The following is a 461373-nucleotide window of genomic DNA, read 5'->3' as shown; positions in this document are numbered from 1 at the left end:
ACCAGTCAAAGCAGCGCGAGAGTGAGCCAATCCGCTTGCGGATGGTGCTGGGCGCGTAGTTCTTGCTCGCATCGAGCTTCATGCTTTTCACCCAGGCCTCGGCCCACTTGTAGGTGATGTCGGCAATGAGCACCTTGCCCAGCTCGATCTGCAAGAGTCGCAGGATCTCCATGTCACTCTTGGCGGGCTGGCCTGTATTCATCCAGGCACCGATGATGTAGCGCAGCTTTTCGGTCGGCTTGGGCTCGGCATCAGTCCTGGCCAGATCTGCTGGCACAACGCCGGCAGCTAGCAGCATGTCGACCTGCTTGCCATAAGCATCGGCCTCTGGACGCGTTTCAAAAGTCAAATACACCGGCTTGGGCAGCAGCTTGTTTCTGATGGTCAGCTCAAAGCGGCCTGTCCGCGTCTCCCGCACACTCGCCATATACACCCCTAACACTGTATAAAACAACAGCTATATAAAGTGTACTCGTGTGGACGGCAAGAATGAAGTTCCACGCGTGGTTTGACCGCGAATGACGCGCGGTCAGCATCGTTTTTGCGGGGGTTTTGCGCGTGTAAAAACAAAAAGGCCACCCGTGAGGGTGGCCTAACTTGTTGATTTCCTTGGAGAAATCTGGAGGCGCGAACCAGAGTCGAACTGGTCTAACCGGATTTGCAATCCGGGGCATAACCGCTTTGCTATCGCGCCGTCATCACAAAAAACCTGGAGCGGGAAAACGGGTTCGAACCGTCGACCTATACCTTGGCAAGGTATCGCTCTACCAACTGAGCTATTCCCGCAATACAAAAAGCTTTCGCTTTCTGTGCCGGATCTGCATTGCTACAGATCCTGAAAACCTGGAGCGGGAAAACGGGTTCGAACCGTCGACCTATACCTTGGCAAGGTATCGCTCTACCAACTGAGCTATTCCCGCAATACAAAAAGCTTTCGCTCTCTGTGCCGGATCTGCATTGCTACAGATCTTGAAAACCTGGAGCGGGAAAACGGGTTCGAACCGTCGACCTATACCTTGGCAAGGTATCGCTCTACCAACTGAGCTATTCCCGCAATACAAAAAGCTTTCGCTTTCTGTGCCGGATCTGCATTGCTACAGATCCTGAAAACCTGGAGCGGGAAAACGGGTTCGAACCGTCGACCTATACCTTGGCAAGGTATCGCTCTACCAACTGAGCTATTCCCGCATATCTACCGAAGCCCAACATTGTACAACGTTGTTTGCTGCGATGGATCGAATTGTAGCGCAGTTCTGAGAGCGCTCAGGAAAAACGCCACATTTTTCATAAAAACACCTTCAATGCTTGATAGCAGCTCCGGCTGGCTTGGCTTCGGCAGCAGCCACAGCGGGCACGGCCTCCTCAGTCAATGGCTCGGGAAGACGCTCCAAAGCCACCTTCAGCACCTGATCGATCCACTTCACCGGCACGATCTCCAGAGCGCTTTTCACGTTATCCGGAATTTCCTGCAGGTCCTTGGCGTTCTCTTCAGGGATCAGCACAGTCTTGATGCCACCACGCAGAGCCGCCAGCAGCTTTTCCTTGAGACCGCCAATGGCAGTGACTTCGCCGCGCAAGGTGATTTCACCCGTCATGGCCACGTCGGAGCGCACGGGGATACCCGTCAGCGCAGAGACAAAAGCCGTGGTCATGGCCGCACCGGCGCTGGGGCCGTCCTTGGGCGTTGCTCCATCCGGCACGTGAACGTGGATGTCCCTCTTCTCGAAAGCCTCATCCTTGATGCCCAGCATGCGCGAGCGGCTGCGCACCACGGTACGAGCAGCCTCGACCGATTCCTTCATCACATCGCCCAGAGAACCGGTGCGGGTGATCACACCCTTGCCGGGCATGGTCGCAGCCTCGATGGTCAACAGATCGCCGCCCACTTCGGTCCACGCCAGACCGACCACCTGGCCCACCTGGTTGTTATGCTCGGCGCGGCCATAGCTGAACTTGCGCACGCCCAGATACTCGTCCAGATTTGCATCCGACACGACCACCTTGGGTTGCAGCTTGCCCAGTTGCAGCCCCTTGACCACCTTGCGGCAGATCTTGGAGAGTTCACGCTCAAGCGAACGCACACCGGCTTCACGGGTGTAGTAACGCACGATGTCGCGGATCGCAGACTCCGTCACATCCAGCTCGCCCTCCTTCACACCGTTGTTGGTGATCTGCTTGGGCAACAGATAGCGGATGGCGATATTCGTCTTTTCATCTTCGGTATAGCCCGAGAGACGAATCACTTCCATGCGATCCAGCAGGGCCGACGGAATGTTCATGGAGTTGGAGGTCGCCACAAACATCACGTCTGACAGGTCGAAATCGACTTCCACGTAATGATCGCCGAAGGTATGGTTCTGCTCGGGATCCAGCACTTCGAGCAAGGCGCTCGACGGATCGCCACGGAAATCCATACCCAGCTTGTCGATTTCGTCCAGCAGGAACAGCGGATTGCGCGTGCCCACCTTCTCCAGGCTCTGCAGCACCTTGCCCGGCATGGCGCCGATATAGGTGCGGCGGTGCCCGCGAATTTCAGCTTCGTCACGCATGCCACCCAAAGCCATGCGCACGTACTTGCGCCCTGTGGCCTTGGCAATGGACTGCCCCAGCGAAGTCTTGCCCACACCAGGAGGGCCTACCAAACACAGGATAGGCGCCTTGACCTTGTCCACGCGCTGTTGCACTGCAAGATATTCAAGAATGCGGTCCTTGACCTTTTCCAGGCCGAAGTGATCTTCGTTGAGCACTTCCTCGGCATTGGCCAGATCGTGCTTGATCTTGGTCTTCTTGCTCCAAGGCAAGCCCGTCAACACCTCGATGTAGTTGCGCACCACGGTGGCTTCCGCCGACATGGGCGACATCAGCTTGAGCTTCTTGAGTTCGGCTTCGGCTTTCTTACGAGCCTCCGCAGGCATTCTGGCCGACTTGATCTTTTTCTCGATCTCCTCGATGTCAGCGCCTTCTTCACCCTCGCCCAGCTCTTTCTGAATCGCCTTGACTTGCTCGTTCAGATAGAAATCACGCTGGTTTTTCTCCATCTGACGCTTGACGCGGCCACGGATGCGCTTGTCCACATTGAGGATATCGACCTCACGATCAAGCTGCTCAAACAGATTCTCCAGGCGCTCCTTGATATCCACCAGATCGAGCACTGCCTGCTTGCTTTCCAGCTTGAGAGGCAGGTGGGCCGCAATCGTATCCGCGAGTCGGCCGGCATCGTCAATGCTGGCAATCGAGGTCAGGATTTCCTGAGGGATTTTTTTATTGAGCTTGACGTACTGGTCAAACTGCTGGGTCACGGCGCGGCGCAGTGCCTCGATCTCGCTGTGCTCATGAACGCCTTCCTGAGGCTCCACGGGCGTCACAGAAGAGGTGAAATGCGTTTCCTCGTCGTTGACCTGCTTGACCAGGGCGCGCTGCTGGCCTTCGACCAGCACCTTCACCGTGCCGTCAGGCAGCTTGAGCATTTGCAAGATGGTGGAGACGCAACCCACATCAAACATGTCTTCCGCGGCCGGCTCATCCTTGGAGGCCGTTTTCTGCGCCACCAGCATGATGCGGCGGTCGCCTTCCATGGCCAATTCCAAAGCCTTGATGCTCTTGGCGCGGCCCACAAACAAGGGGATCACCATGTGCGGGAACACCACCACATCGCGCAATGGCAGCAGTGGCAGGTCTAGCGGTGTGGAAGGCAAAGGGGTTTGTCCTGACATAGGTTTCCTCGGTTTCTCAGCGGAAGATGGTCCGCTTACCGGTGTATTTCAACCCCGGGGCCACAAATGTTTTCCCGGCTCCGGGGAGTGCTGCCTTTCAGGCCTGCGGGAAGCGGCCACCGGCCGCCTCGCACCCACAGTATCAGGCCTTTTTGGCCGCCTCGCGGTAAACCAGCAGCGGGGTTTTACCATCTTCGATGGTGGACTCTTCCACCACCACTTTTTCCACGTTTTCGGCAGTGGGCAGCTCGAACATGGTGCCGATCAGCGCTTGCTCCAAAATGGAGCGCAGGCCGCGAGCACCCGTCTTGCGGGCCAAAGCCTTGCGGGCGATGGCTTTGAGGGCCGTGGGGCGAATTTCCAGCTCCACGCCCTCCATGGCTAGCAGCTTGCTGTATTGCTTGACCAGAGCGTTCTTGGGCTCGGTCAGGATCTGCACCAGCGCGTCTTCGCTCAGTTCCGCCAGAGCCGTCACCACAGGCATGCGACCTACCAGCTCGGGAATGATGCCGAACTTGATCAGATCTTCAGGCTCAATTTCCTGGAACACTTCAGAGATGGAGCGCTGCTTCTTGCTCTTGACGGAGGCGCCAAAACCGATGCCCGAAGCTTCGGTGCGGTTCTCGATCACTTTTTCCAGACCCGCAAACGCACCGCCGCAGATAAACAGGATGTTGGTCGTATCGATCTGCAGAAAATCCTGATTGGGGTGCTTGCGTCCACCTTGGGGCGGAATGCTGGCCATCGTGCCTTCAATCAGCTTGAGCAGAGCCTGCTGCACACCCTCACCCGATACGTCGCGGGTGATGCTGGGGTTGTCAGACTTGCGCGAAATCTTGTCGATTTCGTCGATGTAGACAATGCCGCGCTGGGCGCGTTCCACGTCGTACTCGCAGCTTTGCAGCAGCTTTTGAATGATGTTCTCTACGTCCTCGCCCACATAACCGGCTTCGGTCAGTGTCGTGGCATCGGCCATCACGAACGGCACATTGAGCTGGCGCGCCAGCGTCTGGGCCAGCAAGGTCTTGCCCGAGCCTGTAGGGCCGATCAGCAAGATATTGCTCTTGGACAGCTCCACCTCATCCTTGCCCGCCTTGTCCTTGTAACGCAGACGCTTGTAGTGGTTGTACACCGCCACGGCCAGAGTGCGCTTGGCCTGCTCCTGACCAATCACATAGCTGTCCAGATTGGTCTTGATATCGGAAGGCGTGGGCAGATCGTTGCGAGCTTCCTTGGCATCGGCAGCAGGCTGCTCGTCGCGAATGATCTCATTGCACAAGTCTATGCATTCGTCGCAGATGAAGACGGACGGGCCGGCAATCAGCTTCTTGACCTCATGCTGGCTTTTGCCACAGAAGGTGCAATACAAATTCTTTTCGGTGGAAGAGCCTTTTTTATCGGCCATGGGGGCTGTGCCTCGTTACGAAAAAACGAAAATAAATGATAACCAAAGCGAAGGCGGCGTTTCCCGTCAAGGATAAACGCCGCCAGCGGGCCCATGCGGGTATGAAGGGCAATGCCCTGTGAACCAAAGTAGCACAGGGCCCGGCGCTACATATTTCAAGAACGCTTGCTGATCACCTGATCCACGAGACCATATTCCTTGGCCTCATCGGCCGTGAGGAAATAGTCACGATCGGTGTCATGCTGGACTTTTTCCAGCGGCTGACCGGTGCGTTCCGCCAGGATCCGGTTCAGGCGCTCGCGCGTCTTGAGGATCTCGCGGGCATGAATTTCGATCTCGGTGGCCTGACCACGCGCACCACCCAAAGGCTGGTGAATCATGACCTGGGCATTGGGCAAAGCATAACGCTTACCCTTGGCGCCTGCAGACAGCAGGAAAGCACCCATGCTGGCAGCCATGCCTGTGCACAGTGTCGAGACATCCGGCTTGATGAAGTTCATGGTGTCATAGATCGCCATGCCAGCCGTCACGCTGCCGCCCGGAGAGTTGATGTAGAACGAAATGTCCTTGTCGGGATTTTCGCTTTCCAAAAACAGCAGCTGAGCCACCACGAGGTTGGCAGTCTGGTCGTTGACCTCACCCACCAGGAAAATCACGCGCTCCTTGAGCAAGCGTGAATAAATGTCATAGGAGCGCTCACCGCGACCCGACTGTTCAATGACCATGGGCACCATGCCCAAACCCAATGTATCCAATGCGCTCATGTTTTCTCCAGTGCTATGCGCCTACTGTAGCCGCATTCTGAAAAGAAAATGGGGCCTGTGCGCAAAAGCACAAGCCCCGCCTTTTCAACTCATCGACACCTGCCGTCTTTGCCGGCCGGGTCGATAAAAGGTCAAGCTATCAGGCCTGGCCCATCAGCTCGTCAAAGGACACAGCCTTGTCGCTGACCTTGGCCTGACCCAGCACGAATTCGGTCACGTTGTTTTCGATCACAACGGCTTCGATTTCGGCCAGACGGTTGCGGTCGCTGAAGTACCAGCGGGCCACGTCTTCGGGCTTTTCGTAGCTGGAAGCCAGCTCGTCCACGTGAGCCTTGATCTGGTCGGCAGTGGCTTGCAGATTGTTGGACTTGACCAGCTCGGCCACCACCAAGCCCAGGCGCACGCGGCGCTCGGCTTGGGGCAGGAAGATGTCTTCAGGGATTTCAGCCTTGGCTGCATCCTTGATACCGCGTTGTTCCAGCTCGGCGCGGGCGCCTTCCATCAGGCGGGCCACTTCGGCTTGCACGGAAGCCTTGGGCAGGTCCAGCTCAGCCTTGGACACCAGAGCGTCCATCACGGCTTGCTTGTTGCGACCTTGCACGCGGAACTTGACTTCGCGCTCCAGGTTCTTCTTGATGTCGGCGCGCAGCGCTTCCACGGAACCGCCTTCAACGCCCAGAGTCTTCACGAATTCTTCGTTCACTTCGGGCAGGTTGGCAACTTCCACCTTCTTCACGGTCACCAGGAAGTCGGCAGTCTTGCCGGCCACATCGGCGCCATGGTAGTCAGCGGGGAAAGCCAGGGGGAAAGTCTTGGACTCGCCAGCCTTCATGCCGCGGGTTGCGTCTTCGAATTCCTTGAGCATCTGGCCTTCGCCAACCAGGAACTGGAAGTCTTCAGCCTTGCCGCCGGAGAAAGTCTCGCCGTCGATCTTGCCTTCGAAGTCCACGGTCACGCGGTCGCCGTCCACAGCAGCTTCGCCAGCAGCGCGCTCGGTGAAAGTGCGACGTTGCTTGCGCAGGATGTCGATGGTCTTGTCGATGGCGGCGTCGTCCACTTCGGTGGACAGCTTTTCCACTTCAGCCGTAGTCAGATCACCGATCTTGACTTCGGGCATCACTTCGAACACAGCTTCGAATTGGGCTTCGCCTTCGGCAGCGCCTTCCTTCTCGGTGATCTTGGGCTGACCGGCAACGCGCAGTTCGGCTTCGTTCACGGCCTGGGCAAAGGCTTCACCCACCTTGTCATTGAGCACTTCGTATTGCACGGAGTAGCCATAACGCTGGGCCACCACATTCATGGGCACCTTGCCGGGACGGAAGCCGTCCATCTTCACAGTGCGAGCAACCTTCTTCAGGCGAGTCTCGACTTCGGACTGGATAGCGGACAGGGGCACGCTCAGCGTGATCTTGCGCTCGAGCTTTTCAAGAGTTTCAACGTTAACGGCCATGATTTTTCCTATGAGGGATGTGGACCGTGCGGGCTGCGCCTGCAACCTGCACCGTATTGCGCAAAGTCACGGTGCGCGCACGTCTTGCGGCATGCGGCACCTCAGATTTTCCGGATAGCCTGCATCCAGCACTGGGCAATATTGGAAAAGTGACAAAGCACATTTCTCATTGCACCGGGCGAGCATCCCACTTGAGCGGACCGCACAAAACGGATACAGGCGAAGCCGACCATTATAACGAGGCGCCGTCAACCCTTGGCGAGCGCCATGCAGGGTTTGCCCGCGAAGGCTGACAAACGCCTGTACGTAAAGGGCGCGGACAAGAAAAAAGCCCGCACCTGCGAGGGGGTACGGGCTTGATACGGCAGTGACCCGGACAGGGTGACTGAAAAATCTGGTGCGCGGAGCCGGACTCGAACCGGCACGGTGTTGCCACCGTCAGGACCTAAACCTGGTGCGTCTACCAATTTCGCCACCCGCGCGGTCCAGCAATGCGCGAATCCACGCTTGCTGGGGTCAAGGCGCAGATTCTAGCCGCAAATTTGCGGCTTTCGCGAATACAGGCCTAAGCAGTGTCACGCTTGATGCGAAACACGGCGGCGTACATGGCGGGCAGCGCCAGCAGCGTCAACACGGTCGCCACAATCAGCCCGCCCATGATGGCCACGGCCATAGGGCCCCAGAACACGCTGCGCGTCAGCGGAATCATGGCCAGCACGGCGGCCGCGGCCGTCAGCACGATGGGGCGCAGCCTATGCACAGCCGCTTCAATGATGGCATCCCAGGCCGGCACGCCCTTGGCGCGGCCGGTTTCGATCTGGTCGATCAGGATCACCGAATTGCGCTGAATCATGCCCATCAAAGCCACCACACCCAGCAGCGCCACAAAGCCGAAGGGCCGATTCAGCAGCAGCAAGGCCGCCGCCACGCCGGGAATGCCCAGAGGCCCGGTCACAAACACCAGCAGCGAGCGGCTGACGCTGCGCAGCTGCAGCATCAGCAAGGTGAAGGTCAGGAAAAGCAGCACCGGGATGCCGGCCACGATGGCGCCCGAGCCCTTGGAGCTTTCCTCCACCGCACCCGCCACTTCGATGCGATAGCCCAGATCACCCGCCGCATGCCAGCTGCCTTCCATCTTGCGCAGCTCGGGCAACAAGGCATTGGTCACGGTTGCACCTTGTAGACCTTCGCGCACATCGCCTTGCACGGTGATGGCGAAATTGCGCTTTTCACGCCACATCACACCGGGCTCCCAGGCCATGACGGGCTTGGCGATCTGCGTCAGCGGGATGGATTTTCCCGCGCTGGTGGTGACATAGACATTGGCAATATCGGTGATGGCATCGCGCTCGGCCTTGGGCGGTCGCATCACGATCTCGATCAGCTTGTCGCCTTCACGGTACTGGCCCACCGTGATGCCGCTGAAGTTCTGGCTGGTGGCTTCGGCCAGAGACTGGCTGGTCACGCCCAGAGCACGCGCCTTGTCCTGATCGACCTGCAGGCGAATGACCTTGATGGACTCGTTCCAGTTGTCGTTCACACCGCGCATGTCCGCGTTGGCCATCATGGCCTTCTTCACCTCGTCCGCGTAATCGCGCAGCTTGGCCGGGTCAGAGCCCACGACGCGGAACTGCACGGGGTAAGGCACGGGCGGCCCATTGGGCAGCAGCTTGACGCGGGCCCGTACCTCGGGAAACTCTTCTGCCATCAGCGCCGGCAGCTTTTTGCGAATTTCCTCGCGGGCCTTCAAATCCTTGGCCACGATGATGAACTGCGAGACATTGTTCTGCGGAAAAACCTGATCCAGCGGCAGATAAAAGCGCGGCACACCCGAGCCAATCCATTCACTGACCGTCTCCGCCCCCTCCAGCTGCATGAAGCGCTCTTCCACGCGCAGCGTGACGTCCTGATTGGCTTGCAGCGCCGTGCCTTCGGGGAACCAGATATCCACCAGCACCTCGGGGCGGCTGGAGTCGGGGAAGAACTGCTGCTGCACCTTGCCCATGCCCGCCAGCCCCAGCGCAAACACCAGCACCGTGGCGCCAATCGTCAGCCAGCGATGCTGCACACACCAGTCCACCGTATGGCGAAAGCGGTTGTAGAAAGGGCTGTCGAACACATCGTGCTCGCTGGCTTCGGTGTTGATGCCGGCCTCCTCTGCCGAGATTTCGCCAGACGCCACCTCGGGCGGCAGCGTGGCTGCGTGCGGCGGCTTCTTGAGCAGCAACAGGCCCAGATAGGGCACAAAGTACACCGAGGCAAACCAGCTGAGCACCAGCGCAATCACCGTCACCGCAAAGATGGCAAAGGTGTATTCGCCCGTCATGGACTTGGCCATGCCTATGGGCAAAAAGCCGGTCGCCGTGATCAAGGTGCCCGTCAGCATGGGCTTAGCCGTGATTTCGTAAGCGAAGGTGGCGGCGCGGTACTTGTCGTAGCCCTCTTCCATCTTGCGCACCATCATCTCCACCGAAATGATGGCGTCATCGACCAGCAAGCCCAGCGCAATGATGAGCGAGCCCAGAGAAACCTTGTGCAAGCCTATGTTCCAGTACCACATGGCCAGGAAGGTGGCAGCCAGCACCAGGGGAATGGTGATGCCCACCACCAGGCCCGGGCGCGGGTCTATATACCAGCGCTTCCACAGCGGCTGATGGCCCTCGCGCCGGTGCAAGCCCAGGCTGATAAAGCTCACGGCCAGCACCACCACCACGGCCTCGATCAGCACACGCACGAATTCGTTCACCGAATCGGCCACGGCCTTGGGCTGGTTTTGCATGTTTTTGAGCGTGACGCCCGCCGGCAAAGACCGGCTGATGCCGTCCGTGGTCTGGGTCAAAGCCTCGCCCAAGGCGATGATGTCCCCGCCCTTGACCATGGACACGCCCAGGGCCACGGCGTTCTCGCCCTGAAAGCGCACCTTGACATTGGCCGGATCGGCGTAGCCGCGCTGGATCTCTGCAATATCGCCCAGGCGCAGCTGCGCTCCGCTGGGGCCGCGTATGGGCATGTCGCGCAGCTGCTCCATATCGGCGAACTGACCGTTCACGCGCAGCACAATGGTCTCGGCAGGCGTGCGTAGAACGCCTGCCGAAGCCACGGCGTTTTGCTGGTTGAGCTGATCAATCACCTGGCGCATGTCCAGACCCAGCTGCGTGGCGCGCTGGGACAGTTCCACATAAACCTTCTCGTCCTGCACGCCGAACTGGTCCACCTTGGCCACATCGGGCACGCGCAGCAGTTGCTGGCGCACATCGTCGGCCATGGTCTTGAGCTCGGCGTAGCTGAAGCCATCGGCTTGCAAGGCATAGATCACGCCGTACACATCGCCAAAGTCGTCGTTGAAAAACGGCCCTTGCACGCCTTGCGGCAAGGTATAGCGCATATCGCCGATTTTCTTGCGCACCGTGTACCAGATCTGGGACACCTCCTTGGGCGGCGACGTGTCATGCAGCTGGAAGATCACCTGCGATTCGCCGGGCTTGGAGTAGCTGCTGATCTTGTCCGCATACGGCACTTCCTGCAGCGTGCGCTCTATCTTGTCCGTCACCTGCTGGGCCACTTGCTCGGCAGAGGCGCCGGGCCAGTAGGTGCGAATCACCATGGCGCGGAAGGTGAAGGGCGGGTCTTCATCCTGGCCCAGCTGGAAATAGGCGGCAAAGCCCATCACCATCAGCACCACGATGAAGTAGCGCGTCAGCGCCACATGGTCCAGCGCCCAGCGCGAGAGATTGAAATGATCGCCCGAAGCTTTTTTGTGTGGCGAACTCATTGAGCAGCTCCCGCAGCCGCAGGCTTGGCTTCGGTTGCCGCCTCAGTTTTGATAGCTTCCGGTGCTTGATCCGATTGGGCTTGAGGCTTGTTTGGCTTGGATTTATCGTATTTATCCCGGTACACCGTCACCTTCTGGCCCGGTGTCAGCACATGTACACCCGTGGCAACCACCTGCATGCCGGCTGCAAGACCCGAGGCAATCACCGCCTCGTTGCCATCGGCCGTGAGCACCTTCACCGGCTGCAGCTTGACGGTGCTGCTGGCCGCGTCATACACCCACACGGCCGTGCCCTGGCCGTTGCCGCCCTCCTGGCGCAGCGCCGTGGTCGGCAGCTTGATGGCGTTGGCGCCCGCTTCCAGCCCCATGCCCATGCCTGCCGGACGCACGCGAACGGTAGAGCCCAGCGCCGGCATGGGCTCGCCCTGCAGGGCCGCCTTCACCAGATAGGTACGGGTGGCAGGGTCGGCACTGGCCGCCACTTCGCGCACCAAAGCGCTCAGGCGCCCCGACTCATCGGCCCAGGGAATCACCTGCACGCTCTGGCCTATCTTCACGGCCGTGCGCTTGTCCTCGGGCACGCTGAAAACCGCATCGCGTGCACCGTCTTGCGCAATGCGCACCACGGTGGCGCCCGCAGACACCACCTGGCCGGGCTCGGCCTCCACGGCGGTGACCACGCCATCCGCATCGGCCAGCAGCTGGGTGTACTGGGTCTGATTGGATTGGGCCGACAGCTGGGCCTGGGCCTGCTCCAACGTGGCCTGGGCGGCCTTGAGGTTGGCCTCGTATCTTTCCATCTCGGCGGCGCTGATGAAGTTCTGCGCTCTCAGCGAGCGAAAGCGCCTGGCATTGGCTTCGGCCAGATCGCGCTGCGTGGTGGCCGAAGCCAGCTGTGCGCGGGCCGCGTCGGCACTCAGCTGGTAATCCTTGGCATCCAGACGCGCCAGCACCTGGCCGGCCTTCACATGCTGGCCCAGCTCTACTTCTCGCTTGATGATCTTGCCGGCCACGCGAAAGCCCAGGCGCGATTCAATGCGCGCACGCACATCGCCCGAATACTCCAGCTGCGCCTGCACGGGCGAAGCCCCCACGGTCACCAGCTTGACGGCGCGCACCGGCTCTGGCGGCGTCTCCTTTTTGGAGCAGGCCGACAGCAATACAGCGCCAGCCACGGCCGACAACACCAGCCATTGCCGGGGTGACTTGCCCCGAGAGACAGAAGAAACAGACGGGAAGTAGTGCGTAAAAGCCATGGTGTTCTGTATTGATCGGCTCATGAAAACAGCGATGCGCAACACACGGCAAGCAGCCCGGCGCGCACCGAAAGCAGCAGGGATTGTGCACTTTGCAAGTACAAAATGGCTGGGCAAGCCCGCAATTGCAACAGCATGTGGAACGGTCGGCCAACCCGCTTGCGCAGGGCATCCACTTTCCCACCCCACAATACGGCCTGTGAATCAAGTACGCGACACAATCCCAGCCAGCGCTGCACCGGCAGCGGTCACCCACTACGAAAACTTTCCCGTGGCATCGTGGCTGTGCCCGCCGCAGCTGCGCGCGCCCATTGCCGCCATCTACCACTTTGCCCGCACGGCCGATGATCTGGCGGATGAAGGCACGGACAGCCCCGCCCAGCGCATTGCCGCCCTGCAGGCCTATGGTGCCGATCTGCAGCGACTGGCCACCGAGGACGAAACCGTCATGCTGGCGCGCACGGCCTGGCCGCATATCTTTGCGCCGCTGGCCGCCCAGATGCAGGCCTGGCAACTGCCCAAGCCGCTGCTGGCAGACTTGCTCAGTGCCTTCGAGCAGGATGTACGCATGACGGCCGACCAGGCTTTCTATGCCGATGGCGCGCAGCTGCAGGACTATTGCCGCCGCTCGGCCAATCCCATAGGGCGCTTGCTGCTGCACCTCTACGGCGTAAACGACGCAACATCCCTGCAGCAAAGCGATGCCATTTGCACGGCCTTGCAGCTCATCAACTTCTGGCAGGACCTGAGCCAGGATTTACCGCGCGGCCGCCACTACCTCACCAATGGCGATCTATCCCGCCACCAGCTTGCGCGAAGCGCTATCAAACCAAAAGCATCCGCACTCACACCCGCCGTACGCAGCCTGCTGGCCGAATTGGCAGCCCAGGCTCGCCGCCTGATGGAGCAAGGCGCGCCCCTGGTGCACCGCCTGCCCGGTCGCATGGGCTGGGAGCTGCGCCTGGTGGTGCAAGGCGGCTTGTGCATTCTGGGTAAGCTCGACGCCATGCAAGGGCGCAACCTCTATCAGCGCGTCAAGGTGGGCAAGACCGATGCGCCTGGCCTGCTGTGGAAGGCCTGCTGGATGTGATCGCCAGATGTAATCGCTGGCCAGCCCGGGCATGCCAACCTCAGTAAATTGAAGGAAAAAGCGTTGATGCGCTATAAACAACAAGCGCATCGAGCTATCAATTTGATTGCGTCGCCCCAGATGGCGATTGCAATCATCCCCGTCATTTCAGTGCCCGCTCCAGCCAGCATGGCAGCCGTGGGACAATCCAGCCCCTATGAATCCGGATCAGTACGTCCAAGACAAGGCCGCCGCCTCGGGCAGCAGCTTTTATTACGCCTTCCTCTTTTTGCCCAAAGACCGCCGCGCTGCAATCACTGCGTTCTACGCCTTTTGCCGGGAAGTGGACGACGTGGTGGACGAGGTCACCGACCCCGGCGTGGCTGCCACCAAGCTGGCCTGGTGGCGCAACGAGGTGCATAAGGCCTTTGCGGGCCAGCCCACCCATCCCGTCACCCTGGCCCTCATGCCGCATGTGAAAACCTTCGGCATCGAAGAGCGCCATCTGCAGGCCGTGATCGAAGGCTGCCAGATGGATCTGGAGCAGACCCGCTATCTGGACTTTGCCGGCCTGGAGCGCTATTGCCATCTGGTTGCCGGCATCGTGGGCGAGGTGGCGGCACGTATCTTCGGCCAGAGCGATGAGCGCACCACCGAGTACGCCCACACGCTGGGTCTGGCTTTCCAGCTCACCAACATCATCCGCGACGTGGGCGAAGACGCCATGCGCGGTCGCATCTATCTGCCCATCAGCGAGCTGCAGCAATTCGACGTCAAGGCCCATGAGATCAACAAGCGCGAGTACTCGGAACGCTTTACGGCGCTGATGCGCTTTCAGGCCGAACGCGCCCACGGGCTTTATGACAAGGCCATGGGCCTGCTGCCGCAAGCCGACCGCCGTACGCAAAAGCCCGGCCTGATGATGGCCAGCATTTACCGCACGCTGCTGCGCGAAATCGAGTCCGAGAACTTTCAGGTGCTGCACCAGCGCATCAGCCTGCCGCCGCTGCGCAAGCTGTGGCTGGCCTGGAAGATGCAGGCCCTGGGCTTGATGTAAGCCGCCGCAGCCGGCATGCTTGCTGCATCCAGTCCTAGCCCTGCTTACGCCATGAAGTCTGCTGCCCGCCCCCCATACAGCGCCCTGCGCCCCATCGCCGTCGCCCTGCTCAGCGCATCGCTGCTGGCAGCGGCACCCAGCAGCTACGCGTTCTGGGGCCTGCTGGGCAAAGCCGGCAAGGCCGCAGCCACGGCGGGTAAGGCCGGTGGTGCCGCCAAGGTGGGCGCCGCCGGTGCCGTGGCCGTGGGCGGAGCCGAACTGGCAGGTGCAGGCTTGAGCGCTGCAGCCCGCAGCGCTGTTTTTGCGGCCGATGATGCCGCCCGTCTGGCCGGCAAGGCTCCGCTGGCCGACATGGCCCATGCCGGCCATATGGCCATGCCTGCCGAGGTGGCCAGCTACCTCTCGCGCCCAGCCGCAGCGCTGACAACGGGCGACACCGCGCAGATGATGAAGGTCTATCAGGACCTGATGCACCAGGCCGGCAAGAGCGGCGATTTCACGGTGATAGAGCGCATGCCCCAGTTACATGGCGCCAAGACGCTGGATGCGGCCCCGGCAGCCAACGCTGGCCAGACCGTTGCAGCATCGGCCCCTGCGGCCAGCAAAGTCAGCATTTCCAATGCCGAGCTGAGCTTTCACGCCCTGCGGCTGCTGGCCCATGCCGCCGGCGCTGGCGACCGCAACGCACGCAAGGAACTGCAGCGCCGCTGCCAGGCCCCGGCGCCGCAAGGCCAGGAGGCCGAGCATGCGGCCCTGTGCCGCAGCGCACCCAAGACTTCATGAAGATTGCCATCATCGGCGGCGGCTGGGCCGGCATGGCCGCTGCCGTACAACTGGCCCAGTCGGGCCACGAACCCACGGTTTTCGAAGCCGCCAAAACCCTGGGCGGCCGTGCCCGGGCCCTGAATCTGAGTTTGGCCGATGCGGCCCTCGCCACGGCAGACAACGGCCAGCACATCCTGATCGGCGCCTATACCCAATGCCTGGCGCTGATGCGCAGCGTAGGCGTGTCGGCCGAGCAAGCACTGCTGCGCAAGCCCCTGACTCTGCCCTATGCAGACGGCAACGGCCTGCGCTTTCCTGCCCTGCCCGCACCGCTGGACGCTCTGGCCGGCATTGCCTGCGCCAGGGGCTGGACGCCGGGCCAACGCTGGGCTTTGCTGGCCCGGGCCGTACGCTGGCGCTTGCAGGGTTTTGCCTGCGCCCCGGCCGCCACCGTGGCCGATGTCTGCCAAGGCCTGCCCGAACCGCTGATGCAGGATTTCATCGAGCCGCTGTGCGTATCGGCGCTCAACCTGCCCGCCGCCCAGGCCAGCGGCAGCATTTTTCTGCGCGTGCTCAAGGATGCCTTGTTTGCAGGCAGCGGCGGCTCCCATTTTCTGGTGCCGCGCGTCAGTCTCGGCGCCCTCTTTCCCGAACCGGCCGCTCAGTGGCTCAAGGCCGGCGGCCATGCCGTTCATACCGCTACCCGCGTGCTGGCGCTGCAGCCCCAGGGTGCGCAATGGACGCTACATACCAGCGCCTATGCACATTCGTCAGCACCGGCTCGCTATGACGGCGTACTGCTGGCCTGCCCGCCCCATGAAGCGGCGCGGCTGGTGCTGGGCATGGACCGCAATGACCCAAGCCATCAACGCTGGGCGCAAACGGCCCAGGCGCTGGAGCACACGGCGATTGCCACCGTCTATGCCCAAACCGCGCAGCGCCTGTCTGCCCAGCTGCCCTGGCTGGCCTTGCGCAGCAGCAGCCGTCATCCGGCCCAGTTCGTATTTGATCGCGGCCATCTACATGCAGGCGACGCCAGCCAGCAAGGACTGATGGCTTTTGTGGTCAGCGACTGCCGCAGCGACCGCGAAACCCTGCAAGCCCAGGTATTGCAGCAGGCAAGAGAGCAACTGGGCTGGAGCGGCATACGGCCCGTGCAGACCGTCATCGAAAAGCGGGCCACTTTTGCCTGCACGCCGGGTGTAGAGCGCCCCGGCGCCGAGCTGGGCCAGGGCCTGTGGGCCTGTGGCGACTATGTGGCCGGCCCCTACCCCGCCACGTTGGAAGGCGCCGTGCTCAGTGGGCTTGATGCTGCAAAAAGCGTAGTCAATTCGAACCAAGCTGCCGCAGGCCAGCTAGGGAAATCCTGATGCAGCAATAGTCCAACTGATGCAGGAATGACAGCCGTTTGACAGCCATAGTAGCCACCATGGCACAAGCCAATAACAGCAAACGGAGACAACATGGCATCGACTTTTGACACATCCACCAGCCAGGTACTGGCCATTTCGCGCCGTCATCTGCTGACAGGCGCCGGGGCCATGGCCTGCGCCAGCCTGTTGCCTGGTCTGGCCCGTGCGTCAGAGAGCAACTGGCCCAGCCGTCCGGTGCGCTTTGTGGTGCCGTTTGCGCCCGGTGGCAGCTCAGAAATCGTAGCCCGCTCCACGGCCGCCGAGCTGTCCAAAACCCTGGGCCAGAATGTGTTTGTGGAGAACAAGCCGGGCGCTGCTGGCAATATCGCCATGCAGGAAGTGGCCCGCGCCGATGACCAGTCCACCGTCATCCTCGGCCATATCGGCACGCTGGCCGTGAATCCCTATATTTTCGACAAGCTGCCCTACGATCCGAAAAAGGACTTCGTCCCCGTCAGCCTGCTGGCCAAAGTGCCCAGCCTGTACGTGGTGCACCCGGACCTGCCCATCAAGAACATTGCCGATCTGGTGGCCTACGCCAAGAAAAACCCCGGCAAGCTCAGCTACGGCTCGGCAGGCAATGGCAGCGCCGGGCATCTGGCGTTTGAATATCTGAAGATGACCGCCAATATCTTCATGCTGCACGTGCCTTATCGCGGCACCGGCCCCATGATGCAGGACTTGCTGTCCGCCCGGCTCGATGCGGCTTCGGTGGGTGCTTCGGCTCTGCTGCCCTTCATCAAGGCGGGCAAGGTGCGCTGCATTGCCACCGGCTCCACCCAGCGGCTGGCACAGCTGCCCGATGTACCCACCGTGGCCGAGCAGGGCTTCCCAGGCTTCGAGATGACGCAGTGGTATGGCATGTTGGCACCGTCCAGCCTGCCCAAGGCCCATGTGAGCAAGCTGGCTGCCGAATGCGCCAAGGCCGTCAAGGCGCCCGATGCACTCAAGCGCCTGCAAGGTGATGCCGCCGAGCCCATTGGCAGCACGCCCGAGCAATTTGCCCAGTTCATCGCCACCGAGCAAACCCGCTGGCAAAAAGTGCTACAGCGCGCCCAGGTCAAGCCCAATTAAATCCTGGCATCAACCCGCAAACGGCCTTTGAGCGGCAGACACAGTCGCTCAAAGGCCGTTTATTTTTCCATCCACCACTGGATGACGATCTTGGCCACATAGCCCACAAAGCCCACGCCAAGACCCAGAAAAATCACAAAGGTGCCGAACTTGCCGGCCTTGGATTGGCGGGCCAGCTGCAAGATGATGAACACCATGAACAAGATGAAGGCGCCCACCCCCCAGGTCAGGAAAAAATGGGCAATTTGTTCTTCTGTATAGCCAAAAATCACAGCAACCAAGTCCTACTCATTCCCTGCCAGGACCTGGTGACGGCGCCCCTGTCAGGCGCTTTGAATCAACGCCTCAAGCCGGTGGCCGCACATCGCGGGCGGGGAATACCGAGGCATCCACCAGATCGCGATAGGCATGCCAGCTGGCATGGCCCAGCATGGGCATCACAATCACCAGCCCCAGCAAATACGTGCCAAGGCCCAGCAAGGTCAACAACACAATCAGTGCCGCCCACAAGGCCAGAGGCCCGGGGTTGGCCAGAACGACGGACCAACTGGTCAGCACGGCCTGGCGCACGGTCACGCGTCTGTCCAGCATCAGCGGCATGGCCACCACGCTGGACGCAAAAATGGGGGCAGCCAGAAAGCTGCCAAGTGCCATCCACAGGGCAAACAACTGTCCATCGGGCGCCAGCACCACATGCCGCACAAAGTCGGCCGGGGTTTCAATGGCGATGGGCGACATGATCTTGATCAGCGAAGCCGAAACCAGCACCCAACCCGTGGCCGCCAGCGCCAGCAGCAAGCCAAAGCGCACCAGACACCAGTAGCCGCCCTGCCCCGCCCCATGGCCGTTTTGCCACTGCGACCAGGTCTTGCCCACCAGTGCCAGATCGGCACGTTCGCCGCGCTCCAAGGCGCGGCTGATGGCATAGAGGCTGGTAGCCACCACAGGCCCCACGACCAGAAAACCGGACAGTGCACCTGCCATCAGCCAGAAGCGATTGTGCCCCAGCGTCAAGATGGCGGCGCCGATCAGGATCAAGACAAGACCGTGGGCCAGGCTGAGCAGCGGGGAAGCCGCCATATCCTGGACGGCCCGCCTGAGCCAGGCCAAAGGCTGGCTCCAGGCAATGGCTCTGACAGGCGCAAGCGGTGGTGGAGTGAGAAGACAGGCGGACAGGCAGGTAGGCATAGGCAGCTCACACGCAGGAATCCAGGCTGCTGACCTCAAGACCGACGACCTGCCGCTTCTCGTTTCGGTCAGCTCTCGGCCAGCCCCTCACACAACTGCGCAAGACTGGCCACCGTGACGTGAGGCTCTCGCCCCTCGCAAGGCCATGCTACGCCGCCACGGTTCAACCAGACCGCGTGCATACCCGCATCCATGGCGCCGCGCGCGTCCAGCTCCGCGTCATCCCCTATGTGCAGCACATGCTCTGGCGCCACGCCGGCTGCCTCGGCCGCCGCGTGAAAAAAGCGCGCATCGGGTTTGGCCATGCCGCTCAGGCTGGCGCTCAGCGAAGCATGAAAGTGCTGGCCTATGCCCACCACATGCACATCGGCATTGCCATTGGACAAGGCCACCACCGGCCAGTGCGCTGCCAGAAACTGCAGCGTGGGCAGAGCGTCTTCAAACAGATCGACCCGCTGGCGCGCCGCAAAAAACTCATCGAACGCAGCTTCGGCAAGGGCCGGATCGTCACCCGCTCTTTGCAGGGCGAGACGGATGGACTCGCGGCGCAGGCCGCTCAGATCGCTTTGCAGATCCGGGCGCAAGCCCACGATTTCATGGCGCAAGGCTCTGACCGTGGCGGTATCGCCCAGATGCAGAGCCGTTGCCGGCGCATGTAGCCGTAGCCAGTCCAGCAGCACGGCCTCGGCCTTGGCAATCGTGGGCCAGATGGGCCACAAGGTGTCGTCCAGGTCAATGGAGATGGCCCGGATCCGGCCGCTGCGGCGCAATGCCTGCAACTGGGCAAGAGCCGGGGAGAGGGCGAGAGTTTCTGTGGAGTCAGGATGCATGGGCCAAGAATACAAAATATTGGCCACAGGCACAGCATGCCCGGCATAAAAGCCGCGAGTGTTTAAGCCGCTCCTCAAACTGCCACAATCGGGCCATGCCATCTCGCTTTGTGCCTGAACCCGAACTCCGCCACGATCAACCCTCCCGCACCGGCATTGTGCTGTGCAATCTGGGAACGCCCGATGCCCCGACCGCTGCGGCGGTGCGTCCGTATCTGGCGCAGTTTCTGTCCGACGACCGCGTGGTGGAGATTCCCAAACTGGCCTGGTGGCCCATCTTGCACGGCATCATCTTGCGCACGCGCCCGGCCAAGTCTGCCGCCAAGTACGCCACCATCTGGCACGAAAAAGACGGCTCCCCCCTGCTGCACTGGACCCAGCGCCAGGCCACGCTGCTGCGCGGCTGGCTGGGCGAGGCCGGCCATCAGCTGACGGTTTTGCCTGCCATGCGCTACGGCCAGCCCTCGATTGCATCGCAGCTGGATGCGCTCAAGCAGCAAGGCGTGAACCGCATCCTCATCCTGCCCCTCTACCCTCAGTACTCAGGCACGACCACGGCCAGCGTGTTCGATGCAGTCTATGACTGGGCCAAGACCCAGCGCCATATTCCCGAGCTGCGCTTTGTCAACCGCTATCACGACCATGCAGCTTATATCGACGCGCTGGCCCAGCGCATCGAAGCCCACTGGCGCGGCCATGGCCGGGGCGAGAAACTGGTGATGAGCTTTCACGGTGTGCCCGAACGCACCCTGCATCTGGGCGACCCCTATCACTGCGAGTCGCACAAGACGGCGCGCTTGCTGGCCGAGCGGCTCAAGCTGAACCCGGATCAATACCTAGTCACCTTTCAGTCGCGCTTTGGCAAGGCCAAGTGGCTGGAGCCCTATACCGAACCCTCGCTGATCGCTCTGGCCAAAGCCGGTACCCAACGCGTGGATGTGGTCTGCCCGGGCTTTACCAGCGACTGCCTGGAAACGCTGGAGGAAATCAACCAGGAGGCCCGCGAAGCCTTTTTGCACGCCGGCGGCCAGCAGTTTGAATACATTGCCTGCCTCAATGACAGCGCGCCCTGGATTGACGCCCTCTCGACCATTGCCCAGCAGCATCTGGCAGGCTGGCCCACGCAGCGCGAGGATGATGAAGCCCTCAAAACCCGTTTGCAACGCGCCAAAGACATGGGCGCGGCCCGATAGACTGGATCAGGGTCGGCGGAAACCTTTTTCGCTGTGCGGGCTATGGCGGCATACGGCAGACGGGACAGGCCTTGCCTGCGCGCATGAACTCCTGATTCCATAGCTAGATGCGCTTTATTTATAAAGGATTCAAGCCTTTTTTCTTTTAAATTCAGACTCAAGCTTGCGCCCGACGCCAGAGACAGGGCGACAGTCCGGCTGCAGAGCATGTTTGGTGGCGACATGCCTGGCCGCAAGGCGGGACAATAGAGGCCTCAGGCATGCAGATGCCGACCTCACACCCAAGCCATGAAAAAATTCCTGATTGCCTATACGCTGGGTCTTGGCGCCAGCAGCTTCGCGCTGGCCGCCCAGCCCTTGCTCAGCCCGCAGCAGCTGCAGCCTTTGCTGCAAAAAGCCGGGGCCGGCGCCGAAATCCGCCTCATCGACATCCGCGACCCCAAAGCCTTCGAGGCCGGCCATATTGCCCAGGCCGTCAACGCCCCTTATGGCAAATGGCGCGGCCCGGCCAGCAACCCCGGCGAGCTGCCCGATCAGCCCCAGCTGGTCAAACTGGTGCAATCGCTGGGCCTGACTCCGGCCACCCACGCCATCGTCATCTCCAGCGGCGCCGATGCCACGGATTTTGGCGCCACGGCCCGGGTGTACTGGACACTCAAAAGCCTGGGCCTGACCGAGCTGTCCATAGTCAACGGCGGCATGCAAGCCTGGCAAGCGGCCGGTCAGCCCGTGGGCAAGACGGCCATCAAGATTGCCCCCAGCAGCTACGCACCGACTTTTGACGCCAACTGGCTGGCCACGCAGCAGGATGTGGGCAAGCACCTGGACCTGTCCAACGCTGCCCTGGTGGACTCGCGCCCCGATGCCTTCTACCAGGGCAAGACCCGCGCGCCTGCAGCCAAGCTCTCGGGCACCTTGCCCGGCGCACAGCAGCTCGATTTCAACCAGTGGTTTGTGCCCGGCACGACGCTGTTCGTGGATGGCGCCAAGGCCAAGGACATTGCCGCCAAGATCCAGCGCCAGCAAGGCCAGGACATGGTGGCTTTCTGCAATACCGGCCACTGGGCGGCCACCGACTGGTTCGGCCTGTCTGAAATGGCCGGCCTGCCCAATGTGAAGCTGTACGCCGGCTCCATGGTGGACTGGACCCAGTCCCAGGACGCACCGCGCATGGCCAATCAGCCGGGCCGCCTGCAATCGCTGGCCTATGACGCCCAGAAGTGGTGGGATAAGAAGTTTAAATGACCCCCTGAGTCGCTTCGCGCCTTCCCCCAAGGGGGACGACACCCTCGCTGCGAGGCGGCTCTTGCTCGGTGTCTCTGGCTTGGTATGTGACAGTTTCACAAGCCTCGGACTCTTGAACTCTGAATTGACAACAAAAATATGAAACGACTTCCCATTACGGTCTTGCTGGCCGTCTTTTTTGGCTGGCTGCTGTGGTCGGTCTCCGTGCGCCAGGCCGCCCTGTTTGCCGTGGGCATTGGCCTGGGTGCCGTGCTGGCCGGCAAGCGCTTTGGCTTTACCACCGGCTGGCGCATGCTGGTGGAGGAAAAAGACGCTAGCGGCGTTTTCGGCCAGTTGCTGCTGCTGGCGCTGGCTGCCGCCATGGCCATGCCGCTGCTGGGCCACTACCCCGAGCTGACGGCCGCTCTGGGCCCGCCCAGCATCAGCCTGCTGATAGGCGCTTTCGTGTTTGGCCTGTGCATGCAGATTGCCGACGGCTGCGGCAGCGGCACGCTGTACAAGGCCGGTCTGGGCATTCCCATGAACGCCGCCATCCTGCCGCTGTTTGCACTGGGCAGCTTCATGGGCAGCCTGCACCTGGGCTGGTGGCTGGATCTGGGCAATACCGCCCCCGTGGGTCTGGTCACCGAATGGGGCTGGGCACCTGCGCTACTGGCCACCCTGGCCACCCTGGCCGTGATTGCTGCAGGCGTCGCTGTCTATGTGAACAAGGCCAATACGGCTCTGAACCGCCCCGCCAAGCCCTTGCTGGTACGCAAATGGATGGTGGGCGCCGTGCTGCTGGCGGTTTTTGCCACGCTCAACCTCATCATCGCCGGCCAGCCCTGGGGCGTGGTCTATGGCTTTGGACTGTGGGCCGCCAAGATCGCCAATGCCACGGGCGCGGTCGATCTGGCCAGCAACTGGTTCTGGAGCCAGCCGGGCAATGCCGCCCGTCTGCATGAAACTGTGCTGCTTGATGTGACCAGCATCACCAATGTCGGCATTCTGGGCGGCGCGCTGTGGATTGCCGCCGGCAAGCCCGCAGCGGCCAAGGCACTGACGGGCACGCAGTGGGCAGTCGCCCTGGTCGCGGGTCTGGTACTGGGCTATAGCTCGCGCCTGGCTTTTGGTTGCAATGTGGGCGCCATGCTGTCGGGAATTTCCACGGGCTCCATCCACGGCTGGATCTGGGTGCCCTTGGCTTTTGCAGGCACGATTTTCGGTCTGCGCATCCGCCGCCATTTCGGTTTTTGAGCGAGGAAAGAACATATGACTCAAGCATCTACCTTGCGCGCCGTTTTCTGGTCGGTTCTCGTGCTGTTTCTGGCCTGGGATTTCTGGCAATCGCCAGCCATCGACCTGCGTTTTGAAGCACCACTGATTGCCGCCGGCTCCGGCCAGGCCGCGCAGGGCGGCCACTGCTCCATGCCTGCAGGCAAATAAAGCTTCTGCTCCAAAGCACAACGCCCTGACCGCTACGGTTCAGGGCGTTTTTCATTGCTCGTTTTTATTGAGCGTATTAATTGCTCGTTGGATGGTGCGTTCAGTTCTGCGGCTTTTCCACCTCAAAGCCGGCCGCCTCCCAGGCCGTCAAACCGCCCGTCAGCGGCCGCACATTGCTGAAACCGGCACGCTGCAGCTGCCGGGCCACGCGCGCGGCAGAGATTTCGTTGGGACAGTCGCAATACACCACCAGACCATGCGCATGCTGATCGTGCGGCAGCAAATGCTCGTAGCTGGGCTTGCCTTTGGCCTGGTGATGGAGCCAGGACTTGGCCCCCGGTATATGGCCGCGCTCGAACAGCAGCGGCTCGCGCACATCGATCACCGTGGGCGTCACGCCCTGGGCATGGAGGCCGGCCAGCTCCGCCACCGACATGCGCGGCATTTTCAGGGAGCGGATGACGCGCTTGCGCTGCCACCATTTGCGCGCCACAAACACGGTAAAAGCCAGCAACAGCAGCAGCAGCCCCCATTTGCCCAGAGCGGTGAGCACATCGAGCAAATCCTGCACCGTAGACGAAAACAGCGAGCCCAGAAACACTGCCGAGCCCACCCAGATCAGCGCGCCCAGGATGTCGAACAGCACAAACGTGCGCAGCGGCGTGCCCACCACACCGGCCAAGGCGCTGGCAATCGACGCAAAGCCCGGAATGAACTTGGCCACCAGCAGGGAGCGCGCGCCCCAGCGGCCGTATACCGATTCGGTCTGGCGTATGCAGGCATCGGGCGAGAGCGAGATGCGGCAAATCTGCCCCAGCACCCGGTGACCGTAGGCTTTGCCGGCGTGATACCAGAGCACATCGGCAATCAGCGCCGCCACCACCGCGATCAGCGTGAGCCAGCCCAGCCGCGCCCAACTGGCGCCTTCCAGAGCCCCGGTGACCACCAGCACCGGATAGGCAGGAATAGGCGCACCCAGCTGCTCCACCAGCACGTTGAGGAAAACGATGCCCAGACCGTATTCGCGAATCAGATCGACCAGAAAACCCATGGCAGGCACTCCAAGAACCAGGCCGCAGCATCCGTGTGCAAGCCTTGCCGCAAGACTCTAGCCTGCGCGGCATCATCCCTGCCTGACTGGGGTTGAAGGACGGTTCTGCAGGCAGGCCAGCACGGCATCGAAATGCGGCTGCACGTTGAGCGCCGGCGCATGGCCGCAGCCCGGCACCTCCAGCCAGCTCAGCTGGCCTCTGGCACCGGGGCCGCGCTGCATCATCTGCTCTGCCACGGGCTTGAGCACCAGATCCGACTCCACCCCGCGCAGCAGCAGCACGGGCAGCTCCAGCGCGTCGTAATGCTTCCAGATCAGGTAGTCGTTTTCATGTAGGGTGAACTGCTCGATCATGCGAGGGTCGTAATGCGGGGTCACGCGCCCATCGGGCAGGCGGCGGGTACTGGTCTCGGTGAGCTTGCGCCATTCCATCTCGCTGAGCCAGCCATAGGGCCGGTAAACCGTGCGAAAAAACGCCTCCAGCTCGGTCACGGTCTCAAACACCGGCGGCTGACCCGCATAGGACTTGATGCGCTGCAGCGCCGCCTGGGCCAGCTCGGGCGCGTTGTCATTGAGAGTGAGGGTCAGAATGCACTGCTTCAGACTCGGCTCAAACAAGCCGGATGCGCAGACCGTGCCAATCGCCCCGCCCATGCTGGTGCCTACCCAATGCACCTGCTCCAGCGCCAGCGCCTCCATCAGCTCGCGTGCCAAGCGGGCATAAAAGCGCAGCTGGTACTCATCACGCGAATTGCGGCTCCACTGGCTCAGGCCACGACCCAAAGTGTCGGGGCAGATCACGCGATAGCCCTGGGCCTGGAGAAACTGGGCCAGCGCATCCATATCGCGCCCGGTGCGCGCCAGGCCATGCCAGGCGATGACGGTGCCCGCCAGTGCCGCACCAGGCGCAGGCTGCCAGTCCATGTAGTGAATCTCGTAGCCGGCGCAGCGGGTGTAGCAGGAGACAGGCGCGGCAGCACCGTGGGTGAAGGAATGCACAGGGGAAGACATAAGACAATCTCGATTCGAAGAGGCCGGCTACGGCCGGCCCCTGATGCGACAACGATGAGCGGCGCTCAGTTGGGGATACGGATCAGCCCATCGCTGACCTCGATGGCATTACCCGTAATGGGAGCTGCGACAAATGGCGGCACCTGGGCCGCCGTGATGGCCGGTGCCGCGCCGGGCTGGCCGCCGCGTGGCGTGGCGCGCACCACCTGACTGGCCGGCAGCGCCCCGCCGTTGCGCAGATGGACCCACATCGCATCCATGGCCTGGTTGAAATAAGGATGCAGCGGCACAAAGCGTGTATCGAAGCCCGAGAACGGCAGGAAGGCATCAAAGTGCTGGGCGTTCACTACCTCGATATAGCGCAGCCGCGTGCCTGAGCCGTCCAGGCTGCGATTGAGCACCGTGTAGGCACGCGCATTGTGGTTGACCGGCACCAGAGCATCGCTGCGGCCGGCCACGATGATGGTGGGCTTGCCGCGCAGCTTGGCGCTGTGCAGCACCTCGCTGATGCCGGCGCGCACCGCATCGCTCTGGGCCTGCGTTGGCACGCTGCTGTCCGAAAGATTGAAGCCCGTGGCCGTATCCACGCCCGTCACCAGCGCATGCTGGCATAGCGCGTTGTCCAGACCAAAGTCGGCCACGCCGGTGGAAGGCGAGACCGCCAACGGCCAGGAACGTGCACCACCCAGCGAATCGTTGTAGATCACGGTGGCCGGCGTGCCATTGGCCGTGCCATTGGCGGTGGCAAAGCTCTGGGCCAGCGCGGTCGCCGCAGCCGGCACCACCTCGCCCGCAGTGTTGGCTGCGGCAAAGCTGGTGCGGCACAGATTGGCCTCCACGCCAAAGCGGCCGTAAGCCATGGTGTACATAGCCGACAAAATAGGCCCGTTGCCCAAGCCGTAGTGGGCGTTGTGCATACGGTCGTTATCGCGCGTCCAGCCGTACAGGCGCAGCTTTTCCAGCGCATGGGCCGCGCGCTCGGCTGTAGTCGTTCCCACCACCAGACCCTTGGCGGCCAGGCCGCTGCAGCGTGCCTCGGCGCGCGCCGTCATGGCCGTCAGGCCGATGTAGTTGAAGATCGAGGTTTCGCTCAGGGCCGCATCGGACGCCAGCGCCGCGCAGGGCTGGTAAATATTGCCGTAGGTCGTGTATTCGGCCAACGCACGTCCGGCATTGGGCGCGATCTGGCCGCCCACGCTGATGGTGTAGCCCTGGCGCGTGGGCATCTCGGTCACGGGCTCGGAAGCCACCACGCCGTCAATCAGACCGTCCGTATCCAGTTCGGCTGCGCGCAGCACGGCTGCGCCGCCGTTGGAGGCCGAGCCCGCCAGCACCAGCGTGTTGGCCTTGGTGAAAGGCACGGGGTCGGCTTCCGTGCCATAGCGCTGGTTGAGCACATACAGGGCGTAGCGGACTGCGGCCAGCGTGTCGTTGCCCCAGTCCTTTTCCGGGTTCTGCTGGGAATGCGCGTGCTTGATGGCGATGCGATTCGGAAATGCCGTGTTGTAGGCCGCACGCGCCGCATCGCTCAGCCGCGCGGCGAAGAAGGACAGGCTGCCCGCATCCGTGCGCGTGGCGCGCGTACCGTCTAGCTTGTTGACCGTGTCGTCCGAGAGATTGTGCAGACCCACGCCCTTGCCCGCATCGGTCAGCGCCACGGCGCAGCCCTTCTTCAGCCCCCACTCCCCGGCCGTGCCTATGGCGCCATACACACCGCGCGAGCCCGAGGACGGGCCCAGCACCACACAGGCTCGGTTGCGGTCAAAGCTGTCGGGCAGTTGCACCACCACCATGGTTTGTTTGCGGCCCGTGCCGTCGTCAAGCACGCCCCGGTACTCACGCCCGGGAACCAGGCCCTCGGCGGCGGTCACCTGGCCGTCGGCCGTGATGTTGGGCCCGTACAGCGTGCCATAGCCGCCATTGGCCGTGGGGTCCAATATGCCCCGGTAGTTGGAATACAGCGCATTGCGCCGCAACTCGGCCGCAGTGGGGTTGACCGGGTCCGCATAGGTTGGAACCGCACCACCCAGGCCCGTCTTGCCTATGCCGCCGGTCAGCAAATCCTGCGTGGCCGCCGTGCTGCCTGTACTCACGGCTGTCGCCGGGTATGCCGTCATGCCCAGATCGGTAAAGCCCCTGGGCAGATGGTTGCTGGGCATGATGTCGCCGCCACAGGCCACCAGCGTGGCGGCGGCCACGGCCGTAGCCGCCCAGCGCCATGAGATTCGCCCGTTCGAGAGTGTTTTTTCGTCACGCTTCAACATGCCCATCTCCTTGCGGTATTTCTCTGATGCACGAATGCGCCTTGGCCGCTTCGGCCCCGGCACGCGAAAAACGCAGGCGTCCCACCACGCCCGTGGGAAAGTAATACACCGACAACACAAACAGCACGCCCAGCCACAGCAGCCAGCGATCTGGCGACAGCAGGGCCGCCAACCAGGGCAGACTGGCGGCCGCCTCGCTGCCGACGCGCAGCAAGTCCTGCAGATAGCTTTGCGCGATCAGAAAGATCAGCGAGCCGATCACCGCGCCATAAATCGTGCCCATGCCGCCAATCACCACAATGAGCAGACAGTCCATCATAATTTCGAAGGAAAGCGTGGTGTCCGGCCCGTTGTAGCGCAGCCAGACGGCTAGCATGGCACCGGCCACACAGGCAAACAAGGCGGACAGCACGCTGGAGGTGGTGCGGTACACCACCACGCGGTAGCCAATGGCTTCGGCCCGAAATTCGTTTTCACGAATCGCCTGCAGCACGCGGCCGAACGGCGAATTGACAATGCGCAGCAGCATCAGCACCAACAGCACGGCCACGACAAACAGCAGGTAGTAGCTGATGACCTTGCCATCGATCAGCAGGCCTAGGACTTCGTTCTCGAAAGGCTCAAAGCTGGGCGACAGCCATTCGGGCATCTTGAAGGTCAGGCCGTCTTCGCCACCGGTCCAGTCCGACAGCTGCGAGGCCAGGGTCTGAAACGCCGCCGCCACGGCCAAGGTGATCATGGCAAAGAAAATGGCCCGTACCCGCAGCGAAAACAGACCTATGGCCAGCGACAGCAGCAAGGACACCAGCAGCGCTGCGCCCAGGCCCAGGGCCAGTGAGCCCCAGCCGGCACCGAGCTTGCTGGAGGCAATCGCCACGCCGTAAGCGCCTATGCCGAAAAACATGGTGTGGGCAAAGCTAACGATGCCGGTATAGCCCAGCAGCAGATCAAAACTGGCGACCAGCACCACAAAGATCAGCACCTTGGCCGCCACATTGAGGGCCTTGACGCCAGGAAAGGCAAACGGCGCGACAGCCAAGCCTATCAAGATGGCCAGCAGCATCACGGCCAGAACACGGCTGCGCGGCAGATCGCCGGAGAGCAAACGATTGAGCATGTGCTTGACTCCTAGCGATTGGCGACTGGATAGACGCCTTGGGGGCGCCACAAAAGAATGGCCACCATCAGCGCGATATTGGAAAACAGCGCCACCTTGGGCACGAGAAAGCCGGTGTAATTGGCCATCAGCCCCACCAGCAGCGCACCGATCAACGCTCCGCCCGTGCTACCCAGACCACCGATGATGATGACGATAAAAATCAGCACATTGACCTGGGCGCCCATCTGGGGAATCACGTTCTGCTGGTACAGGCCCCACATCACGCCACCCAGACCGGCCAGGGCCGAGCCCACCACAAACACGCCGATGAAGAGACGGCGCACGCGGTAGCCCAGAGCCTCGACCATCTCGCGATCCTGCACGCCAGCGCGGATCAGCAGGCCGACCTTGGTACGCGACAGCGTCCAGGCCAGGGCCGCAAACACCGCGCCTCCCACCAGCACGGCAAACACCCGGTATTTCTCCACCGCCGCGTCACCCAGCAGCCAGGCGCCCTTCATGGCTTCGGGTAAGGGCAGCGGTATCTGCTGCGGGCCCCAGACGACCTTGATCAGCTCCTCGCCAATGATCATGCCGCCCATGGTGATGAGAATCTGCTTGAGGTGCTGGCCGTAGACGGGGCGCACGATAAAGCGCTCGAACGCCAGCCCCACCGCAGCAGCCACCGCCATGGCCACCAGCATGGCGGGAAACACCGCCACCAGATTGCGCCACAGCTGATCCGAGCCCGTCCAGTCCGTCATGGCACCCAGCACGCTGGTGGCCACAAAAGCGCCCAGAGCGATAAAGACGCCATGACCGAAGTTCAGCACATCCATCAGACCAAACACCAGCGTCAGCCCCGAGGCAATAATGAAGATGATCATGCCCATGGCCAGGCCGGCCACGGTGAGCGTGAGCCAGGTGCTGGGCGAGCCGACCAGAGGCAAGGTGAGCAGCGCCAGCAGCGGCACCAGCAGCAGCGGTGGGTAATCCAGATCCTTGAACTTCATGGTCTTGCCGCCTTCCTGACTACTTCCCGTTTGATAGCTGCTCGCACTTGATGCATAAGCACTACAACTCTTTTTGGCTCGTATTCATAGATCTTCATAGCGACAGCCCCAGCAAAGACTTTTGCAGCGCCTCGTCGGCCGCCAGCTCGGCCATGCGGCCGGCGTAAATGACGCGGCCGTTGTCCATCACGGCCACGCCATCGCCCAGGCGCTTGGCAAAGTCAATGTTCTGCTCCACCAGCAGGATGCTCACGCCGCTGGCCTTGAGCTGGGCAAAGGCATGAATCATGTTGTTGATGATGGCGGGCGCCAGGCCTTTGCTGGGTTCATCGACGATCAGCAGATCGCGCGGCTCCACAATCGCGCGGGCCACGGCCACCATCTGCTTTTGGCCGCCGCTGAGCTTGCCTGCCGGTGCATTCCAGAATTTCTGCACGGCGGGAAAAAGCTGGTAAATCCAGTCCAGCCGCGCCGCATCCATCTGCCCCGCGTGGGCAGCGGAGCGCGCAGCCAGCAGCAGGTTTTCCTTGACCGTGAGATCGGAAAAAATGCCCATGTTCTCGGGCACGTAGGCGATATTGAGCTGGGCAATCGCCGGCGTTGCCAGCCGCGTGATATCGCGCTCGCCCAGGCGAATGCTGCCTTGGCTGGCCTGCCACAAGCCCATGATGGTGCGCAGCGTGGTCGTCTTGCCCGCGCCATTGCGGCCCAGCAGCATGGTGACCTCCCCTCGGGGTACGGCCAGGTCCACGCCGTGCAGTATGTGATAGGCGCCGATATGGGTGTGGACGCCCGATAGCTGCAGCAAAGCGGTCGTGCTCATGTGCCCTCCTTCACGGCCTTGTCCATCACATTACCCAGGTAGGCCTGCTGCACCACGGGCGAGGCAATCACCTGGGCTGGCGGACCGTCGGCCACCAGCTCTCCGTTGGTCAGCACGATGATGCGGTCCGCCAGCTCGCGCACCACATCCATCTTGTGCTCCACCAGCAAGATGATCTTGCTGCGGTCTTTTTTCAGCTCGCGAATCAGATCCAGAATCACCGGTGCCTCGTCATGGCTCATGCCTGCCGTAGGTTCGTCAAACATATAGACCTGAGGCTCCAGCGCCATCAGCAGCGCCACTTCCAGCTTGCGCTGATCACCATGCGGCAGTGCCGACGCCGGCTCGTCGCGCCGCGCCCACAGCGCGACCTGCTCCAGTATTTGCTGGGCGCGCGCCAGCAGTTGGCGGTGATCGCTCCAGATGCTCCACAGGTTGAGGCCATGCCTGTGACGGCCCTCGCGCGTGGCCTGCACGGCAAGGCGCACGTTCTCCAGCACCGACAAGCCCGGGAACAGATTGGTCAGCTGAAAGGCCCGACCCAGACCGGCGCGCGTGCGCTGCGAAGGCGGCAGGCCCGTCAGCTCCTTGCCACCCAGATGCACGCGGCCTTCACTGGCCTTGAGCTGACCCGAGATCAGATTGAAATACGTGGTCTTGCCCGCCCCGTTGGGGCCGACGATGGCCGTCAGCGTGCCCGGTTCAAAGGCACAGCTCACGCCATTCACAGCCACATGGCCGCCAAAGCGTATGGTGAGCTTGTCAGTGGTCAGCATCGATTTATTTCAGTCAAAACAGCCCCATACGCTTGCTGAACAAGCGCATCTAGCTATCAAAAGGGAATGACAGGGCCGTGACCGGCCCGGTGCGAGCGGCTGGGCTAGTTAGCGTCCATTGCGAACGGGCACATTCATCTCTTCAGGCTTGATCTCGCGCACCAGCTCGGGCACGCCCCAGGCCACGGCAGGGTCGTTCTTGATCTTGAAGTGGTACATGCTTTGCATGGCCTGATGGTCCTGCTTGCGGAACGTCATGGGCCCCTTGGGCGTGTCAAAGCTCATGCCTTCCATGACCTTGATCAACGTGTTGGCCTTGGTATCGCCACCGGTTTTTTTCAGCGCCGTCACGATGGCCATGGCCGCCGAAAAACCGCCTGCGGTGAAGAAATCCGGCGGCGCCTTGTACTGCTTGTAGTTCATGGACACCAGGGCTTCATTGACCGGATTCTTGGGAATGCCGTAGTAATAGTACGTCGCGCCCTCCATGCCTGGCAGGTTTTTGTAGGCCGCCATGGCGGGCAGGATGTTGCCGCCCGTGGCGATCTCTATGCCGTAGCGCTTGAGGTCCATGTCGGAGATCTTGAAGGGATTGCCTGCGCCCGCCCAGACGATCCAGATCACCTTCTTGCCCGGCTGATCCTTGAGTTTGTCGATCAGCCGCTGCGCGCCGGCAGTGAAGTCCGTGGTGGCCGCCGGCAAATACTCCTCATGCACCAGCTTGCCTTTCTTGACCGCTTCCTTGAAGGCTTTGACGCCGTCCCTACCAAAAGCGTTGTCCTGCGCCAGCGTGGCGATGATCACGCCGGGCTTATCTATGGCCACCGCATTGCCTATGGCGTCCTGGCTGGAGTTGCGGCCGGTGCGGAAGATGTATTTATTCCATTTGTCGCCGGTGATCGAATCGGCCACGGCGGGCTCGACCAGCAGGATTTTTTTGTACTCCTCGGCCACCGGCAGCATGGCCAGAGCCACACCCGAGGAGCTAGGGCCAACCGCCAGATCGGCCTTGTCGTCCGAGTAGGCTGCGGCCAGCTGGCTTTTGCCCAGATCCGGCTTGCCCTGATCGTCTTTTTCGATCACCACAATCTTCTTGCCATTGACGGCCATGCTGCCGCCCGTGGCGTATTCCAGCCCCATCAGCAAGCCCGCCTGGGTCTGCTTGCCATAGGCCTCCAGCGGGCCGGTCTTGCTATAGACGTGGGCAATGCGAATTTCGGATTGCGCTTGCGCGGTGCCGGCCAGCAAAGTGCTGACAGCGGCCGCTGCGGCAGCCTGAATCCAGAGGCGTTTTTGCATGGGTGGGTCTCCTTGAGGTGCTCTTGTGCATCAAGCCTAAGCAGTCTTCATGCCAACTGCAAACCTCTGTGGGCAGGAGCGCAAAACACCCGGATAAACACCGAATGCCAAACGCCTGAAAGCGCTGCCCACTCGCTACAGCCGACATGCTGTCGCTTCAGCAATGTTCAAATTTCAGACAGATATCCGCCTGATATTCAAACAGTGTTCATTTATCAGACACATCTTCGTTTGCAGCCGGATCCTTACCGTCCGAAAAAACACAAAAGGGATGTGCAAGACATCCCTTTTTTCCGAGCAGTGACCGCTTATGCCGCAGGCGTATCAAAGCCCAGCAAGCGCACGGCATTGCCTTTGAGAATGCCGGGCATGACCTCGGGCTTGAAGCCCGCCACCTCGAAATCCTTCATCCAGCGGTCGGGGGTGATCAGTGGGAAATCGCTGCCGAACAGCACGCGGTCCTTGAGCAAGGTGTTGGCGTACTGCACCAGCTGCTTGGGGAAATACTTGGGGCTCCAGCCCGAAAGATCGATCCAGACATTGGGCTTGTGCAGCGCCACCGAAATCGCCTCGTCCTGCCAGGGAAAACTGGGGTGGGCCATGACGATCTGCATATCGCCAAAGTCCACCGCCACATCGTCGAGCAGCATGGGATTGCTGTTGGCCAGGCGCAGGCCGCCGCCGCATTTCATGCCGCTGCCGATGCCGCTGTGACCGGTATGAAAAATGGCGGGAAGCTTGTAGTGATTGATCACCTCGTAGATAGGCCAGGCCATGCGGTCGTAGGGATGAAAGCCTTGTACCGTGGGGTGAAACTTGAAGCCTTTGACGCCGCATTCGGTAATCAGACGCTCCGCCTCGCGCGCTCCCATCTTGCCCTTGTGCGGGTCTATGCTGCCAAAGGCCACCATCATGTCGCTGTTCTCGCGCGCGGCATCGGCAATCTCTTCGTTGGGAATGCGGCGTCGCCCCATTTGCGATTCACTGTCCACCGTGAACATCACCAAGCCCAGCTTGCGCTCGCGGTAATAGGCAATGGTCTCGGCAATCGTGGGGCGCTGGGAGCTGCCGAAATACTTGTCGGCGGCGCGGTCATATTCTTCGCCGTAGTTGTCAAACGGGTTACGGCAGCTCACCTCTGCATGGGTGTGGAAGTCGATGGCGATCAGGTCTTGGTGATTCATGGGTGGGTCTGCTTTGGGGTAGTGAGTCAAATCAGCCTCAAGCGCTTGTCACGCCTGCGGAACCTGCTCTCGAAATTGAATAAAGAAGTCAATACTGGACGGATTGGCCATGGCATCGGGACTGGCCACCTCGGCGGCATTGGCCCCCAGCAACAGCTTGCGCACCGGCACTTCCATCTTCTTGCCGGTCAGGGTGCGGGGAATCTCTGCCACCTGTACCACCACATTCGGTACATGACGGGCCGAGGCCCGGGTCTTGATGGCGTTCTTGATCCGGCCGCTCAGCTCCTGCGTCAGCTGCTCGCCCTGCGCCAGCGTGACAAATAGCGGCATGAAGGAAGGACGGCCCAGATATTCCAGATCGACCACCAGACTGTCCGTGACGGCATCGAGTTCCTCCACCACCCGGTAGATTTCCGCCGTACCCATGCGTATGCCAAAGCGGTTGATGGTGCTGTCGGAGCGGCCGTAAATCACGGCCGAGCCACGCTCGCTGAACTCTATCCAGTCACCATGGCGCCAGAGTCCGGGAAAGACGTCGAAATAACTGTCGTAGTCGCGCGCGCCCTCTGCATCGTTCCAGAAATGCACAGGCATGGAAGGCATGGGCTCGGTAATCACCAGCTCGCCGACTTCGTCCACCACGCTCTGGCCCTGCTCGTTGAAGGCATAGGCGGCCACGCCCAGTTCGCGGCACTGAATCTCGCCCGCATTCACAGGCAGTATGGGCGCGCAGGCCACAAAGCCGGAAGCGATGTCGGTGCCGCCACTGATGGAGGCCAGCCACAGATCGTTTTTCACGTTCTCGTACACCCAGGCATAGGCCTCCAGCGGCAAGGGCGAGCCCGTGGAGTTGATGGCGCGCAGCTTCTCAAAGCAGCGGCCCTGGCTGGGCCGGATGCCGTCCTTCATGCTCTTGTTCAGGAAGGCGGCGCCGCAGCCAAACAGGCTCACCTCATACTGGTCGATAAAGTCCCACAGCGCCGCATCATCGGGCGCTGTCGGGTTGCCGTCGGAGAGCACCACCGTGGCACCGGCCAGCAAGCTGCCGATCATCAGATTCCAGACAATCCAGCCCGTGCTGCCCAGGAACATGAAGCGATCACCGGGCTGAACATCGTGCTGCAGCCGGTTGGTCTTGAGGTGGGTGAGCACAATGCCGCCATGGCTGTGGACCATGGCTTTGGGCAGGCCTGTGGTACCCGAGGAATACACCACCCACAACGGGTGCGAGAACGGCAGGCGTTCGAACTGCAGGGCCGCCGGCTCGGCAAGCATCTGCGCCCAGTCCAGGGTGTTGCGCCAGCTCAATTCTGTCTCGTCGGTCGCAAACAGCGGGCCCGGCACATGCACCACATGCTCGATCTCGGGCAGGCCGTCGAGCACCTGCTGCAAAACCGCTCGGCGGTCAAAGTGCTTGCCCGCGTAGGTATAGCTGTCGGTGGCGAAGATCAGCTTGGGCTGAATTTGCTGAAAGCGATCAAGCACCACGGAAACGCCCATCTCCGGCGCGCAGCTGGACCAGATGGCGCCAATGCTGGCACATGCCAGAAAGGCGGTCACCGTCTGCGGCACATTGGGCAGATAGGCCACCACGGTGTCGCCAGCGACCACGCCCAGCCGGCGCAGCTTGGCAGCCAGAGCGCCCACATCACGCTGCAGCTGCGCCCAGGATACGCTTTGCACCGCCGCCGACTCGCAGCGCGCGATGATGGCCGGGCGCTGCGCCGAGGCCTGGCGAAACACATGCTCGGCATAGTTCAGCCGCGTGTCGGGAAACCATTGCGCGCCCGGCATGCGGCGGCTGGCCAGCACCTGCGCGGGATCGCCGTCGGCCTGAATTTCGAAGTAATCCCAGATGGAGCGCCAAAAGCCCTCCAGATCCGTGACCGACCACTGCCACAGGCTTTGGTAATCGGCAGCATCGCACACGCCGCGACTGCGCAGCCACTGCATATAGTGCGCCAGACCGCTGCTATCGATTTTTTGCTGTGTGGGCGCCCACAGCTGCTGCCCTTGCTCGACCACCATGCGCTGCCTTGTTGTTTTGATGTATCAAAATAAGTATGTTTTATAACTATAAAAACAAAACGCAGCGATACTCATAGGGATATCCCTGGCGACAACCCCTCACAAGCCCGGGCCATGAACTCAGCGGATCTGCAGCGCCGCCATGCGGTCGTACAAGGTGGCGCGGGAAATCTCCAGCGCCTTGGCCGTTGCCAGCTTGTTGCCGCCGTTGGCCGCCAAGCTGGCCCGGATGGCTCGCGCCTCAAGCTCGGCCACCTGCTGGGCCAAAGGTCTGAGCAAAGCGCTATCGGCGACCATGGCATCGGCCGGAGCTTGCGCTGCAAGCGCCTCACCGAGCTGCACAGGCTTCACTCCGGCGCTTTGCAGCACCTGCAGCAACAGCGGCGTGGTGATCCGCGCATCATCGCCAAGCATGGTGACCTGCTCCAGCACATTGCGCAGTTCGCGGATATTGCCTGGCCAGTTTTGCACTGCCAGCAGTTGCAGAGCTGCAGCATCCAGTTCGGGCACCGGCATGTCGTTGCGCAGCGCCAACTCTTCGCCCAGCACTTCAACCAGGGCCGCAATGTCTGCCGCCCGTTCGCGCAGAGGCGGCACGCGAATCGGCAGCACATGCAGTCGGTAGAACAAGTCCTCGCGAAACAGCCCTTCCCGAACCATGCGCGGCAAATCCCGCGAAGTGGCGGCGAGCAGCCGCACATCAAAGCGCACCAGCTGGTTGGAGCCCAAGGGCTCGATCTCGCCTTCCTGCAAGGCGCGCAGCAGCTTGGCCTGCAAGCTCATGGGCATGTCGCCGATTTCATCGAGAAACAGGGTGCCGCCATCGGCCAGCCTGAATTTGCCGTCACGGCTTTTGCGATCGGCCCCGGTGTAGGCCCCAGGCGCCACACCGAAGAATTCGGCCTCCAACAGGGTATCGGGAATGGCCGCGATATTGACACTGACGAACGGCCCGCAGGCACGGGCCGAAGCACCGTGAATGGCGTGGGCCAGCAACTCCTTGCCGGTTCCGGTCTCACCCAGCAGCAATACCGGGCTGAGCGACTGCGCCGCGCGTCGGGCCTGGCGCTTGACCTCTACCGCAGCCGGGCTGCTGCCCACAAAGCTGGCAAAACTGTATTTGGCGCGCCGCTCGCCCGAAGCCATGGCGCGCAAGCTGTGGCTGCGCTGGGCCAGCAGCTCGCGCTTGGCCTCATCCAGGTCACGTTGCAGCAGCGCAAACTTGCTGATCAAAGGCTGCAGCGTGGTTTCGGGCTGATCAAACAGCACGATGCCTATGGCGCCAATCACGCTGCCTTCATCGTCGCGCAATGGCAGGCGACTCACCACAAAAGTGCCGGCGCGATTGGTCAGCAAGTCGATCAGAACCGGTTGGCCGGTCTCCAGCACCCGGCGCATCTGGGTATTGGGTATGACGTCTTCCACCATATGGCCCAGAAAGTCATGGACCGAGGCCACTCCCAGCCTCGGCAGCAACAGCTCATAGCCTTCGTTGAGCCAGACGATGCGTCCCGTCTTGTCGGCCAGAAACATGCCCTGGCTCATGCTGGAAAACAGCTGAAACATGGAGCGTGCGGCCAGCGCGTAAATGCCCTCGGGGTCGGCCGGCAGCCCTTTGCCCAGCATTTTGGCGCCCCCGGCCAGGGCCGGGCTTTCAGTCATATCGTTACGAGCAGTCATGTGGTCCCTCATGACCCCCATGCTAGGCGCCATACCGGCAAGCAAGGATCGGGGCAGACCATATCGGCGCCATCAAAAAATGAGCAACTCGCGCATATCCAGCAAGGGCCACAAGGCAAAACAGCTTGTGAAATAAAAAAACCCTTGTTCAATTGCTTGAACAAGGGCTGGAAATGCCAACGGGCACCAGGCGTCATGCACCCGCAGCAGGCTAGTAACTCATGAGCTCGTCAGGCCGCAGCCGGCTTGTTGGCTTGCTTGGCATCCGACATGCGCTTGAGCACGCGGGGAACAATCAGCACAGACAGCACGATGATGATCAGCGTCAGCGACATGGGGCGCTGCAGGAAGATCCACCAGCTGCCTTCGCCAATCGAGACCGCATTGCGCATCTGCGCTTCTGCCAGAGGGCCCAGAATCATGCCGACCACCACAGGTGCTGTCGGGAAGTCAAAGCGGCGCATGATCACGCCCAGCACGCCGATGCCGTAGAGCAGGAACAGATCGAACGCGCTCTGGCGCATGCCGTAGGCACCGACGGTGGCGAAGATCAGAATGCCGGCATACAGCTGGGGACGGGGAATCTTCAGCAGCTTCACCCACAGGCCGACCATGGGCAGGTTCAGCACCAGCAGCATCAGGTTGCCGATGTACAGCGAGGCAATCAGCGCCCAGACCAGGGTGGCGGAGCTGGTGAACAGCTGAGGACCGGGATTGATACCGTAGTTCTGGAAGGCACCCAGCAGCACCGCCGTGGTGTTGCTGGTGGGAATGCCCAGTGTCAGCAGCGGAATCAGCGCGGCTGTCACCGTAGCGTTATTGGCCGCTTCGGGACCGGCCACGCCTTCGATGGCGCCTTGCTTGCCGAACTCGGCCTTGTTGTCGCCCTTGGCCAGCTTCTTTTCAGTCGCATAGCTCAAGAAAGTGGGGATCTCGGTTCCGCCGGCAGGAATGCAACCGAAGGGCGTGCCGATCACCGTGCCGCGCAACCAGGCGGGCCAGGAGCGCTTCCAGTCTCGCTTGCTCATGTGAACGCGGGTCAGCTTGTTTTGCGACTCCTCGACCTTGCCTTCGTAGATGGCGGCATACAGCACTTCAGCCACGGCAAACAGACCCACGGCCACCAGCACGATATCGATACCGTCCAGCAGCTCCATCTGACCGCCGGTATAGCGCGCAGCACCCGAGATCTGGTCCATGCCCACCAGGCCTGCGGCCAGGCCGACAAACAGCGAGGTCATGCCGCGCAGCGAGCTTTGCCCCAGCACAGCGCTCACCGTGGTGAAGGCCAGCACCATCAGCATGAAGTATTCTGGCGGGCCCAGCTTGACGGCAAAGTCGGCCACAAAGGGGGCAAACAAGGTCACGACCACGGTGGCAAAGGTACCGGCCACAAACGAGCCAATGGCTGCCGTGGCCAGCGCAGCACCTGCGCGCCCGCTCTTGGCCATCTTGTTGCCCTCCATGGCCGTGACCATGCTGGCTGTCTCACCCGGAGTATTGAGCAAGATGGAAGTGGTGGAACCACCGTACATGGCACCGTAGTAGATGCCGGAGAAGAAAATCATGGATGCAGTCACATCCACCTTGGCCGTGATGGGCAGCAGCATGGCCACCGCCACGGCCGGGCCGATGCCGGGCAACACGCCTACGGCGGTGCCCAGGGCACAACCGACCAGGGCCCACAACAGGTTGACGGGTGTGATTGCCGTGGCAAACCCCGCCATCAATGCGTTGAAAATATCCATTACAGCCACCCCGTCGCAGTCAGGCCTGGCAGATTGATGGCCAGGAATTTGGTGAACATCCAGAACACAGGGGCCGAGATCAGCAAACCGGTGATGAGGTCCTTGATCCAGTTGGCAAGGCTACCTGCCTGCGGCTGGTGCGCGGCGCGGCGCAGGCCTTGAACGGCCAGCAAATAGCACAGGGCGCAGCTCAGAATAAAGCCCAGCGTGCCAATCAGGGCCGCATTGATCAGCAGACCTGCAGACACCCAGACAAAGGACAGGATGTCGGCCTTGGGCTGACCGCCAGGGTCCGCCGCAAAGCGAAAGCCGCCGGTCAGCGACTCCCAGATCAGCAAGCCACCGCACAGGCCCAGAACCGCAGCGCACAGCCAGGCCAGGAAGTTGGGGCCGACGCCGCCGTAGCCGGAGTCCGATGGGATCTGCAAAGCGCCCACCGCCAACCCTATGGCTACCAGCACGACGCCAGCGCCCACAATGGTCTGCGCCCGCGTGGACGGAACGTTCTCGCTGGTCGGCGCGTCAGGGTCGGCATAGGCCGACACCTGCGCAGCCTCAGCGGCATGGGCAAGGTCTTTTAATGAATCAGACATGATGGAGTTGCTTGTATCTGTGGTTTTTGAACTCAGTGAGGAGCACCTGGTCGCAAGGTGCAATCACTACCTCTACAACCTGCTTGGGTGATGGGTGCGCATGTTCAGGGCACCGCATATTCACATCCTCGCGCCGCAAGCTGCGAGGACGGGCCGGTTCAATCTGCCGGCACCAATCCGCCACTGAGAGCAACCGGGTACCACACCCGGTTGCCGGTTGGCATCAAATCATTCCGGACTTGGCCATGATGGCGCGCAAGCTGGCAAACTCATCGTCCACAAACTTGGCGAATGCATCCCCTGGCAACCAGGCCGGTGTCCAGTCGTTCTTTTGCAGCGCTTCGGCCCAGGCCTTGCTCTTGGTGGCTTTTTCTATCATGGCCACCAGCTCGTCACGCTGGGCCTTGCTGATGCCGGGAGCACCGTAGATGCCGCGCCAGTTGCCGATTTCCACATCGATGCCCTGCTCCTTGAGCGTAGGCACGTTGGAGCCCTTCAGACGCGCAGCCGAGGTCACGCCGATAGGCTTCATCTTGCCGCTGGTGATGTACTCGGCGAACTCAGAGTAGCCGCTGCCGCCCACGGTCACGTTGCCGCCCAGGATGGCGGAGATGGCCTCACCGCCTCCACGGAATGCCACGTAGTTGATCTTGGCCGGATCCACACCCACGGCCTTGGCAATCATGGCGGCGGCAATGTGTTCGGTGGAGCCGCGCGAACCGCCGCCCCACTTGACGGAGCCGGGGTCCTTCTTGAGCTGGGCCACGACTTCGGCCATGGATTTGAAAGGCGAGTTGGCTGGCAGCACGAACACGTTGTATTCGCTGGTCAAACGGGCCAGAGGCGTGGCCTGCGACAGGCTGACCGGTGGCTTGCCGGTGATGATGCCGCCCAGCATCACGGCGCCCATCACCATCATGGCGTTGGGATCACCCTTGTTGCTGTTCACGAACTGGGCCAGGCCAATGGCGCCGGCAGCGCCGCCCTTGTTGTCATAAGTGACGGAAGAAGCAACCCCTGCGTCCTGCAAAGCCTTGCCCACGGCACGGCCTGTGGTGTCCCAGCCGCCGCCGGGGTTGGCAGGCAGCATCATCTTGATGGCTGCGGCTGCCTGGGCCGACAGAGGCAAAGTGCCTGCAGCGGCCAAAGCTGCAAGCGACTTCAGAAAGGTATCACGACGCATGGTTTGCTCCTTATGTTGTGGTGTGCAGATGATGGACAGCGTGCCTGTCAAACAGCTGTCCAAACGTCTAGGGATATCCCTAGATTTACGCAGACTCCTGCCGCCTGCCCCTACGCCTGCATGCCGCGGTGCTAACGTGCGCACCATGCAATTGCTGCTTGTTGAAGATGACACCGCCATGCGCACCACGCTGCAGCGCACGCTGATGCGCCGTGGCATGCATGTGGAAGTGGCCGCCGATGGCCCCAGTGCACTGGCCCACTGGACCACCCGCGCCCCCGATGCCGTGGTGCTGGATCTGACCCTGCCCGGCCTGGATGGCCTGCAGGTGCTGGAGCGCGCTCGCGCCCAGGGCCTGCGTACGCCGGTGCTGATCCTCACCGCCCGCGGCACGGTAGGTGACCGGGTGCTGGGCCTGAATGCCGGTGCAGATGACTACCTGGCCAAGCCTTTTGATCTGGACGAGCTGGAAGCGCGTCTGCGCGCCCTGTTGCGCCGCAGCCATGACAGCTTTACGCCTAGAGCATCCGAGGAGTCAATGCAGCTGGGCGCCCTGCGCTATGAAAAGGAAAGCGGCGCCCTGTATCTCAACGACGAGGTCATGGAATTGACGCCGCGCGAGCTGGCCATGATGCATGCCTTGCTGGCCCGCCCCGGCCATGCCGTGGCCAAAGAGCGCCTGTTCAGCCTGGTGTTCCCCGGCGAGGCCGATGTGCAGTACGAGGCAGTGGAAGTGGTGGCTTACCGCCTGCGCAAAAAATTGACGGGTACCGGCCTGCAACTGGTCACGCTGCGCGGTCTGGGCTATCTCATCAAGGTCCAGGGCTCGGTATGAGCAAGCACGCGGCGCAGCCTATGGCATGGTCCCTGCGCCGGCTGCTGCTGACCGGCATTTTGCTGCCGGTGGTCTTGCTGATTGCCCTCAATGCCTGGAGTCTTTATCAGCAAACGCTGGCCTCGCTGCACACTGCCTATGACCGCACCTTGCTGGCATCGGCCAAAAGCATCAGCGAGGAGATCGATGTGCAAGGCTTTGACGAGAATGCCCATCTGCGCGCCATCGTGCCCTACTCCGCGCTGGAGATCTTCGAGGCCGACAACCAGAGCCGCATGTTCTACCGCGTCTCCAACCTCGACGGCGAACTGATCTCGGGCTTTGAGGAGCTGCCCATGTGGCGCGGCAAGATTCCACCGCGCCCGCCCTATGCCGCGCTGGTGGATTTCTATGACGACCATTTTCGCGGACGGCCGGTGCGCGTGGCCGTGCTGCTGCAACCGGTTGCCAGTTTCAACGGACGCGGCATGGCCGTGATTCAAGTTGCAGAAACCCTGGAGCTGCGTGAAACCCTGGCCCTGCAGATTCTGCGCGACACCCTGATCCGACAAGCCTTGCTGGTACTGGTGGTCGCCTTGATCGTGGTGATTGTGGTGCAGCGCGCCACGCGGCCCATACGCCAGCTCAGCCACGATGTGCGCGAGCGTGCGCAAGGAGATCTCAGCCCCTTGAGCGCCCCCGAAGCACCGCGAGAAATGCAGCCCCTGCTGGATGCCACCAACCAGACCATGGACAGGCTGCGCTTGCTGCTCAGCAACCAAAAACGCTTTGTGCGCGATGCCTCGCATCAGCTGCGCACGCCGCTGGCCGTGCTCAAAGCACAGGTGCAATCGGCCCAGCGCGGCGACATACCGCCCATGCAGGCTCTGGATGAAATCAACACCACCGTCGACCGCGCCACACGGGTGGCCAATCAGATGCTGGCTCTGGCCAAGGTGGAGCAGCTGCGGCAGGAAGACAGGAGTGCCAGCACGCCGGCCGTCGTCTGTCTTCTCGATGAAGTGGTGCGCGATGTGGCGCTGGAGTTGTCGCCGCTGATCGCCGAGCACGATATGGACTTCGCCATCGAGACCCAAGCCTGCCCCACGGCAGCGCATGAATGGATGCTGCGCGAACTCACGCGCAATCTGCTGCACAACGCCATACGCCACACACCGCAGGGCGGGCGCTTGCAGATCGACGTGAGAGCCCAAGATCAACAAGCCCGGCTGAGCATCATCGATAGCGGCAGCGGCATTGACAACGAGCTGGCACAGCGGCTGTTTCAGCCATTTTCCGCCGGCAATGCCCGCAGCGGCTCGGGCCTGGGTCTGGCCATCTGTCAGGAGATCGCCCAAACCCTGGGCGGCCATATCGAGTTGCGCAATCTGCATACCGTGGAAGGCGATGTGGCCGGCCTGCAGGCCCTGGTGCAACTTCCGCTTGCACCGAGCCCAGATGACAGCGGCACAATAGAGCCATGAGTGAAATCGAATCCATGCGCTTGGACAAATGGCTGTGGTGCGCGCGCTTTTACAAGACGCGCAGCTTGGCTGTGGAAGAAATCGGCAGGGGCCGCGTGACCGTCAACGGCTCCAACGCCAAGGCCTCGCGCGAGATACGCGTGGGCGACCGCATTCATCTCAAGCAAGGCAATATTCCCAAGGAAGTGCTGGTGCGCGGGCTCAGCGGCATGCGCGGCCCGGCCCCCGTGGCCCAGCAGCTTTATGAGGAAACCGCCCAGAGCATTGCCATACGCGAGCAACTGGCTGAACAGCGGCGCCTGGCCCCTGAACCCGCAGAGGCTTTGGCTGCTCTGCATACCGGCCGTCCCACCAAGCGCGATCGCCGTGAGATTGACCGTGCGCGCCAGGACAACAGCGAGCGCTGGGGCGACCGCTGGAGCGCATCCATCGATGATTGAACGTTTCACGCCCATCCGACGCAGGTATTGACGCCAACAGGCCTCTGCAGTGGGAACGCCTGTCTTCGGCACAGGCTGATGGGTCTGCCACATGCACGGCTGCTCCCGACGCAGCTCACCAAAGCTGGCCCTTGCCCCATCAAGTGAATATTCAGGGTTTTGAAAAGCCGGCACCTCATAAAATGAGAGCATCTTGCGCTTACATTGATTAGGTTTCCTGGAACTTTAATCAGGAAACCTATATCTCAAAGTCGCAAACAGCTCACTATTTCAGAGCACTCCCCCACGCTTTCTTCCAAGGTTCATGCAAGCGCGCATTGCCGCTTGCATTCGATATACGCATGCCTCAACCCTTCAACCGCACACCCTCGGCATTCCGTTTACGCAGCTCTTTGATGCGCTACAGCGCGGTGGCTCTGCTCTCGCTCAGCAGCCTGGCCTGCAACGCCAAGACGCCACTCAGCACGGCCACAGCCAGCCAGGCGGGCATCAAAAACCCTTCCAGCAGCACCCAAGGCTTTAGCCAGTGCCCGCAATTCTTTGCGAACGGCAAGCCTCCTGCATTGAACGAGCAGCCAAAATTGCGTGCGCTTTGTTATGACGCTTTTGCCATACTGCATAGCGGCCAGACCAAGACCCCGGTCTTCGTTGCCCAACGCCTGAACCGGGAACTGGTGGATGATGCCGACGAGAAGCGCACCAACAAGTTTTTTACCGATGCCCGCCTGCCTCGCAATGAGCGCGCCGAGCTCGATGACTACAAACGTTCAGGCTACTCCCGCGGCCACATGGCCCCAGCGGGCGACATGCCCACAGCCCAGGCCATGGCCCAAAGCTTTTCGCTGGCCAATATGGTGCCCCAGTCCAGCAAGCAAAATTCGGGCCCCTGGGCTCGCATTGAAAAAGATACGCGCAGCTACGCCCAACGTGCCCGGGGCGATGTCTTCGTCATCACCGGCCCCGTATTTGCCGCCGATGCCGCCAGCGTGGGTGGCAACCAGGTGCATGTTCCCACCTTTCTGTACAAGCTGGTCTATGACGCCCAGACCCATCGCGCCTGGGCTCACTGGCAAGCCAATGATGACGCGGCCCGCGTCAGCCAGCCCATCAGCTATGAAGAACTGGTGCGCCGCACCGGCATTGAATTTCTGCCGGGTACCGCATTGCAAACCTCGGCGCCCTTGCAGCAGGCTGCCAAGGAAGGTGACGCTCGCATTCAACAGCGCTGATACAGCAGTGCAAGCATCAAAAAAGGCCCCGGAGAGTCATCTCCGGGGCCTTTTGCTTTCGAATTCAAGACTCACTTGGCAGGCTTGAGCTTGGCTAGATCTTCGGCCGTCAGCCAACGCCACTGCCCAGGCGCCAGATCGGCAGGCAATTCCAGCTCGCCCATCTTCCAGCGATGCAGGCCTTCCACCCGGTTGCCCACAGCAGCCAGCATGCGCTTGACCTGATGGTATTTGCCTTCGGTCAAAGTCAGGTCCAGTACATGTTCATCCACCTGCTCGCACGCCGCAGCCTTCACGGGCTTGGGATCATCATCAAGCACCACACCATCCAGCAGACGCTGTACCTGACTGGCATCCAGCGGATGCTTGCAAGTCACGCGGTACACCTTGGCCACATGCTTTTTGGGTGACGACATACGGTGAATGAACTGGCCATCATCGCTGAGCAAAAGCAAGCCCGTCGTATCCTGATCCAGTCGACCAACCGCCTGCACGCCTTGAATTGCCCCTTTGTTGGGGCGCAGGCGCAGCGGTGCTGGCAGCAAGGAGTAAATGCTAGGGTGGGCCGACGGCTTTTGCGAACACTCTGTACCAGCAGGCTTATGCAGCAGCACATAACCGAGTGCGTGATATTCCCACTCCACGCCTTGCACTTTGAAGCGCAGCCCCTCAGGTTCGATATCCAGAGTGGAGTCCAGAACCTGCTCCCAAGCCTTGCTCTCGGGGTTCCACAGCTCTACCCAGCCCTGCTGCACCAGACCAGAGCACACGCGACGGATACCAAAACCTTGGGAATACAACATGTCCTGCAATTGCATATCAACGCCTTTCTAGTTCACACGGTGCAGTAGAGCAAATACGGCCCATTAAATAAAAAACCCCGCAGCCTTTCGACTACGGGGTTTTCACTGTAAGAGCCTGACGATGACCTACTTTCACACGGGAACCCGCACTATCATCGGCGCAAATTCGTTTCACTGTCCTGTTCGGGATGGGAAGGAGTGGTACCAAATCGCTATGGTCATCAGGCATAAACTTTTTGTCAGANGTAAGAGCCTGACGATGACCTACTTTCACACGGGAACCCGCACTATCATCGGCGCAAATTCGTTTCACTGTCCTGTTCGGGATGGGAAGGAGTGGTACCAAATCGCTATGGTCATCAGGCATAAACTTTTTGTCAGATCCAAGGCCCTCAATCAACTTCTTGATCAAGCCACCTTCAATCCAACGAATTCATAGAGTCTTTATCAGCTTTTTTATCTTTTGATTGCGCCTGGCATAACTTGAACGCTTTCACGTTCAGTCTTCACCTTGATTTCTCAATCAAAGTTATAGGGTCAAGCCTCACGAGCAATTAGTATCAGTTAGCTTAACGCATTACTGCGCTTCCACACCTGACCTATCAACGTCCTGGTCTCGAACGACTCTTTAGGGGGCTCAAGGCCCCGGCAGATCTCATCTTGAAACGAGTTTCCCGCTTAGATGCTTTCAGCGGTTATCTCTTCCACACTTAGCTACTCGGCAATGCCACTGGCGTGACAACCGATACACCAGAGGTGTGTCCACTCCGGTCCTCTCGTACTAGGAGCAGGCTTCCTCAAATCTGCAGCGCCCACGGAAGATAGGGACCAAACTGTCTCACGACGTTTTAAACCCAGCTCACGTACCTCTTTAAATGGCGACCAGCCATACCCTTGGGACCGACTACAGCCCCAGGATGAGATGAGCCGACATCGAGGTGCCAAACACCGCCGTCGATATGAACTCTTGGGCGGTATCAGCCTGTTATCCCCAGAGTACCTTTTATCCGTTGAGCGATGGCCCTTCCATACAGAACCACCGGATCACTATGTCCTGCTTTCGCATCTGCTCGACTTGTCAGTCTCGCAGTTAAGCACGCTTATGCCATTGCACTATCGTCACGATGTCCGACCGTAACTAGCGTACCTTCGAACTCCTCCGTTACGCTTTGGGAGGAGACCGCCCCAGTCAAACTGCCTACCATGCACTGTCCCCGATCCAGATAATGGACCAAGGTTAGAACCTCAAACACACCAGGGTGGTATTTCAACGTTGGCTCCATGTGATCTAGCGACCACACTTCAAAGCCTCCCACCTATCCTACACAGATCTGTTCAAAGTCCAATACAAAGCTACAGTAAAGGTTCATGGGGTCTTTCCGTCTTTCCGCGGGGAGATTGCATCATCACAAACATTTCAACTTCGCTGAGTCTCAGGAGGAGACAGTGTGGCCATCGTTACGCCATTCGTGCAGGTCGGAACTTACCCGACAAGGAATTTCGCTACCTTAGGACCGTTATAGTTACGGCCGCCGTTTACTGGGACTTCAATCAAGAGCTTGCACCCCATCATTTAATCTTCCAGCACCGGGCAGGCGTCACACCCTATACGTCCACTTTCGTGTTTGCAGAGTGCTGTGTTTTTATTAAACAGTCGCAGCCACCTATTCTTTGCAACCCCGTTTAGCTCCATTTGTACAACTTCACTTACTAGGGGTACACCTTCTCCCGAAGTTACGGTGTTAATTTGCCGAGTTCCTTCTCCTGAGTTCTCTCAAGCGCCTTAGAATACTCATCTCGCGCACCAGTGTCGGTTTGCGGTACGGTCGTATGTAGCTGAAGCTTAGTGGCTTTTCCTGGAAGCAGGGTATCACTCACTTCGTCTGCAAGCAGACTCGTTATCACCCCTCATCTTAGCCCGGCGGATTTGCCTACCAGGCATGACTACAGGCTTGAACCAACATTTCCAACAGTTGGCTGAGCTAACCTTCTCCGTCCCCACATCGCACTACATATCGGTACAGGAATATTGACCTGTTTCCCATCAGTTACGCATCTCTGCCTCACCTTAGGGGCCGACTTACCCTACGCCGATGAACGTTGCGTAGGAAACCTTGCGCTTACGGCGAGGGGGCTTTTCACCCCCTTTAACGCTACTCATGTCAGCATTCGCACTTCTGATACCTCCAGCATCCGTTACCAGACACCTTCACAGGCTTACAGAACGCTCTCCTACCACGTGCAATAAATTGCACATCCGCAGCTTCGGTAACTGGCTTAGCCCCGTTACATCTTCCGCGCAGGACGACTCGATCAGTGAGCTATTACGCTTTCTTTAAATGATGGCTGCTTCTAAGCCAACATCCTGACTGTTTTAGCCTTCCCACTTCGTTTCCCACTTAGCCAATTTTAGGGACCTTAGCTGGCGGTCTGGGTTGTTTCCCTCTTGAGTCCGGACGTTAGCACCCGGTGCTCTGTCTCCCAAGCTGTACTCGTCGGTATTCGGAGTTTGCATAGGTTTGGTAAGTCGCCATGACCCCCTAGCCTAAACAGTGCTCTACCCCCGACGGTAATACTTGAGGCACTACCTAAATAGTTTTCGGAGAGAACCAGCTATTTCCAAGTTTGTTTAGCCTTTCACCCCTATCCACAGCTCATCCCCTAGTTTTGCAACACTAGTGGGTTCGGACCTCCAGTACCTGTTACGGCACCTTCATCCTGGCCATGGATAGATCACTTGGTTTCGGGTCTACACCCAGCGACTAGACGCCCTATTCGGACTCGATTTCTCTTCGCCTCCCCTATTCGGTTAAGCTTGCCACTGAATGTAAGTCGCTGACCCATTATACAAAAGGTACGCCGTCACCCCTTACGAGGCTCCGACTTTTTGTAAGCATACGGTTTCAGGATCTATTTCACTCCCCTCCCGGGGTTCTTTTCGCCTTTCCCTCACGGTACTGGTTCACTATCGGTCGATTACGAGTATTTAGCCTTGGAGGATGGTCCCCCCATATTCAGACAAGGTTTCTCGTGCCCCGCCCTACTTTTCTCTAGCCTAGTACCACCAAACTGCTTTCACATACGGGGCTATCACCCACTATGGCCGGACTTTCCATTCCGTTTTGTTAGCAATCTGACTATCACTAGAAGGCTGTTCCGAATTCGCTCGCCACTACTATCGGAATCTCGGTTGATGTCTTTTCCTCTGGGTACTTAGATGTTTCAGTTCTCCAGGTTCGCCTCGCAACCCTATGTATTCAGGTTGCGATACCTATTGCTAGGTGGGTTTCCCCATTCAGAAATCTCCGGATCAAAGCTTATTTGCCAGCTCCCCGAAGCTTATCGCAGGCTATCACGTCTTTCGTCGCCTGTAATCGCCAAGGCATCCACCATATGCTCTTAGTCACTTGACCCTATAACTTTGATGTCTCTTGCGAAACAACAAAATCAAAATCAAAGACTGGTGAGGTCTCACACCTCACGCGTTATGCCGTAATGTGAATAATTCCTCGATATTGCTATCTTGGAGATATTCGTCATTACTAAATATCTTTGCTTTCGCAAAATATTTGTTTTGACGCAATCAAAATTGTTGCTGGTGGCACGGTCTGCACTAAACCTTTACGAATGTGCAGTTTCCACCAGCAACGCTGATTTCGACTCTATGAATTTTTAAAGAACAGCCTATTGATCAGATTGATCAATACAAAAGCAGTCTGAAGCCAGACTGCTTTTGTATTGAAGAGCCTTCGATTATAGCACCCTCAGGCACTAGGTTTTGGTGGAGGATGACGGGATCGAACCGACGACCCCCTGCTTGCAAAGCAGGTGCTCTCCCAGCTGAGCTAATCCCCCGGGATCCTCTAACCTGGCGTTGGAATTTATGGTGGGTCTAGTTGGGCTCGAACCAACGACCCCTGCGTTATCAACACAGTGCTCTAACCAGCTGAGCTACAGACCCATTCCTCAACCCGGCAAGCAAGAATCTCTTCTCATCTACCAAGCCTTGGCTTGTTCCAACAACCGATAAGTGTGGGCGTTCAATTGAAGCAGCGGTTTTCCAGAAAGGAGGTGATCCAGCCGCACCTTCCGATACGGCTACCTTGTTACGACTTCACCCCAGTCACGAACCCCGCCGTGGTAAGCGCCCTCCTTGCGGTTAGGCTACCTACTTCTGGCGAGACCCGCTCCCATGGTGTGACGGGCGGTGTGTACAAGACCCGGGAACGTATTCACCGTGACATTCTGATCCACGATTACTAGCGATTCCGACTTCACGCAGTCGAGTTGCAGACTGCGATCCGGACTACGACTGGCTTTATGGGATTAGCTCCCCCTCGCGGGTTGGCAACCCTTTGTACCAGCCATTGTATGACGTGTGTAGCCCCACCTATAAGGGCCATGAGGACTTGACGTCATCCCCACCTTCCTCCGGTTTGTCACCGGCAGTCCCATTAGAGTGCTCAACTAAATGTAGCAACTAATGGCAAGGGTTGCGCTCGTTGCGGGACTTAACCCAACATCTCACGACACGAGCTGACGACAGCCATGCAGCACCTGTGTTACGGCTCTCTTTCGAGCACTCCTCTATCTCTAAAGGATTCCGTACATGTCAAAGGTGGGTAAGGTTTTTCGCGTTGCATCGAATTAAACCACATCATCCACCGCTTGTGCGGGTCCCCGTCAATTCCTTTGAGTTTCAACCTTGCGGCCGTACTCCCCAGGCGGTCAACTTCACGCGTTAGCTTCGTTACTGAGTCAGTTAAGACCCAACAACCAGTTGACATCGTTTAGGGCGTGGACTACCAGGGTATCTAATCCTGTTTGCTCCCCACGCTTTCGTGCATGAGCGTCAGTACAGGTCCAGGGGATTGCCTTCGCCATCGGTGTTCCTCCGCATATCTACGCATTTCACTGCTACACGCGGAATTCCATCCCCCTCTACCGTACTCTAGCTATGCAGTCACAAAGGCCGTTCCCAGGTTGAGCCCGGGGATTTCACCTCTGTCTTACATAACCGCCTGCGCACGCTTTACGCCCAGTAATTCCGATTAACGCTTGCACCCTACGTATTACCGCGGCTGCTGGCACGTAGTTAGCCGGTGCTTATTCTTACAGTACCGTCATGGTCCCAGGGTATTAACCCAAGACTTTTCGTTCTGTACAAAAGCAGTTTACAACCCGAAGGCCTTCATCCTGCACGCGGCATTGCTGGATCAGGCTTGCGCCCATTGTCCAAAATTCCCCACTGCTGCCTCCCGTAGGAGTCTGGACCGTGTCTCAGTTCCAGTGTGGCTGGTCGTCCTCTCAGACCAGCTACAGATCGTTGGCTTGGTGAGCCTTTACCCCACCAACTACCTAATCTGCCATCAGCCGCTCTAGTAGCACAAGGCCCGAAGGTCCCCTGCTTTCATCCGTAGATCTCATGCGGTATTAGCTACTCTTTCGAGTAGTTATCCCCCACTACTAGGCACGTTCCGATGTATTACTCACCCGTTCGCCACTCGTCAGCCACCGAAGTGCTGTTACCGTTCGACTTGCATGTGTAAAGCATGCCGCCAGCGTTCAATCTGAGCCAGGATCAAACTCTATAGTTCGATCTTGAATTTAAAGTCTTGCGACTCACTCATAAAAACGGAATTGAAGTGAACTTCACTTCTATTTCCATGAGCGTTTGATTTAGTTCTAAAGAACTTGGCTGCTTGCCATCAAACGCCCACGCTTATCGGCTGTATCTTGTTAAGGATCCGAGAACAAAAACCAATCTAAACCGGCTTTCATTTTTTTGCTTGCTGCGATCAGCGAAGCCTTTGATTTTAGCACGACTTTCGCCATGCTTTTAAACGTTTTGGCGTTTTCTTCTCATCCTTCATTGCGAAGAAGGAGAAGAAAACGCCCGGCGCTGAGCCGGGCGTTTAGGCGTAAGAGCCTGACGATGACCTACTTTCACACGGGAACCCGCACTATCATCGGCGCAAATTCGTTTCACTGTCCTGTTCGGGATGGGAAGGAGTGGTACCAAATCGCTATGGTCATCAGGCATAAACTTTTTGTCAGATCCAAGGCCCTCAATCAACTTCTTGATCAAGCCACCTTCAATCCAACGAATTCATAGAGTCTTTATCAGCTTTTTTATCTTTTGATTGCGCCTGGCATAACTTGAACGCTTTCACGTTCAGTCTTCACCTTGATTTCTCAATCAAAGTTATAGGGTCAAGCCTCACGAGCAATTAGTATCAGTTAGCTTAACGCATTACTGCGCTTCCACACCTGACCTATCAACGTCCTGGTCTCGAACGACTCTTTAGGGGGCTCAAGGCCCCGGCAGATCTCATCTTGAAACGAGTTTCCCGCTTAGATGCTTTCAGCGGTTATCTCTTCCACACTTAGCTACTCGGCAATGCCACTGGCGTGACAACCGATACACCAGAGGTGTGTCCACTCCGGTCCTCTCGTACTAGGAGCAGGCTTCCTCAAATCTGCAGCGCCCACGGAAGATAGGGACCAAACTGTCTCACGACGTTTTAAACCCAGCTCACGTACCTCTTTAAATGGCGAACAGCCATACCCTTGGGACCGACTACAGCCCCAGGATGAGATGAGCCGACATCGAGGTGCCAAACACCGCCGTCGATATGAACTCTTGGGCGGTATCAGCCTGTTATCCCCAGAGTACCTTTTATCCGTTGAGCGATGGCCCTTCCATACAGAACCACCGGATCACTATGTCCTGCTTTCGCATCTGCTCGACTTGTCAGTCTCGCAGTTAAGCACGCTTATGCCATTGCACTATCGTCACGATGTCCGACCGTAACTAGCGTACCTTCGAACTCCTCCGTTACGCTTTGGGAGGAGACCGCCCCAGTCAAACTGCCTACCATGCACTGTCCCCGATCCAGATAATGGACCAAGGTTAGAACCTCAAACACACCAGGGTGGTATTTCAACGTTGGCTCCATGTGATCTAGCGACCACACTTCAAAGCCTCCCACCTATCCTACACAGATCTGTTCAAAGTCCAATACAAAGCTACAGTAAAGGTTCATGGGGTCTTTCCGTCTTTCCGCGGGGAGATTGCATCATCACAAACATTTCAACTTCGCTGAGTCTCAGGAGGAGACAGTGTGGCCATCGTTACGCCATTCGTGCAGGTCGGAACTTACCCGACAAGGAATTTCGCTACCTTAGGACCGTTATAGTTACGGCCGCCGTTTACTGGGACTTCAATCAAGAGCTTGCACCCCATCATTTAATCTTCCAGCACCGGGCAGGCGTCACACCCTATACGTCCACTTTCGTGTTTGCAGAGTGCTGTGTTTTTATTAAACAGTCGCAGCCACCTATTCTTTGCAACCCCGTTTAGCTCCATTTGTACAACTTCACTTACTAGGGGTACACCTTCTCCCGAAGTTACGGTGTTAATTTGCCGAGTTCCTTCTCCTGAGTTCTCTCAAGCGCCTTAGAATACTCATCTCGCGCACCAGTGTCGGTTTGCGGTACGGTCGTATGTAGCTGAAGCTTAGTGGCTTTTCCTGGAAGCAGGGTATCACTCACTTCGTCTGCAAGCAGACTCGTTATCACCCCTCATCTTAGCCCGGCGGATTTGCCTACCAGGCATGACTACAGGCTTGAACCAACATTTCCAACAGTTGGCTGAGCTAACCTTCTCCGTCCCCACATCGCACTACATATCGGTACAGGAATATTGACCTGTTTCCCATCAGTTACGCATCTCTGCCTCACCTTAGGGGCCGACTTACCCTACGCCGATGAACGTTGCGTAGGAAACCTTGCGCTTACGGCGAGGGGGCTTTTCACCCCCTTTAACGCTACTCATGTCAGCATTCGCACTTCTGATACCTCCAGCATCCGTTACCAGACACCTTCACAGGCTTACAGAACGCTCTCCTACCACGTGCAATAAATTGCACATCCGCAGCTTCGGTAACTGGCTTAGCCCCGTTACATCTTCCGCGCAGGACGACTCGATCAGTGAGCTATTACGCTTTCTTTAAATGATGGCTGCTTCTAAGCCAACATCCTGACTGTTTTAGCCTTCCCACTTCGTTTCCCACTTAGCCAATTTTAGGGACCTTAGCTGGCGGTCTGGGTTGTTTCCCTCTTGAGTCCGGACGTTAGCACCCGGTGCTCTGTCTCCCAAGCTGTACTCGTCGGTATTCGGAGTTTGCATAGGTTTGGTAAGTCGCCATGACCCCCTAGCCTAAACAGTGCTCTACCCCCGACGGTAATACTTGAGGCACTACCTAAATAGTTTTCGGAGAGAACCAGCTATTTCCAAGTTTGTTTAGCCTTTCACCCCTATCCACAGCTCATCCCCTAGTTTTGCAACACTAGTGGGTTCGGACCTCCAGTACCTGTTACGGCACCTTCATCCTGGCCATGGATAGATCACTTGGTTTCGGGTCTACACCCAGCGACTAGACGCCCTATTCGGACTCGATTTCTCTTCGCCTCCCCTATTCGGTTAAGCTTGCCACTGAATGTAAGTCGCTGACCCATTATACAAAAGGTACGCCGTCACCCCTTACGAGGCTCCGACTTTTTGTAAGCATACGGTTTCAGGATCTATTTCACTCCCCTCCCGGGGTTCTTTTCGCCTTTCCCTCACGGTACTGGTTCACTATCGGTCGATTACGAGTATTTAGCCTTGGAGGATGGTCCCCCCATATTCAGACAAGGTTTCTCGTGCCCCGCCCTACTTTTCTCTAGCCTAGTACCACCAAACTGCTTTCACATACGGGGCTATCACCCACTATGGCCGGACTTTCCATTCCGTTTTGTTAGCAATCTGACTATCACTAGAAGGCTGTTCCGAATTCGCTCGCCACTACTATCGGAATCTCGGTTGATGTCTTTTCCTCTGGGTACTTAGATGTTTCAGTTCTCCAGGTTCGCCTCGCAACCCTATGTATTCAGGTTGCGATACCTATTGCTAGGTGGGTTTCCCCATTCAGAAATCTCCGGATCAAAGCTTATTTGCCAGCTCCCCGAAGCTTATCGCAGGCTATCACGTCTTTCGTCGCCTGTAATCGCCAAGGCATCCACCATATGCTCTTAGTCACTTGACCCTATAACTTTGATGTCTCTTGCGAAACAACAAAATCAAAATCAAAGACTGGTGAGGTCTCACACCTCACGCGTTATGCCGTAATGTGAATAATTCCTCGATATTGCTATCTTGGAGATATTCGTCATTACTAAATATCTTTGCTTTCGCAAAATATTTGTTTTGACGCAATCAAAATTGTTGCTGGTGGCACGGTCTGCACTAAACCTTTACGAATGTGCAGTTTCCACCAGCAACGCTGATTTCGACTCTATGAATTTTTAAAGAACAGCCTATTGATCAGATTGATCAATACAAAAGCAGTCTGAAGCCAGACTGCTTTTGTATTGAAGAGCCTTCGATTATAGCACCCTCAGGCACTAGGTTTTGGTGGAGGATGACGGGATCGAACCGACGACCCCCTGCTTGCAAAGCAGGTGCTCTCCCAGCTGAGCTAATCCCCCGGGATCCTCTAACCTGGCGTTGGAATTTATGGTGGGTCTAGTTGGGCTCGAACCAACGACCCCTGCGTTATCAACACAGTGCTCTAACCAGCTGAGCTACAGACCCATTCCTCAACCCGGCAAGCAAGAATCTCTTCTCATCTACCAAGCCTTGGCTTGTTCCAACAACCGATAAGTGTGGGCGTTCAATTGAAGCAGCGGTTTTCCAGAAAGGAGGTGATCCAGCCGCACCTTCCGATACGGCTACCTTGTTACGACTTCACCCCAGTCACGAACCCCGCCGTGGTAAGCGCCCTCCTTGCGGTTAGGCTACCTACTTCTGGCGAGACCCGCTCCCATGGTGTGACGGGCGGTGTGTACAAGACCCGGGAACGTATTCACCGTGACATTCTGATCCACGATTACTAGCGATTCCGACTTCACGCAGTCGAGTTGCAGACTGCGATCCGGACTACGACTGGCTTTATGGGATTAGCTCCCCCTCGCGGGTTGGCAACCCTTTGTACCAGCCATTGTATGACGTGTGTAGCCCCACCTATAAGGGCCATGAGGACTTGACGTCATCCCCACCTTCCTCCGGTTTGTCACCGGCAGTCCCATTAGAGTGCTCAACTAAATGTAGCAACTAATGGCAAGGGTTGCGCTCGTTGCGGGACTTAACCCAACATCTCACGACACGAGCTGACGACAGCCATGCAGCACCTGTGTTACGGCTCTCTTTCGAGCACTCCTCTATCTCTAAAGGATTCCGTACATGTCAAAGGTGGGTAAGGTTTTTCGCGTTGCATCGAATTAAACCACATCATCCACCGCTTGTGCGGGTCCCCGTCAATTCCTTTGAGTTTCAACCTTGCGGCCGTACTCCCCAGGCGGTCAACTTCACGCGTTAGCTTCGTTACTGAGTCAGTTAAGACCCAACAACCAGTTGACATCGTTTAGGGCGTGGACTACCAGGGTATCTAATCCTGTTTGCTCCCCACGCTTTCGTGCATGAGCGTCAGTACAGGTCCAGGGGATTGCCTTCGCCATCGGTGTTCCTCCGCATATCTACGCATTTCACTGCTACACGCGGAATTCCATCCCCCTCTACCGTACTCTAGCTATGCAGTCACAAAGGCCGTTCCCAGGTTGAGCCCGGGGATTTCACCTCTGTCTTACATAACCGCCTGCGCACGCTTTACGCCCAGTAATTCCGATTAACGCTTGCACCCTACGTATTACCGCGGCTGCTGGCACGTAGTTAGCCGGTGCTTATTCTTACAGTACCGTCATGGTCCCAGGGTATTAACCCAAGACTTTTCGTTCTGTACAAAAGCAGTTTACAACCCGAAGGCCTTCATCCTGCACGCGGCATTGCTGGATCAGGCTTGCGCCCATTGTCCAAAATTCCCCACTGCTGCCTCCCGTAGGAGTCTGGACCGTGTCTCAGTTCCAGTGTGGCTGGTCGTCCTCTCAGACCAGCTACAGATCGTTGGCTTGGTGAGCCTTTACCCCACCAACTACCTAATCTGCCATCAGCCGCTCTAGTAGCACAAGGCCCGAAGGTCCCCTGCTTTCATCCGTAGATCTCATGCGGTATTAGCTACTCTTTCGAGTAGTTATCCCCCACTACTAGGCACGTTCCGATGTATTACTCACCCGTTCGCCACTCGTCAGCCACCGAAGTGCTGTTACCGTTCGACTTGCATGTGTAAAGCATGCCGCCAGCGTTCAATCTGAGCCAGGATCAAACTCTATAGTTCGATCTTGAATTTAAAGTCTTGCGACTCACTCATAAAAACGGAATTGAAGTGAACTTCACTTCTATTTCCATGAGCGTTTGATTTAGTTCTAAAGAACTTGGCTGCTTGCCATCAAACGCCCACGCTTATCGGCTGTATCTTGTTAAGGATCCGAGAACAAAAACCAATCTAAACCGGCTTTCATTTTTTTGCTTGCTGCGATCAGCGAAGCCTTTCATTGTAGCACTACTTTCATCAACCAGAGGAAAACCTCTCAACCTTTTGGCGACTAGCAAATTTTGCGTTTTGCTGAGTGCAGCCCTTCATTGTACACAAGATAAAAACCCTGCAAACAACTCAAAGCTTAGATCAACCCGCCTTCGCAAGCCTCTCAATAAAAAAGACGATCTTGCGATCGTCTTTTTTAAATCTGGCGGAAACGGAGGGATTCGAACCCTCGATGAGGCTCTACACCCCATACTCCCTTAGCAGGGGAGCACCTTCGGCCACTCGGTCACGTTTCCAGAATGACGCTATTGTAAACAGCTTTTCTGGCTACTTTTGGAAACTTGCGAAAATTATTCGCTCTTGTCCAAACCGAAGGCTGTGTGCAGTGCGCGCACGGCCAGTTCCAGGTACTTCTCATCAATGACAACAGAGGTCTTGATCTCGGAAGTGGAGATCATCTGGATGTTCACGCTTTCCTTGCTCAGCGTACGGAACATGGTGGATGCCACGCCCACATGGCTGCGCATGCCGATGCCAACAATGCTGACCTTGGCGATGTTGGGATTGCCCACCACTTCGCTTGCACCCAGAGCAGGAACCACTTTTTCACGCAGCAGATCCATGGCACGTTGGTAGTCGCCCTGGCTGACAGTGAAGGAGAAGTCGGTCTTGCCGTCTTTGGAGATGTTCTGAATGATCACATCGACTTCGATGTTGGCATCAGCGACCGGACCCAGGATGGCAGCCGCCACACCAGGGGTATCGGGCACACCCAGCACGGAGATCTTGGCTTCACCACGGTTGAAAGCGATGCCGGATACGACTGCCTTTTCCATTTTTTCGTCTTCCTCAAAAGTAATCAGCGTGCCGGACTTGGCTTCTTCTTCCAGATCGATGTCCCAGGGCGTGAAGCTGGAGAGCACGCGCATGGGCACCTTGTATTTGCCGGCGAATTCGACGGAGCGGATCTGCAGCACCTTGGAGCCCAGGCTGGCCATTTCCAACATTTCCTCAAAGCTCACCGTACCCAGACGCTTGGCAGCAGGCACCACGCGGGGGTCGGTGGTGTAGACGCCATCCACATCGGTGTAGATCAGGCACTCGGCCGCCTTCAACGCAGCAGCCACAGCCACAGCGGAAGTGTCGGAGCCGCCACGCCCCAGCGTGGTGATATTGCCTTCGGGGTCAATACCCTGGAAGCCTGTGACGATGACGACACGGCCAGCATCCAGATCAGCGCGCACACGCTTGTCATCGATGGACTCGATGCGCGCCTTGGTAAAGCTGCTGTCTGTGCGCACAGGTACTTGCCAGCCGGCATAGCTCACCGACTCCACGCCTTCGGCCTGCAGAGCAATCGCCAGCAGAGCCGACGAAGCTTGCTCGCCAGTGGCGGCCAGCATATCGAGTTCGCGGTAGTACGAATTCTTGGCAGGGCTGGGAGCCAGTTCGCTGGCCAAACCCAGCAAACGGTTGGTTTCGCCACTCATGGCGCTGGGCACGACCACCAACTGGTGACCTGCCCGAGCCCATTTGGCCACGCGCTTGGCAACGTTGCGAATGCGCTCTGTCGAGCCCATCGATGTGCCGCCGTATTTATGAACGATCAGTGCCATTGGATACTAAAGGGTGACGAAACTGCTTGCCACGGCGCAGGTCACAAGGGTTTTGGCGCGCCGCCGGTTTTCGTACAAAGTAAAAACCAAAACCTAGAAATTGTACCAATCGAGCACAAGCCCCTGACGTTCAACATAGCCACGCCCCACCTTGATATGGATACGGTGCCCTCGCGTAGTGCAAACGCCCAGCTGCGCCATGAGCTCGGAAAGCTGCGCCGCCGTAGGCGTTGTGGCATGTACGCTGCGCAACCAATGGCGCAGAACATTGGCTTGGCGTGCCTGGCTGAGCGACTGCAAATCCTTGATGCGTGGCGGCACTCCAACCGTCACCAGGTCGGCCACCGCCACCTCTTCCATCAGCTGAGCCGCCTGTGCGCAATGGGCGCTACTGCGTGCAAACGTGGCACGAAACTGGGGAAAGGCTTGCTCCAGCACCGGCAGCAACTGGGCCCGGATGCGATTGCGCGTGTAGCCAATATCGGTGTTGCTCGGGTCTTCAACCCAATCCTGGGCACGCAGCGCGAGCCAGTCACGCAAAGCCTGGCCCCGCACTGTCAGCAATGGCCTGAACCATTCCAGCCCCGCACGCTGCCAGCGTGAGGGCATGGCGGCCAGCCCCGCTACGCCGGAACCACGCGAGAGCGCCAGCAGCAAGGTCTCCACCTGATCATCCGCATGCTGGGCCAGAGCCATGGATTGCACGGGTAAAAGTGGCTGTCCCTGCGCATCAGTCCAGGCTTGCTGAGCCGCATGAATCAAAGCCTCGTAACGCCCTTGGCGCGCCGCATCTTCTGGGCTTTGGCCGGGGGCATGGCGCGCATCGATGGCACAGACCTTGAGCGGAATGGCATGTGCAGCACACAGCTTTTCGCACTGGGCCTGAAAACCGTCCGCAGCGGTTTGCAGGCCGTGATGCACATGAATCGCCCTCACCTGCCCAGGCCAGCGCTCGGCACAGCTCAGTAACAAGGCCGTGGAATCAGCGCCACCACTAAAGCCCACCGCCACAGGCAAGGGCGGATGGAAGTCACACATTGCCACATCCACCTGGTGCGCACCCGCCTGCATCTGCGCTTGGGATGAGGTACTGGATAAGAGAGAGGGGGTCGGCAATGAAGTCACGGTTCTTGCTGCCACGGCGCCAGGCGCACACGCAACGCAGCTCTTAAAAAATATTCGACAAGGCAAATCTAACTCAGGCTCGATGAAGCGAGACACTTCAAGTTTGATAGCGGCTCGCACTTCATTTGGCGAAAACACATCTAAATCCACCTAAATCACAGATACAAATTACGCAACCAGCTATTAATCAAATAGCAAAACCAGCACCACAAAAACAAATGGCTCCCGGATAGGAGCCATTGCTTTTAAAGAGCAGATGCTGATCAGCGGTTCTCAGCCTTGGTGTCGGCAAAGCGGCCGTAGCTGGAGATACGATCGTAGCGACGATCCTGCAGCTCCTTGGGCTTCAAGTCGGCCAGCTGACGGTAGGCATCGCCCAGGGCACGTTTGAGGAAGGCACCCATTTGCTTAGGATCGCGGTGTGCGCCACCCACGGGCTCGCTCACAATCTTATCCACCAGACCCAAGGCCTTCAGGCGGTGCGCGGTAATACCCATGGCATCGGCCGCATCCTGAGCCTTCTCGCCCGTCTTCCACAAGATGGAAGCGCAGCCTTCGGGGCTGATCACGGAATACACGGAGTACTGCAGCATCAGCACCTGGTCGGCCACGGCAATGGCCAGCGCGCCGCCCGAACCACCTTCACCGATGATGGTGGTGATGATGGGGGTTTGCAGCTGGGCCATCTCGTAGATGTTGCGACCAATGGCCTCGGACTGACCGCGCTCTTCGGCGTCAATGCCAGGGAAGGCGCCGGGCGTATCCACAAAGGTGAATACGGGCAGCTTGAACTTCTCGGCCGTCTTCATCAGACGCAAGGCCTTGCGATAGCCTTCGGGACGTGTCATGCCGAAGTTGCGCAGCGTGCGCTCCTTGGTATCACGGCCTTTTTGATGACCCAGGATCATGCAGGGCATGCCGTTGAAGCGCGCCAGGCCGCCGACGATGGACTGGTCATCCGAGAAATGGCGATCGCCGTGCATTTCGACAAAGTCGGTAAAGCACTCGCGCACGTAGTCCAGCGTGTAGGGACGTTCGATGTGACGGGCAATCTTGGTGATCTGCCAAGGGCTCAGATCACTGTAAATGTCCTTGGTCAGCTGCAGGCTTTTCTTGCTGAGCTGCTCGATCTCTTCCGAGATATCGACTGCGCTTTCGGTCTGCACATAACGCAGTTCTTCAATTTTGGTTTCGAGTTCGGCAATGGGTTGCTCAAAATCCAGAAAGTTCTTTTTCGCCAACGTATTTCTCCTTGTCCCAGCCTGTTGCAATGCACGCTTTGTGCAGGCAAACCGGCCAGAGAACGGGTGTCATCAAGCCACAGGCTGCGCCTCAAGCGAGCGCCAAATATACCAAGTTGCCACCGTGCACCACGGCTTCCAAGCCTCGGCTACTTCGCGGGCATCGCTGCGACTGACAGGATCACCCGAAAAATAATTCTGAGAGATGCCCTTGATCAAACCGGCATCATCGAGCGGCAGCACATTGGGCCGCCGCAGGTAATAGATGAGGAAATTCTCGGCCGTCCAGCGGCTGACGCCACGGATCGCCATAAGCTCGGCCACGATGAGCTCGTCACCCATCTCATTCCACTCATCCTGGTGCAGACGGTTTTCAGTGAAGTGCAGCGCCAGATCGACCAGATAGTCCACCTTGCGCGCCGACAGACCGGCCGCACGCATATCGTCCACCTTGAGCTTGAGCACCAGCTCAGGCGTCATCTGCGCAGGCAATTTGCCAAATTTATTCCACAGCGTCTTGGCCGATTTGGCCGCAATCTGCTGTCCGACCACCGAACGCGCCAGCGTGGCAAACGCCTCATCGCGGCTTTGCTCGCGCGGCAGCAGCGCCTGGTTGCTGATTTGCGGAATCAGGCGTTTGAGCACCCGGTCGCGCCGCATCAGCTGACGGCAGGCATCGGCCCAGTAAGCCGGCACGCCTTCGGGCAAGGTCAGATGAATCTTGGATGCTGCGGCCGCCTTGGCCGCGACATTCGGAGTCGCTGCCGAAGCTGCCGGCACGGGCGCAGTCTTGCCCGCAGCGGTACCCAAAGGCATGACCGGCAGCGGAGCCGCAGGCCCCATGGGCACGGGTAGATCAGCCACCAGGGGCAGCTGTTCGAACTCCATGGTGTCCAGATGCTTGGCGGCGCTCATACCGCCTCTTGTGCTCTGGGCACATTGTTTTTGAAACACGACATGGGCAAGCGATCAGCCTTTGGGGGCCGCCTCCCAGGTGGTGCCCGCTGCCGAGTCCTTGAGCACAATGCCCTGCTCCAGCAAAGCCTTGCGAATGCGATCGGCCTCGGCCCAGTTCTTGGCCGCCTTGGCCTCGGCACGGGCGGCAATCTGCGCCTCGATGGCTGCAGCATCGACGCCGGCAGCACCGGCTTGCAGAAAGTTCTGAGGCACGTCCTGCAGCAGACCCAGCACGCCACCCAGCGCCTTCAGCAGTCCCGCCACTTGCGACGACTGGCTGCGATTGACCTCGGCAGCCAGCTCGAACAGCACGGCCACCGCTTCGGGCGTACCGAAATCCTCATCCATCGCAGCCTTGAAGCGCGCGGCATGGGGCTCGGTCCAATCAATCTGCACCTCGGCAGGCGCCACCAGGCTCAGCGCGGTGTACAGGCGCTTGAGCGCTCCACGCGCATCGTCAAGATGCACATTGGAATAGTTCAGCGGGCTGCGGTAATGGCTGCGCACCACGAAGAAACGCACGGTTTCTGCGTCGTATTCCTTGAGCACATCACGGATGGTGAAGAAGTTGCCCAAGGACTTGGACATCTTCTCGTTGTCCACATTGATGAAGCCGTTGTGCATCCAGGTCTGGGCAAACGGCTTGCCGGTGGCTCCTTCGCTCTGGGCAATTTCGTTTTCGTGATGGGGAAACTGCAGATCCGCGCCACCGCCATGGATGTCGAAGCTCTCGCCCAGCAAGGCGCAGCCCATGGCCGAGCATTCGATATGCCAGCCGGGGCGGCCTTCGCCAAAGGGACTGACCCATTTCACATCGGCAGGTTCATCCACCTTGGAGGACTTCCACAGCACGAAATCCAGGGGATCGTGCTTGCCATCGGCCACGGCCACGCGCTCACCGGCGTTCAACTCGTCCAGCGACTTGCCCGAGAGCTTGCCGTAGCCCTTGAACTTGCGCACCGCATAGTTCACATCGCCGTTGCCCGCCTGATAAGCCAGACCCTTGCTCTGCAGCGTGCCGATCATGCTCAGCATCTGCGGCACGTATTCCGTAGCGCGAGGCTCGAAATCGGGACGCGCAATGCCCAGGGCATCAGCATCCTGGTGCAGGGCGTCGATCATGCGGTCGGTCAGATTGCGGATCGTTTCGCCGCTTTCCACCGCGCGCTTGATGATCTTGTCGTCGATGTCGGTGATGTTGCGCACATAGGTGACCTTCAGGCCACTGGCACGCAGCCAGCGCTGCACCACGTCGAACGCGACCATGGAACGCGCATGACCCAGATGACACAGGTCGTAGACGGTCATACCGCAGACGTACATGCGCACATGGCCAGGTTCCAGCGGCGAAAACGCTTCCAATGCACGCGACAGCGTGTTGTAGATACGCAAACTCATGAATTTCTATATGGGGGAGTATGGGCGGCAGCGCCAGCAACTCGTTGTTCTTGTAGGCCCGCCATTCCCTGATGCTGAAAGATGCAGGTTCCGGACGCTTTTTCAACGCCCCGGACAGGCTCCCTCGCCCTGTACACCCCTCAGCTACAATTCCCCGCAGTATAAGCCCGCACTGCAAGGGTGTCCTTGCGGTGTACTGAAAGCACCTACATGCCCGTAAGCAACTTGTTTCGCTCGGCAGCTCGTCTGCTGGCCCTGTCGGCCGCACTGGCCGCTGGCAGCGCCTACGCAGACGATTACTCCGATATTGCCCAGTTGCTCAAGAGCGGAAAAACACAGCAGGCATTGCAAAAAGCCGATGCCTATCTGGCCAAGAATGCCCGCGACCCGCAAATGCGCTTTCTGCGCGCCATTGCGCTGACCAACGACGGCAAGACCGAAGAGGCGGTCACCGCCCTGCGCCAGCTGACCGAGGAATATCCCGAACTACCCGAACCCTACAACAACCTGGCCGTGATCTACGCCCGCCAGGGCGAGCTGGACAAGGCCCGCAGCGCGCTGGAAGCGGCCGTGCGCAACAACCCGGACTATGCAATAGCCCATGAAAATCTGGGCGATATCTATGCTCGCTTGGCCTATCAGTCCTACGCCCAGGCCCAGGCCAAGGGCGGCCGCGTCAAAGACGTGCGCCCCAAGATGACGCTGCTGCAGCAATTGCTGCAACCAGCAACATCTGTGGCACCCGCAGTTGAAAAAGCGCCTGCTGCCAGCAAATAAGGCAGGCGACAAAAATATCGTCAACAAGGCAAGCCGGGCCGCAAGCTCTGATGCAACTAGTCGCCTGCCTTGGCTCTCCCACTCCAGCACCACCCCGTTGGTGCTGCGGCATCTCTGGATGACTTGATGTTGAACACCACTCAAAAAACACGCAGAAATACCACGCTAACGCTTGCAGCAATTGCACTTACCGCTAGTATTTTCGCAGTCCCCGCTCTGGCCCAGACCCAGCCCAAGGTGCAGCTCAAGACCAGCATGGGCGACATCGTGGTGGAGCTCAACGAAGCCAAGGCTCCCAAGACGGTGGCGAATTTTCTGCAGTACGTGCGCGACAAGCACTATGAAGGCACGGTGTTTCACCGCGTGATGGATGGCTTCATGATTCAAGGCGGCGGCATGGACGCCAACATGAAGGAAAAACCGACCCGCGCCCCCGCGCCGCTGGAGGCCGGCAACGGCCTGAAGAACGACAAATACACCATTGCCATGGCGCGTACCGGCGACCCCAACTCGGCCACCTCGCAGTTCTTCATCAATGTGGTGAACAACGACATGCTCAACGCGCCCAAGCCCGACGGCTATGGCTACACCGTGTTCGGCAAAGTGATCAAGGGCACGGAAGTCGTGGACAAAATCCGTGCCGTGCCTACGGGCAACCGCGGCATGCACCAAAATGTGCCTACTTCGCCGGTGACAATTGTCTCGGTCATCGAAATCAAATAATCGCTTTGTGCCGCGCGCCGCAAGGCCTGCGCGGCAGCCATCCCCCCTCATTTCCATAGAAAGCACTGCCATGAGCAATCCCCAAGTCGAACTGCACATCACCATCAACGTGGCTGAAACCGCCACTCCCGGCGTCATCACCATCGAGCTGGACGCCGTGAACGCACCCAAGTCCACCGAAAACTTCCTGAACTACGTGAACAGCGGCTTCTACAACGGCACCGTGTTCCACCGCGTGATCAAGAACTTCATGATCCAGGGCGGCGGCATGACGGCTGACATGAAGCAAAAGGAAACCCAGGCGCCTATCGAGAACGAAGCCAAGAACGGCCTCAAGAACGACAAGTACACCTTGGCCATGGCTCGCACCAGCGACCCACACAGCGCTACAGGCCAGTTCTTCATCAACACGGTGGACAACGGTTTCCTGAACCACACCTCGCCCACTCCCCAAGGCTGGGGCTATGCCGTGTTCGGCAAGGTCGTCAAGGGTGAAGAAGTGGTCGACGCCATCAAGAAGGTGCGCACCACTCGCAAGGGCTTCCACGACGACGTGCCTTTCGACGCCGTGGTGATCGACAAGGCTGTGGCCCTGTAATCACCCTCTGAGGCGCCGCTGCGCGCCTTACCCCTCTCTGCTCGCGGAAGGGGACAACGGCCTCGCTGCGGGGCGGCCCTTGCTTGCCGCCTCCCGCTCGGGGCCGTTACCGTTTCAAGGCTGCGTACTTTCACCCCATGACTGAATCTTCAGACCCCCGCACTACCGCGCCTGAGTTGGCAAAGCTGCAAGGCGCGCCGACCTGGCGCACGGTCGATTTCATTTCAGACCTGCACCTGCAACCTTCGGAGCCGCAGACAGTGCAAGCCTGGCGCGACTATCTGGTGCGCACCACGGCCGATGCCGTCTTCATTCTGGGCGACCTGTTCGAAGTCTGGGTGGGCGACGACGCCCTGCATGAAAGCGGCAGTTTCGAAGCCGAATGTGCGGCCGTGCTGCGCGCGGCGGCTCAGAAACGCCCGCTGTTCTTCATGGTCGGCAACCGCGACTTTCTGGTGGGCGAGGAATTTCTGCGCCAAAGCGGCATGACGGACCTTGCCGACCCGACCGTGCTGCAGTGGGCCGGCCCGCCCATCCTGCTCAGCCATGGCGATGCGCTATGCCTTGATGATGTGGAGTACCAGCAGTTCCGCGCCCTCTCGCGCTCTGCCGCCTGGCGGCAACAGGTGCTGGCCCAGCCGCTGGCCGCGCGCCGCGCTCTGGGCAAATCTGCCCGCAGCGAAAGCGAGATGCGCAAACAGTCTGGCGCGCCCTATGCCGATGCCGATGCGGCCATGACCACCACCTGGATGCAGGCCGCCGATGCGCCCTGGTTCATACACGGCCATACACATCAGCCTGCAGACCATGCTCTGGGCAACGACCAGTGGCGCATTGTGCTCAGCGACTGGCATATCGACGAGCACACGCAGCGCGCCGAAGTGCTGCGCGCGACGCCAGAAGGCTGGCAACGACTGGCGCCCGATCAGGCTTGAGCCCACCCAGCTCGTCTGCACTATTCATTTAATAGCTTATAGCGCTGGTCATTCATAGATATATGGATTGATTCAAGCCAAACTCTATGAATAGAGCATGCAAGCTGCTATCAAATCTGTGATCAATCACGCCATGAAAAACGCCCGCTGCCTTTCAGCCCGGGCGTTTTTGCTTGCATGGCAAGTGCTTAGCCGCTGATGGCCGAGGCGGAGCCCGCCTGCTTGCGCAGCTCGAACTTCTGAATCTTGCCGGTACTGGTCTTGGGCAACTCGCCAAACACCACGGCGCGCGGCACCTTGAAACCGGCCAGATGCTTTTTGCAATGGGCCACGATCTCTTCGGCCGTGGTCTCGGCGCCGGCTTTCAGCTCCAGAAAAGCACAAGGCGTTTCGCCCCACTTAGCGTCCGGCATGGCAACCACCGCAGCCGCCAGCACGGCGGGGTGGCGGTAGAGCACATCTTCCACCTCAATGGAGGAGATGTTTTCCCCGCCCGAGATGATGATGTCCTTGCTGCGATCCTTGATCTGTATATAGCCGTCCGGGTGCTGCACGGCCAGATCGCCACTGTGAAACCAGCCGCCGCGAAAAGCCTCGTCCGTGGCCTGAGGGTTCTTGAGGTAGCCCTTCATGGCGATATTGCCCCGGAACATGATCTCGCCCATGGTCTGGCCGTCATGCGGCACGGGCTCCATGGTTTCCGGATCGAGCACGGCGGCCGAATGCTGCAGGTGGTAGCGCACGCCCTGGCGGGAGTTCAGGCGTGCCCGTTCACCAATCTCCAGCGCATCCCAGCTTTCGTGCTTGGCGCAGACCGTAGCCGGGCCGTAAGTTTCCGTCAAACCGTAGACATGGGTGATGTCGAAACCCATGGCTTCCATGCCTTCAATCATGGAAGCCGGAGGCGCAGCACCCGCCACCATGGCCTTCACTCCGGCTGGAATGCCTTCCTTCAAGGCCGCTGGAGCATTGACCAGCAGGCTGTGCACAATGGGCGCGCCGCAGTAATGCGTGACGCCATGCTGGCGAATGGCCTCGAACACCGCTTGTGCTTCCACACGGCGCAGGCAGACATTGACTGCGGCACGGGCCGCCACCGTCCAGGGAAAGCACCAGCCGTTGCAGTGAAACATGGGCAGCGTCCACAAATAGACCGCGTGCTTGGGCATATCCCACTCCAGCACATTGCTCACCGCGTTGTTGAAAGCGCCGCGGTGGTGATAGACCACGCCCTTGGGGTTGCCCGTGGTGCCCGAGGTGTAGTTCAGCGCAATCGCATCCCACTCATCCGCCGGCAGCTGCCAGTCAAACTGGGCATCGCCCTGGGCGACAAAACTTTCGTAGTCCACAGAGCCCACCTGCTCGGCAGCCGGGCCATACAGCGCGTCTTCCACCTGGATCACCAACAAAGGCTGGCTGCTTTGGCGCAGCTTGAGCGCCTTGGCGATCACGCCGGCAAACTCCGGGTCCACGATCAATGCCTTGGCTTCGCCGTGGTCGAGCATGAAAGCCAGAGTTTCGGCATCCAGCCGGGTATTGAGGGTGTTGAGTACGGCGCCCGACATGGGAATGCCGAAGTGTGCCTCCACCATGGGCGGCGTGTTGGGCAGGATCACGGCCACCGTGTCGTTCTTGCCTATGCCGGCTTTCTGCAGGCTGCTGGCCAGTTGGCGGCAGCGCGCATAGGTCTGGCCCCAGGTTTGGCGCAGCTCACCATGAATGATGGCCAGGCGCTGCGGGTAGACCTCGGCAGTGCGGGCAATAAAGCCCAAAGGGCTTTGTACGGCGTAGTTGGCGCGGTTGCGCTCCAGATATTGATCGTATGGGCTGGTCATATTTGTCTCCTGCCCGTCTTTTAGCGCACTTTGCCGCCCGGCAAACTTACAACCTAGCTGCCCACTCGCCTGTTGCGGCCTGATCATCGCACCGTGTAGTCCAGCTCAACCGCAGACATGCGGACAGTAGTTAGGCTGCCCTGGCATCGGGGGTTATCTGCAGATCAATCCAAACTACCGCACTAGGTCATTCATCCGCATCAATGTGTTCAGCAAGTTCTGAAACTCAATAAAATCATTAATAATCAAATACTTAATCAAAATAATTCTAAACCGCCCATACCCAAAGATCGCAGTCTCCATGCAAGTCATCTATAAGACATCATTTATCTGACTGAGCAAGCTGCAAGCCTGTCAATTCACTCTTAGAATGCCGACATGTTTTGAGCGCGTGGCTGCCGAAGCGCACTGACAGGGCTTGTTGAAAGCCGGAGACACGTCAGACGGCTCGCGAGGCTTGATGCCCGTTCAAGACTGTGGAGGAGGAGACTTTTTTAGAGGAGAGTCCGGCAAAGTTCCGGGCATCTGGAGACCAAGCCTGTGCCTGTTTTGGGCACAGGCTTCTTTTTTGGGTACTCCGTCGCTCCTCAGACCCTGACAGCCCGAAGTTTTGCCCAAGCAAGGCAAAATACACAGGTGGCCATTCCTCAATCGTTCATCCAAGAGTTGCTTTCGCGCGTCGACGTGGTCGACATCGTGGGCCGCTACGTGCAGCTCAAAAAAGGCGGCGCCAATTTCATGGGCCTGTGCCCATTTCATGGCGAAAAATCGCCGTCCTTCACCGTCAGCCCCAGCAAACAGTTTTTTCACTGCTTTGGCTGCGGCAAAAACGGCAATGCCATCGGCTTTCTGATGGAGCACGCCGGTATGGGCTTTGTGGAAGCCGTGCAGGATCTGGCCAACCAGGTCGGCCTGCAGGTGCCGCAGGACGACATCAGCCCCGCCGAGCGCGAACGCCAGGCCCAGCAAAAACAAAAACAGGCCACGCTCACCGACGTACTGGAAAAAGCCGGCGACTCCTATCGCAAGCAGCTCAAAACTGCGCAGCATGCGATCGACTATCTCAAAAAGCGCGGCGTGTCCGGCGAAGTCTGCAAGCGCTTCGGCCTGGGCTATGCGCCTGCAGGCTGGCATGGCCTGGCCAGTGTCTTCCCCGAGTACGACAACCCGCAACTGGAAGAATCCGGCCTGGTCATCGTCAGCGAAGAAGACAAGCGCCGCTACGACCGCTTTCGCGATCGGCTGATGTTTCCGATCCGCAATGTCAAAGGCGAATGCATAGGTTTTGGCGGGCGCGTGTTTGGCGATGAAAAGCCCAAATACCTGAACTCCCCCGAAACCCCGGTCTTTCACAAGGGGCGGGAGCTGTATGGTCTGTTTGAGGCCCGCCAGGCCTTGCGCGACATGGGCTATGCCTTGGTCACCGAAGGCTATATGGATGTGGTGGCTCTGGCCCAGCTGGGCTTTGCCAACGCCGTAGCCACCTTGGGCACGGCCTGCACGCCAGACCATGTGCAAAAGCTGTTTCGCTTTACCGAAGCCGTGGTCTTCAGCTTTGACGGCGACGGCGCCGGAAGGCGTGCTGCGCGCAAAGCGCTGGATGCAGCCCTGCCTCTGGCTACCGACACCCGCAGCATAAAATTCCTGTTTCTGCCTGCCGAGCATGACCCGGACAGCTTTATCCGCGAGTTCGGCAGCGAAGCTTTTGCCCGCTACGTTGGCGATGCTACGCCGCTGAGTCGCTTTCTGATCGAAGCCGCCAGCGATGGCTGCGACCTGGGCCAGACCGAAGGTCGCGCCCATATGGCCAGCAATGCCCGTCCGCTGTGGTCGTTGCTGCCCGACGGCGTGCTCAAGCGCCAGTTGCTCAGCGAAATTGCAGCGCTGGCACAGCTGGACTCCCGCGATCTGTCGGAAATCTGGGCCAAGGAAGCCGCCCGCACCGCGCCAGCGCGTCCGCGTACCGCCGCAGCACCAACCCATGACGCCCCCCCTCTCGGCGAGCAGCCTCCCGCCTGGGACGCACCTCCCGCATGGGAGCATGGCGGCAGCTGGAGCGACATGGGTGGCCCGTCAGCGCCCGCCCCCGAATACCCGCCACCAGGCTACAGCCAAGGGGGTTTCAGCAATCATTCAGCTCCCCAAGGCGCGGGGCAGAACGCTTACGGGCAAAACAGCGGATGGCGCGGCAATCGCCAGCAGGGTTTTGGTCGCGACAAAAAGCCCTGGGGACGCAACAAGGGCAGCGAATGGAATCCGCCGCCCTTGGGCCCGCGTGTCACACCGGGCACCCGCACCGATCAGGCCGCGCGCCTGCTGATGGCCCATATGGAATTCATGGAAGAGCTGACCCATGAAGACTTTGACGCCCTGACCCACAGCACCGAAGCCCACGGCGCCCTGTTTCGTTGGCTGGAAGCCCAGTTCACCGAATCCGGCCCCCGCTCCTGGGCCGTTTTGCGCGAACAACTCAAGGGGCTGCCGCAGCAGCCGCTGGCTGAAAAGCTCATGAACAGCGTCCACGCCCAGCCCGAAGGCGAACTGGACGAGCTGCGGATGGAGTTGCGCGGCGTGCTCAATCGCATCCTGATCGAGCACATCAAACAGCAGATCACGCAGACCATCCAGTCCATGAGCACCGACCCCAGTGCAACCCAGCGTCTACGAGATTTGTATGCCCGCCAACAGACCCTGGATCAGCAAATGAGAAATTTGCCTTCCAGCTCTTGACATTCCCAGGAATGGGTATAATTAGAGGGTTATTGGCAAGCGCGACAGCAGCACCTCCGGCCCGGGCCCCGTGAAGACATCACGTGTTGGCAGCAACTGCATGGCCCATTGTTCCGCAAGGACTGCATACCAAATGTTCGCCCAAACTCTTGCCAAGAAGAGATATTCCCAAGGGTAGACCCATGTCTTCCCACGCGCCAGCTTAGACGGCGTTTGTTTGTTATTCCGTTTCCCTTTGTGTGTTTGTGTGTGTTCGCTACCGTAAGAGGTGTTCATGCCCGTGTCAAAGTCCGTGAAGTCCAAGCAGGCCCCCGAAGCTTCCGCCAAGCCCAAGACCTCTCAAACTTCCGCTTCCGCAGCTGCCGAGATGGTGGCGACCGCCAAGACGGTTGCGAAGAAGAGCACCGCCAAGGCGGTCGAAGCCAAGAAAGAAACCACAGTGGTTACAAAGTCACAAGCCGAACTCAAAGCCATGGCCGACGCGCTGCTTGCCGAAGCAGCGCCAAAGCGCAGTCGCAAGAAAGCCGCCGACGGCGACGACGCCGCAGCCCCTGCGGCCAAGAAGCCAGCGGCCAAGAAGGCTGCAGCTCCTGCCAAGAAGGCAGCCGCAGTCGAGAGCGCAGCTGCAGATAAAGCACCTGCCAAGCGCGGCCGCAAGCCCAAGGCCAAGGAAGCCGATGACGGCATGGACGATGCAGACCTGTCGGACATCGACAGCGATCTGGAAGGCGACGTCGAAGAGGAAGTGACGACCGAAGCTTCGACTACTCCGACCGAGAAGGTCAAGCCTCTGCGCATGAAGATCAGCAAGGCCAAGGAACGCGCCTTGATGAAGGAATTCGGCCTGGACGAAACCGTCCTCACCGAAGAGGAAATGTCTACCCGCCGTTCGCGTTTGAAGACGCTGATCAAGCTGGGCAAGACCCGCGGCTACCTGACCCACAGCGAAATCAACGACCACTTGCCCGACAAGCTGGTCGATGCCGAAACGCTGGAAGTGGTGATCTCCATGTTGAACGACATGGGCGTGGCTGTGTATGAACAGACACCCGATGCCGAAACCCTGCTGCTGAACAACACCGGTCAATCGGCTACCACCGAAGAAGAAGCGGAAGAAGAAGCCGAAGCGGCTTTGTCTACCGTGGACTCGGAATTCGGCCGCACCACCGACCCCGTGCGCATGTACATGCGCGAAATGGGCACTGTCGAGCTCTTGACGCGCGAAGGCGAAATTGAAATCGCCAAGCGCATCGAAGGCGGTCTGATGGACATGATGGAAGCCATCTCGGCTTCTCCTGCGACCATCGCCGAAATCCTCACCATGGCTGAGGAAATTCGCGAAGGCAAGGTTGTCATCTCCACCGTGGTCGATGGTTTCGTCAATGCCGACGAAAACGATGACTACGTGGCCGAAGAAGACTTCGACGAATACGACGAAGAAGACGACGACGACGGCAAGGGCGGCTCCAAGGCCCTGACCAAAAAGCTGGAAGAGCTCAAGAACGAAGCGCTGCGTCGCTTCGACTCCATGCGCGAGCTCTTCGACAAGATGCACAAGGTGTATGACAAGGACGGCTACGGCGGCCCTGCATACATGAAGGTGCAAAAAGCCATCACCGAACAGCTGATGACCGTCCGCTTCACCGCCAAGACGATCGAGAAGCTCTGCGATCTGGTGCGCGCCCAAGTCGATGACGTGCGCAAGAAGGAACGCGAGCTGCGCAAGATCATTGTGGACAAGTGCGGCATGTCGCAAGAGTTGTTCATCAAGGACTTCCCGCCCAATCTGTTGAACCTGCAATGGGTGGTCAAGCACGCCAATGCCGGCAAGCCCTATAGCGCCGTGCTGGAACGCAATATTCCGCCCGTGCAAGAGCTGCAGCAGAACCTGATCGACCTGCAATCTCGCGTGGTCGTGCCGCTGGACGAGCTCAAGAGCATCAACAAGCGCATGAACAATGGCGAACGCGCCAGCCGCGATGCCAAGAAAGAGATGATCGAGGCCAACTTGCGCCTGGTGATCTCGATTGCCAAAAAGTACACCAACCGTGGCCTGCAATTCCTGGACTTGATCCAGGAAGGCAATATCGGTCTGATGAAGGCCGTGGACAAGTTCGAATACCGTCGCGGCTACAAGTTCTCGACCTATGCCACCTGGTGGATTCGCCAGGCCATCACGCGTTCCATCGCTGACCAGGCCCGCACGATCCGCATCCCGGTGCACATGATCGAGACCATCAACAAGATGAACCGCATCTCGCGCCAGCACTTGCAAGAGTTTGGTTTCGAGCCCGATGCGTCCATCCTGGCGGCCAAGATGGAAATCCCCGAGGACAAGATCCGCAAGATCATGAAGATCGCCAAGGAGCCGATTTCGATGGAAACACCCATCGGCGACGACGACGATTCTCACCTGGGCGATTTCATCGAAGACGGCAACAACACGGCACCTATCGACGCTGCCATGCAAGCCGGTCTGCGCGATGTGGTCAAGGACATTCTCGACGGCCTGACGCCGCGCGAAGCCAAGGTGCTGCGCATGCGCTTCGGCATTGAAATGTCCACCGACCACACGCTGGAAGAAGTGGGCAAGCAGTTCGACGTGACGCGCGAACGCATTCGCCAGATCGAAGCCAAGGCGCTGCGCAAGTTGAAGCACCCCAGCCGCTCCGACAAGCTGCGCAGCTTCATCGATTCGCTGTAAAAACCGCATGGCCACTGCCTGCAGCGGCCACCGCCCAAAGCCCTGAGCTTGCAAAAGCTCAGGGCTTTTTTACGTCCGTCGCATCAGAGCAGCCTGCAACAGCTCATCCATATTTGAGAGCCGCTGGAGATCCGCCGCATGAATACATTGGCTATGCTAGGACCCGTTTCACCCCCTATCTGCCACACCCCAAGGCCTGAGGACATGCCATGCAAGTTTCCGCGTTGAACAGCCAAGACCAGCCAATGAGCATCGCCGTCATGGGGGCGGGCGCCGTGGGTTGCTACTTCGGTGCCCTGCTGGCACGTGCGGGCAACCACGTCACCCTGATTGGACGAGAAAGCCATATGCAGGCCATTGCCGCACAAGGCCTGCACCTGCAAACCGCTAGCGAAGACAGCTTCATCCCCATGCATACCAGCACCCATGCCAGCGCGGTGGCCGGTGCGGATGTAGTGCTGCTGTGCGTCAAGTCCACGGATACCGAGGCCAGTGCCGAGCAGATCAAGCCTCATCTGACCACAGGGGCCGTGGTGCTGTGTCTGCAAAATGGCGTAGACAACGACGAACGCGCCCGCAGCGTGCTGGGAGAACGCAACCCCGCCGCCGCAGTGGCTGTCTATGTGGCGACCGGTATGGAAGCGCCCGGCCATGTGCGCCATTTCGGACGCGGCGAGCTGGTCATCGCACCCAACCCCAAAGCCGACGAAATCGTCAAAACCTTTGGTGCGGCAGGCATTGCCACCACGGTCTCGCCCGATGTACGCGCCGAGTTATGGCAAAAGCTCATCATCAATTGCAGCTACAACGCCCTCTCCGCCCTCACCCAGCAGCCTTATGGCTGGCTGGTAGCACAAGCGGGCGTGAACAGTGTGATTGCAGACATCGTGGCCGAATGCAAATCGGTTGCTGCGGCCGACGGCCTGGTGCTTGGAGCCAGCGTGGATGCAGCCGTGCAAGCAATTGCCCAGACCATGCCCGGCCAGCTCTCATCGACGGCACGTGACGTGGCGCGCGGCAAGCCCAGCGAGATCGATCACCTCAACGGCTATGTGGTGCGACGCGGTCAGGCCCTGGGCATTGCCACGCCGGCCAACCGCTTGCTGCAGGTCCTAGTCAACCTGGTTCAGAGCCCCAAAAGCTGAACCGACAGAACACCCCGACACAACCCTCGGGCCGCCCAATCCAAGCAAGCATTCCAAGCACTCTGGCGCGGCTCTCGGGCCGCAAGCAAACGCTGGCTTTCGTGGCAAGCCAGCAACACTTCTACGGGGTTTATGAAGTTTGTGACCTCAGCGCGTTGCAGTTGTAGATTTGGAGCTACTAAACTTGTAGCAAAATCAATTCAACGCTATAGTCTCGAAAAAGACGTGGCACTGTGCGCAAACAAGTGCGTACGGCTCAACAACACAATTTGCGCAAGGAGAAGCGTCCATGAGCTCCAAGGAAAACGCCGCCATCAACCAGCTGTTCGAGAAACTCGAATGCCGATATGCGTTGCGCGTGCTGTGGGCCCTGCGGGACGGCCATCCCCAGACCTTCCGACTGCTGCAAGACAGCGTTGGCGGCATCACCCCCAATACCCTGAACACCCGTATCAAGGAGCTGCGTGAATGCGGCTTGCTGGAACACGGCACCGACGGCTACACCGTCACCCTCGCGGGTCAGGATCTACTCAAGCGCCTGTCGGACGTACAAGCCTTTGCCAACCGCTGGGTTGCTGCCCGCGCCAAGAAATAATTTCAGGGTTTAATAGGCAAACGACCTGCATGGCAGGGGGCTGCCTTAAACCTTTGTCTTCCAGGGCCCCAAGCATGCTTGGCCGGCCCTTTTTTCCATCATTTTTCTCTGCATTTGCGCTGAAAGGAAAACCATCATGGCTTTCAATACCACTGCCTCTGGCCTGCAATTCGAAGACACTGTTGTAGGCGAAGGCGCCGAAGCCCGCGCCGGCCAATCCGTGACCGTGCACTACACCGGCTGGCTGTACAACAATGGCGTGCAAGGCGCCAAGTTCGACTCCAGCAAGGACCGCAACGATCCTTTCGTCTTCCCCCTGGGCGCCGGCATGGTGATCAAGGGCTGGGATGAAGGCGTGCAAGGCATGAAGGTCGGCGGCCAGCGCACTCTGCTGATCCCTTCCGAGCTGGGTTATGGCGCCCGTGGCGCCGGCGGCGTGATTCCTCCCAACGCCACACTGAAGTTTGATGTGGAACTGCTGGCACTCTGATCGCCCGCGCTTTCATAGCGTTCGACAAAAAAGCGGCTTTCGAGCCGCTTTTTTGTTTAAGGCTGTCAGCCGATCATGCCTTCACTCCTGGGCAAAAAGTGCCTGATGCAGCGCCGCATAGGCCTTGTCGCCAGCGGCATCACGGATGCGGGGAGCCAGCTCCACCAGCTGCGCATAGCCCATGGCGGCCTCTACGGCCAGATTCAAGCGAAATCCCCTGAGTCCCAGCTTGCCCGTCAGATTGACAGCCAAGGGGTAGGCCTGCTGATAGCGGCGCCTGGCCTGCTCTTCATCCGTGACAGCTAGGGCAGGTTCCAGCGAGGCCGACGTTGACGGCTGCGCCACGGCCGCCGGCGCCAGACCGGGCGCTGTGACATCAGGTAGCTGCAGCCAGCCCTTGTCCACCAGACTCATCACATCTGCCTGCGTCACGCCCATGGCAGCGGTGGCCTCCAGTACCTGGCTCAGACTGCGCTTGCCGTCAAACAACAAAAAAGCCGAACGCAGACGCTGAGCAAAATCCTGGTGTCGCTCCTTGAACGCCTGCTGGCCTTGCGCCGTTTTGACAAAGTACATGATCACTCTTTCTCTTCAACGGCCAAGAGTCGCATGAGAGCCCCGCATTGAAAACCGGGTTTACCTTCAACGATTGACGCCGCGCATCTGCCGAGCGCCTGCAATAGCTTGCGGTTTAGGTTTGGTCAAATAGTTTCGGCATCAAAACCAAGCCCTCCCTTATCCATCAAGCGCTACATGCTTCATTTTTAAGAGCGGATGGCTTGATTTCCTGAAACACGACGCTGCTCCAGCCAGCTGACCACCCAGGTCACGACAAAGCCGGTGGGCACACCAAAGACACCGGCCGAAATCGGCTGTATGCCCCACCACAGACCGGGGCTGCGCAAGGCCTCGGGCAGCATGGTCTGCAGAGCAGTCACATGGGACAGCATGTAGTACAAGGTGACAGCCAGCCCCAGCAGCATGCCCGCAACCGCTCCACGACGGGTGGTGCCGCGCCAGAAAATACCCAGCACCATGGCAGGCACAAAGGCCGAGGCAGCCAGGGAGAACGAAGCCGAGACCATGGGCAAGATATCGGACGAGCGCCGCGCCGCCACAAAGGCTGCAGACAGGGCCACCAGCAGCAGCGCAAACTTGGAGAGAATGACGCGCCGCTCCGGTGAAAAGCGCCGCAGGCGCACATGCTCGTTGACGCGGCTGAACTGGCGCTCCTGAAAATACAGATCACGCACCAGCGCATTGCTGATGGTCAGCAGCAGACCGTCGGCAGTGGACAGGGCTGCCGCCAGGCCACCGGCAGCCACTAGGCCAGAAACCACATAAGGCATGCCACCCAGCTCGGGCGTGGCCAGCATGATCAGGTCGGCCCCCATGCGGATTTCGCCAAACTGCAGAACGCCGTCGCCGTTGATGTCTTCCACCGACAAAAGCGAACCATCGACGCGCGACCACTGCGCAATCCAGTTGGGCAAGGCATCGAAGTGCGTGCCCACCAGATTGTTCATGACTTCAAACTTGACCATCACGGCCAAAGCCGGTGCGCTCAGATAAAGGATGCCGATAAAAAACAGCGACCAGGCCACCGATGCCCGCGCCGCCGAGACCGTGGGCACGGTGTAGTAGCGCGTGAGCAAATGCGGCAGGCCGGCCGTGCCCACCATCAGGCAGAACATCAGGGCAAGAAAATTGCGCCGGCTATCCTCGTACTCGGCCTGCTGCTCAGGCGTGCCCTGCGGATCGCCGGTGAACGGCAGGCTGTGCAGGGGAATGCCGCCCAGCGGTCTGGCGCGCTCATAGGTCTCGTTCAGCTCCCGCGTCCAGCGCTCGCGGGCTGCAGCCTCATCCTTGGGCATGGCGGCCAAATCGCGGCTGGCCGCCATGATGGCGCCCACATTGCCGCTGCTGGTGCGCAGCTCGCGGATATGCTCGGTCAAGGCCTGACGCTCGGTGGCCAGCACCGTGGGCACGTCGCGCAGCTTGGATTCCAGCACCTGCGCCCTCAAGCGGTAGGCATCCACCACCGATTGCTCTGCCGGCGAATGCAGCAGTTGCTGCTCCAGCTGGGCAATCTTACCCAACTGCTGGGTATAGGCTGCCGTCGCCAACGGCGTGCCCAGCTGCTTGTAGGCCAGCCACGAGACCGGAATCAGAAACGCCAGCAGCATGACCACATACTGGGCCACCTGGGTCCAGGTGATGGCGCGCATTCCGCCCAGAAATGAACACAGCAGCACGCCGCCCAGACCCAGCATGATGCCGATCTCGAACTGCACGCCGGTCAGCCGCGAAGCAATCAGGCCCACGCCGTAGATCTGAGCCACCACATAGGTAAACGAGCATGTCATGGCGGCCAGCGCCGCAATGACGCGCGGCCAGCGCCCGCCAAATCGCACCTGAAAATAATCGGGCACGGTATAGAGATTCATGGCCCGCAGATAAGGGGCGATCAGCATGGCCACCAGGCAAAAGCCACCCGTCCAGCCCAGCACATAGGCCAGCCCGCCGGCATGACCCGCAGTGCCGGCAAATCCCTGCAGATACAAGGCGCCCGAGAGGCTGATGAAGGAGGCCGCACTCATCCAGTCGGCCGCTGCGGCCATGCCGTTGTAGAACGGGGGTATGCGTCGCCCGGCTACGAAATACTCTTCGGCATTGCTGGTACGTGAGTACACGCCAATGGCGGCATACACCATGACGGTGCAAAACAGAAAGATGGGCCCTATCCAGTGGCGCGACAGACCCTGGTCTTCCGCCCAGAACATGGCCCACAAAAAGCCCAGAACGCCGAGCACATACAAAAACAGAATGCGGTGCAGGCGCCAGTGATAGGCGCGACTCAGAACAGCCCGCTCAGGCATGGGGCGAGGAAGAGTCAGCGGGCATGGCGGCTTTGCCCCGCGCAGCCTGGCGTTCGAGGTGATCCATAGCCACACAGTAAGCCACGATGATGACCAGAAACATCAGGATCGCCCCTTGGGCCGCCATCCAGTAGGCTGTGGGCTTGCCCGGCACCATGGCCTGCAGGTCACGGGCGAAATAGATGATGCCAAAAGAAAACACCACCCAGATCGTCAGCAGCAAGGCTTTCAATCTCAGGTGGTGTGTATCGTGCAACCGCGGCGGAAGCGATGCTTCTACCGGGTTGCCATAGGCATCCAGGGACGCGTCCAGTGACGCATCCCTGGCCAAGTCGTCATGCGGACCTTCAGGCGCTCGCTGCGTCTGCATGACGATGGGCCGGCTTACTCAGCCAGTTTCTGCCAGGTGGAAACCACGCTGTCGGGGTTCAGCGAGATGGAGGAAATACCTTCATCGGCCAGCCACTTGGCGAAGTCGGGGTGGTCCGAAGGGCCTTGGCCGCAGATGCCCACATACTTGTTCTGAGCCAGGCAGGCCTTGATGGCGCGCTCGAGCATCTTCTTGACCGCAGGATCGCGCTCGTCAAAGTCAGCAGCCAGCAATTCCAGACCGGAGTCGCGATCCAGGCCCAGAGTCAGCTGGGTCAGATCGTTGGAGCCAATGGAGAAGCCGTCGAAGTACTCCAGGAACTCGTCAGCCAGGATGGCGTTGGAGGGCACTTCGCACATCATGATGAATTGCAGGCCGTTCTCGCCGCGCTTCAAGCCGTTTTCGGCCAGCAGCTCGGTCACGCGCTTGGCCTGACCCAGGGTACGCACGAAAGGAATCATGATCTTGACGTTGGTCAGCCCCATGTCCTCACGCACGCGGTGCAGGGCTTCGCATTCCATCTTGAAGGCTTCGCCGAACTCGGCGGAGATGTAGCGCGCCGCACCACGGAAGCCCAACATGGGGTTCTCTTCCTCGGGCTCGTAGCGGCTGCCGCCGATGAGCTTGCGATATTCGTTGGACTTGAAGTCCGACATGCGCACGATCACGGGCTTGGGCCAGAAAGCGGCGGCAATGGTGGCCACGCCTTCAGCAACCTTGTCCACGTAGAAGGCACGGGGCGAAGCATGACCGCGGGCCACGGATTCCACGGCCTTCTTCAGATCGGGAGCCACGGCGGGGTAGTCCAGGATGGCCTTGGGGTGCACGCCGATGTTGTTGTTGATGATGAATTCCAGACGGGCCAGACCCACGCCTTCGTTGGGCAGCTGGGCAAAATCGAATGCCAGCTGGGGGTTGCCCACGTTCATCATGATCTTGGTCTTGATGGCAGGCATTTCGCCGCGCTTGACCTCGGTCACTTCGGTCTCGATCAGACCGTCATAGATCTTGCCGGTATCGCCTTCCGCGCAGGACACGGTCACCAGAGTTTCAGCCTTGAGCAGCTCGGTGGCATTGCCACAGCCCACCACGGCAGGAATACCCAGCTCGCGCGCAATGATGGCGGCGTGGCAGGTGCGGCCGCCGCGGTTGGTCACGATGGCCGAAGCTTTCTTCATGACCGGCTCCCAGTTGGGATCGGTCATATCGGTCACCAGCACATCGCCGGCTTGGACCTGGTCCATCTGCGAAATATCGGACACCAGGCGCACAGGGCCGGTACCGATCTTCTGGCCAATGGCGCGGCCTTCGGCCAGCACATTGCCCGTGCCCTTCAACTTGTAGCGCAGCTCGGCCTGGCCCTTGGACTGGCTCTTCACCGTCTCTGGGCGCGCTTGCAGAATGTAGAGGTGGCCGTCGGTGCCGTCCTTACCCCATTCGATATCCATGGGGCGGCCGTAATGCTCTTCGATCACCAGGGCGTAGCGGGCCAGTTGCTCCACGTCGGCATCGGTCAGCGAATAGCGGTTGCGCAGCTCGGGAGCCACGTCGGTGGTCTTGACCAGCTTGCCAGTCGCCGCTTTTTCTTCGGCAGTGGCAAATTCCATCTGGATCAGCTTGGAGCCCAGATTGCGGCGGATCAGCGCCTTGTTGCCGGCCTTGAGCATGGGCTTGTGCACATAGAACTCGTCGGGGTTCACGGCGCCCTGCACCACGGTCTCGCCCAGGCCATAGCTGGAAGTGATGAACACCACTTCTTCAAAGCCCGATTCGGTATCGATGGTGAACATCACACCGGCTGCGCCCAGATCGGAGCGCACCATGCGCTGCACGCCGGCGGACAGGGCCACCACATCGTGCTCGAAGCCCTTGTGTACGCGGTAAGAAATGGCGCGGTCGTTGTACAGCGACGCGAACACTTCCTTCATCTTGTGCAGCACGTCTTCGATGCCCACCACGTTCAGGAAGGTTTCCTGCTGGCCGGCAAACGAGGCGTCAGGCAAATCTTCTGCAGTGGCGGAAGAGCGCACGGCAAACGAAGCGGCTTCATTGCCGGCTTGCAGCGTGATGAAGTCAGCGCGGATCGCGGCTTCCAGATCGGCGGGGAAAGGCTGGCTTTCCACCATGGCGCGGATTTCGGCGCCCACAGCGGCCAGGGCACGGACATCGTCCACATCCAGAGCTGCCAGCTTGGCGGAAATCTTGCCTGCCAGGCCTTCAAAGGCCAGGAACTCGCGGAAAGCGTGGGCCGTGGTGGCAAAGCCGGTAGGCACGCGCACGCCCTGGGGCAGTTGCGAGATCATTTCGCCGAGCGAGGCGTTCTTGCCGCCGACCGACTCAACGTCAGTCATTCTCAGTTTTTCAAACGGAACGACTAATGCGGTCGCTTCGAACAGTTGAGACATGGGGAAACTCCAAAGGTTAAAAACCGGCACGCTTGCGAGGCCTGGGCTGAATGGCCAGGCGACGCGAACCCACGCTGCATCAAGGCAGTGCTTTGCTGTTCTGGATGTTGACCGTCAACGAGCATGGGTTGAAATTGGGAATAATGGGCGCCATTGTAGGCCGAGCCAAGCAGCCCCGGGCGGCACAATCCTGTTTCAGAGTTCCGGGCATGGCATTGCTTACCTAGCCCTCACCTAATCACTGCGCGCACCATGCATACCCATACGATTTTTGTCATCTCCGACGGCACCGGCATCACCGCCGAAACCTTTGGCACGGCCATCATGGCCCAGTTCGACACCAAGCCCCGCATCGTGCGCATCCCCTTTGTGGACTCTCCGGACAAGGTCCATCAGGCAATTCGCCAGATCAACCATGTGGCTTCCCTGGAAAGCAACAAGCCCGTGGTCTTCACCACCCTGGTCAACCAGGAGCACCTTGATTTGATCGAAGCCACCTGCAAGGGCAAGGTGTTCGACATGTTCGGCACCTTTGTACGCCCGCTGGAGATCGAGCTGGGCCAGAAGTCGCTGCACCGTGTGGGCCGCTTTGCCGACATCAGCGAGAGCAAGGAATATCTGGAGCGCATGGAGGCCATCAACTACACGCTGGCCCATGACGACGGCCAGACTCATACCGACCTGACCGGAGCCGATGTGATCCTGGTGGGCGTGAGCCGCTCGGGCAAGACGCCTACCAGCCTGTACCTGGCCATGCAGTTCGGCCTGAAAGTGGCCAACTACCCGCTGATCCCCGAAGACTTCGAGCGCAAGCAGCTGCCGCCCGCTCTGGAGCCGTTTCGCAAGAAGCTGTTCGGCCTGACCATTCAGCCCGAGCGCCTGTCGAGCATTCGCAACGAGCGCCGCCCCGACTCCAAGTACGCCAGCCTGCAAAACTGCCGCTACGAGGTGGCCGAGGCTGAAGCCATGATGCGCAGAAGCGGCATCGAGTGGTTGTCCAGCACCACCAAGTCGATCGAGGAGATCGCCACCACTATCTTGCAGGAAGTGCTGCCTCAGCATCTGGGGCATTGATCAAGACTCCCCCTGAGGCGCTTTGCGCCTTCCCCCTCTCTCGCAGCGCGGGAGGGGGACGCAGCCTTCGCCGTGAGGCGGCTCCTGCTCGGCTGCTCTGACTTGAGGCCCGCCGAATGCGAAGAGGACGGGTGGCTCAGCTCAGCTTTGCCTGCTGCTGCAGCTCCTCCAACAGATAGTCCACCAGGGCACGCACCTTGGCCGGCACATATTGCCGGTCTTTGAAGCAGGCAAAAAAATCCAGCGGCGCATTCTCGAACTGCAGCTGCCCCTTGCGCCCCGGCTTCAAGGTCAACGGCAGCAGCCGGCCCTGGCGCACATAGTCATGCACGATAAAGCTGCCGGCCCAGACAATGCCGCCGCCGGCCGCCGCAAACTCCACCAGCGCATCGATATCGTTGCCAATGGTGGCAATGCGCTGCTGCGGATCGCTGCGCTGGCCGTCGCGTGTAAAAGGCCAGCGCATCAGGCGGCCATCGCGCTCGCGTCTATAGAGCAGACAGGCATGCTCCAGCAGCTCCTGCGCCGTCTGCGGGCTGCCATGCTGCTGCAGATACTGCGGCGAAGCGCACAGAAAACGCGGCACGGATGCCAATTGCCGCACGGACATGCCGGGCTCCAGCACATCGCGGTAGCACAGGCTGATGTCCACATCTTCCTTGAGCACATCCACATAGCGGTCGGCAATCAACAACTCGATCTCCAGCTGCGGGTGCCGGGCGGTAAAAGCCGGCAACAGCGGCGCCAGCACATGCCGGCCGAAAGCCGACATGCAGGCAATGCGCAGCTTGCCTTGCAGCTGACCGTGGATCAGCGACAGGTCGGACTGGGCTTTTTCCAGCGCGTCGAGCACGGGGCCCACACGCGCCAGATAGCGCTCACCGGCCTCGGTCAAGGCCATGGAGCGCGTGGTGCGCGTGATCAGCCGCGTGCCCAGCTCACGCTCCAGCCGCGCAATATTCTGGCTGGCCGCGGCCGGCGAGATGCCCAGCTGGCGCGCGGCCGAGGCGATGGAGCCGCCCTCCAGCGCTTTGACAAAGGTTTCTATGGCTCGCAGATTCGGCATGGGTACCAATGTATCGCCAAAGCATTCTGAAGTTTGACTTATGAGTGCAGCAAGCTGCAGCCCTCTACCGACTTCTCCTGGGCCCGCTTACAGTCTGGGCATTCTGAAAACACAGGCACCCCGGCAGCCCCAGCTGCTTGCACCGTCTTCGCAAGCCGCTATGAATCCGGGTGCAAAAAAACACAGGCTTTGACCGCAGCATGAACGCTATCCCCTCCAAACCCCCAGGCCTGAAGCTGCACAAGCGCTACACCCCTTTCGTATTTGCCTTCTACATGGCGGGCATCATGGCTTTTCTGATGTCCTGCACCATCGTCGCAGCCAATAGCGGCCTGGGTAGCGGATTTTTGCAGCGCGTCCTGAGCGCCTATGCCCTGGCCATGCCCGTGGCATTTTGCTGTGTGGTGCTGGTGCGGCCTCTGGTGCTGAGGCTGGTGGCGATCACGGTCCACAGCCATTGAGGACCGAGAAAAGAAGAGCAGATCGCTATCGAATCTGAAGTGGTTTGCGCATGACCAACTTCAGATTTCAATATATTGAGCAGTGAGATTCAAGCCGCCATTGCGCTATCTGCTACAAAAATATATTGCAAAGCGCCATCGCTGCTGCGCACCGTATCGCACTGCATGCCCCAGACCTGCTGCACCAGTTCGGGCCGCAGCACTTGCTGCGTAGCGCCGCTGTGCACGCCGGCATCTGCGCCCAGCACCAGCACGTCATCGGCGTAGCGCAGAGCCAGATTCAGGTCGTGAATCACGGCCACCACGCCCACACCTTGCTCGGCTGCCCAGTTGCGCAGCAAGCGCATGGCATGGTGCTGATGGGCCAGATCAAGGGCGGCCGTGGGCTCGTCCAGCAGCAGCCAGCGAGCTTTGCCGTCCTGCGGCGCTTCCCAGACCTGGGCCAGCGCCCGTGCCAGATGGCTGCGGGCCCTCTCGCCACCCGACAAGGTGTTGATGCTGCGCTGGGCCAGATGGGCCACGCCCGTCAGCTCCATCGCGGCCAGCACAATGCTCTCTTCCTGTGCACTGGGCTGATTGCGATGGGGGTAGCGCCCCAGCTCCACCACCTCCTGCGCAGTGAAATCAAACGCCACCGAACCGTCCTGGGGCATGACGGCGCGGCGGCAGGCCAGTGCGGCCATGCTGTGCTGTGCCAGCGGCAGCCCGTCCAGCAATACCTGGCCGGCCTGCGCGGCACGTTCGCCCACCAGCATGGACATCAGCGTAGATTTGCCCGCGCCGTTGGGGCCGAGAATGGCGGTAAAGCGCCCGGCTTTCAGCCCGGCATTCACCGTGGCCAGACGCGGGCCCTGGCCTATGCCCACGCCCAGGCCGCGACACTCCAGCAAAGAGGCCTCACTCATACCTTGCTCCTGAACTGGCGCAGCATGGCCAAAAACAGCGGCACGCCGATAAAAGCCGTCAGCACGCCCAGGGGCAGCTCGGCCGGTTTGACGATGGTGCGGGCCACGGCATCGGCCGTCACCACCAGGGCAGCACCCAACAGGGCGGAGCCCGGCAGCACCACCCGGTGATCGGGACCGGCCACCAGCCGCACCCAGTGCGGGGCCACCAGCCCGATAAAGCCGATGATGCCGGTAGTCGCGGTCACCGCGCCCACGGCCAGTGCCGCCACCATCACCGCGCGGCGCTTGGTTTTCTCCACCGCTACCCCCAACAGATTGGCCTGTGCCTCGCCCAGCGCAATCGCATTCAGGGGCCGCGCCAGGGCCAGCGCAGCCAGCACGCTCAGCGCCACGGCAGCGCCCACCAAGCCAACCGCGCTCCAGCGCGAAGCGCCCAGGCTGCCCAGCAGCCACATCTGCAGATTGCGCAGCTGTTCGTCGGTAGAGATAAAGCTCAGAAAACCCAAGCCCGCTCCAGCCAGGGCATTGATGGCAATCCCGGCCAGCAGCATCAGGCCGATGCGGGTCGTGCCCTGCACCTGACCCAGGACATAGACCACGGCCGTCACGGCCAAGCCGCCGCCAAAGGCCATGGCCACCAGCGCCCAGCTGCCCAGATGACGCGGCAGCCAGGGCAGGTACATGCCGCCCAGCACAATGGTGATGCCGGCTGCCAATGCCGCGCCGCTGCTTACGCCAATCAGCCCTGGGTCGGCCAGCGGGTTGCGAAACAGACCTTGCATCAAGGCCCCGGCCAGCCCCAGACCGGCACCAGCGGCCGCACCCATCAACAGGCGCGGCAGGCGGATATTGAGAAACACCAGATGCTCGGCGCTACCGCCGGCGGCACCGCTGAGCCCGTCCCAGGCGATGCCGAACAGCTGACCCGGCGCAATCGCATAAGCCCCGCTGGCACTGCCCAGCACCATGGCCAGCAGCACCAGCAGCAGACCCAGCGACAAGGTGGCGCCCCGGCTCAGGCGCCCGGACGGGGAGCGCCAGCGTGCCGCCGGCTTTGGCAGCCCAGCCACGGGTTTGGCCCCCGCACGACCCATGCTCATATTCATGCTCATGTCTGCTCTCAGGCCACCCACTGCAAGGTGCGCATATGCAAGGCCTGCACGGCGCTGGGCAGACGCGGGCCAAAGCCCAGCAGGTGGCTGGCCTCCAGCGTGACCAGGGCTTTTTTGGCATAGGCCGGGGTCAACGCCAGCTCGGGCCGCTTCCAGAAGGCGGCCTCACCGCCCATGGCCTCTATGCCTTGCGTGGTGTTGATGATGACCTCCGGTGCGGCGCTGGCCATGGCCTCTGCCGTCAGCGGCTTGTAGCCGTCAAACTGATCGATGGCGTTGACGCAGCCGGCATAGCGCATCAGCGCATCGGCTGCCGTACCGCGTCCCGCCACCTGGGGGCTGCCGCTGTGCGAGAGCAAAAACAGCACGCGCGGCTTGCGTGTGGCCTTGGCCACCTGGGCCTGAACGCTCTGCCACTGCGCATCCAGGCGCTCCAGCAATGCGCTGGCTTCGCCCACCTTGCCGGTTTCGCGCCCCACGACTTTCACTTTTTCCTGCACATCGCCCCAGACATGCTGGGCCTTCACCAGCGACACCCGCACGCCGGCCTGGCGTATCTGGTCCAGCACCACGGCCGGTCCGGCCTCGCTGGTGCCTATGACAGAGTCAGGCTTGAGCGAGAGCAGACCTTCGGCCGACAGCTGGCGCACATAGCCCACCTTGGGCGTTTTCTGCGCAGCATCGGGAAACAGGCTGGTGGTATCGGTGCCCACCAGCAAGCCCTGGGCATTGAGCAGGTAGACGACTTCGGTCAGGGCCCCGCTCAAGGACACCAGGCGCCGCGCCGGCGCGGCCTGCGTCTGGGCATGGCCCAGTCCCGGCAGGGCCGCGCCCAGAACAGCGGCCCCCAGCCATTGCAGACCCGCTCTGCGGGAGTTCAGCGGCTGTGTCATGCGGCCTCCGTCGCCGCCGACAGACGGGGCAGACCGGCCACCAGATCGCGCCAGCTTTGCAGCTCGGGCTGGCCGGGCTTGCGTTCGCCAAAGAACATGGCCATGTTGTTGCCGGCGGCATCGAACACTTCCACCGAAGTCACCACGCCATCGCTGGTGGGCTTTTGCACCACCCACACTTTGTCAATCATGTCGGTGCGCAGATGCAGATTGAAGCCCTTGTCCAGCACATTGATCCAGCGCACGCCGTTGGCACCGTCCATGGGCTGGATATTGCTCACCGGGCCGGTGTGAATCTGGATGCAGCCGCTGCTGCCCACAAACACCATGATGGACACGCCATCCACGGCCGCATCGCCCAGCAGGCGGGTAACGGCATCGCCTTCCAGGCGCTGGCAGTATTCAGGCACCAGGCTGAAGGCCTGCTGACGCTCGGCTCCGTGCTTGCGCAGCATCTCGAAGAACTCGTGCGTGTCCTTCAGGGCGCTCCAGGCCTGGGTCAGCGCAGGCACATCGATTTCGCTGTCGGCCTTGGGCGCGGGCTTGGCCGCCGCTTCGCGGAATACATAGCCGGCGGCCGGTTCGGCAAAACGTTCGATCAGCGCATTCCAGGCCGCCATATCCGTGGCTTCGCGGGCAAAAATCTTGTGCACAGCGCGGCCGCTGGCGTCATAGAACTGCAGGCTGTGCATGGCCGGACGATTGCCGTTGGCCGAGGCTTCGGTCACGGCAAAGCCGGCATGCCAGTGCATGAAGAACAGGCGCAGGTCAATCTCGCGGCTGAAAGCCAGACCCACGGGGCCGGTGGCCGAAACGTTTTGATAGATACCGTCTTTTTCGTGCACGGTCGATTCGTTGCGGGTGAGCGCCATGACGGTGCCGCAGGCCTCCAGGCCTTGCAAGATCGCCAGCCACTCGGCACGCAAAGGCAGGGCCTTGAGCGCGCGCTCATGCTCGCCGCCATGTGCGGCAATCACCGCGCCTTCGCTCAGGCCCATGGCTTCTGCGGCGTCCTTGATGCGCAGGCCCTTCGCACGCTCCTGGGCAAATTGCTCACGGATCTGCACGGCGGTGTTCAACGCCGAAGTACCGGGGTTTGGGGTGGCTGTTTCTGTCATCGTAGGGTTGTTCATTGCAAAGTCTCCGGGCTGGCGTGCCAATGCACGCGGGAAGGTGGGAAATCGTCGTGGGCCGTGCTCTGGCCCATGCTGTGGGTCGCTGTGTGGTGATGCGTGCCTATACCTATAGGCCGCTCGTCTGGCGCATCCGCCTCGCGCTGCTGTGCCGCAGACTCCGCATCAAGGGCGTCAGCCACCACACTCCAGCGCTGGCACAGGCGCAGCAAAAACGCCTGCATATCCTTGGACAGCGCGGCGCCATGCGCCATGCCGGCCAACTGCTCAGCCACGCGGGCGGCCATGGGCGCACGGTGGGCAGCGCAGCAGCCCTGGCTGAAACCAGTCATCAGCGCCAGCGTGGCCGCCAGCTGTGCTTCGCTTTCGGTGAGCAGGTATTCCTCTGCGCGCTCCTGCACTGCGGCTTCGGCATCGCTGGCACCGGCGGTCTTGGAACGGTCTTCAGACACTGGCATGGCACACTCCCACGTTATCCATTGAAAAACGCATCAAGCTCTTTATCCAAAAGCGCTTGATGCTATGAAGTTAGAAGTCCTGAACCAGGGACACGCGCAGGTTTCGGCCTGTCTGGCTATAGGCATCGACAATCTGCGTGCTGGAGGTCAGTCCGCGCACATCGGACCAGCGCCAGTACTTCTTGTCCGTCAGGTTGTAGATGCCGACGTTCAGGCGCGTGCCGGGACGAATACGCCATTGCGCGCTCAAGTCCAGCACCGTGGCGCTAGGGCTGAGCCAGGCCGTGGTGGTGGGAACATCCTTGGCTTTCTTGCCTGCCCAGTGCGAGGCGCTCAGCTGCACACCCACGTTAGAGGTGTCGTAGCGCACGCCCAGCACCAGTTGCTGTGGCGAGATGGTGTTCACAGGCTTGTCGGTCTTGGTTTCCGTACCCTTGGTGTAGCCGTAGGCGGCATGGGTGCGCCAGTTGCCGCCGGCAAACTTGCCCCAGTCATAGTCGGCCTTGAGTTCAAAGCCACTGATGCGCACGTCTTCCAAATTCACCGACTGATAGATGCCGGGGTCGTTGCGGTTGCCCGGTGTGCCCGACACCAGCTGCTGATCGAGGATGAAGTTCTTGTAGCGACCGGTGAACACCGCCGCATCGAGCTTCATGCGCTCCATGCGTCCACGCAGTCCCAGCTCGAAGGTGTTGCTCTTTTCGGGCTTGAGATTGGGGTTGGGTATGTTCTTGTAGTACTGGCTGGAATTCTCGAAATAGGCATTGATCTGGCCTGCATTCGGCGCGCGAAAGCCTGCGGCGTAGTTGCCGTAGACAGACCATGCATCCGATGCCTGGAACAATGCGCCCAGCTTGGGCGAGATGGCCGAGTCCGAATTGCTGACCACCGTGGGCAAAAAGCCTTGCTGCTTGGGCTTGATGCTGTAGTGCTCGGCCCGCACGCCAGGCGTCAGGCTCCATGCGCCATAGTGCAGATCCGCCTGCGCAAACAGCGCAGTCGATGTCTCTGTCGTATTGGGGAAACGCTTGAGCGGGAACTGCTCGCCAGCGGCCGGCGTGATGCCGTTTTGCTCGTTGACCACCTTGTTGCGCATGTAATCCATGCCATAGGTGAACTTGCCACTGACCGCCGTACCCCAGCGCAGGGTTTTGTTGGCCTGCGCATGCAGTTGCAGCGCGTTCTCGTCGTAGGTCACATCGCGTTCGCGATAGGGCAGATTTCTGCGGGTTTCATTGATCCACTCGCGCGAATCCGAACCCTGGTAGCTGGCCATCAACTGCAGCTCATCGGCCAGCGACCAGCCCAGTTGCTGCCATTGCCCCTGCCAGCTGGCGCGCCAGCGATTCATTTCCGTTTTGGAGTTGGAGTCCAGCACCGTGCCGCCAAGGGATGTGCCCTGTGCCGTCAGCAAGGCATAGTCGGCCTTTTTGTTGACCTGCTCCAGCGTGAACACATGTTTTTGCACCGCCGAAGGTGTGTAGACCAGGCGACCCAGCAGCGAGTGGCTCTTGTCTTTTTCGGGGTTGGGCTCGGTGCGGGTGCTGCCCACGCCGCCTACGGTACCCATGTTCTCCAGCGCGCTGGAGCGGCCAATGCCGGCAGAAACCAGCCAAGCCCATTCAGGGCTGGCACGTCCTGCCAGAGTGGCGCCCACACGCTTGCCGTTGTCCGAGCCGTCGTAGCTGGCGGAGACGCGACCACCAACGGTCTTGCCACCTTTGAGCAAATCATCGGGCTGCACGGTGATGAAGTTGACCAGGCCGCCCATGCCGTCCGAGCCATACAGCGCCGGCACGGAGCCACGCAGAATTTCCACGCGCTGCACCAGGCCCAGATCCAGATAGTCGCGGCCAAAGGTGTTGGCACTGAAGGAATAGCCGCGCGGCTGGCGTACGCCATCGACCAGCATCAGCACGCGATTGCCTTCCAGGCCGCGGATATTGAAGCCGCTGTTCTGGTCCCGCCCGGCCGACGAGGACGCCAGCGAAAAACGGGCCGGTGCACGGGGCACGGTCACATTGGGCAGTTTCTCGGCCAGCTCGCGGATGTCGCTGACATGTCCCTCTTCCATCTGCTTGGCATCAATAACGTCAATCGTCATGGGCAAAGCATCGGCATCCTGCTCATCGCGCGAGGCGCTCACCACCACGTCTTTCATCACCGGGGCGCTGCGATCTGCATGGGCTGCGGCCACGCGCACCGTGGCCGAGGCTTGGGCCACCGTCTGCGTCGGAGCCACTAGGGCCGATTCCTGTGCCTGAGCGGCAAAAGACGCGCAGGCCAGCGCACAAGCCAGGGCCAGCGGATGGATAGCAGGACGAGCAGCGGGGTGAAAAACGGAAAGCGGCGCCAACAGGGCGCGAGTGTGCGTAGCGGCAGCGGATGCCATACCAGAAACCCTCTTTATTCATTGAATTGACAAGAGCTGGCTTCTGGAAAGTGCCACAGGAATCAGACCCGTAGCTGGCACTGCATATGCTGGCTGAGCAATGCACAGTGTATGCGAATAGTTCTCATTTGATTGATATTTTTACTTTAACCTTCATCGACGAATGTATAAACGCGCCGAGAAAAACAAAAAGGACTGCCGAAGCAGTCCTTTTTTAATAGCTACTAGCGCTTATGCATAAAGCACTACAGCCTGTTTTAGTTGCGAATCAGGTGATCGAAGGCCGACAGAGCCGCCGTGGAACCGGCACCTGCCGCAATCACGATCTGCTTGTACGGCACCGTGGTGCAGTCACCGGCAGCGAACACGCCGGGCAGATTGGTCTGGCCCTTGGCATCCACAATGATTTCGCCGAACTTGCTCAGCTCCACCGTGCCCTTGAGCCATTCGGTGTTGGGCACCAGACCGATCTGGACGAACACGCCTTCCAGCTCGACATGGTGTTCCTCGCCCGTCACACGGTCCTTGTAGCGCAGACCATTGACCTTGCCATTGGCGCCAGTGATTTCCGTGGTCTGTGCATTGGTGTGCACGGTCACATTGGGCAGGCTGTGCAGCTTCTTGACCAGCACGGCGTCGGCCTTGAGCTGTTCGGCAAACTCCACCACCGTCACATGGGCCACCAAGCCGGCCAGGTCGATGGCCGCCTCAATACCCGAGTTACCGCCGCCAATGACCGCCACACGCTTGCCCTTGAACAGCGGGCCGTCGCAGTGCGGGCAGTAGGCCACGCCCTTGTTTCGGTACTCGGCTTCGCCGGGAACGTTCACATTGCGCCAGCGCGCACCGGTGGACAGAATCACGGTCTTGGCCTTGAGCGAACCACCATTGGCCAGCTGCACTTCGAGCAGGCCGCCGGGCTGCGCTGCGGGAATCAGCTTCTCGGCGCGCTGCAAATTCATGATGTCTACGTCGTAAGCGCGGGTGTGGGCTTCCAGCGCTGCGGCAAACTTGGGGCCGTCGGTTTCCAGCACGGAGATGTAGTTCTCGATGGCCAACGTGTCGTTGACCTGACCGCCAAAGCGCTCTGCCGCCACACCGGTGCGAATGCCCTTGCGCGCTGCATACACAGCGGCCGCTGCGCCAGCGGGGCCACCGCCGATGATCAGCACATCGAAAGCCTCCTTGGCCGAGAGCTTGGCGGCTTCACGCGAGGCCGCACCGGTATCGAGCTTGGCCACGATTTCTTCGATGCTCATGCGACCGGTGCCAAACACGGAACCGTTCATCAGCACCATGGGCACGGCCATGATTTCGCGCTCGGTCACTTCCTGCTGGAAGGCGCCGCCTTCGATCACCGTGGTCTTGATCTTGGGGTTGAGGATGGCCATGAGCGACAGCGCCTGCACCACGTCGGGGCAGTTGTGGCAGGTCAGGCTCATGTAGACCTCGAAGTTGTAGTCTCCGTCGAGCGCCTTGATCTGGTCAATCAGATCCTGCTCCACCTTGGGTGGATGGCCGCCCGTCCACAGCAGCGCCAGCACCAGCGAGGTGAATTCGTGACCCAGGGGCAGACCGGCAAAGCGCAGCTGGGTGTCGGTGCCCTTGCGTTGCAAAGAGAACGAAGGCTTGCGGGCGTCGTTGCCATCGGTGCGCAGCGTGATCTTGTCGCTGCGCAGGGACTGAATGGTTTGCAGCAGATCGCGCATCTTGGCGCTGGTCTCGCTGTCATCCAGAGAAGCCACCAGCTCAAACGGCTGCTGCACACGTTCCAGGTAGGCGGCGAGTTGGGCTTTGAGTTGATCGTCAAGCATGGTGGATTCCTTTGAATTTTGAGTTGTTAATGCAGTGCAGCAAAGTGGCTTGGAGCCGCTTGCCCGCCCATAAAAGCAAAAAACTGGGCGTAAAAAAGCCGGACGAACAGACACCGGGTGCCTGAGCGTCGTCCGGCTCTCAGAGCGCCTGCGCGCTCAGCCGATAGCAATCAGGCTTAGATCTTGCCGACCAGGTCCAGCGAAGGAGTGATCGTGTCAGCGCCTTCCTTCCACTTGGCGGGGCACACTTGGCCGGGGTGAGCGGCGGTGAACTGGGCAGCCTTGAGCTTGCGCAGAGTTTCCGACACGTCACGGGCGATTTCGTTGGAATGCACTTCCATGGTCTTGATCACGCCATCGGGGTTGATCACGAAGGTACCGCGCAGTGCCAGGCCTTCTTCAGGGATGTGCACGCCGAAAGCGTTGGTCAGCTGGTGTGTAGGATCGCCCACCAGAGGGAACTTGGCCTTGCCCACGGCGTCGGAAGTTTCGTGCCACACCTTGTGCGAGAAGTGGGTGTCGGTAGTCACGATGTACACCTCGGCGCCGGCCTTCTGGAACTCAGCGTAGTTGTTCGCTGCGTCTTCGATTTCGGTGGGGCAGTTGAAGGTGAAGGCTGCAGGCATGAAGATCACAACAGACCACTTGCCCTTCAGGCTCTCTTCGGTCACGGTGATGAATTCACCCTTGCCGTTGCGGTTCACGAAAGCTTCGGTCTTGAACGGTTGAACTTGCGTATTGATCAGAGAAGACATTTGCTGTTTCCTTGTGGTGAGTGTTGATGACAGGATGAAGTTTAGATTCCCTCAATCAATAAATCAAATCAATTGACTTTATTGAATTGATTTAAATAATCTATCAATCCCGTTTCCAGTCATTCTGGAGCCAAGCCGCATCGCTTTGCAGCTCAGCTTTCTATTGTGGGCCGAATCTGGCCGCTTCAAGTCAATAGTCCTTCAATCACGTTCATAGCTTTTGTTGTCATCAACAGGTCAATCTCCATGCGCGATCACGGCCAGGCCCAACAGAAACTAAACGAGAACGCGCATCAGATGCAGCCAATTCGCCCAAGCATGGGCTTTGTTTGATTTGCCTCACAAAGCGTGGACAATCCAAGCGAATAACAACTGTCCGAGAAGGAGTCCCCCCATGAAAGGCGACGCACAAGTCATTTCCTGGCTACAAGCACAGCTGAAGAACGAGTTGACGGCGATCAACCAGTACTTCCTGCACTACCGCATGTACAAGCATTGGGGCTTCGACAAGCTGGCCAAGAAGGAATACGAAGAATCCATCGGCGAGATGAAGCACGCCGATTGGCTGATGGATCGCATCTTCACGCTCGACGGCCTGCCCAATCTGCAAGACTTGGGCAAGCTGCAAATCGGCGAGGACGTGCCCGAAGCCCTGGCCTGCGATCTGCGCCTGGAACTGACGGCCCAGCAGACCATCAAGGACGGCATTGCACACTGCGAATCCGTGCGTGACTATGTCTCGCGCGATTTGCTGCAAAAGATTTTGGACGACACCGAAGAACATATCGACTTCCTGGAAACCCAGATCGATCTGATCGACAAGGTCGGTACGCAGAACTATCTGCAGTCGCTGATGGGCGAGATCGAATAAAGATCCACAACCATTGAGCTGCTGATTGAAAGGACCTACGGGTCCTTTTTTGCGGCCTCAAATCCAACAGCAAATAACAATCATTCTCAATAAAGCTTATACTCAGCTTTACATTTCTTCGCATGCCAGCATGATTTCTTGACATAGGCCAGCCAGCGAACCGCTTGCTTCGTTTGCCTGTCCGCCATGCTGCACTCCTCGTCTACCTGCTTTTCATCGCCAAGGGCGACTCCTCCGCGCATTGCCGCTGCGGCCCCCGGCTGCGACCATCTCTGCCGCCTTGCTCCGACAGCGCAGGAGGCGGCATGAAAGCCACATATCCCCTGACGCCTTATCGCCTCGCCGTGGCCTCGCGCACCGTGGCCGCCACCCTGGGTGGCTATGCCCTGGCGGCGACCAGCACCGCAGCGCTGAGCCTGCTGCTCCACCCACCACTGGAGCGCGTGGAGGCGGTCATGACGGCCACCTTGCTGTCCTGGATCATCTACGCCATGGCGATTGGCTGGACCTTTTTTGCACGCACGGCCTGGCTGGCCTGGGCCGGCGTGCTGCTACCGGCTCTCGCCCTGGGAGCTGTCGTATATGGGCCATCCTGGTGGGGAGTCGCTGCATGACGCCCCCCCAGAGCAAAGCACAGGCCAAGAACCCGTCCTCGCCAGAGCAGGAGGGTTTTCGCCAGGCCATGTCCTGGCTGCATACCTGGTCGGGGCTGATTCTGGGCTGGATTCTGTTTGCAATTTTCGTCACCGGCACGCTGAGTTTTTTCAAGAACGAATTCAATCTCTGGATGCGACCCGAGCTGCACGGCCTGCCGGCGGCCGACAGCGAAGTCCCTCAACGTGCCCAGGCCGCGCTGCACCGGCATGCGCCGGGCGTGAGCAACTTCATCCTGCGCCTGCCCGATGAGCGCACACCTGCAGTCAACCTGCTGTGGCGCGATCAGGCCAATAGCCGTTTTCAGACCCTGTTGCTGCACCCACAGACCGGTGCGGTGCTGGACGCCAGGGAAACCGCTGGCGGTGAATTTTTCTACCGCTTTCACTTTGAGCTGCGCACTGCCCACAAAGGCCGCTGGACTATTCAAGGCCGCTGGGTGGTGGGCGCTGCCACGCTGCTGATGTTCATCGCCTTGCTGACCGGCATCGTCACGCACCGCCGCATCTTCAAGGACTTCTTCACTTTTCGCCCGCGCAAAGGCGGGCAACGCGCCTGGCTGGATGCCCACAATGTCTCGGGCGTGCTCGTGCTGCCGTTTTATCTGATGATCACCTTCAGCGGTCTGATGATCTTTCACGCCATGTATATGCCGGCCGGCATCACCGCCGCCTACCCTGGCGACAAGGGAACGGACACGCAAAGTTATTTTGCCGAGCTGCAAGGCGACGAACCCAGTGCCCGCAGCGCGCGGCGCGGCCGCAACGAACAGGCCTCGCCCCTGCCCTTGCTGGATCTGGCGCCCATGCTTGCCCAGGCCAGCCAGCTATGGCAAGGCGGTCGTGTCGGCAGCATCACGGTGCGCAGCGACAGCCAGGGTCCACTGGTGGAAATCACCCGCCACGATGGCGACCGGCTGCAATACGGCCCGGCCCGGCTGCGCTTCGATGGCAGCACCGGCCAGTTGCAAACCCAGGTCGATCCGCAAAGTCCGGCCATCAAGACCTATGGCGTGCTCTATGGCCTGCACATGGGGCGCTTTGCCGATACCGGGACACGCTGGGCACTGTTTGGCTTTGGCGTCATGGGCTCGCTGATGATTGCCTCGGGCCTGGTCCTGTGGTCCGTCAAGCGCCGCGCCCAGGCTCTGCGCAAGACGCCAGCCGCCAAGCTCCCTTTTGGTGAAAGGCTGGTGGCCAGTTTCAATATCGGTCTCATGGGCGGTCTGCCACTGGCGATTGCGGTTTATCTGTTGGCCAATCGCCTGCTGCCCGTGGAGATGGCTGGCAGGCCCGATGCCGAACTGTCTTGTTTCTTCGGCACCTGGGCGCTGGGCTTGCTGTTAGGCCTGATCTGGCCTTTGCGCCAAGGCTGGGTGCTGGTGCTCGGTGCGGCGGCCGCCGCTTACCTGGCCCTGCCCCTGGTCAATGCCTTGACCACCTCCACCCATCTGGGCATCAGCCTGCCGGCCCGTGACTGGGCCTGGGCCGGCATGGATCTGGGTTTTGCCGCTACGGGCCTGATGCTTGCTGCCATCACCTGGCATTTGCTGCAGCGCAAGACCCAACCCACAGCCAAGCATGCAGCCCCCGCCAAGGCCAGCCCCCAGTTGATCCAAGGTGGCAACACCGCACGGGAGGCATAAGAAATGCTGCTCGATTTTCTGCTGTGCTTTGCCGCCTGGACGGCTCTGGCACTGGCCATGGACCGACATCATGAAGACGCCTGGCCGGGTATAGCCAGTGAAGCCCCTGCCGCCGTACTTCGCCGCCAGCGCCTGGCTCAGGTAGGCTGGGCCTTGCTGGCCCTGTCGCTGGGCATGGCCCTGGGCTTTCCGGGTGCGACCACGGTCGCCATGTCGGCGGTGGTATGGACGGCAGCCCTGTCCCTGTCGGCCCTGGCCGCTACCGCCCTGGCCACCTGGCAACCACAGCGCCTACCCAGGCTTGGCATGGCGGCGCTAGCGCTGGCACTGCCTGTTTTGGCTTTCAGCCACCTCAGCCTTTGATGGACTGAACGGCCTCAGGCCTCGGTTCACTTCGCGAATCAAAAAGCCACTCAGCGCACGTGAATCTTGCGCAGGCAGCTATCCACTCAATAGCAATCCCGGTCATCACCGGGGAAAGACATCGTTCATGCGTCACTTTCATCACCCCCTCGGCCTCGCCACGCTGCTGTGTGCCAGCCTGGGCACAGCCCAAGCCCATCAGGTCTGGCTGGAAAACAATGACGGCCAAGCCCAGTTGTTCTTTGGTGAATTCAACGACAACCTGCGCGAGACCTCGCCCGGTGCTCTGGACAAGTTTCTGGCCACACCAACGCTTACCCAGCAGACGGCCAGCGGCACGCAACAACTGGCAGGCAAGCCAACCGGCTCGGGCTTTAGCTACAGCACAGCAAGCCAGGCCCAAACCCTGTTCGCCAGCGCAGCCTATCCGCTGATTGAGCGCAGCCAGCGCAATGAAGCAGCCTTGCTGTGGGTACCTACAGCCCGCTGGGTGGCCGCGCCGGCACAGGCCGTGGCCGCCAATGCACGGGCCTTGGATCTGGTGCCCACGGGCCAGTCAGGCCAATTCCAGGTGAGCTTCAACGGCCAGCCCCTGCCCAAGGCCAAGGTGCAGATCGCCGCCCCCTCGGGCTGGTCGCGCGAGGCGCAAAGCGACGAGCAAGGCCGGGTGAACTTTGCCCTGCCCTGGAAAGGCCTGTACGTGGCCGAAGTGCATCACAGCGACAAGCAAGGCGGCGAAGCGCAGGGCAAGCGTTATGGCGAAGCCAGCTATGTGACCACGCTGAGTTTCAGCGTCAAGGACGGCATGCCATCGCCCGCCCTGCCATCCGCAGCCAAGCCTTGATCACAGCGTCCGCAGCCCATCCATCATTTCAACTCTGGCGGCCTTTCCCGAGGCCAGTCACCGAATAGCACCATGAACCCACAACTCCCCGGCATGCCCAGCCGATTGCCGCTGACCTTGCTCAGCGCCCTGACCTGCCTGAGCCTGGGCGCTCAGGCTCAGACCTCCGCCCCCACCGTCAGTGCAGACGGCAGCAGCGAAGTCATGCTGGCCCCCGTCACCGTGCAAGACAGCCTGGGCGGCGAAACCGCCACCGGCCCGGTCAGCGGCTTTGTGGCCCGGCGTGCGATGTCAGCCACCAAGACCGACACGCCCTTGATCGAAACGCCGCAAGCCATCAGCGTGGTCACACGCGATCAGTTCGAGGCCCAGGGCGTGACCACGCTGCGCGAGACCACGCGTTATACGGCGGGCGTCAATTCCAGCTATTTCGACAACCGCGTGGACTCCTTCAAGGCCCGCGGCGGCGATGTCAGTCAGTACCAGGACGGGCTGCTGCGCACTTACGGTACCTACAACAACATCAAGGTCGAGCCCTATACGCTGGAGCGCGTGGAGTTTCTGCGCGGCCCCTCCTCCGTGCTCTACGGCCAAGGCAGCGTGGGCGGCGTGCTCAATCTGACCAGCAAGCGCCCGCAAGCCGAGCGCCTGCACGAAGTACAGGTACAACTGGGTAGCCACGGTCGCAAGCAGATCGCCAGCGATCTGACGGGCGCCATGGACGCAGAAGGCAAGTGGCTGTACCGCCTGGTGGCCGTGGGCCGCGACAGCGACACCCAGGTCGATCATGTCAAGGACGACCGTGTGGTGATCGCGCCCTCGCTGACCTACCGCCCCAGCACCGACACCTCGCTGACGCTGCAAGCCATGTACCACAAGGACAAGAGCGGCTCCATCACCCAGTTCTTCCCCTGGCAAGGGACGCGCCTGCCCAGCCCTTACGGCCAGATTCCGACCCGCACCTTTATCAGCGAACCGGGCTGGGACAAATACGACTCAGAAAACAAATCCTTTGGCTATTTGTTCAGCCACCGCCTGAACGAGCAATGGACGCTGCGCCAAAACCTGCGCCGCACCATCAGCGAAGTGGACTACCGCACGCTGTACACCAGCTTTGCCGCCAACGCCGCCACGGGCCGACCCGCACGCCCGGTGTTTGATGCCAACGGCCGCACCGTGCAGCGCGATGCCGTGTGGCAGATCAACGGCGGACGCATGCTGCTGCTCGATACGCAGCTGGAAGGCCAGCTGCAAACCGGTGCCGTCCAGCACACGCTGCTGGCCGGCATGGACTGGCAGCGCAATACCAGCAGCCAATCCAACTGGCGCGGACCGGGCACACCACTGGATGTCTACAACCCCGTGTACGGTACGTTCACCCCGCCCTCAGCCTCCAAACTGGTGCGTGCACCCAATGTGGCGCAGCGCCAGCTCGGCTTTTATCTCCAGGACCAGTTGCGCTGGGGCCCTTGGACCGCCACGGTAGGCCTGCGCCACGACAAGGCCAAGACCGAAACCGAAGGTCGCCCTGCGGCAGCTGCCGACGACTCGGCCACCACCAAGCGTGTGGGCGTGACCTACCAGGCCGGTGGCGGCTGGGCACCGTATGTCAGCTATACCGAGTCCTTCCAGCCTCTGGGAGGCGTGGATTTTTATGGCACGCCGTTCAAACCCCAGCGCGGCAAGCAGGTGGAAGCCGGCGTCAAATGGATTCCCGAGGGCAAGGGCATCTCCGGCTATGCCGCGGTGTACGGCCTACGCGAACAAAACCGCAAGACCAATGACCCGGCCAATCCCCTCAACAGCCTGCAACTGGGCGAGGTCAAGACTCAGGGCTTTGAGGCCGAGCTGATCGCCAGCCTGGCCAGGAACTGGGACTGGACGCTGGCCTATGCCTATACGGACGCAAAAATCAGCCGCAGCAACGCCGGCGACCAGGGTCAGCGCGTGGCCGCTGTGTCCCGCCACATGGCGTCGAGCTGGCTGATGCATCGCTTTGCCGCCCAGGGCAGAGGCGGCTGGAGTGTGGGCGCCGGTCTGCGCTATGTCGGTCCGCAGTGGAGCGGCACTTCGGCCATCAGCACGCCCTCTTCCCTGCTGGCAGACGCCATGGTGGCTTATGACGCCGGCGACTGGCGCCTGGCCCTCCATGCCAACAATATCGGCGACAAGGTGGTGATCACCCAATGCCTGTCGCGCGGCGACTGCTTCTACGGCGAACGCCGCAACTTCTTGCTGACCGCCACCTACCGTTATTGAACTGGCGAACGCGGCTATCGCCGTCATCGCGTCTCAGAAATGAAAACGCGGACCACGTCCCAATGCCGTTCACTGAAGCCAGTGAGCGGCATTTTTATACCTGTCCATCGCTCATACGCAGACCCCGTTGTTTCACACATCCTGGCTCTGAGGAGCGGCAAGGCGCACAAACTCCCGGATTTATACGAGCTGCCCCTGTGCATTGATCCGCAATGGATCGCACATACCTTGGCCCGCTTTGCTTTGTCAAAGCCCCGTGGGGAAGTGCACACCCGCGCGTTGTGCCGCTTGCACGATGTGCGTGGCCATGGCCTGCTGGGCAAGTTCGGGCCGACCTTGGGACAAGGCATCAATGATGGCCGCATGCTCCTCGCACGTGGCATGGCGCGCGCCGCGCCGGTAAAACGGCAGACGCTGACTTTCCTGCATGACTTCACCGCTGCCGCGCAATACATCGGCGATGGCATGGTTGCCCGAGATGGTGGCGATCTGCAGGTGGAAGTCGAAGTCCAGCCGGCTGGCCTGCGCAAAATCGTCCCGTTCAATACTCTGCTGCATGGCACGCAGGTTGGTCTGCATGGTGGCCACATCTTCGGGCTGCATCACCAGGGCCGCCAAACGGGCGGCAAAACCCTCCAGCGCATAGCGCAACTGGTAGACATCGTTGAGGGCATGAGAATCGGCAAAGCGCCAGACCTCGCCGGAGGGCTGCGCTTCAGCTGTCTCCGTCACATACATGCCCTTGCCAGGCCGCGCCACAACCAGCCCCAGGCCTTGCAACGTGGACAGCGCTTCGCGCAACGAGGTCCGGCTGATGCCTAACTGCTCCGACAGATCTCGCTGCGAAGGCAGCAGCGAACCCACCGGATAGACGCCGTCGTCTATCCACTCCCGAATCACGCGGGCGGCGTGGCTGGCAACGGCAAGGCTGGTGGCGCTGGTGGATTCCATACAGTAGGGTCAGTCATCGAAACAGAGGTGGTGCATCCGATCTTAGCGACTGTCCCACTGCCTTCGACTTATTCTCTGCCCCTTTCCTTACTTGTTGACCAGCTTGGCTGGCACGGTATAGGTCAGAAAAGCGCCGAACAGCAACACGCCTGCCAGCACGTACATGGCTGCATTGGTGCTTTGCGTTGCATCCTTGATCAGACCGATCATGTAGGGGCTGATGAATCCGGCCAGATTGGCAAAGGAGTTGATCAACGCGATGCCGGCCGCCGCACCAGCACTGGACAAAATAGCCGTGGGCAGACTCCAGAACAAAGGAGAAGTCGCCAAGCTTCCTCCTGCCGCCAGGGCCAGAGCGGCCAGCGACAGATAGACATTGCCGCTGAAGACTGCCGACAGCATCAGGCCCAGCGCACCCACACAAAAGGGCACGATCAAATGCCAGCGGCGCTCGCGCATGCGGTCCGAGCTGCGGCTGACCAGGTTCATGGATACCACGGCAACCGAGAATGGAATCGCCGTGAGCAAGCCGATATGGAAGGCGCCCTCCACCCCCGACTGGCGGATCAGACTGGGCAACCAGAAGGTCAGTCCGTACTGGCCCATGACGGTACAAAAGCAGATCATGGCCATTTTGATGATGCGCGGGTCTGCAAACAACGCACGCAACGTCATATGGCTGTCGCTTTTGCTGGCGTTCTCACGGGCAATATTGCGCTCCAGCAGAGTCTTCTCGGCCTCGGTCAGCCAGCGTGCACTGCGGATGCTGTTGTCCAGATACCAGAGCACGGCCAGACCCAGAATCAAAGAAGGAATGGCTTCAAGCAGAAACAGCCATTGCCAGCCATGCATACCAGCCACACCCTGCATCAGCTCCATGATGCCGCCAGACAAAGGCCCACCGACAATGCCCGAAACTGGTATCGCACACATGAACAGCGCCACCATGCGGGCGCGCCTGTATGAGGGAAACCAGTAGGTCATGTACAAAATCATGCCGGGGTAAAAGCCTGCCTCGGCAGCGCCCAGCAAAAAGCGCAGCACATAAAACTGCGTGGGCGTGGTCACGAACATCATGGCGGCCGAGATCAGGCTCCACATGATCATGATGCGCGAAATGGTGGCTTTGGCGCCTATGCGATGCATCAGCATATTGCTGGGCACTTCGAAGAAGAAATAACCGATAAAGAACAGCCCCGCGCCCAAGCCATACATGGCCTCACTGAACTGCAGATCGGCCAGCATGTTGAGCTTGGCAAAGCCCACATTCACCCGGTCCAGATAGGCTGCCACGTAGCAGGCCATGATGAAGGGCAGCAGGCGCCAAGCCACCTTGCGGTAAACGGCGGCCTCGGCAGGTGTTTCACTGGCCAGAGCCGGAGCCGTGCCGGCGCCCTCGGCAGATGCAGGAAAGGATGACATCAGGGAGTCCTCGATTGAAGGGTTTGAATCAACTGGTATTACCGGTCTTAATTTACGAAGCGAACGTTATCTGCACTTCAATGCCGTGCACACTCGCATTTACCCCTATCAAAAGGTAGCAGAACTCCTTTCCCGTAGATTTGACAAAGCTTCGATTCCTCTACAAACTGGTATTACCAGTATGAAAACAAGAGGAAAGATTTCGTGAACACCTCGTTAGAGACCCGCCCGACCAGAATTCGCCTGCTCGCCCAGCCACTCACCGTCGAGGCCTTCGCCGAGTTCGGCGAAGTCATCTCCAGCGATGGCAACACGCCATTGCTGATCAACGACGGCATGACCGAGCGCTTTCACGCCCTGGCCCGTGTGGACACCGGAGATCACGGAGGTCACGCACTGATCAACCTGTTTCATGCTCAGCCCTATGCGCTGCCCATGACACTGTCAAGCATGGAACGCCATCCTCTTGGCAGCCAGGCCTTCATGCCACTGGATGCACAGCCTTTCATCGTGGTGGTTGCCCCCATAGGCGAACACGTAGAGCCTGCCGATCTGCGCGCCTTCATCACCGATGGACGCCAGGGCGTGAACTATCGACGAGGCGTCTGGCATCACTCTCTGATCGCCCTGGATACGCCTGCGCGCTTCATGGTGGTAGACCGCGGGGGGCCGGGCGACAACTGCGATGTAGTGCCTATAGGCGATGGAGCAGGAGTCGTGCTGGAACTGGAAGTAGCCCAGCCCTGACAGGAGTTGCCGACGCGCAGAACAAAGCCGCCCAAGGGCGGCTTTGTTCTATACGGCCATGGCGTTTCTGCGCTTCAGGTCGGCAGCAGAAAATCGTGACTGATGCCCTGGCCCAGGTCGTTGACCCGGTCCAGAAACTGGGTCAGATAGGCATGCAGCCCTGTGGTCAGGATTTCATCAATGCGACCGTACTGCAGATCCGCCAACAGGCGACCGGCCTTGCGCTGCGTCTCCTGGGAGTGGTTGTTCTTTACCCGTTCCAGGTTCTGCACGACTTCACGCAAGCAGGCGTGCAGAGAGCGCGGCATGTCTGCACGCAGCATCAGCAGTTCGGCCACTCGCTCGGGCGTGATGACATCGCGATAGACCTTGCGATAGACCTCGAAAGCCGAGACGCTGCGCAGCAGGGCGCTCCAGTGATAGAAGTCGAAATTGTGCACATTGCGCCCACGCGGTATGCCGTGGTAATCGCGCTCGATGGCATGGAATTTCACGTCCAGCAAGCGGGCCGTGTTGTCAGCCCGCTCCACAAAAGTGCCCAGGCGCACAAAGTGCAAGGCCTCGTCCTTGAGCATGGTGCCCAAGGTCACGCCGCGCCACAGATGGGAGCGGTATTTGACCCACTCAAAAAACTGCCCCGGGTCTTCGCGCCACACACCTTGATCAAACTGGCGCTGCATGGCCAGCCAGGTCTGGTTTTGCGTCTCCCAGGATTCCGTGGTCAACGCCCCGCGCACCGCGCGCGCGTTCTCGCGTGCAGCCTTGAGGCAGGAATAAATGGACGACGGATTGAATTCGTCGGCCACCATGAATTTCATCACCGACTCACGATCCACCGTGCCGTATTTTTCATGAAAGGCCGGAATCAGTTCGCTGATGGAAAGCACGCTGTGCCAGCCACGCTTTGAATTGCTGATGGCGTGAGGCAGCATCGCCGTGTCGTACGAGACACTGAGCATGCGGGCCGTGTTCTCCGCCCGCTCGGTATAGCGGGACATCCAGTACAAGTGGTCTGCGGTACGTGACAGCATCAGCGATCTCCCCCTGTATTTCCTTCTGCATCGGCGTTTTCATCTTCCAGCACCCAGGTGTCCTTGGTGCCCCCGCCTTGCGAGGAGTTCACGACCAGCGAGCCGTCCTTCAAAGCCACGCGCGTCAGGCCGCCCGCCACCATCTGCACCTGCGTGCCGCTCAGTACAAAAGGCCGTAAATCGATATGCCGGGGTGCGATGCCGCTTTCCACCATGGTGGGGCAGGTGGAGAGGCTCAAAGTGGGCTGGGCAATGTAACCGCTGGGGTTGGCCAGCAGCACGCGGCGAAAGTCTTCAATCTCGGCCTTGCTGGCCGCCGGGCCAATCAGCATGCCGTAGCCGCCAGCGCCGTGCACTTCCTTAACGACCAGCTCGTGCAGGTGATCGAGCACGTACTTGAAGTCATCTGGCTTGCGGCACAGCCAGGTGGGTACGTTCTGCAAAATCGGCTCTTCGCCCAGGTAGAAACGAATCATCTCCGGCACATAGGGGTAGACCGATTTGTCGTCGGCCAGGCCTGTGCCCACGGCATTGCAGATGTTGACATTGCCGGCGCGGTAAGCGCGCATCAAGCCCTTGCAGCCCAGCGTGGAAGTGGAGCGGAACACCTCGGGATCGAGAAAATCGTCGTCCACACGGCGATAGATCACATCCACGCGCTGCAAGCCCTGAGTGGTGCGCATATAGACCACGTCTTTTTCCACCACTAGATCCTGCCCTTCCACCAGTTCCACCCCCATTTGCTGGGCCAGAAAAGCATGCTCGAAGTAAGCACTGTTGTGCATGCCGGGGGTCAGCACCACCACAGTGGGCTCGATCACGCCTGAGGGTGCACTAGCACGCAAGGTGTCCTGCAGCATGTCGGGGTAATGAGCCACCGGCGCCACGACATGCTTGCCGAACAGATCGGGAAACAGCCGCATCATCATGCGGCGGTTTTCCAACATATAGGACACGCCCGAGGGCACGCGCAGATTGTCCTCCAGCACGTAGTAGACGCCGTTGCCCGCGGCATCGGGGGCGCGAACAATGTCTATGCCGGCGATGTTGGCATAGACATCGTTGGGCACCTTGATGCCTTCCATCTGAGGCCGGTACTGGCTGTTGCCGCGCACCAGAGCGTCGGGCACTATGCCTGCGCGCACGATGTCCTGCTGGTGATAGGCATCGTGAATGAAGCGATTCAAGGCCTTGACCCGCTGCACCAGGCCGGCTTGCATGCGCGTCCATTCATGGGCGGGAATGATGCGCGGAATCAGATCGAAGGGGATCAGCCGCTCCGTGCCGGCACCGCTCTCGTCCTTGTCGCCATAGACGGCAAACGTGATGCCCACGCGGCGAAAGACGATCTCGGCTTCGGCACTGCGGGCACGCAAATAGTCTTGCGATTGACCGCCCAGCCACTGCGCATAGTCCTTGTAATGGTCCCTCAGCGCGCCCTGATCGGCGGGTGAATTGAGATACATCTCATCAAATGTGCGCATTCTGTCCTCTCTAAGTACAACGCATGCATCCGGCCTGCGCTCGAGCCAGTGTAGCCATGCCGCAAGCGAACGCCAGCCATGGCCAACCCCGGTTCAGCCCCATGTTTGCGCATGCCAACGACGACTTCACTCCGGGCAATTTCATCATGCAAGCCACATGCCAGCTTTCCCGTGAAGCGGCAAAAATCAGGGCTCGGCCTCCAGATGAACGTCCCAATAATGCGCCCGAAACCGGCGCTCGCATTGCAGACTCTGCACCGAACCCGAGCTCCACAGCGCGGCACCGCAGCGGTCTTGCAAAACCAGTTGACTGCCCGCCTGCTCGTAGCGCTGCACCACGGCTGCGGCAGGGTGGCCAAAACGGTTGAGATAGCCCGCCTGGACCATGGCCCAGCGCGGCCTGAGGGCTTGCACCCAATTGGTGCTTGATGAGGTTTTGCTGCCGTGATGCGGCACCAGCAGCCAGTCGACAGGCCCGCCCAGGCCGCCAGCCAGCAACTGCTGCTCCTGCGCGGCTTCGATATCGCCTACCAACAAGGCCACGCGCCCGGAAGCAGAACGTATGCGCAACACGCAGCTGCCGGCATTCGGTGAGGGCTTGCGTGGTTTATCCCAGAAATCTGCAGCCGGATGCAAGACTTCAAACTCCACCCCGTCCCAGCGCCAGCGCTGGCCCGTGGTGCAGCGCTGCACCGGGGCCAGTGCGGCTAGCAGGGGCTCATCAATGACCGATTCCGAGCCCCAGACCTGAAGTTGCGGCTGGGCAGACTTGACGGCAAGGGCGCCGCCCGTGTGGTCGGCATCTCTGTGGCTGAGCATCAGCCGGTCAAGACGCACGCCCAAAGCGGAGAACAGCGGCAAAAGCACACGCTCGCCCGCATCGCTGCTTTGGCTGTACTGAGGGCCGGCGTCATACAGCAGGTGATGGGTCTGGGTGCTCACCAGCACCGCATTGCCCTGGCCTATATCTGCGGCCAGGAGTTCAAACTCGCCAAAGCCCACTCTGGCTTGCGGCCACCACAAAGCAGGTACACAGCAAAAAGCCAGCACCCAGCGCAAGCGCACTGGCAACGGCGCCACCAGCAGTAAACCGGCGCCCACAGCCGCCACACTGGCCCACCATGCGGGCTGCGGCAAGCTCCACACCGCCCAACTGGCCGCTGCCAGCCATTGCAAAAATTGCAGCAAAGGCAGCATCAGCCAGGCGGCAAGCGCTGCGGCCTGAGGAATCAAGGCACTGAGCAAGGCCAGTGGCGTCACCAGCAAGGTGACCCAGGGAATGGCAATCAGATTGGCCAGCAGGCCTACTACCGAGACTTGGCCGAACAGCAGCAGGCTCAAGGGTGCCAGCACCAGAGAAATCAGCCATTGCTCACGCCACAGGCCGGCCCCCTGGCGCAGCAAGCGTCGGCCGCGCGTTGGCTGCTGCGCGCTTTCCGCCTCAGGCTCCTGCTGCGCCCGACTGCCTGACAGCAGCACGCCCACGGCCACAAAACTGAGCCAGAAGCCGGCTTGCCACAGCGCCCACGGATCGGCCACCAGCACGGCGGCCAGCGCCAACAGCCACACCAGCGGCCAAGGCCAGCGCAGGCCCAGCCATTGCAGCAGCGCCACCACGGCCAGCATGCACACCGTGCGCTGCGCCGGCACGCCCCAGCCGCTGAACAGCGCATAGGCCAAGGCCAGCAGCACGCCAGCGAGCAAAGCCATGCGCGGCGCGGGCCAATACCGGCAGGCGCGAGCGCTGAGCCGCCACAGCCGCCCCACCAGCAAGGCCGCAATCCAGGCAAACATGGTGATGTGAAGGCCTGAGATGCTCATCAGATGCGCAACACCGGTCTGGCGAAACAGCGCCCAGTCGCTGCGCTCTATGGCCTGCTGATCGCCCACCGCCAGCGCTGCCACGACGCCTATCGCTTTTTGCCGGGTTGACGCATCGGTTGGTGGCCACCACTTTTTGAGCAGTTCGGCTTGTGCACGAATGCGATCTCGCAGCCATTGACGCCATCGCTGCAGCCGGTAGTCGGAGCCCAGATCCAGCAGCACAGGCACCGGTTTTTCGCGCACATAGCCCGTGGCCTGCACGCCCTGCTCCCATTGCTGCAACTCATAATCAAAGCCATGTGGATTGCGCGAGCCATGGGGGCGCTTGAGGCGCACCGTCATGCGCCAGCGCTGGCCCGGCACAAGAGCCCTGCCCTGCGCCCAGGGAGCGACTCTAGGCTTTGCCTCATCAATCTCCCGGCCAAACGCCCCATACCAGGACAGCTCAATCAGCGCCGGCACACTCGGCGTTTGCGTCTGTGCTTGGGGTTTATCCACGGCAAAACGCCAGCGCTGGCCGTTGCCCGTGTCCTGCAGCATGGAAGCAATCGTGCCCTCCACCTCTATATCGACGGCCTCCAGCGATGGAGGCAAGGTATGGGCCAGATAAGCATGGGCACGCCAGCCGCTGAGACCTGCCACCAGACAGGCTGCCGCCAGCAGCGGTCCCAGTTGCAGCCAGGCCGTTCGCGCCCAGGCCGACATGGAGTGTGCCCTGAAGCGCCATACGGCAAGCAACAGCAGTCCACCGCAGAGCAACAACATCGGATAGACCCAGAAGGCCCAGAGCCGGGCTTGCGTCACCTGCCAGGCAGCCCCCAGCACACAGCCGCACAGCGCCGCCACCCACGACGGACGCGAGCGCAATGCTCCGGCAGTGACCACGCTTGCAGACGACATCCGCCATGCTAGAGCGCGGCACCAGACCTGCCGATTGCGGCAATCCCTGCCCCAGCAGATCATGCAAGAAAACACCGCTAAGCGCAGATTTTCTGTGCGCTTTGCGCTATCAAATTCGTATCTCTACGTATCCATGTTCGCTGTCGGCTGCGACCCGGCAGGCTGCAGCCTGTGTCAAACTCATTGCCTCGTTTTGCCAACCCCTGGAGCTTTCATGAGCGTTTACGACAAACTCAAAGAACTCAACATCACCCTGCCCGAAGTCGCCGTGCCCGCAGCCGCCTATCTGCCGTATATGCAAAGCGGCAATCAGCTGTTCCTCAGCGGCCATGTGGCCAAGAAGAACGGCCAGCCCTGGGTGGGCAAACTGGGCGAGAACATGAGCACTGAAGAAGGCAAGCTGGCGGCGCGCGCCGTGGCGATTGACCTGCTGGGTACGCTGCACCATGCCACCGGCGGTGATCTGAACCGCATCAAGCGCATCGTCAAGGTCATGAGCCTGGTGAACTCCTCCACCAGTTTCACCGAGCAGCATCTGGTCACCAATGGCTGCAGCGAGCTGTTCGCCCAGGTGCTGGGCGAAGCCGGCAAGCATGCCCGCAGTGCCTTTGGTGTTGCGCAGATCCCCATGGGTTGCTGCGTGGAAATTGATCTGGTGGCCGAGCTGGCGGATTAAAAACCCCGGCCTTTCTCTGCCGGCCCCGGCCTCCTGCATGTCTGTGCCTGGCTGGGGCTGCACCACCGCATTGCGAACCTCATTGCCATCATGTCCACACCTTTAGTTCTCTCCATTCAATCGCATGTGGCTTACGGCCATGTGGGTAACGACGCGGCCATGCTGCCGCTGCAGCTGCTGGGCATAGAGCCGGTAGCCGTGCATACCGTGCAGTTCTCCAACCACACGGGCTATGGCGAGTTCAAAGGCCAGGTGTTCACGCCTGCGCATATCGGCGACGTGCTGGACGGCCTGCGCGCGCGTGGCGTGCTGTCGCGCTGCGTGGCCGTGCTCTCGGGCTATCTGGGCGATGCCGGTGTGGGCGAAGCCATCCTGGCCGCCGTGCAGGAAGTGCGTGCCACCCAGCCGGCAGCGCACTATCTGTGCGACCCGGTAATGGGCGACGTGGGGCGTGGCCTCTTCGTGCGCCCCGGCATTCCGGAGTTCCTGCGCAAGCGGGCGCTGTCCCAGGCCAGCGTGATTACGCCCAACCACTATGAGTTCGAGCTGCTGTGCGGCGGCAAGCCGCTGACCAGCGTGGCGGCAGCCATTGAGGCCGCACGCGGCATGCTGCCCCATATGCACCAGCATCCGTCGGCCTTGATAGCCATCACCAGTCTTCGCACCGAAGATCTTCCCTCCGAGCGTCTGGCCACGCTGGCCGTGACCGCTCGCGAGGCCTGGCTGGTCGAGACCCCGTTTGTGGATTTACAGCCCCTGCCCAATGGCATGGGCGATGTGTTTTCTGCCGTGTTGCTAGGCCATCTGATCCAGGGTGATGCCGCACCTGAGGCTGTCGCCAAGGCCGTCAGCACACTGTATGCCCTGGTAGCCAACACCGAGTCCGGCCAGCGCGATCTGCCGCTGGTCGCCTGCCAGGCCCAGATCCGGCAACCCACGCAGATCTTTAGCGCACGGTCGGTTTTGCTATGATTTTTTCTGCATTTTTCATGCACCAAAACTGCTGCTAGCCATTGATTAAAAAGCGCAAGCCGCTATGAAAAAAGCCGTACTTCATCAAAGTACGGCTTTGGTTTTTTGGCACCTGCAGCAGCGCCGGCTTATTCCACGCGGGTTACCGTCTGGGGCTTGAAGCCCAGGTCCGCCGCCTTGCCCTTGCGGCCGCGCGTGCCACGGGCGTTGTTGAGGCTGCGGATCTCCAGCGACTCGCTGCGCACCTTGCCGCCACGGCCAATGCCGTCAAGGCGGATGCTGCGGGTATAAGCTGCAGCACCGGCCAGCGTGTCCTTGTCTTCCAGACCCAGCAGCATCAGGCCCCGTCCGCCCTTGGGCATGGCTTTGAGCTCGCTGATCTCGAAAGTCAGAATGCGACCGCCCACCGAAGCACAGATCACATGGCTGGCAGGTGCCAGCAGACCCGCGCCCTGCTCGCCGCCAGGCACATGCTCGGCGCGCGCATTCATGGGAACGCCATGCACCACCGATGGCGCGCACAGCGTCTCACCCTCGCCCAGCGAGACAAAAGCCTTGCCCGCCTTCTGGCGCGAAATCATGTCGCCCACGGTCGCCGTAAAGCCGTAACCGCCCGAGCCGGACAGCAGCTGCTGCGTGCTTTCCGCCCCGGCAAAGTAATACAGCAGCTGCGTGCCCGCCTCCAGCTCGATCAGCGTGGTCACCGGCTGACCGTCGCCACGCCCGCCGGGCAGGGCAGAGACCGGCACAGAGTAGACCCGGCCGTTGCTGCCAAAGGCGATGAGCTGATCCACCGTGCGGCATTCGAACGTGCCGTGCAGGCTGTCGCCGGCCTTGAAGCTCAGTGTCTCCGCCTCCACGCCATGGCCGTTGCGCGTGCGTATCCAGCCCTTGTCGGAGATGATGACGGTGGTCGGTTCGTCCACCACCTTGACTTCGGCCACCACCTTTTTTTCTTCCTGGATCAGGGTGCGGCGCTCGTCGCCAAAGGTCTTGGTATCGGCCTCGATTTCCTTGCAGATCAGGCGGCGCAAAGTGGTTTCGCTGCCCAGAATGTCTTCCAGCTTGCCTTGCTCGGTGCGCAGCTCCTTGAGCTCCTGCTCGATCTTGATGGCTTCCAGCCGTGCCAGCTGGCGCAGTCGGATTTCAAGAATGTCCTCGGCCTGGCGGTCGGAGAGATGGAACTCATCAATCAAGGCCTGCTTGGGCTCATCGCTGGCGCGGATGATGGCAATGACCTTGTCGATATTGAGCAGAACCGCCTGACGGCCTTCCAGAATATGAATCCGGTCCAGCACCTTGTTCAGGCGGTGCTGGCTGCGGCGCGTCACCGTCTGGAAGCGGAAGGCAATCCACTCTTCCAGCATCTGGCGCAGCGACTTTTGCACTGGCCGCCCATCAAGACCGATGCTGGTCAGATTGATGGAGCTGGACGACTCCAGGCTGGTGTGAGCCAGCAGCGCCGTGATCAGCTCCGATTGCGGAATCTTGCCCGTCTTGGGCTCGAACACGATGCGCACCGGCGAATCCTTGCTCGATTCGTCGCGCACGCCGTCAAGCACCGCCAGCATGCTGGCCTTGAGCTGGGTCTGATCCTGTGTGAGCGTTTTCTTGCCGGTCTTGACCTTGGGGTTGGTAATGTCCTCGATCTCTTCGAGCACCTTCTGGGCCGAAACGCCGGGCGGCAGCTCCGTCACCACCATCTGCCACTGGCCGCGTGCCAGCTCCTCGATTTTCCAGCGCGCGCGCACCTTGAGGCTGCCGCGACCGGTGCGGTAGGCCTCGGCAATATCGTGGCTGCTGCTGATGATCTGGCCTCCACCCGGATAGTCGGGGCCTGGAATCATTTCATTGAGTTCCGCATCCGGCAAGCCCGGTTTCTTGATCAAGGCCACGCAGGCGCCAGCCACTTCGCGCAGGTTATGGCTGGGGATTTCGGTGGCCATGCCCACGGCAATGCCACTGGCGCCATTGAGCAAAGCAAACGGCAGGCGGGCCGGCAGCTGCTTGGGCTCTTCGGTGCTGCCGTCGTAATTGGGCACAAAGTCCACCGTGCCCATATCGATTTCATCGAGCAGCAGGCCGGTGATCTTGGACAGACGCGCTTCGGTGTAACGCATGGCGGCTGCGCCATCGCCGTCACGGCTGCCGAAGTTGCCCTGGCCGTCGACCAACGGGTAGCGCTGATTGAAGTCCTGCGCCATGCGCACCAGAGCGTCATAGGCCGACTGATCGCCATGCGGGTGAAAGCGACCCAGCACATCACCCACCACGCGGGCACTCTTGACGGGTCTGGCCGCCGTGTTGCCGGTAGGCCCGCCATAGGACAGGCCCATGCGGTCCATGGCGTACAAAATACGGCGCTGCACGGGCTTCAAGCCATCGCTGACATCGGGAAGGGCGCGGCCCTTGACCACCGACAGCGCATATTCAAGATAGGCGCGCTGGGCATATTGCCCCAGATCCAATGCGTCGCCTGCGGCCTGCTCGGCCAAATCCAAAGTGCTCTGATCGCTCATGAAAAAACTGCTGAATTCAAATTCTTGTTATGCAGGGCAAGCTCAACACCCCCGTTGGCTCAACCCCGCGCACCGGCATGGCCCATCCCAGCCATGCACCCCATGATGAAGCGCCCGCCTCAGTCGACCTTGCCAGGCAAGGTCATGCTCACACGGCCGTAGACAAAGCCCTCGAACTCGGCATCGGATTTGGCGCGAAGCGTGGACCGAGACTGGCCCGATTGCAGCTGCTCGTAAATTCCGGTGACGGCCTTGACGTAATTGCGGGTCTCGGGATAAGGAGGAATGGCCTGACCGGCCTTTTTTACCGCTCCTTCGCCCGCGTTATAGGCCGCCAGCACCAGATCCAGTCGCCCCGGAAACAAGCTCATCAAGTAGCTGAGATAACGGGCCCCGGCGGGCACATTGACGGCAGGATCGACCAGCTTTTGCTGCACGCTCAGCTTGGCGCTGGAGCTGACGCCAAAGCGTTCGGCCGTGGCCGGCATCAGCTGCATCAAACCCACGGCACCCTTGGGCGAAACAGCGCCGGTGTTGAAGCCCGATTCCACGGCGATCACGGCTTTGATCAAGTCGTAATCCACTCCGGTTTTCTCGGCGGCTTTTTGCAGATGAGGCCGCACGCTCTTGTAGCGCGGCAAGCCATCAAAAAAACTTGGCGTTCGCGTGCTCTCCTGCGGGTCGACTGCCCCGAGATCAAACCCGGGCTTCATGGTTTGCCCGCTACTGTCATAAACCCAGCCCTTGAAATAAGGCTGGTAGCGCTCATCCAGAGCCGCTGAAGCGAAGTGGGTGATGCCGAACTCGTCCACATAAGCCCATAGATCGGCATGGGCCAGCGATGCACCACCCAAGGCCGTGGCAGCCAGCGTCAGCTTGAACGCAGTGCCACGTACCCACCCGCGAAGGCCGGAGTAGGCGGCTGGCCATATTTTCAACAGGGTCTGCATGATTGAACTCCTGTAAACCTGAGGCCCGGGCTGGCGACTGTCGCCAACCCCGGGGATCCCGCTATCAGATATCAAGCTCCACGGCATCGCCATGCAACTCCATGAGCTCACGACGGGCAGCGGCTTCGCCTTTGCCCATGAGCTTGGTCACGACCTGTTCGCACTGTGCGAAGTCCAGATTCATGAACTGCACCGGCAACAGGCGGCGCGTATCGGGGTTGAGCGTGGTTTCCCACAGCTGCTCTGCATTCATCTCGCCCAGGCCCTTGAAACGGCTGACCTGACACTTCTCGCGCGGCACGCCATCCTTGGCACATTTCTCCATGATGGCATCGAGCTCGCCTGCATCCAGTGCATAGACCTTGATGGCCGGCTTCTTGCCGCGCGCAGGCACATCCACACGAAACAGCGGCGGCAAGGCTACGTGGATATGACCCGCCTCGATGAGCTTGGGAAAGTGCTTGAAAAACAGGGTCAGCAGCAGCACCTGGATGTGAGAGCCGTCCACGTCCGCGTCCGACAGGATACAGACCTTGCCGTAGCGCAGGCCGGACAAATCCGGCTCGTCATTGGGGCCGTGCGGGTCCACGCCTATGGCGACCGAGATATCGTGGATTTCGTTGTTGGCAAACAGCCGATCGCGATCCACCTCCCAGGTGTTGAGCACCTTGCCGCGCAAGGGCAGCACCGCCTGGGTTTCCTTGTTGCGCCCCATCTTGGCACTGCCGCCGGCCGAGTCGCCTTCGACCAGGAACACTTCGTTGACCAAGAGGTCGCGGCTTTCGCAGTCGGTCAGCTTGCCGGGCAACACGGCCACGCCGCTACCCTTGCGCTTTTCCACCTTCTGGCCCGCTTTCTGGCGGGTTTGCGCAGCCTTGATGGCCAGCTCGGCCAGCTTCTTGCCCCAGTCCACATGCTCGTTGAGCCACAGCTCCAGCACCGGGCGCACAAAGCCTGAGACTAGACGCACGGCATCGCGCGAGTTCAGGCGCTCCTTGATCTGGCCTTGAAACTGCGGGTCCAGCACCTTGGCATTGAGCACATAGCTGGCACGGGCAAACACATCGTCCGGCATGAGCTTGACGCCCTTGGGCAGCAGCGAGTGCATGTCGATGAAGGCCTTGACCGCCTGAAACAGACCGTCACGCAGGCCGCTGTCATGGGTGCCACCCGCCGTGGTGGGGATCAGGTTCACATAGCTTTCGCGCAGCGGCGCACCGTCTTCAGTAAACGCCACGCACCAAGCCGCGCCTTCGCCCTCGGCAAAGCTGTCGTGATTGCGGTCGGCAAAGCCCTCGCCTTCGAACAGGGGAATCACAGGCTCGCCATGCAGGCTTTGCTGCAGATAGTCGCGCAGCCCGCCCTTGAAAAGCCAGACCTGGTTATCCCGGGTTTTCTCGTTGCTGAGCGAGACCGAGACGCCCGGCATGAGCACGGCCTTGCTGCGCAGCAAGTGCATCAGCTCACCGGCTGGCAGGGCTGCCGATTCAAAGTACTTGGCATCGGGCCAGACACGCACCGTGGTGCCGTGCTTGCGCTCACCGGACTCCAGCGGACGCACCTTCAAAGGCTCGACCACATCGCCGCCCGAAAAAGCCAGCGTGGCCTGCTGGCCGTCACGGTACACCTGCACCTCCAGCCGGGTGGCCAGCGCATTGGTCACGGACACGCCCACGCCGTGCAAGCCGCCCGAGAAGCTGTACGCGCCGCCATTGCCTTTGTCGAACTTGCCGCCGGCATGCAGGCGGGTGAAGACCAGCTCCACCACCGGTGCTTTTTCTTCGGGGTGCAGGCCAAAGGGAATGCCGCGGCCATCGTCTTCCACGCTGAAGGAGCCGTCGGCGTGGATGGTGAATTTGATTTTCTTGCCATAACCGGCAAGCGCTTCATCGGCCGCGTTATCTATCACCTCCTGCAGCACGTGCAGGGGGTTGTCGGTACGCGTATACATGCCGGGACGCTGCTTGACTGGCTCCAGACCCTTGAGAACGCGGATCGAGCCTTCGGAATATTCGCTAGCGGTAGAAGAGGAAGGTTTAGCTGCCATGGGGGCGAATTGTAGTGGCCTCTCCAGATTGACGCTGGATAAATTCACAGTTGTTTACTTCCCAATACTCTCGCACAAGCCGGATCGGCTGTCTTGGGCAGGGTCGGATCACGTTTTCGGGCAACAGAGAGTGCCGCGCACGCGACGGCAGCAGCCAGCGCAGCACAGCGGGTTTCGTTAAAGTCGCATACCGATCCGAACGTTTTGCGCCACGCCATGACTACCCAGACCAACCAACAGCCGCTGTCCATGGCACAGATTCTTCTGTGCGGTGGCGCCATCGTCACCCTGTCCATGGGCATACGCCATGGCTTTGGTCTGTGGCTGCAGCCCATCACGCAGGAGATGGGCTGGACGCGCGAGAACTTTTCCCTGGCCATTGCCGTACAGAATATTTCCTGGGGCATTCTGGGTATTTTCGTAGGCATGCTGGCCGATCGAATGGGCGCATTCAAAGTGCTGATCGGCGGCTCCATTCTTTATGCCCTGGGCCTGGTGGGCATGGCGCTGTCGCCCTCCACCCTGGCTTTTACGCTGACGGCCGGTGTGCTGATTGGCGCAGCGCAAGCGGCCACCACCTATACCGTGATCTTTGGCGTGCTGGGGCGCCAGATTCCGGCCACGCGGCGCAGCTGGGCCATGGGGGTCACGGCAGCGGCGGGCTCCTTCGGCCAGTTTTTCATGGTGCCGGTCGAAGGGGCACTGATTTCCGCCTTCAACTGGTCCAATGCCTTGCTGATTCTGGCCGCCTTCGCGTTGTTGATCGTCGCTCTGGCCTTTGGTCTGCGCGAGCCGGGCTTTAGCAGCGGCAAGCCGCCGGTACGCGAGCAGACCGTGGGGCAAGCCCTCAAGGAGGCCTGGAGCCACCCCAGCTTTGTGCTGCTTACGGCCGGCTACTTTGTCTGCGGCTTTCAGGTCATGTTCATTGGCGTGCACATGCCCAGCTATCTCAAGGACTTCGGCATCGCCCCCCATGTGGCCAGCTACTCGCTGGCCCTGGTCGGTCTGTTCAATATCTTTGGCACCTATCTGGCCGGCAATCTGGGCCAGAAAATGCCCAAGCGCTATCTGCTCTCCGGCATTTACGCCCTGCGCTCGGTGGTCACCGTGCTGTTCTTGCTGGCTCCGCTGTCGCCATGGTCGGTCTATGCGTTTTCGGCGGCCATGGGCTTTCTGTGGCTGTCCACCGTGCCGCTGACCAATGCCACCGTGGCCCAGATCTTTGGCGTGCAGCATTTGTCCATGCTCAGCGGCTTTGTGTTCTGCAGCCATCAGGTCGGCAGCTTCATGGGCGTGTGGCTGGGCGGCTATCTGTATGACCTCAACGGCAACTACAACATGGTCTGGTATCTGTCCATTGCCCTGGGCATTTTTGCCGCCCTGGTCAATCTGCCGGTGCGCGAAACAGCCGTGGCACGCGGCACGCGCCCACAGGGAGTCTGAGCCATGCAAGGCAAACCACGCTCACTGGCTTGGTGGCAGCGCGCGCTGATCTGGGCTGCCGTTGTTGCCTTACTGCTGGCCGTGTTTGCCCTGTACACCCGGGCGGATTTCATGGTCACACTGGCGGACCAGGTTTGGGCCTGCTTTTAAGCCGTTGGTCATCCGGCCCAGGCGGCATGGCCGGGAGTGTTCATGCCCCGCATCATCATCACCGGCGCCTCGGACGGCATAGGCGCCGAAATGGCCCGCCAGCTGGCCGCCTCCCACCAAGAACAGCTGCAGATCACGCTGGCGGCACGCAATCAAGAGCATCTGCAGGCCGTGGCCCGGCAATGCCAGGCTGCGGGAGCGCAGGTGTTGGTCGTACCCACCGATGTCTCCGATGAAACCCAGTGCCGCAGCCTGATCAATCAGGCCGTGCAGCGCTTTGGCGGCCTCGATGCCCTGCTCAACAACGCAGGCGTCTCAGCCCATGCGCTGTTGAGCGAAGTCGATGCCGAGCACCTGTCATGGTATGAGCAGCTGATGCGCATCAATTTCTGGGGCTGCGTGTGGTGCACCCACGCAGCGCTGCCGCATCTGAAGGCCTCCAGGGGCTGCATCGTCGCCGTCTCGTCGCTGGCCGGGCTGATTGGCGTACCGGGACGCACGGCCTACAGCGCGAGCAAATTTGCCATGGGTGGCTTTTTTGAAGCCCTGCGCACCGAACTCAAACCCTCTGGCGTCAGCGTGACCCTGGCCTACCCCGGCGTGGTCGATACCCGCATCCGCTATCACGGCTACAACGCCAAGGGCCAGTCGGCAGGGGTCAGCGGTCTGAAGGAAGACGCTGCCATGCCGGTGGCCGAATGCGCGCAGCTCATCATTCGCGGCATGAACCGCCGCCAGCGCGAAGTGGTGATGAGCCGCAAGGGCAAGCTAGGCCGCTGGCTCAAGCTGATTGCGCCGGGACTGGTCGAGAACATGGCGCTAGCAGCCCTCAAGGACGAAGTGAAACCCCATTGAGCGATGGCCAGAGGCCAAGCGGCGCTGCTATAGTTTTCGGCAAGATGATTTGCCCCAATCCAGCTGTTGCAGCCACTGCCGCCCATGGTGCCCAGGCACCTTCCGAATGGATTACCCGCTTTGCCCATCTTGTGCGACCCGGCGGCACCGTGCTGGATCTGGCCTGCGGCCTGGGCCGCCACACCCGGCTGTTTCACGCATCAAATCATGCAGTAACCAGCGTGGATCAATCACATAAAGCTATTAAATCAGTAGCAAATATTGCAGACGCCATTGAAGCAGACATTGAAGCCGGTCCCTGGCCACTGGCTGGACGCAGCTTTGATGCGGTGGTGGTCACCAACTATCTTTGGCGCCCTTTGTGGCCCCTGATTCTGGCCAGCGTCAAACCCGGCGGCGTTCTGCTGTATGAGACTTTTGCCCAGGGCAATGAAGCCTATGGCAAGCCCAGCCGCCCGGATTTTTTGCTGGCCCCAGGCGAGCTGCTGCAGGTTTGCCAGGGCTGGACGGTGGCCGCCTACGAGCACGGCGTGCTGCATCAGCCAGACCGCGTGGTGCAGCGCATTGCCGCCATCCGGCCTGCCGAGTCGGCCACTGGCCCGGCCCCGCTGCAGGTCTGATCACCTTGAATGTCCAAGGCTTTCCAAGCCGCTTGAGAAGCCTGGATGCGCTCAGGAAATGGTGAGCCGGGCAGGAAAAAACCTGACAAGCACACAGCAATCCGACATCGATACAATTAAATTTCCGTCAAATCGTCAGATAATTAAAACAATCTGACAAAAAACCCGATTTGCTCGCAGCTTGCGCAGTTAAACCACATATTTACCTGCGGCCCTGTTTGTAGAATGACCTTTTCCCGTTTCATATTGCGGACATGACATCACCTTCCGTTGCTCTCACTGGCAGCATTGTTGCCCTCATCACGCCCATGCACCAAGACGGTAGCGTCGACTACCCGGCGCTGCGCAAACTCATAGACTGGCATGTGGCTGAAGGCACGGATTGCATCGGTGTGGTCGGCACTACCGGCGAATCGCCCACAGTCAATGTGGAAGAACACTGCGAAATCATCCGCGTCTCGGTGGAGCAGGCGGCAGGCCGCGTCTCCATCATGGCCGGCTGCGGAGCCAACAGCACGCACGAGGCCATCGAGCTGGCCCGCTTTGCCAAGAAGGTTGGCGCGGACAGCCAGCTGCAGGTAGTGCCTTACTACAACAAGCCCACGCAAGAAGGCCAGTACCAGCACTTCAAGGCCATTGCCGAAGCCACGGGTGATCTGCCGCTGGTGCTCTACAACGTGCCCGGCCGTTCGGTCGCCGACATGCAGCATGAAACCGTGCTGCGCCTAGCCCAGATCGACAGCATCGTGGGCATCAAGGAAGCCACGGGCAATATCGAGCGCGCCCAATGGCTGATTCGCGATGTGCCCCAGGGCTTTGGCGTCTACTCTGGCGATGATCCGACCGCAGTGGCCCTGATGCTGTGCGGCGGCCATGGCAATATCAGCGTGACGGCCAACGTGGCCCCTCGCCTGATGAGCGAGCTGTGCAAGGCGGCACTGGCCGGCGACGTCAAGCGTGCGATGGAGATCCAGTTCAAGCTCATGCCTTTGCACAAGAGCCTGTTTGTGGAAGCCAATCCCATTCCGGTGAAATGGGCAGCAGCCCGCATGGGTTTGTGCAGCCCCGCGATGCGCCTGCCCATGACGCCTTTGAGCCAGAATTTGGAAGCTACAGTAGAGGGTGCGCTGACCCAAGTCGGCTTGCTCTGAGCGAGTTGAGATAAGCTAGCGGTTTTTTCGCTCACTGCATACTGCATGAACGCACCAAGGACAATCCGCGTGAAACAACACACTGCACGTTTGGGCCTGCTCAGCATTGCGCTGGGCCTGTCGGCCTGCACGACCACGTTCCAAGACGCCAAGATCGACTACAAGAGCGCCGGTAAAAGCCAAGCCCCGTCTCTTGAAGTCCCCCCGGATCTGACGCAGCTGTCGCAAGATTCGCGCTACAACGTGCCCGGCGGCGTTGTCTCCGCTGCGGCCATGCAGGCCAATGCCAAGACCGCACAACCCGCTGACCGCCAAACGGCGGTCAACGCCATTGGCGACGTCCGTATCCAGCGTGAAGGCAGCCAGCACTGGCTGGTCGTCAAGCGCCCTGCGGACAAGCTGTGGGAGCCCGTGCGTGACTTCTGGCTGGAAAACGGCTTCATCTTCACCATCGAAGACCGCCAACTGGGCATCCTGGAAACCGACTGGGCGGAAAACCGCGCCAAGCTCCCTCAGGACATCATCCGCAAGACGCTAGGCAAGATGCTCGACTCCTTGTACTCCACCAGCGAACGCGACAAGTTCCGCGTGCGCTTTGAGCGCGAGGCCGATGGCGCGACCAACATCTATGTCACCCACCGCGGCATGGAAGAGGTCTACACCAACACCAACAAGGACAACACCATCTGGCAGCCACGCGCCCGTGATCCGGAGCTGGAAACCGAATTCCTGCGACGCATGATGGTCAAGCTGGGCGTGAGCGAAGAGCAGGCTGCTGCCGTCGCCAAGGCCGACAAGTCTGCCGCCGTGACCAGCAGCGCCGCTGTCGCACGCATGGACACCGTCAACGGTCAGCCCGTGCTGCAGATCGAAGAAGGTTTTGACCGTGCATGGCGCCGTGTGGGCGTGGCCCTGGACCGCACCGGCTTCACCGTGGAAGACCGCGACCGCAGCCGCGGCATCTACTTCGTGCGCTACGTGGATCCCAATGCCAAGGGCGATTCCAAGGGCTTCTTCAGCAAGATCTTCAGTCGCGGCCCGGAAGCCGCAGCGCCCGTCAAGTACCAGATCCTGGTCAAGGGCGACGGCAACAAGTCCCAGGTCAGCGTGCTCAACGAGCAAGGCCAGCCCGAGACTTCGGCCAATGCCCAGCGCATTGTTCGCATCATTACCGACGATCTGAAATAAACCCACAGCGCATTGCGCACAAAAGCCACCAGCCTTCGGGCCTGGTGGCTTTTTTCATGGTGCATGCAGAGAGTTGAGCTGGCTATGCCGGCACCTGCTACGGCGCAAGCGCATCAAGCCTGCGGCAAAGACCAAGCCTCTGGAGTTTTTGGACATAAAAAAACCGCACCAAGGTGCGGTTTTTTGCGCAGAAGCCAAAGCCTCTGCCTGCGTAAGCAGCGAATTACTTGGCGGCTTCAGCAGGAGCTGCAGGAGCGGCATCAGCAGCGGGAGCTGCAGGAGCGGCGTCAGCAGCAGGGGCAGCAGGAGCTGCATCAGCGGCGGGAGCTGCAGCGTCAGCAGCAGGAGCGGCAGGAGCTTCAGCAGCAGGTGCGGGAGCAGCAGGAGCTTCCACGGCAGGAGCAGCAGCAGGAGCAGCTTCTTCCTTCTTGCCACAAGCGGCCAGAGCAGCAGCAGCGATCACGGTAGCCAGAATGAGAGAGTTCTTCATAACGATTCCTAGAAAGTAGGTTCAGCAGACAGTATTTGCATTGCCATTACGGTCAGCCTTTGCAGCTATTGATCGCTCTGGCAGTCAGGTCAAACAGTAAATTCGACTCGATTTGCATTATAGGTAGTTTTGCCCATTGCTGACTGATACTGACAGCAACTAAACAATTCTGCACAAATCACCGAGTTCGAACCGACCGGGACAAGCGCTTGCTTGTCTTGTCGCATACTGTGAACCAGAATTTTGTTTCTGTCAATTTACTGACAGCCGCTTGGCAATTCTTGACGTAATGCCAAGCAGAACCAGTGGGCGCCAGCCGGGCTTGGCTGCCAATCCGCAAGCAGGTAATACCCGAAGGTAGCACGTGCCCGCGGATCAGTCCATCACACGTTGTCGCCAGACCTCACCCAGCCGGCATCAAACCAGGACGACAGCAGCTCCAGCGCGTCATCGCTGGCGCTGGCCAGGTCCTTGCGCGACAGGGCGCGGGTATCGGCCAGCTTGCGCATCAGCGTGGCATCACGACCACCCGCCAGATAGCTCTCGCCATTGATGAAAATATGCTTGGCGTCATACATCATGCGGGTACGGCGATCGAGCACCACGCTTTCGAACATGCCGTTTTCCTCGCCATGCTCGAACCAAACATTGGCCTTGGGGTCGGTCAGGTGCTCACCCAGAGCGCGTTCCAGCGCCAATGGCTCGGCCATGGCTTTTTGCAGCGCTTCGCGCGCAAAGTCATAAAGACCGGCAGGAATCTCACCGGGATTGGTCACGGCCTCCTGCTTGGGGTCGCGATAGACCACGGGCGCTTCAGGCTCATCGGGCTCGTCCGACATGCGCAGCAGCAGCTCGCGGGCCAGTTCGCCGCGATCGGGCGAGCGGAAACCGATGGAGTAGGTCATGCACTCGCCTTCGGCCACACCGTCATGCGCCCACTTGGGCGGCAGATACAGCATGTCGCCGGGCTCCAGCACAAACTCTTCTTCGGGCTCGAAGTTGGCCAATATCTTGAGCGGCACGTCGGGCTGTAGCGAGAAGTCCTTTTGCCGGCCGATGCGCCAGCGACGCTTGCCATGGGCCTGGAGCAAAAACACGTCGTAGCTGTCGAAATGCGCGCCCACGCCGCCCTGGTCGGTCGCAAAGCTGATCATCAGATCATCCAGGCGCGCTTCGGGCACAAAACGGAACTGCTGCAACAGCTGATGCACTTTGCTGTCATGCAGATCCACGCCCTGCACCAGAGCAGTCCAGCCGGGCTTGGTGAGTGCAGGCAGGCTGCGGCGCGACAGCGGGCCGTGGCTGAGCTTCCAGCTGCCGTCTTCGTTGTGCTGAATCAGACGCGATTCCACACCGTCTTCGCCGGCCATGGCCAGCAGCTTGGCGCGAGGAATCAGAGGCTTGAAACCGGGAATGGCCTGGCGCACCAGCAGAGGCTTTTTATGCCAGTGCTTGCGCATGAACTGGGAAGCCGTGAGCCCACCCAGCAGGGTGAGCGGTGTATTGATATCCATGAGAAAGCAGTCCGCAAAGAGAGGGCAATGGCCTGCATTGTCCTATAGCCAGCAAAATCACCGGCAATCTCGCCCATATCGCTCGCCGACGCGGCCCAGACCGGCAAGGTGATAGCTCAGATCCTTCAAGGTCATGGAATCCCGGGCAAGGCCGTCACTCAGACGCAGCAGTTGCGCCCCCAGAATTCATAGCATGTAGCGTATGCAAGTCATGCGGAAAGCGATTGCTTGATACTCAGTTGAGCAGCATTCCGCTTGCCGTACCCTGGCTGGCACGAAACTGGGCCGGCGTCAGTCCGGTGTGCTGTTTGAAGGTGCGGCTCAGGTGCGCGCCGCTGGCAAAGCCGCAGGCCAGCGCCAGCTCGGTCAAGGTGCAGTGCTGCTGTCCTGGCTGGGCCAATTCACGCTGAAACAAGGCCACGCGCTCGGCCCAGACGAACTGGCTGATGCTCAACACCTCATCGGCAAACGCGTTGTAGAGATGGCGCTTGCTGCAGTTGAGCGCGCCAGCCATGGCCTCCACCGTCAGACCCGGATCGCGCAGATGCTGGCGCACGTAGGTCTTGATACGGCTTTTGAGCAGCTCGGCCGGCGTCAGCATCGCCGTTCGGCCGCAGGCGTCGAGCAGCGAGAGTTCGATCAGTTGTACCAGCGCATCCGTCACATGCTGGGCCAGGCCCTCGCCCATGGCCTGGCATTCGGCAAACGTGCCGCGCATCACATCCAGGGCAATGCGCGATACGCCCTGACCGCCTCCCACATAAGAGCCCATGATCGCATCGATGGCGCGACCATGGTCTTCGAATCGACTTTTGGGCAGGGTGACGATCAGGTGCTCACTCCACTCGGGGTTGAGCACCTCGTACTCCTGCGTGCTGTCATAAATCAACCACTGGCCGCTGCGGGCGCGGGCCTCGCGCCCTTTCTGGCGCACGGTGGCGCAACCCTGCCAGGGGGCAACGATCTTGAGAAAGTCCGTGCTGCGGCTGGCCATGGAGTCCGAGGTGCGGCGCACGCGGTGGCGGCCCGCCTCGATCTTGGTCATGCCCACCCGCCCCAGCTCGAAGGTGCCCAGCCGCGCAGCGAAGTGCGTGTCGCCATAGATATCGCTTTCCAGCCCATAGAGCGAGGACATCCACTGCTGCCACGCGCCCACGGCCTGAGCGCCTTGCATCTCGGTCATCTGATAAGCGGGGGCGGCGTGGGACATGGAGACTCCTGAGAGCAGGTTTTCGACAAGAGGGCACAGCAGGATGCTTCATTATCCATAGCAGCCGATGCGTGCATCTGGCCTGTCGTTTGCCATGCAGGGAAATCCGTGTTTACCCACATAGGGCTGCACCGCGAGACAAGACGTTGTGCACGTCCAGACAAACCCCTGCTGACGTCTTTTCCTACGATGGACAAAAAACCGGAGCCTAACCGGAACCATTCACCCAAGAGGAGACAAGCATGACATTCGCCAGCAAGCGCTTTGTTCTGAAACGTATCGCAGTGGCTGCGGCCATCGCAGGTCTGGGCTCTGTGGCCGCGCAAGCCATGGCGCAAGAGGCTCCCAAGTCGATCCGCATAGGCTGGGCCATTGCCAAGACCGGCGTCAACTCCGGCGGCACCTCGGTCACCACAGCGCCCAATTACAAGCTCTGGGTCAAGGAGATCAACGATGCCGGCGGCATCCTGCTCAAGGCCTATAACAAACGCGTGCCGCTGGAAGTCATCGAATACGACGACCGCTCCAGCACCGAGGAAGCGGTGCGCGCCACCGAGCGTCTGATCACCCAGGACAAGGTGGACTTTGTGCTGCCGCCCTGGGGCACGGGCTCCAACCTGGCCGTAGGCCCCACCTATGAAAAGCACAAATACCCGCTGCTGGCCGCCACCTCGGTGACCGACAAGGCGCCCGATCTGGCCAAGCGCTGGAAGCACGCCTTCTTCTTCCTGGGCACGGGCGGCGAATACGCCGAAGGCCTGGTTGCCATGCTGGAAAAAGCCAAGAAGGACGGCAAGATCAACAACAAGATCGCCATGATCAATATTGCCGACGGTTTTGGCGTGGAGCTGGCCAATGCCACCCGCAAGGCGGCCAAGCAGCATGGCTTCGAGCTGGTCTACGACAAAAGCTATCCGATCGGCACGCAGGATATGACGCCGGTGATCAACGAGGCCAAGGGCAAGGGTGCCGACACCTTTGTCGCCTACTCCTACCCGCCGGACACCATGCTGATCACCGAGCAGGCCAGAACTCAGGGCCTGGCACCCAAGGTGATGTTCACCGGCGTGGGCACACAGTTCCCCATGTTCAAGGGCAAGTTTGGCGCGGTGGCCGAAGGCATGATGGCCCCGGGCGGCATCGATACCAGCAATCCGCAAATGCAGGCTTATCTGAAGCGCTTCAAGGAGGTCACGGGTCAGGAATCCGACCGCTTTGCCAGCCCCATCGTCTACACCTCGCTGCAGATGCTGCAGCAGGCCATAGAGCGCGTGGGCAAGATCGATCGCGCTGCCGTGACACAGGAGCTCAAGACCGGCAGCTTCGAGACCGTGCTGGGTACGGTAAAGCTGGAAAACCAGATGTTGACCAAGCTCTGGCATGTGGGTCAGTGGCAAAACGGCGAGTTCAATGCGGTTGCCCCGACCACTCGTGCTGGCGCGAAGCCGGCAGTGATTCCACGCGTCACGCCCTGAAAACATTGAAGTGCTATTCCTGAGGGGCTTTGCGCCTCGGGAATAGCACCTTCGCGGCGGGGCCTCCTAGGCTCTTGCTCGGTGTTCCCAACTGAGGCATGCCTCTCAAACATTTCGCCCAGCTCTGCAAGAACTATCAAAACAAGAGCGGGCGGTGCATGCCTTTTATGCACTTTTGCCTGATTTCATAACAAGAACAATGCATCTCCAGCGCTATACGCTATGAATTTAATAGACATCCTTCTCGCCGGCGCCATGCTGGGCGGGCTCTACGGCTTGATTGCCATGGGGCTGACGCTGCAGTACGGCGTGGCCCGCATCATGAATCTCTCGTATGGGGAGTTTCTGATTGCGCCGGCTTTCCTGGCTTTTTTTGCCGTCAGCAGCTGGGGCATTTCGCCGCTGCTCCTGCTGGCGCTGGTGGTGCCGCTGGGTTTTGCGGTGCAGTGGGCCATTTACCAACTGCTGCTGACCCCACTGGTGCGCCGCGCCAAGGGCGGGCCGTCGCTGGAAGTGGACTCCATACTCGCCACCTTCGGCATGCTGTTTGTGGTGCAAGGCGTGATGATGGTGCTGTTTGGCGGCGATTATCACAGCTATACCTATCTGTCCGAGCCGCTGGAGATTTTCGGCAGCAAGGTGGCGGCCAACCGCCTGCTGGTGCTGGGCTTTGCCATCGTGCTGGGCGGCGGACTGTATCTGCTGCTGACCCGCACCCGGGCCGGGGCCGTGGTGCGTGCCGTCTCGGTGGCACCGCAATTCGCGCATCTGGTCGGCATCAATGTGCGCAGCACGGCAGCTCTGGCCTACGGCCTGGGCGGTGCACTGGTCGCCGTCTGCGGTGTGCTGGTCAGCATGTTTCTGCCCTTCTCGGCCGGCATGGGCACCATGTTTGCGATGAAGGCGCTGATCGTGGTCATCATGGGCGGCGTGGGCAACCTCATGGGCTGCCTAGTGGCCGGCATGTTGCTGGGTTTTGCCGAGACGCTGGTGGCGTCCTTTGTCGATCCCGGCCTGACGCTGGCCGTCAATTACGCCGTGTTCTTGCTGGTGCTGTTGTTCAAGCCCACAGGCCTGTTCGGGAGGAGTGCGCGATGACCCCGACAAACCGCAAGGAAATTCTGATCTGGGTCCTCAGCGCCATTGCCCTGCTGGGTCTGGCCCTGCTGCCGCATTGGCTGAGAGACGAGTACTACCTGTCCCTGCTGATCAGCATCCTCATGTACTGCGTGCTGGCCACGGCCTGGGCACTGTTCTCGGGGCCCACGCGCTATATCTCGCTGGCCACTGTCGCCTTCTTCGGCATGGGTGCCTATGTGACGGCCGTGTTTGGCGAACAACTGCCCTGGGCGGCCGTGCTGGCGATTGCGGCCGGCGTGGGCCTGGTCATGGCGCTGCTGGTGGGCCTGTCCACGCTACGCCTGTCCGGCGTGTACTTTGTGATCTTCAGCTTTGGCCTGGCCGAGCTGGTCAAGCAGCTGGTGACCTGGTGGGAGGTCAATATCACCAAAGACCTGGGCCGCTATGTGTTTGTGGAGATCACCCAGCTCGATATCTACTGGCAGCTGCTGGCCTTGCTGGCCCTGGTCTTGCTGCTGCGCGCCCTCATCAACCGCTCGCGCCTGGGTCTGGCTTTGCGGGTGATCGGCGAAGACGAAACCGTGGCCACCCACGTGGGCATCAACACCACCACCGCCAAGGTGCTGCTGTTCACCGTCAGCGCCGTCTTCATCACCGTGACGGGCGCCATCATGGCCCCGCGCTGGACCTATATAGACCCCAGCATTGCCTTTGCGCCGGCCATCTCGTTTCAGACGCTGATCATGGCCTTGCTCGGCGGTGCGGGAGCGCTGTTCGGCCCCTTGCTGGGCGCCGTGCCTCTGGTGCTGCTGTTCGAGTACCTGAGCGCCAACTTCCCCAACCATTTCGCCATCTTGCTGGGCCTGGTGTTTATCGTGATCGTTTACTTCGTGCCCCAAGGCCTGTCGGACGTTTTCGCCAGGCTGTTCACCAGAAAGGGAGGCAAGCCATGAAGACCGCCACCTTGCTTTCCCTGCGTTCCGCGACCAAGCGTTTTGGCGGTCTGGTGGCCGTCAACAACCTGAGCTTTGATGTCTACCCCGGCGAAGTCGTGGGTCTGCTCGGACCCAACGGCTCGGGCAAGACCACGGCCATGAATCTGATTTCGGGCGCCCTGCCCCTCAATGGCGGCGAAATCCTGTTCAAGGGCCAGGCCCTGCACAGGCTGAAAAGCCATCAGATTGCACGGCTGGGCATTGCGCGCACCTTTCAGCTGGTCAAGGTGCTGGGCTCCATGAGCTGCACCGACAACGTCATCGCCGGCATGGCTTTCAAGCCCAGACCGCTATTTGGCAAAGCGGCTGCGCAACGTGCGCAGGAGCTGCTGCAACGCGTGGGTCTGGCCGATTTGGCCCAGACCGCTGCGGGCGATCTCACCTATATCAACCAGAAGCGTCTGGAGCTGGCCCGCGCCCTGGCACTGGAGCCGCAGATTCTGCTGCTCGACGAATGGCTGGCCGGCCTCAATCCCACGGAACTGCAGCAGGGCATTGCGCTGATACAGCAGCTGCAGGCCAGCGGCCTGACCATCTTGATGGTCGAACATGTGATGGATGCGGTGCACGCCCTGTGCAGCCGTTGCGTGGTGATGAATGCGGGCTCAAAAATAGCCGACGGCCCCACGGCCCAGGTGCTCAAGCAGCCCGAGGTGGTACGCGCCTATCTGGGTGGTGATGAGGAAGATGCTGCGGAGGCTGCCCATGCTTGATGTGCGCAATATCGCCGTGCGCTACGGCAAGCACGAGGCCTTGCATGGCGTGAGTCTGCAGGTGCAGCCCGGTGAACTGGTCGTCATGCTGGGCGCCAACGGCGCGGGCAAATCCAGCCTGCTCAAGGCCCTGGGCGGCATGGTCAGGCCCGAGACGGGCGCGAGCGCGCAACTGGCAGGCAAGGAGCTGATGCAGCTGCCCTCCCATGCCATCGTGCAATCGGGCCTGGCTCTGGTGCCCGAAGGACGCGGCGTGTTTGGCGATCTCAGCGTGAAGGAGAACCTGTTGCTGGGCGCTCAGCCCCAGCGGGCCCGCGCCAACGAGGCGCAGAACCTGGAGCGCGTGTTCGCCCTGTTTCCCAAGCTGCGCGATCGATTGCCGCAGGCGGTGCGCACCATGAGCGGCGGCGAGCAGCAGATGGTGGCCGTGGGCCGCGCGCTGATGAGCCAGCCCGATATCTTGTTGCTGGACGAGCCCTCGCTAGGCCTGTCGCCGCTGATGTGCAAGGAGCTGTTCGCGGCGCTGGCCCGCATCAAGACCCTGGGCATGGGTGTGCTGCTGGTGGAGCAAAACGCCCGCCAAAGCCTGGCCATTGCCGATCGCGGCTATCTGCTGGAGACCGGCCGCATTGTCGGCCAGGGCTCGGCCACAGATCTTTCAAACAGCCCGGCGGTACGACGCGCGTACCTGGGCGGTGAACATTGAGCAATGACAAGGAGAGACTCTCATGATTGAACAGAAAATGCTGATTGGCGGCCAGGAATGCATCGCCAGCAATGGCGCGACTTTCGAGCGCAAGAACCCTCTGGATGGCTCGGTGGCCACACGCGCCCCTGCAGCGACGACCGAAGACGCGACTCGCGCCTGCGATGCCGCAGCAGCAGCCTTCCCCGCCTGGTCGCAGCTAGGCCCCAATGCCCGTCGTGCCATGCTGATGAAGGCCTCGCACGCCCTGGAGGCCAAGGGCGAAGCGATTGCCGCCGCCATGGCGGCCGAGACCGGTGCCTCGGGCATCTGGGCCGGCTTCAATGTGCACCTGGCCGCCAGCATGCTGCTGGAAGCCGCTTCGCTGACCACGCAGATCAATGGCGAAATCATCCCCTCCGACGTGCCGGGCAGCGTGGCCATGGCCGTGCGCCAGCCAGCCGGTGTGGTGCTGGGCATTGCGCCCTGGAATGCGCCCGTCATCCTGGCCGTTCGCAGCATCTCCACGGCCCTAGCCTGCGGCAACACCGTGATTCTCAAAGGCTCGGAGCTGTGCCCCGCCACCCACGGCCTGATCATCGAAGCACTGCAGGATGCCGGCCTGCCTGCCGGCGTGGTGAACTTTGTGACCAATGCGCCAGCAGACGCCGGCAGCGTGGTCGAGGCCATCGTGGCCCACCCCGCCGTGCGCCGCGTGAGCTTTACCGGGTCCACCAAGGTGGGCCGCATCATCGGCCAGACCTGCGCCAAGCACCTCAAGCCCGCGCTGCTGGAATTGGGCGGCAAGGCTCCCTTCCTGGTATTGGACGATGCCGACATCGACGCCGCCGTGAATGCCGCCACCTTTGGCGCTTTCGCCAACTCGGGCCAGATCTGCATGTCCACCGAGCGCTTTGTGGTGGACAACCAGGTGGCCGACGAATTCATCGCCAAGTTTGCCGCCAAGGCCAAGAGCCTGCCGCTGGGCGATCCGCGCAAAGGCCCGGTGGTGCTGGGCTCGGTGGTCGATCAGGCCACGGTGGAGCGCTGCAACGCCATGATTGACGACGCTCTGGCCAAGGGCGCCAAAATCGTCTGCGGCGGCAAGGCCGAGAACACGCTGATGCCGGCCACGCTGATCGACCATGTGACACCAGCGATGCGCATCTTTCACGAAGAGACTTTCGGCCCGGTCAAGGGCATCGTGCGCGTCAATGGCGAGGAAGAAGCGATCGCCACCGCCAACGACAACGAGTTCGGTCTGTCCTCTGCCGTGTTCACCAAGGACACTGCCCGCGGCTGGCGCGTGGCGGCGCGCATCGAGGCCGGCATCTGCCACATCAACGGCCCCACGGTGCATGACGAAGCACAAATGCCTTTTGGCGGCGTCAAGGCTTCGGGCTACGGCCACTTTGGCGGGCGGCAAGGTATTGATGCCTTTACCGAAACCCGCTGGGTGACCATGCAGACGAGCGAGCGCCACTACCCGTTCTAAAACGTTTTTGAAGCACCCATGAAAAAGCCGCCCGCAGTTGCTGCCGGGCGGCTTTTTGCTTTTGTTTTGATAGCTTCTTGCGCTTATTTAATAAGCGCTTTAGCCGAAAAAACTTTGAAACAACGTTTCAGTCAGGCATAACTGTCGTCATCCCAGCTGCCGCCGTCATCCCAGTTGCCGCTGGCGGCGCTGTCTATGCTGTCCACACCGGCATCGCGGGCCATTTGATCGGGCGCCGACTTTTCGCTTTGCAGGCTTTGATGGCTGCCCTGCGCTTCATCCTGCAGCTTGTCTGAATGGCTTTGCGCCTCATGCTGACCCAGCAGATTGCCCAGGCCGTTGAAGAGCAACATACCGCCAGCCACGCCGGCGGCCGATGCGGCAGCAGTCCCCAGAAAGCCGCCCGCTGCGGACGGCGCAGCCTGGGCTGCCGGGGCCGAACCGCCAAAGAATCGATCGCGCCAGCTGGGAGCCGGCTGCGCGGCCGGCGCTGCTTGCGGCGACTCATAGGCAGGCAGCGGCCCACGGCCGAAATGCGTGTCCAGCCCGCCAGACAGAAAGCTGCCTGCGCCGCTGGTTCGGGCGGCGGCTTGGCGGCCCTGATCGACTTCTTGCTGCAACTGGCTGATCTGCTGCTGGGCCTGCTGCAAGGCGTTCTCGAGCAGCAAGCTGCGCTGAGCCAGCCAGTAGGCCGCATCGGGCACGGCAGCCAGGCCCTGGCGAATTTCAGCCTCGGCCTGCGCATCCTTGGGCGCGCCTCGGGTCTGCGCCAAACGCTCAAAGAGTTCGCGCAGCAGTTGTTGCTCTTGGGATGTCATATGGTTTTCCTTTGCCTCTTGGCGATTTCTGCCCCGCAGATAAGGGCGAGTATGAGAGTGCGCAAGAGCAGCAATGTGAACAGTGTTCAAGACCTCGTAGCATGGTGTAACAAGACGCCGCAGCTGCACTGCCATTGCGAGCGTGGGACAATTCCAGCCAATTCATTCACACCACGGGCCGCGCCGGCCCCTGGCCGTTATTCAAGCGCCCTGTCTGCGCTTTCAAACTACAGAACACACCATGGAAGTTACCGAACAATGCGTGGTCGCCCTGACCTGGGTCATGAAGGACACTCTGGGAGAAGAGCTGGACGTGCTCGAAGAGCCGGTGGATTTTCTGATCGGTGGTGACGACTTGTTCAAGCGCATCGAAGAAGCGCTGCAAGGCCACGGCGTGGGCACCCAGATCGATCTGCATCTGGAACCCGAAGAAGCTTTTGGCGACTATGACGAGAATCTGATCCTGCTGGAAAAGCGCGAACTCTTTCCCTCTGAGATCGAAGAAGGCATGAGCTTCGAGTCCAGCGCCATGCCCAAGGGCACCAGCGCCGTGCTGCCGGGCCTGCTCTACACCGTGACCGAGATCTACCCCGAGCATGTGGTGCTGGACGGCAACCATCCACTGGCCGGCATTGCGCTGCGCCTGCATATCAAGATCGAGGGCGTGCGCCAGGCCACCGAAGAAGAAGTCGGCCGCGGCACGGCCGGCACAGGCTTTTTCCGCATCGAACCCATGGCTCCGGGCAACGAAACCCTGCACTGATTCAAGTCAAAGCGAACAACAAAAAGGGACTCCAACCGAGTCCCTTTTTTCATGTCCAAGCCGCTTCAGCGGTAGAGCTGATTGCCGTCCACGCGCACGCGCTCGCCAATACTGAACGGGGGCGCATGCTGGTAGTCAAAAGCGCGCACGTTGCCATCTTGCAGCTGCACTGTAACGCGGTAAATATCGCGCACGCTGCCACCACCGACACTGTTTTGCACGGCGCTACCGGCCAGCGCACCGCCGACCACACCGGCAATCGTGGCCAATGTGCGGCCCGAGCCGCCACCGACCTGGTTACCCAGCACCCCGCCAATCACGCCGCCAGCAATCGCACCGCCTGCGCCAATGCCGCTGCCGTCCTGCACGCGCACGGTTTCGATATTGAGCACGCGGCCTTGTTGCACATAATTCGGCTGAGGCTGTTGCGAATAGCAGTTGGGATTGTTATAGCCGCAGTTATGGGCCGGATAGGTTTGAACGGGAGCACTGCCCACCGGGTAAGACTGAGTTGTGGCGGGAAAACCGGAGCCGGAATAGGCGCTCTGCGAATAACTACCCTGTGCCGGGTAGCCGTTCTGATAGCTGCCCTGAGGATAGGCCACACAGGCTGAGAGAGCTGCCGCGATGCCGGCGACCATGGCCACTCGGCCCCAGCGTTGAATGACGTTCATGAGAATCTCCTGACCGGCGAAGGCCACTGGCTGTCGCCGCAATTTCTGTTGTGAGTGGGTATGCAAGCCCAATGGGCTCAAACTTCCACTCCAACGTTTCACCCGGCAGTTGCGACGACAGCGTTCACACTTGCTCACAATACTCATCGTATGGAAGCTGTTTCATCGCTCTGAAAATCAGAGCTGACTGCGCTTGCTTCAGCTTGTTTTTCTCAGTAGCTCTCTTCAGTCTCTTTTCTCGGCGAGCACCTTTAGCTATTAATTAAAGAGCGATAGACATCTAGTCTTGGCTACGGACACGCAATACATCGCCGTTGCGGCCATCCACATCCAGCTTCACAAAGCGGCCATCGTTGGCCGTGGCCTTGACCTTGTAGCGGCCGTCATCCCATTCGACTTCCCGAAACTCGCGATAGCCCATCTTCTCCAGCCTGTCGCATACCTCGCGAATGCTCAGCGCCGGCCCCAAGGCCATGCCGCGCACAGCGGCCAGCGATGCCGTGGCCCTGTCTGCCATGGAATCCTGCGGTGCTGCCAGGCAAACGCCAGCGGACATGAGCGCCGCCGCTCCCGCCAGGGCGATACAACACAGACGCATGGAAGATCTGCCCGAAACAGGCGCGGCGCTGGCCCTGCGCAATGGCTCGGAGGTCAAGGTATGGACGGCAGTGCCGGCTTGTAGGCTGTGCATGGAAGGCTCCTTATGGCTGGTTTGACCTCGCCAGCAACCAAGACGCTTGGCTCCGACGGGTTGAGGCCATTGTTCGCAAGCCTGGCTGAACCGGTTCTGAAGCCGGCGTTCAGCTTTCATTCATCCTGCCCGGCCTATAACCTCAGCTGCAACCCGCCGTCCAGTCCGCTTTTCCTCGCTAACCACTTTTTCCAGCAAGCCATGCCTACTCTGCCTGACCAACACCACAACCGCACTTCAAGCACCGCGTCGCACAAGAGCGGAAAACGCCATGCACTGCTTGCGCTGCTGTTGGCACTGGCGGGCGCTGCCACGTTGGTCATATGGCCTACCGCCTCCGATGCCGGCGACAACGACCATGAAATGGCACGCCAGGCCTTGCGCCAGGGCCAGGTGCTGCCGCTGCGCACGGTGCTGGACCGCGTGGAACAGCAATATCAAGGACAGGTGATCAAGGTGGAATTCGAGCGCGATGACGGCAGGTTCGTCTATGAAATCCGGCTGCTGCAAAGCGACGGCAAGGTGGTCAAACTCGAGATCGATGCCGGCGACGGCAGCCTGATCAGCATGAAGCGCAAAAAATGACGCAGCAGGAAAAGTCATCATCCAAGGAAAGAGACAAAGCATGCGAATCCTGCTGATCGAGGATGAATCCACGCTTCGCGAGCAGTTGCTGCTGGCGCTGCAGCAAGCCGGCCATACGGTGGAGATGGCCGCCGATGGCGAGACGGCCCAGTATCTGGGAGAGGTGGAAAGCTTTGACGCCGCGGTGCTGGACCTGGGCCTTCCCGTGCGCGATGGCCTGAGCGTTCTGCGAGCCTGGCGTGCGCAGGGCCGCACCATGCCTGTGCTGATACTCACGGCACGCGGTGCCTGGCATGAAAAAGTGGCGGGTATGGATGCAGGAGCCGACGACTACCTGGCCAAACCTTTTCACATGGAAGAGTTGCTGGCCCGTCTGCGAGCCTTGCTGCGGCGCTTGAGCCCCCATGCCAGCGCTCTATGGCAATGCGGATCGATCAGCCTCGATTCGCGTCAGGCCAGAGTCACCGTCGAGGGTCAGGCACTGACGTTGACCAGCCACGAGTTCAAAGTGCTGGCCCTGTTGATGCAACGCATGAACAACGTGGTGTCACGCACCGAACTGTCGGAGCACATCTACCCCCAGGACAGCGACCGCGACTCCAACACCATTGAAGTCTTTGTGGGGCGGCTGAGAAAAAAGCTGCCCGCCGGCTCGATTGAAACCGTTCGCGGCCTGGGCTATCGCCTGGCGGCTCCCGAAGAAATCCAGAACAAGCATGTCTGATCACACCATTCACGCCACCATGGCCCGCCAAGCTCACCATGAGCGCGATACCGGCTCCTGGAAAAATTCTCTGCGTCTGCGCCTGCTCACCGGCACCCTGATCTGGGTTCTGGGCGCTCTCCTGCTGACCGGCTGGGGGCTGCGTGCGCTGTTTGCCGAACATCTGGCTCAGCAGCTGCGCTCTCAGCTCGTCGCCAAGCTTGACCGGCTGAGCGGTGCAGTGAGCTTTCAGATGGACCAGCCCGTGCAGATCACGGTCGCCCCGTTTTCCGGCGACCCGCTGCTGCAACAACCGCTGTCTGGCATGTACTGGCAGGTTGATCAGCTGGACGCTACAGGACAGGCCACGGTGCATGCCGGTATCCAGCGCTCGCGCTCGCTCTGGGACCAGACACTGGACTGGCCTCTGTTCAAAGCCGACAAGACCTGGGAGCCCACACTCCCTTTGCATGCGCCGGCCACCTACGGCCATATGTCCGACGGCAACGGCAATGGGCTGGTGGTGGTGACGCGTACCGTACAGCTGCCAGAGACTGACGCCCCTGTCTTGCGGCTGATGGTGGCGGCCGATACCGCCATGCTGGCCGTTCCGCTGCAGCGCTTTACCAAAATGCTGATTGCCGCCCTGTGCGTGCTGGCCGCAGGACTGGTCATCGCCGTGGTCGTGCAACTTCAGCTGGCGCTGGCACCGCTGACGGCACTGCGGCGGCAACTCGCAGCCGTCAGCCAGGGCGAGGCCCCGGAAATCCAGGGCGAGCACCCAACGGAAATCATGCCTCTGGTTCAGGAATTCAACCATGTGCTGCGCATGAATGCCCAGATGGTGGAGCGCGCCCGCACCCAGGCCGGCAATCTGGCCCATGCGGTCAACACTCCGCTGAGCATCATGGGCAACGCGGCGGCGCAGCAAGACGATGCCCTGGCGACTCTGGTGCGCGAGCAGGTTGCCAGCGCCAGCCGCCAGGTCGAGCATCACCTGGCCCGCGCACGGGCCGCTGCCGCCGCAGCACAGCAAGGCCATGGCCTGCGCACACCGCTGGAGCAGCCGCTGCAGTCTCTGGTACGCACCATGAGCAAGCTGCATGCGGCGCGAGACATACGTTTCGAGCTGCAAGGCGATGCCTCGGACTGGGACTTCAAGGGCGACACGCAGGACCTGATGGAAATGTTGGGCAATCTGCTGGACAACGCGGGCAAATGGGCACAGTCGCTGGTGCTGTTGCAGATTCAGCCAGCGGTCGATAGCAGCCGCTACATCACGCTGAACATTGACGATGACGGCCCAGGCATCGCCGCCGAGCAACGCGAGCGCATCTTCATGCGCGGCGAGCGGCTGGACGAACAGCGCCCGGGCGCAGGCCTTGGCCTCGATATCGTGCGCGACCTGGTTCAGACTTATGGCGGCAGCATAGAAGCCTTGAGCTCGCCTTTGGGTGGGCTGCGCATGGTGTTGACACTGCCGGGTGCCAGACGCAAGGCCTGACTTGGCGCAACAGCTGATAGCCGCAGGCCAAAGCCGGTCCATAACGCAGTGCCATGCGATGCACGGCACAGGCCACCGGTCAACACCGCATGCGGCATCGGCAATGCTGCCGCTGCGCCTGCTTTTGTCGCCGGCTTATTGCTTGCCGGTGGAGCCGTAGCCGCCTTCACCGCGCTCGCTGGCGGCGGCAAAGTCTTCGACCAGATTGAACTGGGCTTGCACCACGGGCACGATGATCAGCTGGGCCAGACGGTCCATGGGCTGCAGCGTGAACGTGGTCTGTGAGCGATTCCAGGCGCTGACCATGAGTTGGCCCTGGTAATCCGAATCGATCAGACCCACCAGATTGCCCAGCACGATGCCGTGCTTGTGGCCCATGCCCGAGCGCGGCAGGATCATGGCGGCGTAATTGGGGTCTTTGAGGTGCATGGCCATGCCGGTGGGAATCAGCTGCCACTGGCCGGGCTCCAGCACCACGGGCGCATCGATGCAGGCGCGCAAATCCAGGCCGGCGCTGCCGGGCGTGGCATATGCGGGGAGGTTGTCGCGCAGACGCGCGTCTAAGATCTTGACATCAACTTTCATGCTTACCTTTGGAAAGAGCTGCCATCAGCAGCTCATTCTTTGTTCTTGAATCACGCAACAGCGCCAGAGGCTGTCGCAAATGGAAGGGCGCCATTGTGGCAGGCCTGGCGCCAGCTTTCACTTGCTCTTGATCTTGGCCAGCACATTGCTGATCAGAGACAGAAAGGCCATCAGCGACAGCATGCTGCCAAAGCTGGGAGAGAACTGGCTCACCACGATGCCCACAACGCCCAGAAAGATGCTGAAGGGCTGAATCCAGGGCCGAGGCTTGGGCGTCGCCTCAGCCTTCTTGGCGTCGATCTCGCGCTCAATTTCCTGATAGCGGCGCTTGGCTTCGGCCTTGGAGCGGCCCTGGGCCGTCTGAGCCGCCGCACCGGTCTGCATGGAATGTGTCTTGGCTGCGGGCCTGGCGGCCCCGCCGCGCTGGGCTTGCTCGGCCGCTTCCCGAATTTTCTGCAGCTTCTCGCGCAGCAGGGCCGCAGGAGAAGCCGCCTGATCTCCCGGCGTTTCCGCCGCATCGTTGATCGCGCTCGCTATGGCACGCTGGGTGCGCACAAACTCGGGATTGGTGCGCAGCAGCTTGTCTACATAAGCCACATAGTCACCATTGCTCGGGCCTTCATAGCTGGCGGGAATCATGATCAAACTCCTAGTGGTGCAGCCAGGCGCTGCGCAATTTCTTCAACCAGCTGACGGGCCAGCACGTCCTTGCTGGCATGGGGCAGCTCCTTGGAGCCCTGCTCGTCGATCAGCACCAGAGCATTGTCATCCTTGCCAAAGGTGGCCGGGCCGATATTGCCCACCAGCAGCGGCACGCTTTTGCGCAGGCGCTTGGCGCTGGCATGGCGCAGCAGGTCATGGCTTTCGGCCGCAAAGCCTACGCAATACAGCTTGCCGGACTTCGCCTGTGCGGACTGGGCCACGCCCGCCAGAATGTCGGGGTTCTCGACGAAACCCAGGGCTGGTACGTCACCCGAACCGTCTTTCTTGATCTTTTGATCCGAAAATTCGGCTGGACGCCAGTCTGCAACTGCGGCAGTAGCTATGAAAATCGATGCATTCGAGACTTGCGACTGCACGGCCTCCTGCATCTGGCGCGCCGATTGCACATTGAGCCGCGTCACGCCGCGCGGAGTGGGCAGGTGCACGGGGCCGGCCACCAGCGTGACCTCGGCGCCCGCCTCTCGCGCCGCACGGGCGATGGCAAAACCCATCTTTCCGCTGGAGAGATTGGTGATGCCGCGCACCGGATCAATCGCTTCAAACGTAGGGCCGGCCGTGATCAGCAATCGCTGACCGCGCAGGCGCTTGGCCGTGAAGTGGGCTGCCAGCTCCTGCATGATTTCTTCGGGCTCCAGCATGCGGCCGTCACCCACTTCGCCACAGGCTTGCTCGCCCGTACCCACGCCCAGCACCTGAGCGCCATCCAGAGCCACCTGCCGCAGATTACGCTGGGTGGCAGGATGGGCCCACATTTCTCGGTTCATGGCCGGGGCCAGCAGCAAGGGCACGCCGTCCATGGGGCGGGCCAGACATATCAGACTGAGCAACTCGTCTGCGCGGCCCTGGACCAGGCGAGCGATGAAGTCGGCGCTGCAGGGCGCGATGAGAATGGCATCGGCCTCACGGCTCAAATTGATATGGGGCATGTTGTTGGGCTCGCGCACATCCCACTGGGAGGTGTAGACTGCGCGCCCAGACAGTGCCTGCATGGTGACTGCGGTCATGAACTGCTCTGCGGCTTCGGTCATGACCACTTGCACGGTGGCGCCGGCCTGAACCAGCAAACGGCACAATTGCGCCGATTTGTAACAAGCCACGCCCCCGGAAAGGCCCAGCACCAGATGTTTGCCTGCGAACACGTCATTCATGGCGTGCAATTTAGCAGACAAGCAGCGCCTTGCAGTCACTCAAGCAGCCCTGCACTGCACGCCGAAATTCACGGCGCACCTATAATCTTGTTTTACCACCACCAAAAAAAGACATGACCAAGTTCGTCTTCGTCACCGGCGGTGTGGTGTCTTCCCTCGGTAAGGGAATCGCCTCAGCCTCCCTTGCAGCGATCCTGGAATCGCGCGGTCTCAAAGTCACCCTCATCAAGCTCGATCCCTACATCAACGTGGACCCGGGCACCATGTCGCCCTTCCAGCACGGCGAAGTGTTCGTGACCGATGACGGAGCCGAGACCGACTTGGACCTGGGCCACTATGAGCGTTTCATCGAAACGCGCATGCGCCAGACCAACAACTTCACCACGGGCCGTATCTATCAGTCCGTGCTGGAAAAAGAGCGTCGCGGCGACTATCTGGGCAAGACCGTACAGGTCATTCCCCACGTCACCAACGAAATTCAGGAATACATCAAGCGCGGCGCCGGTCTCGGCACCGAGCATGAAGTCGATGTGGCCATCTGCGAAGTCGGCGGCACGGTGGGCGATATCGAATCCCTGCCTTTCCTCGAAGCAGCGCGCCAGCTGGCTCTGAAGCTCGGCCCCAACAATTCCGCCTTTGTGCACCTGACTTACCTGCCGTTCATCGAAACTGCAGGCGAGCTCAAGACCAAGCCCACACAGCACACCGTGCAGAAGCTGCGCGAAATCGGTATCCAGCCCGATGCTCTGTTGTGCCGCGCCAAGCACCAAGTGCCTGATGAAGAGAAGGAAAAAATTTCCCTCTTCACCAACGTGCCCGAGTGGGGTGTGATCTCCATGTGGGACGTGGACACCATCTACAAGGTGCCCCGCATGCTGCACGAGCAAGGCCTGGACGGTCTGATCTGCGACAAGCTGCGTCTGAACACGCCCCCCACCAACCTCAAGCGCTGGGATGAGCTGGTCTATGAGACCGAGCATCCTCAAGGCGAAGTCAAGATCGCCATGGTGGGCAAGTATGTGGAGCTGTCCGACGCCTACAAGTCGGTCAACGAAGCCTTGAAGCACGCCGGCATGCGCAACCATGTGCGCGTGAAGATCACGCACGTGGATTCGGAAACCATTCACGATAGCGACGCTGCCAAGCTGCTCAAGGACTATGACGGCATTCTGGTGCCCGGCGGCTTCGGCTCCCGCGGCGTGGAAGGCAAGATCTCGACAGCCAAGTTCGCCCGCGAATCCAAGGTTCCCTATCTGGGCATCTGCCTGGGCATGCAAGTGGCCACCATTGAGTACGCCCGTCACGTGGCCGGCCTCGAGAACGCCAACTCCACCGAGTTCGACGCCAACACGCCCAATCCCGTGATCGCGCTGATCACCGAGTGGAAGGATGCGGACGGCACGATCAAGACCCGTGATGCCAACTCCGATCTGGGCGGCACCATGCGCCTGGGCGCCCAGTCGTCCGATGTGCAAACCGGCACCCTGGCCCACAGCATCTATGGCGATGTGGTGACCGAGCGTCACCGCCACCGCTACGAAGCCAACACCCAGTATCTGGACCAGTTGCGCGAAGCCGGCCTGGTGATCTCCGCCCTGACCCAACGCGAACAGCTGACGGAAATCGTCGAGCTGCCCGCCAAGGTCCACCCCTGGTACATCGGCGTGCAATTCCACCCCGAGTTCAAGTCCACGCCCTGGAGCGGTCACCCGCTGTTCAATGCCTTCATCAAGGCAGCCATGGAACGCCAAAAGGCGGCAAAAAAGGCTTGAGCCTTATCGCTTGAACCCTGAGGGCTTGCCCTCAGGTACGGGCTAGGTACTGATTTCCCTAAGGATCCCACCATGAAACTCTGCGGCTTTGACATCGGCCTTGACCAACGCTTTTTCCTGATCGCCGGCCCTTGCGTGGTCGAGTCCGAGCAGCTGCAGATGGACGTGGCCGGGCAACTCAAGGAAATCACCTCGTCCCTGGGCATCAATTTCATCTTCAAGAGCAGCTTTGACAAGGCCAACCGTTCCTCGGGCACCAGCTTTCGCGGCCCAGGCATGGAAAAAGGCCTGGAAATCCTGGCCAAGGTGAAGAAGGAATTGAACGTGCCCATCCTCACCGATGTGCACACCGTCGAAGAAGTGCCTTATGTGGCCTCCATCGTGGACATGCTGCAAACCCCTGCCTTTCTGTGCCGCCAGACGGATTTCATCCGCGCCGTGGCCCAGTCGGGCAAGCCGGTCAATATCAAGAAGGGCCAGTTCCTGGCGCCTCACGATATGAAGAACGTCATCGACAAGGCCCGCGCTGCCGCCCTGGAAGCAGGTCTGCCTGCAGACAGCTTCACCGCCTGCGAGCGCGGCGCCAGCTTTGGCTACAACAACCTGGTCAGCGATATGCGTTCGCTGGCCATCATGCGCGAGACCCAGGCTCCCGTGGTGTTTGACGCCACCCACAGCGTGCAGCTGCCCGGCGGCAACGGCACCTCCAGCGGCGGCATGCGTGAGATGGTGCCTGTGCTGTCCCGCGCAGCGGTTGCAGTGGGCGTGGCAGGTCTGTTCATGGAAACCCATCCCGATCCCAGCAACGCGCTCTCCGACGGCCCCAATGCCGTGCCGCTCAAGCATATGAAAGCGCTGCTGGAGACGCTGGTGGCGCTGGACGATGTGACCAAGCGCAACGGTTTCCTCGAAAACCAATTCGGAGCCTGAACATGGCCAGCGGCTACATCATCGCTTACGTGGAGGTCACCAACCCCACGCAATATGACGAGTACCGGAAATGGAGCACCGAGGCCATGCAGGTGCACGGCGCCGAAGTCTGTATTCGCGGCGGCCAGGTGGCCGTGCTCGAAGGCGACTGGGCACCCGAGCGCGTGGTAGTGCTGAAATTTCCCAGCTTTGAAACCGCCCAGTCGTTTCACGACTCACCCGAGTACCGCAAGGCCCGGGCCGCGCGCGAAGGCGCCGCCATCATGCGCATGATCTGCGTAGAAGGCATTTGACCCTTGAATCATTCAGGCATGACAGACGAACCCCGTTCGCCACTGACATGCCTGTTTTTTTATCTGTTTTCCCCGGCCCGGATACCGCAGACAGCGGCTTTCTGCAAGAAATCCCATATCGGCGGCCCGTCAAGGCAAAAGCAGCCCACCAAATTTGTGCACAATAGCCGCCGCCGCTTCTCCCATACTCGTCACGTGCGTGACGCGCTTGCAGCCGACACGCCAAGCTGCAGGGGAAGGTCAGAAATTATTTTGATAGCAGCTTGCGCTTGATGCACAAGCACAAGGGCGTGATTTCATGCAAGAAATCAGCCCGCACGTACCGATTTCAGAAACCTCAAAGGAAATGCAATGAGTGCCATTGTTGACATCGTAGGCCGCGAAGTGCTGGACAGCCGCGGCAACCCCACCGTCGAATGCGACGTGTTGCTGGAGTCGGGCGTGATGGGCCGCGCTGCCGTGCCTAGCGGTGCCTCCACCGGTTCGCGCGAAGCCATCGAGCTGCGTGACGGCGACAAGAGCCGTTACCTGGGCAAGGGCGTGTTGAAGGCGGTTGAGCACATCAACACCGAAATCTCCGAAGCCGTGCTGGGCCTGGATGCTTCCGAACAAGCCTTCCTGGACAAGACCCTGATCGACCTGGACGGTACTGACAACAAGAGCCGCCTGGGTGCAAACTCCATGCTGGCCGTGTCCATGGCCGTGGCCCGCGCCGCAGCTGAAGAAGCCGGTCTGCCCCTGTACCGCTACTTCGGCGGCATGGGTGGCGTGCAACTGCCCGTACCCATGATGAACGTGATCAACGGCGGCGCCCACGCGAACAACTCGCTGGACCTGCAAGAGTTCATGATCATCCCCGTGGGCGCCCCCACCTTCCGCGAAGCCGTGCGTTGGGGCGCTGAAGTCTTCCACGCTCTGAAGGCCATCATCCACCACAAGGGCATGTCCACCGCCGTGGGCGACGAAGGCGGTTTCGCGCCTTCCGTGGAAAACCACGAAGCCGCCATCCAGCTGATCATCGAAGCCATCGAAAACGCTGGCTACAAGCCCGGCGAACAAATCGCCCTGGGTCTGGACTGCGCCGCCTCCGAGTTCTACAAGGACGGCATGTACGTTCTGGAAGGCGAAGGCAATATGACGCTGACCGCTGCCCAGTGGACCGACATGCTGGCCGGCTGGTGCGACAAGTACCCCATCATCTCCATCGAAGACGGCATGCACGAAGGCGACTGGGATGGCTGGAAGATTCTGACCGAGCGCCTGGGCAAGAAGGTTCAGCTGGTGGGTGACGACCTGTTCGTGACCAACACCAAGATCCTCAAGGAAGGCATCGACAAGGACATCGCCAACTCCATCCTGATCAAGATCAACCAGATCGGCACGCTGACCGAAACGTTTGCCGCCATCGAGATGGCCAAGCGCGCCGGCTACACCGCCGTAATCTCGCACCGCTCGGGCGAAACCGAAGACTCGACCATTGCCGATATCGCCGTGGGCCTGAACGCTGGTCAGATCAAGACCGGCTCCATGAGCCGTTCCGACCGTATCGCCAAGTACAACCAGCTGCTGCGCATCGAAGAAGACCTGGGTGATGTGGCCCAGTACCCCGGCCGCGCGGCCTTCTACAACCTGCGCTAAAGTGCAGGGCTGAGTGGGAAACGGGCTGAGCGCATTGCCCAGCCCTTCCCCCGCTCCTTCAGTCAAAGCTTTTTCCGTATGGTCAATCGCGTCGTCACCGTTGTCTTGCTGGCCCTGCTGGCTCTGATCCACTCCCAGCTGTGGCTGGTCCATGGCAGCATGGACTATGTCGGGGAGCTGCAGCAGCAGATCCAGGACCAGAATGCGGCCAATGCCGTGGAGAAGGCGGAAAACGACAGGCTGGAATCCGAGGTCAATGACTTGAAGGACGGCCTGGCGACCGTAGAGGAAAAAGCCCGCAGCGAGCTGGGCATGGTCAAGTCCAACGAGATCTTTATCCAGATCTCAAAGCACTGAGCCAGCGCTCCACTGCTCCACAAGCCAGCCTTGCGCTGGCTTTTACTTTGTCCAGCCTCGTGCTGGATTTTTCGTTTTATCCAGCCCTGTGCTAGCGTCTGGCCTGGGTTCGGCCTTTTACTGCTTTATCTGCATCGTGGATTTGATGACTTCTGCCCAGCCACCGATCGTACTTCTGGGTGCCCCTCATGCCCTGGCGCGTGCCATGGCCCATGCTTTGCTCCAGGCCTGGGAGACTCATGCACCGGCAAGCCGCTGGTCATGTCTTGCGCCTCAGCCGGGCGAAGACTGGCCGTCAGAGGCCAAGATTTATGTGCTGGGTCAGGACTGGCGCGACAGTGCGGCCTCGGATCCTGCCTCCCGCCAGATCGGCGCCTGGCGGGTGCAGCTGGCAGAGCAAGGCCTGCCCTATGTCATGCTGTATGGCAAGCCTGCAGCCCAGTGGCTGCAGCTGGCAGAGTCTCTAAAATCCATAGCACCTAGTGCAGACTGGAACTGGATTTCAGAGCAAAATCCCTGGAAACCCAGCGCCCGCATGCACAGCAAGATGTGTGAACAATGCGGGGACGGCGATTGCGAGCGCCAGCTATTCGAGGCGCTGCACAAGCCCGGGAAAAAATAGCTTACTGAACCGCGTCAGAGCTGGGCGGCTGGCTGCCGGCTTTGGTGAATAGCTGGGCCGCATCAACGGCATCGAAGTGGTACTGCTTGCCGCAGAAATCACAGCCTACTTCGATATTGCCACGCTCGGCCACAATGGAGTCGATCTCTTCCTGGCCCAGCGAAGTCAGCATGGCCGACACACGCTCCCGGCTGCAGCTACAGGCAAAGCGCGGCGCTTTCTCGTCCGGCTGAGCGGCAAAGCGCAGCAGCTTCTCTTCCCAGAACAGGCGACGCAAGATGGTTTCCACATCCAGCGTCAGCAGTTCTTCTTGAGTCAGACTGCTTGCCAGCACGGCAATCCGGTTGTATTCCTCGTTCAGGCCCTGGGCATCATGCTCGGCAGCGCCGCTTTCGGTCGCGGCTGACAGATTGGCCTCGCCCTTGACCGGCATGCGCTGCACCATGAGGCCTGCGGCCACCTTGTCGTTGGCGGCCAGCACCATCACAGTATCGAGCTGCTCGGACTGCACCATATAGAACTGCAGCGCATCCGAGACACGCTCGAACTTCTTGCCGTCCATATTGTGCAAAGGCACGACGCCCTGGTAGGGTTGCTGACCGGGCAGACGGTCCTTGGGGTCCAGGGTGACGGCGCAGCGGCCTCCACCGTGCAGATTCAGCAGACTGGCCAAAGGTGCATTCCGTGCGGCATCCATGTCCTGCACATCGCCGACCAGCGTGGCCGTGGTGCGCAGAGCCATATCGGACTGCACCTCGGTCACGGCCAGCTTGACAGGACCGTCGCCCATGACCTGGAACACCAGCGCGCCATTGAACTTGATGTTGGACTGCATGAGCACGCCAGCGGCCGTCATCTCGCCCAACAAGGCGCTGACCGCTGCCGGATAGCCTCCGGTTTCGCTGTTGCCGGCACGGCGCTGCAGCACTTCCTGCCAGGCATCGGTGAGACGAACGATGGCGCCACGCACAGGCAGGCCGTCAAAGATGAATTTATGCAGTTCAGACACGCGAGAAGATCCCGATAAAAAATTGCCAGGCTTTCAGCCCAGCTTGCGCAAGCCGTTCTTGAAACGGCGTGCATTATCAACATAGTTTTTGGCACTCTGGCCCAGGCCGGCAATCTGCTCGGGCGAGAGCTGGCGCACCACCTTGGCGGGACTGCCCAGAATCATGGAGCCGTCCGGGAATTCCTTGCCCTCGGTCACCAGAGAGCCGGCGCCCACCAGGCAGTTCTTGCCAATTTTTGCGCCATTGAGCACCACGGCACCGATGCCGATCAGCGAGCCATCGCCAATCGTGCAGCCATGCAGCATTACTTGGTGACCAACCGTCACATTGCAACCCACCACCAGCGGCTTGCCGAAGTCGGCATGCAAAACGCTGGCATCCTGGATGTTGCTACCCTCGCCAATGGTGATGCTTTCCGTATCACCACGGATCACCGTGCCAAACCATACGCTGGCATGGGCTTGCAGCTTGACGCTGCCCATGACCTCGGCGCTGTCCGCCACCCAGGCGGTCTCGGCGATCTCGGGCGCCACACCATCCAGTTCGTAAATTGCCATCTGTTCAGTCTCCGTGCTTATTCGTATTCGTTATTCCAGCAAACTAGAATTGTAGGGATGGAGTTACGTCACCGCGCACTAGAGGTCTTGTGCTTTTCCGACCCTGAAAAAAAAGCCGCTGCAACCATTGATTTGTATGCGCATAAAGCTCTTTATTCCATAGCAGAGCTGACACCTGTGTTACAGATCCAGGAAGCCGATCTGCCAGGCCGCCCTGAGAAACCGGAGCTCAAGCACCACACAGCCATGGCCAGGCGCTCACCCGCCACCCCGGAGGGGCGGGCCATTCTCATCCATGCCATTGCACATATCGAGTTCAATGCCATCAATCTGGCCCTGGATGCCGTCTGGCGCTTTGACGGCATGCCCGAGCAGTACTACCACGACTGGCTGCAAGTGGCGGCCGAGGAAGCCAAGCACTTTGGCCTGCTGCGCACACACCTGCGTCAGCACCATGGCCAGGACTATGGCGACCATCCGGCCCATCAAGGCCAGTGGACCATGTGCGAGAAGACCCGTGGCGACATCGTGGCCCGCATGGCTCTGGTGCCGCGCACCATGGAGGCGCGTGGATTGGATGCCACACCGCAAATCCAGAACAAGCTGCGCAACACCAAGGCCGTCGATGCGCTGGCAGCCGTGGAGGTGCTGGACATCATCTTGCGCGAGGAAGTGGGCCATGTGGCCATCGGCAACCACTGGTACCGCTGGCTGTGCGAGAAAAATGGCCTGGAGCCCGAATCGCTGTATCAGGAGCTGACAGCGCGCTATGAAGCCCCGCGCCTGCGCCCGCCCTTCAATGAGCGCGCCCGGCGCGCAGCAGGCTTTACCGAAACGGAAATGGCTTGGCTGCTGCAGAGCTGATTAATCCGTGGATATACCTATTTCCGGGTATTTTCTTGCATTACCTTCAAATTTTTCAATATCACTAAAACCAGGTAAAAAAATTACATTTCGAATAAATACCTGAGAGATGCCTTTTCAACAAAGTTTTACAACGAATTATTGAATTTATCCATTTCAAGGATAAAACGCATAATCAGATCATTCTTACAATAAAATACAGTGTTATTTACTATGATCAAAGCATTTATCGCGACGAACTCATGAAAGATTTGCTGGCTCCTTCTGTTGCTGACCCTGCCCCTGCGTCCCTGGGAGGCGTGGGGCGAGGAATGATTGCGCGCCAGGCGATTGTCAACAGCCAGCAAAGCATCGTGGGCTATGAGCTGTTCAACCGTTCCCGCGCGCCATACGGTCACACGGCAGCCTCCGATGTCACCCTGATCTTTACCGCCCTCTCCCATGCAGGCGAGGAAGATCTGGTCGGCACCAAGCTCATGTTTGTGAACTGCACGCATGAAAGCCTGTCTGGCGACCACCTCGATCTGCTGCCCCCCGACAAGGTGGTGCTTGAGATTCCGCCGCTGGGCCATGCGGCCGTCAGCGAGGTCAATGCCCGTCTGCCCCAGCTCCAGTCGCTGCGCGCACGCGGATTTCATCTGGCCTTCAATCAGACAGTGTTGGAATCGGCCTATACCGCATGGCGGCCGCTGGCCGATTACATCAAGCTCGACCTGTCGGTGCTGGCCCCCGATCAGCTGACGGTGCTGGTCAAGTTCGCCAACCGCCACAGCCAGGCCGAGCTGGTTGCTGAAAAAGTGGAGAACGCCCAGCAATACCAGCTGGCCTCAAGCCTGGGGATTGAGTTGTTCCAGGGCTTCTGGTTTGCGCGCCCCACGGTCATGCAAACCCGTCTGCTCACTCCGTCACAGAAAAGCATCATTCAGCTGATCACCCTGGCGCGCGAGCAAGCCAGCACCGAGGCCATAGAGGAAGTCCTCAAGAAAGACGCAGGTCTGGCTTTCAATCTGCTGCGCCTGATCAATTCGGCCGGCTTTGGCATGCCACGCGAGATCACCTCCTTCAGGCAGGCCGTGATGATCATGGGCACGAAAAAGCTCTACCGCTGGGCCGCCATGCTGCTGACCGCCTCCCGCGAGAGCTGGGCCCCGCCTGCCGTGGGTCAGACTTCCGTCGTTCGCGGGCGCCTCATGGAGCTGCTGTCCCTTCAGTCGTTGTCCGACATCGACGCCGATCAGGCTTTTGTCGCCGGCATGTTTTCCATGCTCGACCGCATGCTGGGCATTCCGCTACAGTCGGCCATGGCGCTGATACCGGTGCCCGAAAACGTTGCTGCTGCCGTGTTGCGCCAGGAAGGTGTTCTGGGCGAGTTGTTGACTCTGGCCCAGGCTTGCGAGAGCCACGATAATGCGGCCTGCAGCGAAATTGCCCAGAACCTGCAGCTCAACGACCGGCAGATCAACTGCGCCCATCTGCAAGCCGTCGCATGGACTGACCAGGTCGCGGTCGAAAGCCTGTAAGAATTTTCAATCACACTCAACAACAGCGTATAGCCACCGTTCTCCATGGATCAAGCCGAAGAAATGCAAGCCAAGCCAGCCGAAGCAGGCAAAGATGATGGCAATGTCGCCAGCATCGCCCGCCAGGCCATCGTGGATGAAAAACGCGATGTTTTCGGCTACGAGCTGTTTGACCGCTCCGTCGATCACAACGCGCATACGGCAGCCTCGGACGCGGCCCTGCTGTTCAACGCCCTCTCCTACGCCGGCACCGAAGCGCTGGTGGGCAAGAAGACGGTGTTCATCAACTGCACCCATGAAAGCCTGTCTGGCGGCCATCTGGAGCTGATCCACCCGGACCGCGTGGTGCTGGAAGTCCCGGCGCTGACGCCCGATGCCTCTGACGAGGCCATCGCGGAATGCCTTCCCGTCTTCAACGCATTGCGCCAGCGCGGTTTTCGCCTGGCCTTCGACCAGAACCTGCTGCGCCGCGCCTACGCGGCCTGGCTACCCATGGCCAGCTTTATCAAGCTGGACATGCAGACCTTCGAGCTGAGCCGGGCCGAGGCGCTGGTCAAATTTGCCCAGTCCCATACCCGGGCCCAGATCGTGGCCGAGAAGGTGGAAACCGCCGAACAGTTCGAATGCATGCTCGCGCTGGGCGTCAAACTGTTCCAGGGTTTCTGGTTCGCCAAGCCGCAGCTGGTGCAGGCCCGCACCATGCGCCCCATGCAGGCCACCATCATCCAGCTCATCAATCTGGTGCGCCGCCAGGCCGGCACCGAAGAGATCGAGGAGCTGCTCAAGAAGGACCCCACCCTGTCCTTCAACCTGCTGCGTTTCATCAATTCCTCGGGCTTTGGCCTGTCCTGTGAGATCACCTCGTTCCGCCACGCGGTGATGATCCTGGGCCTCAAGAAGCTGTTTCGCTGGGCAGCCCTGCTGCTGACCACCTCGCGCGCCGATGGCTCGCCGCCAGCCGTGGGCCAGACCGCCGTGATCCGTGGCCGTCTGATGGAGCTGCTCACCGCCGAGATGCTGCCCGCCGAAGAATGCGACCATGCGTTTGTGGTGGGCGTGTTCTCCCTGCTCGATGTGATGCTGGGCCAGCCCATGGATAAGGCGCTGGAATCCGTGGCCCTGCCCCAGAACGTGGTGGATGCGCTGGTGCACAACAGCGGCCCATTCGCCCCTTTCCTGGAGTTGACCCGCGCCTGCGAGTCCGCTGACGACGCCAGCTTTGCCCGCGCCGCCAACGCACTGCAGCTGTCCAATCACCAGGTCAACTGGGCCCACTTGCAGGCCCTGGCCTGGGCCGATGACCTGAACACCGAAAACAGCGCGGCTTAACTATCAAAACAATAGCCTTAAGCGGCCATGAATAAAGGGCTGGAGGTTTTGAAACCTCCAGCCCTTTTACTTTGTTATCTGTAGCGCTTAATTCAGCTGAATATGGGCGGCCTGAATAATGCGGGCATTGGCCTTGGATTCGGCCTCGATCTGTTTGGCAAAATCAGCGGCCTTGCCGCCCGTAGGCACGTTGTCGGTAAGCTCCAGACGCTGACGCACATCGGGCAAAGCCAGGGCTTTGTTCACTTCGGCATTGATGCGTGCCAGAACTGGCGCTGGCACGCCTGCCGGCGCAAAAATGCCGAACAACGAAGTCGTATTGGCACTCTTGTAGCCCAGCTCCTCCAATGTTGGCACCTGGGGCAGGGAATCCAGACGCGAAGGCGCTCCCACGGCCAATGCCTTGAACTTGCCAGCCTTGATGTGCTGCATCACGGCCGGACCGGCATTGGTGGACAGAATCTCGAACTGCGCGCTCAGGCCGTCATTGAGCTGCTGGCCGCCGCCCTTGTAGGGCACATGGGTGATCTGCGCCTTGGCCTTGTCGGCAATCTGCTCCATCATGATGTGGCCCAGCGAGGCGAGACCGGCCGTGGCCCAGCGCACCTCGCCAGGATGGGCCTTGGCCTGAGCAACCAGCTCGGCGAAGCTCTTGGCCGTGGAGCGCGTGGTCGCCAGCAGCAGCACGGGCGAATACATCACGCTGACCACGGGCACGATGTCCTTGTTCGGATCAAACAGCGGCTTGCCCAGATGGGGGCTGAGCGTGAGCGGGCTGATGGAGGAAAAACCCAGCGTATAGCCGTCGGGATTGGACTTGGCCACCAAATCCAGACCGATGGAGCCGCCGGCTCCGGCCTTGTTGTCGATCACCACAGACTGGCCCAGCGCCGCCGTCAACTTCTCGCCCAAGGCGCGCGCCACCACATCGCTGACCCCGCCGGCAGGGTAGGAAACAATCAGGCGAATCGGGCGCTGAGGCCAGGCCGCCTCGGCCTTGTCAGCCGCCTGAACATTCAAAGACAGGGCTGCAGGCAATGCGGCAACCGCACAGGCCAGCAGGCTTAGGCGCAAAAAGTAAGTCATTAACATGGCAAAAAAGAAAGCAATGCCCGGATTTTTGACCAAAGCCTAAGCCCTTGACCCAGCCTCTGATGATTCGACTGTTCAACGCCGCAAATTGTCACATCGACAGCAAAATACAACGATTCAGCCTTCACCCAGACTCGACGCTAGACTGACAGACAACGTCCACCCTCAAGGAGTCGTATGGCTGAACAACACGCCCCACCCGCAAGCTCGTGCCCAAGCACACCCGCCGCCGCATCCGGCCTGTCGCGCCGCACGCTGTTCTCGGCGGGCACGGTCGCTCTGGGTGCTCTGGCCATGCCCAGCGCCGCGCAAGCCAAGGCCGGCACGGCACGCATCTGCATCTTCGATGGTTTGCAGCCCGTGGCGCTGAGCATCAGCGGCCCTGGCGTACAAGCCAACCGGGGCGCTGTGGATGTGACCCGCGACCGCATGCTGACCGTGCATGGCCACTGCTTTGATGCCGCCTGGGCCTGCGGGTTGGATGCCATCAACAGCCTGGAGACAGAGCGCATCAGCACCACGGTGGAATACGACGGCAAGACGCATGAGCTGCGCGGCCCTTTGCTGCAGACCGTGTTGCAGGCCGCCGGCGTGGACCTTGGTCAGGCCATGGCGGCAGGTCACTGGCTGCTGCTGCAAGGCATTGACGGCTACCGCGCCCAGCTGCCGCTGACAGACGCCATACGCTGGAAGCTGCTGCTGGCCACGCATATGGACGGCCAGCCTCTGGCCATGGGCGGCCTGGGGCCGCTGTGGGCCATGTACGCCTCCGAGGACATTGCCGAGCTGGCCGACAAGCCGCTGGACCAGCGCTTCACCCAGGCCGTCTGGGGCCTGTACTACATGGCGATAGCCGCCCAGCCGCCGCAGCCTTGATCAGCCGCGCGGGTGGTGCTCGGCATGCAAGGCCTTGAGCCGCTCGCGCGCCACATGGGTGTAGATGGTGGTGGTGGAGATATCGGCATGACCCAGCAGCATCTGGACCACGCGCAAATCCGCACCATGGTTGAGCAAATGCGTGGCAAAAGCATGGCGCAGCGTGTGCGGCGACAGCGGTGAGTTCACCCCCGCAAGCTGCGCGCATTTCTTGACGATGACCCAGAACATCACCCGGCTCATGCCCGCGCCGCGCTGGGTGACAAACACCGCGTCGGCCCGCTGTCCGCCCAAGATGCCGGCACGCGCCTGCTGCAGATATTTCTCCAGCCACCACTGTGCCTCCTGGCCAAACGGCACCAGCCTCTCCTTGCGGCCCTTGCCCGTCACGCGCAGCACGCCGGCGCGCAGATCGAGCTCGTGCAGACACAGGCCCACCAGCTCGCTCACACGCAGGCCGCTGGCATACATCAGTTCCAGCATGGCGCGGTCGCGCAGGCCCAGCGCCGTATCGGTATCCGGGGCCTTGAGCAGTGCGTCCACCTGGGCCTGGGTCAGCGTCTTGGGCATGCGCGGCGCCTGCTTGGCAGCCAGCAGCCGCACCGTAGGGTCGGCGCTGACGCGCTTTTCACGCAGCGCCCAGTGGTAGTAGCGGCGCAGCACCGTCAAACGCCGGTTTGACGAGGTGGCGCGGGTCTCATCCACCCGCGCTGCAAAATAGTCCTGCAGATCTGCTTCGGTCGCCGCATCCAGATGTTTCAGCGTTTCGCTGCGCGCCAGCCAGCGCCCAAAAGCCTGCAAATCGCGGCGGTAAGCACCCAGCGTGTTGCGCGAGAGTCCGTCTTCCAGCAGCAAGGCATCTATGAACAAATCCATGGCATCCAGGCTGGCGGGCAAAGGCTGAGGCCAGTCGTCAGGCAAAGGCTTTGCTCGCTTGGACTTGGCGAGAATCTGTGGGGTCTGGGAATGCGGCAAGGGCAAATCGGCTTCGGGCATGGGCGCTAGATTACACACTCCACTGGTGGCTCGTGCTCAGAAAAAATCAAGAGAAAACCTCGTTCAGCCCATATAAGTAAACCGCAAGCAGCTATCGAATCATGAGTCACCGGACGCAAAAAAGCCCGGCGACCTGAAAGGCACACCGGGCTTTGGCAAAGCCGCGCTTAGTCCAGCGTCAGCTTTTGCTTGGCCACCACCTGCTTGTAGGTTTCGTACTCATCCTTGAGTTCCTTGGCAAACTGCTCGGGGGTGTTACCCACCACCAGCGAGCCGGTGTCCTCGATGCGCTTTTTCACCGCAGGGTCCTGCAGCACCTTGCGCACGGCCGCGTTGATCTTGTCCACGGTGGCCTTGTCCATGCCCTTGGGACCCAGGATGCCGTAAGAAGCCATGCGGTTCACCTGCTCCAGACCCACTTCCTTGAAGGTGGGCACATCGGGCAGCACGGCCAGACGCTGAGGCGCGGCCACGACCACGGCCTTGAGGCGGTTGTCCTTGATGAAGGGCAGAGCCGATGGCAGATTGTCCAGAATCATAGGGATCTGGCCGGCAACCGCATCATTGAGGGCAGGACCTGCGCCGCGATAAGGCACGTGGGTCATCTGGATGCCGGTCAGCGACTTGTACAGCTCCATCAGCATGTGCTGGATGCCGCCCGTACCCGACGAGCCGTAGGAATACTTGCCGGCATGGGCCTTGAGTTCGGCCTCGAATGCCTTGTAGTTGGCCGAGCCTGCAAACTTGGGATTCACGGCGATCACATTGGGCGTGGCCGCAATATTGATGATGGGCGTGAAGTCCGTCAGCGGGTTGTACGGGGTCTTGGGGTTGATGGCCGGGTTGGTGGCCATGGTCGAGAGCGTGGAAATACCCAGGTTGTAGCCATCGGGCTTTTGACGCGAGGTTTCCATCGCACCGATCACACCACCGCCGCCGCCCTTGTTGTCCACGATCACGGGTTGACCCAGTTCCTTGCCCAGCGGATCGGCGATCACGCGGGCGATGATGTCGGTCGTGCCGCCGGCCGCAAAAGGCACCAGCAACTTGATGGGCTTGGTGGGGTAGCTGGCCTGAGCCATCACAGCGGTCGAAAAACCAGCAGTTGCCAGAGCCACAGTCAGGCCCATGTACAGACGACGATTCATCAAGGATCTCCTCATGATTTCTATGGAAAGCGTCCCATACTAAGTGCCGAGAAAAACCTGTGGTTTTATTTCAGCCGCCGAAAACTCAGTGTTTACCCTGAATCGCTGCAGTTTCTTTGAATCACATCAACTTTCGTAGCAAACCAGCGATTGCAGCCCAGTAAGTATTACTACTAGAACCTTGGCGACAGCTTTGACGTTCGGGCCTGGGCACAGGCCCTATGCTTGCGGGCCGTGAACTATCTAGAACTGCTTTTCCCCGATTTCGCGCTCATCGTGCTGGGCTATGTGCTGTGCCGCTTCACGCCCATCAACCGCAGCGTCTGGCAATCCGTGGAGCAACTGGTGTACTACCTGCTGTTTCCGGTGCTGCTGTTTCACTCCATCACCCGCAATCCTATCCAGTGGGGCGACGCCAGCCAGTTGCTGGGCGCTGGCGTGCTGGGCGGTCTGCTGGGTATTGCGCTGACCTACGGCCTGCCCTATCTACCGTTTCTGGGCCGGCGCATCGACCTGCGCAGCCATGCATCGGCAGCGCAGGTGGCGTTTCGCTTCAACTCATTCATCGCGCTGGCACTGGTATCACGGCTCGCGGGTCCGGAAGGTCTGCTCTATGTCTCGGTGCTGATCGGTGTCTCCGTGCCGCTGTTCAATGTGGCCGCCGTCTGGCCCATGGCACGCGGAAGCAGCCAGCATTTTGTCGGCCATTTGCTGCGCAACCCGCTGATCGTCAGCACGGTCTGCGCCCTGCTGTTCAATGCCGCAGGCCTGAAGATTCCCGAGTTGCTGGAAACGCCGGTGGCACGCCTGGGCGCGGCCTCGATTGCGCTGGGGCTGATGGCGGCCGGAGCCGGTCTCAAGATCAGCGCCCTGGCCAGCAACAAGCTGCTGGCGGGCGAGCTGCTGCTGATCCGCCATGCAATTCAGCCGCTGATTGCCTTTGCCATGGTGCGATTGTTCGGACTCCAAGGTGCGCAGGCGATTGCGCTGATGGCGTTTTCAAGCATGCCCACAGCCTCGTCATGCTATGTGCTGGCCGTGCGCATGGGCTATGACGGCGCCTTTGTGGCCAGCCTGGTGTCGCTGTCCACCATGCTGGGCGTCCTCAGCCTGCCGTTTGGCCTGTGGTTGATTGGCATCTGAATTGATAGCTGTCAGCGCTTGATGAAAAAGCGCTGCAGCCTCATTCAGCTCAAATCATTGGCCGCATCCCGCTGCGCCAGCGCCCAGGCCACATGTTCGGCCACCACCGGATCCGGGTGAGCGGCCCGGCTTTGCAATGCGGCCTGCAGCTCGGGCTGCCCCGTCTCGCGCCAGGCATTGCCCAGGGCCACGGCCACATTGCGCAGCCAGCGGGCATGACCTATGCGGCGAATCGGACTGCCTTCGGTGACGCGCAAAAAAGTGGCCTCATCCCAGGCAAAGAAATGCACCAGCTGCGTACCGGCTAGGCCGGCTCGTGCATCGAAGTCCGGCAGCTGACTGGGCTGGGCAAACTTGTTCCAGGGGCAGGCCAGCTGGCAGTCGTCACAGCCATAGATGCGGTTGGCCAGCAGCGGGCGCATGTCCTCGGGAATGCTGCCTGCGTGCTCGATGGTCAGGTAAGAGATGCAGCGGCGCGCATCCACCTTGTGCGGCGCGATGATGGCGCCCGTGGGGCAGGCATCCATGCAGGAAGTGCAGCTGCCGCAGTGCGCCGTCACGGGCTCGGTGGCGTCGATGGCGAAATCCACATAGATTTCACCCAGGAAAAACATGGAGCCGGCCTCGCGGCTGAGCACCAGCGTGTGCTTGCCGCGCCAGCCCTGGCCGCTGCGGCTGGCCAGTTCGGCCTCCAGCACCGGGGCCGAATCGGTAAAAGCGCGGTGGCCGAACGGGCCGATCTCCTGGGCAATACGCTCGGCCAGCTTCTGCAGCCGGTTGCGCAGCACCTTGTGATAGTCACGCCCACGGGCATAGACGGAGACAATGCCTTCGCTAGGTCGTCCCAGACGCGCCCATTCCACAGCCTGCCAGCCTTTTTCTGTATCCCGTGGTAAATAATCCATGCGGGCGGTGATTACGCTTACCGTACCGGGAACTAATTGCGCAGGGCGGGCTCGTTTCAAGCCATGGGCTTGCATGTAATGCATCTCGCCATGAAAGCCCTGCTCCAGCCACTGCTGCAAACCGGGCTCGGCCGAGGACAAATCCACACCTGCCACGCCGATTTGGGAAAATCCCAGCTCGCGAGCCCAGGCTTGCATCAAAGGAACCAATTGACTGCTGCTCAACATACTCCCCAGATTGTAGGAAACCAAGCCTCACCTGCGCCCCAGCAGCTGCAGATACTCTGGCGCGACGAACAAGATACCCAGCGTTTTGCCCAGACGCTGGCCGCCCTGCCACAGCTGCGCAACGCCTATGTGACGCTGCACGGCGATCTAGGCGCAGGCAAGACCACCTTAGTCCGCCACTGGCTGCGCGCCCTGGGTGTGCAAGGCCGCATCAAAAGCCCCACCTATGCCGTGGTGGAGCCGCACGAGGCCGGCGAGCTCAGCGTCTGGCACTTTGACTTTTATCGCTTCGATGATCCGCGCGAGTGGGAAGACGCCGGTTTTCGCGACATTTTCGCCAGCCCCGGCCTCAAGCTGGCAGAATGGCCCGAGAAGGCCGCAGCCGTCACCCCGGTTGCGGATGTAGCTATTTATATCGAAGCAATTGACGATATGCAGCGACAGGTCACGCTCAAAGGCATGACCCCTGCCGGCTGCACTGTGCTTGAAGCATTCAAGGCATGAGCAAAACCCCATCCTCCACCCCATTTCCCTTTGGTCTGTCGCGCCGTAGCCTGCTGCAGGCGGGCGGCGTCGTCTTGCTACTGGGACGCCAGCATCTGGCCCAGGGTGCCAGCATTGTGGCCGTGCGCGTCTGGCCCGCGCCCGACTATTCGCGAGTCACGCTGGAGTCCGATATTCCTCTGACTGCCAAACCGGTCTTCGTTCCCTCCCCCCCTCGCCTGGCCGTGGATGTGGAAGGGCTGGACTTGAACCCGGCCCTGAAGGAACTGGTCGCCAAGGTCAGGCCCGACGACCCCAATATCGCCAGCATCCGCGTGGGACAGTTCGCTCCCGGCGTGGTGCGTCTGGTGATCGACCTCAAGCAGGAAGCACGGCCCCAGGTCTTTACCTTGCCGCCGATTTCCCCCTACAAGAACCGCCTGGTGCTGGATCTGTACCCGGCCAAGGCCGTGGATCCGCTGGCCGATCTGATTGCCGACCGCCTGCGCGAAGCCGGATCCAGCAGCGTCGTTGCCGGTGCCGCAGGTTCGGCCGGCGCGTCCGGCATGATCGCCACACCACCGCCTGCCGTGGCCACCGCACCGCAGCCGCCCCAGGCAGACCCGCTGGGTGATCTGATTGCACAGCGCAGCACTGCGACGCCAACACCGCCCCCGGTGGCCATTGCCCAGGCTCCGGCACCGCGCCCGGCACCGACTCCCGTGCCGCCGCCAGCACCTCGCCCCCCCTCGGTCAACATCGCCACCTCGCGCCGTACGGACCGCATCATCATCGTGGCGCTGGACCCCGGCCATGGCGGTGAAGATCCCGGCGCCACCGGCCCCAGCGGTCTGCGCGAAAAAGACGTGGTGCTCAAGATCGGCCATCTGCTGCGCGAACGCATCAACGATGCCCATATCGGCGGCAATCCCATGCGCGCCTTCATGACCCGCGATGCCGACTTTTTCGTGCCCCTGGCCACCCGCGTGGACAAAGCCCGTCGCGTGCAGGCTGACCTGTTCATCAGCATCCATGCCGATGCCTTCACCACCCCGACCGCGCGCGGTGCCAGCGTGTTCGCGCTCAGCGAGCGTGGAGCCTCCAGCACGGCTGCGCGCTGGCTGGCCAACAAGGAGAACCAGGCCGATCTGGTCGGCGGTCTCAACGTCGGCGGTCTGCAGGACCAGCATGTTCAGCGCATGCTGCTGGACATGAGCACCACGGCCCAGATCAAGGACAGCCTGAAGCTGGGAAATTCGCTGCTGGGAGAAATCGGCAGCATGGCCAAGCTGCATAAAAGCAAGGTCGAGCAGGCCGGTTTTGCCGTGCTCAAGGCTCCCGACATTCCCAGCGTGCTGGTGGAAACCGCCTTCATCAGCAACCCAGAGGAAGAGGCCAAGCTGCGCAGCAGCGCCTATCAGGAGCAGCTGGCCGACGCCCTGATGGTCGGCATACGCAAATACTTTGCCCACAACCCGCCGCTGGCGCGCAGCCGTTCGGTGTAGGCCCTGCGACACATCAAGCTACTTTCTGCAAAGAACCGTCACCTCATCAACGATTTATTACGTCCATCCAGCCCCTGGGTACAGGGGCTAGAGGTGCTTTCCTACTGGTGGCGCCGCTTTTGCAACGCACCATGGGCCTATGTTCATCAAAGGTGACGTTCAGGTCTTCCGGCATCTAGTCCCGTCCTTTCGCCACCGCTCAAAGGAGAACTGAATGACTATCCGTACTTTGACCCTGGCCTCTATCGCCGCCCTGAGCTTTGCCATGGCAGGCTGCTCCACCAACCCCAGCAACGCGCAGATTGGCACGGGCGTGGGTGCCGTGGCCGGTGGCGTAGCGGGCAATGCCTTGTTCGGCGGCACGCTGGGCACCGTAGGCGGTGCAGCCGCCGGCGCGCTGATTGGCAATGAAGTGGGCAAGCGCAACGACGGCCACCGCTGATCCTCGCCCCCATGAAAAAAGCCCCGAACTTCGGGGCTTTTTTCATGTCAGAACAGCTGCCAGTCTTTTCAATGTCTGGGGTTGCAGCTATTAAATTCGCTAGTGTCAGACTCAGGCGGCACCAGTCTTTTCTGCGCGGCCCGCGCGCCAGGCACCAAACACGGCAATCAGCCCCGGCACCAGAATCAGGCCCCAGATGATTTTCTCCAGGTTGTTCTTCACCCATTCCATATTGCCGAAGAAGAAACCTGCAGCGCTGATGCCCACCACCCACAGGAAGGCGCCCACCACATTGAACAGGGAGAACTTGGAGCGGCTCATCTGCGCCACACCGGCCACAAAGGGCGCAAAGGTGCGGATGAACGGCATGAAGCGGGCCAGGATAATGGTGACGCCGCCATAGCGTTCGTAAAACCCATGGGCCTGATCAAAGGCCTTGCGGTTGAACCAGCGCGAGTTTTCCCACTGAAACACCTTGGGTCCGAAATAGCGGCCAATCGAGTAATTGCACTGGTCGCCCAAAATGGCGGCCGCCAGCAGCACGACCACGGCCAGCGGATAGCTCATAAAGCCTGCGCCGCACAGCGCACCCACGATGAACATCAGCGAATCACCGGGCAGGAAGGGCATGACGACCACGCCGGTTTCCACAAACACGATGATGAAAAGCAAGGCGTACACCCAGGGGCCATAGGCCACGACAAACGCTTCCAGGTGCTTGTCTATATGCAGGATGAAGTCGATCAGGAACTGAATAATTTCCAAAGCACGGTCCTATGAAATGGGGAGCGGCATGCCAGAGATGCCGGCCCGTACTGTACTGCGCCTGATCCATTCCGACGGCGCTGGCCGCGTTTCGCAAGCGCAATTTTTCTGCCGGAGTACACAGCTGCTTGCCCGTAGATACAAGTGCAGGCCCTGATACGCCATCTGTTACAACAATTGATAAATCTATACGTCAACAATACGTCAGCTTGCGCTTTACGCAGGCACAGTAGAGGTGTGTGACTGCAAGCCGTGCCTTGCAGTCCAAAACATGGCCACAGGCCCGCAAGTCCAGCGTCTCGCACTTCCCTCTTTCAGAGAAGACCGCCAAGACTGGACCGCTTCCCACAACGAGCACGACGAGAGGAATACGAGCATGAACAAGATCACTACGCGCTATGGCAAGGCCCTGACTCTGGCTGTCGCACTCACCGGTGCTCTGGCACTGGGCGGCTGCGCACATGGCCCCAGCCGTCAACAAGTGGGCATAGGCGCTGGCGCTGTCGCCGGTGGCGCCGTGGGCAATGTGCTGTTTGGCGGCCCTCTGGGCACCATCGGCGGTGCAGCAGCCGGCGCGCTGGGCGGCAATGAACTGACCAAGGGCGGGCGCGGTCACCGCCACTAAGCCTTGTTTCAGAGGCCGATAAAAAGAGCTGCTCATCGCAGCTCTTTTTTTGTTTTGGGGCATCAAAAAACCTCACGCAAAAGCTCACGTTCTTGGCGGCTTGCGCACAAGCCTAGAATGATTGGCGTGAACGCATCCAGCCCCGACCTCTCTCCCACCCTCCCCGAAACCACGACGGCCCTCGAGGCACAGCCTGAGCGCCGCCCCATCCGCGATCTGCCCGACGAGCTGATCAGCCAGATCGCCGCCGGCGAGGTGGTGGAGCGCCCCGCCTCCGTGGTGCGCGAGCTGGTGGACAACGCCCTGGATTCGGGCGCCCGCCAGATCACCGTGCGCCTGCTGGCCGGCGGTGTGCGCCTGATTGCGGTGGAAGACGACGGCTGCGGCATTCCGCGCGAGGAGCTGCCTGTGGCCTTGCGCCGCCACGCCACCAGCAAGATCACCGATCTGCACGACCTGGAAACCGTGGCCACCATGGGCTTTCGCGGCGAAGCGCTGGCCGCCATCGCCTCGGTGTCGGAAACCTCGATTCTTTCGCGCCCTGCGGGCCAGGACTCGGCCTATCTGCTCGACGCCCGCAGTGGCGAGCTGCGCCCGGCCGCCCGCAACCAGGGCACAACGGTGGAAGTCAAGGAGCTGTTCTTCTCCACCCCGGCGCGCCGCAAATTCCTCAAGACCGATGCCACCGAGTTGGCGCACTGCATTGAATCCGTGCGCCGCCATGCACTGGCCCGGCCCGATGTGGGCTTTGCCATCTGGCACGAAGGCAAGCTGGCCGAGCAGTGGCGAGCCGCCACCGGCACTCCCGAAGAAGCCATCTCCAGCCGTCTGGCCGATGTGATCAGCGACAAGTTTGTCAGCAACTCCGTCATCGTGAACCACTGGGCCGGCCCGGTGCATGTCACAGGTCGCGCCGGCATTCCGGATGCTGCCCGCTCGCGCCCCGATCAGCAGTTTTGCTATGTCAACGGCCGCTTTGTGCGCGACAAGGTGCTCACCCATGCCGCCCGCGCCGCCTACGAAGATGTGCTGCACGGCACCAAGCAACCGATTTTTGCGCTGTATATCGAGATCGATCCGGCCCGCGTGGATGTGAACGTACACCCCACCAAGATCGAAGTGCGTTTTCGCGACAGCCGCGAAGTGCACCAGACCGTGCGTCACGCGATTGAAAACGCCTTGGCCACACCGCGCGCCGCCGCCGTGGTGGAAGCTGCCGCCGCAGAGGCTGCCAGTGACGCAGCCCGTCAACCGGGCCTGATTGTCGAAGCAGGCGCAGCCCCCGGCAAAGCCGCCACCCAGTCCTGGCCGCAAACCCGCATGGCTTTTGGCGAGGAACGTGTGGGCACGCCGGTCAGCGATCTGGCCAAACTCTGGGCTCCCATGCGAGAGGAAGCAGCTGCCCCGGCAACGCCGGCAAGCACTGCGGTCCCTGTGGCCTCGGAACCCGTCGCGCCCCTGCTGACACCGCCGCTGGCACCATCCACGGCAGCGTCTGAAGTACTGAGCGTAGCTGCTGAGACTTCAGCTCCTGCCCCTGTTCAAACCACTGCTCCGGCAGCCACGCCACCTCTGGCACCCTCTGCAACGCCCGCAACACCGTCAACGTCTGCCGCAACCCGGCCCGCACCAGACAGCGACAGCGTTGACACCGTCAAGCATCGCCCATCGGGCCAAAGCAGCTATTTCACAAGAAATACGGCTTCAGCCCCAGCTGCATATGCACCAGCCGCTATCAAAGCTGAGGTGGCCCCTGCGGTTTCAGCGCCATCCGCAACGCCTGCACCAACTGCTGCCCGCACCACGCCGGCAGCGGCCGACAGCGCCCCCGTCTGGCCTCTGGGCCGGGCCGTGGCGCAAATCCACGGCGTCTATATCCTGGCCGAAAACAGCCAGGGCATGGTGATCGTGGACATGCATGCCGCCCATGAACGCATCGTCTACGAGCAGCTCAAAAACTCCGTCAACAGCAGCGATGGCGAGCAGCAGATTCCCAGCCAGCCGCTGCTGATTCCCGCCACGTTTGCCGCCACGCCCGAGGAAGTGGCCACGGCCGAAGACCATGCCGAAACCCTGCTGGCGCTGGGCATGGAAGTCTCGCCCTTCTCGCCCAAGACACTGGCCGTGCGCGCCGTGCCTGCCTCTCTGGCCCAGGGCGATGCCGTGGAGCTGGCCCGCAACGTGCTGGCCGAGCTGGCCCAGCACGACGCCAGCACCGTGGTGCAGCGCGCCCGCAATGAAATTTTGGCCACCATGGCCTGCCATGGCGCCGTGCGCGCCAACCGCAAGCTCACCCTGGACGAGATGAATGCGCTGCTGCGCCAGATGGAAGTGACCGAGCGCTCGGACCAATGCAACCACGGCCGCCCCACCTGGCGCCAGCTCAGCATGAAGGAGCTGGACGCGCTGTTTTTGCGCGGCCGCTAAAGCACGCAAGACTGGCAGCGCTTGAAGCGCCTATTTAGCAGCTACATTGTTTCCATCCATAACGATAGCGGGCCGGGAGACACAGGCCCCGGCCGCAGCCATGAATCCCACCGCCAGCGCAACGACGACCGTCAACCCCGAACCGGCCGAGGCCCAGTCCTTCATCGCCCGCGTGCGCACCGCCCTGCCCCAGCTGCCGCCCACCGAGCGGCGCCTGGGCGAGTTTTTACTGGATTTTCCCGGCAATCTTTCCAGCTATGCGGCGGCCGAGATTGCCAAGCTCACCGGCGTCTCCAACGCCACCGTCACCCGCTTTATCCGCCGCCTGGGCTATGAGAGCTATGAAGACGCCCGTCGCCATGCACGCGCACAGGGCGACAAAGGCTCGCCCCTGTTCCTGGCCGCTGCCGCCTCCCAGGGCACGCCCACGGCCGATGTGATTGCCACCCATCTGCGCCAGGCCAGCGACAATCTGGCCGTCACCACCGGCCAGATCTCTGCCGCCCAGCTGGATGCGATTGCCAAGGCCTTGATTGCGGCGCGCCAGTTGCTGTTTGTGGGCTACCGCCAGAATCGCAACTTTGCCGCCTATCTGCGCTGGCAGCTGCTCCAGGCCCTGGACATGCCCAGCCAGGTGATTCCCGGCGCCGGCGAGACGCTGGGCGAATACGCGGCCCATCTGGGCGAAGGCGATGTGGTGGTGGTCTTTGCCCTGCGCCGCAGCGTGCCCGTGGTCAGCGAATTCGCGCGCCAGGCCAGGCAAATGGGGGCCAGGCTGCTGTGTATCACCGACCATGCCAGCCCCGCGCCCGAGGCCGACTGGCTGCTGCGCGTACAGACCTCGGCCCCGGGCCCGCTGGACAATCATGCGGCGCTGTTCATGCTCTGCCACCTGATTGCCACTACCACCTTGCAGCAAAGCGGCCAGCCCGGTCGCCGGCGCATGGCCGCCATCGAGGCCAGCCATGACGCACTGGACGAGCTGCGCTGACGGGCTAAGCTGAACCGAGGCGCTACCGAAACAGAAGCAACTGGCGTTGATTATTCATAGATTTCATGCTTCTTTGTATCTGAAACCCTTGAATATCAGGCGCTAGACGCTATCAGTTTCATACCTGTTCCAAGGTCTGCAGCTGCAAACCCTTGAGCGCCGCCTGCACTGACGCCACCACGGGCGAGAGCACGGGCACGGCAAAGCGCGGCGCCAACCATAGCGCGGCTTCGGCCAGCGGGCCGCCGCCAATCACCACGGCCCGGGCGCCATCGCCTGCCACACAGGCGGCCACGGCTGCGGCCAGACGCTCGCACTGCAAAGCCGGGTCTGCGGCCAGCGCCAGGGGCTGGCCTTCTGCAATGCGGGTGCCGCTGAACCAGGGCGTCAAACCCAGGGCCGAGACCGAAGCCGCAATCGAGGCCTCCAGCCCCGGCGTGGTGGTGGCAATGCCAAAGCGGCGCGGTAGGCCTTCGGCGTCGCAGGCCGCTTGCATCATGGCGGCTTCTCCTATGCCAAAGGTTTGCACCTGCGCAGGCAGGGCGGCCCTCAGCAAGTCCAGACCCGGGTTGCCAAACGCGGCCACGATGATGGCGCAGGGCCGGGTGTTGTCATTGACGTCGGCAAACTCCCGCCCCAGCCTCAACACTTCCTGCTCGGCAATGGCCAGGCCCGCCTCATCGGTAATCATGGCCGCGCCACGGGCGGCCGTCGCCGTTTGCAGGTGCACGCCGGCGGGCAGACAGGCCAGCGCCTGGCGGGCCATCAGCGCCGTGGTCTGCTGCGAGGTATTGGGGTTCAGCAGCAGAATCTGCGCCGCCAGCGGCTTGTCTTGCGAATCTGGCAAAGCGCTCATGCTGTGCGCTCCTGACCGACGGCCACGCCGCTGCGCGCCGCAGCTTCACTGTGCGCATGCGATTCGCCTCCCGCCCCCTCTTCGATGGAGCGGCCGAAAGTCTCGGGCGCAAACTGCACTGCAATCGCAAAAATGAAGTACATGGCGGCAATCATGCCGAACATGCCGGAGACACCGTGTAGATCGAACATCTTGCCCGCCAGCGTCTGCGACATGGCGCCGCCAATCGTGCCCAGGGCCAGCAGAAACGAGGTGCCCAGGGCGCGGATGCGGGTGGGGTAGAGCTCGGGCGCAAAAATCCAGATGGAGGTATTGAGCGTCAGCACGCAGAACTGGAAGATGGCGCCGCAGATCAGGATCATGGCCACGCTGTCGGTGAAGTTGCCAAAGGCCAGCCCCGCCAGACAGGCGGCAATCGCCCCCACGGTCAGCACACGCTTGCGCGGAAAGTAGTAACCCATGGTGGAGGCGGCAACCGCCCCCAGCAGGCTGCCCACCTGCATGACGATGGTGAAGCTGAAGCTCTTGGTGATGGAGTAACCCTGGGCTACCAGGATGGTGGGCATCAGCGTGAGCACCGACAACTGCGCACCAAAAGTCATCCACGAGGCCAGGCCCACGGCAATGGTGCGGCGTGCATAGCCACCCTTGAAAATATCGGTGAACGAGCTGCGTTGAACGCTCTGCGCAGCAGCGTCCGGATCTCCCGCTGCGTTCTTGCTGATGAATTCACGCACCTCGTACTGAGCATTGGCCAGCTTGCCCGATGCCAACATGCTCAAGACCTGGTTGGCTTCATCAACCCGACCTTTGGAGAGCAGAAAGCGCGGCGTCTCGGGCACAAAGCGGCGGTAGAAGACGATGAAGATGGCCGGCAGCACCAGGCAGCCGAACAGCCAGCGCCAGGAATCCTCACCAGGGAACAGCGTGAACACGCCCAGCGCAAATGCCGGGGCCAGCATATTGCCCAGGCCGCCGCCGCCCACATTGATCAGCCCCACGGCCGTGCCGCGAAAGCGGGCCGAGCAGAACTCGGCCAGCATGGTCACCGCCGTGGTGATTTCCCCGCCCAGGCCAAAGCCGACCACAGCGCGGGCAATGGCCAAAAAGGCGTAGTCAGGCGCCAGTGCGCAGCCCACAGCGCCCAGCGTGAACAGGCCCAGATTCACATTGAGCATGAAGCGCCGCCCCAGGCGGTCTGCCAGATAACCCGACAGCAGCCGGCCCATGGCGGCGGCAAAGAAGGTGATGGTGTTCAGAAACGCGATGTCGGTGGCATCCAGCTTCCACTGTTCACGCAGCAGCGGCCCGACCAGACCCACGGCGTTTTGCTCGAACACGTCGAACAACACGCCGCAAACCACCAGAAAGATGATGCTTTTGTGCGAGCGCGTCACGCCAATCTGATTGAGCGCGCTCTCCAGCTGCTGCATTTGCGCTGCGCTGGCCATGCCTGACGCCGAGGGCGTTACGGGAATCTCTGCTGCCATACAAGCCTCCTGTGTTCCGTGAGTCAAATGAAATTTCAGTGTTGCGAGATATGAAATTATTTTTTCTCATTACACAAGATGAAATTTAAATTTCAAACACAGGTTTACCCGGCTTGCAGCCGCTTGACTGCATTCGTTCTGCAGCGAGGGCCAAGCAGCCGCAGATTTGGCGTCTCAGAGTTCAGATCAGTGAAATACAGATTTCACAAATCAGAGAGCATGACAAGACAGAGTCAGCACCAAGTTGGTGCTATCACATTTAGAGACTCCCAAGCGCTTACTCATGGCTCTTTCCCAGCCAGCAAAGACAAGTGGCGAACATCCAGATTTTTTTGCGACGGCAAGACACGAGCTCATGCACCAGCTAAGTGCTTGCCACCACTGAAAAAACACCCCAAACGCGCACCAACAAGTTACACGAGCGCACCAGAATTGCGCCGACGCGCACCGAAACCATGCATGAAGGCATAACTTTTTGGCATAATCTTGGTTTTGCTAGTTTGCACGCCCCCCTGTTTTGTCAGAAAGTTCTCTTATGAAGTACGAGTCCGTAGGCCAGTTCCTGGAAGAAGTGGCACAACGCAACCCCGGCCAGCCCGAGTTCCTGCAAGCCGTCACCGAAGTGATGGAAAGCCTCTGGCCCTTCATTGAGAAGAACCCCAAGTACGCTGAACACTCGCTGCTGGAGCGCCTGGTCGAACCCGAGCGCATCATCCAGTTCCGCGTCAGCTGGTCTGACGACAAGGGCCAGGTCCATGTGAACCGCGGCTTCCGCATCCAGCACAGCATGGCCATCGGTCCTTTCAAGGGCGGTCTGCGCTTCCACCCCTCGGTGAACCAGTCCGTGCTGAAGTTCCTGGCTTTCGAACAAACCTTCAAGAACGCTCTGACCACCCTGCCCATGGGCGGCGGCAAGGGCGGCTCCGACTTCGACCCCAAGGGCAAGAGCCCTGCCGAAGTCATGCGCTTCTGCCAGGCTTTCGTGACGGAGCTGTTCCGCCACGTAGGCCCTGACACCGACGTGCCAGCTGGCGACATCGGCGTGGGCGGCCGCGAAGTGGGCTATATGGCCGGCATGTACAAAAAGCTGTCGAACACTGCAGCTTCGGTGTTCACCGGCAAGGGCCTGGCTTTCGGCGGCTCGCTGATCCGCCCCGAAGCCACGGGCTACGGCACCGTGTACTTCGCTCGTGAAATGCTGGCCACTCGCGGCCAGTCGTTCGAAGGCAAGACCGTGTCCGTGTCCGGTTCGGGCAACGTGGCGCAGTACGCCGTGGAAAAGGCCATGGAACTGGGCGCCAAGGTCGTGTCCGTGTCCGACTCTTCGGGCACCGTGTACGACGCTGCAGGCTTCACCACCGAGAAGCTGGCCGTCCTGATGGACGTGAAGAACCACAAGTACGGCCGCGTCAGCGACTACGCCAAGCTGGTTTCCGGCGTGGAATTCCTGGCCGGCAAGAGCCCCTGGTCCATCAAGGTGGACGTGGCCCTGCCTTGCGCCACTCAGAACGAACTGAACGAAGCCGATGCCAAGACCCTGATCGCCAACGGCGTGCTGTGCGTGGCTGAAGGCGCCAACATGCCCTCCACCAACGAAGCCGCCCGCGCCTTCGAAGCGGCTGGCGTGCTGTACGCACCCGGCAAGGCATCGAACGCCGGTGGCGTGGCCACTTCGGGTCTGGAAATGTCGCAAAACTCGGCCCGCCTGTCCTGGCCCGCCGAAGAAGTGGACGCCCGTCTGCTGCAAATCATGCAAAGCATCCATGCCGCTTGCGTGAAGCACGGCAAGCGCGAAGACGGCACGATCAGCTATATCGACGGCGCCAATATCGCCGGCTTTGTGAAGGTGGCTGACGCCATGCTGGCACAAGGCGTGATCTAAGCTTTTTGCTGGATCCCTCCAAAAAGGCCCTTCGGGGCCTTTTTTCTTATCTGCGGCAAAGTGGAAAGCAGCCGGCCACGCTGAATTTCGACCCACGCTGTGGTTCATAAGGGAGATGACAATCGGCCAGAGGCAGTTTTGACGTTCGGGGAGTCAAAGCCTCACCATGACTCATATAGCATCGTGGCTATGACTCTTACCACCCGTCTGCTCCTTGCTGCCGCGGCAGTTGGCAGTGCTGTCGCCTGCTTAGCACAGGTATCGGAGTTCTCCATTTTCTGCACCCGCATCAACATCCATGCACGCATCAGCTGCTTAATGAACGAGAGGTCTGGTTTTCAGCGCCATCGCACTGGGCATGCATCACTATTTTTAATAGCTCGCGCTGCCCAAGACAGGGCATGCCCTCGTGGCAACTTTCCGATGGGCGGGTAAAAAACAGTTTTATCCGTCAGAGAGGGAGCCATGAGAGCTGGAATGTATTTCTCCGCACTACTGTGCAGCAGTGCTTTCATGATGATGAGCGGCAACGCCATGGCCCAGGCCAGCGGTCTGTCGCGCACCATGGTGGGCAAGGCTGATGTCTCCGTGCCCGGCCGCGAAGCCGTGGTGGCCAAAGTGGAAGTGGCTCCCGGCTCGCGCGCCGGCCGCCACACCCATCCGGGCGACGAAATCAGCTATGTGACCGAGGGCGAGGTGGACCTGCTGATAGACGGCCAGCCGCCGCGCACCGTCAAGGCCGGCGAATCCTTTGTGGTGCCGGCAGGCGTGATTCACGATGCGCACAACGCCAGCAGTGCCGCCGTCAAACTGGTGGGCGTGTATGTGGTGGAAAAAGGCAAGCCGCTGGCCACGCCCGCGCCCTGAACAGCGGCACAAAAAACCAAGGCCGGAGCATGCTCCGGCCTTTTTCATGGACGCTCGTCCGGACTATTTGCGCTTGACGGCCGCATCGCACCAGCGCTGCGCCACCTGGGGCGAGGTGCTGCACACGGCATCGTGGGTGACCGTTGTCACGGCGCGCTCCAGCAACTGGATATCAGCCTCGTGCTGGCGGGCCACATGGGGATCTTCAAAGAAGATGGCGCGGTGGCAGCGCTTTTCCAGCACCAGATCGGCAATCTGCGCGTCTCCTCCCAGAGGGCCGCTGTTGTAGCGGTCCACCCAGGGCTTGCCCGCAGGCCAGCCCTTGCTCCAGGCCAGCTCGTTGAGCTTCTGACCCGTGGTACCGGTGCCCACCCGGCGGCGGTAACGTGAGAGCAACTCGAAATTGCGGTCCACAAAATCCAGCATGGTGGGCTTCATGGCATCGTGGGCAATCAGCGCCAGCGTCTGGTTTTCATAGTCGTGAAAGCGGTCGGCATTGCGGTCGCGCGCCAGCCCGGCATGGATGCGCTCCATCTCTATCCAGTCGCGGGTCGATGCCACGGTGGAGAGAAACGGCTTGCCGTGAATCACGCACTGGCGCTTCATGGCCAGGGCTTCGGGGAAGATGGAAGAAGGATCGACCGGGTCCATCAGATAGATGGCGCCATCCAGCGTGCGTTCGTCGCCTTCCATGCCCACCACTTCGGCCACCAGCTTCATCAGCCCGCCTTCACGGCCATAGGGGTAGCGCACTAGGCCTTTGTAGCCCTGCAACATGCCGGCAGCGGTGATCGCGTCATAGGTGCGGCCCACCGCGTGGAAGCCAAGCTTCAGCTCCCGGATTCCCGCCTCGCAGGCGCGCAGCAGGGAAAACAGCGCGGCATCCTCGGTTTGGTGATGCAATTTGTTGGCGGCAAGCCCCAGGCAGATCGACATATCTAAACAGTCCTCAAACAGGCATCAGACGCTTATTGAAAAAGCGCAAGCAGCTACGAATAAAAGAGCATTCGTGATTCAAAACACCCACAAGAATAGCGCCAATTCATGACAGCAAAACCGGCGCGCGATTTGCCGCCGCCATACTTGCTCAGCACTTGACAGCCCACCCTGCACCCCATGCCTGCCTCAGCCCGCTTCTGGAAACTGCGCCGCCTCCTGCTCGCCCTGGGCCTGATCGTGCTTGCGGCCCTGTCGGTCTGGGGCATGCAGGTGCTAGACGCCAAGCAGCGCGCCTGGATTTTCCAGCCCAGCGACCGCAGCTGGTCCGGCGTCAACACCGCAGGCATGCAGGATGTCTGGATCGATTTCCGCAGCCGCGACGGCAGCGACGCCAGGTTGCATGCGCTATGGATGCCGGCCAGCAATCGCCAGGCCCCGCTGCTGCTTTATCTGCACGGAGCACGCTGGAATGTGAAAGGTTCCTCGCCCCGCATCCGGCGACTCAACGACATGGGCTTTTCCGTGCTGGCCGTGGATTACCGGGGTTTTGGTCAAAGCAGCAAAACCCTGCCGTCCGAGGCTTCCGCCACCGAAGATGCCCGTGCCGGCTGGGACTGGCTGGCCCGCAAAGCGCCGGAGCGGCCACGCTATATCTTTGGCCATTCGCTGGGCGGGGCGATTGCGATTGATCTGGCCGCCTCCGTCAAGGATGAATCCGGCGTCATGGTCGAATCCACCTTCACCCGCATTGCCGATGTGGTCAGTTCCATGCCCTGGGGCTGGCTGCCCGTGGGGCCGCTGATCACGCAGCGCTTTGATTCGGTGAACAAGGTCGCCGCCATCGGCTCTCCCCTGCTGGTCGTGCACGGTTCGGCAGATCCGCTGATTCCCGTCGCTCTGGGCCAGCAGCTGTTTGAAGCAGCACAAGAGCCCAAGCGCCTGATCCTGGTGGACGGCGCCACCCACCACAACACCCAGACCAAGGCCATGGCCCAGTACCGCTCGGCACTGCATGAGCTGTTCGGCCTAAACCTGGCCAAAAGCAAGAGTTGAAGCCTGGGCATCTCACTTCAAAGATTTTTAGGTTATTTAAAAACCAGTTTTTATTATTTTTCTTTTTATAGAGATTTTTTCAGAATGCAGGCACTGGCCTTAGCGCCGTCACCTTGTGATTCCAGCCATGCATTCCCGTCGTACTTTTCTGCAGCAATCCCTGCTGGTTATTTCTGCCGCTTCCACCGCTTCCTTTTCGCTGACTGCCCTGGCCAAAGCCGCCGAAGGAGCGGCCATCCCGCAGGCCAGCCGCATTCTGGTCGGCTTTGGTGCCGGCGGCGGAATTGATCAACTGGCCCGCGTGTTGGCCGACAACATCGCTCCCCAACTGGGCAAGGGCCACTACGTGGTGGTCGACAACAAACCCGGAGCGAATGGACAGATTGCCGCCCAGACCTTGCTGAACGCAGCGCCCGACGGCAGCACCTATCTGATCGCACCGCTAATCACGCCGGTGCTCTCGCAAATCGTCTACAAAAAGCCCGGCTACGACCCGGCACGCGACTTTGCCCCTGTGAGCCTGCTGGCGCACTTCCAGTTTGGGCTGGCCGTACCGGCCAAGCACCCGGCACGCAATATCCAGGAATACGTGGCCTGGCTCAAAGCCCATCCGCAGCAGGCCAATTTCGGCAGTCCGGCCGTGGGCAGCCTGCCGCACTTTTTCGGTCTGCTGCTGGGCGAAGCAGCCCAGGTCAATATCGTCCACGTGCCGTACAAGGGCGGTCCGGCCATGATGACGGATCTGATCAGCGGGCAGCTGGCTTCGGCCATACAGACCACCAGCGAACTGGCGCCCTTGCACAGAGAGGGCAAGGTACGGATTCTGGGAACGTTCGGCACCGCGCGCACCAAAGAGCTGCCCGAGATTCCCACCTTCACCGAAGCCGGTTACCCCAAGGCCGTGGGCAGCGGCTGGTACAGCCTCTGGGCACGCAAAGGCACTTCGCCCCAGGCCATCGCCGCCGTCAACCAGGCTGTCAACTCCGCACTGAGCAACCCCAGCCTGCAGACCAAATGGAGCGAGCTGTCCTTGCAGCCCGATCCCCGCACGCCCGCCGCGCTGGAGCAGCTGCGCGTGGCGGAAGTCGCCAAATGGCGCCCCGTGATCACCGCTTCCGGCTTTGCCATCGAATAACCCAGACCTTTGGCGAAATGATCCGATGACCGCTCCGAATATTGTTTTCATCCTGGCCGACGACCTGGGCTGGGCCGACCTTGGCGTCTATGGCGCCACCGACTTCAAGACGCCTCACCTGGATCGCCTCGCTGCCCAAGGCGTGCGCTTTAACCAGGCTTACGCCAACTCCGCCGTCTGCTCGGCCACGCGCATTGCGCTGATCACCGGACGCTACCAGTACCGCCTGCGTGCCGGCCTTGAAGAACCGTTGGCCCGCTATGGGGGCCAGCTGGGTCTGCCGTCCGAGCACCCCACCCTGCCCTCGCTACTCAAGGATGCCGGCTACGACACCGCGCTGATTGGCAAATGGCATCTGGGCCAGCCGCCCGCCTATGGACCGCAGCGCAGCGGCTATGACTATTTCTTTGGCAACCATCATGGCGCCATCGACTATTTCACGCACAAGCCCGGCGTGGGCGAGCAGTTCGGCCGCGACCTCTGGCAAGGCAGCGAGCCCGTGGAGCGCACGGGTTACTACACCTACATCCTGGGCGATGAAGCCACCCGCTATTTGCATGAGCGCAAGAGCAGCGACAAGCCCTTTTTCCTCTCGCTGCACTTCACGGCACCGCACTGGCCTTGGGAGGGGCCGAACGACGAGCATGTCGCACACAGCATCAAGGACTTGTTTCACTACGACGGCGGCAGCCTGAAGAAGTACGGCGAGATCGTCGAGGCCCTGGACAAGGCCGTGGGCCAGGTGCTGCAGGCACTCGATGACAGCGGCCAGGCCGACAACACCATCGTCATCTTCACCAGCGACAACGGCGGCGAGCGCTTTTCCAAGACCTGGCCCTTTACCGGTCAGAAGACCGAGTTGCTGGAGGGAGGCATACGCGTGCCCACGCTGCTGCGCTGGAGCGCCCGCATTCAGCCCCAGGTACAGGAGCAGGTCACGGCCACTTTTGACTGGCTGCCCACGCTGCTGGCTGCGGCCGGTGCCAGGCCACACCCTGACTACCCCAGCGACGGCCAGAACATCCTGCCTATCCTGGAGGGTCAGCTGGCAGACGATGCAGCCCATACCGACCGTACCTTGTTCTGGCGCTACAACTCCCAATCCCAGCGGGCCGTGCGACAAGGCCCCTGGAAATACCTCCAAATCAACGACAACGAATTCCTGTTCAACGTTGTCGAGGATGCCCGCGAACGCGCCAACCTCAAGCACCATCAGCCCGAGATCTTCGCCCGGCTGCGCCAGCAATGGGAACAATGGGATCAGCAGCTGCTGCCGGCCGCCGAAGCCATTTACAGCCATGGCCTATCCCCCGATATTCAGGCCGACCGCTATGTGCCCGCTCGCCTGAGCCAGAGCTGATACCCGCAGAACAGTTGCAGCCACTGCAGCAGCACACCCGGTGCGTTATCCTTGGCAATCAGCAAAGCAGATGGTCCGGTCGTTCCGGGCCATTTGTTTTTGTGTTCTGCCCGCATCGTTTTCTGCCTCCCATGACTGCTACTCATCAGCTGCCCTGTATCGCCATTGCCGGCCCCACTGCCTCGGGCAAGACCGCCGCAGCGCTGGCGCTTGCAGACCGTCTGGCGCAGCGGGGGCAAAAAGCCGAGATCATCAGCGTGGACTCGGCCCTGGTCTATCGCGGCATGGACATAGGCACGGCCAAGCCTTCTGCCGCCGAGTTGGCCGCCGTGCCTCACCACCTGATCGACATCATCGACCCGCTGCAAGCCTATAGCGCAGCCGAGTTTGTGCGCGATACGCAGAGGCTGGTGGCTGAAATTCGCGAGCGCTCGGCCATCCCGCTGCTGGTGGGCGGCACCATGCTTTACTTCAAGGCCTTGATGGACGGGCTGGACGATATGCCTGCCGCCAACCCCGAGGTGCGCGCCCAGCTCGATGCCCAGGCCGCGCAACTGGGCTGGCCCGCCATGCACGCCCGACTGGCCGAAGTCGATCCCGTCACTGCGGCGCGTCTCGCGCCCGCCGACAGCCAGCGCATTCAGCGCGCGCTGGAAGTCTGGCAGATTTCGGGCAAGCCGCTATCGAGCTTTCACACCAGCAAAAACAAAGCAGGTCCCGCAGAGCAGTTAGGCCTTGCAGCTCTTTTTTCTCTGGAACCGGAGAACCGGGCCTGGCTGCACCAGCGCATCGCGCTGCGCTTCGATCTGATGCTGGAGCAAGGTTTTCTGGACGAAGTACGCACGCTGCGCGCACGCGGCGACCTGCATCTGGATCTGCCCTCGATTCGCTGCGTGGGCTACCGCCAGGCCTGGGAGGTACTCGATGCCCATGAGGCCGATCCATCCAGACCGCTGGACATGGCGGGGCTGCGCGAACGCGGCATTGTGGCCACGCGCCAGCTGGCCAAACGCCAGATCACCTGGCTGCGCTCCATGCCCCAGCGCCAAGCCATTGCCTGCGATGCCCCGGATGCACAAGCGCGGCTGCTGACGGCTGCCATGCAGCTGATTGATTCGGCAGCTTGATCCAACGCAGCAAGCCGGCAGCACCGGCATGCTTCAAGACCGGTTGTCACGCTCTAAGATGAGGACATGCCTCATCCATCTGCTGCCCCTGCCCTGCTAGAAGTCAAAGAACTGGCCAAGCGCTATGGCGACGGTGCACAGCGCAGCACGGTGTTCGAGCAAGTCAGCTGCAGCGTGCAGGCAGGGGAATTTGTGGCCGTCGTGGGAGATTCCGGCGTGGGCAAATCCACGTTTCTCAACTGCCTGGCCGGGCTGGACTCCTGGCAGCAAGGCCGGATCACGCACCAGGGCACCGATCTCTCCAGCCTGGACGAAACCCGGCGCGCCATCTGGCGGCGCCAGCACCTGGGTTTTGTGTTCCAGGCCTTTCATGTGCTGCCGCACCTCGATGTGACGCAGAACGTAGCACTGCCTCTGATGCTGCTGGGGCGCATGAATGCCCAGGGCCAGCAGCGTGTGGAGCAGGTGCTGCAAGCCGTGGGCCTTGCGGGCCTGGGTTCACGTCTGCCCCAGCAACTGAGCGGCGGGCAATTGCAGCGCGTTGCCATTGCGCGGGCCGTGGTGCACTCGCCGCCGCTGCTGCTGGCCGATGAACCCACGGGCAATCTGGACCCCGGCACGGCCCGGCAGATCATGGACTTGCTGCTGCAGCAGACGCGGGAGCAGCACACGGCGCTGGTGCTGGTCACCCACTCCAGAGAGGCCGCCCGTCGCGCAGACCGTGTGCTCAGGCTCACCGCCCAAGGCATGCAGATGCAGCCGCAAACGCAGGCAAGCGACGCGTGATTTCCGGCCCGCCCCTTCTTCAGCTGCTGGCCAGCTTTTCCTGGCAGGAGCTGCGCCAGCACCCCTGGCGCACGGCCACGGCGCTGATCGCCATCATGCTGGGCGTGGCGCTGGGCTTTGCCGTGCATGTCATCAACCAGTCGGCATTGGACGAATTCTCGCGCGCCGTGCGCAGCGTCAACGGCCAGCCCGACCTGCAACTGCACGCCATGCAAGGCGGCTTGCCGCTGGATCTTTATGCCCAGCTGGCACAGACCGAGGGCGTGGCCCTGGCCGTGCCCTGGATTGAAACCACGGTGCTGCTTCCTCGCAGCAAACAAGAGAGCAATCCAGACCAAGCACCGCCCCCCACACCAGGCACGCGCGCAACCGCAGGCTCAGCACCAGGCACGCCGCTGCGGGTCGTGGGCAGCGATGCCCTGAAGCTGGCCCCCGTGGCGCCGGCCCTCATGCCCCGTCTGTTCGAAGGAAACAACCGGCTGGATCTGTTTGCGCCCGATGCGGTTTTCCTCAATGCCGCCGCCCTCCAGGCTCTGAACCTGAAGCCGGATCAGGCGCACAACGCAGCATTGCAGTGGCTGCAGAACGGCCAGCGGCAAACCCTGCGCATCGCCGGCACAGTGGCCGCCGCCGGTGCGCCGGTGGCAGTCATGGATATTGGCGCCCTGCAGGAGCGGCTGCAGCGCTTTGACGACATCGACCGTGTTGACGTTTTGCTGGCAGAGAACAGCTCGCGCAACGCGTTGATGACCCGCTTGCATCAGCTGCCGGCATGGCAGCCGCGCATCCTGGTTCAGCAGCCCGGCGACGACCAGCAGCGCATAGGCGAGATGTCGCGCGCCTACCGCGTCAATCTCACCGTGCTGGCGCTGGTGGCCTTGTTTACCGGCGCCTTTCTGGTGTTCTCGGTACTGGCGCTGAGCGTGGCCCAGCGAGCGCCCCAGTTTGCGCTGCTGGCCGTGCTGGGCACCACGCCACGCCAGCGCCTGGCCCTGGTGCTGCTGGAGGCTCTGGCCCTTGGCATCACCGGCAGCATGGCCGGTATTGCGCTGGGTACAGGTCTGGCCTGGCTGGCGCTGAACCTGCTTGGCGGCGATCTGGGCGGCGGCTTTTTTTCCGGCGTGCAACCGGCGCTGCAATGGAGCCCGGTGGCTGCCCTGGTGTTCGCTTTACTAGGAGTGGCGGCCACCGTGGCCGGAGCCTGGTGGCCGGCGCGGGCCGCCATGGATTTACCGCCGGCGGCCACGCTCAAAGGCCTGGGTGTAGCCCATGAAAAACCGGCACGCCTGGCACCGGCCCTGATCTTGCTGCTGAGCAGCGTGGCCCTGGCCTTCATGCCGCCGATAGCTGGCATCTCGCTGGCAGCCTATGCCGCCGTCGGCTTGCTGCTGCTGGGCGGCATGGCAGCCCTGCCATGGCTTTTGGGCCGCGTGCTGGCACTGGTGCCCCAGACCTTCAGGCATCGGCCTCTGCCTTTGCTGGCTTTCGAGCGCGCCAGACGCATGCGCCACTCCACCACGGTTGCTGTCGGCGGCGTGGTGGCCAGCCTGAGTCTGGCGGTGGCGCTGACCGTCATGGTGACCAGTTTTCGCGGCAGCATGATCGAATGGCTGGATGCCGTGTTGCCGGCCCCGCTGTACGTACGTGCGGCAGGCGGTTCCAGCCGGGTGGATGCCGCCCTGCTCCCGGCTGGCCTGGCGGCACAGATTGCCCGGCTGCCCGGTGTGGAGCGCGCACAAGCCATGCGCACGACCACCTTGATGCTCAGCCCGCAAAACCCCGGCATCAGCCTGCTGATACGCCCTTTGAGGAGCCGGCCCGGCGAGCCGGCGCAGCAACTGCCCTGGGTGGCGGGCCCGGTGGAGGCCAGACATGCGCAGGACAATGGACAGGTGCTGGTTGCCGTGCATATCAGCGAAGCCGTGGCACAGCTGTATGACTTGAAGCCCGGCGACGACTGGCCGCTGCTTTCACAGGCTTTTGGCCGTCAAGCCCAGGACGGTAAAGCGCAAAAAGCTCACTTTTATATAGCAAGCATCTGGCGTGACTATGTGCGCCAGTTCGGCGCCATTGCCATCGACTGGCAAGACTATCTGCGTCTGGGCGGCGATGCACGCGCCAGCGACATTGCCATCTGGCCCCGAAGCGCCGGCGCCCAGTCATCGACCCCAGCGTCTGCCCCGATACAGACAGGCATAGCCGATATGCTGGCGGCCACGGGCCAGGCCGTACCGGCCCTGGAATATGTGAGCAGCACCGCGCTGCGAGAGCGGTCTTTGCGCATTTTTGATCGCAACTTTGCCGTCACCTACTGGCTGCAGGCCGTGGCCATAGCCATCGGTCTGTTCGGCATTGCCGCCAGCTTCAGCGCGCAGGTGCTGGCGCGGCGCAAGGAGTTTGGCCTGCTCGCCCACCTGGGCCTGACGCGCCGCAATATTCTGGTCGTGGTGGCCGGCGAAGGCCTGGCCTGGACGGGCCTGGGAGCCATTGCCGGCACGCTGTTAGGCCTGGGCGTCGCCGTGATTCTGGTGCATGTGGTGAATCCGCAAAGCTTTCACTGGAGCATGGACTTGCGCCTGCCGCTGCTGCGGCTGCTGGCCCTGGCCGCTGCCGTGGTGCTGGCCGGCGTGGTCACGGCCTGGCTGGCCGGACGACAGGCTGCCAGCGCCGATGCCGTGCTGGCCGTCAAGGAGGATTGGTAAGTGATCGAACTTCAACGCCGCCGCTATCTGCAGGCCGGACTGGCTGCAGGCGGCCTGACTTTGCTGCCGCCCGCCTGGGGCCTGCCAATCAAGACGCTGCAGTTTCCGCGCGACTTTGGCAGCCACCCCGAGCTGCAAACCGAATGGTGGTACATCACGGGCCAGCTCCAGGCCGGCGGCAAGCCCTGGGGCTTTCAGCTGACCTTCTTTCGCTCGCGCGTCAGCGCTACGCAGGAGCTGCGCTCGTCCCTGGCGGCAAAGCAGCTGATTTTTGCCCATGCCGCACTGTGCGATGTACAAGGCCAAAAACTGCAGCACGATCAGCGCATGGCCCGCGCCGGTCTGGGGCTGGCCGGAGCCAGTGAAGCCGATACCCAGGTGCATATAAACGACTGGCGCCTGCAACGCCTACCCCAGCCGGGCAAAAGCGCCGATCAGGGCAGCCGCTACCAGGCGCATCTGGCGGCCAAGGATTTCACGCTGGATCTTCAGTTCGAGAGTACACAGCCGGTGCTGCTGCAAGGCAAGGCCGGTCTTTCAAGCAAGGGGCCGGATGCAGGGCAAGCCAGCTATTACTACAGCCAGCCCCAGCTCAAGGTCAGCGGCTCCATCGTGGTCGGCGGCAAGCGTCTGGCCGTGGAGGCCGGCAGCGACTTGCGCAACCGCGCCTGGCTCGATCATGAATGCAGCCAAGCCTTGCTGCACCAGGACGCGCAAGGCTGGGACTGGATTGGCATGAATCTGGACGACGGGAGCGCGCTGACCACATTTCATCTGCGGCGCAAGAATGGCAGCGCCCTGTGGGCCGGAGGATCGTTTCGTGCAGCAGATCAAAGCCAGGCCCAGATCTTTGCGGCCGATCAGGTGCTGTTTGAGCCGCTGCGCTGGTGGACCAGCCCGCACAGCCAGACCCGCTACCCCGTGGCCTGGAGCGTGCAGACACCGGCCGGCCGCTACGAGGTTCAGGCACGGGTCGACAACCAGGAGCTGGACAGCCGCGCCAGCACCGGCGCCATCTACTGGGAAGGTTTGTGCGAGCTGCAGCGTGTGGCCTCCGACGGCAGCAAGCGGCTCGTGGGCAGCGGCTATCTGGAGATGACGGGTTATGCCAATGCGATGAAGCTCTGAGACGCAAAAACCAAGGGCCGCTATCAGCGGCCATTGGCATTTCAAGCTCCCTCTTATTTTTTCTTTTCCAGCCAGGCAATCAGCTCGCCCATGATGCCCTTGCGGAACAGCAGCACGCACAGCACAAAGATCAGGCCGGTGACGATGGTGACGGACTCGCCCAGAGTGCCGAACCATTCCACGCCCGACAGACGCGCCAGGAAGCTGCCGAACTCGCCAATCTTGTTCTCCAGCGCCACCACCACGGCCGAACCCAGAATGGGGCCGGACAAGGTGCCCAGACCGCCCATCAGCGTCATCAGAATGACGTGACCGGAGGTGGTCCAGTGCACATCGGACAAGGTGGCAAAGCCCAGCACCACGGTCTTGAGCGAGCCGGCCAGACCCGTGAGAGCTGCCGAGATCACAAAGGCCAGCAGCTTGAAGCGGTTGACGTCATAGCCCAGTGAAATGGCGCGCGGCTCGTTTTCCTTGATGGCCTTGAGCACCTGGCCAAACGGCGAATGAATGGTGCGCACGATCAGCATAAAGGCAACCGTCACCACGGCCAGGGCCACGTAATACATGACCAGATCGCTGCTCAGATCAATCAGACCGAACAGCTTGCCGCGGGGCACACCTTGCAGGCCGTCTTCACCGCCGGTGAACTTGGCTTGCAGCGCGACAAAGAACAGCATCTGTGCCAATGCCAGCGTGATCATGGAGAAATAAATGCCCTGGCGGCGAATGGCCAGCCAGCCAAAGACCAGACCCAGCAGGCCGCCGAAAACCGTGCCCAGCAGCATGCCGATCTCGGGTGTCACACCCCAGGCCTTGATGGAGTAGCCCGCAATATAGGCCGCACCGCCGAGAAAAGCGGCGTGGCCGAAGGACAGCAGGCCCGTGTAGCCCAGCAGCAGATTGAAGGCCGAAGCAAACAGTGCAAAGCACATGAGCTTCATCACGAACACGGGATAGGCTCCCATGAAGGGCGCGGCAATCAGGCCCAGCAGCAGCAGGCCGTAGCCAATGGGCGCAATGCGTTGAACAAGCGTCTTGGATTTCATGTTGTGCCCCTCTTATTTTTCTTTACCGAACAAGCCTGCAGGGCGAATCAACAACACGATGACCATGATGAAGAACACGACGGTGGAAGATGCCTCGGGCCAGAACACCTTGGTCAGCCCTTCGATCACGCCCAGCCCCAGGCCGGTAATGATGGCGCCCATGATGGAGCCCATGCCGCCGATCACCACCACGGCAAACACCACGATGATGAGGTTTTGCCCCATCAGCGGCGTGACCTGGTAGACCGGCGCGGCCAGCACGCCGGCAAAGGCGGCCAGCGCAGCACCAAAGGCGTAGGTCAGGGTGATCATGACCGGCACGTTCACACCAAAGGCTTCCACCAGGCGCGGGTTTTCGGTACCGGCACGCAGATAGGCGCCGATGCGGGTTTTTTCGATCACAAACCAGGTGGCAACACAGACCACGATGGATGCCAGCACCACCCAGGCGCGGTAGTTCGGCAGCACCATAAAGCCCAGGTTGGTCGCGCCTTCCAGCAATTCAGGCGTGTCGTAACCCAGGCCGGACACACCATAGACGGAGCGGAACACACCCTCGATCAGCAGCGACAGCCCCAGCGTGAGCAGCAGGCCGTAGAGGTGATCGAGCTTGTAGATCCAGCGCAGCAAGAAGCGCTCTATCAGCACCCCCAAAATCCCCACCAGCACCGGCGACAGGATCAGCATCACCCAGTAGTTGATCTGGAAATAGCTCATGGCCATCCAGGTGATCATGGCGCCCAGCATGAACAGTGCGCCATGCGCAAAGTTGATGACGTTGAGCAGGCCGAAAATCACGGCCAGACCCAGACTCAGAATTGCGTAAAACGAACCGTTGACCAGCCCTAAAAGGAGCTGGCTCATCAGGCCGGGCAATGAAACACCGAAGATTTCCATGGGACAGACGCTGGTGGTGCTAGTGGGGGCTAGTGGGTTTCAGAAGAGCTTCAAACCAGTGTGCGGATGCTTATTTCCAGAGCGCGCACTTGGTCTCGGCCTTGGTCGTCCAGACCGTGTCTGCAGGCAGCTTGTTCAAGACCTTGAGGTAGTCCCAGGGCTTGGTGGATTCGCTGGGCTTCTTGGCTTCGACCAGATACATATCGTGGGCAAACGTGCCGTCCGGACGGATCACGCCCTTGCCGTAGAAGTCGTTGATGGGTGTGCTCTTGAGATGGGCCATCACCTTGTCGGCATTGGTGGTCTTGACCGCTTCCACGGCCTTCAGATAGTTCATGACGGCCGAGTAGTCTGCGGCCTGCACATCGGTGGGCATGCGCTTGGTCTTGGCAAAGAACTTGTTGGCGAATTTGCGCGATTCGTCATTCATGTCCCAGTACCAGCTGGTGGTGTGCAGCAGGCCTTCGGTGTTCTTCAGACCCAGGCTGTGAATGTCGGTCAGGAACACCAGCAGACCGGCGGTCTTCATGGTCTTGTTGATGCCGAATTCCTTGGCGGCCTTGACGGCATTGATGGTGTCGCCACCGGCATTGGCCAGACCCAGGATGTGCGCCTTGGAGGCCTGAGCCTGCAGCAGGAAGGAAGAGAAATCGGAGGCATTGAGCGGGTGCTTGACCGAGCCCAGCACCTTGCCGCCCTTGGCCTGAATCACCTTGGTGGTGTCGGCCTCCAGCGCCTGACCGAAGGCATAGTCGGCCGTCAGAAAGAACCAGTCCTTGCCACCGCGATCCACCACGGCGCCGCCCGTGCCCTTGGCCAGGGCCACGGTGTCATAGGCGTAGTGAACGGTGTAGGGATTGCATTGCTCGTTGGTCAGTGCCGAAGAGCCGGCACCGCTGTTGAAGTGCACGCGCTTTTTCTCGTTGGCCACTTGCGAGACGGCCAGCGCCGTGCCGGAATTGGTGCCGCTGAAGACCAGCGAAATGCCCTGGGTATCAATCCATTCGCGCACCTTGGAGGCGGCGATATCGGCCTTGTTCTGGTGGTCGGCGGAGATCAGCTCAATGGGCTGGCCCAGCACCTTGCCGCCAAAATCGTCAATCGCCATCTGCATGGCAAGCGCGCCGTTCTTGCCTTCCACATCCGCATAAAGGCTGGACATGTCGGTCACAAAACCGATCTTCACTTTTTCCTGGGCCTGGGCTAGGGGGCTGGCCAGACCAGCCGCGACCAACATGCACGACAAAACGCTCAACTTTGCTTTCATCTCTGTCTCCTAAGGTGGAATCTGCGTTTATGAATGGGAAAAATCAGACGCCCAGCAATTCGTTGAGTACCGGCATCTTTGCCTTCAGCTCGGCTGCGCCAAAGCGCTCCACCACATGGCCGTGCTCCACCACATAAAAGCGGTCGGCCAGCGGTGCGGCAAAGTGGAAGTTCTGCTCCACCATGACCACGGTGTAGCCCTTCTGGCGCAGCGTGGTGATCATGCGGGCCAGGGCCTGCACGATGACGGGCGCCAGGCCTTCGGAGATTTCATCGAGCAGCAGCAGACGTGCGCCCGTGCGCAGGATGCGGGCCACGGCCAGCATCTGCTGCTCGCCACCCGACAGGCGCGTGCCCTGGCTGTTGCGGCGTTCGTAGAGGTTGGGGAACATGGCATAGATCTCATCCACGCTCATGCCTGGCTGACCCGTCTTGAGCGGCGGTGGCAGCAGCAGGTTTTCCTCACAGGAAAGGCTGGCGAAGATGCCGCGTTCCTCGGGGCAGTAGCCCACGCCCAGATGGGCAATCTTGTGCGTGGGCAGATGAATGGTTTCCACGCCATTGATCTTGATCGAGCCCTTGCGCGAGCCGGTCAGACCCATGATGGCGCGCAGCGTGGAAGTGCGCCCTGCGCCGTTGCGGCCCAGCAGGGTGACGACTTCGCCGGGCTGCACCACAAGGTCCATGCCATGCAGCACATGGGATTCGCCATACCAGGCATTCAGAGCCGAAATTTCAAGCGCCGCTGTACTTGTTTTATTCATTCGTATCACTCAAATCACGCACGAAACCATCAAAGAGACAGCGAGGAAGGGGCGGGCGTCCCCCTCAGGGGGAGGCCGCAAAGCGGCTCAGGGGAAAGCATTAATGCGCCCCCTGCAACTGACCGTCGGTAGTGCCCATATAGGCTTCCATCACCTGCGGATTACGGGACACCTCTTCATATGCGCCTTCGGCCAGCACGGCGCCACGCTGCAGCACGGTGATGCGGTCGGCAATGGTGGAGATGACCTTCATGTTGTGCTCCACCATCAAGATGGTGCGGCCGGCAGAGACCTTCTTGATCAGCTGGGTCACGCGATCCACATCCTCGTGACCCATGCCCTGGGTGGGCTCGTCCAGCAGCATCAGCTCCGGTTCCATGGCCAAGGTGGTGGCGATCTCCAGCGCACGCTTGCGGCCGTAGGGCAGATTGACGGTGACCTCATCGGCCAGATCCTGCAGCCCCACTTCAGCCAGCAACTCCATGGCGCGGTCGTTGAGCTGGTTAAGCGTCTTCTCGCTGGTCCAGAAATGAAACGCCGTGCCCAGGCGGCGCTGCAGGCCGATGCGCACGTTCTCCAGCAAGGTGCTGTGCGGAAAGACGGCCGAAATCTGAAAGGAGCGAATCACGCCGCGCCGCGCAATCTGTGCTGGCGCTTCCCGGGTGATATCCACACCGTTGAAGCGGATGGAGCCCGAGGTCGGTTCCAGAAACTTGGTCAGCAGATTGAAGCAAGTGGTTTTGCCCGCCCCATTGGGACCGATCAAGGCATGAATCGAGCCGCGCTTGACGGCCAGATCGACCTTGCTGACGGCCGTAAATCCCTTGAACTCTTTGGTGAGGTGATGGGTTTCAAGAATGAGGTCGCTCATGTGCGCTGGGCCGTTCGTCCTGGATGCTGCAAAACAAATGTCGGGGCGCATCAGGTGTGCACTCCCTTCCCTTGCCTGGCATCTTGGGCCGTGATGCTGCACTGCCGCAGGGGGAAACTCCCAGGTTCCTTATCTGTAGCGCCTCATGTTTACCCTGCCTAGTCAACAAATACGGAGGATGCAGAAACAGCAAACACTTACATTCAAAAACTTCACAAAACGAGAGTTTGCGCGTCGCTACGGCCGCGCGAGCAGTGCTGACTGCGCAGTCAGATATGGTCCGAACGGACTAATAGCTTGCGTGTATAGCTATCAAAATTGATTATAAAAAGTAAGAAACAGCCACGACTGTGATCTTTCTGCATGCGACCCTGATGCCGAAAACCCTTAGCCCGATGATTCCCCTGTCTGCTGCTCAGTTACTAGCCTGGCGCTGGCAAATATGCTTGAGCTTTGTCGCCCTAAATGGATTAAGCGACAAACAAGAGTTTTGCACTCTTATTTTTGTAGTGGTTGGCGCATGGATTGTCGCCATTTCGAATGCTTTGATAGTCAAAGTGCTTGATAGAAAAGCACAAGCAGCTATCAAAACAGAGGGAGCAAAGACTGTGGCTTGAGGGCTGAGCCACAGCAGTCTGTCTTACTGCAAGGTGCCGCTGCCGCCTTCGCCGGTTTCGGGCAAGGCCAACGGCATCACGCCAATACCCTCTTCCATCAGCTCCATGGCCTGCTCGGGGCTGGTCTGGCCGCGAATGGCGCGCTCGTCGGTTTCGCCGTAATGCATGCGACGGGCTTCCTGCGCGAAATTCTTGCCCACGTCCTCGGTGTTCTCGGCCACCTTGCGCGACCACTGCACCCAGGCGGAATGCATGGCATGGAGCTGCTCGCGCGCCTGCGCCGTGAGCTCGGGGGCTGGAGACTTGGCCGGAACCGGAGATGCCGAGGGCTGCGCAGGATGCCGCTCGGTGACCGGCGCAGCCGGTGGGGGCTGCTGCGCACCCAGATTCAGGCGCGGAGCGCTGAGGCGCTTGACTATATGGCTGTCCCCGCAGCTGGGGCACTGCACAAGCTTGCGTGCCAGCTGGCTCTGGAAGTCGTCTTCCGAGCCGAACCAGCCTTCGAACACATGGCCCGCAGAGCAATGAAGATCAAGCACTTTCATGAGATTCTCTTGAGCGCAGACGGAAACACTGCGCCATCATGCGCCCTCAATACGATCAATCCCGGCGATGTACCAGATAACGATAGACGAAGCCTGGGAAAGCCAGCGTCAGAAACAGGGTGCCGGTAATGGCATAGAACTCCCAGCCCTGTGGCGAGACCTGGCCTGCACGGCGCTCGAGCAGATAGCCCAGGCCGCCCACCAGCAAATACAGCACCAGCATCTCGATCAGGCGCACCCACATGGGTTTGCGGCCGGCCATCACCGGACCCGCAATGGCCAAACGCTGGTTGATAAAAGGCAAATTGGCTGCCACAAGGGCAGCCAAGATCACAAGCCAGATAGAAGCGGTGATAGACACGCTAAGGCATTCCTACAAATAAGGGGAGTGGCGACAAGCCTCTCCCCTTTTGTCATCAGGAGGCCAGGGCACGCACGATGGCGTCGGCGCACAAGGCCATGAGGCCGCCCGGCAAGATGCCGAGCAACAGCACCAGCGCACCGTTGATGGTCAGAACCACGCGCACATCCAGAGGTGCGGACACGCTGGTGGCTGTGATTGGAGCATCAAAGTACATGACCTTGACGACGCGCAGGTAATAGAAAGCGCCAATCAGCGACATGATCACGGCAAACACGGCCAGACCGATGTGCAGCGTGCTTCCCGAAGAAATCAGCGCTTGCAGCACGGACAGCTTGGCGTAGAAGCCCACCAGCGGAGGGATACCAGCCATGGAGAACAGGCAGATCGCCATCACGCCGGCATACAGCGGGCTGCGCTGGTTCAGACCAGCCAGATCGGAGATCTCTTCGCTTTCAAAGCCTTCACGGGCCAGCAGCAAGACCACACCGAACGCGGCCAGAGCCGTCAGCACATAGGTGACGATGTAGAACATGGCCGAGCTGTAGGCGTTTTCCACGGTCGCGGGATCCACCTTGCCGTCCACCACGCCCGACATCAGGCCCAGCAGCACAAAGCCCATTTGCGAGATGGTCGAGTAGGCCAGCATGCGCTTGAGGTTGGTCTGCTGCAGACCGGCCAGGTTACCGATGAGCAGCGAGCACACGGCCAGCACCATCAGCATCTGCTGCCAGTCGATGGCCAGCGGCAGCAAGCCATCCACCAGCAGGCGGATGATCATGGCAAAGGCCGCCAGTTTGGGAGCGCCACCGATCAGAGCGGTAATGGCCGTTGGAGCGCCCTGGTAAACGTCAGGCACCCACATGTGGAAAGGCACGGCGCCGAGCTTGAAGGCCAGACCGGCCACGATGAAGACCAGACCGAAAACCAGCACCTGGTGCTTGATTTCACCGGAGTTGATGGCCTTGAAGACCTGGCCGATATCCAGCGAACCGGTAGCACCGTAGAGCATGGACATGCCGTACAGCAGGAAACCAGAAGCCATGGCGCCGAGCACGAAGTACTTCATGGCCGCTTCCACCGCACCGGTGTGATCGCGGCGCAAAGCCACCAGCGCATAGCTGGACAGCGTCAGCAGTTCCAGGCCCAGGTAGATGACCAGGAAGTTGTTGCCACCGATCATGATGAACATGCCCAGCAGCGACAGCATGGACAGGGTGAAGAACTCACCGCCGCGGAGCATGTCGCGTTCAGCCGCATAGGGGCGACCGTAGACCATGGTGACCATCATGGCCACTGTGGCAAAGCACTTGAGCCAGTTGCCCATGGCGTCCGAGACAACCATGTTGCCCCAGCCGTAGAAGGTGTTGCCGCTAGAGGCATACATACCCTGCATCACTGCTACGACGAGCAAGGTGAGCATGGTCAGAACATAGGTGCCTGTGCGGCGGGCGCTTGTCACGCCCAGGTCCACCAAGGCGATGACGCAGGCCATCACCAGGAGAACAATCTCCGGGTAAATCGCCAGCCAGCTGATGTTGTCAATCATCTCGAGTCTCTCGTTTCAGTCTGGTCAGTTGAGCTTGCTGATAGCCACATGCTTGATCAGCTCGGCCACGGACACATCCATCACATCGGTGAACGGCTTGGGATACAGGCCCATGACCATCACGGCGACGGCCAGCACGCCCAGTACCAGGAATTCGCGGCAGTTGATGTCCTTGAGTTCCTTCACGTGGTCATTGGCCACGGGACCCAGGTACACGCGCTTGTACATCCACAGCGTGTATGCAGCACCGAAGATCAGCGCCGTGGCAGAGCCCAGGCCGATCCAGAAGTTGTACTGCACGGCACCCAGAATCACCATCCACTCACCCACGAAGCCGGCCGTTGCAGGCAGACCGCAGTTGGCCATGGCAAACAGCAGGGCAAAGGCAGCGAACTTGGGCATGGTGTTGACCACACCGCCGTAAGAGGCGATTTCACGCGAGTGAACGCGGTCGTACAGCACGCCGATGCACAGGAACATGGCGCCGGACACAAAGCCGTGGGCAATCATCTGCACCAGACCGCCGGCGATGCCGAGGCTGTTGAACATGAAAAAGCCCAGGGTCACAAAGCCCATGTGCGCCACCGACGAGTAAGCCACCAGCTTCTTCATGTCGCGCTGCACCAGAGCCACCACGCCCACATAGATCACGGCAATCAGCGACAGCGTGATCATCAGGCCGGACCACTGGTGCGAAGCATCAGGAGCGATAGGCAGCGAAAAGCGCAGGAAACCGTAGGCACCGAGCTTGAGCATGATGGCGGCCAGCACGGCGGAACCACCGGTAGGCGCTTCCACGTGAACGTCTGGCAACCAGGTGTGCACGGGGAACATGGGCACCTTCACCGCAAAAGCAGCGAAGAAGGCGAAGAAGATCAGCGTCTGTGCGGTACTGGACAGCGGCAGCTTGTGCCAGTCCAGAATCTCGAAGCTGCCGCCCGACTGGGTGTACAGGTAAATCAGGGCCACCAGGGTGAGCAGCGAGCCCATCAAGGTATACAGGAAGAACTTGAAGGCGGCGTAGATCTTGTTCGGACCGCCCCAGATACCGATGATCAGATACATCGGAATCAGGGTGGCTTCAAAGAACACATAGAACAGCATGCCGTCCAGTGCGCTGAACACGCCGATCATCAGACCCGAAAGGATCAGGAAGGCGGCCATGTACTGGTTCACGCGCTCGGTGATGTTCTGCCAGGAGGCAATCACCACAATGACCGTGATGAAGGCCGTCAGCGGCACAAACCACATCGAGATGCCGTCCACGCCCAGGTGGTAGTGGATATTGAAGCGCTCGATCCAGAGCGCTTTTTCGACAAACTGCATGGCAGCTGTCGTGGTGTCGAAACCGGTAACCACCGGAATCGTCACCGCCAGGCCGACCAAGGCACCGATCAGGGCCAGCCAACGCACAGCATTGACCTGCCCTTCGCGGCCCATGGCCAGCAGGAGGGCGCCAAATGCAATTGGCACCCAGATTGAAAGACTCAACAAACCCATTTTTGTTATTCCTCTACTACTTGTTGAGCCACACGAAGTACGTCATGAGGGCAAAGATACCCAGCAGCATGACCAACGCGTAGTGATAGAGATAGCCTGTTTGCAGGCCACGCACCCATTGACCCAGCTTGGCCATGAGCTTCCAGGAACCGTTGACCACGGCGCCGTCGATGATGGCCTGATCGCCCACCTTCCAGAAGACGGTACCCGTGCCACGTGCACCGCGAGCGAAGATGTTTTCGTAGACCCAGTCCACGCCGTACTTGCCTTCCAGCATCTGGTACAGGCCGATCTTCTTGGAGAAGGCCATGATGGCAGCAGGAATTTCGGGCTTGACCATGTAGAACACATAGGACACCACCACACCAGCCAGAGCCAGCCAGAACGGCGCGGCCGTGAAGCCGTGCAGCGCCATGGGCAACCAGCCGTGAATTTTCTCGGCCAGTTCTGCCATGGCACCGTGCTTGGCACCGTCCACGTAGATCACGCCCTTGAAGAAGTCGCCAAACAGCATGGGCATCAGCGCAATCGCACCGATCACCACCGAAGGAATGGCCAGCAGCATCAGAGGACCGGTCACCACCAGAGGCGACTCATGCGGCTTGGCATCGTGGCCATGGCCGTGGTGGTCGTCGTGGGCGTGATGATCATCATGGTGAGCATCGGGATTCTGGTCGTAGCGCTCTTTACCGTGGAACACGATGAAGTACAGGCGGAACGAATAGAAGGCCGTGATGAACACACCAGCCAGCACCGCGAAGTTGGCAAAGCCAGCTGCAGGCAGGTTGGAAGCGTGCACCGCTTCGATGATGGCGTCCTTGGAGTAGAAACCGGAGAAGAACGGTGTACCGATCAGCGCCAGGTTGCCCAGCAGGAAGGTGATCCAGGTAATGGGCATGTACTTGCGCACGCCGCCCATCCAGCGGATGTCCTGGTTGTGGTGCATGCCCATGATGACCGAGCCGGCTCCGAGGAACAGCAGCGCCTTGAAGAAGGCGTGGGTCATCAGGTGGAACACGGAAACCGAGTAGGCCGACACGCCCAGAGCGATGGTCATATAACCCAGCTGTGACAGCGTGGAGTACGCAATCACGCGCTTGATGTCGTTCTGGATGATGCCCAGGATACCCATGAACAGGGCTGTGATGGAGCCGATCACCAAAATGAAGTTCAAGGCCACATCCGACAGTTCGTACAGAGGCGACATGCGCGAGACCATGAAGATACCGGCCGTCACCATGGTCGCCGCGTGAATCAGCGCGGAGATAGGTGTCGGGCCTTCCATGGAGTCAGGCAGCCACGCGTGCAGCGGGAACTGGGCCGATTTGCCCATGGCACCGATGAACAGGCAGATGGCCGTCACCGTCACCAGCAGCCAGCCCGTACCAGGCAGCTGAGTGTTCTGAATCTCGGGCAGCTTGGCAAAGATTTCAGAGTAGTTCAGCGTGCCGGTGTAGGCAGCGATCAAGCCAATACCCAGAATGAAGCCGAAGTCACCGACACGGTTGACCAGGAAGGCCTTCATGTTGGCGAAGATGGCCGATTCCTTCTTGTAGTAGAAGCCGATCAGCAGGTAGGACACCAGGCCCACGGCTTCCCAGCCGAAGAACAGCTGCAGCAGGTTGTTGCTCATGACGAGCATCAACATGGAGAAGGTGAACAGCGAGATATAGGAGAAGAAGCGGTTGTAGCCCTCGTCTTCTTCCATGTAGCCCATGGTGTAGATGTGAACCATCAGCGACACAAAGGTCACCACGCACATCATCATGACCGTGATGGAATCGATCAGGAAACCGACCTCCATCTTCAGGCCGCCGACGACCATCCAGGTGTAGATGGTCTCGTTGAAACTGGCGCCGTCAAAGACAACGCTCTTGAACGTGAGGGCCGACAGGATGAAGGCCGCGAGCACGCCAAAAATGGTAAGAGAGCTGCTGCCGGCGCGACCAATCTTGTTGCCGCCGAAGGCTGTGCCCCAGATACCCGCTAGCGCGGAGCCCACCAGCGGCGCCAATGGCACCGCGAGCAGCAGGGATGCGGAAAGGGTTTGACTCATTCTTGAGAACCTTGCAAATAACGGCGGACTCAACCCTTGAGGGAGTTGAGGTCTTCCGCATCGATACTGCTCTTGTTACGGAACAGCAGCACCAAGATCGCCAGACCGATAGCCGATTCCGCAGCAGCCACCGTCAGGATGAAGAACACGAATACCTGTCCATGCATGTCGCCCAGATAACTGGAAAACGCGACGAAGTTCGTGTTCACGGCCAGGAGCATCAGCTCGATGGCCATGAGCAAGACGATCAGGTTCTTGCGGTTCAGAAAAATGCCAACAACGGCGATCGCGAACAGCATCGCGCCCAACGTCAGAAAGTGGCCCAGAGTAAGCGTCATGCTTTTGTCTCCACTGCTGGCGCCGAAGCTTCGGCGGCAGGTTGTTGTGCAGGCTGAGTGACCGATTGCTTGACCAGCTTGATGCGGTCTTGCGCACGTACACGAATCTGCTGTGCTGGGTTGACGGCCTTGCTGTCCTTGCGCTTGCGCAGCGTCAGGGCGATGGCGGCAATCATGGCCACCAGCAGGATCACGGCAGCAATTTCCACGGGGTACAGATACTCCGTATACAGCAGCTTGCCCAGTTCATGGGTGTTCGAATACTGCACGGCCTGGCCGGCAGCATTGACCGAACCGGCCATGACGTTTTTGGCGTCTTCCACATCGCCAAAGCCGCCCATCAGCACCATGCCCATTTCAAAGGCAATCAGTGCGCCGATCAGGGCTGCAAAGGGGAAGTGCTTCCAGAAGCTCTTGCGCAATGTGTCGACACGAATGTCCAGCATCATCACCACAAAGAGGAACAGCACCATCACGGCACCCAGGTACACCAGTACCAGGGCAATGCCGAGGAATTCAGCCTTGAGCAGCAGCCAGATGGCCGCAGCTTGCGAGAAGGCCAGAATCAGATTGAGCACGGCGTGCACAGGGTTGCGCGCCGTGATCACGCGGAAGGCTGCAAACAGCAGCACAACCGAGAACAGATAGAAAAAACCAGTTTTGGCGTCCATGGATCGAATCTTTTCAAGTGATCAAGGAGCCGCTTCAGCGGTACTTGGCATCTGCTGCCTTGTTGGCAGCGATCTCGGCTTCATAACGGTCACCCACTGCCAGGAGCATGTCCTTGGTGAAGTAGAGGTCACCGCGCTTTTCGCCGTGATATTCAAAGATGTGCGTCTCGACGATGGAATCCACCGGGCAGCTTTCTTCGCAGAAGCCGCAGAAGATGCACTTGGTCAAATCGATGTCGTAGCGCGTGGTACGGCGCGAGCCGTCATCACGCACATCGGACTCGATGGTGATCGCCATGGCAGGGCACACGGCTTCGCACAGCTTGCAGGCAATGCAGCGCTCTTCGCCGTTGTCATAACGGCGCAGAGCATGCAGGCCACGAAAGCGCGGCGACTGAGGAGTCTTTTCTTCGGGGAACTGCACCGTGATCTTGCGACGGAAGGTGTAGCGGCCGGTTAGGGCCATGCCCTTGGCCAGTTCCCAGAGCATGAAGCTCTTGAAGAAATCTTTGATTGAGAATGGAGTTGCAGCGACTGCAGACATGTGTACCCCGCTTATTTCCAGATGTTCCAAGGCGAGTACAGCCAAGCACCCACAACAACCAACCACACCAGAGTGACTGGAATGAAGATCTTCCAGCCCAGACGCATGATCTGGTCATAACGGAAGCGCGGGAAGGTGGCGCGAATCCAGATGAAGCAGGACACGACCAGGAAGGTCTTGATCGCCAGCCAGATCCAGCCTGGGATAAAGCCCAGGAAGTCCACCGGAGGCAACCAGCCGCCCAGGAACAAGATCACGGCCAGGACGGACACCAGCCACATGCTGGCGTATTCGGCCAGGAAGAAGACTGCGAAGCCCATGCCCGAGTACTCCACCATGTGACCAGCCACGATTTCGGCTTCGCCTTCCACCACGTCAAACGGGTGACGGTTGGTTTCGGCAACGACCGAGATCAGGTAGACCACAAAAATGGGCAGCAAAGGCAGCCAGTTCCAGGACAGGAAGCTCACGCCCATGGCGGCGAACTGGCCTTGGCCCTGGCTCAGCACGATCTGCGTCAGGTTCATGCTGCCGGTCACCATGATGACGACCAGGAAACAGAAGCCCAGAGCGATTTCGTAGCTCACCATCTGTGCCGAAGCACGCAGCGCGCCCAAGAAGGCGTACTTGGAGTTCGAGGCCCAGCCGGCAATGATCACGCCATAGACTTCAATCGAAGTGATGGCCATCATCAGCAGCAGACCTGCGTTCACGTTGGACAGTGCCACATCAGGAGCAAAGGGAACCACCACCCATGCGGCCAGGGCCGGCATGATGGCCATGACGGGGCCAACGTAGAACAGGCCCTTGGCAGCGCGTGTGGGCTGGATCAATTCCTTGGTCAGCAGCTTCAGGCCGTCGGCCAGAGGCTGCAGCAGACCCATGGGGCCCACGCGGTTGGGACCCAGGCGAATCTGCATGAAGCCCAGGAGCTTGCGCTCCCACAGCGTCAGATAGGCCACGGCACCCAGCAACGGAGCCACGATGGCCACGATACCCAGCAAAATCCAGATGACGGGCCAGGCCGCATCGGTCCAGAACGGGGCGGTGGACAGGCCGGCACCCCAGGCTTTCAATGCGTCGATCATGCGGCGCCTCCCTCATGAGCCAAACGGGCGTCGGCCGTCAACTGCAGCGATGTAGCGCGGCGCACGATGCTGTCGAGCTGGTAAATGCTTGCGACCACGGGAGCTGGCAAGTTGCCGGCGGCAGTCACGGTCACGGCGGCAGCCGTGGCATTGTTCAGCGCCGTTGCGGGCACCTGGTTGGCACCGGCGGTGGCAACAGCCAGCACGTCTTGCGAAGTCTCGAAATCCACGCCGGACACGCCCATCAGATTGGAGAGCACGCGCAGCACCTTCCATGCGGGACGGGTATCGGCCAGAGGCTTGACCACGGCGTGGAAGCTCTGGACGCGACCGTCGGCATTAACGAAGCTGCCCGAGGTTTCGGTGAACGGCGCAATGGGCAACAGCACATCGCTGAATTCCATATTGGCCTTGAACGGGCTCAGGGTCACCACCATCTGGGCCTTGTTCAGACCTGCAACGGCGGCCTTGCCGGCAGCGCTGTCGAACTGGGGTTCGGTGTTCAGCAAGATGGCAGCCTTCAGACCGCCAGCCAGCATCTGGCCCGCGCTCTGGCCGTTGGTACCGGGAGTTGCCTTGACCCATTGCGCGCCCACGGTGTTGGCGGCTTCGGTCAGGTAACCCACGCTGGCACCGGTTTGCTCGGCAATCCAGTTGGCCAGGGCCAGCAGTGCAGATGCCTGGGCATGGTGCGCAGCGGCATTGCCCAGCAACACGGCCTTTTGCTCGCCCTTGAGCAGCGAAGCCGCAATGGCTTGTGCTTCTGCGTGTGCCTGACCTGCCACTGGCGAATTCACACCCTTGGCTTCGGCCACGGCAGCGGCCACATCGGCCAGAGCCTGGGTCCAGTCGGCGGCTGCGACCACGGAGGCGGCGACGGGCAAAGCCCAGTCATACACTCTCTCATTGATAGCAAACACCGCACAGCCCTTCTTGGCTGCCTGGCGAATACGCTGTGCAAACAGCGGGTGATCCTTGCGCAGGTTGGAGCCCACGATCAGCGCGGACTGCAAATTGCTCAATGCCGTGATGGGCAGACCCAGCCACTGCACGCCCTTGGCGGCCGTGAACTCGGCATTGCGCAGACGGTAGTCGATGTTCTCGCTACCCAGGCCACGCACCAGCTTGCCGGCCAGGAACAGTTCTTCCAACGTGCTGTGCGGGCTCACCAGAGCGCCGATGGCGTTTGCGCCATGGTCGTTCTTGATTTGCTGCAGACCGTTGGCCACGTATTCCAGCGCGGTTTGCCAGTCGACTGGCTTCCACTCACCGCCCTGCTTGAGCATGGGCTGAGTCAGGCGTTCGTCGCTGTTGAGCGCTTCGTAGGAGAAACGGTCGCGGTCGGCAATCCAGCATTCATTGACGTCGTCGTTCTCGAAAGGAACAACGCGCATGACCTTGTGGTTCTTGACCTGCACGATCAGGTTGGAACCTGTGGAATCGTGGGGCGACACCGACTTGCGGCGCGACAGTTCCCAGGTACGGGCGCTGTAGCGGAAAGGCTTGCTGGTCAACGCGCCCACCGGGCAGATGTCGATCATATTGCCCGACAGCTCGGAATCCACCGTATCGCCCACCACCGTGGTGATCTCGGAGTGTTCACCGCGGTGAATCATGCCCAGTTCCATGACGCCGGCCATTTCCTGGCCGAAGCGCACACAACGGGTGCAATGGATGCAGCGGCTCATTTCCTGCATGGAAATCAGCGGACCAACGTCCTTTACAGGCACCACGCGCTTTTCTTCTTCGTAGCGCGAGCTGCTGCTGCCGTAGCCAACTGCCAGATCCTGGAGCTGGCATTCGCCGCCCTGGTCGCAGATGGGGCAGTCGAGCGGGTGATTGATGAGCAAAAACTCCATCACCGACTGTTGGGCCTTGATGGCCTTTTCGCTCTTGGTGCGCACGATCATGCCTTGCGTCACGGGCGTGGCGCAGGCGGGCATGGGCTTGGGAGCCTTTTCAACATCCACAAGGCACATGCGGCAGTTAGCCGCAATGGAGAGCTTCTTGTGGTAGCAGAAGTGAGGAATATAGGTGCCGGCCTTCTCGGCAGCATGCATGACCATGCTGCCTTCCAGGACCTCTACCTTTTTTCCGTCCAGTTCAATTTCAACCATATGCTTGTCTCGCGATCAGGCGCTTACGCGGCCTGCTTGGAAGCGTTCTGGATCTTCGCTTCAAACTCGTGGCGGAAGTGCTTGATCATGGCGCGCACCGGCATGGCTGCCGCATCGCCCAGCGCACAGATGGTGCGCCCCATGATGTTCACGGACACCGAGTCCAACAGCTCGATATCTTCCGGACGGCCTTCGCCGTGCTGAATACGATTGACCACGCGCCACAGCCAGCCCGTGCCTTCTCGGCAAGGCGTGCATTGGCCGCAGGACTCGTGGGAATAGAAGTACGACAGGCGCAACAGGCTCTCGACCATGTCACGCGAATCGTCCATCACGATCACGGCGCCGGAACCCAGCATGGAGCCTGCCTTGGAGATGGAGTCATAGTCCATCGTGCATTCCATGATGACGTCCGCAGGCAGCACCGGCGACGAAGAGCCGCCAGGGATCACGGCCTTGAGCTTGCGGCCGGTGCGCACACCGCCCGCCAGTTCCAGCAGCTTGCTGAAAGGCGTGCCCATGGGAACTTCGTAGTTGCCGGGCAGGTTCACATCGCCGCTGACCGAGAAAATCTTGGTGCCGCCGTTGTTGGGCTTGCCGCATTCCAGGTAAGCCTGGCCGCCGTTGCGGATGATCCAGGGAACGGCCGCAAAGGTTTCGGTGTTGTTGATGGTCGTGGGCTTGCCGTACAGACCGAAGCTGGCCGGGAACGGTGGCTTGAAGCGGGGCTGACCCTTCTTGCCTTCCAGCGATTCCAGCAGCGCGGTTTCTTCGCCGCAGATATAGGCGCCGAAGCCATGGTGAGCATGCAGCTGAAAGCTGAAGCTGCTGCCCATGATGTTGTCACCCAGGAAACCGGCGGCACGGGCTTCTTCCAGAGCGGCTTCAAAGCGGTCGTAGACCTCGAAGATTTCGCCGTGGATGTAGTTGTAGCCGATGCTGATACCCATCGCATACGCGGCAATGATCATGCCTTCGATGACGATATGGGGGTTGAACATCAGGATGTCGCGGTCCTTGCAGGTACCGGGCTCGCCCTCGTCCGAGTTGCACACCAGGTGCTTTTGGCCGGGGAACTGGCGGGGCATGAAGCTCCACTTCAGGCCCGTGGGAAAACCGGCACCGCCGCGGCCACGCAGACCGGATTCCTTCATGGTGGCAATGACCTGATCTTGCGTCAGACCTTCGCCGCCATCCTTGCCCAGCAGCTTGCGCAGAGCGACATAGCCGCCACGCGCTTCGTAGTCCTTGATGGACCAGTTGCTGCCGTTCAGATCCGCATAGATTTGCGGATCGATGTGGCGATCATGAAAGCAGGTTTCATTGCCTGTGGAGGCGAACTTGGCCAGCACGGCATTGGCAGCAGGATTGTTCAGGATCGTGCTCATGCCTTGCCCTCCGCTGCACGCAGGCCGTCCACCAGCTCGTCCAGCTTGTCATTGCTCATGAAGCTGCACATGCAACGGTCGTTGACCAGCATCACGGGCGAATCAGCGCAGGCACCCAGGCACTCGGACTGCTGCAGCGTGAACAGACCATCTTTGGTGGTCTCGCCCATCTTGATGCCCAGCTTGTGCTCCAGGTGGTGCAGTGCCTTGTAGCCGTCACGCAGCTGGCAAGGCAGGTTGGTGCACACATTGAGCTTGTACTTGCCAACGGGTTGCTGGTTGTACATGTTGTAGAAGGTGGTCACTTCGCGCACGGCGATTTCGGGCATGCCCAGGACCTCGGCAATCACAGCCTCGCTCTCCTGGCTTACCCAGCCCTGCTCCTGCTGCACGATGGACAGGCAGGCCATGACGGCAGACTGTTTCTGTTCAGCCGGATACTTGGCCACCTCACGCGCAAAGCGTTCTCTGGTCGCTGCGGTAATCATCGGTCAACGTCTCCAAACACGATGTCCAAGGTACTGAGCACCATCACGGCGTCAGCCAGCATGTGACCGCGGCTCATTTCATCGAGAGCGGCCATGTGCACGAATCCTGGTGGACGAATCTTCAGGCGATAGGGCTTGTTGGCTCCATCGCTGATCAAATAAATACCAAACTCACCCTTGGGGTGCTCGACGGCGGCATAGGCCTCGCCTTCGGGAACCGCGAAGCCTTCGGTAAAGAGCTTGAAGTGGTGGATCAGCTCTTCCATGTTGGACTTCATGGCTTCGCGATGCGGAGGAGCCACCTTGTGATTGTCCGTAATCACCGGGCCGGGATTGACACGCAACCAATCCACGCACTGCTTGATGATCTTGTTGGATTCGCGCATTTCAGCCACGCGAACCAGGTAGCGGTCATAGCAGTCGCCGGTCGCGCCCACGGGCACATCGAAGTCCATCTTGTCATAGACATCGTAGGGCTGCGTCTTGCGCAGATCCCAGGCCACGCCGGAGCCGCGCAACATCGGGCCGGTCATACCCCAGTTGATGGCACGCTCCGGAGTCACCACGCCGATATCGACGTTGCGCTGTTTCCAGATACGGTTGTCGGTCAGCAGGGTTTCGTATTCGTCCGCGCACTTGGGGAAGCGCTGGGTAAAGGCTTCGATGAAGTCCAGCAGCGATCCCTGGCGGTCTTCATTCATCTGTTCCAGGGCCCGCGCATTGTGCAGCTTGTTGGCCTTGTACTGGGGCATGGTGTCCGGCAGGTCGCGGTACACGCCGCCTGGTCGGAAATATGCCGCGTGCATGCGCGCACCGGAGACTGCCTCATACATGTCCATCAGCGCTTCGCGCTCACGGAAGGTATAGATCAGGATGGTGGAGCTGCCGGCATCGTTGCCCGAGGAACCCAGCCACATCAGGTGATTCATGATGCGGGTGATTTCCGAGAACATCACGCGGATGTACTGGGCGCGCACGGGCACTTCCAGGCCCAGCAGCTTTTCAATGGCCAGACAGTAGGCGTGCTCGTTGCACATCATGGACACATAGTCCAGGCGGTCCATATAGGGCAGCGACTGGATATAGGTCTTGGTCTCGGCCAGTTTCTCGGTGCCGCGGTGCAGCAGGCCGATGTGGGGGTCAGCACGCTGCACCACCTCACCGTCGAGCTCCAGCACCAGACGCAGCACACCGTGCGCTGCCGGGTGCTGCGGACCAAAGTTCAGGGAATAGTTCTTGATTTCAGCCATGGTCTTCCGTCAGAAGGCGACGCGCGCCTTTAGTGCAGGCCTCCGCCGTAATTGTCTTCACGGATGATGCGCGGAGTGATTTCTCGCGGCTCGATCGTGACGGGCTGGTACACCACACGTTGCTGCTCGGCGTCGTAACGCATTTCCACATAGCCCGAGATGGGGAAGTCTTTGCGGAAAGGGTGGCCGATAAAGCCATAGTCGGTCAGGATGCGGCGCAGATCGTCGTGGCCATCGAACACGATGCCGAACAGATCGAAGGCTTCGCGCTCGAACCAGCCGGCGGCATTCCAGATGTCGTTGATCGAAGCGACCACGGGGAAATCGTCATCCGCGCAGAACACGCGCACACGCAGGCGCTGGTTCAAGGTCAGAGACATCAGGTGCGACACCACGGCAAAACGCGGGCCTTCCTTGCCCACTTCGGCATAGGTGGAGTAGTCCACACCGCACAGGTCCATCAGCATCTCGAACTTGCAGCCTTCTGCATTGCGCAGGATCTGCATGACTTCGACATACTGGTCGGCCGACACTTCCACCGTCACTTCGCCCAGGGCCAAGGTCACGTTACGTACCTTGTCGCCCAACGCCGAAGTCACCACATCCCGCAGCTTTTCGGGGTGAATTGCAATTGCAGTCATCTCAACCCTTTAAACGCGAGCAATGGTGTGAGTGCGGCGGATCTTCTGCTGCAGCTGGATGATCCCGTAGATCAACGCTTCTGCAGTCGGAGGACAGCCTGGCACATAAACATCCACCGGGACAATGCGGTCGCAACCGCGCACCACGGAGTAGCTATAGTGATAGTAGCCACCACCATTGGCGCAAGAGCCCATGGAAATCACCCAACGGGGTTCCGACATCTGGTCGTACACCTTGCGCATGGCCGGAGCCATCTTGTTGCACAAGGTACCGGCCACAATCATCAAGTCCGAGTGGCGGGGGCTGGCACGGAACACTTCGGAGCCGAAGCGACCGATGTCATAACGCGCAGCCGCTGCGTGCATCATTTCCACAGCACAGCAAGCCAGACCAAATGTCATGGGCCAGATCGACCCTGTTTTGGCCCAGTTCACCACCGCGTCATAGCTGGTGGTGACAAAGCCTTCCTTCATCACGCCTTCGATCATCGTGTTTCCTTAGAGTAGCCGCTCATTCCCAATCCAGGGCACCTTTTTTCCACTCGTAGGCAAAGCCCACGACCAGAACGGCCAGGAAGATGAGAACAGCAACGAATCCTGCTCCACCCACGTCCTTGAGCGCGACGGCCCAAGGCAGCAGAAATGCGATTTCCAAATCGAACAGGATAAACAGGATGGCGACGAGGTAGTAGCGCACGTCAAATTTCATGCGCGCATCTTCAAACGCCTCAAAACCGCATTCATAGGGAGAGTTCTTGGCCGCATCGGGACGATTGGGACCGAGAACGTAACCGAGCACCAGGGGCACTACACCCACAGCGATGCCAATAAGAATGAACAAGAGAACGGGAAGGTACTGATCGATGTTCATCAGTGTGGGCCTTGTATTAAAGACATGCCTCACCGATCACCGCCTGATCAGCAGGGCAGGCTTTTAGTTATGTGTTGGTGCCGTCGGCGAGACTCGAACTCGCACAGCTTTCGCCACTACCCCCTCAAGATAGCGTGTCTACCAATTCCACCACGACGGCTTCGTCTCAATTGTCCGGCAACCTCGGAAACCTTCGTTGCAAAGATTTTGATCCCCAGACAATCCCTAGATTCTAGCTTGAAAAACCCCTGCTTTTAGGAGTTCTTCAAGTTTTCATCAAATTATTTCGCAGGAGTTTGCGCTGCACCTTCTGTGCCGGCTGCAGGAGCCACGGGAGCTGGCACGGATGCATCAGGAATGGCCGCAGGTGCAGCGGGTGCTGCAGGCGCGGTGACAGGCACATTCTCCAGCACGCTGCCGGAGCTGACGGGACGGTTATTGCCCAGATAGGCCAGAGCCAGGGTGGTGATGAAGAACACGGTGGCCAGAGCCGCTGTGGTACGCGACAGGAAGTTGGCACTGCCCGATGCGCCGAAGAGGCTGCCGGAGCTGCCGCTACCAAACGAGGCGCCCATGTCGGCGCCCTTGCCGTGCTGAATGAGGATCAGGCCGATCATGGCCAACGCGGCCAGCATCTGGACCGCGAGAATCACGTTGGATAAGAATGAGACGTTCATATATAAACCTGCTAATTGTTTGCTCTGCTGCGCTTTGCCAAGGCAAGGCGCTTATTGCGCAGCCGCAATAATGGTCAAGAAATCCGCCGCCTTGAGAGCGGCACCACCCACCAGACCACCGTCGATATCGGCTTGCGCCAGCAACTGGGCCGCATTGGCCGCATTCATGCTGCCACCATAGAGCAGCGGCACACGAGCCGCTTTTTCGGTAGCCGCCGCCAGTTGTGCACGCAGCACGGCATGCACTTCCTGGGCTTGCTCGGGGCTGGCCGTCTTGCCGGTACCGATGGCCCAGACGGGCTCATAGGCAACAACCAGCTCGCTCACGCACAGACCCACCTGATGAATCACGGCCGCCAGTTGGCGCTTGACCACCACTTCGGTCTGACCGGCTTCGCGCTCCTGCAAGGTTTCACCCACGCAGACGATGGGAGTGATGCCTTTGGCCAAAGCAGCCTGCGCCTTCAGCGCAACCACTGCATCCGTTTCGCCATGGTATTGGCGACGCTCGGAGTGACCGACCAGCGCATAGCGCACGCCAAATTCCTTGAGCATGGCGGCCGAGTTTTCGCCGGTGAACGCACCCTGCTCATGCTGGGACAGGTCTTGCGCTGCCACATCAATCGCAGATCCCGCAAGTTCCGCCTGAATTTGAGCCAGATATACCGCAGGTGCAGCCACTGCCACACCGGCCTTGTTATCCGCAGGCAAGCCTTGCTTGAGTGCCTGCAGCAAAGCTGCGTTGGCAGCCAGGCTGCCGTTCATCTTCCAGTTGCCGACAATGAGTTTTTGCTTCATTTTTCCCAAGTCAAAACGATTTTTCCGGTGTGCTGACTCGACTCCATCAGCGCATGCGCTGCTGCTGCGTCGGCCGCATCGAATTCACGATAAATGGCTGGGCGCACGGTTCCGGCTTCCAACATGGGCCAGACCTTGCGCTGCAGCGCCTGCGCAATAGCCGCCTTGAAGGCCACCGAACGCGGACGCAATGTGGAACCTGTAATGGTCAGGCGCTTGCGCAGCACCAGGCCGGCATCGAACTCGGCCTTGACGCCGCCCTGCACCGCAATGATGACCAGGCGACCGTCGGCTGCCATGCATTGCACCTCGCGCGCCACATAGCTGCCCGCAACCATGTCCAGCACAACATTGACGCCCTCGCCTTGCGTGATGCGCAACACTTCGGCACCAAAGTCCTGGGTCTTGTAATTGATGGCGTGATCGGCACCGAGCTTGAGGCAATCCTCGCACTTGGCATCCGAACCCGCCGTCACAATGACTTTGGCGCCCCAGGCCTTGGCAATCTGAATGGCGGTAACGCCAATACCGCTGCTGCCGCCTTGCACCAGCAAGGTTTCGCCTGGCTGCAGCGCACAACGGTCGAACACATTGCTCCAGACCGTGAAAAAGGTCTCGGGCAAAGCAGCGGCCTGCACATCGCTAAAGCCTTGCGGCACCGGCAGACATTGCTGCACCGGCGCCACACAGTACTGCGCATAACCGCCACCGGCAACCAGCGCACAGACGCGATCGCCAATCTTCAATCCCGCTTGTGCCATGGCCGCTTCATCGCCGGAGACGATGACGCCCGCCACTTCCAGCCCCGGAAGATCGGAAGCACCGGGCGGCGGAGCGTAATGGCCTTTGCGCTGCAGCACATCAGGGCGGTTGATGCCGCTGGCTGCCACACGGATCAGCACTTCGCCCTCAGCCGCCACCGGCATGGGACGCACACCCATGCGCAGCACGTCGGGCGCGCCAAAGGCGGTGATTTCTACCGCACGCATTGTGTTGTGTTCCATATCAGAGCCTAGGTTTAAAAGTCAAATCAGGCTTGAGCCTTTATGGATCAAGCGCAAGAAGCTATCAATACAAGAGCATCTACAGCAAGGCAGCTCAAGCACAAACGGGAATCCTCCATACAGAGGATTCCCGCTCAGCGATTACTGCTGTTGCTGTTGTTGCTGGTCGTCAGCGCCGCCGCGGTTGTCGCGTGGCTCACGGTTCTCGCGGGGTTCGCGCGAGTCACGGTTCTGACGGGGAGCACGTTCGCGGTACTCGCGGGGTTCGCGAGGCTCACGCTCGGGCATGCCGGCGGGACGCTCGGTCAAAGCCTTCATGGACAGCTTGACGCGCCCCTTGTCGTCGGTTTCCAGAACCTTGACCTTGATGACCTGACCTTCTTGCAGATAGTCGGTCACTTTTTCCACACGCTCATGAGCGATCTGGCTGATGTGCAGCAGACCGTCCTTGCCGGGCAGCAGGTTGATCAGAGCACCGAATTCCAGGATCTTGACGATAGGACCTTCGTAGATCTTGCCGATTTCGACTTCGGCCGTGATTTGTTCGATGCGCAGCTTGGCAGCTTCAGCCTTCGCGCCGTCAGTGGCGGCGATGGTGATGGTGCCGTCTTCCTCGATGTTGATCTGCGTGCCGGTTTCTTCGGTCAGCGCACGGATGGTGGCGCCGCCCTTGCCGATCACGTCACGGATCTTCTCGGGGTTGATCTTCATGGTGAACAGCTTGGGAGCGAAATCGGACACTTCGGTCTTGGCTTCGCCCATGGCTTCCTGCATCTTGCCCAGGATGTGCATGCGCGCTTCCTTGGCTTGCGCCAGTGCCACTTGCATGATTTCCTTGGTAATGCCCTGGATCTTGATGTCCATCTGCAAAGCCGTGATACCGCTGGTGGTACCAGCCACCTTGAAGTCCATGTCGCCCAGGTGATCTTCGTCACCCAGGATGTCGGTCAACACGGCAAAGCGGCTGTCTTCCTTGATCAAGCCCATGGCGATACCTGCCACATGTGCCTTCATGGGAACGCCGGCGTCCATCATGGACAGGCAGCCGCCGCAGACCGAAGCCATGGACGAGGAGCCGTTGGATTCCGTGATTTCCGACACCACGCGGATGGTGTAGGGGAACTCTTCCTTGGTGGGCAGGCAAGCGGCCAAAGCACGCTTGGCCAGACGGCCGTGGCCGATTTCGCGGCGCTTGGTCGAACCCATGCGGCCCACTTCGCCGGTGGCAAAGGGAGGCATGTTGTAGTGGAACAGGAAGCGGTCTTCGAACTCGCCCGACAGTGCGTCGATACGCTGTGCATCGCGCTCGGTGCCCAGAGTGGAGATCACCAGAGCCTGTGTTTCACCACGGGTGAACAGGGCCGAACCGTGGGTGCGGGGCAGCACGGAGTTGCGGATTTCGATGGGGCGCACGGTGCGGGTGTCGCGACCGTCGATACGGGGCTCGCCTGCCAGAATTTGCGAGCGAACGATGCTGGCTTCGATATCGAACAGCATGCTTTCGACCTTGACGCCATCAAACGCCACGCCTTGCTCGGTCAGGCCGGCCTTCACGTCGGCGTAAGCCAAACGGCAAGCGTGCGTGCGCACTTGCTTGTTACGCTCTTGGTAAGCAGCGCGCAGCTTGGCTTCGCCCAGCTCGGCCACCTTGGCGATCAGCGCTTCGTCCTTGGCAGGCGCAGTCCAATCCCACACGGGCTTGCCGGCGTCACGCACCAGTTCGTGAATCGCGTTGATGGCTACTTGGCCTTGCTCGTGGCCGTAGACCACGGCGCCCAGCATGACTTCTTCAGGCAGTTGTTGGGCTTCGGACTCCACCATCAGCACAGCGGCTTCGGTACCGGCAACCACCAGATCCATCAGCGAATCCTTGCGCTGGGTCTGACCGGGGTTGAGCACGTACTCGCCATTGATGTAACCCACGCGTGCCGCACCGATGGGGCCGTTGAAAGGCAGGCCGGACACCGACAGGGCGGCGGACACAGCGATCATCGCAGCGATGTCGGCATCCACTTCGGGGTTCAACGAGATGGTGTGGATGACCACGTGCACGTCGTTGTAGAAGCCTTCTGGGAACAGAGGACGGATAGGACGGTCGATCAGACGCGAAGTCAAAGTCTCCAGCTCCGAAGGCTTGGCTTCGCGCTTGAAGAAGCTGCCGGGGATCTTGCCTGCAGCGTATGTCTTCTCGATGTAATCAACGGTCAGGGGGAAGAAATCCTGGCCTGACTTGGCAATCTTGGAACCCACCACGGTGGCCAGCACCACGGTGTCGTCGATATTGACCAGCACGGCGCCGGAGGCCTGACGGGCGATTTCGCCGGTTTCCATGGTGACCGTGTGCTGGCCCCATTGGAAAGTCTTGGTCACTTTATTGAACATGGTCATCTTGACTCCTTGTTTGATAGCCGAATGCGCACATCCAGCCTGTAAATGGAGTGCAAACAGAACACGATGCCATTCCAGTGCTGCGCTTGATGCTATGAATAGTGCAGCATTGGAATGACACAGCTTCGCTCTGTTTTGCTTTCTCCGAAGTAAAAAACGCCTGAGCTAGCGTGCTAACTCAGGCGTTTCGATCTTGCACTGTGCTTACTTACGCAGGCCCAGCTTGGCGATCAGAGCAGTGTAACGCTCAGCGTCCTTGGACTTCAGGTAGTCCAGCAGCTTACGACGACGGCTCACCATGCGCAGCAGGCCGCGACGACCGTGGTGGTCCTTGGCGTTTGCCTTGAAGTGAGGAGTCAGTTCGTTGATGCGAGCAGTCAGCAGAGCCACTTGCACTTCTGGGCTACCAGTGTCGTTTTCGGAACGAGCGTTAGCCTTGACAACTTCAGCCTTGATAGAGGCAGCGATCATTTTGTTTTCCTTGGAGATTGGCGCTCGGCAGGCGAGCACCTTGGTTACTTGCGCCGGGGCTGGAAAGGCTCTGGCGTGCGTCTTGCACCATGCAAAACTTGTCGATTATATCAATGGCTGCTCATTACCCTAAAACACCACCCAAGCAAGGTTGATGATTTGCCTGGAGCTCATTGCAGTCTCAGCACTTGCTTGGCACCTGTGCCGCCATTCTCTGTAGACAAGCAGCATGCAGCGCACAGGACTCTGCGCTGGTACGCGATCAAGGCAAACCCCAGCCAGCCAACCGCGCCAGCGGCGACAAAATGCAAGACATCTCTGCCACGCCAGGAGACTTTGCGATGTACACCTCAACGATTCCAGCCACGATGCCTGCGATGCGCCCGGGCACAGGCTTTCTTGCGGCGCTGGCCATGACAGTGGCTGCAACGCTCACCCATCTTCCTGCGCAAGCAAGTGAAAGCAACAGCAAGCGCTCATCCAAGACCGAAAAACGCCAAAGCTCTCGCATCACCATCCAACAAACACGCAGCAGCTCGGAAGAAACCCCGGCCCAACGCGACAAGCGGCTGTATCGCGAGTGCCAGGGCTTACCCAACTCAGGGGCTTGCGCGGGCTACACAAGGCGACGATAGGTCGACCTAGTGATAGGCAAGCCATTGCACAAGGCTCAGAACTGATCTCGCCCCTTGATTCTGGCAAGCACTCGCAAATCCACGCCCACGCGGTCGATGGCGTGAAACTCCATATCAATGGACTGGTCCAGGCGTTGCAAGGAGGGCAGCAAAGCCCATTCCTTACCCGGCCCCAGCAACTTCGGCGCCACATAGGCCAGCAACTCATCAACAAGCGAGGCGTTCAGCAATGCGCCATTGAGCGTCTCCCCGGCCTCCACATGCAACTCATTGATTTCCTGGGCTTTGGCCAAATCCTGCATGACAAATGCCAGATCTATGCGCCCTTGCCCATCCCTTGGCGCTTCAATTAACAGAGCGCCTTGTGCTCGCAACTCATCAGCCTGAGGCTGATTGATATTCAAGGCATAGATAAGAACAGCACGAGGCGCTTTAAAAATCGCAGCATCCGCAGGCGTTCGCAAGTGACTATCCACAATCACCAGCTTGGGCTGCCGTTCGGTGAGCACATCGCGAACGTCCAAACGTGGGTTGTCAGCAAGCACGGTACCCACGCCCGTCAAAATGGCACAGCTACGGGCACGCCAGGCATGCCCGTCCGAACGGGCATCCGATGAGGTGATCCATTGACTGACTCCGTTGCCCAAAGCCGTTTTACCATCCAGCGATGCAGCAACCTTCATGCGCACCCAGGGCTGCTTGCGCACCATGCGACTCATAAAGCCCAAGTTCAGCTCGCGCGACTGTGCAGCACCCAGCCCCACGTCCACCTGCACACCCGCCGCACGCAAGTGCGCCAAGCCATGGCCCGCCACCTGTGGGTTAGGGTCTTGCAGTGATGCAACCACACGGGCAACACCGGCCCGAGCAAGTGCCTCACAACAGGGTCCGGTGCGCCCCGTATGCGCGCAAGGCTCCAAAGTGACATAAGCGGTCGCCCCCTGCACACTGTGACCACGCCGGGCAGCATCGCGCAGCGCCATCACTTCGGCATGAGGTCCTCCCACTTGCTGAGTCGCACCTTCACCAATTATCTGTCCAGCGGCATTGACCAAAACACAGCCCACACGCGGGTTGGGCGAGGTCCGGTACAGCGCATCCTGCGCCAGCTCCAACGCCCGACGCATCCAAGGCGACTGCTCATCACTTCCCACTTCTTGCTCGTCATGCATGACGCAACTTCTCCGTTAATTTGGCCCAACGGCATGTTTCAGGGAACGAACGGCATCCGCCCATCACCACAAACACACACACACATGTAACATCGATTACATGAAACCAGCATCTCAGCGCACCTCTCGTTTGCGCAAGATTCAGCCCAGCTACCATGCCCATGGCTTCACTTTGATTGAAGTCCTGGTCGCAATTGTCGTCTTCTCCTTTGGCCTGCTGGGTATGGTTGGCATGCAGGCCTTTGCCTTGCAAGCCAATCGCGAAGCGCGGCTGCAAAGCCAGGCGACTTCTTTGGCACGAGAATTGGCAGAGATGATGCGCGGCAACAAGCAAATTGCCGTTCTGACCACCGCAGCCACCAACCCTTACCTGGGCACCTTTGCTGTGGGCAGCCTGACCCCAAGTACGGCGAGCTACTGCCTCAACGTCAGCAACGCCGCGACAGGCTGCACCACGACCACGGACATCGCCAGCGCCCAAATGACCGACTGGCTGGCCCGCGTCGACGCAACCCTGCCCGGCGCTCGTGTCTCTGTTTGCCTGGATGGTGCACCTTATGGTTCGGACGGCCTGCCGCAATGGAGCTGTACGCCCAGCACAGCCAATGAGATCATTTTCATCAAAATCGGCTGGACACAGACCAGCACCGACCGTAGCAAGACCGGCGCCGGCGCACTCAGCCAGGCCTCGGATGCCAACTCTCGCCCCAACCTGGTCCTGCCTGTGACCAGCGGAAGCAGCGTATGAACGTCTCTACCACTTTCCGCACAACCGGCCCCCGAGCCCTTCGTCGGCAGCGCAAGTTGCAGCATGGCCTCACCTTGATCGAGCTATTGGTCGCCATGGTGCTTGGCCTGTTGATCGCCCTGGCCGCCGCAGCGGCCCTGGTTGTGGCTCGCCAAGGCTTCAGCAATGTGGATGCAGCTTCGCAATTGCGTGATAACGGCCGTTTTGCACAAGATGTGCTGCAACGCGTAGGTGTGCAGGTCGGCTTCAAAAGCCTGCAATACGCCGCCACCACCCGACCCTCCAACACCGACGGAGTGCTAGCCAACCCGCCACCCCATGTCTTTGGACTCAATAACGCATCGCGCACCAGTGGCGACACTTGGGACGACGGCTCAGCGCGCACCAGCGGGTCCGTCGGCTATGGAAGTGACATTCTGGTACTGCGCTACCAGACCAGCATGAGCACCAAAGACGCCACAGCCCCTGATGGCACGGTGATCGACTGCATGGGCATAGCCCCCACCGCAATACCAACGGCTCGCGATGACCGCCTGATCAGCATTCTGCATGTCGCTGTTGGCGTGGACGGAGAACCGGCACTCATGTGTTCGCGCTCGGCCACGGGCGCGGCTCCCTATGACACACAGCCCTTGGTCAGCGGCGTCGAGAATTTTCAGGTGCTTTATGGCGTCGACGGTGTGGCACCCGGCAACACCACAACTCCCATTACAACAGCTGCAGACTCCGTGCCCGAGCGCTATCTGCGTGCCGATCAATTGACAGTAGACGGCAACGACACTGCCACTTATGCCAACTGGCAGCGCGTGCGCAGCCTGCGCATCGGTTTGGTGCTACGCGCCCCCCCAGGCTCGGCACTGGACCGCTCCAGCCAGACCTTTTACCCACTTGGGTCGGCCAAGGGCTCTGCCTCAGGCACAACGGGCTCGGCATTCTCCAGCACCAACGACCCCAATACGGTGTTTACTCCGGCAATTGATGGACGCCTGCGCCAGACCGTCACCTTTACCGTTCACTTACGCAACTTCCAGGAGGACATCTGATATGCAAAAGCAGAGAGCCTCTTCACGACAATCTCACTCACAAGCCGGTGCCTCCCTCATCGTAGTGCTGTTGATTCTGGTGGTGGTATCCATTCTGGGCGTCAGTGGCATCCAGATTTCCATGATGGGGGAGCGCAGTGCCCGCAACGACCGTGACAACCAGATTGCCTGGCAGTCTGCCGAAGCCGCGCTGATTGATGCCGAATTCGATATAGAAGGTCTACCAGCGACAGCCAGCATGCGACGCAATACCATTTTCGCCCTGGGAAAAACCAATATTGCGCAATTCATCCAGAACTGCGGCAATAGCGGACAAGCGCGCGGCCTGTGCGCCCTGAATGCCGATAACGTCAAGGCAGCATGGCTGTCTGTGGACTTCACCGCCACCGGCAACGACGCCTCCACGACTGCTCTAGGCACCTTCACCGGCCGAAACTTCCCGTCTGGCAGCGTCGGCATTCAACCTGCCCAAGCACCTCGCTATGTAATCGAAGCCATCCTTGACCCGGATCAGGCGCGCACCGCCAAACCCACCGATGTCAAGTACATCTATCGAGTCACTGCCATGGGATTCGGCCCCAACCCAGAAACACAGACCGTGATGCAAATGCTCTACCGCAATTAAGAGACTGCACATGAAGCACTCTATGTTGACCTCCACGCCCTTGCCGCCCAAGACCTCCTGGAAACGCTGGCTGCCCAGCACACCCCGCGCCTGGATGGCGTGGTCCTTCACCCCTTTAGCCGTGGTGATCTCATTCATCGCCATAGGCAGTGGCACGCCCCCCAGCATTCCCGCTGTTTCACTGGCGACAGAGCCGCTGTACGCAGCCACCACGGTAGACAAGCCGACAATGACTCTTGCCTTGTCTGTGGAGTACCCCACCGTGGGCGCACAATACGTGACTGGTTCAAGCACCGATGCCACCTACAGCCCCGACAACGAATATCTGGGCTATTACGACGCCGAGGCTTGCTACAACTACAACGATGCGCCAACAGAGACCATTCCTACCGGTTTCGTCAAAGCCGACTACAAACGCTTTGACCGCATTGGCAACGCCACTGGGCGCCAGTGCACAGACGCCTTTAGCGGCAACTTTCTGAACTGGGCCAGCAACTCGGCCATCGACATGCTGCGTCTGGCCCTGTCCGGCGGAGATCGCTACATAGACACCCCCACCCTGACCATCTTGCAACGGGCTTTCATTCCCAATAACACCCCGGTATGCATGTGGAACAGCAACAATTTTCCGGCCAAGCAACTGAAAAGGAGCCTGGTTGCCAACGGCAGCTATGGGGGAGCTGTGCCCCAGAAAATGAGGACTGCAGCCGGCAACAATGATATTTACGTAGCCAGCACGCTCAATCGTATTTATTTCGGCACCACAAGAGGTGGTGGCTGCGGTAACACAAACTCTTACAATCTCTCTTCATCAGGCAACAATGCACTGAATACGGACGGCTTCTTCTATTCCCGAGTTCAGGTCTGCAATACCAATACCGCTGGTGCCTTGCAGGATGCTCGTGACTACAACCTGTGCCGCCAGTATCCCAACGGCAATTACAAACCCACGGGCGCCATCCAGAAGTACAGCGACCAGCTACGACTCGCCGCCTTCGGCTACCTCATGGACCCCACGGCCAGCTATAACAATGGTCGCTACGGTGGCGTGCTTCGTGCACCCATGAAGTATGTAGGCACCAAGACCTATGACGCTCAGGGCCAGGACAACACCCCCGCAGGCGGCAACCCCAAGGCGGAATGGAATGCCAGCAATGGAGTCTTCAACCCTGACCCTGAAAATGACACGCTCAACATTAGCGGCGTAATCAATTACCTCAACAAATTCGGGCGCACCGGAGCCACCCCCGGGCTGTATAAGACCTACGACCCCGTGGGCGAGATGTACTACCAGAGCCTGCGTTATCTGCAAGGCCTCCCTCCCACCCCAGATGCCGTCAGCAACATCACTTCGGCAATGCAGGATGGTTTTCCGGTCTACACCAGTTGGCCGGACGACCCCTATGGCGGCGCACGCAGCGACACGGCCGACTACTCCTGCCTGAAGAGCAATATCGTGGTGATTGGCGACATCAACACTCACGATGGAGACTGGCGCAATATCCCGACCACAGACAACAAGGCCGCCAACGTACCCAACTTTCGCAACTGGCACAGCGTGGTGCGCTCGTTTGAAAACAATGCCTCGGCCACCTATGTGGACGGCCAAGGCACCTCACGCACCACAGGCAACCCCAATGGCGCGAACGGAAATTCCCCCAGCAGCTCACAAACCAGCCAAATCATGGGCTATGCCTACTGGGCCCACACACACGATATACGGGGAACGGATTGGACCAGCGGGGCGGCCAACCCTCTTTTGGCAAACGGCACGACACCCAATCCAGCCACCAAGCGCCGCCCAGGCCTGCGCGTCAAAACCTATTTGTTTGACGTGAACGAAAACGGAACGCAGAACGACGCCAACATCCGGCGCAATCGCAACCAGTTTTTCATGGCAGCCAAGTACGGCGGCTTTGAAAGCGACCCATCCAATCCCGGCAACGGCCCTTACAACACCTACGGCAACCCGTTCAAACGCCAAAATGGTACGAACGATAACAACGTGTGGCAAAAGACGGATACACCTGGCGAAGCAGCGTCCTATTACCTGCAAAGCGATGCACGCAATGTATTGAATGCATTTGACGAAATCTTCAGCCGTGCCTCCACAACAGCACGCAGCATTGCTGGTGCAGCCATACCTTCCAGCGCGGTCTCCAGCACCAGTGGCGCTGTGACCTACTCCGCCAACTTCGATACCAGCAACTGGAGTGGTGACGTGGTGGCAGAATCCATCGTGGTGGGTAGCGGCAATCAGCTCTCGGTATCTGCTCCACTGTGGAGTGCGTCGACGCGCCTGACGACCATGACTTCGCCAGCCGCCAATCGCAAGATCTTCGTTGGCGCAGGCTCTGCCACAGCCAATCCTACGGCTACCGCATTTACCTGGACCACCATCAGCAGCACCTTGCAAGGCCAGCTGAACAAAGCCAGCCCCAGCAGTGCCGCAGATACCAAAGGGCAACAACGCCTGAACTTTCTGCGTGGTGACCGCAGCCAGGAAGGCAACCTGTTCCGGGTGCGCAGCAGCTTGCTGGGCGACATCATCAACTCCAACGTGGTTTATTCAGGGGCACCAAGCACGGCCTTTACAGGTACGGGCTATACCGCTTTTCGCAACGCTTACGACAACCGGACAGCGGCAGTGTTCGCAGGCGCCAACGATGGCATGCTTCATGCCTTCAATGCCAGCAATGGCAATGAACTATTTGCCTATATCCCCAGTTGGCTAGGTCCACGTCTGTCAGCCTTGGCAGAACTCGATTTCACCAACAACCACCAAAGTTATGTGGATGCACCCCTGGTTGTCGGCGAAGCCCAGGTTGCCTTTGCGGATGCTGCTGCCGACTGGAAAACCGTCCTGGTGGGAGGAACCGGCGCCGGAGGCTCAGGCATCTTCGCACTCGACGTATCCAACCCTGGCAACTTTGCGGCCAGCAACGTGATGTGGGAGTTCACACGCGCCGACGATGCCGACCTGGGCCAAGTCATAGGTCAGCCCCAGATACTCAAGTTGCGAACCGATGCCAATACCAGCACCCCCACGTATCGCTGGTTTGCCGTGGTTGGCAGTGGGGTGAATAACTACCTGCCTGAAACCACGGGAGGCCCCTTCAGCAGCTCAGGCAACCCCGCCCTGTTCTTGCTCGCCCTGGACAAGCAGCCCACGGCCTCATGGGTGCTGGGCACGAACTACTACAAAATTTCCCTGCCCGCAGACAGCACACTGACTGCAGCCAATGCCACAGGCCTGGCCAATTTCGCAGCCTTGTACGGCCGTAATGGCGAAGTCACAGACATCTTTGCTGGCGACTTACACGGCAACCTCTGGAAGCTGACATTCACGGGGAAGACTCCTGCCAATTGGAACCTCAACACCTTGTCCTATTTCAACAAGGGGACAAGCGCTAGCCCACTGCCCTACCCCTTTTATATCGCCCGAGATGGCAGCAGCAGCCCCAAGATACAGCCCATCACAGCCGCTCCCTCCATCTTTTCCGGACCTATAGTCAGCGGCCAGGAAACTTTTTATGTCGCGTTCGGCACAGGCAAGTTCATAGAAGCGGCAGACAAAATATCCACCAACACCAATAGCTTTTATGTGATCTATGACAACGGCAGCACCACCAAGGACAACTCGCCCGCCTCGGCCAGCGCCATTACAGGTCGCGGGCGCCTAGCGGTGGGCACGGTCAACACAACGACCAGAACCATTTCGGTGCCAAGCTTCAAATGGGGACGCGCCACCTCCAACACAGACAACACCAAGCGCTCCGGTTGGTACTTCGACCTTCCGAGTTCTGGCGAAAAATCCCTTAGTAACATTGTCAACCTCGGCGCACTCAATGCGGCTTTTAACACTTTGATTCCAGGATCGCCCGGAGCCTCTGCTGGTGCCTGCACCAGCAACCAGGGCAGCGGCAACGCCTATTCCTTGAACATCGCAACGGGCACAGGGCAGTACACACAATCCACAGTAGGTGTTCTGGGCCCGGCAGCCTTTTTTTCGAATGACGATGAGACGACTGTCAGTGCCAGTGACAGTACGGGCCGACGTATCCGCACGGTGACCCAGCGCGGACTGAGCATTGGCCAGGAAGGTGCCGGTGCCAGCGGGCAAGCGACTCAAGTCAAGCAAACCATTGGTCGCCTGAGCTGGCGCCAAATCCATGACTACCAAGATATGAGAAACACAACGCCGTGAAAAAACAAACACTCCAGCATAGTTTCACCCTGATCGAACTCATGATCGTCGTCGCAGTCATTGGCGTACTCGCAGCCATTGCCTACCCTGCCTACACCGACTCCATTCTCAAAGGACGCCGCGCCCAGGCGCGTGCAGCCCTGGCAGAGTTGCTACAGCAGCAAGAGCGCTACATGACTCAACGCAACTGCTACGCAGGCTTTACCACCAACTCCAGCACGGGCGTCGCCACGGCAACCTCTCCAGGCAGCGCCTGCGGCGGAGTCACACCTAGTAGCGTGCCATTCAAGACATTTGCAGGAGACAGTCTGGCCAATGCCAGCTATATTTTGTCGGCCACTGCCTGCCCTGATGGATCGGGTGGTTCGCTCTCCATTGCTTCATGCGTTAAGGCAGTGGCGACCCCCATTCGTGCAGACCCTGCTGTCAATGTTTTGGAGATGACAAGCTCAGGCACCAAGACCTGCACCGGAACAGCATCCACCTCCAATCCCCGACTGTGCTGGCCATGAAGTCCGCCCCAAGCTCTGCCCATGGGTTCACCATCATTGAGCTGATGACCACACTGGCCGTTGCAGCCACGCTACTGGTGGTGGCCGCCCCCAGCTTCCTCAGCTTTCAGCGCAACTCAGAACTAACATCGCTGACCAACAAGCTGCTCGTTGCCATCAACAGCGCGCGCGGTGAGGCAATGAAAACCGGCCGCAATGCCTATGTCATACCTGTCAACACCAACGACTGGGCCGCGGGCTGGCTGGTCTATGTCGACCTGAACGGCAACGATACTTACAACGCCGGAACGGACACCCTCGTTTTGCGCGAACCAGCCGTACCCAGTTTTTTGAACATCAGCGGCACCAACAGCGCGGCAACTTCAACCACCCCAACCCCCCACATCGGCTTCAACGGTGCCGGCTTTGCGCGCAGCATTCCAAGTAGCAACACCTTGGCCAATCTGTCTCTGACCCTCAAGCGCAACGACACCTCAACCGCGACGGCCGATGAAGAAACACGCAAGGTACTAGTGGCACGCACCGGGCGCACCCGGGCCTGCAAGCCATCCACCGACAGTAGCTGCAAAGACACTTCGGACAACTAGGCATAACGCCCAACGCCAGGGCCCCACATCTGAATCCTTTCGGCGGCAGTTGCTCTAGGCTGCGCATCATTGCCCACATCAAGGACCGCGCGGCTTTTTAAAGCGCGATAGCACTTTGCAGATCTGAGCCAACGCTCCCGTCTCCGTCCGACAAGCAGCAGGCCAGCGCCGGGCTATATCTTGACCATGTCCGACCTTGCCGCCTCTGCACACTCAACCCCGCCATCCACAGCAGCGGCGGGCCGTATGCCATTTTTTGCCGCGCTGGCTCTGACGGTAGTTTTGGCGGGCTGCGCAGCGCCTTTGCCACACGATGTGGAGCGCCCCATCTCTTCGGCTTTCAGCACGCCCGAAGACACCGAGCTGGGTCGCCTGATCACCACCGCCCGGCCGCCCACGGCCAAACCCAATGCATCGGCTTTTGCCCTCCTGGCCGGCCCACAAGCAGCCTATAGCAGCCGACTGGCCTTGGTAGACGGCGCCCAGCAAACCCTGGATTTGCAGTACTACGCCATTCATGCCGACCAAAGCACCAGCCGGCTGTTGCGAAGCATTGTGCAGGCTGCCAGACGCGGCGTGCGCGTGCGCGTGCTGCTGGACGATTTTCACAGCACGGGGCCGGACGCACAGGTGATGCGCCTGGCCTTTGTACCCAATATCGAGATGCGCATGTTCAACCCGCTGGCCGGGTCGCGCAGCTCCAGCCTTGGGCGGGCCTGGACCATTCTTACGGACTTCCAGCGTGCCCAGCAGCGCATGCACAACAAGCTGTTCGTGGCCGATAACGCCCTGGCCGTGATCGGCGGGCGCAATCTGGGCGATGCCTACTTCGATGCAGCACAGGATGACAATTTCGTGGATCTGGATGTGCTGAGTGCAGGCAGCATCGTCAAAGACCTGTCACACAGCTTTGACAGCTATTGGAACAATGTGCGCGCCTACCCCGTGCAGTCACTGATCAGCAAACAGGATTTGCTACAGCTGCAAGCCCAGTTCAAGCGCGAAGATCAGGCTCAGCATGCTTCAGAAGCTGCTACCCAGCCCTCTGCCGAGGCCCGTTCCAGCATCTGGGACGAAAAACCTATGGACTTGCAAGGCGTCGCCTGGACCTGGGCACTTGCCGCCGTGCTGGCGGACAGCCCGGCCAAAATCCCCACCGAAGCCGACCAAAGCAGCAACACGACAGACCCGGGCAGCTCAGGGCCGAGAGCACAGCTGCAGCACAGCGCTCCACCCCCTACCGGCTTGCACAGGCTGGCAGCTCCCGCGCAGCAGGCCGATTCTGTGGTCGATGGCTTGCTGACCCTGGTACGCAACGCCAGCAAAGACCTGCTGGTCGTCTCGCCCTACTTTGTACCTGGGCCGGAAATCATGACCGCCTTCAGCGCCGCCCGCGAGCGCGGCGTGCGCATCCGCGTGCTGACCAACTCCCTGGCCTCCAACGATGCGCCGCTGGCCCATGCCGGCTATGCACGCCACCGCAAGCAATTGCTGCAGATGGGGGTTGAGTTGCACGAGCTGCGCAGCGAGGCTGCCAATGTCAGTTCGGCGTTTCGTGCCGGCTCCACGGGTAGCTCGGGCGGCAGCACGGGCAAATCGCGCGCCATGCTGCACTCCAAACTGCTGGTGGTTGACGGTCGGCTGGTCGTGATCGGCTCCATGAACCTCGATCTGCGCTCACAGCTGCAGAACACCGAAATCGCCGTGCTGATTGCCAGCCGCTCCTTTGGCAGCCAGGCCGCCGGCAGCATTGAGGAAACCCTGTCGGAAAACAGCTGGCAGGTAGAGATAGCCAAGGATGGCGATCTGATCTGGCGGGCTCCCAAGGACAGCGATCGCACCGATATGCGCACCGAGCCCGATGCCAGCCTGCCGCTGCGGCTGATGCTGCAGCTGCTGGGCCCGCTGGCTCCGGACCGGCTGCTTTAAATCCTCAGGCCGCCTCAGGCCAGACCCACTCCTGTGCCAGATCACGCTGCGGCAGCGCTGCCACCCAGGCGCTGATGGCCAACTGATCGGTTTGCGTGCGCAGCTCCTGATAGGCAATTTCAGCTTGGGGAAAGCGTCTGCGCATCAGATTGAGCCATTGCTTCAGGCGCCCCGCGCGTTGGCGCGGCTCCAGGTCCTCGCAGACCATATGCCAGAAACGCTGTACCTGGGGCAGCAGATCGGGCCAGTCCACGGGCCGGGCTGCAGGCGCGTCCTCCTGGCCCAGCGCCGCGCGAATCGCCAGCGCCAGGCCCGGGTCGGCCACAATGCCGCGACCCAGCATCAGATCCTCGCAACCCGAGACCTCGCGGCAGCGCAAAGCCTCCTCCACCGTCCAGATCTCGCCATTGGCCACCACAGGCACGCTCACCGCTTCGCGAATGCGCGGAATCTCTTCCCAATAGGCGGGAGGACGGTAGCCGTCGAGCTTGGTGCGCGCATGAACCACGATTTCGCAGGCACCGCTATCGGCCATGGCCTGGGCGCACTCCGTCATCAAGGTGCGGTCGTTGAAACCCAAACGCATCTTGGCGGAAACCGGCATATGCGCAGGCACGGCAGAGCGCACGGCAGAAACCACACGGGCAATCTGCTGCGGATCCTGCAACAAGGAAGCACCGCCGCCATGGCGGTTGACCACCTTGGCCGGGCAGCCAAAATTCAGATCAATCCCCTCCGGCCCCAGGCGAGCCAGATTGGCCGCGTTTTCGGCCATGCTCACAGGGTCCGAGCCCAGCAACTGCGCACGCACGGGCACGCCTGCCAGCGTCTTGCTGCCATTGCGCAGCTCGGGCATGGTGCGCAGATAGACCTTGTCCGGCAGCACAGAGCCGGTGATGCGAATGAATTCGGAGACGCAGCGATCCGAGCCGCCCACACGGGTCAGCACATCACGCAGCACAAAATCCAGCAGTCCCTCCATGGGAGCAAGCAACAGTCTCATTTCACGTACCGGAACAAATTTCAATAAAAAATGGCTGATGCGCCTACAGTTAAAGCGCTTCAAGCTACATAAACAATAGCATCACCTGACCGCGTCGCATGTTTGAGCGGCAGCCGATTGTGGAGCATCCCAACCGCTTTGCTTTGCGCGGGACCCAAGATTCATACCTCTGTCATGGTCGTGACTTGCAATAGCCGCTTGACTTCACTCTTGCCGCTTTTACCGACTGCCATGTTGCTGCAAAAAACCGCCAAAGCCCTTGAAGAACTCCAGCCCGGAACCCGCATGCTGCCGCAGCGCGCGCGCTCCGTGCTGCTGATGGCAGGTGGCAAAAGCCTGATCGAGCTGGAGCAAATGCTGGGTCTGGAACATGCGCAACTGGCACAGCAGCTGATGAGCGAGGGCTATCTGCAACTGCAGAGCGGCACGCCACAGCCAAACACCGGTATTCAAACCACCAATCCCGCGCCAAGCCCGGCTGCACCTGCTCTTCCACCGGTTGCAGCAGCGGCCATGTCCATGGCCGGAACGCGCATGTATCTGTTTGACCTGTGCGAGCGCCTGTTTGCCAACCGCCAAGAAGCACTGGCTCAGAGCCTGCGCCAGCAATTGCGTGCAGCGCGCGACATCGTCAGCCTGCGCGAAGCAGGCTTGGCCATGCTTGATGCGGTACAGGAACATGCGGGTGAAGAGCGCGCCAGCGCCCTGCGTGAGCAGCTTTCAGCCTTGCTGGAAACGCATGCAGACATAGACGAGGCTGTCGCAGCCTGAGGCCGGGCTCCGCGCCTGGCGCCCGATTTCAGGCCCTGCTCAGCGCTTGGCCGCCAGTCGCCACAGCGAAGTCACTTCCGCCGCGCGGGCCGCATGCAGCGGATCTTCCCTGTCCTGCACCTTGCCATGGCGGGGGCGTATATCGTCACGTCCCAGCACCTCAAGACCGGCTTCATCTATCCAGGCCAGCAGGCTTTCGCGTGTGCGCAGTTTCAGGTGCTCGGCCAGATCGGACAAGATCAGCCAGCCTTCGCCGCCAGGCAGCAAATGTCCACGCAGACCTTGCAAAAAGCCGCGCAGCATGCGGCTGTCTTCGTCATAAATGGCTTGATCCAGCAGCGATGCGGCCTTGCCTGGCAGCCAGGGCGGGTTGCAGACAATCAAACCGCTTTGGCCCTGAGGGAACAGATCGGCCTGCAGAAGCTCTGCCCGGGCACTCAATCCCAGGCGCTTCAGATTGTCCTTGGCGCAGGCCAGAGCGCGCTCGCTCATGTCCGTGGCCACCACTTTCTGCACTCCGCGCTTGAGCAGCAGGGCTGACAGCACGCCGGTGCCCACGCCGATATCCCAGGCCACGGCCTTGCCGGCAGCCGGAATTTCCGCTTTGGCCACCAGATCCAGATACTCGCCGCGCACGGGCGAGAACACACCGTACTGCGCATGGATGCGGGCATTCTTGCCCAGAGCAGCAATCTCCACGCCCGCCTTGCGCCATTCATGGGCGCCCACGGCGCCCAGCAGTTCGCGCAAGGGGATCAGCACCGTCTTGGCTCCGGCCTTGGCCGGTACCGGGCCCCAGGCTTCGGCACAGGCTTCGCTCCAGTCCGGCGCACGGCGCAGGGCGCAATGCCACTGCGCATCCAGCTCGATCAGAATGCTGGACAGCAGACGCGAGCGCTGGGCCTGAGCCTGGCGGTGCAAATGAAACGCGTGGGGGAAAACGGCCGCGGGGGCGCTGGCAGCCTTGGTGTTCTTGCGTGGAGCACGCTCCAGCCTACGGCTCAGCGCCAGCATCAGCTGGCGGGCATTGTGAAAATCGCCGCGCCAAACCAGGGCCGAGCCTTCACAGATGAGCTTGTAAGCCGCCTGGGCGGACAAAGTGTCGTCGGCCAGTTGCAGACGCTTGGGCTGCGGCATGGCACTTTGGGTGCGCCACAGGGCCTGATGTGTTTGATCAAGACCTTGCCACTGCAACAAGGTAAAGGCCAGGGAAGAGGATGTATCTGAATTCACGGCCTTACCTTGTGAGAAACGGCGAACGAAAGAGAGAGCGTTTAGCCGTTGAGAGGGCGCTTGACGCGCACTTCTTCGATCTTGATGCTGCCGATGACAGCTGTCTTGGCGGTAGACATTTCGCGCTTGAAGCCTGCCATTTCGTGGAAACGCAGGGCACGCTCGTTGCGCAGCGGGATCCAGGCGGTCACGTTGGTGCAGCCTTCTTCCAGCAGACCATCGCGGGCGGCATCCCACAGGGCGATGCCAACACCTTGGCTCCAGTGAGCGGGAGAGGCATAGATTGCCCAAATCTCACCGGTGGTCTGGCGAGATTTCTCATCGCGTGAGCGGTCAAAACCGACGAAACCGACGATCTTGTCGCCTTCGATGGCAACCTGAACCTGGGGTTCGCAAAATTCAATGGCTTCGCGCCAGTAAGCCTGACGCTTTTCAACAGACGACATGGACTTCAACTGGTCGTCGGGGATCAGCCCACGGTAAGCCTCCAGTGCGGAAGCAGTATGGATCTGGGCAATCGCTTTTGCATCGCGAAGAGTGGCGGGACGAACCTGGATACTAGACATGGAAAAACCGGGACGTAAACATGTGAGAATAGGAAGGCCGCAATTGTCTACGGATTCCATTTTTAAGTACGCGCCATGGCAGTAAGCCATGCGCGCAAGTACGGCTGTCCGTAAACTCTTGCCCCAGGGCAAACGATGTGCTATGCGCTCACCAAAATGAAGCAGCTAGCACAAGCCCATCAAGGGTTTGCTTGATATTTGATACAAAATCCAAACACCTGCAACCCGCTCTATCGCCGTCATGGACGATGCGGAAGTTGCCCCGCGGCAAGCTGATGCCGCGCGCCCTGCCACCCAAATCCGGCTAAAACCAACGGCGCATGAAATCCATCACGCGATCGAATTTCTCGCCAAAAGGTGGATAAAGCAGGGACGTGGCGGCCCAGCGCGACTGCACAAAGACGGCTTTCTGGTGCGTAAAGCGCAAAAAGCCTTGCTCCGAATGGTAGGCACCCCAGCCGCTATCGCCCACGCCGCCAAACGGCAGATTGTCGTGAGCCACATGCAGCAAGGTATCGTTCACGCAGACACCGCCGCTGACGGTGCGGGCCAGCACCGCATCGCGCTCGGTCTCGTTGTTGCCAAACCAGTACAGGGCCAAAGGCCTGGGACTGGCGTTGATGGCATTGATCACATCCTCGATGTGTTCGTATGAGATCACCGGCAGGATGGGGCCAAAGATTTCCTCTTGCATCAACTGCATCTGCCCCGTAGTGCCAAACACCAGCGCCGGCGCCAGCTGGCGCTCCACGGCCTCGCCCCAGCTCGTGGCATCACCTTCGGCCGCAGGCGCCGCCGCCTCGTGCATCCAGTGCACCTGCGCCCCCAGGCTCTGGGCCTGGCGCAGCATCTGCTTCAAGCGCGCCAGATGGCGTTTGCTGATGATGGCCGTGTAATCCGGGTTGCCCGAGATCGAGGGATAGAGCTTTTGCACCGCGGCCCTGAAGGCCTCGGCAAACGCCTGCTCCTGTCCGCGCGGCAGCAGCACATAGTCGGGCGCAATACAGGTCTGGCCTGCATTGATCAGCTTGCCATAGGCAATCTTGAGCGCGACTTCCTGCATATCGCAGCTTTGCGAGAGTATGCAAGGCGACTTGCCACCCAGCTCCAGCGTGGTGGGCGTCAGATGCACCGCCGCCGCCTGGGCCACGCGGCGCCCTACGGCCGTGGAGCCGGTAAACAGCAGATGGTCGAACTGCAGACCCGAGAATTGCGTGGCAACACCCGTATCGCCCTGGATCACACAGAATTCGTCGGGGGCAAAAAAACGGGCCACCAGCTCGGCCATCTTGGCCGAGGTATGCGGCGTCAGCTCGCTGGGCTTGAGCATGACGCGGTTGCCCGCAGCCAGCGCAGTGATGGCCGGTGCCAGCGACAGCTGCACCGGATAATTCCAGGGCGCGATGATGCCCACCACCCCCAGGGGCTGGCGCTCGACCCAGGCCTTGCCCGGCTGCAGCATCAGCGGAGTACGCACGCGCTGGCGCCTGGACCACACCCCCAGATGCTTGAGCGTGTGCTTGAGCATGTTGCGCACCAGCATCAGGTCAAGCATCTCCGTCCAGCGCTCGGAGCGCACGCCAAAGTCAGCCTGCACGGCAGCTGACAGCTCGGCACCGCTTTCCACCAGCATTTTTTGCAAGCGCAGCAGGCGCTCGCGGCGCACCAAAATGGGCACGTCCACCTGCGCGCGGCTGGCTTGGTATTGCAGGTCAAAAATGCGGTGCAAGTCCATGTAGTTCATGCCTGTCTGAAAAGCTCTTTAATCACAGCCTCAACCATAGCCTGAGACTGCGTAAACACGGCGTAAAAAAAGAGCCTGATGCATACAGCATTCAGACTCCTTGGTACGAATGAGAGGCCGTCTGCAACCCAGTATGAGGGCTGCAGACGGCCTTGTCATTACGACTCGTGCACTTCGCGTGGCTGCACGTCGGTCACGTCACCGGCGCCCGGCAACACGCCACGACGCGAGCGTGAATCGCGTTCTTCAGCCGCAGAGGCCTTGCCCGACGATTGCGCCATCCACTCGGCACCCGAGCGGTATACCGTCTGCCAGCCGGCAAACGGGCTCATGCCGCCCATGCTCATGGGCATGATGGGCTGACCGGTGAGCCTGGCCCACAGGGCACGCAAGCCCCAGAGCAGCGCCAGCGAGCCGGCCACTGCCATCAGGCACAGAAAGAACACCAGACCCACCAGCATCAGCACGATGCGGATGGCCCAACGGGTAGCGGTGGTGGCGAAATCGTTCAAAGCAAAACCTTTCTATTGCTCAAGAAGCTCAGGCAGTGCCTGCGGCCTCGAACCTGAATACCCCGGGCGCAGTGACCGGGTCCACATGTACCGAGATGGTACTCTTGGGCAGAAATTTGCCTTCAAGTAACAACTTGGACAGCGGATTTTCAATACGCTGTTGAATCGCACGCTTGAGCGGACGGGCACCGAACACGGGATCGAAGCCAACCTTGGCCAACTCGGCCAGAGCCTGCTCGGACACCTGAATGCCCAGATCCATTTTCTCCAGACGACGCTCCAGCAGTTTGAGCTGAATTCTGGCAATAGCCTCGATATTGCGTGCGTCCAGCGCATGGAAGACCACGGTCTCGTCGATGCGATTCAAGAATTCGGGTCGGAAATGGGTTTTAAGTTCCCCCCACACCGCTTCTTTGATGTCATCGGCGTCCTGGCCCACCATGGCCTGAATCAAATGTGAACCAATGTTGCTGGTCATCACGATCACGGTGTTCTTGAAGTCCACCGTGCGACCCTGACCATCGGTCAAGCGGCCATCGTCGAGCACCTGCAGCAGCACATTGAAGACATCGGGGTGGGCTTTTTCCACCTCGTCGAGCAGCAGCACGCTATAGGGCTTGCGGCGCACGGCTTCCGTCAGGTAGCCGCCCTCCTCGTAGCCCACATAGCCTGGTGGCGCACCAATCAGACGTGCCACAGAGTGCTTTTCCATGAATTCGCTCATGTCGATGCGCACCAGATGGTCTTCGCTGTCGAACATAAAGCCTGCCAGCGCCTTGCACAGCTCGGTCTTGCCCACGCCGGTAGGGCCCAGGAACAGGAAGGAGCCTGTGGGGCGATTCGGATCGGACAGACCCGAGCGCGAACGGCGGATGGCATTGGCCACGGCAGAGATCGCCTCCTCCTGGCCCACCACACGCTCGTGCAGCTTGTCTTCCATGCGCAGCAGCTTGTCTTTTTCGCCCTGCATCATCTTGGCCACGGGAATACCGGTGGCACGGCTGACCACCTCGGCAATTTCCTCGGCACCGACTTGCGTGCGCAGCAGCTGGTTGGCGGGCTTGCTGCCGCCTTCCTCTTCGTTCTGGGCTTCATGCAACTGCTTTTCCAGAGCAGGCAGCTTGCCGTATTGCAGCTCGGCCACCTTGTTGAAATCACCTTTGCGCTTGAATTCCTCGATCTGCACGCGGATCTGGTCGATCTCCTTGCGGATCTGCTCCGAACCCTGGGCGCTGGCCTTCTCCGAAGTCCAGACCTCTTCCAGATCGGCGTATTCACGCTCCAGATTCTCGAGTTCTTCCTCGATCAAGGCCAGACGCTTTTGCGAAGCCTCGTCCTTTTCCTTCTTCATGGCTTCGCGCTCGATCTTGAGCTGAATCATGCGGCGCTCGAGCTTGTCCATGACCTCGGGCTTGGAGTCCATCTCGATCTTGATCTTGGCCGCAGCCTCGTCAATCAGGTCGATGGCCTTGTCCGGCAGAAAACGGTCGGTGATATAGCGGTGCGACAGCTCGGCCGCAGCCACGATGGCGGGGTCGGTAATGTCCACGTTGTGGTGGCTTTCGTACTTGACCTGCAGACCGCGCAAGATGGCAATCGTGTCTTCCACCGAAGGCTCGTTGACCATCACCTTCTGGAAGCGCCGCTCCAGCGCCGCGTCTTTTTCAATGTACTTGCGGTACTCGTCCAGCGTGGTGGCGCCCACGCAGTGCAGCTCGCCACGCGCCAGGGCGGGCTTGAGCATATTGCCTGCGTCCATGGCTCCGTCGGCCTTGCCGGCGCCTACCATGGTGTGAATTTCGTCGATGAAAAGAATGATCCGGCCTTCGTCCTGCGAGACTTCCTTGAGCACGGATTTGAGGCGCTCTTCAAAATCACCGCGATACTTGGCACCGGCCAGCAGGCCCGCCATATCCAGCGACAGCACGCGCTTATTCTTCAGGGATTCAGGTACTTCACCGGCCACAATGCGCTGGGCCAGACCTTCCACGATTGCGGTCTTACCCACGCCGGGCTCACCGATCAGCACGGGATTGTTCTTGCTGCGGCGTTGCAGCACCTGAATGGCCCGACGGATCTCATCGTCGCGGCCGATCACGGGATCAAGCTTGCCGCTGCGGGCACGCTCGGTCAGGTCCAGGGTGTATTTTTTGAGGGCTTCGCGCTGGCCTTCGGCTTCTGCGCTGTCCACGTTCTGCCCACCGCGCACGGCATCAATGGCCGACTCCAGACTGGAGCGGCTGACACCGCTTTCCTTGAGCAAAGCGCCTGCACGGCTGGACGAGCCCGCGCCATCGGCCAGGGCCAGCAAGAACAGCTCGCTGGCGATGAACTGGTCGCCACGCTTCATGGCTTCCTTGTCGGTGGCCTGCAGCAGACGGGCCAGCTCCGAGCCCACTTGCACGTCGCCTTGCTGCTGCACGCGCGGCAGATCGGCCATGGCCTTCTCGGCCGAGCTCTTGAGTTGCTGCACATTGCAGCCTGCACGCTGCAGCAGCGCGGACGGACCGTCGGGCTGGCGCAGCATGGCGACCAGCAGATGCAGAGGGTCAATGGTGGATTGATCGGCGCCCAGCGCAAGCGACTGCGCATCGGCCAAAGCTTCTTGAAATTTGGTAGTCAGTTTGTCAATTCGCATAGTGTGGGTCTCCACTCCATAACAGATTCATTGCTCATAATCTAAGCACATAGCGGAGATTTTCAAGGTCTGCGCCTGCAACAAAGTCTCCGGCTTGCGCCAGATCAAAGGCCATCCATCGCGGCACACCAGCGCCCGTCAAGCATCCTGCTGCAGCCGGGAAAACTGCGTAGGAGTCATGCCCAAATGCGTGCGAAAGCTGCGCAGCAGGTGACTGGCGCTGGAAAAACCCGTCTCCTCCGCCACTCGGGCCAGCGTCGGCCTGCATCCCGATGCCGCCAGCAAGCTGCGTGCCCGGCCCAGCCTGCGCTGCAGCACCCAGTCATGAACGGTGCAGCCCATGCTCTGGTGAAACATGCGGGCAAAGTGAAACTCCGACAGACAGGCCACCCCGGCCAGAGCCTGCAGCGTCAGCGCCTTGCTGTCCGCCAGATGTGCCTCAACATAGTCCAGCACCCGGCGGCGCGCCAGCGAAGACAGACCGCCAGCCACTCTGAGCGCGGCCTGCCTGCGCTGGGGCGTGGCCGATTGCAGCACCAGGCTGTCCAGCACCTGCTGACTCAGCGTATCGGCCCGCAGCCAGCTGGCTGCATCGCTCCAGTCCAGCGCATCCAGCGTCTGCGCCCAGCGCAGATAAGCGGCATCCTGGGCATAGATTTGCGGTGTTGGTGCATGGCTGCGCGGCTCGGCATCGAGCAGGCGCACCACGCGCTCGGCCCAGGCCTGATCCGAGATGTAGAGATGCAGAAAGCGCACCGGTTCGCGCACCAGCCATGACGATTCATGCTGCGCCGGAAAAATGCAAAAGCGCCCGGCCTCACCGCGCGCATCCGCATCGCCCTTGAGTTGCGAGCCCTTGCCGCCCGCCAGATACACGCTGAGCGTGTGATGGCTTTGCCGGCTATAGACCACCTCGTCATCACGATTGGCCCAGACCGCCAGTTGCAGCGATTGGGTCAGCTGTGCCTGCCGCTGCAGCTGCGCCTGCGACTGCGCCAGCACCTGGCAAAGATGCTGTTGCTGTGGTCGGGAGACGGGCTGCAAGGCGGGGGCGCACATGGCCCATTGTGTCCCAGCTCTTCAACCAGGCCTGTCCATCCCGGCTTGCAGCGCCACAAAACCGCAGGAATATGCAATGCCGCAACCAGGCCGCCGCGCATCATGGCCAGCATCTTGTGATTGCCGAGAAAGCCATGATGTTGCCTTTGTATGCCCTGGTCGTGCTGATCTGGGGCTCCACCTGGATCGCGCTGAAAATGCAGCTGGGCAGCGTGCCCATTGAGATCTCGATTGCCTACCGCTTTGGCCTAGCCGCCCTGGTTCTGTTTGCCTGGCTCGCCCTGAGCCGCCAATGGAAAGTGCCGCGCGGCCCGGCCGTGCCGCGGGTACTGGCACAGGGTCTATGCCTTTTCAGTCTGAACTTTGTCTGCTTCATGCACGCCAGCGAGACGCTGACCAGCGGCCTCGCCGCCGTGGTCTTTTCCAGCGCCAGCATCTGGAACGCACTGCTGGCCCGACTGATCTATGGCCGCAGGCTGGCACCCCATGTGCTGGCCGGCAGCAGCCTGGGGCTGGCGGGTCTGGTCATTCTGTTCTGGCCCGAGCTGGCCCAGGGTCAGCACGCCAGCTGGCAGGGTCTGGCCTGGGCTCTGGGCGGAACGCTATGCTTTTCTTGCGGCAACATGCTCTCTGCCTCGCTGCAGAAGCTGGGCTACAAGCCGCTGCAGACCAATGCCTGGGGCATGCTAGCGGGCACGCTGCTGCTGGCGGTCTATGCGCTGATGGCAGGCCTGCCGTGGACATTCGACACCCGTCCCGGCTACACAGCCGCGCTGCTGTATCTGGCGCTTCCCGGCTCGGTGATTGCCTTTACCGCCTATCTGACACTGGTGGGCCGACTCGGCCCCGAGAAAGCCGCCTATGCCACGGTACTGTTTCCCATCGTGGCACTCAATATCTCGGCCCTGGTCGAGGGCTATGCCTGGACGGGCAGCGGCCTGCTGGGTCTGGCCCTGGTGATGGCCGGCAATGTGCTGGTCTTCAAGCCGCCGCGCTGGATGGCGGGGCTGACACTTCAGAAATCGTAGCTGAATGCGCTTGATACATAAGGGCTAGAGCCAGATTATTCATAGAATTGCAGATTCTACACCCTCACCGCCCCACGCCGACCGCACTCCGCAACCCAGACTAGCTCCAACGCGCCAGCGCCTGTTCATCGCTGACGCGGGCATCCACCCAGCGCGCGCCCTGCGGGGTCTCTTCCTTCTTCCAGAAAGGCGCTTCGGACTTGAGAAAGTCCATGATGAATTCGCAGGCCTCGAAGGACTTGCCCCGGTGGGCCGAGGTCACAGCCACCAGCACGATCTGCTCCATGGGTTGCAACAAGCCGATGCGGTGAATGACCTTGGCGCCGTAGATATCAAAACGCAGCACGGCCTTGTCGATGATGGCCTCTATGCTTTTCTCGGTCATGCCAGGGTAATGCTCCAGCTCCATGCTGGAGACGGCATCGCCCTCGTTGCGGTCCCGCACCGTGCCCACAAAGCTGCAAACCGCGCCTACGCGCGCATCGCCGGCACGCAAGACGGCGATTTCGGCACTGAGGTCAAAGTCCTGGGTCTGAATGGATACACGGGTAGCAGTCATGCCTGCATTGTCGCAGGCCAGCAGGGGAGGCGGGAGAGCATTAGGATGACGGATAACGCACAGAGCAGGCAGCCACTGCCCTCGCCGCGACTCCTTCACGCCCATAAAGCCAGAGCCATGGTCACCCAAACAATCAACACGCCCACCTACACGCTCTATCCGTCACCGCGCAACGAGCACCGGATCATTTTTGAGTTCCAGGTCTTCGTGCCCCACCCCTACGCCATCATTTACCTGCCCGACTACAACTTCAAAGGCAAGGCCACGCTGTTTTCTGCCCACCGCGTGGCCGACGGCAAATCGGGCCACCTGGTGACTTGCGAGCTGGCCGAAGACCTGGCCCGCTTTGAGCGCCTGTTTGAACCCGATTGAGGCATTGCAGCCATGGACGACACCAGCCAGATCCAGCCGCCACCCAGTTTTGCCGAACTGTTTCGCACACGCAGCGGCAAGCTGTCCGCACCGATTGCCGAGGTCGTGGCGCGCTACGAGCTGTGCGAAGACCTGGCCAGCCATCTGACAGAGCAGGCACAGACGCTTTATCACTCGGGTAACTCGTCCGAGGAGCAGGTGCTGCTGGGCATGCATGCCGGTCTGGCAGTCCAGGACTCGGTAGTCAGCCCCGGCGAGGCCGGCTGGATTGTGCAGCGCATGGCCGAGTTGCTGGAATGGCGCGCACCCCAGCTGCCCGAGAACGGTGAAGATTAAAGAGAAATCAGCCTCCAACCCTTGTTGAACAAGCGCTGACGGCTATCAAAATAAAAGCCGTGCAGCAGGAGCTGCACGGCTTTTTTGCCTCTGGCGCCGCAGCGCCGATTATTCGCTGCCCGAGCCGGCGCTCTTCCAGTCCGCATAGCGGTTCAGAATGCGCTGCACCTGGCCGTGGGTCCACTCCCCGCCCTTGGCGGCCGCAATGCCGCGGACATTGAGTTCGGCTGCCATGGCCCGGTGGGTCAGGCCTTGTTGCAGCAGTTCGGCAAACAGCGCCTCATGCTGCCTGGCAAAGGCATCGGCTGCCGATTTACGTTTTTCCACCGTGGCTCGGATATTCGCCGCCCCGGCCGTGCCCAGCTTGACACCGCGCTCGCGCGCCTCGGCCAGCGCCTTGCGCGTGCGGGAGCTGATCTCGGGGTTGATTTCAGTGGAAGGCGAATCGGCAGTTTCGGTCATGGCATTACGGGTGGGATATAGCTCAGGGTCTGACCAAGGAACCATAACAGGAACAGCACCACCGGCGCATGCACCAGCAATTGCACGAAGTTGAAGCCGATCAGATCACGCGCCTTCAGGCCCAGCACACCCAGCAGCGGCAGCATGTAGAAGGGGTTGATCAGATTGGGCAGCGCTTCGGCCGCGTTGTAGATCTGCACGGCCCAGCCCAGGTGGTACTGCAAATCATTCGCCACCTGCATCACATACGGTGCTTCGACAATCCATTTGCCGCCGCCCGAGGGCAGGAAAAAGCCCAGCACGGCCGAGTACACGCCCATGAGCACGGCATAGGTGTCGTGCGTGGCGAAGTTGGTGAAGAAGGTGGAGATATGGTGGGCAATGCTCGCACCCTCCGCGCCCTTGACTTCGGTCATGATGGCCGCAATCGCGCCGTACAGCGGGAACTGGATCATCACACCGGTGGTGGTGGGCACGGCGCGGGCCACGGCATCCAGAAAGCTACGGGGGCGCCAGTGCAGCAAGGCTCCGGCCATCAGGAAAATCAGGTTGTAGGTGTTCAGCCCCGAAATCGCCTGGATGAAAGGCTTGCTGGAGAACTCTTCCGCCATCCAGCCCACGGTCAGCGCCACCAGCAAGAGGATGAGAATCGGGCTGTGCTCCAGCCATTCACCGGGACGGGTAGGCTTGGACTGCTTGTGCACCGCCTCGTCGCTGATATCCACCTCACACTGGGCCGCATCGCGCGCCGTCTTCTCGCCAGGCGCCGTCATATAGGCCACGACGATGGAGATCACCATCAACACGCCCAGCAGCACACCCGACTGCCACAGAAAAATGGTCTGCGTGAACGGAATCACACCCGTAATCGCCAGAATGCCGGGCGGCAGGCTGGCGGCATTGGCCTGCAGCTGCGCTGCCGACGAAGAAATGCCCAGCGCCCACACGGCACCCAGGCCCAGATAGACGGCGGCGCCCGCAGCACGGTAGTCCATCTTGATATCGGTGCGACGTGCCAGCGCTTTGACCAGCAGACCGCCAAACACCAGGCTCAGGCCCCAGTTAAGCAGTGATGCCGTCAGGGACACAAAAGCCACCCAGGCCACGGCCTGGCGGCCATTGCCTGGAACGCGGGCCAGCGATTGGATCAGCTTGGATGCGGGCTTGGAACTGGCCACCACATAGCCGCCAATCACCACAAAGGCCATCTGCATGGTGAAGGGGATCAGGCTCCAGAAACCCTTGCCAAAGGCCTTGCTGGTTTCCTGCACAGGCGCGCCGATCGCAAATGCGGCCAGCACCACGATGGCAATGCCGGCCACGGCAAACACCCAGGAATCAGGGAACCACTTTTCCGCCCAGCTCGCGCAGCGCATTGCAAAACGGGCCGTGCGGGTCTCCTCCATATTGACGTGAGTTGTCATGAGGTAACGCTTTCAGTCTCTTTTAGAAGCGCTGGATTCTCATAAAGGACGGCCGTCAAATTTATGAAAAACGCCATGGGTAAACCCTAGTAGGTATTCACACGACAGGAGTATCCATGCGGCGCGACTTGCCATCATCGGCGTGCTGCGCGGCGTCTCAAGCGCTACGAACTCGGCCTGGCGATACAGACGAAGCGCTTGCTGTCGCGCACGCCCGTATCAGAAATGCGGGTATCACCAGCCCCTGGATCGGCGCAGCATGCACTGACAGTTACGCACCTACGCCTCTCCCGCCTTACCAGGTGTGCGTGTAACCGACCTTGAGTACCGCACCTGCCGCAGGCAGGCGGCTCGTGTTCGAGCTGCTGCGCATCAGCTGGCTGTACAGCGGGTAGTACTGGCGATTCAAGAGATTTTCCACACCCAGCACCACACTGTTTTTGGCATTGATCTTCCAACGGCTGATCAAGTCCAGCGTGGTGTAGCTGCTGACCTCGCGGCGACCAAAGGCGTTCACCCCATTGATACGGTAATCGCGAGAACCGTAATAGGTGGCTTGCAGTCGGTGGCTCCAGCTGGTATCAGGCCGGTACTCCACATAGGCCGTGAGCTTGAGCGGTGGAATTCGGTAGCCGGTAAGCACCTGATAGTTGGCCGCCCCTTGAGGCTGCTCCCGCCCCCGCATCCAGGTCAGCGAGCCGCCGCCTCGCAGCTTGTCGTCCTTGCTGAAGTAGTCAACAGCGGCCTCCAGCCCATGCACTTTTTCCTTGGTACGCGCCAAGGTCAATCCATTGTTGAAACTCTGCAATGCTCCCAGATCGGAGGAGGACTGAAATACGCTCAGATTGGCAAGAAAAGTATCAAAGCGCCCGCGCCAGCCCAGCTCCACCGTATCGGTCTTCACCGACTGCAGCAGCGAGTTGCCAAGATTGAAGCTGGGCGTCGCATTGCGCACCTGAATCCCGATATCCGGAAGCTCAAAACCCTGGCTGTACGAGCCATAAATCTCCTGCCCCTGAACCGGTGTGAATACTGCTCCCGCATTGAAAGTCCAGTCGCCATAGCTCACCGTGCCGCCCCGCACCGTGGCCGGATTGGCCACGCGTGACTGTGACAGCGGTACAAAGTCGCCAAAGCTGGCGCTTGCCTTGTCATAACGCACACCACCCTCCGCCGACCATTGATCGGAGAAGCGGTGCTGCAGCTGCGCAAATGCCCCCAGACTGCGCGTCGTCACCCGGGGCATATAAGTCAGACGGCCAATTTTGTTGAACACCATGCCGGCACTGGCGTCGTAGACCTTGGGATCAAAGATGTCGATAGGCATGTCGGAGCGCTCTTGATTGAAGTCCGCGCCCCAGATCAACAGACTTTTCTGGCTCGAACCCAGCGGTGTCTTGATCGTCAGACGCCCGCCCAGCACATTGGAGTTCTGCATGGTTTGATCGACATTGCCACCGCGCACCGACACGGCCCGCGCATCAAACGGCGCAAAGCGCGCAAAGAAATCCCGGTAATAGAGCTGCGCAGCCAGTGTGCTGCCGGCCAGATCTTTGTGCTCGTAGTCCAGCCCCAGCATGGAATTCTTGACACGATTTTGATCTGCCAGCTGCAAACCCTTGATGGCCTTTGCTGTAGCGCTACCCGCGGGCAAGCGCGCTACCGACGGGTCCGATCCATAGTCCGAGGATTGCTTGGCGTCATGGTGACTGGCCGAGAGCTGCAGGCGCTGGCTTGCGTCAAGCTTGAAACCGATCTTGCCCGATAGACTGTGAATATTGGAGTCAAACAGATCGCCCTGGCTGGGCTCTGGCGCAATGCGATCACCTTTGGCATCAAAGGAAGCGCCCACATGCTTTGCGCCCAGGCTCACGGAATAGTCCACGACATCGTTGCCGCCGGACATGTAGTGCTGCACCTCTGCGCCAAGGCCCGATGCCCCCAAGCGCGACAGTGGCGCCACACCGGTGACCGTGGTTTCCGCATAGGTCTCGCCCGAAGGCCTGCGCGTGCGGATGGACACAATGCCACCTGCTGCACCGCTGCCATAAATGGCACTGCTGCCGCGCAGCACTTCAATCTGCTCGATATCCGCAGGATTGATATTGGCCAGGTTACGCGAGGAATCGCGGTTGGTATTCATCGGTATGCCATCAACCAGCACCAGCATATTGCGCCCGCGCAGCGTTTGCCCATAGTCGGTGATGGCGTGACTTGAATCAGCCATGCCGGGGACAGCCTTGCTCAGCAAGGTCGCCAGGCTGTCCGATCCCTGGCGCAGGGTTTCGATCTCCTCGCGCTCAAGCGTCGTTACCTGGCGCACGGGCGGGGTCAGATTGCCCTGGGTACGAGCCGAAACCAGTACCTCCTGCATGGTGTGTGCATCAGCAGCTACTGTGTTGCCCAGGGCTGCAGTCGCCGCAGCCGAAGCCTCCACCTCCGTGCGGGAAGCAGGTTCCAACGCATAGCTGCCATCACCCACCCTGCGCGCCTTCAGGCCCGAGCCTTGCAACAAGCGCTCAAAGCCTTGCTCCAAAGACATTGTCCCCTTGAGTCCCGCGCTCTGGCGCTCGCGCACCTTGCCCATATCCAGACTGAGGCTCACCCCAGCCTGACTGGCAAGGCTCAATAGCGCGCTCCCCAAAGGGCCTGCAGCCACATCGAATTGCCGGACATAGTCACGCTGCGCGGCCTGAGCCGTCACAGCGATCTGGGCTCCAGCGACCGCCGGCAGCGTGCCAGCCATTGCCACCAAAGCCAGATGAACCAGGCCTGCCAATGCATTGGATGCAGGTCTTTGCCCCACGGAGCTAGATGTTGGCGGGGCGGAGAAAAAAGGTGTTTGAGAACTCATGGCAGCGGATTCCTGTCACTGGAAAAAGTGGATTCACATGACATGACAGGCGAGACCCGAAAACCAGACATGAAATTTCAATAAAATTTCCCGCTCGCTCTTGCACTAATCTTTTTCGGCAATCACCACCCAGTAAGGCGTGCGCATCTGCACCCTGATAGGCAAGGTGGAGGCAAGCAATTGCAGCACCTTGTCTGTATCGTTGATCTGAAAGATTCCGCTGACTCGCAACCCACTCACCTCGGGGTCGCAGCGCAGCAGCCCGGTTCGATAACGTGACAGCTCACTGATGAAGTCCTGCAAGCTCATCTCATCGGCATAGATGAAGCCTTGCTTCCAGGCCGCGACCTGCATATCGATCGCCGTCACAGCACCGATGAACTGGCTGCTGAATTGCAACTGCTCTCCAGCGTTGACCACGCGACTGGCCGTCAGCAGCGAAGGTGATACCCGCACAGAGCCCTCCAACACCGCAAGCCTGGTGCTTTGACTATCGGTACGAACCACGAAGCGCGTGCCCAGAGCCTCCATCAATCCCTGGGAAGTCTGTACCAGAAGTGGCCGGTGAACCGGCTGGGTATCCGGGGCGCTGTTCACCAGAATTTCTCCGCCGTGCTGCACGATCAGCCGTTGCCGGGCATCGAATTTCACACGGATGGTCGTCGCGGTATTGAGCGTGAGCTGTGAACCGTCGGCCAGCAAAATGTCACGCTGCTCCCCCGTCGCTGTGCGGTAGTCGCCCGCCCCAAGCTGCCACCACGGCTGTGCGCTCAAGCCCAGCCACACACCAGCGGGTACCACGGCCAAAGCGGCCACCAGGCGCAAAAGCGCACGCCGATTACTGGCCTGAATGCGCTGCCTGTCCAATACCGCCATGCCCACGGCGGGAGGCACCATGCCAAATTTATGGGCCAGCAACTGCGCCTGTGCCCACACCTGCCGGTGCGCCTCGCTTTGCTCTCGCCACTGCGCCAGACCGGCCTGGTCGTCCTGCGTGAACGAACCCGAATGCTGGCGTGCCAGCCACTGCGCAGCCTCATCCAGCAAATGGGATGAAAGAGAAGATGCAGGGGCCGACTTCGCGCTCATGCGACGATAGACTGCTCCGTGTCCAGCATCAATTGCAGACACTGCCTGAAGCCTTGCGCCATATACCGCGTCACCGTGCGTTCGCTGACGCGCAGCTGCGCTGCGATCTCGACATAGGAAAGACCTTCCAGCTGGCACAACAGAAAAGCGGTGCGAGCCTTGGCAGGCAGAGCATCGAGCAGAGCGTCGAGCTCACGCAAAGTTTCCAGCAGCAGGGCCCGGTGTTCCTCGGAAATAGCCAGTGGCTCTGGCATGGACTGCAGCGAAGCCATGTAGGCCCGCTCCAGTGACTGCCGCTCGTAATGATTGACGAGCAGCCGCTTCGCAACCGTGGTCAGATAGGCTCTTGGCTCACGCAGATCATTCAGACCGCCCCGCTCCGGCGTGTGATGCCCTTTGAGCACACGGACAAAGGTATCGTGCGCCAAATCCTCGGCATCACCGGCATTGCTCAGCCGGCGACTCAGCCATGCGCGCAGCCAGCCATGATGGCTTCTATACAAATGCTCCAGCGGCTGAGACCCGGTGGCAGGATGGGACACGATGGTTTGAGACTTGCCACCCAAGGCAATCACGAATAAGAATAAGTCTCATTTTATACAGCTACCGCACTCCATCGGCATCCTGTTGTCCGGTTGCGACGGATAGACCTCAGCCTCCTGTCACCGGCGGGAAAAACGCCACTTCATCGCCGCTCTTGAGCACTGCATCGCCCAGGCACATATCCTGGTTCAGCGCCATGCGCACGGCCTTGCCGTGGGCCAGCGCCTCGGCGGCGGAAGGGCTTTGCCCCATCAGCTCTTCGCGCAGCGCGCTCACGGTGGCGGCGGCGGTCTGGCGTTGCTCGCTGCCTGTGCCCATGGCTTCGCGAATCGATGCGAAATAACGCACGGTAATGGTGTTCATGCCATCAGCTCCGAAAACGGAATGAAGCTCACGCTGTCGCCCTCGGCAATCGTGGTGCCGGCGGGGTTGTCCACCACACCGTCACCCCAGGCGGTGGAGGTCAGAACGCCCGAACTCTGGTTTCTGAACAGCTCCAGCCCGCCATGCGCGTTGTAGCGCACGCGCAGGAATTCGCGGCGCTTGTCGCCCTTGGGCCAGACAAAATCGGCCCGCGCCTGTATGGCACGCGGCAGAACGTTCTGCACGCCTTGCAGGCGCAGCAGGAACGGGCGCACCAGCACCTGGAAGGTCACAAAGCTGGAGACGGGATTGCCGGGCAGGCCGATGAAATGGGCAAAGCCATGGTCTTTGCGGTTCACGCGGCCATAGGCAAACGGCTTGCCGGGCTTGATGCTGATCTGCCAGAGATCGAGCTGACCCAGCTGCTGCACGGCGGGCTTGATATGGTCTTCCTCGCCCACGGACACACCGCCGCTGGTGACGATCACATCATGATCTGCCGCCGCCTTGGCCAGCGCAGCCACAGTGGCCTCACGGTCGTCGGGAACAATGCCCAGATCCGTCACTTCACAGCCCATGCGCAGCAGCAGCGCACGCAGGAAAAAGCGGTTGCTGTTGTAGATGCTGCCAGGCTTCATGTCCTGCGGCGCCACGGTGCCGGGCATGACCAGCTCGTCGCCCGTGGAAAACATGGCCACGCGCGGTTTGCGCGCCACGGCCAGCGTGGCACAACCCATGCTGGCGGCCAGACCCAGATGGGCAGGTGCGAGGCGGGTGCCCGCCGCAATGACGGTGGCGCCTTGCTGGATATCATCACCCGAGAGGCGAATCCACTGTCCGGCCTCGGGCCTGGACTTGATGCGCACACGACCATCGTCCAGCACTTCGCAGTCTTCCTGCATGACGATGGCATCGGCTCCGGCCGGCACGGGCGCGCCCGTGAAGATGCGGGCCACCGTGCCTGCGGCCAGTGCATCCGGTGCCGTGCCGGCGGGTATGCGCTGGGAAACGGGCAGCACGGCATCGCCATCCGATCCCATGACTGCACATTCGGCCGCACGCACGGCATAGCCGTCCATGGCCGAGTTGTCCTGTGGCGGCACCTGCAGCGGCGAGACGGCGGCTTCCAGCAGCACGCGGCCGTCGGCATCAAAGGTATCGACCTGCTCGGAGCCCGTCAGCACCAGGGCGTGTGCCAGCAGCTCCTGCAAAGCCTCGTCCAGCGGTTTGAGGGGCTTGCGTGGTGTTTGCATTGCTTTGTCCTTGTTCAATTTCTGTACTCCAGCTGCGGGCCCCGGGCCAGCAGCCATTGCAGCACTTGCTCGGGCCGGTTCAAGTCCAGCACCGGCTGCGTGGGCAGCTGCGGCAAATCGGCGGCCGCATCGGTCGCCACCGCCAGCACCTGGGCATCCTGCGCATACAGCGGCTGCAGAGGCTTGCCGCTGTCCAGTCGGTCCTGCTGATGACGCCAGACCTCGATCCTGGGCAGATCGCCATGCTTGAAGCCCTCGACCAGCACCCAGTCCACTGCCGGATCCAGCTGGGCCAGCATCTGCTGCACCGACAGCTCCATGGGCTGCGGGTACTCGCGCATCAGCGCCAGACGCTGGTCGGAGGCCAGCAACACCTCATAGGCCCCGGCCTTGCGGTGACGCCAGCTATCCTTGCCCTCACGGTCCACATCGAAGTGGTGGTGGGCATGCTTGATGACCGAGACCTTGAGCCCACGCTGCGTCATCAGCGCCACCAGAGCCTCGACAAGCGTGGTCTTGCCCGCGCCCGAATATCCGGCAAAGCCTATGACTTTCATGCCAGCAGCATCCTGAAATACTCACAATTAGATAGCTTCATGTGCTTATGGTAATTGGACACAAAGCCAATTTAACTCTAGAAAATAGAAAAGCACCTGCAGCCGGGCTCCAGGTGCTTTCAAGCTTAACGCTGCCCCGTTTTACTTGCAGTTTTCAGCGATAAAGGCCTTGACCTTTTCCACATCGGAAGCCATCACCACCACGCGCTTGGGCAGGGCTTCGATGCCCTCAAACTTGGCAGGACGATCGGGCAAGCGGCCCAGGGCCTCCTCGATCGTGGCGGCGAACTTGATGGGCAAGGCGGTTTCCAGCACGATCATGGGCTGGCCATCCAGGTATTCGCGCGCCACCTTCACGCCATCGGCCGTGTGGGTGTCTATCATCTGACCGAAGCGCTGGTACGTGTCCTTGATCGTGGCCAGGCGATCGGCGTGCGTACTCTTGCCGCTCACAAAACCATATCGGGCAGCCGCGTCCTTGAAGGCTGGATCTGCGCTCAGGTCAAATTGACCGTCCTTGGCCACACCCTGGTCAAACAGCTGCTTGGTGCGCGCACCATCGCGGCCGACCAGGTCGAACACAAAGCGCTCGAAATTGCTGGCCTTGGAGATGTCCATCGAGGGGCTCGATGTCTCATAGGTGTTGGCCGCGCCGCGCACCTGATAGACGCCGGTACGGAAGAACTCGTCCAGCACATCGTTTTCGTTGGTGGCCACCACCAGCTTGGCAATCGGCAGACCCATCTGGCGTGCCACATGGCCGGCGCAGATGTTGCCGAAGTTGCCGCTGGGCACGGCAAAGCTCACTTTTTGCTCGTTCGAGCTGGTGGCTTGCAGATAGCCGGCAAAGTAATACACCACCTGGGCCAGCAGACGCGCCCAGTTGATGGAGTTGACGGTGCCGATCTTGTACTGGGCCTTGAAAGCGTGATCGTTGCTGACGGCCTTGACGATGTCCTGGCAGTCGTCAAACACGCCTTCGATGGCGATGTTGTGGATGTTTTCGTCCTGCAGGCTGAACATCTGTGCCTGCTGGAAGGGGCTCATGCGGCCGTGAGGGCTGGTCATGAAGACGCGCACGCCTTTTTTGCCGCGCATGGCGTATTCGGCCGCACTTCCGGTATCGCCGCTGGTGGCGCCCAGAATGTTCAGCTCTTCGCCGCGGCGGGCCAGTTCGTACTCGAACAGATTGCCCAGCAGTTGCATGGCCATGTCCTTGAAGGCCAGCGTGGGGCCGTTAGACAGGGCTTCGATATGCAGCATGCCTTCCAGCTGGCGCACGGGAACGATGGCCTCGGTGCCGAAGACTTCCTTGGTATAGGTCTTGGCGCACAGGGCACGCAGATCGTCGGCCGGAATGTCGTCGATGTACAGCGACAGAATCTCGAATGCCAGCGCGGCATAGCCCTGGGTGGCCAGGGTCTCGCGCAGCTGGCTCAGCTTGGCGTCGTCAATCTGGGGGTAGCTCTCGGGCAGGTACAGACCGCCATCGGGCGCCAAACCTGCCAGCAGAATGTCACAAAAACGCTTGCGGTCTGCGTGACCGCGGGTGGACAGATACAGCATCTCAAACTCGCCAAAAACTAAAATTCAAAACGGGCAGCCAAAACGGGCAGAACTTACGCCGCCAAGCGCAACATTATCGGTCAGCAGGCTTGCATTCACTAGGCGTAAATGCAGAGACCGGTCAACGCGGTTTCACCTGAACGGCTAGCTCAAGCCAATCAGGGCTGGAAATAGCGCTCTGCATCGGGCTTGAGATAGGGCTTCAGTTTCTTGAACGAAATATCAACCCCGCTGCCCAGACACGCACCCATGGCGTGGCCAATGCCCGAGATCACAAAGCTCATCTTGTCCGGCTTGTTCAGCATCAGCGCCATGTATTCAGGCAAAAAATCGTTGCATTCCCTGTCGTCATGTGGCTCGGATTGGCTGGCAAGGTACTTTTGAATGAAGCCCGACATCTGCGGGCTGAACTCCAGCCTGTACTCCCCATATTTCGCACCCTTGAACAGGCGTGTGAAGTCCATATAACCGCCGCGCAGCAAGTCCAGCACAAACGGATCGAAATGATTGTTGGGGTGAGCACCACCACATCCGTTGGAACCCGACTCCACCACGCTCATCAACGCAGTGGATAGGTAGCTGACCTTGATTTCTTCATTGTTGTAGTTGCCCAGCGAGCCTGCTTCCGGGCCGCTGCTCAGGTAAATCGAGCCCACACAGCCCAGCGCCTCCAGGCTCATGCCCCAGTGGCGCTGCTCCAGCACGGCATTGGTCCGGCTCAGAATTTTGGCATCAGGGTGGCGCGTAAGGCGTGGATACCAGAACTTGGTGCGTGGGTCCCGCACTAGGCGCCAGGCCAGCGATGGATTGATCACCACCTCTTTACCCTGCTCCAGCTTTTGCTCTGCCATTTTCAGATAGTCATAAGGCGTGCTTTGGGCAGAGAGGGCTACGCCTTGTGAAACACTGCTCCCGTAGCCTTGAACAATTGCATTGGTCACAGCCTCTACGCCTTGTGGCGCTATCTTTTCAGGATCGTACTTCGCAATGCGTTTAAGGCTTAGAGGCAGTTTTTTGCCTTGAAAGCCATCGACCCATTCCCCCACCAAAGCCTCACCCTGGAGGTGCAGCCGCCACTGCATGCTGCGCTGTTTGGCATCTGCAAACAAGGGCATATCCGTCTGAGCGCGACGCCATTCGTCATTGACGGGCAATGCTTCTGCCAGAGCGCCCAGCGCACCTTTGAGCGGGATATCGACGCCATTGCGCACATAAAAGTAACGCCCTTCGCGCTCACCGCCTGCCTTGGGCTGACCCAGCTCCATCACCACCTCCGCCCCACCCAGGGTGCCGCGATAGACATCTACGGGCGCAGCCTGCGCGCCCGTCGCCGCAAAAGCAAAAAAGGCCGGCGCCATGAGGCGCCAGCCTTTGAGTAAAGAAGCTCTGCCATACCGACACCGAAAGGGGAAAACTCCGGCTTGGGTGTCATCAGGCATTTGGCAGGTCTTTCTTAGTTCAGCTCTTCCTTGCGGATGCGGTTGATTGGCGCCAGCACGGTGGGCAGGCTCTGGATTTCGGCCAGCGCCTTGTCCATATCGCCTTCGCGCGTGTCGTGCGTGAGGATGATGAGGTCGGTCTGGGTCGAGCCCTCGCCACCCACTTCATCGGCTTCGCGCTGCAGCACGGCGTCGATGCTGATGCCGGTGTTGGCCAGAATACCGGTGATCTTGGCCAGCACGCCGGCTTCATCGGACACGCTGATGCGCAGGTAGTAGCTGGTCACCACTTCGCTCATGGGCAGCACGGGCAGATCCTTGCCGGCTTCGCGCAGCGTGTGGCTCTGGAAGGCCAGAGGCGGCACGCGATGGGCGGCGTCAGCGCCTTGCAGACGGGCGATGTCCACCAGATCGGCAATCACGGCCGAAGCGGTGGGCTCGGAGCCTGCGCCCTTGCCGTAGTACAAGGTCGTGCCCACGGCATCGCCATGCACGACCACGGCGTTCATCGCGCCTTCCACATTGGCGATCAGGCGCTTGGTAGGCACCAGCGAGGGGTGAACGCGCAGCTCGATGCCCTTGTCCGTGCGCTTGGTGATGCCCAGCAGCTTGATGCGGTAGCCCAGTTGCTCGGCGTACTTGATGTCGGCCGCAGACAGCTTGGTAATGCCTTCCACGTGCGCCTTGTCGAACTGCACGGGAATGCCGAAAGCGATGGCGCTCATCAGCGTGGCCTTGTGGGCGGCGTCCACGCCTTCGATGTCGAAGGTGGGGTCGGCTTCGGCGTAACCCAGACGCTGGGCTTCCTTGAGCACCACGTCAAAGTCCAGACCCTTGTCGCGCATTTCGGACAGGATGAAGTTGGTCGTGCCGTTGATGATGCCGGCCACCCACTGGATGGAGTTGGCGGTCAGACCTTCGCGCAGCGCCTTGATGATGGGAATGCCACCGGCCACAGCGGCTTCATAGGCCACGATCACGCCCTTCTCGGCCGCAGCCTTGAAGATTTCAGAGCCGTGCACGGCCAGCAGCGCCTTGTTGGCGGTGACCACATGCTTGCCGGCGGCAATTGCCTCCAGCACCAGGGCCTTGGCAATGCCGTAGCCGCCAATCAGCTCGACCACCACGTCGATCTCGGGGTTGGCGATGATTTCGCGGGCATCGCCCACCACCTTGGCCTTGTCACCCACCACGCTCTTGGCGCGCTCGGTATCCAAGTCGGCCACCATGGTAATTTCAATGCCACGACCCGCACGACGGCGAATCTCGTCTTGGTTGCGTTCCAGCACATTGAAAGTACCGCTGCCCACGGTGCCAATGCCTAACAGGCCTACTTGGATTGGTTTCATAAACTACTTCAGGTCAAAAAAACGCTTGAGCCCTTGATTGACAAGCGCTTCAAGCTATCAAAAAGAAAGTGTTACGCGGCTTTTTCAGCCTTGCTTGCCTTGAGCACCCTGGCGTCGACCGCCTTGGGCCTGTCGGTGCCGTGGCGCTTGCGGTACTTCTCGAGGAAGGAGGCCAGACGGTTGATGGCTTCGCGCAGATCGGCGTTATGCGGCAAAAAGACGATCCGGAAGTGATCGGGGTTGGGCCAGTTGAAGCCCGTGCCCTGCACCAGCATCACCTTGGTTTCCTGCAGCACCTCGAGGAAGAACTCCTGGTCGTCCTTGATGGGATAGACCTCGGGGTCCAGGCGCGGGAACATGTACAACGCGCCCTGGGGTTTGACACAGCTCACGCCGGGAATGGCGTTGATCAGCTCCCAGGCCAGATCGCGCTGCACGCGCAAACGGCCGCCTTCCTGCACCAGTTCGTCAATGCTCTGGTGACCGCCCAGGGCCGTCTGCACGGCCCACTGGCCGGGCACGTTGGCGCACAGACGCATGTTCGAGAGCATGTTCAGGCCCTCGATGTAATCCTTGGCAGGCTTTTTGTCGCCCGAAATCACCATCCAGCCCGCACGGTAGCCGCAGGAGCGGTAAGCCTTGGACAGGGAGTTGAAGGTCAGAGTCAACACGTCGATGGACAGGCTGGCCAGCGGCACGTGCTTGGCATCGTCGTACAACACCTTGTCATAGACCTCGTCGGCAAAGATGACCAAGCCGTGCTCGCGCGCCACCTCCACGATTTCCAGCAGCAGCTCCTTGGAGTACAGCGCGCCCGTGGGATTGTTGGGGTTGATGACCACAATGCCCTTGGTGCGCGGCGTGACCTTGCTGCGCAAATCCTTCATATCGGGCATCCAGCCATTGGCCTCGTCGCACATATAGTGCACGGGCGTGCCGCCCGAGAGACTGGTGGCCGCCGTCCACAGCGGATAGTCGGGGGCCGGCACCAACATTTCATCGCCGGTATCCAGCAAGGCATTGGTGGCCAGGCTGATCAGCTCGGAGGCGCCGTTGCCCAGATAGATATCGTCCAGCGTCACGCCCTTGATGCCCTGATGCTGGGTTTCGTGCATCACGGCCTTGCGGGCGGCAAAGATACCCTTGCTGTCGGAGTAACCGGCCGAGTTGGGCAGGTTGCGGATCATGTCCTGCTGGACTTCCTCGGGCGCATCGAAGCCAAACACGGCCAGATTGCCGATATTGAGCTTGATGATCTTCTGGCCATCGTCTTCCATCTTCTTCGCCGCGTCCATGATCGGCCCGCGGATGTCATAACAGACGTTGGCAAGTTTGGCGGATTTTTGAACGGTTTTCATGCGAATGAAGGGGGTAAGGATTTCAAGCACGCCATGATGCACGTTACACCACGGTGAAACCTATAATTTGACCACAGTTCCGCCGAGCAGCAATGTCCCCACCCTCGCTGCATGGAGACCCCAGCCATCGCCCCCGCAATCGCCTCCGATTGCGCACACTCTTGCACCATGAAATTCCAGGCCGACAAATCCGACGCGCAATCCATCACCGGCTATGGCCCGGGCTGGCTGGCGGTAGACAAGCAAAACTACGCGCACAGCCTGCTGCTGGGCTCACACGGCCTGCTCAAGGAATGGAATTGCCGAAAATTCGAGGATCTGACTGCCGAGCACTTTGAAGAGCTGGCAAAGCTCGATGCGGAAGTCATCATTTTTGGCAGCGGCAGCAAGAACCGCTTTCCGCCGCCCGCCTGGCTCAAGCCTTTGATGGCCAGACGTCTGGGCCTGGAAACCATGGATACCCCAGCAGCCTGTAGGACATATAACATCCTTTCTGGCGAAGGCCGTAACGTGGTTGCGGCCCTACTCTTGGAGTAGACTCCTCGCCCCTCATTGAGGCAAATACGTATTTCAGGGTAAAATCGCAGGCTGCGGCTGGGGGTAATTCGCAACAAAAATAACAATATCGACGAACACCCTCGGCATTTCAACGAATACACCCGAGAGATACAAGCGCATGGCTATCGTTGTCAACAAACCCCTTCCCGAATTCGAAGCCAACGCAACCGGCGGGATCAAGGTGTCCAACACCTCCCATACAGGCCAGATTCTGATCCTGTATTTCTACCCCAAGGACAATACGCCCGGTTGTACCACGGAAGCTATGCAGTTCCGCGACAAGTACAAGGACTTTGTGAAGGCCGGTGCTACGGTGTTCGGTGTGTCTCGCGACAACATGAATTCGCACAACGACTTCAAGGGCAAGCTTGAGCTGCCCTTCGAGTTGATCGCCGATACCGAAGAAAAGATGTGTCACATGTTCGGCGTGGTCAAGAACAAGATCATGTACGGCAAGAAGGTCAAGGGCATCGAGCGCTCCACCTTCCTGGTCGGCGCAGACGGCCTGCTGGCACAAGAGTGGCGCGGCCTCAAGGTTCCCGGCCACGTGGACGAAGTGCTCGCGGCGGTCAAAGCCATGAAGACACAAGACAAAAAGGTTGCCTAAACCCGCGCCTTGAGACTTTGAAACACCGACACACCGTGATTCAAAGTCTTTATCGTGCTGCAGCTGCCAAGAATCGAGAAATCTGCCCTTCAAGGCAGCTGAGCTATGCATAATGGGCCCATGCCCCAGTGCTACAGAGTTTCTCTTTTTCACCCGATCAAAGCCGCCTTGGTTTCCAGGCGGCTTTGTGCTTTTTGACCCTTGTTGAGGAACGGTTCGTCCACTATGCCCCTGCCTCCCGCACCCGGCCACCGCGCCGCAAAGCTTTCCGCAGAAGCCTTTTTGTCCAGCCACAATCCCAAGAATGTGGCGGCAGTCAACGACGATCTGAATACCGCTGCAACGGCCACGCCGGCCGCTGCAGCCAACGGCAAGGCGCGCCGCAGCACGCCCGCCGCCAGCGCCCAAGCGGCTCCGGCAACAAACTCCGCCACCAGAGCGCGCGGCCGCAAGACGCCAGACACGAGCCCGGCAGCTCCAGCGGCCACAGCTGCGGCCAGCTCCGCCACGCCTACAGGCAAGAGTGCCACGCGCCGCGCGCGCAACTCGCGCTCCGGCCCCAAGACGCTGTTCGTGCTGGACACCAATGTGCTGCTGCACGATCCGTCCAGCCTGTTCCGCTTTGAGGAACACGACATCTTCCTGCCCATGGTGGTGCTGGAGGAGCTGGACAACCACAAAAAGGGCATGACCGAAGTGGCGCGAAACGGCCGCCAGGTCAGCCGCACGCTGGATTCGCTGGTAGCCTCCCAGCCCGCCGACGGCCTGGACAAGGGCTTGCCTTTGAATGCCACCGGCCAGCGCAGCGCTCTGGGGACACTGTACTTCCAGACCCATGCACTGACCGCTGCCCTGCCCGACAGCCTGCCCCAGGGCAAGGCCGACAACCAGATCCTGGGCGTGGTAGCGGCTTTGCGCGAACAGCACAAGGAACGCGAAGTTGTACTGGTGTCCAAGGACATCAATATGCGGGTCAAGGCCCGCGCCCTGGGCCTGGCCGCCGAGGACTACCAGAACGACAAGGTACTGGAAGACGGCGATCTGCTGTATTCCGGCGCCATGGCCCTGCCCCGCGATTTCTGGGCCAAGGCCGGCAAGCATGTGGAAAGCTGGCAGGAAGGCGCCATCACCTATTACCGCGTCAGCGGCTCGGTGGTGGACCAGCTAATGATCAATCAGTTCGTCTACTACGAGGCACCGGGCGAGCCCAACCTCTATATGCGCGTGACCGAAATCCGCGACAAGACAGCGGTGCTCAAGACCTTGCGCGATTTCGGCAATCCCAAGAATGCCGTCTGGGGCGTGTCCACGCGCAACCGCGAGCAGAACTTCGCCATGAATCTGCTGGTCAACCCCGAGGTGGACTTTGTCACCCTCACCGGCACGGCCGGCACCGGCAAGACCTTGCTGGCCCTGGCCGCCGGTCTGGCCCAGGTGCTGGACGAGCGCCGCTATACCGAAATCATCATGACCCGCGCCACCGTGAGCGTGGGCGAGGACATCGGTTTTCTGCCCGGCACGGAAGAGGAAAAGATGGGGCCCTGGATGGGCGCCCTGGACGACAACCTGGAGTTCCTGGCCAAGGGCGACGGCGGCAACGCCGGCGAATGGGGGCGCGCAGCCACCAATGAGCTGATCCGCAGCCGCATCAAGATCAAGAGCATGAACTTCATGCGCGGTCGTACCTTCCTGAATAAGTACGTGATCATCGACGAGGCGCAAAACCTGACCTCCAAGCAGATGAAGACCTTGATCACCCGTGCCGGCCCCGGCACCAAGATCATCTGCATGGGCAATCTGGCGCAGATCGACACCCCCTACCTGACCGAAGGCAGCTCGGGCCTGACCTATGTGGTAGACCGCTTCAAGGGCTGGCCCCACAGCGGCCACATCACGCTGGCACGCGGCGAACGCTCACGTCTGGCGGACTTTGCCAGCGAGGTGCTCTAAGCCATGGCGATCAGCTGGATCAGCGCACTCAAAATGGTCCCCTGGGGCGATGTGATCAAGGCCACCCCCCAGGTGGTCAAAGCCGCCCAGGGTCTTCTGAAGAAAAAAGAGGACCAGGCCGAAGCCCATGCCCAGAGCGATGCCGCCCTGCAGGCCAGCCAGCGCCTGTCGCCGCCCCAGTCTTCGGGCGAGCAGGCCTTGCTGCTGATTCGTGGCCTGGACGCGCGCATTGACCAGCTGGAGCAATCCCAGCGCCAGTCGCTGGAGATCATCGAGAAGCTGGCCCAGCAAAATGCACAGGTGGTAGCCACCGTGGGCGCTTTGCGCATTGGCGCCCAGCGCCTGGCCTGGGCTTGCGGCGTGCTGGCGGCAAGCCTGATAGGCCTGAGCATTTACGTGCTGCGCAGCTGAAACGCTGACTCGACAAGCCAAAGCCCGCAGGCATCATGCCTTGCGGGCTTTTTTATGGATGTAAATTAATGAGCTATCAGCGCACAGCAATCATAGACTTCAGAATGAAAACAATCTGAAATCCTTTGAAGCACTACGCTAGCAGCTATGCTTTTTAATACTCGTCGCTGCCGTAGCCGGCAGCCAGATTCTCGAAGCGCGTCTGGTTCTTCTGGAAGTAGAGCTTGCAGGTGCCCGTGGGGCCGTTACGCTGCTTGCCGATGATGACCTCGGCAATGTTCTGCTCCTTGGACTCTTTGTTGTAATAGTCGTCACGGTAGATGAACATTATGATGTCAGCATCCTGCTCGATGGCGCCCGATTCGCGCAGGTCGGACATCATGGGGCGCTTGTCGGTGCGCTGCTCCACCGAGCGATTGAGCTGGGACAGTGCAATCACCGGGCATTGCAGCTCCTTGGCCAGCATCTTCAAGCCCCGGGAGATTTCACCCAGCTCCGTCGCCCGATTGTCCGAGCTGGCGGCCGAGCCCGAACCGCTCATCAGCTGCAAATAGTCGACCACGATCAGACCCAGCTTGCCGCACTGGCGCGCCAGACGACGGGCGTTGGCACGCAGCTCGGTGGGCGAGAGGCCAGGCGTCTCGTCAATGTGCAGCGACACAGTGCGCAGGCGCTCAATGGCCTCGGTCAGACGCGGCCACTCATCGTCGTTGAGCTTGCCAGTGCGCAAATTGCCCTGGTTGACGCGGCCGATGGAACCCACGATACGCACGGCCAGCTGGGCCGCCCCCATTTCCATGGAGAAGATGGCAACCGGCAGGCCTTCGTTAAGCGCCACATGCTCGGCAATATTCACCGCAAACGAGGTCTTACCCATGGAGGGACGCGCCGCCAGCACCACCAGGTCACCGGCCTGCAGACCCGAGGTCATGCGATCCAGGTCGACAAAGCCCGTGGGCACGCCGGTCACGTCCATGGGGTTGTCGGCCATCTCCTGAACCCGGTCCAGCAAGTCCACCACCAGGGTGTCAAGCGACTGAAAGCCCTGCTTCATGCGCGAGCCTTCTTCGCCGATGGCCAGAATCTTCTGTTCGGCCTCGTCCAGAATCCGCTCCACCGTCTTGCCCTGCGGATTGAAGGCATTGGTGGCAATGTCATCGCTGGCAGTTACCAGCTTGCGCAAGATGCCGCGCTCGCGCACGATTTCCGCATAGCGGCGGATATTGGTGGCGCTGGGCACATATTGGGCCAGCTGGTTCAGATACAGCAGGCCACCGATTTCCTCGGCCTTGCCCATGCCCTGCAGGTGCTCGTACACCGTAATCACGTCTGCAGGCTTGCTGGCATTGATCAGCTTGGCAATCGCCTCGTAAATCAGCTTGTGCTCGTGGCGGTAGAAGTCACCCCCACCCAGCAAGTCACCTACCCGCTCCCAGGCACTGTTATCGAGCAGCAGACCGCCGAGCACGCTGGATTCGGACTCCATGGAGTGCGGCGGCACGCGCAGCTGCGCCACCTGCTGGTCCGCGATGGGCGGCACCGGCGCGAAAGCATCATCAAGATCAAGCGGGGGCATTACAGACGACATGAAATTCCTAGAGACAGCCTTGCATCGTAGCGGGAGGCAGAAGCTTAGTCACTCCAGGGTGACTATAAAAACAGGCGCAAGATATTGCCGCCAAAAACAAAAAACCGCCCGAAGGCGGCTTTTTGTCATCGCTGAAGAAACTTCAGGGATTAGGAGTGGTCGCCGTACACCGACACGGAGACTTCTGCAGCCACATCAGTGTGCAGAGCCACCACGACAGTAGCGTCGCCAACCATCTTCAGAGGACCGTTAGGCATACGCACTTGCGACTTGTTCACTGGGAAGCCGGCCTTGACCAGTTCTTCAGCGATGTCGGCATTGGTGATGGAACCGAACAAACGGCCATCAACGCCAGCCTTTTGCGTGATCTTCACAGCAGCGCCGTTGAGCTTTTCGCTCAGGGCTTGGGCAGCAGCCAGCTTTTCAGCAGCAGCCTTTTCCAGTTCCACGCGCTTGGCTTCGAATTCAGCCTTGGCAGCAGCCGTGGCGCGGCGAGCAGAGCCCGTAGGAATCAGGAAGTTGCGAGCGTAGCCGTCCTTGACCTTGACGATATCGCCCAGGTTACCCAGGTTAACAACCTTGTCGAGCAGAATGATTTGCATGTTCGTGCTCCTTAGATCTTGTGCTGGTCAGAGTAAGGAACCAGAGCCAGGAAGCGAGCGCGCTTGATGGCAGTGTTCAACTGACGTTGATAGATGGCGCGTGTACCAGTCAGACGTGCGGGCACAATCTTGCCGTTTTCGCCGATGAAGTCACGCAGGGTGTCCACATCCTTGTAGTCGATTTCTTCGACGTTGGCGACGGTGAAGCGGCAGAAGCGCTTGCGCTTGAACAGCAGCGACTGGGTGTTGCGCTTAGGACGCTTGTCCTTGTTGAATTTCTTGAACGTGGCCATTGCTGGACCTCTTGAAAATTAGTTTTGTTGAATGTCCTGAATGTGCAGAACCAGCATCTTGGTGTTACGCGGAGTTGCCAGAAAGCCTTGAAAGCTCCATTGACTACCCGGTGCCTGGCGGGCCAGCTTTTCAGCCAGCGGACCAAAGGCCACAGCCTTGACAGATGCCATCACGTTGCGTGCACTGCCGGCTTCCTGTTGCTGCGAACTGTGTTCGATACGCAAATCAAGGGCAGGCAATCCGGCGGGGGTGTAACGCAGAGCATTCAGCTCGGCGAGGGTTCCCGTCAAAGCAACGTGGTTTTGCACTCCTTCAGAGTTACTTGATGCTTAGGCGTGCTCGGCTTGATTAGCCTTGCGTGCTTCTTCGCGCTCAACCGTCTTCATCATGGAGGAAGGAGCTGTATCAGCCTTCTTCTTTTGAACAGTCAGGTGACGCAGCACTGCATCGTTGAACTTGAAGGCATGTTCCAGTTCAGCCATCACAGCCTGGTCGGCTTCGATGTTCAGGCACATGTAATGAGCCTTGGCGAGCTTGTTGATCATGTAAGCCAGCTGACGACGGCCCCAGTCTTCTTCGCGATGCACCTTACCGCCACCAGCGGCAATCATGCCCTTGTAGCGTTCCAGCATGGCGGGAACTTGCTCGCTCTGATCCGGATGGATCAACAAAATGATTTCGTAATGACGCATCACAACTCCTTTTGGGAAAACGCCGCCCACTGCGTCTTGTAGTGGTGCGGCAAGGCAAAACGTTAGATTCTAGCGTACCCGTCCAGTGTCTGTACACTTGAGGCCGCATAAACCCGGTGTTGCTGCCGGGGTAACCTCACCAGAGACCTTCTGGAATGCAGTCGCAGCACGGCAGCTGACAACTGCGCGCCCCATCACCCTGGCAAGGCTTGAAATTGTGCCTGCTATGCCTATCTGGTGAAGGAATCGTCTTTAGTTACTTGATTGAAGCCCTCTGACTATGTCTGAAAACAACAAACTCAACCCTTTGCACGACGCAGCCCCCGAGGAAATCGAGGCTGCCATGGCCGCCAATGCTTCGGACGAGGTGGAACGTCTGAAGGCCGAGCTGGAAGAACTCAAAGCCAAGAGCAGCGAACTGGCCGACCAGTACCTGCGCGCCAAGGCCGAAGCCGAGAATGTGCGCCGCCGCGCCGATGACGACGTGAGCAAGGCCCGCAAGTTCGGCATCGAAAGCTTTGCCGAAAGCCTGCTGCCCGTGTGCGACAGCCTGGACGCCGCTCTGGGCATCCAGAACGCTACGCCCGAGCAACTGCGCGAAGGCGCCGACGCTACCTTGCGCCAGCTGACGCAGGCCCTGGAGCGCAACAAGGTCATCGCCATCAACCCGGCCGCCGGCGAGAAGTTCGACCCTCACTATCACCAGGCCATCAGCATGGTGCCTGCCGAGCAGCCCGCCAACACCGTGGTGAGCGTGCTGCAAAAAGGCTACATGATTGCCGACCGCATTCTGCGCCCCGCCCTGGTGACAGTGGCCCAGAGCTAAAGCGGCGCCAGGTAACTTGTGCGGCGCAGCACAAATTTGTGAGTGACGGCTCTTGAAGCCGCCCGCAACGCCCACAAGTGACTAATCAAGCAAATATTCAACAAATTACGGAGAAAAACATGGGAAAAATTATCGGTATTGACCTGGGCACCACCAATAGCTGCGTGGCCATCATGGACGGCAACACCACACGTGTGATCGAGAACAGCGAAGGCGCTCGCACCACACCTTCCATCGTTGCCTATCAAGAAGACGGCGAAATCCTGGTCGGCGCATCCGCCAAGCGCCAGGCCGTCACCAACCCCCGAAACACCATCTACGCTGCCAAGCGTCTGATCGGTCGCAAGTTTGACGAAGCCGAAGTGCAAAAAGACATCGCTCTGATGCCCTTCCAGATCGTCAAGGCCGACAACGGCGACGCCTGGGTGCAAGTGCGCGACCAGAAGCTGGCCGCCCCCCAGATCAGCGCCGAAGTGCTGCGCAAGATGAAGAAGACCGCCGAGGACTTCCTGGGCGAGCCCGTGACCGAGGCCGTCATCACCGTGCCCGCCTACTTCAACGACGCTCAGCGCCAGGCCACCAAGGACGCTGGCCGCATCGCCGGTCTGGAAGTCAAGCGCATCATCAACGAGCCTACCGCTGCGGCTCTGGCCTTTGGCCTGGACAAGGCTGGCAAGGGCGACCGCAAGGTGGCCGTGTATGACCTGGGTGGTGGTACGTTCGACGTTTCCATCATCGAAATCGCCGACGTGGACGGCGAAAAGCAGTTCGAAGTGCTGTCGACCAATGGCGACACCTTCCTGGGCGGCGAAGACTTCGACCAACGCGTCATCGAGTACATCATCTCCGAGTTCAAGAAGGAACAAGGCGTTGACCTGTCCAAGGACGTGCTGGCCCTGCAACGCCTGAAGGAAGCTGCCGAAAAGGCCAAGATCGAACTGTCGAACTCGGCCCAGACCGACATCAACCTGCCCTACATCACGGCTGACGCTTCGGGTCCCAAGCACCTGAACATCAAGCTGACGCGCGCCAAGCTGGAATCGCTGGTGGAAGAGCTGATCGAGCGCACCATCGCTCCTTGCCGCACGGCCATCAAGGATGCAGGCATCTCCGTCTCCGACATCGATGACATCATCCTGGTCGGCGGTATGAGCCGCATGCCCAAGGTGCAGGAAAAGGTCAAGGAATTCTTCGGCAAGGAACCCCGCAAGGACGTGAACCCTGACGAAGCCGTGGCCGTGGGTGCTGCCGTGCAAGGCCAGGTGCTGGGTGGCGAGCGTTCCGACGTGCTGCTGCTGGACGTGACTCCTCTGTCTCTGGGTATCGAAACCCTGGGCGGCGTCATGACCAAGATGATCACCAAGAACACGACCATTCCTACGAAGTTCGCACAGACCTTCTCGACGGCCGAAGACAACCAACCCGCCGTGACCATCAAGGTGTTCCAGGGCGAGCGCGAAATGGCTTCGGGCAACAAGCTGCTGGGCGAGTTCAACCTGGAAGGCATCCCACCTTCGGGCCGTGGCATCCCTCAGATCGAAGTGACGTTCGACATCGACGCCAACGGTATCTTGAACGTCTCTGCCAAGGACAAAGCGTCCGGCAAGGAAAACAAGATCACCATCAAGGCCAACTCCGGCCTGTCGGATGAAGAAATCCAGAAGATGGTCAAGGACGCCGAACTCAACGCCGCCGACGACAAGAAGAAACTGGAACTGGTGCAAGCCAAGAACCAGGGTGAAGCTGCCGTCCACAGCGTGACCAAGAGCCTGGCCGAGCACGGCGACAAGCTCGATGCCGCTGAGAAGTCGGCCATCGAAGCTTCCGTGAAGGAACTCGAAGAAGCCTTGAAGGGCGAGGACAAGGACGCCATCGACGCCAAGACCACGGCTTTGATGACCACCAGCCAGAAGCTGGGCGAGAAGATGTATGCCGACGCACAAGCCGCTGCCGGCGGTGCGCAAGCCTCCGCTGCCAGTGCAGCCAGCGCCACCGGTGCATCCTCCGCCGCGGCCGACGACAACGTGGTCGACGCCGAAGTCAAGGAAGTCAAGAAGGACTAAGCGCGGGCTGGTTGTTGCCTGAGCACTGACCACTTGCCGCCGCGCCAGACTCTGACAAGGGGCTGGCGCGGCGTTCCTGTTCTATCCGACCGGAAACCAACATGTCCAAACGCGACTATTACGAAGTTCTGGGCGTTGCCAAAAACGCCTCGGACGAAGAAATCAAGAAGGCTTATCGCAAACTGGCGATGAAGCACCACCCCGACCGCAACCAGGGTGAAAAGGCCAAAGAGGCCGAAGAGCAGTTCAAGGAAGTCAAAGAGGCTTACGAGATGCTTTCGGACGGCCAGAAACGTGCGGCCTACGACCAGTACGGCCACGCGGGTGTGGACCCCAACCGAGGCATGGGTGGCGGCGAAGGCTTTGGCGGTTTTGCCGAAGCTTTTGGCGATATCTTTGGCGATATGTTCAGCCAGGGCCGTGGCGGCCGGGCCGGTGGTGGCCGTCAGGTCTACCGCGGCAACGATCTGAGCTATTCCATGGAAATCAGCCTGGAAGAAGCCGCCAAGGGCAAGGATGCGCAAATTCGCATTCCCAGCTGGGACAACTGCGACAACTGCCACGGCAGCGGCGCCAAGCCAGGCACCAGCGCCAAGACCTGCTCCACCTGCAACGGCATGGGCAGCGTTCAGATGCGCCAGGGCTTTTTCAGCGTGCAGCAATCGTGCCCGCACTGCCGCGGCACCGGCAAGATCATTCCCGAGCCCTGCACCAGCTGCGGCGGCCAGGGCAAGGTCAAGCGCCAGAAGACGCTGGAAGTGAAGATTCCTGCCGGCATCGACGACGGCATGCGCATTCGCTCCGCCGGCAACGGCGAGCCAGGCACCAACGGGGGACCGGCGGGCGATCTGTATATCGAGATCCGCATCAAGGACCACGATATCTTTGAGCGCGACGGCGACGATCTGCACTGCAATGTGCCGGTGAGCTTCATCACCGCCGCCCTGGGTGGCGAGATTGAAGTGCCCACGCTGCAAGGCAAGGCTGCAATTGACATCCCCGAAGGCACGCAGGCCGGCAAGCAGTTCCGTCTGCGCGGCAAGGGCATCAAGGGCATTCGCTCCAGCTACCCCGGCGATCTGTATTGCCACATCGTGGTGGAAACGCCGGTCAAGCTCACCGAGCACCAGCGCAAGCTGCTCAAGGAACTCGATGAGTCGCTGAAAAAAGGCGGCTCCAAGCACTCGCCCAGCGGCGAAAGCTGGACGGATCGCCTGAAGAGCTTCTTCAGCTAAACCGATTCCCAAACGGTAGCAAAAAGCCCGTAAGCCACCTAATTTCAGGTGATTTACGGGCTTTTTCTATATCCGCAAAGCGCTGACCGCTATCGAATTTGAATCAGATAAGACTCAGGATTCTTTGACCGGCTTCCACTGCTGCGCCTTGCGCTGCACGCGCACACGATCTACAGGCTTGAGCTCCTGCTGCGCCGCTTGCAGGCGCGATTGCAGCGAAGGATCTTTGAGCTGGGCCACCAGCAGCCAGAAATAGGCCTGCTCCGCGCTCTTCTCCACTCCCTGGCCGCTGGCATAGACCGCCGCCAGATTGGACTGGGCCAACGTATAGCCCTGCTTGGCCGAGCGCTCAAACCACTGGGCTGCACGGCCCATATCCTGCGGCACGCCCTGGCCGTTGGCATAGAGAAAGCCCAGCGTGGACTGTGCCGAGGCATTGCCCTGCTTGGCGGCTTTCTCCATCCACTGCGCAGCACGGCCCAGATCCTGGGGCACAACCACGCCTTCGGCATAAATCATGCCCACGTTGTACTGGGCATCGACCAGGCCTTGCTCCGCCGCTTTTTCGAACCAGCGCAGCGCCGCCTTGCCATCTTCCTTGGTGCCGCGGCCGCCAGACAGCATCACGCCCAGACTGTACTGACCCGTGGCCTCACCGCTTTCCGCCGAACGTTGAAACCACTCCAGGGCGCGCGCCTCATCCTTGGCCACACCGCGGCCTTCGGCATACATCAGACCCAGATTGTTCTGGGCAATGCCATCGCCTTGCTGGGCTGCCTTGCCATACCACTGGGCAGCCAACGCATCGTTGCGCACCACGCCACGCCCGTTGGCATACAACACGCCCAGATCCGACTGGGCAGGCGCAAAGCCCTGCTCTGCCGACTTTTGATATAGCTGCACGGTCTGCGACAGATCCTGGGGCAGGCCTCTACCAAAGCGATAGCGCGAACCCAATGCGTACTGGGCCTTGGCGTCGCCTGCGGCCACGGCCTGGCGCAAGGCGGCGATGTCTCTGGCCTCGTCCGGCGCTGCGGCATTCGGCGTGCTCGCAGGTTTGGCGGGCGTCCATTGCTCCAGGCCTGTTGGACCTGCCACGGCTGCGGCTGCACCTACGGCAGCGGCGCCAGCCACGGCGGCACGGCTACCGCGCGCCGGCTTGCCTTTGCGGCTATGGCCTTGCGCAGCGGTATCCCGTGCCCCAGGCTTGACGACCGGTTTGGCTGCGGCCTTGCCGGGCTTGGCGGCAGGTTTGGCCGATGAGCGGGAAGCACTGGAAGCATTGGCCTTGGCATTGACCGCCGTCTTGCCCTTGGCCTGCGCCGGCATGAAAGCGACAGAGCCCAGGGACAGAACCAAGGACAGAGAGATCGTCATCCAGCAGGCCGCAGGCTTGGCCTGGCGCGGGTTCACTTGGGTGCCTGCAGGGCAGGCCAGGGATTCCGGGCGATCCGGCGGCGGAGGGAAGGTAGCGGTCATAACTCACATTTTTGCAGCATATGCCTAAGGCAGCAGACCACTTTACCGAGGATTCACAGCTTGTTTCAGCTTTGTGTGCCCTGCCTCATGAAACAGGCTTGAAATCCCGCACCAACTCAATCAGGTCCAGCGCTTTCAGCTATGAAATTAAAGGTGATACCGCGGCCGCAGCAGCACAAGCAAGTCATCGCCAAACAGCAGGTAGCTCATCGTAAAATCATGACCCATTACCCAGCAAGGCATCGTGCTTGAAGATGGATAAACGATAATTTATCGGTAAAAATACACACAACTTCTCTAAACGAGAAGACTAAAGCCCCACCATGAAGAATTCAGAGCGCAGTTTTGCACGGCGCATAGACCTCACCTCCCTGCAGCTGTTTGTTGCCGTCTGCGAACTGGGCAGCATAGGCCGCGCCGCCGAGCGTGAGTTCATCGCCGCCTCGGCCGTGAGCAAGCGCCTGTCCGATCTCGAAGCCACCGTCGATACCGCCCTGCTGTACCGCCACAGCCGCGGCGTGACGCTGACGCCCGCTGGCGAGAGCCTGCTGCACCATGCACGCAATGTGCTGTATGGCTTGGAGCGCATGCAGGGCGAGCTCAGCGAGTACGCCGACGGCGTGCGCGGCCATGTGCGCATTCACGCCAATATGTCGGCCATCGTGCAGTTTCTGCCCGAAGACCTGGGCGTTTTTGCCCGCGAGCACAACCAGATCAAGATTGATCTGCAGGAGCATCTGAGCCCCGACGTGCTCAGCGCCGTGGCCGAAGGCACGGCCGACATCGGCATCTGCACTTTGGGCAACAACGGCGCAACCTCCGCCACCCAGACCACCGTACAACTGAGCCAGGGCAATGTGCAGCTGCAGCACCGCGCCTACCGCGAGGACAGGCTGGTCGTCGTCGTGCCCGAGCAGCATGCGCTGGCCGAACGCGAAAGCGTGGCCTTTGCCGAAGTGCTGGAATGGGACATCGTCAGCCTGCACGCCGGCTCCTCCATCAGCCTGACCATGCGCGCTGCTGCGGCCACCGCCGGCCATGCGCTGCACCAGCGCATCCAGGTCACCAGCCTGGACGCCATGTGCCGCATGATCGACAACGGCCTGGGCATTGGCCTGCTGCCTGACCGCGCTTTCGAGCTGATGCATGGCGTCGGCCATTTGCGCGCCGTGCACCTGAGCGATGACTGGGCCCGCCGCGAACTGCGTGTGGTGGCCCGCGACTTTGAAGCCCTGCCCGTGACCACACGCTTGCTGGTGGAACACCTGTGCCCAGCAGGCGCAGCGACAACAACACATAGCCCGGCTTGACGCGCTTACGCCGTACAAGCTTTCTCCACGATTACCCAACGACCACGAGACAACCATGGGACGCACCCTCTACGACAAGATTTTTGACGAGCACGTCATCCATACTGAAGAAGACGGCACCTCCATCCTCTACATCGACCGGCATCTGGTCCATGAAGTGACCAGTCCCCAGGCCTTTGAAGGCCTGCGCGTGGCCGGCCGCAAGCTGTGGCGCATCAGCTCCGTGGTGGCCACTGCCGACCACAACACGCCCACCACCGGCTGGGAGCGTGGCTATGACGGTATCGACGACCCGATCAGCAAAGAGCAGATCGTCACGCTCAACAGCAATATTGCCGAGTTTGGCTCGGCCGCCTTCTTCCCCTTCATGGACAAGGGCCAGGGCATTGTTCACGTCATGGGCCCCGAGCAAGGCGCAACCCTGCCCGGCATGACCGTGGTCTGCGGCGACAGCCACACCTCCACCCACGGTGCTTTCGGCGCGCTGGCCCACGGCATAGGCACATCGGAAGTCGAGCACGTGATGGCCACGCAGACGCTGCTGGCCAAGAAGGCCAAGAACATGCAGGTGCTGGTCAACGGCAAGGTTGCCCCCGGCGTGACCGCCAAGGACATCGTGCTGGCCGTAATCGGCAAGATCGGCACGGCCGGCGGCACGGGCTACACCATCGAGTTCGCGGGCGAAGCCTTCCGCGACCTGTCCATCGAAGGCCGCATGACCGTCTGCAACATGGCCATCGAAGCCGGTGCGCGCGCCGGCCTGGTGGCCGTTGACGAAAAGACCATCAACTACGTCAAGGGCCGCCCCCTGGCCCCCACGGGTGCCGAGTGGGATGCCGCCGTCGCCTACTGGAAGACGCTGCACTCCGACGCCGATGCGAAATTCGACCGCGTGGTGGAATTGAACGGCGCCGACATCGTGCCTCAGGTCACCTGGGGCACCTCGCCCGAGATGGTGCTGGGCATCGACGCCTGCGTGCCCGATCCCGACAAGGAAAAGGACAGCAACAAGCGCGGCGCCATCGAGCGCGCCCTGACCTATATGGCGCTGGAGCCCGGCAAGCCTTTGAACGACATCTTTGTGGACAAGGTCTTCATCGGTTCCTGCACCAACAGCCGCATCGAAGACATGCGCGAAGCCGCTGCCGTGGTCAAGAAACTGGGCCAGAAAGTGGCACGCAACATCAAGCTGGCCATGGTGGTGCCCGGCTCTGGCCTGGTCAAGGAGCAGGCCGAGCGCGAAGGCCTGGACGTGATCTTCAAGGCCGCCGGCTTTGAATGGCGCGAACCCGGTTGCAGCATGTGCCTGGCCATGAATGCCGACCGTCTGGAGCCCGGCGAGCGCTGCGCCTCCACCAGCAACCGCAACTTCGAAGGCCGACAAGGCGCCGGTGGCCGCACCCATCTGGTCAGCCCGGCCATGGCTGCTGCAGCCGCCATCCACGGCCACTTTGTCGATATCCGCAAGTTCGCCTAAACATCTTTGTGCAGCCAGAGCTACCATGAAGCCTTCTATCTCGATCCTCCTGATTGGCTTGGCCTTCACGCTGGCGGCCTGCAACACCGTCCAGGGCTTCGGCCAGGACGTGCAAAAGGCCGGTAACGCCCTTGAGCGCGCAGCGACGCGCTGACCCCAGAACACTGAGACTGCCATGCAAAAATTCACCGTGCACAAGGGCCTTGTCGCCCCCATGGACCGCGAAAACGTCGATACCGACGCCATCATCCCCAAGCAGTTCCTCAAGTCGATCAAGAAGACCGGCTTTGGCGTGAACCTGTTTGACGAATGGCGCTATCTGGACCAGCCCGGCCAGCCCGGCGTGCCCGAATCGGATCGCAAGCCCAACCCCGACTTCGTGCTCAACCAGCCGCGCTACAAAGGCGCATCCATCCTGATTGCGCGCAACAACTTCGGCTGCGGCTCCAGCCGCGAGCATGCTCCCTGGGCGCTGGATCAATACGGTTTTCGCGCCGTGCTGGCCCCCAGCTTTGCCGACATCTTCTTCAACAACTGCTTCAAGAACGGCCTGCTGCCCATCGTCTTGCCCGAAGCCGTGATCGAAGAGCTGTTCAACGCCGTCCATGCCTTCCCCGGCTACGAGCTGACCATCGATCTGGAGCGCCAGGTCATTGTTCGCCCCCAGGGCGAAGAGACTCCTTTCGACGTGATCGCTTTTCGCAAGTACTGCCTGCTCAACGGCTTTGACGATATCGGCCTCACGCTGCGCCATGAGGACAAGATCAAGGCCTTCGAAGCCGAGCGTCTGGCCACCAAGCCCTGGCTGGCACACACTCTGGTTCAGAAGTAACTATCAATAAATGAGCTGCTAGCGCATTGAATTCTTCATTTTCAAGATCGATTGAATCTGAAGTCTATGAATAATGGGCGTAAGCAGCTATTAAATTAAAAGGAACATCATGAAGATCGCAGTTCTGCCCGGAGACGGCATTGGCCCAGAAATCATTGCGGAAGCCGTCAAGGTTCTGAACGCTCTGAACCTGGACCTGCAAATGGAAACCGCCCCCGTGGGCGGCGCAGGTTACGAGGCTTCTGGCCACCCTCTGCCTCCCGCCACGCTGAAGCTGGCCCAGGAAGCGGACGCCATTCTGTTCGGCGCCGTGGGCGACTGGAAGTACGACACGCTGGACCGCCCTCTGCGCCCCGAGCAAGCCATTCTGGGCCTGCGCAAGGCGCTGGGCCTGTTCGCCAACTTCCGTCCCGCCATCTGCTACAAGGAACTGACGCACGCCTCCAGCTTGAAGCCCGAGCTGGTTGCCGGCCTGGACATCCTGATCATCCGCGAGTTGACGGGCGACATCTATTTCGGCCAGCCACGCGGCCGCCGCACGGCACCGGACGGTCATTTCCCCGGTTCCGAAGAAGCTTTCGACACCATGCGCTACTCGCGCCCCGAGATCGAGCGCATTGCCCACGTGGCCTTCCAGGCCGCCCAAAAACGCGACAAGCGCGTGACCAGCGTGGACAAATCCAATGTGCTGGAAACCTTCCAGCTGTGGAAGGACGTGGTCACCGAAGTCGCCAAGCAATACCCCGATGTGGCGCTGGACCATATGTACGTGGACAACGCGGCCATGCAGCTGGTCAAGGAACCCAAGCGCTTTGACGTGGTGGTCACCGGCAATATGTTCGGCGACATCCTCTCCGACGAAGCCTCCATGCTGACCGGCTCCATCGGCATGCTGCCCTCGGCATCGCTGAACGACAAAAAGCAAGGCCTGTACGAACCCAGCCACGGCTCGGCCCCCGACATCGCCGGCAAGGGCATCGCCAATCCGTTGGCCACCATCCTGAGCGCCGCCATGATGCTGCGCTTCAGCCTGGGCCAGGAAGCGGCCGCTCTGAAGATCGAAGCTGCCGTGCAACAAGTGCTGGCCGACGGCCTGCGCACCGCCGACATCTACAGCGAAGGCACGACCAAGGTCAGCACCGCCCAGATGGGCGACGCCGTGGTCAAGGCTCTGGCCTCGGTATAAGGCTCAGGCACCGCTGAACGGATGGGCGCATAGGCGCCCCTCCGTTCAGCAGCAGCGGGACCACCGTGCTGATTGATGCGGTTTCAAGGCATAAATCAGCAAAACGTCAAAATTAATATAGATTTTTCGTCGAATTGACGAATACATTTATCATTTTTAACGAAGAGTGATTTCAGCAGATTGGCTAGAATCACTGCACTTATGTTTGCCACACGCCTTTTCATCACTGAAATCACAACACCTGCTGCTCAAGCCGGTGTGGACGCGTGCGCAATCACCATTAAGACGATTACCGGCTGACCCAGCCCGGTTCGTCGTGCGCCCTTTCCGGCCAGACGAGCCGGACGAAGCAGTCTCAAGCTACTGTTTTCAATACTGAAAGGGCGTTTCAAATGAGCAAGCAACTAGTGGGTTTGGTGGGCTGGCGCGGCATGGTCGGTTCCGTGCTGATGGACCGCATGCAAGCCGAAGGCGACTTCGAGCTGATCGAGCCTGTGTTCTTCTCCACCTCCAATGCCGGCGGCAAGGCTCCGGCCATGGCCAAGACCCACACCCAGCTCAAGGATGCCAACGACATCGCCGAACTGGCAAAGTGCGACGTCATCATCACCTGCCAGGGCGGTGACTACACCAAGGACGTATTCCCCAAGATCCGCGCCGCCGGCTGGAATGGCCACTGGATTGATGCCGCATCTTCGCTGCGCATGGAAGACAACGCCGTCATCGTGCTGGACCCCGTCAACGACGACCTGATCAAGACCAAGCTGGCCGCTGGCGGCAAGAACTGGATTGGCGGCAACTGCACCAACTCCATCTTGCTGATGGGCCTGGGCGGCCTGTTCAAGGCCGGTCTGGTGGAGTGGGTCTCCTCCATGACCTACCAGGCGGCATCGGGCGGCGGCGCCAACCATATGCGCGAACTGCTCAAGGGCATGGGCGTGGTCCACGCTGCCGTGGCCGACGAGCTGGCCACGCCGGCTTCCGCGATTTTGGAAATCGACCGCAAGGTTGCCACCACCATCCGCGAAGACGTGCCCACCGAATTCTTCGGCGCCCCTCTGGCCGGCGGCCTGATCCCCTGGATCGACGCCCAGCTGGACAACGGCCAGTCCAAGGAAGAGTGGAAGGGCCAGGCCGAAGTCAACAAGATCCTCGGCACCGAAGCCACCATCCCCGTGGACGGCCTGTGCGTGCGCATCGGCGCCATGCGCTGCCACAGCCTGGCCCTGACGCTCAAGCTCAAGAAGGATCTGCCTCTCGAGGAGATCGAAGCACTGATCAAGAACGGCAACCCCTGGGTGAAGTTCGTGGCCAACGAGCGTGCTCTGACCGTCAAGGAATTGACGCCAGCCGCCACCACCGGCGGCCTGGAAGTGGCTGTGGGCCGCGTGCGCAAGCTCAATATGGGCCCAGAGTATGTGTCGGCCTTCGTGATCGGCGACCAGCTGCTGTGGGGCGCTGCCGAGCCTCTGCGCCGCATGCTACGCATTTTGCTGGCCGCCTGATTGCTGCCTCCAACCATCTGATGCCCATCCGGGCTAGGCTCTGATTCGCCACGCGGATTTGAGCCAGCACAAACAGCGCCATGTCATCGTCCAGATGCATGGCGCTTTTTCTTGACTTGGCCGCCGCTGCGGCACAATCTCAGCCATGTAACATGGCAGAAACAGCCCAGGCTTTGACTCTGCCGGCTCCATCTGCACCGCTGCACAGCAGCCAGCACCGATACACTGGCTTGTATCTCGTTGCCATTCGGCAACATTCCTCTGTTTCACCTACCAGGCTTTTGCTCACAATGCGATAGCGTGGTTGACAATGCAAACCACGTACCCGGCTCAACGAGACTCTCTTTGAAACCGGGTAAATTTCAATTACAAATGTGCATGGATGAGTCTGGCCAAAAGAAAAAGATTGCTCGCCCGATTGCACATATCAACGCTTGATGCCCTATGCAACGCTGGAAACTCTCTGCGCTCGCCGCTGCGACCCTTGCCTTCTCAGGCTTAACTTCCTCTAACGCATGGGCACTCGCACTGGGCCGTATCACCGTACAGTCCGCCCTCGGCGAACCGCTGCGCGCCGAAGTCGAGATTCCTCAGCTGACCTCTGCCGAAGCCGACAATCTGCAGGCCAGCATTGCCTCGCCAGCTGCTTTCCGTTCCCAGGGCGTGGAGTACTCAGGCATTGCCAGCTCCGTGCGCATCAAGGTGCAAAAGCGCGCCAATGGCACGGCCGTGCTCCAGCTGAGCAGCTTCCAGCCGGTCAACGATCCTTTTATTGATCTGGTCATCGATGCCAACTGGACGTCCGGCAATCTGCAGCGCAGTTACACCCTGCTGCTGGACCCGCCCGCCGCCCGCCGCCCGGCTCCCGTCGTCACGGCAGCAGCCCAGACCTCGGCTCCTGAAGTGGCCCCTCGTCCCCGCCCCATCCCACCGCTGGCTGCAGAGCGGCCAATCGAGCGCGCCGCAGCCTCCTCTTTGCGCAACAAGCGCGGCAGCGAGGAAAATACCCCGCGCAAGCGCGCAGCGGAAACGGCTTCACCAGCTGCACCGGCTTCGGGCGAGAAGAGCATCAAGATCAAGCCAGGCGACACCGCCAGCCGACTGGCTGCCCGCTATCGTCCCGCAGGCGTTTCCCTCGATCAGATGCTGGTCGCCATGCTGCGCAGCAGTCCGCAGGCATTTGTCAACGACAACGTGAACCAGATGCGCAGCGGCGCCGTGATCGAAATGCCCGACGCAGGAGCGGCCAAGGCCACATCGCCGCGCGAAGCACGCCAGATCCTGGCGGCCCAGTCGCGCGACTTCAACGAGTTCCGCCGCCTGCTGGCAGGCGCTGCGCCAGCAGTGCCCGTGGAAGCGGCAAGCCGCACGGCGTCGGGCCAGGTCCAAGCTCAGGTGCAGGATGCCAAGCCCGGCACGGCCGCTCCCGACAAGCTCACCCTGTCCAAGGGCGCCGTCAAAGCCGTGGCCGAGGACGAGAAGCTGGCCCAGCAAAAGCAATCGGCAGACCAGTCCAACCGTGTCGATGAGCTCAAGCGCAATATCGCCGAACTGAACCAGATTGCCGCGGCAAGCAAGCCCGACGGTGTTCCTGCCACTGGAGCAGTTGCAGACCCTGCTGCGCCGACCACCGCCGCAACAGAAGGCACCAAACCGGCTGTAGCCCAGGATCCATCTGCGACTGCAGCTACCGGAAATGCAGCACCTGCCGGTAATGCAGCCGCCACTGACGGTAGCGCGCCAACGGCGACGCCTGCGCCCAAGCCTGCCCCCGTGGCGGCACCAGCTCCCGCCCCGGCCGAACCCGGTTTTATCGACAACCTGCTGGCAGACCCCACGATCCCGCTGGCAGGTGCGGCCATTCTGGCCATGCTGCTCGGTTATGGCGGCTACCGCGTGGCACAGCGCCGCAAGGCTGCAGCCGTCACGGGCGACAGCACGCTGATCGACAGCCGACTCGACTCCTTTTTTGGCAGCAGCGGCGGCCAGCGCGTGGATACCGGCATCAGCAGCCAGATGTCGGGCCATTCCATGCATTACTCACCCAGCCAGCTCGACGCCGGCGATGTGGACCCCCTGGCCGAAGCCGATGTGTACCTGGCCTACGGCCGTGATCTGCAGGCCGAGGAAATCCTCAAGGAAGCGCTGCGCAGCACTCCGAATCGCCTGGCCCTGCATCAAAAGTTGGGCGAGATCTATGCCAAGCGCCACGACCGCCTGTCTTTTGAGGCAACGGCCAACCATGTCTACGCCCTGACCCAAGGCCAGGGTGTGGAATGGCAGCGTCTGTCCGATCAAGGCCGCATCCTCGATCCCGACAACGCCCTCTACCAGCCCGGCGGCAGCCCCCAGCCCCGCTCCGCAGCCAGTGCTCAGGCGTTCATGCCCTCCCAGTTCTCGGCGACCGAACCCGCATCGACTCAGATGGGCCGCGTTGCGGCCGCCACGGCAGTGACGGCTGCGGGAGCCGCCGGCTTGGCTGCCGCCCACCAGACGCGTCAGTCCGGCTATCAGCCACCCCACGATGACCGTGAAGGCCCTGCCACCTTGCCGTTGGACATGGATCTGGGCATGGACCTGGATCTGCCCGGCGGTCTGGCCGATGCCAGTCTTTCGTCGCAGCCAATGCCTATGGAAGCCCATATTCCTCAGCCCAGCGCTCAGGACTTTGACGCTCTGGAGTTCAGCGACTCCCGGCCCGCAGCCCAGCCCCCTGTGGCAAGCCTGCCCACACCGGCCGCACCCACTGCCGACAACAGCCTGAACATGGATTTTTCGGCAATGGAGGCCTTCACGCCACCGACCGCGCCCGCCGACAACAGCCAGGCTTTTGCCGCCACCTCGCTGGACGCGCTGGAATTCGATCTGGACAGCTTCACCCTGCCACAGACCGCGCCCGCAGCAGAAACCCGCGCTCCTGGCCTGACCGAAGAGCGCGCAACCGAACAGCAGCCTCTGGAGCCAGCCAAAGACCCGGTTGCCAACAGCCATATCATGGACTTCGATCTTGGCGGTCTGAGCCTGGATTTGGGCGGTGGCCCCGCCTCCAGCCCCGCGCTGACCGCAGTGGCTGCCGCGCCGACTGCACCTGAAGACCCCTTGGCCACCAAGCTGGCCCTGGCCGAGGAATTCAATGCCATTGGCGATGCGGACGGTGCGCGTACACTGATAGAAGAAGTGATTGCCGAAGCCCACGGCGATCTCAAGACCAAGGCCCAGAGCCTGCTCTCCCAGATTGGTTGAAATTTGATGTATTTGAACCCCGCGCCAGGGGCATTGCCATGCGCATAGCTCTTGGCGTCAGCTACAACGGTCAGGCCTACAACGGCTGGCAAAGCCAGTCCTCAGGCAACACCGTACAAGACAAACTCGAAGCGGCCCTGGGCCGCTTTGCTACTGAAAAAGTCTCCACCGTCTGCGCCGGCCGCACCGATGCCGGCGTCCACGGCCTCATGCAGGTGGTGCACTTTGACACCGAGCTGGAGCGTGCCCCCTATTCCTGGGTGCGCGGCACCAACACCTTTCTGCCGCCCGATATCGCCGTGCAATGGGCTCACCCCGTCGCTGAAGACTTTCACTCGCGCTTTTGCGCCACCGGCCGCCGCTACGCCTATGTGCTGCTGCAGTCGCCCGTGCGCCCCAGCGTGGAAGCCGGCCGCGTGGGCTGGATGTTCTACCCTCTTGATGGCGAGGCCATGCAGCAAGGGGCCAGCTACCTGCTGGGCGAACACGACTTCAGCTCGTTTCGCGCCTCGGCCTGCCAGGCCAAGAGCCCGGTCAAGACGCTGTACGACATCCGCATCACGCGCCGCCTGATCAGCGGCGGCTCTCAGGCAGCGGCCAGCGCCATGCGCCCCGGCGACGAGCCCATGGAATGTTGCTACTGGCGTTTCGAGTTTGACGGCAGCGCGTTCCTGCACCACATGGTGCGCAACATCATGGGCTGCCTGATCAATATCGGCCAGAAGCAATGCCCGCCCGAGTGGATGCAGCAGGTGCTGGATGCCCGCTCGCGCGATGCCGCCGCCCCCACCTTCGCACCGGATGGTCTTTATTTCCTCGGCCCCATGTATGAGGAAAAATGGGGCCTGCCCACCCGTACGGCGGCCTATGACTGGCTGCCCTGACGCCATGCACAGCACACAGCACCGAACCCGAATCAAGATCTGCGGCCTCACCCGCGAAGAGGACGTGGATGCCGCCGTGGCCGCCGGAGCAGACGCCATAGGCTTTGTGCTCTACGCCCCAAGCCCGCGCGCCGTATCGGTGGCACGCGCCGCCGAGCTGGCCAGGCGCCTGCCGCCTTTTGTCACGCCCGTGCTGTTGTTCGTCAACGAGACTGCTTTCAATGTGATAGCTGCTTGCGCAGAAATACCGGGCGCTTGCGTGCAATTTCACGGTGATGAATCGCCCGAGCAATGCCAGACAGCCACCCAGGCTACCCGGGCATGGATGCGGGCCGCCCGCATACCCCTTGGGGATGACGCCAAGCAGTTCGACCTCGTAGAATATGCCCAACGATATTCACAAGCCCAGGCCATCCTGCTCGACGCCCATGTCGACGGTTATGGCGGAGGCGGAAAAACATTCAATTGGTCACTCCTGCCAACAAGCGTCGCCTCTCACCTCGTTTTGTCTGGTGGACTCACGCCTGCAAACGTGACCGATGGCATCTTGCAAGTGCGCCCTCGCGGGCTGTCGCTGGCCGTTGATGTGAGCTCTGGTGTCGAGGCCGACGGCCCCGATGGCAAGCCACTCAAGGGCATCAAGGACGCCCACAAGATTCACCGCTTCATCGCTGCCGTGCGCGCAGCGGATGCCCCAAATTTGCAGACGACACATGTTTGAATACCAATTCCCCGACGCCCACGGCCACTTCGGCCACTACGGTGGCAGCTTTGCCAGCGAAACCCTGACCCACGCCCTTGTCGAGCTGCGCGAGGCCTATGCCAAGTACCAAAACGACCCGGCCTTCATTGCCGAGTTCCAGTCCGAGCTGGCCCACTATGTAGGCCGTCCCTCGCCCGTCTATCACGCCTCGCGCATGTCGCGCGAGATGGGCGGCGCGCAGATCTATCTCAAGCGCGAGGACCTCAACCACACCGGCGCCCACAAGATCAACAATGTGATCGGCCAGGCCATGCTCGCCAAGCGCATGGGCAAGCCGCGCATCATTGCCGAGACCGGTGCCGGTCAGCACGGCGTGGCCACGGCCACCATCTGCGCCCGCTACGGCCTGGAATGCATCGTCTACATGGGTGCCGAGGACGTGAAGCGTCAAAGCCCCAATGTCTACCGCATGAAGCTCTTGGGCGCCACCGTCGTGCCCGTGGAATCGGGCAGCAAGACCTTGAAGGACGCCCTCAACGAAGCCATGCGCGATTGGGTGGCAAATGTGGACAACACCTTTTATATCATTGGCACGGTGGCCGGTCCCCACCCCTATCCCATGATGGTGCGCGACTTCCAGAAAGTCATTGGCGACGAGTGCCTGACGCAGATGCCCGAGTTTCTGGGCCCCGATCAGCAACCCGACGCCGTGGTGGCTTGCGTGGGCGGCGGCAGCAATGCTATGGGCATCTTCTACCCATACATCCCCTACGAGAACACCCAGCTAATCGGCGTGGAAGCCGCCGGTGAAGGCCTGGAGAGTGGCAAGCACTCGGCCTCGCTGCAAAAAGGCAGTTCGGGCGTGCTGCACGGCAACCGCACTTTCATCCTGCAAGATGAAAACGGCCAGATCACCGAAACCCACTCCATCAGCGCCGGCCTGGACTACCCCGGCGTGGGCCCGGAACACGCCTGGCTGCAGGAGCTCGGCCGTGCCCAGTACGTTGGCATTACCGACCAGGAAGCGCTGGACGCCTTCCACTACCTGTGCCGCGCCGAAGGCATCATTCCCGCGCTGGAATCCAGCCATGCCGTGGCCTATGCCATGAAGCTGGCCAAGACCATGCGTGCCGACCAATCCATTCTGGTCAGTCTGTCCGGTCGTGGCGACAAGGACATCGGTACCGTGGCCGACCTCTCGGGGGCCGAATACTTTGACCGCCCCTCCATGCGCGGCCTCACCGTCAAGGGTGGGCCAGCGCATGACGCCGCCAAGACAGCCCACGGCACCAGCGCTGCGGGAGGAAACAACAAGCTATGAGCCGCATCACCACCACTTTTGACGCACTGCAGGCCGAAGGCCGCAAGGCCTTGATTCCCTACGTCACGGCAGGCTTTCCGTTCGCTGCCATCACGCCCTCCCTCATGCACGGCATGGTGGAGGCCGGTGCCGATGTGATCGAGCTGGGCATTCCCTTCTCCGACCCCATGGCCGACGGTCCCACCATCCAGCGCGCGGGCGACCGCGCCATCGCCAACGGCGTGGGTCTCAAGCAGGTGCTGGCCTATGTGGCCGAGTTCCGCCAGAAGAACACCACCACGCCCGTGGTGCTGATGGGCTATGCCAATCCGGTGGAGCGCTACGACCAGATCCACGGCGAAGACGCTTTCGTCAACCAAGCCGCCCAGTCCGGCGTGGACGGCATGCTGATCGTGGACTACCCGCCCGAAGAGTGCGAAGAGTTCGCCGCCAAGCTCAAGGCCCGCGACATGGACCTGATCTTCCTGCTGGCCCCCACCAGCACCGAAGAGCGCATGCAGCAGGTGGCGCGCGTGGCCAGCGGCTATGTGTACTACGTCTCGCTCAAGGGCGTGACAGGCTCCGGCACACTGGACACGGCCGCCGTGGAAGCCATGCTGCCCCGCATCCGCCAGCATGTCAGCATTCCCGTGGGCGTGGGTTTTGGCATCCGCGATGCCCAGACCGCCCATGCCATCAGCCGTGTCGCCGATGCCGTCATCATCGGCAGCCGCATCATCGACCTGCTCGACAACCAGCCGCACGAGAAGATCGTGCCCCTGGCAATAGACTTCCTGCGCGGTGTGCGTAAGGCTCTCGACGCATAATGCTGCCCTGAAATCAGCCTCCCCCCTGAGCGGCATTGCCGCTTCCCCCTTGAAGGGGGACGACAGCCTCGCAGCGGGGCGGCCCTTGCTCGCTGTCCCTGACCGGGATTGCGCCAGTGCCTGCGCCGCGCCACTCTCATGGGTTGCAGGTGGCGCCCAGTGCAGTGGAAACTGAAAAGGAAACAACCATGTCTTGGCTTGAAAAACTTCTGCCTGCCAAAATCCAGCAGACCAACCCGACGGAACGCGTACAGCAGATTCCCGAAGGTCTGTGGATCAAATGCCCCAGCTGCGAAAGCGTGCTGTACAAGACCGATCTGGAAAAGAACCAGAACGTCTGCCCTACTTGCGGCCATCACCACCGCATTGGCGCGCGCGCGCGCCTGAACCATTTCCTCGATGCTGAGGGCCGTTACGAAGTCGGCCAGGAAGTCATTCCTGTCGATCCGCTCAAGTTCAAGGACAGCCGCAAGTACCCCGAGCGACTGAAGGAAGCGCTGGAGAACACCGGCGAGACCGATGCCCTGATCGTCATGGGCGGCTCGGTCAAGAGCATCAATGTGGTCGTGGCCTGCTTTGAATTCGACTTCATGGGCGGATCCATGGGCTCCGTGGTCGGCGAGCGCTTTGCCCGCGGCGTGGAAACCGCCATCGAGCAAAAAGTGCCCTTCATCTGCTTTACGGCCACCGGTGGTGCCCGCATGCAGGAAGGCCTGCTCTCACTGATGCAAATGGCCAAGACCAATGCGGCGCTGACCCGCTTGGCCAAAAAAGGCCTGCCCTACATCTCGGTGCTGACCGACCCCACCATGGGTGGCGTCTCTGCCGGCTTTGCCTTCATGGGCGATATCGTGATTGCCGAACCCAAGGCCTTGATCGGCTTTGCCGGCCCCCGCGTGATCGAGACCACCGTGCGCGTCAAGCTGCCCGAAGGCTTCCAGCGCGCCGAGTTCCTGCAGGAAAAAGGTGCTGTTGACATGATCGTGGACCGCCGCGAACTGCGCGACCGCGTTTCCAGCTCGCTGGCCATGCTGCAGCGCCTGCCTGCCGACGCAGTGGAATAAGCCACAGCGCTAGCAAAAACAAAGCGGCCCGCGCAGATTCTGTCTGCGCGGGCCGCTTTTTTATGCTCAGACCAGGCTTACAGGCCTGTGCTGACAATGGCGCGCAAGCCCCAGGCCTGCACATAGGTCAGCACCATCAGCAGCACCTGCAGTGCAATCAGACCGATCAAGGCCGAGAAATCCACGTTGCCGACCAGGGGCACCAACTTGCGGATCGGTTTGAGCAGCGGATCGGACAGACGCTGCAGCACGCCGGCAATCGGCGAATAAGGCTGGACCCAGGACAGGATGGCAAACACCAGCAAAATCCCCATCAGTCCCGACAAGGCCACTTTGGCCAGAGCGCAGAGCGCCAGCCAGGGCAAGGCCAACACCGAGCCTGCAGCCCCCGTGAGCAGCCACAGCAGCAGCATCTGCACCAGCACCAGCAAGATGGCGGCCAGCAGGCTGGGCATATCCCAGCGTCCCTTGCTGGAAAACGCTTTGCGCAGCGGCAGAACAATCCAGTCGGTCAGGGCAAAAACCAGCTGGCCCACGGGATTGCCGAACGGCACCCGCTGCTGTTGCATGTACAGGCGCAGCAGACAGGCGCCGCTGATCAGGCCAACAACAATGTCCAGCACAAAGGTAAGAATCTCAAACAGCATGGAAGGTGTTCAGTCCAAAGAAGTGAAAGGCGGTAGCGCCGGTTCCATGGGATGATAGCTGCCCACCATGACCGATAGCATCACCCTGCATTCTCTGCCCCTGTTCCCCCTGGGCACCGTGCTGTTTCCCGGCGGCCTGCTCAGCCTGCGCGTGTTCGAGGTGCGCTATCTGGACATGATCCGCAAATGCCAGGTGGCCAAGGCACCGTTTGGCGTGGTGGCCTTGCAAGCCGGGCAGGAGGTACGCAAACCCGGCGCCCAGCCCGAACAGTTGCACCCCGAGGGCGTGCTGGCCCAGCTCGTGCAGCTTGACAGCTCCCAGCCCGGGCTGATGCAGCTGCAATGCCGGGGAGAACAGCGCTTTCATATCGCCAGCAGCTGGCAACTGCCCCACGGTCTGTGGGTAGCCGATGTGCAATTGCTGGCCGATGACCCGCAGGTCGCCATCCCCGACCATCTGCGCACTGTGGCCCGCGCCCTGGCCCAGGTGCTGCAACAGCTGCGCGCACGGGCACAAGACCCTGACCACAGCCTGCAGCCCACGCCGCAGCAGCTGGACGATTGTGCCTGGGTGGCCAACCGCTGGGCCGAGCTGCTACCGCTGCCGATCCTGGTCAAGCAGCAGCTGATGACGCTGGACAATCCCTTGCTGCGCCTGGAGCTGGTGGCCGATGTGCTGGAAAAAAGCGGCATTGGTGCCTCTGACGAGGATTGAAGTAAATAATTCGGTTAAAAAACCTTTCACCCCCTTTATTTACAAGCATATGCAGCTATGAATAAAGGAGTTATCAAGCCAGCGCAGCGGTGCTTGAAACCGGGCATACCGCAGTCACTTCACGCCCATTTGCCACAGCTGCGCCCGGCCGGCGTCAAAAAACTTAAAATCGCAGGTTTTGGGCCGCTACTGGCGACCCATCCGCCCACTTTTTTGGTCTTCAACCGGCGTTTGACGCTGGCGCTCTCATTTTCATGACTGAACAAAACACCTCTTCCGCGGTAGAAAACACCGCCCCTCAGGACGAAAACAAACTCATCGCTGAGCGCCGCGAAAAACTCAAAGCCTTGCGCGAACACGCCAAGGCCCAGGGTGTTGCCGCTTTCCCCAACGACTTCAAGCCCGCCGACCGTGCTGCAGCCCTGATTGCCGCCCACGCCGAGCAGGCGCCTGAAGCCCTGGAAGCCGCAGCCGTCACCGTCAGCGTAGGCGGCCGCATGATGCTCAAGCGCGTCATGGGCAAGGCCAGCTTTGCCACGATTCAGGACTCCACTGGCCGCATCCAGCTGTATGTGACCCGCGACGCCGTGGGCGAAGAGCTGTATGCCGACTTCAAGAAGTGGGACCTGGGCGACATCATCGGCGCCGAAGGCGTGCTGATGAAAACCAAGACCGGCGAGCTGTCGATCAAGGTCACCCAGATCCGCATGCTCACCAAGAGCCTGCGCCCCATGCCGGACAAGTTCCACGGCATGGCCGACCAGGAACAGAAGTACCGCCAGCGCTACGTCGATCTGATGATGGACGATGAAGCCCGTACCCGCTTCATCGCCCGCAGCAAGGCCGTAGCCGGTCTGCGCGACTTCATGGTGCAAAACGGCTTCCTGGAAGTCGAGACCCCCATGCTTCACCCCATCCCTGGCGGTGCCAACGCCAAGCCGTTTGTGACGCATCACAACGCGCTGGACCAGGAAATGTACCTGCGCATTGCGCCCGAGCTGTACCTCAAGCGTCTGGTGGTCGGCGGTTTTGAGCGCGTGTTCGAAATCAACCGCAACTTCCGCAACGAAGGCATCTCGGTACGCCACAACCCCGAGTTCACCATGATGGAGTTCTACGCGGCCTACTGGAACTACCGCGACCTGATGGACTACACCGAAGCGCTGATCCGCGATGCGGCACAAAAGGCCGTGGGCACGCTGCACCTGACTTACGGCGGCAAGGCCGTAGATCTGGAAGCACCGTTCGAGCGCCTGACCATTGTGGAAGCCATCGTCAAGTACACCGAAGCCGGCGACAACGTCACCGACCGTGAATGGCTGACCAATGCCCTGAAGAAGCTGGGCATGAAGGAAGAAAAGGACAAGCTGTCCACCCGCACCCTGGCCAGCCTGCAGGTGCTGTACTTCGAGGAAGTGGTCGAAGAGAAGCTGTGGAACCCCACCTTCATCATGGAGCACCCCACCGAAATCTCGCCTCTGGCACGCGCCAACGACGAGCGCCCCGAAGTGACCGAGCGCTTTGAGCTCTACATCACTGGCCGCGAATTCGGCAACGGTTTCTCGGAGCTCAACGACGCCGAAGACCAGGCTGCGCGTTTCAACGCTCAGGTCAACGCCAAGGACAGCGGTGACGACGAAGCCATGTACTACGACCATGACTTTGTGCGCGCTCTGGAATACGGCATGCCTCCCACCGGCGGCTGCGGCATCGGCATTGACCGCTTCATGATGCTGCTGACGGACAGCGCCAGCATCCGCGACATCATCCTCTTCCCCGCGCTGCGTCGCGAAAGCTGATCCGACGCCTTGAACGGCGCCTTCACTAGAACCTAACAGGAGACTTCATACCCGACTTGTCATTGACAAGACAACGGGTATGAAGCCGCCTGTTGTCATTTCTGCGCATACCCCCAGGCATTCCGGGCCGGACTGCGGCTTCAATAGCCCGATGCAGGCCATGGCTATACTGCCTCGCATGCACATTCCTCAATACTGGGCACAGGTCAGACTGCGTCACCAGACCGGCATCCGCCATGGTGCCAGTGTTCAGCGCTGGGGCTGGTCCGACAACAGCCAGATGGATGCCGAGGCCCATGCCCGCCAGCGTGCCCAGCAAGCACTGGATGCCTTGCTCAACGCGGACAGCGCCCGGCCGCTGGACGCGGGCTTTGAACGTATGGAATGGCGCGGCGAATATGGACTCAATGGCGCCACCCCCATTCGGGAGGAGGTACTGGAGCGCCGCGACGAGACCGTGATGACGCGCAACAGCTATGGTGCGCACTGCCTCAATACGGAGCATGTGGCGATTGCCGACGTGGATTTTCCGGCCACCAGACCGGGACCTGGCTTTCCCGTCAAATCCCTGATGCTTTTAGCCATTGCGCTTCCCTGGCTATGGCTTACGCCGCTGGCCTGGAGTGCGGCGTTGCTGGCCCTCATGGTCGTGACCGCCATGACGGGCTTGTTTTTCATCGCCCAGCTCAAAAAATGGCTGGCATGGCGCCAGCGCCAACAGTCGGAACAAGGGGCAGCCTCTGCCGCAGACCAGGCCATGGCCCGGGTGCAGCAGACCGTGTCCAGGCACCCGGACTGGGGGTTGCGCGTCTACCAGACACCCAAGGGCCTGCGCATCATCGTCACCCACGCCACCTGGGACTATCAGGCACCTGAAGTGCAAATTTTGTTCAAGGAACTGGGCGTCGATCCTTTGTATGCCATGCTGTGCGAGAGGCAGCAGTGCTTTCGCGCGCGGGTAAGCGCCAAGCCCTGGCGCATGGGCATGAGCGGCCTGTCCAGCACGGAGCGACGCTGGCCTTTGCCTCCCGAGCACCTGCAGGCACGCCGGCAATGGACTCTGGAATACGAGAAAAAAGCCACCCAGTTCGCGGCCTGCCAGTTTTTGGAACAACTGGGCAATCCCGTGCTCTGCGTTCAGGCACAGAGCTTTGTTCAATGGCACGATACGGCTTGCAAGGCCCAGAGTTCCCTGCCGCTGGCGTGAGGCGCGTCTTACATACGCAAGAGAAAATATCGCGTATAAGGTAACAACCTCTTACGTTTTCCCCATACGTTTCGCTGGCGCGTCTCCCGACGATTCATACCTTCACAGGATTTCGAGCAAACCCAGCCCATGACAGCCTCATCTCTCACTGCCTCAACCAATCCGGCCATTGAGTCTACGGGCGCACGTTTTTCTTCGCCCGATGCCCCGACGCCGTTTTCCGTGCTTGTGGTGGAAGACCAGCCTTCCATGCGCTCTGCGCTGGTGGCAGAACTGAAATCTGCGGGGGTCTCTCAAGTCCTTGAAGCCGAGAATGGCCGTACGGCACTGGCCCTGTTCCGTAGCGAACGGCCCGATCTGGTGCTGCTGGACATTCGCCTACCCGGCGAAGACGGCTACTGGGTGGCCCGCCAGTTGCGCGAGGCCGAGCCCGGCGAATGGACGCCCATCATCTTTCTCTCCGGCCTGGATAACGATCTGGACGTCTGGCGCGGAATCGAGGCCGGAGGCGACGACTACCTGGTCAAGCCGGTCAAGCCCATTGTGCTGGTGGCCAAGCTGCGTGCCATGCGCCGCCTGCTCGATATGCGCCGCCGTCTGGTCACGCTGTCTGGCGAGTTGCATCTGGCCAACCAGAAGCTCAACGAGATGGTGGAGATGGACTCGCTGACCGGCCTGGTCAACCGCCGCGGCATGGATCGCATGCTGCACGCCGAGATTCTGGCCGCCAGCCGCGAAGGCAAGCCGCTGACGCTGATGCTTTGCGACCTGGATCACTTCAAGCGCTTCAACGACACCTATGGTCACTTGCAGGGCGACGAGTGCCTCAAGCATGTGGGCCGCTTGCTGCGCGATGTCTGCGTGCGCCCGCGCGATGTGGCAGCCCGCTATGGTGGCGAGGAATTTGCCTTAATCCTGCCCAATACGCCGCGCTCCGGCTCCATGACTTTTGCGCGCGCCCTGGGGCAGATGCTCAAAGCCCGAAAAATCCGCCCTCCCGATGCGCCCGAAGATTTTCAATTGACGCTTTCCGGTGGCATCACCACCTGCATTCCTGACGCCAACACCAGTGCCGAAGCCATGCTCATGCGTGCCGATGAAGCCTTGTATGCGGCCAAAAGCCAGGGCCGAAATCGCTTTTTCAGCTTCGAAATGCAGATGGATACCGTCGAACAGCGACAGCTTTGACGCTTGACGCCGCGCCCTACATGGCGCTGCCTGCCATGCCTTCTCTCAATAGACGCTAGGATGACCTCCTAGCGTTTTTTATTCTTTGGTTATGCGTCGTCTTCAAATGCACCTGCCCGAATGGATGCAGGAGTGGCTGGAAGTCCTGATTCCCGGGCTCCAGATTTTTCTCATCATTGTGGCCGCCTGGCTGCTCAACCGTCTGTTCAAGCGCATCATCTCGCGCGTGGGCCAGCACTATGACCTGCCGCACGAGCTGCTGATGCCGCTGCGCGGCGTGGTGCGCTGGGTCATCATTGCCGCCACCATCTTGCTGCTGCTGGAGCGGCTTGGCATGTCAGCCACCGTGCTGTGGACGGCCTTCACCGGCTTTGCCACCGTGGGAGCGGTGGCCTTCTTTGCCGCCTGGAGTGTGCTCTCCAACCTGTTTTGCGCCATGCTCATCGTCACCGTCGGTCCCTTCCGTCTGGGCGACTACATCGAGGTGCTGGATACCGCCGAGAAGCCCGGAGCCAAAGGCCGGGTCATCGACCTGAACATGCTCTACACCACGCTGCAGGACGATAGCGCCCCAGCCGGCATACCCAATCTGCTGCAGATTCCCAACTCGCTGATCTTCCAGCGCGTGATTCGCCGCTGGAAGGGCGGCATGCCCGTCGACACGTCCCCCGCCAGCGAGCATGAGGAAGCCAGCGCCATAACGCTCACCACCCCGGCCCACACGCCCCAGGCCTGATAGGCCTTGCCTGCATGGCTGCATAAAAAAAAGCTTCCCAAAGGAAGCCTTTTTTTATGGGCTCAGGGCTTTCTGGGCTTGACCTTGCCCGCAGCCAGCTTGGCCTTGGTGCGCGCCGCGTCTATATCTGCAGCACGCGCCAGCGCCACGCCCATGCGGCGCTGCACAAAGCTCTCGGGTTTGCCGAACAGGCGCAGATCCGTGCCCTCAATCGCCAGGGCTTCGTCCACGCCATCAAACACCAGACCTTCGGCGTCTTGGCCGCCATAGATCACGGCGCTGGCGCCGGGGTTGCGCAAGCTAGCGTCTACCGGCAGGCCCAGAATGGCGCGGGCATGGAGTTCAAACTCGCTTTGCCACTGCGTGATCAGCGTGACCAGCCCCGTGTCATGCGGGCGGGGCGAGACCTCGCTGAACCAGACCTGCTCGCCCTTGACAAACAGCTCCACGCCAAACAGGCCCAGGCCGCCCAGATCGTCGGTGACGGCCTTGGCAATCTGGCGGGATTTTTCCAATGCCGCAGGGTGCATGGGGTGCGGCTGCCAGCTCTCCACATAGTCGCCGCTTTGCTGAACATGGCCTACGGGCTCGCAAAAATGCGTTTGCACCTGACCATCGGCGCCCTTGGCCCGCACAGTCAGCTGGGTGATTTCATAGTCAAAATCGATGAAGCCTTCCACAATCACCCGGCCCTTGGCCACACGGCCGCCGGCCATGGCGTAGTCCCAAGCTTTTTGCACATCGGCGGGGCCGTCAATCTTGCTCTGACCCTTGCCAGAGCTGCTCATCACCGGCTTGACCACGCAAGGGTAGGCGATGGCAGGCTGGCCGTCCGTGCCATCGATGGCAGCCTGCAGCTCGGCCAGCGAATCGCAAAAGCGGTAGGGGCTGGTGGACAGGCCCAGAGTCTCGGCCGCCAGACGACGAATGCCCTCGCGGTCCATGGTCAGGCGCGCGGCGCGAGCCGTTGGAATGCAGGTGATGACGCCAGCGGCTTCCAGCTCTTCGAGCATGGGCGTGGCAATGGCCTCAATCTCGGGAACCACCAGATCCGGCTTGATCTCCTCGATCAAAGCCTTGAGCTGGGCCGGATCGCTCATGGTGATGGTGCGCGCATGGTGAGCCACCTGCTGACCGGGCGCATTCTCATAGCGGTCCACCGCAATGGTTTCCACGCCCAGGCGCTGCAAGGCCATCAGCACTTCCTTGCCCAGTTCGCCGCTGCCCAGCAGCATGACTTTGGTGGCGTGGGGAGACAGAGGGGTTCCGAGAGTGGTCATAAAAATCCGGCGGGTAAATGCATGAAAAAGGCTTTGGCGCGAAACCACGCCAAAGCCCCGATCATAGGTGCTGCGCCAGCAGCTTAGGGCAAGACCACGGCCTGTGCGCCCACCTGCACGGCACGTCCGCCTCGTACCCTCACATGGGCCAGGGCCTGCTGCATATTGGAGAACCAGAAATTCGGATAACCGGCATGCGCAGCCACGACCTCCAGCGGCAGATGCGGCTGCTCGGCATCGCTCAGCAGTGCCGCGCGATAAAGCTCCCAGTGATTAAAGCCGGCTTCCTGCGCCAGCATGCGCAGCACATGCTTGCGCTGCACCAGGGCGCGCTGCTCAAACAACTGGGGCAGTGTCAAACCCTGCAGCAGCTGCGCGGCCAGCAAGCGCCTCAGCACCGGCAGGGACTGGGCCAGCGACGGGGCTGCGGCCTGGCGATGCAGCCGCTTGGCGGCGCGCAGCACGGCCGAGACACGTTCAGTGCCGGACGCTTCGAAACAAGGGATTGAAGACGAGATATGCATACCAACTCCTGTGTACAGGGCATGCCTCGCTGCGAGCCCGGAATGGTATGCAAGCCAGGGGCTTGCGCTGATCAAAAAATCAAGGTGCGTTTGCTTTTGCGAGATGGGCGGCCTTTCAGCCCGGCGCCTATTTTAGCGGCGACCGCAGCATCGCGTGCGCCCATGCATCTATCGCTATGAAATAAGTAGCTATCATCGCGCATACAACATGCGCTGAAGCCGGTTTCATTCAATGCGTAGCCTGGCTTTGCAGGCTGCTGCGCTGTGGAACCTGGCCGGTTTCAAAGTCCATCTCGCTGGTCCACACGGCGTCATCCCAGGTCCAGTTGCTGCTGGCCTGCTCCAGGCTGAGCACATGGACACCGCTGGCGTCCTTGACCCGCTCCTTGAGCCAGTCCATCTGGTCGCTGCGCACAAAGACCAGACAGCCCACACTCCAGTCGGCCGTGGTAATGCCCAGCGATTGCAGCTGCGGCAGCAGCGGCGCATACCAGCGCTCCACCCGCTCATTTAGGCGGTTGACCAGGCCCAGCGGATAGCCCGAGGCGCTGACCTCCACCACATAAACCTGGCGGCGCGCCGGGCGCAGCACCACAAAAGCCGGGCATTGCCAGCCTTCGGTGACTTCATATCTGGGGGCAACAAAGGTTTCGCCATTGGCCGTGAGCAGCTGCATCACGGCTTCTTCATGTCGATCCATGCGGAGTCTTTCCTGTGTAGAGGCTCACATTGTTGCGCAATCCGCCTGCGCGGCTCTCAAGCCTCACCCAGGCAGATGCCGATATCGCGCGCCATGGTGATCAGGTCGCTGTCCAGCGGTACGGTACGCTGGGTATTGGCCACATCGGCAATGGCGACCGAGCCGATCTGGCCGTTTTGCAGCGTCACCATGCGGCCAAACTGGCCGCCCAGTACCAGTTGCGCCGCATGATGACCAAAGCGCGTGGCCAGCACCCGGTCAAACGGCGTGGGATCGCCACCGCGTTGCACATGGCCCAGCACCGTGGTGCGCACCTCGCTTTGGAGGTGCGACTGCAGACGCTCGCGCAGCACATGGCCCACGCCGCCCAGGCGCACCGGATCGGGGCTGTGCTCTATGCGTTCGCGCACCGTCAGGCTGGCACCACTTTCCTTGGCACCTTCGCCTATGCAGATGATGGTGTAGCGCTGGCGCTGCTCGCGCGCCTTGCAGACATCGATGATGGTCTGCAGGTCATAGTCGATCTCGGGCAGCAGGATGACGTCGGCGGCGCCGGCAATGCCGGACTCCAGCGCCAGCCAGCCGGCGTGGCGGCCCATGGTCTCCACAATCATCACGCGGTGGTGGCTCATGGCCGTGCTTTCGATGCGGCGCAGGCTCTCCGTGACCGTAGCCACGGCCGTATCAAAACCGAAGCTGCGTTCGCAGTGGGCGATATCGTTGTCAATCGTCTTGGGTACACCCACGCATTGCAGGCCCACACGGCGCAGGCCATGGGCCAGGCTCATGGTGCCGTCGCCGCCGATGGCGACCACCACATCCAGGCCCAGCGCTTGCACATTGCGCCCCACCTGCTCCAGCGTGGCTTCATCGCGCAGCGGGTTGGCGCTGTTGCTGGTGCCCAAAATTGTGCCGCCCATGTGCAAGATGCCGCTGACCTCGTCCCAGGACAGGGGTTTGACGCGCGGAGCATCGCCCATCAGCCCTTCAAAGCCGTCGGCAATGCCCAGGACCTCGCACTGGCCATGGTTGATCAGGGACTTGGTGACCGCTCGGATCACCGCATTGAGGCCGGGGCAATCGCCGCCGCCGGTCAGCACACCAACGCGCATGGGTTCGCTCTCCAAAGAGTCTTAAAAGCACATCATCCCATGAGAAAGTAGCCGCGAAGCCCTCGCATAATTGCCCTGCGGTTGAGACTGCTTCGCCCCAGTTGCGCACTGCGCGCGCCTCAATGGCTTTGGATCGAATCCTCCACGCGGATCTGCTGGCGCTGGGGCTCCAGCAACCAGCGCTGCTGGTGAAACTCGGTCACGCTGTCGCGGTGGGCCACCGAGACCAGGGCTCCGCCTCGCTGCTGCACCAGCTGCACCAGTTGCGCATAGATGCTGGCTTCGGTGGCATTGTCCAGCGCACTGGTGGCCTCGTCGGCAAACACCCAGGCCGGACGCTTGAGCAAGACCCGCGCCACCGACAGACGCTGCTGCTCTCCGCCGGACAGGCGGCTGTTCCAGGCGGCCTGTCTATCGAGCTGCTCCTGCAGCTGCGGCAATTGCGCATCTCTCAGGGCCTGCTTGAGCTGCTCGTCGCCATAGTGCGCGGCCGGCTCGGGATAGGCCAGGGCATCGCGCAGACTGCCATTCGGGAAGTACGGGCGCTGGGGAATGAACATGGCATCCAGCGGCCGCTCCACCCTGCCCCGCGCAAACGGCCAGATGCCAGAAAACACCCGCAGCAACGTTGATTTTCCGCTGCCAGAAGGCCCGCTGATCAGCAGGCGCTGCCCTGGCTGTACCTGCAAATCGGCAGCGGCCAGCATGCAGCGCCCGTCGGGCAGAAACACATCCAGCGCCTGGGCCTGCAGCTGCGCTGCCGGCGTGATCTGCACGCCTTCGCAGCCGCTTTTTTGCGCCTCATCCTGCGCACGCAGACTCTCGTCAAAGCCCGCCAGACGCTCGGTAGTCGCCCTCCAGGCGGCAATATCGGAGTAGTTGTTGACGATCCAGCCCAGCGAGTCCTGCACCTGGCCAAAGGCCGAAGAGATCTGCATGAGCTGGCCCAGCTGAATGGCACCGCTGAAAAAGCGCGGCGCCGCAATGATGAAGGGAAAGACCACCGCCGCCTGGCCAAAGAAATTGGTGAACCAGATCAGGTTTTTTTGCTTTTTGACCAGATTCAGGTAATTGCCCAGCGCATCGCGAAAACGCAGACCGATCTGCTCGCCCTCTACGCGCTCGCCCCCGTCGAGAGCAATCGCTTCGGCGTTTTCGCGCACCCGGATCATGTGATGGCGAAAATTGGCCTCCAGCTGTTGCTGGCGGTTGTTCAGCCAGACCTGGGGTTTGCCGATCCAGAAAGTCAGCGCGCTGCCGGCCAGGCAGTACAGCACAGCCATCCAGACCATAAAGCCTGAGATATGCAACTGCCCGCCGCCCAGCAAGGCCGGCAGGCGGACATCCATCACGGCGCTCAGCCCCCAGAGAATGCCGACAAAGCTCACGAAAGTGACAGCAGCATTGAGCAGCCCCATGGACAGCGACACGGTATAGGTGGTGAAAAGATTCAAGTCCTCCTGAATGCGCTGATCGGGATTGTCCGGCGCTCCATCACCGCCATAGCGGCTCAGCTCCATACGGTAGAAAGCCTTGGCCGACAACCAGCGCTGCAACATGTGATCGGTCAACCAGCGCCGCCAGTTGAGCTGCAGCAGCTGCGTGAGATAGAACTTGTAGACCGCGATGACGATGTAGATCAGCGCCAGCCAGAGAAATCGCCACAGCTGCTGCCAGAACACATCGGCCTGCTTGTTTTGCAGTGCGTCATAAAACACCCGGTTCCACTCGTTGATCTGCACCAGCATGAAGACCGCCGCCAGATTGAGCGCCACGATGGCGCTCAGCAGCCCCCAGGCTTTCCACTTTTCTTCGGACTGAAAATACGGGCGGGTCAGGGCAAAGGCCTGGCGAAATACGCTCAGCCGGTCTTTGCGGGGCGCCAGCCCTGGTTCCATGGGATTCATGCAAGCTTTCGGTGATTCATGAAGTTCGACGGCGACAGGCGGATCATTGCCTGGATTGCAGCCTAAACAGACTCACTGAGGCCAGGCTTAAATGCCAGAGGCCGCAACCGCTTTGGGCTCTTTGGGCATAAAAAATCCGCTGCCTTGGTTGCAAAGACAGCGGATGGGCGGTTTCAGGGGGAGCCGTGCCGTTCAGGGCAGCAGATCCAGTGCCTGCAGATAGGCAGGCTGGCGCATCAAATCCTCCCAGGGCTGAGGCACGGTCTCGGGCAGCAGCGAGACGCGACGGGATTCGGAATCTTCGTCGGGCAGCCAGCGGCCGTCGCGCAATGCCATGTCCATGCCGTCGAGCAGCTCGTCCACATGCGCGCCCAGGCCCAGGCTCTGGTTGCACAGCAGCACCAGGTCGCAGCCGGCATTCAGCGCGGTCAGCGCGGCATCGGTATAGCTGATGACTTCGCCGTTGATGCGGCGGGCACCTTCCATGCTCAGATCGTCGCTGAAGATGGCGCCGTCGTAGCGCAGACGGCCGCGCAGAATGTCCTTGAGCCACTTTTCGCTAAAGCCCGCCGGGCGCTTGTCCACCTTGGGATAGATCACATGCGCCGGCATCACCGCCGTCAGCACGCTGGACAGCCAGGGGTAAGGCGCAGCGTCTTCGCTGAGGATGGCCGTGAGACTGCGCGTATCGACAGGAATGTCCACATGCGAATCGGCCTTCACAAAGCCATGGCCAGGGAAGTGCTTGCCGCAGTTGCCCATGCCGGCTTGCAACAGGCCTTGCATCAGGCTTTTGGCCAGAACCGTCACCACGCGCGGATCGCGGCCAAAGCTGCGGTCGCCTATGACCGAGGACTCGCCATAGTCCAGATCCAGCACCGGCGTAAAGCTGAAATCCACGCCGCAGGCGCGCAACTCCGTGCCCAGCACATAGCCGGCCGCTGTGGCGGCATTCATGGCGCGCATGGCGCCGCTACCTTCGCGGTATTTTTTGCCAACGCCGTCATCCATCCACATCTGGCCAAAGGCGCGCATGGACGGCAGATGGGTGAAACCATCGGTCTTGAAGCGCTGCACGCGACCGCCTTCATGGTCCACGCAGATCAGCAGATCGGGTTTGACGGCCTTGATATCGGCGCACAGCGACACCAGAGCCTCGCGGCTTTCCCAGTTGCGGGCAAACAAGATGATGCCGCCCACCAGAGGATGGGACAGACGCTGGCGATCCACATCGCTCAAGGCCTTGCCGGCGATATCGATGATGAGAGGAGCATGCATACCAATAGATTCGTTAGTGTTCATCTTGTCGATTCGACTTAAATAGGAGACTAAGGCTTAAAAAACGCGCACGCTAGGCCAGCAAACGCCGCGCAAGGGCCGCCCCGTAGCGCTGGCGTTGTCCCAGGGGGAAGGCGCGAAGCGACTCAGGGGGATGCTTATCGCTTCTCAACCACACAGAAGCTGGCGGCATAGTCGCTCTCGTCGGTGACCGACAAATGGACCGTGAGCTGGTTTTTCTCGAACCACTCCTTGAGCTCACCATGCAGGCGAATCGCCGGTTGGCCGCTGGGCAGCTTGATGACTTCGCAATGCCGCCAGGTCATGGGCATACGCATGCCCATGCCAATGGCCTTGCTGAACGCTTCCTTGGCCGAAAAACGCGTGGCCACATAGCGGATACCGCGCTCGGGCCAGCGTTCGCTGCGGGCACGCCAGGTGGCCAGCTCGCCCTCGGCCAGCACCTTCTGCGCAAAGCGTTCGCCATGCTTTTCCAGGCTCTCGCGAATGCGGCGTACATCGCAGATATCGGTGCCTATGCCGTAGATCATGCTTTACTCCTTATGAGCCAAATCGGGCTCAAGCGCCTATGTAGAAAGCGCTAACAGCTATGGTTTCAGGATTTCTTGAGCGCCATGCCGGCGTCAATGACCGCCTGATAGGCCTTCACGGTTTCGGCATAGCCCAGCTCCAGCGCATCGGCAATCAAGGCGTGGCCGATCGAGACTTCGGCCAGACCGGGTGTACGCGCCACAAAGGCCGCCAGATTGTCACGGTTCAGGTCATGGCCGGCATTGATGCCCAGACCCGCATCCAGCGCGGCCTGCGCAGCTGCCGCATAGGCCTGCAGCTGCTGCTCCTGGTCAGCCTTGCCCCAGGCGGCGGCAAAGGGCTCGGTATACAGCTCCACGCGGTCGGCCCCCACGCCCTTGGCTGCGGCCATCTGCTCGGGGATGGGGTCCATGAACAGGCTCACGCGCACACCAAGCGCCTTGCATTCGGCGATTAGGGGGGCCAGGCGCTGGGCATCCTGGGGGAAGGTCCAGCCATGGTCGCTGGTGAACTGGTCTTCGCTATCGGGCACGAAAGTGGCCTGGTGCGGTCGCGTCTGGCGGATGAACTCCATCAGATTCTGCGTGGGATTGCCCTCGATATTGAACTCGGCCTGCGGCCACGCCTTGAGCAGCGCATGCAGCTCGTAAACGTCTTGCGCGCGGATATGGCGTTCATCGGGGCGCGGGTGGATGGTGATGCCCTGGGCGCCGGCCTGCAGGCAGATCTCTGCCGCTCGCGTCACCGAGGGAATGCCCAAATGCCGCGTGTTGCGCAGCAAGGCCACCTTGTTGACATTGACGGACAAAGCCGTGCGCAGGGAAACAGAAGAAGTGTTCATAGCGATTGCAAATCCATCATCAGCTGGCGGGTGCGCAGCATGTTTGAGCCGCAATGGTATTGCAGAAGATGGCGCAGCTGCGGCTTCAGGGCCTGGGCCACTTCGGGCTCGGCCAGGCAGTGCAGGGTTTTGGGAAAGGGCTGCGAAGTCTGCAGCGCCAGCTCTATGGCCCGCCACTGACTGCCGGTCAGCGCGGCGCGCTCATGCGTGGCAGCCTGGCGCAGCCCTCCTTCGGCCACCAGCGCGTAGCGGGCAACACTGTTGACCGCGCCCAGCGTGGCGCTTTCTTCGCTCAGCTGGGGCAGATGGCCTAACTCGCGCAGCAGCACCAGCTCGAACGCCCGCAGCACGGGCTCTATGGCTTCCGTCGTGCCGCCGTGCTGGCCGGCCAGCACCCGTACCACACCGGCATAGATATCGAACAGCGCGGCATAAGGATCGTCACGCGCCAGCAGGCGCATCAGCAGCTCGTTGAGATACATGCCGGACCACAGGGCATCGCCCTGCGGCATGACATGGCCACCCATCCATTCCGCGCCCTTGAGCGAGTGAATCTCGGCATTGCCCTCGGCCCCCAGCGTGTAGCTGACCTTGATGGGCTGCAGGGGCAGAAGCACGGGGCGAAAGTTGGAGGTAGGCCGCTTGACCCCCTTGGCCGCCAGCGCCACCCGCCCGCGATGGCGTGTGAAGACCTCCAGAATCAGGCTGGATTCGCTCCAGTCGTACTGATGGAGGATGAAGGCGGGTTCGTCGCTAACCCTTTTGGCGGCCATGGTGAAGTGAATACAAAAGGCCCCGAGGGGCCTTGAAAAAGAAGGCTGTCACACAGCCTCACAGTGTCGCAGAGCGCCCAGCGCAGCGATCGAGACGAGGCGCAAGCCCGCAGACAGTGGCAGCGCCACGGCAAGGGCTTGCAACGACGTATCGAGGGCGCTAAGCGGCACCAAGCACTTACTCGTAGCCGAAGGATTTGACGCGGGCCTCATCATCGGCCCAGCCGGAACGCACCTTGACCCACACTTCCAGGAAGACCTTGGCATCCAGCAGCTTTTCCAGCTCCTGGCGCGCTTCGGTGGAGATGCGCTTGAGGCGCTCGCCGCCCTGGCCAATCACCATGGCCTTGTGGCCGTCTCGCTCCACCACGATGGTGGTGGCAATGCGCATAAAACGCTTGTGGGTCTTGCTGGGCTCTTCCTCGAACTTGTCGATGACCACGGTCGAGGTGTAAGGCAGTTCGTCGCCGGTAAAGCGGAACAGCTTTTCACGCACGGTTTCGGCCGCCAGGAATTTCTCGCTGCGGTCGGTCAGCTCGTCCTCGGCATAGAACCAGGGCTGCTGCGGCAGGTACTTGCCGCAGATGCCGTACATGCGTTCGATGTCCTTTTTGTTCTTGGCCGACATGGGCACGAACTCGGCAAACGGATGGCGCTCCTGCATGTCGCGCAGCCAGGGGGCGATTTCCTGGCGGCGACCCACGGTGTCGAGCTTGTTGGCAATCAGCAGCGTGGGAATGCCGGGCTTGAACAGGCTCAGCACCTTGGCATCGGCCAGCGTGAAGCTGCCCGCTTCCACCACGAACAGGATCAGGTCCACATCGCCAATCGCGCCCATCACCGTCTTGTTCAGCGATTTGTTCAGCGCGGTCGAGTGCTTGGTCTGAAAACCCGGGGTGTCCACAAACACGAACTGCGTATCGTCCTTGGTGTGGATGCCGGTAATGCGGTGGCGCGTGGTCTGCGCCTTGCGCGAGGTGATCGAGATCTTCTGGCCCACCAGCGCATTCATCAGCGTGGACTTGCCCACGTTGGGCTTGCCCACGATGGCGATCAGGCCGCAGCGCTGCTCTTCAGGGGCGTAGATGCGGGCCGGTTCGGCAGGCACGACTTCCTCGCGGACGACGGCGGAGATGGCACCGGGCTTGGCCGCAGCCAGCATGGCGTCAATATCGGCCTGGGTCTGGGTGTTTCCAGCGCTTTTTTTCGGCTTGGCGCTTGCAGCACCTGCGGTGCTTGCTAGCTTTTTCTTAGCAGCATCGGTCATGACTTTTTAACTTTCAATTGTTCAAGGACTGCAGCGGCTGCAGCCTGTTCGCCCGCACGGCGCGAGCTGCCTGTGCCTTGGGCGCTGATATTCCATTCCGTCACCGTGCAACCCACGGTGAAGATCTGCTTGTGTGCCACGCCCGAGATGTCCAGCACCTCGTAGTGTGGCAGCTTCATGCGTTTGCCTTGCAGCAACTCCTGCAGGGCGGTCTTGGGGTCTTTCTCGGCCGCACGCATCTGGGGGTTGATATCGACGCCATCAAAAAGATGGTGCACGACTTTTTCCCCTGCGGAAAAACCGGCGTCCAGGTACACGGCGCCAATCAGTGCCTCCACGGCATCGGCCAGGATGGAGGGACGTTGCTTGCCGCCGGATTTGGATTCACCTTCACCCAGGCGCAGCAGATCGGGCAGCTGCAGCCTGAGTGCGATCTTGTGCAAGGTTTCCTCACGCACCAGATTGGCGCGCACGCGCGAGAGATCACCCTCGGGCATGGAGGCCAGCCGTGCATACAGCAGGCTGGAGATGGCCAGACTCAGCACCGAGTCGCCCAGAAACTCCAGGCGCTCGTTGTTGTCGGCCGAAAAGCTGCGGTGCGTAACGGCACGTTGCAGCAAAGCCGGGTTGGCAAATTGATGCTGCAGCCTTTGCTGCAGCGCGATAAGAGCAGGTTCCACCAAAAAGGTCTATTTCTTAAAACGGTAAACAAGATAGGCCGGGCCTACCAGGGGAATTTCTCGGGAGTATTCATAGCCGACCACCACCTTGTCATTGACTTTGGTGACTTGCAGATCGTTGCCGCTGACGGACTTGATGTCGTCAATCGCGGCAGCGCGGTCAAAGCTGGCCTTGACCTCGGCCACGGTCAAGCCTTCGGCAGCCGCCTTGTTGGCAGCTTTCTTGATGGCTTGATTTTCCAAAAAGATGGGCACCGATTGTGCGCCAACCGCCACCACAGCGACCACGATGGCCACCATAAACACCAGTCCGATAAAGGACAGGCCGCGCTGACGCGAACGATTTGCCAATGTCTTCATGCTTTTCCCCTCCTCAAGGCGGGCCGTTAGCGGCCCGCGCTGCCAGAAAATCGGTCAATGCCTGTCAGTTAAAGCCACCGATGCGCTTGAGATCGCCGAAGTTCATCCAGACAAAAAATGCCTTGCCGACGATGTTCTTGTCCGGCACAAAACCCCAATAGCGCGAATCCAGCGAGTTGTCGCGGTTGTCACCCATCATGAAGTAATGACCTTCAGGCACCTTGCAGGTCACGCCTTCCACGCTGTAGCTGCAGTTCTTGCGGTACTCATGGTCGCTGGCACCTTGGATAAAGGGCGGCACATCGTTGTTCACGATGATGCGGTGCGGCTTTTCACCCAGGGACTCGTCGAACTGCTTGAAGTAACGCATCGCATCGCGATCCAGAAAATCAGGCAGCTCGGTCGTGGGCACAGGCGTGCCGTTGATGGTCAGGCGCTTGTTCAGATAAGCCACCTCATCGCCGGGCAGGCCCACCACGCGCTTGATGTAGTCCAGATTGGGCTGTGGCGGGTAGCGAAACACCATCACATCGCCACGCTGTGGGCTGTTGCCTTCGATGATTTTTTTATTGATCACGGGCAGGCGCACACCGTAGGTGAACTTGTTCACCAGGATCAGGTCACCCACCATCAGGGTGGGAATCATGGAGCCCGAAGGAATCTTGAAAGGCTCGAACAAAAAGGAGCGCAGCACGAACACGATGGCAATCACCGGGAACAGGCCAGCCGTCCAATCCAGCCACCAGGGCTGCATGAGGATGCGGCCCTTGGCCTCTTCCGACACTTCGATATCCGTCTTGGCAATGCCCATGCGATCAAGCTCGGCACGGCGCTCCACCGCAGCGCGCTCCACAGCGGCCACCGCATCGCGGCGCTTGGGCCAGAAATACACGCGCTCGGCCACCCAGTAGATACCGGTCACCAGCGTGGCCAGGAACAGCAGCAGTGCAAAGTTGCCTTCAATGGCACCCATGTACCAACCGCCGATATAGGCGACAAAAGACGCCAGAATGACGGCCGTAATCCATTGCATGACTTGCATCAATCCTCCACTTGCAGGATGGCGAGGAACGCTTCCTGAGGCACTTCCACCGAACCGATTTGCTTCATGCGCTTCTTGCCGGCCTTTTGCTTTTCCAGCAGCTTGCGCTTGCGCGAAACGTCGCCGCCGTAGCACTTGGCCAGCACGTTCTTGCGCATGGCCTTGACGGTTTCGCGCGCAATGATGTTGGCGCCGATGGCGGCCTGAATGGCCACGTCGAACATCTGGCGACTGATGATTTCGCGCATCTTGGCCACCACGGCACGGCCGCGGTAAGTGGCCTGGGAGCGGTGAACGATGATGGACAGCGCGTCCACCTTCTCGCCGTTGAGCAGAATGTCGACCTTGACCACGTCGGAGGCGCGATATTCCAGGAACTCATAGTCCATGGAGGCATAGCCGCGCGAGACCGATTTGAGCTTGTCAAAGAAGTCCAGCACGATTTCGCCCAGCGGCATCTCATAAGTGAGCATGACCTGGCGGCCGTGGTAGGCCATGTTCTTTTGCACGCCGCGCTTTTGATTGGCCAGCGTCATCACCGGGCCCACATAGTCCTGCGGCATGTACAGATGCACGGTGACGATAGGCTCGCGGATTTCCTCCATGCGGCCCTGGTCGGGCATTTTGGAGGGGTTTTCGACCATGACGACTTCGCCATCGGCCTTGACCACTTCGTAGACCACGCTGGGCGCAGTCGTGATCAGGTCCTGATCGAACTCGCGCTCCAGGCGCTCCTGCACGATTTCCATGTGCAACAGGCCCAGGAAGCCGCAGCGGAAGCCAAAGCCCAGCGCTTGCGAGACTTCGGGCTCGTATTGCAGCGCCGCATCATTGAGCTGCAGCTTTTCCAGAGCATCGCGCAGCTGGTCGTATTCAGAGGCTTCGGTAGGGTACAGACCGGCGAAAACCTGGGGTTTGACTTCCTTGAAGCCGGGCAGCGCCGCTTCGGCCGGGCCCAGGTTGTTGGGCAGTTTTTTTTCCAGCGTGACGGTGTCGCCGACCTTGGCGGCCTTCAACTCCTTGATGCCGGCAATGATGTAGCCCACTTCGCCGGCCTTGAGCGCATCGCGCGGCTGGTTGGCCGGGGTGAACACGCCGACGCTGTTGGCTTCATAGGCAGCGCCCGTGGCCATCATCTTGAAGCGCTCGCCCTTCTTGAGCTGACCGTCGACCACGCGCACCAACATCACGACGCCTACATAGGGGTCGAACCAGCTGTCCACAATCATGGCGCGCAGCGGTGCATCCAGATTACCCTTGGGCGCCGGCACCTTGGCCACCACGGCTTCCAGAATTTCGTCGATGCCCATGCCGGTCTTGGCCGAGCAGGGAATGGCATCCGTGGCGTCGATGCCGATCACGTCTTCGATCTCGGCCTTGGCATTGTCGGGATCGGCATTGGGCAGATCCATCTTGTTCAGGACGGCAAACACTTCCACGCCCAGATCCAGCGCCGTGTAGCAGTTGGCCACGGTCTGCGCTTCCACACCCTGGGAGGCATCGACCACCAGCAGCGCGCCTTCGCAGGCCGACAACGAACGCGACACTTCATATGAGAAGTCCACGTGGCCGGGGGTGTCGATCAGGTTCAGGTTGTAGACATTGCCGTCCTTGGCCTTGTACTGCAGCGCAGCCGTTTGCGCCTTGATGGTGATGCCGCGCTCTTTCTCGATGTCCATCGAGTCAAGCACCTGCGCCTCCATATCGCGCTCGGCCAAGCCGCCACAACGCTGGATCAAACGGTCCGCCAGTGTCGACTTGCCGTGGTCGATGTGCGCAATGATGGAGAAGTTACGGATGTGATTCATCAACGAGAAAGACGACTAGAAAATTGGAAAAATGGGGTCTGGATGCCAAAGAAAAAAGGGCGCGTCCATTTGCGGCGCGCCCGTAACCAACAATCTCTGGCAACTGCGATAGTTGGGACTTCATTGTAGGCAAAACTGGCCGCAAACCAAGACCCAGCAAGGCTTGACAATTGTTTGTTTGTATTGGTCGAATTCACTTATATACAGTTTATCAACAATACGAAACAAGCTTTTTGCCCATCAGCTTCCGGAAATTGCAAAGGCTTTTGCACCGCTGTCAAAGCGCTGAAATCAGCCGCTTTTTTGCGTTCGACCACCATGCATTTGCGTTGGATTCTACCCAATGGCATAGGGGCACTGCGAGTGCGGGACAAGCATGTCTTTCAGAGAGCGAAATACCTGCCTGTCCGGCACCGCTTATTTGCTGGGGCGAATCAGCACGTACTGGGCCCATTCACCACGGCGCACCAGTACATTTACGGGTTTACCCTTATCCGCCTTGGCCCATGCACTCTCAAAACTCTTGAGATCGTTCACCTCGGTATTGGCCAGTTGCAGGATGACATCGCCCTCGCGCAGACCGACGCGCGCAGCCGCATCGGTGGCTGCCATCACGCGAACGCCGCCCTTGACGCCCAACTCCTTCTTCTGGGCCGCCGTCAACTCGCCCAAAGTAAGGCCTAGCGCCTTGTTCTCCAGCATGCCCTGAGGCGCCTTGCTGCTGCCGGCTGCTGCCTTGGTCTTGACGACATCGTCAGGTTCCACCTCGGCGATCACCATGTTCAAGTCCATGAGCTTGCCGCGGCGCAGCACGGTAATCATGCTCTTGGTGCCGGGCTTGGTATTGCCCACCAGACGCGGCAGGTCGGAGACTTTTTCAATCGTCTTGCCATCGAACTTGGTGATCACGTCGCCGGCTTCCACGCCCGCCTTGGCGGCCGGAGAATCGGCCTCGACGGCCGAGACCAGCGCGCCTTCCGCCTTGCCCAGGCCTATGGATTCCGCCACGTCCTTGGTCACAGGGCCGATCTGCACGCCGATACGTCCGCGCGTCACCTTGCCGCTGGCACGCAGCTGCTCGCTGACGCGCACAGCTTCATCCACCGGAATGGCAAAGCTAATGCCCATGAAGCCGCCGGAGCGCGAATAGATCTGGCTGTTGATGCCCACCACCTCGCCGCGCATATTGATCAGCGGGCCGCCCGAGTTGCCGGGGTTGATGGCCACATCGGTCTGGATAAAGGGCAGATAGTCGCCCGTGTCGCGCTGCTTGGCCGAGACAATGCCGGCCGTCACGGAATTTTCCAGGCCGAAGGGCGAGCCGATGGCCATCACCCACTCGCCCACCTTCAGGCGGCCGACATCACCGATCTTGACGGCAGGCAGGCCCTTGGCCTCGATCTTGACCACGGCCACGTCCGTGCGCTTATCGCTGCCCACAATCTTGGCCTTGAACTCGCGCTTGTCGGTCAGCGTCACGATGACTTCGTCCGCACCTTCGACCACGTGGGCATTGGTCATCACATAGCCGTCAGCCGTGAGGATGAAGCCCGAACCCAGGCCACGGGGCTGCTCTTCGCCCTGTTGGCCGCCGCGCGGCGTGCGCTGGCGGGGAATATTGGGCACGGGCAGGCCAAAGCGGCGGAAAAACTCCAGCATGTCTTCGTCCATGCCCAGGTTCTCACCCGCGCTTTTGGAGACCTTCTCCAGCGTGCGAATGTTCACCACCGAGGGGCCGACCTGATCCACCAGATCCGTGAAGTCCGGCAGGCCGCGCGCCGTGGCGGCGCTTTGGGCCTGGGCGGCCGACACCGGCAGCATGGCCGCAGCACCGGCAGCAGCCACCACCATGGCACTGGCCAGGGCGGTTGCCTTGGCACGGGTTGCGAACATTGTCCAGGCTTGGGTGCGCATAGTCATGATTTCCTTGCTCGATTTTCGAGGCCGCAAACAGGGGAGAAAAATGGACATTTCAGGCCCACAGCTTCTCATTCTGGCAAAGCCTCCACGCCAGCGAAAGCACGGCAAGCCGTGCTCAGGCCATATTTATCCTCTGTTTACCCGCAGGCCAACAGCATGGAAGGCGGAAAGACTTAAAAAAGATAGCTGTATGCGCTTGATTTTCAATGCTTCTCAATAGAAATATTATTGAGTCACTTCCAAATCAAGCGCAAGCCGCTCTCATATTGATGAGCAGCAGGCCAAGAAGTTCCGACACCCCTGCCGAATTCAGCGGCGTTGTGCGGACTGGGAAGTCGCAAAGTTGGCGTTGCGCAGAAAGCTGGCCGGCATCTGTAGATTGGCGGCGCTGCTGAACTGATTGCGGGATGCGAGCAGCTCGTCCAGGCGTGGATCGCGCAGCATCACGCTTTGCCCATTGGGAGTGGTGACGGCCACCACGGTGGACGACTGGGCATCGGCACCCAGGGCGATATGCGCATCATCCACTTCGGGAGCCGCAATGCCTGCCAGCGCCACAGAAGCACCATGGGCCACGGCAGCGACGCTCTGCGGGCTCAACGCAGCCAGCTGAGCACCTGCACGCCCCTCGTCTGCGCCACCGCCCAGCAGGGCACCCCAACCAATGGCGGCCACGGCCGCTACCGAGGCGAAACCGGCGGCCATCTTCCAGCGAAACACCGAAGCATTGGCCGCACCGCGATGAAGCTGGGACGGCTGCGCCGCCTCCGCCGCAGCCACCTGCTGCAACTGGCCCAAGGGCATGTCGTCAGCACCACCCGTGAACGCGCGCGGTTCGCGTTCCATGTGGGCGCGAACGCCGGAAAGAATATCGTGCTGGCTGTGATGGGCCAGCTCGGGCGAGCGCAGCACGTCGCCGATCAGGTGGTACATGCGCCACGACTGCTGGCCTTCGTCGCTTTCCGCGTAGGCCAGCACACCCGGCATGGAAGGCGGCGTGGCCTCGCCATCTACCAAAGCCGAAAGCTGTTCGCGTTGAGTCTGATCGTCATTCATGTAGTTCACCTGCTCGTTGCCCATCACCTGTAGCCCTGATCCGGCCTGTTTACCAGCGCTTGCCGCTTTGGCGCTCCAGCAAAGGCTTGACCTTGGCCGAAATCGCCTCGCGGGCCCGAAAAATGCGCGAGCGCACCGTGCCAATAGGGCAATTCATGGCCAGGGCGATCTCGTCATAGCTCAAGCCCTCAATCTCGCGCAGCGTCACCGCCTGGCGCAAATCCTCGGGCAAAGCCTCCATGGCCGCGTTCACGGCCGCAGCAATTTCCTGGGCGGCGAGCACGGTTTCCGGAGTCTCATGGGTGATTAGTTCCTGTCCCGAGCGAGAAGTTTCATCCTCGTCACCACCAGTGTGTAACGCGCTCTCGGTGATGATGGGCGAACGCTTCATGTCCATCAGCGCCTTCTTGGCCGTATTCACCGCAATCCGGTACAGCCAGGTGTAGAACTGGGCCTCGCCCCGAAACTGGTGCAAGGCCTTGTAGGCGCGGATAAACGTTTCCTGGGTGATGTCCTGGACCTGATCCACGTCACGCACCATGCGCCCCACCAGCCGCTCGATACGACGCTGGTACTTGATGACCAGCAACTCGAAAGCCCGGGTATCGCCGGCATTGGCGCGCTCGACCAGGGCCAGATCACTGTCTGCGGAAGGTGTTGGAAAATCGGGAGGTGTCATGAAAACCAATGCAGCGCACCGCTTTAACCCACATGGGACTCAGCCCTGCTTTGCCAGCGATACGGCCGATGAATATACCGCACGGCGCAAATCGCCCCATTGAACGGGGCTGCGCCGCTGCGACAAATATAGCCAGACCACGCCCGTCTCTCGCCGCCACAGCCCCTGTTTTACCGGATGTTTACGGGCCTTGAGCCAGAGCCAGCTGCCGCCATCGAGACCGACTTCCAGCACCACAGGCTCCGCATCCTGCACTGCGGCATGCAACAGATGCTGAGCCTGTAGCGCCCAGTACTCACCATTCCATAGCAGCACGCCACCAGCCCGTCTACGCCAAAGCCCTGAAAGCGTCAGAGTCGCCACCAGCAGCAGAGCGACGGCCAGCGCACGCTGCCAGAACGTGGCCGCCGGCTGGGCTACCCAGGCCAACAGCACGCCGGCCACCAGCAAGCCCACAGACAGCAAGGCCCAGAGCGCCCACGGCGGGCGCTCGAACGCATAAGCAGTGGCGGGGGCACGATAACGCGCGAGCATGGCAGCAGTGTGCAAACAAGGCCGGCAGTAGAGCAAGAGGAAAACCCGGTCCGCAAAAACAAAAGCCCGACTACGGGAGTCGGGCTTGTTGATTAATGAACCGGCAAACCTGGGTCGCCGGCACATTCAAACGGACGTCAGATGCGCTTGAACACCAGCGTGCCGTTGGTGCCGCCGAAACCGAAGTTGTTCTTCACAGCCACTTCCAGCTTGGCATCACGCGCGGTATTGGCGCAGTAGTCCAGATCGCAATCGGGATCCTGGTTGTCCAGGTTGATGGTCGGCGGGATCTTCTGATCGTGCAAAGCCATCACGGTGAACACGCTCTCGATACCACCGGCGCCACCCAGCAGGTGACCCGTCATGGACTTGGTGGAGCTGACCACCAGTTTCTTGGCGTGCTCGCCCATTGCCGCCTTGATGGCATTGGACTCGTTGATATCGCCCAGCGGAGTCGATGTACCGTGGGCATTCAGGTAATCGACCTGATCCTGGTTCACACCGGCATTGCGCAAGGCATTGAGCATGGCGCGGCGGGGGCCGTCCATATTGGGCGCAGTCATGTGACCGGCATCGGCACTCATGCCAAAGCCGGACAGTTCCGCATAAATCTTGGCACCGCGGGCCTTGGCGTGTTCGTACTCTTCGAGCACCATCACACCGGCACCTTCACCCAGCACAAAGCCATCACGGTCTTTGTCCCAGGGGCGCGAAGCAGCCTTGGGGTCGTCGTTGCGCGTGGAAAGCGCACGCATGGCGGCAAAACCGCCCACACCCAGGGGAGATACGGTGGCTTCGGTACCACCGGCGACGACGATGTCGGCGTCGCCATATTCAATCATGCGTCCGGCTTCACCGATGCAGTGCAGACCTGTGGTGCAGGCTGTCACGATCGACAGATTTGGCCCCTTGAAGCCAAAGCGCATAGACACATGACCGGCCACCATGTTGATGATGGAGGCAGGCACGAAGAACGGCGTAACGCGGCGAGGACCGCGGGCAGCCAGTTCTGCGTGGGTGTTTTCGATCAGCGGCAGACCTCCGATACCCGAACCGATCACGCAAGCAATGCGTGTGGCCAGATCATCGGTCAATGCCTCACCCGTGGGCAGGCCTGCATCGAGAACCGCTTGCTCCGCAGCCGCAATGCCGTAATGAATGAAGCTGTCCATGGAGCGCGCTTCTTTGGCGCTCATGTATTTCTCCACATCGAATCCCTTGACCTCACCCGCAATCCTGCAGGAGAAGTTCGACGTATCGAACTTCGTGATGAGGTCAATGCCGGACTTGCCGGCCAGGAGGTTGGCCCAGGCTTCCCCCACCGTGTTACCCACGGGGGAAATGCAACCCAGGCCGGTCACGACAACGCGACGACGGCTCATGCGTTCAAACCTTTAACTGATCGCTGGAAAAGACCTATTAGGCCTTTTGGTGGGTGTTGGCGTAGTCGATGGCGTTTTGCACCGTCGTGATTTTTTCAGCGTCTTCATCGGGGATTTCGATGCCGAATTCATCTTCCAGGGCCATCACCAGTTCGACCGTGTCCAGGGAGTCAGCGCCCAGGTCAGCCACGAAGGCCTTTTCGTTGGTCACTTGGGACTCTTCAACGCCGAGTTGTTCAGCAATGATTTTTTTGACACGTGCTTCGATATCGCTCATGGTTTCCCTCAGGGGGTTGTGAATGAACCCGCGATTCTAGCCGGTTCGGGCCTAAGACCCTTTACGGCTGGCCGTCGCGAGAAAACGGCCTCTGAACTTGCAAAAATGTTCAGCTTCTGGCAGCAACTGCAGCAAACGCCACAGAACTGCCCGAAATCTCTTACATGTACATGCCGCCGTTGACGTGCAATTCCTGCCCCGTCACATAGCCGGCACCGGCGGATGCCAGGTAGGCAACCGCATGTGCGATGTCGCTGGGCTGACCCAGATCGCCCATGGCGATCTGCGCCTTGAGCGCCTTTTTCTGCTCTTCCGGCAGGTCTGCCGTCATATCGGTGGCGATAAAGCCAGGGGCCACACAGTTGACGGTAATGCCGCGGCTGCCTAGCTCCTTGGCCAGGGCGCGCGTCATGCCGGCCACACCGGCCTTGGCCGCAGCGTAGTTGGCTTGCCCTGCGTTGCCCGAAGCACCCACCACGCTGGTGATGCTGATGATGCGACCAAAACGCTGCTTCATCATGGGGCGAATAGCCGCACGGCTGACGCGGAAAACAGCCTTCAGATTGGTGTCCACCACGGCATCCCAATCACCGTCCTTCATGCGCATGGCCAGGGTATCGCGGGTAATACCTGCGTTATTGACCAAAACATGCAGGCCGCCGTCGTTCTTGACGATGGAGTCGATCAGCGCATCCACGGCAGCGCCGTCGGTCACATTGAGGTTCACACCACGACCGCCAAAAGCGGCCAGGGCCTGGGAAATTTTTTCTGCACCGGAATCGGTGGTAGCCGTGCCGACTACGAGATAGCCCTTGGCGGCTAGTTCCTGCGCAATGGCAGCGCCGATGCCACGGGTGGCGCCGGTAACCAGGGCGATTTGGCGAGCTTGACCAGGAGTGGTCTGGTTATCAGTCATGCGAGCAATTCTTTCACGTCAGCCAGGGTGGCTGGGTCATACAGTGCGGCACCCGTCAGGTCCGCGTCAATTCGCTTGGTCAGGCCCATCAGCACCTTGCCGGGGCCGCATTCGACCAGATGGCCGATGCCACGGGCCTTGATGGCCTGCACGCACTCCACCCAACGCACCGGGCCGAAAGCCTGACGATACAGGGCATCGCGAATGGCATCGGCGTCCGTTTGGACGGTGACATCGATGTTGTTGATGACGGGAATCTGGGGAGCCGCCAGAGTCAGGGCTGCCAGAGCAACCTTGAGCTTCTCGGCCGCAGGCTTCATCAGGCTGGAGTGGAAAGGCGCGGACACCGGCAGCGGCAGCGCACGCTTGGCGCCTGCAGCCTTCACGGCTTCGCAAGCCTTCTCTACGGCCAGCTTGCTGCCGGCGATCACGGTTTGTGCAGGGTCGTTGAAGTTCACGGCCTCCACCACTTCAGCACCGCCCAGCTGGGCCGTCACTTCGGCGCAGATGGCCTGCACCTTGACGGCATCCATACCCAGCACAGCAGCCATGCCACCCGTACCCACAGGCACGGCATCCTGCATGGCCGCAGCGCGCAGGCGCACCAAAGGCGCAGCCTGAGCCAGGGTCAGCACGCCAGAGGCCACCAGAGCCGAGTATTCACCCAGGGAGTGACCTGCCACGGCATCGGGCATGGCGCCGCCTTCGGCCTGCCAGACACGCCAGGCGGCCACTCCGGCTACCAGCATCACGGGCTGGGTATTGGTGGTCAGTGCCAAGGCTTCCTTGGGACCTTGCTTGATCAGCAGACCCAGGTCTTCACCCAGGGCCTCGGAGGCTTCGGCCACGGTCTGTGCCACCACGGGATGATCACCCCAGCCGTCCAGCATGCCCACAGACTGCGAGCCCTGGCCGGGAAATACCAATGCGAACTTTTTCATATTTCTTAGTATAAAAAGTACTTCAAACGCTTATAAATCAAGCGCCTATTGCTACATCTTGAGGAGTACAGCACCCCAGGTAAAGCCACCGCCCACGCCTTCGAGCAAAACAGTCTGGCCTTTCTTGACCTGTCCGTTGCGCACGCCGTGATCCAGAGCCAGCGGAATCGAGGCCGCCGAGGTATTACCGTGCTGATCGACGGTCACCACCACCTTGTCCATGGACAGCTTGAGCTTGCGCGCCGTGCTTTGCATGATGCGGATATTGGCCTGGTGCGGAATCAGCCAGTCGATATCGGCATCCGTCATGCCCGCTTTTTCCAGCGTGGCACGGGCTGCCTTGTCCAGCACGCTGACCGCGAGCTTGAACACGGCCTGGCCGTCCATCTTGAGCACGGGGTCGCCCAGCACATTGCCGCCAGACACATGACCGGGCACGCAGAGAATTCCCACATGGCTGCCGTCGGCATGCAGCTCGGTGGCCAGGATGCCTGGCTCTTCCGAAGCCTCCAGCACCACGGCGCCTGCGCCGTCGCCGAACAGCACACAGGTGGTGCGATCGTTGAAATCCAGAATGCGGCTGAACACTTCAGAGCCCACCACCAGCACGCGCTTGGCAGCACCTGACTGGATCATGGAATCCGCCACCGTCAGGGCATAGACAAAACCGCTGCACACAGCCTGCACGTCAAATGCGGGGCAACCGTTGGTAATGCCCAGCTTGTGCTGCAGGATGGCCGCAGTCGAGGGAAAGACCATGTCGGGCGTTGAGGTCGCGACGATGATCAGATCGATATCCGAAGGCGCAATGCCAGCCGCCTCGATGGCCTTCTTGGAAGCCTCGCAGGCCAGATCGCTACTGGTCACATCGGGAGCGGCGAAATGGCGGGCGCGAATGCCGGTGCGCTCGACGATCCACTCATCCGAGGTCTCAAGTCCACGCTGGGCCAACTCGGCAGCCAGGTCGTTATTGGTCAGGCGGCGGGGCGGCAGGTAACTACCGGTGCCAATGATGCGTGCGTAGCGTCTCATATCTTCTATCAGGGCGCCGACGTTCCTTGTTCCGACTGCACTGCCAGCAGCAAAGGCGCTGAGGCAGCGATGCGGCTGCGGACACGGTCAAGCAAATTGTTGCGTGCCGCATCATACGCGCGCTGCAATGCGTGCTCGAAAGCGATTGCATCCGCAGAACCGTGGCTTTTGAACACCAGACCCCGCAGGCCCAAAAGGGCCGCACCGTTGTAGCGCCTATGATCCACGCGCTTCATCAAAGCAGATAGCACCGGATAAGCAATGATGGCGGCAATTTTTGTGAAGATGTTGCGCTTGAACTCTTCCTTCAAAATACCGGAGATCATGGAAGCCACGCCTTCGGTGGTCTTGAGGGAGACATTGCCCACAAAGCCGTCACAAACGACTACATCCACCACACCCTTGAAGGTATCGTTACCTTCCACGTTGCCGTAGAAATTGAGATTGCCCGCCTCACCGGCCGCACGCAGCAACTCGCCCGCGCGCTTGATGACTTCGCTACCCTTGATCAGCTCTTCGCCAATATTGAGCAAGCCCACAGTGGGAGCTTCCACATTCTTGAGCGCAGAAACCAGGGCCGAACCCATGAAGGCGAATTGCAGCAAATGCTCCGCCGAGCAGTCCACATTGGCACCCAGGTCCAGCATGGTGGTATCGGTACCCTTGGAGTTGGGCAGACCAAAAGCAATAGCAGGCCTGTCAATGCCCTCAAGGGTTTTGAGTACATAGCGCGAAATGGCCATCAGCGCACCGGTATTGCCAGCAGATACGGCAGCCTGGGCTTTTCCGTCCTTGACCTGGGCAACGGCCACGCGCATGGACGAATCCTTTTTCCTTCGCAAAGCGATTTCCACCGGGTCGTCCATGGCCACGACCTCGGAGGCCGGCACGATGGTGGCACGTTCATGCTTGAAGCTTTCCAACTCCTGCGGCTTGCCAACCAGCAAAAGATGGGCATCAGGGTGGGTTTCAAGAAACTGACGGCACGCCGCCAGCGTGACGCGGGGGCCATGATCGCCCCCCATGCAGTCAACAGCCAAAGTGATCATGGTTCCGCTAGAGCCTGGAGTAAGAAGTGACATTGACAAAACCGGCCAACACAAGTGATCAGGCTTTGCAAATATCACTTTAAAAAAACAAAAGCCCGCGCTACAAAATATGTAGCAACGGGCCTTACGAGAGCAGTCGTCGCTTAGGCTTCGGACTTGTTCTTCAGCACTTGACGGCCACGGTACACGCCGTTGGGGCTGATGTGGTGACGCAGGTGGGTTTCGCCGGTTGTGGCTTCCACAGCGATTCCTGGCACATTCAGTGCATTGTGCGAACGGTGCATGCCGCGCTTGGAGGGAGACTTCTTGTTTTGCTGAACAGCCATGGTGGCTCCTAGTATCTTGAAAGGGTTGGTAAGACGGCTTATGAAAACAAACAGACAAGACGCTTGCCCTTGCGATACGCCATTGGCGCACCCTTGTTTGCACAAACCCTAAAAAAACGCGATCAGCCCATTAAAGACACGAGGGGATTCGCGCGAAGCTCACGATTATAGCTCAAACGCATTTCGTGAATTCATGCAAATGCATTTCCCCAACGTATCAGTCGGCTGACTTGCCTACATCCAGAGAGCGCAGCACATCAAAAGGGTTTTCCTTCTGGGTATTGGCCTCTTCAAAGTCAGTGTCGCTGGACTGGAGCGTGACGGGTTCGGGACAGGCATCATGACGCGGCACCACAGGTACCTCCATCAGCAGCTCGTCCTCGATCAGCTCCAGCAGATTGAACTCGCGACTGAGCGCGAGCACATCTTCTTCACTGTCGTCATCTTCCAGTTCTGCCGTGGCTTCGTCATTGACGAAGCGAAATGACCTATCAACCTCGAGGGGAATGGAGGCCATTGTCAGGCAGCGCTGGCAGACCATGGGCAAGCCCACTTCGGCATAGACGTGCAGCCACACCTTGCCGGCACCACCGGCTTCCTCGACCAGCTCGCCTTCGACTTCCCAGCGCACTTCGGGTTCAACCCCTGTATGCGGCTGGGCATCCTGGGCCAGACGGGTAAAGGCCGACAATGGTGCCTGGCCCTGTAGAAGACCTGCGGCCTGTGCAAATGCATGCACATCCAGCCGGGTCGCAGAAAAATCCTTGCTCATGGCGCCAGTGTAAGAGAATCCCAATATGCCTGACTCCCTTGTTGCCGAGCGCCTGTTGCGCCCGCTGATTCTGGGCTCAACCTCACGCTACCGCCGTGAGCTGCTGAGCCGCCTGCAATTGCCGTTTGAAACGGTCTCCCCCGAGGTGGATGAAACCCCTCTACCCGGAGAAACTCCTCTGGATCTGTCATTGCGACTATCCCGTGCCAAAGCCCTGGCCGTGGCCGCGCTGCACCCGGGTGCCATCGTGATCGGTTCCGATCAGGTGCCCGAGCTTGATGGGCAACCACTTTCCAAACCCGGAACGCATGAACGCGCCACCGAGCAGCTGCGCCAGATGAGCGGCCGCCAGATGAACTTTCACACCGGCGTCTGCGTGACTTGCGCCGAAACCGGCTTTACCGAAGCCAGCGTGGTGACGGTGCAGGTGCGCTTTCGCCAGTTGAACGACGCCGAGATCGAGCGCTATCTGCGCGCCGAACAACCCTATGACTGCGCGGGCTCCGCCAAAAGCGAAGGCCTGGGCATTGCCCTGCTGGATGCCATTGTGAGCGACGACCCCACGGCACTGATCGGCTTGCCGCTGATTCGTACCTGCCAGTTGCTGCGCGCTGCGGGAGTGGTACTGCCATGAGCGAACAAAATCCCTCCACTGCTGCCAAAAAGCAAGCTGGCACCCTTTATCTGGTACCGGCTCCGCTCGACTTTGGCTGCGACAGCCAGACCGCACTGACCGAGGTGCTGCCTGAAGGCACGCTGCGCACGGCCGCCGGCCTGACCCACTGGATCAGCGAGAACGCCAAGAGCGCCCGCGCCTACCTCAAGCGCATTGATGCTCTGTACCCGCTGGCCGCAACACTGCAAGCCCAGGACATTGCCGAGCTACCGCGCGAAGCCCATAAAAAAGGCGACCACGGCAACAAGGGTGCAGCGATTTTTGACCCCAAGCCCCTGCTGGCCCCGGCTCTGGCCGGCCACAACATGGGCTTGATCAGCGAAGCCGGCATGCCGGCCGTGGCCGACCCCGGCAGCTCCATCGTGCGCTGCGCCCATGACCTGGGCCTGCGCGTGGTGCCGCTGATCGGCCCGGTTTCGCTGCTGCTGGGTCTGGCAGCCAGCGGACTCAACGGTCAGAACTTCGCCTTTGTCGGCTATCTGCCGCAAGACGCGGGCGAGCGTCTGAGCCGCATCAAGGAGCTGGAAAACCTCGCCCTGCGCCAGGGTCAGACCCAGCAATTCATTGAGACGCCTTACCGCAATGCCGTGCTCTGGCAGGCGCTGCTGCAGACGCTGCAGCCCAATACCCGTCTGGCCCTGGCCAGCGGACTGACGCTGGCAACTGCCCGCATCGAAAGCCGTCTGGTGCGCGAGTGGCGCCAGCGCAATGCGCCACCGGACAACCGCACACCCGTGGTGTTCTCCATCGGCCGCTAAAACAGCTCACACGGTCCAACAAAAAAGCCCGCTGCAGACACAGCGGGCTTTTTCATTCAATCATCACGAATTTGATAGCTGTCAGCGCTTATGCATCAAGCGCTAGCGGCCAATTTCATTCAAACCCTCAGCGAATCGTAGGCAACATGCCGCGCATGGCTTGCACCGAGCCTGCGCCAATGGCCGCACCAAATTTCTTGGCCAGGCGTTCGGCCACGTTATCGCGACGGGTGTAGTCCACCACATCTTCGGCCTTGACCACTTCGCGGGCTACATAGTCCAGGCTGCCGATCTTGTCGGCCAGACCCATTTCCACTGCCTGCTGACCGGTCCAGAACAGGCCGCTGAACATTTCCGGGGTTTCCTTCAGTTTGGCGCCACGGCCTTTTTTCACCACGCCGATGAACTGCTGGTGAATCTGGTCCAGCATCTGCTGGGCGTATTCGTGCTGCTTTTCAGACATGGGGCTGAAAGGATCCAGAAAACCCTTGTTCTCGCCTGCGGTGAGCAGACGGCGCTCCACGCCCAATTTATCCATCACGCCAGTAAAGCCGAAGCCATCCATGAGCACGCCTATGCTGCCCACGATGCTGGCCTTGTCCACAAAAATTTCATCGGCCGCAGAGGCAATGTAGTAAGCGGCCGAAGCGCAGCTTTCCTCCACCACCGCGTACAAAGGCTTGTCGTACTTGGCCTTGAGACGAATCATTTCGTCATTGATGATGCCGGCCTGCACCGGGCTGCCGCCAGGAGAGTTGATCAGCAACACTACGGCGCGGGAACCCGAATCCTCGAAGGCGCTGCGCATGGCTGCCACCACGAACTCGGCCCCGGCATCTGCCCCCGAAGCGATTTCACCCTTGATCTCCACCACCGCCGTATGCGGCGTGGTGGTGGCCTTGGTGGCCGTGTCCTTGAAGAACACCATCCACAGCACCAGCAGCACCACAGCCGACCACAGCAGACGGCTGGCAAAGCGCCAGCGGCGGGCGGCGCGCTGCTCCTTGATGGAGGCAAAGACCAGCTTTTCCAGCACATCGCGCTCCCAGCCGCTTTTGCCGGACGCAGCACCAGCGGCCTGCTCGGCCGAAGCTTGTGCATCTGCAGGCGCTGCAGCGGGCGACCACAAATCAGCCCCCTTCAGCGGGGCATCCGAGCCATGGTTATCCGGTGTATTAGGAGCACTCATCTCAAAACTCAATAGGTTTTAGTTGGGGGCCAGTATGCCAGTGCACCAGGGCATCGCTTTCGCTCAGGTCAATTTTGATCAATCCACCACGGCAGGGCCCGCCGGCGCAGACCCCGCTGTCAGGCTCGTAGGCGGCGCCATGGGTGGAGCACAGCAGCCAACGTCCGCTGTCGTCGAAAAACTGGCCGGGCTGAAAGTCCATCTCCATCGCGACATGACTGCAGCGATTGAGATAGGCATGCACCCGCCCTTCATAGCGAATGGCAAAAGCGCGGCATCTCTGGCCGGCATAGAGCACATCGAAGGCTACGGCCGGGCCGCCATCCTGCAACTCGCCGCTGGCGCACAGCTCTATGAGGTCAACCGCTTCGCTCACATCCAATCCTCAGGCGTTGGCGCTCAGCCAGCGATGCAGTTCAATAGCCGATTCGGCCACGAACAAGGGATTGAACTGGCCAAACGCATCGGGGGCATGGGCGCCATAGGATACGCCCACACTGGCACAGCCCGCATTCACCGCCATTTGCAGGTCATGGGTGGTGTCACCAATCATCAGTACGCGCTCGGGCTCCACGCCGAACTCGGCCATCAACTCCTGCAGCATCAGGGGATGAGGCTTGCCTGCGGTCTCATCCGCCGTGCGCGAGCCGTCGAACATGCCCTTGAGCTGCTGATCCTGCAGCGCGTCATTGAGCCCGCGACGGCTTTTACCGGTAGCCACGGCCAGCCAGTGACCGCGTTCGCGCAAGTCCTTGAGCATGGGCAGCACGCCGTCAAACAGGCAGATATCGTCCTGGTGCTTGATGAAGTGAAAGCGGTAGCGATTGCCCAGCTCGGTGTATTTTTCCGGCGGCACATCGGGCGCGGCTTTCGCCAGCGCGGGCACCAAAGCCATGCCGATCACATAGGCCGCCTGCTCGTCGCTGGGCACGGTGCCGCCCACATCCCGCACCGCCTCCTGAATGCTGCGGGTGATGATGGCGGTGGAGTCCGCCACCGTTCCATCCCAGTCGAATGCGATCAAGTCGAAGCGGCGATTGCGCATGGCGCTATCATTTTTATTAATCATGCAATCCTGAAGGCTAGGGTTCAGCGGACGAAATCCGCCAGTTCCGGCGGCAACTCGGCGCGCAATTCCACGCGCTCGCCACTGGCCGGATGATTGAACTGCAAGCGCCAGGCATGCAGAAACATGCGCTTCAGGCCATGCTTTTGCACACGGCGATTGAGGTCGAAGTCACCGTATTTGTCATCTCCCACGATAGGGTGGCCTTGCGAAGCCAGGTGCACCCGAATCTGGTGGGTACGGCCGGTCTTGATGGTCACTTCCAGCAGGCTCATGGCAGGCAGGCCCTGCAAAGGCCTGGCGTCAAACACCTGCCGCACCTTGACCAGGGTCACGGAACGCATGCCGTCCGGGTCATCGGCCGTGGTCACGCGCACGCGGCGCTCGCCGTCGGCCTGCAGATACTTGTGCAGCGGCAGATCAATGACCTTTTTATTGCCAGGCCATGCACCCTGCACCAAGGCCAGATAGGTCTTGCCCGTCTCGCGTTCACGGAACTGATCCTGCAGATGGGTCAAAGCAGAACGCTTTTTGGCCACCAGCAAAATGCCCGACGTTTCACGATCGAGCCGGTGGGCCAGCTCCAGAAACTTGGCTTCGGGCCGCGCCTGGCGCAGCTGCTCGATCACGCCGAAGCTCACGCCCGAGCCGCCGTGCACGGCCACGCCGGCCGGCTTGTCTATGGCCAGAATGTGTTCGTCATCCAACAGCGCGGGAAACTCCTTAGCCGGCGCCGGACGCTCGGCTTTTTCCGCCACTTTTTCGGAGATTCGCACCGGCGGAATCCGCACCGTATCGCCGTCTTGCACGCGCGTCTCCGCACTCACCCGCCCCTTGTTGATACGCACCTCGCCACTGCGGATGATGCGGTAGACATGGGTCTTGGGAACGCCTTTTAAATGGCGCATGAGAAAGTTGTCCAGACGCTGTCCTGCGGAGTCGGCATCGACTTCAATCAGCCGCACGGAGACTGCGGCCGTATTCTGGGACCGGTCCTCGCCCGGTTTGCCCTCTATAATGTGTTTCACCTGTGCCGCGATAGTTGTAAGTGGTTGATTCGCATGGAGTTTAGTCCATGCAGCCATTTCCCACCGCACAGGCAGGTCGATGCCCGCCTGTTTTACCCACACAAATTGCAGTAAAGATGACTGCGGCAGTCTGGGGAATTCCGGCAAAGGCTGACGAATTGAAACATTGATACGGAATCTCAAACCGGCAGTTGCAGTGGAGCCAGACGCTCCCAACTGTCGGTCCCAAACGAGCATGTGGATCTTTTGGACATGGATGATCAGCCTCTGGGGCAGCAAAAAGCCTGCGCCCAAGCATCGTCACGTCTACAAGCGACCACCCACCTCCTCCGCACGTGCACTGACCCTTTTTTTCGCGCGTCTGCGTGCACGGCCATTCCCGCTCGTACCCTGGCCTGTGCCTTCGCTGCTGACTTGAAACAAAGACAGCAGCAATCCGGCACCCTTCCGATTCCCTATCGTTTCAACGCGTCCGTCTGGCATCTCGGCTCCTATTGAGCCTGTCTTTGATTATTACCAGTCAAAGGCACGCGGGACTGACGGCAATTGGCCGCTGACCGACGTGCCTCAAAACGATTAGAGGAAACGCATCATGAAACGGATGCTGATTAACGCTACGCAGCCCGAAGAACGCCGTTTGGCCATTGTCGACGGCCAGAAGCTGCTGGACTACGAGATCGAAATCGAAGGTCGCGAACAACGCAAAGGCAATATCTACAAAGCCGTTGTGACCCGTGTGGAGCCCTCGCTGGAAGCCTGCTTTGTGGACTACGGTGAAGACCGCCACGGTTTTCTGCCTTTCAAGGAAATCTCCAAGCAATACTTTGCCGAAGGCGTCTCTCCCAGCCAGGCTCGCATCAACGATGTGATCCGTGAAGGCCAGGAGCTGATCGTCCAGGTCGAAAAAGAAGAGCGTGGCAACAAGGGCGCCGCCCTGACCACCTTCATCTCCCTGGCCGGCCGCTATGTGGTGCTGATGCCCAACAACCCCCGTGGCGGTGGCGTTTCGCGCCGCATCGAGGGCGAGGACCGCGCCGAGCTCAAGGAAGCCATGGACCAGCTGGAATACCCCAAGGGTATGTCCATCATTGCGCGCACCGCCGGCATCGGCCGCACCGCGCCCGAGCTGCAGTGGGACTTGAACTATCTGCTCAAGCTGTGGAACGCGATTGACGGCGCCGCCAAGGGTGCCAAGGGCGCCTTCCTGATCTATCAGGAATCGAGCCTGGTGATCCGCGCCATCCGCGACTACTTCAACGGCGACATCGGCGACATCCTGATCGACACCGATGATATCTACGAGCAGGCCCAGCAGTTCATGGCCCACGTCATGCCCGAGCATGCCGCCCGTGTGAAGCGCTACCGCGACGACGCTCCTCTGTTCTCGCGCTTCCAGATCGAACACCAGATCGAATCGGCCTACTCGCGCACCGTGATCCTGCCGTCCGGCGGCGCCATCGTGATCGACCACACCGAAGCCCTGGTTTCCGTGGACGTGAACTCGGCCCGCGCCATCAAGGGCGGCGACATCGAGGAAACGGCGACCCGCACCAACCTGGAAGCCGCTGATGAAGTGGCCCGCCAGATGCGTTTGCGCGATCTGGGTGGCCTGATCGTGATCGACTTCATCGACATGGAAGAGGCCAAGAACCGCCGCGAAGTGGAAAACCGCCTGCGCGACGCTCTGCGCCAGGACCGTGCCCGCGTGCAGTTCGGCACCATCAGCAAGTTCGGCCTGATGGAAATGAGCCGTCAGCGCCTGAAGCCCGCCCTCTCCGAAGGCGCGCACATCAACTGCCCACGCTGCGGTGGTTCCGGCCACATCCGCGATACCGAATCCTCGGCTCTGCAAATCCTGCGCATCATTCAGGAAGAGTCCATGAAGGACAACACGGCCGCCGTGCACTGCCAGGTGCCTGTGGAAGTGGCTTCCTTCCTGCTCAACGAAAAGCGCAGCGAAATCACCAAGATCGAGCTCAAGCAGCGCGTCAACGTGATCATGGTGCCCAACAAGTCCATGGACACGCCGCACTACAAGCTCGAACGCCTGAAGCACGACGACGCCCGCCTGGAAACAATGGAAGCCAGCTACAAGCTGGCCGAAGAGGTGGAAGACGTGACCACCGTCACCCGTCGCTCGCAGGAACCCACCAACAAGCAGACTCCCGTCATCAAGGGCGTGCTGCCCGATGCACCGGCTCCGATTGCCGAGCCCCGTGCACCGCGCCAGCCACGCACAGCCGCTGCTCCAGCACCTGCCGCAGCGCCCGCAGCAGCCCGCCCCGCAGCGCGCGAGCAAGGCTTCCTGGCCTGGCTCAAGAACCTGTTCGGCTTTGGCGCACCAGCAGCCGTGGTGGCGGCTGAACCCGCCGTGCAGGCCCCTGCAGCCCGCGAAGGCCGTCGCAGCGAAGGCCGTGGCGGTGACCGCAATGAGCGTGGTGAGCGCGGTGAACGCACCGACGGCCGCCGCCGCAATAACGAGCGCGGCGCCGAACGTGGTGGCGAGCGCAACGAGCGCAATGCCGGCGAACGTGGCGAGCGCCAGGATCGCAACGGCGGCGACCGCAACCGCCGCAACGCCGGCCGTGATGGCGAGCAACAGCGCAACGAGCGCCAGGAAGGCCGCCAGCAGGAGCCGCGCGCAGAGCGCGGCGAACGCGGTGAGCAGCAGCGCAACGAACGTGGCAACCGCCGCGAACGTGGCGAGCGCCGCGAAGCCCAGGTCGCAGATGTGGCACTGAACGCCAGCGAAGAGTTCAACGACCAGGCTCAGGAAGCGCGTGAACCACGCGAGCCTCGCAACGAGCGCAATCGTGGCGAGCGCGGTGAACGTGGTGAACGTTCCGAGCGCAGCGGCGAAGGCCGTCGCGAACGCCAGCCCCGCAATGCAGAAGCCCAGCCTCTGGCCCAGCCCGTGATGGGCGAAGGCCAGGTAAGCGACGCAGGCAACGAGCAGGCACAGGACGGCCAGGCCGAGGGCGAACAAGCCCGCGAACCACGCCAGCGCCGCTCCCGCGACCGCTACGGCCGCGACCGCCGCGAACGTGGCGAGCGCGCACCGCGTGAAGGCCAGGACGCCCAAGCCCTGGGTTTTGCTCCCGAGCAAAACCAGGATGCGCCAGCTCAGCCCGCAGCGGACAGCGTGGCTGAAGCCCCTGTGCAAGAGCAAGGCTCGCGCCGCAGCTACTTTGATGCAGTTTCGGCTCCAGCCATTGATGCAGCTGCGCAAGAAGCTACGGAAACCGTAGCACCTGTGGCGGCAACAGCGGTCGCAGCAGCACCGGTGGCAGTGGCGGCCGTGGCCGAGGAAGCTCCTGCTCCAGTGGCAACACCGGTCAGCGCGCCTGCAGCCGAAGTGGCCGAGGTCGCACCCGTGGCAGCACAACCGGCTGCAGAGCCCATCGCTCAGCCTGTTGCGCAGCCCGTCGTTCAGCCTGCTGCCCAGGCAGTGGTTGAAGCAGCGGCTCCCGGCATGCCCCAGCTGCAAGCCTACGAGCTGCCCGTGTCCGAACTTCAAGCCCTGGCAGCCGCCTGCGGTCTGCAGTGGGTGAACTCCGACGCCGCCAAGATCGCCGCCGTGCAAGCGGCCATTGCAGCCGAGCCCAAGCCTGTGCACATCCCACGCGAGCGTCCTCCCGTGGTCGTGCTGGACGAAGGCCCGCTGGTGCTGGTCGAGACCCGCAAGGACTTGAGCCTGATGCCTCTGCCATTCGAGCAGGAAAGCGCTACGGCCAACTAAGACGACATCCGGCGTCTTAGCTGCCAAGCACGGGGCCAACAGCATTTGTCTGCTTGCAGACAAGGCCGTTGGCCCCGAATCGTTTGAGTGACCCCTTCCCTGATTCACCCCCGCCATGCTGTTTTTGATCTCGCCGGCCAAATCGCTGGACTATGAAACCCCGCTGCCCCAGGACCTGCCGCATACGCTGCCGGTCTTCAAGAAGCAGCCGCTGGAGCTGATTGCCGTACTGCGCCAGAAAGCGCCTCAGGACATTGCCGAACTCATGAGCATCAGCGACAAGCTCGCAGTGCTCAACGTCGGCCGCTACGAGGCCTTCAGCAGCAAATTCAGTGACAAGAATGCCCGCCAGGCCGTGTTCGCCTTCAACGGCGATGTGTATGAAGGCCTGAATGCCCACAGCCTCAAGCCCCGGGAGCTGGACTGGGCCCAGGAACATGTGCTGATCCTGAGCGGCCTGTACGGCGTGCTGCGTCCGCTGGACTGGTTGCAGCCCTACCGTCTGGAAATGGGCACCCGCCTGGCCACGGACCATGGCAGCAACCTCTACCAGTTCTGGGGCACGCAGATCGCCGAGCATCTGAACCAGCGCTGCGCCGAGCTGCCCGAAGCCGAGCGCATCGTGATCAATCTGGCATCCCAGGAGTACTTCAAGTCCGTGGATCGCAAGACGCTCAAGGCCCCGGTGGTCGAGTGCGTGTTCGAAGACTTCAAGGGCGGCAAGTACAAGATCATCAGCTTCCACGCCAAGCGCGCACGCGGGCTGATGGTGCGCTGGGCCGTGCAGCACAAAGCCAGAAAGCCCGCCGATCTGCGCAAGTTCGATCTGCAAGGCTATGCCTTCAGCGACAGCGCCTCCACACCGGAACGACTGGTATTTCGCCGCCAGCTTGAAGCGTGAAAGTGCTTACATATCTTCAATCCCTTGTGATTGAATTTGTGTACGGACCTCACTAGCATCTTCACCATGAGCACCTCCACCCAAGCCAACCACCCTGTTCCTGCCGGCCTGACACCCGAGCTGATGCAATGGGTGCGCAGCCAGAGTGCGGCAGGCGTTTCCCTGCCCACCTTGCTGCAATCCATGCGCGATGTGGGCTGGGCCGAGCATCTGGCCCGCCGGGCTCTGGCCCTGCCGGAGGACGGGGATCTGCCGCCGCCGTTCACGGCACGCCTGGCTGAGGTCCAGGTCGTCGCTCATGCATCGGGCGTTCCCGGGCCCGACCTGAGCAGCAATCCCTGCAGCGTCCATGCCGGCGACCGTGAGGTCCATGTGCTGATAAGCATGCACAACCCGCGTGTAGTGGTGTTTGGCAATCTGCTCTCGCCCGAGGAGTGCGATGCCATCATCCACGCTGCCCGCCCGCGCATGCAGCGCTCGCTGACCGTGCACAACCAGAGCGGCGGCGAGGAAGTCAACGACGACCGCACCAGCAACGGCATGTTCTTTCAGCGCGGCGAAACCGATGTGGTGCGCCTGGTGGAAGAGCGTATCGCCCGGCTGCTGAACTGGCCTTTGGAAAACGGCGAAGGCCTGCAAGTGCTGCACTACCGACCCGGCGCCGAATACAAGCCCCACCACGACTACTTTGCACCCCATGAACCGGGCACGCCCAGCATTCTCAAACGCGGCGGTCAGCGCGTGGGCACGCTGGTCATGTACCTGAACGAGCCCACGCGTGGCGGCGGCACCACCTTCCCCGAAGTACCGCTGCAAGTTGTGCCGCGACGCGGTAATGCCGTCTTCTTCAGCTACGACAGACCCGACCCCGCCACCCGCACGCTGCACGGCGGTGCGCCGGTGCTGGAAGGCGAAAAGTGGATTGCCACCAAGTGGCTGCGCGAGCGCGAATTCAAGTAAAAACCGATTCAAGCCCAATCAATACAAGCGCAAGCAGCTCAACTTTTTTACTAGCAGCTCTTGCCTCTCACCATGTCTATGAATACTCCTGAACAATCCCAGCTGGGCAAAAGCTCGGCCTATGTCGATCAGTACGACGCTTCGCTGCTGTTTCCTCTGCCCCGCCTGGAAAAGCGCGAGGAAATCGGCGCCGGTGCCAATCCGCCCTTCTTCGGCGCCGATCTGTGGACGGGCTATGAGCTGTCCTGGCTCAACCCGCGCGGCAAACCCCAGGTGGCTCTGGTTCAATTCACCGTGCCCTGTGAAACTCCGAATCTGATCGAGAGCAAATCCTTCAAGCTCTATCTGAACAGCTTCAACAACTCGCAGTTTGCCGATGCGGCCGAAGTGCAAGCCAGGCTGCGCGCCGATCTGTCGGAAGCCGTCTGGCGCGGCAGCAACAAAAGCGGCAGCATAGGCGTGCAAGTGCTGCAAGCCGACCGCTTTGATGCCCAGCAGATCAACGAGCTCGACGGCCTGCTGCTCGATCGCCTGGATGTGGAATGCAGCCGCTACACGCCGGCGCCCGAGCTGCTGAGCGCCAAGCACGAGGAAGCGCCCGTGCATGAAACCCTGGTCAGCAATCTGCTTAAGAGCAACTGCCTGGTGACAGGCCAGCCCGACTGGGGCAGCGTGCAGATTCACTACAGCGGCGCGCAGATCGATCAGGAGGGTCTGCTGCAGTATCTGGTGAGCTTTCGCAACCACAACGAATTCCATGAGCAGTGCGTGGAGCGTATCTTCATGGACATCTGGACACGCTGCAAACCCATCAAGCTCTCGGTCTATGCCCGCTACACCCGCCGCGGCGGCCTGGACATCAATCCCTTGAGAACCAGCCACCCCGGCGCTCTGCCGGCCAATGTGCGCACGGCCCGCCAGTAAGCACGTTCTTATTTCCCCCAAGGCCAATCATGCGCCAGCAGCGCCTCGGCGTGGCGCAGGTCCTGCTTGCGCAGCCATAGGCCGTTCATGCCGTGCAGCAGCTGCTCCACCTCGGCCTGACCCCACATCGGCATGCTGATCAGCTGACGCTGCGGCGGCTCCTGCACGCCAGCCTCGCTGTCGTCCTGGGGCTGCGCCTCTATCCAATGCAAGCCCTGGGCATCCCAGCCCGTGAGCAGCGGCGTGTGTGCCGCCAGCTCCAGCGTGCGCAACTCCTTTTCCACGGGGTTAAGCCAGTGCAGCTTCCAACGATCCGGCCGGCCGTAGCGGCTCTCCACCAGCTCCAGCACCGCCCAGCCTTCGCCCGCAGGATGGGGACAGGCACAAGGGCCGGTGCCGCATAGCACCGCGCCGCTGCGCGTCAGGGTCACGCCATCGATGCGGCGCTCATCCCGGCTCCAGTCATTGTTGATGCGCTCGTTCAGCCCACCCCACCACCACAGGGCATCGCCGCGCGCTGCATCGCGCCAGACATAGTCGCCGTCTGCACAGGGGTGCTGTATCTGCCTGACCTCGCGCCAGCGCGGCAGCAAGCGCCACTGGCCTTGAGCATCAGGGGCCATGCTTGCCAGCAGGTAAACCGGTCTCCAGTCGGCCCGCGCCAGATGGCTATAGGAGACGGATTGCACAGGCCAGCGCCAGCCGCCCGCACTCGCATCCCAACCCTGGTCCTGCAAGCTGCCCACCAAGGCCACCAATTCCACACGGGCCGCCATGCCGCCATTTTCCGTAGGCACCGGCCGCATGCGCTCCACAGGCCAGGGCAGGTCCACCGCCTGCATGCGCTCGCCGTCCCAGATCTGAATCGGCCCGCTGCCGCCGCGCACCGGCGCCCGGTCATGGGGCATGAGCACGGCCCAGCGCCCCTGCACCACCAGATGCTCGAGTGCCCAATGGCCGCTGAAGTGCTTCTCGCCCCATTGCAGACTCCAGGCACTGGTTTCGCCCAGCTCGTCCTTGGCCGGCTTGCTCAGCGTCCAGATCAGCGGCTGACCTTTGAGCGGCTCGCTTTGCGCACGCCACAGCTCGGGGCGGGCCGGATCGCGAATCCAGTAAAAGCGGTTGAAGGGGATCTGCTGCAACTGCACCCGCCCGTCCTTGCCATGGGCGACGCAGCCGTCGATGGCGCTCATCACGCAGCTGATGCCGGTGCCGTCGTGCAGACGTTCGGTCTGCGGCGTATCCAGCTGCACGCGCTGCAGCACGGTCCGGCCGGCCCAGCTTAGCAGCGGCTGTGGCGACTCATCCGCCTCGTCCGGCCAGCTAATGCTGACGGCCCAGGACTTGCGATCAGGGGGCAGGCATTGCGACCACTGCTGCCAGCCCAGCTCGGCGCTCCAGACCGCCAGCACCAGCTGGCTGGCCGCGTTATGAGCCGCATAGGCGTACAAGGCCAGCGCCTTTCCGTCTTCGCTCCATGCCATGGCATGGTTTTCATCCAGCAGCCAGGGTGTGGCAGAGCCGCCCATCAGCAACTGCCAGTTCGGCCGCAGCAGCGGCTCCAGCGGTCTGTCCAGATGGCGTAGCGCGGCGGGCCAATGGCGCTCCAGCGTCAGCTCCGGTGCCGGCGTGTTGGCAGGCGCAGTAGCCAGACGCGGCGGCTGCTCTGCGGCCTGGGCCGGCACAAAGTCCGCAGGCACCCAGATATCACGCAGCGCCACCAAAGCCTGCGCTGGGGCCGTGACATGCTGCTGCAGCCAGGCCTCGAAGCTGGCGTCCGACATCACCACATGGGCATCGTCGGCCATGCCGCTTTCGTTGAGCGTCTCCCCACTCCAGCGCGGCAAGCGCCAGTGCACGGATTCGAGCGCCTGGCCTTCTTCCGGCAGCAGCCGCCAGCTGCGGCGAGACTTTCTATCCACCAGCTGCGCCACCTCGGAGTCGTAAAAGCCGGTGCGCAGCCAGCGCCCGTCAAACGAGGTCTGCATGTCCGACTCCCAGACCTGCGGCAGATACACGCCGTCTGCGCACATCACATCGCCCCAGACCGGGCCGCCCATGCCGCGCTCGCCCTGCATGCGAAAATTCACATCTTTTTGAGCTTCTGACGCTTTATCCGTAAACGCATCGCGCTCTTTATCTGATAGCAATTGAGCACTCTCATCCAGCACGGGCTGAGCCTTGGGCAAGGGCAGCTCCTGTCGCGTCTGCGCTCTGGCGGCCTGCCTGACAAGCCAGCCCAGAACACACAGGGCCAGCACGGCCAGGCCCACCAGGGTGAGGAAAATTTTCATGCTCCGATCCTAACCAAGGCAGATGCAAAAAAGGCAGCCGAAGCTGCCTTGCCTGCAATGCGCTGGCGATCCTGCGCCATCAAAGATGAAACACATCCACCGAGCGTTCCAGCGTGTGGGCGCTCATGCGCAGCGAATCGGCCGAACCGGTGGACTGCTCGGCCAGGGCCGCATTTTGCTGCGTCACGAAATCGAGCTGGGCAGCGGCCTCGTTGACCTGGGCCACGCCAATCGACTGCTCGCGCGTGGCAATGCTGATCTGGTGCACCAGGTCGCTGACACGGTCCACGGCACTCACCATGCTGGCAATGGTCTCGCCTGCTGCATGCATGCGCGCATTGCCGTCGTTGATGCCGGCCACCGTGCTGTTGATCAGGCCGCTGATTTCCTTGGCCGCCCCAGCACTGCGCTGGGCCAGAGCCCGCACTTCAGCCGCCACCACGGCAAAGCCACGGCCTTGCTCGCCGGCACGGGCGGCTTCCACGGCCGCGTTCAAGGCCAGCAGATTGGTCTGGAAGGCAATGCTTTCGATCACGCCAATGATTTCGCTCATGCGGGTGGACGAGCCACGGATATTCTCCATGGCCGCTCCCATTTCATGGATGACAGCGCCGCTGCGGCCGGCCAAGGCACGGCTTTCGTCGCTGGCGCGCGCCATGAACTGGGCGGTATCGGCCGTCTGCGCCACCGTGCCCGAGATTTCTTCGATGGACGAGGCCGTCTGCTGAAGACTGCCGGACTGCGCTTCGGTGCGTCCCGCCAGATCAAAGCTGCTTTGGGCCATTTCCTGAGCCGTATGGGCAAAGCTGCGAACCTCGGTGCGCACATCGCCCACCACGGCACGCAGATTGATCTGTATCTGCTGCAGGCGCTGCATCAGCGCTCCCATGGCACCGCTGTACTGCAGCCTGGACTGGGTGCTGAGATTGCAGCTGGCCAGATCGGCAGCGAAACGGCTGGCTTCTTCCAGCCCATTCAGGCAGCGCCGCTGAAAACGCCACAGCAGCAGGCCGCCGCCCACCAGCAGCGCCGCCAGACGGCCGCCCCATGCTGCCGTGCCTTGCAGGCCCAGCAGATCGGGCAGCATCACCAGCAGCGACAGCAAGGCCAGAAGCCATGCCATGCGGGCCAGCAAGCCCACATCCTGCAAGCCTTGCCACCAGCCCATCAGGCCCAGGCGGCGCAGCTCACCACCGCGCAGGCGCATGCTGACCTGGCCGGTTTCCGCCTCGCTGCGCATGCTGGCATACAGCTTTTCGGCCGCTTCAATTTCGACGGCCGAGGGTTTGGTACGCACCGACAGATAGCCGCTGGGCCTGTCGCCTTCCATGATGGGCGTGACATTGGCGCGCACCCAGTAGTGGTCGCCGTTCTTGCGGCGGTTCTTGACCAGGGCCGTCCAGGGATAGCCATGGGCAATGGTGCGCCACATGTCCTTGAAGGCTGCAGCAGGCATGTCCGGGTGGCGAATCAGGTTGTGAGGCTGGCCAATCAGCTCCTCATACGCATAGCCGCTGACCCGCACAAAGGCTGGGTTGCAGTGGGTTATTTCGCCCTTGGTGTTGGTGCTGGAAACCAGCAGCTCGTCGCCCGGGAAATCGTAGTGGTACTGCGTCACCGGCAGATTCAATCGCATGTCACCCGCTCCTCCAATAATCCATTTGCTCTGATGTGATGTATTGGCCGATTGCAAATGACTGCGCCATTTCTTCAGATACAAAAGCTCACACCTTCGGATCATCGCACAGCGTCACCGCCTACAGCAGACAATCAGAACAGCGGCGCCGTATAAGGGTCGGATTCATTGACCGAAGTCAAGATCTGAGGCCTGAGCAGCGCATCGCGCGCCGCCGGATCATGCGCCGTGGCCTCCCAGTCGGCCAGACGGATCAGACCGCCCACCTTCACGCCCAGCAGGCGCAGCCGCTTGCCCAGAGGCACGCGCTTCAAACATTGACCTGCGGCCTGCCGTATGGTCTGGCCGTCCTGCATGGGCAGGGCCAGCGTCTGGTCTCGCGTGGCAATCTTGAAATCGTCAAAGCGCAGCTTGATGCCCACCGTGCGCCCCAGATAGCCTTTGCGCTGCAGATCGTCGGCCACGCGCTGACACAGATCCGTAAAGATGGCGCCCAGCTCGGCTCTGTCGTGCACGGCATGCAGATCGCGCTCGAAAGTGGTCTCGCGGCTCATGGATACCGGCTCGCTCTCGGTCTCCACCGCCCGCTCGTCGCGCCCCCAGGCAGCGTCGTGCAGCCAGTGACCGTAGGACTTGCCAAACCAGTGCACCAGTTGCGGCAGACTCTGCTGCGCCAGCTGACCTATGGTCTCCAGGCCCAGGGCCTTGAGCTTGGCGTCCGCCTTGGGGCCTATGCCGTTGACCTTGCGGCAGGCCAGCGGCCAGATCTGCGCTTGCAGATCCTCGGCCTGGACGATGGAGATGCCGTTGGGCTTGTTGAATTCGCTGGCCATCTTGGCCAGCAGCTTGTTGGGTGCCACGCCCACCGAGCAGGTCAGGCCCGTGGCCTCGAAAATGCTTTTTTGTATCAGACGCGCCAGCACGCGCCCGCCTTCGCGCTGGCCGCCTGGCACTTGGGTGAAGTCTATATAGACCTCGTCCACGCCCCGGTTCTCCATGACCGGGGCAATGGAGAGAATGATGTCCTTGAACTCGCGCGAAAAGCGTCGGTACTGGGCAAAGTCCACGGGCAACAGAACAGCCTGCGGGCACAGCTTGGCGGCCTTCATCAGCCCCATGGCCGAACCCACGCCAAACTGCCGCGCCGCATAGGTGGCCGTGGTGATGACGCCGCGCCCTGTGTAGTCTTTGAGCAGGGGAAAATCCGCCACCGGAATTTCGGACAGCGGCAGCCCCGCATGCCGCGCCAGCAGCGCATCATCCGGCGCACGCCGTCCACCGCCAATCACCACCGGCAAGCCCTTGAGCTGGGGATAGCGCAGCAACTCCACGGAGGCGTAGAACGCATCCATATCCAGATGGGCAATGCGCCGGGGAAGGTCTGCGAAAGAGGTGGAAGAATCGCTCACGCTGCCGATTTTGCCTGCGCTGGCAAGAATCGGCAGCCATGCCTGAAACAGGCTCACTCCACATCAGAGACACCCAAGAAGCGCCACCGCGCACTGAAGATGTCGTCCCCGGGCACGCCCGGCCAGGGGAAGGCGCAAAGCGCCTCAGGGGGTGGTTTTTTTCTCTCGCTTTATTTCTTCCAACTCATCAAAACGCATATCGGCATAGCTGACCCAGGTCTTGCGCTTGACCAGCCAGTAGCCCAGCCAGAACAGCAGGAACAGCGGAATGCCCAGATAGGTCGAAACCACGCCACCCCAGTCGATACGATCTTCCAGAAAGGCCTGATAGTTCTGACCCAGCGTCACCACCAGGCACAGCACAAACGCAAAGATCGGGCCGAATGGGAAGGCGCCCGCCTTGTAGGGCAGCAAGCCCACGTCATGGCCATGCATCACATAGCCGCGGCGAAAGCGGTAGTGGCTGACGGCAATGCCCAGCCAGACAATGAACTCCGTCATGCCCGCCAGATTCAGCAGCCAGATATAGACGGCTTGCGGGCTGTACAGCGAGGAAAACAGGCACAGGCAGGCAATCAGCGTGCTGCCGATCAGCGCATACAACGGCACGCCGTTCTTGGTCAGCTGAGAGAACATGCGCGGCGCATTGCCTTCGGTCGCCATGTTGAAGAGCATGCGCGTGGCGGCATACATGCCGGAGTTACCGGCCGACAGCACCGAGGTCAGAATCACCGCATTCATTACCGTGGCCGCCGACAGCAGACCGGCATGCTGAAACACCAGCGTGAACGGGCTCACCGCAATATCGGCCACATCGGTGCGCAGCAGCTGCGGATCGGTATAGGGAATCAGAAAGCCGATGACGATGATGGCCAGTACATAGAACAGCAGAATACGCCAAAACACCTGGCGAATGGCACGCGGCACGTTCTCGCGCGGGTTCTCGGATTCACCAGCGGCCACGCCAACCAGCTCCGTGCCCTGAAAGGAATAGGCCACGATCATGGCCACGCCGACAAAGGTGGCGAAGTTGCCCACAAACGGCGCATCGCCCGTGGTCCAGTTCTCAAAACCGGGCGTATGGCCGCTGCTGATGATGCCGAACAGAATCAATACGCCGGTGATCAGAAAGGCCACCACGGCCACGACCTTGATCAGCGCAAACCAGTATTCGGCTTCGGCAAATCCACGGGCCGAAAATGCGTTCAGGCCCACCATCAGCAGCAAAAACAAGCCGCTCCAGATGATCCCCGGCACATCGGGTAGCCAATAGGCCATGACCAGCTGTGAGGCCACCAGATCCACGGCGACCACCACGGCCCAGCTGAACCAGAAATTCCAGCCCAGCGCAAAGCCAAAGCCGCGGTCCACATAGCGCGATGCATAGGTCGAGAAGGAGCCGGCCACCGGCATGAAAGCGGCCAGCTCGCCCAAGCTGGTCATGATGTAGTACACCATGATGCCAATCAGCAGATAGGTCAGAACGGCGCCGCCGGGGCCGACCTGGGCAATGGCCGAGCCCGAAGCCACAAACAGCCCCGTTCCAATGGCTCCGCCAATGGCGATCATGCTCAGGTGGCGCTGCTTGAGCACCCGGTGCAGCTGGGGTGTCGGCGCCTTGTCTTGCTGCGACTCAGAGGCTGCTGCCTGCGTCTGGCCGGAGTTTGTGTTGGACATAAAGTCTTGTGCTTTTGAGTTTTGGGCCCGCAAGCAACCGACGCCACAACGCAAAAAAGCGATCCTGACGATCGCCGCAAAGGACAATGGAATGAAGCATTCAAGCGCAGCGTCGACAGCCTGGCCGGCGCAAGCGCTTTCTCAGCAACCCCGATCGGGTGCTCCAACAGCAAAGCGGTGGTACCGCCTCGCCAATTGATGGGCATAAGCCCTCATTTTGCCTAAAACCCTTGGTCAACATATGAGCCCCGGGCAATGCAGGGGCGTGGCCTGGGGCTGATTTCGGGGACTTGACAGAAAATATTGCTATGAAAACAAGAGCATAAAGCGCTTTTTGTTCATGGACTCAAGGCCGGTTTGACCATAAATCACGCTCACTGACGGCTAAGGAAGCTAAACCTGCAGGCAGATCAGCACCAGGCCCAGCATCATCAGCCCCATGCCGAATTTCTCGGCACCCGAGAGTTTTTCGCTGAACACGCGACGCGAAACCAGGTAGCTGAACACCACTTCCACCATGCCCAGCGTGCGCACCGGCGCTGCCCCCTGCATGGCATAGGCGGTAAACCAGGCCAGCGAAGCCGCGGCGCCCATGCTGCCTGCCAGCAGCGAAATGCGCCAGGCGCGAACAATCGGGCGCAAGCCTTCGGCATGGGTTTTGGCAATCCAGCCGCCCAGGCCCACGCTCTGCAACGTCTGGGCAATCAACACCCCCCAGGCACCAGACAGCCAGGGCGATGTCAGGCCCAGCTGCGCCAACTCCACCGCCCCACCTCTAAAACCTATGGTGGCCAGCGCAAAGCAGGCTCCGCAAATCAGGCCGTACAGCGATGACTTGCTGGCCCAGGCAGACAAGGTGAACAGCTGCCCGCGTGGCGGCAGCGAGAGCATGAGCACGCCCACGGTGGCCAGCACCATGGCAGCCAGGGCCATGGCGCTTGGCAGCTCATGCAAGAACATGGCGGCAAACAAGGCCACCTGCAGCACCTCGGTTTTGGACAGCGTGACCGCCACCGCAAAATTGCGCTCCTTCATGGCCAGCAGCAACGCCGCTGTCGCGCCCACCTGAAAGAAAGCTCCCAGCGCGATCCAGCCCAGATAGGCCCAGGAGAACTGCGGCAGCTCACGCGGGCCCGAACCCAGGCCGTACAGCGCCAGCAAATACACGGCAGCAAAAGGCAGGCCGTAAAGAAAGCGCACCAGCGTGGCGGGCAAGGTGCCGATCTGGGCGGTCAAGGTGCGCTGCGCCGTGTTGCGCACCGTCTGCGCGGCTGCAGCAAACAGCACCACGGGCACCCATAAATATTCCAGACCAATGCCCGCCATGTACGCTCACCCTCTTCAATTCATCACACAATAATTTTCAGCATAGTCGCTAAGACCGGGGCCCGCTTGCGCGATTGGCGCGGTGAGCATGCTTGAGGCAAGGCTGCAGCAAGCGCGAACCCAGCCCTTCCCGGAGCTGAAATGGCCTCAATGGCTCACGTCTCGCCCGTACGGCTTTGCGCCACAAAGCGCGAAGGGGAAACACCCATCTGCATCTTGAATGCCAGGCTGTAAGCACTGTGGCTTTCGTAGCCCACATGCAAAGCCACTTCCACAATCGGCCGCCCGGCCAGCAGCAACGGCAACGAAGCCAGCAGCCGCGCGCGCTGGCGCCAGCGCCCAAAGCCCAGGCCTGTGGCTTTCTCAAAATGGCGGTGAAAAGTCTTGCTGCTCATGGCCAGATCGGCAGCGCAGCGTTCTGCCGTTCGCAGACTGCCGGGCTCGTCCTGCAGTTGCTCGCACAGCTGCGCCAGCCGGGGATTCTCGGGCCAGGGCAAATGAAAGACGGGCTCATCCGGCAGGCCTAACTCCTCCAGCAACAGCGCCATCAGCAATTGCTCGCGCCTGCCGCGCTCGCCGTCAACCGGCCAGTGCGCCACTTCAGAAATCAAGGCCCGCAGCAAGGCCGAGACAGGCATGACGCAGTCACGCTGCGGCAAGCGCTCAAACTCGGCTGCCGCCAGCTGCGCCCGGTTGACCAGCAGGCTGCGCACACGCACGGCCCCACGCATATGCAGGCTGTGCTGGGCAAACGGCGTGAGCCACACGGCCTTGCTCGGTGGTACCAGCCAGCGCCCATGAGGGGTCCGCACCTCAAGCACGCCTTGCACGGCATACAGCAGCTGGCACTGGGCATGGCTATGCAGCTCCACCTCCTGCCCGGAGGCGAAATCCACCGCCACGCCGACCACCGGCAGGGCCGCATTCTCATGGGGAGCCCAGTCGAGTGCATGCGGCGACACGGCCGGCAGTTTGCGCAAGCGTTTGATGGAAGTGGCTACAGACGGCATGACAGGCAAGGAATGTCTATTTTTCAACAACTATTGCCAGATTCTATAAAGACAGCCAGATGCCGTTTTTTTTATGCTTGAGCCATCCCTCTTCTATTGCGCCCTCCCGTCCCGCCATGCCTGCTTCACTGTCTTTGCTACGACTAAGCCCTGCCCTGACCCAAGGCCGGAGTCGGCATGCGCGCGCAGCCCATATCCATCACTTCCCCTGACTCCGGCCTCGCTCAGCAAATGCATGCATCTGCAGGGGAGTGTGAAACGCACACCTCTTTCTTTTTCTGAGCGAAGCAGCCATGTTGAAAAATCCGCAGACCAAATACCAGCCCTACCCCAGCATCGATATGCCCGAGCGCCAATGGCCTTCGCAACGCATCACGCAAGCCCCCATCTGGCTTTCCACTGATTTACGCGACGGCAATCAGGCCTTGTTCGAGCCCATGAACCGCGAGCGCAAACTGCGTCTGTTTCAAGAGCTGGTCAAACTGGGCTTCAAGGAGATCGAGGTCGGCTTTCCATCTGCCTCGCAAGCCGATTACGACATGGTTCGCCAGCTGATCGACGGCGCGCTGATTCCTGCCGACGTGACGCCCATGGTCATCACCCAGTTGCGCGAGGACCTGATCCGCCGCACGGTGAGCAGCCTGTCAGGGGCGCGCCGCGCCATCGTGCATTTCTACAATGCCGTGGCTCCGGCCTTCCGGGAAATCGTCTTCGGCATGCAGGTTCCCGAAATCATCGCCATGGTGGAGCAACACATCCATCTGCTGCGCGAGCTGACCGATCAGCAACCCGAAACCGAATGGGTGCTGCAGTACTCGCCGGAGACTTTTTGCATGGCCGAGCTCGACGTCTCACTGGCCGTGTGCAACGCCGCCATTCGCGCCTGGAATGCCGGGCCCGATCGCCCCATGATCATCAACCTGCCCACTACGGTGGAGGTAAGCACGGCCAATGTGTTTGCCGACCAGATCGAGTGGATGAACAAGCGCCTTGAGCGGCGCGAGCATATTGTGCTTTCCGTCCACCCCCACAATGACCGGGGCACGGGCGTGGCCTGTGCCGAGCAGGCGCTGCTGGCCGGTGCCCAGCGCGTGGAAGGCTGCCTGTTTGGCAATGGCGAGCGCAGCGGCAATGTCGATCTCGTCACCCTGGCCTTGAATCTCTACACGCAGGGCGTGGCACCGGTTCTGGATTTTTCGGACATTTCCGCCGTGGCCCGTATTGCAGAAGAATGCACGGCCCTGCCCATTCATCCTCGCCACCCCTATGTAGGCGATCTGGTGTTCACCGCCTTCTCGGGCTCACACCAGGATGCAATTGCCAAAGGCTTTGCCGCGCAAAAGTCGGACGCGCTGTGGCGCGTACCCTATCTGCCCATAGACCCCAAGGACCTGGGCCGCACCTATGACTCCATCGTGCGCGTCAACAGCCAATCGGGCAAAGGCGGCATCAGCTATTTGCTGCAGCGCGACCATGGCGTTCTCATGCCGCGGCGCATGCAGGTGGAGTTCAGCGCCATCGTGCAAAAACTGGCAGACAGCAGCGAGACCGAGCTGACCAGCGAAGCCTTGTGGCAACTGTTCGAACACACTTATCTGCATGCCGCAGCCGGCCAGTGGCGCTATGTACGCCATCAGCTTTCCGAGCATGCACAAGGTGCGCACATCCTCATCGAGGTGACGGACGATAACGGCCGGCAATCGAGCCTGCAAGGCAGTGGCAACGGCCCGATGGATGCGGCTGCAGCAGCCATCAGCGCCGCCTTGGCCCAGCCGCTGCGCATAGATCACTACGAGGAGCGCAGCCTGGGTGCGGGCGCTGGCGCATCGGCCCTGGCGATTGTGGAAGCCGCGCTGCCCGGTGCTGCGGGCACGCGTTTTGGCGCCGGCATGCATGCCAACCTCGTGACGGCATCGGTGCAGGCCGTGGTGATGGTCGCCAATCGACTCATGCAGGAAGGAGCTGCGCAGTTCGGCTCGCCAGAGCAGAGCCGACCCGCCTGCGCGGCCTGATACCTGAATGGGGTGTGCTGCATTGCAATGTTCATGACTAGAAAGTCAAGCGCAAACCAAGCAAAAGTCGAACACAAACCGGGCGCTGAACCGGCCCGGTGCATGACTAAAATGACTTGGCGCTTTGGCCCTGATCCCGTTCACCTGCAGCCGCACCGTGCTGTTGCAACTGCGGCACGCCCATTGCAGTGTCAACAGCAGCCTATGGTCTGCCAGCGCCAGCTGGCAAGCCAGCACCGGCACAGCCAGCCAGCCAGCAAGCAAACCCAATACCCGCACCAACCCAGCACAGTGGCCTATCCAGGCCGTTGTGCTCTGTTGCGCGGGCCTGCTAGCCCCCTTTTTGTGACTCCAAAGAAAAATGACAGGGAAAAAATGAAAACACCGATTGCACACTTTTTATCGGCCACCGCCCTGCTGTTGGCCAGCACGCTGGCCATGGCCCAGCCTGCAGACCTGCTGCACAAGGCGCAGGCCGGCAATGCCCAGGCACAACTCGATCTGGGTCTGCTGTATGCAGAAGGTCGCGGCGTGGCACAAAGCGACGAGAAGGCCGTGCAATGGTTTCGCCTGGCTGCAGCGCAAGGCGACGCGCTGAGCCAGAGCAGCCTGGGCCTGATGTACGACCAGGGCCGTGGCGTGGCGCAAAACGACCAGGAGGCCGTCAAGTGGTACCGCCTCGCTGCAGCGCAAGGCGATGCCAATGGCCAGTTCAATCTCGGCGTGATGTATGACGACGGCCGCGGCGTGGAGCAAAGCGACCAGGAGGCCGTCAAGTGGTATCGCCTTGCCGCAGCGCAAAACCATCTCGATGCCCAGTACAACCTGGGGCTGATGTACGTCAACGGCCGCGGCGTGGAGCAAAGCGATCAGGAGGCCGCCAAATGGTTTGCTCTCACGGCCGCCAAGGGCCATGACTCGGGCCAGGTCAATCTCGCCGTGATGCATGCCACCGGTCGCGGCGTGCCGCAGAACGAGAAGGAAGCAGCCAGATTGCTGGGCCTGGCCGCAGAGCAAGGCAATGCGACGGCGCAGGTCAACCTCGGCACAATGTTTGAAGAAGGACGCGGCGTCAAACGCAGCCTGTCCCAGGCCTATTTCTGGTATGCCCTGGCCGCCGCACAAGATCTGGAAGATACGGAGTCGCTGCGCGATGCCGCAGCCCAGAAGCTCAAGCCGGCAGAGCGCGCCGCACTGGACAAGAAGATCAGCGCCTGGAAACCCAAGACGGTCAGCCGCTGATTTTCGGCATGCGAACCCAAGGCTTTTGACACACAGGCAAGCAATGAAAAAACAACGCAAGCACTCACTCTCTCACCTCTTTTGCGCCGCCGCCCTGCTGCTCTCCAGCACGCTGACCATGGCGCAACCCGCAGACCTGCTGCAAAAAGCCCAGGCCGGTGATTCCCAGGCACAGTTCAAGCTCGCCGCCGTCTATCTCACGGGCCGTGGCGGGCCCAAAAACTATGATGAAGCCGCCAAATGGTTCAAGCTGTCTGCAGAGCAAGGCCATGCGGAAAGCCAGGCCAACATCGGCCTGATGTACGGCCGAGGACGCGGTGTGCCGCAAAGCGATGAAGAGGCCGTCAAGTGGTATCGCCTGTCCGCAGAGCAAGGCGATGTCGATGGCCTGTTCAATCTGGCGGTGATGTATGACGACGGCCGTGGTGTGGCGCAAAACCAGGAAGAAGCCGTCAGGCTGTACCGCCTGGCGGTGGCGCAGAACCATGTCTCCAGTCAGAGCAATCTTGGCTATATGTACGACCACGGTCGCGGTGTGGCTCAGGACAGCAAGGAGGCCTTCAAGTGGTACCTGATTGCGGCCGAACAAGGCGATGCCAACAGCCAGTTCAACGTCGGCTCCATGTATGCCTTGGGCCGTGGCGTGCCGCAAAGCTGGCTCAAAGCCTATTTCTGGGCCTTGCTGTCGGCCAAGGATGGCGAGATGGATTCGGCCAAACAGCAGGAAATCATCGCCAAGAAACTAAGGCCTGCACAACGCGCCAAGGTACAGCTGCAAGTGCAGGAATGGAAACCCCGCGCCAGCCAGCCCTGAGCCCGCAGGCGTAAGCGTTGCTTGAGAAGCGCTGGCAAGGCACAGCCCAGCCATGCGCTCCTTCAGCCTGGCAGATCAGATCTCTGCAAACGGTTTGGGGTAGGTGCCGGGCAACAGGATTTCGGTGCCCACCTGGTTGATATTGGTGTGGCCGCAAAAAGCCATGGTGGTGTCCAACTCCTTGTGGATGATCTGCAGCGCCTTGCTCACGCCCTCCTGGCCGTATGCGCCCAGACCGTAGAGAAAGCTGCGGCCAATCATGGTGCCTTGCGCGCCCAGGGCACGGGCCTTGAGCACGTCCTGGCCGCTGCGGATGCCGCCGTCCATCCAGACCTCGATATCTTTGCCTGCCACCTGGGCAATCGACGGCAGCGCGGCAATCGATGACGGTGCGCCATCGAGCTGGCGGCCTCCGTGGTTGCTCACGATCAGCGCATCGGCGCCGCTTTGCGCGGCCAGGCGTGCATCTTCGGCATCCATGACGCCCTTCAGAATGATCTTTCCGCCCCAGAGTTTCTTGATCCATTCCACATCGTTCCAGTTCAGACGGGGATCGAACTGGTCTGCCGTCCACGAAGAGAGCGAAGACACATCGCCCACGCCATCGACGTGACCCACGATGTTGCCAAAGCTGCGGCGCTTTGTACCCAGCATGCCCAGGCACCAGCGCGGCTTGGTGGCCAGATTGATGAGATTTTTGAGAGTGGGCTTGGGCGGAGTGGACAGACCGTTCTTGATGTCCTTGTGGCGCTGGCCCAGAATCTGCAAATCCAGCGTCACCACCAGTGCCGAGCAATTGGCTTGCTTGGCCCGGTTGATCAGGCGCTCCATGAAAGCCTTGTCGCGCATCACATACAGCTGAAACCAGAACGGATGGCGATCGGTGTGCTGGGCAATATCTTCCAGCGAGCAGATGCTCATGGTCGACAAGGTGAACGGAATGCCAAAGACCTTGGCCGCCTTGGCCCCCAGGATTTCCCCATCGGCATGCTGCATGCCGGTCAGACCCGTGGGCGCAATGGCCACCGGCATGGCCACGTCCTGGCCGATCATGGTGCTGCGCGTGCTGCGCCCCTCCATATTCACGGCCACGCGCTGGCGCAGCAGAATTTTCTGGAAATCATCTTCGTTGGAACGATAGGTGCCCTGGGTATAGGAACCCGAATCCGCATAGTCGTAGAACATGCGCGGCACGCGGCGCTGGGCCACCACACGCAAATCCTCGATACAGGTGACTTTGGAAAGATCAGCTGCCACAGTTAAACCCCTCATTTTCTCGTTGCGCCCGATGGTAGTGCGCTTGTGCGGTTTGGGTGCGTCACTCAGGTTTGAAGTGATTTACGCCGGTATTGAAATTTTCTGCAGCCTCCCCGAATCGAGGGCTAACGCTAGTGCAGGAAGCCGCGCCCCCCGCCACCATCGCCGGCACAGATATCAAAGAGGAGACAAGAGAGATGATTTGGCAACAGGTCTACGACCCCCTATCGAATATGTGGCTGTCCACCTTGCTTGCGGCAATTCCTGTCGTGGTGATGCTGGTCGGCCTGGGCTTTTTGCACATGAAGGCCCACCTGGCTGCCGGCGCGGGCCTGGTGGCCGCGCTGATCATTGCCGTCTTCGTCTACAACATGCCGGCCGACATGGCAGGCCGCGCTGCCTTGTTTGGCGGCTTCACCGGCCTGCTGCCCATTGGCTGGATCGTGCTGAACATCATCTTCCTGCATCAGCTAACCGAGCAAAACGGCAGCTTCAAGGTGTTGCAGGATTCGCTGTCGGGCATCACCCCTGACCGCCGCATCCAGCTGCTGCTGATTGCCTTTGCCTTTGGCGCCTTCTTCGAAGGTGCGGCAGGCTTTGGCACGCCGGTGGCCGTGACGGCCGCCATCCTGATCGGTCTGGGTTTTTCGCCTCTGGCTGCGTCGGGCCTGTCGCTGATTGCCAATACCGCACCCGTGGCCTTTGGCGCCCTGGGCACGCCGGTGATCACCCTGGCCAAGGTCCACGGTTACGACCTGATGGAAGTGACGGCCATGATTGGCCGCCAGCTGCCCTTCTTCTCGGTGCTGGTGCCGTTCTGGCTGATCTGGGCTTTCGCCGGCCGCAAGGGCATGATGGAAATCTGGCCCGCCATTCTGGTGACCGGCCTGTCGTTTGCGATTCCCCAGTATCTGGTGTCCAACTTCATCGGCCCCGAGCTGGTGGACATCATTGCAGCCATTGTTTCCATGGCCAGCCTGATTCTGTTTTTGCGTGTCTGGCAGCCCAAGAAGATCTGGACCTCGGCCTCGCTGCGCGGCAAGGACGTCAGCGCCGCCGAAGCCAAGCCGCCACAACCCGTGGTCAAACACAGCCGCTCGGCCCTGATCGCAGCCTGGACGCCCTGGCTGATTCTCTCGATCTTTGTCTTCATCTGGGGCCTGCCTCCGGTCAAGGTCTGGCTCAACAGCATCTTCGCCCCGGCCTTCCCCATGACAGGCCTGCACAATCTGATCGAGAAAATGCCGCCCGTCGTGCCTCAGCCCACCAAGGAAGGCGCGGTCTATACGCTGAACCTGCTGTCTGCCACCGGCACCGGCATTTTGCTCTCGGCCGTGATCAGTGCGCTGGTGATGAAGTACAACCCCGTCGCCATTGTTCGCACCTTCTTCAAGACCATCTGGCTGGTGAAGTATTCGCTGCTGACCATCGTGCTGATGCTGGCCCTGGGCACGCTGACCCGCTACTCGGGCACCGACACCACCCTGGGCCTGGCCTTTGCCAACACCGGCATGTTCTACCCCTTCTTCGGCACCTTGATGGGCTGGCTGGGCGTAGCGCTGACGGGGTCCGACACGGCTTCGAACGTGCTGTTTGGCGGCATGCAGAAAGTGGCGGCCGAGCAGCTGGGTCTGTCGCCCAACCTCATGGGCGCGGCCAACAGCTCGGGCGGCGTGATGGGCAAGATGATCGATGCCCAGTCCATCGTCGTGGCCTCCACCGCCACCCGCTGGTTCAATCATGAAGGCGACATCCTGCGCTATGTGTTCTTCCACTCGATTGCGCTGGCCTGCCTGATGGGTCTGTTTGTGACCATGCAGGCCTATGTCTGGCCCTTCCACCTGATGGTGAACTAAGCACTCTTTTTATAAGAGCAAATGCCGCAAGCACAGCAATGTGTTTGCGGCATTTTTACGTCCACTTTCTGGCTTGCTGCGCCCAGCTTGCATCGCTTACTCGCATGCAGAAATATCTGGGACAGGTTCCACGGTCTGCAATATTGGTATTACCAATTAATCACCAACACCAAGGGAAAACCACTAATTTATTCATTAAATTCGATTTCTATAATGCGCTCCATCCAAGTATTACCCATATTGGTAATACCAATTCAAACCAAAGCACAAGCAACCGCCCGGAATCGGGAATGGCACGGCCCGCTTGCTACAGCTTTTATTAAAAATGGACGGGAAGACTTCTGGAGAGCCAGGAGGCTTGCCCTGACCGCGCATATCCAGGAGATCAAGGCAATGCAAGAAATCTGGTCGCAGAATTACGACCCCGCAGGCAATGTGTGGGTGTCGGCGCTGGTGGCGCTCATACCCATACTGTTTTTCTTCCTCGCCTTGACCAAGCTGCGACTCAAGGGCTATGTGGCGGGCACCATCACGGTGATCCTGTCGCTGGCCGTGGCGCTGCTCTTTTATCGCATGCCGGTCGCCAACGCCCTGGCCGCGGGCGTCTATGGGTTCTTTTATGGCCTGTGGCCCATCGCCTGGATCATTGTTGCGGCGGTGTTTCTCTACAAGGTTTCGGTCAAGACCGGGCAGTTCGACATCATCCGTTCGTCGATTCTGTCGGTCACGGAGGATCAGCGTCTGCAGCTGATCCTGGTGGGCTTTTGCTTTGGTGCCTTTCTCGAAGGTGCCGCCGGCTTTGGCGCTCCCGTGGCCATCACGGCAGCACTGCTGGTGGGCCTGGGCTTCAAGCCCCTGTATGCAGCCGGCCTGTGCCTGATCGGCAATACCGCACCCGTGGCTTTTGGCGCCATGGGCATTCCCGTCATCGTGGCCGGTCAGGTCTCGGGCATCGACCCCATGACCATCAGCCAGATGGCGGGTCGCCAGCTGCCGTTCATGACCATCATCGTGCTGTTCTGGCTCATGGCCATCATGGACGGCTGGCGCGGCGTCAAGGAAACCTGGCCTGCGGTGCTGGTCGGTGGCGGCAGCTTTGCGCTGACCCAGTTCCTGACCGCCAACTACATTGGCCCCGAACTGCCCGACATCACCTCGGCCATCGTCGCCCTGGTGACGCTGACGACCTTCCTCAAGTTCTGGCAACCCAAGCGCATCTTCCGCTTCGAAACCGAGCCCGGCAGCGTGAAAACCCATTCCGCTGCCCCCATCAAGCTGACGGCCGGTGTGGTGTTCAAGGCCTGGTCGCCCTTCATCATCCTGACGGCGATGGTGACGATCTGGAGCCTCAAGCCCTTCAAGGCGCTGTTCGCCGCAGGTGGTGCACTGTCCAGCACGGTCTTCAACATTCCCGTGCCCATGCTGCACAACCTGGTGCAGAAGATGGCTCCCGTGGTCGCTGCGCCCACGCCCTATGGTGCGGTGTATTCCTTCAACTGGCTGTCGGCCACCGGCACGGCCATTGTGATTGCAGCGGTTCTGGCCATTCTCTATCTGCGCCTCAAGCCTGCGGTAGCGCTCAAGACGCTGGGCGAGACCTTCAAGGAACTGGCCCTGCCCATCTACTCCATCGGCATGGTGCTGGCCTTTGCCTTTATCGCCAACTACTCCGGCCTGTCCACCACACTGGCCATGGCGCTGGCCCATACAGGCAAGGCTTTTGCCTTCTTCTCGCCCTTCCTGGGCTGGATCGGCGTGTTTCTGACGGGTTCGGACACCTCGGCCAATGCCCTCTTCGGCGCCCTGCAGGCCACAACCGCCGCACAACTGGGCCTGCCCGAAGTGCTGGCCGTGACCGCCAACACCACGGGCGGCGTGACGGGCAAGATGATTTCGCCTCAGTCCATCGCCATCGCCTGCGCCGCCGTGGGCCTGGCGGGCAAGGAGTCGGATCTGTTCCGCTTCACCGTCAAGCACAGCCTGGCCTTTCTGGTGCTGATCGGCATCATCTGCACGCTGCAGGCCTATGTGTTTCCGTGGATGATTCCCACCACGTAAAACTCCCGGTAGATTCCATGCCCGCCCCACGCCTGTCCGACCGCGTTGCCCAGCAACTGCAGGAGCTGATCCAGAGCACCCATCTCCAAAGCGGCGACAAGCTGCCCACCGAGCGGGCGCTTGCCGAACAGCTGGGCGTGTCGCGCACGGCCTTGCGCGAGGCCATTCAGAAGCTGTCCAGCCGGGGTCTGCTCGAAAGCCGGGTCGGTGCCGGCACCTTTGTCTGCTCGCGCGTGCCGCTGTGGCACCAGCAGGCCGTCGCGCCGCTGGAGTCGCTGCTGCTCGACGATCCGCAGTACCGCTATGACGTGCTCGAAGCACGCCAGGCGCTGGAGCTCAGCACCGCCTGGTATGCGGCCCAGCGCGCCACCGCCAAGGACAAGGATCGCATTCGCCACTGCTTTGACGACATGCTGCTCCACCAGCAGGCACGCGATGCGGCAAGCGCGGCCCGCTCGGATGCCCAGTTCCATCTGGCCATCGCCGAAGCCTCGCACAACGCCGTGCTGGTCCAGCTGATGGGCAGTCTTTTCGAGCTGGTGCTGGGCACCGTGGCCCAGAACCGGCGCCTGATGTTCGTTCACGACGATCCCTCGACGCTGGAGCATCTGACGCACCAGCACCAGAACCTCATGCAGGCCATCCTCGACGGCGAGCCTGAGCAGGCCAGAAGCGCCATAGGCCAGCACCTGGTCTATGTGCACGACAAGCTTTCCGAGTCCGATGCGGACGCCGCCCGGCGCAAGCGGTTGGACAGACTTTCATCCACCGCTGCCTTTCTCTCATGATCATCTCCTCCACCACCGACTACCGCGCGGCCGCGCAAAAGCGTTTGCCGCCCTTTCTGTTCCAGTACATCGACGGCGGTGCCTACGCCGAGAAGACACTGGCCCGCAACGTCGATGATCTGGCCGACGTCGCCCTGCGCCAGCGCGTGCTCAAGGACATGAGCCAGCTCGATACCAGCATCGAGCTGTTCGGCGAAAAGCTCTCGATTCCCGTGGCGCTCTCGCCCGTGGGCCTGACCGGCATGTACGCACGCCGCGGCGAGGTGCAGGCCGCCATGGCGGCCGACCAAAAAGGCATTCCCTTCACCCTGTCCACCGTCTCGGTCTGCCCCATCGAGGAAGTCGCACCCAAGCTCAGCCGCCCGATGTGGTTCCAGCTCTATGTGCTCAAGGACCGGGGCTTCATGAAGAATGCGCTGGAGCGCGCCCAGGCCGCCGGTGTCTCCACCCTGGTGTTCACCGTGGACATGCCTGTGCCCGGCGCACGTTACCGCGATGCGCATTCGGGCATGAGCGGCCCCAACGCCGCCATGCGCCGCTATCTTCAGGCCGTGACGCACCCGCACTGGGCCATGGACGTGGGGCTGATGGGCCGTCCGCACACGCTGGGCAATATCTCGACCTACCTGGGCAAGAACGTCAGCCTCGAAGACTATATGGGCTATCTGGGTGCCAACTTCGACCCTTCGATCTCCTGGTCGGATCTGGAGTGGATCCGTGACTTCTGGAAGGGCCCTATGGTCATCAAGGGCATCCTCGATCCCGAGGACGCCAAGGATGCCGTGCGCTTTGGCGCCGACGGCATCATCGTCTCCAACCACGGCGGTCGCCAGCTCGATGGCGCGCTGTCGTCTGCACGTGCGCTGCCGGCCATTGCCGATGCCGTCAAGGGGCAGATCAAGATTCTGGCCGACTCCGGCATTCGCAACGGCCTGGACATCGTGCGCATGCTGGCCCTGGGCGCCGACTGCACCATGATTGGCCGCGCCTTCATCTATGCCCTGGCGGCCGAAGGCGGCGCGGGCGTGAGCAATTTGCTGAACTTGCTGGAAAAGGAAATGCGCGTGGCCATGACGCTGACCAGCGTCAAGAATGTCTCGGAGATCACGGGCAATCTGCTGGTGCGCGGGAACTGATCCCCTGTGGGGGACAACGCCTTCGCTACGAAGGCGGTGCCGGTTTCACCGACAGACTAAAGCCCTGCCTACTCTCAACGGCGGCGCGCAGGCTTGACGTCTTCAGGCCCTGCCGCCAGGGCGCCGGCACCGCGAACCTCCAGGCGCACGCTGTCCAGCAGCTTGCCCGAAGCATCGCGCAACTCCAGCCGGTGGCGACCGGGCCAGGGCAACCAGCCCAGCTGGCTGCCGCGACCCAGCTCGCGCGAGATCTCGCTGATCACCGGTGTGACGGCTGACGCGCCTTTGGCCGGGTTCTGCGCCGGCACGGTCACGCGCTGCGAGACCAGGCGCCAGCGCAGGCTGTTGTCGCGCCAATCCTGTTCGGACGCCATGCCGGCCTGACGGGCCACCAACTGCACGCGCTGGCTGTCGGGTGGGATGTCCGGGTCCAACGCCAAAATCGTGCCATTGGCAGGCCGGGAGATTCGCACGGCGGATGCAGCATTTTGTGTAGCACCTTGCGCCCTGCTTGCACCACTTGCAGATCGGCTATGCGTTGAAGTGCTTGCAGATAAAGCGGAAGCGGCTATGTGATCCATAGCAAAAACCGCCTGCTGCGTTCCAGCAATAAACCACTCGCTGCGGGCGCTCTCCAGCGGCACCGAGCTGCCCTGGCCGGGGCCGAACTCTATGCCTTGTTGCACCAGTCCCTGGGGAGGCTTGGGCGCTCGACTGGGCTGGGACTGGTGCAGAAAACCCATGATGGAAGCCCATACCGGCGCCGCCCCGCTGGTGCCGCTGACGGAATGCATGGCCTCGCCACGCGCATTGCCCACCCACACGCCGACCGTGTAGCGCTGAGACCAGCCCACGGCCCAGTTGTCGCGCATGTCCTTGCTGGTACCGGTCTTGACGGCGGTCCAGAAACGCGTGGCCAGAATGCTGTCCGTGCCGAAGGTCGGCGCGCGCGCCATATTGTCCGAAAGAATATCGCCCACGATAAAGGCGGCGCGTGCATCCAGCACCTGTACCGGCTTGCTGCTTGCAGCTGCCTCCAGTGCATCGCTCTTGCGCGCCACCTTGCTAGGCAAGGTCCAGCTCACCGGCTGCCACTGCCCGCCGTTGCCCAGGGCGCGGTAGGCATTGGTCAGATTGAGCAGCGCCACTTCGGAGCTGCCCAGGGCCAGGCTGAAGCCGTAGTAACCGCCGCTTTCGCGCAGCGGCAGGCCCAGGCGCTGGAGCTGCTCGAAAAACGCATCGGGCGTGACCATGACCAGGGCTCGCACGGCAGGCACGTTGAGCGATGACGCCAGTGCCGTGCGCGCCGAGACCCAGTCCTTGAAGCGGCGGTCGTAATTCTGCGGAATGTAAAGGCCGCTTTGCGTGGGGATATGGGCCGAGGAATCTTCGATCAGCGAAGCCGCCGTCATGCGCTTTTCGCCAATCGCCTGGGCATACAGAAAAGGCTTGAGCGTGGAGCCGGGCTGGCGCAAGGCGGTGACGCCATCGACCTCCGAGGCCTGGCTCAGGGCTCCGGAGGAGCCCACCCAGGCCAGGATTTCGCCCGTGGCGTTGTCCAGCACCACGGCGGCACCGTCTTCCACATTGCGGCCTTGCAGCTCGCGCAAATGCTGCTGCAGACTGCTGACGGCAAAGCGCTGCAGCGGCGCACTCAGGGTGGAAGGCACGCGCTGCAAGCCCTTGTTCTGCGGCTGCGCCAGCCAGCGCCGGGCAAAGTGCGGTGCCACGCCTTCGCTGGGCGCCCACTGGCGGCGCTGCAGCACGCTGTTGGCATACAGCTGCATGGCAGTACAGTCACGCGCCGCCACATCATCGGGCACCATCACCTGCAACACGCCGCAAGCGCGCTGCGCCACCCGTTCCACCGAGGCATTGGGCGCACGCACCAGGGCTGCAGCAATGGCCGCCTCACGCGCATCCAGCCCATGTGGCGCCTTGCCGAACAAACTCTCGGACAGCGCATCGATGCCCACGATCTCGCCCCGGAACGGCACCAGGTTCAGATAGGCCTCAAGCACCTGATCCTTGCGCCAGCGCCGGTCCAGCACCTGGGCGGCCACGGCCTGTCCCACTTTCTGCACCACGCTGCGCCCGCCCGCGCCCTGGCGCCAGTCGCCGTCGAGCAAACCGGCCAGTTGCATGGTGATGGTGCTGGCACCGCGCGTTCGGGTGTTCCAGAGATTGCCCCAGGCAGCCGAACTCACCGCTGCCCAGTCCACGCCGCTGTGCTCGTAAAAGCGCTTGTCCTCACTCAGCACCAGGGCCGTGCGCAGCGCCTGGGAAACATCGTCCAGCGCCACCCAGGAGCCGCGGCGCACCGTGCTGTCGGTGCGCACGCGCTGCAGCACCTGGCCTTCGCGCGACAGCAGCACGCTCTCCGAAGAGCGGTGTTCGCTCCTGACTTCCTCATAGCTGGGCAGTGCATGGGCGGCACCGGCCACACAGGCCAGCAGCACGGCAGCCAGCAGCTGGCGCTGCCGGCGAGCGAAGTGGGTGCCGCTGGGAATTTCTGGATTGCCGGGTATCTGGTCCGTCGCTTGGGTCATGGGCTCTCAGCTTGGCCCGCTGCCGTGCGGGCCTTTGCAGCCCATTGTCCCAAAGTTGAGGCGGCACGGCGCCGGCAAAGAAAAAGGCAGTTCAGAGAACTGCCTTGATGAGGAAAGTGACGACCTCAGAGTCCGGGGCCTATGCCTTTGCGGAACTTGAAGGCCAGGATCACCATGAGCACGCCAAACACCACGGCGTAGGCTGCCAGCACCCAGAGCATGGCCATCATGCCCGCAGCGGGCTGCGCCAGCACAAAGCCGCCGAACAGCACCGAGATCAGGCCGCCGAGGATCAGCACCCATTCACCTTGAATCTCCTTGCGCAGACGGATGGCGACCAGAATCTGCAACACCCCGGTCACCAGAGCCCAGATGGCTATGTACATGGTGAGCACCAGGCCGGTGATGGCCGGGTTGATCACGGTCATCACTCCTACGGCCACGCCTATCAGCCCCCAGATCAGCAACACCCACCAGTGACGGCTGTGGTTGCGGCTGCGCAGGGCGGCATACACGCCCAGCAGCCCGTCCACAAATACATAGGCCCCGAAGATCAGCAGCAGGGCCGCAGCCGATGCCTGGGGCTGCAGCCAGGTCAGCACACCGAACGCAATGGCCGCCACGCCGCGCAGCAGCAAGGACCACCAGGTGCGGTGCAACATGGTTGAAAAAGAAGGCAACACAGTTGGCATACGCGATTCCTCCACATGTTTTAGAACTTCAACGCCATCAGCGGCAACAGTCACCTTGCCCCGCGCATCGGCACTTGTCTGTCAGAACATATGCTGATCCGGCCATGGCTTGACAAAGCACAAGCCTGCCGGTTTCACATCAGGTTTTCCCTGCCAATTTCAATAGTACGGGCTGATGATCGGAGGCCTGCGTACTCTGATCCACGCGCCACTCTTGGACCCGATCGTGCAGGCTGTCGCTGACCCAGATGAAATCGCAGGCACCGGGCACGGCCCCCCACTGGCGGTCGATCAGCCTGAAGGTGGGCGGCTGCGGCAGATCGCCATGCAGCACATGCCAGCTGTTGTGCCACCGGCCGCTGCGCAAGCCATGCAGCGCATGGTCTGCCCAGGGCGCGGACAGCTGCGCATATTCGCTCTCATGGGGTTCGAAGTTGAAATCGCCACACAGCACGGCATGCTCGGTATGTGGCTTGGTCTGATAAGGCGAGCCATCGGCAGCGGGCTGCGGCGGCAGACTGGCCATGGCGCAGGCCTGCATATGCAGTTCACGCAGAGCTGCGGCCTGCGCCTGGCGCTGCAGCCTGGAGAAATACTCAAGGTGCGTGGTCATGATGCGCACCGGCCCCAGGCCGGGCTCATGCACCGTCACCACCGAGCACATGCGCGGCATGCAACGCCTATGGGCATCGGCAGGGTAAGGCAGCGGATAGTGCTGGACCTGCAGCACCGGCAGCCGCGTGGCGATCAGATTGCCAAAGCGCTGCCGCCCCTGCGGCGTGAATTCGTCAACCGATGCTCCGAAGAACAGCTGCCAGCCCGGCAGCAAAGCCTGCAGCTGCGCCACCTGATCTCCGGGCTGGCCCTGCAAGGCACCGTAGTTGACGGCGATCTCCTGCAGGCACAGCACATCCAGCCCCTCTTGCCCGCCCATCTGCAGCGCATGGCCCACGATGCGTTCCACGCTCACCACGCCATCCATGCCGCAGCACCACTGCGTGTTCCAGGTCAGGATTTGCATTGCCCAGCCCCTTTATTCAAAAGAAATTCGGCTTGCGCCTTTATGTTGAAAGCGCAGACAGCTATGAATTTAATACTTTTCATACCGTCTGAGGCGCAAAAAAGCCCCGCCTGTTTCCAGACGGGGCTTGTGCTGTGCAGGCAAGGCTTGCGCCTTACTTGGGCATGCTCACCTTGACCTTGGCATTGGGCGATTCGCCAAACATCTCGGGAGCGTAAAGCGCCTCGACGCGGGTGGGCGGCAGGGCAAAGTCGCCGGCATTGTTCAGACGTACCGTGTACTCCACCTTGGTCGTGCCGGCAGGCAGGTACTGGTAGTAGGCACGGTAGGCCTCGAAGCTGCGCTCCTCATATGCCAGCCAGCCCGCACCTTCCTGCTTTTCACCGGCCGAGGCAATGGCCGAATCCCGCCCCAGACCGCCGCCCAGAATGGTGGCGCCCGTGGGGATGGGATCGGTGATCGCCACCCAGGTCATATCGGTCTTGGCCTGCACCTCCAGCGACACACGCAGCACATCGCCACGCGTGAACTGGCCGCTGCCGAACAAGCTCTTGTCGGCCTGCTCCACCGGCGTCACCGTGCGCTTGATGCTATAGCCCGAGGCAAACGGCGCCTTGAGCTGCACGGCGGCCACGGATTGCACCGTCAGCCAGGGCTTGCCCGTGCCCTGCTGGGTGACCGTCAGCTGACCCTTGCCGGCCTTGGCCCAGGGCATGAACATCGTGTTGTTCATCAGGCCGCCGGCACGCACGGGCTCGCCAAAGGCGCTGTTGGCATGGGCCTGGCCTTGCAGGTCTTCCGAGGTGGCACGCTTGACCTGCGCCCAGTCCACCTTGGCCTCGTTACCGCCCAGTGCAGCCACGGTGGTGCCAGCCACCGGCGCGGACTCGAACTTCTGCGAGAAGCGGCGCAAGGCCAGCGCCCCCCAGAGGTTGGCCGTGGTCGTGCTCCAGGCACCGGCCTGCTGGCGGCCAATGAAGCCGCTGACCAGACGCGGCATGTCGTCCGTCCAGGCCGCATCATTGAGCGTGGCCAGAATCAGGCGCGCCAGATTCACGTCGGGGCCTTGCATCAGCCACCACCAGCTGTCGTCCTGCTCATTGCTGAAAGCCACACGCGTGCCGTTGAAGGTCAGGCGGCCGCGCAGAATCTGCATGGCCTGGGCCAGCTTCTCGTCGCGCTGCGGCAAGTCCTTCATGCGCTGCAACACCGTCACCCAGTCGATCACCGTATGGGTAGGCCATTGGTTGGGCGTGATGTTGATGCTGTCGAGCATGCGCGCCGTGGCCTTGCCCGACAGGGCCAGGGCGGAAATGGCTGCCAGCTTGCGCACTTCCAGATCCTTTCGCGGACTCCAGAAATCACGCTTGATGCGGCCTTCCACAAAGGCGATCAGCGCATCTTCCATCTGCGCACGTTCGGCCGCCGGCACCACAAAGCGCTTGTCCACGCCTTGCGCATAGGCCGACATGTTCAGCAAGTGGGCCGTCAGCGTATCGCTGCCGGTATTGCCCGCACCTTCGCGCGGCGGGAAGTAGTTGGCCAGGCCGTCGCCGTCCAGATAGTTGGGCAGCTGGGCCATGGTGCGGCTCCACAGCTCGGCATTGTTCATGCCCACGGCCTTGCTGGTGGTTTGCTCCAAGCAGGAATAGGGATAGCGGGCCCACCAGTCGCGTACGCCGGGCAGACCTTCGGTCAGCTTGGGCACCAGCGACATCTGCAGGCCGCCACGGCCGGGCAGCGCATCGGCAGGCGGTGCCACCGGCACGCTGTAGCTGCCATCCACCTGCACCAGCGTGGCCTGCTGCACGCTCAAAGGCACGGCAGGAACAATGCGCTGCGAGACCTTGAGCGCGTCTTGCGCCGCATCGCTGCCGCCGGCCGTGTCGCGGGCCGAGATTTCCCAGATCAGCGCTTCGGCGCGGGTGCCGCTCAGCTGGGCCGGGGCTTTGACCTCCCAAGCCACTTCGCGGGCTTCACCGGCAGGAATCTCCACGGTCTGGGCCTTGAGCTCCAGCAGCGTGGCGCGCGGCGCCACTTCCACCTTCATGGCCTTGGCCGAGGTGTTGCGCAGCGTGACCTGGGCGCGGAACAAATCGTCCTCGCGCACCAGCGGCGGCAGGCCGCTGATGATCTGCAGATCCTGCGTGGTGCGAATCGCCGTCTGGCCGGTGCCGAACAGGCTGACGCCGGAGTCGGCCACAGCCACCACCTGGAAGGTGGTCAGCGCATCGTTGAGCGGCACCTCGATCTGGGCCCGGCCATTGGCATCCAGCACCACATCGGGCTTCCACAGCAGCAAGGTGTCGAGCAGCTCGCGCGTGGGGCTGCGGCCACCGCCACCGCCGGCAGGCACGGCTTTTTTGCCATAGTGGCGTCGGCCAATCACTTCCATCTGGGCCGTGGCAGTCTGCACGCCCCATTCACGGCGCGTCAGCATGGCGTCCAGCAGATTCCAGCTGCTGTTGGGCATGAGCTCCAGCAGCGCCTGATCCACGGCAGCCACGGCCACCCGGGCACCGGCCGCCGGCTTGCCATCGGGTAGCGTGGCCTGGATGCTGACCTTGGCCGTGCCCCGCACCTTGTAGCTGCTCTTGTCTGCAGCCAGCTTCACGTCAAGGCTATGGCCCTTGGTGCCCACGCGAATTTCGGACATGCCGAAGCGGAAGGCCGGTTTGGACAAATCCACCATGGCCGTGGGCGCCACATATTCCTTTCCCTCGTGCCAGAAGGCATTCCACCATTCACGCGGCGACATAAAGCCCCAGGTGAAGAAGCTGTACCAGGGCACTTCGCGCAGACGCCCGCGCAAGGCCAGCACGCTCACATAGACGTTGGGCCCCCAGTTGTCCTGCACCTTGACTTCCACCATGGGGTTCTGGCCGTTGAGCTCCACCACCTGGGTGCTGATCACGCCTTCACGCTCCACGGCGACCAGAGCGGTCGCGCTGCGGAAAGGCATGCGCACCTGAAAGCGCGCCGTCTCGCCGGGCTCGTAGCTCTTGCGCTCGGACAGCACATCCATGCGGTCATGATCTTCGCCGCCAAACCAGATCTCGCCCTTGCCGGTCACCCAGACGCTGGTTGCAGCCTGCGTGCTGCGGCCTTCCTTGTCGGAGGCGGTGACGATGAGTTCGACTTCGCCGGGCTGGGACAGCAGGGCTTCGCACTGCAGCACGCCATGGCTGTCGGTGTTGCCCGAGCAGACCGTGCCCAGCGATTTGAGCGTGGTCTGGTTGTCATAGCTGTAAAAGCCCCCCACCAGACGCTTGCGGCTGGAGGTGGTGATGCGGGCCACGGCTTCCACCTTGACGGCAACGCCGGGCGCAATCTTGCCGCTGGTGTCCAGCGACAAGGCCTGGAAGCTGAGCTTGCGGTCTACCGAAATCCAGCCTTCGGAGCGGATGCCTGCCACCACGGCAGCCGGCCACAAGGTGCTGGTGCTGCTGATGGTCTGCACCTCGCCATTGGGGTCGGCATAAGTGGCTTCCATCACCAGATCGCGCGCCTGCTTTGCCGCCGGCAGCTTGTCTATGGTGACATTGCCCAGGCCGTTGCGGTCCAGCGTCACGGGCAGCTTGTCGGCCACCACCTTGCTTTCCATGCTGGCCGTGGCTTCCTCGTCATCGCTGCTGTCCGACTGGTTGGCGCTGCGCGGCGCGCTGAAGCTGAAGCCGTCCCAGCCGGAGAAGTTCACGGCCTTGGTCTGCACCACGGCCGACACCTTGACCGGCAGATTGGCCGCCGCCCCCCCGGCCACATAGTTGAGCTGCACCTGGGCAGGCACGCTGCTGACGTTGTAGAGCGCGCCCTTGGCCTGCGGGCCTATGCTGCCCGACATGACAGGCAGGCGGAATTCCTCGACCCGGAAAATCCCCGTGCTGAAGGAACGACGGCGCTCACTGCTGCCGCTGGCATAGCCCAGCTCCACCTGGTACTCGCCCAGCTTGGCCGTCTTGGAAGTGGCGAATTCGCTGCTCGCGCTGCCGCTGTTGTTCCAGTTCAAGGCCTGGGTAAAACGCTGGCCGCTGCCCAGATGGGTAATCGTCAGCTGGTTGGGATAGTCCTGCGGCTTCTCGAAACCCTTGGAGTTCTTGCCAGGGCCGGTCAAGACACGCAGATAGTGCTTCATGGAGACGGTTTCGCCGGCGCGGAACAGCATGCGGTCAAACACCGTATGCGCCACTTCATCGCTCCTGGCGCTGGAGCTGGTGGGCACGTTGAAGCGCCAGGGCTCAATGCCTTTTTGCCAGCTGCTCCAGGTGAAAGCCAGCTCCTGGCCTGCGCTGGTATTGGCTCTGGCGCTCACAAAATAGGAAGCGCTGCGATAGCCGCCGTCCTGACTGCTGCAGGCGGGCGGGCTGGGGTTGAGGCCTTCAAAGGTCGCAATACCCTGCTCGTTGCTCACGGCAGAGGTCAGGGCGCGGCCATTGCAATCCGACACCTGCACCGTGGCACCGGCCACGACCTTGCCCTTGTCCAGCGTGGTCACCCAGGCTACGGAGTTTTCGCGACCGAGCTTGAAGTGCACGGCCAGATTGGTCACCAGGGCCGAGGTGCGCACATACATGGTGCGACCCGCGCCATAGCCTTCATCAAGCAGCGATTTGCCCAGCAGCGGCGAAGCGATTTCCACCACCTGAAAGCCGGGACTCAAGGGAATGCCCACCACCTCGAAGGGACGCGGATCGCCACGCGATGCCTTGGGCATCTCCAGCGTCTTCACCTCGCTTTTGCCCTCGAGCAACGAGAGCATGCGCGTCTGCACATAGTTCTTCTCGTCGCTGATGACCGGCGGCAGCACACGCACCTCTCGGGCGGCACGCTTGCGCGCGATCATGTAGCTGTCGTAGTCCTCGATCTTGTGCAGCCAGGCAATGATGTCGGCGTCCGATCCGCCCTTCATGGTGCGAATCACGCTGGCATCGAGTGACTTGGCCGTCAGATCGGGCTCCACATTGCGCAAGGTCACCGGCAGCAGGGCCGGGCCGTTGGGGCCTTCGGCAAAGCGTTCCACGATGCCGAAAGGCGATGCGGCAAACTTGGCCAGCGGCGGCATATTGCCGGTGGCCGTCGCCAGTGGGAACATATTGCCGTTGGTCAAGGTACGCCCGGCCGCATCCTTGAACTGCGGCGGCAGCTCGATCGTGTACTTGGCATTGGCTGCCATGGTGGCGGGGAAGCTGATGCTGTCCACCAGCGAATCATCGGCCAGCTTGTCGCCACCTTGTTCGATGACGGGAGCCACGGCAGCAGCACCGCTCTTGAGGCGAATGCCTTCGATCAGCTTGCGCGGCACCGGTGCGCTGAACGACAGGCGCATGGGACGAATCGGCAGGCAGGCGGCATTGGCGTTCTCGCGCTCGCAGCTGAAGTCGGCGGTAAACGGTGCCCGTACCGCGTATTCATAGCGCTGCTCGTCCTTGCTGACCAGGCCGTTGGCCATGGCCACGCCCTTGCCATAGACCAGGGTCATCTTGCTGCCCGAAGTCAGGCGGCGATTGCAGCTGAGCACGGCATAGTTTTGCGGGCGCTGGCCGGCTTCTTTTTCCCAGCCCTGCTGCTTGAGCACGGCATCGCGGTCCTTGCCCGTGATGAGCTGCACGGGAATGCGCTCGCCCACACCTTCCGAAGTGCACCAGACGTGCTTTTGCAGGCTGTCAGCCGTGGCGGCGCCGGTCAGCTTCAAGGCAAAGTACTGCTGCTCGTCAATCTCGTTCCAGGTGTCGGGAGCAATGCTTTGGACTTGCGGGCCACCGGTTTGAAATTGATAGCTGGTAGCACCGGTCAATGCTGTACCAGAGACGGTTTTGAACTGGGGATTGAGCTTGGCCGTGCAGCGCACGCCGGCGGGCAGGTTCTGGACGAAGTCGTAAACCCATTCTTTTTCGCTGTTCCAGCGGCCCGTGCCTTTGGCGGCTTCGGCATCCGTGCATTGCAGCGTGACGGGAGCCGCAGCCTTGGGGTCGCCAAAGCGCACACCCGCGCCATCGAGCTGCACCACCACCTGGCCCACCTTGCTCACATCGCCCTGCGGGCTGAACTGGCGTACTCCCACAGCCTGGGCTGCAGTGGCGGCCAGCCCCCACAGCAAAGCTGTTCCCAAAAGCCTGCGCCAAGCCTTTGTGCTCGCTTGCGCCCCGGTCCTTATCGTGTACGGCACGGTCATTGCAGCTACTCCCTCCAGGCAGGGCTTGCGCCCTGTCCCACTGTTTGAATCTGATGTCTGGCCCGGCACCGCATTGGCCTGGCCTGCAGTGCAAAACAACAAAGCCCTGCACCGCAAGCGGCGCAAGGCTTTCAGGCGAATGCTGCGCGCAAGGGCTATTGCGGCTGGAAACCGCTGCGGCGAATGATACCGGCCCAGACTCGGGTATAGGCACTTTCACGTACGGCCAACTGCTCGGGATTCATGTATCCAACTGTAAGCCCCAGAGCGGTCAACTGGGCATAGACATCGCGCTGCTGCAGCACCTTGGCCACGGCCGCCGAGAAGCGATTCACAAAAGCCTGGGGCACGCCCTTGGGGGCGTAGATGCCGTAGTAAGGCGTGTCTTCAAACCCTTTGATGCCCTGTTCCAGCAAAGTGGGCACTTCGGGCATGGTGGTCTGACGCTTGGCTCCCATCACGCCGATCACGCGCAACTTGCCTGCCTTGTGGTTCTCCATGAAGTCCGGCACGGAGCCGATTCCGGCCGGAATCTGGTTGCCCAGCATATCGGCCAGCATGGGAGCACTGCCCCGGTACGGTGCCGCGACCAGATCCAGTTTGTAGTGTTCAGCCAACAGTTTGGTCAGAAACTCCGGCGTGGAAGCCGGTGCTGGAATGCCCACGGTGCCGCGCCTGGCTTCGCCGCGTACCCAGGCCGCGTACTCGGCCAGATTCCTGGCCGGCGTGTTGCTGGAGACGGCCAGCGCATTCACAAACGTGGCAATGCCGGCCACGGGCACAAAGTCCTGCTGCGGCTCGAAGCCTGGCTTTTTCACCACCTGGGGCAGGATGGAAATCGTGTGGTCGTGGCTGAGAAACAGGGTATGGCCATCAGCGGGCGCAGCCTTGAGCAGCTGGGCCGCAATCTGGCCGCCAGCGCCGGGGCGGTTGTCCACCAGCACCGTGCTGCCCAGTTCGTCCTTGAGCTTTTCCGCCAGCAGGCGCGCAATCGCATCCGAGCCGCCGCCGGGCGGAAAACCCACCAGGATGCGTATCGGCTGCCCGGTGTGGGACTGCGCCCAGCTCAACGGAGCCAGAGTGGACGCTGCCGCCACCCCCATACCGGCACGCAGCCACTGACGACGAGATTGAGCCATTGAGTTCTCCCTGTGATTTTTGCGATTATCCAAAACAAAAGCGCCCGGCAAAGGGCGCTTTCCCGGCGTGAAAACTACGCCGTCATCTGCTCAAACCGATCAGGCCAGACGGGCCTGATGCTTGGCCAGCTGCAATCTCACCTGTGCTGGCGCCGTGCCGCCCAGGGTGTTACGGGCATTGAGTGAACCTTCCAGGCTCAGGGCTTCAAACACATCAGCTTCGATATTGGGATTGAAAGCCTGCAGTTCGGCCAGGGGCAGCTCGGTCAGATCCACGCCTTTTTGCTGCGCCAGCTTGACGGCATGGGCCACGGTTTCGTGGGCATCGCGGAAGGGCAAGCCCTTCTTGACCAGGTAGTCGGCCAGATCGGTGGCCGTGGCATAGCCCTTCAAGGCTGCAGCGCGCATGTTCTCGGCGTTGACGGTAATGCCGCCTTCCTTGACGCCGCTGGCGGGGTTGAACTGGCCGCCAATCATCTCGGCAAAAATGCGCAGCGTGTCCTTCAAGGTGTCCACGGTGTCGAACAGCGGCTCCTTGTCTTCCTGGTTGTCCTTGTTATAGGCCAGGGGCTGGCCCTTCATCAAGGTGATTAGACCCATCAGATGACCGACCACACGGCCGGTCTTGCCGCGTGCCAGTTCGGGCACATCGGGGTTCTTCTTCTGGGGCATGATGGACGAGCCGGTGGTGAAGCGGTCGGCAATCTTGATGAAGCCGAAGTTCTGGCTCATCCAGATGATCAGCTCTTCGGACAGACGGCTCACGTGCACCATGCACAGCGAAGCAGCAGCGGTGAATTCAATCGCAAAGTCGCGGTCGCTCACGCCGTCCAGCGAGTTCTGGCTCACGCAGGCCTCGCCTTGGTCATTCACCATGCCCAGGCTCTTGGCCACGCGCTCGCGGTCCAGGGGATAGGTGGTGCCGGCCAGAGCGGCCGAGCCCAGCGGCAGCACGTTCACGCGCTTGCGCACGTCCAGCATGCGTTCGGCATCGCGCTTGAACATTTCCACATAGGCCAGCATGTGGTGGCCAAAGCTCACGGGCTGGGCTACTTGCAGGTGGGTGAAGCCCGGCAGGATCACGTCCACGTTCTGGGCAGCCACTTCCACCAGCGACAGCTGCAACTCCTTGAGCAGGCCTTCGATCAGATCGATCTCGCCGCGCAGCCACAGGCGCACATCGGTAGCGACCTGGTCGTTGCGGCTGCGGCCGGTGTGCAGGCGCTTGCCGGCATCGCCCACCAAGGCGGTCAGGCGCGCCTCGATGTTCAGGTGCACGTCTTCCAGATCCAGCTTCCACTCGAAAGTGCCGGCTTCGATTTCGGAAGTGATCTGCGCCATGCCCTTCTGAATGGAGGCAAAGTCGTCGGCGCCAATGATCTTCTGGGCCGACAGCATTTCGGCGTGGGCCAGGCTGCCCTGGATGTCGGCCTGCCACATGCGCTTGTCAAAGAACACGCTGGAGGTATAGCGCTTGACCAGGTCGCTCATGGGTTCGGAAAACAGGGCAGACCAGGCTTCGGCCTTGGTGTCGAGCTGGTTGTGCGAAGGAGCAGATGTAGACATGTGAGGGCAACAATCCCGTAAAACCACAGGCCCGGCCATCAGGGCGATGGCGATGCGGCTGTGCAAAGCAGAAACCGCGATTTTATCGGCCCGCCTCCGCAAACCGGAGCAACTGCCGCAAGAGCCATTGCCGGCCACTGCGACAAAGCCTTTGGCGCGCGCAAGAAACTTCTCATTTGATAGCTAAATGCGATTGACTGATAAGGGCTACAGCACTTATTAATCTGAAAATCAGGTTCTCAAGCCGGCCTGCAGGTCTTTGCGATCACGCCACAATTTCGGCGACTCTCCCCCCTGATCTTCTCGCGCGCACGGCCGCACCGCTGCCGCCGCGCCCTGCTTTTGCATGAATTCCCGCTCTTCCCTGGTTTCCGGCTCCGTGTTCGCCCTGGCCGCCTGTGCGCTTTGGGGCGCCATTTTTCTGGTGCCCACCTTGTTGCCGGAGTTCTCCCCTCTGCAAATCACTTTTGGCCGTTTTGTGCTGTACGGCGTGGTGGCGCTGTGCATTTTTCTGCCCCAGGCGGCGCGGCTGCTGCCCAAGCTGCGCAAAGCCGATGTCCGGCATCTGATCTGGCTGGCCCTGACGGGCAACATCATCTACTTTGCGCTGGTGGCCACCTCGGTGCAGTGGATAGGCATGGCGATCACTTCCTTGATCGTGGGCCTGGTACCGGTCATGGTGCCGCTGCTGGGCCGCAAGACTTCGGGCGCGGTTCCTCTCAAAAGCCTGCTGGCTCCCATGGCCCTGATCCTGGCCGGCATTGTGCTGATCAACGCCCATGCGCTGAGCGGCGAAGCGGCGAGCAACCAGCAGCCGGGCCGCTATCTGCTGGGCGTGGTCATGGCCGTGCTGGCCGTCATCTGCTGGAGCCGCTATGCGCTGGACAACACCCGCTATCTGGCGCAAAGCCGCTTCAACGGCACGCAATGGTCCACGCTCTGGGGCCTGGCCGTCGGTCTGATCAGCGCCCTGCTCTGGGCGCTTCTGTGGCTGGTCTCGCCCGGCGACGCTGCGCCGGCCATCCCCGCCCAGCGCTGGCAGATGTTCTGGCTGCTGAATCTGGCCGTGGCGATTTTCTCGTCCTGGCTGGGCAACTGGATGTGGAATGCCGCCAGCCAGCGCCTGCCCATCACCCTGGTGGGCCAGTTGCTGGTGTTCGAGACCTTGTTCGCTCTGGCCTACCACTTCATCCATGTGCGGCGCCTGCCCCAGCTCACCGAACTGGCGCCCATGCTGCTGATTCTGGCCGGCATTGCCTGGTCGCTGCAGCGCTTTACCCGGGCCTCAAAGGCCGGTGCCAGGGCTTAGTTGCCGGTTTGAGCCGGCTCAAACCGGATGCCATCCACCGACAAAACGCTGGGCGCCTGTTTGAGCCAGCGGGCAGACTCTCCATAATCCGGCCATGCCGCACGCTTTGTCAGCTCCCGCGCGGCACCTGAACTGCCGCCATGACCCGCCCTGTTTTTTCATCCACTCTGCGCACCAGGCCCAGCGCTCTGGTGTTTGACGCCTGCAACGCCGGCGTGGTGCTGCGTGCCGTGCTGTTTGTGCAGCTGGTCATCGCCACGGCCGCCATGTTCGGCGCAGATTCGCTGTGGGAGTGGCTGTCCCGCATGGCCCTGCTCACCGCCGCCAGTCTGCCCGGCACGCTGGTGTGGCTGATTGCGGCCTGCAGCCTCAAATACCGGCTGCAGCGCATGAGCATGCGCGGCCAGTATCTGGCCGGCGTGCTGCTGGGCGCGCTGGCCGGTCTGTATGCCTGCGCCATGCTGAGCTTCATAGGCCTGAACCAGACGCCCTGGCTGGCCAGTGCCGTAACCGGCGGCCTGCTGGCCGCCTTGCTGGTGACCGCCCTGGTACTGCGTGCCCGCGGCAGCACACCGGCCCAGACCCAGGCCCGCCTGGCCGAGCTGCAATCGCGCATACGCCCGCATTTTCTGTTCAACACGCTCAACAGTGCGATCGCCCTGATACGGGCCGAGCCGGCCAAGGCCGAGACCATGCTGGAGGACTTGAGCGATCTGTTTCGCTACGCGCTGGCCGAGCCCCACAGCACCACCACGCTGGCCCAGGAAATCGAGCTGGCCCAGCGCTATCTGTCCATTGAGCAGGTGCGCTTTGGCGAGCGTCTGCAACTGCAGTGGCAGCTAGATGAAAGCGCGCACCATGCACTGCTGCCGCCGCTGCTGCTGCAGCCGCTGGTGGAAAACGCCATACGCCACGGCGTGGAGCTCAGCACGGCAGGCAGCAAGCTGCAGGTGCGCACCGAGCGACGTGGCGAGCAGGCCGTGATTCATATCGTCAACAGCCTGCCCGCCGACGGCGAAAAGCGCCCGCAAGAGTGCCCCGACAAGGGCAACGGCATTGCGCTGGAGAATGTGAAAGCCCGGCTGTCGCTGCTGCACGACTTGAACGGCAGCTTCAGCGCCGGCGAGCACAAAGGGCTGTTCGTGGTGCGCATCAGCGTGCCGCTGGAGCCGCAGCCATCCACCCCATCCACCACCCCAAGCCATGCAAATACTGATAGTCGATGACGAGGCACTGGCCCGGGCCCGGCTGCGCACGCTGCTGGGCGACTGCCAGTGCGACAGCGGCCACGGCCACCATGTGCTGGAAGCGGCAGATGCGGAACAGGCCCGCTCCCTGCTGCTGGCCAAGCGCCCCGCGCCCATACAGCTGGTGCTGCTGGACATACACATGCCGGGCCAGGACGGCCTGGCGCTGGCCGAGGCCTTGCGCAGCTTTCCCCATCCGCCCGCGATTGTGTTTGTCACCGCCCATGCCGGCCATGCGCTGCAAGCCTTTGAGCTCGATGCCGCCGACTACCTGACCAAGCCCGTACGGCTGGAGCGACTCAAGCAAGCCTTGCTCAAGGCCGAGCGCAGCAACCAGATTCAGGCCCAAGCCCTTGATGACAGCGGGCCTACACTCCTGATTCAGGAGCGCGGAACCACCATCAGGCTGCCGCTGACCGAGGTGCGCTATCTCAAGGCCGAGCAAAAATACATCACGGTGCGTACCGTGAGCCGCCACTACATCCTCGATGGCGCGCTGGCCGAACTGGAAACCCGCCACGCGCAGCAGCTGCTGCGCGTGCACCGCAACACCCTGGTGGCGCGCGGCGCCATGCGTAGCCTGGAAAAATACGAGGACCACGAGGAAGGCGAAGGCGAAGGCTGGGGCCTGCGCCTGCAAGGCGTGCCGGAGCTGCTGCCCGTCTCGCGGCGGCAACTGCCGGCCGTCAGAGCCGTGCTGCGCGGAGAAGCCGAACCGATCTAGACACAAAAAATGGCAGCCTCGGCTGCCATTTGTGCATTCAAATTTCGCTCACTCAGTGCGCATGCGGGTGGGTGTGTGCGGCACCGCTGGCCAGCGTGACCAGCGCAATGCCCAGCAAGAGCCAGAACACCTGCGCCGCCGTCTCCTTGGAGCTCAGGCGCTTTTGCAGCTGCGGAATCAGATCCGCCAGTGCCACATAGATAAAGCTGCTGGAAGCCACCGTCAGGAAGTAAGGCAGCAAGTCGTGCAGCTGGCCGATCAGAAAGTAACCGGCAATGCCGCCCAACGTGGTCACCGCGCCGGCCATGGACACCTTGATCAGCGCCACACGGCGGTTGGTGCTGGACTGGCGCAGCACCACGATGTCGCCCATATGGTGCGGCACCTCGTGGGCCAGCACCGAGATGGCGGCAATCAGGCCCAGGCGCATATCGGCCATGAAGGCCGAAGCAATCAGCACGCCATCGCCAAAGCAGTGCACGCTGTCGCCGGTCAGAATGGCCCAGCCGCCCTTGCGATGGCCGTGATCATGCCCATGGCCGTGTGAATGGCCATGTCCATGATCGTGTTCATGATCTTCCTGCGGCAAGGCGTGAGAGTGCTCATGGCCGTGGTGCCATAGCTCGGCCTTGGACAGCAGAAAGAAAAACACCAGGCCGACCAACAACACCACGAACAAGTCATGCGCCTCGCCATGACTCTCAAACGCCTCGGGCAGCAGATGCATGAAGGCCGTAGCCAACAAAGCGCCTGCGGCCAGACTCAGCAAACGCTGCGGCATGACCCCGGGCGAACGCGCCCCACCCCAACCCATCAACAAGGCGGCCACCCAAACACTGCCAATACCAGCAGCCAGGGTGGCCAAAATGATTGCTACCAACGTCATAGCGATTTATGCATTAACCGTATGCCTTTGCAGGCGAAACCAGGGGATTTTGGCAGAATGCGCCCGCTTGCGCGGTGCCGCTGCGGCTATCCCCATGACAACGACCCGGAACCATTCTGTTCCCGATCTATCGTTTCACCTTAGCAAAGCTGTCAAGCCCCCCGCCTTGCACACGCGGCTTCATGCCACGCCATGCTTGGCAAACCAGCCCAGCATCCGCTCCCAACCGTCCTTGGCCGCATATTCGCGGTAGCTGGGCCGGTAGTCGGCGTGAAAGGCGTGCGGAGCCTCGGTGTAGACCACAAACTCCGAGCCCCTGGCCGCGTCGGAGCCCTGCTTGAGCGCCGCATCCATGGCCTGCACGGATTCCAGCGGAATGCCTGCATCCCTGCCGCCGTACAAGCCCAGCACCGGGGCCTTCAGGCTGGCCACCTGCTCAATCGGCTGCTCCGGCTGCAGCAGCGTCTCCATGCCTTGCATGCGCCCATACCAGGCCACGGCGGCTTTCACCGGGCCGTGCGCGGCATACAGCCAGGTGATGCGGCCGCCCCAGCAAAAGCCGGTCACGGCCAATTTTTTCACGTCGCCGCCATTGTCAGCCGCCCATTGCACGGCGGCATCCAGATCGGTCATCACCTGCTCATCGGGCACCCGGGCAATCACCTCGTTCAGCAACTGGGCTATTTCGGTATAGGCCATGGGGTCGCCCTGGCGCACAAACAGACGCGGGGCAATCGCCATATAGCCGGCACGCGCCAAGCGGCGGCAGGTGTCGGCAATGTACTCGTGCACGCCAAAAATCTCGGAGATCACCAGCACCACCGGGGCTGCAGACTTGCCGGCAGGCACGGCACGGTAAGCCGGCAGCTTGTAGCCGTTGACATCGATATGAATTTCGCCCTCGGTCAACCCGTCTGCAGGCGTGCTGATGGCCGTCTGGGCCATGACAGGCCCGGCCGCCGCCGCATACCCCAGGCCCAGTCCAACACCCAGAGCCAGCTGCAGCGCACTGCGGCGCGGCAGCCCTGCACCGGCTACCCCACCCTTGGTCGCCAACAGGGAGTCCATATCGGATCGCAAATCATCAAACTGCATTCAAGATCTCCTTGCAACACATCCACAAACTGCTGTGCTCCGCCAGAGCCGCCGGCATCCGAGCATCGTGCCCACCAGCTCTATCACTATGAAAAATAGAGCTGCATGCGCTTTCTCACCAAGGGGTTTATCGCATTTTTATCGAAAACTGGCGAGCTGGCTTACTCCAGTGCCTTGACGGAAATCGGCGACCTATTGGGTTTGCTGGGCACGTTGTCCAGCCAGTGGGAGATGCTTTTCCAGGTGTCGGACCAACGCGCTACATAGATTTGAGAGGCTTCGGTCGTCAAGCTGCTGGGCTCCTGGCGCAATTCGCGAATCAGTCGCTGGGTATCTTCGCGCACGGTGATGGCATGCAGGCCACGGGCCACCCGCGCCCGCTCTGTCGCTCCCATGCCGCTGGGCACAAACCAGGCCATCCAGCCCGGTTGAACCGTGGGTAGCCGCCATTGCGTAAACGTGGGAAACGGCGAGGGATCCGGCGAGCCTGACGTAGCCAGAATCTGCAAACGCGGCCGGATTCTGGCGGCATTCTTGCCTTGAAAAATGCGTTGAAATTCAGCGCAGTGATCGAACAGCAGATCCAGCCTGCCATCCAGCAAGGCCTCCACGCTCATTTCCGCACTTTTGGCAAATACTTCCGGTTGCCAGCGTACACCGGTTTTTTTCTCCATCGCCCTGACCCAGACATCGGGAGCCCCTTCGATAAACGGCAGGCCGATACGCAGCGGACGCCCCAAGCCAGCAACCCAGTTGCCAAGCTCTTCGGCCGTGCGCGGCGGCACATCCTGCGCCGAGACCAGGCACCAGGAACGCTGCAAGACCAGTTGCACCACCAGCACGGGAGGGCTGCTGTGCCGGTTCACCGCGTCATCGTGCAGCCTGCTGTTCATTCCCGTGGTCAGCATCATCAAAGTCCGGTCGGGATCGGATGTCTTGAGTGCCTCGTAAACGCCGTCCACATCCCGTCCCCGCGTGGAAGCCGGAATCACGGCCTTGCCGCCCAGATACAGAGGGAGCAGACGTGCATAGTGCTGCGTCAGCGGCTCGGCCACCTCGCCGCGCGGCACGGCCTGAACCAGCTGCCAGCCGCCTTTTTGCGAAGCGATGCCGGCGCCAGCCGCACTGGCATCAGCGGCCAGCCAGCCAAGCCAGACCAGGGCCAAAACGGGTGCGCGCAAAAAAAACGGGCAGCAGTCTTCAACATATGCAATGCATCAACTCACAGACATGGACACCGAGATGCTGTGGACTATGCCATGACTTGACTCCGGGGCCCGGAGCCCGTCACGGCATGGGCGTTTACGCTCAGTGCGCTTTTTCCCAATTGGCACCAAAGCCCACTTCGGCCAGCAAGGGCACCTGCAGCTCGGCCACCTGGGCCATCAGACGTGGAATCTCGGTGCGCACCCATTCCTGATCGGCTTCAGGCAGTTCGAACACCAGTTCATCGTGCACCTGCATGATGACCAACACCTCGGGCTTTTCCGCATCCAGCCGGGCCTGAACGGCCACCATGGCCTTCTTGATCAGGTCGGCCGCCGTGCCTTGCATGGGCGCGTTGATGGCGGCGCGCTCGGCGGCTTTCTTGCGCGGGCCGTTGCCGCCGTTGATCTCGGGCAGCACCAGGCGGCGGCCGAACACGGTCTCCACATAGCCCTGGGCATGGGCCAGCTCCACGGTCTGCTCCATATAACGTTTCACGCCGGGGTAACGCTGGAAGTATTTGTCGATATAGGCTGCAGCGGCCTTGGTCTCGATGCCCAGGTTCTTGGCCAGACCAAAGCTGCTCATGCCGTAGATCAGGCCGAAGTTGATGACCTTGGCATAGCGGCGCTGCTCGCTGCTGACCTCATCCACACTCACGCCAAAGACTTCAGCTGCCGTGGCGCGGTGCACATCCAGGCCGTCGCGGAAGGCGTTGAGCAGGGCTTCGTCACCGCTGAGGTGGGCCATGATGCGCAGCTCGATTTGCGAGTAGTCGGCGCTGGCAATCAGCTTGCCCTCGGGGGCGACAAAGGCTTCGCGCACGCGACGGCCTTCGGGCGTGCGCACGGGAATGTTCTGCAGATTCGGGTCGTTGCTGGACAAGCGCCCAGTTACCGCCACGGCCTGGGCGTAATGGGTGTGGACGCGGCCGTCCGTGGGCAAAGCCATCTGGGCCAGCTTGTCGGTATACGTGCCCTTGAGCTTGGACAGAGAACGATGCTCCAGCAGCTTGGCGGGCAGCGGATAGTCCTCGGCCAGTTTTTCCAGCACCTCTTCGTCGGTGCTGCGCGCGCCAGTGGCGGTCTTCTTGACCACGGGCATGCCCAGCTTGTCAAAGAAGATTTCCCCCAGCTGCTTGGGCGAGGACAGATTGAAGGGCTGGCCGGCAATCTCGTAAGCCTCTTCCTCGAGCTTCAAGATGCGCGCGCCCAGATCATTGCTCTGGCGCGCCAGTTCGCCCGCGTCAATGCTCACGCCATTGCGCTCGATGCGAAACAGCGCTTCGCTGGTCTGCATCTCCAGCTCATAAATATGCAGCAAACCGGCGCTGGCCTGAATCCTGGGCCACAGCACGCCATGCACATCCAGCGTCTGGTCTGAATCCTCGCAGCTGTACGCCGCGGCCTTGTCCACCGGCACCTGGGCAAACGGAATCTGGCCCTTGCCCTTGCCGCACAGGTCTTCGTAGCTGATGCCGGTGCGGTTCACATGGCGCAGCGCCAGACTTGTCAGGTTGTGCGGACGGTCGGCCTCCAGCACATAGGATTGCAGCATGGTGTCGTGCGCATAGCCGCGCACGGTGATGTCATGGTTGGCAAACACATGCTGGTCGTACTTGACGTTCTGGCCCAGCTTTTTCTTGCTGGCATCTTCCAGCCAGGGCTTGAGCCTGGACAGCACCCTATCCATACCCAGCTGTTCGGGCACCTCCATGCCTTCGTGGCGCAGCGGAATATAGGCTGCCTCACCTACAGCCACGCTGAAGCTGATGCCGACAATCCGGGCTCGCATTTCGTCAAGAGAGTCGGTTTCGGTGTCGATGGCAGTCAGCTCGGCCGTATCGATCTTGGCCAGCCATTCATCGAGTTGGGCCTCGGTCAGGATGGTGGTATAGAGCACATCGCGCTGCTGGGCCGCCACGGCCACTTCGGTGACCACCGCGTCATCGGCATCAAACAAGCCGCCCTGGGCGCTGTCGACCTTGCCGGCTTTTCCGGCCTTCGCTGACTTGCCCGCCTTTGCCGGTGCAGCTTCAACAGCAGGAGCACCCAGCGAACGCACCAGGCCCTTGAAGCCGTATTTTTCATAAAAAGGTGCCAGACCCGCATGGTCAGGCTCGGCCAGCACCACATCGTCCAGCTGCGGCAGGCCGCTGATGTAGTCAGCCAGGTCGCAATCGGTCTTCATGGTCACCAGCTGGCGGCTCAGCGCCAGCTGACCGCTGGCAATCGCATCACGCAGGTTCTGGCCCGCCACGCCTTTGATGCCTGCGGCGTTAGCTATCAAATTGTCCAGCGTTCCATGCTCTTCCAGCCACTTGGCGGCGGTCTTGGGGCCGACCTTGGTGACGCCGGGCACGTTGTCCACGGTATCGCCCACCAGGGCCTGGTAGTCGACCATCAACGCTGGTGGCACGCCGAACTCGGTCGTCACGCCGGCCACGTCGCGCTTTTTGCCGTTCATGGTGTCGATGATGGTCACATGCTCGTTGACCAACTGGCTCAAGTCCTTGTCGCCGCTGGAGACGATGACATTGATGCCTTGCGCGGCCGCCATCTGCGCCAGCGTGGCAATCACATCGTCGGCTTCCACGCCGGGCACGGCCACCACTTTCCAGCCCAGCAGCTGGACCACCTCGTGGATGGGAGCAATCTGCTCGCGCAAATCGTCGGGCATGGGCGAGCGCGTGGCCTTGTACTCGGTGTACATCTCATCGCGAAAGGTCGGGCCCGAGGCATCAAATACACAGACGGCGTAGTCGGCCTGCACGTCCTTGCGCAGCGCCTGCATCATATTGATCATGCCGCGTATCGCGCCCGTGGCCGGGCTGGCCGGATTGCCGGGCTCGGCGCGCAAATCGGGCATGGCGTGGTAGGCGCGGTACAGGTAGCTGGAGCCGTCGATCAGCACCAGGGTCTTGGAATTGCTCATGGGCGAGATTGTGCACGTGCACCGGCATTAACCATGCAAAGCACTGCGGCCTCTGCCCCCATCGACGTCGGGGGCGAAGCCAGCTGACAATCGGCAACTCGCCCTACAATTGCGCCATGCGCGCCACCCATTTGTTCATCCTTCTCAGCCTGGCTGCCGGTTCCGTACTGGCCCAGACCTCCACTCCAGCCCCTGACCAGGCTGCAGCTCCTGTTGCCCAGGACAAGACGGAGAACTCTGCTGCGCCCGGCAAGCACAACCAGCGGATCGAACACATCCGTGTGGAAGATGCTGGCAGCCGTGTGGATGAAACCCGGGTGGGCGGCCAGACCCAGAGCATTACCGTGCAGCCCAAGGTGGGCACCATGCCCGAGTATGAAGTGCAGTCCAACGACGGCGCGAGAGCAGCCCGCAACCGCGACGCCAACAGCGGCGACACCACGGGCAGCCGGGTCTGGAACGTGCTGAAGTTCTAAGCCTCAGCTCCAGCGCCCCCATTGAATGACAGGGCAGTGCCACCCAGCACTGCCCTGTTGCATATTGAACCTGACTACCTGACCGGTATAGAGCCGGCATTTTTCCCCATCATGGCTGTTTTCACTGAAGTCTCTGAAAAAGATGCACGCGATCTGCTGCGCCGTCTCTCCCTTGGCACGCTTACGGGCTTGCGCGGCATTCAAGGCGGCATTGAAAACACCAACTATTTTCTGAGTACCGACCAGGGCGAATGGGTGCTGACCCTGTTCGAGCGCCTCTCGGCCGAGCAGTTGCCGTTTTATCTGTACCTGATGAAGCATCTGGCCCAGGCCGGCATTCCCGTGCCTGACCCTCAGGCCGAAACCCGCAGCGGCGACATCCTGCTCAAGGTCTGCGGCAAACCGGCTGCCATCGTCAACCGCCTGGCGGGCAAGAGCCAGCTGGCACCTCAGCCCGTGCATTGCGCTGCCGTCGGCGACATGCTGGCCCGCATGCATCTGGCAGGGCAAAGCTATGAGCGCCAGCAGCCCAACCTGCGCGGCCTGCCCTGGTGGAACGAAACCACGCCCGTGGTCTTGCCCCATCTGGAGCAGCCTGAAGCCGCCATGCTGCGCAGCGAACTGGCCTACCAGAACCATGTGGCCGCATCGGCCGCCTACGCGGCACTGCCGCGCGGCCCGGTGCACGCCGATCTGTTCCGCGACAACGTGATGTTTGACGGCGACAAGCTCACCGGCTTCTTCGACTTCTACTTTGCCGGCGTCGATACCTGGCTCTTCGATCTGGCGGTCTGCCTGAACGATTGGTGTATCGATCACGCAACAGGTGCGCACCTAGAGGCAAGCGCCAAGGCCATGCTGGACGCCTACCAGGCCGTGCGCCCGCTGACGGCGGCCGAGCGCGAGCTGTTCAACTCTCAGCTGCGCGCAGCGGCTCTGCGTTTCTGGGTGTCGCGCCTGTGGGATTTCCATCTGCCCCGCGAAGCTGCCCTGCTGACCCCCCACGACCCCACCCACTTCGAGCGCGTGCTCAAGCAGCGCATCGCCCATCCCCAGAGCCTGGCCTGAGGCTTGCGGCTGCGCTCTACGCGGCCACCCACACCTTCCAAGCTGCCGGACAGCACGGGGCTATTGATGGCCCCGTGCGCATGAACCGGGTAAAGTGCGCGCATCAGCTTTTGCCAAGCGGCGCGAAAGCATTTTTTTCTTCCCATGAAACTCCAAATCGTTCCTGCCCGCACCGGCTGGCTGTGGGTGCAGCTGGGTCTGCGCACTTTCAAAAGCCAGCCTCTGGCTCTGGCGGCCCTGTTTTTCCTGTCCATGGCCAGCATGTCGCTGGTTTCCGTGCTGCCCCTAATCGGCCCGGTGATCGCGCTGGCCCTGCTACCCTCCGTGTCCCTGGCCATGATGGTGGCGGCTTCGGAAGCCGCTCATGGCCGCAAGCCCACGCCGGCGCTGCTGCTGGTGGCATTTCGCAACGGCTCGCAGCGCATGCATTCCATGCTGGTGCTGGGCGGGCTGTATGCCGCCGGATTTCTGCTCGTCATCGGCGCCTCCACGCTGATTGACGACGGCACCTTTGCCAGCGTTTACATGGGCCAGACGCCCATGTCCCGCGAGATCGCCGAAATGCCCGAATTTCAGTCCGCCATGTGGCTGAGCATGGGTCTGTACCTGCCCTTGTCGCTGCTGTTCTGGCATGCGCCGGCGCTGGTGCACTGGCACAACATCTCGCCCATCAAATCCCTGTTCTTCAGCTTTGTCGCCTGCGTGCGCAATATTGCGGCCTATGCGGTATTCGGCATCTGCTGGGTGGGCGTCTTCATTGCCAGCGGCACGTTGCTGGCCCTGGTCACCGGGGTTCTGGCCAGCGTGATCGGCGCTGCCGCCGGCGCCATCATGGTGACCATGGCGCTGATGCTGGCCGCCATGTTCTTCACCTCTCTGGTCTTCACCTTCCGCGATTGTTTCAGCCCGCCCGATGAGCCGGGCGATGCCCAGCCTCAGACCAACCCGCCCGGTTTGCCGCCTGCGGCACACTGAAAGCCAGCCACCACATCAAGCCCCGGCCCTTCAGCCGGGGCTTTTTTGTGCGCCATGCTGCGCGGCGGCTGTCACCGCTTCGTCACGCAACTGCAACAACTGTGACACGAGGAGTTTCTAGCATCGAGGGCGATCGGGCCTTGGCGAGGCGTTGCGGCCCGTCAAGCCAATCCAACCCCACTACAGATTCCTCATGTCTCAAACTCTGCTCAGCCGCCGCAAAGCCCTGCAATTCCTGTCGGGCGCTCCCATGCTTCCCATTGCGTCTGCCTTTTCGGCCTCCAGCCTGCTGGCAGCCTGTGGCGGTGGCGATGATGCGCCGGTCGCTCCCGTGCCCGTCGCCAAGAACTATGTCTCGGCCACGTTCACCAGCATGGCTGCCCCCACGCTGGCCAAGCCTGCCGACATGGCCACCATGTTCATGGCATCGCAGATGAAGGTCACTTTTGACGACAAGAGCGAGCAAAGCTATGACCTGAGCTACCAACCCTTCTTCGTGACCGGCGACGAAGTCTCGGACGGCAAGGGCGGCAAGATCCTGTCTGGCGGCTACTTCGACATCTTCAACAACAAGATCATCGACAGAACCGTCTCAGGCCAGGAGCGTCACTTCTTCTCCGATTCGCCTGACGGCACCTCGCTGCTCACCGTGCCCAATGCCAAGGTGGACGGCGTCAAGGGCCAGCCCGTGTTCGCCGTGGTGCAGTTTGAATACACCACCTGGGCCCAGGACGGCAAAACCGATATGTACGGCAAGCTGCCCTCGCCCATCGCCGTGCTGACGCTGGACCAAGACCAGAGCACTGGCAAGCTGAGCCTGGTCAAATATCACAATGTCGACACCTCCAAGGTGCACGGTCTGTGGATCACCTGTGGCGCCAGCCTCTCGCCCTGGGGCACGCATCTGTCCTCGGAAGAGTACGAGCCCGATGCCTTCAGCATCGCCAGCAACACCATGTTCCAGGCCTACAGCCAGAACCTCTATGGCGACGCCACCAAGGCCAACCCCTACCACTACGGCCATATGCCCGAAGTGATCGTGAACGTTGACGGCACCGCCACGATCAAGAAGCATTTCTGCATGGGTCGCATCTCCCATGAGCTGGTGCAGGTCATGCCCGACCAGCGCACCGCCCTCATGGGTGATGACGCTACCAACAGCGGCTACTTTGTCTTCGTGGCCGACAAGGAAAAAGACCTGTCCTCGGGCACGCTGTACGCAGCCAAGGTCGGCGCGGGTTTCTCCATCGACCCTGCCTCCAAGAGCGCCGCTGCGCTGACCTGGATCAAGCTGGGATCGGCCACCAGCGCCGAAATCGAGACGCTCGCCAACACGCTCAAGCCCACGGACATCATGACCGTGAGCAAGACCGACCCCAGCGACGCCAGCTACACCAAGATCGTGAGCAACGGCAAGACCGAGTGGATCAAGATCAACTCCGGCATGGACAAGGCTGCCGCCTTCCTCGAAACCCACCGCTATGCCGCCTTCAAGGGTGCCAGCCTGGGCTTCACCAAGATGGAAGGCACGACCGTCAACGCCAAGGACAAGATCGCCTACTCGGCACTGCAGAACGTGCAAAGCTCCATGGTCGCCGGCAACGCAGCCAACGTACCAGGCAACGGCGTCTCCGTCCCCAAGCAATTGGTGGCTGGTGTGGTGATGGCGCTGAATCTCAAGGGCGGTCAGAAGGACACGACGGGCGGCGCCATCAACAGCGAATGGATGCCCGTGGACACCGCTCCTTTGCTGGCCGGCGAGGATCTGCTGGACACCGATGGCAAGACACTCAAAGGTGACGCTCTGGGCAACACGGCCAACCCGAACAAGATTGCCAACCCCGACAACCTCAAGTTCTCGGAAAAAATGCGCACCCTGTTCATCGGCGAAGACAGCAGCCAGCACGTCAACAACTTCATGTGGGCCTACAACGTGGACACCAAGCAGCTGTCGCGCCTGCTGTCCGTGCCCGCAGGTGGAGAGTCCACAGGCCTGCATGCCGTGGACGAAATCAACGGCTGGACCTACATCATGAGCAACTTCCAGCACGCTGGCGACTGGGGCGGCATCCACGCCAGCGTCAAGACCCAGCTGGATCCTCTGATCAAGGCCAACTACAAAGACAAGTTTGGCTCGGCAGTCGGCTACATCACGGCCTCGCCCGCCCAAATGAAGCTCAGCGCCAAATAAGCGCTACCCAAAAATAAAAGCCGCAAGCTGGCAACAGCTTGCGGCTTTTTTCATGCCTGCCTAACTGGCTGGGGCTTCAACTCACAATGGTCAGTTTGGCAATCGACAGCGCCAGCCACTTGGTGCCGTGGCGGCCAAAGCTGACCTGGGCGCGCGCATCGTCGCCCACACCTTCCACCGCCAGTACCTTGCCTTCGCCAAACTTGTTGTGGAACACGTTCAGCCCGGCCTTGATGCCATGCGAAGGTTCGGCCTTTTGCTTGGGCACGGGCGGGCTGGCAAAAATCTCGCTGGTACTGGCAGCACGACCACCCCAGCCAGAGTTGGAGCCAAATCGACCTCCAGCGCCTGCTCCATATGCACCACCAGCTCCTGAATTAGGAGTAAACGTACCAAAGCCCGCCTGCCTGGGCGTGATCCACTTGAGCGCTTCTTCGGGCAGCTCGTCAAAAAAGCGGCTCTTGACGTTGTAGCGCGTCTGGCCGTGCAGCATGCGGGTCTGCGAATGGCTCAGATACAGGCGCTTGCGGGCCCGGGTGATGGCCACATAGGCCAGACGCCGCTCTTCCTCCAGGCCGCCTCTATCCATCATGGCGTTCTCGTGAGGGAACAGGCCTTCTTCCACCCCGCCGATGAAGACAGCGTCAAACTCCAGGCCCTTGCTGGCATGCACCGTCATCAGCTGCACAGCATCCTGCCCGGCCTGGGCCTGGTTGTCGCCGGCCTCCAGGGCCGCATGGACGAGGAAAGCCTGCAGCGGCGACAGCGTCTCGCCGGTGTCGACATTGACCAGACTGGCCAGTGTGCCCTCGGCCGGCTTGAGCGGCTCGTTGAGCAGCGGTGCACTGGGGTCCAGCCCCTGGCTGACCGGCGACTGCGTGATCGCGGGCCGGCCGCTGTGTTCATCGAGCGGCAGCGCCACGGCGTCACGGCCAAAGCCTTCCTGCGTGACAAAGCTCTCGGCCGCCGTCACCAGTTCCTGCAAGTTCTCTATGCGATCCGCACCTTCTTTTTCGCTGCGGTAGTGCTCGATCAGCCCGCTTTCCTCTTCTATGGTCTCGATGATTTCGCGCAGCGTCTTGCCTTGCGTGCGCTCGCGCAGCACATCCATCTTGGCCACAAAGCCCTGCAGCTTGGTGCCTGCAGTACCGCCCACGGCGGTGACGGCGTCGTTCAGCGAAGTGCCGCTGCTGCGCGCCGTGTCTTGCAGCACTTCCACCGTGCGCGCACCAATGCCGCGCGGCGGAAAGTTCACCACCCGCATGAAGCTGGTGTCGTCGTGCGGATTCTCCAGCAGGCGCAGATAGGCCAGGGCGTGCTTGATTTCGGCACGTTCAAAAAAGCGCAGGCCGCCGTATACGCGGTAGGGAATCGAAGCGTTGAACAGCGCCGATTCGATCACCCGGCTTTGCGCATTGCTGCGGTAGAGCACGGCAATTTCCTGTCGCTTGAAGCCGTCGCTTTTCACCAGCTGCTTGATCTCGTCCACCATCCACGAGGCCTCGGCCAGATCACTGGGCGCCTCATAGATGCGCACCGGCTCGCCCGGACCTTGATCGGTGCGCAGGCTCTTGCCCAGGCGGTTGCTGTTGTGGCTGATCAGCGCGTTGGCGCAATCGAGGATATTGCTGTGGCTGCGGTAGTTCTGCTCCAGCTTGATCTGGTTGCGCACATCGAACTCGCGAATGAAGTCCGCCATATTGCCCACGCGCGCGCCGCGAAAGGCGTAGATGCTCTGGTCGTCGTCGCCCACGGCAATCACGCTGGAGCTGGAGACAAAGCGCCCTTCCACCACATCGCCCGCCAGCTGCTTGAGCCACTGGTATTGCAGCTTGTTGGTGTCCTGAAACTCGTCCACCAGCATGTGCTGAAAGCGGCGCTGGTAGTGCTGGCGCAGATGAACATCGTCACGCAGCAGCTCGAAGCTGCGCAGCATCAGCTCGCCAAAATCCACCACGCCTTCGCGCTGGCATTGCTCTTCGTAGAGCTGGTAGATCTCGACCTTTTTGCGCGTGTCGGGGTCGCTGACCACCACGTCGCCGGGGCGCATGCCTTCTTCCTTGCAGCCGGCAATGAAGTACATCAGCTGCTTGGGCGGAAAGCGTTCGTCGTCCACATTGAACTGCTTGCACAGACGCTTGATGGCCGAAAGCTGATCCTGCGTATCCAGAATCTGAAACGCCTGGGGCAGCTTGGCCGCCTGATAGTGGGCGCGCAGCAGCCGGTTGCACAGGCCGTGGAAGGTGCCGATCCACATGCCGCGCACGTTGTAGGGCAGCATGGCCGACAGACGGGCCAGCATTTCCTTGGCCGCCTTGTTGGTGAAGGTCACAGCCAAAATCGAGCCCGGCGTGGCCTGCCCGGTCTGCAGCAGCCAGGCAATGCGCGTGGTCAGCACCCGCGTCTTGCCCGAGCCGGCGCCCGCCAGAATCAGCGCATGGCCTGCAGGCAGGGTGACGGCCGCCAGTTGCTCGTCATTGAGATTGGCGAGCAAGGGGGAATGATGGGCAGAGGAAGCGCCCTCGGGCGTGGCGTCAAGCAGGTCGATCGGGAACATAGCCTGCCATTGTAGAAACGCCGTGGACACCTTGCGTCTTGCTGCTGCATTCAGGGCTTTGCTTGCTATCAATAAAAGAGCATCTTGCGCTTTCAATGCAATGATTTCCAATTGATTTCCATATGAAATCCAATCAACACTGGCGCAAGCAGCTCCTGATTTAAAAGCTCTTGCACATTTGCCACTGCGACATGCGCGTTGGCTGCTGGCATCGCTGGCCGCAGCCATTCCATATAAAACATAAGAAATTGCATATACCCTCCATAAGCATATGGAAGGCCCCCTAAACATCGCTCGCCGTATAGAATCGGTCACCGGGCCCAAGTTTCTTGTGGTCCGGTTTTTTTTGCCCTGATTTTCCTCAGACGCCTGAAAGCCGGCCTCCAAGCCAAGCGCCCCATCACGGATGGATGTTCCTGCCGTGACCTCTTATGGAGCTTGGAATCAAATGGAAATCTTCGACTACGACAATGTTCTGCTACTGCCCCGCAAGTGCCGCGTGGAAAGCCGTGCGGAATGTGACACCAGCGTAGAGTTGGGCGGCCGCAGCTTCAAGCTGCCCGTGGTGCCCGCCAACATGAAGACAGTGGTGGACGAGAAGATCTGCACCTTCTTGGCACAAAACGGTTTCTTCTATGTGATGCACCGTTTCGACATCGACAACGTGGCTTTCACCCAAGAGATGCAGGGCCAGGGCCTGTTCGCATCCATCTCGCTGGGCGTCAAGCAGCCCGACTACGACACGGTGGACCGTTTCGTGGCCGAAGGCATCTGCCCCGAATACATCACCATCGACATCGCCCACGGCCATGCCGACAGCGTGAAGAACATGATCCAGTATCTGAAGGCCAAGATCCCCGCAGCCTTCGTGATCGCCGGCAACGTGGGCACGCCCGAAGCCATCATCGATCTGGAAAACTGGGGCGCCGATGCCACCAAGGTCGGCATAGGCCCGGGCAAGGTCTGCATCACCAAGCTCAAGACCGGCTTTGGCACGGGCGGCTGGCAGCTGTCGGCGCTCAAGTGGTGCGCCCGCGTGGCCACCAAGCCCATCATTGCCGACGGCGGCATCCGCAGCCATGGCGACATTGCCAAGAGCATCCGCTTTGGCGCAACCATGATCATGATCGGCTCGCTGTTTGCCGGACATGAGGAATCGCCCGGCAAGACCGTGGAAGTGGACGGCGCGCTGTTCAAGGAATACTACGGCTCGGCATCGGACTTCAACAAGGGCGAGTACAAGCACGTGGAAGGCAAGCGCATCCTGGAACCCGTTAAGGGTAAGCTGGCCGATACGCTGACCGAGATGCAGCAGGACACCCAGTCCTCCATCAGCTACTCGGGCGGCAAAAAGCTCATGGACATCCGCAAGGTCAACTACGTGATCCTCGGTGGTGACAACGCCGGTGAGCATCTGCTGATGTAAGCGCGCAAGCGCGACTCACCAGCGCGAAGGTGAACCTCCAAAAAAAACATCAAGGGCAGCTCAGGCTGCCCTTTTTGTTGCCCCGGCATTTCAGCTCGCTCAGGCACAACTGAACTTCGCTGGCACTCTGGATTGATCTGGCCTTGAGGCCTTAGCATGGCAGCATTCAAGACACAACAAGGGTTCCAAAGAGATGAGCACCGCTTTGAAAATTGCAGTTCTGGGCACGGGAATGATGGGCCTGCCCATGGCGCGCCGATTGGCCGATGCCGGACATGAAGTCCATGCCTGGAACCGTACCCAGGCCAAGGCCGAGCCGCTGGCCGCCCATGGCGTGAAGATTCACGAACATGCCGCCGATGCCGTGTGCGGCGTGGATTTTGCCGTGAGCCTGCTGGAGAACGGCGCCATCGTGGGCGATGTGCTGTTCACTCTGGGCGTAGCCGCTGCCATGCCCAAGGGTTCGCTATTCATCGACATGGCCTCCATCCAGCCCCGCGAGGCACGCGAGCACGCCGACAAGCTCAAAGCCCTGGGCGTGCAGCACCTCGACGCCCCCGTCTCCGGCGGCACGCTGGGTGCCGAAGCCGGCACGCTGGCCATCATGGCCGGCGGCGATGAGACCGACTTCAACCGTGCCCAGCCCGTGTTTGCCGCCCTGGGCCGCGCCACCCATGTAGGCCCGCATGGCGCAGGTCAGCTGGCCAAGCTGGCCAATCAGATGATTGTGGGCATCACCATCGGCGCTGTGGCCGAGGCCCTGCTGCTGGCCGAGCGCGGCGGCGCAGATCCGGCCAAGGTGCGCGAAGCCATCTCCGGCGGCTTTGCCGACAGCCGCATCCTGCAAGTGCATGGCGAACGCATGGTCAACCATGACTTCGCGCCCCGTGGCCGCATGACGGTGCAGCTCAAGGACATGCGCAACGCCATCGCCACCGCCGAGGAAATCGGCTTCGATGCCCCGATTACCGACTTGCTGGAGCAACTCTATGCCGAAGGCGTGAAGAACGGTCTGGGCGACCTGGATCAGGCCGGTTTGTTCGTGGAACTGCAGCGCCGCAACGCTTTGGATTGAAAAAATCGAGGGTTTTCCTGCGAGCCCTCAAAAAATACTGCATAATTGCGGTCTTGCTTGTTACGCAAGCAGTGTGTGGGGCTCTTAGCTCAGCTGGTAGAGCAGCGGACTCTTAATCCGTTGGTCGAGTGTTCGAATCACTCAGGGCCCACCAAAAATTTTTCGGTTTGAAATTTCAAACTGATTCTTCCGGTTCAATCTGGAAGGGCTCTTAGCTCAGTTGGTAGAGCAGCGGACTCTTAATCCGTTGGTCGAGTGTTCGAATCACTCAGGGCCCACCAAAAATTTGTTTCGATCTGCTTGCAGATCAAACCTTTAAGCAGCAATGCTTAACGGGCTCTTAGCTCAGCTGGTAGAGCAGCGGACTCTTAATCCGTTGGTCGAGTGTTCGAATCACTCAGGGCCCACCAATTCAAAACGCCAAAGTTCATCTCGGACTTTGGCGTTTTTTGTTTCCGGCGTGCAAAGACTCCCTGCGATCAACTTGATCCGGCAACAGACTACAAACGGCGCACCCGCCACTCCCTAGCATGAGGCTTTGACGACTCCTCCGGACACACCCGCATCCGGACTTCTCAAAAAGGCTCACTCATGTCTGAATTCGATATTCAACTGCTGATGACCGCCTTGATCAGCGTCTTGCTGCTGGTCGCTCTGATTATTTCGCGCATACGCATGCACCCGCTGCTGGCCTTGCTGCTTGTCTCCGTCGGCGTGGGCTTTGCCACCCATATGGAGCCGGCCAGCATTGTGAAAAACATCACCGACGGTGCCGGCAAGACCCTGGGCGCCGTAGGTGTGGTGATCGCCCTGGGCGCCATGCTGGGCAAGATTCTTGCCGATGCAGGCATTACCGAGCAGATCGCCAATGCCATTTTGCGCGGTACGTCCAAGCGCATGATTCCCTGGGCCATGACCCTGGTGGCCTTTATCGTCGGCATCCCCATGTTCTTCGAAGTGGGCCTGGTGGTCATGCTGCCGCTGATTTTCAGCGTAGCCCGCAAGCTCGAAACACAGGAACGCTTCAAAGGCTCGGCCTATGTCTATGTGGGCGTGCCGGTGATTGCCGCGCTGGCTGCCATGCACGGCATGGTGCCGCCCCACCCCGGACCCCTGACCGCGATTGCCACGCTCAAGACCACGGTCGGCCCCACCATGCTCTACGGCTTTCTGGCCGCCATTCCGGCGCTGATACTGGGCGGCCCTCTGTATGGCGCTTTCATCGCTCCCCGCATGACGACACGCCCAGAGCAGGCTTTGCTGGACCAGTTCACCATTGCCGAAAAGCAGGACGACCGCCAGGCACCCAGCGTGGCCCTGGGCGTGCTGGCCGCACTGCTGCCAGCCATTCTGATGCTGATTCACGCCCTGACCGAGACCTTTCTACCCAAGGCATCGGCTGCGACCCATGTCTCGGCCTTTCTGGGCAATCCCTTGATTGCCATGCTGCTGGGCGTGCTGTTTGCCATCGTCACCCTGGTGTATGCGCGGGGCGGCGATGCCGAAAAGCTGCGTGAGAGTCTGGGCAAAAGCCTCAAGCCCATCGCCGGCATCATGCTCATCATTGCCGGCGGCGGCGCCTTTCAGCAGATGCTCACCAGCGCCAAGGTCGGCGATGCCATCGTGCACCTGACCCAGCAATTCGCCTTTCCGCCGCTGATTCTGGGCTGGCTGATCGCGATGCTGCTGTCCGTTTCCACCGGCTCGGCCACCGTGGGTATTGTGGGTGCCGCCGGCTTGCTGGCACCGCTGGCCGGCGCAGACCCCAGCCTCAATCTGCCCTTGCTGGCACTGGCCATTGGCAGCGGCTCCCTGTTCTTCAACTACGCCAACCACGCCGGCTTCTGGATGGTCAAGGAATCCTTTGGCATGACCATGGGCGAAGCCACCAAAACAATCTCCGTCGTGCAGTCCATCGTCTCGCTGATCGGCCTGGTGATGGTGCTGCTGTTCAACGCCTTCTGAGGCGCTGCGGCATCAAGCCGCCGCCCGATCAAGCCAGCATAAGCCGCTGCATATGAGCGCAAACCCTCCCCATGCCGCTAAAGTGTGGCTCTCGGGGTATTGCTGCGCCTGCCACCTTGCCGCAGAGCAGGCAATACCCCAACCGGACTCAAGAACTCATGCAAAACAACTTTTCCACGTTCTGGCGCGGACCGCGCTGGGCACTGGCCGTGCTGCTGGCCATTCTGGGCATGTTGGGCCCCTTCTCGGTGGACACCTACATCCCAGCCTTCTCCGGCATCGCCCAGGCACTGGGCGCCACACCGCTGGAGATGCAGCAAACGCTGTCAGCCTATCTGTTTGGCTTCGCCTTCATGAACCTGTTCCACGGCGCGCTGGCGGACAGCTTCGGCCGCCGCCCCGTCATTCTCTGGGGCCTGGTCATGTTCACACTGGCATCTGCGGGCTGCGCCCTGTCCCAGAACATCACGCAACTGGTGATGTTCCGCGCCCTGCAAGGTCTGTCCACGGGGGCCGGGATTGTGGTGTCGCGCGCCATCGTGCGTGACATCTTCCCGCCCAATCAGGCCCAGAGCCTGATGGCGCAGATCACCATCTTCTTCGGCATCGCCCCGGCCCTGGCCCCCATGCTGGGCGGCTGGCTGTTCGTGCATCTGAACTGGCAAGCCGTGTTCTGGTTCCTCACCGCGATAGGCGTCGCACTCTGGGCCATCAACCTGCGTTTTCTGCCCGAATCGCTGCCAGCCGACAAGCGCCAGCCTTTCAAGTTCAAACCGCTGATGCAAGGCTATGGAACGCTGTTTACCGACCCGCGCTTTCTGCTGCTGGCCTTTGCCAGCGGCGTGCCGTTCAACGGCATGTTTCTCTATCTGCTGTCGGCCCCCGCCTTCCTCGGTGATTTGCTGCACCTGGAGCCCACGCAGTTCTTCTGGTTCTTCATCGCCATGATTGGCGGCATCATGGCCGGCAGCTGGACCAGCGGGCGTCTGGCGGGCCGCATCCCGCCCAAGCGCCAGATCCGCCATGGCTTTCTAATCATGGTCGTGACCTCGCTGATCAATCTGACTGCCAATCTGATCTGGCCGGCCCATGTCAGCTGGGCGCTGATTCCCATCAGCCTGTTCTCCTATGGCTGGGCGCTGATGGTGCCGGTGGTCACGCTGCTGGTACTGGACATCCACCCCACACGCCGCGGCCTGGCCTCGTCGCTTCAGGCTGTGGTGGGCTCGGTCGCCAACGGTTTTGTGGCCGGTGTGATTGCACCCCTGGTCATGCATTCGGCCGTGCTGCTGGCCATTGGCTCCATCAGCATGCTGGTGATCGGTTTGCTGTCCTGGATGCTGCTGCACCACTACTGGCCCGAAATCGGCCGCCACGCCTCGGAGACCTGATCAAAAAAAAGGAGCTGCCAGCGCTTGATCATCATGGGTTCTCATTTGAAAAATCATTGAAACCCATGAATCACTTACGCAAGCAGCTCCTTTTTCAGGATCAAGCAGACATGAAAAAAGCCGGTTCAATGAACCGGCTTTTTTTTATTGACCCAGGTGCCACAGCACCTTAATCAGTGTAGATCAACGCTCGTCACGACGGGGGGCGCGGGGCTTGCGCTCAAAGCCACGGTCGGCACCACGATCACCGTGGGGCTGATAAGGCTTGCCAGCGCTTTGACCAAAGGCCGGACGACGATCACCGCCGCCAAAACCACGCGATTCGCCACCGCGGAAGCCGCCTTCGCGAGCACCGGCATGAGCACCGTCACGGCTGGCGCCGCCACCAAAGCTCTTGCGGGCACCGAAGTCGCCGCCTTCACGACGCTGACCGCCGGCAAAACCGCCGCGATCACCACCACGGTCGCCGCCGCCGAAGCCGCCGCGGTCATTGCCGCGGTCAAAGCTGCGCTCCTGACGTTCGCCGCCAAAAGCGGGACGGGGAGCTGCATCACGGCCAGCAAAGCTACGCTCGCCACCACGATCAGCGCGAGGTGCGCCGAAGCCAGGACGATCACCGCCACGGTCGTTGTTGAAACGGTCGCCACCGCGATCGCCACCAAAGCCACCACGGTCTCCGCCGAAGCTGCGCTCGTTGCGATCACCGCCACGGCCGGCGCCGAAGCCACCGAAACCGCTCTTGCGGCCATAGCCCTCGCCATCACGGCGAGCACCGTAGCCACCACGGCTACCGCCGCCACCACCACCGCCGCCACGACGGCCATCACGCTCACCGGCTGCAGGGAAACGTTGCACAGGCTCCAGACCTGGCAGCACTTCAGCCTTGAATTGCTGGCGGGTATAGCCTTCGATGTCGAACACGCGGCGACGATCGCGGAACTCGGCGAAAGTCACGGCCGTGCCTTCGCGGCCAGCACGGCCGGTACGGCCAATGCGGTGGGTGTAGTCTTCGGCCTTCATGGGCAGACCGTAGTTGAACACGTGGGTAATGGTGGGCACGTCAATACCACGGGCAGCCACATCGGTTGCCACCAGGATTTGCACCTGACCATTGCGCAGCGCCATCAGGCGGCGGTTACGCAGACCCTGGCTCAGAGCACCGTGCAGGGCCACGGCAGAGAAGCCGTCTTGCTGCAGATCGGTGGCCAGACCGTCACATTCCACTTGCGTGGAAGCAAACACGATGGCTTGGTTGATGCTGCTGTCACGCAGCCAGTGGTCCAGCATCTTGCGCTTGTGCTGGGCGTTGTCGGCCCAGAACAGCACTTGCTTGATGCTGGAATGCTTCTCCTGGGGCGAATCAATCGTCAGCTTCTTGACGCCAGAGCCGTTGTCATGCATCACACGCATGGCCAGCTGTTGCACGCGGGGTGCAAACGTAGCGCTGAACATCATGGTCTGCTTGCGCTGAGACGTCATCTGGTTGACTTCCGCCAGATCGTCGGAGAAGCCCAGATCCAGCATACGGTCGGCTTCGTCAACCACCAGGAACTGCACCTTGTCCAGCTTGATTTGCATGGAGCGCTGCAGGTCCAGCAGACGGCCAGGGGTTGCAACTACCAGATTGGCGTTTTGCAGCTTGGCGATCTGCAGTTGGTAAGGCATGCCGCCCACGATGTTGGCGACACGGATACCACGGCAGTGCTTGACCAGCTCGATAGCGTCATGCGCCACTTGCTGAGCCAGTTCACGTGTAGGGCACAGAATCAGGGCGCCGGGAACGGCAGCCTTGAAATTGCGGGGGTTGGTCGGATCCTTGCGGCGATTGCGCTTAGGCAATGGCTCGCCATTGGCCGCGGCTTCTGCGCACTGACGATCGAATTCGGCGTTCAGTTCGGCTTCTTCGTCAGCCTTCTGGCTAATCAAAGTGTGCAGCACGGGCAACAGGAAAGCAGCAGTCTTGCCGGAACCGGTTTGGCTGGAAACCATCAGGTCCACAAACGCCTGATCGCCACCACTGCTCATGGCCAAGGGAATGGCCTGCATTTGCACGCTGGTAGGCTTGGTGTAGCCCAGATCGGCAACAGCCTGCACCAGTTCAGGGGCCAGACCCAGTTCTACAAAGCCGTTAGGCTCGTCAGCAACTTGCTCTTCTTCAGCCAGCTCTTCGCTTGCCAGTTCAATGCCGTTTTCTTCAGCATCGGCGGCAGCCAGCATGGCGTCCAGACGGGATTCAATTTCAGGAGAAGACAAAGAGATATCAGCAGCGGCCACTTGGCCCTGCTCCAGGGATTTTTCGGTCATGAAAAACTCACGAAAAAAGCAGCGCAGCCAGCGATCTGCCCACTTTTTTGACGGTTGGTTCAACATCCACCGTCAGACTTTGACTGCCCGTTCGCAAAAGGGGCAGATGGGCGTATAGCTTTTACAGGTGCCGGCCGGTTTTGAGCCGCTGCACGCAAGTAAAAAGAACCCGGTGTGTGATGGTGATGCGCAAAAATTACCCATAGATCGGGTAAGCAATGCATTGTCTCACGCCCCGGGTTTTCCCGCAAGTCCCCAGGGCTATCTAAATCTTGGCGAGGTCGATTTTTGTTGAAAAAATCAGACGCTGAGCAGTTCTTTGCGGTAGTGCTGCAGCTCGTCAATCGACTCATGCACATCGGCCAATGCCGTATGGCGCTGGGCTTTCTTGAACGAGGTATAGGCCACGGGCTTCCAGCGTCTGGCCAATTCTTTCAGAGTGCTGACGTCGATATTGCGGTAGTGAAAGAAGTTGTTGAGCTTGGGCATGTAGCGCTCCATGAAGCGCCGATCCTGCGCAATGCTGTTGCCGCACAGCGGCACCTTGCCCTTGGGCACGTACTTGGAGAGAAAGGCAATCAGCGCGGCCTCGGCCTCGGCTTCCGTCACGGTGGAAGCTTTCACGCGCTCGATCAACCCGCTCTTGCCATGCGTGCCCTTGTTCCAGGCATCCATGCCGCCCAGCAATTCGTCGGACTGGTGAATGGCAAACACCGGACCTTCCATGCGGATTTGCAGATCGGCGCTGCTGACCACCACGGCAATTTCAATGATGCGATCACGATCGGGATTCAGCCCCGTCATTTCGCAGTCCAGCCAGACCAGATTGAGGTCGGACTTGGATAAAACAGGCTGTGGAGCAGGAGCAGCTTCGATGACTGCGACGGAATCGGTAGGAATGCAGGAGGCTTCAGACATGGCATAAATTGTCGCCTACACTGCCAAGACATGGCTTCCAACCCCGATTTTTCACTCTCGCTGTCGCTGCTGTTTGCTGCGGCCGTGGTTTTGCAATGGCTGCTGCGTGCCTGGCTGGTTTCGCGTCAGGTGCGCCACGTCGCGGCCCACCGCGCGGCCGTGCCTACAGCCTTTGCCCAGCACATCAGCCTGGCAGCCCACCAGAAAGCGGCCGACTATACCCTGGCCAAGGCCAAGGTCTCGCTGATCGACATGACGCTGTCTGCCGCCGTGCTGCTGTGCTGGACGCTGCTGGGCGGACTCGACGTTCTGAACCTCTGGCTGTTTGATCTGCTGGGTGCCGGCATGTGGCAGCAACTGGCCCTGCTGGGCGGTTTTGCACTGATTTCGGCGCTGATCGAGCTGCCGCTGTCCCTCTACCAGACCTTCAAGCTGGAGCAGCGCTTTGGCTTCAACCAGATGACGCTCAAGCTCTGGCTGGGAGATCTCGCCAAATCAACCCTGGTGGGCACGCTGGTGGGCCTGCCGATTGCCGCGCTGATTCTCTGGCTCATGGGCTCGACCGGTTCCTGGTGGTGGCTGTGGGCCTGGGCCAGTTGGACGGGCTTCAATCTATTGCTGATGTGGATTTTTCCCAGCTTTATTGCCCCCCTGTTCAACAGGTTCGAGCCGCTGACCGATGAAAGTCTCAAGGCCCGCGTCACGACGCTGATGCAGCGCTGCGGCTTTGCGGCCAAGGGCTTGTTCGTGATGGACGGCAGCCGCCGCTCGGCCCATGCCAATGCATATTTCACCGGCTTTGGCAGCTCCAAGCGCGTGGTGTTCTTCGATACCTTGCTCAAGCAGCTGAGCCCTGAAGAAGTGGAAGCCGTGCTGGCCCATGAGCTGGGACACTTCAAGCACAAGCACATACTGCGCCGCATGCTGATGATGTTTGGCGTCAGCCTGCTGGGCTTTGCCTTGCTGGGCTGGCTGAGCCAGCAGCTGTGGTTTTACTCGGGGCTGGGCGTGACGCCCATGCTCACGGAGAGCTTCACCCTCTCCAGCCAGAACAATGCCATGGCCTTGCTGCTCTTCATGCTGGCCGTGCCGGTGTTCGCCTTTTTCATCACCCCGCTGATGTCGGCCATGTCGCGCCGCGACGAGTTCGAGGCAGACGCCTATGCCATGCAGCAAGCCGACGGCGGCCAGCTGGCTTCGGCGCTGCTCAAGCTTTACGAGGACAATGCGTCCACACTCACGCCAGATCCCTGGTATGTGAGCTTTTACTACTCACACCCACCGGCTGTGGACCGCCTGGCACGTATGCCTGCGCCGTCGGGCAGTTGGTGAATCAACGGACAGACACACCATGACCCCCACACGTTTGCAGCAAAAGGACTGGTCCCAACTCCCCCGCGTTGCCATTGCAGCCTATGAGCTGCGCCAGCAACTGCCCACACTGCCGGGCTGGGAGCTGGACGAAAAGCGCGAGAGCGCGGCCATCACCAAGACGTTTGCCTTTGCCAATTTCTATGAAACCATGGCGTTTGTGAATGCGCTGGCACTGATTGCCCACCAGCAGGATCACCACCCCGATCTGGAGGTCAGCTATGGCCGCTGCACCGTACGCCTGAACACCCACGATGTGGGCGGCATCTCGGCCACCGACATGGATTGCGCACGCCGCATCAACGCTTTGCTGGCCGCATGAAAAAGACATTCGGTAAACAGCAGGGGGCCGAACGCGCCCAGTTGCTGGAAGGATTGGTCGTCTCCAGCCATGGACGTCACTGCGTGGTGGAAGCCGCCGGCGGTGCACGCCATATCTGCCATCCACGCGGCAAAAAAGGCCAGGCCGTGGTCGGCGACCAGGTGCAGTGGCTGCTGCCGCCTGAAGGCCAGGGCGAGGCCGGCACGATAGAGAAAGTGCTGCCGCGCAAAAACCTGTTCTACCGCCAGGACGAGATACGCACCAAGAGCTTTGCCGCCAATCTCGATCAGGTGCTGATCCTGATCGCGGCCGAGCCGGTTTTCTCCGAAAGCCAGCTGGCTCGCGCCTTGATTGCCGCCGAAGCCACACAGATCAAGCCCATCATCGCCCTGAACAAGCGCGATCTGACCGAGGCCTTTGCTTCTGGCTGGCAACGCCTGGAACCTTATCGCCAGATGCGCCACGGGCAGGAAAAGCACCACTACGAAGTGCTGCCACTCTCACTGACCACCGATGGCGAAACGGACAAGGCCTTGCTGATGCAATACCTGCAGGGCAAGCGCACGCTGGTGCTGGGCCCTTCGGGCTCGGGCAAGAGCACCTTGATCAATCTCTTGATTCCCGGCACCAATGCCGCCACCAATGAGATTTCCCAGGCACTGAACTCCGGCAAGCACACGACGACCACCACCAGTTGGTACTGGATGGACGAGACGCGTGAAACCGCCTTGATCGACTCGCCCGGCTTTCAGGAGTTTGGCCTGCGACATCTGAAGCCCACGGACCTGCCCAAATACATGCCCGATATCGGCGCTCTGGCCGACCAGTGCAAGTTCTACAACTGCACCCACTTGCACGAACCCGGCTGCGCCGTAATGGCACAAGTCGAGGCCACCGGCAGCGAACACTGCATCAGTGCCAACCGTTACCGGATTTACGGTGACCTGTTCGATGAGCTGAGCCAGGAACAGCGCTACTGAACACGCGCAAAATCAAGCAAGAATGCCCCGATCTTCGGGGCATTTTTAATGAAAATAGACTAAAGCGTTTATGAATCAAGCGCCACAAGCTATCAAAAAAGGACTGATCAGCCCAGCAGACGCGCAAAGGTAAGCAAGGCCAGTAGCAGCAGCCACACCACCACCGAGCGCCAGACCAGGCCGACCACGCTGCGCAAATGGCCCAACTCGGGCTCACGGCCCGGGGTCACCTCGCTGCCGGGATCCCATTGACTGTCTTCTGGCTCATCACCATAGCTGGCATCGCGGCGGCGCAAGGCTTCGCCGCCCAGGCGCACATTGATCGCTCCTGCCGTGGCGGCCAGAATCACGCCGTTGTTGTCATTGGGAAAGCGCTGGGCATAGAGGCGCCAGTTGTCTATGGCCTCTTCAAAGCTGCCCACCATGGCAAACGACAGCGCAGTCAGGCGGGCCGGCAGCCAGTCAATCACATACCAGGCCCCCATAGCGGCTTTTTGCAGACGCTCGCTGACCGGGGGCTGAGCTCCTTCAAGCCCTTTGCGCGACCAGGCGCGCGCAAGGTACTCGGCCATGCGGTAGAGCACCGCACCCAGCGGCCCCAGGCCCACGGCGGCCAGCACCGAGAACCAGAACAGCACGCCGAACACATGGCGGTGCGCAGCCAGCACCGAATACTCGATCACATGGCGCACCACTTCGCTGCGCGGCACCTCGCTGGCATCCACTTGCTGCCAATCGGCCAACTCCTGGCGCGCCGTCAATTCATCGCCGGCATCCAGGGCATCGCGAATCCGCGTGAAATGGTGGCTGAACTGCCGAAAGCCCAGTGTGGCGTAGAGCACGGCCACGTTCCAGACCATGGCCACAGGCCAGCCTATGAATTCCAGCAAGCCCCAGTAAATGCCGACCACGAGGATGCTGGGCAGCAGCACGGCCATGGCCCAGGCCAGCCAGCCGTGGTGGGGCCTGCCCGCATCAAAGTTGCGGCGTGCGGTCACAGTCCACGCTTTGTAACCCGTGTGTACCAGATTGGATCGGGCCAGCGGGCGCGCCTGCTCGATCAGCAAGGCGATCAGGATGGCAAAAAAGCTCATTGGCCCATCATACCGGCGGGTTTTACCCGCCTGTTACACCGGCCGATTCAGGCCGATAAAAAACGGTAAAGATTGCGCAGCATGCCCGCCGTCGCACCCCAGATATAGCGCTGCTGCGGCCCGTCCTGATAGGGCATGGCAAACCACTCTCGATCCACCCCCTGCCATTGCATGCCATGGCGTTCGTGGTGAGCGGGGTTGAGCAAGAACGACAGCGGCACCTCGAACAGATCGGCCACCTCACCGGGATTGGGAAAATAACTGGGCTGAGGCTGGATCAGCGCCACCACCGGCGTGATGTGAAAAGCCGTGCCCGTGACATAGACCGGCAGCCGCCCCAGCACCTCCACATTTCTGGGGGTCAGGCCAACCTCCTCATGGGCTTCGCGCACGGCCGTGACTTCGGCCGAGCCATCCTGCGGATCGCGTTTGCCGCCAGGAAAGGCAATCTGCCCGGAGTGGGTGGAGAGTCCGGCAGAGCGTACCGTCAGTAGCACCGTAGGCTCTTCCCGCAAGACTATCGGCACCAAGACTGCGGCATCGAAAGGCAGACGATCGGTAAAGCGCTTTTCAAGCATGTCCTCGGGCTGCCACAGAGGCGGCTGGGCAAAGCGCTGGCGCAAGGCCTGGGGCGTCTGTTGCGCCGCAGGAACCGCCGGCAGGCCGCTGTCTATGCCAATCAGTGGTGCCTGACGAGGATCGGTGATACCGGTATAGCGCGGGATCTCGGCGCCAGAAACCGCCAAAAGAGAGGGAGCAGAAGTGGGCATGCGTGCAAGGTTGAAAACCACCAGCCATGAAGATGGGGAATAAAAAAAGCCGCTACAGACAAACTGTAGCGGCTTTCGCTTCCTAGCGTGGGCCAACGGGGCTTGCGCCCTGTCTCCCACGCATCGCGCGCAATTAAGCTGCTGTTGCAGCAGCCTTGTTGACGCGCGAAGGCAGCTTTTCCTTGATACGAGCAGACTTGCCGCTACGTTCACGCAGGTAGTACAGCTTGGCACGGCGCACATCGCCGCGACGCTTGACTTCGATGCCGGCGATCAGGGGGGAGTAGGTTTGGAACGTACGTTCCACGCCTTCACCGCTGGAGATCTTGCGCACTGTGAAGCCGCTGTTCAGGCCGCGATTACGCTTGGCAATCACCACGCCTTCGTAAGCTTGAACGCGCTTACGGCTGCCTTCCACCACATTCACGCTCACGATGACGGTGTCACCGGGGGCGAATTCGGGGATGGTCTTGTTCAGGCGAGCGATTTCTTCTTGCTCGAGAGTCTGGATCAGGTTCATGATTTTCATCCACCTTGATCTTGTCCGCGCCAGAATTGGCAAGCGCCGGGATTGACGCCATGGCTGCATTCAAAGTTGCTTGCTCGAGGCAGACAGCTTCGCTCCTTGCAGCGGCCGGATAGAGGATCAAAGAGCCTGGGATTATAGCTTGGGCGCGTTTTTTGCCAAAAACCCTTCGTCTTTGGCATTCAGCAAGCCTTTTTCGCGCGCCTGCACGATCAGCTCAGGCCGGTGGGAGGCGGTGATGCGCAGGCGCTGATCACGCCTCCAGCGCTCTATATGTGCGTGGTGACCAGACAACAGTTCGGGTGGAACTGCCTGGCCGTTCCAGACTTCGGGGCGGGTGTAATGCGGGCAGTCCAGCAGGCCATCAAGGGCCGGATTGAAGCTGTCTTGCTGAAAACTGCCTTCATCGTTGAGCACGCCGGGCTGCAGACGCGCCAGCGAGTCCAGCAGCACCATGGCCGCCAGCTCGCCGCCGGACAGCACAAAGTCGCCCAGACTCAGCTGATGGCTGACATAGGTATCGATAAAGCGCTGGTCAATGCCTTCGTAGCGCCCACACAGCAGCACGGCACCTCGGCTCTCGGCCCACTGCGCCACCACCTCGTGCTTGAGCGTGGTGCCAATGGGAGAGAACAGCAGCAGCGGCGCGGGCTCAAGCTGCTCTTGCGCATCTTCTGCGGCACGGGCAGCGCGTATGGCTTCAAGGCAATGCAGCAGCGGCTCGGCCATCATCACCATGCCAGGGCCGCCGCCAAACGGGCGATCGTCCACACGGCGGTAGTTGCCTTCGGCGTAATCACGCGGATTCCACAAGTGCACCGCAACCTGGCCAGAGCTGTAGGCGCGACGCGTTACCCCGCTTTCCAGAAACGGGGCGAACAACTCGGGAAACAGGGTAATGATGTCAAAGCGCATGTTTTATAAGCGTCAGAAGCTATTCAATTAATAGCAAAACGCATTCAATCTCAGTAGTCGGCTTGCCAGTCGGCCACGATGGTCTTGCCGGGCAAGTCCACGGAATCCACATAGGCGTCAACAAATGGAATCAGGCGCTCCTGCTCCTTGCCGTCTTGTTCGTAACCCAGGATCAGCACCGTTTGCGGGCCGGTGGACAGCAAATCCCTGACCACGCCCAGGGCCACGCCTTCGCGGTTCACCACCGACAGGCCCAGCAGGTCTACCCAGTAGTACTCGCCGTCATCGGTCTTGGGGAAATGCTCACGTGCCACAAACACACGGGCACCGCGCAGGGCTTCGGCCGTATTTCGGTCTTCCACCACAGGCGAGGCAGCGACGATGGTGTCGGAGTGCACACGAGCCTGCTTGACGGGCAGCAACACCGTGCCGGTGAACTGCTTGGCGCCTTTTTCAGCAGGCTGCAAAAACCATTCCTTGGCCGCAAACAGCGCTTCGGGGTCGCTGCTGAAGGCCATGACCTTGAACCAGCCTTTGATACCCCAGGCATCAGCAATGCGTCCTACCTCCACCGCATCAGCAGGCAGGGTTGTGGCTTCAAGGGCGGGCATGTGGCTCATGGCTTTGGTCAGAATAATCAATCGGGAAAACAATGAAAAACGGGCTCCGTCAGACAAGCTGACGGAACCCGCTTAATGGAATTGCCTTGAGGGCAGCAACCTAAAAATTAGGCAGCAACCTTCTTTGCAGCTTCCTTGATCAGGCGTTCAGCGGTATCGGAAGCTTGGGCACCCACGCTCTTCCAATAGTTCACGCGATCCAGGACAACACGCAGGCCTTCTTCAGCGCCACGGGCGCTGGGGTTGTAGAAACCCAGACGCTCGATGAAAGCGCCATCGCGACGAACGCGCTTGTCAGCAGCAACGATGTTGTAGAACGGGCGAGCCTTGGAGCCGCCGCGAGACAGTCGAATAACAACCATGATTTTTCCTTTGGGTGGTCACGGCAGTGCTATAAAAGTGTGCACTCCCGCGCAGGTTTTCTTGCGACGTTTGAGACACGCGACATGGCCACCCGGCCAGCGACACGCCGTAAAACACGCGATTATATCGAGTTTGAGAATTCATGCCCATCATTCGACCCGCCTGCGAGCAGGATATCGCGGCCATCACCGCCATTTATCGGCATCACGTTCTCAACAGCACAGGCACTTTCGAGGTCGAACCGCCCTCTGACGCCGAAATGAGCCGCCGCCGCCAGGAGGTGCTCGACAAAGGCCTGCCCTATCTGGTGGCCGTCGATGAGACGGGCCAGGTGCTGGGCTACGCTTATGCCAACTGGTTCAAGCCTCGGCCGGCCTATCGATTTTCTGCTGAAGACTCGATTTACGTGGCCGAGTCCGCGCGTGGCCAAGGAATTGGCGCACTGCTGCTCCATGCGCTGTGCGAGGCCTGCCAAGCCGTCGGCGTACGCAAACTGATTGCCGTCATCGGAGACAGCGGCAACGCAGCCTCCATTGGCGTACACGCCGGCAGCGGTTTCAGCCATGCAGGCAAGCTATCAAGCGCGGGATGGAAATTCGGCCGCTGGCTGGACATCGTGATGATGGACAAGAGCCTGGGTGAGGGAGATAGCTCTTGCCCAGAATAAAGCGACATGAATAATGAATTTCGCGCGGCGCAATACCGCAACCCTGAACGCTGTTCGAGATCGCTTTTCTTCCACCCGCCATGAGCTCTACCCCCTCCCTTGCCGCACGCCCTGCTCGCTGCAAAAGCAAAACTCTGGCCACCTGGCTGGCTTTTCTGGGTGGCCCGCTGGGCTTGCACCGTTTTTATCTGTATGGACTGGGAGACTGGATGGGCTGGCTGCTGCCGGTGCCCACGGCGCTCGGCATCTACGGCATAGAGCGTGTGCAGCAACTGGGGCAGGACGATCAGCTGAGCTGGTTTCTGATTCCGCTGCTGGGTTTCAGCATGGCAGGCTGCGCCTTGCGCGCCATCCTGTATGGGCTGACCGATATCAGGCAATGGAACTTGCATTTCAATCCCGGCCAGCCAGCAGAAACCGCTGCAGGCCAGACCCGTTGGGCCACGATTTTCGGCGTGGCGCTCGCGCTGATGGTAGGAGCCACGGTGCTGATGGCCAGCATTGCCTACAGCTTTCAGCACTACTTTGAATATCAGGTGCAAGAGGCACGCAAAATTTCCCAATGAGCCCGCGCCTAGGAAAGCTTAAACCGGCCACTTTCGCCGGCCCGCATGAAACGCAATGTCACGTCCAATCGATGACAACTGTAGGAATTCAGCGAGCTGCCATGTAGGCAGTTGTGTTTTTTGAAATATTTGGCATCGACCTTGATCACATTTGTTTTCAATGCAACCACAATGTCACAGACAGAGATCTGGATTCGAGCACTGAGCTGATGTGCATCGCCTTCGGGTAGATCACGGGTTTTCATCTAACCCAACCTCGGTAAACGAACCAGCTTCCACCAGCGGCCAATGTTTGCTTCAAGAGGTTCTCATGCAAGCACCCCATGACAAGCCCTGTACAGCTGACGCCAGCACGCCCACCAGCTTTTCTGCGGCCACGGGATTGGTAGGCGCTTACGGAGAGCAGCTGTTTCGCATTCTGGAACAGGCTGCCAGCGGCTATGTGCTGCTGGATTCGCAAAATCGTGTTCAGCGCTGGAACGAAGGCTATCTACGCCTTTTCCCCTGGCTGTCGCCGCTGGTCAGAACAGGGGTGGCCTTTGAGAGCTTGCTGCAGTTCACCCAAACCATCCCCAGCCAGCACAGCAGCACGATTGCGCAACTCGGTGCATTGAGCAATGCCCACCGCCTGTTGCTTGCCAAGCAGCAGACCAGCCTGGAGCAACAACTGCCCGACGGTCGTGGCATCACCCTGGCGGCCAGCGCGCTGTCTGCCGGCTACACGCTCATCACTTACCGCACCATAGCCCAACAACACAGCGATAGCCTGGCCTTTTTCGACTCGCTCTCCAACCTCCCCAACCGCAGATTGCTGCTGGATCGCATCTCTCACGCCATGATCCAGTCCGAGCGCACTGGCTGGCGTGGCGCCTTGCTCAACATTGATCTGCAGCCGCTCAAGGCCGTCACTCAAGGGGCTGCGACCGAAGTCATCGCCGGCCTGGTGGCGGAGATCACCCAGCGCCTGTTGGGCTGCGTGCGGGCCAACGACACGGTTGCGCGCGTGGACGAAGCGCATTTCGTCATCATGATTTCGGACCTCTCACCCGATGTGGAGCTTGCCCAATTGCTGGTCGAGCGCATGGGCGAACGGCTGCTCGAGAGCCTGGGTGCACCCTATCTCGTCAACGGCCGCAGCCAGCCGCTGCAAGCCCATATCGGAGCCACGCTGTTTGGGCCGCATTCACGCTCCGCCACCGAGCTGCTGAGCCAGGCCGAAGCCGCCATGTACAAGCTGCGCGACGAGGATCCCAAGGGCTTGCACTTCTTCAAGCCCGAGCCGCAATTGCCGGCGCAGCGCCAGCAGATGGAGCAGGAACTGCGTGAAGCCCTGCGTCTGGGGCAGTTCCAGATGCAGTACCAGCCCCAGTACTCCCAGCAAGGTGAAATGACCGGCCTGGAAGCCCTGCTCCGCTGGCACCAACCCAAGCGCGGCGTGGTGCCGCCCCGCATGTTCATCACCGTGGCAGAGGAAAGCGGCATCATTGTTCCCCTGGGGCTATGGGTGATTCAGACCGTGTGCGAGCAGATCGCGCTATGGAAAAATGACCCGCAGCTATGTGCTCTTCCCGTTGCCGTCAACATCAGCCTGCTGCAGTTGCAGCAAGCAGACTTTGCCAACCAGGTCGAGCAGATCGTTAAGCTCTGCGGCATCGCCCCCCGGCAGTTGTTGCTGGAGTTTTCTGCAGCCCAGCTGCAAAACGCCACGCACGACAATCTGCAGACATTGCGCCAATTGGCCGCTGGCGGCATACGCCTGTCTCTCGATGACTTTGGCGCAATGCCCACTTCACAGAATCTGCTGATGCAGCTGCCGCTGTTCCAGCTCAAGATTTCTCAATCCCTGGTGCAAAGACTGGGCCCGAACAACGCCAGCGAGGCCGCCATGCAAGCGGCCATAGTGATGGCCAAGCAACTGAAGATACAGATCGTGGCCAGCGGCGTAGAGACGCTGGAGCAGCGCGCCTTGCTGATGCAAAACGATTGCCAACAGTTTCTGGGCTATCTGTTCAGCGTTCCCGTGCCAGCCAGCCAGCTCAAGTCCCTGCTGTACAGCAAGCCGACTCACAGAAGCGACCCGCTGCTGGCGGGCTGACAGGTCAGGCCTCAATCAGCGCCCCAATGAAAAAGGCTTCGCATTCGCGAAGCCTTTGATCTTTTCAAGCCGATCAAGCTGCAGCCCTTTAAAGATCTACGCTTTCAGCTATCAATCTAAAAGTTCATCAGAACAGTTGCAGGCTCAACCAGTAGGCAATGGAGGCCACGAAAGCGCTGGCAGGAATCGTCAGAACCCAGGCCCAGACGATATTGCCCGCCACGCCCCAGCGCACGGCACTGGCACGCTGTGTGGAGCCCACACCGACGATGGCACCCGTGATGGTGTGGGTAGTCGAAACCGGCACGCCCAGGAAGGTGGCCAGAAACAGTGTCAATGCACCACCGCTTTCGGCACAGAAGCCGCCCACAGGCTTGAGCTTGGTGATCTTCTGACCCATGGTCTTGACAATGCGCCAGCCGCCAAACATCGTGCCCATACCAATGGCCAGATAGCAGCTGATGATGGTCCAGGTGGGCGGTTCGGCATCCGCCGCATTGGCGTATCCGGTCGCAATCAGCAGCAGCCAGATGATGCCGATGGTCTTTTGCGCATCATTGCCGCCGTGACCCAGGCTATAGGCGCCGGCCGAGACCAGCTGCAGACGACGAAACCACTTGTCCACACGATTGGGGCTTGCGCGGCGGCAAACCCAGGCCACCAGCACCATCATCAACGAGCCCAGCAGGTAACCCAGCACAGGCGAGACGAAGATGAAAGCCACGGTCTTCCAGATACCGCTGGCGATCAGCGCACCAGCACCGGCCTTGGCAATCACCGCACCGACGATACCGCCGATCAGCGCATGCGAAGAGCTGCTGGGGATGCCGTAAATCCAGGTGATGATGTTCCAGGCGATGGCGCCCACCAGTGCACCGAACACCACATGGGTATCCACAATGCCGGGTTGAACAATGCCCTTGCCAACGGTTGCCGCCACACTGAGGTGGAAGACAAAAATCGCGACGACATTGAAGAAAGCCGCAAACAACACGGCTTGCGTGGGCTTGAGCACTCCCGTGGAAACCACGGTAGCAATGGAGTTGGCTGCGTCGTGAAAGCCGTTCATGAAATCGAACAGCAAGGCGAGCACAACCAACAAGATCACAACCCAAAGGGCTGCTTGTACGGATTCCATTTTCCAGCTCCCGCGAGAATCAGGAATTCTCGAGGACGATGCCCTCGATCAGATTGGCCACGTCTTCGCAGCGGTCGGTGATGGTTTCCAGTAGCTCGTAAATCGCCTTGAGCTTGATCACTTCACGCACATCGGGCTCTTCGCGGAACAGCTTGCTCATGGCGGCACGCATCACGCGGTCGGCATCGCTTTCCAGCCTGTCGATCTCATCGCAGGTCTTGGTCGAAGCCTCCACCACGGCGGGATCTGAGATGCGATTCAGCATCTTCACGGCATCACGAACGCGCTCGCAGCAGCGCACGGACAGATCCGTCAGACGCGTGATTTCTTCCGTCATATGACGCACGTCGTACAGCGCCATGGTCTCTGCCGAATCCTGAATCAGGTCGGCCACATCGTCCATGGTGTTGATCAGCGAGTGGATGTGCTCGCGGTCCAGCGGCGTGATGAAAGTCTTGTGCAGCAGCTTGGTGACGTCGTGGGTCACCTTGTCTGCCGCGCGCTCAGCGTTATCCACATCGTCGTTGTATTTCTGACGCAGATGGGGATCGTTGTAATTGGCTACCAGCTGCGAGAAGGCGTGCGCCGCATCAACAATGTGGTCAGCATGTTGATTGAACATCTCGAAAAAATTGCCTTCGCGCGGCAACAATTTGCCAAACAGCATGAATGCTCCTTACCGGGGAAAAAATAAAACCAGGCGACTCACTACGGCACAAAGGTGTGCAGGCATGGCTTCCCGGTTTGAATGACGCGAAGTGTACTCTTGAGTCTTTTTGCGTTTCAGCGCGCCTCAAAGACACCCCTTCAAGCCGCACGAAAAATAAAATACACCGTGCCAAGCTCGCACAAACCTGTCAGAGAAAACCCCTAGGCCCGCGACTGACCCGGGCAGGACACGGCAAACGACGCAGCCGCCGCGAATGTGATCGCTTCCTCCATGTTCGAACCTGATCCGCCTGGACGGCCGATCAGCCACGCGCCTGACAGGCCACAGCCACAGGCATTCTCACAGCGCAAGACAGCACAGTATCAAGCTGCCGTGCGCCACTGCGCGGCCGCCAAAATCCTCCAATAGCAGGAGCAAAAAACGGCAACGATCTTACTCATGGATGCTGGCCTAGAACCTGCAACGCCAGGGCCCGCACGCAGCTTCACAGCGGCTTCCTGCAACCATCGGGCTTTTTTCGCCTGCAATCACCTGAATTGCAGGCCTGAGGCCATTCAAATCACACGCGAATTCATTCTAAAAATTTCTTTTTTTTATATACAAATACAAAAAAACACATATAAAGAAATAAAACGAATCAACTAACAACAATAACAACATTTCAAAAACATCAAAGAAACGTCATTTTTTTGTCATGTTTGCATTTTTGGGGGAATATTTCAGCGACTCAGGACGGAAATGAGGCCCTGAAATTGCTTAGAAAAGGCGACTTCGAGCGCCTTTTCTGCCTCGCTTCCAGAGTCTCACTCACCCAGATACGCAGCGCGAACCCGGGGGTCATTGAGCAAGGTCTGGCCTTCGCCGGTCATGGTGATGGTGCCGGACTCCATCACATAACCCCGGTCGGCAACGGCCAGAGCGCGGCTGGCGTTCTGCTCGACCAGCACCATGGTCACGCCCAGCGCATACACATCCCGCACCACTTCAAAAATCTTGTCCACCATGATGGGAGACAGGCCCATGGAAGGCTCGTCGAGCAGCAAGACCTTGGGCTGACTCATCAGCGCCCGCGCCATGGCCAGCATTTGCTGCTCGCCGCCGGACATGGTGCCTGCCAGTTGATCCTTGCGCTCCTTCAGACGCGGGAAGATGCCGAACATGCGCTCGATATCGGCCTGAATGCCGGCCTTGTCATTGCGCGTGTAAGCGCCCATGAGCAGGTTTTCGGTGATGGTCATGCGGGCAAAAACGCCACGACCTTCGGGCACCATGACCAGACCTTGCTTGACCAGATCCCAGGCTCCCTTGTTCTTGATGCTCTGGCCCAGATACAGAATTTCGCCATCAGCCATGGGCAGGCCGCGCGTCACGGCCTTCATGGTGGTGGTCTTGCCCGCACCATTGGAGCCGATCAGCGAAACCAGTTCGCCCTCGCGCACCTCGAAGTCCACGCCTTTGACGGCCTGGATGCCGCCATAGGCCACCTTGAGATTTTTGACGGCCAGCAGTATCTGGCCCGCGGATTTGTCCGTCACGGCCACCGGTCTGTCTTGGATTTGCTCTTGCATAGTCAATGCCCTCCGGTGCCCAGATAGGCTTCAATCACTTTTTCATTCTTCTGCACCTGTGCCGGCGTGCCTTCGGCAATCGGCTTGCCGTAGTCCAGCACCGTGACACGGTCGCACAGGCCCATGACCAACTTCACATCGTGCTCGATCAGCAAGATGGTGCGCTGGTCGTTGCGAATACGGTCGATCAGCTCGCGCAGCTGCAGTTTCTCGGTGGCATTCATGCCGGCCGCGGGTTCGTCCAGCGCAATCAGCTTGGGATCGGTTGCCAGAGCGCGGGCAATCTCCAGGCGGCGCTGATCGCCGTACGAGAGAGTGCGGGCCTTGAAGTCTGCGTATTTTCCAATGCCTACATAGTCGAGCAGCTCATACGCTCTTGCACGGATCGCGGCCTCCTCGGCCTTGAAGCGCTTGGTGCGCAGCACGGCACCTATCAGGCCCGAGTGGGTGCGCACATGGCGGCCCACCATCACGTTCTCCAGTGCCGTCATTTCGGCAAACAGGCGGATATTCTGAAACGTGCGGGCAATGCCGGCCCTGGCCACCTTGTGCACGGCAGTAGGCTCATAAGGCTTGCCAGCCAGCTCGAACCTGCCGCTGTCCGGCGTGTAGAGGCCGGTGATGACGTTGAAAAAAGTGGTCTTGCCTGCGCCGTTGGGGCCTATCAGGCCGTAAACCTGTCCGCGCTCAATCTTCATGCTCACGCCGGACAGGGCCTGCAGCCCGCCAAAGCGCTTGGAGATGTCCGACACATCAAGGACGGTGGAAGTCGTGCTGTCTGCCATATCGGTTGCCATTCCTTGGTTCTGGATCAGGACGCACGCGTCAGGTTCTTGCCATGCTCGGGCGTGGGCCACAGGCCGCGCGGGCGCATCAGCATGATGACGATCATGGCCAGGGCGATCAGCAGCTGACGCAGGATGGAGGCATCCAGGCGGCCGCCCGTCATCTCCTGCAAGGGGCCGGCCACATAGCGCAGCACCTCGGGCAGAGCCGACAGCAGCACGGCACCCAGAATCACGCCAGGGATATGGCCCAGGCCGCCCAGCACCACCATGGCCACAATCATCACCGACTCCATCAGGCTGAAGGACTCGGGCGAGACAAAGCCCTGGAAGGCGCCAAACATGGAACCAGCCACGCCACCGAACGATGCGCCCATGCCAAAGGCCAGCAGCTTCATATTGCGCACATTGATGCCCATGGCCTTGGCGGCAATCTCGTCCTCGCGAATCGCCATCCAGGCGCGGCCGATGCGCGAATCCTGCAGGCGGTAGCAGATCAGGATCGTGATCAGCACCAGCGCCAGAAACAGGTAGTAGTACAGCGTCACCGAAGAAATATCAAAGCCGAAAATTTCCTGGTGCTTGCCCAGATCCAGGCCGAAGATCTTGACCGAATCTACCTGCGCCAGGCCTTTGGGGCCGTTGGTGATGTTGACCGGCTGATCCAGGTTGTTCATGAAGATGCGAATGATCTCGCCAAAGCCCAGCGTCACGATGGCCAGGTAATCGCCCCGCAACCTCAGCACCGGCAGGCCCAGAAGCACCCCGGCGCAAGCCGCCAGCAGCATGCCCAGCGGAATCACCAGCCAGATGGACGTGTGCAGCCCCTCGGGGAACATGTTTCTGAACCACTCGAAAGTCTCCCCCAGATGCGGCGAGGCCATGAGGGCAAACATATAGGCGCCCACGGCGTAGAAAGCCACATAGCCTAGGTCCAGCAGGCCCGCATAGCCCACCACGATATTGAGACCCAGCGCCAGCATCACATACAGCAAGGCCAGGTCGGCAATCCGCACCCAGGCATTGCCAAAATACTGCAGTATCAGCGGCAGCACCAGCAAGGCCATACCGCCCAGTACCCAGTGGAGTGTCTTGTTGTTCTTCATGGCCACTCCTTATGCGCGATCGGCCACACGCTCACCCAGCAGGCCCGAGGGGCGCAGCGTGAGGATGATGATGAGCACGACAAAGGCAAAAATATCGGTGTACTGACTGCCCAGCACGCCACCGGTCAGATCGCCGATATAACCGGAGCCAATCGACTCGATCAGGCCCAGCAGCAGGCCGCCGACCACGGCGCCCGCCAGATTGCCGATGCCGCCGAACACCGCGGCCGTGAACGCCTTGAGGCCGGGCAGGAAACCCATGGTGTGATGGGCCGTACCGTAGTTGGAGGCGTACATGATGCCGGCAATGGCTGCCAGCACCGCACCGATGATGAAGGTGGCGGAAATGATCATGTCGGGTTTGACGCCCATCAGCGCCGCCACACGCGGGTTCTCGGCCGTGGCCCGCATGGCGCGACCCAATTTTGTGTAGTTGACCAGATACATCAGCGAAGCCAGGGCCACGGCCGTTACGCCCAGCACCAGAATCTGCGTGGGCGTGATGACTGCCGAGCCAATTTCATAAGGCGTGCTGGACAGCAGCGTGGGATAGGCCTTGTAGTTGGGCTTCCAGATGATCATGGCCAGCGTCTGCAGCAGGATGGAGACGCCGATGGCGGTGATCAGCGGCGCCAGGCGCGGGCTGTTGCGCAAGGGGCGGTAAGCGACTTTCTCGATCACGAAATTGAGCGAGGCCGCCACCACACAGGCAATGATGGTGGCCAGCAAAAGCATCAGCCAACCTGGCAGGCTGGGCATGGCCTCCTGCATCAGGCCTATGCAGCTCCAACTGGTCAAAGCTCCCACCATCAGCACCTCACCGTGCGCGAAGTTGATCAGCTGAATGATGCCGTACACCATGGTGTAGCCCAAGGCTATCAAGGCGTACATGCTGCCCAGAACCAGACCATTGATGATCTGCTGCAGCAAGATATCCATAAGCGCGCTCCCCTACCTCAACCCCAAGACGGAGACACTGCAAGCCTCTCATCCCGAAGGCGGGGCCAGCGATGCCATGGCTCCCCTCCTGCCAGCCGCGGCTTTGTGAGCCGCTTGTGCCAAGAGGTTGGCGCGATTCTAGGCAGCAGTGCTCACGGTGCAGAGACGGGGTTTCCCGTGGCAAGAGCCTCGCTTGCTGCGACGCAGCAATGCCACGATTTCCACAAATCCAATGAATACAGCGACTTAGTTGCGCACTGCAGCATCAAGCCATGGAAAACACTAGGAGCAGATCAAAAATTGCAGCATGCCAGCAGTGACCGTGTTGCGACAGCCGTCAAAGTTTCGCTTTACAAGGCGGCTTATGTCTCATCCGTGCGAGGCGAGCCGGCCGCCCCTGCCTCGCGTGCGGCCTCGTTGCGGGTGCGCAGCTCGGCCAGCTTCTGGCCAATCTTGATCTCCAACCCGCGCGGCACGGGTTCGTAAAAACCGGGCTCCTCCATCCCGTCGGGTAAATAGCTCTCGCCCGCCGCAAAACCGCCCTCCTCGCTATGGGCGTAGCGGTAGTCACGGCCGTAATCCAGCTCTTTCATCAGCTTGGTCGGTGCATTTCGCAAATGCAGGGGCACGGGGCGGGTGGCATCGGTCTTCACAAACGCCTTGGCCTTGTTGTAGGCCATGTAGCCGGCATTGCTCTTGGCCGCCACGGCCAGATAGATCACGGCCTGTGCCAACGCCAGCTCGCCCTCGGGGCTGCCCAGGCGCTCATAGGTGGCGGCCGCGTCGTTGCACAGCTGCATGGCCCGCGGATCGGCCAGGCCTATGTCCTCCCAGGCCATGCGCACAATGCGCCGGGCCAGATAGCGCGGATCGGCTCCGCCGTCGAGCATGCGGCAAAACCAGTACAGGGCCGCATCGGGGTCCGAGCCGCGCACGGATTTGTGCAAGGCGCTGATGGTGTCGTAGAACTGTTCGCCCCCCTTGTCGTAGCGGCGCATGCGCTCGCCCAGCACCTTGAGCAACCAGGCATCGGTGATCTGCCCCAGCTTGGCCTGCTCGGCGGTGATGGCCAGCGTCTCCAGCGTGTTCAGCAAGCGACGCGCATCGCCATCGGCATAGGCAATCAGGCGGTCAAGCGCTTCATCTTCTATAGCTGGAACCGCTTGTATGCCCTGGGCTTTAGCCACTATTTGCTTCAAGTCATCCGCCGTCAGGCTTTGCAGCACATACACCGCAGCGCGCGAGAGCAGGGCCGAATTGACTTCGAACGAGGGGTTTTCCGTGGTCGCGCCGATAAAGGTGAACAGGCCGCTTTCCACATGAGGCAAGAAAGCGTCCTGCTGGCTTTTGTTGAAGCGGTGCACCTCGTCCACAAACACGATGGTGCGCTGCTGCATCAAACCGTCGCGGGCAGACTGGGCCTGCTCCACGGCTTCACGAATGTCCTTGACCCCGCCCAGCACGGCGCTCATGGAGATGAACTGCGCATCAAAGGCATCGGCCATCAGCCGGGCAATCGTGGTTTTGCCCACGCCCGGCGGCCCCCAGAGAATGCAGCTATGCGGACGCCCCGACTCGAAAGCCAGGCGCAGCGGCATGCCTTCGCCCAGCACATGCTGCTGGCCTATCACCTCGCCCAGCGTGCGCGGACGCAGGCGCTCGGCCAGGGGCTGATGGGAAGCCGCAGAGACGGCAGGGGGGAAGCTCTTTTGCGTGACCATACTCCCTCGAGTATCCACGCCTGGGCCAACCCTGGCAGCTTGCGGCCTCTTTTCAACGGTGGATGCCATCCGAATTTTCCACAATTCAATAACAGATTCCTATATCGTGGAAAATAGGGTTTTCAGCGGATCAATACTCTCCATTTACGAGGTCACCCCTCACTGATATGGAAAGTAGCTCCCTATCTGCCTGCCACAAGCCAGGCTGGAGCTACGCCCCGGTTTTTTGCCGCCCGATTTCATCCGGCCGGCAATGCCTGTGACTGATGCAGCCACCCGCGCCTCAGCCAGAACTCAATCGAAAGCATCCGCTACTTTCCTTGATTCCCCCCAATTCTCCCGGGCCTGTCGCTGCAAGGCGGCACACGGGAGCCGTGCTTCGTATGACAAAACTCAAGACACAGGACTTGATTGCCCTGGGCTTCATGACCTTTGCCCTTTTCCTGGGCGCAGGCAACATCATCTTTCCCCCTAGCGTCGGCCTGGCCGCCGGAGAAAATCTCTGGGGCGCAGCCGCAGGCTTTTTGCTCACCGGCGTGGGCCTGCCCCTGATCACCGTGGTGGCCATGGCCCGCGTAGGCGGCGGCATCAAAACCATCACCTCACCGATTGGCGTGGTGGCGGGCACGATTTTGGGCATTGCCGTCTACCTGACGATAGGCCCGTTCTTCGCCACGCCGCGCACGGCCACCGTGTCGTTCGAGCTGGGAGTGGCCCCGTTCATCGGCAATTCGTCCACCGCACTGATGCTGTATTCGGTGCTGTACTTCGGCCTGACCATGGTGCTGTCGCTCTACCCCGGCAAACTGATGGACAACATCGGCAAGATCATCACACCGGTGCTGATCCTGGCGCTGGTCGTACTCGGCGGTGCCGCCTTCATGCTGCCTGCCGGTACCTTCTCCACGGCTGCGCCTGACTATCTGCCGCAGAACATGGCTTTCGGCCAGGGCTTTCTGCAGGGCTACCAGACCATGGATGCGCTGGCGGCATTGGTGTTCGGCATCGTCATCATCAACGCCATCAAGGACAGCGGCATCAGCGACACCCGTCTGCACACGCGCTACGCCATCATTGCCGGCGTCATGGCCGCCACGGGCCTGGGCCTGGTCTATGTCTCGCTGATCTATCTGGGCGCCACCAGCAGCCCGCTGGTCGGCAATGCCTCGAGCGGCGTGCAGATTCTCACGGCCTATGTGCAACACACGTTTGGCGTCTGGGGCATGGCACTGCTGGCCATCGTCATCTTGCTGGCCTGCCTGACCACCGGCGTGGGCCTGATCAGCGCCTGCGCCACCTATTTCAGCCAGCTCACCGGCAAGTCCTATCGCAGCATGGTGATCGCCATCGGCCTGTTCAGCCTGGTGGTCTCCAATCAAGGGCTGGAGCAGCTGATTGCCGTGGCCGTGCCCGTGCTGGTGGCCATCTACCCGGTGGCCATCGCCCTGGTGGCGCTCAGCCTCCTGCATTCGCTGTGGAAGCATCCCGGCCGCGTCTATGCGCCCGTGATGACGATGGCGCTGGCGCTGGGCATCAGCGACTCAGCCAAGTCCTTGCTAGGTGCCGATGCCATGCCTTCATGGCTGGCCGATCTGCCCGGTGCCGCCATGGGCCTGGGCTGGACGACTCCGGTGCTGGCCGTGCTCGTCGTGGCGGCCATTGCCGATCGCATACTGCCGCCAGTGGCCCTCAAACCGGCTCAAGCCTGAAGGCATTGACTACCAAAATATGAGCTGCTTGTGCTTATTGATATTGGGCTACAGCCTTATTTCATAAGGTATCGATACAAAAAAGCCTGTGAGCATGAAGTTCACAGGCTTTTTTTGATGAGGCGGCCAGTTTTACTGTTTGAGTACGTCCGCGCCCTTGGGCACGCTGAACTGGAAGGTCGATGCTGGCAGCGCAGCCAGGGTCTGCAAGCCCTTGAACTGCATCAGCGAGCGCTGACCGAAGCTGTCTTCGATATCCAGCGCCGCCAGCTGGCCTTCGGGTGTAAAGCCCACGCGCACGCTTTTGAGCTGGCCGCCCTTGAGCTTGGGCGAAGCCAGCACCCATTCCAGACCTTCGCTGACGGGCTGGGCACTCAGACCAAAATCGGCCTGCAAGGCCTTGAGATCCGTGGCCGAGGTCAGGATCGCTGCCGGGGTGCTGGCCAGCACCTGGGCCTGAGCCCGCTGGGTGACCTGGTTCAGGTCCGCGTCATACAGCCACAGCGTCTTGCCGTCCGCCACGATGAGCTGCTCGAAAGGCTTGGTGTAGTTGAACTTGAACTTGCCGGGGCGCTGAAATTCGAAAGTGCCGCTGGAGACCTTGGTACGCGCCTCCTGTCCGGCCTTGGGAGGCGAGGTCACGGACTGGGTGAACTCCGCCTTGCCCGCATGGGCGTTCTTCATAAAGGATTCAAGGCTTTTCAAGCCATCAGCCCAGGCACCACTTGCGCTAGCAGCTATCAAAACTGCAGTCAAAAAACGTTTCATCAATCCTCTTCCTTTAGCGTCGTGAGGTCTCGCCCGCTCACTCCACCCGGGCCGCCACCAGCACTTCGCGCTGGCCGCCCGAGGTCAGCGAGCTGACCAAGCCGGCTTTTTCCATCTGCTCCAGCAAATTGGCCGAACGGTTGTAGCCTATGCGCAGCTTGCGCTGGACATAGGAAATGCTGGCTTTGCGGTCTTTCAGCACGATTTCGACGGCCTGGTCGTACATGGGATCTTTTTCCCCGTCGCCGCCGCCTTCACCACCCTCTTCGCCTTCGCCATCGGCCGAGCCGCCTTCCAGCACGCCGTCGATGTAATCGGCTTCGCCCTGCTCCTTGAGATAGCTGACCACGCGGTGCACTTCCTCGTCGGACACAAAAGCGCCATGCACGCGAATCGGCAGGCCGGTGCCGCTGGCCATATAGAGCATGTCGCCCATGCCCAGCAGGGACTCGGCCCCCATCTGATCAAGCACGGTACGGCTGTCGATCTTGCTGGAAACCTGGAAGGCAATCCGGGTCGGAATATTGGCCTTGATCAGGCCGGTGATCACGTCCACGCTGGGGCGCTGGGTGGCCAGGATCAGGTGAATGCCGGCCGCACGGGCCTTTTGCGCCAGACGGGCAATCAGCTCTTCGATCTTCTTGCCCACCACCATCATCAGGTCGGCCAGCTCATCGATCACGATCACGATATGCGGCAAGCGCTGCAGCGGCTCGGGTTCTTCGGGCGTCAGGCTGAAGGGGTTGGAAATCGATTCCTCGCGCGCCTTGGCCTCGTCGATCTTGGTGTTGTAGCCGGCCAGATTGCGCACGCCCAGCTTGCTCATCAGCTTGTAGCGGCGCTCCATCTCGGCCACGCACCAGTTCAGGCCGTTGGCGGCCTGCTTCATATCGGTGACCACGGGGCACAGCAAATGGGGAATGCCTTCGTAGACCGACATTTCCAGCATCTTGGGGTCGATCATCAGCAAGCGCACATCGCGGGCCTCTGCCTTGTAGAGCAGAGACAGAATCATGGCGTTGATACCCACAGATTTGCCCGAGCCGGTGGTACCCGCCACCAGGCAGTGCGGCATCTTGCCAAGATCGGCCACCACGGGGTTGCCCACGATGTCCTTGCCCAGACCCATGGTCAGCATGCTCTTGGCATCGTGATAGACCTGCGAGCCCAGCACCTCGGACAGCCGGATCGACTGGCGCTTGGCATTGGGCAGCTCCAGAGCCATGAAATTCTTGCCGGGAATGGTCTCGATCACGCGAATCGACACCAAGGACAGCGAGCGGGCCAGATCCTTGGCCAGATTGACAATCTGCGAACCCTTGACGCCCGTGGCGGGCTCGATCTCGTAGCGCGTGATCACGGGGCCTGGCATGGCGGCAACCACGCGCACATCCACGCCAAAGTCCTTCAGACGCTTTTCGATCAAGCGACTGGTCATCTCCAGAGTTTCGGGAGACACCGATTCCTGGCGCTGCGGCGCCGCATCAAGCAGCTCCACCTGGGGCAGCTTGCTGTCGGGGTGATCGGTGAACAAGGGCTTTTGGCGCTCCTTGACCACACGGGCGCTGGGCTGGGTGGCCTCGTTCAGCACGGGCTCGATGATCTGAACCGGGGCAGGCGGGCTGATCTCGGCGCTTTCGCTGCGCTCCTGAATGATTTCTTCACGCTCGCGCGCGGACTTGCGGCCCACGGCGGCATCCTTGGCGATTTCGCGGCGCTCGCGGCCGAACTGCACCATGCCGTCCAGGCGCGCGCCCAGGCTCTCGGCCAGATTACCCCAGGAAAAGCCGAACACCATGGCCAGCCCCAGCACGAAGAGGCAGATGCCGATCAGGCCCGAGCCTGTGGAGCCCAGCCATTGCAGGCTGTGAAAACCCACCATATAGCCAAACACGCCACCGGCCGGTCCCGGCAGATGGCTTTCAAAACGGTAAAGCCGCGTCCACTCCAGCGCGCAGCTGGCAGACATCAGCACGGCCAGGCCACCCCAGAACAGAAAACGGCGGCGCCAGATCGGCACCAGCGGCAGCGGTGCGCCATCCTTGCCCACGCCACCGCGCATCCAGCGCAGCAACGAGGTCATCCAGGCCTGCACGCCGGCCAGTACCAGCCACCAGACGGACAGGCCAAAACCGAAATAGCAGGCATCGGCCAGCCAGGCACCTACGCGCCCCATCCAGTTGCGCACAAAGGCCATCTGCCCGCCGCCGGAGGTGGACCAAGCAGGGTCCAGCGGCGAATAGGTCAACATGGACACCAGCCAGAAGACCAGGGCCAGCAGACCTATGAGCAGCAACACTTCCTGGCTGAAACGGATCACACCATAGCGCGGAGCAGCCGAGCGGGATTTGTTCTTGCTAGAAGAAGACGCGTTCAAAGCGTTCAATGAATAAGTCATACGCAGGCAGGAGCTTACCTTAGCACCCAGGCAGGCGATGCAATTGTTCGGGACGAACCCTTGAGCGTAATGCAAGCACTTGCAACATTAGGGGCTCGGGCTGAAGACAAGCAAGTCATAACCATGATTTTTTACAATTTCGGTGATTAATACCGCGTAAACCGCAGGCCTTGATCCCGAGCGATACTCCCACATCTTCCAGATTCTTTGACTGCGCGCCGGTTGTCGGCATGCGTTTTTTCTCAAAGCCAGGTTTCATGTCCTCTACACAACACGCACAAGTTCTCATTCTCGGCTCCGGCCCTGCTGGCTACACCGCCGCCGTGTATGCCGCCCGCGCCAACCTCAAACCTCTTTTGATCACCGGCATGGCCCAGGGCGGCCAGCTGATGACCACCACCGAAGTGGACAACTGGCCTTCCGACGTGAACGGCGTGCAAGGCCCCGAGCTGATGCAGCGTTTTCAGGAGCATGCCGAGCGCTTCAACACCCAGATCATCTTTGATCACATCAGCAAGGTGGACTTCAGCCAGCGCCCCTTCACTTTGACCGGCGACAACGGCACGTATACCTGCGACTCGCTGATCATTGCCACCGGCGCCTCCGCCAAGTACCTGGGCCTGCCCTCCGAAGAAGCTTTCATGGGCCGCGGCGTCTCCGCCTGCGCCACCTGCGACGGTTTCTTCTACCGCGAGCAGCCCGTGTGCGTGATCGGTGGCGGCAACACCGCCGTGGAAGAAGCGCTGTACCTGTCCAACATCGCCAGCAAGGTCACCCTGGTGCACCGCCGCGACAAGTTCAAGGCCGAGCCCATCCTGGTGGACAAGCTGATGGCCAAGGTCAAGGAAGGCAAGATCGAGCTCAAGACCCACTTCACCCTGGATGAAGTGCTGGGCGACCAGAGCGGCGTGACCGGCATCCGCATCAAGAGCACCCAGGACGGCCATACCGAAGACCTGAAGCTGCAAGGCGCTTTCATCGCCATCGGCCACCACCCCAATACCGACATCTTCCAGGGCCAGCTGGAGCTGGAAAATGGCTACATCGTCACCCAGGGCGGCCTGAAGGGTTTCGCCACCCAGACCAGCGTGCCCGGCGTGTTTGCCGCCGGCGACTGCCAGGACCACGTGTATCGCCAGGCCATTACCAGCGCCGGCACGGGCTGCATGGCGGCCCTGGACGCCCAGCGTTTCCTGGAACAGCAAGGCTGATCCAAGCCCCAAACCCATAAAAGCCCTTGAGTGCCGCCAGATATGGCCGGCCTCCGGGGCTTTTTGGCAAAAACGCTATAATCCAGGGCTTTGCTGAATTCAAGGCACTGCCAGGTGTTTGCACTTTGCAGGTTCGGGCTTTTTGCAATGGGGTTACCGCCACCCTTTTAAAACTGGCGAGGTGAGGTTGCAGGCACATTTTGCTTTTGCAAAATTTCAGAGCCGACAGCCGATTCAACTTTCGGAGTGTCCAAATGGCACGCGTATGTGAAGTTACGGGCAAAAAGCCCATGGTGGGCAACAATGTTTCCCACGCCAACAACAAGACCAAGCGTCGTTTTCTCCCTAACCTGCAATACCGTCGTTTCTGGGTGGAAACCGAGAACCGTTGGGTGCGTCTGCGCGTTTCCAGCGCTGCTCTGCGCCTGATCGACAAGAACGGTATCGACTCCGTGCTCGCAGACATGCGCGCTCGTGGCCAAGCTTAATTTCCTAAAGGAGAAACACCATGGCTTCTAAAGGCGGACGCGAAAAGATCAAGCTGGCTTCTACTGCTGGCACCGGTCACTTCTACACCACAACCAAGAACAAGAAGACGATGCCTGAAAAGATGTCGATCATGAAGTTCGACCCCAAGGCTCGCAAGCACGTCGAGTACAAGGAAACCAAGCTGAAGTAATTCAGCCCGGTCATCCTGAAAAAACCGCCTCACGCAAGTGCAGGCGGTTTTTTTATTGCCGCTTGATATCTGCCTCATTCCCGCACCGGCTGGCCCAGCTGGCGGCAAGCCATGGCCCCCAGTTGCTGGATTGCCTTTTCCATCGCCGCATTGACCGGATGGGTACAGGCCAGCCGCATGCAGTGCTCGTAGCGGCCCGAGTTGGAGAACATGCTGCCCGGCGCAATGCGTATGCCATGGGCTAGCGCCTCGGTAAACAGACTGGCGGTAGACATGGTTTCAGGAAACTCCAGCCACAGGCACAGCCCGCCGCCGGGCAGGCTGAGCCGCGTACCCAGCGGAAAATAGCGCGCCACCAGGCGTGCCATGGCTTCGCGCTGGCTTTTGAGCTGCGCCTTGAGCCGCTGCAAATTGCGCAAATGCGTGGGCGAACCCAGCACCTCGGCCACCACCAGCTGCCCCAGTGTCTGGGTGTTGCGGCTCTGGGCAAATTTGAGCATTTGCACCCGACCATGCCACTGCCCGCCATTCATCCAGCCCTGACGCAAGCCCGGCGCCATGCTTTTGTTGAAGGCTTGGCAATAGATCACATGGCCGGAGACGCTGTCCCAGGCCTTGAGCGGTCGCACCGGCTGCTTGTCCTCCACAAACAGGCCGTAGGAATCATCCTCAATCAGGGCCGCGCCATACTGGGCACACAGCGCCACCAGCCTGGCCTTGTGCTCGTCCGGCATGCGGGTGCCCAGCGGCATCTGCAGCTCAGGCACCACGACCACGGCCTTGAGGCGCGGCTGGGTCTGAAAAGCCAACTCCAGCGCCTCGATAGACAAGCCTGTGCGCGGGCTGCAGGGAATCTCCAGCGTCTGCAGCTTCAGCGACTCCACCACCTGCAGCAAGCCGTAGTAGGTGGGCGACTCCACGGCCACCATATCGCCTGGCACGGCCACGGCAGCCAGCGCCAGCGACACCGCTTCTGAATTGCCCGTGGTGGCCAGCACATCGGCAGGCGCCACCCGTATGCCGCAAGCCAGCGCTCGCCGCGCCATGGCCTGCTGAAAATCCGGGTGATTGCCCTGATTGGCCAGCAGCGAACGCCCCTGGGCCAGCAACATGGGTTGCTCGCGCAGCAAGCGGGTGACGGTCTTGTTCAGATGCTGATGGTCAAACAGCTCGGCCGGCGGCGTGCAGCCGCCTATGTCTATATGCGCCGGCGCCTGGCGACCGCGCTCCAGCAGCAGCGAAATATGCTCGTTGATCCCCACGAAATGCGCATGCGGATTGGGCTGAACCGGCTGACTCAGATCGGGCTCGCTGGTCAGCGCCAGGCCGGTTTGCAGCTCGCGCACAAAATAGCCCACGCGAGGCCTGGCCTCCAGATGGCCCTGGCCCTCCAGAAATCTCAGCATTTGCAGCGCGGTGGAAAGACTGACCTGATGACGGGCCATCAGTTCCCGCACCGAAGGCATGCGCTCGCCCGCCTTGAGCGTACCCAGCTCCATGGCGGCGAAATAGTCGCCTGCCAGCCGCTGGTACAGAGGCAGAGCGGCTTCATCGGTGCGGGCAAGGGCAACAGGATTGAGCATGGCAAACAGCAGTATCGATCAGAGGCAATGGTCGCCATGATGCCAGCGCCATCTGTTTCGCAACAGATACAGATAGATCAGATACAGACCAGAACAGTCACCCTACAAACTGCACTGATGCGCTCACACCGGGCGCTTGCTGTGCCTGTTGTGCAGCGCCGCATTTTTTTACGCTTGAGGCCTGAATCCATGCACTCAAGGCCTGCCATGCACACCCCATCAAGCACCCCGCTCCAACTGAGCGCAGCACAAACTGCCAGCCTTCATCTATCCGAAGGCAGCGAAGTGTTCTGCCGCCAGGGGCCGCTACGGCTTTCGGTCGCACCCCTGGCCTTTGCCGACAACTGTTTCGAGCAAATCATGCTGCTGCAAACCGGGCAGAGCTGGCGCGCCCCGGCGGCCACCTGGGTGCAGCTGATGGCGGCGGCTGAAACCGCCGGGCTTGAGATCCATGAGCGCGCAGCAGTGCAATCCATGCAACAAAGCCGCCCGGGGCGGCTCTGGAATGGTGGCGTTGCCGCCTGGCTGGCGCGACTTCAGGCTCGCTTCGTCAAGCGTGAGCAGCGCGCAGCTTGACCGAGAAATCCTTGAGCGCGGCAATACCGCTGGCCTCGGCCCGCTGGCACCAGGCCTGCAACTGGCTGGTCAGCTGTTCGCGCGTAAGCGTGGTGTTGAGCCACAGCTGGCGCAGCTCTTCGCGCATGACCAGCATCTGATCGATCACCGGATGGGCGGCACGGGCCTGGGCCAACTGGCCCATGGCATTGGCCGGCACTTTTTCAGCATCGCGGTGCAACCAGCGCTGCGCACTCTTCAGTGCAGACATGTCGGCCTTGCGCTGCTTGAGTCCATCGAGCTCCTGCTGCACCGCAAAGCGCACGCCGCGCGCATAGCGGGCCATGACCTCGTAACGGTTGGCAATGATGGCCTCCAGCGTCATTTCATCGGCCACCGGTTTGACGGCACCGGTGCGCAGACGCGGCGGAGTCTTCTTGACCTTGGCCCAGCCTATGGCTTGCATAGCGCTGATATAGAGCCAGCCAATATCAAACTCATAGCGCTTGACCGAGAATTTGGCCGAGGTCGGGAAGGTATGGTGGTTGTTGTGCAGCTCTTCGCCACCAATGATGATGCCCCAGGGCACGAGATTGGTGGAGGCATCGACGGCCTCGTAATTGCGATAGCCCCAGAAATGGCCTACGCCGTTGACCACGCCGGCCGCCCAGAAGGGAATCCAGACCATTTGCACGGCCCAGATGCTCAGGCCAATGGCGCCGAACAGCAGCACATTGATGATGAGCATGAGAGAGGGTCCCAGCACCGAGTGACGGTAGACATGGCGCTCCATCCAGTCATCGGGCGTACCGTGGCCGAATTTCTTGAGTGTTTCCGCGTTCTGCGCTTCCGAGCGATACAGCTCCGCACCTTCGCGCATCACCTTGCCCAGCCCACGCGTCTGCGGGCTGTGCGGGTCGTCCTCGGTCTCGCACTTGGCATGGTGTTTGCGGTGAATCGCCACCCATTCCTTGGTGACCATGCCCGTGCCCAGCCACAGCCAGAAGCGGAAAAAATGCGAAGGGATAGGCCCCAGATCCAGCGAACGATGGGCCTGGCAGCGGTGCAGGAAAATGGTCACCGCCGCAATGGTGATGTGGGTGGTGGCCAGGGTATAGAGCAAGAGCTGCCACCATGACAGCTGCCACAGCCCATGGGCCAGCCAATCCACTACCGCATTCCAAACCCAGCCGAGATCCAGCGACATACGCAACAAAGCCTTTGGCAAAAAAACCGTGCTTCATCGAGTAAAGCACGGTCGTTCAATTTTAGGCGGTCTGCCGCCCCCCCCAAAGCTTTGCCCGACAGTGAAAGCGGACTTGCCTGGAAGTTAGGCCTTCTTCACCCAGACAGCGGCGAAAAAGCCGTCGGTCTCGTGACTGTGAGGCCACAGACGCAGATACTGCCTGCCGTCGTCACCGCCGCTGCACAGCGAATCGCCGTTCTCGATCTTGAGCTGCTCCAGCAGCTCGCCTGCGCTCAGGGGCACAAAGTCGGGATGCGCGGCCGCAAAGGCTTCGGCAATGGCTTCGTTTTCCTGCGGCAGGATGGAGCAGGTGGCATAGACCAAACGACCGCCGGCCTTGACCAGGCGCGCAGCGCTGGCCAGGATGGCGGCCTGCTTTTGCGTCAGCTCTTCCACGGCCTTGGGGCTTTGACGCCACTTGAGGTCGGGGTTGCGGCGCAGCGTGCCCAGGCCCGAACAAGGCGCATCGACCAGCACGCGGTCGATCTTGCCGGCCAGGCGCTTGACGCGCTCATCGCGCTCGTGGGCAATGGCGGCGGGGTGCACATTCGACAGGCCCGAGCGCGCCAGACGGGGCTTCAAGGCGTCGAGGCGGTGGCCCGAGACATCAAAGGCGTACAGACGGCCGGTGTTGCGCATGGAAGCGCCGATGGCCAGGGTCTTGCCGCCGGCACCGGCGCAAAAGTCCACCACCATCTCGCCGCGCTTGGCGTCCAGCATCAGGGCCAGCAATTGCGAGCCTTCATCCTGCACCTCGATGGCGCCACGGTTGAAGGCATCGACCTTGGCCAGCGCAGGCTTGCCGTCAATACGCAGACCGATGGGAGAGTACGGCGTGGGCACGGCCTTGATGCCGGCTTTTTCCAGTTCCTTGCGCACGTCGGAGCGCTTGTCGTTGAGCGCGTTGACGCGCAAATCCAGGGGAGCGGCCTTTTCCATGCTGGCAGCCAGCGCCCAGAATTCCTCGCCCAGCTGAGCCTTCAAAGGCTCGACCAGCCACTCGGGCAGGTTGTGGCGGTGGGATTCCATCAACTCGTCTTGCTTGATGCCGTCGCAGGCAGCCAGCCACTTGAGTTCCTGAGGCGTGAGAGCGGCCTGGATGAAGGTCTCGCTATCCTGTCCGTCCTTGTTCTTGACTTTGCCTTCCTTCTTGGCCTGTTCGCGCAGGACGGCGGCAAAGCCCAGAATGGCCAGACGGCGCTCACGCGCGCCGCTGCCCGAATGCGCCAGCGCTTCGAACAACAGCTTCTTGCGCAGCACGGTGTAAGTGGTTTCGGCCAGGGTGGCGCGTTCGCGCGGACCGAGGTAGCGGTTTTCGCGGAAAAAATAAGACACCACGGAATCGGCCGGGTGTTCAAATGTCAGGGCGCGCTTGACGAGTTCAGAGCAAGCGTCGAGAAGCTGTTTGGGATGCATGGGCGCAATTGTCCCACTGTCGCCCAAGCCCTGGCTTGCACTGGCTTGTTCCGCCGCACACAGCCAACTCACTCAATTCCCGATAAAAACAGGCGCCAGCGCTTATTTCATATACGCTGACAGCTATTGTTTTTGATAAAACCATGTCCGATCATCACCTGCCCCCGCTCATCACCCCCGCACCCGGCCTCTACGAACACTACAAAGGCATGCGCTATCAGGTACTGGACACCGTGCGCCACAGCGAGACGCTGGAGCCCATGACGCTGTACCGCGCCCTGTATGGCGAGCACGGCCTGTGGGTGCGGCCCGCCGCCATGTTCAACGAGACCGTGGTGATTGACGGCGTGGAGCGGCCGCGCTTTCGCCGTCTGCCGGAGGATCAGCAAAAACCGGCTTGAAACAAGGCTATAGCGCTTATGCATCAAGCGCCAGCAGCTATCAATCTTTAATCAGATTGAGTACGGCACGCGGGTAGATGATGTGCTCTTGCACCAGCACGCGGGCCGCCAGCGCCTCGGCCGTGTCGCCGGGCAGCACCGGCACCACTGCCTGATCGAGAATCGGCCCCACATCCAGCTCGGCCGTCACATGGTGCACGGTCACGCCGGCAAACTTGCAACCCGCATCAATGGCGCGCTGGTGGGTGTGCAGGCCGGTGAAGGCCGGCAGCAGCGAGGGGTGGATGTTGACCATGCGCCCCGCATAGTGCGAGACAAAGCCCGGCGTGAGAATGCGCATGAAGCCGGCCAGCACCACCAGATCGGGCGCATGGCGGTCAATCACCTGGGCCAGCTGGGCATCGAAAGCCTCGCGGCTGTCAAACTGCTTGTGATCCAGAACCTCGGTGGCAATGCCGTTATCGCTTGCAAACACCAGCCCCTTGGCGTCGGCCTTGTTGCTGATCACGGCAGCCACACGGGCGTTGTGGCGCTTGGCCCAGTCTTGCTGCTGGGATGCACGCACAATGGCGGCCATGTTCGAGCCGCCGCCCGAGATCAGGATCACGATGTTTTTCATGGGCGGCGATTGTCGCACCGACGGGAATTTCCCCTCCGGGTCAACCCCAGTTCCTGTATGCGGCCCTGTACTTTTTTGAGGAGACAACATGCCTTTCGATCCCCGCGTCACCCCCTTGACCCCTGTGCAAGCCCGCGTTCTGGCCACGCTGATGGAAAAAGCCCGCACCGTGCCCGACAGCTACCCTCTGACGCTCAACGCACTAATCACCGGCTGCAACCAGAAGTCCAGCCGCGACCCGGTGATGGAAATCAGCGACGGCCAGGCCCAGGAAGCGCTGGACGAGCTGCGCCAGAAATCCCTGGCCGTGCAGATCAGCAGCACCCGCTCCACCCGCTGGGAGCACAACTTTCCACGCGGCATTGGCGTGCCCGATCAGTCCGCCGTGCTGCTGGCTCTCTTGATGCTGCGCGGCCCACAGACCGCTGGCGAGCTGCGCATCAACTCCGAGCGCTGGCACCGCTTTGCCGATATTTCCTCGGTCGAAGCCTTTCTGGACGAGCTGCGTGAGCGCAGCGAGGAAAAAGGAGGCCCCCTGGTCGTGCTCCTGCCCCGTGCGCCCGGCGCACGCGAGCCGCGCTGGGCCCATCTGCTGTGCGGCCCGGTGGATGTGAATGCGCTGCAAGCCAGCAGCAGCGCCGGCACCGTCAGCAACGCATCTGCCCTGCAGCAGCGCGTGGACACGCTGGAGGCCGAAGTGACCCAGCTGCGCGCCACCGTGCAGCTGCTGTGCGAATCGCTGGGCGTGGAGCCCCCCACCCCCGCTGCAACGCCAGCATCTACCGAATAAGCTGTATCCACCGCACGGCGCGGCGCAGCCCCCAGAGCCACAAGCGACTCAGGGGGGGCGTCAAGATCAGTGCTTTTACCCATTACGTGCCAACTGTCACGCCCTGGACAGATGAAAAAAGAACGTGCGTGCTACAAACGCATCCAGATTTTCTGGAGACAAACGCATGGATTTGGCATTTACCCCTGAAGAACAGTCTTTCCGCGAAGAAATCCGCACCTGGGTGCGAGCCCATCTGCCCGAGGACATTGCGCACAAGGTACGCAACGATCTGCACCTGACGCGTGATGATCTGCAGCGCTGGGCCAAGATTTTGGGCAAAAAAGGCTGGCTGGGCTATGGCTGGCCCAAGGAGTTCGGCGGCCCCGGCTGGAGCGCCATTCAAAAGCATTTGTTCGAAGAAGAATGCGCCCTGGCCTGCACGCCGCGCATCATCCCCTTCGGCCCCGTGATGGTGGCCCCGGTCATCATGGCCTACGGCACACCCGAGCAGCACCAGCGCTTTCTGCCCGGCATTGCCAGTGGCGAAGTCTGGTGGAGCCAGGGCTATAGCGAACCCGGTTCGGGCTCGGACCTGGCCAGCGTCAAGACCCGTGCCGAGCGCGTGGGCAATCACTACATCGTCAACGGCCAAAAGACCTGGACCACCCTGGGCCAGTATGGCGAATGGATCTTCTGCCTGGTGCGCACCAGCAACGAGGGCAAGCCACAGACCGGCATCAGCTTTTTGCTGATCGACATGAAGTCGCCCGGCGTCACCGTGCGCCCCATCAAGCTGCTCGACGGCGGCCATGAGGTCAACGAAGTCTTCTTCGACAACGTGCAAGTACCTGCCGACCAACTGATCGGCGAGGAAAACAAGGGCTGGACCTACGCCAAGCACCTGCTGAGCCACGAGCGCACCAATATTGCCGACGTGAACCGCGCCAAGCGCGAGCTGGAGCGCCTCAAGCGCATTGCCAAGGCCGAAGGCGTGTGGGAAGACCAGCGTTTCCGCGACCAGATCGCCCTGCTGGAGATCGACGTGATTGCGCTGGAAATGATGGTGCTGCGCGTGCTCTCGGCCATGAAGTCGGGCAAGAACCCGCTGGATATCGCCGGCCTTTTGAAGATCAAGGGCAGCGAAATTCAGCAGCGCTATTCCGAGCTGATGATGCTGGCCGCCGGCCCATATGCCCTGCCCTATGTGCAGGAAGCCATGGAAGCCGGCTACCAGGGCGACTTCCCCGGCGGTGCGGTGAGCAATGCGCCGCTGGCCTCTACCTATTTCAATATGCGCAAGACCACCATCTACGGCGGCTCCAACGAAGTGCAACGCAATATCGTCGCGCAGACGGTGCTCGGCTAAAGCCGAGTCCGGCCTGTATTTGCACGTACGACTCCCCCACGCCCCCTCCAGGAGGGGGCTCTTGCAAGAGCTTCGCTGAATGTGATGGTGCGCAAAGCGCACTCGCTTTGGCAGCAGGAGACAAATATGGATTTCGATTTTTCCGACGATCAACAACAACTGCGCGATGCTGTGGCCCGCTGGGTCGAGAAGGGCTATAGCTTCGAGCGCCGCCAGTCCATTGCCAGCCAGGGCGGCTTTTCGCGCGAGGCCTGGAACGAGCTGGCCGAGCTGGGACTGACCGCCCTGACCGTGCCCGAGGCCTATGACGGCCTGGGCCAGGGCGCGGTGGATGTCATGGTGGTGATGGAAGAGCTGGGCCGCGGCCTGGTGATGGAGCCGCTGGCCCAGGCGTTTGCCGCCTCTGCCGTGCTGACCCAATTCGGCAGCGATGCCGTCAAGCAAGCCTGGTTGCCCCAGATCGCCAGCGGTGAAAAGCTGGTGGTGCTCGCATCGCAGGAGCGCAAAGCGCGCTACCGCCTTGATGTTTGTGAAGCAAAAGCGAATAAATCCGGCGACGAATATTCGCTAAGCGCTACCAAAAACATTGTTCCTGCTGGCGATCAGGCCGATGCCTTCATCGTGCCCGCGCAACTGGACGGCAAGCTGGCGCTGTTCCTGGTGGAGAAAAGCGCCCCCGGCGTCAGCACACGCGGCTACGCCACCCAGGATGAAGGCCGCGCTGCCGATCTGATCTGCCATGCCGTGCCCGCCACGCTGATCACCAGCAACGGCCTGCCCGCCCTCACGCTGGCGCAGGACATAGTCAATGCCGCCCTGTGCGCCGAGGGTGTGGGCGTGATGGAGCAAACTCTCAAGCTGACCACGGAATACATGAACCAGCGCAAGCAGTTCGGCGTGGCCATTGCCAGCTTCCAGGCCCTGCGCCACCGCGTGGCCGATATGAAGATGCAGCTGGAGCTGGCCCGCTCCATGAGCTATTACGCCAGCCTGAAGCTGGGCGCCCCAGCGGAAGAGCGCCATACGGCCGTGGCCCGCGCCAAGGTGCAGCTGGGCCAGTCCATGCGCTTTGTGGGCCAGCAGTCCGTGCAGCTGCACGGCGGCATTGGCGTGACAGACGAATATGTGGGCAGCCACTACTTCAAGCGCCTGACGCAGATGGAGATGACGGGTGGCGACACCTTGCACCATCTGGGCACAGTGTCCGCCCATATGCAGGACAGCGCCGGCGTGTTCGCATAACTTCACCGCTGCGGCATTCAAGCCCGCTTCAAAAACCAACAGCACGCCTCGGCGTGCTGTTTTGTTTCTAGGCTACGCCCCTGGGCCGACTCAAGCGGCTTGCAAGCTGGCTTCACTCACGCGCTGCGCCAGACGCAGGCGGCTGATAAAGCCGATCTGGCGCAGCGCTTCGGCAAACTCTGCCTCGGTAGCGCGATCGGTACGCGAAGCCAGCTCGGCAAACAGGCCGGCGCGCGTGTAGTGACGCACGCAGGCGATGAAGGGGAAGCCATGGCGTGTGCGATAGCTCTGGTTCAGCGCCACCAGGCGCTCGCCTTGGGACTGCGCCAGCTCGCCCAGACCGGCGCTTTGCTGCTCCTGCTGCGAATCGCTGGTCAGCGTGCCCGAGCGCACGGCGCTGGCCGACAGCTCGGGGTGACCGCAAAGAAAGCGTACGGTCTGCTCGCGGGGGCTGGCATGCACGGCGGCCAGCATGGCGGCGTGCAGCGCATCGATGCTGTGGAACGGGCGCTGTAGCGCGGCGGCTTGGGCGACCCAGGGAGCATATTCGAAGACCTCGCCTAGCGCAGCCACAAAAGCGTCCGGCGTCATGGCGTTGAGCTCGTCTAGCGAGGGGATGGAGGATTGGGTGTCGGTAGTCATGAAGCCAGTGTAGAAAGCCGGTTTGCCGTCTCACAGTCCTGGCTTGTTATAGCCCGTATAGCAGTCGGCTACACCAGCTGCGTCAGCACCTGCGCAGCCTGATTCAGCAGCCCCCGCAACCAGATATGCGAGGCGTCCCGGTGACGGGACGAATGCCATAGCTGATAAAAGCGCATGCTACGGCTGCCCATGGGCAAAGGCACCATGGCCAGCGGCAGGCGCCTGGAGTGATAGAGCGCGAAATGGCGGCTGGTGGTCAGCAGCAGATCGGTGCCCACCAGCAGATCGGGGGCCAGCGAGAAATGCGAGCACTGCACACGGCCGTCACGGCTGACCCGCATCGTGCCCAGACTGGTCTCCACCACACCGCGCTGGTCCGGCGAGTACGGCGTGAACACCACATGGGCGGACTGCAGATATTGCTCGGAGGTGAGCTGGCCCGGCGCGGCCAGCGGGTGCTTTTCGTCCAGCAGACAGACCACCTCGTCCTCGATCAGCGTGGACATATGCAGATGCTCGGGCGGGCTGGGCCAGTTGCCTATGACGATGTCCACATCGCCGTTCTGCAAGGCCTGCTCGTAGTCGAAACTCTGGCTCAGCGGCAGTATCACCAGCCGGGCTCCCGGCGCCTGCGCCCGCATGAGCTGCACCACGCGCGTCATGAAGGGCGGGGCCAGATAGTCGGGCGTGGCAATGGTGAAGCGCTGCTGCGTCGTCTCGGCGGCAAATTCCTTGCCCGTGGTCAGCAGGCCTTCTATCAGCCCCAGTGCCGCACGCGCCTGCTCCACCGCCTGCAGCGCGCGCGCCGTGGGCACCATGCGGTTCTTGTCCCGCACCAGCAGCGGGTCGTTGAAGATGGCCCGCAATCGCCTCAGCGCTGCGCTGATGGCCGGTTGTGACTGATTGAGGCGTATTGCCGCGCGCGACACGCTTTTTTCGCTGATCAAGGTGCACAGCACGCGCAGCAAGTAGGTGTCGAACGGATCTTCGCTGCGAGACACGTGTTTTCCCTAGGAATATGCATTTTGCTATGCGGCTCATAGCAGCAGCCTAGTTTCGCATATCGCGGCAACCCGCGACCATGCAAGCGTCCACATACCCAAATAACAGACTTATGAGACAAGGACTTGCCATGAGTGCTCAACATATGCCGATCAGCGGCACAGCCCCGTCGGTCGACCAGGTCGATGCCACCTATTCCAAGATTTCCTGGCGGCTGCTGCCCTTTCTGGGCGTGCTGTGGGTACTGGCCTGGCTGGACCGCGTCAACATCGGTTTTGCCAAGCTGCAGATGCTCGACGATCTGAAATTCAGCGAGGCGGTCTACGGCCTGGGCGCGGGCATCTTCTTCATCGGCTACTTTCTGTTCGAAGTGCCGTCCAACATGCTGCTGCAAAAGATTGGCGCCAAGAAGACGGTGATGCGCATCACCATCGGCTGGGGTCTCATTTGCATCCTGCAGGCCTGGGTGACGACGCCGACCCAGTTCTACCTCTTGCGCTTTCTGATGGGCGTGTTCGAAGCCGGCTTCTACCCCGGCATCATCCTGTACCTGACCTACTGGTACCCATCCAAGCGTCGCGCCAAGGCCTTCGGCACCTTTATGTCGGCCTCTGCCATCGCCGGCGTGATCGGTGGTCCCCTGGCCGGCGGCATCATGACCTGGGCTGCAGGTGCACACGGCATGCACGGCTGGCAATGGCTGTTCATCATCGAAGGCATTCCCTCGGTGCTGGCCGGCATCTTCGCCTATTTCTACATGACGGACCGTCCCGAGCAGGCAAAGTGGCTCACCGACGCGGACCGCGCCGTCGTGCGCCAGCAGCTGGAACTGGACCAGAAGGCCCAGGGCGAACGCCACAGCGACTGGCGCACCCTGTTCAGCAACCCCATGGTGTGGCTGCTGATTGCCGTGTTCTTCTGCCTGCTGTGCGCCAACTCCACGCTGACTTTCTGGATCCCCACCGTGATCCGTGAAGCAGGCTTCACCTCGCCCATGCAAGTGGGCTGGATTGCCGGCGGTGCCTATCTGCTGGGTGCCGCAGGCATGGTGATCAACGGCCGCCATTCCGACCATCGCGGTGAAGTGCGCTGGCACTTTGCAGGCTCGGTCCTGCTGGGCGCCGCAGGCATGCTGGCCCTGGCCATCACCATGGGCATGAACAGCATTCCCGTGATCGTGGCCTTGTCGGCCATGGTCCTGGCCCTGGTAGGCACCATGAGCGCCATCCCGGTGTTCTGGCAGATGCCCAATATGCTGCTCAGCGGCGGTGCTGCCGCCGTGGGCGTGGCACTGATCAACTCGGTCGCCAATCTGGCCGGCTTCGGTGCCCCCTATCTGATGGGCTTGATCAAGGCCTCCAGCGGCAAGGTTGCTCCCGGCCTGTACCTGGTCGCCATTGTGGAGGCGCTGTCCGCCATCCTGGCCATTGCCTTCATCACCCGCCTCCAACGCCGCAAAAGCAACTGAAGCTGCATCTGATCTGAAGGAAACAGGTATATGTCCAAGACTTCTTTTTCCAGCGCACAAGCTCTGCTCCCGACGCGCCGTCAGTTCGCCCTCTCCGGCCTGGCACTCGGTACCTCGGCCCTGGTCGCGGCACGCGGCGCACTGGCTGCCGAAACGCCCCAGCCGACACCGGCCCAGTCCTCCGGACCCATCGTGCTGCACGGCGTCAGCCCGCGCCTGACCATGCATGCCGTGGACACGTTCCACGGCTCGGCAGCCACGGGCCTGCGCATCGACTTCTCGCGCTGGGACGGCCAGAACTATGTGCTGGTGCGCAGCTTCATCGTGAACGCCAACGGCCGAGCGGACGAGCCTCTGCTGATCGACGACAGCTACCGCGCCGGCCGCTACGAGATGCTGCTGCATGTGGACGATTACTTTGCCGCCAAGGGCTCCAGGCTGCCCCGACCCGCCTTTCTGTCCAAGGTGCCGGTGCGCTTTCAGATCGCGAACACGGCCGAGCGCATCCACCTGCCTATGCAGTTCGGCCCCTGGAACTACACCTACTCGCGCGGCAGCTGAGCCTCGGCTCTTTCCCCCAGCTCGGATATTCCAATCTCGTGAAAGGCAAATCATGGCAGGCATCAGCACCCACGCACTCAATGTCACCACCGGCCGCCCCATCGCGGGCCTGCGGGTGGAGCTTTACGACGTCGCGCAATCCCCGCCTCAGCGTCTGAACAGCACCCGCACCAATGCCGACGGCCGCACCGACAGCCCCATGCTGGCGGCCCAGTCGGCGCGCACCGGGGACTTCGAACTGCGTTTTTACGTAGGCGAGCATTTCAAGGAACCCACGGCACTGTCGGAAGAAGTGCTGGTGCGTTTTTCCATCTTCGACGCAGCCCAGCACTATCACGTGCCCATGCTGTGCTCGCCCTGGTTTTTCACCACCTACCGTGGCAGCTGATTTTTTCAACAAGGAGAACGATTTCCATGCATAACGAAGACAAGTACCTGCTCGATTCCATTCGCCTGGCCATGGGCAATGTCAAGGACAGACCCCAGCCCACCTGGCCTTTCGGCGCCGTGCTGGTCAGAGACGGCCAGGTCCTGGCCCGCGCCGTGAACCAGGTGGACGAGCTCTGCGACCCCTCGGCCCATGCCGAGATGCAGGCCTTGCGCATAGGCGCCAAGGCCCAGGGCAGCACGGATCTGAGCGGCGCTGTCATGTATGCCAGCGGCTATCCCTGCAGCATGTGCTACACGGCCATGCTGCTGGCCGGTGTCAAGAAGGTCTACTTTGCCTATTCCAACGAAGACGGCGAGCCCTACGACCTGTCTGCAGCGCGCGGCTATGTGGAACTGGCCAAGCCCGAGGAACAACGCGAGCTGACCCTGATCAGCCACCGCGTGCGCGATGAGGGCCAGGATCTGTACGAGGCCTGGCAGCAGGCCGTGGATAAAACCCAGGCAGAAACAAGCCTCTAAGCCATATAAAAAAAGCGCTAGCCGCTATCAAAAACAAAGCCCCAACAGCAAGACTGTATGGGGCTTTGTTTTTGGAAGGCAGGCTTCAGGTCAGCTGGTAGTCCACCGGTTGTAGCGGCGCCGGCACCTGGGGATCGCCCAGAGACTGGCACATGGCAATCTCGATGCCCCGGCAAATGCTGTCCAGCGCCAGATCATTGCTTTCCATGCCGAATGGCTCTTCCAGCTCGTCGCCCAGCGCATCCAGCCCGTAGAACGTGTAAGCCACGATGGCCACCACAAACGGCGTCATGAAACCCGTGACATCCACCAGCCCGAAAGGCAACAGAAAGCAATACATATGCGCCGTGCGGTGCAGCAGCAGCGAATAGGAAAACGGGATGGGCGTGTTGCGTATGCGCTCGCAAGAGGCTGCGGCAGTCGTCAGGCCGGTAAAAGTCTTGTCCACCGCCACGGCCAGACAGGGATCAATCCGCTGCTGCTGCACGCACCGGCTCAAATCGTGGCCCATGGCCAGCATCAGCGCATCCGTGCGCTGGGGCAGCGGCAGCTGCTGCAGGCGCTGCCATTCTTCATCGGTCAGCCAATGCTGCGCCGCCACATCGTCGCCCAGGCCGCGCAGCTGCGCCCGCAGCACATGGGCAAAGGCCACGACGCGGTGCACCATGCGCACCCGCGCATCACTGGCGCGCTGGCGCGGGTCTGGCGGGTGATCGAAGCAAATCAGGGTCTGGCACTGGCGCGTCAGCGTGCGCGCATGGATCAGGATTTCGCCCCAGAGCTTGCGCCCCTCCGAATACCGGGCATAGGCCGTGTTGTTGCGAAAGCCCAGAAAAATGGCCAGCGGCAGGCCAATCAGGGTGAAGGGGATGGTGGTGACGGGAATCTTGACGTCAAACAACATGCCGTGCGCCACCGTAATCAGCATGGCAAACACGATGTTGACAGCCAGCACGGCCATGATGCGTTGCAGCACCGAGCCCCGCACAATCCAGAAAAGCTTGAAGCCAGAGGGCCGATCGCGAACGATCATGATGGATGATCCAAGGGTAAACCCGATATTCGAACACAAACCGGCGCGCCTGTCAGGCAAGACGCAAGCACAAACCGCCCGGAGCGTAAAAAATCAGCTGCGCCAGCGCGAATAACGCGGCACATGGGCCACGAGAAACTCCATCTGATCGGCCAGAATGCGGCGGTTTCGCAAAATGAAGTCTTCCCACAGCGTGGGCGTGTACGGGGTGTAGAGCAAGGGCATATGCGCCTGCTCGGGCGTGCGCGGGCCTTTGCGGTGATTGCATGCACGGCAGGCCGTGACCAGATTCATCCAGGTGTGCTGGCCGCCCACGCAGACGGGCACGATGTGCTCGCGCGTCAGATCGCCTTCATGGAATTGGCGGCCGCAATAGGCGCACAGGCAGCGGTCGCGGGCAAACAGCTTGCCATTGGTCAGCCCAGGCAGCAGCTCGTGCGGATTGATGGCCGACACACCCTTGGTGCCGATGATGGAGTTGATGTGAATGACTGACTGCCGACCCGTTACCGCGTTATGGCCACCGCGAAAGCAGGCAATCTCGGCGCCGGCTTCCCAGCGCACCTCATCCGCCGCATAGTGCAGCGCCGCTTGCTCCAGCGTCACCCAGGACTGCGGCAGCCCCTGGGCTGTCAGCTTCAAGACTTTCACAACACGCCTCCTGTCAGTCAGATCTGGACCACGAGAACGAGAGAGCGTCTTGGCGCTCTTTTGGCAGCCGGTTTGGCTGCGGGGATGGAAGCAATATACTCTGAAACTATGTCAAATTGACGGCTTGTGCCGCTCGCATCGGCGCCAGCTGCTACCAAAAACAAAGCAGCCCATGAAGATTTTCCGTGGATTCAAGCACCCCGGCCTGGCCCCAGCCTGCGCTGTGACCATTGGCAATTTCGATGGGGTGCACCGAGGCCACCAGGCCATGCTGGGACTATTGCGCGCCGAAGCGGCACAGCGCGGCATACCGACCTGCGCCATGACCTTCGAGCCCCACCCGCGCGACTATTTCGCGCAAAAGCTGGGCAAGCCCGATCTGGCACCGGCCCGGGTGGGCACGCTGCGCGACAAGCTCAGCCAGCTGGAAATCTGCGGCGTGGATCAGGTCGTCATCCTGCCGTTCAATGAATCCCTGGCCAGCCAGCGCCCCGAAGACTTCATCCAGGACGTGCTGATCTCCGGCCTGGGCGCCAAATACGTGCTCGTGGGCGATGATTTCCGCTTTGGCAACAAACGCGCCGGCGACTACGCCATGCTCGACTCCTCCGGCCAGGCGCTGGGCTTTGACGTGGCCCGTATGAACAGCTACGAGGTCCATGGACTGCGCGTCTCCAGCACCGCCGTGCGCGAAGCCCTGGCCGCAGGCGATATGCAGCAGGCGGCCAAGCTGCTGGGCCACCCCTACCGCATCTCCGGCCATGTGGTCCACGGCCGCAAGCTGGGCCGCAAACTGGCCGAGAGCCGCGCCGGCGCAGACGACGGCTTTCGCACCCTGAACCTGCGTTTTGACCACTGGAAACCCGCTGCCAGCGGCATTTTCGCCGTGCTGGTACATGGCCTGACGGATACACCGCTGCATGGCGTGGCCAACCTGGGCGTGCGCCCCTCGCTGGACCCCAACGACATCAACGGCGGCCGCGTGCTGCTGGAGACCCACTGCTTTGATTGGCCCGTAGACCTGGGTGGGGAAGGGGCCTACGGTAAAATCATCCGCGTGGAACTTCTGCACAAACTGCACGACGAGCTGAAGTACGACAGTCTCGATGCCCTGACGGCAGGCATCGCCAAGGACTGCGATGACGCACGTGCGTTCTTCGCTGGCAACCACGCGCCGTCCCATACGTCCAGCCATACCGAGACCCGTCGCCAAACCACGCGCGACCGAATTTGACGCTCTCGCTGTCCGCCTGCCCGATCCGCCGTATCTGCCAGAGCCCTGGCAGCGGCGCACCGGGCGCCAAACTCCCCATTCATGCCCTGGCACAGCTGCCCGGGCCTTGTATTGCTCTCAAGGTTTTCCATGTCTGAATCGAAGTCCAACAAGCCCGAAGCGTCCGTTTACCGTGCGACGCTGAACATGCCCGACACCCCCTTCCCCATGCGCGGCGATCTGCCCAAGCGCGAGCCGGGCTGGGCCAAGGAATGGGAAGAGCAAGGCATTTACAAGAAGCTGCGTGACGCCCGTGCCGGCGCGCCCATGTTCATCCTGCACGACGGCCCGCCCTACGCCAACGGCAAGATCCACATCGGCCACGCCGTCAACAAGATCTTGAAGGACATGATCGTCAAGAGCCGCCAATTGGAAGGCTTTGACGCGCGCTATGTGCCGGGCTGGGACTGCCACGGTCTGCCCATCGAAAACGCCATCGAAAAGCTGCACGGCCGCAATCTGCCCCGTGACGAGATGCAGGCCAAGAGCCGTGCCTTTGCCACCGAGCAAATCACCCAGCAGATGGTAGACTTCAAGCGCCTGGGCGTGCTGGCCGACTGGGACCACCCCTACAAGACCATGAACTACGCCAACGAGGCGCTGGAGCTGCGTGCCTTGAAGCAGGTGATGGAGCGTGGCTTTGTCTACCGCGGCCTGAAGCCCGTGTACTGGTGTTTTGACTGCGCCTCCTCGCTGGCCGAATTCGAGATCGAGTACCAGGACAAGCAGAGCCAGACCCTGGACGTGATGTTCCCCGCCGCCGAACCCGCCAAGCTGGCTGCAGCCTTTGGCCTGGAAAAGCTGGACAAAGAGGCCTTCATCGTCATCTGGACCACCACGGCCTGGACCATCCCCGCCAACCAGGCGCTCAACGTCAACCCCGATCTGGAATACAGCCTGGTCGATACCGAGCGCGGCCTGCTGATCGTGGCCTCGGCCCTGGTCGAAAAATGCCTGGCCCGCTGGAAGCTGGAAGGCAATGTACTTGCCACGGCTCAGGGCAAGGCGCTGGACCACATGCCCTTCAAGCACCCGCTGGCCCATGTGGACAAGGGCTTTGACCGCATCTCCCCCGTGTACCTGGCCGAATACGCCACGGCCGACGACGGCACGGGTATCGTGCACTCGGCTCCGGCCTATGGTCTGGACGACTTCAACTCCTGCGTCTCCAACGGCATGGAGTACAAGGACATCCTCAACCCCGTGCAGGGCAACGGCGTGTACGCGCCCGAAATGCCGCTGTTCGGCGGCCAGCACATCTGGAAGGCCGTGCCCGTCATCCTGGACGCACTCAAGGTCGCCAACCGTCTGATGGACACCACCACCATCAGCCACAGCTACCCGCACTGCTGGCGCCACAAGACGCCGGTGATCTACCGCGCTGCGGCCCAGTGGTTCATCCGCATGGACGAGGGCGAAGGCGTGTTCACCGACCCGGCCCAGAAGCCCGAGAAGACCCTGCGCCAGATCGCTCTGGACGCCATCGAGCAGACCAACTTCTACCCCGAAAACGGGCAGGAACGCCTGCGCGCCATGATCGCCGGCCGTCCGGACTGGTGCATCTCGCGTCAGCGCTCCTGGGGCGTGCCCATTCCCTTCTTCCTGCATGTGGACACGGGCGCGCTGCACCCGCGCACCATGGAGATCATCGACCAAGCGGCCGACATGATCGAACAAGGTGGCATCGAGGCCTGGAGCCGCGTGAGCACCGAAGAAATCCTGGGCGCCGAAGAAGCTTCGCTCTACACCAAGAGCACCGACATTCTGGAAGTCTGGTTCGACTCGGGTTCCACCTTCTGGCACGTGATGCGCGGCACCCATGCCGATATGCACCACGACCAGGGCCCCGAAGCCGACCTGTACCTGGAAGGCCATGACCAGCACCGCGGCTGGTTCCACTCTTCGCTGCTGCTGGCCTCGGCCATCTTCGGCCGCGCGCCTTACAAGGGCCTGCTGACCCACGGCTTCACCGTGGACGGCCAGGGCAAGAAGATGTCCAAGTCCGTGGGCAACACCGTGGCGCCGCAGGACGTGAGCGGCAAGATGGGTGCCGAAATCATCCGCCTGTGGGTGGCATCTACCGATTACTCGGGCGATCTGGGTATCGACGACAAGATCCTGGCCCGCGTGGTGGACGCCTATCGCCGCATCCGCAACACGCTGCGCTTTTTGCTGGCGAACACCAGCGACTTTGACGCTGCCACCGACAGCGTGGCCTACAAGGACCTGCTGGAAATCGACCAGTACGCCCTGGCGCGTGCGGCCCAGCTGCAAAAGGAAATCATCGGCCACTACCAGGTCTATGAATTCCACCCCGTGGTGGCCAAGCTGCAGCTGTTCTGCTCGGAAGATCTGGGCGGCTTCTACCTGGACGTCTTGAAGGATCGCCTCTACACCACGGCACCCAAGAGCCTGGCCCGCCGCTCGGCCCAGACCGCGCTGCACCAGATCACCCAGGCCCTGCTGCGCTGGATGGCACCCTTCCTGTCCTTCACGGCCGAAGAAGCCTGGAAGATCGTGGGCGACAGCGAAACCATTTACCTGGAACAGTTCACCGATCTGCCCGAAGGCAGCGAAGCCCTGCTGGCCAAGTGGAGCCGCCTGCGCGAGATCCGCGACGTGGTCAACAAGGACATCGAAGCCGTGCGCGTGACCGGCCTGGTCGGCGCATCGCTGCAGGCCGAAGTGACCATCTCCGCCCAGCACGAAGACCTGGCCCTGCTGCAATCGCTGGCCGATGATCTCAAGTTCGTCTTCATCACCTCCGCAGCCCAGGCTGTGGCGGGCGAGGCCCTGGCCGTAGCGGTCAAGCCCTCGGAAGCGGCCAAGTGCGAGCGCTGCTGGCACTACCGCGACGACGTGGGCGTGAACCCCGAGCACCCCAGCCTGTGCGGCCGTTGCGACAGCAATCTGCACGGCACGGGCGAGGTACGCAAAGCTGCGTAAAAAGTGAGCTGCATGCGCTGATCAAAAGCCACTTTCAGATGAAATTCATACTGAAAGTGGCTGAGATCCAGCGCTGACAGCTATCGATTGAAGACTCCTGTTTACTAAGAGCCGTCATGAGCAACACCTCGACATCCTCCGCAGGCTTTGGCCGCATCTGGCCCTGGCTGCTGTGGGCGCTGGTCATCATCGGCGTGGACCAGATCACCAAGCAGTGGATTCTGGCCCATTACCAGTACGGCGACTGGACGCCGCTGACCAGCTTCTTCAACATCGTGCGGGCGCACAACACCGGTGCAGCCTTCTCCTTTCTGGCCGATGGCGGCGGCTGGCAGCGCTGGTTGTTTGTGCTGATCGGTGCAGTAGCCACCGTGCTCATCGTCTGGCAGCTGAAAAAGCATCCGGAGCAGAAACTGTTTTGCCTGTCCCTGTCCAGCATTCTGGGCGGCGCCATCGGCAATGTGGTCGACCGTCTGCAACACGGCTATGTGGTGGATTTTCTGGATTTTTACTGGGGTCGCAGCCACTTTCCGGCCTTTAACGTGGCCGATATGGCGATCACACTGGGCGCCGTGCTGCTGATTCTCGATGAGATCCTGAGAGCCCGACGCGCCAAACAAGAAGGCACTAAAGCCCAGGGCTGACAAGCACCACGCGCTACGTATTCGATAGAACCCGCTGCTCGCAAGACAGCGGGTTTTGTTTTTCAGCACGCGGCTCAACGACCTGTTCCACCTCTGCCCCATGCAAGCGTTGTCTAGGTCAGGCGGGGCCGAAGCGTCGCAAACGCGCCCGCTGCACTCCTCTGACGCGGCGGCAAGCATGCGGCCCGCTTTTTTCACAGCCCCATGCATGAAGCGCAAACAGCTCATGCAAAATGAGCAAGTGCGGTTCTTGGTAGAAACGATGTTTGAAAATTTTCGTTTTCGTTCTATTGTGTTCTTTATTTCGCACCTATTTGTGCGTCATGGAAGTGCTCCCACAGCGGACACCCCTGAGTCGGGGGTATATTAGTTCGCTTCTTCGCTCGCAGCACATGAAGCATTTACTGAATCTTTTAGCAGCCATTGCCCTCCTCGTCTGGGGCTCTCACATGGTTCGTACCGGCGTTTTGCGCGTCTTCGGTGCCAACTTGCGCAACATCCTCGCCCGCAGCATGAGCAACCGCTTTTCTGCGGCGCTTTCCGGCCTGGGCGTGACGGCGCTGGTGCAGTCGAGTACGGCCACCTCGCTGATGACTTCGTCCTTTGTGGGCCAGGGCCTGATCACCCTGCCCTCGGCCCTGGCCGTCATGCGCGGCGCCGATGTGGGCACGGCGCTGATGGCCGTGCTGTTTTCCACGGATCTTTCCTGGCTCTCGCCGCTGTTCATTTTTGTGGGTGTGGTGCTGTTCATCACCCGGCAGGACTCCACTCCCGGACGCATAGGCCGCGTGCTGATCGGTCTGGGCGTGATGCTGCTGGCCCTGCGCCTGGTGGTGGAAGCCACCGAGCCGCTGCTGCAAGCGCCTGCCGTGCGTACCCTGCTGACCTCGGTCAGCAGCGATATGTTCATGGAGTTGCTGCTGGGTGCCGTGTTGGCCGTGGTGGCCTACTCCAGCCTGGCCGTGGTGCTGCTGATTGCAGCCATGGCCAGCTCCGGCGCCATTCCGATTGAAGTCGCCCTGGGACTGGCTCTGGGTGCCAACCTGGGCAGCGGCCTGGTTGCGGCGTTGACCACGGCCAAAGCTGCGGTCGAAGAACGCCAGGTCACCATCGGCAATCTGCTGTTCAAGATCATGGGCGTGGCCATTGTGGCGCCCTTCCTGGGGCTGTGGGTGGAGTACGTGCAGCCCTATATCCCCAACGCGGGCCAGAACGTGGTGCTGTTCCACCTGGCCTTCAACATCTTCAACAGCGTGTGCTTCATCGGCCTGACCCAGACCGTGGCGCGCTGGGTCTCCGCCCTGCTGCCCAAGCCCGAGGACAACAGCACAGGCCAGCTGCTGCGCCCCCGCCACCTCGATCCCTCGGCCCTGTCCACCCCCTCGCTGGCCATCTCCTGCGCGGCGCGCGAAGCCCTGCATCAGGCCGATGTGGTCGAGTCCATGATGATCGGCCTGCAGAAAGTGGTGGAATCCGACGATGTCAAGCTGTCCGAGGAAGTGCGGCATCTGGAAGCTACGGTGGACGATTTGTACTCGGCCATCAAGTACTACATGACCAAGATTTCGCGCGCCGAACTGGACGAGCGCGAAGGTCAGCGCTGGACGGAAATCATCAGCTTCACCATCAATATGGAGCAGATCGGCGACATCATCGAGCGCGTGCTGCTGGATCTGGAAGACAAGAAGATCAAGAAGGGCCGTCACTTCTCGGACGCCGGCATGCAGGAGATTCACGAGCTGAGCCAGCACCTGCTGGACAATCTGCGCCTGGCCATGAGCGTGTTCCTCAACGGCAATGTGCGCGAGGCCCAGAAGCTGCTGGAAGAAAAAGCCCGTTTTCGCGATCTGGAACTGGCTTATTCCGCCACCCACCTGGCCCGCCTGTCGCACAACACGGTTTCCAGCATCGAGACCAGCTCGCTGCACATCGATCTGATCAGCGATCTGAAGCGCATCAACTCCCTGCTGTGCTCGGTGGCCTATCCGATTCTGGAGCAGGCCGGTGCACTGGCCCCCAATCGTTTGAGATCATCCGCGCTGGAAGGCAAACGCTAGTCGCTGAAGCCGCCTCAAAAGCAAGCCCCGCCAGCAGCGGGGCTTTTTCATGCCTCCCTCGCGGCTCAGCGCCAACCGAAATACGCGGCCAGAATCAGGGATGCCTCTGGCGTGAACCGATCTTGCACCAGCCAGTCCTCGACGCTCTCCCGCTCCAGCAGTTCAAAGCGCTGCACCTCGCCATCCTGGTTGTCGGGGCTGAGCGATTCGGGCACGGTGGCCTCAAACCAGTCAATGCGTTCGCTCACATAGCCATGACCCTCGGCCTCATCGCTGGGCCGGCAAAAACTGACAAAGCCGCCATGGCGCAGATCCGTCAGGTCGACCACCCTGAGGCCAGCCTCCTCCCAGGTTTCGCGCTCCAGCGCCTGCGGCAAGCTGTCTGCGGCGGACACCATGCCGCCCATCAAGGTGTCCCACATGCCGGGGTTGGTAGCCTTGTTATCCGCCCTCTGCTGCACCCAGATGCGGCCGTCGGGCGCGGCCCCCACCAGGTGCACGGCCTGCGTGGCAATCCCCAGCGGGCGTACTGCTCCACGCTCCACCGTACCCACCTGCAGGCCTTGGGCGTTATGCACCGCCAGCTGCTCGTTGCGCCATGCGCCGCACAGACCGGCCTCCCGCAAGGCCTGTGCCATGCGGTTGAGCAAGGCCGTGACATCGCCCTCGCCCAGCAGCGTCCACAGGCTTTTGCTCCACACCAGCTCCAGCCCATGTTGTTGCAGCTGCTCAGAACTGAGCCTGCGTACCAGATCGCCATCCACCGTACCCACCACCTGGCCGGCCACGGCCAGACTTTGACGAGCTTGCAGCGGCGGCTGCTGCGCGGCTTGGCGGGTCTGCTCCAGCCACTGTTTGCTTGCTTGTTTCATTGCTTCACTATCGGTTGTGCTGCTGCCATTGTGGCGGCGCGGCCAAACACCTGGGGCTCCAGGCATTCGCGTATGGCGAAGGCCTGGCTGCACAGATAGGTAGCGGCATCTGCTCAAAGCCGGATGGGGCGCAGTAAAGTGTCGGCCCTATGACCACCTCTTTAAAGCCCTCTACCGTCGCCATGCTCACGCTGGCTCCGCTGCTGTGGGCTGGCAATGCCATCGTGGGCCGGCTGGCCCACGATCTGATTTCTCCGTTTGCCCTCAATTTTCTGCGCTGGTGCATTGCCTTTGTCCTGCTGCTGCCGCTGGCCTGGCGGGTGCTGCGCAAAAACAGCCCCATCTGGCCGCTGTGGCGCCAGTATCTGCTGCTGGGCCTGCTGGGCATTGGCTGCTACAACGCGCTGCTGTATCTGGCGCTCAAAACCTCTACGCCGCTGAATGTCACCCTGGTGAGCTCCAGCATGCCGGTATGGATGCTGGTCATAGGCCGCATCTGCTGGGGCACGCCGGTCAGCGGCCGCCAGTTCGCAGGCGCGCTGCTGTCCGTGCTGGGGGTGGCCGTGGTGCTCTCGCGCGGCGATCTGCCAACGCTGATGCAGCTGCATTTCGTGGCCGGAGATCTGTTCATGGTGCTGGCCACCATTGCCTGGGCCTTCTACACCTGGTTGATTGCCAAGACGCCCGGCCCGGCCGAAGTGAAAGCGCACTGGGCCAGCTTTCTGGTGGCGCAGCTGGCCTTTGGCCTGTTGTGGTCGGGCCTGTTTACCGGCGGCGAAGCCCTATGGGGCGATTTTCGTCTGGTACCAGGCTGGCCTCTGCTGGCCGCCCTGCTCTTCATCGCCATAGGGCCGGCCATTTTGGCCTATCGCTTCTGGGGCATGGGCGTGCAGCGTTCCACCCCGGCCATTGCCGGCTTTTTTGGCAATCTGATTCCGCTGTTCACCGCCCTGCTTTCCATTCCCGTGCTGGGAGAGACGCCGCGCGCCTACCATGCACTGGCGTTTGCGCTCATCGTGGCAGGCATTGTGGTGTCTTCGCGCAAAGCCTAGGCGCGCATGCCGGTGCGATCGCAGACCGGCGTGCAGCTGATCAACTGTTCGAACTTCTGCACCGGCACCGGCGGGCTGAAGAAATAGCCCTGGAACAGCTCGCAGCCGTAGCGGGCCAGCATGGTGCGTTGCTCCAGCGTCTCAACGCCTTCGGCAATCACTTCCAGATTCAGGTTGCGGGCCATGCCGATGATGGTCTGCACGATCACATCGTCGCTGTGCCGCTGGCCCATATGGCGCACAAAGGACTGGTCGATTTTGAGCTGATGCAGCGGCAGCTGGGTCAGATAGGTCAGCGAGGACTGGCCGGTGCCGAAGTCATCCATGGAAAAACACAGGCCGTGATTGCGCAGCTGTTTCATGGTTGCAATGGTTTGCTGCACGTTCTCTATCACCAGAGATTCCGTCAACTCCAGCTTTAGCAGCTGCGGCGCAATGCCGGCACGCTCCACGACTTCAATCACGCGGTCCGCAAAATCTGCATGGCGAAACTGCTTGGCGCTCACGTTCACCGCCACCTGCAAATGGCTCAAGCGCGAATCTCTTTTCCAGATCGCCAGTTGCTCGCAAGCCTGCTCTATCACCCACATGCCCAAGGGAATGATGATCTCGCTTTCCTCGGCCACCGCAATGAACATGCCGGGCGGCACCAGACCGCGCTCGGGGTGACGCCAGCGCAGCAAGGCTTCTGCGCCGATCACCTGGCCCGACAGCGTGAACTGCGGCTGGTAGTGCAGTTCGAACTGCGACTTCTCCAGCGCCAGGCGCAAATCCCCTTCCATGCGCGCGCGCTGGTGGATTTCGACCTGCATCTGCGGGTCGAAAAAACACAGGCCGCTGCCGCTTCTGACCTTGATCTGGTGCATGGCAATATCGGCCTGCTTGATCAGCTCGCCCGCCGATGAAAGCTGAAGCTGACCAAACAACGTCACCCCCATGCTGCAGGCGCTGCGATGCTCATGCTCACCCAAAGTGAAGCTCTGATTCAGGCGCTCCAAAATCTTCTCGCCCACGCGCTGAGCCAAGGTGGCAGCCTCGGCCTCGGTGCGAGCCAGCTCGCACAGCATGATCACAAACTCGTCACCGCCCAAGCGCGCCACCGTATCGGAAGCGCGCACCGCAGAGCGCAGGCGCTTGGCCACCTGCTGCAGCAACTGGTCTCCCGTCGCATGGCCCAGGGTGTCGTTGAGCAACTTGAAGTGGTCCAAATCCAGAAACAGCAAGGCGCCATACCAGCCATCACGCTGGGCCTGCACCGTGGCCTGCGTCAGCCTGTCTAGCAGCAAGCGGCGATTGGGCAAATGGGTCAGCGAGTCATAGAAAGCCAGGCTTTCAATCTCAGCGGCCGCCATGCGGATATCGCTCACGTCCTGGTAAGTGATGGCCAGGCCGCCCTCGGCAACCACACGGGCCGTCAGCTGCACAAAATGGCCGGCAGGCAATTGCTGCTCCAACGGCTTGCCAGGTTGCGCCAGCAACTGTTCATGCAGAGCTTTGAGCTTGCCCAGCTGTAGCGGGCTCAGGCCCTGGTCTGCCACATCAAACAGCTGCAACAAAGGCCTGCCTGACACGAGCTGCGCTTTTTGCCAGGGAAAAAGTGCTTCGTAACAGGAGTTCCAAACCTGAATTCGCCACTGCGCATCCAGCAGCAAAAAGCCGCTGTGCATGCTGCGCAGCGCCTGCTCCAGCCGCTGCTCGGACTGCGCAGCCGTTTGCTGCATGGAGTGCAGCTTGAGTCGATAAGCACGCAAACTCATCCATGCAACGAGCAATAGCGCGGTAAACGCCAGCAGCGCCAGACCCAGCCCCCAGGCTGCCAGGCGCCAGTCGGCAGGGACCAGTTCCTCGGCAGAACGGGTCTGCAGGTTCCAGCCGACGACAGCCATACCCGCGACCCATGCCAGCAAAAGCAGAATCAGCAGCCCCCACACCCTGCGGCTCAGGCCAGGAGGATGGATGGCAGATTGCGCAAGCTTGGTCAGTGGCATGGCTCAGATTTCAGGTAACAGATTCCACATCTGGACCCGCGCAGATTGCGCAACAAGGGCTGGCACCGCTTTCGCGGCACCACCGAATCCGAGCGGTGTGGAGGTCATCACCGGCTGGCCGTTGATCAATAGGTTCCAGGGTACAGACCGCCGTCGGGCAAGATGTTCTGCCCTGTCAGATAGCCTGCATGACGGCTGCACAGAAACGCGCAGATGGCGCCAAATTCTTCTGGCGTGCCAAAGCGCTTGGCTGGCACCTGGGCCTGCTGCAAGGCCCGCACTTCATCGGAACTCTTGCCACTTTTGCCCGCCGCAGCGGCGAAGGTGGCGCCCAGACGGTCGGTATCGAACTTGCCGGGCAGTAAATTGTTGATGGTCACGCCCTTGGCGGCCAATGGGCTGCGTGCCAAACCCGCGACAAAGCCGGTCAGGCCGCTGCGAGCACCGTTGGACAGGCCCAGAATATCGATAGGCGCTTTGACGGCGCTGGAGGTGATGTTGATGATGCGGCCAAAACCGCGCGCGGCCATGCCATCCACCGTGGCCTTGATCAGATCGATGGGAGTCAGCATATTGCCGTCCACCGCCTTCAGCCAGGCCTGACGATCCCAGTCGCGGAAGTCGCCTGGAGGCGGACCGCCGGCATTGGTCACCACGATGTCGAAGTCCACTCCCGGGCCTTGGGGCACGGAGAAAACCGCGGCGCGGCCTTGCTCGGTGGTGATGTCTGCAGCAACACCGAGCACGGTGACGCTGGGAGCCAGCGTCTGGAGTTCGGCGACGGCGCCCTGCAAGGCTTCGGCATTGCGCGCATTGATGACGACGTTCACGCCCTCCTGCACCAGCGCCTTGGCACAACCAAAGCCCAGACCTTTGCTGGCGCCACAAACCAGGGCCCACTTGCCCGCAATACCCAAATCCATTGTTACTCCTTTGACAAAAGCAGCCAGCCCAAGCGAGCCTGCATGACTTTTGCATCTTGTCTATCTTGTTGCCGCCCGCCGCGATGACCTTCGGGGCGCGCTCATGCTGGCCTCAGTATGAAGCCTGCTATCGAAACTATTATTTCAATAGCAGAATGCGCTTACCACAGCTTGGTTACCACGCTATTCAAGTGCTGGTTTTAACATAGGAAACCTGCCTGATGAAAGCAGCGGCGGTTTTACGTGCAAGCGATGCGTCAGCCCACACCTCTGCACCGGCGAAGCAAGGTCTTCCCAGGCCGGGACGGTTGCCAGTGCCCGTCCTAGTGCTGCTTGCCAAACAGCTTGTGATGCAAGCGTCGCAACGACCACCAGACACTGAAGGCCACCACCGGAATGGCCACGGCGGCCGTGGACTCCGGCGACCAGGGCCAGCCCAGCTTGGAGCCGCCCTTGGCCAGATAGCTGATCAAACCGGTGATGTAGTAGGTGATGGCCGCCACGGACAAGCCCTCCACCGTGGACTGCAGCTTGAGCTGCATGCCCTGGCGCTGGTTCATGGTGCCCAGCAGTTGCTGGCTGCTTTGCTGTTGTTCGATCTCCACCCGTGTGCGCAGCAGACTGCTGACACGCGACACCCGCTCGGACAGCGCATCCTGGCGTCGCGTCGCCCATTCGCAGGTGCTGCGGGCCGGCGTCAAACGTCGGTCCATGAACTCCCGGATGGTCTGTATGCCATCCAGACGCGATTCCTGAAGCTCCTGAATACGCTTGTCCACCAACTCGAAATAGGCGGAACTGGCCGAGAACCGCGAATGCGTGGCGGCATATTCGCTCTCGACCTGACCGGCCAGACGCGTCAGACGATCCAGCAAGGCGGGTTCGTTGTCGCTGTCTGCAGAGCGGATGGAATGGGCCAGCTCGGCCAGTTCCCGCTCGGCCGTGGCCAGCACGCTGGCGGCCTTTCGCGCGGCAGGCAAGCCCAGCAAGGCAGCCATGCGGTAAGTCTCAATTTCCAGCAGGCGCTGCACCAGGCGGCCCAGGCGCCTGGGCGATAACTCGTCACCCGCCAGCAGCAGCATGCGCGAGAATCCATCGGCATGGATGGCAAAGTCGGTATAGATCTTGCCGGCATCTGCCGCCACCCGCGAACCCACCACCGTGTCGGCCTGCAACATATGGCGCACCAGATAAGCGCCATCGACCGCGTTTTCCTTGCAGACCCAGAGGTGCAAGCTGCTCAGGCACTGGCCGGGCAAAGCCGTCAGCCAGTCATGCGGCACGGTATCAATCGCGGTTTCAGGTTCACGCACATCGGCCACCGAGGCCTGAGCCATAGGCCTGGAAAAAGTCCAGGCCACAAATTCGGTGTGCTGCTCCCAGCGCAGGCGAAACGCCCCCAGGTCGATCAGCACATGGGTGGTGGTGGCATCGGGCAAGGGCCGGTGATGGTTGCGCAGCAGTGCCGCCACATGTTCGCGGCTGGCTTCGCGCTGCGCGGCATCGGTGAGCATCACCATATGCGTGATGGCCAGCGGCGCCTGCATGATCTCGGCGGGCCGCGCATGAATTTCGTTGTGCAGCAGCACCCGCTGCGGGTGCTGGGCCGGTAGTAAAGACAAAGCCATGAAATCCTCAACAAATTGCACTTATTGTGCCGTTTGTCCGCAGCGCTTCCGAGCAAAAGTCCCGGCATAAAAAAAGCGACCCTCACGGGTCGCTTTCATGCTTTTCAGCTGTCTGGCCTTGGGGAAGATCAGTCTTCCACAAAAGCCTCTTCGCGCTTGTTCTTCACCGCAGGCATCAGCACCACGACCAGCAGGATCACTGCAGCGATCAGCAGGCCGGCAGAGATGGGACGCGTCACAAACACGCTCCAGTCACCACGCGACAGCAGCAGTGCACGGCGCAGGTTTTCTTCCATCATCGGGCCCAGAATGAAGCCCAGCAGCAGAGGTGCAGGTTCGGTACCCAGCTTGTGGAACACATAGCCGATGAAACCGAAGATACCGACCATCCACACGTCCCATGCATTGTTGTTGGTACCGTACACGCCGATAGCGCAGAACAACACGATGGAGGGGAACAACCAGCGGTAAGGCACGGTCAGCAGCTTGATCCAGACGCCGATCAGCGGCAGGTTCAAGATGATCAGCATCAGGTTACCAATCCACATGGAGGCGATCAGACCCCAGAACAGTTCTGGGTTGCTGGTCATCACCTGAGGGCCGGGCTGAATGTTGTGAATCGTCATGGCACCCACCATCAGCGCCATCACGGCATTGGGGGGAATACCCAGAGTCAGCAGAGGAATGAACGAAGTCTGCGAACCGGCGTTGTTGGCCGACTCGGGAGCGCACACACCACGGATGTTGCCTTGACCGAAAGGAACTTCGCCGGGCTTGAGCTTAGTCTTCTTTTCAATCGTGTAGGCAGCGAAAGCCGACAGCATGGCACCGCCACCGGGCAAGATACCCAGAGCCGAACCCAGAGCCGTACCGCGCAGCATGGCTGGCAGCATGCGCTTGAAGTCTTCCTTGGTGGGCATCAGGCCGGTCACCTTGGCAGCAAACACTTCACGCTCGTCATCGGGCTTGGACAGGTTGGCAATGATTTCGCCGTAACCGAACACACCCATGGCGATCACCACGAAGTCGATGCCGTCGGTCAGTTCGGGAATGTCAAAGCTGTAGCGGGCGACACCGGAGTTCACGTCGGTACCAACCATGCCCAGCAGCAGACCCAGCACGATCATGGCAATAGCCTTGAGCAGCGAGCCGGAAGCCAGCACCACAGCACCGATCAGACCCAGGGTCATCAGCGAGAAGTACTCGGCAGGGCCGAACTTGAAGGCCACTTCGGTCAGCGGAGGAGCAAAGGCAGCCAAGATGATGGTGCCCACGCAACCCGCGAAGAAGGAACCGATACCGGCAGCCGCCAGCGCGGGGCCCGCCCGGCCTTTTCGGGCCATCTGGTAACCGTCGATCACGGTCACCACAGACGAGGACTCACCTGGCAGGTTCACCAGAATGGCGGTGGTGGAGCCACCGTACTGTGCGCCGTAGTAAATACCGGCCAGCATGATCAGCGCCGCCACAGGGGGCAGAGCGTAAGTTGCGGGCAGCAACATGGCGATGGTCGCCACTGGGCCGATGCCTGGCAACACGCCAATCAGCGTACCGAGCAGACAGCCCACAAAGCAGTAGATCAGGTTCTGGAACGTGAAAGCCACGCCAAAACCTATCGACAAGTTATTAATCAGATCCATGGACGAAGTGCTCCTACTTAGCCAGCGATGAAGCTAGGCCACACGGGGAACTGCAGATTCAGCGCCCACACGAAAGCGAAATAGCTGCCCACGGCCAGAGTGGTGGCCAGGATTGCTGTTTCCTTGAGGTTGAAGGTCTGACCGGCCAGGCTGGCAATGAAGACCAGGGCATAAATCGCGATGATCAGACCGAACTGGGGGATGTGCAGCTGAGGCACGCCAACCAGCAAGATACCGAACGCGAAGTTGGCAGCTAGAACGAAGAACACGGGTTTCCAGGCCCACTTGCCGATCTTGTCCCCACCTTGCGGGCCCTTGGTCAGCCCGGATACGCAGATGGCTGCGCCCAGGATGGCCATCAGCACACCCAGAATGAGAGGAAAGTAGCCGGGGCCCATACGAGCGCCCGAACCGATGGTGTAGTTGGATGCGCCGATCGCAAAAGCGAGTCCGACGACCAAGAACATCAGACCGGAGAAAAAGTCTTTCTGGCTCTTGATATTCACAAAACGTCTCCTTACGGAAATCACGACTGGGCGATTCTGCTGTCATTAACAGGCCAATTTGATGTGGATTCCACCTACAGAGGGGATACCCTAGGTTGGCCGGTGCGTCAGCAGTTGAAGCTATCAAAACAATAGCAAATCAAGGCCTCAGACCGCATCAACGTTCAGTGTTTTCCGCCGCGCTCAGGACATGAGCGGCGTGCAGGCCAGCACCTCGGGCAAGGTGGTGACGCCTTCGGCCACACGCAAGGCTCCCGCCAGCCGAAGTGGGCGCATGCCATCGCTCACTGCCTGACGACGCAAGACATCCATGGAAGGCGCTTCGTGAATCTGCTGCTTGAGGGCTTCGGTCACGATCAGCAACTCATACAGGCCCATGCGCCCCTTGAAGCCCGTCATGCGGCAATCCTCGCAGCCCACGGGCTTGTAGGGCTGGTAGCTGCCGGAGAGCTTCCAGGGCTTGACGGTCTCGGCCAGCCCATCCACCGTCGCCGCCTCGTCGCGCTGCTTGCAGCTGGCGCACAGCGTACGCACCAGGCGCTGGGCCAGCACTCCCAGCAAGGTGGCGTTGATCAGATAGGCCGGCACGCCCAGCTCCATCAAGCGGCTCACGGCGCTGGGGGCGTCGTTGGTGTGCAGGGTGGAGAACACCAGATGCCCAGTCAGTGCGGCCTGCACCGCCATTTCGGCCGTGGCCAGATCGCGGATCTCGCCCACCATGATGATGTCCGGGTCCTGGCGCATGAGCGCGCGCAGGCCTTCGGTGAAGTTGAAATCCAGCTGGGGCTGCACCTGGGTCTGATTGAAGCTGGGCTCGATCATTTCGATGGGGTCTTCCACGGTGCTGACGTTGACCTCCTCGGTCGCTACCCGCTTCAAGGTGGAATACAGCGTGGTGGTCTTGCCCGAACCCGTGGGTCCGGTGACCAAAATAATGCCGTGCGGGCGCTTGACCAGTTCTTCCCAGCGCTGTGCGTCATGGGCGCTAAAGCCCAGCGCATCCAGATTCTTGACCGTGTTCTCGGGATCGAAAATACGCATCACCATCTTCTCGCCAAAAGCCGTGGGCAAAGTGGACAAACGCATTTCCACTTCTTCGCCACGCGGGTTGCGGGTCTTGATGCGGCCATCGAGCGGTCTGCGTTTTTCCACCACATCCATGCGACCCAGCAGCTTGATGCGGGCCACCATGGCGTTCAGCACGCCCATGGGCATTTGATAGACCGGATGCAGCACGCCATCGATGCGAAAGCGGATAACGCCCTGCTCGCGCCGGGGCTCCAGGTGGATATCGCTGGCACGCTGGTCAAAAGCGTACTGCCACAGCCAGTCCACCACCTTGACCACGCCCTGGTCGTTGGCATCGAGCTGCTTGTTGCTCTTGCCCAGCTCCACCAGTTGCTCGAAGCTGGCGGCGCTGGCCGCACCACCGGCTTTTTCCGCCGCGCGCACGGACTTGGCCAGTGCAAAAAATTCGGCCGTAAAGCGCTTGATATCCAGAGGATTGGCCACCACGCAGCGCACGCTGCGACGCGCCTGGCGCTCCACCTCGGCCACCCAGTCGTCCTGAAAAGGTTCGGCCGTGGCAATCACCACCTCGCTGCCGCTGACCTGCACGGGCAGCACCTTGTGGCGCTCGGCATAGCTGGCGCTCATCACATCGCCCACACGCCCCACATCCACCCGCAGCGGATCGATGCGCAAATAGACCAGCCCGCTGCGCTTGCCCAGGTACTGGGTCAGCTCCTCGATATCCAGGGTTTTGCCGGTCCCGGCATGCACCACGCCCACATTGGCCAGACGCACCAGAGGATGCTGGGCACTTTCAGCCGACGAACAGCGCATGGTGACGCGTTCGGCCTCTTGCGCGGTCACCAGCCCATCTTCCAGCAGCCACTACACCAGAGACCGCCAGTCCAGCTGCCCCACATGGCGCGGGCGCAAGACCGGGGAAGCAGGCAGGTGGGAAGAAGTGGTCATGAACGGCAGTGAAAAAGGGGACGACTAAATATAAGTCAATCCCAGGAGAGCAAGTGGCCCCTGACCTGGCTCAGACGTATTCATCCAGCAGCGACCCCAGGCCGCCGCTTTGAGGCGGGCGCTGAGCCGTGGCGGCTTCCACGGCCTTGGCAGGCGATGGCTGCTTCTGCGCTTGCTGGTTTTGCTGATTTTGCAATGCCTCTATCTGCGACTGCAGCATCTGGATGCGCATCTGCAGCAACTCGGCCTGCTGCTTCTTGGTCTCGGCATCGCCGCTGCCATTGGCGACCTCCTTGAGTTCCCGGGTTGCATCCCTGAGCTGCTTTTGCAGCTGTTGGATGCGAGACGCCGTGTTGCCACTGCCGGAGGCGGAACTGGCAGAAGAGGTGGAGAGTGCGCTGATCGTCATAAGCAGAGTATCGGCATCTGCGGCCCAGACTCAAGCTCCAGGCTCAAGCTCCTGGCACATGCCACAGACTTGGCCTTCAGGCCTTTTTGGCACCCGCACCAGCCGCCTTGGCCGTTTTAGGCTTTGCCGCCTTGGGGCTGGCACCCGCGTCCTTGGCCGGGCCAAACACCTTGGGCCAGCGCCCCGTAGGCAAGTCCCAACGCGCCTGCACCACTTCGCTGGCCGCTTGCAGCGCTGCAGCATCCAGAGCGCGCGGCGTGCGCTGAGCCAGCACCACGGTGTTGCCTTCACGCGTAGGCTTGAAAGCCCAAAGCGCCTCCTCGCCAAAAGCCTGGGCCATCTGCGCCAGGCTTTTGTCAAAGCTCGATGAACGGCCAAACAGGTTGACGGTCATGATGCCGTCTTCCGTCAACAGATTGCGGCAATCGGCATAGAACTCGGCACTATCGAGTACCGGAGCCGCTGCCTCATGGTCGTACAGATCCACGGCCAGCGCATCCACCGTGCCCTGCCACTGAGGCTTTTTGATTTCCTGGGCCGCATCGGCCAGCACCACCTGCAGCGTGCTGCTATCGGGCGGCAGCTTGAACCAGCTGCGGCACACGGCAAGCACCTGCGGATTGATCTCGATGGCCGTGGTCTTCATGCGCAGCTTCTTGTGGCAGAACTTGGTGATGGCCGCAGCCCCCAGCCCCAGCTGCATGGCATGGCGCTGAGTGACGGCAGCCGGCTCGACAAACATCAGCCAGCCCATCATGCGCTGCACATATTCCAGATCGATCTCGAACGGCTGCTTGATGCACATGGAGCCCTGCACCCAGGGCGTTCCCAGATGCAGATAGCGCACCTCGCCGTCGTCGGAGACGCTGACTTCGGGCAGCTCCAACGCGCCGCCGTCACTGTGGGGTTCATGGGCGGGCTTGGCCCCGCCACGGGTTTTACGAATCACGTTTCACACCATAGTCATAGCAGTCCATGGGCCGACAAAGCCTCACGCCAGGACTGCAGTTTTTGATCGAATGACCAGCTCGCATGGGCCGGGCTGCTGGATGGCAGCTTGACCACCTCCAGCCCCTGACCTTGCAGCTGGCGCGCATGTTTGTAGCTTTCGCCGCCGTTGTGCAGCGCCAGCCTCAGCTGAGGACACAGCAGGCGCAAGCCCGCAAAATCATTGACTTCGGCGGCGCGAATGGCGCTGTCCAGACTGCCTGCGCGCTCGCAACTGGCATACACATCCCACAGGCCAAGTCCCCGCGCCAGCAGCCATTCGCAGCGGCCGGCGTAATCCTCGCGTGGCGGCTGGGGATGCTGCGGCCACAAAGCCTGCAGCAACGGCCAGAACTGGTTTTGCGGGTGGGCGTAATACTGCTGCAGCTGCAGCGAGCGCAGGCCCGGGAAGCTGCCCAGCACCAGGGCCTGGGTGCGCCCGTCAGCGACAGGCTCCAGCCCTTGCCAGCGCCTGGGCTCCGGCCCCGAATGATCAGAAAGCATGGTCGCCATTGTCGCCCAAGCCGGCAATTCGCAGCAGGGAGCACGCTCAATACACTATGAATAAATGAGCTGTATGCGCATATCCAGCATACGCTTCAATTAATTTATCCCTGCATCTTGAAAGCCGGCAGTCCCCCCAAGGCCGCCCGTGCATTGGCCGTGCAAGCCTGGGCCAGGGCCTGCACCTCCATGCCGCGCAGCTGCGCCACCTGCTCGGCAATGCGCGGCAGCTCGGCCGGGCTGTTGCGGCCCTGGGCCTGGCCCTGAGCCCGGCTCTCGGCCGTGGTGTAGAGCCAGTGCGGGGGAATGTCGGGCGCGTCGGTTTCCATCACCAGACTGTCTAGCGGTAAACAGGCCGCCAGCTCGCGCAGCTTGAGCGCACGCTCATAAGTCAGCGCGCCACCAAAGCCCAGCTTGAAGCCCAGATCGATAAACGCCTGCGCCTGCTGGGCGCTGCCATTGAAAGCATGGGCAATACCGCCCACCACCGGGTGATGGCGCAAGGTCTTGAGCAAGCGATCGCTGGATTTGCGCACATGCAGGATGACGGGTAGATCCAACTCACGCGCCAACTTGATCTGCTGCTCGTAAAACCAGATCTGCCGCTCGGCATCCAGACCCGGCACAAAAAAATCCAGTCCAATCTCGCCCACCGCCACCAAGTGCGGATCGCTGCGCTGCTGCTGCAGCAATTCGCGCAGGGCCTGAATATCGGCCTCCTTTGCGGCTGGCGTGAACAAAGGATGAATGCCCAGGGCATAGCTGTCGCCATGGCGGTGGGCCAGCGCTATCACCTGCTGCCAATGGCTGCGCTCCACGGCAGGAATCAGCAGATGCGCCACGCCAGCAGCCCGGGCCAGGTCGCGCACGGCATCGCGATCGGCGGCGAACTCCGGCGCATCCAGGTGGCAATGGGTATCTATCCAGACAGACATGCAGTCATCATGCCATCCGCTTAGAGCGGGCCCGTGGAGGGATGACCTCCTACACAGCGTATAGGCGGCAAGCGTTATGCAACGTGAGAGAAAAACTTATACAAAATCAGCATCGTCTGACAAAAAAACATACTGCAACAACTTAATCATTGAGCAACATTTTTGACATTTGCCACAGCGCAACAGGAGCATCTCATGACTGGATTTCTACGAGGTCGTCTTCTGGGCTTGGGCCGCGGTCGACATGCAGCCGACATGGCGGGCAAACTGGCTGCGCTTGATCGGGTGCAGGCCGTGATCGAGTTTGATCTGCAAGGTCATGTGCTGGCGGCCAACCGCAATTTCCTCGACACCATGGGCTACAGCACCGAGCAGATCATCGGCCAGCATCACCGCATGTTTGTGGACGAGGAAACGCGCAACAGTGCCGAATATGCCAATTTCTGGCAACGCCTGGCTGCCGGCGCGCACGACAGCGGCCGCTACCGCCGCACCAACAGCCGAGGCGAAGACGTGTGGCTGCAAGCCAGCTACAACCCCATTCTCGGCAGCCATGGCAAGCCCTTCAAGGTCGTCAAATACGCCACCGACATCACGGAGCAGCAGCACCGCGAAGCCGATGCACGCGGGCAGCTGAACGCCATCTCCAAGGTTCAGGCCACCATAGAGTTCGATCTGAACGGCGTCATCCTCCACGCCAATGATCTGTTTTTGCAGACTCTGGGCTACAGCCTGTCCGAGATCGTGGGCAAACACCACAGCATGTTTGTGCAGCCGTCAGAGCGCAGCAGCGCTGCCTACCAGCAGTTCTGGCAAAAGCTGGGCAGCGGCCACCATGATGCAGGCCAGTATCTGCGCCTGGGGAAAAACGGCAGACAGGTATGGATTGAAGCCAGCTACAACCCGATTCTCGATGCTGACGGTAGACCGTTCAAAGTGGTGAAATTCGCCACCAACATCACCCGCCGCGTAACGGCAGCGCACACGCTGCGTGTGGCGGTGCAGGGTCTGACGGAAAGCGCCAATCAGGCCCGCCAGGCCAATGAGCTGGCGCAAGATGCCCGCCGCGTGGCCGAAGCAGGCGGCCATACCGTGCAGGAAGTGGTGGCCACCATGGAGTCCATCAGCGACAGCTCACGCAAGATCAGCGACATCATAGGCATGATGGATTCCATCGCCTTCCAGACCAATCTGCTGGCCTTGAATGCCGCAGTCGAAGCCGCACGCGCCGGCGAACAGGGACGCGGCTTTGCCGTGGTGGCCAGCGAGGTGCGCCAGTTGGCCCAGCACAGCACGGAGGCGGCCAAGGAGATCAAGCAGCTGATACAGGCTTCGGTCCATCAGGTCACCCAGGGCGTGGCCCAGGTGCGCGATGCGGGATTGACCATGGAGGAAATTGTCAACTCCTCGCGCCAGGTGACGCAGATCATGGGCGAGGTGGTTCAGGCCTCGCTGAGTCAATCGTCCAAGCTGCGCGAGGTGACCGACGATTTAAGCGCGCAGGACGTACACCGCGAGCCAGTCAGTCCAAGCCCTGGCAGCAGCCCCAGGCCATCTTATCTGGGCGGCACGCCTGCGCATCGCCCAGCTAATAGACAACATATCGCTCTCAATACAGAAGCAATCGGCGCTTTCTGAAAAAGGAACTAAGCGTCAAAAGCGCGTAAAAATCAAACAAAAAAGGCGCCAACCGCTCCTGATAAAGAAGCAGTTGGCGCCGACCTAGGCTTTGGTGCGGTACAAAAAGCTTAGGCGAGTTGGCCTCGCACCAGCCGCACCATGCGGTCGCAACGCGCGGCCAGCGATTCATCGTGCGTCACCATCACAAAAGCCGTACCGTGGCTGCGCGCCAGCTCCAGCATCAGGCCGAACACGGTTTCTGCCGTGTTGCGATCCAGATTGCCCGTGGGTTCATCGGCCAGCACACAGGCCGGCCGGGTGACCAGCGCCCGCGCAATCGCCACGCGCTGGCGCTCGCCGCCCGAAAGCTCGGCCGGGCGGTGCAGCACGCGATCCTTCAGGCCCACAGAGCTCAACATCTGTCCGGCGCGCTCCATGCAATCGAGCTTGTCATCGCGGCGAATGCGCAGCGGCATGGCCACGTTTTCCTGCGCCGAGAACTCAGCCAGCAGATGGTGAAACTGGTAGATAAAGCCCAGGTGCTGGTTGCGCAGCGCACCCTGCTTTTGCGGGCTCAGGCGGTGCAGCGGCTGGCCCATCAGCTCAACGCTGCCATTGCTGGGCGCATCCAGCCCACCCAGCAAGTGCAGCAACGTGCTCTTGCCCGAACCCGAGGCCCCCACGATGGCCAGGGTCTCGCCGGCGCGCACTTCCAGGTCCACGCCCTGCAGCACGGCCACATCGAGCTTGCCTTCCACGAATCGCTTGGTCAGGCCCTGTGCCTTGAGCACGGTCTGGCCGGCCGTCAAGCGGGTTGAAACATCATTCATAGCGCAGTGCCTCCGCCGGGTTCACGCGGCTGGCACGCCAGCTGGGATAAATCGTGGCCACAAAAGCCAGTACCAAAGAGATGACGCCAATGGGCACGATGTCCGAGCTTTGCGGCTCGCTGGGCATCTTGCTGATGAGATAAATGTCCTTGGGCAGGAAGTTGGCATGCAGCGCATGCTCGATGGCCGGCACGATCACATCAATGTTGAACGCAATCAGCAAGCCAAGGCCCAGACCGGCCAGCGTGCCAATCACGCCCACCATGGCGCCTTGCACCATGAAGATGCCCATGATGGACGAGGGCGAGGCGCCCAGGGTGCGCAGAATGGCAATGTCGGCCCGCTTGTCCTGCACGCTCATCACCAGCGTGGAGACCAGATTGAAGGCCGCCACAGCCACGATCAGCGTGAGGATGATGAACATCATGCGTTTTTCCAGCTGCACGGCGGCAAACCAGGTCTTGTTCTGCTGCGTCCAATCGCGGATGAAGAGGCTGTCCGTCAAGGTGTTGGCCAGCTCCTGTGCCACACGCGGGGCTTCGTGCAAGTCCTTGAGTTTGAGGCGTATGCCGGTAGGCCCCTCGAGGCGAAACAGGCGCTGCGCATCCTCGTAATGCATCATCACCAGAGCCGAGTCGTACTCATAGTGGCCCGAGTCGAAGGTGCCCGCCACCGTCATCTGCTTCAAGCGCGGCACCACGCCGGCAGGCGTGACCTGGCCGCTGGGTGCAATCATGGTGACCACATCACCTTCGCGCACACCCAGCGAACGGGCTAGCTCCACACCCAGCACCACCTTGAATTCACCGGGCACCAGTTGCTTGAGCACCTCGCCGTTGGCGGCGGCCATATCGGTCACCTCGCCTTCGCGGCTGGGGTCTATGCCGCGCACCAGTGCGCCCTTCATATCCTCACCGCGCGCCAGCAGCGCCTGCGCGGCGACAAAAGGAGCTGCGCCCACCACATCGGGATTGGCCCGCGCCTCGCGCATGGTGCGCTCCACATTGGGCAGGGGCGAGCCCTGGGGCGCAAAGATTTCCACATGGGAAACCACGCTGAGCATGCGATCGCGCACTTCCTTCTGGAAGCCGTTCATCACGCTCAGCACAATGATCAAAGCCGCCACGCCCAGCGCAATGCCAAGCATGGAGACACCCGAGATAAAGGAGATGAAGCCATTGCGACGCGTGGCGCGCCCCGCGCGGGTATAGCGCCAGCCCACGGCCAGTTCGTAGGGAAATTGCATGTTGCACGCATTGTGGCATTGCCTGCAATGTCCTGACGCCGGTCCAGGCCCCAGGGGGTAATTCTTGTGAAACGCTCTATTTCAAGCGCTTTCCCCGGCTGCTGCGAGTTACATGCGGCAAGTCTGCATAGTGTTCCTGCTGCTCCAGTGTCTGCGCATGGGCTTGCAGCCTGGCCAGCATTTCGTCGAACTGCGCCAGCTCCGCATCACTGAGCACAGACACCAGATCCAGATGAATTTTTGCCATCTCCGGCAGGATCAGCGCATACATGCGCCGCCCTTCATCAGTCAGGTAAATGGCAATGCGCCGGCGGTCGCCTGGCAGAGGTTTGCGCTGCACCCAGCCCTTGTCCTCCAGCCCGCCCAGAGCGCGTGAGGTACGAACCCGGTCCAGCAAAGCTCTTTCGGCCAGCTCCGATGAAAGCAGACCTTCGTTCATGGCCACCGTCGCCATTACGCCCCATTCGCGGCGCGTCAGGCCAAAGCGTGCCTCGCACATGCGCATGGCCACGCCACCAGCCGCGCCAAAAAAGCGGTTGATGCGAAACAGCAGCATCTGGTGAATGGTTGTCGGCGGTGATCGGGTATTCACGGAGATGAGTTGATTTGGTCAATTGATGCCCGGACTTCTACAGTGGGCGCTCCTGATTGGAGACACCAAGAACACCGCTTGGCATGGATCTGGATTTTCTCAAAGCCAGGGTGTTCTCACAGAGAAGAAAGTTTGTAGCCATGTTTTCTGCGTTGATTGCACCCCGCCGCCATCTTCTTCATACCAGCTTGGCCCTGCTGCTGGGCAGCGCTGGTATCGCCGCTCACGCCCAGGCTGGCAGTGATGCCAGTGCAGCCAGCTGGCCCAGCAAGCCCGTGCGCATGGTGGTTGCGTTCTCACCCGCAGGCGCAGCCGACATTCTGGCGCGCAGCCTGGGCGAGGTGCTGCAACGCGAACTCAAGCAGCCTTTCGTGGTGGACAACCGGCCTGGTGCCGGCGGCAATATCGGCACGGACAACGCGGCCAAAGCGCCGGCAGACGGCTACACGGTACTGGTCGGAATTGATACCACCTTCACCGTAAACCCCTTCATCTACAAAAGCATGCCATTCAAGAACAGCGACTTGAGAGCCGTCATGCTGATTGCCTCGCAAGGCATGATGGTGGCCGTGAACCCCAAGACCGGCATGAAGACACTGGAGCAGTTCATTGATCGCGGCAAAAAAGAGGGGCTCACCCTGAGCTCCGCCGGCTATGGAACCCCAGGCCATCTGGCCTCGGCCATTCTCACGCATGAGACAGCAGCCAAGGTCAGTCACGTACCCTACAAAGGCAATGCACCTGCCAGCACCGCCATCATTTCAGGCGAGGTGGATGGCGGCATCATCAGCTCCTCTGCCCTATTGGGCCAGGTGGCGGCAGGCAAGGTCACCCCGCTGGCGGTGACCACGACCAAGCGCAACCCGCTGGTGCCCAATGTGCCTACCGTGGCGGAGTTGGGCCACAAGAATCTGGAGCAGGAAGTGCTGTTTGCCTTGTGGGTGCCGGCCGCCACGCCCGAGCCCTTGGTGCTCAAGATTCAGAGCGCGCTGGAAAAAGCCATGAAAGACACCCAGCTGCGCGAGCGCATGCGCAGCAACGACCTGGTCTACGAAGGCCTGACAGGAGAGCTTGCTGCCAAGCGCCTGCAGACCACGACCGAACGCTACAAGAGCGTGATCCAGGCCACCGGCATGAAGATGGAATGAGTCTGACCTTCGACTCTTTTGACTGCCAAAAATTGACAAGCAACACATGAACCGCCCCAACATCATCTTTATCGTGGCCGACGACCTGGGCTATGCCGACCTGGGCTGCTACGGCGGGCGTGACGCCGACTTTGGCGCGGTCTCGCCCGTGCTCGACTCCCTGGCCCAGAACGGCCTCAAGCTCACCCAGGGCTATGCCAATTCGCCCGTGTGCTCGCCCACCCGCTTTGCACTGGCCACGGCCCGCTACCAGTACCGCCTGCGCGGCGCGGCCGAGGAGCCCATCAACAGCAAGACGCGCGGCACGCCCCTGGGCGCCAAGCTGGGCCTGCCGCCCGAAATTCCCACCGTGCCATCCCTGCTGAAAGACGCGGGCTACCACACGGCGCTGATAGGCAAATGGCATCTGGGCTACCCGCCCCATTTCGGCCCGCTGCGCTCGGGCTATGAGGAGTACTTCGGCCCTATGTCGGGCGGCGTGGACTACTTCACCCACCTGAGCTCCTCCGGCCAGCATGATCTGTGGGTGGGCGAGGAAGAGCACCACGACGAAGGCTATCTGACCGATCTGCTGTCCCAGCGCAGCGTGGACTATGTCAACCGCATGAGCGAAGGCGATACGCCTTTTTTCCTGAGCCTGCACTACACCGCCCCGCACTGGCCCTGGGAGACACGCGACGACCGCGAAACCGCCGAGCAACTGGGCGCGGGCATTGCCCATCTAGCGGGCGGCAACATCCACCAGTACCGCCGCATGATTCATCACATGGATGAAGGCATAGGCTGGATTGTCGATGCGCTGCGCAAGAACGGCCAGCTGGACAACACCCTCATCATCTTCACCAGCGACAACGGCGGCGAGCGCTTCTCGGACAGCTGGCCTCTGGTGGGCGGCAAGATGGACCTGACCGAAGGCGGCATTCGCGTGCCATGGATTGCCCACTGGCCCGCCGTGATTGCACCCGCACGCACCAGCACCCAGCAATGCATGAGCATGGACTGGTCTGCCACCGTGCTCGATGCCGCTGGCGTGGCCGCAACCCCCGACTACCCGCTTGATGGCGTCTCCCTCCTACCCGTGCTGCAGGGCGAGGGCGCGGAATTTGGCCGCCCGCTGTACTGGCGCATGCTTTACCGCGGCCAACGCGCCTTGCGCGAGGGCGACTGGAAATATCTGCGCGTGGAAGACAACGAATACCTGTTCAACATTGCCAGCGACGAACGCGAGCGCGCCAACCAGGCGGGCCTGCAACCCGAGCGCCTGCAGGCCATGCGCGCTAGTTGGGAAGCCTGGAACGCCAGCATGCCGGCCATTGCCGACGACGCCAGCTACAGCCTGGTCTATACCAGCAAAAACATGCCATCGCGCTGAGCATCACACAGATCCAAGCTGCTGCAACACATTCAAGGGATTGAAGCCAAAACAGGCTCAAGCCCTTTATTCATGAGCGTCAAAAGCTATACATTCAATAGCAATACACCCTGCCACCGACCTGTGTGCCACGCATGCCCGACAATAGCGGCCATGTCTTTGACCGCGCCTTTGATTCCGGCAGCCCAGGCTGCCGGTGCCACGCAAATCATCATCGCCTACGCCAGCGGCCCCGCCACCGCTGCCGCTTGGGACGATTTGCAACTGCCCAACCTGCAGGCCGTGCTGGCCCGGATGTCGCCCGACACGGCGATCTCCGGCGATGAACTCGATTTCTCCCCCCCGCATGAACGCATGCTGGCGCGCAGCCTGCAACTGCCCGAAGCCCCCGGCCTGATTGCCTGGGCGGCGCTGGCGGCCCGGCAAACAGAGCAGGCCTGCGCCTTCATCACGCCCTGTCACTGGCATATCGGTGCGGATCAGGTGGTGCAAAGCGATCCGGCGGCAGCGCCACTGGGTGAAGAAGAATCGCGCCAGTTGCTGGCCCTGATTTCGCCCTGGTTTGCCGACGACGGCATTGCCATCGACTATCTGCAACCCGATCTCTGGCTGGCGCGCGGCGCGGCCTTCGAGCAACTGGCCACCGCCAGCCTGGACCGTGTGCAAAACCGCGATGTGCGCCCCTGGTTTCCCGATGCCAAGCAGGGCGCCGTGATCCAGCGCCTGCAAAGCGAGCTGCAGATGCTGCTCTACACCCATGTATTCAACGACCAGCGCGCTGAGCGCGGCCTGCAACCCATCAACTCCTTCTGGGTGCATGGTGCGGGCCGCCTGACCCAGCTGCCGCAGCCTGACACCGCTGCCGCCTGCGTAAATGATTTGCGCGTCCCGGCCCTGCAAGGTGATGTGCAGAGCTGGCGCCAGGCCTGGCAGCAGCTCGATGGCAGCTTGATGGCCCAGCTTGAGCAGCGCCTGGCCCAGGGCGAGGACATCCGCCTGACCTTGTGCGGCGAGCGCAATGCCGTGACCTGGCGCCCGGCCAAACCAGGTCTCCTGGACAAGATCAAGGGCATTTTTGGTGCGAAGCCCTTGCCAAATCTGCGTGAAATGCTATGAAAAATTCCCCCCACGCTCTCTCGCTTCGCGTAGTTCGCTGCCCCCTAAAGGGGCCGCATTTTCATCTTGGGGCGGCCCGACGATGAAAATCATTCCCCGCCAGATTCCTGCCGACAGCGTTTCGACCCTGCTCAAGGCCAATGTCCATCCGCTGCTAGCTCAGCTTTATGCGGCACGCGGCGTGTGCTCGGCCGATGAGCTGGACGACGCTCCGGCCAGACTGCTGGCACCTTCCGGCCTGCGCGGCATTGATTACGCCGTGCAACTGCTGGCCGATGCCATAGCGCAGCAAAAGCGCCTATGCATCGTGGCCGATTACGACTGCGACGGCGCCACAGCCTGCGCGGTGGGCGTGCGCGGCCTGCGCTTGCTGGGCGCGGCCCATGTCGACTATCTGGTGCCCGACCGCGTGGTGGACGGCTACGGCCTCACGGCGCCCATCTCGCGCCGCGTCAAGGAAACCGGTGCCGACATGCTGATCACCGTGGACAACGGCATTGCCAGCGTGGAGGGCGTGGCCGTGGCCAAGGAGCTGGGCCTGTCCGTGCTCGTCACCGATCACCATCTGCCCGGCGACCACCTGCCGCTGGCCGACGCCATCGTCAACCCCAACCAGCCCGGCTGCGAGTTCGAGAGCAAGTCAATGGCCGGCGTGGGCGTGATGTTCTATGTGCTGCTGGCCCTGCGCACCGAGCTGCGCAATCGCGGCCGCTTTGACCGCCACAACCAGCCACGGTTGGAAGTCCTGCTGCCTCTGGTCGCCCTGGGCACGGTGGCCGATGTGGTCAAGCTCGATGCCAACAATCGCCGTCTGGTGGCGCTGGGCCTCAAGCAGATTCGCAAAGGCCAGATGCAACCGGGCATACGCGCGCTGTTTGACGCCGCCGGCCGCCGCCTTGACATGGCCACCACCTTTGACTTCGGCTTTGCCCTGGGCCCGCGCATCAACGCCGCCGGGCGCCTGGCCGATATGACGATTGGCATTGAATGCCTGACCACCGAGGACGCAGGCCGCGCCGAGAATCTGGCGCGCATGCTGGACAGCATCAACCGCGAGCGACGCGAGATTGAGGTCGGCATGCGTGAGCATGCTTTTCTGATGGCCGAAGGCCTGTGCGAAGACGGCATGACGCCGCCGGCCGCCATCAGCGTGTTCGACCCCGACTTTCACGAAGGCGTGGTCGGCATCGTGGCCTCGCGCATCAAGGACAAGCTGCATCGCCCCACTTTCGTGTTTGCTGCCAGCGGCGCACCCGGCAAGGAGCATGAACTCAAGGGCTCGGGCCGCAGCATTCCCGGCTTTCACCTGCGCGATGCGCTGGATCTGGTCAGCAAGCGCCACCCCGGTCTGCTGCTGCGCTTTGGCGGCCACGCCATGGCGGCGGGTTGCACGCTTGAAGAAGCGCGCTTTGACGAGTTCGAGCAAGCCCTGGCCCAGGTAGCCCAGGAATGGCTGGATGCCGCCACACTCACGCGCCGCATGGAAACCGACGGCCCGCTGTCGCCCCAGTGGCTGGATACGGCGCTGATCGACCAGCTGCAACTGGCCGTCTGGGGTCAGGGCTTTGCCGCACCCACCTTCAGCGAGGAACTGGAAGTGATGTCTCAGCGCCTGGTGGGTGAGAAACACCTGAAGCTTGAGCTGCTGCACCACGGCTCCAAGATTGACGGCATCTGGTTCAACCACACCGATCCACTGCCCAGCCGCATGACGCTGGCCTACCGCCTCGACATCAACGAATGGCGCGGCGAGCGCAAAGTGCAGTTCCTGATCGAAGCCGCTCAAGGCTTTGAAGGCGGCGCGGGCAATATGGGACTTTGATCCAATCCTTTTGCCGGCTTTGTCCCCCAAGCCCTGAGCGCTATCCATTTCAAAGGATCGCCCCTCATCTGACATCCGATGAGGGGTGATGCTTTGCCAGCTGCTCTTGAGCAGCAAAGGCTTAAAAGGTTTCCCAGTCGTCGTCAGAACCCGCCGTTTTGGCCAGCACAGGTTTGGCTGCAGGTTTGGCAGCGGGCACGGCCGGGGTCTGGGCCGCAGCTTTAACCGGTGCAGCCACCTTGAGAGCGGCAGCAGGCTTGGCAAACACGGGCTTGGCTACAGCAGGTCTTGCGGCGGCAGCCACGGGCGCGGAAGGACGCAAAGCATAGCTGTCCTGGCCCAGCTTGAAGGTGGAAACCACCTCCGACAGACGCTGCGCCTGTTCCTGCATGGACAGGGCCGCTGCACTGGATTCCTCCACCAGGGCCGCATTCTGCTGCGTCATCTGGTCCAGATTGCTCACCGCCTGATTGACCTGATTGATGCCATCGCGCTGCTCGGTGGAAGAGGCCGTGATCTCACCGATCAGGTCGCTGACGCGGCGCACGCTGGAGACTATGTCTTCCATGCTCTTGCCCGCCAGCTCCACCTGCTGCGAGCCGGACTGCACGTTGTCCACGCTTGCGGTGATCAGCTGCTTGATTTCCTTGGCCGCTTCGGCGCTGCGCTGGGCCAGATTGCGCACCTCGCTGGCCACCACGGCAAAGCCACGGCCTTGCTCGCCTGCACGGGCCGCTTCCACGGCGGCGTTCAGCGCCAGGATATTGGTCTGAAAGGCAATCGAGTCGATCACGCCGATGATGTCGGCAATCTTGCGGCTGCTGTCGGTGATCTGCTGCATGCTGTTCACCACCTGCTGCACCACCTGACCGCCCTGCTCGGCCGCTTGTGCAGCCGTTGCCGCCAGCTGATTGGCCTGACGGGCCGTGTCAGCCGACTGGGTGACGGTGGCAGTCAGCTCTTCCATGCTGGCTGCGGTCTCTTCCAGATTGGCGGCGGTCTGCTCGGTACGGGCCGACAGATCCTGATTGCCGGTAGCAATCTGCCCCGAGGCGGAGGAAACCGACTCCACCCCCGAACGCACCTCACCGACTACGGCGCGCAGACGCTGAGCCATGATAGAGAGCGATCGCAGCAGGTGGCCCAGCTCATCCTGGCGCTCCTCGTGCGCATCAACCGAGAGGTCGCCGCTGGCAATTGCGCCGGCCAGATCCGCCGCACGCTGCAGCGGCTGCGTAATGGAACGCACCATTACCATGGCACAAGTCATGGCCAGAAAAATCAACGCCAAGGCCAAGCCGACACCGATCCAATTGGCAGTGTTGCGTTGTTCAGCGCCGTGGATCTTGGCTTTGTCGCGCACATGCTCCTGCCGCTGCACAAATTTTTCCAACAACTCCATGTACTGAGCTACAGCAGGACGTAGTTTGTTGGTGACGATCTGCCGTGCACTCTCCACATCAGCCGCAGTGCGCGCCTCATTGAGGTGTTGCATCACCTGCTTGCGATGGGCCTCGATGTTGTCAAGCATCTGCTTACCTTCATCGGAAACAACCACGGCCGTCACATTTCTCTGCATCTCGGTGCTGTCTGTTGCGCCCGTTTGCACCAGTTGCTGTAATTGCGCCTTCAATGTCTCATCACTGGAGATCGCCGCCACCAGAGCGCGCTCGACGCGCAACTCCGTCATGCTTTTCCAGCGCAACGCCAAAACAATGCGTTCTTCATTGAACTGGACATCCTGGGCTACATCAGCATCAACCTTGCTCACATACAACAACAGGCCGATACCCAGAGCCAACATCGCCAGCATCAAACCCAAAATAATCGACCAAAGTTTGCGCCCCATGCGCACATTGTTGAGATGCATCACCATTTCCAGAAAATCAGAGACTGGCCATCAACACAGATTTATGTTGCAGCGCAACATAATGTAACTTTTAATTACGAAATTAGCTACATCTGTCTGCTTTTCCAAGCGATACATCGTCTCCAGTTCAGGCTGAATTCCCCTCGCCACATACGCAAGATGCTATGAGTTCAGGAGTTCCAAATGGACATACCCTTTCTCGCCCGAGCTAGACGCGCGCCCAGCTGCCATCGCCGATATCGGCCATCAACTTGGCCTCGCCGACCTTCATCAACGGGGCTGAAATGCTTTTGGTGGCCTGCGCAACAGATATCTGCACGGGGACTCGATTGGAGGCCCTCATGACACGGCTGCTGGGCATGGTCTCTTGTCCAAGCTTGAACACCGACACCACTTGCGACAAACGCTGTGCCTGTTCCTGCATGGACAGGGCCGCTGCACTGGATTCCTCCACCAGGGCCGCATTCTGCTGCGTCATCTGGTCCAGATTACTCACCGCCTGATTGACCTGGTTGATGCCATCGCGCTGCTCGGTAGACGAGGCCGTGATCTCACCAATCAGGTCACTGACGCGGCGCACGCTGGAGACTATGTCTTCCATGCTCTTGCCCGCCAGCTCCACCTGCTGCGAGCCGGACTGCACGTTGTCCACGCTCGCGGTGATCAGCTGCTTGATTTCCTTGGCCGCATCGGCGCTGCGCTGGGCCAGGTTACGCACCTCGCTGGCCACCACGGCAAAGCCACGGCCTTGCTCGCCTGCACGGGCCGCTTCCACGGCGGCGTTCAGCGCCAGGATATTGGTCTGAAAGGCAATCGAGTCGATCACGCCGATGATGTCGGCAATCTTGCGGCTGCTGTCGGTGATCTGCTGCATGCTGTTCACCACTTGCTGCACCACCTGGCCGCCCTGCTCGGCCGCTTGCGCGGCCGTTGCCGCCAGCTGGTTGGCCTGACGGGCCGTGTCGGCAGACTGACTGACTGTTGCCGTCAGCTCTTCCATGCTGGCTGCAGTCTCTTCCAGGTTGGCGGCGGTCTGCTCGGTGCGGGCCGACAGGTCCTGGTTGCCGGTGGCAATCTGCCCCGATGCGGAGGAAACCGACTCCACCCCAGAGCGCACCTGGCCGACCACCGAGCGCAAGCGTGCGGTCATCGCATTCAGCGAACTGAGCAAATGCCCTAGCTCGTCATGGCGCTCATGCTGTACCGAGGCGCTCAGATCTCCGCCGGAGATGGCATCGGCCAGTTCCACAGCCTGCTGCAGCGGGCGGGCAATGGAACGCATGATGAACACGCCCGTCACCAGGCCCAACAAGATGATGAAAGCACAAATAATGCCGCTGATCAGATGGGCACGCTGGCGCAAAGTCTCGCCCTGGACCAGGGCCTGCTGCCGGTAGCGCTCCTGCAACTGCACATAAGCGTCCAACGCGGCATAGTACTTCTGACCCGCAGGATTGAGTTCGCTGGCAATCAGTTGCTCCGAACGCTCGAACTCATGGGCGCGACGCGCCTGATCAAGCACCTTGTTGATGGAAAACAACTTGTCGCGGTGGGCCGAGACTTCATCCAGCATCTTCTTCGCTTCGTCCGTGGTAGCGCCTGCTACCACCTTGTCGCGCAAGGCATTAATGGAGGCAATCAATGGCGCCAGCAGCTTGTGCTGTGCGGCTATCAGATTGTCATCCGTGGAGTTGGCCGCAGCCGCAAAGCGGTCCATGCTCATTTCGGTCAACTGGCGCCATTCGCGCGCCTGCGCTGCCCCGACCTGCGCCCTCACCACATCGGCCAGGATGGCCTGATTGACCCGATTGGAATACGTCAGGCTACCCACTGTCACCAGCAACATGCCTCCCAGAAGACCGATCACCAGGGCCCATAGTTTTTGGGCAACGGTGAATTGAAACCACTTCATGAACAAACCCATCTGCAAAGCGCGACCGACAGACCAAGGACACCGCCACACCAGAGCTCATGGCTGCGCAGCAGCCCAACAGCAGACGAAAACGCAGCCCTCACCTTCACAGATTGGTTTTACACAAATCTGTAATTAAATATTAATAATTGTTACAAGAATTTTGCAACCCACATATGGAGCAGTCTTGTCAGGAGTTACCCCCGGCTGCGTTTTGGGCCATGGCTTCCTGAATCCCGGCTTTCAGCCCTGAAGGGATTCAACGCAAAGCAAGCATTCACAGCATAGAAAATCTCAAGCTATTTGCAATCAAGGGCTTGGCTGGCATGCGCAATTGGCTATCAAAATAAACAAAAAGCCCACGCTCCTCAAACAGAAGAGCGCGGGCTTTTTTAGAGAAAGAGTGGCTTAAAAGGTTTCCCAGTCGTCGTCAGATTCAGCCGTTTTGGCCAGCACAGGTTTGGCGGCAGGCTTGGCAACAGGCACAGCCCGAGTCTGGGCCGCAGCTTTAACCGGTGCCGCCACCTTGAGAGCGGCAGCAGGCTTGGCAAACACGGGCTTGGTCATGGCAGGTCTTGCGGCGGCAGCCGCGGGCGCGGAGGGGCGCAAAGCATAGCTGTCCTGACCCAGCTTGAAGGTGGAAACCACCTCCGACAGACGCTGCGCCTGTTCCTGCATGGACAGGGCAGCTGCACTGGATTCCTCCACCAGGGCCGCATTCTGCTGCGTCATCTGGTCCAGATTGCTCACCGCCTGATTGACCTGATTGATGCCATCGCGCTGCTCGGTGGAAGAGGCCGTGATCTCACCGATCAGATCGCTGACGCGGCGCACGCTGGAGACTATGTCTTCCATGCTCTTGCCCGCCAGCTCCACCTGCTGCGAGCCGGACTGCACGTTGTCCACGCTTGCGGTGATCAGCTGCTTGATTTCCTTGGCCGCTTCAGCACTGCGCTGGGCCAGATTGCGCACCTCGCTGGCCACCACGGCAAAGCCACGGCCTTGCTCGCCGGCACGGGCCGCTTCCACGGCGGCGTTCAGCGCCAGGATATTGGTCTGAAAGGCAATCGAGTCGATCACGCCGATGATGTCTGCAATCTTGCGGCTGCTGTCGGTGATCTGCTGCATGCTGTTCACCACCTGCCGCACCACCTGGCCGCCCTGCTCGGCCGCTTGTGCAGCCGTTGCCGCCAGCTGATTGGCCTGGCGGGCCGTATCGGCCGACTGGGTGACAGTGGCCGTCAGCTCTTCCATGCTGGCTGCAGTCTCTTCCAGATTGGCGGCGGTCTGCTCGGTGCGGGCCGACAGATCCTGGTTGCCGGTGGCAATCTGCCCCGAGGCGGAGGAAACCGACTCCACCCCCGAGCGCACCTGGCCGACCACTGAACGCAAACGCTGGGTCATCGTATTGAGCGACTGCAGCAATCGCCCCAGCTCGTCATGGCGGTTGTTGGTGACCGAGGCAGTCAAGTCGCCAGCGGCAATCGAGTCTGCCAGTGCTACGGCTTCGCTCAACGGACGGGTGATAGAGCGCATGATGACCCCGCCCGTGAACAGCCCCAGCAGCACGATCACGCCACACACCATGGCAATCACCAGATAGGCACTGCTACGAGCACTCTGGCCCTGAGCCACGGCCTGGGCCCGGCGCTCGTCCTGCAGACGCACAAAACCTTGCTGCGCAGCAATATAGGATTTAGCCTCCGGCCGCAGCTGCTTTTCCACAATATCGAACGCCGTCGCGAAATCATTGTTGATGCGGGCCTGCTGCACGGCGGTATTGGCCGCCAGCGTCTTGCGACGGTGCTCGGCAATAACTTCCAGTGCTTTGCGCGAGGCGTCATCTTGAGCTCCGTCGACCAGCTGCTTTTGCAGCTCGGTGATGCGGGCAATGCCTTCGGTCATCAGCTTGCGCTGCTGCTCGACCAAATTTTCTTCGGAGGAAATCGCTGCCACGATGGAGCGATCCACGCTCAGCTGCGTCGAGGCCATCCATTCGCTGGCCAGATTGGCCGCTGTCTGCGTGCGATTGACCTGCTCTGCGATCTCCGCATTGACCTGGTGCAGATACGCCAGACTCCCTGCGGTGACCAGCAGCAAACCTGCCAGCAAACCCGCCACCAGAGCCCAAAGTTTCTGGGATACCGTGAACTGATTGAACTTCATGAAATTACCTGTTTCCTGACCGCCGCCCCGCGCCAAGCCTTGCAGGCATGGCCCGTATTCACGCGTTTCGGCATCCTAGTAGAAATATTAACTATTGTTACACCTACCAACAACACGGCGTGCCATCAAGGGTTGCCCCCAGCCCTCGCAAACTACGGCGCAAAGCACTGCGCCCTACAATGGGCCTGTGCCAAAAACCTACTTGAACGCTGATCTGCACAGCCATTCCGTCGTGTCAGACGGCACCTTGACCCCCGAACAACTGGCCCAGCGCGCCGCCAGCAAAGGGGTAGAGCTATGGGCGCTGACGGATCACGACGAGGTGGGCGGCCAGCATCGCGCCGCAGCTGCGGCCCACGCCTGCGGCATGGACTATCTGACGGGCGTGGAAATTTCAGTCACTTTTGCCGGCGCCACGGTGCACATCGTGGGCCTGGGCTTTGATGCCGACGATGCGCAACTGAGCCAGGGCTTGTACGACACCCGTAACGGCCGCGAGCCTCGTGCCAGGGAAATGGCGCAGCAACTGGAAGCCGCAGGCATTCCAGGCAGCTTTGAAGGGGCGCTGCGCTTTGCGGGCAATCCCGAGCTGATTTCGCGCACCCACTTTGCCCGCTTTCTGGTGGAGACCGGCGTCTGCTCCGATACCTATGAGGTGTTTCGCAAGTACCTGACCGAAGGCCGGCCCGGCTATGTGCCCCACACCTGGTCGCGTCTGCGCGATGCCGTGCGCTGGATTGTGGACGCGGGCGGCGTAGCCGTGATTGCCCACCCGGCGCGCTACAACTTCACGGCCAATGAGGAATACGCGCTGTTCACCGAATTCAAACACCACGGCGGCACAGGCGTGGAGGTAGTGACCGGCAGCCACCGCCCGCACGAGTATGCAATCTACGCCGATATGGCCAAGGAGTTTGGGCTGGCCGCATCGCGCGGCAGCGATTTTCACAGTCCAGAGGAGTCGCATACCGACCTGGGCGATCTGCCTCCTCTGCCAAGCCAGCTCACGCCGGTTTGGGAGCTGCTGCATGAGCGCATTCAACGCGCGCAATAAGCAAGATTCAACGCGCCCGACAAGATATCTGCATCGAGAGGCTGTTTATGACCATACGCTTTGAAGTCTATCCCGCGAACCCGCAGCCCCGCATCATCAAACAGGCTGCCGACATGCTGCGCAAGGGTGCCATTCTTGCCGTCCCCACGGACTCCAGCTATGCCCTGGTCTGCCACCTCGACGACAAGAATGCCGTAGACCGCATGCGCCGCATTCGCCAGATCAATGACAAGCACCACCTGACGCTGCTGTGCCGCGACCTGTCCGAGCTGTCCAACTATGCCCGCGTGGACAACCGCCAATACCGTTTGCTCAAGCTGGCCACGCCCGGCCCCTACACTTTTATTCTGGAAGCCAGCAAGGAAGTGCCCAAGCGCCTGAGCCACCCCTCGCGCAAGACCATAGGCCTGCGCGTGCCCGACCGCAAAGGCCTGCAACTGCTGCTCGAAGAGCTGGGCGAACCGCTGCTGGCCACCACGCTGATAGCGCCCGGCGAAACCGAGCCACTCAATGATGCGGACTCCATCCTCGAACGCTTTCCGCACGAGCTGGATGCGGTGGTCGATTCAGGAGGCTGCCCGCAAGAACCCACCACGGTGCTGGATCTCACGCCCATGGCCATGAACAATCCACCCACGGTGGTGCGCCAGGGTGGCGGCCCTCTGGAAGCGATTGGTTTGCAGGCGGTTTAAACCGCTGCGGCAATGAAAAAAGAGGCGCTTGGCCTCTTTTTTTCATTCAAATTTAATAGCTTAAAGCGCTTCTACTATATGTTCATTAAGCGCTTTACAGTTTGAAATCAAGCTTCTTCGTACTCCAGCACTTTCTGGCTGGCTCGCGCCGATGGCCGCACACCCATGGCGCGCGGTGCGGCGACGCCAGTCATAAAAGCTGCCGGGCGCTGCCAGGCGACTTGCGCAGCATCTTCCTCATCCAGTTTGAAAGCGCCCACCGCCTGCTGCAAATCCTGGGTGCGAGCATTCAAGGCCGCAGCCGCCTGCGTGGCCTGCTGTACCAGCACGGCGTTTTCCTGGTTGGTGCTGTCCATGTGCGCCACAGCAGTATTTACATGGGCAATGCCCTCGCTTTGCTCCTGCAAGGCATGGGAGATCTCGCCCAGCAGACCGCTGACCTGGTCCACGGCCTGCATGATGTCATTCATGGTGCTGCCGGCCTGGCCCACCAGGCCTGCACCGCTTTCCACCTGGCTCACGCTGGCAGTAATCAGCTCCTTGATCTGCTTGGCCGCATCAGCGCTGCGCTGCGCCAGGGAGCGCACCTCGCTAGCCACCACGGCAAAACCTCGGCCCTGCTCACCCGCGCGAGCCGCTTCCACCGCGGCATTGAGGGCCAGGATATTGGTCTGAAAGGCAATGCCTTCAATCACCTGAATGATGTCCACAATCTTGCGCGAGCTGCCGCTGATGGCATCCATGGTGTGCACCACTTGGCCCACCACGGTACCGCCCCGCTCGGCCGTGGCCGATGCATTGACCGCCAAGGAACTGGCCGAGCGCGCCCGGTCTGCATTCTGGCGCACGGTGGCCGTCAACTGCTCCATGCTGGCAGCCGTCTCGGTCAGTGCACTGACCTGGGTTTCGGTTCGGCTGGAGAGATTGGTATTGCCCGCATCAATTTCGCCCGCGCTGACACTGATGGAATCGGTGGACTGTTTGATATCGCCCACCAGCTCGGTCAACGTGTCTTCCATGGTACCCAGCGCGGTGAGCAAACGGCCAAAGTCGCCCTGGATATCGGATGAGAACTCCTGGCTCAAATCACCGGCGGCCACCGTCTCGGCAATCAAAATGGCTTGCTGCAGCGGCTCCACAATGCCGCGACGCAGGCTGAACCATGCCAGCGCGCACACGGCGCAAACCAGGCCGCCCAGGCCCAGCACCCAATACCTGGCGCTCTCCACGTCGGCGAGCAGATCCTTGATTTCGGCGGGCTGCAACTTGCCTGTCTGCAGGCTCTGACTCACATGCCCCAGGGCGCTGAAACCGATAGCTACCAGCAACACCATCAGCATGCTGATGATGCCAAACACAATCACCAGCCGCACGCTGATGCGCAGTCTTGCAAAAATTCCCACGATTGATTCCTTGCCTCATTTTCGGAGAATGAAACAGCCACTTGCGGTTCCAACTCTTTATCAACGTTGCATTTTGCTACATTCCAGGAGGGCCGCAAGCCAGTGCAAACCTGCAGCAAGCCAGCCTGGCCTCACGACAAAGGCTGGCGTCTGAGACAATCGAGCCGTGCAAATCTCCGAACTCATCCAAACCGTACTGATCTACGCACTTCCCGTGCTGTTCGCCATCACCATCCATGAGGCGGCGCACGGCTACGCGGCGCGTCATTTTGGCGACAACACGGCCGCCATGATGGGGCGCATCACGCTCAATCCCATCAAACACATAGATCCTGTGGGCACCATCCTGATGCCTCTGGTGCTGTACTTCGCCACCTCGGGCGCTTTTCTTTTCGGCTATGCCAAGCCCGTGCCTGTGCGTTTTGACCATTTGCGTCATCCCAAGCGCGACATGATCTGGGTCGCCCTGGCGGGCCCGGCCTCCAATTTTGTGCAAGCTATCCTCTGGGCCGCGCTGCTGCTGGTACTGCTTGGGGCGGGCGTGAACGAGCGCTTTTTCATCGCCATGTGTCGCGCAGGCATCATGGTCAACCTGGTGATGTGGGCCTTCAATCTGTTCCCCGTGCCGCCGCTCGATGGCGGCCGCATCCTAGTCGGCCTGCTGCCCTGGAAGCAGGCGCAATGGGTGGCCCGCATCGAGCCCTATGGTTTTTTCATCGTCATGGCACTGGTGATTGCTGGCGTGATCGGCAGCGTGTGGCTGAGCCCGCTGATGAGTCTGGGCCTGTCCGCCATCGACCTGATCCTCTACCCCTTGATGACCTTGCTGCGCTGAAGCACCAAGATCTTGAACTTCGATTCTTCGCTATCTCCGTTATGAGCAATACCCGTTTTCTGACCGGCATCACCCCCAGCGGAACGCCCCATCTGGGCAACTACGCAGGCATGATGCGCCCCGCCATCGATGCCAGCCGCGCCAAGAATGTCGAGAATTTCTACTTTCTGGCCGACTACCACGCCCTCATCAAATGCCAGGACCCCGAGCGCATCCAGCGCTCCACCATCGAGATCGCCGCCAGCTGGCTGGCTGCGGGTCTGGATCCCGAGCATGTGACCTTTTACCGCCAGTCCGATATTCCCGAGATTCCCGAGCTGACCTGGTTTCTCACCTGCGTGACCGGTAAAGGCCTGCTCAACCGCGCCCACGCCTACAAGGCATCGGTGGACAAGAACCATGCCGCAGGCGTGGATGCCGATGACGGCGTGACCGCAGGCCTGTTCATGTACCCCGTGCTCATGGGTGCCGACATCCTGGCCTTCAACGCCCACAAGGTTCCCGTGGGCCGCGATCAGGTGCAGCATCTGGAGATGGCGCGCGACATGGCTTCGAGCTTCAACCACATCTATGGCGGCGAGTATTTCGCTCTGCCCGAGGCCGTGGTGGAGGAAAGCGTGGCCACGCTGCCGGGTCTGGACGGCCGCAAGATGAGCAAAAGCTACAACAACACGATTCCCTTGTTTGCTCCGCGCGAACAGCTGAAAAAGCTCATCAACAGCATCACCACCGATTCGCGCGCTCCTGGCGAAGCCAAGGAAACCGAAGGCTCGGCCCTGTTCCAGATCTACCAGGCTTTTGCCAGCGCCGAGGAAACCGAAGCCTTGCGCCAGCAATATGCGGCGGGCATTGCCTGGGGTGACGCCAAACAGATGCTGTTCGAGCGCATAGACCGCGAAATCGCCCCCATGCGCGAGCGCTACGAATACCTGATCGCCCATCCAGCCGAGCTGGAGGCGATTTTGCAGGCCGGCGCCGTCAAGGCCCGCAAGCTGGCAACGCCGCTGCTGGCCGAGCTGCGTTCTGCCGTGGGCCTGCGCAATCTGGCCGCCACCGTCAAGAAAGCGGCCAAGGCCGGCAAAGCCGCCCTGCCCCAGTTCAAGCAGTACCGCGAATCGGATGGACAGTTCTACTTCAAGCTGGTGGCCGCCGATGGCAAGCTGCTGCTGCAAAGCCTGGGTTTTGCAGCACCCAAGGAAGCCGGCCAGAGCATTGCGCAGTTGCAGCGCGAAGGCGCACAGGCTTTGAACGCTCTGCAAAGTCGGCTGCAGATAGTGGACGGCGTGGAAACCAATCAAGTGCTGCAAGCCTTGGAGCAGTTGCGCGAAGCGGCAGAACAGTAAACTTCTGTCAAAAGAGGGCTGCCTGGCTGCTTAATCCACAAGCATCAGGCAGTATGGATTCATTCCTTCATACGAAAGGAACGGCATATGCGTATCGCTGCTTTGGATGACGATCCCCTGCAACTGGAAATGTTTCGCCAGGTCTGTGCCGAGGCCGGACACAACTGCCACACCTATCTCAAAGGCGCGGCGCTGCAGCAAGACATGCGCCGTGAGAGCTTTGACCTGCTGATCGTGGACTGGCAGTTGCCGGACATGGAAGGCACGGACATCGTGCGCTGGACCCGCAACCAGATCAGCAAGGATCTACCCATCCTCTTCGTCACCCACCGCAGCGAAGAGGCCGACATTGTCGAAGGCCTGAGCTGCGGGGCCGACGACTTCATGATCAAGCCCGTGCGCGTGGCCGAGCTGCGAGCCCGCATGTCCGCCCTGCTGCGCCGCGCCTACCCCGTGCCAGCGCAAAGCGTGCTGGCCTTCGGCCCCTACCACTTCATCACGGCAACCAACGGCATCGAAATCGACGGCCAGCCCGTGGAAATCACTCACCGCGAATACACGCTGGCACTGACCCTTTTTCAAAATCTGGGACGGCTGCTCTCGCGCGACCATTTGCGCGAGGTCGTCTGGGGCCATAGCGCCGAAGTGCAATCTCGCTCGCTGGACACCCATGTCTCGCGCCTGCGCAACATCCTCAATCTGCGCGCCGGTCAACCCTATGCCATCTCAGCCGTTTATGGATATGGCTACCGGCTGGATGCTCCCGAGTCTGCGCCGCAGACCCCAGAGCCTGCACATTAACTCTTGCTTCCAACGCCCATGCTCCCGAATCCGCTGCGCTCCATCTCCAACTCCCGCTCCATCGAGCCGGGAACTGTCGGGTGGCGCACGGTCTGGGCCGTATGGGGCATGGCCGGCTTGACCCTCCCGGGTGTGGCTCTGGCGCAGATCACGCCCATGCCCCGAGGCGGTGATGTCATCGCCCACAAGGTAGTCGCCGGCGATACGCTGGAGCAGCTTGCCGCCCAGTATCTGGGCGACCGCAAGCGTTGGTCGGCGCTGCAAACCCATAATCGCGTCGGCGACCCTCACCGCCTGCTTCCCGGCTCGGTACTGGAAATTCCCATCCGTCTCATGCACATGGCTTCCGCATCCGTGGAATTCGTGCGCGGCGATGTGCGTTCAGCGCGCTCACTGAGCCATCTGGGAGCAAGCGGCGATGGGGCCAGCGCGCAAGACCTTGGCCCGGCGCAAGCCATACAAAAAGGCCAGTCGCTGCAAGAAGGCGATTTGCTCAAAATCGCACCCGATGCCTTTGTCTCGGTCCGCCTGGCGGATGGTTCTCTGGTACGCGTGCAATCCGAATCCGAAGTACAGCTGCGCCAGATGCGCCGCAAAGGCCGTGCCGGCAATCTGCAATCGGTGCTGGATTTGCGCGAAGGCGGCCTGGAAATTTCCGTACCCAAACTTGCCAATGGTGAGCGCCGCTTTGAAGTGCGTACCCCTGCAGCCTCCACCAGCGTGCGCGGTACGCAGTTTCTGGTGCAGAACAATCCGCAAGGCGGCACCACGGCCGCAGTGGATGAGGGATCGGTCGCCGTTCAGTCAGGCCAGCCCTCCACCTTGCTGCGCCCCGGTCAAGGTGTTGCCGTCAGCGAAAAAGGCCAGCTGGGCCAAATCACCAGCATGTTGCCAGCCCCTGACATCAGCAGTTGGCCCGCCTTGGCTGAAGATGCCAACTGGGTCAGCTTGCCCTTGCCGGTACAGGTGGCCGCCGTGCGCTATCAGGTGCAACTGGCCAAAGACAAGAGCTTGACCGAAGTGGTGCGCAGCGCCCAGTTCACCCAATCGCCGCTGCGCCTGACGGGCGTGGAAGATGGCGACTATGTGGTCGCCATCCGTGGACTGGATGCCAGCGGCATTCCCGGCGCACGCAGCCTGCATGCGCTGCGCGTCAAGGCCCATCCCATTGCGCCGCTGTATGAAGCACCTGCCCAGGACGGCACGGTAGGCAAGGGCCAAAGCGGTCTGCAGTGCACCCAGGTGACAGAGGCTTCCGGTTACCGAATTCAGATCGCTGCCGCAGGCACCGATTTTTCGGCTCCCGTACTCGATGCCAAGGATCTCAAGGAGTGTGTATTGCCAGCCCAGGCCTTGGCCGTGCTGCCCCTGGGTGCCTATCAATGGCGCGCAGCCAGCATTCGCACCTTGAGCAGCGGTCAGACCGATCAAGGCCCGTTTGCTGCGGCTCAGAACATGAAACTGGCCCAAGCACCTCAGCTGCCAGAGCTGCAAATGGGCGGCAGCGCCGGAGAAGGCAGCCGCAATATCCGCTGGGCTGGTGAAGAAGGGCAGCGCTACCGCCTGGTCGTGGCGACGGAACCCAGCTTTGCCGCGCCCCTGATCGATACCTGGATTGATCAGCCCCAGTGGAGCACCGAAGCCCTGCCTGCGGGCAGCTACTACCTGCAGATGCAGGTGCAGGACAGCAACGGCCTGCTTAGCAATTTCACCAGCGCCAGCCAATTTCGGACCGGCAACTGGGTCACCGGAGGCGACGGCCAGATGCTGACCACCGGAGACGGCTCACGCTTGAGCCGCCAGTAGACAGCAAATGCATAGCTGCTTGCGCTTGATTTCATTGGGTTTCAGATATGTTTGATACTAAGGCCCAACAAATGATGGCGCTTTTCACTATCAAATTTATGGTGCATCGGCCATCTCTGCATGGCTGAGCGCCCGATCTCTGCGCCTGCCAGCCCGCTGCAGCGACGCCACCAAAATCTGCGCCGCGACTGGTTGCTGCTCAGCGCTTTTTTACTCGCCCTGGTGTACTGGCTCAGCGGCCCCGGCCAGCTAGACCGCATCAACGGGCTGATACAGGACACTTCTTCCTGGCTGCACCAGCGTCCCGCATCGTCAGACATCGTCATTGTTGCCATCGACGACAACAGCGTAGACACCATAGGCCGCTGGCCTTGGCGCCGAGCCCTACATGCGGCATTGCTGGAGCGCATTGCCCAGGGCAAGCCCCGCGCCATCGGCCTGGACGTGGTGTTCAGCGAAGAAGATCAGGACTACCCCGGCGACGATCTGCTGCTGCAGCAAGCGCTCCAGCACAGCGGCAAGGTAGTGCTGCCCGTCACCCGCAGCGGCCAGGGTCAGGCCATGCCGCCGCTGCAAAGCTTTAGCCGCGCAGCTGCAGCGCTGGGCCACACCCAGCTGCCCGTGGACGACGATGGCGTGGTACGGCGCTTTTTCACCCAGGAAGGCGATGCCACGCAGCAGTGGTGGCATATGGCTTTGAGTCTGCACTGCGTGGGCGAAACCGGCCGCGCCTGCGCGAATCCCGCTCTCACGGCAGCCGCCTCACCTACACAAGCGGGCTCCAGCTGGTATCGCCAGAATGCGCAGGTCATCACCTTTGGCAGCGCAGCTTCAGACCGCCAGCAGCATTCCCCTTTTGTCACTTACTCCTATATCGATGTGTTGCGCGGCGACATTCCGGCAGCCACGTTTCGCGGCAAATATGTGCTGATCGGCGCTACGGCGGCCGGGCTGGGCGAGAAGTTCACCGCCCCGCTGGGCATGGATGCTCGCCTGGTCTCGAATGTGGAGATGCTCGGCCATATGCTCAGCGGCGTGCTGCAAGGCACCCATCTGGAACCCGCCACGCCGGTACTCAACCGCCTGCTCAATCTGCTGCCCGTGCTGCTGGGCTTGTTGGCACTGGCGTGGGTGGGCCCATCCGGCGGCCTGATTGCCTGTTTGGGCCTGGCCGTCTGGAGTTTGCTGGTTGCGGGGTTGGCGCCGCGCTGGGCACAGGTACAGACCGCCCCGGCGGCGGCCCTGCTAGGCCTGGCACTGGCCTACCCGCTGTGGAGCTGGCTGCGCCTTCGCGCCGCCGCCAGATTTCTGGCCATGGAGTTGCACGATCTGCAGGGTCAGGGCCTGCCAGTGGCCACCTCTACTGCTTTCACACGCGATGTGCTGGATCAGCGCATTGCCGCTGTGGAGCAGGCCTCGCGCCAGTTGCGCGCACTGCACCACTTTGTGAGCGAAAGCCTGCGCCAGCTGCCTTCGGCCACTTTTGTCTGTGATGCCAATGGCTCGCTGCTGCTGGCCAATGCCGCCGCACATGCCTATGCCCAGAGCCTGGGGGCTGAGCTTCAGCCCGGCGAAGATGTGATTGCACTGCTCTCCAACCTGCGCTCCAGCGGGGACGACGACAGCCGCAACGCAGCAGCACTGCTCACCCGCGAGGCCCTGCAGCACAAGCAACTGCCCAAGCATGTGGAAGGCAAGGATGCGCAAGGACGCCACCTGATGCTGCTCGCCCAGGCTTTTGAGACGGCAGCCACTTCCGGCTGGTTGATCACGCTGGTCGATATCAGCGATCTGCGCAGTGCCCAGGCCCAGCGCGACCAGGCCATGCAGTTCATCTCGCACGATATACGTGCACCCATAGGCTCCATCATCACCTTGCTGGAAATGCAGCGCTCTTTGCCTGACGCCTCGGCCGGCGCCGACCTGCTGCCGCGCATCGAAAACTATGCCCACGCATCGCTGCAACTGGCCGATGACTTTGTGCACCTCGCTCGCGCCCAACAGCAAAGTTACCGCCAAGAGGCTCTGGATCTGAGTCTGCTCGCCGATCAAGCGGTTTCGGACTGCTGGACTCAGGCCCGCCAGCAAAAAGTCGATCTACAGTTTTCCCTGCCCGAAACCGAAGCCATGGTCCAAGGCGATCCTGGTCTGCTGCAGCGAGCCCTCATCAATTTGCTCACCAACGCCATCAAATACGGCCAAGCCGACGACGCCAAAGCCACGGCCGTCGTGGAATGCAGCATCGTGCAGCAGGACAGCTACTGGGGCTTTGCCGTGCGCGATTATGGCCCCGGCATGGATGCCGCATCGCTGGCTCGCCTGAGCCGCCCGTTCGAGCGCCTTGAGCAGCATCAGCGCATGAGCGGCGTGGGCCTGGGTCTGGCCTTTGTACGCACGGTGGCCACGCGCCACGAGGGCCAGCTGCAAATTGTCAGCACATCAGGTGAAGGCAGCACCTTTACCTTGCTCATCCCCAAGGTCTGAACTTCTCTCGCGGCCCAACGGAAAGCGGCAAACGAAAAAGCCTCAGAACTTTTCAGTTCTGAGGCTTGTCGTTTTGGTGCGGCTGGCAGGAATCGAACCCACGACCCCTTGGTTCGTAGCCAAGTACTCTATCCAGCTGAGCTACAGCCGCAATACGATGTATTCTAACAGCAGGAAATACGCCCTCAGATCGAACTGAGCACTTTTTTCCAAAACACCGGAAAAAAGTCTGCAAGCCATGTCTACGCACTCCACGGACAAGCGACTAACACCGGTCGCTGTGTTTGAGCCGCAGCTCCATCACTGCGCATGTTGTGCCACACAACCGTCATCGCCATGACACGCTCGATTTCTAGCATTGCGGACTTTCAACAGTACATCGCTTCCCAATGCAAAGGACTCCATGTCGCACATGCGTTTGATCAAGGCACTGACCCTCGCTTGCCTGACAGCCATCGCTCTGACCGCCTGTGGCGGCAACGATGACGAGCAACCCGTTGCTCCGCCACAAAAACCCGCCCCCGATCCCTCCCAACCGGTCAAGCCGGAGTTGCGCTGCGCACCCTGAACTTTCCAATCTTCACGACCACATCATGATCTCGCGCCGCAACTTACTGCAGGCCGGCAAGAATGCCGCCTTTTCCGCCGCTGCCATGGCAGCCTTTCCACCCAGTATTCGCCGCGCTCTGGCCATTCCCGCCAACAACGTCACCGGCACCATCATGGACGTGCAGCATGTGGTGATCCTGATGCAGGAAAACCGCTCGTTCGACCACTACTTCGGCACGCTCAAAGGCGTGCGAGGCTTTGGCGACAGAATGACCATTCCCGTTCCCAATGGCCGCAAAGTCTGGCAGCAAGAGCGCAGCAACGGCACGGTCATCACGCCCTACCACTTGGACGGCACGGCCAACAATGCGCAGCGGGTATCCGGTACGCCTCATTCCTGGGCGGACAGCCAGCAGGCCTGGGACAACGGCCGCATGTCGCGCTGGCCGGTAGCCAAGACCGATACGTCGATGGGCTACTTCAAGGAGCAGGAGATCCCCTACCAATTCGCGCTGGCCAATGCCTTCACGATCTGCGACGCCTATCACTGCGCCATGCACACCGGCACTGATGCCAACCGTTCGTTCCACATGACAGGCACCAACGGCGCAATGCCGCAAAGCGTGGCCTTTGTGAACAACGAATGGGATGCGATCAACGGCGTGCCCAGTGATGCCAACATCGGCTACACATGGAAGACCTACGCAGAGCGCCTGGAAGAAGCCAAGATCAGCTGGATCAGCTACCAGAACATGCCGGACGAATGGGGCGACAACATGCTGGGTGCATTCCAGACCTTCCGTCGCGCCAATCTGGCATCGGGCTTTCCGGTCTCCAGCGGCGGCGCGCCGGGATCGCCCTATTCGAACACCAGCCAGGCACTGCCTTATCACGCCTACGACGCAAGCGCCGACAACGCTGCCAACCCTCTGTATAAAGGTGTGGCCAACACTCTGCCCGGCAACAAGCCCGAGGAGTATCTCGACGCCTTCAAGCGCGACATTCGCGAGGGCACGCTGCCGCAGGTGTCGTGGGTCAACGCACCGTCGATCTACTGCGAGCATCCCGGGCCATCGAGCCCGGTTCAGGGCGCCTGGTTTCTGCAGGAAGTCATGGATGCACTGACAGCCAATCCTGATGTCTGGAGCAAGACCGTCCTGCTGATCAACTTTGATGAGAACGACGGCTACTTCGACCACGTACCGTCGCCATCCGCACCATCACAGAACCCTGACAAGACTTATGCCGGCAAGACCACGCTGGCCGACGCGGACTTGCAAGCCGAGTACTTCACCCATGGTGCGCCGGCAGGCAGCGGCAGCCAGCCCGCTGCGGACGGCCGTGTCTATGGCCCCGGGCCGCGTGTTCCGCTCTACGTCATCTCGCCATGGAGCCGCGGCGGTTGGGTCAACTCGCAAGTGTTCGACCACACTTCGGTGCTGCGCTTTCTCGAGGCCCGCTTTGGCGTGAGCGAACCGAATATCAGCCCCTTCCGCCGTGCGGTATGCGGTGATCTGAGCAGCACTTTCAACTTCAAGACACCGAACAACGAGACCTTGCCCACACTGGGCGGACGCTCCACGCGCGATGCGGCGGACAAGCTGCGTGCCGATCAGCAAAAGCTGCCGGCCGTGCCCGTGCCGCGCGACATGCAGCAACCGCTGCAGGCCGCCGGCACACGTCCGTCGCGCGCCCTGCCTTACGAGCTGCATGCCAGTGCACGCTGCCAGGCCAGCGGCCAGGTGGAGTTGCTGTTTGCGAATACCGGCTCACAGGCTGCAGTCTTCCATGTCTACGACCGCCAGAAACTTGACCGCAATCCGCGCCGCTATATGGTGGAAGCAGGCAAGACGCTATCCGACACCTGGGATGCTGCGCGCGACAACTTCGGCAAGTACGACCTCTGGGTGCTGGGCCCCAACGGCTTTCATCGCCACTTCAAGGGCGACTTGAACCGCCTCGCCGGCACACAGGCCGCACCTGAGATTCGCGTCTGCTACGACATCGCCAATGGCAATGTTTATCTGGATCTGATGAACAAGGGCGGCCAGTCGTCCGTGTTCACCATCACGCCCATGGCCTATCGCACGGATGGCCCGTGGACGGTGAAGGTTGCAGCCGGCGCCAGCGCC

General features: G+C 61.0%; 391 protein-coding genes, 16 tRNA genes, 7 rRNA genes and 1 pseudogene (2 of these 415 running past the window's edge). 178 read left to right on the top strand and 237 right to left on the bottom strand.

Annotated features, from left to right (window positions below):
- From EAO39_RS07160 to EAO39_RS07100, 13 genes are all read right to left on the bottom strand, one after another.
- On the bottom strand, nt 1-427 hold the 5' end (the start) of the coding sequence (locus EAO39_RS07160) for a tyrosine-type recombinase/integrase (RefSeq protein WP_120966790.1). The gene continues 794 nt to the left of window position 1, outside the view; the window shows 427 of its 1221 coding nt (coding positions 1-427); it begins with the start codon at nt 425-427; its stop codon lies off the left edge, out of view.
- A gap of 193 nt (nt 428-620) precedes the next feature.
- Nucleotides 621-694: transfer RNA gene (locus EAO39_RS07155), tRNA-Cys, on the bottom strand.
- Nucleotides 695-710: 16 nt separating this feature from the next.
- A tRNA-Gly gene (locus EAO39_RS07150) sits at nt 711-786 on the bottom strand.
- Nucleotides 787-844: 58 nt separating this feature from the next.
- Nucleotides 845-920 (bottom strand) — tRNA-Gly (locus EAO39_RS07145).
- Between the two features lie 58 nt (nt 921-978).
- Nucleotides 979-1054, bottom strand: a tRNA-Gly gene (locus EAO39_RS07140).
- 58 nt (nt 1055-1112) lie between these two features.
- Nucleotides 1113-1188: transfer RNA gene (locus tag EAO39_RS07135), tRNA-Gly, on the bottom strand.
- A gap of 110 nt (nt 1189-1298) precedes the next feature.
- Nucleotides 1299-3713 (bottom strand): endopeptidase La, encoded by a 2415-nt coding sequence (lon, locus tag EAO39_RS07130; RefSeq protein ID WP_120966789.1) that lies wholly within the window; start codon nt 3711-3713, stop codon nt 1299-1301.
- Nucleotides 3714-3855: 142 nt separating this feature from the next.
- Nucleotides 3856-5118, bottom strand: coding sequence for an ATP-dependent Clp protease ATP-binding subunit ClpX (gene clpX / locus EAO39_RS07125; RefSeq protein ID WP_120966788.1), 1263 nt, complete (start codon nt 5116-5118; stop codon nt 3856-3858).
- A 155-nt stretch (nt 5119-5273) separates the two neighbouring features.
- A complete protein-coding gene (clpP, locus tag EAO39_RS07120) occupies nt 5274-5882 on the bottom strand; it encodes an ATP-dependent Clp endopeptidase proteolytic subunit ClpP (protein ID WP_120966787.1) in 609 nt (202 codons plus the stop codon).
- 139 nt (nt 5883-6021) lie between these two features.
- Nucleotides 6022-7332, bottom strand: a complete 1311-nt coding sequence (gene tig / locus EAO39_RS07115; RefSeq protein WP_120966786.1) for a trigger factor — start codon at nt 7330-7332, stop codon at nt 6022-6024.
- A gap of 395 nt (nt 7333-7727) precedes the next feature.
- Nucleotides 7728-7814 (bottom strand) — tRNA-Leu (locus EAO39_RS07110).
- A gap of 83 nt (nt 7815-7897) precedes the next feature.
- The gene (locus EAO39_RS07105; protein WP_120966785.1) at nt 7898-11104 is read right to left on the bottom strand and encodes an efflux RND transporter permease subunit; all 3207 of its coding nucleotides are present in this window, start codon (nt 11102-11104) and stop codon (nt 7898-7900) included.
- Nucleotides 11101-12360 carry an efflux RND transporter periplasmic adaptor subunit gene (locus EAO39_RS07100; RefSeq protein WP_120966784.1) on the bottom strand — a complete coding sequence of 420 codons (1260 nt, stop codon included), beginning with the start codon at nt 12358-12360 and terminating at the stop codon, nt 11101-11103. Before EAO39_RS07100 ends, EAO39_RS07105 begins: the two co-directional genes overlap by 4 nt.
- A 199-nt stretch (nt 12361-12559) precedes the next feature.
- Here EAO39_RS07100 and hpnC point away from each other — a divergent pair, with 199 nt between their 5' ends.
- The 5 genes from hpnC to EAO39_RS07075 all read left to right on the top strand — a co-directional run bounded on the left by hpnC (nt 12560) and on the right by EAO39_RS07075 (nt 17737).
- The gene (hpnC, locus tag EAO39_RS07095; RefSeq protein WP_240466911.1) at nt 12560-13450 is read left to right on the top strand and encodes a squalene synthase HpnC; all 891 of its coding nucleotides are present in this window, start codon (nt 12560-12562) and stop codon (nt 13448-13450) included.
- A 196-nt stretch (nt 13451-13646) separates the two neighbouring features.
- A complete protein-coding gene (gene hpnD, locus EAO39_RS07090; protein WP_120966782.1) occupies nt 13647-14486 on the top strand; it encodes a presqualene diphosphate synthase HpnD in 840 nt (279 codons plus the stop codon).
- A gap of 51 nt (nt 14487-14537) precedes the next feature.
- Nucleotides 14538-15269, top strand: coding sequence for a hypothetical protein (locus EAO39_RS07085; protein ID WP_120966781.1), 732 nt, complete (start codon nt 14538-14540; stop codon nt 15267-15269).
- Nucleotides 15266-16621, top strand: coding sequence for a hydroxysqualene dehydroxylase HpnE (hpnE, locus tag EAO39_RS07080; RefSeq protein ID WP_120970793.1), 1356 nt, complete (start codon nt 15266-15268; stop codon nt 16619-16621). Before EAO39_RS07085 ends, hpnE begins: the two co-directional genes overlap by 4 nt.
- A gap of 93 nt (nt 16622-16714) precedes the next feature.
- A complete protein-coding gene (locus EAO39_RS07075) occupies nt 16715-17737 on the top strand; it encodes a tripartite tricarboxylate transporter substrate binding protein (protein WP_120966780.1) in 1023 nt (340 codons plus the stop codon).
- A gap of 59 nt (nt 17738-17796) precedes the next feature.
- On the opposite strand, the gene EAO39_RS07070 is transcribed toward EAO39_RS07075, so the two are convergent.
- From EAO39_RS07070 to EAO39_RS07060, 3 genes are all read right to left on the bottom strand, one after another.
- Nucleotides 17797-18009, bottom strand: a complete 213-nt coding sequence (locus tag EAO39_RS07070; protein ID WP_120970791.1) for a DUF2788 domain-containing protein — start codon at nt 18007-18009, stop codon at nt 17797-17799.
- A gap of 73 nt (nt 18010-18082) precedes the next feature.
- Nucleotides 18083-18925: a DUF2189 domain-containing protein gene (locus EAO39_RS07065; protein WP_120966779.1), complete on the bottom strand. Its 843-nt coding sequence runs from the start codon at nt 18923-18925 to the stop codon at nt 18083-18085.
- 68 nt (nt 18926-18993) lie between these two features.
- Nucleotides 18994-19755 (bottom strand): HAD-IA family hydrolase, encoded by a 762-nt coding sequence (locus EAO39_RS07060; RefSeq protein ID WP_120970789.1) that lies wholly within the window; start codon nt 19753-19755, stop codon nt 18994-18996.
- 95 nt (nt 19756-19850) lie between these two features.
- Between EAO39_RS07060 and hemH the strand changes: the two genes are divergently transcribed.
- The 4 genes from hemH to EAO39_RS22470 all read left to right on the top strand — a co-directional run bounded on the left by hemH (nt 19851) and on the right by EAO39_RS22470 (nt 23618).
- Nucleotides 19851-20948 carry a ferrochelatase gene (gene hemH / locus EAO39_RS07055; RefSeq protein WP_120966778.1) on the top strand — a complete coding sequence of 366 codons (1098 nt, stop codon included), beginning with the start codon at nt 19851-19853 and terminating at the stop codon, nt 20946-20948.
- A gap of 288 nt (nt 20949-21236) precedes the next feature.
- A complete protein-coding gene (locus EAO39_RS07050; protein WP_120966777.1) occupies nt 21237-22193 on the top strand; it encodes a rhodanese-like domain-containing protein in 957 nt (318 codons plus the stop codon).
- Between the two features lie 138 nt (nt 22194-22331).
- Nucleotides 22332-23429: a YeeE/YedE thiosulfate transporter family protein gene (locus EAO39_RS07040; RefSeq protein ID WP_120966775.1), complete on the top strand. Its 1098-nt coding sequence runs from the start codon at nt 22332-22334 to the stop codon at nt 23427-23429.
- Nucleotides 23430-23444: 15 nt separating this feature from the next.
- The gene (locus tag EAO39_RS22470; RefSeq protein WP_162989488.1) at nt 23445-23618 is read left to right on the top strand and encodes a hypothetical protein; all 174 of its coding nucleotides are present in this window, start codon (nt 23445-23447) and stop codon (nt 23616-23618) included.
- A gap of 100 nt (nt 23619-23718) precedes the next feature.
- Here EAO39_RS22470 and EAO39_RS07035 read toward each other — a convergent pair whose 3' ends face one another.
- From EAO39_RS07035 to EAO39_RS06970, 14 genes and pseudogenes are all read right to left on the bottom strand, one after another.
- Nucleotides 23719-24669, bottom strand: a complete 951-nt coding sequence (locus EAO39_RS07035) for a VTT domain-containing protein (protein WP_120966774.1) — start codon at nt 24667-24669, stop codon at nt 23719-23721.
- Between the two features lie 72 nt (nt 24670-24741).
- Nucleotides 24742-25680 (bottom strand): alpha/beta fold hydrolase, encoded by a 939-nt coding sequence (locus EAO39_RS07030; RefSeq protein WP_120966773.1) that lies wholly within the window; start codon nt 25678-25680, stop codon nt 24742-24744.
- A gap of 65 nt (nt 25681-25745) precedes the next feature.
- Nucleotides 25746-27944 (bottom strand): 3-hydroxybutyrate oligomer hydrolase family protein, encoded by a 2199-nt coding sequence (locus tag EAO39_RS07025; protein WP_120966772.1) that lies wholly within the window; start codon nt 27942-27944, stop codon nt 25746-25748.
- Nucleotides 27945-28014: 70 nt separating this feature from the next.
- Nucleotides 28015-29061: pseudogene (locus EAO39_RS07020) on the bottom strand (branched-chain amino acid ABC transporter permease); the annotation flags it as partial.
- A gap of 11 nt (nt 29062-29072) precedes the next feature.
- Nucleotides 29073-30056, bottom strand: coding sequence for a branched-chain amino acid ABC transporter permease (locus tag EAO39_RS07015; RefSeq protein WP_120966771.1), 984 nt, complete (start codon nt 30054-30056; stop codon nt 29073-29075).
- A gap of 94 nt (nt 30057-30150) precedes the next feature.
- Nucleotides 30151-30879: an ABC transporter ATP-binding protein gene (locus EAO39_RS07010; RefSeq protein WP_120966770.1), complete on the bottom strand. Its 729-nt coding sequence runs from the start codon at nt 30877-30879 to the stop codon at nt 30151-30153.
- Entirely contained in the window at nt 30876-31655 is a 780-nt protein-coding gene (locus EAO39_RS07005; RefSeq protein WP_120966769.1) for an ABC transporter ATP-binding protein, read from the bottom strand. Before EAO39_RS07005 ends, EAO39_RS07010 begins: the two co-directional genes overlap by 4 nt.
- A gap of 108 nt (nt 31656-31763) precedes the next feature.
- The gene (locus EAO39_RS07000) at nt 31764-32954 is read right to left on the bottom strand and encodes a substrate-binding domain-containing protein (protein ID WP_120966768.1); all 1191 of its coding nucleotides are present in this window, start codon (nt 32952-32954) and stop codon (nt 31764-31766) included.
- Between the two features lie 308 nt (nt 32955-33262).
- Nucleotides 33263-34138: an amidohydrolase family protein gene (locus EAO39_RS06995; RefSeq protein ID WP_120966767.1), complete on the bottom strand. Its 876-nt coding sequence runs from the start codon at nt 34136-34138 to the stop codon at nt 33263-33265.
- Nucleotides 34139-34186: 48 nt separating this feature from the next.
- Complete coding sequence (locus EAO39_RS06990) at nt 34187-36169, bottom strand: acetoacetate--CoA ligase (RefSeq protein WP_120966766.1); 1983 nt, start codon at nt 36167-36169, stop codon at nt 34187-34189.
- 120 nt (nt 36170-36289) lie between these two features.
- Nucleotides 36290-37831: a sigma 54-interacting transcriptional regulator gene (locus tag EAO39_RS06985; RefSeq protein ID WP_276209320.1), complete on the bottom strand. Its 1542-nt coding sequence runs from the start codon at nt 37829-37831 to the stop codon at nt 36290-36292.
- A gap of 248 nt (nt 37832-38079) precedes the next feature.
- Complete coding sequence (locus EAO39_RS06980; protein WP_120966765.1) at nt 38080-39597, bottom strand: tripartite tricarboxylate transporter permease; 1518 nt, start codon at nt 39595-39597, stop codon at nt 38080-38082.
- The gene (locus tag EAO39_RS06975) at nt 39597-40190 is read right to left on the bottom strand and encodes a tripartite tricarboxylate transporter TctB family protein (RefSeq protein WP_120966764.1); all 594 of its coding nucleotides are present in this window, start codon (nt 40188-40190) and stop codon (nt 39597-39599) included. The genes EAO39_RS06980 and EAO39_RS06975 overlap by 1 nt, the downstream gene beginning before the upstream one ends.
- A gap of 223 nt (nt 40191-40413) precedes the next feature.
- Nucleotides 40414-41373: a tripartite tricarboxylate transporter substrate-binding protein gene (locus tag EAO39_RS06970; protein ID WP_120966763.1), complete on the bottom strand. Its 960-nt coding sequence runs from the start codon at nt 41371-41373 to the stop codon at nt 40414-40416.
- 145 nt (nt 41374-41518) lie between these two features.
- Between EAO39_RS06970 and EAO39_RS06965 the strand changes: the two genes are divergently transcribed.
- From EAO39_RS06965 to EAO39_RS06950, 4 genes are all read left to right on the top strand, one after another.
- Complete coding sequence (locus tag EAO39_RS06965; RefSeq protein ID WP_120966762.1) at nt 41519-42208, top strand: response regulator; 690 nt, start codon at nt 41519-41521, stop codon at nt 42206-42208.
- Between the two features lie 20 nt (nt 42209-42228).
- Nucleotides 42229-43671 (top strand): sensor histidine kinase, encoded by a 1443-nt coding sequence (locus EAO39_RS06960; protein ID WP_240466909.1) that lies wholly within the window; start codon nt 42229-42231, stop codon nt 43669-43671.
- A complete protein-coding gene (locus EAO39_RS06955) occupies nt 43668-44111 on the top strand; it encodes an RNA-binding S4 domain-containing protein (protein WP_120966760.1) in 444 nt (147 codons plus the stop codon). The genes EAO39_RS06960 and EAO39_RS06955 overlap by 4 nt, the downstream gene beginning before the upstream one ends.
- A gap of 416 nt (nt 44112-44527) precedes the next feature.
- Nucleotides 44528-45340: a DNA/RNA non-specific endonuclease gene (locus tag EAO39_RS06950; protein ID WP_120970785.1), complete on the top strand. Its 813-nt coding sequence runs from the start codon at nt 44528-44530 to the stop codon at nt 45338-45340.
- Between the two features lie 71 nt (nt 45341-45411).
- Here the strand turns inward: EAO39_RS06950 and EAO39_RS06945 are convergent, their stop codons facing one another.
- The 18 genes from EAO39_RS06945 to cysS all read right to left on the bottom strand — a co-directional run bounded on the left by EAO39_RS06945 (nt 45412) and on the right by cysS (nt 63960).
- Complete coding sequence (locus EAO39_RS06945) at nt 45412-46158, bottom strand: 16S rRNA pseudouridine(516) synthase (RefSeq protein ID WP_120966759.1); 747 nt, start codon at nt 46156-46158, stop codon at nt 45412-45414.
- A gap of 98 nt (nt 46159-46256) precedes the next feature.
- Nucleotides 46257-46369, bottom strand: a 5S ribosomal RNA gene (rrf, locus tag EAO39_RS06940).
- 25 nt (nt 46370-46394) lie between these two features.
- Nucleotides 46395-46507 (bottom strand): 5S ribosomal RNA (gene rrf / locus EAO39_RS06935).
- Between the two features lie 169 nt (nt 46508-46676).
- Nucleotides 46677-49556 (bottom strand): 23S ribosomal RNA (locus EAO39_RS06930).
- A gap of 366 nt (nt 49557-49922) precedes the next feature.
- A tRNA-Ala gene (locus tag EAO39_RS06925) sits at nt 49923-49998 on the bottom strand.
- Nucleotides 49999-50027: 29 nt separating this feature from the next.
- Nucleotides 50028-50104: transfer RNA gene (locus EAO39_RS06920), tRNA-Ile, on the bottom strand.
- 103 nt (nt 50105-50207) lie between these two features.
- A 16S ribosomal RNA gene (locus EAO39_RS06915) occupies nt 50208-51740 on the bottom strand.
- A 330-nt stretch (nt 51741-52070) separates the two neighbouring features.
- Nucleotides 52071-52183, bottom strand: a 5S ribosomal RNA gene (gene rrf, locus EAO39_RS06910).
- Between the two features lie 169 nt (nt 52184-52352).
- Nucleotides 52353-55232, bottom strand: a 23S ribosomal RNA gene (locus tag EAO39_RS06905).
- A 366-nt stretch (nt 55233-55598) separates the two neighbouring features.
- Nucleotides 55599-55674, bottom strand: a tRNA-Ala gene (locus tag EAO39_RS06900).
- Between the two features lie 29 nt (nt 55675-55703).
- A tRNA-Ile gene (locus EAO39_RS06895) sits at nt 55704-55780 on the bottom strand.
- 103 nt (nt 55781-55883) lie between these two features.
- Nucleotides 55884-57416 (bottom strand): 16S ribosomal RNA (locus tag EAO39_RS06890).
- The 16S, 23S and 5S rRNA genes sit together here with 5 tRNA genes alongside, the layout of an rRNA operon.
- Before the next feature lie 410 nt (nt 57417-57826).
- Nucleotides 57827-57919, bottom strand: a tRNA-Ser gene (locus tag EAO39_RS06885).
- Nucleotides 57920-57973: 54 nt separating this feature from the next.
- Nucleotides 57974-59239, bottom strand: a complete 1266-nt coding sequence (locus tag EAO39_RS06880; RefSeq protein WP_120966758.1) for an aspartate kinase — start codon at nt 59237-59239, stop codon at nt 57974-57976.
- A 93-nt stretch (nt 59240-59332) separates the two neighbouring features.
- Nucleotides 59333-60277 carry a tRNA lysidine(34) synthetase TilS gene (gene tilS, locus EAO39_RS06875; RefSeq protein WP_240466908.1) on the bottom strand — a complete coding sequence of 315 codons (945 nt, stop codon included), beginning with the start codon at nt 60275-60277 and terminating at the stop codon, nt 59333-59335.
- 350 nt (nt 60278-60627) lie between these two features.
- On the bottom strand, nt 60628-61605 hold the full coding sequence (locus EAO39_RS06870; protein WP_120966756.1) for an acetyl-CoA carboxylase carboxyltransferase subunit alpha: 978 nt from the start codon (nt 61603-61605) through the stop codon (nt 60628-60630).
- Nucleotides 61606-61677: 72 nt separating this feature from the next.
- Nucleotides 61678-62520 (bottom strand): DNA-3-methyladenine glycosylase, encoded by an 843-nt coding sequence (locus EAO39_RS06865; RefSeq protein WP_120966755.1) that lies wholly within the window; start codon nt 62518-62520, stop codon nt 61678-61680.
- 54 nt (nt 62521-62574) lie between these two features.
- Nucleotides 62575-63960: a cysteine--tRNA ligase gene (gene cysS, locus EAO39_RS06860; RefSeq protein WP_120966754.1), complete on the bottom strand. Its 1386-nt coding sequence runs from the start codon at nt 63958-63960 to the stop codon at nt 62575-62577.
- Between the two features lie 210 nt (nt 63961-64170).
- On the opposite strand from cysS, the gene EAO39_RS06855 reads away from it, so the two are divergent.
- The 4 genes from EAO39_RS06855 (at nt 64171) to EAO39_RS06840 (ending at nt 66993) form a co-directional block, all read left to right on the top strand.
- Nucleotides 64171-64737, top strand: a complete 567-nt coding sequence (locus EAO39_RS06855) for a tetratricopeptide repeat protein (RefSeq protein WP_120966753.1) — start codon at nt 64171-64173, stop codon at nt 64735-64737.
- Between the two features lie 126 nt (nt 64738-64863).
- Nucleotides 64864-65460: a peptidylprolyl isomerase gene (locus tag EAO39_RS06850; protein ID WP_120966752.1), complete on the top strand. Its 597-nt coding sequence runs from the start codon at nt 64864-64866 to the stop codon at nt 65458-65460.
- Nucleotides 65461-65530: 70 nt separating this feature from the next.
- Nucleotides 65531-66058, top strand: a complete 528-nt coding sequence (locus tag EAO39_RS06845) for a peptidylprolyl isomerase (RefSeq protein WP_120966751.1) — start codon at nt 65531-65533, stop codon at nt 66056-66058.
- A 137-nt stretch (nt 66059-66195) separates the two neighbouring features.
- Entirely contained in the window at nt 66196-66993 is a 798-nt protein-coding gene (locus EAO39_RS06840; RefSeq protein ID WP_120966750.1) for a UDP-2,3-diacylglucosamine diphosphatase, read from the top strand.
- Nucleotides 66994-67181: 188 nt separating this feature from the next.
- Here the strand turns inward: EAO39_RS06840 and EAO39_RS06835 are convergent, their stop codons facing one another.
- A complete protein-coding gene (locus EAO39_RS06835; protein WP_120966749.1) occupies nt 67182-68828 on the bottom strand; it encodes an acyl-CoA synthetase in 1647 nt (548 codons plus the stop codon).
- Between the two features lie 636 nt (nt 68829-69464).
- Here EAO39_RS06835 and dnaG point away from each other — a divergent pair.
- From dnaG to EAO39_RS06805, 5 genes are all read left to right on the top strand, one after another.
- Nucleotides 69465-71558 carry a DNA primase gene (gene dnaG / locus EAO39_RS06830; RefSeq protein ID WP_120966748.1) on the top strand — a complete coding sequence of 698 codons (2094 nt, stop codon included), beginning with the start codon at nt 69465-69467 and terminating at the stop codon, nt 71556-71558.
- 274 nt (nt 71559-71832) lie between these two features.
- Nucleotides 71833-74262 carry an RNA polymerase sigma factor RpoD gene (rpoD, locus tag EAO39_RS06820; protein ID WP_120966746.1) on the top strand — a complete coding sequence of 810 codons (2430 nt, stop codon included), beginning with the start codon at nt 71833-71835 and terminating at the stop codon, nt 74260-74262.
- Nucleotides 74263-74471: 209 nt separating this feature from the next.
- A complete protein-coding gene (locus tag EAO39_RS06815) occupies nt 74472-75407 on the top strand; it encodes a 2-dehydropantoate 2-reductase (RefSeq protein ID WP_120966745.1) in 936 nt (311 codons plus the stop codon).
- Between the two features lie 289 nt (nt 75408-75696).
- Nucleotides 75697-76002 (top strand): winged helix-turn-helix transcriptional regulator, encoded by a 306-nt coding sequence (locus tag EAO39_RS06810; RefSeq protein ID WP_120966744.1) that lies wholly within the window; start codon nt 75697-75699, stop codon nt 76000-76002.
- 136 nt (nt 76003-76138) lie between these two features.
- Nucleotides 76139-76492, top strand: a complete 354-nt coding sequence (locus EAO39_RS06805) for an FKBP-type peptidyl-prolyl cis-trans isomerase (protein WP_120966743.1) — start codon at nt 76139-76141, stop codon at nt 76490-76492.
- 81 nt (nt 76493-76573) lie between these two features.
- Here EAO39_RS06805 and EAO39_RS06800 read toward each other — a convergent pair whose 3' ends face one another.
- The 4 genes from EAO39_RS06800 to ppsA form a co-directional block, all read right to left on the bottom strand.
- The gene (locus EAO39_RS06800) at nt 76574-77068 is read right to left on the bottom strand and encodes a hypothetical protein (protein ID WP_120966742.1); all 495 of its coding nucleotides are present in this window, start codon (nt 77066-77068) and stop codon (nt 76574-76576) included.
- Nucleotides 77069-77256: 188 nt separating this feature from the next.
- The gene (locus EAO39_RS06795; protein WP_120966741.1) at nt 77257-79371 is read right to left on the bottom strand and encodes a VC_2705 family sodium/solute symporter; all 2115 of its coding nucleotides are present in this window, start codon (nt 79369-79371) and stop codon (nt 77257-77259) included.
- Nucleotides 79364-79741, bottom strand: coding sequence for a DUF4212 domain-containing protein (locus EAO39_RS06790; RefSeq protein ID WP_120966740.1), 378 nt, complete (start codon nt 79739-79741; stop codon nt 79364-79366). Before EAO39_RS06790 ends, EAO39_RS06795 begins: the two co-directional genes overlap by 8 nt.
- 14 nt (nt 79742-79755) lie before the next feature.
- On the bottom strand, nt 79756-82146 hold the full coding sequence (ppsA, locus tag EAO39_RS06785; RefSeq protein WP_120966739.1) for a phosphoenolpyruvate synthase: 2391 nt from the start codon (nt 82144-82146) through the stop codon (nt 79756-79758).
- Between the two features lie 252 nt (nt 82147-82398).
- Here ppsA and EAO39_RS06780 point away from each other — a divergent pair, with 252 nt between their 5' ends.
- Nucleotides 82399-83220, top strand: coding sequence for a pyruvate, water dikinase regulatory protein (locus EAO39_RS06780; RefSeq protein ID WP_120966738.1), 822 nt, complete (start codon nt 82399-82401; stop codon nt 83218-83220).
- A 136-nt stretch (nt 83221-83356) separates the two neighbouring features.
- Here the strand turns inward: EAO39_RS06780 and EAO39_RS06775 are convergent, their stop codons facing one another.
- On the bottom strand, nt 83357-84286 hold the full coding sequence (locus EAO39_RS06775) for a LysR family transcriptional regulator (RefSeq protein WP_120966737.1): 930 nt from the start codon (nt 84284-84286) through the stop codon (nt 83357-83359).
- 200 nt (nt 84287-84486) lie between these two features.
- Between EAO39_RS06775 and EAO39_RS06770 the strand changes: the two genes are divergently transcribed.
- Nucleotides 84487-84747 (top strand): DUF2798 domain-containing protein, encoded by a 261-nt coding sequence (locus EAO39_RS06770; protein WP_120970783.1) that lies wholly within the window; start codon nt 84487-84489, stop codon nt 84745-84747.
- A gap of 89 nt (nt 84748-84836) precedes the next feature.
- Here the strand turns inward: EAO39_RS06770 and EAO39_RS06765 are convergent, their stop codons facing one another.
- The 8 genes from EAO39_RS06765 to ahpC all read right to left on the bottom strand — a co-directional run bounded on the left by EAO39_RS06765 (nt 84837) and on the right by ahpC (nt 94212).
- Nucleotides 84837-85652, bottom strand: a complete 816-nt coding sequence (locus tag EAO39_RS06765) for a heme ABC transporter ATP-binding protein (protein ID WP_120966736.1) — start codon at nt 85650-85652, stop codon at nt 84837-84839.
- Nucleotides 85649-86761, bottom strand: a complete 1113-nt coding sequence (locus EAO39_RS06760) for an iron ABC transporter permease (RefSeq protein ID WP_240467081.1) — start codon at nt 86759-86761, stop codon at nt 85649-85651. The genes EAO39_RS06765 and EAO39_RS06760 overlap by 4 nt, the downstream gene beginning before the upstream one ends.
- 14 nt (nt 86762-86775) lie before the next feature.
- Nucleotides 86776-87660, bottom strand: a complete 885-nt coding sequence (locus EAO39_RS06755; protein WP_120966735.1) for an ABC transporter substrate-binding protein — start codon at nt 87658-87660, stop codon at nt 86776-86778.
- Complete coding sequence (locus tag EAO39_RS06750; RefSeq protein ID WP_120966734.1) at nt 87657-88778, bottom strand: ChuX/HutX family heme-like substrate-binding protein; 1122 nt, start codon at nt 88776-88778, stop codon at nt 87657-87659. The genes EAO39_RS06755 and EAO39_RS06750 overlap by 4 nt, the downstream gene beginning before the upstream one ends.
- Before the next feature lie 11 nt (nt 88779-88789).
- Nucleotides 88790-89251: a hypothetical protein gene (locus tag EAO39_RS06745; RefSeq protein ID WP_120966733.1), complete on the bottom strand. Its 462-nt coding sequence runs from the start codon at nt 89249-89251 to the stop codon at nt 88790-88792.
- Nucleotides 89252-89321: 70 nt separating this feature from the next.
- Nucleotides 89322-91643: a TonB-dependent hemoglobin/transferrin/lactoferrin family receptor gene (locus EAO39_RS06740; protein WP_120966732.1), complete on the bottom strand. Its 2322-nt coding sequence runs from the start codon at nt 91641-91643 to the stop codon at nt 89322-89324.
- A gap of 257 nt (nt 91644-91900) precedes the next feature.
- Nucleotides 91901-93457, bottom strand: a complete 1557-nt coding sequence (gene ahpF / locus EAO39_RS06735) for an alkyl hydroperoxide reductase subunit F (protein ID WP_120966731.1) — start codon at nt 93455-93457, stop codon at nt 91901-91903.
- A 176-nt stretch (nt 93458-93633) separates the two neighbouring features.
- A complete protein-coding gene (gene ahpC, locus EAO39_RS06730) occupies nt 93634-94212 on the bottom strand; it encodes an alkyl hydroperoxide reductase subunit C (protein ID WP_120966730.1) in 579 nt (192 codons plus the stop codon).
- A 394-nt stretch (nt 94213-94606) separates the two neighbouring features.
- Between ahpC and bfr the strand changes: the two genes are divergently transcribed.
- From bfr to EAO39_RS06700, 6 genes are all read left to right on the top strand, one after another.
- On the top strand, nt 94607-95083 hold the full coding sequence (gene bfr, locus EAO39_RS06725; protein ID WP_120966729.1) for a bacterioferritin: 477 nt from the start codon (nt 94607-94609) through the stop codon (nt 95081-95083).
- 305 nt (nt 95084-95388) lie between these two features.
- Nucleotides 95389-95697, top strand: coding sequence for a DUF3649 domain-containing protein (locus tag EAO39_RS06720; protein WP_120966728.1), 309 nt, complete (start codon nt 95389-95391; stop codon nt 95695-95697).
- A complete protein-coding gene (locus EAO39_RS06715; RefSeq protein WP_120966727.1) occupies nt 95694-97382 on the top strand; it encodes a PepSY-associated TM helix domain-containing protein in 1689 nt (562 codons plus the stop codon). The genes EAO39_RS06720 and EAO39_RS06715 overlap by 4 nt, the downstream gene beginning before the upstream one ends.
- 3 nt (nt 97383-97385) lie before the next feature.
- Nucleotides 97386-97745: a DUF3325 domain-containing protein gene (locus EAO39_RS06710; protein WP_120966726.1), complete on the top strand. Its 360-nt coding sequence runs from the start codon at nt 97386-97388 to the stop codon at nt 97743-97745.
- Between the two features lie 127 nt (nt 97746-97872).
- Nucleotides 97873-98589 carry a DUF4198 domain-containing protein gene (locus EAO39_RS06705; RefSeq protein WP_120966725.1) on the top strand — a complete coding sequence of 239 codons (717 nt, stop codon included), beginning with the start codon at nt 97873-97875 and terminating at the stop codon, nt 98587-98589.
- 72 nt (nt 98590-98661) lie between these two features.
- Nucleotides 98662-100848, top strand: a complete 2187-nt coding sequence (locus EAO39_RS06700; protein ID WP_120966724.1) for a TonB-dependent siderophore receptor — start codon at nt 98662-98664, stop codon at nt 100846-100848.
- Nucleotides 100849-101094: 246 nt separating this feature from the next.
- On the opposite strand, the gene EAO39_RS06695 is transcribed toward EAO39_RS06700, so the two are convergent.
- Together EAO39_RS06695 and EAO39_RS06690 are read right to left on the bottom strand one after the other, a co-directional pair.
- The gene (locus EAO39_RS06695) at nt 101095-101799 is read right to left on the bottom strand and encodes a FadR/GntR family transcriptional regulator (RefSeq protein ID WP_120966723.1); all 705 of its coding nucleotides are present in this window, start codon (nt 101797-101799) and stop codon (nt 101095-101097) included.
- An 87-nt stretch (nt 101800-101886) separates the two neighbouring features.
- Nucleotides 101887-103221, bottom strand: coding sequence for an MFS transporter (locus EAO39_RS06690; protein ID WP_120966722.1), 1335 nt, complete (start codon nt 103219-103221; stop codon nt 101887-101889).
- A 204-nt stretch (nt 103222-103425) separates the two neighbouring features.
- Between EAO39_RS06690 and EAO39_RS06685 the strand changes: the two genes are divergently transcribed.
- The gene (locus tag EAO39_RS06685; RefSeq protein ID WP_120966721.1) at nt 103426-103968 is read left to right on the top strand and encodes an ureidoglycolate lyase; all 543 of its coding nucleotides are present in this window, start codon (nt 103426-103428) and stop codon (nt 103966-103968) included.
- 74 nt (nt 103969-104042) lie between these two features.
- On the opposite strand, the gene EAO39_RS06680 is transcribed toward EAO39_RS06685, so the two are convergent.
- The 3 genes from EAO39_RS06680 to EAO39_RS06670 all read right to left on the bottom strand — a co-directional run bounded on the left by EAO39_RS06680 (nt 104043) and on the right by EAO39_RS06670 (nt 109207).
- Nucleotides 104043-104999, bottom strand: a complete 957-nt coding sequence (locus EAO39_RS06680; protein ID WP_120966720.1) for an alpha-E domain-containing protein — start codon at nt 104997-104999, stop codon at nt 104043-104045.
- A complete protein-coding gene (locus EAO39_RS06675; protein ID WP_120966719.1) occupies nt 104999-106483 on the bottom strand; it encodes a circularly permuted type 2 ATP-grasp protein in 1485 nt (494 codons plus the stop codon). Before EAO39_RS06675 ends, EAO39_RS06680 begins: the two co-directional genes overlap by 1 nt.
- Nucleotides 106484-106669: 186 nt before the next feature.
- Nucleotides 106670-109207, bottom strand: coding sequence for a DNA internalization-related competence protein ComEC/Rec2 (locus EAO39_RS06670; RefSeq protein WP_120966718.1), 2538 nt, complete (start codon nt 109205-109207; stop codon nt 106670-106672).
- A 214-nt stretch (nt 109208-109421) separates the two neighbouring features.
- Here EAO39_RS06670 and EAO39_RS06665 point away from each other — a divergent pair, with 214 nt between their 5' ends.
- Nucleotides 109422-109883 carry a RidA family protein gene (locus tag EAO39_RS06665; RefSeq protein WP_120966717.1) on the top strand — a complete coding sequence of 154 codons (462 nt, stop codon included), beginning with the start codon at nt 109422-109424 and terminating at the stop codon, nt 109881-109883.
- A 90-nt stretch (nt 109884-109973) separates the two neighbouring features.
- Nucleotides 109974-110855 carry a pyridoxal kinase PdxY gene (gene pdxY / locus EAO39_RS06660; protein ID WP_120966716.1) on the top strand — a complete coding sequence of 294 codons (882 nt, stop codon included), beginning with the start codon at nt 109974-109976 and terminating at the stop codon, nt 110853-110855.
- A gap of 128 nt (nt 110856-110983) precedes the next feature.
- Here pdxY and parC read toward each other — a convergent pair whose 3' ends face one another.
- From parC to EAO39_RS06645, 3 genes are all read right to left on the bottom strand, one after another.
- Complete coding sequence (parC, locus tag EAO39_RS06655) at nt 110984-113374, bottom strand: DNA topoisomerase IV subunit A (RefSeq protein WP_120966715.1); 2391 nt, start codon at nt 113372-113374, stop codon at nt 110984-110986.
- A 119-nt stretch (nt 113375-113493) separates the two neighbouring features.
- The gene (locus tag EAO39_RS06650; RefSeq protein WP_120966714.1) at nt 113494-114324 is read right to left on the bottom strand and encodes a lytic transglycosylase domain-containing protein; all 831 of its coding nucleotides are present in this window, start codon (nt 114322-114324) and stop codon (nt 113494-113496) included.
- Between the two features lie 64 nt (nt 114325-114388).
- A complete protein-coding gene (locus EAO39_RS06645) occupies nt 114389-116371 on the bottom strand; it encodes a DNA topoisomerase IV subunit B (RefSeq protein ID WP_120966713.1) in 1983 nt (660 codons plus the stop codon).
- Between the two features lie 216 nt (nt 116372-116587).
- On the opposite strand from EAO39_RS06645, the gene EAO39_RS06640 reads away from it, so the two are divergent.
- The 6 genes from EAO39_RS06640 to bamC all read left to right on the top strand — a co-directional run bounded on the left by EAO39_RS06640 (nt 116588) and on the right by bamC (nt 121778).
- Complete coding sequence (locus tag EAO39_RS06640; protein WP_240466907.1) at nt 116588-117814, top strand: MFS transporter; 1227 nt, start codon at nt 116588-116590, stop codon at nt 117812-117814.
- Between the two features lie 3 nt (nt 117815-117817).
- Nucleotides 117818-117964: a hypothetical protein gene (locus EAO39_RS22465; RefSeq protein WP_162989487.1), complete on the top strand. Its 147-nt coding sequence runs from the start codon at nt 117818-117820 to the stop codon at nt 117962-117964.
- A 42-nt stretch (nt 117965-118006) separates the two neighbouring features.
- A complete protein-coding gene (locus EAO39_RS06635) occupies nt 118007-118819 on the top strand; it encodes an SDR family oxidoreductase (protein WP_120966712.1) in 813 nt (270 codons plus the stop codon).
- Between the two features lie 44 nt (nt 118820-118863).
- Entirely contained in the window at nt 118864-119439 is a 576-nt protein-coding gene (locus EAO39_RS06630) for a class I SAM-dependent methyltransferase (protein ID WP_120966711.1), read from the top strand.
- 254 nt (nt 119440-119693) lie between these two features.
- On the top strand, nt 119694-120590 hold the full coding sequence (dapA, locus tag EAO39_RS06625; protein ID WP_120966710.1) for a 4-hydroxy-tetrahydrodipicolinate synthase: 897 nt from the start codon (nt 119694-119696) through the stop codon (nt 120588-120590).
- 69 nt (nt 120591-120659) lie between these two features.
- Complete coding sequence (gene bamC / locus EAO39_RS06620) at nt 120660-121778, top strand: outer membrane protein assembly factor BamC (protein WP_120966709.1); 1119 nt, start codon at nt 120660-120662, stop codon at nt 121776-121778.
- A 223-nt stretch (nt 121779-122001) separates the two neighbouring features.
- Here the strand turns inward: bamC and EAO39_RS06615 are convergent, their stop codons facing one another.
- From EAO39_RS06615 to EAO39_RS06605, 3 genes are all read right to left on the bottom strand, one after another.
- Complete coding sequence (locus tag EAO39_RS06615) at nt 122002-122268, bottom strand: hypothetical protein (RefSeq protein WP_120966708.1); 267 nt, start codon at nt 122266-122268, stop codon at nt 122002-122004.
- 383 nt (nt 122269-122651) lie between these two features.
- On the bottom strand, nt 122652-123782 hold the full coding sequence (locus EAO39_RS06610) for a cupin domain-containing protein (protein WP_120966707.1): 1131 nt from the start codon (nt 123780-123782) through the stop codon (nt 122652-122654).
- A 235-nt stretch (nt 123783-124017) separates the two neighbouring features.
- On the bottom strand, nt 124018-124992 hold the full coding sequence (locus EAO39_RS06605) for a helix-turn-helix domain-containing protein (protein WP_120966706.1): 975 nt from the start codon (nt 124990-124992) through the stop codon (nt 124018-124020).
- Nucleotides 124993-125234: 242 nt separating this feature from the next.
- On the opposite strand from EAO39_RS06605, the gene EAO39_RS06600 reads away from it, so the two are divergent.
- The 6 genes from EAO39_RS06600 (at nt 125235) to EAO39_RS06575 (ending at nt 131435) form a co-directional block, all read left to right on the top strand.
- Nucleotides 125235-126467: an amino acid ABC transporter substrate-binding protein gene (locus EAO39_RS06600; protein WP_120966705.1), complete on the top strand. Its 1233-nt coding sequence runs from the start codon at nt 125235-125237 to the stop codon at nt 126465-126467.
- Between the two features lie 222 nt (nt 126468-126689).
- Entirely contained in the window at nt 126690-127565 is an 876-nt protein-coding gene (locus tag EAO39_RS06595) for a branched-chain amino acid ABC transporter permease (protein WP_120966704.1), read from the top strand.
- Entirely contained in the window at nt 127562-128500 is a 939-nt protein-coding gene (locus EAO39_RS06590) for a branched-chain amino acid ABC transporter permease (RefSeq protein WP_120966703.1), read from the top strand. Before EAO39_RS06595 ends, EAO39_RS06590 begins: the two co-directional genes overlap by 4 nt.
- Complete coding sequence (locus tag EAO39_RS06585; protein ID WP_120966702.1) at nt 128497-129255, top strand: ABC transporter ATP-binding protein; 759 nt, start codon at nt 128497-128499, stop codon at nt 129253-129255. The genes EAO39_RS06590 and EAO39_RS06585 overlap by 4 nt, the downstream gene beginning before the upstream one ends.
- Nucleotides 129248-129961: an ABC transporter ATP-binding protein gene (locus tag EAO39_RS06580; protein ID WP_120966701.1), complete on the top strand. Its 714-nt coding sequence runs from the start codon at nt 129248-129250 to the stop codon at nt 129959-129961. Before EAO39_RS06585 ends, EAO39_RS06580 begins: the two co-directional genes overlap by 8 nt.
- A gap of 22 nt (nt 129962-129983) precedes the next feature.
- The gene (locus EAO39_RS06575; protein WP_120966700.1) at nt 129984-131435 is read left to right on the top strand and encodes an aldehyde dehydrogenase; all 1452 of its coding nucleotides are present in this window, start codon (nt 129984-129986) and stop codon (nt 131433-131435) included.
- Between the two features lie 131 nt (nt 131436-131566).
- Here the strand turns inward: EAO39_RS06575 and EAO39_RS06570 are convergent, their stop codons facing one another.
- A complete protein-coding gene (locus EAO39_RS06570) occupies nt 131567-132253 on the bottom strand; it encodes a DUF2076 family protein (protein ID WP_120966699.1) in 687 nt (228 codons plus the stop codon).
- A gap of 241 nt (nt 132254-132494) precedes the next feature.
- Between EAO39_RS06570 and EAO39_RS06565 the strand changes: the two genes are divergently transcribed.
- Nucleotides 132495-133016: a peptidylprolyl isomerase gene (locus EAO39_RS06565; protein ID WP_120966698.1), complete on the top strand. Its 522-nt coding sequence runs from the start codon at nt 132495-132497 to the stop codon at nt 133014-133016.
- Nucleotides 133017-133081: 65 nt separating this feature from the next.
- On the opposite strand, the gene EAO39_RS06560 is transcribed toward EAO39_RS06565, so the two are convergent.
- Together EAO39_RS06560 and EAO39_RS06555 are read right to left on the bottom strand one after the other, a co-directional pair.
- Nucleotides 133082-133690 (bottom strand): glycine zipper 2TM domain-containing protein, encoded by a 609-nt coding sequence (locus EAO39_RS06560; RefSeq protein WP_120966697.1) that lies wholly within the window; start codon nt 133688-133690, stop codon nt 133082-133084.
- 280 nt (nt 133691-133970) lie between these two features.
- Entirely contained in the window at nt 133971-134381 is a 411-nt protein-coding gene (locus EAO39_RS06555) for a PepSY domain-containing protein (RefSeq protein WP_240466906.1), read from the bottom strand.
- Between the two features lie 276 nt (nt 134382-134657).
- Here EAO39_RS06555 and EAO39_RS06550 point away from each other — a divergent pair, with 276 nt between their 5' ends.
- The 3 genes from EAO39_RS06550 to EAO39_RS06540 are packed head-to-tail and all read left to right on the top strand — an operon-like array spanning nt 134658 to nt 137173.
- The gene (locus EAO39_RS06550) at nt 134658-134966 is read left to right on the top strand and encodes a PepSY domain-containing protein (RefSeq protein WP_240467080.1); all 309 of its coding nucleotides are present in this window, start codon (nt 134658-134660) and stop codon (nt 134964-134966) included.
- Between the two features lie 40 nt (nt 134967-135006).
- Nucleotides 135007-135690, top strand: coding sequence for a response regulator transcription factor (locus tag EAO39_RS06545; protein WP_120966695.1), 684 nt, complete (start codon nt 135007-135009; stop codon nt 135688-135690).
- On the top strand, nt 135683-137173 hold the full coding sequence (locus tag EAO39_RS06540) for a sensor histidine kinase (protein ID WP_120966694.1): 1491 nt from the start codon (nt 135683-135685) through the stop codon (nt 137171-137173). Before EAO39_RS06545 ends, EAO39_RS06540 begins: the two co-directional genes overlap by 8 nt.
- Before the next feature lie 135 nt (nt 137174-137308).
- On the opposite strand, the gene dut is transcribed toward EAO39_RS06540, so the two are convergent.
- From dut to coaBC, 3 genes are all read right to left on the bottom strand, one after another.
- Nucleotides 137309-137758 carry a dUTP diphosphatase gene (gene dut / locus EAO39_RS06535; RefSeq protein ID WP_120966693.1) on the bottom strand — a complete coding sequence of 150 codons (450 nt, stop codon included), beginning with the start codon at nt 137756-137758 and terminating at the stop codon, nt 137309-137311.
- 117 nt (nt 137759-137875) lie between these two features.
- Nucleotides 137876-138397 (bottom strand): hypothetical protein, encoded by a 522-nt coding sequence (locus tag EAO39_RS06530; protein ID WP_120966692.1) that lies wholly within the window; start codon nt 138395-138397, stop codon nt 137876-137878.
- Between the two features lie 2 nt (nt 138398-138399).
- Nucleotides 138400-139629 (bottom strand): bifunctional phosphopantothenoylcysteine decarboxylase/phosphopantothenate--cysteine ligase CoaBC, encoded by a 1230-nt coding sequence (gene coaBC / locus EAO39_RS06525; protein WP_120966691.1) that lies wholly within the window; start codon nt 139627-139629, stop codon nt 138400-138402.
- Between the two features lie 113 nt (nt 139630-139742).
- Here coaBC and EAO39_RS06520 point away from each other — a divergent pair, with 113 nt between their 5' ends.
- The 6 genes from EAO39_RS06520 (at nt 139743) to EAO39_RS06495 (ending at nt 145241) form a co-directional block, all read left to right on the top strand.
- A complete protein-coding gene (locus EAO39_RS06520; RefSeq protein ID WP_120966690.1) occupies nt 139743-141401 on the top strand; it encodes a CTP synthase in 1659 nt (552 codons plus the stop codon).
- 72 nt (nt 141402-141473) lie between these two features.
- Nucleotides 141474-142331 carry a 3-deoxy-8-phosphooctulonate synthase gene (gene kdsA / locus EAO39_RS06515; RefSeq protein ID WP_120966689.1) on the top strand — a complete coding sequence of 286 codons (858 nt, stop codon included), beginning with the start codon at nt 141474-141476 and terminating at the stop codon, nt 142329-142331.
- A gap of 2 nt (nt 142332-142333) precedes the next feature.
- Complete coding sequence (locus tag EAO39_RS06510) at nt 142334-142624, top strand: DUF1330 domain-containing protein (RefSeq protein WP_120966688.1); 291 nt, start codon at nt 142334-142336, stop codon at nt 142622-142624.
- 351 nt (nt 142625-142975) lie between these two features.
- Nucleotides 142976-144262: a phosphopyruvate hydratase gene (gene eno / locus EAO39_RS06505; protein ID WP_120966687.1), complete on the top strand. Its 1287-nt coding sequence runs from the start codon at nt 142976-142978 to the stop codon at nt 144260-144262.
- Nucleotides 144263-144340: 78 nt separating this feature from the next.
- Nucleotides 144341-144619: a septum formation initiator family protein gene (locus tag EAO39_RS06500; protein ID WP_120966686.1), complete on the top strand. Its 279-nt coding sequence runs from the start codon at nt 144341-144343 to the stop codon at nt 144617-144619.
- A gap of 145 nt (nt 144620-144764) precedes the next feature.
- Entirely contained in the window at nt 144765-145241 is a 477-nt protein-coding gene (locus EAO39_RS06495) for a hypothetical protein (protein WP_240466905.1), read from the top strand.
- Nucleotide 145242: 1 nt separating this feature from the next.
- Here the strand turns inward: EAO39_RS06495 and EAO39_RS06490 are convergent, their stop codons facing one another.
- Both EAO39_RS06490 and EAO39_RS06485 read right to left on the bottom strand, forming a co-directional pair.
- A complete protein-coding gene (locus tag EAO39_RS06490) occupies nt 145243-146250 on the bottom strand; it encodes an Hsp33 family molecular chaperone HslO (protein WP_120966685.1) in 1008 nt (335 codons plus the stop codon).
- Between the two features lie 33 nt (nt 146251-146283).
- On the bottom strand, nt 146284-146808 hold the full coding sequence (locus tag EAO39_RS06485) for a gamma carbonic anhydrase family protein (protein WP_120966684.1): 525 nt from the start codon (nt 146806-146808) through the stop codon (nt 146284-146286).
- Between the two features lie 57 nt (nt 146809-146865).
- Between EAO39_RS06485 and EAO39_RS06480 the strand changes: the two genes are divergently transcribed.
- The 3 genes from EAO39_RS06480 (at nt 146866) to EAO39_RS06470 (ending at nt 150521) form a co-directional block, all read left to right on the top strand.
- Nucleotides 146866-147672, top strand: a complete 807-nt coding sequence (locus EAO39_RS06480; RefSeq protein WP_120966683.1) for a ferritin-like domain-containing protein — start codon at nt 146866-146868, stop codon at nt 147670-147672.
- Nucleotides 147673-147983: 311 nt separating this feature from the next.
- Nucleotides 147984-149192, top strand: coding sequence for an HDOD domain-containing protein (locus tag EAO39_RS06475; protein ID WP_240467079.1), 1209 nt, complete (start codon nt 147984-147986; stop codon nt 149190-149192).
- Between the two features lie 45 nt (nt 149193-149237).
- Entirely contained in the window at nt 149238-150521 is a 1284-nt protein-coding gene (locus EAO39_RS06470; RefSeq protein ID WP_120966681.1) for an HDOD domain-containing protein, read from the top strand.
- An 87-nt stretch (nt 150522-150608) separates the two neighbouring features.
- Here EAO39_RS06470 and EAO39_RS06465 read toward each other — a convergent pair whose 3' ends face one another.
- Nucleotides 150609-151607, bottom strand: coding sequence for a tripartite tricarboxylate transporter substrate binding protein (locus EAO39_RS06465; protein ID WP_120970773.1), 999 nt, complete (start codon nt 151605-151607; stop codon nt 150609-150611).
- Between the two features lie 183 nt (nt 151608-151790).
- Between EAO39_RS06465 and EAO39_RS06460 the strand changes: the two genes are divergently transcribed.
- Nucleotides 151791-152489, top strand: coding sequence for a molybdopterin-dependent oxidoreductase (locus tag EAO39_RS06460; RefSeq protein ID WP_120966680.1), 699 nt, complete (start codon nt 151791-151793; stop codon nt 152487-152489).
- Here the strand turns inward: EAO39_RS06460 and xerD are convergent, their stop codons facing one another.
- Nucleotides 152490-153365 carry a site-specific tyrosine recombinase XerD gene (xerD, locus tag EAO39_RS06455; protein ID WP_240467078.1) on the bottom strand — a complete coding sequence of 292 codons (876 nt, stop codon included), beginning with the start codon at nt 153363-153365 and terminating at the stop codon, nt 152490-152492.
- Nucleotides 153366-153652: 287 nt separating this feature from the next.
- On the bottom strand, nt 153653-154633 hold the full coding sequence (locus tag EAO39_RS06450; protein WP_120966678.1) for a tripartite tricarboxylate transporter substrate binding protein BugE: 981 nt from the start codon (nt 154631-154633) through the stop codon (nt 153653-153655).
- A gap of 234 nt (nt 154634-154867) precedes the next feature.
- Here EAO39_RS06450 and EAO39_RS06445 point away from each other — a divergent pair, with 234 nt between their 5' ends.
- Nucleotides 154868-155776, top strand: coding sequence for an AEC family transporter (locus EAO39_RS06445; RefSeq protein WP_120966677.1), 909 nt, complete (start codon nt 154868-154870; stop codon nt 155774-155776).
- A 44-nt stretch (nt 155777-155820) separates the two neighbouring features.
- Here the strand turns inward: EAO39_RS06445 and queG are convergent, their stop codons facing one another.
- On the bottom strand, nt 155821-156879 hold the full coding sequence (gene queG / locus EAO39_RS06440) for a tRNA epoxyqueuosine(34) reductase QueG (RefSeq protein WP_120966676.1): 1059 nt from the start codon (nt 156877-156879) through the stop codon (nt 155821-155823).
- Nucleotides 156880-156891: 12 nt separating this feature from the next.
- On the opposite strand from queG, the gene tsaE reads away from it, so the two are divergent.
- The 3 genes from tsaE (at nt 156892) to EAO39_RS06425 (ending at nt 159339) form a co-directional block, all read left to right on the top strand.
- Complete coding sequence (tsaE, locus tag EAO39_RS06435; RefSeq protein WP_120966675.1) at nt 156892-157413, top strand: tRNA (adenosine(37)-N6)-threonylcarbamoyltransferase complex ATPase subunit type 1 TsaE; 522 nt, start codon at nt 156892-156894, stop codon at nt 157411-157413.
- A complete protein-coding gene (locus tag EAO39_RS06430) occupies nt 157410-158897 on the top strand; it encodes an N-acetylmuramoyl-L-alanine amidase (protein ID WP_120966674.1) in 1488 nt (495 codons plus the stop codon). The genes tsaE and EAO39_RS06430 overlap by 4 nt, the downstream gene beginning before the upstream one ends.
- 214 nt (nt 158898-159111) lie before the next feature.
- Nucleotides 159112-159339, top strand: a complete 228-nt coding sequence (locus tag EAO39_RS06425) for a glycine zipper 2TM domain-containing protein (RefSeq protein ID WP_120966673.1) — start codon at nt 159112-159114, stop codon at nt 159337-159339.
- Between the two features lie 111 nt (nt 159340-159450).
- Here EAO39_RS06425 and EAO39_RS06420 read toward each other — a convergent pair whose 3' ends face one another.
- On the bottom strand, nt 159451-160104 hold the full coding sequence (locus EAO39_RS06420) for a DedA family protein (RefSeq protein WP_120966672.1): 654 nt from the start codon (nt 160102-160104) through the stop codon (nt 159451-159453).
- A 376-nt stretch (nt 160105-160480) separates the two neighbouring features.
- Between EAO39_RS06420 and EAO39_RS06415 the strand changes: the two genes are divergently transcribed.
- The 3 genes from EAO39_RS06415 to EAO39_RS06405 all read left to right on the top strand — a co-directional run bounded on the left by EAO39_RS06415 (nt 160481) and on the right by EAO39_RS06405 (nt 164147).
- Entirely contained in the window at nt 160481-160729 is a 249-nt protein-coding gene (locus EAO39_RS06415) for a hypothetical protein (protein WP_120966671.1), read from the top strand.
- A 117-nt stretch (nt 160730-160846) separates the two neighbouring features.
- Complete coding sequence (gene mutL / locus EAO39_RS06410) at nt 160847-163156, top strand: DNA mismatch repair endonuclease MutL (RefSeq protein ID WP_120966670.1); 2310 nt, start codon at nt 160847-160849, stop codon at nt 163154-163156.
- A 100-nt stretch (nt 163157-163256) separates the two neighbouring features.
- Nucleotides 163257-164147, top strand: coding sequence for a MurR/RpiR family transcriptional regulator (locus EAO39_RS06405; protein WP_120966669.1), 891 nt, complete (start codon nt 163257-163259; stop codon nt 164145-164147).
- 118 nt (nt 164148-164265) lie between these two features.
- Here EAO39_RS06405 and EAO39_RS06400 read toward each other — a convergent pair whose 3' ends face one another.
- On the bottom strand, nt 164266-165003 hold the full coding sequence (locus EAO39_RS06400; protein ID WP_120966668.1) for an aspartate/glutamate racemase family protein: 738 nt from the start codon (nt 165001-165003) through the stop codon (nt 164266-164268).
- Nucleotides 165000-166493, bottom strand: a complete 1494-nt coding sequence (locus tag EAO39_RS06395; protein ID WP_120966667.1) for an MFS transporter — start codon at nt 166491-166493, stop codon at nt 165000-165002. Before EAO39_RS06395 ends, EAO39_RS06400 begins: the two co-directional genes overlap by 4 nt.
- A gap of 535 nt (nt 166494-167028) precedes the next feature.
- On the opposite strand from EAO39_RS06395, the gene gdhA reads away from it, so the two are divergent.
- Nucleotides 167029-168375: an NADP-specific glutamate dehydrogenase gene (gdhA, locus tag EAO39_RS06390; RefSeq protein WP_120966666.1), complete on the top strand. Its 1347-nt coding sequence runs from the start codon at nt 167029-167031 to the stop codon at nt 168373-168375.
- A 477-nt stretch (nt 168376-168852) separates the two neighbouring features.
- Nucleotides 168853-169242 carry a cupin domain-containing protein gene (locus tag EAO39_RS06385; RefSeq protein WP_120966665.1) on the top strand — a complete coding sequence of 130 codons (390 nt, stop codon included), beginning with the start codon at nt 168853-168855 and terminating at the stop codon, nt 169240-169242.
- A 63-nt stretch (nt 169243-169305) separates the two neighbouring features.
- On the opposite strand, the gene EAO39_RS06380 is transcribed toward EAO39_RS06385, so the two are convergent.
- Nucleotides 169306-170178, bottom strand: coding sequence for a methylglyoxal synthase (locus tag EAO39_RS06380; protein ID WP_120966664.1), 873 nt, complete (start codon nt 170176-170178; stop codon nt 169306-169308).
- A 180-nt stretch (nt 170179-170358) separates the two neighbouring features.
- Between EAO39_RS06380 and EAO39_RS06375 the strand changes: the two genes are divergently transcribed.
- From EAO39_RS06375 to EAO39_RS06345, 7 genes are all read left to right on the top strand, one after another.
- On the top strand, nt 170359-171234 hold the full coding sequence (locus tag EAO39_RS06375; protein WP_120966663.1) for an alpha/beta fold hydrolase: 876 nt from the start codon (nt 170359-170361) through the stop codon (nt 171232-171234).
- 127 nt (nt 171235-171361) lie between these two features.
- Nucleotides 171362-172369, top strand: coding sequence for a tripartite tricarboxylate transporter substrate-binding protein (locus EAO39_RS06370; protein ID WP_120970771.1), 1008 nt, complete (start codon nt 171362-171364; stop codon nt 172367-172369).
- A 25-nt stretch (nt 172370-172394) separates the two neighbouring features.
- Nucleotides 172395-173729 carry a sulfatase-like hydrolase/transferase gene (locus tag EAO39_RS06365; protein ID WP_120966662.1) on the top strand — a complete coding sequence of 445 codons (1335 nt, stop codon included), beginning with the start codon at nt 172395-172397 and terminating at the stop codon, nt 173727-173729.
- A gap of 131 nt (nt 173730-173860) precedes the next feature.
- Nucleotides 173861-174856, top strand: a complete 996-nt coding sequence (gene miaA / locus EAO39_RS06360; RefSeq protein WP_120970769.1) for a tRNA (adenosine(37)-N6)-dimethylallyltransferase MiaA — start codon at nt 173861-173863, stop codon at nt 174854-174856.
- A 66-nt stretch (nt 174857-174922) separates the two neighbouring features.
- Entirely contained in the window at nt 174923-175642 is a 720-nt protein-coding gene (locus EAO39_RS06355) for an ABC transporter ATP-binding protein (protein ID WP_120966661.1), read from the top strand.
- Nucleotides 175639-178344, top strand: coding sequence for an ABC transporter permease (locus tag EAO39_RS06350; RefSeq protein ID WP_240466904.1), 2706 nt, complete (start codon nt 175639-175641; stop codon nt 178342-178344). The genes EAO39_RS06355 and EAO39_RS06350 overlap by 4 nt, the downstream gene beginning before the upstream one ends.
- Before the next feature lie 27 nt (nt 178345-178371).
- Nucleotides 178372-179472, top strand: coding sequence for a carotenoid 1,2-hydratase (locus tag EAO39_RS06345; RefSeq protein ID WP_240467077.1), 1101 nt, complete (start codon nt 178372-178374; stop codon nt 179470-179472).
- Between the two features lie 53 nt (nt 179473-179525).
- Here the strand turns inward: EAO39_RS06345 and EAO39_RS06340 are convergent, their stop codons facing one another.
- From EAO39_RS06340 to EAO39_RS06320, 5 genes are all read right to left on the bottom strand, one after another.
- The gene (locus tag EAO39_RS06340) at nt 179526-180518 is read right to left on the bottom strand and encodes a branched-chain amino acid ABC transporter permease (protein WP_120966659.1); all 993 of its coding nucleotides are present in this window, start codon (nt 180516-180518) and stop codon (nt 179526-179528) included.
- A 12-nt stretch (nt 180519-180530) separates the two neighbouring features.
- Complete coding sequence (locus EAO39_RS06335; protein ID WP_120966658.1) at nt 180531-181415, bottom strand: branched-chain amino acid ABC transporter permease; 885 nt, start codon at nt 181413-181415, stop codon at nt 180531-180533.
- A gap of 70 nt (nt 181416-181485) precedes the next feature.
- Complete coding sequence (locus EAO39_RS06330) at nt 181486-182682, bottom strand: ABC transporter substrate-binding protein (RefSeq protein ID WP_120966657.1); 1197 nt, start codon at nt 182680-182682, stop codon at nt 181486-181488.
- A 43-nt stretch (nt 182683-182725) separates the two neighbouring features.
- Nucleotides 182726-183445 carry an ABC transporter ATP-binding protein gene (locus EAO39_RS06325; RefSeq protein ID WP_120966656.1) on the bottom strand — a complete coding sequence of 240 codons (720 nt, stop codon included), beginning with the start codon at nt 183443-183445 and terminating at the stop codon, nt 182726-182728.
- A 100-nt stretch (nt 183446-183545) separates the two neighbouring features.
- Entirely contained in the window at nt 183546-184316 is a 771-nt protein-coding gene (locus EAO39_RS06320) for an ABC transporter ATP-binding protein (protein ID WP_120966655.1), read from the bottom strand.
- 374 nt (nt 184317-184690) lie between these two features.
- Between EAO39_RS06320 and EAO39_RS06315 the strand changes: the two genes are divergently transcribed.
- Nucleotides 184691-184933: a hypothetical protein gene (locus EAO39_RS06315; protein ID WP_162989486.1), complete on the top strand. Its 243-nt coding sequence runs from the start codon at nt 184691-184693 to the stop codon at nt 184931-184933.
- Nucleotides 184934-184956: 23 nt separating this feature from the next.
- Here EAO39_RS06315 and EAO39_RS06310 read toward each other — a convergent pair whose 3' ends face one another.
- The 22 genes from EAO39_RS06310 to rpsO all read right to left on the bottom strand — a co-directional run bounded on the left by EAO39_RS06310 (nt 184957) and on the right by rpsO (nt 205678).
- Nucleotides 184957-185478, bottom strand: a complete 522-nt coding sequence (locus tag EAO39_RS06310; protein WP_120966653.1) for a DUF1178 family protein — start codon at nt 185476-185478, stop codon at nt 184957-184959.
- A 55-nt stretch (nt 185479-185533) separates the two neighbouring features.
- Nucleotides 185534-185839, bottom strand: a complete 306-nt coding sequence (locus EAO39_RS06305; protein WP_120966652.1) for a DUF2818 family protein — start codon at nt 185837-185839, stop codon at nt 185534-185536.
- Nucleotides 185840-185894: 55 nt separating this feature from the next.
- The gene (gene nuoN / locus EAO39_RS06300; RefSeq protein ID WP_120966651.1) at nt 185895-187388 is read right to left on the bottom strand and encodes an NADH-quinone oxidoreductase subunit NuoN; all 1494 of its coding nucleotides are present in this window, start codon (nt 187386-187388) and stop codon (nt 185895-185897) included.
- Nucleotides 187389-187412: 24 nt separating this feature from the next.
- Entirely contained in the window at nt 187413-188888 is a 1476-nt protein-coding gene (locus tag EAO39_RS06295; RefSeq protein WP_120966650.1) for an NADH-quinone oxidoreductase subunit M, read from the bottom strand.
- 16 nt (nt 188889-188904) lie between these two features.
- Nucleotides 188905-190944 (bottom strand): NADH-quinone oxidoreductase subunit L, encoded by a 2040-nt coding sequence (gene nuoL / locus EAO39_RS06290; protein ID WP_205589354.1) that lies wholly within the window; start codon nt 190942-190944, stop codon nt 188905-188907.
- A gap of 29 nt (nt 190945-190973) precedes the next feature.
- A complete protein-coding gene (gene nuoK / locus EAO39_RS06285) occupies nt 190974-191282 on the bottom strand; it encodes an NADH-quinone oxidoreductase subunit NuoK (protein ID WP_120966649.1) in 309 nt (102 codons plus the stop codon).
- The gene (locus tag EAO39_RS06280) at nt 191279-191953 is read right to left on the bottom strand and encodes an NADH-quinone oxidoreductase subunit J (RefSeq protein WP_120966648.1); all 675 of its coding nucleotides are present in this window, start codon (nt 191951-191953) and stop codon (nt 191279-191281) included. Before EAO39_RS06280 ends, nuoK begins: the two co-directional genes overlap by 4 nt.
- A 34-nt stretch (nt 191954-191987) precedes the next feature.
- Nucleotides 191988-192497, bottom strand: a complete 510-nt coding sequence (gene nuoI, locus EAO39_RS06275; RefSeq protein WP_120966647.1) for an NADH-quinone oxidoreductase subunit NuoI — start codon at nt 192495-192497, stop codon at nt 191988-191990.
- An 11-nt stretch (nt 192498-192508) separates the two neighbouring features.
- A complete protein-coding gene (gene nuoH / locus EAO39_RS06270; protein WP_120966646.1) occupies nt 192509-193585 on the bottom strand; it encodes an NADH-quinone oxidoreductase subunit NuoH in 1077 nt (358 codons plus the stop codon).
- Nucleotides 193582-195702, bottom strand: coding sequence for an NADH-quinone oxidoreductase subunit NuoG (nuoG, locus tag EAO39_RS06265; RefSeq protein WP_120966645.1), 2121 nt, complete (start codon nt 195700-195702; stop codon nt 193582-193584). Before nuoG ends, nuoH begins: the two co-directional genes overlap by 4 nt.
- A gap of 23 nt (nt 195703-195725) precedes the next feature.
- Entirely contained in the window at nt 195726-197090 is a 1365-nt protein-coding gene (nuoF, locus tag EAO39_RS06260) for an NADH-quinone oxidoreductase subunit NuoF (RefSeq protein WP_120966644.1), read from the bottom strand.
- On the bottom strand, nt 197087-197578 hold the full coding sequence (gene nuoE, locus EAO39_RS06255) for an NADH-quinone oxidoreductase subunit NuoE (RefSeq protein ID WP_120966643.1): 492 nt from the start codon (nt 197576-197578) through the stop codon (nt 197087-197089). Before nuoE ends, nuoF begins: the two co-directional genes overlap by 4 nt.
- Complete coding sequence (locus EAO39_RS06250; protein WP_120966642.1) at nt 197575-198828, bottom strand: NADH-quinone oxidoreductase subunit D; 1254 nt, start codon at nt 198826-198828, stop codon at nt 197575-197577. The genes nuoE and EAO39_RS06250 overlap by 4 nt, the downstream gene beginning before the upstream one ends.
- Nucleotides 198829-198857: 29 nt before the next feature.
- Nucleotides 198858-199469: an NADH-quinone oxidoreductase subunit C gene (locus tag EAO39_RS06245; protein WP_120966641.1), complete on the bottom strand. Its 612-nt coding sequence runs from the start codon at nt 199467-199469 to the stop codon at nt 198858-198860.
- 9 nt (nt 199470-199478) lie between these two features.
- On the bottom strand, nt 199479-199958 hold the full coding sequence (locus EAO39_RS06240) for an NADH-quinone oxidoreductase subunit B (RefSeq protein ID WP_027016838.1): 480 nt from the start codon (nt 199956-199958) through the stop codon (nt 199479-199481).
- A 22-nt stretch (nt 199959-199980) separates the two neighbouring features.
- Nucleotides 199981-200340: an NADH-quinone oxidoreductase subunit A gene (locus EAO39_RS06235; protein ID WP_120966640.1), complete on the bottom strand. Its 360-nt coding sequence runs from the start codon at nt 200338-200340 to the stop codon at nt 199981-199983.
- A 75-nt stretch (nt 200341-200415) separates the two neighbouring features.
- Nucleotides 200416-200500 (bottom strand) — tRNA-Leu (locus EAO39_RS06230).
- 121 nt (nt 200501-200621) lie between these two features.
- Nucleotides 200622-201017, bottom strand: coding sequence for a preprotein translocase subunit SecG (gene secG, locus EAO39_RS06225; RefSeq protein WP_120966639.1), 396 nt, complete (start codon nt 201015-201017; stop codon nt 200622-200624).
- A 51-nt stretch (nt 201018-201068) separates the two neighbouring features.
- Nucleotides 201069-201815: a triose-phosphate isomerase gene (gene tpiA / locus EAO39_RS06220; protein ID WP_120966638.1), complete on the bottom strand. Its 747-nt coding sequence runs from the start codon at nt 201813-201815 to the stop codon at nt 201069-201071.
- Entirely contained in the window at nt 201812-202804 is a 993-nt protein-coding gene (locus EAO39_RS06215) for an NAD(P)H-quinone oxidoreductase (RefSeq protein WP_120966637.1), read from the bottom strand. Before EAO39_RS06215 ends, tpiA begins: the two co-directional genes overlap by 4 nt.
- 156 nt (nt 202805-202960) lie before the next feature.
- Entirely contained in the window at nt 202961-205207 is a 2247-nt protein-coding gene (pnp, locus tag EAO39_RS06210; RefSeq protein WP_120966636.1) for a polyribonucleotide nucleotidyltransferase, read from the bottom strand.
- A gap of 204 nt (nt 205208-205411) precedes the next feature.
- Nucleotides 205412-205678, bottom strand: coding sequence for a 30S ribosomal protein S15 (gene rpsO, locus EAO39_RS06205; RefSeq protein ID WP_099738165.1), 267 nt, complete (start codon nt 205676-205678; stop codon nt 205412-205414).
- Nucleotides 205679-205983: 305 nt separating this feature from the next.
- Between rpsO and EAO39_RS06200 the strand changes: the two genes are divergently transcribed.
- Complete coding sequence (locus tag EAO39_RS06200) at nt 205984-206313, top strand: hypothetical protein (protein ID WP_162989454.1); 330 nt, start codon at nt 205984-205986, stop codon at nt 206311-206313.
- A 35-nt stretch (nt 206314-206348) separates the two neighbouring features.
- On the opposite strand, the gene ribD is transcribed toward EAO39_RS06200, so the two are convergent.
- Nucleotides 206349-207485, bottom strand: a complete 1137-nt coding sequence (gene ribD / locus EAO39_RS06195) for a bifunctional diaminohydroxyphosphoribosylaminopyrimidine deaminase/5-amino-6-(5-phosphoribosylamino)uracil reductase RibD (protein ID WP_120966634.1) — start codon at nt 207483-207485, stop codon at nt 206349-206351.
- Nucleotides 207486-207585: 100 nt separating this feature from the next.
- On the opposite strand from ribD, the gene pilV reads away from it, so the two are divergent.
- The 7 genes from pilV (at nt 207586) to EAO39_RS06160 (ending at nt 217136) form a co-directional block, all read left to right on the top strand.
- Nucleotides 207586-208233, top strand: a complete 648-nt coding sequence (pilV, locus tag EAO39_RS06190) for a type IV pilus modification protein PilV (RefSeq protein WP_120966633.1) — start codon at nt 207586-207588, stop codon at nt 208231-208233.
- Nucleotides 208230-209276 (top strand): PilW family protein, encoded by a 1047-nt coding sequence (locus EAO39_RS06185; RefSeq protein ID WP_120966632.1) that lies wholly within the window; start codon nt 208230-208232, stop codon nt 209274-209276. Before pilV ends, EAO39_RS06185 begins: the two co-directional genes overlap by 4 nt.
- A gap of 1 nt (nt 209277) precedes the next feature.
- Nucleotides 209278-209901 carry a PilX N-terminal domain-containing pilus assembly protein gene (locus EAO39_RS06180; protein ID WP_120966631.1) on the top strand — a complete coding sequence of 208 codons (624 nt, stop codon included), beginning with the start codon at nt 209278-209280 and terminating at the stop codon, nt 209899-209901.
- 10 nt (nt 209902-209911) lie between these two features.
- A complete protein-coding gene (locus EAO39_RS06175) occupies nt 209912-214108 on the top strand; it encodes a PilC/PilY family type IV pilus protein (RefSeq protein ID WP_120966630.1) in 4197 nt (1398 codons plus the stop codon).
- Nucleotides 214105-214620, top strand: a complete 516-nt coding sequence (locus EAO39_RS06170) for a type IV pilin protein (protein ID WP_205589353.1) — start codon at nt 214105-214107, stop codon at nt 214618-214620. The genes EAO39_RS06175 and EAO39_RS06170 overlap by 4 nt, the downstream gene beginning before the upstream one ends.
- A complete protein-coding gene (locus EAO39_RS06165; protein WP_120970763.1) occupies nt 214617-215207 on the top strand; it encodes a GspH/FimT family pseudopilin in 591 nt (196 codons plus the stop codon). The genes EAO39_RS06170 and EAO39_RS06165 overlap by 4 nt, the downstream gene beginning before the upstream one ends.
- A gap of 246 nt (nt 215208-215453) precedes the next feature.
- On the top strand, nt 215454-217136 hold the full coding sequence (locus tag EAO39_RS06160) for a phospholipase D family protein (RefSeq protein WP_240466903.1): 1683 nt from the start codon (nt 215454-215456) through the stop codon (nt 217134-217136).
- A gap of 4 nt (nt 217137-217140) precedes the next feature.
- Here EAO39_RS06160 and EAO39_RS06155 read toward each other — a convergent pair whose 3' ends face one another.
- Entirely contained in the window at nt 217141-218139 is a 999-nt protein-coding gene (locus EAO39_RS06155) for a tRNA-dihydrouridine synthase (RefSeq protein WP_120966628.1), read from the bottom strand.
- A 231-nt stretch (nt 218140-218370) separates the two neighbouring features.
- Between EAO39_RS06155 and EAO39_RS06150 the strand changes: the two genes are divergently transcribed.
- Complete coding sequence (locus EAO39_RS06150) at nt 218371-218910, top strand: hypothetical protein (RefSeq protein WP_120966627.1); 540 nt, start codon at nt 218371-218373, stop codon at nt 218908-218910.
- A gap of 39 nt (nt 218911-218949) precedes the next feature.
- Here EAO39_RS06150 and EAO39_RS06145 read toward each other — a convergent pair whose 3' ends face one another.
- The 6 genes from EAO39_RS06145 to EAO39_RS06120 all read right to left on the bottom strand — a co-directional run bounded on the left by EAO39_RS06145 (nt 218950) and on the right by EAO39_RS06120 (nt 226662).
- Entirely contained in the window at nt 218950-220047 is a 1098-nt protein-coding gene (locus EAO39_RS06145) for a class I SAM-dependent methyltransferase (RefSeq protein ID WP_120970759.1), read from the bottom strand.
- 137 nt (nt 220048-220184) lie between these two features.
- Nucleotides 220185-220709, bottom strand: coding sequence for a GNAT family N-acetyltransferase (locus tag EAO39_RS06140; protein WP_120966626.1), 525 nt, complete (start codon nt 220707-220709; stop codon nt 220185-220187).
- 304 nt (nt 220710-221013) lie between these two features.
- Complete coding sequence (locus tag EAO39_RS06135) at nt 221014-222453, bottom strand: coniferyl aldehyde dehydrogenase (protein ID WP_120966625.1); 1440 nt, start codon at nt 222451-222453, stop codon at nt 221014-221016.
- A gap of 158 nt (nt 222454-222611) precedes the next feature.
- Nucleotides 222612-222965 carry a hypothetical protein gene (locus tag EAO39_RS06130; protein ID WP_120966624.1) on the bottom strand — a complete coding sequence of 118 codons (354 nt, stop codon included), beginning with the start codon at nt 222963-222965 and terminating at the stop codon, nt 222612-222614.
- Between the two features lie 28 nt (nt 222966-222993).
- Nucleotides 222994-225603 (bottom strand): ATP-dependent chaperone ClpB, encoded by a 2610-nt coding sequence (gene clpB / locus EAO39_RS06125; protein ID WP_120966623.1) that lies wholly within the window; start codon nt 225601-225603, stop codon nt 222994-222996.
- A 138-nt stretch (nt 225604-225741) separates the two neighbouring features.
- On the bottom strand, nt 225742-226662 hold the full coding sequence (locus EAO39_RS06120; protein ID WP_120966622.1) for an AraC family transcriptional regulator: 921 nt from the start codon (nt 226660-226662) through the stop codon (nt 225742-225744).
- 134 nt (nt 226663-226796) lie between these two features.
- On the opposite strand from EAO39_RS06120, the gene EAO39_RS06115 reads away from it, so the two are divergent.
- Nucleotides 226797-227690, top strand: a complete 894-nt coding sequence (locus tag EAO39_RS06115; RefSeq protein WP_120970757.1) for a DMT family transporter — start codon at nt 226797-226799, stop codon at nt 227688-227690.
- Between the two features lie 100 nt (nt 227691-227790).
- On the opposite strand, the gene moaE is transcribed toward EAO39_RS06115, so the two are convergent.
- A complete protein-coding gene (moaE, locus tag EAO39_RS06110; protein WP_120966621.1) occupies nt 227791-228249 on the bottom strand; it encodes a molybdopterin synthase catalytic subunit MoaE in 459 nt (152 codons plus the stop codon).
- 117 nt (nt 228250-228366) lie between these two features.
- On the opposite strand from moaE, the gene EAO39_RS06105 reads away from it, so the two are divergent.
- Both EAO39_RS06105 and EAO39_RS06100 read left to right on the top strand, forming a co-directional pair.
- Nucleotides 228367-228621, top strand: a complete 255-nt coding sequence (locus EAO39_RS06105; protein WP_120966620.1) for a hypothetical protein — start codon at nt 228367-228369, stop codon at nt 228619-228621.
- A 12-nt stretch (nt 228622-228633) separates the two neighbouring features.
- Nucleotides 228634-228957 (top strand): hypothetical protein, encoded by a 324-nt coding sequence (locus EAO39_RS06100; protein WP_120966619.1) that lies wholly within the window; start codon nt 228634-228636, stop codon nt 228955-228957.
- Between the two features lie 108 nt (nt 228958-229065).
- On the opposite strand, the gene EAO39_RS06095 is transcribed toward EAO39_RS06100, so the two are convergent.
- From EAO39_RS06095 to EAO39_RS06040, 12 genes are all read right to left on the bottom strand, one after another.
- The gene (locus EAO39_RS06095; RefSeq protein WP_120966618.1) at nt 229066-229419 is read right to left on the bottom strand and encodes a recombinase family protein; all 354 of its coding nucleotides are present in this window, start codon (nt 229417-229419) and stop codon (nt 229066-229068) included.
- Nucleotides 229416-230843, bottom strand: a complete 1428-nt coding sequence (locus EAO39_RS06090; protein ID WP_120966617.1) for a TIGR00366 family protein — start codon at nt 230841-230843, stop codon at nt 229416-229418. The genes EAO39_RS06095 and EAO39_RS06090 overlap by 4 nt, the downstream gene beginning before the upstream one ends.
- 295 nt (nt 230844-231138) lie before the next feature.
- Nucleotides 231139-233697, bottom strand: a complete 2559-nt coding sequence (locus tag EAO39_RS06085; protein WP_240466902.1) for a TonB-dependent receptor — start codon at nt 233695-233697, stop codon at nt 231139-231141.
- A gap of 105 nt (nt 233698-233802) precedes the next feature.
- The gene (locus EAO39_RS06080; protein ID WP_120966616.1) at nt 233803-234786 is read right to left on the bottom strand and encodes a FecR family protein; all 984 of its coding nucleotides are present in this window, start codon (nt 234784-234786) and stop codon (nt 233803-233805) included.
- Nucleotides 234783-235331, bottom strand: coding sequence for a sigma-70 family RNA polymerase sigma factor (locus EAO39_RS06075; protein ID WP_162989633.1), 549 nt, complete (start codon nt 235329-235331; stop codon nt 234783-234785). The genes EAO39_RS06080 and EAO39_RS06075 overlap by 4 nt, the downstream gene beginning before the upstream one ends.
- 106 nt (nt 235332-235437) lie before the next feature.
- A complete protein-coding gene (gene moaD, locus EAO39_RS06070; RefSeq protein ID WP_120966615.1) occupies nt 235438-235692 on the bottom strand; it encodes a molybdopterin converting factor subunit 1 in 255 nt (84 codons plus the stop codon).
- Nucleotides 235689-236945 (bottom strand): gephyrin-like molybdotransferase Glp, encoded by a 1257-nt coding sequence (glp, locus tag EAO39_RS06065; protein WP_120970750.1) that lies wholly within the window; start codon nt 236943-236945, stop codon nt 235689-235691. The genes moaD and glp overlap by 4 nt, the downstream gene beginning before the upstream one ends.
- 14 nt (nt 236946-236959) lie before the next feature.
- Nucleotides 236960-237502 (bottom strand): molybdopterin-guanine dinucleotide biosynthesis protein B, encoded by a 543-nt coding sequence (gene mobB / locus EAO39_RS06060; RefSeq protein ID WP_120966614.1) that lies wholly within the window; start codon nt 237500-237502, stop codon nt 236960-236962.
- A gap of 141 nt (nt 237503-237643) precedes the next feature.
- Entirely contained in the window at nt 237644-239068 is a 1425-nt protein-coding gene (gene thrC / locus EAO39_RS06055) for a threonine synthase (protein WP_120966613.1), read from the bottom strand.
- A gap of 158 nt (nt 239069-239226) precedes the next feature.
- On the bottom strand, nt 239227-240426 hold the full coding sequence (locus tag EAO39_RS06050; RefSeq protein WP_120966612.1) for a hypothetical protein: 1200 nt from the start codon (nt 240424-240426) through the stop codon (nt 239227-239229).
- 95 nt (nt 240427-240521) lie between these two features.
- On the bottom strand, nt 240522-241856 hold the full coding sequence (locus EAO39_RS06045) for a homoserine dehydrogenase (protein ID WP_120966611.1): 1335 nt from the start codon (nt 241854-241856) through the stop codon (nt 240522-240524).
- Nucleotides 241857-241927: 71 nt separating this feature from the next.
- Complete coding sequence (locus tag EAO39_RS06040) at nt 241928-243214, bottom strand: pyridoxal phosphate-dependent aminotransferase (RefSeq protein WP_120966610.1); 1287 nt, start codon at nt 243212-243214, stop codon at nt 241928-241930.
- Nucleotides 243215-243382: 168 nt separating this feature from the next.
- On the opposite strand from EAO39_RS06040, the gene EAO39_RS06035 reads away from it, so the two are divergent.
- From EAO39_RS06035 to EAO39_RS06020, 4 genes are all read left to right on the top strand, one after another.
- Nucleotides 243383-243751 (top strand): Mth938-like domain-containing protein, encoded by a 369-nt coding sequence (locus EAO39_RS06035; protein ID WP_120966609.1) that lies wholly within the window; start codon nt 243383-243385, stop codon nt 243749-243751.
- Between the two features lie 139 nt (nt 243752-243890).
- Entirely contained in the window at nt 243891-244379 is a 489-nt protein-coding gene (locus EAO39_RS06030; protein WP_120966608.1) for a peroxiredoxin, read from the top strand.
- A 225-nt stretch (nt 244380-244604) separates the two neighbouring features.
- Nucleotides 244605-246329: a PhoH family protein gene (locus tag EAO39_RS06025; protein WP_120966607.1), complete on the top strand. Its 1725-nt coding sequence runs from the start codon at nt 244605-244607 to the stop codon at nt 246327-246329.
- Nucleotides 246330-246332: 3 nt separating this feature from the next.
- Nucleotides 246333-246740 carry a hypothetical protein gene (locus EAO39_RS06020; protein WP_120966606.1) on the top strand — a complete coding sequence of 136 codons (408 nt, stop codon included), beginning with the start codon at nt 246333-246335 and terminating at the stop codon, nt 246738-246740.
- A 154-nt stretch (nt 246741-246894) separates the two neighbouring features.
- Here EAO39_RS06020 and dnaB read toward each other — a convergent pair whose 3' ends face one another.
- The 5 genes from dnaB to rpsF form a co-directional block, all read right to left on the bottom strand.
- Nucleotides 246895-248328, bottom strand: coding sequence for a replicative DNA helicase (gene dnaB, locus EAO39_RS06015; protein WP_120966605.1), 1434 nt, complete (start codon nt 248326-248328; stop codon nt 246895-246897).
- A gap of 149 nt (nt 248329-248477) precedes the next feature.
- Nucleotides 248478-248930: a 50S ribosomal protein L9 gene (gene rplI / locus EAO39_RS06010; protein ID WP_120966604.1), complete on the bottom strand. Its 453-nt coding sequence runs from the start codon at nt 248928-248930 to the stop codon at nt 248478-248480.
- Nucleotides 248931-248941: 11 nt separating this feature from the next.
- Nucleotides 248942-249223 carry a 30S ribosomal protein S18 gene (gene rpsR, locus EAO39_RS06005; RefSeq protein ID WP_120966603.1) on the bottom strand — a complete coding sequence of 94 codons (282 nt, stop codon included), beginning with the start codon at nt 249221-249223 and terminating at the stop codon, nt 248942-248944.
- An 18-nt stretch (nt 249224-249241) separates the two neighbouring features.
- Entirely contained in the window at nt 249242-249532 is a 291-nt protein-coding gene (gene priB, locus EAO39_RS06000; RefSeq protein WP_120966602.1) for a primosomal replication protein N, read from the bottom strand.
- Nucleotides 249533-249553: 21 nt separating this feature from the next.
- Entirely contained in the window at nt 249554-249916 is a 363-nt protein-coding gene (gene rpsF, locus EAO39_RS05995; RefSeq protein ID WP_120966601.1) for a 30S ribosomal protein S6, read from the bottom strand.
- Nucleotides 249917-250196: 280 nt separating this feature from the next.
- Between rpsF and grpE the strand changes: the two genes are divergently transcribed.
- The 3 genes from grpE to dnaJ all read left to right on the top strand — a co-directional run bounded on the left by grpE (nt 250197) and on the right by dnaJ (nt 254040).
- Complete coding sequence (grpE, locus tag EAO39_RS05990) at nt 250197-250742, top strand: nucleotide exchange factor GrpE (RefSeq protein WP_120966600.1); 546 nt, start codon at nt 250197-250199, stop codon at nt 250740-250742.
- Nucleotides 250743-250861: 119 nt separating this feature from the next.
- Nucleotides 250862-252805, top strand: a complete 1944-nt coding sequence (dnaK, locus tag EAO39_RS05985) for a molecular chaperone DnaK (protein ID WP_120966599.1) — start codon at nt 250862-250864, stop codon at nt 252803-252805.
- A 101-nt stretch (nt 252806-252906) separates the two neighbouring features.
- On the top strand, nt 252907-254040 hold the full coding sequence (gene dnaJ, locus EAO39_RS05980) for a molecular chaperone DnaJ (protein WP_120966598.1): 1134 nt from the start codon (nt 252907-252909) through the stop codon (nt 254038-254040).
- A 114-nt stretch (nt 254041-254154) separates the two neighbouring features.
- On the opposite strand, the gene EAO39_RS05975 is transcribed toward dnaJ, so the two are convergent.
- Nucleotides 254155-255519 (bottom strand): tetratricopeptide repeat protein, encoded by a 1365-nt coding sequence (locus EAO39_RS05975; RefSeq protein WP_346427103.1) that lies wholly within the window; start codon nt 255517-255519, stop codon nt 254155-254157.
- A 323-nt stretch (nt 255520-255842) separates the two neighbouring features.
- Between EAO39_RS05975 and EAO39_RS05970 the strand changes: the two genes are divergently transcribed.
- The 12 genes from EAO39_RS05970 (at nt 255843) to accD (ending at nt 269850) form a co-directional block, all read left to right on the top strand.
- On the top strand, nt 255843-256829 hold the full coding sequence (locus EAO39_RS05970) for a LysR substrate-binding domain-containing protein (protein ID WP_120966597.1): 987 nt from the start codon (nt 255843-255845) through the stop codon (nt 256827-256829).
- 55 nt (nt 256830-256884) lie between these two features.
- Nucleotides 256885-258306: a 3-isopropylmalate dehydratase large subunit gene (gene leuC / locus EAO39_RS05965; protein WP_120966596.1), complete on the top strand. Its 1422-nt coding sequence runs from the start codon at nt 256885-256887 to the stop codon at nt 258304-258306.
- A 25-nt stretch (nt 258307-258331) separates the two neighbouring features.
- Nucleotides 258332-258460 carry an entericidin A/B family lipoprotein gene (locus EAO39_RS05960; RefSeq protein ID WP_120966595.1) on the top strand — a complete coding sequence of 43 codons (129 nt, stop codon included), beginning with the start codon at nt 258332-258334 and terminating at the stop codon, nt 258458-258460.
- A gap of 21 nt (nt 258461-258481) precedes the next feature.
- Nucleotides 258482-259138 (top strand): 3-isopropylmalate dehydratase small subunit, encoded by a 657-nt coding sequence (leuD, locus tag EAO39_RS05955; protein ID WP_120966594.1) that lies wholly within the window; start codon nt 258482-258484, stop codon nt 259136-259138.
- A 109-nt stretch (nt 259139-259247) separates the two neighbouring features.
- A complete protein-coding gene (gene leuB, locus EAO39_RS05950) occupies nt 259248-260324 on the top strand; it encodes a 3-isopropylmalate dehydrogenase (protein WP_120966593.1) in 1077 nt (358 codons plus the stop codon).
- Nucleotides 260325-260716: 392 nt separating this feature from the next.
- Nucleotides 260717-261829, top strand: a complete 1113-nt coding sequence (gene asd, locus EAO39_RS05945) for an aspartate-semialdehyde dehydrogenase (RefSeq protein WP_120966592.1) — start codon at nt 260717-260719, stop codon at nt 261827-261829.
- 444 nt (nt 261830-262273) lie between these two features.
- The gene (locus EAO39_RS05940; RefSeq protein WP_120966591.1) at nt 262274-265072 is read left to right on the top strand and encodes a FimV/HubP family polar landmark protein; all 2799 of its coding nucleotides are present in this window, start codon (nt 262274-262276) and stop codon (nt 265070-265072) included.
- A 38-nt stretch (nt 265073-265110) separates the two neighbouring features.
- Nucleotides 265111-265956, top strand: coding sequence for a tRNA pseudouridine(38-40) synthase TruA (gene truA, locus EAO39_RS05935; protein WP_120970746.1), 846 nt, complete (start codon nt 265111-265113; stop codon nt 265954-265956).
- Nucleotides 265940-266677 carry a phosphoribosylanthranilate isomerase gene (locus tag EAO39_RS05930; RefSeq protein ID WP_205589352.1) on the top strand — a complete coding sequence of 246 codons (738 nt, stop codon included), beginning with the start codon at nt 265940-265942 and terminating at the stop codon, nt 266675-266677. Before truA ends, EAO39_RS05930 begins: the two co-directional genes overlap by 17 nt.
- Nucleotides 266670-267980 (top strand): tryptophan synthase subunit beta, encoded by a 1311-nt coding sequence (gene trpB / locus EAO39_RS05925; protein WP_120966590.1) that lies wholly within the window; start codon nt 266670-266672, stop codon nt 267978-267980. Before EAO39_RS05930 ends, trpB begins: the two co-directional genes overlap by 8 nt.
- Complete coding sequence (gene trpA, locus EAO39_RS05920; protein ID WP_120966589.1) at nt 267977-268786, top strand: tryptophan synthase subunit alpha; 810 nt, start codon at nt 267977-267979, stop codon at nt 268784-268786. The genes trpB and trpA overlap by 4 nt, the downstream gene beginning before the upstream one ends.
- Nucleotides 268787-268974: 188 nt before the next feature.
- Entirely contained in the window at nt 268975-269850 is an 876-nt protein-coding gene (gene accD / locus EAO39_RS05910; protein ID WP_120966587.1) for an acetyl-CoA carboxylase, carboxyltransferase subunit beta, read from the top strand.
- A 77-nt stretch (nt 269851-269927) separates the two neighbouring features.
- Here accD and EAO39_RS05905 read toward each other — a convergent pair whose 3' ends face one another.
- Entirely contained in the window at nt 269928-270497 is a 570-nt protein-coding gene (locus EAO39_RS05905) for a YggT family protein (RefSeq protein ID WP_120966586.1), read from the bottom strand.
- 67 nt (nt 270498-270564) lie between these two features.
- Here EAO39_RS05905 and EAO39_RS05900 point away from each other — a divergent pair, with 67 nt between their 5' ends.
- From EAO39_RS05900 to EAO39_RS05880, 6 genes are all read left to right on the top strand, one after another.
- Nucleotides 270565-271212: an LON peptidase substrate-binding domain-containing protein gene (locus EAO39_RS05900; RefSeq protein WP_120966585.1), complete on the top strand. Its 648-nt coding sequence runs from the start codon at nt 270565-270567 to the stop codon at nt 271210-271212.
- 57 nt (nt 271213-271269) lie between these two features.
- Nucleotides 271270-271470, top strand: a complete 201-nt coding sequence (locus tag EAO39_RS22460; RefSeq protein WP_162989485.1) for a hypothetical protein — start codon at nt 271270-271272, stop codon at nt 271468-271470.
- The gene (gene lysS / locus EAO39_RS05895) at nt 271467-273011 is read left to right on the top strand and encodes a lysine--tRNA ligase (RefSeq protein ID WP_120966584.1); all 1545 of its coding nucleotides are present in this window, start codon (nt 271467-271469) and stop codon (nt 273009-273011) included. The genes EAO39_RS22460 and lysS overlap by 4 nt, the downstream gene beginning before the upstream one ends.
- Nucleotides 273012-273171: 160 nt before the next feature.
- Nucleotides 273172-274218: a hypothetical protein gene (locus EAO39_RS05890; protein ID WP_240466901.1), complete on the top strand. Its 1047-nt coding sequence runs from the start codon at nt 273172-273174 to the stop codon at nt 274216-274218.
- A 129-nt stretch (nt 274219-274347) separates the two neighbouring features.
- Nucleotides 274348-275406, top strand: a complete 1059-nt coding sequence (locus EAO39_RS05885; protein WP_120966583.1) for a diguanylate cyclase — start codon at nt 274348-274350, stop codon at nt 275404-275406.
- Between the two features lie 91 nt (nt 275407-275497).
- On the top strand, nt 275498-276142 hold the full coding sequence (locus tag EAO39_RS05880; RefSeq protein ID WP_205589351.1) for a mechanosensitive ion channel family protein: 645 nt from the start codon (nt 275498-275500) through the stop codon (nt 276140-276142).
- Between the two features lie 62 nt (nt 276143-276204).
- Here EAO39_RS05880 and purT read toward each other — a convergent pair whose 3' ends face one another.
- The 26 genes from purT to EAO39_RS05750 all read right to left on the bottom strand — a co-directional run bounded on the left by purT (nt 276205) and on the right by EAO39_RS05750 (nt 301150).
- Complete coding sequence (gene purT / locus EAO39_RS05875) at nt 276205-277422, bottom strand: formate-dependent phosphoribosylglycinamide formyltransferase (protein ID WP_120966582.1); 1218 nt, start codon at nt 277420-277422, stop codon at nt 276205-276207.
- Between the two features lie 83 nt (nt 277423-277505).
- The gene (locus tag EAO39_RS05870) at nt 277506-277946 is read right to left on the bottom strand and encodes a hypothetical protein (protein ID WP_120966581.1); all 441 of its coding nucleotides are present in this window, start codon (nt 277944-277946) and stop codon (nt 277506-277508) included.
- Nucleotides 277947-278175: 229 nt separating this feature from the next.
- Nucleotides 278176-278646, bottom strand: coding sequence for a hypothetical protein (locus EAO39_RS05865; protein ID WP_120966580.1), 471 nt, complete (start codon nt 278644-278646; stop codon nt 278176-278178).
- 56 nt (nt 278647-278702) lie between these two features.
- Complete coding sequence (locus tag EAO39_RS05860; protein ID WP_120966579.1) at nt 278703-279758, bottom strand: ATP-dependent 6-phosphofructokinase; 1056 nt, start codon at nt 279756-279758, stop codon at nt 278703-278705.
- Between the two features lie 119 nt (nt 279759-279877).
- Nucleotides 279878-281656: an ABC transporter ATP-binding protein/permease gene (locus EAO39_RS05855; RefSeq protein WP_240467076.1), complete on the bottom strand. Its 1779-nt coding sequence runs from the start codon at nt 281654-281656 to the stop codon at nt 279878-279880.
- A 201-nt stretch (nt 281657-281857) separates the two neighbouring features.
- Nucleotides 281858-282949, bottom strand: a complete 1092-nt coding sequence (gene nagZ, locus EAO39_RS05850; RefSeq protein WP_120970738.1) for a beta-N-acetylhexosaminidase — start codon at nt 282947-282949, stop codon at nt 281858-281860.
- 152 nt (nt 282950-283101) lie between these two features.
- Complete coding sequence (gene acpS / locus EAO39_RS05845) at nt 283102-283494, bottom strand: holo-ACP synthase (protein ID WP_120966577.1); 393 nt, start codon at nt 283492-283494, stop codon at nt 283102-283104.
- 65 nt (nt 283495-283559) lie between these two features.
- Nucleotides 283560-284336, bottom strand: a complete 777-nt coding sequence (locus tag EAO39_RS05840; protein WP_120966576.1) for a pyridoxine 5'-phosphate synthase — start codon at nt 284334-284336, stop codon at nt 283560-283562.
- Entirely contained in the window at nt 284333-285109 is a 777-nt protein-coding gene (recO, locus tag EAO39_RS05835; protein ID WP_120966575.1) for a DNA repair protein RecO, read from the bottom strand. The genes EAO39_RS05840 and recO overlap by 4 nt, the downstream gene beginning before the upstream one ends.
- 178 nt (nt 285110-285287) lie before the next feature.
- A complete protein-coding gene (gene era / locus EAO39_RS05830; protein ID WP_240467075.1) occupies nt 285288-286271 on the bottom strand; it encodes a GTPase Era in 984 nt (327 codons plus the stop codon).
- A 101-nt stretch (nt 286272-286372) separates the two neighbouring features.
- Nucleotides 286373-287056: a ribonuclease III gene (rnc, locus tag EAO39_RS05825; protein ID WP_120970737.1), complete on the bottom strand. Its 684-nt coding sequence runs from the start codon at nt 287054-287056 to the stop codon at nt 286373-286375.
- 9 nt (nt 287057-287065) lie between these two features.
- A complete protein-coding gene (locus EAO39_RS05820; RefSeq protein WP_120966573.1) occupies nt 287066-287416 on the bottom strand; it encodes a DUF4845 domain-containing protein in 351 nt (116 codons plus the stop codon).
- Between the two features lie 64 nt (nt 287417-287480).
- Nucleotides 287481-288458: a signal peptidase I gene (gene lepB, locus EAO39_RS05815; RefSeq protein WP_120966572.1), complete on the bottom strand. Its 978-nt coding sequence runs from the start codon at nt 288456-288458 to the stop codon at nt 287481-287483.
- Nucleotides 288458-290266, bottom strand: a complete 1809-nt coding sequence (gene lepA / locus EAO39_RS05810) for a translation elongation factor 4 (protein WP_120966571.1) — start codon at nt 290264-290266, stop codon at nt 288458-288460. The genes lepB and lepA overlap by 1 nt, the downstream gene beginning before the upstream one ends.
- Nucleotides 290267-290683: 417 nt before the next feature.
- Nucleotides 290684-292180: a DegQ family serine endoprotease gene (locus EAO39_RS05805; RefSeq protein ID WP_120966570.1), complete on the bottom strand. Its 1497-nt coding sequence runs from the start codon at nt 292178-292180 to the stop codon at nt 290684-290686.
- 315 nt (nt 292181-292495) lie between these two features.
- Nucleotides 292496-293242: a sigma-E factor negative regulatory protein gene (locus tag EAO39_RS05800; protein ID WP_120970734.1), complete on the bottom strand. Its 747-nt coding sequence runs from the start codon at nt 293240-293242 to the stop codon at nt 292496-292498.
- A 49-nt stretch (nt 293243-293291) separates the two neighbouring features.
- Nucleotides 293292-293921: an RNA polymerase sigma factor RpoE gene (rpoE, locus tag EAO39_RS05795; RefSeq protein ID WP_120966569.1), complete on the bottom strand. Its 630-nt coding sequence runs from the start codon at nt 293919-293921 to the stop codon at nt 293292-293294.
- 39 nt (nt 293922-293960) lie between these two features.
- The gene (locus EAO39_RS05790; RefSeq protein ID WP_120966568.1) at nt 293961-294455 is read right to left on the bottom strand and encodes a hypothetical protein; all 495 of its coding nucleotides are present in this window, start codon (nt 294453-294455) and stop codon (nt 293961-293963) included.
- A gap of 137 nt (nt 294456-294592) precedes the next feature.
- The gene (gene fabF, locus EAO39_RS05785) at nt 294593-295837 is read right to left on the bottom strand and encodes a beta-ketoacyl-ACP synthase II (RefSeq protein ID WP_120966567.1); all 1245 of its coding nucleotides are present in this window, start codon (nt 295835-295837) and stop codon (nt 294593-294595) included.
- Between the two features lie 37 nt (nt 295838-295874).
- Nucleotides 295875-296114 (bottom strand): acyl carrier protein, encoded by a 240-nt coding sequence (acpP, locus tag EAO39_RS05780; protein WP_003058049.1) that lies wholly within the window; start codon nt 296112-296114, stop codon nt 295875-295877.
- 160 nt (nt 296115-296274) lie between these two features.
- Nucleotides 296275-297030, bottom strand: coding sequence for a 3-oxoacyl-ACP reductase FabG (fabG, locus tag EAO39_RS05775; RefSeq protein WP_120966566.1), 756 nt, complete (start codon nt 297028-297030; stop codon nt 296275-296277).
- Complete coding sequence (fabD, locus tag EAO39_RS05770) at nt 297027-297971, bottom strand: ACP S-malonyltransferase (protein WP_120966565.1); 945 nt, start codon at nt 297969-297971, stop codon at nt 297027-297029. Before fabD ends, fabG begins: the two co-directional genes overlap by 4 nt.
- A gap of 51 nt (nt 297972-298022) precedes the next feature.
- Nucleotides 298023-299003 carry a beta-ketoacyl-ACP synthase III gene (locus EAO39_RS05765; protein ID WP_120966564.1) on the bottom strand — a complete coding sequence of 327 codons (981 nt, stop codon included), beginning with the start codon at nt 299001-299003 and terminating at the stop codon, nt 298023-298025.
- Nucleotides 299004-299011: 8 nt separating this feature from the next.
- Entirely contained in the window at nt 299012-300052 is a 1041-nt protein-coding gene (gene plsX, locus EAO39_RS05760) for a phosphate acyltransferase PlsX (protein WP_120966563.1), read from the bottom strand.
- Nucleotides 300053-300195: 143 nt separating this feature from the next.
- A complete protein-coding gene (gene rpmF / locus EAO39_RS05755; RefSeq protein ID WP_003058062.1) occupies nt 300196-300378 on the bottom strand; it encodes a 50S ribosomal protein L32 in 183 nt (60 codons plus the stop codon).
- A gap of 217 nt (nt 300379-300595) precedes the next feature.
- Nucleotides 300596-301150 (bottom strand): YceD family protein, encoded by a 555-nt coding sequence (locus EAO39_RS05750; protein ID WP_120966562.1) that lies wholly within the window; start codon nt 301148-301150, stop codon nt 300596-300598.
- Between the two features lie 25 nt (nt 301151-301175).
- Here EAO39_RS05750 and EAO39_RS05745 point away from each other — a divergent pair, with 25 nt between their 5' ends.
- Together EAO39_RS05745 and EAO39_RS05740 are read left to right on the top strand one after the other, a co-directional pair.
- Nucleotides 301176-301784, top strand: a complete 609-nt coding sequence (locus EAO39_RS05745; RefSeq protein ID WP_120966561.1) for a Maf family nucleotide pyrophosphatase — start codon at nt 301176-301178, stop codon at nt 301782-301784.
- A complete protein-coding gene (locus EAO39_RS05740) occupies nt 301781-302584 on the top strand; it encodes an SAM-dependent methyltransferase (protein WP_120966560.1) in 804 nt (267 codons plus the stop codon). Before EAO39_RS05745 ends, EAO39_RS05740 begins: the two co-directional genes overlap by 4 nt.
- A gap of 127 nt (nt 302585-302711) precedes the next feature.
- On the opposite strand, the gene EAO39_RS05735 is transcribed toward EAO39_RS05740, so the two are convergent.
- The 4 genes from EAO39_RS05735 to EAO39_RS05720 are packed head-to-tail and all read right to left on the bottom strand — an operon-like array spanning nt 302712 to nt 305924.
- Entirely contained in the window at nt 302712-303773 is a 1062-nt protein-coding gene (locus EAO39_RS05735) for a S49 family peptidase (protein ID WP_120966559.1), read from the bottom strand.
- Nucleotide 303774: 1 nt separating this feature from the next.
- Nucleotides 303775-304149: a Rieske 2Fe-2S domain-containing protein gene (locus tag EAO39_RS05730; protein ID WP_120970732.1), complete on the bottom strand. Its 375-nt coding sequence runs from the start codon at nt 304147-304149 to the stop codon at nt 303775-303777.
- 9 nt (nt 304150-304158) lie between these two features.
- The gene (locus EAO39_RS05725; RefSeq protein WP_120966558.1) at nt 304159-304842 is read right to left on the bottom strand and encodes an HAD-IA family hydrolase; all 684 of its coding nucleotides are present in this window, start codon (nt 304840-304842) and stop codon (nt 304159-304161) included.
- A gap of 20 nt (nt 304843-304862) precedes the next feature.
- On the bottom strand, nt 304863-305924 hold the full coding sequence (locus EAO39_RS05720; protein WP_205589350.1) for an RluA family pseudouridine synthase: 1062 nt from the start codon (nt 305922-305924) through the stop codon (nt 304863-304865).
- Nucleotides 305925-306459: 535 nt separating this feature from the next.
- Here EAO39_RS05720 and EAO39_RS05710 point away from each other — a divergent pair.
- From EAO39_RS05710 to queF, 4 genes are all read left to right on the top strand, one after another.
- A complete protein-coding gene (locus EAO39_RS05710) occupies nt 306460-309606 on the top strand; it encodes an Rne/Rng family ribonuclease (RefSeq protein ID WP_120966556.1) in 3147 nt (1048 codons plus the stop codon).
- Between the two features lie 115 nt (nt 309607-309721).
- Nucleotides 309722-310507 carry a peroxide stress protein YaaA gene (gene yaaA / locus EAO39_RS05705; RefSeq protein WP_120966555.1) on the top strand — a complete coding sequence of 262 codons (786 nt, stop codon included), beginning with the start codon at nt 309722-309724 and terminating at the stop codon, nt 310505-310507.
- Nucleotides 310508-310573: 66 nt separating this feature from the next.
- Nucleotides 310574-311467, top strand: a complete 894-nt coding sequence (locus tag EAO39_RS05700) for a 2OG-Fe(II) oxygenase (RefSeq protein WP_120966554.1) — start codon at nt 310574-310576, stop codon at nt 311465-311467.
- Nucleotides 311468-311545: 78 nt separating this feature from the next.
- The gene (gene queF, locus EAO39_RS05695) at nt 311546-312391 is read left to right on the top strand and encodes an NADPH-dependent 7-cyano-7-deazaguanine reductase QueF (RefSeq protein WP_120966553.1); all 846 of its coding nucleotides are present in this window, start codon (nt 311546-311548) and stop codon (nt 312389-312391) included.
- Nucleotides 312392-312399: 8 nt separating this feature from the next.
- On the opposite strand, the gene EAO39_RS05690 is transcribed toward queF, so the two are convergent.
- The 6 genes from EAO39_RS05690 to EAO39_RS05665 all read right to left on the bottom strand — a co-directional run bounded on the left by EAO39_RS05690 (nt 312400) and on the right by EAO39_RS05665 (nt 321743).
- Nucleotides 312400-314685 carry a hypothetical protein gene (locus tag EAO39_RS05690; protein ID WP_120966552.1) on the bottom strand — a complete coding sequence of 762 codons (2286 nt, stop codon included), beginning with the start codon at nt 314683-314685 and terminating at the stop codon, nt 312400-312402.
- A 79-nt stretch (nt 314686-314764) separates the two neighbouring features.
- Complete coding sequence (locus tag EAO39_RS05685) at nt 314765-316321, bottom strand: PAS domain-containing methyl-accepting chemotaxis protein (RefSeq protein ID WP_120966551.1); 1557 nt, start codon at nt 316319-316321, stop codon at nt 314765-314767.
- A 134-nt stretch (nt 316322-316455) separates the two neighbouring features.
- Nucleotides 316456-317673: a DNA polymerase IV gene (gene dinB, locus EAO39_RS05680; protein WP_120970730.1), complete on the bottom strand. Its 1218-nt coding sequence runs from the start codon at nt 317671-317673 to the stop codon at nt 316456-316458.
- Nucleotides 317674-317874: 201 nt separating this feature from the next.
- Nucleotides 317875-319407 carry an amino acid permease gene (locus tag EAO39_RS05675; protein WP_120966550.1) on the bottom strand — a complete coding sequence of 511 codons (1533 nt, stop codon included), beginning with the start codon at nt 319405-319407 and terminating at the stop codon, nt 317875-317877.
- 393 nt (nt 319408-319800) lie between these two features.
- Nucleotides 319801-320733, bottom strand: a complete 933-nt coding sequence (locus EAO39_RS05670) for a DMT family transporter (protein ID WP_120966549.1) — start codon at nt 320731-320733, stop codon at nt 319801-319803.
- A gap of 155 nt (nt 320734-320888) precedes the next feature.
- Complete coding sequence (locus EAO39_RS05665) at nt 320889-321743, bottom strand: helix-turn-helix transcriptional regulator (RefSeq protein WP_120966548.1); 855 nt, start codon at nt 321741-321743, stop codon at nt 320889-320891.
- 293 nt (nt 321744-322036) lie between these two features.
- Between EAO39_RS05665 and EAO39_RS05660 the strand changes: the two genes are divergently transcribed.
- The 3 genes from EAO39_RS05660 (at nt 322037) to EAO39_RS05645 (ending at nt 325811) form a co-directional block, all read left to right on the top strand.
- Nucleotides 322037-323755 (top strand): 2-isopropylmalate synthase, encoded by a 1719-nt coding sequence (locus tag EAO39_RS05660; protein ID WP_120966547.1) that lies wholly within the window; start codon nt 322037-322039, stop codon nt 323753-323755.
- Nucleotides 323756-324130: 375 nt separating this feature from the next.
- Nucleotides 324131-324997, top strand: a complete 867-nt coding sequence (locus EAO39_RS05650) for a tetratricopeptide repeat protein (RefSeq protein WP_240466900.1) — start codon at nt 324131-324133, stop codon at nt 324995-324997.
- Nucleotides 324998-325040: 43 nt separating this feature from the next.
- A complete protein-coding gene (locus EAO39_RS05645; protein ID WP_120966545.1) occupies nt 325041-325811 on the top strand; it encodes a tetratricopeptide repeat protein in 771 nt (256 codons plus the stop codon).
- A gap of 75 nt (nt 325812-325886) precedes the next feature.
- Here the strand turns inward: EAO39_RS05645 and EAO39_RS05640 are convergent, their stop codons facing one another.
- Nucleotides 325887-327068, bottom strand: a complete 1182-nt coding sequence (locus EAO39_RS05640) for an alpha-hydroxy acid oxidase (protein WP_120966544.1) — start codon at nt 327066-327068, stop codon at nt 325887-325889.
- A gap of 197 nt (nt 327069-327265) precedes the next feature.
- On the opposite strand from EAO39_RS05640, the gene EAO39_RS05635 reads away from it, so the two are divergent.
- The 4 genes from EAO39_RS05635 to lldD all read left to right on the top strand — a co-directional run bounded on the left by EAO39_RS05635 (nt 327266) and on the right by lldD (nt 332906).
- Nucleotides 327266-328924 carry an L-lactate permease gene (locus EAO39_RS05635; protein ID WP_120966543.1) on the top strand — a complete coding sequence of 553 codons (1659 nt, stop codon included), beginning with the start codon at nt 327266-327268 and terminating at the stop codon, nt 328922-328924.
- A gap of 393 nt (nt 328925-329317) precedes the next feature.
- Nucleotides 329318-330982, top strand: a complete 1665-nt coding sequence (lldP, locus tag EAO39_RS05630; protein ID WP_120966542.1) for an L-lactate permease — start codon at nt 329318-329320, stop codon at nt 330980-330982.
- A 17-nt stretch (nt 330983-330999) separates the two neighbouring features.
- Complete coding sequence (lldR, locus tag EAO39_RS05625; protein ID WP_120966541.1) at nt 331000-331770, top strand: transcriptional regulator LldR; 771 nt, start codon at nt 331000-331002, stop codon at nt 331768-331770.
- Nucleotides 331767-332906, top strand: coding sequence for an FMN-dependent L-lactate dehydrogenase LldD (gene lldD, locus EAO39_RS05620; RefSeq protein ID WP_120966540.1), 1140 nt, complete (start codon nt 331767-331769; stop codon nt 332904-332906). The genes lldR and lldD overlap by 4 nt, the downstream gene beginning before the upstream one ends.
- 74 nt (nt 332907-332980) lie before the next feature.
- Here lldD and pbpC read toward each other — a convergent pair whose 3' ends face one another.
- The 6 genes from pbpC to argH form a co-directional block, all read right to left on the bottom strand.
- On the bottom strand, nt 332981-335455 hold the full coding sequence (gene pbpC / locus EAO39_RS05615; protein WP_120966539.1) for a penicillin-binding protein 1C: 2475 nt from the start codon (nt 335453-335455) through the stop codon (nt 332981-332983).
- 125 nt (nt 335456-335580) lie between these two features.
- Nucleotides 335581-336147 carry an HdeD family acid-resistance protein gene (locus tag EAO39_RS05610; protein ID WP_120966538.1) on the bottom strand — a complete coding sequence of 189 codons (567 nt, stop codon included), beginning with the start codon at nt 336145-336147 and terminating at the stop codon, nt 335581-335583.
- Nucleotides 336148-336286: 139 nt separating this feature from the next.
- Nucleotides 336287-337168: an endonuclease/exonuclease/phosphatase family protein gene (locus tag EAO39_RS05605; protein ID WP_120966537.1), complete on the bottom strand. Its 882-nt coding sequence runs from the start codon at nt 337166-337168 to the stop codon at nt 336287-336289.
- Nucleotides 337169-337322: 154 nt separating this feature from the next.
- Nucleotides 337323-343337, bottom strand: a complete 6015-nt coding sequence (locus EAO39_RS05600; RefSeq protein WP_120966536.1) for an MG2 domain-containing protein — start codon at nt 343335-343337, stop codon at nt 337323-337325.
- A gap of 155 nt (nt 343338-343492) precedes the next feature.
- Nucleotides 343493-344476 (bottom strand): Bug family tripartite tricarboxylate transporter substrate binding protein, encoded by a 984-nt coding sequence (locus EAO39_RS05595; RefSeq protein ID WP_120966535.1) that lies wholly within the window; start codon nt 344474-344476, stop codon nt 343493-343495.
- Nucleotides 344477-344575: 99 nt separating this feature from the next.
- Nucleotides 344576-346042 carry an argininosuccinate lyase gene (argH, locus tag EAO39_RS05590; RefSeq protein ID WP_120966534.1) on the bottom strand — a complete coding sequence of 489 codons (1467 nt, stop codon included), beginning with the start codon at nt 346040-346042 and terminating at the stop codon, nt 344576-344578.
- Nucleotides 346043-346388: 346 nt separating this feature from the next.
- Here argH and EAO39_RS05585 point away from each other — a divergent pair, with 346 nt between their 5' ends.
- The 3 genes from EAO39_RS05585 (at nt 346389) to EAO39_RS05575 (ending at nt 349322) form a co-directional block, all read left to right on the top strand.
- Nucleotides 346389-347351, top strand: coding sequence for a DMT family transporter (locus EAO39_RS05585; RefSeq protein WP_120966533.1), 963 nt, complete (start codon nt 346389-346391; stop codon nt 347349-347351).
- A gap of 140 nt (nt 347352-347491) precedes the next feature.
- Nucleotides 347492-348577, top strand: coding sequence for a histidine kinase (locus EAO39_RS05580; RefSeq protein WP_120966532.1), 1086 nt, complete (start codon nt 347492-347494; stop codon nt 348575-348577).
- Nucleotides 348555-349322 carry a LytTR family DNA-binding domain-containing protein gene (locus EAO39_RS05575; RefSeq protein WP_120966531.1) on the top strand — a complete coding sequence of 256 codons (768 nt, stop codon included), beginning with the start codon at nt 348555-348557 and terminating at the stop codon, nt 349320-349322. Before EAO39_RS05580 ends, EAO39_RS05575 begins: the two co-directional genes overlap by 23 nt.
- 52 nt (nt 349323-349374) lie before the next feature.
- Here the strand turns inward: EAO39_RS05575 and EAO39_RS05570 are convergent, their stop codons facing one another.
- From EAO39_RS05570 to polA, 4 genes are all read right to left on the bottom strand, one after another.
- Nucleotides 349375-350208: a ZIP family metal transporter gene (locus EAO39_RS05570; RefSeq protein WP_120966530.1), complete on the bottom strand. Its 834-nt coding sequence runs from the start codon at nt 350206-350208 to the stop codon at nt 349375-349377.
- Nucleotides 350209-350388: 180 nt separating this feature from the next.
- On the bottom strand, nt 350389-351303 hold the full coding sequence (locus EAO39_RS05565) for a dienelactone hydrolase family protein (RefSeq protein ID WP_120966529.1): 915 nt from the start codon (nt 351301-351303) through the stop codon (nt 350389-350391).
- Between the two features lie 161 nt (nt 351304-351464).
- Nucleotides 351465-352484, bottom strand: coding sequence for a hypothetical protein (locus EAO39_RS05560; RefSeq protein ID WP_162989484.1), 1020 nt, complete (start codon nt 352482-352484; stop codon nt 351465-351467).
- A 127-nt stretch (nt 352485-352611) separates the two neighbouring features.
- Entirely contained in the window at nt 352612-355443 is a 2832-nt protein-coding gene (polA, locus tag EAO39_RS05555) for a DNA polymerase I (protein WP_120966527.1), read from the bottom strand.
- A 116-nt stretch (nt 355444-355559) separates the two neighbouring features.
- On the opposite strand from polA, the gene EAO39_RS05550 reads away from it, so the two are divergent.
- The 4 genes from EAO39_RS05550 (at nt 355560) to EAO39_RS05535 (ending at nt 360153) form a co-directional block, all read left to right on the top strand.
- Complete coding sequence (locus EAO39_RS05550; protein ID WP_120966526.1) at nt 355560-355919, top strand: hypothetical protein; 360 nt, start codon at nt 355560-355562, stop codon at nt 355917-355919.
- Nucleotides 355920-356030: 111 nt separating this feature from the next.
- Entirely contained in the window at nt 356031-356987 is a 957-nt protein-coding gene (locus tag EAO39_RS05545) for a homoserine kinase (protein ID WP_120970726.1), read from the top strand.
- 144 nt (nt 356988-357131) lie between these two features.
- Nucleotides 357132-357962, top strand: a complete 831-nt coding sequence (locus EAO39_RS05540) for a BPSS1780 family membrane protein (RefSeq protein ID WP_120966525.1) — start codon at nt 357132-357134, stop codon at nt 357960-357962.
- A 193-nt stretch (nt 357963-358155) separates the two neighbouring features.
- Entirely contained in the window at nt 358156-360153 is a 1998-nt protein-coding gene (locus EAO39_RS05535; protein WP_120966524.1) for an alkaline phosphatase PhoX, read from the top strand.
- 76 nt (nt 360154-360229) lie between these two features.
- Here the strand turns inward: EAO39_RS05535 and EAO39_RS05530 are convergent, their stop codons facing one another.
- Together EAO39_RS05530 and EAO39_RS22455 are read right to left on the bottom strand one after the other, a co-directional pair.
- Nucleotides 360230-362710 carry a UvrD-helicase domain-containing protein gene (locus EAO39_RS05530; RefSeq protein ID WP_120970724.1) on the bottom strand — a complete coding sequence of 827 codons (2481 nt, stop codon included), beginning with the start codon at nt 362708-362710 and terminating at the stop codon, nt 360230-360232.
- A gap of 92 nt (nt 362711-362802) precedes the next feature.
- On the bottom strand, nt 362803-362964 hold the full coding sequence (locus EAO39_RS22455) for a hypothetical protein (RefSeq protein ID WP_162989483.1): 162 nt from the start codon (nt 362962-362964) through the stop codon (nt 362803-362805).
- A 194-nt stretch (nt 362965-363158) separates the two neighbouring features.
- On the opposite strand from EAO39_RS22455, the gene EAO39_RS05525 reads away from it, so the two are divergent.
- The 7 genes from EAO39_RS05525 (at nt 363159) to EAO39_RS05495 (ending at nt 368567) form a co-directional block, all read left to right on the top strand.
- Complete coding sequence (locus tag EAO39_RS05525) at nt 363159-364136, top strand: GMP reductase (protein ID WP_120966523.1); 978 nt, start codon at nt 363159-363161, stop codon at nt 364134-364136.
- Between the two features lie 193 nt (nt 364137-364329).
- A complete protein-coding gene (locus EAO39_RS05520; protein WP_120966522.1) occupies nt 364330-365211 on the top strand; it encodes an NAD(P)-dependent oxidoreductase in 882 nt (293 codons plus the stop codon).
- A gap of 78 nt (nt 365212-365289) precedes the next feature.
- Nucleotides 365290-365365 (top strand) — tRNA-Lys (locus EAO39_RS05515).
- A 51-nt stretch (nt 365366-365416) separates the two neighbouring features.
- Nucleotides 365417-365492: transfer RNA gene (locus EAO39_RS05510), tRNA-Lys, on the top strand.
- 53 nt (nt 365493-365545) lie between these two features.
- Nucleotides 365546-365621, top strand: a tRNA-Lys gene (locus EAO39_RS05505).
- A gap of 181 nt (nt 365622-365802) precedes the next feature.
- Complete coding sequence (locus EAO39_RS05500; RefSeq protein WP_120966521.1) at nt 365803-367176, top strand: gluconate:H+ symporter; 1374 nt, start codon at nt 365803-365805, stop codon at nt 367174-367176.
- Nucleotides 367177-367334: 158 nt separating this feature from the next.
- The gene (locus tag EAO39_RS05495) at nt 367335-368567 is read left to right on the top strand and encodes a multidrug effflux MFS transporter (RefSeq protein ID WP_120966520.1); all 1233 of its coding nucleotides are present in this window, start codon (nt 367335-367337) and stop codon (nt 368565-368567) included.
- 183 nt (nt 368568-368750) lie between these two features.
- Here the strand turns inward: EAO39_RS05495 and EAO39_RS05490 are convergent, their stop codons facing one another.
- Nucleotides 368751-370871, bottom strand: a complete 2121-nt coding sequence (locus EAO39_RS05490; protein WP_120970722.1) for a DEAD/DEAH box helicase — start codon at nt 370869-370871, stop codon at nt 368751-368753.
- 300 nt (nt 370872-371171) lie between these two features.
- Nucleotides 371172-371789 (bottom strand): oligoribonuclease, encoded by a 618-nt coding sequence (orn, locus tag EAO39_RS05485; RefSeq protein ID WP_276209252.1) that lies wholly within the window; start codon nt 371787-371789, stop codon nt 371172-371174.
- Between the two features lie 30 nt (nt 371790-371819).
- On the opposite strand from orn, the gene EAO39_RS05480 reads away from it, so the two are divergent.
- From EAO39_RS05480 to rsgA, 3 genes are read left to right on the top strand one after another with little or no spacing between them, the layout of a single operon-like run.
- A complete protein-coding gene (locus tag EAO39_RS05480) occupies nt 371820-373121 on the top strand; it encodes a M48 family metallopeptidase (protein WP_120966519.1) in 1302 nt (433 codons plus the stop codon).
- 19 nt (nt 373122-373140) lie between these two features.
- The gene (locus EAO39_RS05475) at nt 373141-373482 is read left to right on the top strand and encodes a 4a-hydroxytetrahydrobiopterin dehydratase (protein WP_120966518.1); all 342 of its coding nucleotides are present in this window, start codon (nt 373141-373143) and stop codon (nt 373480-373482) included.
- Complete coding sequence (gene rsgA / locus EAO39_RS05470; RefSeq protein WP_120966517.1) at nt 373479-374462, top strand: ribosome small subunit-dependent GTPase A; 984 nt, start codon at nt 373479-373481, stop codon at nt 374460-374462. The genes EAO39_RS05475 and rsgA overlap by 4 nt, the downstream gene beginning before the upstream one ends.
- 107 nt (nt 374463-374569) lie before the next feature.
- Here rsgA and EAO39_RS05465 read toward each other — a convergent pair whose 3' ends face one another.
- From EAO39_RS05465 to rpsP, 6 genes are all read right to left on the bottom strand, one after another.
- Nucleotides 374570-375556, bottom strand: a complete 987-nt coding sequence (locus EAO39_RS05465) for a CobD/CbiB family protein (protein WP_120966516.1) — start codon at nt 375554-375556, stop codon at nt 374570-374572.
- A gap of 47 nt (nt 375557-375603) precedes the next feature.
- Nucleotides 375604-376326 (bottom strand): CoA pyrophosphatase, encoded by a 723-nt coding sequence (locus EAO39_RS05460; protein ID WP_120966515.1) that lies wholly within the window; start codon nt 376324-376326, stop codon nt 375604-375606.
- 133 nt (nt 376327-376459) lie between these two features.
- The gene (gene rplS / locus EAO39_RS05455; protein WP_120970718.1) at nt 376460-376846 is read right to left on the bottom strand and encodes a 50S ribosomal protein L19; all 387 of its coding nucleotides are present in this window, start codon (nt 376844-376846) and stop codon (nt 376460-376462) included.
- Nucleotides 376847-376987: 141 nt separating this feature from the next.
- Nucleotides 376988-377767 carry a tRNA (guanosine(37)-N1)-methyltransferase TrmD gene (gene trmD / locus EAO39_RS05450; RefSeq protein ID WP_120966514.1) on the bottom strand — a complete coding sequence of 260 codons (780 nt, stop codon included), beginning with the start codon at nt 377765-377767 and terminating at the stop codon, nt 376988-376990.
- A 50-nt stretch (nt 377768-377817) separates the two neighbouring features.
- Nucleotides 377818-378387 (bottom strand): ribosome maturation factor RimM, encoded by a 570-nt coding sequence (gene rimM / locus EAO39_RS05445; protein WP_120970716.1) that lies wholly within the window; start codon nt 378385-378387, stop codon nt 377818-377820.
- Between the two features lie 107 nt (nt 378388-378494).
- Nucleotides 378495-378749, bottom strand: coding sequence for a 30S ribosomal protein S16 (gene rpsP, locus EAO39_RS05440; protein WP_120966513.1), 255 nt, complete (start codon nt 378747-378749; stop codon nt 378495-378497).
- Between the two features lie 143 nt (nt 378750-378892).
- On the opposite strand from rpsP, the gene EAO39_RS05435 reads away from it, so the two are divergent.
- The 3 genes from EAO39_RS05435 to EAO39_RS05425 all read left to right on the top strand — a co-directional run bounded on the left by EAO39_RS05435 (nt 378893) and on the right by EAO39_RS05425 (nt 382078).
- Complete coding sequence (locus EAO39_RS05435; protein ID WP_120966512.1) at nt 378893-379417, top strand: GNAT family N-acetyltransferase; 525 nt, start codon at nt 378893-378895, stop codon at nt 379415-379417.
- A gap of 80 nt (nt 379418-379497) precedes the next feature.
- Nucleotides 379498-379983 carry a TM2 domain-containing protein gene (locus EAO39_RS05430; RefSeq protein WP_120966511.1) on the top strand — a complete coding sequence of 162 codons (486 nt, stop codon included), beginning with the start codon at nt 379498-379500 and terminating at the stop codon, nt 379981-379983.
- 310 nt (nt 379984-380293) lie between these two features.
- Nucleotides 380294-382078 carry an EAL domain-containing protein gene (locus EAO39_RS05425; RefSeq protein WP_120966510.1) on the top strand — a complete coding sequence of 595 codons (1785 nt, stop codon included), beginning with the start codon at nt 380294-380296 and terminating at the stop codon, nt 382076-382078.
- A gap of 127 nt (nt 382079-382205) precedes the next feature.
- Here EAO39_RS05425 and EAO39_RS05420 read toward each other — a convergent pair whose 3' ends face one another.
- From EAO39_RS05420 to EAO39_RS05390, 7 genes are all read right to left on the bottom strand, one after another.
- A complete protein-coding gene (locus EAO39_RS05420; protein ID WP_120966509.1) occupies nt 382206-383216 on the bottom strand; it encodes an inorganic phosphate transporter in 1011 nt (336 codons plus the stop codon).
- Nucleotides 383217-383235: 19 nt separating this feature from the next.
- Nucleotides 383236-383883, bottom strand: a complete 648-nt coding sequence (locus EAO39_RS05415; RefSeq protein ID WP_120966508.1) for a DUF47 domain-containing protein — start codon at nt 383881-383883, stop codon at nt 383236-383238.
- 806 nt (nt 383884-384689) lie between these two features.
- Nucleotides 384690-385421, bottom strand: a complete 732-nt coding sequence (locus EAO39_RS05410; RefSeq protein ID WP_120970714.1) for an ABC transporter ATP-binding protein — start codon at nt 385419-385421, stop codon at nt 384690-384692.
- A 35-nt stretch (nt 385422-385456) separates the two neighbouring features.
- Entirely contained in the window at nt 385457-386239 is a 783-nt protein-coding gene (locus EAO39_RS05405; RefSeq protein ID WP_120966507.1) for an ABC transporter ATP-binding protein, read from the bottom strand.
- Between the two features lie 26 nt (nt 386240-386265).
- A complete protein-coding gene (locus EAO39_RS05400) occupies nt 386266-387345 on the bottom strand; it encodes an ABC transporter ATP-binding protein (RefSeq protein WP_120966506.1) in 1080 nt (359 codons plus the stop codon).
- Between the two features lie 9 nt (nt 387346-387354).
- Nucleotides 387355-388284 carry a branched-chain amino acid ABC transporter permease gene (locus EAO39_RS05395; RefSeq protein ID WP_120966505.1) on the bottom strand — a complete coding sequence of 310 codons (930 nt, stop codon included), beginning with the start codon at nt 388282-388284 and terminating at the stop codon, nt 387355-387357.
- 362 nt (nt 388285-388646) lie between these two features.
- Nucleotides 388647-390005, bottom strand: coding sequence for a replication-associated recombination protein A (locus EAO39_RS05390; protein WP_120966504.1), 1359 nt, complete (start codon nt 390003-390005; stop codon nt 388647-388649).
- A gap of 383 nt (nt 390006-390388) precedes the next feature.
- On the opposite strand from EAO39_RS05390, the gene brnQ reads away from it, so the two are divergent.
- Nucleotides 390389-391714, top strand: coding sequence for a branched-chain amino acid transport system II carrier protein (gene brnQ / locus EAO39_RS05385; RefSeq protein ID WP_120966503.1), 1326 nt, complete (start codon nt 390389-390391; stop codon nt 391712-391714).
- A gap of 132 nt (nt 391715-391846) precedes the next feature.
- On the opposite strand, the gene lolA is transcribed toward brnQ, so the two are convergent.
- Nucleotides 391847-392482 carry an outer membrane lipoprotein chaperone LolA gene (gene lolA, locus EAO39_RS05380; RefSeq protein WP_120966502.1) on the bottom strand — a complete coding sequence of 212 codons (636 nt, stop codon included), beginning with the start codon at nt 392480-392482 and terminating at the stop codon, nt 391847-391849.
- A 37-nt stretch (nt 392483-392519) separates the two neighbouring features.
- Complete coding sequence (locus EAO39_RS05375; protein WP_120966501.1) at nt 392520-394880, bottom strand: DNA translocase FtsK; 2361 nt, start codon at nt 394878-394880, stop codon at nt 392520-392522.
- Between the two features lie 257 nt (nt 394881-395137).
- Here EAO39_RS05375 and trxB point away from each other — a divergent pair, with 257 nt between their 5' ends.
- From trxB to rpmG, 3 genes are all read left to right on the top strand, one after another.
- Nucleotides 395138-396091: a thioredoxin-disulfide reductase gene (trxB, locus tag EAO39_RS05370; protein ID WP_120970712.1), complete on the top strand. Its 954-nt coding sequence runs from the start codon at nt 395138-395140 to the stop codon at nt 396089-396091.
- Nucleotides 396092-396345: 254 nt separating this feature from the next.
- Nucleotides 396346-396579 carry a 50S ribosomal protein L28 gene (gene rpmB, locus EAO39_RS05365; protein ID WP_066539714.1) on the top strand — a complete coding sequence of 78 codons (234 nt, stop codon included), beginning with the start codon at nt 396346-396348 and terminating at the stop codon, nt 396577-396579.
- Nucleotides 396580-396599: 20 nt separating this feature from the next.
- A complete protein-coding gene (rpmG, locus tag EAO39_RS05360) occupies nt 396600-396770 on the top strand; it encodes a 50S ribosomal protein L33 (RefSeq protein ID WP_120966500.1) in 171 nt (56 codons plus the stop codon).
- Between the two features lie 74 nt (nt 396771-396844).
- On the opposite strand, the gene EAO39_RS05355 is transcribed toward rpmG, so the two are convergent.
- Nucleotides 396845-398353, bottom strand: a complete 1509-nt coding sequence (locus tag EAO39_RS05355; RefSeq protein WP_120966499.1) for a PLP-dependent aminotransferase family protein — start codon at nt 398351-398353, stop codon at nt 396845-396847.
- A gap of 27 nt (nt 398354-398380) precedes the next feature.
- Between EAO39_RS05355 and EAO39_RS05350 the strand changes: the two genes are divergently transcribed.
- Complete coding sequence (locus tag EAO39_RS05350; RefSeq protein ID WP_162989482.1) at nt 398381-398929, top strand: hypothetical protein; 549 nt, start codon at nt 398381-398383, stop codon at nt 398927-398929.
- Here EAO39_RS05350 and EAO39_RS05345 read toward each other — a convergent pair.
- The gene (locus EAO39_RS05345) at nt 398904-400115 is read right to left on the bottom strand and encodes a fatty acid desaturase (RefSeq protein WP_120966497.1); all 1212 of its coding nucleotides are present in this window, start codon (nt 400113-400115) and stop codon (nt 398904-398906) included. The genes EAO39_RS05350 and EAO39_RS05345 overlap by 26 nt on opposite strands.
- Before the next feature lie 123 nt (nt 400116-400238).
- A complete protein-coding gene (locus EAO39_RS05340; protein ID WP_120966496.1) occupies nt 400239-401570 on the bottom strand; it encodes an RsmB/NOP family class I SAM-dependent RNA methyltransferase in 1332 nt (443 codons plus the stop codon).
- Nucleotides 401571-401713: 143 nt separating this feature from the next.
- Here EAO39_RS05340 and EAO39_RS05335 point away from each other — a divergent pair, with 143 nt between their 5' ends.
- Nucleotides 401714-401971: a DUF1653 domain-containing protein gene (locus EAO39_RS05335; RefSeq protein WP_120966495.1), complete on the top strand. Its 258-nt coding sequence runs from the start codon at nt 401714-401716 to the stop codon at nt 401969-401971.
- Nucleotides 401972-402011: 40 nt separating this feature from the next.
- Here the strand turns inward: EAO39_RS05335 and purN are convergent, their stop codons facing one another.
- Nucleotides 402012-402590: a phosphoribosylglycinamide formyltransferase gene (gene purN, locus EAO39_RS05330; protein WP_120966494.1), complete on the bottom strand. Its 579-nt coding sequence runs from the start codon at nt 402588-402590 to the stop codon at nt 402012-402014.
- A gap of 88 nt (nt 402591-402678) precedes the next feature.
- Here purN and EAO39_RS05325 point away from each other — a divergent pair, with 88 nt between their 5' ends.
- From EAO39_RS05325 to EAO39_RS05315, 3 genes are all read left to right on the top strand, one after another.
- Nucleotides 402679-403380: a YceH family protein gene (locus EAO39_RS05325; RefSeq protein ID WP_120966493.1), complete on the top strand. Its 702-nt coding sequence runs from the start codon at nt 402679-402681 to the stop codon at nt 403378-403380.
- A 166-nt stretch (nt 403381-403546) separates the two neighbouring features.
- Entirely contained in the window at nt 403547-404728 is a 1182-nt protein-coding gene (locus tag EAO39_RS05320; RefSeq protein ID WP_120966492.1) for an acyl-CoA dehydrogenase family protein, read from the top strand.
- 126 nt (nt 404729-404854) lie between these two features.
- Nucleotides 404855-405970, top strand: a complete 1116-nt coding sequence (locus tag EAO39_RS05315) for an acyl-CoA dehydrogenase family protein (RefSeq protein ID WP_120970710.1) — start codon at nt 404855-404857, stop codon at nt 405968-405970.
- A 90-nt stretch (nt 405971-406060) separates the two neighbouring features.
- On the opposite strand, the gene uraD is transcribed toward EAO39_RS05315, so the two are convergent.
- Both uraD and EAO39_RS05305 read right to left on the bottom strand, forming a co-directional pair.
- Complete coding sequence (uraD, locus tag EAO39_RS05310; RefSeq protein WP_120966491.1) at nt 406061-406612, bottom strand: 2-oxo-4-hydroxy-4-carboxy-5-ureidoimidazoline decarboxylase; 552 nt, start codon at nt 406610-406612, stop codon at nt 406061-406063.
- A 68-nt stretch (nt 406613-406680) separates the two neighbouring features.
- The gene (locus EAO39_RS05305) at nt 406681-407613 is read right to left on the bottom strand and encodes a LysR family transcriptional regulator (RefSeq protein ID WP_120966490.1); all 933 of its coding nucleotides are present in this window, start codon (nt 407611-407613) and stop codon (nt 406681-406683) included.
- Between the two features lie 131 nt (nt 407614-407744).
- Between EAO39_RS05305 and EAO39_RS05300 the strand changes: the two genes are divergently transcribed.
- From EAO39_RS05300 to EAO39_RS05285, 4 genes are read left to right on the top strand one after another with little or no spacing between them, the layout of a single operon-like run.
- The gene (locus EAO39_RS05300) at nt 407745-409082 is read left to right on the top strand and encodes an MFS transporter (protein ID WP_120966489.1); all 1338 of its coding nucleotides are present in this window, start codon (nt 407745-407747) and stop codon (nt 409080-409082) included.
- 30 nt (nt 409083-409112) lie between these two features.
- Nucleotides 409113-409643, top strand: coding sequence for a hydroxyisourate hydrolase (locus tag EAO39_RS05295; protein WP_120966488.1), 531 nt, complete (start codon nt 409113-409115; stop codon nt 409641-409643).
- Between the two features lie 52 nt (nt 409644-409695).
- Nucleotides 409696-410031, top strand: coding sequence for a hydroxyisourate hydrolase (uraH, locus tag EAO39_RS05290; protein ID WP_120966487.1), 336 nt, complete (start codon nt 409696-409698; stop codon nt 410029-410031).
- 26 nt (nt 410032-410057) lie between these two features.
- Entirely contained in the window at nt 410058-410552 is a 495-nt protein-coding gene (locus EAO39_RS05285) for a nucleoside deaminase (RefSeq protein ID WP_120966486.1), read from the top strand.
- 85 nt (nt 410553-410637) lie between these two features.
- On the opposite strand, the gene EAO39_RS05280 is transcribed toward EAO39_RS05285, so the two are convergent.
- The gene (locus EAO39_RS05280; protein ID WP_120966485.1) at nt 410638-411585 is read right to left on the bottom strand and encodes a bestrophin family protein; all 948 of its coding nucleotides are present in this window, start codon (nt 411583-411585) and stop codon (nt 410638-410640) included.
- Nucleotides 411586-411678: 93 nt separating this feature from the next.
- Nucleotides 411679-412236 carry an HNH endonuclease gene (locus tag EAO39_RS05275; RefSeq protein WP_120966484.1) on the bottom strand — a complete coding sequence of 186 codons (558 nt, stop codon included), beginning with the start codon at nt 412234-412236 and terminating at the stop codon, nt 411679-411681.
- A gap of 172 nt (nt 412237-412408) precedes the next feature.
- On the opposite strand from EAO39_RS05275, the gene EAO39_RS05270 reads away from it, so the two are divergent.
- From EAO39_RS05270 to EAO39_RS05255, 4 genes are all read left to right on the top strand, one after another.
- Complete coding sequence (locus EAO39_RS05270; protein WP_120966483.1) at nt 412409-413470, top strand: bifunctional riboflavin kinase/FAD synthetase; 1062 nt, start codon at nt 412409-412411, stop codon at nt 413468-413470.
- Nucleotides 413471-413599: 129 nt separating this feature from the next.
- Complete coding sequence (gene ileS, locus EAO39_RS05265) at nt 413600-416455, top strand: isoleucine--tRNA ligase (protein ID WP_120966482.1); 2856 nt, start codon at nt 413600-413602, stop codon at nt 416453-416455.
- 116 nt (nt 416456-416571) lie between these two features.
- Nucleotides 416572-417099: a signal peptidase II gene (gene lspA, locus EAO39_RS05260; RefSeq protein ID WP_120966481.1), complete on the top strand. Its 528-nt coding sequence runs from the start codon at nt 416572-416574 to the stop codon at nt 417097-417099.
- 392 nt (nt 417100-417491) lie between these two features.
- Complete coding sequence (locus tag EAO39_RS05255) at nt 417492-419156, top strand: Na/Pi cotransporter family protein (protein WP_120966480.1); 1665 nt, start codon at nt 417492-417494, stop codon at nt 419154-419156.
- Nucleotides 419157-419221: 65 nt separating this feature from the next.
- On the opposite strand, the gene EAO39_RS05250 is transcribed toward EAO39_RS05255, so the two are convergent.
- Nucleotides 419222-420028, bottom strand: a complete 807-nt coding sequence (locus EAO39_RS05250) for an NUDIX domain-containing protein (protein ID WP_120966479.1) — start codon at nt 420026-420028, stop codon at nt 419222-419224.
- 149 nt (nt 420029-420177) lie between these two features.
- Here EAO39_RS05250 and EAO39_RS05245 point away from each other — a divergent pair, with 149 nt between their 5' ends.
- Entirely contained in the window at nt 420178-421080 is a 903-nt protein-coding gene (locus tag EAO39_RS05245; protein ID WP_120966478.1) for a DMT family transporter, read from the top strand.
- On the opposite strand, the gene EAO39_RS05240 is transcribed toward EAO39_RS05245, so the two are convergent.
- The 10 genes from EAO39_RS05240 to EAO39_RS05195 all read right to left on the bottom strand — a co-directional run bounded on the left by EAO39_RS05240 (nt 421077) and on the right by EAO39_RS05195 (nt 432580).
- Nucleotides 421077-423068: an EAL domain-containing protein gene (locus EAO39_RS05240; protein WP_120966477.1), complete on the bottom strand. Its 1992-nt coding sequence runs from the start codon at nt 423066-423068 to the stop codon at nt 421077-421079. The two genes, EAO39_RS05245 and EAO39_RS05240, sit on opposite strands and share 4 nt — an antisense overlap.
- A gap of 125 nt (nt 423069-423193) precedes the next feature.
- The gene (locus EAO39_RS05235; RefSeq protein ID WP_120966476.1) at nt 423194-423991 is read right to left on the bottom strand and encodes an SDR family oxidoreductase; all 798 of its coding nucleotides are present in this window, start codon (nt 423989-423991) and stop codon (nt 423194-423196) included.
- Between the two features lie 323 nt (nt 423992-424314).
- Nucleotides 424315-425619 carry a DUF3422 domain-containing protein gene (locus EAO39_RS05230; RefSeq protein ID WP_120966475.1) on the bottom strand — a complete coding sequence of 435 codons (1305 nt, stop codon included), beginning with the start codon at nt 425617-425619 and terminating at the stop codon, nt 424315-424317.
- A 128-nt stretch (nt 425620-425747) separates the two neighbouring features.
- Complete coding sequence (locus tag EAO39_RS05225; RefSeq protein ID WP_120966474.1) at nt 425748-427259, bottom strand: tripartite tricarboxylate transporter permease; 1512 nt, start codon at nt 427257-427259, stop codon at nt 425748-425750.
- Between the two features lie 17 nt (nt 427260-427276).
- Nucleotides 427277-427765, bottom strand: a complete 489-nt coding sequence (locus EAO39_RS05220; protein WP_120966473.1) for a tripartite tricarboxylate transporter TctB family protein — start codon at nt 427763-427765, stop codon at nt 427277-427279.
- Nucleotides 427766-427948: 183 nt separating this feature from the next.
- Nucleotides 427949-429658, bottom strand: a complete 1710-nt coding sequence (locus EAO39_RS05215) for a GspE/PulE family protein (RefSeq protein ID WP_240467072.1) — start codon at nt 429656-429658, stop codon at nt 427949-427951.
- Between the two features lie 157 nt (nt 429659-429815).
- A complete protein-coding gene (locus EAO39_RS05210) occupies nt 429816-430154 on the bottom strand; it encodes a FlxA-like family protein (RefSeq protein WP_120966472.1) in 339 nt (112 codons plus the stop codon).
- A 76-nt stretch (nt 430155-430230) separates the two neighbouring features.
- The gene (locus EAO39_RS05205; RefSeq protein ID WP_120966471.1) at nt 430231-431103 is read right to left on the bottom strand and encodes a spermidine synthase; all 873 of its coding nucleotides are present in this window, start codon (nt 431101-431103) and stop codon (nt 430231-430233) included.
- Nucleotides 431104-431117: 14 nt separating this feature from the next.
- A complete protein-coding gene (locus tag EAO39_RS05200) occupies nt 431118-431645 on the bottom strand; it encodes a DNA-deoxyinosine glycosylase (RefSeq protein WP_240466899.1) in 528 nt (175 codons plus the stop codon).
- 104 nt (nt 431646-431749) lie between these two features.
- Complete coding sequence (locus EAO39_RS05195; protein ID WP_120966469.1) at nt 431750-432580, bottom strand: TatD family hydrolase; 831 nt, start codon at nt 432578-432580, stop codon at nt 431750-431752.
- Nucleotides 432581-432775: 195 nt separating this feature from the next.
- Between EAO39_RS05195 and EAO39_RS05190 the strand changes: the two genes are divergently transcribed.
- Entirely contained in the window at nt 432776-434218 is a 1443-nt protein-coding gene (locus EAO39_RS05190) for a methyl-accepting chemotaxis protein (protein ID WP_120966468.1), read from the top strand.
- Nucleotides 434219-434328: 110 nt separating this feature from the next.
- On the opposite strand, the gene lolD is transcribed toward EAO39_RS05190, so the two are convergent.
- The 3 genes from lolD to EAO39_RS05175 all read right to left on the bottom strand — a co-directional run bounded on the left by lolD (nt 434329) and on the right by EAO39_RS05175 (nt 436832).
- Nucleotides 434329-435030, bottom strand: a complete 702-nt coding sequence (lolD, locus tag EAO39_RS05185) for a lipoprotein-releasing ABC transporter ATP-binding protein LolD (protein WP_120966467.1) — start codon at nt 435028-435030, stop codon at nt 434329-434331.
- Nucleotides 435023-436276, bottom strand: a complete 1254-nt coding sequence (locus tag EAO39_RS05180) for a lipoprotein-releasing ABC transporter permease subunit (RefSeq protein WP_120966466.1) — start codon at nt 436274-436276, stop codon at nt 435023-435025. Before EAO39_RS05180 ends, lolD begins: the two co-directional genes overlap by 8 nt.
- A 76-nt stretch (nt 436277-436352) precedes the next feature.
- Nucleotides 436353-436832, bottom strand: a complete 480-nt coding sequence (locus tag EAO39_RS05175; RefSeq protein ID WP_120966465.1) for a MarR family transcriptional regulator — start codon at nt 436830-436832, stop codon at nt 436353-436355.
- Between the two features lie 176 nt (nt 436833-437008).
- Here EAO39_RS05175 and EAO39_RS05170 point away from each other — a divergent pair, with 176 nt between their 5' ends.
- The 4 genes from EAO39_RS05170 (at nt 437009) to recJ (ending at nt 442326) form a co-directional block, all read left to right on the top strand.
- A complete protein-coding gene (locus EAO39_RS05170) occupies nt 437009-438016 on the top strand; it encodes a tripartite tricarboxylate transporter substrate binding protein (RefSeq protein ID WP_120970708.1) in 1008 nt (335 codons plus the stop codon).
- Between the two features lie 46 nt (nt 438017-438062).
- On the top strand, nt 438063-439388 hold the full coding sequence (locus EAO39_RS05165; protein WP_120966464.1) for a sulfatase-like hydrolase/transferase: 1326 nt from the start codon (nt 438063-438065) through the stop codon (nt 439386-439388).
- A gap of 153 nt (nt 439389-439541) precedes the next feature.
- Nucleotides 439542-440504, top strand: a complete 963-nt coding sequence (locus EAO39_RS05160; protein ID WP_120966463.1) for a phosphoglycerate mutase — start codon at nt 439542-439544, stop codon at nt 440502-440504.
- An 82-nt stretch (nt 440505-440586) separates the two neighbouring features.
- The gene (gene recJ, locus EAO39_RS05155; protein ID WP_120966462.1) at nt 440587-442326 is read left to right on the top strand and encodes a single-stranded-DNA-specific exonuclease RecJ; all 1740 of its coding nucleotides are present in this window, start codon (nt 440587-440589) and stop codon (nt 442324-442326) included.
- Nucleotides 442327-442447: 121 nt separating this feature from the next.
- Here the strand turns inward: recJ and EAO39_RS05150 are convergent, their stop codons facing one another.
- The 3 genes from EAO39_RS05150 to EAO39_RS05140 all read right to left on the bottom strand — a co-directional run bounded on the left by EAO39_RS05150 (nt 442448) and on the right by EAO39_RS05140 (nt 448274).
- Entirely contained in the window at nt 442448-444196 is a 1749-nt protein-coding gene (locus tag EAO39_RS05150) for a methyl-accepting chemotaxis protein (RefSeq protein ID WP_120966461.1), read from the bottom strand.
- A 208-nt stretch (nt 444197-444404) separates the two neighbouring features.
- Nucleotides 444405-446108, bottom strand: a complete 1704-nt coding sequence (locus EAO39_RS05145; RefSeq protein WP_120970706.1) for a methyl-accepting chemotaxis protein — start codon at nt 446106-446108, stop codon at nt 444405-444407.
- A gap of 408 nt (nt 446109-446516) precedes the next feature.
- Nucleotides 446517-448274 (bottom strand): methyl-accepting chemotaxis protein, encoded by a 1758-nt coding sequence (locus tag EAO39_RS05140; protein WP_120966460.1) that lies wholly within the window; start codon nt 448272-448274, stop codon nt 446517-446519.
- A 187-nt stretch (nt 448275-448461) separates the two neighbouring features.
- Between EAO39_RS05140 and EAO39_RS05135 the strand changes: the two genes are divergently transcribed.
- Entirely contained in the window at nt 448462-449328 is an 867-nt protein-coding gene (locus EAO39_RS05135; protein WP_120966459.1) for a 3',5'-nucleoside bisphosphate phosphatase, read from the top strand.
- A 47-nt stretch (nt 449329-449375) separates the two neighbouring features.
- Entirely contained in the window at nt 449376-450020 is a 645-nt protein-coding gene (locus EAO39_RS05130) for an L-threonylcarbamoyladenylate synthase (RefSeq protein ID WP_120966458.1), read from the top strand.
- 107 nt (nt 450021-450127) lie between these two features.
- Here the strand turns inward: EAO39_RS05130 and EAO39_RS05125 are convergent, their stop codons facing one another.
- Entirely contained in the window at nt 450128-451405 is a 1278-nt protein-coding gene (locus EAO39_RS05125; protein ID WP_120970704.1) for a methyl-accepting chemotaxis protein, read from the bottom strand.
- A 184-nt stretch (nt 451406-451589) separates the two neighbouring features.
- Here EAO39_RS05125 and EAO39_RS05120 point away from each other — a divergent pair, with 184 nt between their 5' ends.
- The 5 genes from EAO39_RS05120 (at nt 451590) to EAO39_RS05100 (ending at nt 458692) form a co-directional block, all read left to right on the top strand.
- Nucleotides 451590-452258, top strand: a complete 669-nt coding sequence (locus EAO39_RS05120; RefSeq protein WP_120966457.1) for a site-2 protease family protein — start codon at nt 451590-451592, stop codon at nt 452256-452258.
- Nucleotides 452259-452299: 41 nt separating this feature from the next.
- Complete coding sequence (locus EAO39_RS05115) at nt 452300-453601, top strand: tryptophan--tRNA ligase (protein WP_120966456.1); 1302 nt, start codon at nt 452300-452302, stop codon at nt 453599-453601.
- An 87-nt stretch (nt 453602-453688) separates the two neighbouring features.
- On the top strand, nt 453689-454402 hold the full coding sequence (locus tag EAO39_RS05110; RefSeq protein ID WP_120966455.1) for a response regulator transcription factor: 714 nt from the start codon (nt 453689-453691) through the stop codon (nt 454400-454402).
- Between the two features lie 108 nt (nt 454403-454510).
- Complete coding sequence (locus EAO39_RS05105; RefSeq protein WP_120970702.1) at nt 454511-456208, top strand: FecR domain-containing protein; 1698 nt, start codon at nt 454511-454513, stop codon at nt 456206-456208.
- Nucleotides 456209-456328: 120 nt separating this feature from the next.
- Complete coding sequence (locus EAO39_RS05100; protein WP_120966454.1) at nt 456329-458692, top strand: CHASE2 domain-containing protein; 2364 nt, start codon at nt 456329-456331, stop codon at nt 458690-458692.
- A gap of 74 nt (nt 458693-458766) precedes the next feature.
- Here the strand turns inward: EAO39_RS05100 and EAO39_RS05095 are convergent.
- Nucleotides 458767-458843 (bottom strand) — tRNA-Arg (locus EAO39_RS05095).
- 252 nt (nt 458844-459095) lie between these two features.
- On the opposite strand from EAO39_RS05095, the gene EAO39_RS22450 reads away from it, so the two are divergent.
- Together EAO39_RS22450 and EAO39_RS05090 are read left to right on the top strand one after the other, a co-directional pair.
- Nucleotides 459096-459260 carry a hypothetical protein gene (locus EAO39_RS22450; RefSeq protein ID WP_162989481.1) on the top strand — a complete coding sequence of 55 codons (165 nt, stop codon included), beginning with the start codon at nt 459096-459098 and terminating at the stop codon, nt 459258-459260.
- Nucleotides 459261-459285: 25 nt separating this feature from the next.
- Nucleotides 459286-461373: the 5' portion of a phospholipase C, phosphocholine-specific gene (locus tag EAO39_RS05090; RefSeq protein ID WP_120966453.1), read on the top strand. The gene runs 147 nt beyond the window's last position; the window shows 2088 of its 2235 coding nt (coding positions 1-2088); its start codon is at nt 459286-459288; its stop codon lies off the right edge, out of view.

Source organism: Comamonas sp. lk (assembly GCF_900564145.1).
GTDB lineage: Bacteria > Pseudomonadota > Gammaproteobacteria > Burkholderiales > Burkholderiaceae_C > Comamonas.
This window is presented reverse-complemented; position numbering and strand designations above follow the sequence as displayed.

Excerpts from the sequence above, each read along its gene's own strand:
- lon (WP_120966789.1), bottom strand. The coding sequence starts at position 3,713 with ATGTCAGGACAAACCCCTTTGCCTTCCACACCGCTAGACCTGCCACTG.
- clpX (WP_120966788.1), bottom strand. The coding sequence starts at position 5,118 with ATGGCCGATAAAAAAGGCTCTTCCACCGAAAAGAATTTGTATTGCACC.
- clpP (WP_120966787.1), bottom strand. The coding sequence starts at position 5,882 with ATGAGCGCATTGGATACATTGGGTTTGGGCATGGTGCCCATGGTCATT.
- tig (WP_120966786.1), bottom strand. The coding sequence starts at position 7,332 with ATGGCCGTTAACGTTGAAACTCTTGAAAAGCTCGAGCGCAAGATCACG.
- EAO39_RS07105 (WP_120966785.1), bottom strand. The coding sequence starts at position 11,104 with ATGAGTTCGCCACACAAAAAAGCTTCGGGCGATCATTTCAATCTCTCG.
- EAO39_RS07100 (WP_120966784.1), bottom strand. The coding sequence starts at position 12,360 with ATGGCTTTTACGCACTACTTCCCGTCTGTTTCTTCTGTCTCTCGGGGC.
- hpnD (WP_120966782.1), top strand. The coding sequence starts at position 13,647 with ATGAATCCGGATCAGTACGTCCAAGACAAGGCCGCCGCCTCGGGCAGC.
- EAO39_RS07085 (WP_120966781.1), top strand. The coding sequence starts at position 14,538 with ATGAAGTCTGCTGCCCGCCCCCCATACAGCGCCCTGCGCCCCATCGCC.
- hpnE (WP_120970793.1), top strand. The coding sequence starts at position 15,266 with ATGAAGATTGCCATCATCGGCGGCGGCTGGGCCGGCATGGCCGCTGCC.
- EAO39_RS07075 (WP_120966780.1), top strand. The coding sequence starts at position 16,715 with ATGGCATCGACTTTTGACACATCCACCAGCCAGGTACTGGCCATTTCG.
- EAO39_RS07065 (WP_120966779.1), bottom strand. The coding sequence starts at position 18,925 with ATGCCTACCTGCCTGTCCGCCTGTCTTCTCACTCCACCACCGCTTGCG.
- EAO39_RS07060 (WP_120970789.1), bottom strand. The coding sequence starts at position 19,755 with ATGCATCCTGACTCCACAGAAACTCTCGCCCTCTCCCCGGCTCTTGCC.
- hemH (WP_120966778.1), top strand. The coding sequence starts at position 19,851 with ATGCCATCTCGCTTTGTGCCTGAACCCGAACTCCGCCACGATCAACCC.
- EAO39_RS07050 (WP_120966777.1), top strand. The coding sequence starts at position 21,237 with ATGAAAAAATTCCTGATTGCCTATACGCTGGGTCTTGGCGCCAGCAGC.
- EAO39_RS07040 (WP_120966775.1), top strand. The coding sequence starts at position 22,332 with ATGAAACGACTTCCCATTACGGTCTTGCTGGCCGTCTTTTTTGGCTGG.
- EAO39_RS22470 (WP_162989488.1), top strand. The coding sequence starts at position 23,445 with ATGACTCAAGCATCTACCTTGCGCGCCGTTTTCTGGTCGGTTCTCGTG.
- EAO39_RS07035 (WP_120966774.1), bottom strand. The coding sequence starts at position 24,669 with ATGGGTTTTCTGGTCGATCTGATTCGCGAATACGGTCTGGGCATCGTT.
- EAO39_RS07030 (WP_120966773.1), bottom strand. The coding sequence starts at position 25,680 with ATGTCTTCCCCTGTGCATTCCTTCACCCACGGTGCTGCCGCGCCTGTC.
- EAO39_RS07025 (WP_120966772.1), bottom strand. The coding sequence starts at position 27,944 with ATGTTGAAGCGTGACGAAAAAACACTCTCGAACGGGCGAATCTCATGG.
- EAO39_RS07015 (WP_120966771.1), bottom strand. The coding sequence starts at position 30,056 with ATGAAGTTCAAGGATCTGGATTACCCACCGCTGCTGCTGGTGCCGCTG.
- EAO39_RS07010 (WP_120966770.1), bottom strand. The coding sequence starts at position 30,879 with ATGAGCACGACCGCTTTGCTGCAGCTATCGGGCGTCCACACCCATATC.
- EAO39_RS07005 (WP_120966769.1), bottom strand. The coding sequence starts at position 31,655 with ATGCTGACCACTGACAAGCTCACCATACGCTTTGGCGGCCATGTGGCT.
- EAO39_RS07000 (WP_120966768.1), bottom strand. The coding sequence starts at position 32,954 with ATGCAAAAACGCCTCTGGATTCAGGCTGCCGCAGCGGCCGCTGTCAGC.
- EAO39_RS06995 (WP_120966767.1), bottom strand. The coding sequence starts at position 34,138 with ATGAATCACCAAGACCTGATCGCCATCGACTTCCACACCCATGCAGAG.
- EAO39_RS06990 (WP_120966766.1), bottom strand. The coding sequence starts at position 36,169 with ATGGTGGTCGAGCAAGGGCAGCAGCTGTGGGCGCCCACACAGCAAAAA.
- EAO39_RS06985 (WP_276209320.1), bottom strand. The coding sequence starts at position 37,831 with ATGACTGAAAGCCCGGCCCTGGCCGGGGGCGCCAAAATGCTGGGCAAA.
- EAO39_RS06980 (WP_120966765.1), bottom strand. The coding sequence starts at position 39,597 with ATGGATATTTTCAACGCATTGATGGCGGGGTTTGCCACGGCAATCACA.
- EAO39_RS06975 (WP_120966764.1), bottom strand. The coding sequence starts at position 40,190 with ATGTCTGATTCATTAAAAGACCTTGCCCATGCCGCTGAGGCTGCGCAG.
- EAO39_RS06970 (WP_120966763.1), bottom strand. The coding sequence starts at position 41,373 with ATGCGTCGTGATACCTTTCTGAAGTCGCTTGCAGCTTTGGCCGCTGCA.
- EAO39_RS06965 (WP_120966762.1), top strand. The coding sequence starts at position 41,519 with ATGCAATTGCTGCTTGTTGAAGATGACACCGCCATGCGCACCACGCTG.
- EAO39_RS06960 (WP_240466909.1), top strand. The coding sequence starts at position 42,229 with ATGGCATGGTCCCTGCGCCGGCTGCTGCTGACCGGCATTTTGCTGCCG.
- EAO39_RS06955 (WP_120966760.1), top strand. The coding sequence starts at position 43,668 with ATGAGTGAAATCGAATCCATGCGCTTGGACAAATGGCTGTGGTGCGCG.
- EAO39_RS06945 (WP_120966759.1), bottom strand. The coding sequence starts at position 46,158 with ATGCAATTGCAGGACATGTTGTATTCCCAAGGTTTTGGTATCCGTCGC.
- EAO39_RS06880 (WP_120966758.1), bottom strand. The coding sequence starts at position 59,239 with ATGGCACTGATCGTTCATAAATACGGCGGCACATCGATGGGCTCGACA.
- tilS (WP_240466908.1), bottom strand. The coding sequence starts at position 60,277 with ATGTGTGACTTCCATCCGCCCTTGCCTGTGGCGGTGGGCTTTAGTGGT.
- EAO39_RS06865 (WP_120966755.1), bottom strand. The coding sequence starts at position 62,520 with ATGAGCGCCGCCAAGCATCTGGACACCATGGAGTTCGAACAGCTGCCC.
- cysS (WP_120966754.1), bottom strand. The coding sequence starts at position 63,960 with ATGAGTTTGCGTATCTACAACACGCTGTCGCGTGCATTGGAAGCGTTT.
- EAO39_RS06855 (WP_120966753.1), top strand. The coding sequence starts at position 64,171 with ATGCCCGTAAGCAACTTGTTTCGCTCGGCAGCTCGTCTGCTGGCCCTG.
- EAO39_RS06850 (WP_120966752.1), top strand. The coding sequence starts at position 64,864 with ATGTTGAACACCACTCAAAAAACACGCAGAAATACCACGCTAACGCTT.
- EAO39_RS06845 (WP_120966751.1), top strand. The coding sequence starts at position 65,531 with ATGAGCAATCCCCAAGTCGAACTGCACATCACCATCAACGTGGCTGAA.
- EAO39_RS06840 (WP_120966750.1), top strand. The coding sequence starts at position 66,196 with ATGACTGAATCTTCAGACCCCCGCACTACCGCGCCTGAGTTGGCAAAG.
- EAO39_RS06835 (WP_120966749.1), bottom strand. The coding sequence starts at position 68,828 with ATGACCAGCCCATACGATCAATATCTGGAGCGCAACCGCGCCAACTAC.
- rpoD (WP_120966746.1), top strand. The coding sequence starts at position 71,833 with ATGCCCGTGTCAAAGTCCGTGAAGTCCAAGCAGGCCCCCGAAGCTTCC.
- EAO39_RS06815 (WP_120966745.1), top strand. The coding sequence starts at position 74,472 with ATGCAAGTTTCCGCGTTGAACAGCCAAGACCAGCCAATGAGCATCGCC.
- EAO39_RS06810 (WP_120966744.1), top strand. The coding sequence starts at position 75,697 with ATGAGCTCCAAGGAAAACGCCGCCATCAACCAGCTGTTCGAGAAACTC.
- EAO39_RS06805 (WP_120966743.1), top strand. The coding sequence starts at position 76,139 with ATGGCTTTCAATACCACTGCCTCTGGCCTGCAATTCGAAGACACTGTT.
- EAO39_RS06800 (WP_120966742.1), bottom strand. The coding sequence starts at position 77,068 with ATGTACTTTGTCAAAACGGCGCAAGGCCAGCAGGCGTTCAAGGAGCGA.
- EAO39_RS06795 (WP_120966741.1), bottom strand. The coding sequence starts at position 79,371 with ATGCCTGAGCGGGCTGTTCTGAGTCGCGCCTATCACTGGCGCCTGCAC.
- EAO39_RS06790 (WP_120966740.1), bottom strand. The coding sequence starts at position 79,741 with ATGCAGACGCAGCGAGCGCCTGAAGGTCCGCATGACGACTTGGCCAGG.
- ppsA (WP_120966739.1), bottom strand. The coding sequence starts at position 82,146 with ATGTCTCAACTGTTCGAAGCGACCGCATTAGTCGTTCCGTTTGAAAAA.
- EAO39_RS06780 (WP_120966738.1), top strand. The coding sequence starts at position 82,399 with ATGCATACCCATACGATTTTTGTCATCTCCGACGGCACCGGCATCACC.
- EAO39_RS06775 (WP_120966737.1), bottom strand. The coding sequence starts at position 84,286 with ATGCCGAATCTGCGAGCCATAGAAACCTTTGTCAAAGCGCTGGAGGGC.
- EAO39_RS06770 (WP_120970783.1), top strand. The coding sequence starts at position 84,487 with ATGAACGCTATCCCCTCCAAACCCCCAGGCCTGAAGCTGCACAAGCGC.
- EAO39_RS06765 (WP_120966736.1), bottom strand. The coding sequence starts at position 85,652 with ATGAGTGAGGCCTCTTTGCTGGAGTGTCGCGGCCTGGGCGTGGGCATA.
- EAO39_RS06760 (WP_240467081.1), bottom strand. The coding sequence starts at position 86,761 with ATGAATATGAGCATGGGTCGTGCGGGGGCCAAACCCGTGGCTGGGCTG.
- EAO39_RS06755 (WP_120966735.1), bottom strand. The coding sequence starts at position 87,660 with ATGACACAGCCGCTGAACTCCCGCAGAGCGGGTCTGCAATGGCTGGGG.
- EAO39_RS06750 (WP_120966734.1), bottom strand. The coding sequence starts at position 88,778 with ATGACAGAAACAGCCACCCCAAACCCCGGTACTTCGGCGTTGAACACC.
- EAO39_RS06745 (WP_120966733.1), bottom strand. The coding sequence starts at position 89,251 with ATGCCAGTGTCTGAAGACCGTTCCAAGACCGCCGGTGCCAGCGATGCC.
- EAO39_RS06740 (WP_120966732.1), bottom strand. The coding sequence starts at position 91,643 with ATGGCATCCGCTGCCGCTACGCACACTCGCGCCCTGTTGGCGCCGCTT.
- ahpF (WP_120966731.1), bottom strand. The coding sequence starts at position 93,457 with ATGCTTGACGATCAACTCAAAGCCCAACTCGCCGCCTACCTGGAACGT.
- ahpC (WP_120966730.1), bottom strand. The coding sequence starts at position 94,212 with ATGTCTTCTCTGATCAATACGCAAGTTCAACCGTTCAAGACCGAAGCT.
- bfr (WP_120966729.1), top strand. The coding sequence starts at position 94,607 with ATGAAAGGCGACGCACAAGTCATTTCCTGGCTACAAGCACAGCTGAAG.
- EAO39_RS06720 (WP_120966728.1), top strand. The coding sequence starts at position 95,389 with ATGAAAGCCACATATCCCCTGACGCCTTATCGCCTCGCCGTGGCCTCG.
- EAO39_RS06715 (WP_120966727.1), top strand. The coding sequence starts at position 95,694 with ATGACGCCCCCCCAGAGCAAAGCACAGGCCAAGAACCCGTCCTCGCCA.
- EAO39_RS06710 (WP_120966726.1), top strand. The coding sequence starts at position 97,386 with ATGCTGCTCGATTTTCTGCTGTGCTTTGCCGCCTGGACGGCTCTGGCA.
- EAO39_RS06705 (WP_120966725.1), top strand. The coding sequence starts at position 97,873 with ATGCGTCACTTTCATCACCCCCTCGGCCTCGCCACGCTGCTGTGTGCC.
- EAO39_RS06700 (WP_120966724.1), top strand. The coding sequence starts at position 98,662 with ATGAACCCACAACTCCCCGGCATGCCCAGCCGATTGCCGCTGACCTTG.
- EAO39_RS06695 (WP_120966723.1), bottom strand. The coding sequence starts at position 101,799 with ATGGAATCCACCAGCGCCACCAGCCTTGCCGTTGCCAGCCACGCCGCC.
- EAO39_RS06690 (WP_120966722.1), bottom strand. The coding sequence starts at position 103,221 with ATGTCATCCTTTCCTGCATCTGCCGAGGGCGCCGGCACGGCTCCGGCT.
- EAO39_RS06680 (WP_120966720.1), bottom strand. The coding sequence starts at position 104,999 with ATGCTGTCACGTACCGCAGACCACTTGTACTGGATGTCCCGCTATACC.
- EAO39_RS06675 (WP_120966719.1), bottom strand. The coding sequence starts at position 106,483 with ATGCGCACATTTGATGAGATGTATCTCAATTCACCCGCCGATCAGGGC.
- EAO39_RS06670 (WP_120966718.1), bottom strand. The coding sequence starts at position 109,207 with ATGTCGTCTGCAAGCGTGGTCACTGCCGGAGCATTGCGCTCGCGTCCG.
- EAO39_RS06665 (WP_120966717.1), top strand. The coding sequence starts at position 109,422 with ATGAGCGTTTACGACAAACTCAAAGAACTCAACATCACCCTGCCCGAA.
- pdxY (WP_120966716.1), top strand. The coding sequence starts at position 109,974 with ATGTCCACACCTTTAGTTCTCTCCATTCAATCGCATGTGGCTTACGGC.
- parC (WP_120966715.1), bottom strand. The coding sequence starts at position 113,374 with ATGAGCGATCAGAGCACTTTGGATTTGGCCGAGCAGGCCGCAGGCGAC.
- EAO39_RS06650 (WP_120966714.1), bottom strand. The coding sequence starts at position 114,324 with ATGCAGACCCTGTTGAAAATATGGCCAGCCGCCTACTCCGGCCTTCGC.
- EAO39_RS06645 (WP_120966713.1), bottom strand. The coding sequence starts at position 116,371 with ATGGCAGCTAAACCTTCCTCTTCTACCGCTAGCGAATATTCCGAAGGC.
- EAO39_RS06640 (WP_240466907.1), top strand. The coding sequence starts at position 116,588 with ATGACTACCCAGACCAACCAACAGCCGCTGTCCATGGCACAGATTCTT.
- EAO39_RS22465 (WP_162989487.1), top strand. The coding sequence starts at position 117,818 with ATGCAAGGCAAACCACGCTCACTGGCTTGGTGGCAGCGCGCGCTGATC.
- EAO39_RS06635 (WP_120966712.1), top strand. The coding sequence starts at position 118,007 with ATGCCCCGCATCATCATCACCGGCGCCTCGGACGGCATAGGCGCCGAA.
- EAO39_RS06630 (WP_120966711.1), top strand. The coding sequence starts at position 118,864 with ATGATTTGCCCCAATCCAGCTGTTGCAGCCACTGCCGCCCATGGTGCC.
- dapA (WP_120966710.1), top strand. The coding sequence starts at position 119,694 with ATGACATCACCTTCCGTTGCTCTCACTGGCAGCATTGTTGCCCTCATC.
- EAO39_RS06615 (WP_120966708.1), bottom strand. The coding sequence starts at position 122,268 with ATGAAGAACTCTCTCATTCTGGCTACCGTGATCGCTGCTGCTGCTCTG.
- EAO39_RS06610 (WP_120966707.1), bottom strand. The coding sequence starts at position 123,782 with ATGGATATCAATACACCGCTCACCCTGCTGGGTGGGCTCACGGCTTCC.
- EAO39_RS06605 (WP_120966706.1), bottom strand. The coding sequence starts at position 124,992 with ATGTCCCACGCCGCCCCCGCTTATCAGATGACCGAGATGCAAGGCGCT.
- EAO39_RS06600 (WP_120966705.1), top strand. The coding sequence starts at position 125,235 with ATGACATTCGCCAGCAAGCGCTTTGTTCTGAAACGTATCGCAGTGGCT.
- EAO39_RS06595 (WP_120966704.1), top strand. The coding sequence starts at position 126,690 with ATGAATTTAATAGACATCCTTCTCGCCGGCGCCATGCTGGGCGGGCTC.
- EAO39_RS06590 (WP_120966703.1), top strand. The coding sequence starts at position 127,562 with ATGACCCCGACAAACCGCAAGGAAATTCTGATCTGGGTCCTCAGCGCC.
- EAO39_RS06585 (WP_120966702.1), top strand. The coding sequence starts at position 128,497 with ATGAAGACCGCCACCTTGCTTTCCCTGCGTTCCGCGACCAAGCGTTTT.
- EAO39_RS06580 (WP_120966701.1), top strand. The coding sequence starts at position 129,248 with ATGCTTGATGTGCGCAATATCGCCGTGCGCTACGGCAAGCACGAGGCC.
- EAO39_RS06575 (WP_120966700.1), top strand. The coding sequence starts at position 129,984 with ATGATTGAACAGAAAATGCTGATTGGCGGCCAGGAATGCATCGCCAGC.
- EAO39_RS06570 (WP_120966699.1), bottom strand. The coding sequence starts at position 132,253 with ATGACATCCCAAGAGCAACAACTGCTGCGCGAACTCTTTGAGCGTTTG.
- EAO39_RS06565 (WP_120966698.1), top strand. The coding sequence starts at position 132,495 with ATGGAAGTTACCGAACAATGCGTGGTCGCCCTGACCTGGGTCATGAAG.
- EAO39_RS06560 (WP_120966697.1), bottom strand. The coding sequence starts at position 133,690 with ATGAACGTCATTCAACGCTGGGGCCGAGTGGCCATGGTCGCCGGCATC.
- EAO39_RS06555 (WP_240466906.1), bottom strand. The coding sequence starts at position 134,381 with ATGCACAGCCTACAAGCCGGCACTGCCGTCCATACCTTGACCTCCGAG.
- EAO39_RS06545 (WP_120966695.1), top strand. The coding sequence starts at position 135,007 with ATGCGAATCCTGCTGATCGAGGATGAATCCACGCTTCGCGAGCAGTTG.
- EAO39_RS06540 (WP_120966694.1), top strand. The coding sequence starts at position 135,683 with ATGTCTGATCACACCATTCACGCCACCATGGCCCGCCAAGCTCACCAT.
- dut (WP_120966693.1), bottom strand. The coding sequence starts at position 137,758 with ATGAAAGTTGATGTCAAGATCTTAGACGCGCGTCTGCGCGACAACCTC.
- EAO39_RS06530 (WP_120966692.1), bottom strand. The coding sequence starts at position 138,397 with ATGATTCCCGCCAGCTATGAAGGCCCGAGCAATGGTGACTATGTGGCT.
- coaBC (WP_120966691.1), bottom strand. The coding sequence starts at position 139,629 with ATGAATGACGTGTTCGCAGGCAAACATCTGGTGCTGGGCCTTTCCGGG.
- EAO39_RS06520 (WP_120966690.1), top strand. The coding sequence starts at position 139,743 with ATGACCAAGTTCGTCTTCGTCACCGGCGGTGTGGTGTCTTCCCTCGGT.
- kdsA (WP_120966689.1), top strand. The coding sequence starts at position 141,474 with ATGAAACTCTGCGGCTTTGACATCGGCCTTGACCAACGCTTTTTCCTG.
- EAO39_RS06510 (WP_120966688.1), top strand. The coding sequence starts at position 142,334 with ATGGCCAGCGGCTACATCATCGCTTACGTGGAGGTCACCAACCCCACG.
- eno (WP_120966687.1), top strand. The coding sequence starts at position 142,976 with ATGAGTGCCATTGTTGACATCGTAGGCCGCGAAGTGCTGGACAGCCGC.
- EAO39_RS06500 (WP_120966686.1), top strand. The coding sequence starts at position 144,341 with ATGGTCAATCGCGTCGTCACCGTTGTCTTGCTGGCCCTGCTGGCTCTG.
- EAO39_RS06495 (WP_240466905.1), top strand. The coding sequence starts at position 144,765 with ATGACTTCTGCCCAGCCACCGATCGTACTTCTGGGTGCCCCTCATGCC.
- EAO39_RS06485 (WP_120966684.1), bottom strand. The coding sequence starts at position 146,808 with ATGGCAATTTACGAACTGGATGGTGTGGCGCCCGAGATCGCCGAGACC.
- EAO39_RS06480 (WP_120966683.1), top strand. The coding sequence starts at position 146,866 with ATGGAGTTACGTCACCGCGCACTAGAGGTCTTGTGCTTTTCCGACCCT.
- EAO39_RS06475 (WP_240467079.1), top strand. The coding sequence starts at position 147,984 with ATGATTGCGCGCCAGGCGATTGTCAACAGCCAGCAAAGCATCGTGGGC.
- EAO39_RS06470 (WP_120966681.1), top strand. The coding sequence starts at position 149,238 with ATGGATCAAGCCGAAGAAATGCAAGCCAAGCCAGCCGAAGCAGGCAAA.
- EAO39_RS06465 (WP_120970773.1), bottom strand. The coding sequence starts at position 151,607 with ATGACTTACTTTTTGCGCCTAAGCCTGCTGGCCTGTGCGGTTGCCGCA.
- EAO39_RS06460 (WP_120966680.1), top strand. The coding sequence starts at position 151,791 with ATGGCTGAACAACACGCCCCACCCGCAAGCTCGTGCCCAAGCACACCC.
- xerD (WP_240467078.1), bottom strand. The coding sequence starts at position 153,365 with ATGGATTTGTTCATAGATGCCTTGCTGCTGGAAGACGGACTCTCGCGC.
- EAO39_RS06450 (WP_120966678.1), bottom strand. The coding sequence starts at position 154,633 with ATGAATCGTCGTCTGTACATGGGCCTGACTGTGGCTCTGGCAACTGCT.
- queG (WP_120966676.1), bottom strand. The coding sequence starts at position 156,879 with ATGCAAGCCTGGGCTCGCGAGCTGGGATTTTCCCAAATCGGCGTGGCA.
- EAO39_RS06430 (WP_120966674.1), top strand. The coding sequence starts at position 157,410 with ATGAGCAAAACCCCATCCTCCACCCCATTTCCCTTTGGTCTGTCGCGC.
- EAO39_RS06425 (WP_120966673.1), top strand. The coding sequence starts at position 159,112 with ATGACTATCCGTACTTTGACCCTGGCCTCTATCGCCGCCCTGAGCTTT.
- EAO39_RS06415 (WP_120966671.1), top strand. The coding sequence starts at position 160,481 with ATGAACAAGATCACTACGCGCTATGGCAAGGCCCTGACTCTGGCTGTC.
- mutL (WP_120966670.1), top strand. The coding sequence starts at position 160,847 with ATGATTGGCGTGAACGCATCCAGCCCCGACCTCTCTCCCACCCTCCCC.
- EAO39_RS06405 (WP_120966669.1), top strand. The coding sequence starts at position 163,257 with ATGAATCCCACCGCCAGCGCAACGACGACCGTCAACCCCGAACCGGCC.
- EAO39_RS06400 (WP_120966668.1), bottom strand. The coding sequence starts at position 165,003 with ATGAGCGCTTTGCCAGATTCGCAAGACAAGCCGCTGGCGGCGCAGATT.
- EAO39_RS06395 (WP_120966667.1), bottom strand. The coding sequence starts at position 166,493 with ATGGCAGCAGAGATTCCCGTAACGCCCTCGGCGTCAGGCATGGCCAGC.
- gdhA (WP_120966666.1), top strand. The coding sequence starts at position 167,029 with ATGAAGTACGAGTCCGTAGGCCAGTTCCTGGAAGAAGTGGCACAACGC.
- EAO39_RS06385 (WP_120966665.1), top strand. The coding sequence starts at position 168,853 with ATGTATTTCTCCGCACTACTGTGCAGCAGTGCTTTCATGATGATGAGC.
- EAO39_RS06380 (WP_120966664.1), bottom strand. The coding sequence starts at position 170,178 with ATGTCGATCTGCCTGGGGCTTGCCGCCAACAAATTGCATCACCAAACC.
- EAO39_RS06375 (WP_120966663.1), top strand. The coding sequence starts at position 170,359 with ATGCCTGCCTCAGCCCGCTTCTGGAAACTGCGCCGCCTCCTGCTCGCC.
- EAO39_RS06370 (WP_120970771.1), top strand. The coding sequence starts at position 171,362 with ATGCATTCCCGTCGTACTTTTCTGCAGCAATCCCTGCTGGTTATTTCT.
- EAO39_RS06365 (WP_120966662.1), top strand. The coding sequence starts at position 172,395 with ATGACCGCTCCGAATATTGTTTTCATCCTGGCCGACGACCTGGGCTGG.
- miaA (WP_120970769.1), top strand. The coding sequence starts at position 173,861 with ATGACTGCTACTCATCAGCTGCCCTGTATCGCCATTGCCGGCCCCACT.
- EAO39_RS06355 (WP_120966661.1), top strand. The coding sequence starts at position 174,923 with ATGCCTCATCCATCTGCTGCCCCTGCCCTGCTAGAAGTCAAAGAACTG.
- EAO39_RS06340 (WP_120966659.1), bottom strand. The coding sequence starts at position 180,518 with ATGAAATCCAAGACGCTTGTTCAACGCATTGCGCCCATTGGCTACGGC.
- EAO39_RS06335 (WP_120966658.1), bottom strand. The coding sequence starts at position 181,415 with ATGGAAATCTTCGGTGTTTCATTGCCCGGCCTGATGAGCCAGCTCCTT.
- EAO39_RS06330 (WP_120966657.1), bottom strand. The coding sequence starts at position 182,682 with ATGAAAGCAAAGTTGAGCGTTTTGTCGTGCATGTTGGTCGCGGCTGGT.
- EAO39_RS06325 (WP_120966656.1), bottom strand. The coding sequence starts at position 183,445 with ATGAATAAAACAAGTACAGCGGCGCTTGAAATTTCGGCTCTGAATGCC.
- EAO39_RS06320 (WP_120966655.1), bottom strand. The coding sequence starts at position 184,316 with ATGAGCGACCTCATTCTTGAAACCCATCACCTCACCAAAGAGTTCAAG.
- EAO39_RS06315 (WP_162989486.1), top strand. The coding sequence starts at position 184,691 with ATGCCGAAAACCCTTAGCCCGATGATTCCCCTGTCTGCTGCTCAGTTA.
- EAO39_RS06310 (WP_120966653.1), bottom strand. The coding sequence starts at position 185,478 with ATGAAAGTGCTTGATCTTCATTGCTCTGCGGGCCATGTGTTCGAAGGC.
- nuoN (WP_120966651.1), bottom strand. The coding sequence starts at position 187,388 with ATGATTGACAACATCAGCTGGCTGGCGATTTACCCGGAGATTGTTCTC.
- EAO39_RS06295 (WP_120966650.1), bottom strand. The coding sequence starts at position 188,888 with ATGGGTTTGTTGAGTCTTTCAATCTGGGTGCCAATTGCATTTGGCGCC.
- nuoL (WP_205589354.1), bottom strand. The coding sequence starts at position 190,944 with ATGAGTCAAACCCTTTCCGCATCCCTGCTGCTCGCGGTGCCATTGGCG.
- nuoK (WP_120966649.1), bottom strand. The coding sequence starts at position 191,282 with ATGACGCTTACTCTGGGCCACTTTCTGACGTTGGGCGCGATGCTGTTC.
- EAO39_RS06280 (WP_120966648.1), bottom strand. The coding sequence starts at position 191,953 with ATGGACGCCAAAACTGGTTTTTTCTATCTGTTCTCGGTTGTGCTGCTG.
- nuoI (WP_120966647.1), bottom strand. The coding sequence starts at position 192,497 with ATGTCTGCAGTCGCTGCAACTCCATTCTCAATCAAAGATTTCTTCAAG.
- nuoH (WP_120966646.1), bottom strand. The coding sequence starts at position 193,585 with ATGATCGACGCATTGAAAGCCTGGGGTGCCGGCCTGTCCACCGCCCCG.
- nuoG (WP_120966645.1), bottom strand. The coding sequence starts at position 195,702 with ATGGTTGAAATTGAACTGGACGGAAAAAAGGTAGAGGTCCTGGAAGGC.
- nuoF (WP_120966644.1), bottom strand. The coding sequence starts at position 197,090 with ATGAGCACGATCCTGAACAATCCTGCTGCCAATGCCGTGCTGGCCAAG.
- nuoE (WP_120966643.1), bottom strand. The coding sequence starts at position 197,578 with ATGATTACCGCAGCGACCAGAGAACGCTTTGCGCGTGAGGTGGCCAAG.
- EAO39_RS06250 (WP_120966642.1), bottom strand. The coding sequence starts at position 198,828 with ATGGCTGAAATCAAGAACTATTCCCTGAACTTTGGTCCGCAGCACCCG.
- EAO39_RS06245 (WP_120966641.1), bottom strand. The coding sequence starts at position 199,469 with ATGACTGCAATTGCAATTCACCCCGAAAAGCTGCGGGATGTGGTGACT.
- EAO39_RS06240 (WP_027016838.1), bottom strand. The coding sequence starts at position 199,958 with ATGATCGAAGGCGTGATGAAGGAAGGCTTTGTCACCACCAGCTATGAC.
- EAO39_RS06235 (WP_120966640.1), bottom strand. The coding sequence starts at position 200,340 with ATGAACATCGATCAGTACCTTCCCGTTCTCTTGTTCATTCTTATTGGC.
- secG (WP_120966639.1), bottom strand. The coding sequence starts at position 201,017 with ATGAACGTCTCATTCTTATCCAACGTGATTCTCGCGGTCCAGATGCTG.
- tpiA (WP_120966638.1), bottom strand. The coding sequence starts at position 201,815 with ATGAAGCAAAAACTCATTGTCGGCAACTGGAAGATGAACGGCAGCCTG.
- EAO39_RS06215 (WP_120966637.1), bottom strand. The coding sequence starts at position 202,804 with ATGCGTGCGGTAGAAATCACCGCCTTTGGCGCGCCCGACGTGCTGCGC.
- pnp (WP_120966636.1), bottom strand. The coding sequence starts at position 205,207 with ATGACCATGTTCAATAAAGTGACCAAGACTTTCCAATGGGGCCAGCAC.
- rpsO (WP_099738165.1), bottom strand. The coding sequence starts at position 205,678 with ATGATCGCTGCCTCTATCAAGGCTGAAGTTGTCAAGGCTAACGCTCGT.
- EAO39_RS06200 (WP_162989454.1), top strand. The coding sequence starts at position 205,984 with ATGCAAGACATCTCTGCCACGCCAGGAGACTTTGCGATGTACACCTCA.
- ribD (WP_120966634.1), bottom strand. The coding sequence starts at position 207,485 with ATGCATGACGAGCAAGAAGTGGGAAGTGATGAGCAGTCGCCTTGGATG.
- pilV (WP_120966633.1), top strand. The coding sequence starts at position 207,586 with ATGAAACCAGCATCTCAGCGCACCTCTCGTTTGCGCAAGATTCAGCCC.
- EAO39_RS06185 (WP_120966632.1), top strand. The coding sequence starts at position 208,230 with ATGAACGTCTCTACCACTTTCCGCACAACCGGCCCCCGAGCCCTTCGT.
- EAO39_RS06180 (WP_120966631.1), top strand. The coding sequence starts at position 209,278 with ATGCAAAAGCAGAGAGCCTCTTCACGACAATCTCACTCACAAGCCGGT.
- EAO39_RS06175 (WP_120966630.1), top strand. The coding sequence starts at position 209,912 with ATGAAGCACTCTATGTTGACCTCCACGCCCTTGCCGCCCAAGACCTCC.
- EAO39_RS06165 (WP_120970763.1), top strand. The coding sequence starts at position 214,617 with ATGAAGTCCGCCCCAAGCTCTGCCCATGGGTTCACCATCATTGAGCTG.
- EAO39_RS06160 (WP_240466903.1), top strand. The coding sequence starts at position 215,454 with ATGCCATTTTTTGCCGCGCTGGCTCTGACGGTAGTTTTGGCGGGCTGC.
- EAO39_RS06155 (WP_120966628.1), bottom strand. The coding sequence starts at position 218,139 with ATGAGACTGTTGCTTGCTCCCATGGAGGGACTGCTGGATTTTGTGCTG.
- EAO39_RS06150 (WP_120966627.1), top strand. The coding sequence starts at position 218,371 with ATGTTGCTGCAAAAAACCGCCAAAGCCCTTGAAGAACTCCAGCCCGGA.
- EAO39_RS06145 (WP_120970759.1), bottom strand. The coding sequence starts at position 220,047 with ATGCCGCAGCCCAAGCGTCTGCAACTGGCCGACGACACTTTGTCCGCC.
- EAO39_RS06140 (WP_120966626.1), bottom strand. The coding sequence starts at position 220,709 with ATGTCTAGTATCCAGGTTCGTCCCGCCACTCTTCGCGATGCAAAAGCG.
- EAO39_RS06135 (WP_120966625.1), bottom strand. The coding sequence starts at position 222,453 with ATGAACTACATGGACTTGCACCGCATTTTTGACCTGCAATACCAAGCC.
- clpB (WP_120966623.1), bottom strand. The coding sequence starts at position 225,603 with ATGCGAATTGACAAACTGACTACCAAATTTCAAGAAGCTTTGGCCGAT.
- EAO39_RS06120 (WP_120966622.1), bottom strand. The coding sequence starts at position 226,662 with ATGTGCGCCCCCGCCTTGCAGCCCGTCTCCCGACCACAGCAACAGCAT.
- EAO39_RS06115 (WP_120970757.1), top strand. The coding sequence starts at position 226,797 with ATGATGTTGCCTTTGTATGCCCTGGTCGTGCTGATCTGGGGCTCCACC.
- moaE (WP_120966621.1), bottom strand. The coding sequence starts at position 228,249 with ATGACTGCTACCCGTGTATCCATTCAGACCCAGGACTTTGACCTCAGT.
- EAO39_RS06105 (WP_120966620.1), top strand. The coding sequence starts at position 228,367 with ATGGTCACCCAAACAATCAACACGCCCACCTACACGCTCTATCCGTCA.
- EAO39_RS06100 (WP_120966619.1), top strand. The coding sequence starts at position 228,634 with ATGGACGACACCAGCCAGATCCAGCCGCCACCCAGTTTTGCCGAACTG.
- EAO39_RS06095 (WP_120966618.1), bottom strand. The coding sequence starts at position 229,419 with ATGACCGAAACTGCCGATTCGCCTTCCACTGAAATCAACCCCGAGATC.
- EAO39_RS06090 (WP_120966617.1), bottom strand. The coding sequence starts at position 230,843 with ATGACAACTCACGTCAATATGGAGGAGACCCGCACGGCCCGTTTTGCA.
- EAO39_RS06085 (WP_240466902.1), bottom strand. The coding sequence starts at position 233,697 with ATGAGTTCTCAAACACCTTTTTTCTCCGCCCCGCCAACATCTAGCTCC.
- EAO39_RS06080 (WP_120966616.1), bottom strand. The coding sequence starts at position 234,786 with ATGAGCGCGAAGTCGGCCCCTGCATCTTCTCTTTCATCCCATTTGCTG.
- moaD (WP_120966615.1), bottom strand. The coding sequence starts at position 235,692 with ATGAACACCATTACCGTGCGTTATTTCGCATCGATTCGCGAAGCCATG.
- glp (WP_120970750.1), bottom strand. The coding sequence starts at position 236,945 with ATGCAAACACCACGCAAGCCCCTCAAACCGCTGGACGAGGCTTTGCAG.
- mobB (WP_120966614.1), bottom strand. The coding sequence starts at position 237,502 with ATGAAAGTCATAGGCTTTGCCGGATATTCGGGCGCGGGCAAGACCACG.
- thrC (WP_120966613.1), bottom strand. The coding sequence starts at position 239,068 with ATGCTGTATCTGTCCACCCGCGGTCACGCAGACCGCAAGCGTTTTTGT.
- EAO39_RS06050 (WP_120966612.1), bottom strand. The coding sequence starts at position 240,426 with ATGGCGCCGGCCTTTTTTGCTTTTGCGGCGACGGGCGCGCAGGCTGCG.
- EAO39_RS06045 (WP_120966611.1), bottom strand. The coding sequence starts at position 241,856 with ATGAAACCAATCCAAGTAGGCCTGTTAGGCATTGGCACCGTGGGCAGC.
- EAO39_RS06040 (WP_120966610.1), bottom strand. The coding sequence starts at position 243,214 with ATGAAAACCGTTCAAAAATCCGCCAAACTTGCCAACGTCTGTTATGAC.
- EAO39_RS06035 (WP_120966609.1), top strand. The coding sequence starts at position 243,383 with ATGAAATTCCAGGCCGACAAATCCGACGCGCAATCCATCACCGGCTAT.
- EAO39_RS06030 (WP_120966608.1), top strand. The coding sequence starts at position 243,891 with ATGGCTATCGTTGTCAACAAACCCCTTCCCGAATTCGAAGCCAACGCA.
- EAO39_RS06025 (WP_120966607.1), top strand. The coding sequence starts at position 244,605 with ATGCCCCTGCCTCCCGCACCCGGCCACCGCGCCGCAAAGCTTTCCGCA.
- EAO39_RS06020 (WP_120966606.1), top strand. The coding sequence starts at position 246,333 with ATGGCGATCAGCTGGATCAGCGCACTCAAAATGGTCCCCTGGGGCGAT.
- dnaB (WP_120966605.1), bottom strand. The coding sequence starts at position 248,328 with ATGTCGTCTGTAATGCCCCCGCTTGATCTTGATGATGCTTTCGCGCCG.
- rplI (WP_120966604.1), bottom strand. The coding sequence starts at position 248,930 with ATGCAAATCATTCTGCTCGACAAGGTTGTTAACCTGGGTAACCTGGGC.
- rpsR (WP_120966603.1), bottom strand. The coding sequence starts at position 249,223 with ATGGCCACGTTCAAGAAATTCAACAAGGACAAGCGTCCTAAGCGCAAC.
- rpsF (WP_120966601.1), bottom strand. The coding sequence starts at position 249,916 with ATGCGTCATTACGAAATCATTTTGTTGATCCATCCGGATCAGAGCGAG.
- grpE (WP_120966600.1), top strand. The coding sequence starts at position 250,197 with ATGTCTGAAAACAACAAACTCAACCCTTTGCACGACGCAGCCCCCGAG.
- dnaK (WP_120966599.1), top strand. The coding sequence starts at position 250,862 with ATGGGAAAAATTATCGGTATTGACCTGGGCACCACCAATAGCTGCGTG.
- dnaJ (WP_120966598.1), top strand. The coding sequence starts at position 252,907 with ATGTCCAAACGCGACTATTACGAAGTTCTGGGCGTTGCCAAAAACGCC.
- EAO39_RS05975 (WP_346427103.1), bottom strand. The coding sequence starts at position 255,519 with ATGACCGCTACCTTCCCTCCGCCGCCGGATCGCCCGGAATCCCTGGCC.
- EAO39_RS05970 (WP_120966597.1), top strand. The coding sequence starts at position 255,843 with ATGAAGAATTCAGAGCGCAGTTTTGCACGGCGCATAGACCTCACCTCC.
- leuC (WP_120966596.1), top strand. The coding sequence starts at position 256,885 with ATGGGACGCACCCTCTACGACAAGATTTTTGACGAGCACGTCATCCAT.
- EAO39_RS05960 (WP_120966595.1), top strand. The coding sequence starts at position 258,332 with ATGAAGCCTTCTATCTCGATCCTCCTGATTGGCTTGGCCTTCACGCTG.
- leuD (WP_120966594.1), top strand. The coding sequence starts at position 258,482 with ATGCAAAAATTCACCGTGCACAAGGGCCTTGTCGCCCCCATGGACCGC.
- leuB (WP_120966593.1), top strand. The coding sequence starts at position 259,248 with ATGAAGATCGCAGTTCTGCCCGGAGACGGCATTGGCCCAGAAATCATT.
- asd (WP_120966592.1), top strand. The coding sequence starts at position 260,717 with ATGAGCAAGCAACTAGTGGGTTTGGTGGGCTGGCGCGGCATGGTCGGT.
- EAO39_RS05940 (WP_120966591.1), top strand. The coding sequence starts at position 262,274 with ATGCAACGCTGGAAACTCTCTGCGCTCGCCGCTGCGACCCTTGCCTTC.
- truA (WP_120970746.1), top strand. The coding sequence starts at position 265,111 with ATGCGCATAGCTCTTGGCGTCAGCTACAACGGTCAGGCCTACAACGGC.
- EAO39_RS05930 (WP_205589352.1), top strand. The coding sequence starts at position 265,940 with ATGACTGGCTGCCCTGACGCCATGCACAGCACACAGCACCGAACCCGA.
- trpB (WP_120966590.1), top strand. The coding sequence starts at position 266,670 with ATGTTTGAATACCAATTCCCCGACGCCCACGGCCACTTCGGCCACTAC.
- trpA (WP_120966589.1), top strand. The coding sequence starts at position 267,977 with ATGAGCCGCATCACCACCACTTTTGACGCACTGCAGGCCGAAGGCCGC.
- accD (WP_120966587.1), top strand. The coding sequence starts at position 268,975 with ATGTCTTGGCTTGAAAAACTTCTGCCTGCCAAAATCCAGCAGACCAAC.
- EAO39_RS05905 (WP_120966586.1), bottom strand. The coding sequence starts at position 270,497 with ATGCTGTTTGAGATTCTTACCTTTGTGCTGGACATTGTTGTTGGCCTG.
- EAO39_RS05900 (WP_120966585.1), top strand. The coding sequence starts at position 270,565 with ATGACCGATAGCATCACCCTGCATTCTCTGCCCCTGTTCCCCCTGGGC.
- EAO39_RS22460 (WP_162989485.1), top strand. The coding sequence starts at position 271,270 with ATGAATAAAGGAGTTATCAAGCCAGCGCAGCGGTGCTTGAAACCGGGC.
- lysS (WP_120966584.1), top strand. The coding sequence starts at position 271,467 with ATGACTGAACAAAACACCTCTTCCGCGGTAGAAAACACCGCCCCTCAG.
- EAO39_RS05890 (WP_240466901.1), top strand. The coding sequence starts at position 273,172 with ATGGCTATACTGCCTCGCATGCACATTCCTCAATACTGGGCACAGGTC.
- EAO39_RS05885 (WP_120966583.1), top strand. The coding sequence starts at position 274,348 with ATGACAGCCTCATCTCTCACTGCCTCAACCAATCCGGCCATTGAGTCT.
- EAO39_RS05880 (WP_205589351.1), top strand. The coding sequence starts at position 275,498 with ATGCGTCGTCTTCAAATGCACCTGCCCGAATGGATGCAGGAGTGGCTG.
- purT (WP_120966582.1), bottom strand. The coding sequence starts at position 277,422 with ATGACCACTCTCGGAACCCCTCTGTCTCCCCACGCCACCAAAGTCATG.
- EAO39_RS05870 (WP_120966581.1), bottom strand. The coding sequence starts at position 277,946 with ATGCATATCTCGTCTTCAATCCCTTGTTTCGAAGCGTCCGGCACTGAA.
- EAO39_RS05865 (WP_120966580.1), bottom strand. The coding sequence starts at position 278,646 with ATGGATCGACATGAAGAAGCCGTGATGCAGCTGCTCACGGCCAATGGC.
- EAO39_RS05860 (WP_120966579.1), bottom strand. The coding sequence starts at position 279,758 with ATGCGCGTTGGTGTGCTGACCGGCGGCGGCGATTGCCCCGGCCTCAAT.
- EAO39_RS05855 (WP_240467076.1), bottom strand. The coding sequence starts at position 281,656 with ATGGAACCAGGGCTGGCGCCCCGCAAAGACCGGCTGAGCGTATTTCGC.
- acpS (WP_120966577.1), bottom strand. The coding sequence starts at position 283,494 with ATGATCTACGGCATAGGCACCGATATCTGCGATGTACGCCGCATTCGC.
- EAO39_RS05840 (WP_120966576.1), bottom strand. The coding sequence starts at position 284,336 with ATGAACACTTCTTCTGTTTCCCTGCGCACGGCTTTGTCCGTCAATGTC.
- recO (WP_120966575.1), bottom strand. The coding sequence starts at position 285,109 with ATGGCCGCCAAAAGGGTTAGCGACGAACCCGCCTTCATCCTCCATCAG.
- era (WP_240467075.1), bottom strand. The coding sequence starts at position 286,271 with ATGCTGGCTGCGGCCAAGCCCGGTGCCATCTCCGCCGTCGTCCGCGAG.
- EAO39_RS05820 (WP_120966573.1), bottom strand. The coding sequence starts at position 287,416 with ATGAAGACATTGGCAAATCGTTCGCGTCAGCGCGGCCTGTCCTTTATC.
- lepB (WP_120966572.1), bottom strand. The coding sequence starts at position 288,458 with ATGCAAGTCATGCAATGGATTACGGCCGTCATTCTGGCGTCTTTTGTC.
- lepA (WP_120966571.1), bottom strand. The coding sequence starts at position 290,266 with ATGAATCACATCCGTAACTTCTCCATCATTGCGCACATCGACCACGGC.
- EAO39_RS05805 (WP_120966570.1), bottom strand. The coding sequence starts at position 292,180 with ATGCGCACCCAAGCCTGGACAATGTTCGCAACCCGTGCCAAGGCAACC.
- EAO39_RS05800 (WP_120970734.1), bottom strand. The coding sequence starts at position 293,242 with ATGAATGACGATCAGACTCAACGCGAACAGCTTTCGGCTTTGGTAGAT.
- rpoE (WP_120966569.1), bottom strand. The coding sequence starts at position 293,921 with ATGACACCTCCCGATTTTCCAACACCTTCCGCAGACAGTGATCTGGCC.
- EAO39_RS05790 (WP_120966568.1), bottom strand. The coding sequence starts at position 294,455 with ATGCTCGCGCGTTATCGTGCCCCCGCCACTGCTTATGCGTTCGAGCGC.
- fabF (WP_120966567.1), bottom strand. The coding sequence starts at position 295,837 with ATGAGCCGTCGTCGCGTTGTCGTGACCGGCCTGGGTTGCATTTCCCCC.
- acpP (WP_003058049.1), bottom strand. The coding sequence starts at position 296,114 with ATGAGCGATATCGAAGCACGTGTCAAAAAAATCATTGCTGAACAACTC.
- fabG (WP_120966566.1), bottom strand. The coding sequence starts at position 297,030 with ATGACTGATAACCAGACCACTCCTGGTCAAGCTCGCCAAATCGCCCTG.
- fabD (WP_120966565.1), bottom strand. The coding sequence starts at position 297,971 with ATGAAAAAGTTCGCATTGGTATTTCCCGGCCAGGGCTCGCAGTCTGTG.
- EAO39_RS05765 (WP_120966564.1), bottom strand. The coding sequence starts at position 299,003 with ATGAGACGCTACGCACGCATCATTGGCACCGGTAGTTACCTGCCGCCC.
- plsX (WP_120966563.1), bottom strand. The coding sequence starts at position 300,052 with ATGATCACTTTGGCTGTTGACTGCATGGGGGGCGATCATGGCCCCCGC.
- rpmF (WP_003058062.1), bottom strand. The coding sequence starts at position 300,378 with ATGGCTGTTCAGCAAAACAAGAAGTCTCCCTCCAAGCGCGGCATGCAC.
- EAO39_RS05750 (WP_120966562.1), bottom strand. The coding sequence starts at position 301,150 with ATGAGCAAGGATTTTTCTGCGACCCGGCTGGATGTGCATGCATTTGCA.
- EAO39_RS05745 (WP_120966561.1), top strand. The coding sequence starts at position 301,176 with ATGCCTGACTCCCTTGTTGCCGAGCGCCTGTTGCGCCCGCTGATTCTG.
- EAO39_RS05740 (WP_120966560.1), top strand. The coding sequence starts at position 301,781 with ATGAGCGAACAAAATCCCTCCACTGCTGCCAAAAAGCAAGCTGGCACC.
- EAO39_RS05735 (WP_120966559.1), bottom strand. The coding sequence starts at position 303,773 with ATGAGTGCTCCTAATACACCGGATAACCATGGCTCGGATGCCCCGCTG.
- EAO39_RS05725 (WP_120966558.1), bottom strand. The coding sequence starts at position 304,842 with ATGATTAATAAAAATGATAGCGCCATGCGCAATCGCCGCTTCGACTTG.
- EAO39_RS05720 (WP_205589350.1), bottom strand. The coding sequence starts at position 305,924 with ATGGCTGCATGGACTAAACTCCATGCGAATCAACCACTTACAACTATC.
- EAO39_RS05710 (WP_120966556.1), top strand. The coding sequence starts at position 306,460 with ATGAAACGGATGCTGATTAACGCTACGCAGCCCGAAGAACGCCGTTTG.
- yaaA (WP_120966555.1), top strand. The coding sequence starts at position 309,722 with ATGCTGTTTTTGATCTCGCCGGCCAAATCGCTGGACTATGAAACCCCG.
- EAO39_RS05700 (WP_120966554.1), top strand. The coding sequence starts at position 310,574 with ATGAGCACCTCCACCCAAGCCAACCACCCTGTTCCTGCCGGCCTGACA.
- queF (WP_120966553.1), top strand. The coding sequence starts at position 311,546 with ATGAATACTCCTGAACAATCCCAGCTGGGCAAAAGCTCGGCCTATGTC.
- EAO39_RS05690 (WP_120966552.1), bottom strand. The coding sequence starts at position 314,685 with ATGAAAATTTTCCTCACCCTGGTGGGCCTGGCCGTGCTGGCCCTGTGT.
- EAO39_RS05685 (WP_120966551.1), bottom strand. The coding sequence starts at position 316,321 with ATGCGATTGAATCTGCCGGTGACGCAGTACCACTACGATTTCCCGGGC.
- dinB (WP_120970730.1), bottom strand. The coding sequence starts at position 317,673 with ATGGATGCGTTCTACGCCTCCGTGGAGTTGCTGCGCTATCCCCAGCTC.
- EAO39_RS05675 (WP_120966550.1), bottom strand. The coding sequence starts at position 319,407 with ATGTCCAACACAAACTCCGGCCAGACGCAGGCAGCAGCCTCTGAGTCG.
- EAO39_RS05670 (WP_120966549.1), bottom strand. The coding sequence starts at position 320,733 with ATGGCGGGCATTGGTCTGGAATATTTATGGGTGCCCGTGGTGCTGTTT.
- EAO39_RS05665 (WP_120966548.1), bottom strand. The coding sequence starts at position 321,743 with ATGCCGTCTGTAGCCACTTCCATCAAACGCTTGCGCAAACTGCCGGCC.
- EAO39_RS05660 (WP_120966547.1), top strand. The coding sequence starts at position 322,037 with ATGTTGAAAAATCCGCAGACCAAATACCAGCCCTACCCCAGCATCGAT.
- EAO39_RS05650 (WP_240466900.1), top strand. The coding sequence starts at position 324,131 with ATGAAAACACCGATTGCACACTTTTTATCGGCCACCGCCCTGCTGTTG.
- EAO39_RS05645 (WP_120966545.1), top strand. The coding sequence starts at position 325,041 with ATGAAAAAACAACGCAAGCACTCACTCTCTCACCTCTTTTGCGCCGCC.
- EAO39_RS05635 (WP_120966543.1), top strand. The coding sequence starts at position 327,266 with ATGATTTGGCAACAGGTCTACGACCCCCTATCGAATATGTGGCTGTCC.
- lldP (WP_120966542.1), top strand. The coding sequence starts at position 329,318 with ATGCAAGAAATCTGGTCGCAGAATTACGACCCCGCAGGCAATGTGTGG.
- lldR (WP_120966541.1), top strand. The coding sequence starts at position 331,000 with ATGCCCGCCCCACGCCTGTCCGACCGCGTTGCCCAGCAACTGCAGGAG.
- lldD (WP_120966540.1), top strand. The coding sequence starts at position 331,767 with ATGATCATCTCCTCCACCACCGACTACCGCGCGGCCGCGCAAAAGCGT.
- pbpC (WP_120966539.1), bottom strand. The coding sequence starts at position 335,455 with ATGACCCAAGCGACGGACCAGATACCCGGCAATCCAGAAATTCCCAGC.
- EAO39_RS05610 (WP_120966538.1), bottom strand. The coding sequence starts at position 336,147 with ATGCCAACTGTGTTGCCTTCTTTTTCAACCATGTTGCACCGCACCTGG.
- EAO39_RS05605 (WP_120966537.1), bottom strand. The coding sequence starts at position 337,168 with ATGCAAATCCTGACCTGGAACACGCAGTGGTGCTGCGGCATGGATGGC.
- EAO39_RS05600 (WP_120966536.1), bottom strand. The coding sequence starts at position 343,337 with ATGACCGTGCCGTACACGATAAGGACCGGGGCGCAAGCGAGCACAAAG.
- EAO39_RS05595 (WP_120966535.1), bottom strand. The coding sequence starts at position 344,476 with ATGGCTCAATCTCGTCGTCAGTGGCTGCGTGCCGGTATGGGGGTGGCG.
- argH (WP_120966534.1), bottom strand. The coding sequence starts at position 346,042 with ATGTCTACATCTGCTCCTTCGCACAACCAGCTCGACACCAAGGCCGAA.
- EAO39_RS05585 (WP_120966533.1), top strand. The coding sequence starts at position 346,389 with ATGAATTCCCGCTCTTCCCTGGTTTCCGGCTCCGTGTTCGCCCTGGCC.
- EAO39_RS05580 (WP_120966532.1), top strand. The coding sequence starts at position 347,492 with ATGACCCGCCCTGTTTTTTCATCCACTCTGCGCACCAGGCCCAGCGCT.
- EAO39_RS05575 (WP_120966531.1), top strand. The coding sequence starts at position 348,555 with ATGCAAATACTGATAGTCGATGACGAGGCACTGGCCCGGGCCCGGCTG.
- EAO39_RS05570 (WP_120966530.1), bottom strand. The coding sequence starts at position 350,208 with ATGACGTTGGTAGCAATCATTTTGGCCACCCTGGCTGCTGGTATTGGC.
- EAO39_RS05565 (WP_120966529.1), bottom strand. The coding sequence starts at position 351,303 with ATGCAGTTTGATGATTTGCGATCCGATATGGACTCCCTGTTGGCGACC.
- polA (WP_120966527.1), bottom strand. The coding sequence starts at position 355,443 with ATGAGCAATTCCAAGACCCTGGTGCTGATCGACGGCTCCAGCTACCTG.
- EAO39_RS05550 (WP_120966526.1), top strand. The coding sequence starts at position 355,560 with ATGCGCGCCACCCATTTGTTCATCCTTCTCAGCCTGGCTGCCGGTTCC.
- EAO39_RS05545 (WP_120970726.1), top strand. The coding sequence starts at position 356,031 with ATGGCTGTTTTCACTGAAGTCTCTGAAAAAGATGCACGCGATCTGCTG.
- EAO39_RS05540 (WP_120966525.1), top strand. The coding sequence starts at position 357,132 with ATGAAACTCCAAATCGTTCCTGCCCGCACCGGCTGGCTGTGGGTGCAG.
- EAO39_RS05535 (WP_120966524.1), top strand. The coding sequence starts at position 358,156 with ATGTCTCAAACTCTGCTCAGCCGCCGCAAAGCCCTGCAATTCCTGTCG.
- EAO39_RS05530 (WP_120970724.1), bottom strand. The coding sequence starts at position 362,710 with ATGTTCCCGATCGACCTGCTTGACGCCACGCCCGAGGGCGCTTCCTCT.
- EAO39_RS22455 (WP_162989483.1), bottom strand. The coding sequence starts at position 362,964 with ATGCAATTTCTTATGTTTTATATGGAATGGCTGCGGCCAGCGATGCCA.
- EAO39_RS05525 (WP_120966523.1), top strand. The coding sequence starts at position 363,159 with ATGGAAATCTTCGACTACGACAATGTTCTGCTACTGCCCCGCAAGTGC.
- EAO39_RS05520 (WP_120966522.1), top strand. The coding sequence starts at position 364,330 with ATGAGCACCGCTTTGAAAATTGCAGTTCTGGGCACGGGAATGATGGGC.
- EAO39_RS05500 (WP_120966521.1), top strand. The coding sequence starts at position 365,803 with ATGTCTGAATTCGATATTCAACTGCTGATGACCGCCTTGATCAGCGTC.
- EAO39_RS05495 (WP_120966520.1), top strand. The coding sequence starts at position 367,335 with ATGCAAAACAACTTTTCCACGTTCTGGCGCGGACCGCGCTGGGCACTG.
- EAO39_RS05490 (WP_120970722.1), bottom strand. The coding sequence starts at position 370,871 with ATGACCGAAAAATCCCTGGAGCAGGGCCAAGTGGCCGCTGCTGATATC.
- orn (WP_276209252.1), bottom strand. The coding sequence starts at position 371,789 with ATGTCTGAAGCCTCCTGCATTCCTACCGATTCCGTCGCAGTCATCGAA.
- EAO39_RS05480 (WP_120966519.1), top strand. The coding sequence starts at position 371,820 with ATGGCTTCCAACCCCGATTTTTCACTCTCGCTGTCGCTGCTGTTTGCT.
- EAO39_RS05475 (WP_120966518.1), top strand. The coding sequence starts at position 373,141 with ATGACCCCCACACGTTTGCAGCAAAAGGACTGGTCCCAACTCCCCCGC.
- rsgA (WP_120966517.1), top strand. The coding sequence starts at position 373,479 with ATGAAAAAGACATTCGGTAAACAGCAGGGGGCCGAACGCGCCCAGTTG.
- EAO39_RS05465 (WP_120966516.1), bottom strand. The coding sequence starts at position 375,556 with ATGAGCTTTTTTGCCATCCTGATCGCCTTGCTGATCGAGCAGGCGCGC.
- EAO39_RS05460 (WP_120966515.1), bottom strand. The coding sequence starts at position 376,326 with ATGCCCACTTCTGCTCCCTCTCTTTTGGCGGTTTCTGGCGCCGAGATC.
- rplS (WP_120970718.1), bottom strand. The coding sequence starts at position 376,846 with ATGAACCTGATCCAGACTCTCGAGCAAGAAGAAATCGCTCGCCTGAAC.
- trmD (WP_120966514.1), bottom strand. The coding sequence starts at position 377,767 with ATGCGCTTTGACATCATTACCCTGTTTCCCGAGTTGTTCGCCCCGTTT.
- rimM (WP_120970716.1), bottom strand. The coding sequence starts at position 378,387 with ATGAGCCACATGCCCGCCCTTGAAGCCACAACCCTGCCTGCTGATGCG.
- rpsP (WP_120966513.1), bottom strand. The coding sequence starts at position 378,749 with ATGGTTGTTATTCGACTGTCTCGCGGCGGCTCCAAGGCTCGCCCGTTC.
- EAO39_RS05435 (WP_120966512.1), top strand. The coding sequence starts at position 378,893 with ATGCCCATCATTCGACCCGCCTGCGAGCAGGATATCGCGGCCATCACC.
- EAO39_RS05430 (WP_120966511.1), top strand. The coding sequence starts at position 379,498 with ATGAGCTCTACCCCCTCCCTTGCCGCACGCCCTGCTCGCTGCAAAAGC.
- EAO39_RS05425 (WP_120966510.1), top strand. The coding sequence starts at position 380,294 with ATGCAAGCACCCCATGACAAGCCCTGTACAGCTGACGCCAGCACGCCC.
- EAO39_RS05420 (WP_120966509.1), bottom strand. The coding sequence starts at position 383,216 with ATGGAATCCGTACAAGCAGCCCTTTGGGTTGTGATCTTGTTGGTTGTG.
- EAO39_RS05415 (WP_120966508.1), bottom strand. The coding sequence starts at position 383,883 with ATGCTGTTTGGCAAATTGTTGCCGCGCGAAGGCAATTTTTTCGAGATG.
- EAO39_RS05405 (WP_120966507.1), bottom strand. The coding sequence starts at position 386,239 with ATGGCAGACAGCACGACTTCCACCGTCCTTGATGTGTCGGACATCTCC.
- EAO39_RS05400 (WP_120966506.1), bottom strand. The coding sequence starts at position 387,345 with ATGAAGAACAACAAGACACTCCACTGGGTACTGGGCGGTATGGCCTTG.
- EAO39_RS05395 (WP_120966505.1), bottom strand. The coding sequence starts at position 388,284 with ATGGATATCTTGCTGCAGCAGATCATCAATGGTCTGGTTCTGGGCAGC.
- EAO39_RS05390 (WP_120966504.1), bottom strand. The coding sequence starts at position 390,005 with ATGGTCACGCAAAAGAGCTTCCCCCCTGCCGTCTCTGCGGCTTCCCAT.
- brnQ (WP_120966503.1), top strand. The coding sequence starts at position 390,389 with ATGACAAAACTCAAGACACAGGACTTGATTGCCCTGGGCTTCATGACC.
- lolA (WP_120966502.1), bottom strand. The coding sequence starts at position 392,482 with ATGAAACGTTTTTTGACTGCAGTTTTGATAGCTGCTAGCGCAAGTGGT.
- EAO39_RS05375 (WP_120966501.1), bottom strand. The coding sequence starts at position 394,880 with ATGACTTATTCATTGAACGCTTTGAACGCGTCTTCTTCTAGCAAGAAC.
- trxB (WP_120970712.1), top strand. The coding sequence starts at position 395,138 with ATGTCCTCTACACAACACGCACAAGTTCTCATTCTCGGCTCCGGCCCT.
- rpmB (WP_066539714.1), top strand. The coding sequence starts at position 396,346 with ATGGCACGCGTATGTGAAGTTACGGGCAAAAAGCCCATGGTGGGCAAC.
- rpmG (WP_120966500.1), top strand. The coding sequence starts at position 396,600 with ATGGCTTCTAAAGGCGGACGCGAAAAGATCAAGCTGGCTTCTACTGCT.
- EAO39_RS05355 (WP_120966499.1), bottom strand. The coding sequence starts at position 398,353 with ATGCTCAATCCTGTTGCCCTTGCCCGCACCGATGAAGCCGCTCTGCCT.
- EAO39_RS05350 (WP_162989482.1), top strand. The coding sequence starts at position 398,381 with ATGGTCGCCATGATGCCAGCGCCATCTGTTTCGCAACAGATACAGATA.
- EAO39_RS05345 (WP_120966497.1), bottom strand. The coding sequence starts at position 400,115 with ATGTCGCTGGATCTCGGCTGGGTTTGGAATGCGGTAGTGGATTGGCTG.
- EAO39_RS05340 (WP_120966496.1), bottom strand. The coding sequence starts at position 401,570 with ATGCATCCCAAACAGCTTCTCGACGCTTGCTCTGAACTCGTCAAGCGC.
- EAO39_RS05335 (WP_120966495.1), top strand. The coding sequence starts at position 401,714 with ATGTCCGATCATCACCTGCCCCCGCTCATCACCCCCGCACCCGGCCTC.
- purN (WP_120966494.1), bottom strand. The coding sequence starts at position 402,590 with ATGAAAAACATCGTGATCCTGATCTCGGGCGGCGGCTCGAACATGGCC.
- EAO39_RS05325 (WP_120966493.1), top strand. The coding sequence starts at position 402,679 with ATGCCTTTCGATCCCCGCGTCACCCCCTTGACCCCTGTGCAAGCCCGC.
- EAO39_RS05320 (WP_120966492.1), top strand. The coding sequence starts at position 403,547 with ATGGATTTGGCATTTACCCCTGAAGAACAGTCTTTCCGCGAAGAAATC.
- EAO39_RS05315 (WP_120970710.1), top strand. The coding sequence starts at position 404,855 with ATGGATTTCGATTTTTCCGACGATCAACAACAACTGCGCGATGCTGTG.
- uraD (WP_120966491.1), bottom strand. The coding sequence starts at position 406,612 with ATGACTACCGACACCCAATCCTCCATCCCCTCGCTAGACGAGCTCAAC.
- EAO39_RS05300 (WP_120966489.1), top strand. The coding sequence starts at position 407,745 with ATGAGTGCTCAACATATGCCGATCAGCGGCACAGCCCCGTCGGTCGAC.
- EAO39_RS05295 (WP_120966488.1), top strand. The coding sequence starts at position 409,113 with ATGTCCAAGACTTCTTTTTCCAGCGCACAAGCTCTGCTCCCGACGCGC.
- uraH (WP_120966487.1), top strand. The coding sequence starts at position 409,696 with ATGGCAGGCATCAGCACCCACGCACTCAATGTCACCACCGGCCGCCCC.
- EAO39_RS05285 (WP_120966486.1), top strand. The coding sequence starts at position 410,058 with ATGCATAACGAAGACAAGTACCTGCTCGATTCCATTCGCCTGGCCATG.
- EAO39_RS05280 (WP_120966485.1), bottom strand. The coding sequence starts at position 411,585 with ATGATCGTTCGCGATCGGCCCTCTGGCTTCAAGCTTTTCTGGATTGTG.
- EAO39_RS05270 (WP_120966483.1), top strand. The coding sequence starts at position 412,409 with ATGAAGATTTTCCGTGGATTCAAGCACCCCGGCCTGGCCCCAGCCTGC.
- ileS (WP_120966482.1), top strand. The coding sequence starts at position 413,600 with ATGTCTGAATCGAAGTCCAACAAGCCCGAAGCGTCCGTTTACCGTGCG.
- lspA (WP_120966481.1), top strand. The coding sequence starts at position 416,572 with ATGAGCAACACCTCGACATCCTCCGCAGGCTTTGGCCGCATCTGGCCC.
- EAO39_RS05255 (WP_120966480.1), top strand. The coding sequence starts at position 417,492 with ATGAAGCATTTACTGAATCTTTTAGCAGCCATTGCCCTCCTCGTCTGG.
- EAO39_RS05250 (WP_120966479.1), bottom strand. The coding sequence starts at position 420,028 with ATGAAACAAGCAAGCAAACAGTGGCTGGAGCAGACCCGCCAAGCCGCG.
- EAO39_RS05245 (WP_120966478.1), top strand. The coding sequence starts at position 420,178 with ATGACCACCTCTTTAAAGCCCTCTACCGTCGCCATGCTCACGCTGGCT.
- EAO39_RS05240 (WP_120966477.1), bottom strand. The coding sequence starts at position 423,068 with ATGCCACTGACCAAGCTTGCGCAATCTGCCATCCATCCTCCTGGCCTG.
- EAO39_RS05235 (WP_120966476.1), bottom strand. The coding sequence starts at position 423,991 with ATGGATTTGGGTATTGCGGGCAAGTGGGCCCTGGTTTGTGGCGCCAGC.
- EAO39_RS05230 (WP_120966475.1), bottom strand. The coding sequence starts at position 425,619 with ATGGCTTTGTCTTTACTACCGGCCCAGCACCCGCAGCGGGTGCTGCTG.
- EAO39_RS05225 (WP_120966474.1), bottom strand. The coding sequence starts at position 427,259 with ATGGATCTGATTAATAACTTGTCGATAGGTTTTGGCGTGGCTTTCACG.
- EAO39_RS05210 (WP_120966472.1), bottom strand. The coding sequence starts at position 430,154 with ATGACGATCAGCGCACTCTCCACCTCTTCTGCCAGTTCCGCCTCCGGC.
- EAO39_RS05200 (WP_240466899.1), bottom strand. The coding sequence starts at position 431,645 with ATGCTTTCTGATCATTCGGGGCCGGAGCCCAGGCGCTGGCAAGGGCTG.
- EAO39_RS05195 (WP_120966469.1), bottom strand. The coding sequence starts at position 432,580 with ATGTCTGTCTGGATAGATACCCATTGCCACCTGGATGCGCCGGAGTTC.
- EAO39_RS05190 (WP_120966468.1), top strand. The coding sequence starts at position 432,776 with ATGACTGGATTTCTACGAGGTCGTCTTCTGGGCTTGGGCCGCGGTCGA.
- lolD (WP_120966467.1), bottom strand. The coding sequence starts at position 435,030 with ATGAATGATGTTTCAACCCGCTTGACGGCCGGCCAGACCGTGCTCAAG.
- EAO39_RS05180 (WP_120966466.1), bottom strand. The coding sequence starts at position 436,276 with ATGCAATTTCCCTACGAACTGGCCGTGGGCTGGCGCTATACCCGCGCG.
- EAO39_RS05175 (WP_120966465.1), bottom strand. The coding sequence starts at position 436,832 with ATGCTGCTGTTTCGCATCAACCGCTTTTTTGGCGCGGCTGGTGGCGTG.
- EAO39_RS05170 (WP_120970708.1), top strand. The coding sequence starts at position 437,009 with ATGTTTTCTGCGTTGATTGCACCCCGCCGCCATCTTCTTCATACCAGC.
- EAO39_RS05165 (WP_120966464.1), top strand. The coding sequence starts at position 438,063 with ATGAACCGCCCCAACATCATCTTTATCGTGGCCGACGACCTGGGCTAT.
- EAO39_RS05160 (WP_120966463.1), top strand. The coding sequence starts at position 439,542 with ATGTCTTTGACCGCGCCTTTGATTCCGGCAGCCCAGGCTGCCGGTGCC.
- recJ (WP_120966462.1), top strand. The coding sequence starts at position 440,587 with ATGAAAATCATTCCCCGCCAGATTCCTGCCGACAGCGTTTCGACCCTG.
- EAO39_RS05150 (WP_120966461.1), bottom strand. The coding sequence starts at position 444,196 with ATGCATCTCAACAATGTGCGCATGGGGCGCAAACTTTGGTCGATTATT.
- EAO39_RS05145 (WP_120970706.1), bottom strand. The coding sequence starts at position 446,108 with ATGAAGTGGTTTCAATTCACCGTTGCCCAAAAACTATGGGCCCTGGTG.
- EAO39_RS05140 (WP_120966460.1), bottom strand. The coding sequence starts at position 448,274 with ATGAAGTTCAATCAGTTCACGGTATCCCAGAAACTTTGGGCTCTGGTG.
- EAO39_RS05130 (WP_120966458.1), top strand. The coding sequence starts at position 449,376 with ATGACCATACGCTTTGAAGTCTATCCCGCGAACCCGCAGCCCCGCATC.
- EAO39_RS05115 (WP_120966456.1), top strand. The coding sequence starts at position 452,300 with ATGAGCAATACCCGTTTTCTGACCGGCATCACCCCCAGCGGAACGCCC.
- EAO39_RS05110 (WP_120966455.1), top strand. The coding sequence starts at position 453,689 with ATGCGTATCGCTGCTTTGGATGACGATCCCCTGCAACTGGAAATGTTT.
- EAO39_RS05105 (WP_120970702.1), top strand. The coding sequence starts at position 454,511 with ATGGCCGGCTTGACCCTCCCGGGTGTGGCTCTGGCGCAGATCACGCCC.
- EAO39_RS05100 (WP_120966454.1), top strand. The coding sequence starts at position 456,329 with ATGGCTGAGCGCCCGATCTCTGCGCCTGCCAGCCCGCTGCAGCGACGC.
- EAO39_RS22450 (WP_162989481.1), top strand. The coding sequence starts at position 459,096 with ATGTCGCACATGCGTTTGATCAAGGCACTGACCCTCGCTTGCCTGACA.